The sequence below is a fragment of the Eubacterium sp. SB2 genome, from assembly GCF_001244405.1.
In the GTDB taxonomy this organism is placed as follows: domain Bacteria; phylum Bacillota; class Clostridia; order Lachnospirales; family Lachnospiraceae; genus Faecalicatena; species Faecalicatena contortus_B.
On record NZ_LN865153.1, the window covers coordinates 1,879,408 to 2,340,780 of the forward strand.

The window sequence follows — 461,373 nt, forward strand, 5'->3', positions numbered from 1 at the left end:
CCAGCGGAGGATGCGGGATGTCACTGCTGTCCAACAGTGCAAGTGCGATAGCCACGGCAATTCCGTCGTCAGCCCCCAAGGTGGTATCCCGCGCCCTTACAAACCCATCCTCTACATAGAGATCCAGCGGGTCTTTTGTGAAATCATGATCCGAATTCTCTGCTTTTTCACATACCATATCCAGATGCCCCTGGATGATGACCGGTTCACTCTCCTCATATCCTTTTGTTCCGGGCTTTTTGATGATGACATTATTCAATTCGTCCTGAATGGCCTCCAGCCTTCTCTCTGCCGCAAATGCCATGCAGTAATCACTGACTGCTTTTGTATTGAAAGTTCCCCTCGGTATCCGGCTCAGTTCCTCAAAATAGTGAAACACTTCCACTGGTTCCAGTTCATTTAATATCGGCATTGTTATATTCCCCTTCCTATATAGCTGTTATGTTATAACTGTTCCGTTTTGAACAGCTGGATTGTTCTCATTTGTATGGCAGTTCAGATGGTTCTGAACTGTTATCATTTTGTCACAGAGGGCATAAAAAATCAACCCGTTTCATATATCTTTAATAACATTTATCTGGCTGATCTGCAAGGAGTAACTCTTATGAAACATAACCTGGCCGGAATCGGGATTGTGATCCTTTTTGCTCTCATGCTCATCTCTCCCAAGGCGGTATTTAACGGAGCCAGTGAGGGGCTCCTTCTCTGGTTTCAAATCATTTTGCCGACCCTGTTTCCCTTTATCATCATCACCAACCTCCTGCTCTGCACCGACAGTATCCATTACATATCCAGGGCATTCGGCAAGGTTTTGTGCCGCATATTTAAAGTATCTGAAAGCGGAAGTTTTGCTATTATTGTCGGTTTTCTCTGTGGATACCCCATGGGGGCGAAAGTAACCGCCGACCTGATTACAACAGGCTATGTCACAGAGGATGAAGGCCGGTACCTTTTGTCTTTCTGTAATAATACCAGTCCGGTGTTTATCCTGAACTTTATCGTCTGGAAAACGCTTGGCAGGGAAGAATATCTTCTCCCCTCACTTCTGATTCTTTTGGGCACGCCTATGCTGATGAGCATTCCCTTCAGAAGATTCTATCTGCACGGGCAAAAAAACTTTCCGGCGTTGAAAAAGACCGGCCAAAGCAAAACAGACTGGGGATTTCGCATTGTGGATACCTGTATCATGGACAGCTTTGAAACCATTACAAAGGTCGGCGGATACATCATTCTCTTTTCCGTGATACTGGCTCTCGTACAGTCCGCACCCTGGCAGCCGGCTCCAGTCCGGATGATACTGCCGGCACTGGAGGTTACGAATGGGATCGCCCTGATCGGGAAATCCACACTGCCTTTTACGATTCAGTATCCTGCAATTCTGGCACTGACCTCCTTTGGAGGCATATGCGCCGCTGCACAGACACAGTGCATGATACAGAAGACCTCACTCTCCGTCATCCCCTATACATTAGAAAAGCTGGCCACCGCGGGGGTGACCAGCCTGATTGCTGTTCTTTATTTACAGATCATCTAATCCATCCTGTGGAATATACTGGCCGTCATCGTCGACAGGCACTTCCAGTTCCGCACGGTTGGTACGAACCACATCATAACATTCCTGAAGGGAATTAATCAGACCGTCATACTTGGTGGTGTAGCTGTCCAGTGTATGTCCGATTATGCTCTCGGCGTTGGCCAGCAGATCATCCGTATACTGGATGGCCCCGATGCGTATTGCGTTGGCGTCTGCTGTTGCATTGTCGATAATCTCCTGGGCCTGTGCGGTTGCCTGTGTTACAATCTCATTCGCCTGGGAGTAAGCCTGCTGCATGATCTCATGCTCGCTGACCAGCTCTGTTGTCTGTACCTGTGCTTCTTCTATCATAGCGTCCGCTTTCGCCTGGGCATCTGCCAGGATCGCATCGCGGTTGCTGATAATCTTTTGATATCTTTTAATCTCATCTGGTGTCTTCATTCTGAGTTCGCGCAATAACTCGTCCAGATGTTCCTTATTTACGATGATCTTCGTAGTGGACAATGGCTGGAACTTACAATCCCTGTCAATGTACTCTTCGATCTCCTCAATAATCTGCTCAATGCGGCTGCTCATAGTTACACTCTCCTTTTTGCGTTCATCTTTTTCTCCAGCTCCGATGACACAGCTTCCGGCACAAATTGTGATACGTCTCCCCCAAAAGCTGCGATCTCTTTCACGGTAGTGGAACTCAGGTAAGAATATTCAATACTCGTCGTCAGGAACATCGTCTCGACGCTCGGTTCCAGCTTATGATTCGTCTGGGACATCTGCAACTCATATTCAAAATCGGTAATCGCACGTAAACCGCGGATTACGACATCTGCCCCCTGTTGTCTTGCAAAATCAATCAATAGTCCATTAAACAGGACAATTTTGACATTTGTCAAGTCTTTTGTTACTTCCTCTAACATTTTAACACGTTCTTCTGCAGAAAACAACGGCATTTTCGCATTATTATTCAGCACTCCGACAATTAATTCATCGACGATTTTACAGGATCTTTTGATAATATCCAAATGCCCGTATGTAACAGGGTCAAAGCTCCCCGGGTAAATAGCTCTTAACATATTTCTTCCTTTCCGGCCTTTTCAATGAAGACATGTTTGTTCGTTTTATACTCTTTCTCTTTGAGCATAGAAAATCCCAGGCCTTCAAGATAGGAAAAATCTGTTTCTCTTGAGGCCTCCACGATGATGACGGTATCCTCATACACCAGTTCGGATCCGGCGAGATATTCCAGCACCCGTTTCTCCAGCTCTCTGTCATAGGGCGGATCCATATATATGAAGTCGAATACCTTATCGCCTTCCAGCTGATAGAGCGCCGCCATGACATCTCTTGTGAGCGTGAGCGCCTTTGCCTCCAGCCTTGTATTTTTGAGATTCTCTTTAATGCATGCCATTGCTTTTGGGTTATTCTCGACAAAAACAGCTTCCCTGGCGCCCCGGCTCAGAGCTTCGATGCCAATGCCTCCGCTTCCGCCGAACAAATCCAGAAATACGCTGTCATAGATGGTCGGCGCAATCATATTGAATAAAGTTTCTTTAATCCTGTCCGTCGTTGGCCGTGTGTCCAGACCGTCCAATGTCTTTAATTGTATCCTTTTGGCACTTCCTGCAATCACTCTCATAAACAACACCCTCATTCTTCTGAAACAGTTCAGACAAGCCTGAACTGTTACGCATCCAGCCATTAAAATCGCTTTGCGATGGGCTGGATGCCTCCATCGCAGCGTTTTCGTACGGTCTGTGCCGTAAATGCGCAGACCTGTCTGAGCTTTTAAAATCTTCTAACTATGCAGAATTTTAGCAGAAAAAAGCACTTAGGTCAATCCTAAGTGCTTTTTCTTACGAAATTTGCTTATTTACCAGCCATCTGTCTTTCCTGCTGTTCGATCATTTTCTTAACCATATAACCACCAACAGAACCATTCTGCTTAGAAGTTAAATCTCCATTGTAACCGTCTGTAAGCGGTACTCCCAGCTCGCTGGCTACCTCATATTTGAATTTGTCCAGTGCACTTTTAGCCTCTGGTACGGCTGCTCGATTAGATGAACGACTTGCCATGATAATTTCCTCCTTCTCGTAACTTCTGTTACTTTTTCAGATTTTTTTTATAACACTGTTGTGTGTTACAACCATAGTATATGGAGGTTTTTATCTTTTACACTGGAAGTTCCTGCCTTCTTTAACGATTTTTGTAAATCAGTATAAAACAGCGGTTTTACGGGCTTAAAGGGTGGTCTCTAACATCACTTCGGACATGTATTTGTTTAAATGGACCTTCATTTTTGCATGGTTTTCCTCTGTAAGCTCCGGATCTTTTTCTAAAAGTTCCTGTGCGGCTTCATTTGCTCTCTGTAGAATTTTAGCATCCTGGAACACATCCCCCAGAGCAAAATCTAAGAGACCGCTCTGTCGGATTCCAAACAGATCGCCCGGTCCTCTGAGCCTCAGATCTTCTGACGCAATAAAAAACCCGTCATTTGATTTATTCAGAATCTCCAGTCTTTCTTTCGTTTCTTTTGATTTTGAGGCACTCATGAAAATGCAGTAGGACTGATATTTTCCCCGCCCCACACGCCCGCGCAACTGATGCAGCTGGGCAAGCCCGAACCGTTCCGCATTTTCAATCAGCATCACCGTAGCGTTCGGCACATCAATACCGACCTCGATGACTGTTGTAGAAACCAGAATCTGGATCTCATTTTTTCCGAATGCTTCCATGATCTCATCTTTTTCGGCCTGCTTCATCTTGCCGTGCAGAAAAGAGATTTCAATTCTGTCCCCCAGCGCTTCCCTCAGCAGCTCTGTATAGTCTATCACATTTTCCGCCTCCAGGTTCTCGCTTTCTTCCACCATGGGGCAGATCACATAGCACTGACGGCCCGCTTCCACCTGCTTTTGCATAAAACGATAAGCCGTATTGCGGTATCCGGTGTCCACCACGCAGTTTTTAATTGGCAGCCGGTTGCTGGGCAGCTCATCGATCACAGAAATATCCAGATCTCCGTACAGGATGATCGCCAGCGTGCGCGGAATCGGCGTGGCGCTCATGACCAGAATGTGCGGCATCTTTCCCTTCCCCGCCAGCATTTCCCTCTGCTTTACCCCGAAACGGTGCTGTTCATCGGTCACTACCAGGGCCAGATTATGGTATACTGCCTTCTCCTGGATCAGCGCGTGGGTTCCTACGATGATGTCCGACTCTCCTGAGGCTATTCTTTCGTAGGCCTCCCGCTTCTCTTTTGCAGTCATTGAGCCTGTCAGCAGCTCGGCATGCAATGGGATGTGGTATTGTCTGAACATGGAGGTAATATTTTCGTAATGCTGCTTTGCCAGCACCTCCGTAGGCGCCATCATAGCCCCCTGGAAACCATTCAGCCCTGCATACATCAGGCCCAGCAGTGCAACGATTGTCTTGCCCGAGCCGACGTCCCCCTGGACAAGCCTGGACATAACATTGGGGCCTGACATATCCCGTTTTATTTCACCCCAGACCTTTTGCTGTGCATTCGTCAATTCATATGGAAGAGACGCCAAAAACTGATCGATCTCCGGCCGCTCTACAAATACAAATCCATTTGCCGCCTTGTCCTCCCGCACCTTCAGATTTTTAAGGGAAAGGATGAAAATCAGGAATTCTTCAAATACAAGGCGCTCCCTGGCATGATAGAATTCTTCTTTTGTCTCCGGAAAATGAACGCCGCGGACGGCGTAATTATATTCCGCCAGATGGTACTTCATGCGGATGTCCTCCGGCAGAAACTCCTGCCTCAGATCCAGGTACTGCATGGCCTGCATCACGGCCTTTTTTACTGCATTGTTTGTAAGCCCGCTGGTCAGCGGATACACCGGCTGTAAAGTATTTCTCTTTTCCTCGTATTTTGCACTCGGGTAAAAGATCTCAGGGTGCTCCATAACCAGTCCATCCCTTTTTCTGACAACACGGCCGCGCAGAGTGATAATCCCGCCCCTGGGCAGCGTATTTTTTAGAAAAGGCATCCGAAACCAGATCACTTTTAAAGTGCCTGTCAGGTCCTTGACATAAAGCGTCGTCACCTGCATTTTTTTGCTTCCCCCAAGCTGCACTCTTCCAAATATGGCGCCGGTAACAGTTACCGTCCTGCCTTCTTCTGCCTCTCCGACCGGGACCGGCTCATCATAGACATCGTAGCCGCGCGGATAATACCGCAGCAGATCCCCGATTGTCCGTATGCCTGCCTTCTCAAAAAGGGCCTGCGTCTTCTCACCGATTCCTTTTAGTGTGCTTATTTTAGAATTTTCATTCATAGGTCTTTTTATTCTCCCATCGGACAATTACAAAACAGGATTGAGTTCGAAACGGGTCAGCTTCCCTTCTGGGAAACTGGCCCGCCTTATCTGCAATGATCTGTTCTACTCTACGGATAATACATAGTAATATATCGGCTGTCCGCCAAAATGTGCATCCACGTCCGCATCCGGATACAATTCCTCAATCTCCTGTGCAAAGCGGACGGCATCCGCCTCCAGGACATCCTGTCCGTAATACAGGCTGATCAGCTCCGTATCCTCGTCTACCAGTGAGGTGAGCATCTCTTTTGCCACGCCTTCTACAGACTGTCCTACTGCAAGGATCCCTGCGTCGCCGATTCCCATGATATCGCCTTCATGGATCTCTTTGTCATCAATATGGGTATCCCGGACAGCATATGTGATCTGTCCGCTCTTAACATTTTTGATCTCTTCATTCATGTTCTCGGCATTGGTATCAATATCGGCCTCAGGCATGTAATTGATTACCGCCGTGATTCCCTGCGGAACAGTCTTCGTCGGTATAACCAGGATATCCTTGTCTTTGGTCAGGGACTGCGCCTGATTGGCCGCCAGGATAATGTTCTTATTATTCGGAAGGATGAAAATATGATCCGCATTCACCGCATCTATCGCTGTCAGCATATCCTCCGTGCTCGGATTCATCGTCTGTCCGCCTTCAATAATATAATCTACCCCGAGTTCTCTGAATATCTCATTCATTCCCTCTCCGATAGATACTGCAATGAAACCGACTTTTTTTCTGGTTTCCGGCTTTTTAACCGCTTTTTTCTGCTCAGCCGCCTGCTTTTCGGCGTCCTTGATCAGCTTCTCCTGGTGTTCCTCGCGCATGTTATCAATCTTCATGCGTGACAGCTGTCCATAGGTGAGCGCCTTCTGGATCGCCAGCCCAGGATCATTCGTGTGTACATGGATCTTTACAATGTCTTCGTCCGCAACACACACAATGGAATCGCCGATGGATTCCAGATAAGCCTTGAACTCCGTCTCATTTGTCTCAGAAAATGGCTTTGAAGTCATAATAATAAACTCGGTGCAGTATCCAAACTTGATATCTGCCTCCGCCTGTGCCCCGGGCCTCACCATACTTGTACCTGAACTTGCCTCGATGGCGCTGTAATCAATCTCTTTTCCCTGGAAAGCGTCGTATGCACCGTTCAATACTTCTACCAGACCTTGTCCGCCGGAATCTACTACGCCGGCATCCTTCAGCACCGGAAGCATATCGGGAGTCTTTGAGAGCACATATTCCGCATGTTTCAGAACTTCGGGAATAAAAACTTCCAGATCATCTGTCGTCTCTGCCATCTCTGCCGCCTTCTGGGCAATGCCCTTTGCTACCGTAAGTATGGTTCCCTCTTTCGGCTTCATAACCGCCTTATATGCCGTAGCGCGGGCACGGTCACATGCCTGGGCAAGAACCTGTACGTCGATCTCTTTGTATTCACGTATCTCTTTTGTAAAACCTCTGAGAAGCTGTGACAGGATTACTCCTGAATTTCCTCTGGCCCCGCGGAGGGATCCTGAGGAGATTGCTTTTGATACGGACAGCATATCCGGCTGTTCCAGCGCACTGACTTCTTTGGCCGCCGACATAATCGTAAGTGTCATGTTCGTCCCCGTGTCACCGTCCGGTACCGGAAATACATTCAGTTCGTTTATAAATTCCTTTTTAGCCTCCAGATTTGCTGCCCCTGCCAAAAACATCCTGGTTAGCAGCTCTGTATTTATCGTTTTTGTTGCCACGACGAGTATCCTCCTTAATCAATCACTCTGACACCTTCGACGAAGATGTTTATTTTATCTACGGTCATGCCGGTAAATTCCTCTACCTTATACTTTACATTGTTCATCAGATTGTCAGAGACTGAAAGAATGTTCACTCCATATGCAACAATCACGTGAAAACCTAGTTCCAGTACATTATCATCAGAAAGCTCCACGTGAATTCCGTGAGTCAGGCTTTCTTTTTTTAACAGCCTGACAAAGCCGTCTTTCATATTAACCGCAGCCATCCCGACGATCCCGAAACACTCAACCGCCACGGAGCCTGCATACTTGGCAATTACATCGGGATTGATCGTAATAATTCCAAGATCCGTACTCATGCTACCCTTCATCATATATAACCTCCAGTTCTCGAATGGATTTTTCGCATAATCAACACAGGTATTATACTCTCTTTATCACAAATTTACAATATAGATTCATAAAGTGCTGCCAAAACATCCAGAATCTGCTCCTCCGGTATGCTTCCGCTGTCCAGACAGATATCGTATTGGGTCATATCTTCCCACTTTTTGTCCGTAAAGTAGTTATAATAATATCTGCGCTGTTTGTCAATCTTTTTTATAAGGGCGGCGGCCTCACGCTCGTCAATGGAGGCACGCTCCATAATTCTCTCAACGCGCTTTTCAAATGGCGCATGTATAAAGACGCTTCTGCTCCCTTTTGTACCTTTCAGTATATCGTCGGCGCATCTTCCCACGATGATACAGTCTTCCTTCTCCGCAAGCCCTTTGATGATCTCCGCCTGGGTATAGAAAAGAACATCATTCATAGGTTCAAAGCGGAACTTCCTCTCCATCTGCACCTCGTCCTCCACCGGATATCTCCACGGATTCGCTCTCTTCTCATCAACCTTAAGCAGTTCTTCATAGGAAATGTGCTGCCTCTCTCCGGCTATCTTAATCAACTCTTTATCATAATAATGAATCCCGAGCCTCTGAGATAATTTTTTTGCAATATCATGCCCGTTGCTTCCGTACTGCCTGCCAATCGTAATCACCCGTCTGCCCATAGTATTCCCCACTTTCCGCCCGGTTTGAAGGCTTCATTTTCTTATTTAAATTCTATGTCAATTTTAACATGAATTCGAAATTATGGGAACCCAAAAAGAAAAACCGCCTTCTTTTTTCATTTTACTTCCATAAATTCAAAAAAATGCTTGCTTTTAGAAATTCTTTCTGCTAAAATAACAGTGTTGTGAGTCTGTAAGGACTATTTCAGATTGTTAGGAGGTGCAATGATGGCTAAATGTGCTATTTGTGAAAAGGGTGCTCACTTCGGAAACAATGTAAGCCACTCTCATAGAAAAACACCAAAGATGTGGAAATCAAATGTGAAATCCGTTAGAGTTAAAACAGAAGGCGGATCTAAAAAAATGTACGTTTGTACTTCCTGCTTAAAATCAGGACGCGTAGAACGTGCTTAATCTGAACATCAAACGACACGGGGGTACTCACTATAAAGTGGGTACTTTTTTTATGCGGGTTTTTAGTGTCTGGATGGGGGCGCCTGTGCAAGGAGGGGAAGATGCGGCTGGGAACAGGGAATGCTCTTTCTGTATACGGGTCATTTGCTAAGAACGGCTAAATGAAAAACCTGCTGTATTTTGAGGCACCGGAGACATTCACTGCACAATCTTGATGATTGTGCAGCTCAGGTCTCCTTGAAATCGGCTTTGTGAGCCGATTTCATCCTCAAAATACAGCAGGTTTTTCATTAAGCCGTTCTAACGCGCATTTTACGCATTCAGAAAGAGCATTCCCTGTTCCCAGCCGCATCTTCCCCTCCTTGCACAGGCTAGGCGCATCCGGACGGTAGAAAAAGCGTAAAAATGGGGGAGGTACCTGCGGTGGCAGCGGATTGGGCTGGGAAAACGGATAAATTGGGCTGGAGATGGTTGGTATTTGTAATACCCCATACCTTTAACTACCTATATGTATGATTAATTGCCTGTGGCACCAATTTTCAACAAATCCTTATACATAGATACTTCCGCGCCGGAAGGCAAATACGCCGCCCCCGTCCGTCCCGGCCGGATGCGCCAAGCTGAGGGGGAGTCGGGACTGGTTTCCGGCGGGGCTGTATATGCCGTTTGGACGCCCTCAGAACGCGATTAGAAGCAGTTGCAGAGAAAATGTGGGGAATAGAGGGCAGGATTTGATTTTCCAAATCAAATCCTGTTGCCGCCGGCGGCGCGAATGCATCGGCATTCGGGCCAACTGCGGCAAGTACCTCTATTCCCCACATTTTCTCTGTTACTGCTTCTTATCAAGTGGCGCGGGCATCCAAACGGCATATACAGCCCCGCCGGAAACCAGTCCCGACTCTCCCTCAGCGTCCCTACCCACAAAACAATTTATATCCTGCCGCCAGACATATGAATGTGACCAGCAGTCCGATTGCGTTGGGCAGTGCCAGCATGACGAACATTCCTATTGCAAACCAGAGTAATGCAAACCCTATTACTTTTTTCATAATCTGTCCCGCTTCCGGCAGGTGGTTTGGTATTATTTTATGCCCGGATTTTAAATTTGTGCATCATTTTCGGTGGAATCTTCGGAATTCAGGATGTCCATGACATCATCCTCGGTCACTTTGTCTTCTTTTTTCGTTGTGAACTTGTCTACCATGTCCGGTACCATATCCAGAAGCTTGGTGATGGTATCCTGGTTCTTGATGTTGACCAGCTTGGTTGTCCCGTTTTTGATGACAAGAACCGCGCTTGGGGTGATCTTGCCGCCCATTCCTCCTGTGCCTCTGCCTTTTTTATCACCGTTAAAATAACCGGCGCCCAGTCCGAACGATACATCCACCAGCGGGAGGATAATGGTATCGTTGATGTGGATCGCATCCCCCACTACTGTCTTGGATGTCACAACATTGTCCATTCCCTGAAATAACGCCTCCACAGTCTCCTTAAAATTACTTCCTTCTGCCATGCCTGAATCCTCCTTAATCTTTCATACTTATTTTGTTACAGTTCAAATTTTCTGATATGCCTGAATGTGGTGCGCACGTTTTTGTTCCATATAAGATTCCATCCCACAACCACCACATAGAGAACGCGCAGTTTGCCGGAAATTGCAATGTCCCCTTCCAGTACCCTGTGTTCAAAATCCGGCTGAATATTTGTATGTTTTCCCAGAAACGGATATATCATACTGATGAGGCCGAGCACCTTTCCCGTTATGCTTGGATCCTCAAATCCAAAATGGATATCTGCCTCCAGCCGCTTCGGCTTCAAAAAGCGCAGCAGCCGCCGCAGTTCTTTGAGTGCCGTGAAGAATGCGGATCTGTGGATCTCGTCCTCTATGAACTCCAGCAGTGTGTCCTTCTTCTCCAGCAATGACCTTATGGTATCACAAATCTTCTTAAATGTATATTTTATCTTATGATAAATTTTCTGTAACCATTTTACGCTTTTCTCATATTTTTTCTCAACTTTGGAAGCAATGCTTTCTTTTTCTGCCTCTGTTTTTTCATCACCGGACGGGGAGTGCTCATTGTCTGAATACTTCTCATTTCCCTTTTCCGAATCACGCATCTCTTCCCTGAGCAGTTTTTCCAGATTGTTTTCCTCCGCTGGATCTTCTTCTCTATATTTTTCCTGTAAATGCCCTTCCTTCTGCTCCTGATCCGAACGTTTCGCATCCGGGGGCTTCTCTTCCACTATGTTCTCGTCCTTCTGCTCTTCCGGCCGCTGCTGTGCGCCATTGTCCATCAGCTCTTCCAGCGCTTTCAGATCTTCCTCTTCGGTATGTTTCCCAGGCCTGGCGGGCTCGTGTGCCTCTTCCCAGTCTTCTTCCACGCCCCCATGCAGCTTCTTCCAGGCGATCCGTACTGTCCACATGAGCTTTCCCCCATCATAGACGGCACTGCCGCTCACAAGATGCATAAACCACGAAAACCGGATCTTCCCATAGAGAGAGTCCAGGGTTCCCCTGCACCTCCCCTCCGCCCGGTAACGCAGAGGCACAAAAAAGACAATGCAAATCAGCAATACCAGTAATCCCAGTATTGCAAGCAATATCCATCCTATAATTTTCAGAATCAAAAGGATTATATGTAACATCCGCTTTTACACTCTGCCTTCCTCATATTCTTTTTGGCGCCTCCGGATATAGCCCCGTATATCCAGATCATTGGTCTTTTTATAGATATCTTCTGCAATCGCCTCCACCAGATAGAGGGCATCATCATATCCTTTCGCAATCCCCACGACAAATACGGGCGTATTTTCATAGATATGCTGTTTGTACAGCAGGGAAGAATAAAATTCCAGATGATTCTGCTCCCCCTGCGAAAGCGTGATGACATAGACGGAAGGCTGCAGGCTGTTGCTTTCCAGCTTCTGCATGACCTTCTCCTTTTTATCCTCCAGGTCCTCACTGACATATAAGTCACAGTAAAATGTCATTTGCATACTCTTCACCACCTGGCTTTAATAGTAATAAGAATCCAGTATCTGCTTGGCAATCGGCACTGCCTTTGCCCCCGCATTTCCGTCATATCCTTCGATGATCACGCTGATCACCAGTTCCGGATTGTCTACATTTGTAAAACCGATGAACCAGGAGTGCGTCTTCTCCCCGTCATCCATGCTGTATTCTGCCGTTCCTGTCTTTCCGGCAGCTGTGTAGGACTGGCCGCTCAGCATCGTTGCCGTGCCCTCGTCTACAACGGCCTTCATATAATCCTTTAACTGAGATGCCTCATCGGAAGTCATCAGTCTTTTATAGCTCTTCGGAACATTTTTCCTGATTTCTGCTCCGTTTGCATTGGTTACCTTCTCCACAAGATATGGTTCCATCAGTGTGCCGCCGTTTGCAATTGCTGCAGTAATCAATGCCATATGGTATGGGCTGACCAGTGTCTCGCCCTGCCCCATGGCGGTCATCATCATTTCCGCACCGCTGGAATTCTCATTAATTCTGAAAGACCCTTTCGAGTAATCCAGAACAGACGGAAGCTTCTTATTAAATAGAAGTTCCTCCGCAGTTTCCCTGTAAGACGTCTTGTTCAGAGAAAGGCCGATATTTGCAAAAGAAGAATTGCAGGAATTGGCCATGGAACTTCTCAGATCCTGCAGGCCGTGCACCGTACTGTCAAAGCAGTGGATCGTAACTCCCTCTGCGGTAATCTCACCGGCACAGTCGTAGCTGTAATTGGCATAATCACTGTGCTCCCTGATGTATTCCAGCGCGGTCACCACTTTAAATGTGGACCCCGGCGCATACTGTCCCTGTGTAGCGCGGTTCAGCAGCGGACTTTCACTGTCGTCTGCATTCAGCGCTTCCCAGTTAGCCTCCACGCTGTTGGGATCATAAGTGGGCCCGGATACCATGGTCAGGATCTTCCCTGTGCTTGCCTCCATCACCACCACGGCCCCCTTATTGCCGCCAAGTGCATTGTAAGCCGCCTGCTGGAGATCTGCGTCAAGGGTTGTGACTACGGTGTCTCCCATATTCTTTTCGTCTTTGAATTCATTCATCAGCTTCTGCGGAAAAAAAGCATTCGAGGTGAGCAGTTCAAAGTTCTCAATGGATTCCAGCCCGCTCTTCCCGGTTGACGGAAAGCTGTACCCAACGACATGGGCAAAAGCCGCGCCATAAGGGTAATTGCGCACTTCCGTCCCGTCCTCCGCCACATTCGTCTCCGCCAGCACATTTCCGTTTTTATCCACAATATTTCCGCGGATTACGCGGTCCGCAAATGCGTCCTGCCGCTCATTATACGGGCTGTTTACAATAGTCTTGGCACGAACGATATTAAAATATACCATATAAGCCATTAAGGCAAGAAACAGAGCGACAAACAAGTACGTGACTCTAGCGAACTCTTTGTTTCGGAACTTCTTCGAACGCTGGTTTTTTGCCCGGCTGTTTTTTCCGCGGCGCCTTTCTTGGCTGTTCACTTCTTCGTAATTCTCTCTCTCTTCTCTTCTCAATAATCTCTTCCTCGTCTTCTCTTAAAATATACAGGCCCTGTATGATTCCAAACATAATCATTGTGCTCAGCATGGAACTTCCTCCATAGCTGATCAGGGGCAGCGTAACTCCCGTGGAAGGGATGAACTTAGTCACACCTCCGATTGTAAGGAACACCTGGAAAATATAGCAGGTTCCAAGGCCCAGAGCGATCAGTTTATAGAACTGATTATGGATCGCCATAGCAATGTTCAGGAACATCACATAACAGCTGACACACACCAGTACAAGACACAAGGCAAATATCAGCCCCATTTCTTCTGAGATGGCTGAGAATATAAAATCCTCCTCCGCTACGGGGATGCTGTCAGGAAGCCCCTGGTACAGGCCCATGCCGAACCAGCTTCCCGTCCCGATTGCAAACAGGGACTGCGCGACCTGGTATCCCCCCTCACTGTATGAAGCAAAAGGATCCTTCCAGGCAGAGACCCTGACCTGGATATGATAAAAAAGGTGGTATGCCAGCACCGCGGCTGCACTGCCTCCTCCGATCCCGGCCAGCGCATAAAGAGGCTGCCTTGTTGCTACATAAAGCATAACCAGATACACCACAAACATAATCAGGGCGGCGCCCAGGTCCGTAGACAGAACCAGAATCAGCACATGCAGCCCGGCCACAGCCGTCGTGATCACCACATTCTTAAACTCCGTAGACTTATTCAGACTTGCCGCCACATAAAATACAAATAAAATCTTTACGAATTCCGAGGGCTGGATTCCGAATCCCGCAATGGTGAATCCCAGCTTTGCGCCGTCGGAGAGCTGCCCCAGCACAGCAACCGCACCCAGGGCCAGAATCCCAACACCGGCATAGATATAAGTCCAGTCCTTTAAAAACTTCAGTTTTCGTATCAGCACCGGCACAAACAGCCCAATGACCGTGCCCACCACAGCAAAGACGAACTGCTTCACAGCCTTCGCATATGTCAGTCTCGTAATCATGATGAAACCGATACTCAGCAGCATACACATATTATTGACAATCAGCCGGGATACTTTCGGATAAAGCACCCGGTAAAGTACAAGTACTGCGATCAAAAGCACGACCTGTGCCCCGTAGAAAAAGATCAGCTTCTTTTCCTTCGTCTGCAGATACATGACAAGGTAGGCAGTAAATTGAATCAGGAACATCAGTACATTCTGTCTGATTAATATCCATTTTTTGTCTTCCTCATACACTTGCGCGAATATGGAAAAACAGGAAAATGTATACACTGCCATCAGTATAATCATAATATACTTCGATAATTCTACTACAATATTAACCACTTTTTCACCTGCTTTTATGTTATTCCTCGTTTAAAATGTCCTCTGGTAAAAGCCATACCCTCTGTACGGACCTGCCTGCCTCTGCGATAAATGTCTCTGTACATATCCAGGATCATCCGGGCTTCCTGCCCGCTCTCCTGTGTAAACATGAGCCGCAGCCCTGCCGGAGAGAGCCCGCAGATCTCTTCCTTTAGATCCAGAAGAAAGACCGGCTTTGTATTGTACATTACATTATAACAGAATCTGCAGCATCTATTTACAGGAAATTCTTTCTGATATCTGTCTTTGATCACCGTGATGCCGGGGGTATTCGTACATCCCGACGTGCTTTTTGCGATACATTGTGCAGACACCATGACCGGCAGCCGTCCATAGACCAAAAGCTCGGCTTCTTCGATCCCCAGCCGCTCCAGCTCCGCCCTGTTTAATTCCACCGGCGCCGTAATGCTATCTACGCCGCATCTGCTCCAGAACTCCTTCGCGGACTGATTGAATACATATAGATTATGGTCCAATATGATGTTCTTGTCAAATCCATGTTTCCGCAGGAAATGAAAACTTTCATAATTGCGGACTAAAAATCCGTCAAACTCCGCCAGTATCCCCATATTTTCCGTATAATAGGACACCGCCGTTTCTCTGAATATATGAGGCATTGCAAGAAACAGCTCTTTCCCCTGCCCTTTTGCCTCCCGGGAGATTCTTTTATAAATGCCATTTTTTATAAAATCCGTCTCAGAACTACTTTCCAGGTAAATCCGGAAGACTTCCGGACACGCGACTGCCGCTTCAGTCTGTTCTTCCGATTCCGCTAATACGGAGAGATAAGGTACCTTCTTTTCCCCCGCCGTTCGTTTAGGATCCAGCATTTCCCGACCTTGTTCCGGTATACAGCCGTTTCTTCTATATTGATTACAAATAGCCTCTTCCAAATATTCCAGCGCCCTGCGTCTGAGTTCATTCAGTCTCTGCATTGGCAGAAATACAGGGCCGTCCGTTGTAACTTCCAGGGATTCGAAAACAAATTCAGTATTTCCGGTCTTCATAAGCTGCTTCTTGATTCTCTCTTCATCCAACGGCTGGTTCTTAGCAGCTTCCGTCCGCTCTTCTGTCTCCGCCGAAACCGTGATCCCCCGGAACTCTAGCGTCAAAACCGCAGGCTCCTGAACGGCAGCCCGAAAACTTCCGCGTATGGTCTCCTGCGCAGTTCTGTCTATATATCTTTTTTGTATACACTCCAGCAACTCAAGGTTTCGGATCCGGCATAATATAATTCCCTTTTTCATTGTCATTTTGCGCGGTACCAGAATCTTCGATCTGCCGCCTGCCGGAACCGCCGTTCCAAAAGTGTACCATTTCTGCCGGTCCGCATCGGCTTTGGCTTCCAAAGTCCTGCCGCTCTCTCCGGCGTTTTCGCCTTCCAGCTCCAGAATATCTCCTTTGTGAATATCCGTCAGCGCCTCCACTGCAATCTCACGCCCTTTTTGCGCAATGACCCGCACTGCGGGCACACCGGCATGGTTCGGACGATCCGGAGAAAGCATATTCCGTCCGTTATGCTGCCTGTAATATCCCTGACTGAAGCCTCCCCTGTTATAGATATCCATCAGCATCTCCAGATCCCCGGGAGCGACAGCAAAACCCTCCCTTCCATTTTGGAGATACATGTCCGTATATTTGCGGTACATGGCCGTAACAAGCGCTACGTATTCCGGTTTTTTCATTCTCCCCTCAATCTTGAAGGAATCGATCCCCGCATCCACCAATTCCGGTATCAATTCCAGCGTGCAGATATCCTTCAAACTCAGAGTGTACTCTTTTTTTTCATTCACAGTATAGGGGAGCCTGCACGGCTGCGCACACTGCCCTCTGTTTCCGCTGCGTCCTCCAATCAGGCTGCTCAGCAGGCACTGCCCAGAGTAGCAGTAACAGAGCGCCCCATGGACAAAACACTCCATCTCAAGGCCGGTCTGTTCTACAATATCGCGCACTTCTTCCAGAGCAAGCTCTCTTGCAGGCACAACACGTGCCGCACCCTGCTCTTTTAAAAACAGAGCACCCTCTGTATTTGTAACCGTCATCTGTGTACTGGCGTGGATATCCATTCCCGGAAAATGCTCTCTAACAAATGAAAGCACGCCTATATCCTGTACAATCACTGCATCCAGCCCCTGCCGGTAAAGCGGGTCCAGATATTCGTACAGTTCTTCAAGCTCGGCATCCTTTAAAAGAGTATTCACTGTCAGATAGAACTTTCTGCCATGAAAATGTGCATAATCAATGGCAGAAAGGAGCTGCTCCTCCGTAAAATTATCCGCAAAAGCCCTTGCACCAAAACGAGGGCCGCCTGCATATACTGCATCCGCCCCTGCCGTTACAGCCGCCATAAAGCTCCCGTAAGAACCCGCCGGCGCCAGTATCTCTATTTTATTGCTTCCTTTTCTGTCCTGTGTCAATGATGTTCCTCCGCCTGGGATAAATGAAATAAGCTGTCCAATGACAGCCTACTCTTATTTTCTGCGATTCTTCATCTCAGTTTCTAATTTTACAATCTGCATCTGCAGGTCGTTATTCTCTTCCTTCATCTTAGCCAGTTCCTTCTCAGCGTTCTCCAGCTTAATCTGAACAGATATCAATTCGTGCTTCAGGTCGTACATCTCTTTGTCTTTTAGTTCAATATCACTTTCAAGGGAATCACCCTGTTTTTTCGCCTTAAAATAGTCGTCTGCGATATTCAGGGCAAGGAGCACGTTCCGGGTATCGGCGCTTTGTTTACGGAACCCTTCGCTGTTGGCACATTCTGTAATCTTATGGTTCAGATAGGAAGAAACTTTTTGAAGATATTCTTCGCCTTCAAATCCGCTTAATGTGTAGACCTTTCCTCCAATTAAAACTTCTGTAAAATGTTTTGCTGAACTCATAGCATCCTCCTCAGTTACTGTTCACTCCCCAGCCTGTCACTACGCTGACAGACTGGGAGCGACAACGTAAAACAGCCGATGAGCCTGCCCCTCGCCAAAGGCGGCTTTTAATGGGCAGACGACGTTACTGTTTACAGGCTTTGCCTGTGAACAGTAACCCTCCTCGCGTTTCTTACCTGTTATTATAAACTATATGAATACAAAAACCAACCATTTTTTCAAGTTATTTCCTATTTCATCGGCCGAAATAAGCAGAATTTTCAGTCTGAAAGCGGGATTCCCAGGTGCGTGTAAGCCAGATCCGTCGCCACCCTTCCCCTAGGTGTCCGCTGGATAAATCCACTTTTCAACAGGTACGGTTCGTAAACGTCTTCCAGCGTCCCTGCATCTTCGGATATGGATGCAGACAACGTGTCCAGCCCCACAGGGCCTCCCTGAAACTTCTCGATCATCGTCAGCAGGATGGTCCTGTCAATGTGATCCAGCCCGTACTTGTCCACGTCCAGCAGATCCAGGGCATAATTGGCCACTGCTTCGGTAATGACTCCGTCGTACTTCACCTGTGCAAAATCCCTCACACGCTTGAGAAGGCGGTTTGCCAGCCTCGGGGTCCCCCGGGAGCGCTTGGCCAGCTCCAACGCTCCGTTCCCGTCGATCTCCACACCCAATACCTGGGCAGACCGCATGATAATCGTCTTCAGCTCCTGCTCCGTATAGAATTCCAGATGATTGACAACCCCGAACCGGTCCCGCAGGGGCGCCGTCAGCATACCCGCCCGGGTTGTTGCGCCAACCAATGTGAACTTGGGCAGATCCAGCCGGATGGAACGGGCCGTTGCCCCTTTTCCGATCATGATATCGATCGCATAGTCCTCCATGGCGGGATACAGCACTTCTTCCACCTGCCGGTTCAGCCGGTGGATCTCATCCACAAACAGAACGTCATTCTCCTGCAGATTATTCAGAATAGCCGCCATCTCCCCCGGCTTTTCAATTGCAGGGCCCGAAGTAATCTTTATATTCACGCCCATTTCATTGGCAATAATCCCCGCCAGGGTCGTCTTGCCCAGTCCGGGCGGGCCGTAGAACAGCACATGATCCAGGGCCTCTTGCCTCTCCCTTGCCGCTTTTATGTAGATTTTCAACGTTTCTTTTGCTTTTTCCTGCCCAATATAATCTTCCAGATGCTGCGGCCTCAGACTGCTCTCGATCTTTACATCCTCTTCCAGATTTTCCGTTGTTATGATTCGTTTTCCCATACTTTCCCTCTGTCATGAAATTAAAGCATTTTTTTCAAGGCTTCCTTCAGCACATCCTCCACGGTTGGATTGTCCAGCTCCACCTGTTTGACTGCGCGCAGGCTTTCCGTGCTTCCATATCCCAGTGCCACCAGAGCCTGAACCGCTTCGGACTGGATTCCGCCGTTATTGACAGGAACCGCGGCCGCGCTGCTGTCCGCCGCATGCGTAAGCACATCTTCAATGTTGAGTTTATCCTTCAACTCTATGATCAGCTTTTCCGCTGTCTTCTTCCCGATTCCCGGCGCCGCTGAGATTGCCTTCACATCTCCCGACAGCACCGCAAAACGCAGGTCATCCGGTGTCAGCTGGGATAGGATGCTCAGGCCGCCCTTGGGGCCGATTCCGCTGACGCCGATCACGAGCTTAAAAACTTCCAGATCATCCCTGGTCAGGAAGCCAAACAGCTGCATCGCGTCCTCCCGCACGTTCAGATAGGTGTGGATCTTTACTTCATTTCCCGGCTGAGGCAGCAGCCCCATAGCCTGTCCCGGCATATAAATGCCGTATCCAACACCGCCCACATCCACTATTACTTTTTCCTTCTCCACAGCAGCAAGTTCGCCGCGAATATATGAAATCATCGTTTTCCCCTTTTCTATAGTAAAGCATTGCATTAATATTTTCATAATAAGTGCCTGACATCTGCAGCAGAGTTGTGCCTGCTTTCGCGGCGGCGCAGTGGTTCCTACGTCTTCCTTTTTTACATCAATGTCAGGTTTCTCAGCCTTTTGAGCACTTCACCCGAGATCAGCCCGATCAGTGCTCCCGTAATGACGCCCGCAATCAACAGTACAGGCAGATAATATCCAACTTTAAATGTCTCCACGACCACCATCGCTATGAAAAGCTGTCCGATATTATGAAACACGCCTCCGGCGATGCTGACTCCTGTCACGCTGAAGGATCCCCTGTTTTTTAATACCGTCATTACCGCCAGGCTTAAAACGCCCCCTGCCAGACTGTATATGATACTGAACATATTGCCAAATATGAAACCCGCCAGCACGATCCGGACTACGGAAAGCAGCAGAGCCTCTTTTGCACCGCACTTATACAGCATGATTACGATCAGCAGGTTCGCCAGCCCCAGCTTAATCCCCGGAATCCCGAATTGTATCGGAATCAGCATCTCCACATAGCTGAATATAAGGGCAAGCGCCGTAAATACTCCAAAATAAGCAGCTCTGTTCTTCATGCCTCTTCCTCCTGTACGCCTGGACTCTGACACCACTATTTTGCCACCGCATCCATTTCACGGTCTTCCCCGCCTTCGATGGATACTACGACCTTATTGGGCAGGCATATGATGCTCTCCCCATCTCTTGAAACCGCCTTCTGATGCACACATAGTTTATCCGGGCAGTCTGCGGAGGACATCCTGGCTTTACCGTCATGAATCTCGAGGGTGTTAGTCCCCTGTATATCTATGATCTGGTCTTTTGACAAATCATATTCCCCAAATAGTTCGCCGTCAACCCGGACCACTGCTTTTCCCATGCCACTGTCTTTCTTCAGATAATGATAGCCCATCACAGAAACTGCGATGAGTAAAATGAGTCCGATTAATAAAAAATCATTTTTTTTCATATCCGCCTCCAGCCACTATCATAGCACACCGACTTTTAGAATGCAATCACATGTTCGATTGTAATTCTTCCTGAAAATGGTTATAATAATCCAAATACAAAAATAAGGAAACCGTCCTGCAGGGCAGGCCCTTAAATACATCCGAAAGAGGAATCCTATGAAACAAGCCATGCTGAAACGCACCCTTTCACTTCTTCTAACCGCAGCCATCCTGCTTACAGCTGCCGGCTGCAGCAAAGTTTCCCGTGCCGACAGCTCGATCAAGATGACCGGCATGTACTTTGACACTGTTATATCCGTGGAGGTCTGGGGAACCACGGATGAATCCATACTGGAGCACTGCAAAGAAATGTGTACCCGTTACGAAAACCTTTTCAGCCGAACCATTGAGACAAGTGACGTATCCAGAATCAACGCCGCTCAGGGCGCTCCCGTGGAAGTGGATCCCGAAACAGCCGAACTGCTGGAAAAGGGACTGTATTACGGACGGCTCTCGGACGGCCGGTTTGATATCACCATAGCCCCTTTGAGTGAGCTTTGGGATGTGAAAAATAATCCCGGAAATATCCCGGATCAGGATTCCATAGAGAAAGCCAGAAGCCACGTGAACTATAAGAATGTCATTCTGGACAAAAATACGGTCACCCTGACAGACCCTGAAGCTGCGATCGACCTGGGCGGTATCGCCAAAGGTTTCATCGCAGACAAGTTAAAAGCATACCTTACGGACCAGGGGATTGAGCACGCACTCATCAGTCTCGGCGGCAACATCGTTGCAGTCGGCGGCAGGTATAACGGGCAGCCCTTCCATATCGGAATCCAGAAGCCCTTCGCTGAGACAAATGAGGCCATCACGACCGTAGAAATCAACGGCCAGTCAGTGGTATCCTCCGGCACCTATGAAAGGTATTTTGAGAAAGACGGTAAAATCTATCACCACCTGCTGGATCCCGCCACCGGCTATCCCTACGGCAACCAGCTTCTTCAGGTCACAATCATCTCTGACTCCTCGGTAGACGGTGATGCGCTGAGCACGGCCTGTTTCGGGCTCGGGCTGGACAAGGGATCCGCCTTGATAGAATCGCTGGACAATGTCCGGGCCATCTTCGTAACCGACGACTACACGCTGCATTATGCAGATTAACCGAATTCCCAAGGCTCCCCTATCCATCCATAGGTATAGCAAAAGCCAGCATAAGAACCACTTCCGGGACTGTAATCCCGGAACCCTGCAGCCCTTCCGTAAATGCACTCTGCATTTCCGGAGCTGCCGTCGGTGTTCATTATGCTGGTTTTCGTTATGCTGATTTTCATTTTCTGAGGCCGCTGCAGTATAACACCCATCCCAGGTATTTGTAGTTCAATTTCTCTAAGCGGCTTCTGGCATTACGCCATTATGTACTATGATGTAAGCGGTATCTTTCTGGGTATAATTATTTTCCGTGGACATTTATCTGCACATATGCCGCAGTTAGTACACTTGGACGCATCGATATGGGCAAGGAAATTTGTCACCGTGATCGCATTCGTCTCACAATTCTTCTCGCACAGGCGGCATCCGATGCAGCCTACCAGGCAGACATCCATCAATGCCTTTCCTTTTGCGTTAGAATTACACTGCACAAACGTCTTTTGGTCATATGGGATCAGTTCGATCAGATGTTTCGGGCAGGCTGCGATACACTTACCGCAGGCCTTGCATTTTTCCTTATCTACCACGGCTATTCCATCAATAATATGGATTGCATCGAATGGGCATGCCTTTACACAGGTTCCAAATCCCAGACACCCATAGGAACATCCCTTTGGGCCGCCGTCCTGCATCATATTTACCATAATACAGTCTTCAATTCCCTGGTACTTATACTGATCCTGTGCTTTTTCGCACGTACCGGCGCACTTCACAAATGCGACCTGCCGTTCCTGATCCCCCGCAGCAACCCCCATAATCTCGCCGATCTGGGCTGCAACCGGTGATCCGCCGACGGGACATGCACCGACTTCTGCGTCACCTTTTACAATGGCCGCAGCCAGGCCCGAACAGCCGGCAAAACCGCATCCTCCGCAGTTATTGCCGGGAAGGACGCCTAAGATCGCCTCTTCCCTCTCATCTACTTCAACGGCAAACTTCTTTCCGGATATCCCCAGGAAGATGCCGATGAATAATCCGGTTCCGCCGACAATCGCCGCAGCTATTAAAATTCCTGATATACTCATGTTCCTTCCCTCCTAAATCAATCCTGAAAATCCGAAAAATGCAATTGCCATCAGTCCGGCCGTAACCAGGACAATCGGAGTTCCCTGAAATGATTCTGAAATGTCGTTATGTTCGATTTTCTCGCGGATTCCTGCCATAAGAACGATTGACACAAGGAACCCAAAGGCCGTTGCCACCCCATTGATGACGCCTTCCAGAATGCTGTAAGACTTCGTCACATTTGTCAGTGCAACGCCAAGCACCGCACAGTTTGTTGTGATCAGCGGCAGATAGACGCCCAGTGAATTATACAGCGGCGGCATTGCCTTTTTCAGGAACATCTCTACAAACTGAACTAATGCTGCTATGACAAGTATAAACACAATAGTCTGCAAATACTCAAAATGTGTCGGTACAAGAATGAACTTGTAGATCAGGCTTGTGACAAACGACGCAATTGTTATGACAAAAATAACAGCGCCGCCCATGCCGCCTGCGGTTTTTACGTTTTTAGATACACCGAGGAACGGACAGATCCCGAGAAACTGACTGAGCACGACGTTGTTCACAAATGCAGCACCAACTGCAATTAAAAGTAATTCTTTCATCTCATTCCCCTCCTATTCATTCCCATTCTTTCCTGCTTTTTCCGGTTCCGGGCGCACATCCATAAACATACTTCCGCCGCAGGTTTCTTTCTTCCCGCATGTGGCGCATCCCGAACCGCATCCGATCTTTTCAGCGATCGGATCGCCCTTGGCTTCTGCTTTTTTCTTAACCTTATTCTGAAGCGCCGTTAAGAGTGCCAGAACGAAGAAAGCACCCGGAGCCAGGATAAAGATAGTAATAGGCTCATAAGAGTCCGGCAGAATCTGGTAATCAAAAATCTTTCCGGATCCGACAAGCTCTCTCACAATCCCAATCGCCGTAAGGCCTACAGTAAAGCCAAGCCCCATTCCGATCCCGTCAAATATGGATGGGAGCACAGGATTTTTGGAAGCGTAGCTCTCCGCTCTTCCCAGAATAATACAGTTAACAACTATCAGAGGAATGTAAATCCCCAGAGAATCATACAGGCTCGGTACAAAACCTTCCAGCAAAAACTGAACCATTGTTACAAAAGAAGCCACCACAACAATGAATGCCGGCATTCTGACGGAATCCGGGATGATCTTCCGCAGCATGGATATCAGCATATTGGATAACACAAGCACGACAGTCGTGGAAAGGCCCATGCCAATCCCGTTTATAGCCGAAGTTGTAACCGCCAGCGTGGGACACATTCCCAGCATTAATACGAAGGTAGGATTCTCTTTAACCAGACCATTATACAGTCTTTCCGTATTCTTATTCATTGACACTACCTCCTAACACACTCTGAAAATATACCAGGGCAGAGTCAACTGCATTGGTCACCGCATTGGTCGTAATCGTTGCGCCGCTCAAAGCGTCAATCTTATCGTCGCCCTCTTCTCCGGTCTTTGTATAAGAGAACTTTTCTACCTGCTTATCCTTAAACTGATCCTTGAATTCCGGTTCCGCAGCTTTCATTCCAAGGCCGGCCGTCTCAGTAATTGTAAGCGTTTCAATTCCTTTAACGGTTCCATCACTTAAAATACCAACAGAAAGCTTAATATCCCCGCCGTAGCCTTCGTGTGAAGTTACCGTAACAACATATCCCATTGTTTCACCGCTCTCGTCTAATGCAACGGCTACTTCTGTAATGTCATCGCTCTCATAACCACCCTCTTTTAAGGCTGCGGCCGCCTCGCTCTCATCAAACTCTGTATAGTCTTCAAAAGAAACCGCATCCGCAAGAACCGTCTTGTACGCTTCCTGCTTGGCGTTCTCCTGGGCCGTTGCGATCGGCTCTTTTGTCACCTCATATACAAGCCCCAGCAGTATGCCTGCAACCAGTGTAATCACTGTAAGTATTAAAGTGTTCTTCACAATTTTATTCATTATTTTTCTCCTCCTTTACCAAATGGTTTTGGAAGAGTAACCTTTTCAATAAGGGGCACTAAAAGGTTACTGATGATAATCGCGTAAGATACCCCTTCTGCAGAACCTCCAAACAGCCGGAACAGACCGGTCAGCAGGCCCAGACAGATACCATATACGATCTGCCCCCGCTTTGTAATGGGCGAGGTCACATAATCGGTTGCCATGAACCAGGCTCCCAGCATCAGGCCGCCCCCGCACAGATGCGCCGTAATATACTGTGGATCAAAGCCATGCCCGCCGAAAATAGTAATAAAAATCACAAAAGTCACGATATATGTACCCGGAATTCTCAGGTCAATCACCCCGATCAGAAGCAGGAACATTGCGCCCAGCATGATCGCGAGAACAGAAGTCTCACCGATTGTCCCGCGGATATTTCCGATCAGCATATTCATGGTATTCACCGTCTCCCCTGCTTTCAGCTCCGCAAGAGGAGTCGCCCCGGTCACACCGTCATAAACAAAATAAGTCATGCGCCCGGTAAAGGATATGAGCAGGAAACACCTTGCGCCCAAAGCCGGGTTCATGAAGTTCTGTCCCAGTCCTCCAAACAGCTGTTTCACCACGATAATTGCAAATACGGAGCCAAGCGCGCCCATCCACAGCGGAAGCGTCGGCGGAAGGTTCAGGGCGAGCAGCAATCCTGTAACAACTGCGCTCCAGTCTTTAATCGTAATCGGCTTATGCATCAGCTTCTCATATATGTATTCAGCCAGCACCGCAGATACTGTAGTTACCACCACCAGGAGCCATGCATTTTCATGTCTGAAATTATAAATCCCAAAGATTGTAGCCGGCAGCAGCGCTATAACAACCATCAGCATAATATTGCCGCTGGTTACTTTCGCCCGTATATGCGGTGAAGATGATATGTTATAATTCTCGTTCACTTTTATTCACCTCTCTGTTATTTTTTCTTTCTGTTTGCCAGGGCAATCTTACGCATTGACCCTATGGATTGTTTCAGCGGCCGCTTTGCCGGACAAACATAGCTGCAGGAACCACATTCCACGCATTCCAGTCCGTTCTGCGCTGTAAATGTCTCTTCATCAAACCGTTCAGCATAATCCGCCAGCCTTGAGGGAATGATCCGGCTCGGGCATACTTCTACGCACCGCCCACAGTTAATACAGGCCGTTGTCTTGGACTTGGCAACAATATCTTCCGTAAATGCAAGAATGGAAGAAGACGTCTTAGTCACGGGAGTATCCAGTGTCATCATGGCGAATCCCATCATCGGGCCGCCTGAAATCAGTTTCTGCGGTTCTGTCTTGAAACCGCCCGCCGCTTCCACAAGCTCCTGTTGATTTGTTCCGAGCTGTACGAGAAAGTTCCCCGGACTCGTTACCGCATCCCCGCTCACTGTCACGACACGTTCCGTCAGAGGACGCCCTTTGGCAACCGCATAATGTATGCCAATCAGCGTCTCCACATTATCCACAATACATCCCGCATCCGCAGGCAGCATAGAAGAGTTGATAGCTCGTTTCGTAACTGCGTAGATCAGCTGGCGCTCCGCGCCCTGCGGATACTTCGTCTGAAGCACCTTCACTTCCATACGCGGCTCATCTTTCACCGCTTCTCTAAGCTTTTCTATACAATCCTTCTTATTATCTTCTACACCAAAGATCCCCTTGGCATTATCAAACAGAGAGAGAACGATTCTCATACCGCTCACAAGTTCTTCGGTATTCTCCAGCATCCTGCGGTAGTCTGCGGTGATGTAAGGCTCGCATTCTGCACAGTTCGCTATAATAAAATCAATCTTCTCCGGCTCTTTTGGTGAAAGCTTAACTCTGGTAGGAAAACCGGCCCCGCCCATACCGACAATTCCCGCCTCTCCGATCATGCCGATGATCTCTTCTCTCGACAGCTCCTCAAGCGGCTTCACCGGGCTGCACTCTGCTTCCTCGTATTCTCCGTCGTTCACAATCACAATACAATCGACCAGGCTTCCCGTAGGATTGAAATGCTTTTCTAACCCTTTTACTGTGCCTGATACAGATGCATAGACCGGCGCCGACACAAATCCCCCGGCCTCAGCTATCTTCTGGCCCTTTAACACATGATCCCCCTTCTGAACTATTGGACTTGCAGGGGCACCGATATGCTGTGAAAGCGGATATACCAAGTCGCCTTTAGGCAGTACTTCAGCAATTGCCTGATCTTTTGCCAGACTTTTTCCATCGTTTGGATGGATTCCGCCCTTAAAAGTTAAAAGTCCCATTCTTTACTACCTTCCTTTCTTTTTTCGCAATAATTGTATTGTACTAGAAATTGTATGCAAAATCCAGTAAATATAACAAATTACCGTCTGTAAAAACTCAAAACGCATATATTTTGACGTTTTTTTAACACTTATCATAAACTTCAATGGGATCAGGATTCCTGTTTTTACAATGAAATCCTGACCCCATACACCGATATCGGCTATAAATTCTTATACAAGAAGGATAGAGACTTCCTAAGCCTCTATCCTTTTCTAATACCATTTCCGTACCTGCCCTAAATACCGCTGCGCATGCACATATGGTATTTTTACTCTTCTGTTGCATCAGCTTCCTGTGCATCCGGCTCCAGTGCTTTCATGCTCAGGCTGATCTTTTTGTCAGTCTCATTCAGGTCTACGATCTTGGCTGTAATCTCCTGTCCGATCGAAAGAACATCGGAAGGTTTCTCAACATGCGCCCTGGAAATCTGGGAAACATGGAGAAGTGCATCAACGCCGGGTGCAAGCTCCACAAACGCACCAAAGTCTGTCATACGTGCTACTCTTCCATTGATAACCGTACCCACGGCAAAATCCTCTGCCGCATGTGCCCACGGATTCGTCTCCGGGAACTTCAGGCTGAGTGCAACCTTTGTGTCGTTAATATCTTTCACCAGAACCTTTACAACATCACCAACCTGGAATACTTTCTTCGGATTCTCAACTCTTCCCCAGGACATCTCGGAAATATGTAACAATCCGTCTACTCCGCCAAGGTCGATAAATGCACCGAAATCTGTTACGTTCTTAACTGTTCCTTCAATTGTGTCTCCAACGCGCAGCTTCGCAAACAGCTCTTTCTGCTTCTCTGCCCTCTCTGCCACGAGTAACTGTCTTCTATCACCAATCACGCGGTTTCTTCTTGGATTGAATTCGCTGATCACAAACTCAATCTCCTGGCCTTCGTATTTGCTTAAATCCTTCTCATAAGAATCAGATACCAGGCTTGCCGGTATGAATACACGTGCTTCATCAACTGTTGCACATAATCCACCGCCAAGAATCTGAGTAACGGTAGCCTTCAGAACCTCTTTGTTCTCGAAAGCTTCGCGCAGTCTCTCATTCCCCTTCTCTGCAGCAAGTCTCTTATAAGTCAGTAATACCTGTCCTTCGCCATCATTTACTTTGAGAACTTTCACAGTCATAGGATCCCCTACTGAAATTACAGTCGTAAGGTCAATTGACTGGTCGTTGGAATATTCATTCTTTGAAATGATACCATCTGCCTTATATCCGATATTCAGGATAATCTCATCTGGCTTCACGTCAATGACCGTACCCTCAACTACCTCTCCGTTGTGAATTGTTTTAAATGACTCGTCTAACATTTGTTCAAAAGATAATTCTGACATTATTTTGAACCTCCTCAATTATATTGTTGGGCGTGGATGCCCCTGCTGTAATACCTACTGTTTCCACTGACCCTAATTGATTCAAATCCAAATCGTCAAGTGTCTGTATATAGTACGTATCTTTACATGCTTTCTGGCATATTTCAAATAACTTCTGGGTGTTGGAACTATGTTTGTCACCAATCACGATCATAGCATCCACCTCTTCTGCAATACTCCCCGCTTCATTCTGACGCTCCTTTGTTGCACTGCAGATTGTATTTAAAACACTTACATCATAACTCTTTTCGGAGATAATTTCAACTAAATCTTGAAATTTATTGTAATTAAATGTCGTCTGCGCCACAATGCAGACCTTCATTCCCGGATTTGGAACAAAGTCGGATGCATCCTTTTCACTCTGCACCACTGTCACATGATCTCCCGACCAGCCCCTGATTCCCTGCACTTCAGGATGTTCCGGATTACCGATAATGACAATGTGGCTGCCCGCCCTGCTCTCGCGTTTTACAATATTATGAATTTTTTTGACAAAGGGACAGGTTGCGTCTATCACCGTAAGCCCCTGCTCTTCCATTTTTTTATAAATATACTCCGGAACGCCATGGGAGCGTATAATGACTGTTCCCTCTGTCAGAGATTCCAGTTCCGCCTCTGTCCGCAGCACCTTCACCCCTCTTTTCTCCATATCTTTAACCACTTCATCATTGTGGATAATAGGACCGTAAGTATAAATCCGAGGGCCACTGCCCGCTTCCCCCTGAAGCTCTTTGTATACCGTTTCCACGGCCCGCTTCACACCGAAGCAGAATCCGGCCGTTTTCGCCCGTACTATTTTCATCTTTTCTCTGCTCCTTTTCCAAATATGTCTGTGTTCCGTTCTTCTTTTCCATATACTTCCCGCAAAAATATAAAAGAAACCGGCTGGCCTTCCTGTTATCTGCAGTATTGTATAATCTCTGCAGCCACTTCCTCGATTGTCATCTCAGAACTGTCGATCAGGACAGCATCCTCTGCTTTTTTCAGCGGCGCCGTCTCCCGGCTCATGTCTCTTTCATCCCGTTCCCGGATATCACGGGCTATTTCTTCATAATCGCATTCTTCTCCCATTTCCCGGAGCTCATCATACCGTCTCTTTGCCCTTGTGGCCACGCTCGCGGTCAGATATATCTTAACATCAGCATGGGGCAGAATGTTCGTGCCGATATCACGGCCATCCATAATCACATCTTCCCTCTCAGCCAATTCCCTCTGCAGCTCGAGAAGTTTCGCTCTCACCTGTGGGACTGCAGAACTCACAGAGGCCATGTTGCCAACGGCTTCTTCCCTGATTCGGGAAGTTACGTTTCTTCCATTTAAATAGACCTGCTGTACTCCGTTCTCGTATCTGATACTGACAACTGCATCCTCACACGCACTGATCATCCGCTGTGTCTCCCCGGGTGCAATGCCTGCGTCCAGAAAACAGAGTGCAAGTGCCCTGTACATCGCTCCGGTATCCACATAGATATACCCTTTTTTCTTAGCTACAAGTTTTGCAATCGTGCTCTTGCCTGCCCCTGCCGGACCGTCAATTGCCACATTATATCCCATGTTTTCTTTCCTCCTCATGCCTTCCTTTTTCGTCAATGTACCGCATTCCCCGCCAGATAGGCGGTAGACCATGCGATCTGCAGGTTAAACCCGCCGGTCAGTGCATCCAGATCAACCACTTCCCCGATAAAATAAAGTCCGCTTACGAGCTTAGACTCCATCGTTCCAGGATCAAGCTGCCTGACATCAACGCCGCCTTTCGTGACAATCGCCTCATTGTACCCCCGCAGTCCTGTGAGCGTCATATCAAAGTCCTTGATCAGCGCAACAAATTGGCGCCTTTCTTCCCGGCTGATCTCGTTGACCTTTTTTTCCGGATCGATGCCGCTCCTGTCGATCATGACCGGCTTTAATTTTGCCGGGAAAAGCTTATCCACTGCGTTCTTGAACTGCTTATTCCTGTTCTCTTCAAAGTCTCTGAGCACACGCTGATCCAGCTGCTCTGCAGACAATGCCGGCTTCAGGTCAATGGAAAGCCGAAGTTTCTTTTCTCCCAAAAGTTTACCCATCACACTGCTGGCACTGATGATGACCGGACCGCTCACGCCAAAATGAGTAAACAGCATTTCGCCGAATTCTTCATAAACTCTCTTTTTCCCGTCATAAATCACGGCATTAACATTCCGAAGTGACAATCCCTGAAGTGCCGGGATAAATGCCTCCTTTACTTCCATTGGTACAAGAGACGGGTAAAGTGCAGTTACCTTGTGCCCCGCCTCCCGCGCAAACCGGTAACCATCCCCGGTAGATCCCGTCGACGGATAGGAGATCCCGCCCGTCGCTATGATACACGCATCCGCCGATACGGTCTTACCATCGGCAAGGCGGATCCCTGTGAAATATCCCTCATCAGCCAGTACCTGTTTCACCTCCGCGTGCAGATGAATCCCGGCTCCCAGCCGCTTTAACTCTCTGCTCATGGCAGAAATCACGTCCGAAGAGTGGTCCGATTCCGGAAATACCCGGTTCCCACGCTCCACTTTTGTTCTCACCCCGAGATTTTCAAAAAACTCGATTGCCTGCTCATTCGTGAAACTGTAAAATCCACTGTATAAAAACTTGGGGTTGCTTCGTACCGAAGAAAAAAGAGTTTCCATCTCTCCGGCATTTGTCAAGTTGCATCTGCCCTTTCCTGTAATAAAAAGCTTTTTCCCCAGTTTCTCGTTCTTTTCATATATGTGGACCTCGTGTCCGTTTCCGGCCGCAAATATGCCCGCCATCATTCCTGCCGCGCCGCCGCCGATTATCAGTACCTTACTCATCCCCACTACCTTCCGCGTCCTTTCCGCCCGGCATAGAACTGCTGACATGGTTCAGTTCATCACCACTGTATACCTGATACTCGTCCCATATTTTTTCCAGCGTCTCGAGAGTGGCAACTACTTCTTTCTGCTTTTTCATGCAGAGCGCAACCACGAGCGCATTCACAACGCTCAGCGGAGCAACCAGTGAATCCACGATGGAGGCCATGTCGCTCCTGGCGATCAGATTGCAGGAAGAATAGAGATTCATGGGGGAATGAATACTGTCCGTCAGCGTGATCACCTTCGCCTTGCGGTTACTCGCAAATTCAAGCGCCTTTAATGTACGCATCGAATACCGCGGGAAACTGATTCCTATGATCACATCATTCTGATCGATCCGGATCAGCTGCTCGAAAATCTCACTGGAACTGTTCGTATTGACTGCCGTCACATTGTCACAGATCAAATTCAGATAAAACGTCAAAAATGCAGCAAGAGGAGCACAGCTCCGGATCCCGATCACATAAATCTTCTTTGCTTTCAGAATCGTATCAATGGCAAGTTCAAACGCCTTCTGGTCTATTCCCGCAAGCGTCAGCTTGATCTTCTCTATATCCGACTGCAGCACGGTAGCAAGAATCTCAGACTGGCTGATTCTCCCATAGGTCACTTCCATCCTCTGAATAGAATTCAGCTTGTTGCGCACCAGCTCCTCCAGGGCTTTCTGAAAGCCCGGATACCCCTTATATCCCAGCTGCGTTGCAAAACGGACAACCGTGGACTCACTCACGCCTACAATATCCCCCAGTTTTGCAGCAGTCAGAAAGACGGCTTTATCGTAATTCTGGCATACATATTCCGCCAGTCTTTTCTGTCCTTTGCTGAGGCGTTTATACTTTTCTTCTATTCTAAGCAGCAGTTCATTCGTACTATTCTCATTTGTGCTTAACTTATTTTCACTCACGGCAGTTCCTCTTCTCATTTTCTCATTCAATTTGGGCAGAATATACTTGTTTTATAATTTAACATTCTGATTATACAATACTGGGATTTTGATTGCAAGGAGGAGTTCTTTGAAACAACGCAGCCCCGCACAGGCAGTTTTTATCTCCATGCAGGGCTTTTGCTGTTAAATCGATCTTGTATATTCTTTTAACCAATCCTGCTCTTCTTCTGTCAGATGAGGGGCTATCAACTCATAAACCTTCTTATGATAATCGTTGAGCAGCGTTTTTTCCTTTTCTGTCATGAGCGCCGGGTTGACAGCGTCCAGATCGATCGGGACAAATGTGACCGGTTCGAAATACATAAACTGCCCATACTCATTCTTCTCGCCCCTGCGCACCAGAAGCTCATTCTCCGTACGAATGCCGTGGGATCCTTCAATATAGATTCCCGGTTCATCCGTAATAATCATATTCTCCTCGAAAGGCTGGATCTCATTCGGGCGGAACTGCCAGCGGAAGCCTGCCGGCGGCTCATGGATATTTCCGAGATATCCGACACCATGTCCGGTCCCATGATTATAATTCAGGTTCTGTCTCCAGAACGGTTCCCGTGCTACATAGTCCAGATTCATTCCGCTGCAGCCATATAAAAATCTTGCATCGGCCAGATTCAGCATGCTGACGGCGACTGTCGTAAAATGATCCTTCTCAACCTGGCTCACCTCCCCCAGCGCCACCGTCCTCGTGATGTCCGTAGATCCTTCATAATAATGACCGCCCGTGTCTGTCAGAAACAGGCCGCCTTCCTTCAACTCCACATTCGTCTCCGGCGACGAGGTATAGTGTACAATCGCACCATGTTCTTTGTAAGCACAGATTGGTTCAAAGCTCGGCCACAAAAATCCCTCCTGCTGCGCACGGAACTCTTGGAGTTTATCGGATGCACTCAGCTCTGTTATCTCCATCTTACCGATATTCTTTTTCAGCCAGTACATAAACTTCGTGTGCGCCACACCATCTTTAATGTGGGCATTTCTGATATTCTTAACTTCCGTATCATTTTTGACGGCCTTCATAAGAATCGTAGGATTTTCCTGTTTTACAGTCTTTACCCCCTTCGGGATATTATGAAAAAGGGCAAAGTTCATCCGTTTCGGGTCCAGCAGTACCACATCACCATCGCCAAGCCTTTTTACAGCCTCATAAACCTCATTGTATGCATGTATACACACTCCATTTCCGGCAAATTCCGCCTTTATCTCATCACTGAACTTTCTCTCATCCGCATAAAGTTCCACCGAATCCATCTTCACAACCGCATAAGAAAGCAGAAGCGGAAAATAGTCCACATCTTCCCCTCTCACATTAAGCAGCCAGCCGATATCATCCAGGCTGGTAATAATATGGACATTGGCCCCGGCTTCTTTCATTGCGTCTCTCACCCGCTCAAGCTTAGAGGCAGCTGTCTCTCCCGCATACTTAATATCCAGCATAAATGCTGCTTTTTCAGAAAGAGGCGGCCTGTCCTCCCAGACAGTATCTACAAGGTCACAGTTATAAACCACACTCCCGCCTTTGTCCGCAGCAATATCGGCATACACTTGTCCTTCATCCACGCCGACGGTACGACCGTCAAACCCAATCACACCATTCTCCGGGAGAACCGCCTTCAAGTAGTCCGCTACAGTGGGAACACCCGGTTCCCCCATCCTGCGCAGCCCCACACCGGTCCCTTCCAGCTGCTGTTCTGCCTGTATAAAATACCTGCCATCCGTCCATAAGCCCGCTTCGTCCTTTGTAAACGCAGCAGTTCCCGCCGACCCGGTAAACCCGGTCATAAAAGCCCTCGCCTTAAAATGTTCCCCAACATACTCGCTCTGATGGTAATCCGAAGTCGGCACCACATATGCATCAATCCCTTTCTCCTCCATCATACGGCGGAGACTGTCAACTCTTTCCGAAACCTTCATGAAAAACCTCCTTAAACATTCATAAAACATATTATACCACCAAACAAAAATCTATACAAATTTTTGGGGTGAAAATGCTTTTTTAGGGGGGCCGCCTGTCGGGAGATGGGAGCCGGGAGATGGGGCGGGAACTTCCCTGTGCTTTTATGGTGGCTTTCCGTTTGCCAAGTCTCACTAGATAAAAACCACATCGGATTGGGAGGCACCGGCGGCATTCACCGTGCAATTCTGATGAATTGCACGGCTCAGGCCTCCTTAAACTCTGCTTCGGAAGCAGAGTTTAGCCTCCCAATCCGATGTGGTTTTTATCAAGTGAGACTAAGGCGCTCTCTACGCCTCCATAAAAGCACAGGGAAGTTCCCGCCCCATCTCCCGGCTCCCATCTCCCGACAGGCTTGGTGCATCAAAACGGAAAGTATATTTCATCCCGTAGGGGGAAATAACGGGGGCGGCGGATTAAGTTTGGGGCACGGATTGTGTTATAGTCTATTGATAGTAAAAAGTTATGATACATCCGCAGCTCCCGTCCACTTTCCAACCGGGCCGGTTTTTCTCCCGCCTGGGGCACACCAGCTAAGTGAAAGGCGCATCTGCTCCCAGCGGGGCTGTGTATGCCATTTCAGGAATCCGTAGAGCGCGTGTTAGAATCCGTAAGAGAAAAAACAGGGAACATGGAGGGCAGAATTTGCCTTACCAGGCAAATTCTGTTGCCGCCGGCGGCGCGAATGCATCGGCATTCGGGCCAACTGCGGCAAGTACCTCCATGTTCCCTGTTTTTTCTCTTACGGATTCTTAGCAAGCGGGCCGGATTCTGAAATGGCATACACAGCCCCGGCTGGGAGCAGATGCGCCTTTCACTTAGCGCCCCCATACCATCCACTATACCGGATAAGCCCCGTCCTGTGTATCCGCTACTTTTGCGTCTATTTTTGTCTGCTGTGCCTCTCTATACTTAAAGAAGTCTACTGCTACCTGTGGGAACAGTGCATAGGTCAGCACGTCCTCATCCTGCTGGATCCACTGTTCGCATTCTTTGCGCAGTGTATCTAACTCGTTCGGAATCAGATCGGCCGGACGGCAGGTGATAACCTCTGCATTCTCACCGATAACTTTTTTCTGTACTTCAGGATTGAACGGTTTTACTGTTGCACCGTATTTTCCTGACAATACATCTTTTGTTTCTTTTGTTGCCATTTTGTAGCGTTCTCCCATCAGAACGTTAAACACGGCCTGGGTTCCAACGATCTGAGAAGATGGTGTAACAAGCGGCGGTTCACCGAGGTCTTTGCGGACACGCGGTACTTCTTCAAGCACTTCGTAGAACTTGTCCTCTGCACCCTGCTCTTTTAACTGTGAAGTCAGGTTGGAAAGCATACCACCCGGTACCTGGTACAGAAGGGTCTTGATATTAACGCCCATGTTCTTCGGATTCAGAAGGCCATTCTCAAGAGCTTCGTCTCTGATCGGTCTGAAATAATCTGCGATTTCAGCAAGCAGGTTCTGATCCAGCCCTGTATCGTAAGGTGTCCCCTTAAATGTCTCGACCATAACCTCTGTCGCCGGCTGTGATGTTCCCAGTGCAAACGGTGACATTGCAGTGTCAATAATGTCGGCGCCTGCCTCTACTGATTTCAGATATGTCATTGCGCCCACACCTGATGTATAATGAGTATGCATCTCGATCGGAATATCAACAGCTTCTTTCAATGCTGTCACAAGCTCTGTTGCCTGATATGGGCAGAGAAGTCCTGCCATATCCTTTACGCAGATAGAGTTAGCACCCATATCTTCAATTCTCTTTGCCAGATCCATCCAGTACTCCAGTGTATAGGCATCACCCAGAGTATAAGACATCGCCACCTGGGCATGTGCCTTTTCTTTGTTAGATGCTGTAACAGCTGTCTGCAGGTTGCGGATATCATTCATACAGTCAAAGATACGGATGATATCAATACCATTAGCTACTGATTTCTGTACGAAGTATTCTACCACATCATCAGCATAAGGACGGTATCCCAGAATATTCTGTCCGCGGAACAGCATCTGCAGCTTTGTGTTTTTAAATCCGTCGCGGAACTTTCTTAACCTGTCCCATGGATCTTCATGCAGGAAACGTAAGGATGCGTCAAATGTAGCACCGCCCCAGCACTCTACTGCATGATATCCTACTTTGTCCATTTTATCTACGATAGGCAGCATCTGCTCTGTTGTCATTCTTGTGGCAATCAGGGACTGATGCGCATCACGCAGGACTGTTTCTGTTATTTTAACTGGTTTCTTTTCAATCTCTGCCATTTATTTGTCCTCCATTATTATTTAACGCCGAAGATAGCCATAAAGGTTCCGGCTGCAACCGCAGTACCGATAACACCTGCCACGTTCGGGCCCATTGCGTGCATCAGCAGGAAGTTTGTAGGATCCGCTTCTGCTCCGACTTTCTGTGAAACTCTGGCTGCCATAGGTACCGCAGATACACCTGCTGATCCAATCAATGGATTTACCTTGCCTCCGGTTGCCACGCACATCAGCTTACCGAACAATACGCCGGCAGCCGTACCAAATGCAAATGCAACCAGACCGAGGATTACAATTTTGATCGTACTCCAGTTCAGGAATGCCTCTGCGCTTGTCGTAGCGCCAACAGATGTACCCAGTAAGATAACTACGATGTACATCAGTGCATTTGAAGCAGTCTCGGTTAACTGTCTAACCACACCGGATTCCTTAAACAGGTTACCCAGCATTAACATACCAACCAGAGGAGCCGTAGTCGGAAGAATCACGCAGACTACGATCGTAACGATGATCGGGAAGAGGATTCTTTCCAGTTTGGATACAGGTCTCAGCTGTTCCATCTTAATCTTACGCTCTTTTTCTGTTGTCAGCAGCTTCATAATCGGCGGCTGAATGATCGGCACAAGCGACATGTATGAATATGCTGCAACCGCGATTGGTCCCATGATCGCCGTCTGTGACAATTTACCTGCGAGGAAGATGGATGTCGGTCCGTCTGCTCCTCCGATAATTGAGATGGCGGCAGCTGCTTTGTCTGAAAAGCCTAATGCCATAGCCCCCAGGTAAGCCGCAAAGATACCAAACTGTGCTGCTGCACCGAGAAGGAAACTCTTTGGATTGGCAATCAACGGACCGAAATCTGTCATTGCACCAACGCCGAGGAATATCAGAGATGGTAGGATCGCCCATTCATCGAGCAAATAAAAATAATAGAGAAGTCCGCCCGTCCCATTCGCAGCATCCTCAGCATGCAGCATAATATCAGGATAGATATTAACCAACAGCATACCGAAGGCGATGGGAACAAGCAGCAGCGGCTCAAAGCCGTGCCTGATTGCTAAATATAGGAAGACACATGCAACAACGATCATAATCAGATTTCCAAAGGTCAGATTCATAAATGCTGTCTGCTGCACGAGGTTTCCCAACGTATTTGAAATATATTCCATTTGTCAAACCTCCTGGTGAACTAGTTTAATGTAGCTAAGACTGCTCCTGATTCAACGGCATCGCCTACTGCTACATTAATGCTAGCAACTGTTCCTGCCTCTGGGGCTACTACAGGGATTTCCATCTTCATGGCTTCGATAATAACAACTGCATCTCCGGCCTGAACACTCTGTCCTACGTTTGCTTCGATTTTAAATACTTTTCCGGCTGCTCCCGCTTTAACCTCGATGCCGCCCGCTGCTTTCGGAGCCGCTGCTGCTGGCGCCGGAGCAGCCTTCGGTGCTGCAGCCGGTGCTGCTACCGGTGCTGCCGGCGCCGCGCCTGCACCCTTTTCTTCTACGGTTACATCATATACATTGCCATTTACTGTAATTGTATAATTCTTCATCTCTTATATCCTCCTGATTAACTCCATTTATTTGACTTTCTTCTCTTGATAGAACGGACTATAAATCCATCCGCAGAAGTGCCTTCAGCCGCTGCAATCGCTGCTGCTATAACCGCCGCAAGCTCTCCATCATCATGATCCGCGGCCTGCTGTACTGCCGGCGCTGCTGCGATTGGCGCTGCAGCCGGGGCGGCCGGAACTACGTTTGCTTTTTTACTGAATTTCTTTTCAATAGCAGGTATAAACTTAAATAAAGAAATTATGAAAGAAATGAAAATTAATACAACAAATACAGTACCCATTCCAAGGACTGTATTGAGCCCTGCCTTTTTCAGTATCTCGCCTGTCGAATAATCTGCACTGACCGTCAGGCTTTCCATATTCATCTTTTCATCAAAGGAAAATGAAATTTCACCTTTTCTGTCTTCAAATACTGCTTTTGCCGTCAGTGTTGCACCGCTGTTTGTGGTTGTCAGCTCATAACTGTCAACACTGGTGATCGCGCCGCACTCCTTTATACCGGCCTTCCATGCCTCAATGATAGTCAGGAAGTTATCTCCCTCGACCGGGATCCCCGACTGCATCAGAGTCAGATTCAGTTCAAGGTCTGACATATCCTCGAATCTGTTAAGATCGTCATCTGTCATGCTGCTGAAACTCTGTACAATTGTGTCAGCGTAGCTCTGCAATGTAGCCTGGTCATATTCTGCTGCGTCTTTTGCTTTACTGCCGCATCCTGTAAAACTGAAGATGAGGAGAAAGACTAGACCTAATAAACTGATTTTTTTCTTCACTTTGCCTCACCTCACTAAACCGTACCGTGTTTCTTATCCGGATGGTCCTCTCTTTTTGTGAACAGCATTTCGAATGCTCCGATTATATATTTTCTGGTCTCTGCCGGTTCGATCAGCGCATCCACATATCCTCTTCTTGCAGCTGACAGCGGGCTTGACTGCAGCTCTTTGTATTCTGCCGCTTTTTCTTTCAGAGTATCAGCGTCTGCATCAGCATACATAATCTTAGCTGCCAGTGCAGAGTCCATCATACCGATCTCTGCTTCAGGCCATGCATAGACCATATCAGCCCCGATAGATTTACTGTTCATAGCAACATATGCGCTGCCATAAGCTTTTCCAACTATAACATTTACTTTTGGAACTGTTGCATTAGCAAATGTATAAGTGAGTCTTGCTACCGCTCTTGCCATGTTCTTCTCTGATTCCATCGTTGCGGCAAATCCTGTAACGTTGGTCAGTGTGAGAACCGGTATAGAAAATGCATCGCAGAAGTTCACGAAATCAATCGCTTTTTTGCAGCCGTCTACAGAAAGGGCTTTGTCGAATTCCTCCGCCACATTGCCTTCGGCGTCGTATACTTTAGAACGGTTTGCAACAGCGCCTACTGTCATGCCGTTCAGGCGAATAAATCCGGTTACCATATCTTTTGCGTATTCTTTCTTTGTCTCAAAGAAAATATGATTATCAGAAAGTTCTGCCAGTGCGATGCCTGTATCTTCTGCGGCATTCGCAATGTCAGCACAGAGACGGTTAAGGTCATCCGTACATTCTGAATAAGAAAGATCGTCTTCATTATTGGCAGGAATCATACAGATTAACGCGCGGATCTGTCCCAGAATATCGGCTTCATCGCCGATCACATCTACCAGACCTGCATGTTTGCTCTGATATTCTGCAGAGGAAGTATCACATTTAGAATCAATGTTGCCTTCCAGAGCATTTGGTGAATTTACAAACAGCTTTCCTTCTTTACTCTCCATAAAGGTAAAATCTGTCAGCCCGGGCACAACTGCCAGGCCGCCGCCACACATTCCAAAGACAGCAGTTATCTGTGGAATCACGCCTGAAGCCATGGACTGTTTGAAGTATAAACTTCCAAAAGCTTCCAGCGCATCTGTAGCTTCCTGAAGTCTCAGCCCTGCACAGTCAACCAGCCCGATAACTGGTGCTCCCATTTTCATTGCCATGTCATAAATATTGGCGATTTTCTTCGCGTGCATCTCACCGATTGCGCCCTTTAAAACTGTAGCGTCCTGGCTGTACACATAAACAAGATTACCGTCAATTACTCCGTAACCGGTTATCACACCGTCAGCCGGAGTATCTTTTGCCTGCAAGTTGAAATCAGTGCTTCGTGCTGTAACAGCACCGCCGATCTCAACAAAGCTTCCCTCATCAAGCAGCATGGCAATTCTTCTGCTCGCTGAGTTTTCTGTAGCGTTGTAGCTCATAATCTAGCCCTCCATATTATTTAATTTGTTTGAAATAAAACCAAAATTTCTGCCTATTCTAGTATATACTACTTAACCCGAAATTTCAATTCATAAAATCCATGATTTGATATTTTTTTCACACACTTTACTTCCAATCAATGTCATAACCACAATATCTTGTATAAAAATGTAAAATCTTAGGGCAGGCAATACAAGTCTGCTGTTTACAATTTTATGATTATTTTACTTGACAATCATTTTACGTTGTTTTGGCATCAGGTCTGCCGATAAACATAAGACAGCTCCCGTGAGACGCGTGTATCAACTATTCCCTGATTACGCATCCCCGGGAGACCTGCCGGGCTATTACACTCTATTCATCTTTCCTGCTGCTTTCAACTGCCTCAGCATAACAGCAAGTTACTTATGATTCGAGATACTGGGTACTTATTTTTCGATGTATTAGTAATTGTGTGCCTGACGTTCAAAGTAAGCCTTCGGATACTGGCATACCGGGCATACTTCCGGTGCGTCAGCCCCTTCGTGTATATAACCGCAGTTTCTGCACTTCCAGCCAAGCGGCGCTTCCCCTGCAAAGGTCTTATTCGCCTTATACTTTTCCAGCAGACGCAGATAACGCTTTTCATGCTGCGCTTCGACCTTCGCTACAAGCTCAAATTTGGCCGCAATCTCATCGTACCCCTCCGCTTTTGCTTCCTCTGCCATCCGTTTGTACATCTGGGTCCACTCTTCGTTCTCGCCGGCAGCCGCATCCACCAGATTCTGTTCCACATCGTTGATCCCATGGAAAGCACGGAACCACATCTTTGCATGCTCACGCTCCTGCTCCGCCGTTTCCAGGAAAATGGCTGCCATCTGTTCCAGTCCGTTTTCCTTCGCCACATCCGCCCAATATGTATACTTATTTCTTGCCATAGATTCCCCGGCAAAAGCTTCCATCAGATTCTTCTCAGTCTTAGAGCCCGGCGCTGGCTTACCTGCTGAGCCAGCTGGTACCGGCGCTTTTGCCGGCGCTTCCTCTTTCAGTTCCTGAAACCTGTCTGCCGGTACCTTACAGATCGGACACTCTTTTGGCGGATTTTCTCCCTCATGAATATAGCCGCATACACTGCATTTCCATTTTTTCATAATACCTGTCTCCTTCTCTTTTTTGTTTTCTGTTTCTTCTATATATAATACCATTTTTTCCAGCTCCTGGGATTTCTGTTTGTCCGGATTCTTTTTTCCCTCCGGCCCCAGATCATCAGATCTGTCTCTATAAGTCGTATGAAGCATCCTCTCTGCCAGACCGCTTAACGGAGACTTATAAAATTCACTGTAAAGTTTGTTGATTTCAGGATTTTCATGGCTCAGCCTCAGCTTCATGTGTGCATCCCTTTCATATAGTGAAGCAATCCGCGCATTTCTGATTTCATCGGTCATTGGAATCTCCGTCTTGGGCTGGCCTCCCCCGCCGATACAGCCGCCGCGGCATGCCATTACTTCAACAAAATCATAATGGACGTCCGCATGTTTCCACTGTTCCAGAAATCTTCGCGCGTTCTCCGTACCATGGATCACCGCCAGCTTCAAATGAATACCGCTGATCTCCACGTCTGCTTCTCTCACACCGTCCATTCCCCTCACAGGCTCAAGAATCAGAAAATCTTCCGGCGGATTTGTCCCGCTCACAAGATAATATGCCGTGCGGGCCGCTGCTTCCATGACTCCGCCCGTGTTCCCGAATATGACGCCGGCGCCGGAAGCCTTTCCCATCAATTCATCGTATTCACTTGTTCCAACGCTGCTGAGTTCTAAACCATCCTCCCGCATCCAGCGCGCCAGTTCCCGCGTTGTGATGACATGATCCATGTCGCGGAGGTCTTCGTTGGAATTATACCCGGCGGAATCACGCATTTCCTCCCTGCGTATTTCAAATTTCTTCGCCGTACAGGGAGTGACGGCTACATTTACGATTTTGACCGGATCGATTCCTCTCTGCTTCGCAAAATAGGTCTTTATCGTAGGCCCCTGCATTCCAATGGGGCTCTTTGAAGTGGAGGTATGCGGAAGCGCCTCGGGATAAAATGTCTCAACAAACTTAACCCATCCCGGACAGCAGCTTGTAAACTGGGGCAGCACCCCTCTTCTGCCTGTGATTCTCTCCACCAGTTCTGAGGCTTCCTCCATAATGGTCAGATCAGCTGCAAAATTCGTATCCAGCACATAATCCGCACCGAGCGCTCTGAGTGCAGCCACCATCCCGCCTTCCACGAAACTTCCGGGCGGCATTCCAAACTCTTCCCCCAGTCCCACCCTGACTGATGGCGAAGTACTGAATATAACAACCTTATCGGGATCTTTTATCGCCTTCCTGACTTCCTGATACTCATACACTTCTGTAATGGAACCCGCCGGACAGACATTTGCACATTGTCCGCAGTGTATGCAGACCGCCTTATCTCCAGTGCTCTCCAGTGAGTATAGTTTTCCTACCCCAATCTCCTCCTCACACACCCGCCTGCACTGACCACATTTTATACACAGATCTTCCTGCCTCATTATGGAGGGGTTATCCGGCTCTATTGGTATCCTGATTTTAGTATACTGATGCATCGTAGCTCCTTTCCTTCTTTTCAATATTAATAATAATTACTGTTATTATATTGTCATAATTTGGCAGGTTTGTCAAGAACTTTATATTGTTTTTCATGATATAATGCAATTTAATTTGTTTATGGCACAATACTAAGGAATACTTATAAAATTCTAGTGAAGATTTATTAATTAAGCATAAAATTTTATTTGTACTATAGTTTAAACTATGGTACAATCTCCTCGGGGTAAAATTATAGTACATCGTAAAATAAGTAACTGACTCATAAGCTGAAATAAATTTTTGAGAGTGCTGCTCCACAAACGCAGGCGTAGTGGGCTACGCTGAGGCTTGTGAAGCAGTGCTATCGGAAATTTAGGTCTGCTTATGAGGCAGTTAATTATTATACGATGTACTAGCAAAGGAGGAGGTTTTTCTAGACAACAGAGGATATCTGGTATGTATTCTCATCAATTCGCACTGTTACAGTGCTCACTTAAAAACTAATTGGAGGGTTTTTATTATGGAAACAACAAAAAAGAAGAAACCTTTTGGCTTTTATGTATGCGCCTTAGGTTTCACATTCGAACGCTGCGCGTTCTACACAGTTAAGTACTTACTGGCAATCTGGATCGCCACAAATGCGGCGGGAGGCGGTCTTGGCTTAACAGATGCCCAGGCAACTGCAACTTCCGCCTTCTTTGTGGCCGCCACCTATATCACGCCTATTCTGGGGGGATACATCGCAGACTACTGGCTCAGCCCAAGAATCTGTGTCATTGCCGGAATGACCCTCATGGGACTCGGCTACCTCTGTACCTGGCAGGCCCGTTCCATGACTCTTGTCTGGATCATGATCATTCTTGTCGCTCTGGGTACCGGTTTATTTAAGGGAAACCTCTCAGGAGTGAATGGTCTGTTATTCGAAGACAAGGATGACTTGAACAACGCATTTTCTATTCAGTACTCATTTGTAAATGTCGGTTCATTCATCGGGACAACATTTATCGCCATCCTTCCAATCACAGGGCTTGTAGGCGTTAAAACAACTTTCAATACCGTTTTCCTGCTGTGCGCCATCTTTCTGTTCATCGATGCACTCTGGTTCGCACTCAACCAGAAGTCTCTCGGTGATGCCGGCAAAAAGCCATTCAAGCATGATCAGAGAAAATTCATTGACAACAGCAAGAAAAAAGAAGAATCCAGCAAACCTCTTACAAAAGGTGATAAAAAAAGAATCCTTGCCATCATCCTTGTAACCGTTTTTTCAATTGTATTCTGGGTCGTATGGTATATGGCATACATGCCTGCTTACTTTTACTTCGGATGGGGCGAAGGTTCAGACTTCCTGAACCATGCAAACTGGTACATCGGGAGCTGGCAGGTACCGACTTCATACTTTGACTCACTGAACGCCCTGACATGCATCGTCCTTGGACCGGTACTCGCGATCGTTTGGGCAAAACTCGCAAAACGTCCCCAAGGCGACATGAGTATGTTCAAGAAAACAGCACTGGGAATGATCCTGGTAGGATGTTCATTCGTAATCATGGTATTAGCCGATGTAATCAGAGGCGGCGGCCAGGCTGCACTGATCTGGATCGTATTCGTATCTCTGCTGATGTCAATCGGCGAGATGGTATTCTCCCCGCTGGGCAACTCTTTCATCACAATGTTTGCCCCGGCAAAAGTACTTGGACTTCTGCTCGGCCTGTGGCCAATCGCAGTATTCTTCGCAACAACGATCTACCCGGCGCTGTACGCATACCTGAAAACAGTTCCGTTCCAGATTGGATATGGAGTCGTTGCGGGCGTCGTAATCATACTTGGAGTAATACTCTGGGCAATGAGCGGGAAACTGGATAAACTGGCGGAAGAACAATAATTGCGAAATTGAGGCTGCATGTTTTTGCAGTCTCTTTTTTTCGCGGGAAGTTCGCCTGTGCGGAATGGGGAGAGGGATGCTGCGGGAAAATGGGGTGGGGGCTGGGAACGGGCCGTTTACGGAGAAATGCTAACGCAAAAGGAGGCGCCCGAGAGGGCACGTTCTACATTCAGCCAGAAAGCCTGATGCTTTCTGGCCTCAGGTAGTACTGGAAAGTGATTCGGAAATCACTTTCCATCCCTCTCGGGCGCCTCCTTTTGCGTAAGCATTTCTAGACCGTGCACTCTGACGCTCCCAGCCCCCACCCCATTTTCCCGCAGCATCCCTCTCCCCATTCCGCACAGGCTGGGCTTCATCCGGACGGAAGAAATGAAGGATCAGGTAGGAATATGCAGTTTGGGATTCTGACGGGGGCTGCGGATGGGACTGGATACAATGAACATATCTATGCCTATAAAGATACGCGCAGCCAGTCAAGATCCGCCTCCCCCGCCAGGAACCTCCCGGAAGTGGGCTTTCCGCCTTGATGAACCAGCCGCTGGAACCGGACATAGGGATGGCTGGGGGCGTCTTGCGGGCTGTTAGGTGGAGTTAAGGAAAAAAGAAGGAAACCCGGGGTGATTTTTGTGATTCCGAATCACAAAAATCCCTGGGGCCAGCGCGAGAAGCCATCAGGGCTTCTCGTGATGTCCCCAGGTTGCCCCGGGTTTCCTTCTTTTTTCCTTTACTCCAGCTTACAGTCCGCTTCCGTCCCCAGCCATCCCTATGTCCGGTTCCAGCGGCGTCCGTCCATTCATTCGCAAGCTCATTCCCTACTTCCGATTCCTGAACTGTACGGGTGTCATGTTGTACATTTTTTTGAATACGCGGTTGAAGTGTTCTACGTTTTGGTATCCCACGGATTCTGCGATGCTTTCTACGGTTGTATTGCTGCTTTTCAGCATGGAACGTGCTTTTTTCATTCTTACTTTTTTCAGAATGTCTCCAAATGTCATACCGGATTTTTCTTTAATGTATTTGGAGAGGTATGGCTTGGAGAGGAAGAATTTCTCTGATAAGTCATCCAGTGTTACGTCTTTGTAGTTTGCGTAAATGTAGTTGGTGATTTCTAATAATCTCTCGTCTTTGCTGGATTCGCTGCTCTTGATTTCTTCGATCTTATTAACTGCAACGACAAGCGCTTCCACGGATGCCTTGATAATATCTGCGTCGATTCCTACACCCCAATATTTCTTTTTGTTGCAAATTACACCTACATAGGCAACCGCTTTTGAGGAGGAGCCTTTTGTCAGGGAATGTTCTTCGTAAAATGCAAGTTCGTAGCTGATGTCAAAATAGTGCTTAATGGCATTGCTTACTGCGTCCAGACGGCCGTTTCCTACGCCGGTGATCCGGCGGTTGCTGCCTGAATGGTGGATGACAGCGTCTGCCACAATGCCGTCTTCCTGTTTGAAATGGCATTCATCCACTGTAAAGATGGATTTTGCATTGATGTAATTGTCTTCGAATATGTGATATACCCAGTCAGGATCCAGCTCTTTGTGCGCTTTGTCTGAAACGTCTTTTACCAGATAGCCTACCTCTTCTTTCATTTTATCCGGAAGGCTGATTCCGAAGCTCTGCTTCAGGATATAGTTCACGCCGCCCTTGCCGGACTGGCTGTTGATGCGGATTACGTCAGAGTCGTATCTTCTGCCCACATCTTTGGGGTCGATCGGAAGATACGGAACATCCCACTTATCACACTGTTTTTCTTCTCTCCATGACATGCCTTTTGCAATAGCATCCTGATGGGATCCGGAGAATGCGGTAAATACCAGTTCTCCTGCATACGGCTGGCGGGGAGAAACCTTCATCCTTGTGAGGTGCTCATATATTTCGCAGATGTCACTCATATTCGTGAAATCAAGTTTTGGATCTACCCCATGTGAAAACATATTCATTGCAAGGGTGATGATATCCACATTGCCTGTTCTCTCTCCGTTTCCAAATAAGGTTCCCTCGATGCGGTCCGCCCCGGCCAGAATTCCCAGTTCGGCATCGCTAACGCCTGAACCTCTGTCATTGTGCGGATGAAGAGAAAGAATCACGTTTTCACGGTATAACAGGTGCTTATCGAAATATTCTACCTGGCTTGCAAAAACATGAGGCATTGCGTTCTCCACTGTTGTCGGGAGATTGATGATTGCTTTCGTCTTACTGGTAGGCTTCCATACATCCAGAACCGCATTGCACACGTCCAGCGCATAGTCAACTTCTGTTCCCGGAAAACTTTCCGGACTATATTCGAAAGTAAAATTGCCTTCTGTCTCTTTTGCCAGTTTCTTTAATAACTTGGCTCCATCGACCGCAATTTTTTTAACTTCTTCTTTGTCTTTTTTAAATACTTGTTCTCTCTGTGCCACGGAAGTGGAATTGTATACATGTATTACGGCATGAGGAGCACCCTTAACCGCTTCAAAAGTTCTTTTAATAATATGTTCTCTCGCCTGTGTCAGCACCTGAATCGTCACATCATCCGGTATCATATTCTGCTCAATAATTGTCCGGAGAAACTGGTATTCAGTTTCCGATGCAGCTGGAAAACCCACCTCAATTTCCTTGAATCCTACGTCTAATAAAAGCTGAAAAAATTCGATTTTCTCGTCCAGGCCCATAGGTTCGATCAGCGCCTGGTTCCCGTCTCTCAAATCCACGCTGCACCATGCAGGCGGTTCCGTAATCGAGTCCTTTTTCACCCAGTCATAGCATGGCTCAGGCGGCATGAAATACATTTTTTTGTACTTTTCATAATTTTTCATAGTTACATCTCCTTATATTTTATCAAATTAATTGTCTTTTTTTATCTTCATCCATACTAACATAAGTATTGCCTATTATCCAGTGGTAAAATTAATCATTTAAATTGATATTTTTTAACATATACATGCCAAAAATTGTTTTTATATACCACTTAAAGGTTTTTTCCTGTACTCCTGAAGCCGTTGTTATATCATAAGATCTTAATTTTTCTCCATTTAAAGTATATACGACCTCGCCGGCCTTCTGGCCCTTAACTACAGGGGCATCCAGTATCTCTTCCTTCTCCCAGCTCATTTCTACCTGCTCGTCGGTTTTAAGTAGCAGCCTCCATTTAGGATCTGCCCCTACAACTTCCAGGGGAACTTCTGTCTCTGTTTGGAACGGATGCTCTTTATCGATCCCATTTTCAACCTTCACTGTTCCCGCGTCTATTTCCTGCCAGATGTCCCGGTATTCATAGTTATCCAGCGCATAATTCATCAGAGTCTTTGTGTCCGCCCACTTGTAGCTTTTATTGTTGGGCCACCCGCATGCAAGCAGTGCCACGATAAAGGTTCGGTCATCCCTTCTAAGTGATCCCACATAACAGTAGCCCGCATCTCCCGTAAATCCTGTTTTCCCCGACAGCGCGCCGTCCATCATCTGCAGAAATGCATTATGGTTTGTACAGGAATACGTGGATTTTCCGGAGCAGTCGGTAAACTGGTAGGAGGGTGTCCGGGTGATCTCCAGAAACATCTCCTTCTGCGGCGAATCCATTATGCAATACTTCATGATTCTCGCCAGATCCTCCGCCGTAGTGTGATGGCTTCCGTTTTCGTCCGCGGCATCCAGTCCGTTAGGAGTAATAAAATATGTATTGCCGCAGCCCAGCTCTTTGGCTTTGGCGTTCATCATGTCCGCAAACCCTTCCACACTGCCTCCAATGTTTTCGGCAATGATCACTGCCGCATCGTTGTGGGATTCCAGCATGAGCGAATATAGCAGGTCCCTGAGATAAAATGTTTCCCCTTTATATGCCCCAAGATGAACCTTTGGCTGGGATGCGGCATATGCGCTCACTGTCATTTCACTGTCCAGTTTTCCATATTCCAGAGCCAGTATGCAGGTCATGATCTTTGTTGTGCTGGCCATCGCCTTCTCCTGTTGTCCATTTTTTGAAAATAAAATACGCCCGCTGTCTGCATCCATCAAAACTGCTGACTGGGCGTATAAATTATCCGGCTCTTCCGACTCTGCGCGAACCACCATAACTGTACTGCCCCAGGTTCCCGAAAAAACCATACAGCAGATTAAAATAAACACTGTGATCCGTTTCCTTATCTTATGGACAGCTTTGCCGTCCTGTCTTTTCCTTTTTATCATGTCCAGGCACTCCATAACATACTATGTTATTAGTATTTATGTGGGTCATGGCGCCAATAGAACTATTTTCGTTACGATATACAGCCCATAGGCCGTGCATAATAACCTGTTTTCTCCTGATTCCTATATATCCAGCTTCAGCTGGGCCTCATCTTCCGCTTCCTCTTTAAAATGTTCCACCTGCTCCGGATTTATTGTAGGAAGTTCATCCAGCGACTGGACGCTGAACCTCCGCAGGAATTCCTCCGTGGTCCCAAACAAAAGCGGCCTTCCGGGTGCATCCATACGTCCAACTTCCTCAACGAGTCCGTACTCCACCAGCTTATTCACCGCATGGTCCGACTTCACGCCCCTTATTTTTTCAATCTCCAGCTTGGTGACAGGCTGTTTGTATGCGACAATGGACAGCGTCTCCAGCAGAACCTCCGTCAGTACATACCGTTTGGGCTGTTTTGCGATCCTGATCAGATATTCGTAGGTCTCTTTTTTCGTACACATCTGGAAAGAATCTTCCAGTTCTATAATCCGGATTCCCCTGTTGTCTTCCTCGTACCGGTCCATCATATTATGTATGATCTTTCTCGTCGTATTCTCGTCGTGTTCTATCACCGCTGCAATTTTTCCCAATTCCACCGACTCCCCCATCGTAAAGAGGATAGCTTCAATGATGCCCTGCAGTTTTTCTATCTCCATATCTTCTTCCATTCCTTTCAAATCAGCGAGTCAATCATAATATCCCCGCATGTCTCCTCCTGTTCTACCCGAATGGTTCCCAGCTTCATCAATTCCAAAACTGCCAGGAATGTTACCACAATATGCATCTTGCTCTTCTGCGCTTCCAGAAGCTGCCGGAAACTGAATCTCCTGTGTGACCTGGCATAGTCTTCCACATAGGACAGCTTAACGGGAAGAGGAACTTCCTCCTTCTCGATCGTACCGAACTTGCTTCTCACCGGGTCTATCTTATCCTCCTGGCGCTTCATGACGTCTTTGAATATCTGGTTCAGCTTTTTCAGCGTTAGATCTCCCAGAAGAAGATCTAAATCTACAGGCTCCACATATCCCATCACTTCCTCCGGAATTGTGGGAACCTTATAAAGGATCTGATCCGCATCCAGCTGCCGGTCTTTCAGTTCATATGCCATATACTTGTACATCTTATATTGAAGCAGCTGTTCCACCAGTTCGGCACGGGGATCTTCTTCCTCCCCCTCCTCGTTCACTTCCTTCGGAAGCAGCATTCTGCACTTGATATCCAGAAGAGTCGCTGCCATTACAAGGAATTCGCTCATAACATTGAGGTCTTCCTTCTGCATGTTCCGGATGTATTCCATATACTGATTCGTAATCTCCACAATCGGTATATCGTATATATCTATTTTATTCTTATCTATTAAATGAAGCAGAAGGTCCAGCGGGCCTTCGAACACTTCCAGCTTTACTGGTATTCCCATACTTACGCTCCCTGCTGCAGATATTCACACTGCATTTTATTATAAGGGAAATGCACAAAATACTCAAGTTTATTTCGTTTCCCTGTATGGAAGCAGGCTGATTGCCACCACTTCCGCATAATTGCAGAACCGCAGATTGATCGTGTGGGTTCCAAGTCCCTTGCTTACGGCAATCGCCTGACTGCCTTCCACGGTCATCTCCCCGGAATACTTTGGAAATAGCGCCGCCTGAGGAGTAATCACCCCCCCAAGCCCGGGAATGCGCACGATTCCCCCATGAAGATGCCCCGATACTGTCAGATCCGCCCCCCATTTCCTGTATGCAGGATAATAAACAGGATTATGCGCCAGAAGAATCTGATATTTGTCCCGGTCCGCCCTTCCAATGCATTGTCTGATATCTGCTGCTTCCACTTGGTGTTTTTTGAATTTCTCATAAGTAAGCATCGGCAGTTCAAGCCCGTTCACCCGGACAGGCAGTCTATCCAGTTTTATGTCCGCTGTCTGGTTCTCCAGATAATGGACACCGGAGAGTGCCAGTCCTTCTTTGAACTTTTTGTATACGCTCTTTTCATACTTTTCCGGGTATTCTTTCAGCCTCTGCTCGTGGTTGCCAGGGCCATAATATACCGGACATATTGCAGGAAGCCGGGTAACAAAGTCCAGGGCTTCCTGATAAGAGGCGGTGTCTTTCCCCACAAGCATATCTCCCGCTATCAGGATCAGATCCGGCTTTTCTTTCCGTATTGCATCCAACAGCCTGCTGTTATGCTCTCCGTAGGATTTATTATGAAGATCTGCCAATAAAATGATCTTTTTCTCGCTGTCCAGTTTTTTAAATGCAGGCACCTTCAGGGTATATCTGGTAATTTTGAAAAAGCGCAGTTCCCGCCTTCCTTCAGCCAGACACATCAGGAAAACCAGAATAACCGCCGCAATGATTCCCTTCCACATCTTAATTGCCTTCTACAATGGCAATCCCGGAGCTGGTTCCGAGCCTGTCTGCCCCTGCCTTAACCATTTCCCTGGCCTTCTCTGTTGTCCTAATGCCGCCCGAAGCCTTCACGCCCATAACCGGCCCCACTGTCTGCCGCATCAGGGCAACGTCCGCCGCAGTAGCACCTCCTTTGGAGAATCCCGTAGATGTTTTTACAAAATCGGCTCCGGCCTCCTTGCAGATCTGGCATGCCTTTATCTTTTCCTCGTCAGTCAGAAGGCATGTTTCCAGGATCACTTTCACAATGGCACGCCCTGCAGCAGCCTCGACAACAGCGGCTATATCGTCCTTCACGTACTGCCAGTTCCCGCTCTTTATCATACCGACATGAATCACCATATCGATTTCCTCCGCCCCGTCATATACTGCAGTCAGCGTCTCGCCCACTTTTCCGTCTGTAGACATGGCGCCCAGGGGAAAGCCTACTACGGTGCATACCTTTACATCCGTTTCTTTTAACAGCTGAGCGCAATAGTACACAAAGCTGGAATTTACACATACGGAATGAAATCCGTATGCTGCAGCCTCATCACAGAGCTTTTTCACATCCTCCTTAGTGGCATCCGGTTTTAAAATCGTGTGATCTATCATTTTTGCAAAATCCATAATATTCCTCCATTGTATACCGGTATACACAGCCGGCATTGCATTTATCATCTACACTATCCTAACATCTTTTATCGGTAAATTCAATTTTTTATTGATCTTTGCCCCTTCTTTGATTCTACGTTTTAATTTTAATATATTAATACAATACGTTTACTATTCTAAAAATAAAAAAAGGAAGCAAGATACTCCTGCTTCCTTTAAACATTTCTTATTTAATCATTTTTCAGAGCATCATCGAAAGCTACATCGGATGGTGAAAAATTAATTTTCTTTGTAAATGCACAGGCCTCGGTTCCCCCGAATACCCGTTCCATGCCACTGTCCTCCCATTCTATCGACAATGGTCCCTCGTAATTTTTCTGATTGAGAACCCGGATAATATTATCAAAATCAACGTCCCCGTGCCCTGGTGATACAAAGTTCCAGCCTCTCCTCTGGTCTCCAAATGTAATATGTGAGCCCAGTATTCCATTTCTTCCATTTAGGTTCACCTTTGCGTCTTTGATGTGGACATGATATACACGATCCGCAAAATCGTATAAAAATACTGCCGGGTCTACTCCCTGCCAAATCAGATGGCTTGGGTCAAAATTAATTCCTATTGTGGGGCGGTACTCAAATACTTCCAGAAGTTTCTTTGTACTCCAGTAATCATATGCTATTTCCGTAGGATGTACTTCCAGCGCCAGCTTAACATTGTATTCGTCGAATACATCCAGAATCGGAGTCCACAGTCTTTTCATCGTCTGATATGCTTCTTCCACCTGCTCTTCCGTCGTCTGCGGGAAAGAATACCACATTTTCCAAATTGGTGATCCCATAAAGCACGTTACTACCTCTACCCCCATATTCCTGGCTGCTTTTGCTGTATATTTCATCTCTTCAACAGCCCACTTCTGAATTTCCTCTGGCTTTCCTGCCAGTTCGGATGGTGCGAACCCATCCAGCCTTGGATCGTAGGCATATGTTAAGGCATCTCCGACACACTGCCCGGTCAGATGAGCGCCGATTGCCCAACAGCCTAAGTTGTATTTTTGCAGCACACCCAGGATTTCTTTTACATATTCTTTATTCTCAGCCGCTTTTCTTACATTCAGCTGTCCCCATGTTGCGATCTCTAACCCCTCATATCCCATTTTAGAAGCAGTACTGCACATTTCCTCCAATGGCAGGTCTGCCCACTGTCCCGTGAAAAGTGTTACTGGTCTTGACATCGTCTCTTTCTCCCTTCTTCTCTATAGCTCAACCCATACATTTCCATGCTCCTGGCTCTTAAGGCATGCCTCTACATACTTCAGTCCCTGAATGCCATATCCAATTGTCGGATAATCAATCATTTCCTCTGTAAAGGTTCCGGTCCTTTTTGCTGCCACGCATTCCCCGAAGCTGTCATACAGATTGCCCATCGCTTCCAGCCAGCCTTCCGTATGTCCGGCCGGAAGGCGTCCGTATCTGGCTGCTTCCGGAGTAATTGCAGGATAACTTCTTTTCACCAGGCGCGGAATACCATCCTCTTTAATCAAAGTTACTTCTTCCGGGGCCTCCTGGAACCATAGAATGGTGCCTTTTGAACCATAGATTCTGATTCGCAGGCTATTATCACATCCTATGGCAAACTGGGAAGTCCAGTTGATTCCTGTTGCCCCGCCTTCATACTCAACCAGAACCTGGTCATTGTCATCCAGCTTTCTTCCCGGAACAACAATATCCATTTTTGCCAGCACCCGTCTTATTTTTAACCCGGTCATCATTGTGACCGCATTCTCTACATGGGTTCCCAGGTCTCCCAGGCAGTTCACCCTGCCTGACTGTTTTGGATCACAGCGCCACTCGCCCTGTTTTCCTCCCCAATCCTTTTCATTGTATAGCCAGCCCTGAGGGTATTCTGCCATGACAGTGCGGACCGGGCCTATTTCTCCGTTTTTCACTAAATCACGCACATATTTTGCGGTCACGTGTCCCATATAGGTATAAGTAACCATAAAGAGCAGTCCCTTTTCATCGGCAATCCTCTTTAAGTCCTCCGCCTGGCTGCTGTCTGTTGCAAGCGGCTTATCACATGCCACATGAATCCCGGCTTCTAAAAATGCTTTACACACCTCATAGTGGGTGGCATTGGGAGTAACCACAACCACAAAGTCAATCCCATCTTCTCTTTTTCCTTCCGCCAAGGCCATTTCCTTATAGTTCTCATAACAGCGCTCTGTATCCAGCCCCAATGCCTCCCCATGATCTCTCGATTTCTCAGGATCCCTTGAGAAGCAGCCCGCCACAAGCCTCGCCGTATCGTCTACGCTGATCGCCCTCCGGTGTGCGTCTCCTATAAATGCGCCGGGTCCTCCGCCAACCATGCCGTATCTCAGATTTTTTCTCATTCCGGTTTGCCTCCCCATAGTTTTTCTCTTTCCTCTCTCTCCATATTCTTAAAATATTGCAGAGATTTTACTGCGCTATCCAGGGAATTATCTGCCGGAACACTTCCTTCTATTGTTATGAACCCTTGGTATCCATCCCGGAGCAGCATATCATAATGTTCCCTGAAATCTACCGCCCCCTCTCCAAACGGAACACTGACAACCTTTCTCCCATCGTTGCAGAGAATCCCGTCTTCTGCCGTACTATACGCAAAATCCTTAAAATGAACCGATACTGTCCTGTCTTTGAATATCTCATACACTTCTGCCGGGTTCTCCAATGCAGTTAATGGATTTCCTGTGTCATGGGTATATTTCAGCTTCCTTACCGCTTGAAAGATACGTTCCATTTCGCCGCAGCTGCAGTATGGCACCGCAATGCTTTCCAGTGTCTCCGTGCTGATTGTCATTCCTATTTCTTCTCCATAATCCACGCAGGCCTTCAAGCCGTTAACCATATTATGGAATGCGTCTTCTCTCGTAATATCTGCATCTGCCGTATAAACAGAAGGCATAAGCAGTACATTGCGGCACCCCGCCTCGTGTGCATGGCTGATCAGGCGCTTTGCCCTTCCCAGCATAGTTTCAAATTTACTTTTTGTCTTTGCATTCGCAAAAGGAATGATAATATTTACAGAAGATAAAGTGATCCCATACTGTTCTAATATCTTCTTTGCTTCTTTCCCTTCCGTCTCTAAATGAAAATCCATCATGTCTATACCGTCATAGCCGGCATCTTTTGCAAATTTTACATAATCCTCGAAGGTCATACTGCCATTTTTGACGGGCACACCATGTCCGTTCAGAAATTCAAACACTTCATCAATTGTGGGGTTTTCGCCTTCGTACCCAAACTCTTTCATCATCATCATATGTATAAAATTCGGTTTCTTTACCTTCAGCTCATCGTTGACCATGAGCGACATTAAACTGTATTTCATGCGGCACCTCCTATCCCCTTATTTCCGCCAGTATTGACTGTTCCAGGCGGATATGCCGCTTCACATAATCAAAAGAACTTCTTCCGGGCTTGATCTGTCCTTCAAACTCTGATACGACATAACCGTCATAATCTTCCTCATCTAAAACTCTCAGGATTTTGTCGTAAGGAATCGTAGCTTCGCTTCCGTCATCCAGAATCTCGAAGAATTTACCGTGCATATGCGGGCAATACTTCATGATTTTTCTTAACCCATCAAAGTCAGGATTCTTCGAGAACTGCATATATCCATACATGGATTCAAACAAGTTCATTTCAGATGGTGTCGCATTTTTAGCTGACAAGATCTGACGGCCTTCCTCTCTTGATACTCCGTCATAGCGAAGCTGTGTTGCTAATTCTACAATTTTTCTGTCCGCACCGTTTTCAATGGCTCTGTTTAAGTCTGCCTTATTCGGCCTGTCTGCAAAGATTCCAAAATCAGGCACAAATCCCAGATATGCGGAGCCCGTCTCCTCAAACATATTGTAGTACTCCGTCATGATATGGCTGGAAGGCGTCTCCGGGTTATGGATCTCAATCGTGAGTTTTACTCCATAGAATTCGGCATATTTAGCTGCTCTCTGCATGACCCTTGGGGAGATTAAAAACTGTGATTTAAGTACCGGACACTCCAGTTTGTTTGCATTCTGAAGATCTTGTATTACGACAGCAAGCATCTCTTCATCCGTCAGATTCCTGTCTTTTCTCTTGCCGCGGTCCATATTACCGCTGACCGCAACCAGCTTTACGCCATAATCCTGAGCATATCTCCTGATTTCACCTGCATATGCATCACTGACATACGGATACTCCGGAAACATTGAGGTCGCAACAATCTCCATTCCGTCGCACCCTAATTCTGCTATATGCCGCACCATATCCTCCAGAGTCGCTTTATCGTCAACCCATTCTGCCACATAGGAATGCGTTGTAACACCTAATTTTATATTACTCATCTTTATACCATCCTTTCTGACTTAAGCAATTGTATCTTCGAGAATCATGATCTTTTCATCACAGCTGTCCACCGGTGTATACCTATCTTCGGCCCCTGGCTGGGGAAGATACGGATTGCGAAGCATAAGTGTCAGCTTAACCCGGTGCTCTCCAGCCTTCAGCCCGCCTTCCTTTCTGATTTTAATGGTCGCCGGATCTTTAATGCTCCAAAATTCGTAATATGCTTCTTTTAACTGATTCGGCATAAACTCTTTTCCATTGATACAGAACCGTATGGACTCTTCCTCTATTTTTTCATGATCCACTTCAACAGCAAGTTCATCAATGACTGATAAATAATGGCCCCGGTAGTATGCCAGCCTTAAGTCAAACTGATAACCCGCCTTTCTTTTGTTTTCATAATAATTTTTTAAGGTACCGTCTCTTAATGTTTCTGTTAATTTGACTCTCATTACAAATCCCATGATTTGTCCTCCTGTTCTATTCATTACATTCCCTTCTTAATTGCCTTCCTGTACAGCTGCCGCCCGGATCTCTTCCTGGCTGCTTTTGTTCTTAACAAACAGCAATGCCAGTACAGCAATTACAATACTTCCAATTCCGGCCATGATAAAGCGGCTGCCGGCATCCGGTCCAATCATTGAGGATGCCAGATTGACTACGACCGGCGAAAATGCCTGTCCGAGATTGATGATCGCAGACAGAAAAGCAAGGGAAAAAGTCAGTGTACTCGGCGTGCTCATCTCGGATACGTGGAAGTTGGCCGTGGACGCAAACATGCAGAAGCCCACACCTGTTATAAATGCCCCCATGCAAATCAATACGACACTATTCCCAAGAAATCCTGTCAGAAGTCCTGCCGCACCCAGTGCATAAGCCGCAGCAATCGTCTTCCTTTTTAACTTCACAACAATTTTCCCAACAAAAAATCCTGTAACCAGCCCTGCTATGGTATAACAAGTCGTGATGTAACTGGACTCTACCGCGCCTCCCAAAGATCTCTCTGCCACGAGCACAGCTGCATTATTATTGAATACATTGATGCAGACATAGAACACAAATCCTGTCAATGCGATCATCCACACCTGCTTTGACATACGTCTGCTTTGCTTGATCTGTCCGCTTTCCTCTTCCTGATCCAAATGTCCTTTAGGCAGCAGAATACATTCCAGAATAATAATCGGTATCAGGATCAAATATGCCAGAAAAGCATGATACCATACGGATGCTCCTAACCGGCCGCCCAGCAGTGAACTTACGGTTCCCCCGATTGAAATAAATGCAGCATATAGCCCAAGCATCCCGCCTCTTTCCGCGCCTTCGAAAAACTCGCAAATCAGTGCTGTCAGCGCGGTCATAGCGATCCCCATGCCAACACCGATGATACAGGAGCATGCCAGAATGACCTGTGCATTAAAATGGAAGAAATAGGGGAGTATGCCTCCGACCAAATAACAACACGTACCAAAAATAATCAATGTCTTTTTTAAAAAGCGTTTTGCCAGTCTGGCTGCAACCAGCCCCAGCGGGATAGAAATCAATGATGGAATAGAAATTATCATCTGGATCAGGGATACGCTGGTATCCGGAAACTCCTGAACCATCGCTGCTATAACCGCTGCCGGCGCCAAAAATGTCATCATTCCCATAGCTGACAGCAGCAGCGATACCTTTGCCTTCATTTTATCACTCATGCTTGATTCTCCTTTTCATTTTTCAGATTCATGAACCTTTTAGCTATCGATAACTATACTATAGTGATATTTAAAGTGAATTACAAAGGAGAACTTGTTGTACAGAAACGACAAGTTTGTGGTTTTATCTTATGTTCATATATTGCTAAATAACTGTTTTTTATCTATAATGTAACTTGAATTCACTGTAACGGCAAAGGAGGAGGGGAACCATGGACCACATTCATGATGTAAATGAATACGAAAGAATCCCGCATACACAGGTAAGCAATGTCAACTTCTTTCTGATTAATCTGACCTACCGTCCCCCTCACATGCACCATGACTTTGAGCTCGTGCAGGTTATTGAAGGAGGCCTTCATGTCAAGACACTCACAGAAGAATTCGACCTCGGTCCCGGTGAGATAGCATTATTTAACCCGGATGAATTCCATACATTACATAGCAGACAGAGTGACTGCATCCTTTTGACAATCCAGGCAGACCCTTCTTTTTGCGCCGCGCATTACCCTGCAATCCAAAATATACGTTTTAATACCAGCAATGTCACTTCCATCACTCCATTTGCTGAAGCCCTGGATATCATCCATACTTGTTTTAACCTTGGCTATAACTACTGTTTTAGAGCGCCTGGTTTTGAGCTTCGTTGTGTCAGCGACCTGTACCGGTTATTCTGGTACTTTACAGCATTTGTGCCATACCATATGCTGAAAGATACAGAAATCGTCAACGCCAGGAACAAGGACCGCAGGCTGACACGAATCATAACCTATATCCACCAGCGCTATAGGGAAAAAATAACACTTTCGGAACTTGCAGAAAAAGAAGGCTTGTCGATAACATATCTGTCCCATTTTTTTAAAGACGCTATGAAAATGTCCTTTCAGGAATATGTGAATTCTTTACGATTTGAGCACGCAGTACTTCTGTTGAAAAAAACAGATATGAATATTACAGATATTTGTCTGGAAAGTGGATTCTCTGACAGTAAATATTTGAATAAGCGGTTTCAGCAGGCATATAACATGACGCTGAAAGAATTCAGAAAAAAGACATCTCTTATGGCGCCGATTGAAGAATACAGCCAGGACGGAAAAATGGAACAATACATTTATACTCCACAGCAGGGGCTGCAAATCATGAGGAAGCATCACTATTTTGATTGTGATCACCCGAAAGTATAGTACACATAAAAAAATAACCGGTTATTTATATTTAACAACTCAGGTTTTATAAAATATCACGAACCATGCAGGGGACGCCGCTCCCACATGGTTCGTGATATTTTTCTTCTTCATTTCCGGATATGTACTCGGCCATAGCAACGCATGCGTCGTTTAAAAATGATAGACACTTACTGCTTGTTCCATATCTACGCAGGTGATACTGAAAATATGCCGCAGAATCTATATCCACGGCATATTTACATTCTTTATACGACTGCCTCAATCAAAATCTTATCCTTTACAAACACTTCGTGTACGCCAACTTGTTTGTTCTTGTTAAAGTTAAAGCTAATCATATATCCCTTATTTTTTTGGTAATCATCCAGATACACTGCTAATTGTTCTTCTCCCCGGCGGTTGTATTCCTCTCCATGCCAGATTTTCATCTCTACAATAGACTGCTCCCCACGGTAATCAACTATCACATCTGTACGCCGCATCCCTCTTGTCCTGGATTCAATATAATAGTTCCCTACTCCATTGATGATCGGTCTGAGATAAAGCAGAAAATACTTTCTTCCCTCCTCTTCCAAAAAAGTTTCATCACTGTCAGCGTATAGTTCTGTAAAATGCGCTACGAACTTTTCCAGTATGAGCCGCATGTTCAGATGACCGCCGATGATAAACTGGTTCTTATCCTTTAGGGATGCTTTATAAATATCTTTATCATGCATTTCATTTGCAGATAAGTAATAATTATAGAGTAACGTATCAAATATCCTGTTCGCCGGCTCTACCATGCCATCTCTGTTTTTCACAAACCCAAACATAGACGCAATCTCAATCGCCGGGTTCAAGGCATTATAAGCAATTCCCCTTCCAGAGAACAGTAACGCGTATAGCATTTCATCCATTTCCGGGTAATCTGACAGCTTATTAATCAATGATTCAAATAGTGTATTTTTCTCCTGCAGCAATAGCCTTTCAGCTTCCAGAAATCCAGATTTTGTCCAAGCAGACTGCTTGTCTGGGCAGACCTCGCTGTTAGCAATCCTTTCGTCGATAATCTTGCAAAGACGGGAAACCAGATAAGGATAACCTGATGTATAATCAAAAATCATTTTAGCCATCCCCATTATATCCATGCCAGTATGCCAATCGTCTTCATATTCTTGCAACATCCCTGCAATCTCGTCGGTCGAAAGACTCATGTCTACATTAAAATCAGCAGCAATATTCCAAGGGCTGTTATACTGCCTTTCACTTTCACTGCGCATTTTTAGCTTTAAGTTTTTAATATCATGTACCCCGGCTAAAATCACTGAATGAAAAGTAGGTCTGTCGGTCCTTTTCAGGTACTTATTCCTTAACATTCCTAGAAAATCTAAAAAAATAGGCTTTCCGCTCGCATAGTCTACCTCGTCAATAATCAAAACCATTGGGCGAACACTCTCCTTGCAAATCTGTGAAATCACATTTGAAAATTCTCTTAAGGAAAGTTGTTTATCTCCGTTTGCATACTCTGCCAGCATCTGATAGATTTCTTGCGGAACTCCCTTGGTTTCTCCATAATCAATCGTCTCACATAAAAGACCGCTAAATTCCTTGCAGAAATTAGAGTCCTCTTTATAGGCAAAATCCCCCATTCCCTCGAAACTTAAGGAAAACACTATATACTCTTCTGAAAGCATCTGCACCAGCTGCCGGATCGTCGTCGTTTTTCCATACTGTCTTGCTCTGTTGATGGTAAAATACTTGCCCGCATCCACAAGCATTTTGATCTCATTCAGCTGCCTGTTGACATTGACCATATAATGCAATTCTGGCAGGCAGACACCTTCTGTATTAAAACATTTCACCATCATACACACCTCCATCCTTTCATCGAATTATACCAAACCTTTGTCCATTTATACTTAACAGAAAACTCTATATATTCCCCGTCTCCCTGAATTTCTTCTTTTATTATACGTTATCCCATGTTAATGCACAATCTTTAGTTCACTCCATTCTTCGCTATAAATGTTTTCTTCCCGACATTAACATTTTCATGTTTCCAGGTTACAATTCAGGTCATACCATGTCCATGTGTAAGGTATCTGTACAGGTTTCAGAGCATAAAATCATATGCATGTGGACAGAGAGACAGAACGTAGCCAACAGGCTACGTCCTGAACCTAGAAACAACTTTTTTCAGATAATCCAGAAATCCCGCTTTTTTCACATTCTGAGATACAATAACATCTACTTTCCCGATCTCTTTCCCGTCCAGTTCATAAACCAGACTTCCTGCCTTATCCCCCTTCTTCACCGGAGCATCCAGGCTTTTCTTTATTTTCAGCTTTTTTGTAATCCCTGCCATGTTTGCTCCGCTGGTGTCAAGATAACTAAAACTGCCCGCATACTCACAGGGTACCGTCTCTTTTACACCGCCCTCTACCTTTATATCTTTCAGCTTTTCCGGTTTCTCATCCTTATAAACCTGGCATTTTCCGAATCCATAGTTCAGCAGCGTGGTCGCATCCTTAAACCTGGCCTTGGAATCCTCTGCCGCCATGATGACCGCGATCATTTCAATATCGTTCTTCTTTGCAGTTGCTGATACGCAGAATTTGGCAAGACCCGTAGATCCCGTCTTAAGACCAGTCGCATATTCATACTGTCTTACCAGCTTGTTTGTGTTGGTAAGCCCGAATTCTGTGGTTCCTTTTTTCGTTGTGTGCGTGATATTCTCCATCCAAATCATGCAGTAATCATGAATCTGCGGGTATTTTGTGATCATCTCCCTGGACATCAGGGCGATATCTCTTGCCGTTGTCACGTGCCCATCCACATCCAGGCCGTTGCAGTTGACAAAATGGGTGTTCTCCATTCCCAGCCCCTTTGCCCGCTCATTCATCTGTTTAACAAATTCTTCTTCATTTCCGGATATGTACTCGGCCATAGCAACACACGCATCATTCGCGCTGGCCACGGAAATACATTTCAGCATCGTATCTACTGTCTGTGTTTCCCCGGGCTCCAGGAATACCTGCGAACCGCCCATGGATGCCGCAAACTCAGAGGTTGTCACCTGATCTTCCAGCTTGATTTTTCCATCGGCCAAAGCATCGAAAATCAAAAGCATGGTCATAATCTTTGTTACACTTGCAGGAGGACGGGCTGTGTCCGCATCCTTCTCAAAGATGACCTCTCCGGTGGACGCCTCCATAAGAATTGCAGACGGCGCGCTTACCTCCGGACCGGCAGTTTGTGTGTCAGCCGCCTCCCCCTCTGTACCGCCTGTATCTTCCGAAACGGTTTCCTGGCTTTCTTCCGCCGCCGTATCGCTGTTCTCCGTGTTTTCTGTGCCCTGCTGCGTATCCTCCTGCACTTCTTCTGTATTTTCCTGTAATTCTGCAGTGTCTTCATAGACAATATACTCTTTTGCCGGCATTGCATATGCATTCTGTACACAAAGTAGTGCGCTTAATAATACCGCCAGTGCTGCTTTCATATAAAACTCCCTCTGCTATATCGTCTATTACCAATATAGTAGAGGGAGGGTAAGTTTAGAACAACTAAACCGCAGAATAAGCTGTTTCTTCTGCATTTCTAGACGTAAACGGCATACTTCACGACACCGTTTCTTTTATTCTCAAAAATATCATATGCCTTTATAATATAATCCAGCGTGGTTCTGTGGGTGATCATACATTCTGTGTCCAGCCTGCCATTCTCAATCAGGCGCAGGATATCCTCGCAATTCGCGGCATCCACTCCACCTGTTTTAAAGGTAAGGTTCTTTCCGTACATCTTTGGCAGCGGAAGTACCTGATCCTCTTCGTACATTGCAACAATTCCTACAACCGCATTTGGTCTTGCAATCATCCATGCCATCTCAAAGGTCTCCCTGCTTCCTGCCACCTCGAGGACGGAATCCGCTCCCCGCCCGTCTGTCAGTTCTTTTATGGCCTTTATCACATCATCTCTCAGTGGATTTAAGGTGACATCGGCGATCTTATGCTGTCTTAGCAGGTCCAGCCTTTGGTCATCCGTATCAATCCCTATAATCTTAGCAGGATTATACAGTCCGACACACTTCATAACCGCAATCCCTGCAGGACCTGCCCCGATCACTGCAACGGTATCGGAAAGCTTGATATCCCCCATCTTAGCCGCCCAGTAACCTGTTGAGAGCAGATCACCTGTAAATAGTGCGGCTTCGTCTGAAACGGTATCCGGGATCCTTGTAAGACCGTTATCGGCAAAAGGAATCCTGACATATTCCGCCTGCCCTCCGTCGATTCGGCAGCCCAGGGCCCATCCCCCATATTTATCCGTACAATTATTGACATATCCGTGGCGGCAGAAATAGCATTTTCCGCAGAACGTTTCTACATTAACGGCAACACGGTCCCCCGGGCGTATTTTTTTAACCGCTCTTCCTATTCGGATCACTTCTCCCACAAATTCATGGCCCAGTACGATGTTCTCCTTTGCCCGCGGAACAGCCCCATGCTTGATATGTATGTCGCTGGAACAGATGGTTGTCACCGTCACCTTTACAATTGCGTCTGTGTCCTTTTGAATCTCAGGCAAAGGACGTTCTTCCAGACTTATGATTCCGTTTCCCTTATAAACAACTGCTTTCATAGCCAAACCTCCGTTTCAAACTTTCCTTACAGCATCAGGAAAAAAGTTTCCAGACCAAATCTTTCCTCATCATCCAACAGTTCTTCCAGTTTTTTCTTATTAAAATCCGAATGCTCAATCTCCCGGGCATAACGGCGGGCCGATTCTTCCACATCCGCAAGGCTGTCTCTTCCCTGCTTCCTGACCCAGACTGATCTGGACATCTCACGGATCATCAGCGTGCCGAACAAGGAAAACTTCATCTTTACATAAGCATTCCCGTCATATACAGCCCCGCAAAAATACGTGAATACAAAATAAATCATCAGCTGTTCCCACACCGTATCATATTCCCCCGCTTTGCCGGATATTTCAAGAATGCCTTCCTCCTTGTACCCCGGTTCAATATGGCTTCGTTCTTCGTATCCGTGCGCCTGGGCTAACACAATTTCTTTGCTTTGATGCAAAAAAGCTCTCCAGTCATCCCGAAGCACTTCCAGACCATCGAATACCAAAAATGCCTCCCTGTACACGCAGGCACGCCTCTCTCCTTTCTTTTGGCCGGCTTCCTCTGTTTTTTTATGAAACCACTCTGCCGCGCCAGGCTTTTCATACCGTTGGAGCAGACTATCGATTTCAAACAATGCCTCTTTATCTATCCGCTGCTGCAAATCATGGGCCAGTGCAAGTACCATGGCCATCCGTACCTCCATATGAATACTGCGTCTCTGCAGAATCCGAAATATAACCTCTCTGGCATCCATCAACTTAGTAAACAGCAGAAAATCAAAATCCTGATACTCCTCTCCTCTGATCCCCCTTTTTTCATGATGAATAAAATGCACAGGCTCCTGACAATTCAAAATCAAATGTGCGGCGGCCGGGCAGGACAGGGACAGGGAAATCTCCCGAAGTCCCTCGAATTCCTCCACATGCCTCGGATACAACCTGCATGTCCTGCAGAACATCCCGCTTCCCCCTTCCAGAAAAAGATCACACAGATTTTCCTCATTCAAAAATGCGCAGCGCCCCTTATACTGACGGAAGCTCTCGTTTTTCCAGTCGATCTCATTGTGAAGGCGGTTTCCAAGGATTCCTTTTTTCCTCCTGTACTTTTTTAATGACTTTTGATCAATTGCAATCTGCCAGCCTGCGCAGCAAGTATCCGGACATTGATCTGCAGTACAATGAAACTCCCTATAATAATGTGGCGCCGTATACTGCATGCTTTCCTCTCCTTCTCTTAAAACGGAAGCCGGATCTGCGGATTCTTCCATGACTTCACCGCCCGTTTTTTAACAATATCATCCGCTCCTATGCTGCCGCAAAGCAGCGGCGAACTGACAGCAAACCTCTCCCTGCAGGACTTAAGAACAGTCCCGCTGTAATTGGCATAACAATACCTGCACCCATTCATGCATGTATTGTAAGCCCCAATGTCGATGCTCTCCATACAGCCGCATCCCGGCCTCTGGCCCTTGTCCCGTACGGCGTTAAGTTCACATCCGGCAAGTTCCTCTATGAGGCTATTATCAATGCATGCCCCATGTTCTATGCCCGTCCTGCCAAATTCCATCTCTTCCGCGCATGCCGCCATGCGCATTCCATACCGGCCCGCCGTTTCTGCAAGCTGTCCTGCTAACCGTTCCAGTTCTCCCGCCTCTGTTTTTTTCAGCTTCAAAATATCCGCATTTTGCCTGGTGTTTTTATAGGTGTCAATAAAACTCACAACAACCTTCTCCGTACACCCCTGCAGATTCCCAGCGATTTTTTCAAAAGCCTCCAGGTGGAAACGGGCTGTATAATAAGGATTCAGCAAAATCGGATCATACCGCCATATCATCCGTTTCCTGCCAATCCGCCCAGCCAGCTTCTGAAACACCTCTATCAAAGCCGCCTTATCAGGAAGTCCCGGCTCAATATCTTTTCCGTATCCTGTCAAAGTAAACTGGAAATAATATAAATATTCATCCAATCTGCTCAATTCTGCAATCAAAGGTTCGGGATTTTTCGTCCAGAATACAATACAGTCAGTCACCTCCGGCGTGATCGCAATCTCGCTGATCTGATGCGGCCGGAATGGATTACGCACGCAGACAGTGCCTTCTTCCACGCGTTTATAAAACCAATCCGGATAACAGCACGGAATATCGGTTCTCCGGCTGACACTCAATATCATAAAAATCCCTCATTCCCATATTTTCTTTTAATAGTATACCATTATCCTGCTCAGATTTACAGGTATGAAGTCAAAAAACTAACACATACTAAATTTAAATTCCCTCATGAAAGGAGGTTTGTTAATGATAAATAATGAAGAACTGCCGATCGGTTTTACCATGGCACTGGCACAGCACTCCGATGCCCTGAATCACTTTTCCCATCTATCAGATGCTGAACAAAAGCAGGTGATTGATGAAGCAAGACAGAAACACAGCCGGGAAGAAATGCGGAACTACGTAGAAAATATGTTCCAGTAATCGGAATATAGCGACGAGCTTTAGCCTCGGCGCGGATGGGGACGCTCCATGAAGGGATAGCCGAAAGCCGCCCTGGGAATATACCTGCCCTTTCAAAAATGCGGCCGCGGGCCTAAGTAATTCCAGGTGGGAACCAGCCATGAAAATGGGGTACAGCTGACACATCACGGGAAATCCGATGATTTCCCGCGCTGGGTCAGCTGATTCTTTGATTCGGTGATCAAAGAATCCCCCATTTTCACAGCTGTTTCCCACCAGGAATTTCTAAGGCCCGCTCTGAGCGTTTTTGAAAGGGCAGGTATATTCCCAGGGTGGCTTTCGGCTATCCCATCATGGAGCTGGTGCATCCAGCCGGCAGGAAAAGACCCGTCTCTAATGTAGGGCCTCGAACGGGGCCAGCGTATGGGATGGAATTGGTGCTTCGTTTATATCAACGTAAGTTTTTGAGCGCTTTTTACCCGTGAGTATATAGGTCGAAGCTTTAAAATCCACTCAATAAAATGCATGATACACATAGCCAATTCCATCCGCCGCCCCCGTCTCGGGCTCCCAACCTGGGAACGAGTTCTTTACTCCCGGTCGGATGAACCAGCCAAGCGGACTGTAAGCGGCAAGCCCTCCGGCCTGTATGGTCGGTTTAAAACGCCTTATAGCGGACGAATAGAAGCTCTTAGAGAGCCAGAGGCACTCGGAAGGGATGAAAATTGATTCTCCAAAATCAATTTTCAATCCGGCCTGTGCTGAAAAAATATCAATTTTTTCAGCGCATGCCGGATGTGCCCTTCCGGGTGCCTCTGGGTCTCTTAGAGATTCTTCGTTAAGCGGTCAGGATTTTAAACCGACCCTACAGGCCGGAGGGCTTGCCGCTTACAGTTCGCTTGGCGTCCCCCCATCCGCGCCGAGACTGAAGCTCGTCGCTGAATCCCGATCTTGATTTTTTTGTGATCCTATCGTAATATTAATTGTGGGAGAATAAATAATGAAACAGGAATAAGGAGGAAACGATGGAAACCCGTACATACTATGACATTCTCGGAGTATCCAGAGAGGCAACCCTTGAAGAAATTACCAGCGCGAAAAATGCATTGGCAAAAGTATACCATCCGGATGCCAATATGCATAATGACATAGACACCACAGGCTACATGCAGGAGATACTGGAAGCATACCGGACACTCGCCAACCCGGACAGGCGCAGTAAGTACAATCGAAAACTGGTTGGAAAGCCCAACAGGGTATTCCGCACATATACGGTGGGAAAGCCCGAGGAAGAGAGCGCGGATTCTTCCGCATCCTTTGTAACATACTGGAATGCGGCCTGCCGCCTGAATGAGATCGTCTCACAGAGCGGGAGTCTGATGGAACTTCACTCAAAAAAAGAAGCACTGCCTCTTAAAATTTTCAAAAGATTAGGTAAAAAAGATAAATACGAGATAGAACTTACCGAGCAGCTTAGTTCTCTGTCCATGCAGGCCATCCAATACATCTCCATCCTGAGATCGGCAGAGATCCCCATGAGCTACTGGCAGAGCGATGCCATGAACTGGGTCCTGGTTCGCTGGGGCCAAAAACAGCACATGGATTACCACATCCTGTTCGACAAATACGACGCTTACGTAGAACAAAATAGAACAAGCACAGAAAAACTAAAACTCCGTTCCCAATACAAACAGTTTCAAAACACCCTCAAAAAACTCTTAAGCTACGCAGTTGCTTAATCAAAAAGTTTTAAAGGAAAACATACGCCTCTCCCGTCAGTGCCGCCAAAGGGATGGGGTTTTGTCCCGCCTTGATGAGCCCAGCCGCCGAAACCGGACATAGGGAGGTTTGGAGGCGTAGTTATGGCTGTTAGTCGGAGTAAAGTAAAAAAGCAGGAAACCCAGGGCAACCTGGACCCAGCGCGCGAAGCCCTGATGAGGGCTTCGGGTGATGTGTCCAGGTTGCCCTGGGTTTCCTGCTTTTTTACTTTACTCCGGCTTACAGCCATAACCCCGTCTCCAAACCTCCCTATGTCCGGTTCCGGCGGCGTCCCCCACAAGCCGATCCCCCCTCACTCCTCCACGACTCTCCCCCGCAGGCGCAGGTAGTATATTCTGAGTTTTCCCAACAAGGATGTGAGGTACCGCAGCACGGGTTCTGTAGCTATTGAGAATACAATAAACAGCATAACGCATTTTGTGGACATACCGGTTATAGCAAACAGGTTGTTCAGGAAGATACTGCAGAACAGAAGTCCTATTATGCTGCCCGCTACTACGATTGTACGCATGATGTTCATCGGCGCGCTGATCTTATAAAGAATCATAAACCCGACGATCGCCAGCAGCATCGTTGCGGCTGTGGATATGTCTTTTGAATTCACGCCAAATGTCTGCCCGAATACGACCAGCGCCCCCACTGCAAGTACATCTGTCAGCGCAGCGGGCAGGGCTTTCAGGAATACATTTGTCAGGAAATGCCCCTTGATGATGTTCTTGTTCGGCTCCAGCGCCAGGAAGAACGCAGGCACTCCGATTGTAAACATGCTGATCAGAGATATCTGCGACGGTTCCAGCGGATATGTGATCATAAATACAACAGAGAACAAAGACAGCAGGAAGGAAAATATATTCTTTACCAGAAACAGACTGGCTGACCGCTGGATATTGTTTACGACCCTCCGGCCCTCCAGAACGACCTGGGGCATACAGGAGAAATCTGATTCCAGCAATACAAGCTGTGATGCCTGGGCTGCGGCTTCGCTTCCGGAAGCCATCGCTATACTGCAGTCTGCATCCTTGAGTGCAAGCACATCATTGACACCGTCCCCCGTCATCGCAACCGTTTTCCCGGCCTCTTTCAGAATCTGGACGAACTGCCGTTTTTGATTCGGTGTTACCCTGCCGAATACGGTATTCCCAAGCACTGCCTTACGGACATCCTCATCCGATGTAAGAGCGGAAGCATCTACATAGTTCTCCGCATTGGCAATGCCGGCCTTTTTGGCCACCTCCGATACCGTCACGGGGTTGTCTCCCGAAATAACCTTAACCTCAACGCCCTGCTCTGCAAAATAGGTAAATGTCTCTTTTGCCTCTTTGCGAATCGGATTTGCCAGGAGAATATATCCTAATGGGGTAATTCCCTGTTCCAAAGCCTTCCCGTCAATCTCACCGTCATAAAGGCCAAATACCAGGACTCTGGCGCCTTGTGAAGCATATCCGGTAATTTCTTCCTCATAGGTTTCATACTTGTCCTTCAATACGAATTCGGGCGCTCCCAGCACGTAAACCTCATCCTCAAAAGTGACGCTGCTATATTTTGTGGCAGAAGAAAACCCGGTTTTGCTCAGCGGCTTTTTACCCGATGCGTTCTGAAAATATTCTTTCATGGCCGCCATTGTAATATTGTCCTGATCCATCGCCGCCGCAAAGTCTCCGATCAGCATGCTCAACGGCTGCATCTCTTTCTCATCGTAACCGTCCGCAGGAATCACTTCCTGCACCTTCATCGTATTTTCCGTAATCGTTCCTGTCTTATCTACACAGAGCACATTTACCCGGGCCAGTGTCTCGATACATTTCATATCATGAAGCAGTACTTTTTTCTGGGCAAGCCGCACCGAGCTGACCGCCAGCGCCACGCTCGCCAGCAGATAGAGCCCCTCCGGGATCATGCCGATAATTGCAGCAACCATGGAAGTGATACTGGACTGAAAGCCTTCATTCTGAAAGAAAAATGCCTGGACAAACAGTACAATTCCAATCGGTATGATCGCAATACCCACGCATTTTACCAGTTTATCCAGAGAGCGGATCATCTCTGACTGCTCTCCTTCCTGCATTTCCTTCGCTTCCATTGTCAGTTTTGAAATATAGGAATCCATGCCGACCTTTTCCAGCCTTGCATGGCACTGTCCGGACACAACGAAGCTTCCTGACATCAGCTCGTCGCCTTTCTTCTTCACGATCTCATCGGATTCTCCGGTCAGCAGCGATTCGTTCACCTGTACCTCCCCGGCACAGACTTCCGCATCTGCACATATCTGGCTGCCCGCCTTGAAGATAACGATATCATCAAGCACCAGCTCTTCCGCGTCAATCACAGACTTCTGTCCATCCCGCACAACAGTTGCGTGGGGCGCATTCAGCATCGTCAGGTCATCCAGCACCTTCTTTGCCCGCACCTCCTGTACAATACCAATCAAGGTATTCAGTATAATGACCGGAAGAAATGTGAGATCACGGAAAGACCCAGCTATACATAAAAGAATAGCAAGAATTACAAATATCAGGTTAAAGTACGTAAATACATTGCTGTGGATGATTTCCTTCGTTGTCTTGGCCGGCGGATCCACCGCCGTGTTCGTCCAGCCATGCAGACGGTGTTCCTGCACCTGCTGGTTCGTCAGCCCCTGACGGTACTCGGGGCGGTACCTGGTTGTCGGAATCCTCCTGTCTTTTTTCTCCTCAATCACCTGTTGTCTGCTTTTTTTCTGCATGTATCTTATTCCACCTCATTCTCAGATTCTATATCTTCGGTATTTTCCAGTTTTAGTCATTTCCATTCTATCACACTGAAAATGAATTTCCAGAGGCTTCATTAAATCTTTATAATTTCTTTCGTTAAAAACCGAATGTCCCACAAAATATAGTTCTATGCCGTTACTGTGTACGCCCGTATGATGCGAACAGTAACAACCTGTACCTGCAAAATACCGAAATCCTTTCAAATTCCTTGTTTTCTGTATCCGTTTCTATTATAATAGTACAAGTATTTCAAGAAAAGGATAAGAGTTGATATAAAATTATGAGAATAAGAAGCATACTCGCAATTAAATGTGCTAAATGCACCAGCTATCTGATTAAAAAACTGAATAGAGGAAGCGGCGTTACCCTGCCGGGCTATGTTGCACGGATCATTGATCCCCGCATCTTATCCGCCATGGCGGAAATGGTGAGAGAAAAAACGATTGTAACCATGGGAACGAACGGCAAAACAACGACAAACAGTATTCTGTATCATGCATTAAAAGCAGAAGGGAAAAAAGTGATTATTAACCGTACCGGAGCCAATATGCTCAACGGAATTATTTCTGCCTTTGTACTTGCAACTGACAAGCACTGCAGGCTGGATGCAGATTATGCCTGTATTGAAGTGGATGAGATCGCTTCCGTCCGCGTGCTCCCCCAACTGAAACCAGACTGTGCTCTGCTGACAAATATTTCCAGGGACCAGCTGGATCGATTCGGCGAAGTTGACATCACTTTCCATAAGCTGAAGACAGCCGTCACCAGCGTACCGGACACAAAACTGATCATCAACTGTGATGATGTCCTGTCCTATACCCTTGCCGCTGAAAGTGAGAATCCGTTTATCACTTACGGCATCAGTGAGCAGATATTTGACGATATTTCCCGTTCCGAGATCCGGGAGAGCATCTTCTGCCGTTCCTGCGGCAAGAAGCTGGAATATGACTTCTTCCATTATGGACAGCTGGGTATCTACCACTGCCCCAGCTGCGGCTTAGAACGTCCGGAGCCCGATTTCACGGCCTCTGAAATCGAACTGCACGATGAGCTTTATACATTTCATATGGACGGAATGGACATCCGTTCAACCGCACGCACACCATACAACATTTACAATACACTGTCCGCGTACGCGGCGCTCAATGCACTTGAGGCAGACAGGACCCATTTCCAGGAAATGATCGAAACCTTTGACTACGGGAATAACCGCGAAAGTATTTTCTCGATCAACGGCGCCAGGGTTCAACTCCATCTTGCAAAGAACCCCATTGGTTTTCAGCAGAAGATTTCTCTTGTATTAAAGGATAAAAAGCCGAAAGACATTATCATTCAGATCAACGACACCTATCAGGACGGAGAAGATATCTCCTGGCTCTGGGATGTAGACTTTCAATATCTGGCCGACGCACAGGCCGCCACTATTACTACCACCGGCACACGCCGCCATGATATGGGGCTCCGGTTAAAATATGAGGACATTCCCTGTGATTCCACCACAAATCTGCGTGCAACGGTTCAGGAACGCACGGAAAACGGAACCGGCAATCTTTATGTCATCGTAAATTATTCCGGCCTTTACAGTACAAACCATATGCTGACTGAATTAGAAAAAGCCGGGAAAGGAGGCGCCACAGCATGAAACTGACAATCGGACATTTATACCCTGATCTTTTGAATCTGTACGGTGACCGCGGCAATATCCAATGTTTCCGTAAGCGGCTGGAATGGCGCGGAATAGAAGCCGAGGTGATCCCCTTTCTATCCGGGGACGCCATTGATTTTTCAAAACTGGACATTATCCTGCTCGGAGGCGGTTCAGACCGTGAACAGGAACTGGTCTGCGGCCAGCTTCAGAATATTAAGCAGGATTTTAAGGACTACGTAGAGAACGATGGTGTAGTACTTGCAGTCTGCGGAGGTTATCAGCTGTTAGGTAAATATTACAAAACAGATAAAAAAAACATAGAGGGCCTGTCCATCCTGGACATCACAACAGAGTGGGAACCTGAACGGCTAATCCGCAACATCGTCCTGAACAGCCCCCTCTTCGATACCCCTGTTGTAGGATTTGAAAACCATGGCGGGCGTACTCACATAGGAAACCACACCCCCTTCGGCAAAGTCTTCTATGGTCTGGGCAACACCGGCAAATCCGGTTACGAAGGAGTCGTTTACAAAAACGTAATAGGAACTTACCTTCACGGCCCCCTTCTCCCCAAGAACCCTCACGTCTGCGATTATCTGCTTGCAAAGGCGCTGAAACGAAAATACGGGGAAGATATTCCACTGGACCCGCTGACGGACAAGCTGGAACATCTGGCAAACAGTTACATCACAGACCGTTACAGCGATAAAAAATATATCCTCAAAGAAACCATAAAAAGACACACCTAATCAAAGAAAACCGGGGCTGCCCTGTCTCATCACGAGAAGCCATAAATGCTTCCCACGATGTGTCCAGGCTGCCCCGGTTTTCTTTTGTTTTGCTTTCCTTTAGCTTACTCCCGTAACCCGCTCACGCCCATACTTATTTCCGGCTGCAGCGGCGTACTTTCTCATCGTACCTTCCGTTTCCGCACCGCCTCCTTGACAGCTTTTATCAACTGAATTACCGGCAGGTTAACTGCCGCCAGCCCGTATACGGTAAAGAGCTGTCCCAGGGTCAATGACTGTACTTTAAACACGTTTTGAAGGCCAGGTATAACCATAACGCCAGTAATTAATACTAGTCCCAGCAAAAAGGCCCCAATCAGGTAGATGTTATTGAATACCCTTTTTGTAAATACGACCGGCCGGTCTGCCTTACAGTTAAAGCCGTGTACAAGTCTCGCAGTGCACAGTGTGCCAAAAGCCATCGTGCTTGCCAGTACGGAGTTGCCCGTGCGGTATCCGATCAGAAAAGCAATCATTGTTGTAATCCCTATGCACAGGCCTTCTGTTCCGATCTTAGTCAGGAAATCCCTGGTTAATATGGACTCATTCATGGGCCTTGGCTTTTCATCCATCACATCTTTTGAATGCGGTTCCAGCCCCAGTGCAATTGCCGGCAGACTGTCTGTCAGCAGATTGATGAACAGCAGGTGCACTGGTGCAAAAGGAACCGGCAGTCCGGCAATGGATGCGTACAGCACCGCCAGAATAGCTCCGAAGTTCCCTGATAGCAGGAATTGAATGGAACTCTTAATATTCCGGTAGACATTCCTGCCATTCTCAACCGCCTTAACAATCGTTGCAAAATTATCGTCTGTCAGAACCATGGAGGCTGCATCCTTTGATACTTCACTGCCCGTGATTCCCATGGCAACACCGATATCCGCCTGCTTCAGGGCTGGCGCATCATTAACGCCGTCGCCTGTCATGGATACGATATTCCCCTTTTCCTGCCACGCCCTGACAATTCTGATCTTATGTTCAGGAGATACGCGTGCATAAACAGAAATACCTTCCACAAAATCTTTCAATTCTTCGTCAGACATACTGTCTATCTCTGCGCCTTCACATGCCTCTGATTCATTTTCCAAAATACCGATCCTCTTGGCAATGGCTGCCGCTGTCACCTTGTGATCTCCCGTAATCATGATCGGACGAATCCCGGCTCCCCTGCATTCGGCTACCGCCGCCTTTGATTCCTCACGCGGAGGGTCCATCATGGCAATCAGTCCTACAAACGTCAGATTGTCTTCATCTTCCAGAGTCAATTCCTGGTTCTCCCCGATTTCTTTATATGCAAATGCAAGTACACGCAGGCCGCCCCTGGAGAATTCCTGATTCTGGGCTTCAATTTTTCTGCGGTCTTCCTGTTCAAATTTTCTGACTTCATCCTGGATCTGAATCGACTCCATCCGATTGAGCAGTACATCCACAGCGCCCTTAACAATCATAACATGCTTCCCGTCTATCGTATGTTTTGTTGCCATAAGCTTTCTGTCACTGTCAAAAGGATTTTCGCTTTCACGGGGATACTTTTCCCTCACATCCTGTGCGTATACGCCCAGACGGCTTCCCAGATTAATCAGGGCTGTTTCCGTTGGGTCCCCTATCTCGACACCGTCTACATTTGTAGAATCATTGCAGAGTATACTGCACAGCAGCAGCTTACTGTGTGCCGGACGATTAATATCGATCTCACTTGCAGGTACCCGCGTTTCGTTCACATAGTAATCTTCCACAGTCATTTTATTCTGTGTCAGTGTTCCTGTCTTATCGGAACAGATAATTGACACGCTGCCCAGTCCTTCCACCGCCTGAAGCTTTCGGATGATCGCATGCTCTTTTGCCATCTTCTGTGTACCGAAAGAAAGCACAATTGTAACGATAGAGCTCAGCGCCTCCGGTATCGCAGCAACTGCCAGCGCCACAGCGAAGAGGAAGGCATCACCGATATTGCCGCCCCGCAGGACGTTAATACCAAATAGGATTGCGCAGAATATCAGGATAATAATGGACAGTTTCTGTCCGAACTGATCCAGATTTATCTGAAGAGGGGTACGTTTTTCAGAAGTCGTCTTGAGCAGGCTCGCAATCTTTCCGACCTCGGTTTCCATACCGATCCCGGTTACAAGAAATGAACCGCGGCCGTATGTCACGAAGCTGCCCGAGTACACCATATTAATTCTGTCGCCCAGAGGAACCTCCCCCTCAATCGCGGCAGTATTTTTATCCACTCCAAGGCTTTCTCCCGTCAGAGCGCTCTCATCTACTTTTAAACTCGCGCTCTCCAGAAGCCGACCGTCAGCAGGAATATAATCACCTGCATCCAACATGACAATATCCCCTACCGTTACTTCTGTAGAGGGAATCGGCACGATATTGCCGCCGCGCAGTACCTTTGCCTCCGGTCCCGAAAGCTTTTTCAGACTGTTGAGAGACTGTTCCGCTTTTACAGTCTGTACTGTTCCCAGAATCGCATTAATCGTAATAACGATCAAAATAACTACCGCGCTCTCGGCGTCTCCCAGAAAGCCTGAGACAATTGCTGCCACGATCAGAATGATAACAAGGAAATCCTTAAACTGTTCCAGAAATATCTGTACTGTCGTCTTTTTCTTACCTTCTACCAGCTCATTTGGGCCGTACTTTTCCTGATGCTTTTTCACTTCTTCTGCAGTCAGCGGCTCCATAGTTCCATTGATCCTCTGTTTCGTTTCCTCTGCAGAAACCTGGTAAAATTCTTTCATGTATGATCCTCCATTTCTTTATACAATATGGAGCCTTTTCCATTCAATGGGACAAAAAAAGAGACTCCTATTGCATATTATGTAATGCAATAAAAGTCTCACCATTTAATCACGATACGGATGGAAGGCCATCGTCCTGACGACATCGCGAACGCTCCAAAGAGCGCTAGTTACTCCCTTCTATTAGTGATTATCATAATACAGCAAGCCCGGGTATGTCAAGGGAAAATTCCAATTCGCATTTGAATTCACATTTGAATTTACATTTGAATTCACATTCCCAGATGTTCTACGATTTCCTTTGCGCGGGGCGTGTTTGCAACTCCGCCCTTACCGGTCTCCCGCAAAGAAACATGCATAGACTCTCCCACTTCCCTCATAGCGTCAATCACCTGATCCGGCGGTATCCTGCTTGTAATGCCGGCCAGCGCCATGTCTGCCGAAGAAAGTGCATTGACAGCTCCGATCACATTCCGCTTGACACAGGGAACCTCCACGAGTCCTGCTACCGGATCACAAACCAGCCCCAGCAGGTTTTTCAGGGCCATCCCTGCCGCATGCATAATCTGGCTGTTATCCCCGCCTTTCAGGTAAACGAGGGCGCCGGCCGCCATAGAAGAAGCCGTCCCCACCTCTGCCTGGCATCCCCCAGCAGCACCGGCGATAAAGGCGCGGGATGCGATAACCTGTCCAATTCCCGCCGTCACATACAGGCTGTGCACAATCTTCTCTCTGTCCGCCTTTCCAGCCCGGTACAAAGGCACAAGCACGGCCGGTATCACGCCGCAGGCCCCTGCCGTAGGAGCCGCTACAATGCGCTTCATACAGGCATTGGATTCTCCCATCTGCAGTGCCTGCACGATCACTCTGGACACAAAGTCCCCGCACAGAGTATCGCCCTCTTTCCGGTATTTTTCCATCTGTCCGCCCATCATGCCGACCAGCCCGCTGCTGGAAACCAGTTTTTCATCATAGGAGTCGCTGGAACGCAGCATGGCGTCCCACATCGCCTCCATCGTCTGGAAAGATTCTTCTTCGCTGACGGTCCGCTCATTCATATCATCCAGGAGCACAGCCCGCCAGAAAGGAATCTCCCTCTCGCAGCAGACCTGCCTGATTTCTTCCAAAGACTGATAAGCCATCTATGCATCCTCCCTGTCAATATATGTCACTTTCATAATACCATCCTGTTGTTCAAACCATCTGATAGAAGCCTCGGGCACGCACTGGTCGATCTCAATTACCATCACGGCGTCACCGCCCTTCTTCCCGCGGTAAAGCTGAAGCGTGGCGATATTAATCGAATCCTCCGCCAGCATGGATGCAACAGCCGCCACATGCCCCGGCCTGTCATGATTCTGTACAATCAGGGTCGGACATTCTCCTGTACAGTTTACCATAATTCCGTCCAATTTATTCAGCATAATCCGTCCGCCGCCCAGAGATGAGGCCTGTACCTCTACCGTGTGTCCCTCTTCCCCCCACACTTTCAGCAGCGCTGTATTCGGGTGCGCCTCCCGTATCTGTACATTCTGTATCCGGAATTCCAGCCCTTCCTGCTCCGCCACCCTGAAACTATCCGGGATCCGCATATCATCCGGTTTCATCCCCAAAAGCCCTGCAACAACAGCCCGATCCGTTCCATGTCCCTTTCCTGTCGCCGCAAAGGACCCGTGAAGCCCGATCTCCGCTTTTACCGGTCTGCTTCCTAACAGCCTGCGGGTGATATAGCCAATTCGTACCGCACCCGCGGTATGGGAACTGGAAGGACCCACCATAACAGGGCCCAAAATATCAAAAATATTCATACCAAATCCTCCAACTCCAGCCAAAACTATTCGCTAATCATTATAACAGATTCCACCATAAATATCCATAAAATCGGGATTTAGTCGGCTAGCTTTAGCCTAGTCGACGGATGGGGACGCTTAATGACAGGGAGGCCGGACCAGGGCAGCGGATGTGGATTGGCTATGCGTGTCTTTTCATCTTAAAGATGTGTATGAACTGTTAGCCGTATCCCCTTGCTTATGTACACCTACTGGGGACATAAAAGTCCCGACAATTCAATGCCATACGCTGCCCCCGCTTGAGGCCCCTCCTTAGAAACGAGCTTTTTCCTACCGGTTGGATGCGCCAGCTCCATGAAGGGATAGCCGAAAACCTCCCGGAGAACATCCATGTCCTTTCAAAAACGCTCAAAGCGAACCTTAGAAATTCTTGGTGGGAAACAGCCCTGAAAATGGAGAGATTTTTGGATTCCGAATCCAAAAATCAGCTGACCCAGCGCGAGAAATCATCGGATTTCTCGTGATGTGTCAGTGGTGCTCCATTTTCAGAGCTGTTTCCCGCCTAGAATTTCTTAGGTCCGCGGCCGCGTTTTTGAAAGGACATGGATGTTCTCCGGGAGGTTTTCGGCTATCCCTTCATGGAGCGTCCCCATCCGCGCCGAAACTAAAGCTCGTCGCTAAATCCCGATTATATGATGCCCTGCGCCGTCATTGCGTCTACTACTTTTTCAAATCCCGCAATGTTTGCACCTACCACATAGTTTCCTTTTACATCATATCTTTCAGCAGCATCTGCCATATTATGACAGATGTCCACCATAATTCTCTGAAGCTGCGTGTCTACTTCCTCGAATGTCCAGCTAAGACGCTCGCTGTTCTGGGACATCTCCAGGGCTGAAGTTGCAACACCGCCTGCATTTGCAGCCTTTCCAGGTGCAAATAATACACCGTTTTTCTGCAGATATTCTGTCGCTTCCAGAGTTGTCGGCATGTTAGCGCCCTCGGCTACTGCAATACATCCGTTTGCAACAAGTGCCTTTGCATCATCCAGCAAGAGTTCGTTCTGGGTTGCACATGGCAGCGCGATATCAACTTTTACTGACCAAACCCCTCTTCCTTCGTGGTACTCGGAATTTGGACGGTAGTTCTTGTATTCTGTCAGTCTTGCACGCCTAACTTCCTTGATTTCCTTCAGCGTGTCTACGTCAATCCCATCCGGATCGTATACCCATCCGTTGGAGTCACTGACTGTCACTACTTTAGCCCCCAGTTGATGAGCTTTCTGTGTTGCGTAAATAGCAACATTTCCTGAACCTGATACTGCTACTGTCTTACCAGCAATATCAATTCCATTCAGCTTAAGCATCTCTTCTGTCAGATAGAGCAGACCGTATCCGGTAGCCTCTGTGCGGGCCAGAGATCCGCCGTAGCTTAAGCCTTTTCCTGTAAGTACACCTTCTGATAATCCGCGGATACGCTTGTACTGTCCATACATATATCCAATCTCTCTTGCACCGGTGCCGATATCACCTGCAGGTACATCTGTATCTGCTCCAATATATTTACATAATTCCGTCATAAAGCTCTGGCAAAAAGCCATAACTTCTCTGTCTGATTTTCCTTTCGGATCAAAGTCAGAACCGCCTTTTCCCCCGCCGATCGGAAGCCCCGTCAGGGAATTCTTGAAGATCTGTTCAAATCCCAGAAATTTGATAATGCCAAGGTTTACTGAAGGATGCAGACGAAGACCGCCCTTATATGGCCCAATCGCACTATTGAACTGAACCCTGTACCCTGTGTTAACCTGAACCTGACCGCTGTCATCTACCCATGGTACACGGAACTTCAGCTGTCTCTCAGGCTCTACAAGCCTCTCCAGAAGAGCATCTCTGCGGAACTTCTCCTCATTTGCCTCAACAACGGCTCTCAGGGACTCCAGCACTTCCTTTACCGCCTGGTGGAACTCCGGTTCTGCAGGGTTCTTTTTCACAACTAATTCAATTACCTCATCAACGTATGACATCCTTTTCTACCTCCTGAAATAATATAAAAATGGCGGGGTGACAACCTGCCCCGCATCATGACAACTTTGTCTACTCGTTTATTTTAAAAGCTGCCTGCAACTTTGTCAATCATAAATTTCATAATTTTTACAACTTTAAAACTGTATAGTATTAAACCCGACAAAGTATACAGCAAAATGCTTTTATAACATTTTAAATATCATCCGTGTTTACTGCAATATTAGCTTTAGTTTAAACGATGACAGCTATGCGGACAGTCTCATCCCCTGTTTTATGTGATAATGACATTTTTGCAGGAAATCTGTTTGTATTATTCATTTCTTATATTTTCCCATTCCTTGTAAAAGATATCGCCAAAATATTTCATTCTTTCCTGATGAACATAGCTGATATCTCCTGTTAAAGTGCAAAAAAACGCCATAGACCTTTGTCTATGACGCCTTTGTCATTTCACTCATTTAGTATATACCAGTTTTTTCCTAACGTCAAGTAAAAATTCTAACCGTATACCCTGGTATCAGTACTGCGCGCGCCCGCAGGGGGAACAGTAACGGCCTCAGCAGCCATCTAACGTCCGATCAAGTTCCGAAAGCTGTTCTTAATCTTACTGAACGAGACCGGCAGGTTCTCCCGCTTCTCTTTATAAAAAGAAGAGGTAAAATCAATAATATAAACCAAGATCAGCAATGTACCTGCAATTCTTCCAATATGGAAAGGTATCGCATTTACAATCCGCTCAACAAACCCGTGCAGAACCCCAAACAAGATCAAAGTGTACAGTCCCCACGCCAGCGTGCTTTCCAGACAGAGAATTCCTTTATAATTAAACGGCTTGTCCGTATAATCCCACCAGACCTCACCGAATATCCGCTCCATAATCCTGGCTGTCACCCATTCGATTGTTGTAGCCAGTATGGCTCCCAGAAAGAAAAGCAGCACTCTGTTGTGACTGTAAGGACTCAGTACAAAATATACTGTCAGAGCCCCCACTCCATAGATCGGGCAGAACGGTCCTTTTGAAAATCCCCGGTTTGTCCACTTTTTATTACAAATGGACATGTAAATAGATTCCACTATCCACCCAAGAATACTGTACGTAAGGAACCACAGTACCACATGATATAAATCTCTTCCAAATATCACCTTATCCCACATATTCTCATCTCCATCTTATGTTAATGTCCCATCAGTTTCCTTTGGTAATCATATCACAGCTTCACAGACATTACTACGAACTTTGGAAAGTCTTAAACAAATCTTAAATAAATAAAGAAAATACAAAGCTAACCCGTATTCCGGCCGTCCTTGCCATTCGCATCCTCCGCTGTCCTCAAAACACAAAAATAGAGTGTTTTTCAACACTCTATTTATCTGCACATATTAATTATATTTACGTTTTCTAGCAGCTTCAGATTTTTTCTTACGTCTTACGCTTGGCTTTTCGTAATGTTCTCTTTTACGAATCTCCTGCTGAATGCCAGCCTTTGCACAGTTTCTTTTGAATCTGCGTAAAGCGCTATCTAACGTCTCGTTTTCTTTAACGATTACATTTGACATAGTCTCACACCTAACCTCCCCTCCAGCCTTGTATTGTGCATCATACGACTGTTCGGGTATATTTATTGCACTACAAAAGATTATATCATATTTTCACTAAACGTCAACTGTTTCCGGCAAAAAAACTAAGAAAGTTGTCCTTCCAGTGCTTCAACAGCCTTTGCAAGCGCATCTTTGATGCCTGCCGGGTTCTTTCCGCCTGCCTGCGCCATGTTCGGACGGCCGCCGCCTCCTCCTCCTACGAGGCCGGCAATCGCTTTGATAAGGTTCCCGGCATGTGCGCCCTGTTTCATCGCACCTTCTGTAGCGGTTACCATAAGACTGACTTTCCCCTCATTTCCTGAGGCAAGGACGACTACGCCCTCTCCCAGTTTTTCCTTCATCTGGTCTCCAAGGTCGCGGAGTCCATTCATATCAACGCCGTCCACCTCTGCCGCCAGAAGCTTTACGCCTTTCACTTCCTGCACCTGATCCATCACATCGCCCATGGCATCCTGTGCAAGTCTGCTCTTCAGGCTTTCCACCTCTGAGTGAAGAGTTTTGTTCTCGGACATCACATGTGTGATCTTCTCCGCCAGGTTATCCGGCGATGCCTTTAACAGCTTCGCCGCCTCATTCATCTTCTTCTCCAGAGTATCATAATAGTCTAAAAGTCCCTGCGATGTCAGTGCCTCAATGCGGCGCACGCCTGCAGCCACGCCTGTCTCGGAAATAATCTTAAACGCCATAATTTCGCTCGTGTTCTTTACGTGGGTACCGCCGCAGAACTCAATCGAGAATCCGCCTATATTAGCCACCCTTACGATGTCCCCATACTTTTCACCGAACAAGGCCTGCGCACCGGTCTTTCTGGCCTCTTCGATCGGCATATTCTGAATATCCACAGGCAGAGCCTCGGCAATATGCTCATTAACAATTTCCTCTACCTGTTTGAGTTCGTCCTGGCTCAGCGCAGAAAAATGTGTGAAGTCAAAACGGAGCCTGTCTTCATTCACACTGGAGCCTGCCTGTTCTACATGAGTGCCCAGCACTGTCCTGAGCGCCTTCTGGAGCAGATGGGTCGCGCTGTGGTTTCTTGCGGATAAAGAACGCTTTCTGGCATCTACGGCCAGCTCTGCCTTATCCCCTGTCTTGACCATACCTTTGACAACCTGTCCCACATGGCCGATTTTACCACCCAGGAGCTTGATTGTGTCTTCTACCTTAAATTCCCCTTCCGGAGTGCGTATAACGCCCGTATCGGCCTCCTGTCCGCCGCTGGTGGCATAGAAAGGCGTCTCTTTTACAAATACAGTTCCCCTCTCGCCGTCTGACAGGGCTTCTGCTACCTCCGTCTCCGTCGTCAGCACCGTAATCTCTGATTCATATACTAAATTATTATATCCCAAAAATGTGCTTGTAATACCCGGATCAATGGATTCGTATACGGTCACATCCGCCCCCATATAGTTCGTAACGCCGCGGGCGGCGCGAGCTGTCTTTCTCTGGACTTCCATCGCAGCATGGAATCCCTCTTCATCCACATCCAGTCCCTTTTCTTCCAAAATCTCTTTTGTCAAATCGATCGGAAAACCATATGTGTCATACAGTTTAAACGCTTCCTCTCCGGAAAGCGTCTTTTCAGCGCGCTTCTCCATCCCGTCAATCATATCGGATAAAATAACAAGTCCCTGATCAATCGTCTTGTTAAACTGCTCTTCTTCCTTTGCAATCACTTTCAGGATAAAATCTTTTTTCTCTTCCAGCTCCGGATAACCGTCCTTAGAGCCTTCGATTACAGTCTCGGCCAGCGCCGGAAGGAAATTGCCTTCGATATTCAGCAGTCTTCCATGGCGGCAGGCTCTTCTGAGCAGACGTCGCAGCACATACCCTCTTCCTTCGTTGGAAGGCATAATACCATCGGATATCATAAATGTTACGGAACGTACGTGATCCGTTATAACGCGGATAGAAATATCCGTACCTTCTTCTTTCCCATAAACAACATCCGCCATCCTGCATACATGGCTGCGCAGTTCCTTGATCGTATCCACGTCAAATATGGAATCCACATTCTGAACAACCGAAGCAAGTCTCTCCAGACCCATGCCTGTATCGATGTTCTTCTGCTCGAGCTCTGTATAATTTCCCTTGCCGTCATTTTCAAACTGGGTAAATACGTTGTTCCATATCTCCATATAGCGGTCGCACTCACACCCAACCGTACAGTCCGGGCGGCTGCAGCCGTACTCTTCTCCCCTGTCATAGTAGATCTCCGAACAAGGACCGCAGGGACCTGAACCATGCTCCCAGAAATTATCTTCCTTACCGAACTTGAAAATACGTTCCGCCGGAATCCCCATCTTTTTATTCCAAATCTCAAATGCTTCATCATCGTCCAAATATACAGACGGGTACAGTTTGTCGGGATCCAGCCCTACCACCTCTGTCAGAAACTCCCATGACCATTTGATTGCGTCATCTTTAAAATAGTCACCAAAAGAAAAGTTGCCCAGCATCTCAAAAAATGTGCCGTGACGCGCTGTCTTACCGACATTTTCAATATCTCCTGTCCTGATACACTTCTGACAGGTTGTCACCCTTTTGCTCGGCGGGTTCTCCTGTCCTGTAAAATATGGCTTCATCGGCGCCATTCCCGAATTGATGAGAAGAAGACTCTTATCATTGTGCGGTACTAATGAAAAGCTCTTCATTGCAAGGTGCCCTTTGCTCTCAAAAAACTCCAAAAACATCTTTCTTAATTGGTTCACTCCATATGGTTGCATAACCCTATTCCTCCCGGTTTCTTTATCTGCGGCAGTCATGATGATTCTGCCCTTATACGCTCCGGATATCCGGAACGATGAGTATATGGTCAACAGAAACAGAGTGGATGCGGATCCACTCTGTATTTCTAACCTATCATACCATAGCTGGTACGGTTTTTCAAATATTATTTTAGCTCGATTTCTGCCAGTTCTTTCGGCGGAATATTGTTGGAAGAATTCTTTACATAGTTGGCAAGAGCTTTCTTTGCTTTTGAGACCGGTATATTCGTTCCGGCGCCTGCTATGCAGCCTCCCGGACAGCCCATTCCCTCGATCAGACAACCGTTCATACGTCCGGCTTTTGCCAGCGTCAGTATCTTTTTGCATTCGGCAAGCCCCTCTGCATGCTCAATGTTCACTTCCACATCCGGATAATACTCATTGATGCAGTTCTCGATGGCCTCTGCCACGCCGCCGGCACAGGCATAGCCGCGGCCCGCTCCCGTCGCGTCGTGGAATGAAGACTCTGCTTCGTACTTCTTCAGGTCAATGTTTTTCGCGTCAAACATTGCCTGCACCTCTTCGTAAGTCACAACAAAGTCCACATCACTGCGCACGGTTCTTCTCGACGCTTCCAGCTTCTTAGCCGCACACGGCCCGATGAATACCACTCGCGCGTTCGGATGCTCCTGCTTAATGGTTCTGGCTGTCGCCACCATAGGGGTCAGCTCCTGCGAGATCTGGTCGATCAGGTCAGGGAAGAATTTCTTTGCCATTACTGCCCAGGACGGACAACAGGATGTCAACAGGAACGGAAGTTCCCCTGATACCACTTTATCCACATAATGATGCGCCTCAGCTATGGCTCCAATGTCTGCTCCCAGCGCCACTTCATAGACTTCTGAGAATCCCAGCTCCTGCAGGGCGGCCTTAATGTTTCTCGGCGTAATATTATCCCCAAACTGACCGACGAATGCAGGGGCAATCTCGGCCACAATCTCTCCGCCCTCCTGCAGCGCGTTCGTCAGCTGAAAGATCTGGGACTTGTCTGAAATGGCGCCAAAGGGACAGCTTACCATACACATACCGCAGGACACACATTTCTCTGTATCAATATAAGCTCTTCCATATTTGTCGGAAACAATCGCATTAACGCCGCAGGCATTTTTACAAGGCCTTTCCTTCTTCGCGATCGCATCATACGGACAGACCGATTTGCATTTACCGCACTTGATACATTTTTCCTGGTCTATAAAGGACTTGCCGTCCACGAAAGAAATGGCTCCCTTCGGGCATACTTCCTGGCAAGGATGGGCAAGGCATCCTTTACAGATATTACTCACTTCATATTTGTTCTCCTCGCAGCTCTCGCAGGCCGATGGTATCACCTGCATCAGCGGAGGCTCATAATACTTTTCTGAAATGTTGCTGGCTTCCACTCCGGAAGTCAGGTGCACCGGCTTATTCTCCGGCCGCAGCGACAGACCCATAGCCAGCCTCAAACGCTCTCTCACGATCGCGCGTGAACGGTAGGTACTCTCGCGGTATTTTTCCGTATCGTCATTTACAATCTCATAGGGTATCGCTTCCATATCCGCCAACAGCGTGTCCGCGTTAGCCTTAAATCCCAGTTTTGCAACTTCCGTAAACACTCTTCTCCGTATTGCACGGACCGGTGTCTGCAGTCCTCTCATCATAGGTTCTCTTCCTCCTGAATTTTCTCCAAAAAGGCAGCTGTCTGCCATTCTCTTTCATTTGCATTATCACTATACCCTTTTGTTAAAATTTAGTCAATATGGTTTCTTGTATAAAAAAAGGTACATTCCTCACTGATTATTAAGCAGCTTCTGCGCATAATAAACAGACTGCATCGCATCCTTCCCATAGAAATCCGCTCCGATCATATCCGCATACTCCTGATTCAGGACAGCCCCGCCGACCATGACCCTGCATCCGGGCGCTTTCTGCTTCAATTGCTTGATTGTCTCCTCCATGCTCACAACGGTAGTCGTCATAAGTGCACTTAGCCCTGCCAGATGCACGTCCTCCTTCAGCACCGTCTCCACAATCCGTTCCGGCGCCACGTCCTTTCCCAGGTCAATCACATCAAAACTGTAGTTTTCAAGAAGAACCTTCACTATATTCTTTCCGATATCATGAATATCCCCTTTCACGGTCGCAAGCACCACCTTCTCCTTCTTCTCCTGATCCTGTCCGGCTGCCGCGAGCGATTCTTTTAGAATTGTAAAAGCCGCTTTTGCCGCCTCAGCGCTCATCAGCAGCTGGGGCAAAAATACAGTTCCCTTCTCAAAGCCTTTCCCCACATTGTCCAGCGCAGGAATCAGATACGTATTGATGATATCCAGCGGTTTCTGCTCCTTTACAAGCAGGCCGGTAATATGATGCGCCTCTTCTTTCAGCCCCTTTTCGATGGCCTGATCCAGGGACATCTCCCCGGAAACAGAAGGAGACGCCGGGGCGCCGGTATCCTGTCCGGCATATTTCGCAATGTAATCTTCACAGTTACTGTCCAGGTTCATAAGCGCATGAAAAGCATAATAGGACTTCATCATTTCCTCGGAGGAGGGATTGATGATCCCCGCACTCAAACCATTGTGCATGGCCATTGTATAGAAATTAGCATTGATAACCGGGCGGTTCGGCAGGCCAAAAGAGATATTGGATACTCCCAGCACCGTGTTGACTCCAAGTCCGTCACGCACTTTTTTCAATGCTTCCAGCGTCACCCTGGCCCCTTCGGGATCCGAACTGATTGTCATAGCCAGAACGTCAATGACAATGTCTTTTTTCTGAATTCCGTATTTTGCAGCTTCCGCAATGATGCGGCGGGCTATCTCCACTCTTTTATCCGCGGTATCCGGAATGCCGCTTTCATCCAGCGTAAGACCGATGACTACACCCCCATACTTCTGGATCAGTGGAAATACAGCGTCCATGGATTCCTGTTTGCCGCTGACGGAATTCACCATGGCTTTTCCGTTGTAGATCCGCAGTCCGGCTTCCATGGCCTTTGTGTCCACGGTGTCAATCTGCAGCGGCAGGTTAGTCACGCTCTGCAGGTTAGACAGAACATCACGCATCATAGACACCTCATCGATGTCCGGCAGCCCCACATTGACATCCAGTATATGCGCGCCTTTATCCTGCTGCGCGATGCCTTCCCTAAGAATATAATCTATGTCATGTTCCTTTAGTGCCTGCCGGAACTTCTTTTTCCCCGTCGGGTTGATCCGCTCTCCGATAATCTTCGATCCTGAACCCAGGCAGACCGATCTGCCATAAGAAGATACGATCGTGATCTCCTTCTGCGTAACCGGCCGGAGTTCCATTCCCCGGCACAGATTTGCCATCGCCCTGATGTGTTCCGGCGTCGTGCCGCAGCATCCGCCCACCACGGACGCGCCGCGGTCCACAATCATCTGCATGACAGACGCAAAATCACGGGGAAGCACATCATAGACCGTCTCTCCTTGTACTTGTTTTGGAAGCCCTGCATTCGGCTTCACAATCACGGGAAGGGACGTATACTCCAGGATCTGATCCAGAATCGGAAGCATCTGTTTTGGCCCAAGCCCGCAGTTAATTCCCACGGCATCCACCCTCAGGCCCTCCAGAAGCGCCACCACCGCCGGTACATCCGCCCCTGTTAGGAGTTTGCCCCGCTCGTCAAAAATGGTGGTCACAAATACCGGAAGGTCTGTATTCTCCTTCGCGGCAAGCACGGCAGCTTTCAGCTCATATGTATCACTCATTGTCTCAATATGAATCAGATCCGCTCCGGCCTCGGTTCCGTATCTTACAACCTCCCCGAATGCCTCGTACGCTTCCTCAAACTCCAGATCCCCCATGGGCTTTAACAGCTTTCCTGTAGGTCCGATATCCAGTGCTGCATAAACGTTCCGCCCCTGCACCGCCGCCTGCGCAGACGCTTCTTTCACGTGCCTTACCGCGGCAGATACGATCTCCTGCAGCGAACAGCTGTCGTCATGAAACTTCAATGCATTCGCCCCAAATGTATTCGTCAGTATAATATCGCTCCCTGCCTGGATATAATTCCGGTGTATCTCCGTAATCTGTTCCGGATGTGTGATATTCCATGTCTCTGGAAGCTCCCCGGGCTTTAAGCCGCCCGCCTGCAGTAATGTGCCCATTCCGCCGTCAAAAAACAGCAGTTCTTTTCCTAATCTGTCTAAAATCATATTTTATCCCTTCTGTATATACAGTCTTCTTTTTCGCAGGCCTCACAGCCTTTGATATGGCATTTTTCTTCTGTTGTGCCTGCTCCTATCACCGCTGTCACAGACTTTGACGGAGTCATCATACAGCTGTCAGTCATTGTCAGGCCTATCGTCTTTGCACAGTCCAGCATCTGCATCAAAGGCGCCTGGCAGCTTATGTCAAAATCACCGTATCCGGGACTAAACCTTGGCCGCAGATATAGTCCTTCCGCAGAGACCTGCGCAGCGATATCCGCCTGGCACGCATCACAGTATTCTTCCAGCAGAGCAGCCGCGCAGGCCTGCATAACCACCGCCTTCGCCATATCCGTTAAGGAAAGGCGGGCAAGCATCCGGTCTACCGCTGTTCCCAGCGTTGCGCCAAATAATATGATCTTACGGCACCCTTTCAGGTTCCGCCCAAGACTTCTGCTCTGTATTTCTACTCTGCCTATCGTAAACCTGTCATCCGCCGTCTGCTGCAAATCAAAGATGCGGTAGATGGATCTTCTGCCTGCTATGTCCTCGAGATTCCTGAATGAATCTTCCACCATTGCCAGCGTCTTATCATCTACCGCATGTTTTCCATATCCCAGATAACGGATGGCTTCTTTTGTCATATGATCCATCTGTTATTACTCCTAGCATTTAATAATTTCCGATAAATTACTCATGATTGCCTCTGCCACCTCCGGTTTATTCATGGAATAAATGTGGATATTCCTTACGCCGTTGGCAAGCAGGTCGATAATCTGGTCCGTCGCATATGCAATCCCAGCCTGCTCCATTGCGTCCGGACAGTCTCCAAATCTGTCCAGTATGGCCTGGAATCTCCGCGGAAACACGGTTCCCGACAGTTCGCAGCTGCGTTTCATCTGTTTTGCGCTTGTAATGGGCATGATCCCCGGCAGAACTGGTACTGTTATGCCAGCTTCCCGAATCCGGTACAGAAAGTTGTAATGGATGTCATTTTCAAAAAACATCTGCGTGGTCAAAAAATCCACACCGCTGTCTACCTTCTGTTTCAGATACTTTATATCATCTGCTTTATGTTCGTTCTCTACATGTCCTTCCGGATAACAGGCAGCGCCGATGCAGAAGTCTCCATGCTTCCTGATCTCTTCCACCAGCTCATAGGCATAGTGAAAACGATCCTCCGACGGGAACTGCATATCAGCCGGAATGTCTCCCCGAAGAGCCAGAATATTCTCGATTCCAAGTTCCTTCAGGCTGCCTATTACGCTCCTCACCTCGTCTTTCGTTGAGGACGCGCAGGTCAGATGTGCCAGGCTTTCGATTCCCAGATCTTCTTTGATATGCTCCGCAATCTTTGCGGTGTTTTTACTGGTTCCCCCGCCCGCTCCGTATGTAACGCTTATAAAGTCAGGGTTCAGGGCAGCTATCCTGTCGGTTGCTTCCTGTACCTTTTCATATCCCGCGTCTGTCTTGGGCGGAAACACCTCGAACGATATATGTATCCGGTTCTCATTCAGTCTGTCTTTTATTTTCATATTGTACTTCTTCTCCCATATACGAATGCCTGCGGCCGCCCTTCATAAAAGGGCAGCCCATACGCTTTATTCGTAACAGTTCAGGCAAGCCTGAACTGTTACGCATCCAGCCCATTGAGATTCGCCTGCGGCGAAGACCTGGATGCCTGCAACCACCATGTTTTCGTACGGTCTGCGCAGTAAATGCGCAGACCTGTCTGGACGGTTATCTTTATTCGCCAATCAGGCTTTTGTATAATTCATCGTATTGCCTTGCAGAGTTCTTCCATGAAAAATCTTTGTTCATGGCGCGCTCTACAATTTTATTCCAGTCACGTTTCTTATCGTAATAGATCCGTTCTGCATAACGGATGGTATTCAGCATCTCATGTGCATTATAATTCGTAAAGCTGAATCCCGTTCCGGTTTTTTCAAATTCATTGTACGGTTCTACTGTGTCCTTCAGTCCTCCTGTCTCCCTAACGATAGGAATCGTTCCGTATCTGAGGCTCATCAGCTGGCTCAATCCGCACGGCTCAAATAATGACGGCATCAGAAACGCATCGCAGGATGCATAAATCCTATGAGATAAGTCCTCGGAATAAAAGATATTCGCTGATACTTTTCCCGAGTATTTCCATGCAAAATGACGGAACATGTTCTCATATTTGGCATCTCCGGTGCCGAGTACAACAATCTGCACCGCATCCTGACACAATTCATCCATAATGTAATCTACAAGGTCAAATCCTTTTTGATCGGTAAGTCTGGATACCATGCCGATCATCATGGTCCTGGAATCTTTATCCAGTCCCAGTTCTTCCTGGAGGGCCAGCTTGTTTGCCACTTTATTCTTACGGAATGTATCAACCGTAAACTTCTTGGCAATCCGGGAATCCAGAAATGGACAGTATTCCTCATAATCAAGTCCGTTTACAATTCCGCACAGTGCATTTTCTCTCGCCCTCATCAGGCCGTCAAGGGCCTCTCCGTAAAATGGTGTTTTAATCTCTTCTGCATAAGTCTGGCTTACAGTTGTTACCTTGTCAGCATATACGATCCCGCCCTTCAGAAGGTTCGCATCTTTGTATGCTTCCATCTTGTCAGGAACAAAATAGTACTCCGGCAGCCCTGTGATACTGCGTACGGTCTTCGTATCCCATACGCCCTGAAACTTCAGGTTATGTATCGTCATGATTGTTTTGATTCCCCTGTAATACTCGCCGAGATAACGGAAATTATCCAGATATACCGGTATGAGGCCGGTCTGCCAGTCATGGCAGTGAATCAGGTCAGGGCGGAACCCAATCACAGGAAGTATACTTAAAACGGCTTTAGAAAAAAAAGCATACTTCTCGATGTTCCACTTCGGATCGCCGTCATATGGAGCATAACCGCCGAAATAATGTTCGTTGTCGATAAAATAAAATGTAATATTGTCATGGACACATTTTAAAATTCCGACATATTGGTCAGTTCCTGCTATATCCATGTAGAAATGATCAACATATTCCAGCATATCTTTCCATTTTTGCAGCATACAAGTGTATTTTGGCAGCACCACCTTCACATCATACTTTTTTCTATCAAAATATTTGGGCAATGAGCCTACAACATCTGCCAATCCGCCAGTTTTAATAAATGGAACGCATTCTGAAGATGCAAATAAAATGTTTTTCATAAACAAACCCTCCACTTTCCTTGAGTCCTCTTACAAGCCTTATATACTGACTATTATAACTCATTTTCTGAACAAAGGAAAGAATTATCTGTGCTTATATTCTAATTGGATGGTATCTGCAATCAGTGCTATAAACTCAGAATTTGTCGGCTTTCCTTTGCCGGTGCTCACGGTATAGCCGAATAATTCGTCCAGAGTGTCCAATTTACCGCGGTTCCATGCAACTTCAATTGCATGGCGTATTGCCCGTTCTACTCTGCTTGATGTCGTCTGGTACTTTTTGGCAACCGTTGGGTATAATACCTTCGTGATTGCGTTCAGGACATCCATATCTTCCACTGCCATCATAATGGCATCCCTCAGATAATGGTATCCTTTGATATGAGCCGGTATCCCAATCTCATGCAGCATGTTAGTGACACGATTTTCCAGGTCCTCTTCTCTAATCGAGGTATTTCCAGATAATTCTTCATTTTTCTTCTCGTGATTTCGGAACACTTTTCTTACAGTTTTTATACGATTCAACAACATTTCATTATTAAATGGTTTCATGATGTAGTAATTTGCGCCTTTGTTGAAAGCGTCTTCTGTAATTTTCTCCTGTCCTACCGCTGTTACGACAATGAAATCAGGGCGTTTTGTCATGGTCTTGTCTTGATTTATGCGTTCCATGACGGTTAAACCGTCCATTTTCGGCATAATTAGATCAAGAAGAACCACGTCTGGCTGTTGATTCTTGATGATTTGACACATCTCCTCACCATTTTTAGCCTTTCCCACCACATTCAGTTCTTTGTCCATGTTGATAATTTCTTCGAGCAGATCTAAAATTCTCTCATTATCATCAGCGATGGCCACGTTTAAATGTTCCATAATCCCTCTCTCCTCTAAAGGACCCGGACTGAGAAACGCCACTCGATTATTATATCTTTGAATCACACCATAATCAAGGATAATTTGTTGCTCTAATTCGACAAAGTCTGATCTCCAACATTCTCCAGCATATTTTCGATGAAAATGCCGTAACCTTTTGTGGAATCCTGTACGAAAACATGGGTTACCGCGCCTATCAGTTTCCCATTCTGCAGGATGGGGCTTCCGCTCATGCCCTGTATGATTCCCCCAGTCTTTTCAAGGAGTCCGGGGTCGGTCACCTGTATGACAAGCCCCTTGTTCACTTCGTGTCCGGAATAGTCGATATCTGTCACCTTTATGTTATATTCTTTGACTTCATTGTCGACAAAGCAACGTATCGTCGCGTCGCCGATTTCTATCTCTTCTTTGGCTGCAATCTGCACAGGAATCTGTTCTGTAAATAAGTCGTCTATCTTATCTATCGTACCATAAATCCCTGCGTCAGTATTCTTTTTTATACTTCCCAGCTTATTGTATCCGTTATAAACTATGATGCCCTCCATGCTGCCAGGAATTCCATTCTCGCCCTTTTTAATCGAGTGGATACTGGTTTTGTAAAGTGTTCCATCCGCAATGGACAAAAGTACATTTGTATCGGAATCATGAATTCCATGTCCCAGCGCGCCGAATTCGCTGCTTCCTGTCAGAAAGGTAATGGTCCCAAGTCCCTGCACATTGTCCCTCACCCAGATGCCCAATTTATATTCATCGGGTTCGCATTCCACTGGTTTTATTTTCACATCTATGGTCTCTTCCTCTCTTCGAAGGCTGAGGACCACCTCGTCTTCATTCAGATGGGCGAGGGCTTCCATTAATTCCTTTTTATTCTCAACTGTTTTTCCGTTGATTCCAGTTATATAATCCCCGCATTTAACCAGATGGCTGGCCGGCTCGTATTCCACCCCGTCTATTCCTTTTATGTGTTCCGTATCCAGTACCATAACGCCATCTGTCTCCATATAGATTCCCACCGGCATTCCACCGACAAGAACCGTGTCTTCGCTGATTGTCTCTGTACTTACTTCCGTCTGCTCTACTGCATCTGCGGCTATCCAGCCAAAATAGCCTGAACAGGCAGACAAAAGCACGGCGGACAAAAGTACAAGAACTCTGTTCTGCCAGCGTTTCTCCATGCAACCACACCCTTTCATTTTTAATTAGGAATTCATGAAATAGAAACCGCAAAAATTTCTCTTATTTCACAAAAAATACGATCCTATTAAACAAAAAACAGATACCAACTTGGTATCCGTTTTTAGTATGTGACTGCATGTTCTTTTTCACACTGGTATTATATTTCACGCTTTGCCATTTCTTTCATCTCTGCCGCGCTTTCCATTATTTTGCCGGTTACTTTCGCCCCGCCCAGAAGCCGTGCCAGCTCTTTAACCGATTCCTGCTCATCCAGACATCGTATTTCCGTTTTGGTACTGTTAGAGGTTGTATCTTTTTGAATCAGATAATGTGCATCAGCCATCGCCGCGATCTGGGGAAGGTGTGTGATACAGATTACCTGTCTGCTCCGCCCGATAACATGCATTTTTTCTGCCACTTTTCCTGCCGTGATTCCGCTGATTCCCGTATCTATCTCATCAAAAATTAAAGTCGGCGTATCTTCCTTATCTGCTAAAACTGCTTTTACCGCAAGCATAATTCTCGATAATTCACCGCCGGATGCTACATTGGCAAGCGGTTTTACAGGTTCCCCAGGATTTGTGGAGAGATAAAATTCCCCCTCATCCATGCCATTGGCAGTAAAAGTTTCCGTCTTTCCCAATCTCAGTTCAAACTTAACGTCCAGAAAATTCAGGTCAGCAAGACCCTGTTTTATCTCCGCCGCGAATGCCCGGGAAGCCTCAGCTCTGGCTTTGCTTAAAGCATCTGAGTGCTTCTTTAGCTTTTTTTCGCTCCGGCTGTAATTTTCTTCCAGATCAGCAATATAACTTTCGTAATCTTTTAGTTCACTTAGTCTCTCTCTTTTTGTCCTGCAGTATTCCAGGACATCTTTGACAGTATTACCATATTTTGCTTTTAAATGATTGACAAGATTCAGCCTGCTCTCGGTTTCATAATACTCTTCCTCGGAAAATTCAAAGCTTTTCGCATATTCCGCCAATTCCCGGTTAAAATCATTCAGAAGACTGTCTATTTCCAGCAGCTGCCCATAAAGACCCGCTCCCTGCTCATCACATTCTTCCACATCCTGAAATGCGCGGATGGCCCGGCTCAGCAGATCGCTGGCATTGCCATGGGCTGATTCACTCGTATACTGATACGCCTCCGCTATGCTCTCCGTAAAACGGCGGCTCTCTGTCATACGCTGGTATAACGCCTCCAGTTCTTCATCTTCGTGGTCCTGCAGGCCGGCCTCTTCAATCTCTCCGATTTCAAATTCCGCAAGCGAGATCTCCTTTTTCCGGCTTTCTTCATCCATCTCCGACTCTTCCAGTGCTCTGCGGCAGCCTATATATTCTTTATATGCCGCAGATGTAGATTTCTTTAAGTCTTCCACCTTATCCCTGGCATAGACATCCAGAAGCGCCAGATGGTTTTTTTTGTGCAGCAGCGTCTGATGCTCGTGCTGCCCGTGGATGTCAATCAGCATACTTGCAACATCTTTGAGTACACTCATGCTGACCGTCTCCCCGTTAATTTTGCTGACACTGCGTCCCTCCATCAGTTTCCTGGACAGAATAAGCATGCCTTCTTCCGGGAAGATATCCAATGCCTCCAGCTGTCTTAGAAGCGCTTGGTCCTCTACGGTGAAGGTCATCTCCACCAGTCCGAACTGTGCGCCCTTGCGCAGCATATCTGCGCTGTACCGGCCCCCCAGGGCAAGGCCTACAGAGCCCAGAATAATTGATTTCCCGGCTCCCGTCTCACCAGTCAGGATATTGAGTCCCGGCTGGAATTCTACTTCTATTTCATCAATTAACGCTAAATTTTTCACATGCAGATTTTGCAACATATTTTTATCCTAATTCCCTTTAGACACAATCTTTCGAATCTTCTCCATTACAGCAACTGTCTCATCCACACTGCGGACCGCACACATAATCGTATCATCCCCTGCTATGCATCCCACAACTTCTTTCCACTTCATCGCATCCACGGCGGCTGCGACTGCCATAGCCATACCGGATACCGTTTTGATCACGAGGATATTCTGGGCCATATCCATGGATATATAACCGTCCCTTAAAACACGGATATACTTCTCGCTCATCCCGTCTTCCTCCGGCTTCAGAACCACATACTTCTGCCTGCCGCCGTCCACGGACACCTTGGTAAGCTTCAGATCCCTGATATCTCTGGATACCGTTGCCTGTGTCACTTTAAAACCCGCATCGTTCAGACGCTCGGCCAATTCCTCCTGGGTTTCGATATCATTCTGGCTGATTAATTCGATTATTTTTGCATGACGACTGACTTTCATATTACTAGTTTCCTTTCATTTTCTTGCGCATAGTCTTCATAAAGCTTTCCTTGCTGAGCTTAATCAGCTTTGTAGTCTCACCCGACTTTTCGATCGTAATTCTATCTCCTGTCACCAGCGGCACGGTACTGGCGCCGTCAAACGTAACGGCAGCATGCTCCGTCTTGCCGTAACGCCCCTCGCAAATCTCCACTTCAATGATATCTTCCGCGGACAGCACAATACTGCTTGTATTGAGAGCATGAGAACAGATCGGGGTTATGACAAACATGCTTGCCGTGGGCTCCACAATCGGTCCTCCGGCTGAAAGGTTGTACCCGGTTGTCCCGGTAGGAGTGGAGATGATTACCCCGTCAGCCTGATAGCTGTTGAGCAGTTCACCGTTTACCGAGATATTAAAATGAATCACCCTGAGCCCGCCTTCTCTTGTCACTACAATATCATTCATCGCCACGTCGTTCAGCCGGCCCTCCACACAGCCATGCATCATCATGCGTTCCTCTATCTCAGGTGTTTTATCAAACAGCCTGTCCAGAGCGCCCCTGAAGTCGTGCAGTTCCACCTCAGTCAGATAGCCCAGTGTACCCAGGTTGATTCCGAGCAGAGGGATATTATATCCCTCCAGCTCCCTGGCCGCGCGGATCAGCGTTCCGTCTCCGCCCAGCACAAGGGCACACTCCATCCCTTCCGGGACGGTTCCCGGTATAATATGCCCATCCGGGTCCTTCTGGGAGAGTATCCCGGTTTTACCATGCTGTTCGATATAATCCAGGATTTCATTAGTTATGCTGTAGTCAGCATCTTTTAGCTTATTCGTAATAACGTAAAATTTATCCATGGTGCTTCCTCTTATTTTGCCAGCGTCTCAAAAGCCCTCTCTACTACAGTCACCAGATCCACCGCAATTGCCGGGGCGTCCCCTTCACATTTACGCAGGTGGATCAGGTATTCAATATTGCCTTCCGGCCCTTTGATCGGGGAAAAGTCAATATTCAACACTTCAAATCCAATGGAATTCGCAAACTGCGCCACCTTTTCGATTACCTCATGGTGGGTGCTCTTTTCACGCACCACTCCCTTTTTTCCTACCTTTTCCCGGCCGGCCTCAAACTGCGGTTTGATCAGCGCCACGATCTCCCCCTCTGACCGCAGATAGCCGCGGATTGGTCCCAGTACTTTTGTCAGAGATATGAAAGATACGTCTATCGAAGAAAAATCAACAGGCTCCCCAATGTCTTCAGGGGTCACGTAGCGGATATTCGTCTTTTCCATGCAGACGACCCGTTCATCCTGACGGAGCTTCCAGTCCAGCTGGCCGCGTCCCACGTCTATGGCGAAGACTTTCACAGCGCCGTTCTGCAGCATACAGTCCGTAAATCCGCCCGTAGAGGATCCCACATCTGTACAGACTTTCCCCTCGACAGTGACATCAAAATTGGCAAGAGCCTTCTCCAGCTTCAGCCCGCCGCGGCTGACATAGGGCAGTGCATGTCCTTTTACCTCGATCCGCACATCCACCGGAAAAGACGAACCTGCCTTATCCTCTCTCTCCCCGTCTACAAAGACACTTCCAGCCATGATAATGGCTTTTGCCTTTTCTCTGGATTCCGCCAGATTCCGTTTTACCAGCAACACATCTAATCGTTCTTTCATTTTACTCATTCCTTATCGTCACATAGTCTGTAATTACCTGTTTTACGATTGTTTCACAGTCCAGCCCGACCTCATGGCGCAGTACATCCACGTTGCCGTGTTCCACATAATCATCCGATATCCCGATATTCAGCACATGCACCCCCAGGCGCGCACGTGACACATACTCCAGCACACGCTCTCCGTAGCCTCCGGAGAGGACGTTCTCCTCAATCGTAACGAACAGCTGGTGTTCTTTTGCCATCCGCTCCAGCATTTCCGTATCCAGCGGCTTTACAAAGCGTGCGTTTACCAGGCTGCAGCTGTATCCTATGTCTTTCAGGCTGAGGCGTACGGCCTCAGCAACCGCTGCCATGTGTCCTACAAACAGAACGGCAATATCCTCTTCCTCAAAGAGAACTTCACTTTTACCATAGGTAATAGGAGCACGGAATTCCTTCAGCCCCTCATAAGCCGATCCTCTTGGATACCGCAAGGCTATGGGATACCCAAAGCCCACTGCATATCTGACCATATCTGCCATCTCCCAGCGGTTTTTTGGCGACATGATCGTCATATTCGGGATCGTAGCAAGAAAAGACAAATCGAAAAGCCCCTGATGCGTCTCTCCGTCACTGCCGACAAGGCCTCCCCTGTCCACCGCCAGCACAACCGGCAGCTTCTGCAGGCAGATGTCGTGGATCGCCTGGTCGTAAGCCCTCTGCAGGAAGGAAGAATAAAGCGCCACTACCGGCTTCATTCCCCCCGCCGCAAGACCTGCTGCAAACGTCAGCGCGTGCTCTTCCGCAATTCCCACGTCAAAGAACCGGTCCGGATAGTACTTCTGAAAACGGTTCAGCCCGGTTCCGTCTGCCATGGCCGCCGTGATCGCCGCCACCTTACTGTCATGCCTGGCAACATCACAGATCACCTTGGAAAATACATCTGTGTAGCTGTCCTTGGCCGAAGCATCCCTGGCGGCCCCGGTCTCTATGTCAAAAGGCCCGGTTCCATGAAATCGCGCCGGATTCCGCTCTGCAGGCTCATATCCTTTTCCTTTTTTTGTCAGTACATGGACGAGCACCGCATGGTCTACACGCTTTGCCTCATTCAGCGCCTTATATAATTTTTTCACATCATGCCCGTCAACCGGTCCCAGATAAGTGATCCCCATGTCCTCAAAAAACATACCCGGTACAATGAGCTGTTTGATGCCGCTCTTAGTCTTTTTCATCTGGTTGACAATTTTCTCGCCCTGAACCGGAATCTTCAAAAGCGTATCTTCCACGCCCTTTTTCAACCCCACATAGGCTTCTGCTGTGCGCAGGCCATTCAGATACCTGGACATGCCGCCTACATTCTCCGAGATAGACATGTTGTTGTCATTTAATACAATAATAAAATTGCTTTTCAGCCTGGAGGCATTGTTGAGCGCCTCATATGCCATCCCGCCTGTCATTGCACCGTCCCCGATAATAGAGACGACATGGTGCTCTTCACCGAGAATATCTCTGGCCGCAACATAACCCAGCCCGGCGGAAATAGAAGTTGAGCTGTGCCCGGTATCAAATGCATCGCACTCACTTTCTTTGCGCTTCGGAAATCCGCTCATGCCGCCGTATTTACGCAGGTCATCGAATCCTGCCCTGCGCCCGGTCAGCAGCTTGTGCGTATATGCCTGGTGCCCCACGTCCCAGATCAGCTTGTCCTGAGGCAGGTCAAAGGCCAGATGCAGGGCCATTGTAAGCTCCACAACGCCCAGATTCGAGGCCAGATGACCGCCTGTCCTGCTGATCTTTTCAATCAGGAATTCACGGATCTCCTCCGCCAGCAGATCCAGGTCCTCAGGCTGTAACTCCTTTATATCATTTTCCTTTTGGATCTTTTCTAATATCATTAGGAATCCCTCTCTATCTGCTTCTGTTTATCAGAGACTCCAGCAGTTGTGCGAGATACTTGTCCGGAGCCCCCAGGCCTTCCATCTGCTGAAGCGCCTCGCGGGAAAGCTTGTCAACCAGTGCTTTTGCACCGTCGATGCCCTTCCATGTCACATAGGTCGTCTTTTCGTTTTTTTCATCGCTGTGGATCGGCTTGCCCAGCTCTTCTGCTGAACCCATCACATCCAGTATATCATCCTGTATCTGGAAAGCCAGCCCCACCTTAGCCGCAATCTCCTCCACTGCTTTCACCTGATTCGAGGCCGCACCGGCCAGTACTGCCCCTATGGTCATAGAAGCTTCGATCAGCGCACCTGTCTTCAGCTGATAGATAAAGTCCAGTTTTTCACCCGAAATCATCTTTCCCGTGGATGTCACATCTACCACCTGACCGCCGATCATCCCATATATCCCGGCCTTTCCCGCCAGGATCTGCAATGCCTTCCCAATCCGCAGGCTCTCCTGCGGTTCCACGTCAAAAGCCCTGGCCGCAGTCTCAAAGGCGCAGTTCAGCAGGGCATCCCCAACCAGGATTCCCATGTCTTCTCCATAAACCACATGCGTCGTCTTTCTGCCACGGCGGTAATCATCATTATCCATAGCAGGCAGGTCATCGTGTACCAGCGAATAGGTATGAATCATCTCAATAGCTGCCATAAACGGCTCAATGATTCTGCCCTTTCCTCCGAACAGGCAGTATGTCTCCTGCATCAGCATCGGACGGAGACGCTTGCCGCCGCCCATAAGGGCGTATTCCATCGCCTCCATAATGACTGCCTGATAGCCCGTCCGCTCGGGAAGGTATGCGATGAGTATCGCTTCAATTGCTTTTACCTTAGCCTGATAAGTTTCACTAAAATTCATGGGCATCTCCATCCTCATCCAGAATCTGTACTTTTTTCTCTACGGTATCTATCGTCTCATTACATTGCTTGAGCATGTTCATCCCCTTCTGGTAAAGCTGAAAAGACTCTTCCAGGGTAATCTCCTCTCCTTCCAGTCTGGCAACCACTTCGTCCAGGCCTTCAAAAAGCTCTTCCAGAGAAGGCTGTTTTTCTTCTTTTTTACTCTTCTTTTCTGCCATCTGGTTCCTCCTCGATTTCCCGGACTTCCGCCTGCACACTTCCGTCCGTCATATAAACTTTGATTTTGTCACCGGGCTTCACCTGGCGGACCGATTTGATATTGGCGCCCGTCGCGCCCGCCACATAGGAATATCCCTGATTCAGTTTGGCCAGCGGAGAGAGGCCTTTCATCTGCTCCACATAGATCGCAAACCGATGTCGTCTATTCTCCAGGCAGGCCTCCATCAAAAGACGGAGCCTTTGCTCCAGATCCGCGGCTCTCTGACGCTTTTCCAGCAGCTTCTGGCGGGGATGTGCAAGCTTCAGCTTCATGGCTGCCTGCCTGCTCTTTACGCGTTCCTGGGTTATTCTCTGCATCATGGATCTTCTGAGCCTTGCCTCATACTCCCTCATGGCGCCGGCCGTACCCAGGTACTCATAAACGGCAAGTTCCGCCGCTGCAGACGGCGTCGGTGCGCGCAGATCTGACACATAGTCTATAATTGTCGTATCCGTCTCGTGTCCCACCGCCGAAATCACCGGCACACGGCAGTTAAATACAGCCCGGGCCACCTCCTCTTCATTGAACGCCCACAGATCCTCTATAGACCCGCCCCCGCGTCCCACAATCATGACGTCAACGCCCTTCTTCTCCAGCATCTCTATGCCGCGGATAATACTAGCCGCCGCGCCTTCCCCCTGCACCTGGGCAGGATAAAGGATCAGCTGTACATAAGGATTCCGGCGGGATGCTATGTTGATAATATCCCGAACCGCCGCTCCTGTTGGAGCCGTCACAATCCCAACCGTCTTCACATAGGCCGGGATGGGCTGCTTATACTCCTGGGCAAACATGCCCATCTCCTGCAGCTCTCTCTTCAATGCTTCAAACTTTTCATAGAGAAGCCCCGCCCCGTCCAGAATAATCTCTTTTGCATAGAGCTGGTATTTGCCGTCTCTTTCATACACACTGACGGATCCCAGCACGATCACCTGCTGGCCTTCCCGCATACGAAAAGAAAGCCCTGACCGTGAGCCTGCGAACATAACACAGGCCATCGTGCCGGACTCATCTTTCAAAGAAAAATATATATGCCCTGAAGTATGATATTTACAATTGGAAACCTCACCCTTCACGTAGATTCTGTTCAGCATGAAGTCCTGGGTAAACATATTTTTGATATACGCATTTACCTGCTTTACCGTGTAGACATTACGCATGTCCAGCCTCCTGGTCTGTCAGTTTTGCAAGTACTCCGTTTACAAAAGAGGGGCCCTCTTCCCCGCTGAATCTCTTCGCCAGCTCGACGGCCTCGTTGATCGCAACGCCTTCGGGTACATCCGCGTCCCATTTCATCTCATAGACCGCAAGACGCAGGATCGTCAGATCTACCTTGCTCATTCTTGTAGTCTTCCACCCCGTGGTCTTCTCATTCAATTCTATATCAATCTCCGGTACTTTTTTTACAATTGCTTCAAACTTATCCTTTATGTATTTTTTATCTTCTTCTGCAGCACTCGGCAAATTTTCAAAGTATAGTGTCAGATGTTCCGGCATATCTTCCATTTCATTAAATTCTATCTGAAACAGCATCTTAAAGATATGCTCCCTAAGTTCTCTTCTTACCATGTTGGCTCCTTTCCATTGGCATTCCCAGACTCCATGTTTTCCCATAAAGAAAAGGATGCCTTGCGACATCCTTTATTATACTACACATCTGCTATTCTTTGCAACGAAAAGGTTATTCCTGGTTCTCCATATCCACGCCTGCAACCTTGATGTTCACGTCGGCCACTTCCAGGCCGGTCATGTTCTCAACCGCATTCTTGACCTTTTCCTGCACCTTAGTGGAAATCTCCATGATGCTGTAGTTATATTTCAGGTTCAGTGCCAGAGAAACCGTAACTACGCCTTCCAGCACGTCCACCTTTACACCCTTGGACAGATTCTTCATTCCCAGCTTGCTGACCAGCTCGTTGGTGATATTACCCGCCATAGACGCCACGCCTTCCACCTCTGTAGCCGCAAGCGCCGCGATAATAGCGACCACTTCATCTGCAATCTTGACTTCTCCCATGCTGGAATCGTTCTGTATTGTATAAGTATTTCTTTCGTCCTTTGCCATCGTAAAAACCTCCTGTTGGTTTAATCTCTTAAAACATTATAACAAATATCCCCCTGTTTGCAAAGGGAAATATCAGGAACGCCCAAATTCGGAGAGCTTCAGGTCTTTGTTTCTGTCAAGGGTCATGCGGATACTCCATTCGTGCACAAAAAGCAGCAGCGGCCTGTCCTTTAAATCTTTGATCTTCTTCATATCGGAGGTGCCGACCAGCCTGTCCATATCCACCTCTTCATTTTCAATCCACCGGATGTGTTCGTAAGGCAGATTTTCCAGTCTGATCTCCACTTTGTATTCATTCTCCAGGCGGTATTTCAGGACGTCAAACTGCAGAACACCGACTACACCCACGATAATCTCTTCCATTCCGGTATTGAATTCCTGGAAAATCTGGATGGCGCCTTCCTGGGCGATCTGGTTGATCCCTTTTACAAACTGCTTCCTTTTCATCGTATCCACCTGGCGCACTCTTGCAAAATGTTCGGGTGCGAACGTCGGGATGCCCTCATAAGCAAACTTTTCTTTGGAGGTAGTCAGCGTATCGCCGATGGAAAATATGCCCGGATCAAATACGCCTATGATATCTCCGCCATAGGCTTTCTCGATCATCTTCCGCTCGCTGGCCATCATCTGCTGCGGCTGGGACAGGCGCACATCCTTTCCCCCCTGGATATGGCAGACGGACATGCCTGCCTCGAATTCACCGGAGCAGATCCGCATAAAGGCGATCCGGTCCCTGTGTGCCTTATTCATATTTGCCTGTATCTTAAATACAAAGGCTGAGAAGTCTTCCTCTTTCATCGGGTCGATCTCCCCGTGGTCAGACATTCTCGGCAACGGAGAACTGGTCATCTTTAAGAAATGCTTCAAAAACGTCTCTACTCCAAAATTAGTCAGGGCAGAGCCGAAGAAAACCGGTGAAAGTTCGCCTTTGCTGACCAGCTCCTGGTCAAATTCCGCTGCAGCGCCATCCAGGAGCTCGATCTCCTCCTCCAGCGTAACCTTCGCCTCTGTCCCGAGTATCCAGTCCAGTTCCGGATTGTTTGCTTCTATCTTTTTGACTTCCCCCACGGTTGTTCCCTTATGTGTATCAGAGAATAGTTCCACTTCCTGCTTCTGTCTGTCATATACGCCTTTAAATGCTTTTCCCGAGCCAATCGGCCAGTTCACGGGGCACGTTGCAATCCCCAGTTCCTTCTCAATATCATCCAGCAGATCAAATGTATCCTTGGCTTCTCTGTCCATCTTATTGATGAACGTAAAAATCGGGATATGCCTCATAACGCAGACCTTGAAAAGCTTCCGCGTCTGGGCCTCCACGCCCTTGGAAGCATCAATCACCATCACCGCAGAGTCCGCCGCCATCAGTGTCCGGTAGGTATCTTCAGAGAAGTCCTGATGTCCCGGAGTATCCAGGATATTGATGCAATATCCCCCGTAATTAAACTGAAGAACCGAAGAAGTAACCGAGATACCTCTCTCTTTCTCAATCTCCATCCAGTCTGACACCGCATGCTTCGCCGTTGCTTTTCCCTTGACGGAACCAGCCTGGTTAATCGCCCCGCCGTACAGCAGGAACTTCTCGGTCAGTGTCGTTTTACCCGCATCCGGGTGGGAAATAATCGCGAAGGTCCTTCTCTTTTTTATTTCATTTGTAGTCTCTGACATATCTGTAATCTCCTGTTTTCATCTCTTTTATGTAACCTGATCTTATTCCGATGTATTTCTTACAATTAAGCACATTAAATAAGTTTACCATAAGAAGGTATCGCCTGCAATTGTTTACTGGAAATATTCTTCCCACATTTTCAGAATAATACTGCCTGTTTCAAAAAATATTATTCTCTACAGGCAGCATATGTATCTGCGCATGGGGCACTTACTCCCCTTCTGGTGTTCCGCCCTCGTGGATCGGCGTAATTACAATATTTTCAGGTGCAATATCGGTCTTTCTCGTAACGATATCTTCGATCTGGGCACGGTTTGCATCCGTCAGCTCAGCACTGTCCACTACGATGTCCGCGGAATCTGCCGTAAGGCTTACAACCGCCTCTGAAAATCCTTTGGAAGCCATCAGTGTCTCCACTGCCACCTCCTGCTCAGACAGCTCCGTCATCTTTACCATCTGCGCCACTGCATCCTGCTTCTCTTCGTCGCTGATATTGGTATTATCAATGATCGACTGCAGCGTTTCTTTATTCTGTGCACGCACCTGTTCCCTTGCTACTTTCGCCTGTGCAACCGTGGTGTCTGCTCCGCTGTTTGTCAGCACGGCCTCGCCGGGCGTCCCTTCTATTTCGGAATCATTGCTTGCAATGTCGCCGGAGCCTGTTTCCAGGTCTTCCTCCGAAATATCCAGAAGCTCCTTGTTTGCCAGTTCTGCATTTGCCTCTGTCGTACCTTTGTCTGACTGTCCAAACAGCCGTCCTGAGTAATTCAGGTATCCGGCGATGGCAATCATAACTGCCAGTGTGGTAATGATGATCTGATTCTTCTTAAATAAACGCTTCACTTGGAATCCTCCTTTTATGTATCAGTCCTTTTCATTATTTTTATTTTATGCGCCTCTACACCGAATAATGCCTGGATTGCCTCAGTTATATTCTGCACTACAACCGCATTGTCTCCCCCCTCCGCTACTACGAGCACTCCGGCTATTTCCGGAGTCAGTTCCTTGCTCACATAAGGTGACTGTGAACCGTCCGATCCCTGCTCATAAATGCTCGTCTTATCCGTTGTCCTCTCTTCCACGCTCCGGGTTCCCCCGGAACTGTCTTCCTCATCCGAATTCTGGCTGCTGCTCTGCTGGTCCTTCTCCACGATCTTCTGACCGGAAGATTTCAGCGTAATCATCACTTCTGCCTTTCCAACACCCTGTACGTATTCCAGCGCTCTTGCAACCCGCTTTTCAAGGTACTGCTCGTATTCCTCATCTGTATTCACATAGGAGGCCGTACTGCCCTCCCCGCTGTCCCTGCTCTCATCCGACGCGCTTCCTTTCTTTTTATTGGATGTAGGAATTGCGATCACTACCAGAAGAATCCCGACCAGAAGAAGGATCAGCAGCTGGTTTTTCTGTGGAAGCATTTTCTTACCCTTTATTTTGCCCAGGATATCTTTCCATTTATTCTCCAACCTGTATCTCCTCCACTTCTATTCCCTTTTTGGTATTCTCCGCTTTTTGTTCCTCCTGCCCGTATTCTTCCGGGAGAAAATCCAGGATATCCAGGCCTTCAAAATAATCTTTCTGTTTTTCTATTTCTTCCTTTTCCATCTCGTATTCCTGGCTGTGGTACAGATCATAAAACCTGTTTTCTATTCCCGTCAGCTTCAATATCGGCGTCAGCATCAGCAGGATCATCACCATCCCGGAAAAAAACTGCACATATTTCTTATACCCTTTCCCCGGTATGATCTGCAGCACCGCGGTAACGATCACCAGATAGAAAGCAAGGTTCTGTATCCACTCATATATAAAGTCAAACATCCTCTCTCCTTTATCCGGCTTAAGCGCAGTCCCTTATTTTATGATGTACTGGCAGTAACAACTGCTATGGTCAGCAGAAACAAAAGCCCCGTAGAAAATACGACCTTCATCAGAAGTTCATACCCCTGGCTGACACTGCTGATGCAGCCGGTAATCCGTTTATCCGACACCGGCTGGACCAGTGCGGCGGTCAGTTTGTACATCAGGGTCATCAGCGCCATCTGTACAATCGGTATGGCACAGATGGCGATCATAACCGCGGCTCCCGCCATTCCGATCCCGTTTTTGATCAGTACGGCCGTTCCCAGCACGACATCCGTTACCCCTCCGATTGCGTTGCCAATTCCGGGTATAGCCTCGGCAGTCTTCGTCAGCGCGCTGCGCTTCAAAGCGTCAATGGCCGGAGCCAGCATCCCCTGGATTACATTGATTCCAATCACGCAGGTTACCAGCGTTTTTAAGATCCAGGTCACCATCTTGCTCAGAAGCTCCGCAAACTGCGACAGATACTCCTCCCCTGCCAGGTAGTTCAGCACCTGCACCATAATATAGATATTTATGACGGGGAGCAAAAATCTTAGAATCAGCACCTCCACCACATAGATTAGAAATAGCACAATGTTATAAAAAATCAGCGAGCTGCTGCTTCCCGAGGCGATGGCGACTGCCAGAAAATAACTGGGGCACAGCACCCGCATAAAATCCAGAAGCGTCTCCAGATGCCCTTCGATGCCGCTCATGGCAATCCGGAAGGCATTCAGGCACATGGTAATCAGCAGTATGTATAATACGTAAAAGCTGATTTCCGACACCTGCCTGTTCTGAAACGCATTTGAAAAATTAGTGAAAATTGCGGCAATTACTGCAATCAGCAGCATATATGCCAGATTCTGGCGGTTATACCTGAATTCATAGGCAAACTGATCCGATATAAACTCCATAATCAGTTCTCCTGCATTTTTTCCGTCTCCTTCAATCAGAGAGGTAACCAGGCTCTTAAAATCCATTTTTTCTTCCGGAAATATTTTCTGCAGGCTGTTGTCAATCTCTGAAAAATCAAACTCCGAGAACAATTTGCTCTCGGCGCCGCTTTCCACGGCATCATAATCTACCGTATCCTCCGCTGCATATACCGTCATACAGCCTTTCCCAGCCCCTGCCAGGCCGCAAAGAAGTACTGATATCAAGAACCCCAGGGCACCCAGCCATATCCTTTGCCCCCTTTTCATGCCAGAAACTCCCGGATTGTCTCCAGCAGGGCGAGCAATACCGGCATTCCGAGGGCCAGTATGGTCAGCTTGCTGAAGATCTCGATCTGAACCGCAATGGTCTGATATCCGGCATCTTTGCAGACGCTTGAGGAAAATTCGGCTATATAGGTGATACCGATCATTTTCAGCATAGTTGCGATATAGCTGGTATCTATCTTGATATACTGATTGACCTGTTCCACCGTCCTTACAAACAGTTCAAGCCTGTCTACAATACAGGCGAAAATAAGGATACTGATGGCCACACTCATATAGATTCCATATTCCGATTTGCCGCTTTTAAACTGAATCGACAGCAGTGCGCCTATTACGCCGATAATTCCGATCTGAATCATGCTCACATATAAGCTCCCCTTTCCTATACACTGCCGCTGTTACAGAGAAAACAATTGTTTAATGGATGTAAACAAATCGTATATGTATGGCAGTACCCATGACAGTACCAGTATCAGCCCCGCAAAGCTTGTAAGAAATGCCTGTTCATCCCGCCCGCTGTGCTTGAGCACCTGGCTCAGAATAGAGACCAGTATTCCGACAGCCGCAATTTTAAATATCAGATTTATGGTCATGGAATCCTCCCGTGAGTTATATTAGTATGACAACCAGAAAAATTCCTCCCATCACGCCAAGACAGTTCCCGATCCTTTTCTTTGCTGCCATCCCTTCTCTTACTTTTTCGATTTCCAGCTCCAGCCTGTTCAGGTAAAGCTGCATGGTCCTGCTGGATGTGTCCCCGTCCAGCTGTCCCAGAAATGTTCCCAGTTCTTTCAGCTGTATAGAATGAACGCTCTTGAGATGAAGTTCACTCAGGTTACGGTCTACGGACCGGTTCCATATTTTTGCAAACTCATCCTCCTCGCGCTCTTCTACCTGCCGCTCCATCACACGCAGCCATTTACGGTAAGGCTCTTTTACTCTTACCGCTACTCTTCCGAATATTTCCCCCAGCGGTGCATTGGAGTACTCCAGTTCTCCTTTGAGCATATAAACGATATGCCGGATATAGAGGAGTTTTTCCAGATACCGCTGGAGCTCTGTTCCGTAGGCGATCCCCGCCCCCGTTGTTGCCCCTAAGATCAGCAGGCATCCTATAAATCTCTGCATAGCAGGCTCCCCCGTTCGTCATATACTTCCCGCACCTCCCCGGGCCTTTTCTCATTGCCGAGTATGATATAGCGCTCAAACCTGCGTTCCCTGATCATCCTGCCAAGCACCGGCTTATCCGCCGCCTCAGCCATTGACAGGCCGTGTACGCTGGCAATCATTTTACACCCGCACTGCATGGCATACTCGATAGCATGTACATCCTCCGGAGAACCGATTTCATCTACCGCAATCACCTGGGGGGCCATGGAGCGGATCAGCATAATCATCCCCTCCGCCTTCGGACAACAGTCCAGCACATCCGTGCGCATACCCAGCTGGTTCTGGGCGACTCCCAGATAGCAGCCCCCGATCTCTGAACGTTCATCCACAACACCCACCGTACATCCCTTCACGTACCTGTTTCCGTCCGATATCTGCCGGATCAGATCCCGTATCAGCGTCGTTTTCCCACAGCAGGGCGGTGAAATCACCAGAGTATGGCATACCTGGCGGTTCTTCGTAATATAGGGCAGGACCTTGTCCGCACACCCCAGAATCTCATGGGACATTCTTATGTTTACAGAAGAAATATACTGCAGATTCTTCACTTTATTGCCTTCCAGTATTGCCTTTCCCATCACCCCCACGCGATGCCCTCCTTCAATTGTAATAAATCCCTGTCTCATCTCATGTTCATATGCATACAGTGAATAGTGGCTGATATATTCCAGCGTCTCACGTATCTCCTCCTTGGTGATCAGGTACCCCGCAGGCTCTCCCGAAGGAAGCAGCCTTTCCTCATTGTCATAAACCAGAATAAGAGGCTTACCAATCCGCATCCGGATCTCCTGTACCTTTTCAAAATCCAGCCCTTCCGCCTCAACGGCAGACCGGACCGGTTTCGCAAGCACCTGCAGGACCTGCTGTTTTCTGTTGGCTGTATTCATCTTGTCCACCTCTTTAAACAATATATGTCCCCATCTCAAATTTATGACTTGAAAATCTGGAGTTGAGTGGCAGGGGGTCGCAGATGCAGGCACACATGGGGCGGAAAGACTGTGTTTGCGGGTAAGGGGGAGTAAAGGGAAAAAACAGAAAAACCGGGACAACCTGCACACATCACGTGAAATCCTGATGGATTTCACGCGCTGGGTACAGGAAAATGCGTGATTCGGAATCACGCATTTTGTCCCGGTTTTTCTGTTTTTTCCCTTAACTCCCCCTAACCCGCATCCAGAAGCCTTTCCGCCCCATGTGTACCTGCATCTGCTTGTGTACTCAAATCAGATGGGTTTCTGAACGGGAATGGCTGGGGAGCGTGTCCGACTTATAGGAACGCTTTTTTTGTTGTGTCTTGATAATTTTCCTTTCCTAACCAAAAGCTGCCTAACACTGATACAAATGTCCGCTTCAACCAGGCCACATCCGCCTCTCCCGCCAGAGAGCTACCATGTAGAGGATCATTTAACGCCATGATGCGAGCAGCCTTCCCGGATACACCTGACAGTTTCCGGGGGCTTCTAAGTGCGCGGCTGGAAGTACTAACGGTAAAAAAGCAGAAGCGTATAGCTGAGGATTGATTACGAATCAATCCTCAAAGCGGCCTGAGCTGAGAAATCATCAAGATTTCTCAGTGAATGCCGCCGGGCTATACGCTTCTGCTTTTTTACCGTTAGTACTTCCCCGCAAACGGCCAGCCCCCGGAAACTGTCAGGTGTATCCGGGAAGGCGGCCCCATACCAGCGAACTACTCCGCTACATCTCTCATACTGAAACTAAATCTGCCCATTTTGTCTTTTCCTAAGCAGACTACTTTTACTACATCGCCCAGTTTGAGTACGTCTTCTACTTTGTTGATTCTTTCTTTGGAAATTTTGGAAATGTGTACCATTCCTTCTTTTCCTGGTGCAAATTCGAGGAATGCACCGAATTCTTTGATGCTGATGACTTTTCCTTCGAATACCTGGCCGGCCTCGAAGTCTGTGGTGATGGTTGCTATCATCTTCATTGCCGCATCCATGCCTGCTTTGTCTGTTCCGCAGACGGATACTGCGCCGTCATCTGTAATGTCTATTTTTACGCCTGTCTGCTCAATGATCGCATTGATTGTCTTTCCGCGCTGGCCGACTACATCGCCGATCTTCTGCGGATCGATCTGCATCTGTACGATCTTAGGAGCGTATGGGCCTACCTCCGGCCTTGGCTCTGCAATTGTCTTGTTCATGACTTCATCCAGGATATAGGTTCTTGCCTTCTTTGTCGCGGCGATTGCTTCCTCGATGATTGGCCTTGTGAGTCCGTGAATCTTGATATCCATCTGGATTGCGGTAATTCCCTTGTGGGTTCCGGCAACCTTGAAGTCCATGTCGCCGAAGAAGTCTTCCAGCCCCTGGATATCTGTCAGCACCAGATAATCGTCGTCTGTATCTCCTGTCACAAGACCAGCGGAGATACCGGCTACTGCTGCTTTGATCGGAACGCCGGCAGCCATCAGCGACATACTGGAGGCGCAGATACTTGCCTGCGATGTGGAACCGTTGGACTCAAATGTCTCGGATACCGTACGGATTGCGTACGGGAACTCTGACGCATCCGGAAGTACCGGTATCAGTGCCTTCTCAGCAAGAGCACCATGGCCGATCTCGCGGCGTCCGGGTCCTCTGGATGGTCTTGTCTCGCCTACGGAGTAGGAAGGGAAATTGTAGTGGTGCATATACCTCTTAGAGGTCTCAGCCTCGTCCAGTCCGTCGATTCTCTGTGCATCAGACAATGGCGCCAGAGTTGTCACGGTACAGATCTGTGTCTGTCCGCGGGTAAACATAGCGGATCCGTGGACTCTCGGGATCAGATCAGTCTCTGCAGCCAGGTGGCGGATCTGGTCGATTGCCCTTCCGTCGGGACGCTTCTGATCTTTCAGTATCATCTTTCGTACCGTCTTTTTCTGATACTGGTATACCGCTTCACTCAGCACTGCAAGCCATTCTTCGTTCTCTGCAAAAGCCTCTTCCAGTTTTGCTGTGATCACACGGATATTCTCTTCTCTGGTCTGCTTATCGTCTGTAAATACAGCTTCTTCCATCTCTGCCGGTGTTACAATCGTTTTGATCGCAGCAAACAGCTCTTCCGGCACTGCACAACTCTCATAAGAGTGTTTTGGCTTGCCGCACTCTGCTACAATAGTCTCGATAAATGCGATCACCTTCTGGTTCAGCTCGTGTGCTGCAAAAATGGCATCAATCATCTGAGCCTCCGGCACTTCATTGGCGCCAGCCTCAATCATAATCACCTTTTCCTTGGTAGAAGCAACTGTCAGCGTCAGATCTGAGATATCTTTCTGTTCTGCTGTTGGATTAAATACAAACTCACCGTTTACAAGGCCAACCTGTGTTGTAGAAATCGGGCCGTCAAACGGGATATCTGAAATACTGGTTGCAATTGCGGATCCCAGCATAGCTGTCAGTTCCGGACTGCAGTCCTGGTCTACGGACATAACCAGATTTTCCAGAGTCACATCATTTCTGTAATCCTTCGGGAACAGAGGTCTCATCGGTCTGTCGATGACACGGCATGTTAGTACGGCATTTTCTGAAGCCTTTCCCTCTCTCTTATTAAATCCTCCAGGAATCTTGCCTACAGAATATAATCTTTCGTTGTATTCTACGCTCAGAGGGAAGAAGTCGATCCCTTCTCTCGGCTTCTCGGATGCAGTTGCAGTACAAAGCACTGTTGTATCCCCATAATGCATCAGAGCAGCTCCATTCGCCTGTTTTGCGACTCTTCCGATGTCTACACGCAGAGTTCTGCCGGCAAGTTCCATTTCAAACTTTTTAAACATATCATTCTCCTTTTTTTCTATTCACATAATTCGTGGCAGGAGACTCCGAAACTACTGAAAAACACATTAGAATCCGCTAATATCCTTTTCAGTGGTCTCGGGTTTTACTTTCCTGACCACAATCTTAAATATTATAGCATAGTCGCCCTCTTAAATCAAGAATGAAGTTTTGGGAATGCGCTTGGGGGTTGGCGCGGAGGGGGACGCTGAAGTCAAGGATCTTCCGGCTCCTGGCGGGGCAATGTCTGCTGGTGAAATGTCCTGACACTGCGCGAAGAAGCTGTAGGAGAAAACGGAAGGAAAAAGTAGGTACATGCCGCAGTTGGCCCGAATGCCGATGCATTCGCGCCGCCGGCGGCATCAGAATTTGCCTGGTAAGGCAAATTCTGCCCTTCTTTTTCCTTCCGTTTTCTCCTACAGCTTCTAACGCTCGCTTTATGGACTTTTCACCAGCAGACATTGCCCCGCCAGGAGCCGGAAGATCCTTGACTTCAGCTGTTGCATCCGGGCGGAAGATAAGGCGTCATTCCTTGGAGGGCTTCTTAAGGTGGGCAGCGGATTTGTCTTGGCTTACTTGAGCTATATGCATGTTAGAAGTATGTATGTTGGAGACAGAAGCATACAAATTTCATTTTGGCCTTTTAGTATGAATGGAAATCCCTTAAACAACACGGAATTCACTATCCTTACCAATCAAATCCCGTGAAGCCAATTCCATACGCTGCCCCCGTCTTAGAGGCATCGGGTCGTTTTTTCATTCTGGTCGGATGAGCATAGCCGAGGGGGCTGTAAGCCGCAGGCCTTCCTTCAAACATAAAAAAAGGATCCCCCCTCCCGGGAAGATCCTTGTGGATTTGAGATTATTTTCTTAATCCAAGTCTTTCGATCAAAGTACGGTATCTTTCGATATCTGACTTTTTCAGGTATGCCAGCAGACCACGTCTCTGTCCTACCATCTTAAGAAGTCCTCTTCTTGAGTGGTGATCCTTCGGGTTAGCTTTGAAGTGATCTGTCAGTTCGTTGATTCTTGCTGTAAGAATTGCGATCTGTACTTCCGGAGATCCTGTGTCCCCTTCACTTCTGCCATACTCTGCAATGATTGCCTGTTTCTTTTCCTTTGCGATCATCTTACGTTTCCTCCTTTTATTTTCTTTTATAAAACCGCCTGGCATTAAGTAATGGTTGGAGTGTTCCTATTACCGAACACCGGCTGAATTCATACTTAAATAGTATAGCATAACTCAAATTCTATGTAAAGTAATACTTTTTAAAAGTTTGAATTATTCTTCGTGAAACAACCATGTACACTATTGTATTCTTTCCGTTCTTTCTAACTATTCTTCTTCGTCTTCAAACTCATCATTGTTCTGCGGTTCTAATATAGCAAATGCAATATTGGTCGCATGATCGGCCACACGTTCCAGCCCGGATATAGTATCGGAGAAAATCATGCCTGCCTCTGGCGAACACTTGCCCTTTGTCAGACGCTTTATATGTGCTTTCTGAAGCTTCTTCTCTCTATCGTCGACCTCATCCTCCAGAGCCATGACCTCCTGCATGTGTTCCTGGCTGCGGTTGGAAAACATCTCTAAGGAGTATACCAGTGTTTTTTCCACCAGATCCATCATATCCTGGAGCTGCCGGATTCCTTTTTCACTGAATGTAACATGTCTGTCGATCCTCATCTTTGCAGAATCCGCAAAGTTCTCCGCATGGTCCCCGATCCTTTCGATATCGTTTACAACGTGGAACAGACCGCCTACCAGCATCGCATCTGCGGTAGGAATCTCCATGCTGTTAATCCTGACCAGGTAGTCGGTAATCTCCCTGTTCAGATAATCAATGTACGCCTCCTGCCGGTATACCTCGGCGATCTTTTCCTCATTCAGTGTACAAAGCGCATCCATACCTCTTTTTAGGTTCTCAATCGCCAGGCAGCCCATATGTTCCAGTTCGTAGATACCTGATATAACCGCCGTGGTAGGTGTAATCATCGTACTGTTCCCGATATACTTCAACTCGTACTCATCATCCGGCGAAGCATCTTTCCCCGGTATAATGAAATAAGTTACCCTGACTACCCATTTCATAAACGGGAAGAGTAAAATCACCTCACATATTTTAATTAGGGTATGGGCATTTGCTACTGCCCTGCCCATATTGCCCCCGGATACCTTCATAATTGCATCCGCAATTGGCTGCAGCGCAAACAATAGTACAATGAAAATTGCGACAGATCCGATGATATTAAATAGGAAATGGATCCAGGCCGCCCTTTTCGCATCTTTTTTGCCTCCCAGGCTGGCAAGCAGCGCAGAGACACAGGAGCCCATGTTGCATCCCAGAATAAGATAGAAGCAGATCGTAAACTGTAGAAATCCCTGGGACGCCAGCAGGATTACGATACCTACGGTAGCCGATGAGCTCTGCAGAATTGCTGTTATAGCAAATCCAACCAGGATCGCCGCAAAGGGATTGCTTAATGATTTGAGCAGGCCTACGATATGCGGAGATTCACGCAGGGAAGACATGGCATCTCCCATTGTACTCAAGCCCATAAACAGGATACCAAATCCAAGGATCACTCCGCCGATTTTCTTGGTATTCTGTTTTTTGCTGAACATGAACATTACAACGCCGGTGATCACGAACAGAGGTGCAACATCTGACAAATTAAATGCAATCAACTGTCCGGTGATTGTTGTACCGATATTGGCGCCAAGTATTACCCCGGCAGCCTGATAAAGGTTCATAAGCCCGGAATTCACAAAGCTTACAACCATAACTGTCGTCGCGCTGGACGACTGCACAACTGCAGTGAACAAGATACCGACCAGCATCCCCACAAATCTGTTTTGTGTGAAGAACTCCAGAATTGACCTCATCCGTGCGCCGGCAACCTGTTCCAGGCCGTCGCTCATCATCTTCATGCCGAACAGGAATAATCCCAGTCCTCCCAGCAGCAGAAATATTGTCGTTACACTCATTTGTATTTCCCCTAACTCTTTCTCTAGTTTGTCAAGCTTTTCTCCCGAAAATATGCTTTTCCGGATTGGATATCCCGGTCCACCTGCTGTTTCAGTTCTTCCACAGAACAAAACTTAGTTTCCGGGCGCACGAAAGAACAGAATTCCACCGTAATCTCTTTGCCGTAGGCATCGCCTTTGTAACCAAATACAAACACCTCCGCCAGGAGCCTTGGCTCATCTGTCACTGTCGGCTTGATCCCTACATTTCCAATACCGTGATACCACATGCCGTCCACCAGGATTCTGCAGGTATATACTCCGAATCTGGGCATAATTTTTCGTTCTTTGGGCGCAATGTTCATCGTGGGAAATCCCAGTGTACGTCCCAGCTGCCTCCCATGTTCCACGATCCCCGTCATGTGATAAGGGTAACCCAGCAGCTGATTTGCAAGCATGGCATCGCCTTCTTCCAGAGCTTCTCTCACATAGGTGCTGCTGATTTCTCTGTCCCCATACAGCTCTTTCTCCACAACACCCAGCCGGTAGCCGTACTTTGGGGCCAACTCCGCAAGCATGCCGGCATCCCCCCGCTTGCCATGTCCAAAGTAAAAATCTGTACCCACGACAATATGGGAGGCGTGAAGCGTATTCACCAATATTTTCTCAATGAATGTCTCCGCTTCCATCTCCCTGATTTCCTTCGTAAAGGGGCACTGTATCATACAATCTACCTGCTCTTCCAGATGCTGTCTGCGCTCCTTGTTTGTAAGCAGCGTCTCTTTTTTCATGTCAAATGCAAATACAACGCTTTTTAATTTTTCTTTCTCCGCGCAATCCCTTACCCTGCTGATCAGTTTCTGATGGCCTCTGTGAAGGCTGTCGAATTTGCCCAGAGTAACGGCTGTTTTTTCAGTTTCCTGATAAGAATTAATATCTGTATAGTACCGCATGTCTTTCCCCGTAATTCTTCCTTTATCACTTGCATGGATATGCCTGCTTATTAATCCGATATGAGGAACATCTTCTCAAGCCGGTATTCCTGTTTTTCAGTAAAGTAACGGTAAACACCTATAAACTGTTTGTTTCGGTCGTATACTCTTACAGATTGCCCGTCCGTAAAAACATTCTCTTTTGTCATAAACTCCCGGCGCAGCGGATTTCCGTTATAGGCCAGTGCCTCATACTCCTTTGCCACCACTAATTCAGGCAGATTCAGGAACATGGCATCTACAGGCGTTACAATATCCATAAGCTTTCCCGTTTTTTTATATTCTTCAATCTGAGAGAGCTTCAGGCTGTCTTTGATCTCAAAACAGCTTACCTTTGTCCTTCTAAGGGCTTCCATACAGGCACCCGTCCCTGCTTTTCTGCCAATGTCGTGGCATAGTGTACGAATGTAGGTGCCCTTTGAACACTTAACTTCCATATGTACTCTTGGAAGATCAATTTTGTTTATCTTTATATCGAAAATATGAACCCTTCTTGTTTTCCGTTCTACTTCGATGCCTTCCCGTGCAAGCTCATACAGCTTTTTCCCGTTTACTTTCAGCGCAGAATACATCGGCGGAAGCTGTTCATATTCCCCAATGTACTTTTGTATACACTCTTTTGCAAATTCATCTGTCAGTAACGATGTATCCTGTTCTTCCAGTATTTTCCCTGTAATATCCTGTGTATCTGTCATCTTCCCAAACAAAAGTACGGCCTCATAGGTCTTATTCTTATCTGTCAGCATATCACAGAGTTTTGTCGCTCTGCCCAGACATACCGGGAGAACCCCTTCTGCATCCGGATCCAGAGTGCCGGTGTGCCCTATTTTTTTCTGGCCCACGATCCCTCTGAGCTTCGCAACTACATCATGGGATGTATAACCCTTTTCTTTATATATGTTAATAATACCGTTTACCATAAACCGTTATACCTGTGTCTCTTCCTGATCCAGCTGACGCGCAATCTGGATGCTGACGTTATTGATCACATCGTGGAATGAGCCTTTCATCGTGAATCCCGCCGCTCTTGCGTGGCCGCCTCCCCCAAAATACTGGGCGATTATGCTTACATCCACCTTTCCTTTCGAACGCAGGCTTACTTTATAATTCTGCGTCTCCAGTTCATACATAAAAAGCGCCGTCTCGGTCCCCTGGGTCAGCTTCATCTGGCTGACAATCCCTTCCAGATCGCTCGGCTTCGCTCCGTAAAATTCCATTTCTTTCTTGCTCACGGCGCTTACTATACATCTTTTATCCAAAATCAGAATACTCTCCAGAAGGGCTCTTCCCAGGATCTGATTCTGAATATAGGTCTTTTCATAAAAAGTCTTCTCTATAATATTGTTCCCGTCAATTCCCTTGCGCAGCAATTCTGCCGCAACTTCCATCGTCTCCGGTGAGGTGCAAGAATACTGAAACACACCGGTATCATGCGCGATTCCCATGTAAAGAGCCTCCGCCGCAGATTTTTCAATTTTTTCCTTATCCAGAAGTCCAAATACCAGCTCTGACGTGGAACTGGCATCCGGTACTATATAGTTGATATCCGCAAATGCAGCATTGCTTACGTGATGATCGATGCAAAATGTCTGTTTTGCATTCTGAAACAAGGGCGCGGAAAATCCAAGGCGTTTTTCATCGCCGCAGTCCAGGCAGATGAACAGATCATATTGTTTTCCATCCGGAATGCAGTTTCTAGCCTCTTCCGTCTTCTGAATCAGGCGGTAGGCCTCGGGAATTTCCTCCAGAAATACGTCGGTTTCTATTTGAGGATACTGTTCCGTAAGATACAGGTAGAGGCCCATACTGGAGCCCACACAGTCCCCGTCCGGACGGATATGCCCGCCCAGCGCTACAGACTGTTTTCCCTTCAGTATCTCAGATAACCCAACTCCCAAAGAGTCGTCTGCAGAGTCTGCCTCGCCGGCAGATCCGCATTTTACTGTGGAATAATCTACGCTCATATTATTCAGCCTCGTCTTTCAAATCTCTGGTCAGCTCATCAATCTTTTTACTCATATTTACGCCGTACTCAATAGACTGATCCATGATAAACCGGATTTCCGGCGTGTTTCTCATATTAATAGTCCGGGCCAGTTCGCGCCTGATATAGCCCTCGGCGCTCTGGAGTCCCTTGATTGTATCCTCCTGTGCCTTCGCGTCTCCCAGCACACTGATATATGCTTTACAGGTCTTCAGGTCAGGAGCCACTTCTACTGCTACAACGGAAGTCATCGGCGCCACACGCGGATCCTTGATGCCTCCCCGCAGTATGTTGCTCAGTTCACGCTGAACCTCTGTATTAATCCGTGTATTCTTAATGCTGTTTTTTCTCATAATTGCTCCTTCACATAGCCGCCGTAAACGAAACGGTTTTATTTTCTTTCAATTTCCACCATCTTGTATGCCTCTACAAGATCGCCTTCTTTAATATCATTAAAGTTCTCGAATACAAAGCCGCACTCGTATCCTGTCCTTACTTCCTTCACATCATCTTTAAAACGCTTCAGAGATGCCAGCGGTCCGTCAAAGATTACGATTCCGTCGCGTGTAAGGCGTACGGAACAGTTTCTCTCAAATGTTCCGTCCAGCACGTAGGAACCGGCAATGGTTCCGACTCCGGAAGCCTTGAATGTCTGACGCACTTCTGCGTGGCCGAGTACTTTCTCCTCAAAGATCGGATCCAGCATGCCCTTCATGGCAGCCTCCACATCTTCGATTGCATTGTAGATGACTCTGTACAGTCTCAGGTCTACGCCCTCGCGGTCTGCAATCTCTTTTGCGGTAGCATCCGGCCTTACATTGAAGCCAATGATAATTGCGTTGGATGCGGAAGACAGGATTACATCAGACTCATTGATGGCGCCTACTCCGCCATGGATAATTTTGATGACCACCTCATCGTTGGAAAGCTTCAGCAGGCTCTGTTTCAATGCCTCTACAGAACCCTGTACGTCTGCTTTTACAACGATATTCAATTCTTTCAGGTTTCCTTCCTTAATCTGCGTAAACAGATCATCCAGTGACATCTTCGCCTTGGTATCATCCAGCAGCTTCACTCTGTTCTGGGAAATAAATGTTTCTGCAAAATTTCTTGCCTCTTTTTCGGTCTCGCATCCCACAAATACTTCGCCCGCATTCGGCACATCGTTCAGACCGAGTATCTCAACCGGCTGGGAAGGTCCGGCTTCTTTGACTCTGCGGCCCTTATCATCCATCATAGCCCTGACTTTACCGTGTGCGGAACCCGCTGCGATAGCGTCTCCTACATGGAGCGTCCCCTTCTGTACAAGTACAGTTGCAACGGATCCTTTTCCTTTATCCAACTCTGCTTCGATAATAAGACCTCTTGCAAAGCGGTCCGGATTCGCCTTCAGTTCCATCACCTCTGCTGTCAGAAGAATCATCTCCAACAGATCTGTGATGCCCTCTTTTGTATGTGCAGATACAGGCACAAAGATAGTGCTGCCGCCCCAGTCTTCCGGAATGAGCTCGTATTCTGCCAGTTCTTGTTTTACCCTGTCGATATTTGCGCTTGGCTTATCAATCTTATTGATGGCAACGATAATCTCAATGCCTGCTGCTTTGGCATGGTTAATTGCCTCTACGGTCTGCGGCATTACGCCGTCGTCGGCAGCTACCACCAAAATGGCAATATCTGTAGAGTTAGCCCCTCTCATACGCATGGCTGTAAATGCCTCGTGTCCCGGTGTATCCAGGAATGTGATTTTTTCACCGTTTGCCTCTACTACATAAGCACCGATATGCTGTGTGATTCCGCCTGCCTCGCGGCCAATGACATTTGTATGGCGGATTGCATCCAGAAGTGATGTCTTACCATGATCAACATGACCCATGACACAGACTACCGGAGGACGTTTTACCATAGCGCCTTCGTCTTCTTCCTCTTCTTTGAGAAGTTCTTCAATTACATCGATCACGACCTCTTTTTCGCAGAGAACATCAAATTCCATTGCGATTTCTTCTGCCGTGTCATAGTCTACTTCCTGATTTACCGTAACAACTTTACCCTGAAGGAAAAGTTTTTTAATAATTACGGCAGGTACTATTTTCATCTTATCAGCGAGTTCCTTGATTGTCAGAACTTCCGGAAGCACTATCTGTTTGATCTCTTCTTTCTTCTCAACTGGTTTTGGCTGCGGTTTTGCAACCTCCACAGCAGGTTTCTGGCGTTTTCCTTTTTTGTTCTTGCTGTCAAAGTCACCATCTTTATATTCTTTTTTCTTATAGTCTTTCTCTTTATCCTTTGCTTTATTCCTCTGCACCTTCTGCTGTTCTACTAATGGTGTTGGAATTGCATCTCTGTCATCCCTTCTGCTGTCACGGCGTTCCGTTCCTCTGGACGGGCCGTTGCCTGTGCGCTGGCCTCCTCCTGCATTTCTTCCGCCCTGGCCGCCATAGTTTCTGTCACCGCCCTGGTTATTATAGCTTCTTTCTCCGTTCTGGTTTCTGCCGAAGTTTCCGCCCTGTCCACCGGCCGGCCGCTGACCGCGGTTGTTGTTGTATCTCTGATTTTGGTAACCGGAATTTCTCTGGTCAGAAGAATTGCCGCCATTCTGTCTTGTCTCCTGTGAAGACATGGAACCAGAATTTCTCTGATTGCCCTGATACGGCTGACGCTGACCGCCCTGATAAGGCGGACGCTGGCCTCCCTGCGGACGCTGGCCCTGTGTATTTCCTGACGGGCGCTGGCCTGATGCTGCCGGGCGCTGTGTTGGTGCAGAACCTGCTGGTCGCTGGCCAGAAGTCGTTCCTGACGGGCGTTGTGCCGGTACGGAACCTGATGGACGTTGGCCTGGTGTTGTTCCTGCCGGGCGTTGTCCCGGTGACGTGCCTGACGGGCGCTGGCCTGCTGTTGCTCCCGCCGGACGCTGGCCTGGTGTTGTTCCTGCCGGGCGCTGCGCTGGTGCGGAACCTGCCGGACGCTGGCCTGGTGTATTTCCTGACGGGCGCTGGCCTGATGCTGCCGGGCGCTGTGCTTGTGCGGAACCTGCTGGTCGCTGCCCCGGTGCGGAACCTGCCGGACGCTGCCCCTGATGGCCTCCCTGCGGGCGCTGGCCCTGGCGGCCTCCCTGCTGCATGCGGCTCCCGCTCTTAGAATTTTGCGGACGGAACACCTGCACGATATTCTTCTTTTTAGGCGCTTCTTCCACCGGTTTTGCCGCCTCGGCTGCCTTATCTGCCTCCACAGACTTTCCGGCATCCGTGCCTTTCTTTACATTTTTTCTGATGTCATTTACTACATTGTCTTCCAGCGAACTCATATGGGTCTTCACCTCTACATTCTTCTTTTCCAGCATTTCCATCAGTTCTTTATTGTCCATTCCCAGCTCCTTGGCCAGTTCGTGTACTCTCATTTTTGTCATATTCAACTACCTCCCTTATGCAATTGTATTGTCTTTCGTTTCAAAATGTTTTCGAATTCCTTTTGCAAATCCTTCGTCCAATATCGCCAGAGATGCACGGAACTCTTTTCCCATTGCATGCCCTAAGGTATCTTTATCTGCGTAAAAATAAATTGGAACCTTATAAAATTCACACATATCACGAAATTTCTTTTTCGTGTTGTCCGACGCATCGTCAGCGACAATCACAAGAGCGGCTCTTCCCGACTTCACTTCCTTTTCTGTCATAAACTCACCGCTCACTGTCTTTCCTGCCTTAGTAGCAAGCCCGACCAGAGATAAAGCTTTACTCTGTATCAATCTCATTCATCTCCTTTTCCAGGCGCTCATACACTTCCGCAGGAATTGCCTGCTTAAAAGAACGCTCCAGCCCTTTGTTCTTCACTGCTTTCAAAAAACAAGCGTTTGAGCAGCACAGATAGGCGCCGCGCCCATTCTTTTTTCCGGTAGCATCCAATACAAATTCTTCTTCCGTAGTGCGCAGAACGCGCAGCATCTCTTTCTTCGGCTTCATCTCGCCGCAGCCAACGCATTTGCGCATCGGTATCTTCCTATTGCTCAATTATTCCACCTCTCATAAGGTTATTATTCATCTTCGGTCTCAATGAATTCTATTTCCTCATAGTCTTCAACGGACGGTTCTTCTGTATCTTCCACAAACGGTTCTTCATAGTTTCCTTCATACTCCTGCGGATACGCTTCCTCGTAACCGCCATCGTAGCCTTCTTCCATCATCGCCATCTGTTCCATATAATCTTCAGGAAGTTCTCCTGACTCAATTGCCTGCGTCTCACTCTTTATATCGATTTTATATCCGGTCAGGCGTGCAGCAAGCCTTGCATTCTGGCCTTCTTTTCCGATTGCCAGCGACAACTGGTAATCAGGTACGATTACACTTGCCGATTTTTCATCCGGATCCGCCATAACAGAAATCACCTTGGCCGGGCTCAGTGCATTTTCAATCAATAAAGCCGGGTTATCGCTCCAGTTGATAATATCGATCTTCTCTCCGCGCAGCTCATTGACAACCGCGTTGACTCTTGCCCCGTTCATCCCGACACATGCTCCCACAGGATCTACATTTTCATCGTTAGACCATACTGCCATCTTTGTACGTGATCCGGCTTCACGGGCAATGCTCTTGATCTCCACCGTGCCATCCTTTACCTCTGCCACTTCCGCCTCAAACAGGCGCTTCACGAGTTCCGGATGGGTTCTGGACACCAGGATCTTCGGTCCTTTCGGTGTGTTCTTGACCTCTACTACGTATAGTTTAATTCTTTCAGTCGGTTTAAATATCTCGCCTTTTACCTGTTCATTCTCCGTCAGCATAGCGTCTGCTCTTCCCAGGTTGATGCTGATATTTCTTCCCACATAACGCTGGACAATTCCAGTCACAATATCCTTTTCTTTCTCAAAATACTGATCGTACACAACCTTACGTTCTTCTTCCCTGATCTTTTGAAGAATAAGGTTCTTTGCATTCTGGGTTGCGATTCTCCCGAAAGACTTTGATTCAATCGGGATCTGCGCGATATCTCCGATCTGGAGAGCCGAATCAATCTGTTCCGCATCCTCCAGGCTGATTTCCAATGCCGGGTCAAATACTTCCTCAACCACTTCTTTTTCGGCATATACTGCATAATCACAGGTTTCGCGGTCCATGATCACCTTAATATTCTCAGCCGTCCCAAAATGGTTCTTACACGCACTGATAAGAGAATTCTCGATTGCATCCATCATTGTATCTTTACTGATGTTCTTTTCCTGTTCAAGAATATTTAATGCTTCCAATAATTCTGTATTCATTATTATTTCCTCCTAAATTAAAAATCCAAAGCCAAACGGATAAGCGCAATTTCACTTTTATCAAATACCTGTGTCGTTTCATCCTCATATTCTATCGTCACAGTGTCTTTGTCGTAATCCTTCAATATTCCAACGAATTCTTTCTGTCTGTTGATGGCCCGGTATGTTTTTATCTCGACCTCTTCACCCAGACTGCGTTTAAAATCTTTTTCTTTCTTCAGCGGCCTGCCCAGCCCAGGGGAACTCACCTCAAAAATATAAGTATCTTCAATATAATCCTTTTCATCCAGAATATCCGAGAACTTCCTGCTAACTGCCTCACAGTCATCCACGGTAATCCCCCCCGGCTTATCAATATAAGCACGCAGATACCACGTTCCGGCCTCTTTTACATATTCTACATCCACCAGTTCAAACCCGAACTCCGTAACAATCGGTATCATAAGTTCCTCGGTCTGCTGTTCATACTGTTCTCTTCTCGACACACTAAACTTCCTTTCTCTGCACTGTTTTTAATACTTATTGAACTGCTTATGTTCAACAAGGCAACAAAACTGTTATAATAAGCATTCCGGTCATAAGCGGTTTTGTATAAACTGCGATGCTGCATCTTAGCAACAAAGAAGAGTGAACTTTCGTTCACTCTTCTGCCGGGTTCCTTATGTAACTATCATTGAGTATAACACCTTTTTTTGGTAAATGCAAGGAAGATTTCAAGAAATAACACTGTCCTATTGGCTCCGAGTTACCATTCACGGCCCATAGGCCGCGCATAGTAACGGCTCCGATGCCGTGCAACAGGTACACACCACGGTCTGAACAGTGGCTGCCCATCATAAAATAAGTAACTCTTACAGTTCGAGCATTCTTTCCAATCTATCAACTCTAAGCTTTAAGCTGCCTATTTGATATGACCTGACTTCTGCTCTCAACTGGCTCATTTCTCTCTTTACTTCATGGTAATGTCTTGTACCAATCTCCTGTACTCTGTCTACTTCGGTAAGAACGTTGTTCTCAACTTCCCTTAAGTCGGCTTTGGTCGGCAGCTTAGAAATCACTTTCCATATGCAGGCTATATCGTCCTTCGTTGCCATATTTGCTATGTCGTCTTTCGTTGCCATATTCGCTATGTCGTCCTTCGTCGCCATATTCGCTATGTCGTCCTTCGTCGCCATATTCGCTATGTCGTCCTTCGTTGCTAAATTCATTTTAAATTCATCAAATTTAGCATCCATCATATCCGATATTGCATTTAATAATTCTTTTTCTACCATAAAATAACATCCTTTCGTCGTGATTTTATCCCTTAAATACGCCATATTGTTTGATAAACATACCTTGTACACCAACATATCTTATGTAATTACGCCGTTAGACTCCATCTATGTTTTGACATCCCAACGCAATTACCAGATCATATCCCAAGATCATAAAACAATTATAATATGTGCCGTATTTACAGACAAGCAGTTTGTAGTTCAATTTTATGGCAGTCGCTATAACGTGTTTGTATAAATCAAGTTCTAATTACGGCTCTTTGTCCCCTGAGTATCTCTTCTGGCCTGTCTCAGCCGGTTCAGTGTCACTTCTTTTTCACCATAGACAATCTTCTGTTCCGTTCCTTCTTCAAACAAGTACACGTTCTCCAGCTCATCTTTTTTCTGGAGCTTAATTCCTCTAACGCCAACCGCACCCTTCTTTTTCTCCGGGATTTCATCCGCCGGGAATCGCAGGAAATATCCTCCTTTTGTCTGGAGGACGATATTTTGGTTTTCGGTTACTACGCTGACATGAATCAGTGCATCTTCTTCCTGCAGTTTTGTGGCTGCTATGGTCCGCTTTGCCACCTGGAACTCCGTTCCTTCTACCTTTTTGATCATGCCCTGTTTTGTAGCAAACAGCAGTTTTGCGAAACGCATTTGTTCAGCATCACAGACCATGACGATCTGCTCCTCGCTGCTGGAATAGTTTGTCAGGTTATCAATCGGTGTCCCTTTGTCTCTGAACTTTCCGTAGGGCAGGTCCAGAACCTTGGCCTGATGCATTTTGCCCGTATCGGTGAAAATGCAGATTTTACCGGTGTTCATGCAGTGGACTACGTACTTATTCTCGCTGTCAGCCGCCTCTTTGTTCCGTTCGTAAGTAGTGACATCTATGGTTTTTGCATATCCAAAGCGATCCATCAGAAATACCACTTCCTGCTCTTCTATTTTCTTTTCCTCGAAAACTGCTTCCTCCGCGTTCTCGATTGCGGTGCGGCGTTTTCTGCCATATTCCTTCTTATAAGAATCCAGCTCTTCCATAATCAGATTTGCCATAGAGTCGTAATTGTTCAGTATGTCCTCATAGAGCATAATATTTTTCAGGGTCTCTTCGTGCTCTTTCTGAAGGGCCTCGATCTCCAGGCCGATCAGCTTGTAGAGACGCATTTCCAGGATTGCTGTCGCCTGACGCTCGGTGAACCTTAGAAGGGCGGCCATTTTTTTGGAAATACTTGACTTGAATTTGATGTTCTCGGTCACACCGCTTACCAGGCAGGCACGGGCATCCTTTACAGATTTACTTCCACGCAGGATCTCTATGATCAGGTCGATGACATCGCAGGCTTTGATCAGGCCTTCCTGCACTTCACTCTTTTCCTGCTCTTTGGCAAGCATGGTGGTGTACTTTCTCGTCATCAGCTCAAACTGGAAATCCACATGGTGTTCAATGATTGCTTTGAGTCCCAGCGTCTCAGGTCTGTCATTGGCTACCGCCAGCATGTTTACGCCAAAAGTATCTTCCAGCCTTGTCTTCTTGTAGAGCATGTTTTTCAGGTTCTCAACATCCGCCCCTTTTTTCAGCTCCAGTACAATCCGGATACCTTCTTTCGAAGACTGATTTGAAATGTCCACAATATCACTGGTTTTCTTGGACTCCACCAGCCCGCAGACATCATTCAGGAACTTTCCGATACCGCTTCCGATCATGGTATATGGGATCTCTGTTATTACCAGCAGCTTTTTACCGCCTTTTTGTTCCTCTACCTCTACTTTTCCCCGGACTTTGATCTTTCCCTGCCCTGTCTCATAGATGTTCAGCAGGTCATCTTTGTTGACGACAATGCCTCCGGTCGGAAAATCAGGCCCTTTAATGTATTTCATTAACTGTTTTGTGCTGATCTGGTCGTTCTTCATGTATGCTTTAACAGCATCCAGCACCTCACAGAGGTTGTGGGTGGGAATACTGGTTGCCATTCCCACTGCAATTCCCTCCGCACCGTTAATCAGGAGGTTGGGTACGCGCACCGGGAGCACAAGCGGCTCTTTTTCGGTCTCATCAAAGTTTGGCCCAAAATCGATAATATTCTTGTCCAGATCGCCCAGATAGGCCTCCTGGGTAAACTTGGCCAGCCTGGCCTCTGTATAACGCATGGCGGCAGCCCCATCCCCCTCGATGGAACCGAAGTTCCCGTGTCCGTCTACAAGAATCATCCCTTTTTTAAAATCCTGTGCCATGACCACAAGAGATTCGTATATGGAACTGTCTCCGTGGGGGTGGTACTTACCCATGGTATCGCCTACGATTCGGGCGCACTTCCTGTACGGTTTGTCATAACGGATCCCAAGTTCATACATGTCGTACAGGGTTCTGCGCTGCACCGGCTTCAGTCCGTCCCTCACATCCGGCAGGGCTCTGGCAATGATCACGCTCATGGCGTAATCGATATAAGATTTTTTCATAACCTCGGAATATTCGGTTCTGATAATCTGTGATTCACTACTGCTCATTCTCTATCTCCTCTTACCTATATATCAAGCTCTGCATCCGCAGCATTTTCGTAGATAAACATGCGGCGCGGCGGCACTTCCGTGCCCATCAGCATCTCCGTCACACTGGATGCCATCCGCGCATCCTCGATCTCGACGAGTTTGAGGAGCCTTGTCTCCGGATCCAATGTGGTCTCCCAAAGCTGCTGCGCATCCATCTCTCCCAGACCTTTGTATCTCTGCAGGGTAAATGGGCCTTCATGTGTCTTTCTGTATTTCTCCAACGCCTTATCGTCGTACAGATACTCTTCGTCGCCTTTCTTCGGCATGACCTTATAGAGGGGCGGCATTGCAATATAAACATGTCCCTCATAGATCAGTTCCGGCATAAAACGGTAGAACAGCGTCAGAAGCAGCGTGGATATATGCGCGCCGTCCACGTCGGCATCGGCCATGATAATGATCTTATCGTAGCGCAGTTTGGAGATATCAAAATCATTGCCGTATCCTTCGGAAAACCCACAGCCAAATGCGTTGATCATCGTTTTTATCTCCGCATTTGCCAGCACCTTATCGATGCTTGCCTTTTCCACATTCAGAATCTTGCCCCGGATCGGCAGGATAGCCTGGTAATTCCTGTCCCTGGCCGTCTTTGCAGATCCTCCGGCGGAATCTCCCTCCACAATAAATATCTCGCACTTTTTGGCATCCCTGCTTTCACAGTTCGCCAGCTTTCCGTTGCTGTCAAAGGAGTATTTCTGCTTAGTCAGAAGATTTGTCTTTGCCTTTTCCTCTGTTTTACGAATCTTAGCCGCTTTTTCTGCACAGGAAAGTACCGACTTTAAAGTTTCCAGATTTCTGTCGAAGTACAGAACAATCTCGTCTCCGGTTACTTTGCCGGTGGCTTTGGCAGCATCGGGGTTGTCCAGCTTTGTCTTGGTCTGCCCCTCAAATCTCGGATCCGGATGTTTAATGGATACGATGGCAGTCATCCCGTTACGGATATCTGCACCTGTAAAGTTGGCATCCTTCTCCTTAAGAATGCCTAATTCCCGAGCATACTGATTCATAACCGTCGTAAACGTGGTCTTAAATCCAGTGAGATGCGTTCCGCCTTCTGCATTATAGATATTGTTGCAGAATCCCAGAACATTTTCGTGGAATTCGTTCACATACTGCAGTGCGACTTCGACCTCAATTCCTTCTGATTCTCCTTTATAATAAATCGGCTCATGGAGGGTTTCCTTTTTCTGGTTCAGGTCCTTTATGAATCCGAGGATTCCGTCCGGCTCATGATAGACGATGTGCTCCGGTGATTCCTGCCTTTTATCGTCAAATATAATCGTCAGTTCCGGATTCAGGTAAGCCGTCTCGTGCAGACGGCTCTTAACCTCCTCGGCCCGGAACCTGGTCTTTTCAAAGATCGTATCATCCGGCAGGAAATTAATCTTGGTGCCGGTCTTTCTTGATTTCCCGATGACCGGAAGCAGACCATCCTTCAGTTCGATTACCGGAATCCCCCTCTCATATCTGTCATGGTGGATCTGGCCCTCCCTGCTGACCTGTACGTCCATATAGGCGGACAATGCATTTACTACGGAAGACCCCACACCGTGGAGGCCGCCGCTTGTCTTATAGGCAGAATCGTCAAACTTGCCCCCTGCATGCAGTGTGGTGTATACAATCCGCTCCGCAGACACCCCTTTTTTGTGCATACCGACAGGGACGCCCCGGCCATTATCCTCAATAGTGGCCGAGCCGTCCTTTTCCAGTGTGACATGAATCTGTGTACAGTAACCGGCAAGATGTTCATCAACAGCGTTATCAACAATCTCGTAAATCAGATGATTCAGACCTTTTGTTGAAACGCTTCCTATATACATACCGGGTCTTTTTCTGACCGCTTCAAGTCCCTCCAATACGGCAATACTGTCCGCATCATATGTATTTTTATTTCCCATGTGTCTCTCTCCTTTTTACATTCATTTCATATTATCACAAAATGTAGGGTTATTCAAATAAAAGTTATTCCGTCAGTACATGATGTAGTGTATCTGCCAGAACTTCCATGGCATTCATCATTTCTTCCACCGTATTTGTCTGTGCTCCCGCTTCAACCAAAAGGGATTTCGGTACCAGATGAAGGTTGTATCTGTAGCCCCCCAGATAGATATGTCTCGCGAATCCCGGATAATTGCTCTCGGAAGCAAGCTCCATCTGCAGGGAGAACGCCAGATTATCCTGTATATAAGGATTATAAAGGTAGGCGATGTCTCCATTTGTCCTGGTTCGGCTCAGCCCATTAAAATACATGATTTTCGCCGTCTGTTTTCCGTTTATCTCCGTGACCAGATGGGTGTCTTCCGCTACACCGTCCCGGTGAAGGTCTATGACTACCTCAACCGACGGATTTGCCTCCAGAATCGGACGTATGGATGCCTCCGCATTTTCATAGGCATTACTCCTGTCGAGCTGTCCATTGATAATATCATAAACACCGGTATCATGGATCGTCTCAATTCCTTTTTCATTTAAAAGTTTTGTCAGATACTCGCCCACTCCCACGATACTCGTATTCGTGTCCCCAGGCGTGGAGTCAACAAACGTTTCCTGGGAATGTGTATGGAATATCAGAACTTTGGGGCCGCCCGTACTCTGGTCTATCTTCATGCTTCTTCCCAGAAGATCATCCACATTCAGCTGCTCCGGCCCGATCATCGTGGTACTGTCCACGATATAAAAATTGCTGATCAGATAATCAAAATCCCGCAGCCTTTCAATCGACATGTCGATTGGGGACTGCCCCTGCTCCACGGAAGGTTCCTGAACTGCCGCCGTTTTGTTCCCTATCAGATTACCGTTTTCATCGATCATGTTCTCGTCATTGGCTTGATTTTCCAGAATCTTTGCGATCGTCTCCTCATCCTCCATCACAGAATCATAGGGCTGCTTCTGCTCCACATATTGTATCAGCGGGAGCCATGACATCGCATTTTTCTTGATCCACTGAACGGCCGTGGGTCCCGGATCCTCTTTCAGATAAGCCAGGCCTGGCATGTACATTTCCTCCGTATATTTCAAAACAGCCTCCTGGCTGTCGTATCTCCATTCCTTCATAATACCTTTTCCGCTCATGCAGAGCAGGCAGATACATGCTATCCCTCCGATGGCAGTAAGCACCACCCGTATGAATGCCGATTGCTTCATAAACCGCCTTCTTTCAAAAGTAAAACTCCAGTGACAGATGCAAGGGGGTCAGACCCCTCCGTCGGAGGGGTCTGACCCCCTTGCACACTTTCATATATATGAGCCTTGTTTCCTTATTATGCCTGCCCTGCATTGGTAAACAATATGTTCAGCCCCTCCGAGATGGTATAACTGATCTGCTTTACCATTTCATCTACGTCTTTCGGGGTCATAAACATTCCGTTCAGATGAGGGGAAATCAATTCTTTTACCAGCTCATACTTCTCCGCGGCGCTGTAAGTGCGCAGCACATCTCCCACGCCCTTCAACATTTCAGAGGTCTCCAGCGCGTTGATCAGATTCTCCATCGTGTCATTCACGATAGTTGCCGCATCAACAACCGTCGGAACACCAATACCAATTACAGGAACTCCCAGTGATTCCTTCGTCAGTCCATTGCGGTGGTTGCCCACCCCGGAGCCCGGATGGATACCCGTATCCGCGATCTGCACGGTTCGGTTCAGCCTTCTGCTGTTTCTGGCCGCCAACGCGTCTATGGCTATTACCAAATCGGGGCTGGTCTCGTCCACGACTCCTTTGACAATCTCTACTGTCTCCATCCCGGTCTGCCCCATGACACCCGGTATTATGGCGCTAACCAGATTGGCATGTTCCATTCCCATAGCATATTTCCCGTATTCTTTCACGATATGCCTCGTCACACATAAGTTCTCCACGACATATGGTCCAAGCGCGTCCGGCGTCACCTGACGGTTTCCAAGCCCTACGATCAGAACGGATAAGTCTTCTTTGTCAAGCAATCCCAGTTTCTCTATCAGTTCCTTAATGTAACCCGAAAGTTCTTCCGAGATCTCCCTGTGATACCCTTCATCCGGCACACCCAGATTCGGCGCCTCCACAGTAAGGTAAGTACCGACCGGCTTGCCCATGACCTTGGCGCCCTTTTCTGTCTCAATGCGTACCCGTGAAATACGTATTTCACGTTCCTCATCAAATTCCTCCTCGAGAACAACCCCCTGGACCTCCACGTTGTCTGATTCAAACCGTTCTTTCTCCTCAAGCGCAAGGTCAGTCCTAATACTATACTTTTCCACCATCTTCAAGTCCTCACTTTTCCATAACATCATTTGAATTTACAGGTAGTTTTTGCAATATTTTGAGAAATATGTATTGACAACCCTTGTTCCTTAGCATAAAATAAATGAGTATGTTCCGTTTAAACGTCCGTGTCCGATTTTAACGGAATTATGAATTCACTATTTGAAAATTTCACATATTTGGAGGTGTACAGATTGGCTAACATTAAATCTGCTAAAAAAAGAATTTTAGTTAACGAAACAAAAGCTGCAAGAAACAAATCAATCAAATCTAAAGTAAAGACATCCGTAAAGAAAGTTGAGACTGCAGTGGCACAGAAAGATGCAGCGGCTGCTAAGACAGCATTACAGGCTGCAATCGCTGAGATTTCTAAGGCAGGAAGCAAAGGTGTTTATCACAAAAACACAGTTGGAAGAAAAATTTCCCGCTTAACCAAAGCAGTTAACGACATTGCTTAATAGATAAAAGCAAGACATCCGCTCCCGTCAGGCGGGTGTTTTTTGTGATATAGGAAATCCCAAAGGAATTTCCTATATCACAAAAAACACCCGGGGGATACGCATGTATTAATAAAGGAGGCGCCCATACAATCATGGGCGTCTCCTTTCTGCGTCAATATTTCACTCTCAAAAAGATTTTCGTTCAGATTCATTCAATATCGCTGTTCTCCGCCCCGGACAGGCTTCCAGCCGCCTTTAAAGCTTCGAATACCCAAAACTATTAATAATGCCTTCCAACTTTTGACCGGCCTTGCACATCGGGCATTCATAGGACCTATACACATGATAGTCCGGCAGATCAGAGCTGGTAAAGATGGTCTTTACTTCCAATCCCGCCACCTTTGAGATCGCACTGAATACCGCACAGATCCCGCAGACCGTGCCCCCATAATAAAGCACCGACTCTATCGCCTGATAGGCAAGCGCCCCGGTTGCCAGGGAATCCGTGAGAATCAGCACCTGCTTTGCCTCAATCATTCTCTGATTGTTATCCCGAAACAGGATCTGCCCTGAGGAATCAAATTCCGGCGTTACGACAGAGATATTATTGCCGCCGCTCAGGGATGCATGCACGCTGTCCGACAAAGCCTCCGCCATAAATGCGCCGATCACTTCGGTATTCTTGAGGCAGACAATCGTGTCTATCAAAGTATTCGTCATGTATTCTGCCGCCAGCGTCCTGGCCGTCTCCCGTGCATTGTTGTGACGGGTCTTTACCGTGGACATATCAATATATGTATTCACATGGGAATGTCTCGTCGCAAAATGGCCGCTCATTATTTTAATGCGGGCTTTGGGATTCTTCGTTGACCGAAGATTGGATAGTCTTTCATCCATACTGTCATCTCCTTTCTGATAAAATAGAAAACATCCGTGTTATTGTTGTTTTTATTTTACCACACCGGCTCAAAATATGCAGTATAATGGTTGTATTTCAGGTAATTTTCTGAAAATATTATCGCTATGCACGGCCTATGTGCCGCGCATGATAACAAAATAGCACATAACCGTTCGGCCAGTCCGAAACTGTTATAACTTCGTTTCCTTTTTCTTTAAGGAAGGCCACACGGTAATCAGCATTGTCACGAAACTGGCCGTTCCGCCAATGACATTGGACACTGGCTCCGCCCAAAATACTCCCGCTGTTCCCAGATTTCCTATCAGCGGCAACAGTAGGGTCAGCGGAATTACAATGATTACTTTCCTGAACAGGGAAAAGAAGACCGCCTGCTTTGCCCTGTTCAAAGCCACATAAGTGGACTGCCCTGCAAATTGCAGTGACATCATGAAGATTCCGCAGAAATAGATCCGCATAGCAGGTATACCGGCTCTGATCAGTTCCTCCTCTTTTGTAAAAAGCCGCAGGAAAAATGCAGGCTCGAAAAAGAGAACCGCCCACATCAAAAAAGTAAATACAATCCCGCACCAGGACATGAACTTGATAGCCGACTTCACTCTGTCATAACACTCTGCCCCATAATTATATCCGATCACAGGCTGAGCCCCGGAAGTAAGTCCCATGATGGGCATTGTAATAATCTCCCGGACGGAATTGATTACCGTCATAATTCCCACATACAGATCCCCGCCATAGCGATGCAGCGTAGCATTGCATACGATCTGTACGGCCCCGTTCGTCACAGACATCACAAATCCCGATGTTCCCAGCGCCGTAATCTCCTTTACCAGTTTTTTATCCAGACGCATGGAGTCACGGTTCAGCTTCAAAATTGTCTTTTTACCCGTCAGAAAACGCATCACCCAAAAGGCAGAAAGCCCCTGGGATATCACAGTTGCAATGGCGGCTCCCCGGACACCCATCTGGAATACAAAGATCAGAATAGGATCCAGGATAATATTCGTGATTGCACCCAGAGTGACTGTCAGCATCCCGATCTTACCAAACCCCTGTGCATTGATGAAATTGTTCATCCCCAGGCTGATCATCACAAACAATGTTCCGCACAAATAAATGGTAATATAAGCATCTGCATAGGGAAATGTAACTTCACTTGCACCAAACAGATACAACAAAGGCTTTTTAAACAGCAGGCACCCAGCCATTAAAACCACTCCCGAAAGCAGGAGCATGGAAAAAGAATTGCCCATTACTTTTCTGGCCTTCTCCTCCTCATGGCCGCCCCGCGCAATCGAGCACAGCGGCGCCCCGCCCATTCCAAACAGATTGGCAAAAGCCATAATAATTGTGATCACTGGCAGCGCCAGGCCGATTCCCGTGAGCGCCTCCGCCGAGGTATGCGGGATATGGCCAATGTAGATTCTGTCCACAATACTGTACAGCACATTGATCAGCTGGGCCAGCGTCATGGGCAGTGCCAGGCCCATAATATTACGCGCAATACTGCCCTGGCTGAAATCATTCTTATCAGTCAAAAAAATCTCTCCTCGCCAAATTACAGTAACGGAAAACCCCGGCACGTCTTTAGAAACGCCGGGGTCTATATCCTATGATTACTATGCTGTCTCTTTGATTAGTTATTGATCAACTTATCTTCATCGCTCCAGCTGTAAAGTTTTCTTACTTCCTCACCGATCTTCTCTGCCGGATGTTCTGCTGCAAGCTTTCTCATTGCTCTGAAGTGAGCCTGGCCGCCTGCGTCGGACATATCAAGCAGGAATTCCTTTGCAAAAGATCCGTCCTGGATATCACTAAGAATCTTCTTCATTGCTTTCTTGGTATCTTCCGTGATAATCTTTGGTCCTGTTATGTAATCGCCGAATTCAGCCGTATTGGAGATAGAATATCTCATTCCTGCAAAGCCTGACTGATAGATCAGATCTACAATCAGCTTCATCTCATGAATACACTCGAAGTATGCGTTTCTCGGATCATATCCGGCCTCGGTCAGTGTCTCGAAGCCTGCCTGCATCAATGCGCATACGCCGCCGCAGAGTACTGCCTGCTCGCCGAACAGGTCTGTCTCCGTCTCTGTTCTGAACGTAGTCTCCAGTACGCCGGCTCTGGCACCGCCGATTCCCAGCGCATATGCAAGCGCTTTATCCAAAGCCTTGCCCGTTGCATCCTGCTGTACAGCCACCAAACAAGGTACACCCTTGCCAACCTGATACTCACTTCGTACTGTGTGTCCCGGTCCCTTCGGTGCAATCATAGTAACATCTACATACGGAGGAGGTACAATCTGGCCGAAGTGGATTGCAAAACCGTGTGCGAACATCAGCATATTGCCCTCTTCCAGATTTGGCTCGATATCTTTCTTATACATTGCAGCCTGTTTCTCATCGTTGATCAGAATCATGATGATATCCGCTTTTTTAGCTGCCTCAGCGGCTGTAAATACTTCAAATCCCTGTGCCTCTGCTTTTGCCCAGGACTTACTTCCTTCATACAGACCGATGATCACATTGCAGCCTGATTCTTTTAGATTCAGTGCATGTGCATGGCCCTGGCTTCCGTAACCGATAATTGCGATTGTTTTTCCTTCCAGCATCGAAAGGTTGCAGTCTTCCTGATAATAAATTTTTGCTGCCATCTTGATATTCCTCCTAATTCCTCTTTCATCAATGTGCTTTCGTGTGCATTAACTGATGATAAATTGCTTTTTATATGAGTTAAAGGCTGTCAGCCTCTAGCTTCCCGTCCCTATGTACTGCCTGTCAGTCTATAAATGTGACATCCTTGATCCCACGCGCAAGCCCCGTGATCCCCGTCCTTGCCAGCTCCAGTATCTCATAGCCGTCGAGCAGGTTCAGAAACGCTTCCAGCTTGGACTGGTTCCCTGTCAGCTCGATCATCATAGATTCCTTCTCAACATCAACGATCTTGGCCCTGAATATATCTGCGATGGAAATCACTTCCGGCCGCTGTGCTGCGCTGGCACGAACCTTCACCATGATCAGCTCCCTGTAAACGGATTCACCGTCCTTAAGAACCTTGATCTCAATAACATCCTCCAGCTTGCGGACCTGCTTTTCTATCTGGGACAGTATCAGTTCGTCTCCGCTTGCAACAACCGTAATCCTTGTGAATCTGGGATCGGCCGTCATTCCTGCCGTAATACTGTCAATACTGTATCCCCTTCTGCTGAAAAGCCCAGCAATCCTGCTTAGTACACCCGGATTGTTGTCAACCAGCAATGAAAAAACCTGTCTTCTCATATGCTTCCCTACTTTCCTGTCTAACTTCAGAAATGCAAAAACAGAGTGCGTTCTGTTTTTTAATAATATCAAGTTCCCATTTCTTTGTCAAGAGATTTTCATAATTTCCTGTGATTTCTTACAAATTACAAATCGTTCTCATCGGTACGGCCGTCTGCGTCCCGCATATGTTCCCATTTCTGCATATACCGGATCACGTCTCTCACCTGCATAAGGTTGCGCACGTCTTTCATGGGAATATCCGTATCAAATCTCTCCTCGAACGCGCATACCAGATTGGCCACATCCATGGAATTCAGCGCCAGGTCATTTACAAACTCGGTGTCCATGGTCAGCTTCTTCACCCCTGTCACCTCTCTTACGATCTCTTCTACAAGGAGCAGCATTTCCTCCTCTGTCATACCGTCACCTTCCTTCTCTGGATTTTCTGCATGGAGGTCTTTTTAAATTCAGACTCGGACAGCTTTACAGACTGGATTCTCTTATAGACCGGCAGTTTTGCATTCAACTCCGCAATGGACTCCTGTATACTTTCCAGTATCCTGTAATTGTCTGTCTCACTGGTCTTCTCCGCGTCCACGCAGACCAGTGCGGAAAGCTTCACCTCATCCAGTGCATTTCCCGTACTTGCACCGTACACCATTACTTCTTTCACAAGAGGAAGTTCCTGGATATAAGCTTCCAGTTCCTCCGGAACTACCTTTTTTCCATTATTGAAAACGATCAGGTTTTTCTTTCTCCCGCAAATATAGAGAAAGCCTTTTCTGTCCATATAGCCAATGTCCCCTGTATGGAACCATTCATCTGTAAAACTTTCCTCCGTAGCGCCCGGATTCTTATAGTATTCTTTAAATACAATGGGCCCCTTCACCAGGATCTCCCCGTCTGCCAGCTTTAATTCCACCCCCGGAAGCGGAAGGCCGACGGAGTTGATTCTGTTTTGTCCCCGGATGCTGTTGCTTATCAGTGGACTGCACTCTGTAATTCCATAGCCCTGAAGCACGTCAATACCATAAGCTGCAAATTCCTCTGCTATCTTTTCATTCAAATGCGCTCCGCCGCAGCAGATCGTCTTCAGCTGATCCCCCAGGATCAGGTCCATGCCGTTGACCTTCACGGTTTTTTTTGTAAAGATTCCTTTTTTATATTTTTCTACTGCCTGGGCTGTCTGCTCACGGATTCCCATATTTTCCTGTATTCGGTGAATTTCTTTGAGCAGATTTTCTAAAATCAGGGGCACCGCCATGAGAATACTCGGCCTGTAAAGCCTGATGTCGCGGAACAGCGTTTTCAGATTTCCGTTGATGCAGATATTCTGGCCGTGCGCGATCATATCCAGAATCCCGCATCCCAGGGAATATGTATGGTAAAGAGGAAGCGGATTGAACATCCTGTCCTCCAGCTGTACCGAAGCCTGACAGCAGCAGGCATCATACATCATATTATAATGGCTTAGTACAACGGCTTTGGAAACACTGGTTGTTCCTGACGTATAAACAATTGCCAGCGTTGTATCCGGCCCGATGTCCTGGGCAAATGAAAATCCCCGGATCTGTTCCTGCTCCACCTTTCTTCTGCCTTCTTCTATCATCTCCCTGATTCCGGTGTCCATGCAGATCACGCGTTCTTTTTTCCATCCCTGAAATGCATCTTTAAAATCTTTTTGCACTACCGCGTAAGAAGCATCCGCAAATTCAGCCAGATTCAGGATTTCTTTCTCCGGCTGTTCCACGTCGATCGGGACTCCCACGGAACCGATGCAGCCGGCCGCACAGAATGCAGCAATCCATTCGTAAGTATTTTCTCCCACCAGGGCAATGTGTTTACCCGCCATTTTTTTCTGCACCATCATATAGGCGGCTCCCTGCACATCTTTTACAAATTCCCGGTAAGAAACATCCCGTTGGGTACCCGCTCTGTCGAAAGACGTGATAGCCGGTCTCTCTGCATATGCATCCTGCACGTCAAGCAGGCACTCCTGCAGTGTTTTATATAGTTTTACCTGTTTATAAATATTCTTCTGCTCCATAATTTTCGTTTCTTCCTTTATTTTCATCATAAGTCCATCGCAGCTGCTCACTGATTGTATCATAGTCCTTCAGCACTTCCAGAAATACATCCACATAATGGCCGTCAAACTGGGCTCCTTTTCCCTCTTCCAGCTGGCTCACAGCCGCTGCAAATGAGAGTTTTTTTCTGTAATGACGGTCGGACATCATCGCGTCAAATGCGTCCGCAATTGCTATAATCCTGGCCTCCGGCGGAATCTCTTCCCCCTTCAGTTTTCTGGGATAACCCGTCCCGTCATAGCGCTCATGATGCGCACACACAATCTCTCCCGTATTGCTGAACATCTCCATACAGGACAGAATATTGGCGCCCATGCCGGGATGCTTTTTGATCTCTCTGAATTCCTCCTCGCTTAGCCGTTCTGGTTTGCTAAGCACTGCGTCCGATACACCGATCTTCCCAATGTCGTGCAGAAGTCCTGCCACCCTGACCCGTTTCACAAATTCCGGGTCACATTCCAGGCGTTCCGCAAGTTTCACCGCGTAATAGGATACCCGGTCGGAATGCCCTCTTGTGTAGATATCCTTGGCATCCACCAGCAGCCTGAGCGCCTCTACCGTCTGCATATAGCTGTCCATCAGCCGCTTATTCATGCCTGAGAGCCTCTTATTGTTGGCATTTAACAGCATTTTCAGCAGTGTATTGTGAAGGGCTGTGGATACCTGCTCCGCATACACCGACAAGAGCGCCTCCAGCGTGGTATCCGGTGCCGTCCCGGTCTTCGCTCCCATGACACCCAGGATGATCTCCCGTTTCCCAAGAAGAGGCACAAGCAGGACTCCATTATGAAAGATAATCCGCTGCTCCGCCATACTCTTTCTGACGTGTTCTACAATTACCGGGAAATCCTCATTCTCAAACTCAAAAAACGGCTTATCGTAAGAGCCGGCCCCTCGGTATATATCCGCCGGCAATTCGGCATTTCCCGGATCCGTCAGTACACCATCCGGTTTCACCCACACAAAACCATCACCTGTCTGTACCAGAGCCTTCAACTCCTTCAGCACCTGCCCGCACAGCTCATCGACAGGCACCATCTGGTGCAGGTGGGGTATCGCGTCCAGAATGCTGGACAGCCCGTCCTGATACCGGTAGATCGTATTGATATGCCGAATGCATTTCACACAGCTTTCCACAAGAAGTTCCAGCTGGTCATACCGGCTGCTCTTCTCACAGTATCCCTGAATCTCCAGTTCACGGATCGTATTTAACGGCGGCGCCAGCTCTTTATGCCCCGTCAGCATGATTACATAGATTCTGTTATCGAACTTTCTCAGCCGAGCAACCACCTCATCCCCACAGATCGGGGACATGATAAAGTCCAGAATCAGAATATCATAATGGCCGTTCTTCAGCTGTTCCAATGCTGTAAGCGGATTTTCCTGTGTTTCTACTTCGTAGCCTTTTGTGCGGAAATTGGCACTCAAAGCATCCAGAATATTTCTGTCATCGTCCAGAATGAACATTTTAAAACCATTTTTTTCTTTTCCAGCTCTGTTCTTCCGCATTCCCTTTATCCTCTCTCTTCTTCCTCTATTGGAAGCTCGATATAGAAGGAGGCTCCTCCTTCTGCGTGATTCTCACCCCATATTCTGCCGCCGAACCGTGCCCGTATAATCTCCGCCGAGCTGTACAGGCCCAGTCCGGTTCCTTTCGTTCCCTTTGTTGTGCACATTGAACGGAACAGTTTTTCCCTCACATCTGCAGAGATGCCCGTTCCATAATCCTTCACAGCAATGTAGACACTGCCGTCCTTTTTCCAGGCCTTAAGTTCAACGTCTCCGCCCTTCCCCTCCATGGCATCACATGCATTGTCCAAAAGATTATTGACTACCTGGACCAGATTATTGATATCCCCCTGTATCACAGTGTTCTCTGAAAGCCTGTTATCCGTGATCAGCCTGCATCCATTTTTGACCAGCTTACCCTTCAGAAACATTTCCACTCTTTTGAACACTTCATCCATTGTAAAATCCTCCTCCGAGGATGTACTTAAATTTGCAGCCATACCCTTTACCGTCGTTATGATGTCTGACATATAAGCACAGCATTCTTTAATCCTTGCCAGCCATCCATCCATCTCCCCGGCGATTTCCTGATGGTCCTGAATCGTCACCTCCGGATCTCCCACACTCTGGGAATACTCTCTCACTAAATCTTCCAGAATCGTTACATCCCCCGATATAGCCATAATTGGGGTCTTGAGATTGTGGGAAATACTTCCAATCATCTGCCCAAGTGAAATCAGGCGCTCCCTCTCCATTGCCCGGCTCAGATTCTGCTGCTTTCTTTTCATCTCCTCTTTCAGCTTTGTCACATCCCGGAACATTGCCAGGACACCGGCCATGCTGTGCTTGACAAAAATGGGCGTTAGTTCTACCGAATAGTAGACCTTGCCTTCTTCACACAGAATCGCCTGTTCATAAGAGATGACATTTACAGACTGTTTGCAGACATCAAAAAAATTAAGCAGATTGTAAATCACATCCCGTTTCCGCTCCTCCAGTCCCTCAACCACCTGGTTCAAATAACTGTTGATTTTCATTTTATACTGTTCCCCGAATACTTCATCAAATGCAGCATTTGAGTAAATAATGCATCTGTCGGAAGAAAGAATGACGTACCCTTCCGACACATTATCTACCATGCTTTCCAGGGCTACCGGTTTGATATTCAGAAAATTCAGGTAATACACGGCAATTCCATGACACAATATCGTGACCAGAAAGGCCAGCGGAGTGGCAGATATCGGCAGGTCTACAATTTTAAGGGTTGCCAGAAGATTCGTGAAGAACGGAACAAACAGCCCTCCGATAAACAACCCCACCTGTCCCCATACGCTTCTGCTCCTGCGCCTGATTCCATATCGGAACATGAGGATAACTACGATAATGGAATAAGCATAATACTGCAGCCCCGAGATGATAAACAGAGGCCCAAACCTTACTTCCGATGCATAGATAGAAAACTGTCTGTAAAACAGATGGTGCAGAGGATTCGTAAATACAACGAGAGACGAGAGCACCGGCAGTGTATATAAAAACCAGTAATGCCGCGGTATCTTCACCTGATTTTTCGTAAAAATCAGGGAAATCAGAAGTATAGTCATAATGAGCATAGCGGAACAGGCACATGTAATTGCATCCATGACCTGCAGCGCCGCCATATTCTCGGTGTACTCCATCCCAATGATTGCCAGCAGCCAGATCAGCAGAAATCCGGCCGAGGAAAGGTAAAGCTTCTGAACTGCCGACAGCCTGCCCTTCATCAGACAGCTAACTATGAAAAAGCCCAGTACTGCTGCTGATATATCCAGTATATGTCCGGCTATTGTCATCACCGCGCTTCCCTCCCCTCTTCTTTGGTAAAGCACAATTTCATTTTCCTGAGATCCGGCTTGGGCCACCAGAAATCCAATGCAGCCAGTGCTTCCTGTGAAAAAGCCGTGTCAGACTCTACATCGGCCTCCCTGCTCTGCAGTTCAAACCAGGTCTGTGCCAATGCCTGGATATACGGAGAGTCCGACTGCATGCTCTTTTCCACTAATACCCCTGCGAACGTCTCTGCATCCGTTATCTGTACAGGTCCGCACGCTTCCGCCAGACTGCCGATTTCAATCTCGTTGGGACTGCAGATATGATAGGCGGACTTTGTCGTTTTGCTCAGCCTTACAACCGCCTCAGCCGCCAGATTGACCGGAGTCACCTCCAGCCTTTGATGGTACAGAACCTCCGGAAGCATCCCTAATTCTATCATCCCTTTGACCAGCCTGTAAAATGCATTCGATTCCGGATTTTTTTGGAATTTCCCGTCAAAGGAACTGCCGACCAGCCTTCCGATCCGGAAGATGTTGGCGCCAAGCCCTTTCCGTACTGCATCATCCACCAGTTTCTCCGCCATGATTTTACTCTTGACATAGGGGTTCTCCCACCAATTCTGGCCGATATCCAGATCCTTCTCCGTCAATGCTGCTCCCCGTTCCTTTGTCCGGGCCGTCTGCATCCCTGCAACACTGATTGTGGATATATGCATTACCGCCGCTTTGGAAGTCTCTGCGAAGCGGAGCACCTGCCGGGTACCCTCAACATTCGTGCTGATGAGCTCTTCTTCCGGCGCATAATGCCGGACGTCCGCCGCACAGTGGAATACCCGCGTGACACTATGCAGCATTTCTTCATAAACGGATGGATCCGCCCCAAATTGATCAGCCGTCAGTTCTCCGTCAAATGCATGAATCCGATCCTTATATTTGTCAAGATACCCGGCGCCGAAGTAATAATTCATGCTTTCCTCCAGCCGGATATTTCCCCCTCTTACCAGACAGTACATTTCCTCATTGCCGTATTCCAGCAGTTTTTTTAATATATAACTTCCAAGATAACCTGTGCAGCCAGTCAGTAATATATTCCCGGGCCTGCACATCTTTTCTTCCTGCTCTGAAAGCACATCCGGCAGTTCCCAGCGTGCTTCTTTTTGTGCTGGCAGCGCCTGTTCCCTGTCTTTCCCTGGCAAGACGCAAAGCATTTTTTCCTGCTCCCCCAGCGTAGGACAACGGTAAAAATCGTTGATGCCAAAATCATACTCTTTCTGGTGATAACGATTTAAAATAAGAATTGCCTGGAGCGAGGTTCCGCCCTGTTCAAAGAACGATACGTCTCTCAGCGGCTCCCGTCCCAGCACTTCTTTCCATAACTCGGCAATCCCCGATACACAGGCTCCGGCCTCATGCACTTCAGCCTCAGTCTCCGCCAGTTTTTTCAGATCCGTCTTGCCGCTGGCCGTTCTTGGTAATTCCTCAAGCACTTGGATCTCTGAAGGAATCATATAGTCCGGAAGTTTCTTCTTCATATAAGCCCGGAGTAATTCTTCCGTATATCCCTCCGATTTGACTACCGCGGCCCTGAGGAAGTGAACCGCGCCCTGATGCAGGACAGGCACGGCGGCGGCCTCCTTCACCAGCCCCGACTGCAGCATAATCTGCGCAATCTCCAAAGGCTCGATCCGATGCCCGTTCAGTTTAATCTGAGTATCCACCCGTCCAAGGCACTGCCAGTTTCCATCGGCCCTGAGCCTGCCCCTGTCTCCGGTCCTGTACATCTTTTCTCCTTTGATATATGGATCCGGCAGAAAGACCTGATCCGTCAGGTCCTGACGGTTGATATACCCCGGTGACAGGCATTCCCCGGCAATATAGATTTCCCCGACGGCTGTGGGCGGCACGGGGCGGCGTTCCTCATCCAGCAGATAATACCGGCAGTTTCCGATGGGCTTTCCGATATGGATACTATTCTCATCCGTAATATCTCCCTGGCAGTTGTGCACGGAAGTCTCCGTTGGACCATAAATATTGAAGATCCGGGCATCTGTCAGACCGTTCAGCCTGTCTTTTAATTCCATACTCCACGGTTCACCCAGAAGGATCACCCGGTGTATCCCGCGCAGTGCCCTGCAGAATGCCTCATCGCCCAGGCACATCTGGATTCTCGACGGCGTCAGCTGGAGCACAGTAACATGGTCACGCAGGATCCGCTCCGCCATCTTCCATGGAAGCAGCATCTCCTCCTCATCGGCAACACTGACCGCGTAACCTTTTCCAAGCGCCAGTATCGTCTCCGTCGTAAACACATCAAAGACACAGTTCGATGCACACAGGATCTTTTCCTCCCTGCCTCCCAGCAGAGGTTCCAGGTGCGCCAGCAGATTTGACAGGGATTTGTGACACATAACCACGCCCTTCGGCTTCCCTGTGGTTCCGGAAGTAAAGATCACGTTTGCCGCATCCTGGGCTCCATGCTCTGCAGCCGGTACTTCCAAAACAGATTCCGCTTCTCGTCCATCCCAGACCAGTTCCCTGCAGGGCAGATCCCCCAGAACCAGTTCCTGCTGTCCATAAAGCACCAGCCTGACATCTGCCTGCGTCAGCATGTAAAGAATCCGCTCCTTTGGAAATTCGGGATCGATCGGGACATAAGCCGCACCGGCTTTCAGAATACCGAACATAAAAACTGGCAGCAGACCCGTTCTCTTCGTAAGAAAAGCCACCTTATCTCCCAGGCCGATTCCCTCAGTCCTCAGAATTCCCGCCAAAACATCGGTCTTCTCCTTCAGCTCCCCAAAAGAATAACAGGAATCGTTTCCCCAATGTACAGCAGTCCGCTCCGGATCCGCATAGGCATAATAATCGGCGGCCTGATCCACCGTTGTCGCATCATAAGGCGTCCTGAGGCGCACGGGCTGATCCAGCAGTCTGTATTGATCCGCCTTATCCAGCATGGTGAACTCTGAAAGCAGCGCCTCCGGATTTCGGAGCACTTCCTTAAGCCCCTGCAGATAACACCTGCTGTAAAATGCGATCGTCACCTCGTCAAACAAACTCCTGGCGTACTCGAACCGAAAATGATATCTTCCCTCCAGATGCACGGCCTCCAGATTCAGATCCATCTTCACGGCATGTGTATTGCCGGGGATGTAGCTAAGCTTCGCATTTCCGATCGATATATCCCCGCTTTTCAAAGGCGTCATGGTAAACATCACGCTAAAAAGAGGATTCCTGTCTCTAGTCCTCGACGTTTTGGCAATTTCCAGCAGTTCTTCCAGGGTAATTTCCTGATGATCCAGCATCCCCGAAACCGTCTGCTTCACCGAATCCAGGTACGCTGTGAATGTTTCCTTAGGCCCGGCCTGCATAAATACCGGAAGAGATTGGACAAACACGCCGGTCATCTCCTCCATATGCTGCCGGCGGCGGCCGGAAAACGGCGTCCCTGCCACAACTTCCGTGCTTCCGGAATACCGGCTCAGGAAAAGTCCGTAGACGGCAAGAAGGAGCACAAAGGGTGTAACATGCTGTTCTTCACAGAAGCCTGCGACCCTCTCACTCAGGGACGGGGAAAGATCAAACTCGTACTGCCCCCCTGCCCCGTCAAATACAGGCGGCCTGGGTCTGTCGGGCGTAAGCTCCCGCTCCGGCAGCTTATCCGGCAGCTGTTTCCGCCAGAATGCCCTGCACGGATCTTCTTCCTGGCTGATCTTCTCGCTGACCCACCAGGCATAATCAATATAATCCAGCTCCGGCATGGAAACCGGCAGTTCCTGATAATACTGGTTCAGCCGGCCCAGCAGAAGCTGGCTGCTTAAGCCATCGGAGATGATATGGTGCATATCCAGCAGCAGATATGGTTCATTGTCCGGCAGCTTTAGCATAGCCGCCCGAAGCAGCGGTCCTTCCGTCAGGTCAAAGGGCCTGACAAAGCCTGCCATTGCCTCCTCTGTGCTGCCGCACTCCATCCACTGCATCCGAAACTCCGTTCCTGGGCTGACTCTGGCAATTACCCGGCCGTCTTCTATATGAAATGTAGTCCGCAGAGAAGTATCCTCCTCTATCATCCTGACAAATGCGCGCTCAAGCCGCGGATAATCCAGCCATTCGCTGAGATGGAACGCGGTTGGCATATTGTAGCCGATCTTCGTCTCATCCAGTTGATGCATAACGTAAAATCCTGCCTGTGACGGTGTCACCGGATACCAGTTCCTCTCCGAAGCTCTCCGGATCTCCGCACGCTGTACTTCCGGACGGATCTCTCTGCCTCTGATGAGATTGCCCAGCCGTCTCAGTGTTGCATTCGCGTACAGCTCCTGTACGGTAATGCTCCGGGAAAACTGTTTTTCTACTTCCAGAAGCATCAGCACGGCATTCAGTGAATCCCCTCCCGACATAAAATAATCGGAATGAACGTCCAGTTCCTCCCGTTCCAGTACTTTCCGCCAGACAGCCAGCAGTTTTTCTTCCACTTCATCGGCCGGGGAATCCCCGCCGCCTGTTAATACAGGCTTCTCAAGGGCCGTGAAATCGATCTTTCCGTTATTGTTCAGCGGAAAAGCATCCACCCTGGCCACCGCCGCAGGCAGAAGATACCGCGGCAGATAATTGGCGGCAAATGTAAGCAGTTCGCTTTCCGTAAGCAGGGCATCCCCTGTATAATAGGCGATCAGCCGGTTCTCCCATATCCCGGCCGCAGCGGTCTCTACCTTCTCATGCCGCATGAGAACGGATTCGATCTCGGAAAGTTCAACCCGGTGTCCGAGCAGCTTTACCTGGTCATCCCTTCTGCCCAAATAAAAGATTTTACCGTCTTTTGACCATTTACCAAAATCCCCGGTTCGGTACATGCGCCCGCCGTCCCGGAAAGGATCGTTCATAAACCGCTCTTTAGTAAGCTCTTCCCTGTTGTGGTATCCCCTCGCCAGACAATCACCGGCAATATATAGTTCTCCGACGGATCCCGGGGGAAGAGGATTCTGGAATTCATCCAGTATATAGATCCTGCAGTTCTGCAGGGGCCGGCCTATATGTACGGACTCTCTGCCGTTTACCACATCATGGCTGACCGCGACTGCCGCCTCGGAAGGGCCATACTGGTTATACAGCGCCGCAGACGTATGATCAGCTAGCTTTTTAGAAAGCTCGGATGGCAGGCTCTCTCCCCCGCAGATCACCGTCTCCATATGCACCAGTGATGCACAGAAATCTGCGTTCTTCAAATATGCAGACAAACGGGACGGAGTCAACGCCATAAAACCGGCGTCATAATTTTGGATCAGGCTGCCCAGCCTCTGTGGATGGTTCATTTCCGCCTCTGAGGCCAGCACGACTGTCCGGCCGCAAAGAAGGGCAATCACACTCTCCAGTAAGAATGCGTCAAATCCTACACTGCAGATCGCGAGAACAGCGCCCTTCGGATAGAGCGGCTGCATAGCCGCCGCCAGATTCAGCACACTGTGCTGCTCCACCTCCACGGCCTTTGGCGTCCCCGTGCTGCCCGATGTGTAAACCAGGTATGCCAGGTCATCCGGCCCAGCCTCGGCCGCCTTATATTCTGCCGTTACACAATCCGGCAATTTATTCACATCTGCCAGCTCCTCTAACAGAACCTGCTCCACACAGTCGGACAGCTCCTCTGCAGGTTCTGTGCATATGCAGAAAAGCGCCTGGCTGTCGCTCACCATCTCCCGTTTCCGCTGTCCAGGCAAATCTATATCAATCAAAAGCCAGCTGTTTCCGGAGAGAATAATCCCGCACAGCGCCGTAAATATCTTCTCCGACCTCCTCATATGGACAGCCACAGTTCCTTTTCCGGCACCGGTTCTTCCCGCAATCCCACACGCTATTTTCCTTGAGGACTCTTCCAGTACCTGATAGGATATCCTTCTGCCTTCAAATATAACTGCCGCTCTCCCGGGGTTCAGCCTGAAGATCTCTGACAACTGGTCTGCGATACCCACATCCCTGTTATACCAGACATCGGTCTGATTGAATCCGTAGATGACCTGCTCTTCCATCTCCTCACTTAAGATCTGAAGGCCGGCTATCGGAACATCCGGATTCTGCAGCGCCTCCTTAAGAATCCGGGAAAGACTCTCATGCAGCCGATCAATTTCCTCTTCCGAAAATATCTGGGTCAGGTAATCATAATCTACTGTATATTGGTTTTCCTGATCTCTGCTGCTTAGATGGATGCAGAGAGATTCGCTTTGATAGCCGCTGTACAGCCACCGTCCCTCCAGAGAAACTCTTGCGCCTTTCAGGTGGTCCATCTTTCCGTTCTGATAGGACAATACGATATCAAATAAGGGGTCCGATACATTCCTGCCATTTTGGCTTACTATTTTTTTTATTGATTCAAATGGAATTCGCTGATGACAGAGTAACGCAAACCAGTCGTCCTGCAGCTTTTCATTGAACTCGTTCCACGTCATGGAAATATCCAGTTCATTCACAAAAGGCAGAGTATTCACGAACATACCACCGGTCTGCTTATCTTGAAAATTAAGCCTGTTTATGGTAGGTACACCGACACAGAACCGTTCCTGCCCTTTCATGCGCCGCAGATAGACAGCCAGGCCCATATAGAAAACAGCAAACGGAGAAACTTTATTCTTCGAGCAGAATCCTCCAATAAGCCGGTTCAGCCGGTTAGAAAGCCGGTACGACTTTCTGAGACCCACAGGGCTTATGACCGGACACTGATATTCCTTGGCCGCCGCTGGCAGGATATCACTTAGCACCCCGCTCCAGTATTTTTTATCCTTTTCAAAAGCTTTGGACTTCAGATACTTCTGCTCGCTTAAGATATGACCTTCATACGAAGGCGCCGCAAAACTGTCCGCCCTGCCTCCCAGAAGAAGTTGAAAATAATTATGTATGATATGATTTGTAATCAGTGCATGAGACCATGCATCTGCTATGATATGATGCACTCTGGTCAGGATTCCCCCGCTGTTCCCGGACGTTTTAAAAATCACCATCTGGCACAGCGGAGAATCATACAGTGTAAAGTGCTCTCTGGCAACGGACTGAAACCAGATTCCCACCCCCTGCTCATTTGTCTCAGTAAAATCAAAAAATGCCGTTCTGGCAGGTATCTCTTCTGTCACATACTGATAAGGCTGCCCGTCCCTAATGGTAATTCTTGTTCTGAGAGACGGAAAGGCCCTGTATACAAGCTCAATACATGTCTGAAGATATTCCAGATTCAGATTCCCTTCAATCTTAAGTGCCGTACATATGTTGTTAATCGGGAGTCCCGGGTGTGCCATTTCCAGATTCCAGATATTCATCTGGCTGCAGGATAATGGCAGGTATTCCACATCTGTCAATTTACCTTCTGCGCACATTACACCTTTCTCCTGTCCACTTTTTCATCTATTCACTGTCCCTGTAACCATTCGGATTCATCGACTGCCATTTCCATGAATCCGCGCACATCTCCTCAATTCCTCGCTCGGCAGTCCATCCCAGTTCCTCTTTCGCCCTGGACGCATCACAGTAACAAGTGGCGATGTCTCCTGCGCGCCGGGGCCTGATCTGATAAGGGATAGATTTGCCGCACGCCTTTTCATATGCCTTTACGACATCCAGAACACTGTAACCTGTCCCGGTTCCCAGATTATAGATGTGCACCCCTTTGCTGCTCTTCATCTTCTCGATCGCCTTCACATGGCCCACAGCCAGATCTACAACGTGTATATAATCCCGGACGCCCGTACCGTCATGGGTATCGTAATCGTCACCAAACACGCCAAGACAGTCCAGCTTTCCAACTGCCACCTGCGCAATATAAGGAACCAGATTATTCGGGATTCCCTTCGGGTCTTCCCCTATCAGGCCGGATTCGTGCGCTCCGATCGGATTAAAGTAACGCAGAAGCATAATATTCCACTCCGGATCCCCGGTATGCAGATCCGTAAGGATCTGTTCCAACATGCCTTTCGTCTGTCCGTACGGATTGGTGATCTCCCCCTTCGGGCACTTCTCCGTAATCGGAATCTCAGCAGGATCTCCGTATACGGTTGCGGAAGAACTGAATATCATGTTCTTGCAGCCATGTCTGCGCATCACATCGCAGAGAATCAACGTTCCGGTAATGTTGTTGTGATAATATTCCCAGGGCTTCACAACGGACTCACCCACAGCTTTCAATCCGGCAAAGTTAATAACCGCCTCAATGTCTTCCTGCTCAAATATGGGTTCCAGATCCTCCCTGTTCAAAATATCACCTCTATAAAACTTCAGTTCCTTTCCTGCAATCTTCTGCACTCTCTCCAGCGCTTTCTCACTGGAATTGTAGAGGTTATCAACGACTACCACATCATAGCCTCGCTTTAAGAGTTCCACACATGTATGACTTCCTATATATCCGGCGCCGCCTGCTACTAAAACTGCCATTATACTTACCTTTTCCTTTCTGTCTGCTGTTCTTCTTTGTCTGTTGCCTGATACCGTATGCCTGTTTATCTCCAGAGGTGCAGGGGATAGGTTCCCTTTCCCTTCATCTCTGCAACCGCATCCACAACACTCTGCTTATCTTCCTTATATGTGATCCCATACCATCTGTCCTCGGATTTCAACACCTTCACAGTCGCCTTATCCTCATCAAGAAGTTCACCTACCACCGACGGCAGAAAATATTCACACTTCAAAGGTGATTCCTTCAGGTTCTTCTCCAGAAATACCGGGAACCGCTCCTCCAGCTCTCTCAAAAAACTATTCGTAAAGCCAAACATATTCAGAGATACGATACAGTTCTTGTCTATCTTGTTCCATGTCTTTCCGTCATCCTCTGAATATTCAATTCCGTCCGTTGTTCGTTCAATGTGAGTCCGTTCAATAATTCCGGTCAGATAGCCCTCTTCATCCGTCTCGCAGATCCCCCTGGATACATACCCATTATCTGTTAGAGTATTATCCAGTCGGTACCCCACCATGGCATACCTGTACTTCTCATCATCCGCATGTTCCGAAAGATAACGGTAAATCTCCTCCAGAGCATGAACACCGTAATAATCATCCGCGTTGATAACAGCAAAAGGGCCATCGATCACATTCCTGCAGCATAAAACTGCATGCCCCGTCCCGAACGGCTTCACACGTCCATCAGGCACCGCAAATCCCTCCGGAAGATCATCCAGCTTCTGAAATACATAGGCTACTTCCATATATTCGCTGATTCTGTCTCCAATACAGGTTTTAAATTCTTCTTCGTTTTCTTCCTTTATTATAAAAACGACCTTCTCAAACCCCGCCCTCCTGGCATCAAAAATAGAAAAGTCCATAATAATATGGCCTTCCTCATCCACCGGGTCAATCTGTTTCAAACCGCCATAACGGCTTCCCATTCCTGCCGCCATGATCACAAGTACTGGTTTTTCCATGCTTCTTCTCCTTCTATCACTTATGTCACAAGATTTCCTGGACTATATAATCACATATAATTTAAAAATAATCACATGCATCTGCGTTTGTTGTCTTTTCTTTCGTTTTGTTAATCACATGTAATATTATACTTCCTAATGCAGCCCGGGTCAATGCATTAAATAATTATAACATATAAATAGATAGTTTGGAAAGTGGGGACCGCGGGGGCGGATTGGCTGACGCTGCAGAGGAAACGGATATGTGGTGTGGCAGGGCTGTCCATTCGTGAACTGCCCCTAAAGGAAATACAGCCTGATTTTATGGAACCAGAGAGATTCACTTAGCTGTCTTGATGACAGCTAAGCTCAGCTCTCTTTGAAATTTTTTTCGGTGAAAAAATTTCATCCATAAAGTCAGGCTGTATTTCCTTAAGGGGCAGTAGTACTTATTCTATGCCCTGCCACACCACATATCCGTTTCCTCTGCAGCTGGTTCTTCAATGCGGTAGGACGGCTCCACTTTAGGGGGAAACAGACGGGGGCGGCGGATGGTTTTTGGCTAATATTTGTGATGTGCACGGGGCGGAACTGCTTTGTTCCTACTACACGTACGAGAATGAGGCTAAAGCTCATTCTCTGGATTCTTGCTTATTTTGGAGGGTAGAATCCTGAGGGGGCCTCTGACAGGTTGATCATGATGTTTTTCATCTGTGTATAGTGTTCCAGGATTACTTTATGTGTCTCACGGCCTATGCCTGATGCTTTGTATCCTCCAAATGGAGCGCCCTCGGGAATTGCGTTGTATGTGTTTACCCACATACGGCCGGTTTCTATTGCACGGGATACCCGGATGGCCCTGTTGATGTCGCGTGTCCATACAGCGCCTCCCAGACCGTAGTCATTGTCGTTGGCCATTGCTATTACTTCTTCTTCGTCTTTGAACTTGATAATGCATGCTACTGGTCCGAAGATTTCTTCTCTTGCTACACGCATGTTGTTGGTTACATTGACAAGCAGTGTTGGTTTCATGAAACAGCCTTTGGCCAGTTCTTCTTCCGATGCCCTCTCGCCGCCGCATGCTGCTACAGCGCCCTCCTGCCTGCCGATTTCGACATAGCTCAGGATTTTCTGTATCTGGGCCTCGTTGATCTGGGAACCCATTTGGGTTTCTGCTTCCCAAGGTAAGCCAACTTTGATCTGGTTGAATGCTTTCACCGCCTCTTCTACAAATCTGTCATAAATTCCTTCCTGTACGAATACACGGGAACCTGCACAGCATACTTGACCCTGGTTAAAGAGGATGCCCAGCTGAAGTCCGTCCATGGCCATATCCCATTTGCAGTCATCGAAGAAGATGTTGGCCGATTTGCCTCCCAGTTCCAGTGTGGATGGAATCAGGCGTTCTGCCGCTGCACATGCCACGCTGCAGCCGATTTCCGTGGAACCGGTAAACGCCAGTTTTCTGAATCCCGGATGATCCAGTATGTATTGCCCGGATTTTGAACCCGCGCCGGTGATCACGTTAAATACGCCCGCCGGAATTACATCCTGCACCAGCCTGGCAAATTCCAGTACGCTTAGCGATGTGGAGCTGGATGGTTTAAATACCGTACAGCATCCGCTGGCAAGAACCGGAGCCAGTTTCCAGGCAGCCATTAAAAACGGGAAGTTCCACGGAACGATCTGTCCAACCACACCGATCGGCTCTCTCAGAATCAGACTGAGTGTATCCTCGCCCAGCATAACCGCGCTGCCCTCTTCCGCCATAATACAGCCGGCAAAATAACGGAAATGACTGGCTGCATAAGGGATATCGATTGCCATTGTCTCGCGGATCGGCTTCCCATTGTCCACGGATTCCACCATTGCCAGAAATTCGGCGTTCTTGTCTATGATGTCTGCGATCTGATTTAAGATTGCGGCACGCTCATTGACGCTTGTCTTTTTCCAGCTCTCAAATGCCGCCCACGCCGCATTTACCGCCTCATCCACATCTTCTTTTGTCGCCTGTGCACAGGATGCTAGGACTTTTCCGTTCGCCGGACATGTGGAGGTAAACACCGCACCGTCGGAAGCATCCTTCCACTGGCCGTTAATAAAAAGCTGATAGTTCTCCTGCAATTCTACATGACTCATATGTTTCTCCTTTCATATCTTCAAAAATAAACACTCCTGTTGCCTGCTCCAATATCTATGATTATTATAGCACAAAATATTCCTATTTCAATTATTTTTCAGATTATTTTAATATATACTTTTTATTATGTAATATATAGCAATAATGTTTGTGTTTTAACAAACAATTATACTTATCATAAAAAATCATGTAAACAGATTTAAGAAGAGATCACATTAATATAAAAATCAGAGCAGTCCGCTGCTGCTCTGATTTTTTAATACTATTCATAATTATGTGTTTTTCTGCTCTTCTATTCGCTCTGCCAGATCATTTAAGTATACCCACCGCTCCATCTTTTCTTCCAGTTCTGTCTCTGCCCGGCTTTTCTGAGCCATCAGTTCATTTAACCTCCCGGAATTAGTAGCATTTGCCATAATGTCGGCATCCAGCGACTCTATCTTCTCTTCCAGCGCCGCGATATCCTCATCAATGGATTCGAATTCTTTCTGTTCCTTATAGGAAAACTTTAATTTTGACGGGCGGTTCTGCTTCCACTCTTTGTATGCCTGGTTCTTATCTTCCTGCTCTTTCCCAGATGTATTATGGTCTGTTTCCGCCGCCCCCTTATTCTTTTTCGCCTCCAGGTAATCTGTGTAGCCTCCCTCATATTGTACCAAATGTCCGTTTTCAAAGGCAAAGATGCGGTCAGCCACATTGTCCAGGAAATATCGGTCATGGGATACTGTGATCACTATCCCGGGAAATGAATTCAGATAATCTTCCAGAATCGTCAGTGTGGGGATATCCAGGGAATTTCCAGGTTCATCCAGGCAGAGCGTATTAATGCCGGAGCACAGAATTTTCAGCAGATACAGCCTTCGCTTCTCCCCGCCGGATAATTTACCAATGGGTGCATACTGCATATCAGGAGTAAATAAAAAACGCTCCAGCATCTGAGACGCACTAATCCGCCCTTCTCTGGTCGGAATATATTCTGCGATCTCTTTCACAAAATCAATCACCCTCAGGCCATCATCCATGTCCTGTTCTTCCTGTGCAAAATAACCGATCTTAACGGTTTCTCCGATTTCAATGCTCCCTGTATCGGGTTCGATCAGACCTGCAATTATCTTAATTAAGGTTGATTTTCCGCAGCCGTTTTCACCGATAATCCCGATCCTCTGATTCTTCAGAAAAATATAGTCAAAATCCTCGATAAGTTTCCTGTCCCCAAAACCTTTACTGATATGATGAAGTTCAATCGTTTTCTTCCCCATCCTGGTTTCCATGGATTCCAGTTCCACCGTCTGGTCCTGAACCGGAACCGTACCGCTTTTCAAAGCCTCCAGGCGCTCCAGACGTGCCCTTTGCTTCGTGCTTCTCGCCCGGCAGCCGCGTCTGGCCCATTCCAGTTCCACGCGCAGCACGCTCTGGCGTTTTCTTTCGCTCGCCAGCTCCATCTCCTCACGCTGGGCTTTCATCTCCAGAAAACCGGTATAATTCGCGTCATATCCGAACAGATTTCCATGGCTGATCTCCAAAATTTTATTCGTTACCTTATCCAGAAAATATCTGTCATGAGTTACCATAATCACAACACCCCGGTAGCGTTTCAGATAATCTTCCAGCCAGTTCACGGTCTCTTCATCCAAGTGGTTGGTCGGCTCGTCAAGAAGAAGGATATCCGCCTCGGAAACAAGCGCACGCGCAAGAGCCACCCGTTTTTTCTGACCACCAGAAAGAGGCCCGATAACGGCTTCATGATCTGTGACGCCAAGGCTGTTCAAAATACTTTTAGCCTCATTATCTGCATCCCATTCCTCCTGCTTCTTCCCAGAGCTCACATAGGACAGCACGGTTGCCCCTTCCGGAAACTCCTGATCCTGCCGCAAATAATTCATTTTCAAGCCGTTCTGCTTAACAACCTGCCCCTCATCCGGCTCTTCGAGGCCGGCAATAATTTTAAGCAATGTTGTTTTTCCTGTCCCGTTAATTCCAATAATCCCAATTTTATCTCCATCATGTACCCCATACGATACATCATCAAATATAACCTTATCTCCAAATATCTTACTTATATGCTCTATATTCAAAACATTCATCAGACTCAGCACCCCCTTTCGACCTAATAATCATAAGGGATTTTCCAAAATCCGTCAATAAACTTTTTGGGATGCTGCGCCAACATGCTAAATCCATAAGAATCGCTTTCATTTCCGCTAAAAAGCACGGCCTCCACCGTGCTATTTATCTATACTTCTCTGATAAAATTCGTAGAATACTCCAGTTCCGTCTTTGGAAGCACAATCCCCGCCTGCTTACCAGCCGCAAAGCACTTCACCATCCAGGCCATATTCCTTCCTATATTACGCATTGTCTGCAGTCCCTCTTCGTCTTTCATGACATCCTCCGGTTTCTGCCCGTGCACCATATTCCAATAAGTAGATCCAACCGTGGGCATCTGCGCAATCCCAAAATACTTCTGGATTGCGTCCAGTGAGGCCGTTGTGCCACCCCGCCGCGCGGATACAATAGCTGCCCCCGGCTTATACTTAAATGCCCTGCAGCGTTCATCGCTGCTATTCCCATAAAATGCCCTGTCCAAAAACGAAAGACTCCGTCCGCTCGGATGCGCATAATAAACCGGAGATCCAAATACAAACCCGTCCGCCTCATAGGCCTTTTCCACAAACTCATTCACTCCATCGTCCGTAAAAACACATTTTCCATCCCTGCACTTGCCGCACCCAAGACAGTCCCTGACCGGTTTCGCCCCAATCTGAAAAATCTCATAATCCAAGCCCTCATCCAAAAGCACCCTTCCGATCTCCTCCAAAGCCGTGTATGTACATCCCTTCAAGTTACAGCTTCCATTCAGCATCAAAACCTTCATAAATCTTACCTCCTAAACCAACGTTTTACCATAATTATATCAGCACCCCAGCCCATAAACAAGAATCTCCCTTGCAAAGCTACCGGCGCGAACAGCCCCGCTCCCTTCCCTAAACCATCACGTTCCACCGAGCAATTCAATAAGCCTCCACCGCTTATCCCCCCTCCCAAAGAAAATCCTATCCCTACCGCCCGGATGCACCAGCTTTAAAACCGGGAAGCCTGGCACCTGGCGGGAGCATATATGCCATTTTAAAAGTCCTATAGTTACCGTTAGAATCCCTTAAGGAAAAAACATAGAAAATGGTGGGCAGAATTTGACGTCTCACGTCAAATTCTGAAGCGGCCTAAGACCCGAAATTATCAAATTTCGGGTTGCATGCCGCTGGACCACCATTTTCTATGTTTTTTCCTTTAGGGATTCTTACGGCAACGGAGCGGATTTTTAAAATGGCATATATGCTCCCGCCAGGTGCCAGGCTTCCCGGTTTTAAAGCGTCCCCCTCTCTACAAAGATTCCATAATTTTCTGAAGCCCCTGTGCCGACTCACTCAAAGCTTCTCTCTCCTGTGCATTCAGAGGTATCTCTATAATATCCTCCGCCCCATTTCTCCCTACCACAGTAGGCAGGCCAATGCAGACGTGATTGAGGCCGTAATGTCCCTGTGCCAGGCTGGAGACTGTCATAATGGAATGCTCATCACGCACCAGCGCCTGAGCGATTCTTTTTACCGCCATCGCGACAGCATAGAAAGTAGAGCCTTTTCTGTCTATAATCTCATAAGCGCTGTCGCGGACTTCTTCGTATATTTCATTGAGCTGAAGACTGGCGCGGGTTCGCCCGTGCTGGCGGCAGTATTCGTCTACAGGAAGGCCCGCCACTGTTGCGCTGCTCCAGACTGCAAGCTCGCTGTCGCCGTGTTCCCCGATCATCCAGGCATGGATATTCCGGTAATCCAAATTGAACTTCTTGCCCAGAAGATATTTAAGTCTTGCGGTATCCAGCACGGTTCCGCTTCCGATTACCCGGCTGGCCGGAAAACCGGACAGCTTCAGCGCCAGACTGGTTAGGATATCTACCGGATTTGTCACAATCAGCAAGATACACTCGGAATTGTATTTTACAATTTCCGGAATGATCTGTCTGAAAACCTTTGCATTTTTTGCGGAGATATCCAGCCTTGTCTCACCCGGCATCTGATTGGCACCTGCCGTCACCACGACCAGATATGCATCTTTAAGATCCTCGTAATCTCCGGCATAGATATCAGAGGGGACGGTAAACGGAATACCGTGCCCGATGTCCAGGGCCTCTCCTTCCGCTTTGCGTTTGTCAATATCGATCAGGACCATTTCATTGAACAACCCGCTTTCTACCAATGTATATGCGGTTGTGGCGCCTACGCCGCCGCATCCGATAATTCCACATTTTTGAACATTCATTCTTCTTCATTTCCTTTCTGTTTTCTGTTATTATTTCCCATCACCTATATTTTGTATTCCCCTATTGACAAATATATATTTAGGGTATACTGTATATATAAACATATACAGTATATATACAGTATGATTCACAGTCAGGAGGATCGCAATGGACAATCTGCTTGAAATCAAAAATCTGAACAAAGCAATTGGAAGTTTAAAGCTCACAGATATTAATCTCACACTGGAACCTGGATATATCATGGGACTGATCGGCAGGAACGGTGCAGGAAAAACCTCTCTGATCAAGACAATCCTGCGCCTCTATCAGAAAGACAGCGGGGAAGTCTTCATCAACGGGCATTCCATGGACACCCAGGAGCGCCAGGCAAAGGATGACATTGGCTTCGTGCTGGATGAATCACCCTTTGAAGACAATCTTACCGTTGAAACAAACGGGAAATCTTTCGGTTCCCTGTATTCCCGGTATGACCATGCACTGTTTCTGAAGTTCTGCAGCAGATTTGAGATAGCCCCCGGGCAGAAGGCCGGAAAGCTTTCCAAAGGACAGAAGACCCGGTTTCAGCTGGCCTTTGCCCTCTCCCATGATGCAAAGCTTTTCCTGATGGATGAACCCTCTGCGGGGCTGGATCCGCTGTTTCGCAGAGAACTGCTTGGTTACATGCAGGACATCGTTGAGAACGGCACACGCAGCATTCTGTTTTCCACCCACCTAACCTCCGATTTAGATCAGATTGGAGATTATATCGCCCTTATGGATAACGGCAGTCTCTGCCTCCAGCTGGATAAAGAGGAACTAAATGATAGATTTTATATCGCATATGGTACCCGGGAACAGATTGAACACCTTTTTGGCGCCAATGTGATCTGCCGTCTCCACGAAGCCTACAGAAGTTCCCTGCTGATCGAATATCCGCGGGAAGGACAGCTGCTGGGACTTGAAACAGCAAGGCCGACACTGGAGGATTTGATGTATTATCTTAGCAAAGGGGGTTTTATCAAATGATCCGGATTATTTTAAATGATCTGTGGCTGGATGTTAAGAGAAACTTTTTAACCTTTATTCTGTACTTTATCGTATACGCTGTGATTACAATTCTGGGCGTACAGATTACACTGGTTCAGTTTTTGAGGGATCTCCAGACTTCCGGCAAGGATTACAGTACTGAGATACTTGCCGCCATGGAGTCCTCCCCAACGCTCCAGGCATCTGCCGTATCGATCACCGCTGTTGCAACAATCCTGTTTTTATGGCTGGTTTTGAGAAAAATGCCGATCCGGCTTGCCATGCCTCTTTACGTCTGTGCAGTGGGCGAAAAGGAAAAAATGCATTATCTCCGCCTTCACCTTGTCGTAAAAGTCATCTTTAGCCTGCTGCTCACCATCCTGGTACAGCTGTTTATGTCCGGACGTTTCTTTCTCTCCGGCGGCTGGATGGAGATCGTTGTCCAGCTTGGGTTATGGTTTTTCCTGATTCTGGCGCTGAACCTGCGCACAGACCCGGGAAACCGGAAAGAGGCGCTGGAGGCAGCGCCTGATATGGTCACTGAAAAAAGCGAGGAAGTCATGGCAGGAGTTTACTGGTTTGCACTGCTGATCGTAGAAAACATTGTATTCTATACCCTCGCCGTTACACACATAGCATGGAACCACTGGATATTCCTTGTATGGATGCTGCTCTTTGCAGTCAATGCCCTGATTGCCGTGCGGTGCAGTTCCCCTATCCTGTCCTATATGCTCTCCTATGAGAAAATGTACTATCCTCTTCCGGATAAAAAGGAGTGAGCCCTTTGAATATATTTATAAAAGAAGATTCCAGCCTGCCTATATATGAACAGATCGTGCAGGCCGTTAAAAATTCCATATTAAACGGAGAACTGCTCCCCGGCAGCATGCTTCCCTCCATCCGTTCTCTTGCCAGAGACCTGGGGATCAGCGTCATTACTACAAAACGTGCCTATGAAGACCTGGAGGCCGGGGGCCTGATCTACTCCCAGCAGGGAAAAGGATTCTTTGTAAAAGAACCTGACAGGGAAGCACTTCGGGAAGAACAGCTGAAACGTCTTGAGGGCGCTATGGCAGAATGCGTCAAAGAAGGGCGGCGTCTTGATTTGACCTGCGCCCAGTTTCAGGATATGATACAGATTCTTTGGGAAGGAAGTGAGGATTCAGATGACAGTATTTGAGTGTGCAAATATTAATAAAACATATAAGAACTTTGCCCTAAAAGATATCTCCTTCCGGCTGGAGAGCGGGTATCTTACGGCACTCATCGGACCGAACGGATCAGGCAAGACTACACTGTTCCAATGTATTTCCGGGGCAGCCCGCAATTTCACGGGAGATGCTTCTATTGATGGGATTTCGCTGCACAGCGAGCCGGAAAAGTATAAGGAGAAGATCGGGTTTGTGTCCGAGACACTATCCTTTTATTTGGAAAGCTCTATATTGGAAAACGGACATCTTCTGGGGACATTTTTCTCTGACTGGTCCATGGAAGACTATTATACCTATCTGGATAAGATGGAACTCCCCCCTTCAAAGCTGCTTTATCAGCTGTCCAAGGGGGAAATGATGAAGATGCAGTTCTGTTTCGCCATGGCCCACCGTCCGCGCTTTTTGCTCCTGGATGAGCCTATGGCCGGTTTTGATCCGGTATTCCGTAGGGATTTTCTTGCCATGATGCAGGATATTCTGAACAAAAATATCGGCATCCTGCTTTCCACGCATATCACAGAAGATCTGGACAAATTGGCCGATTATGTCCTTGTGCTTAAGGATGGAAAGCTGGTACAGAATAACACTCGTGAAGTCCTGGAGGATCAGCACCGGAACACTGCCCCAAAAAGAAAAGAGCCGGATGCCTCGTTTGAGAGATTTCACATCCGTGATTTATTATCCTGACATGAAGAAGGAGGACTACGGTATGAACCTTTATCAAAAAGAAAAAGCTCGCATCCGCATCGGTTATCACTATTTTATCATGGCAGCCTGCATGTACTTCTTTTTCATGCAGGTTCAGAGCGAAACATCACTGCAGATCAGCGCCATGAATGCCGGATTAGGTGTCGGGGATAGTGTGATTCTGGCGCCGGATTCACCGGTGTCGTTTAGCCACTCCGCATTCTGGATCGGAATTGTGCTGGAAATGTTCTATCTGAATCACCGTTTATTCTGGATCCGCGAGAGGGGGCGCTTAGCATTTCTTCTCAGAAAATATGATACCCTTCCGGTTTCCAGACGTGATCTCTATATAGCAAAAGCAAAAGTTATGCTGAAAGCTTACGCTATTTATCTGATCGCTTTCCTGATCATTTATTATGAAATTATCTTATCGAACTATTTATCAAATGCCCTATGGCTGGAACCGATCCCCGGGATACTGCTCTGCTTTGTCCTCGGATTTCTCATAATCCTGGCGCTGCTTGGCATGGACTGGCTGCAGGATCGGCGCACAGGCAGCTGACAGGATTTTTATTAAGCCTTTTTCGAACCCTTTGATTGATAAAGAGGAGGCCGGCGATGCATCCCCATGCACCGCCGGCCTCCTCCCTTTTATATCAGTCTGCTCTTCTTCCATACTCCTGAAAAATAAAATCCCAGGGACAATGCGGTTCCGATCAGCCAGCCAACGGGCCAGGACAGCCAGATCCCCGTAGACTGCCATATTCCCGAGAATACAAAGGCGAGCACAACACGCAGGATAAGGTCTGAAAAAGTGGCCGCCATGAATGCCTTCATTGCCCCCGCCCCTCTCAGAATACCGTCTGAGACTAATTTTAAGGATATGATCATGTAGAACGGCGAAACAATCTTTAGAAATTCCACGCCTACATCCGCGGCCTGTTCTCCTCCTTCACTCATAAACAACTGTACGATAGGCCTTCCCCCAAAAAAGAAAAGCAGAAACACAGGAACGGCCACGCTCATAACCATGACCACCCCCGAGCGGAATCCCTTTGCCACACGTTCCGTTTTCTGTGCCCCCATATTCTGCGCCGTAAAGCTGGACAAACCATTTCCCAGCGTTGTAAAAGACGTGATTGCAAAGGTATTGATCTTCATTCCTGCAGAATACCCGGCTACCACCGCAGAACCATAACTGTTGATCAACCCCTGTACAAACAGATTTCCAACGGAGATAAAGCTCTGCTGCAGGATGCTTGGTATAGAAATCTCCATGATCTTTTTCAGCATAGAACCGGAAAACAGCTTGTATTTTGGGCTTTCCACTGCCTTCAGGCGCTTCCTTAATGTAAGAAATGCCAGTAATGAGGACAGCCCCTGTGCCAGAAATGTAGCCCACGCCACTCCGCTTACGCCCATATGAAAATTGATCACAAACACCAGATCCAGAACGATATTCCCCAGCGAAGAAGCAATCAGAAAGTACAGCGGCGTCCTGGAATCGCCCAGGGCGGTAAACACTCCTGTGCAGATATTATACAGAAACAGGAAGATCAGCCCACCTATGTATATGTTAAGATAGAGTGCCGAATCGCCGAAAATATCTCCCGGAGTCTTTAAGAGAACCATCAGCGGCCTGCTGAATATGAGCCCCAAAACGGTCAGCAGGACGCTGATTCCCAGGACAGTCAGCAGCGAAGTGCTGACAGCGCTTTTCATCTGTTTATATTCTTTTGCCCCAAAATACAAGGAAATGACGACAGAGCACCCAATATTAAGCCCGGTCGCAACTGCCATAAATATCATAGTAATCGGATAAGATGCCCCGACCGCAGCCAGTGCATTCACACCAACAAACTTTCCTGCAACAATACTGTCTACTATATTATACATCTGCTGGAACATGACGCTTACCAGCATCGGAATCGTAAATTTCCAGAGAACCCCTGATGGCTTTCCTACTGTCATATCTGTTATCATAAAGTATCACTCCCGTCTTTCGTATCATGTATTAGTACATCGTATCATAATTAACTGCCACATAAGCTAACCTTATTTTACGTTGTACTAGTTGGCGCCGCAACATTTTCCATTCTACCACTTTTGGAAAAAATATGAAAGATTTCTTAGAACTTTATGAATTTTTGATGTTACCACTTGAGTATACATAAAAAAAGTTATACAATGACCACCAGTAATATTGACATTTGAGGAGGATCTGCATGAGCAATGCAAAGAAGAACAGCACATTCTTTGATGACGATTTTGAAGTGACATATGAAGAAGATGTCCCTATCACATATAGCTTTGATACCAAACAGACAACAAATAAATTATCCGATGCGACCGTAGTACTGGATGCCCCGGATTACCGAAGTGTGTCCGGAGTATGCTCCAAACAGCCTTCCAAGAATACGGAAGGAATATATAAAAACCGGTATGAAGACAGCTATGACGGCAGAGACGGCGGATATACTGATGAATACGATTCTGAAGACTTCGATGTGGAGTACTTTGACAGCGATGATTACGAAGACGATGATTATGACATAGATGACGGCTATGGCCGCCGCTCCCGCAGTGATTACAGGGATAATGATTATATCGATGAGGGTTACGGCAGGCGTTCACGCAATGATTATATGGATGATGATTATGACAGCCGCACGCGCGGAGGCTACAGGGATGCTCCCCGGCGGCGCAGAAAAAATGCAGGCCCGAACGTATCCCGTCTGCTCTCTCCTGTCAAAAAAACGGCGAAATACGGAACAAAAGGGATCTATCGTGTTGCCCGTTCCGTAGTCAGGATTGTATCCCTGCTTATAACTGCCGGAACTTTTGGCGTACTCGCCTATAATTTCTGGCGCGGTGCTGCACCTTACGGCGATCCACAAACCATCCTTACAGAAAAAAACTACGCCCTGGCCGCCTACGCGGCTGTTGCCGCTGTTTTTCTTCTGTTTGAACTGATCGCTCTGTTCTGGTCCATGACAAAGATGCGGATCCGTGAAGGACGGAAAGTATACAAAGAAGATACAGGCAGAGGCCTGTTCTCTTTTATCTTCATTTATATTGCATCCTACCTTTCGTTCCTGCTGTGCTCATTTTTACCGGACACCTTAGGTTCCCTGGAAGTCCTGAACGGAATAAAAGGAGCCCTGGACGTATTCGGCTCCCTTCATAATATACTGCTCGGCCTGTGTCTCGCAGGTGTAATCTCCTGTCTCGTACGCAGACATATGAATTAACAAAATTTAAAAATATCCTCAAATCAGCATTTCCTTAATTTTATATACTAACATAAAATGTCCATTACTATTGCCTGCAGTTTTCTACCCACTGCCCCCTGGTAAGATAATGGACATTTGAACGTTCGGTATAGTTTACAATACGGTCAAAGTAAACCGGCTGACCGGCTGAAAACAAAAAGCTGCCCTCCGCCCCTATTCCTTAATAATCAAAGCCATAAACACGAGATCTTCAAGCCCCGTATTCAGCAGCCCATGTCCGCAGTTATCCGGTGTATAGGTTACGTCCCCTGCCTTTACCGCCCGGCTGTTCCCATTATCATCGTACATTCCTTCTCCCGAGAGAATATAATAAGTCTCGCTCTCCCCGTGATGTTCGTGGTATCCGAGAGTACATCCAGGCTCCAGTGTTACTTCTGCATATAGTCCGCATTTTCCGTTTAGTTCTGTTTCTCCGAGAATATGTTTGATTATTACGTGCCCTTCTCCTCCGCACATATTCTCTACTCTTTCAGTCTTCATAATAAATGTCTCCTCCATCCTGTTTTATGCCTCTTCCTGACAGCATCATTTTAACACCTTGCGCCGGCTGCTGCAATGCAGACTTTTTATTTATAAGATACGCCTCTGCTTTCTTAATCTGGTTCAGCCCTATTATTCTCTGTACTTATTTCATCTCTTTCTTCCCAAATCTGGTGACGGCCAGGGCAAGCGTCAGCAGGAAAACCAGAACCGCGCACGGCAGGAAGGGAAATATGGGAAATGCAGTCTCTGATGTCCGCACTGTAAAGGTGTGAATCGAGCAGGACACAAGGTATCCGCTGTAACAGTATGGATAGGCTATCCAAAGCGGCGTGTTGGCGGCCAAAACCCCTGGAATTACAAGCAGCAGATTCAGTCCAACGCTGAGAATTGGTTTCTCAAATAGTACCGTAATGGCCCACATAGCCGCAATGGAGGGGAGCATGGTGAGAAACAGCCCCGTACACCATTTCAGCAGATAGAGGATCGGCATCGTTTCTATAATCCCTGTTGTACGCACGGCAATCTGTCCGGCTGCCGCAAAAACTACAAGGAAAACCACCATTTCCATAAAAAGATAAAACACCAGCACAAGAAATTTTGCGAAAGACAGTGTATGCCGTCCGACAGGCAGTGCCAGCATTTTTAAAATTCCATTGTTCTGCACTTCCCGCCCCCCAATCATGACACAGACAACAATCATGGAAAAAGGCAGCAGATAGTAGGCATAGACAAGCGCACTCTGCATGAACATCGCAGGCCATGCATTCGTATACTCTGGTGTGAAATAGCTGCTTAAATTAGCGATCCCCGATGCCACCACCAGCAGAGGGGCTATAAAAATCAGGGGAATCATTTTTGAACGTTTTACCTTCATAAACTCGATTTTGAGCAGTTCCCAAAAATTCATTTGCACATTCCTCCTTACTCATATCGCAGTACTTTTGTCATCCATATTCCGATCCCAAGAAAAAGCAGTGTCTCAGCCGAGGCGGCAAGCAGCACCGTGATATCCGGTTCGGCGCTCATAGCAACTGCAGGCTTCAGCATTACCACAAATGGATGAATCATCAGCAGCTTCGATTTTCCATTTGCCAAAGCCATCCCACTCAGAAAACCGGCTACTCCCGCCCCCAGTGTAATCCACATATTTTCAAAGCGGGATGATATTAGTACCATTAATGCCAGTACCGGCATAGATGTGATAAATGAATATGCGGCAAATCGTATCAGTATAAACAATTCGAAAGTACCCTGCGGCAGCTCTGTCATCCCGATCCGCATAAGCGCCAGATTCTGCAGCACAATTGCTGCCAAAATCAGGGCTGTTAAAATAAAGAATTTACTCAAATACATACCAGGAACGTTCACTGGCAGCATATACATCTTTTTAACGGCACCGCCTTTAAACTCCATGTTATAAATCATGCAGGCAGCCACAACGATACCAAACATGTTTAAGACCATAAGCATACCGTAAAGCTGGGTCAACAGAACATCCATTGGCTTCAGGGGCAGGTTCAGCAGTGTGTCTTTTCTCACTAAAAAGTTAGCAAAAGCATAGAGCGCACCCAGGGCGCCCACTGCCAGCAGCACGGGAATTACACCGGTTCGTTTTTCTTTCCGGAGTTCAATTGCCAGCATTTTCATAGCTTTGCCCTCTTCTTTCTGAACGCATTGTCCTTCTCTATCATTGCAAGGAACATCTCCTCAAGATTCTCTGCGGCATATCCGGCCTGCAGCGCGCTCTGTTTCAAATCATCCAGACTTCCTTCAAATAAAAGGCGTCCATGATTAAGAATCCCTATATCATCCGCTATTAATTCGATTTCAGACAGCATATGGGATGAAATCAGGATTGTACAGTCGTAGAGCTCGGGAAGTGATCTGATCAGATTGCGGATTTCATGTATGCCGGATGGATCAAGGCCATTGGTCGGCTCATCTAAAATGAGAATCGGCGGCCTGCCAAGAAGTGCGCCTGCAAGCCCAAGCCGCTGTTTCATCCCCAGCGAATATTTTTTGGCCAGACGGTCGCCGAATTCCTTCAGGCCTACCAGTTCCAGTGCGTCCTCTACCGCTTTTTTTGGCAGTTCCAAAATCCGCCTGATAATATCCAGGTTTTCGCGGCCCGTCAGATTGGCATAGAAAGAAGGCGACTCGATGAGGGAACCGGTTTGTTTCAGAATCTCCAGACGATCCTCCGGAAAATGTTTTCCGGCGATGCTGAAGCTCCCGCCTGTCGGCGCGGTCAACCCCAGCAGCATTTTCATAGTTGTGGACTTGCCTGCACCGTTCGGGCCGAGGAATCCGTAAATGGTACCCTTCTGAATGTGAAGCGAGACATGATTGACGGCGGTAAACTTTTTGTAACTTTTCGTCAGCTGGTCCGTTGTAATAATATAATCCATAGAAACATCTCCTTTCGATATCTCTATGGTATCGCGTTATCCTGACATTAACTTTATTGCAACCTTACAGTTATCTTACATTTTGAATGTCTTAAACTCTGGCGATTAATTCTCTTCTTGTTTACCTTTCGCAATACTTCGCTTGTGGCGAATTGTCTTTCTAATAGGTAATGATGAGGATTATTACAATTCCAAAATAAAAACTGCACCAACCGTGAAAAGTTGATGCAGTCCTCATAATCATTTATCTCAATCCAATTTTTAGAACTTGCCTTCTTTTGCAGCCTCCTCAATGCTGACTGCAACAGCCACCGTCATTCCGACCATCGGATTATTCCCTGCCCCGATCAGTCCCATCATCTCAACGTGAGCCGGTACGGAAGAGGATCCTGCAAACTGAGCGTCAGAGTGCATACGTCCCAGAGTATCTGTCATACCGTAGGAAGCCGGGCCTGCAGCCATGTTGTCCGGGTGAAGTGTACGTCCTGTACCACCGCCTGATGCTACGGAGAAATACTTCTTTCCCTGCTCGATACATTCCTTTTTGTATGTACCAGCAACCGGATGCTGGAAGCGGGTCGGGTTAGTAGAGTTACCTGTGATAGATACGTCTACGCCTTCTTTGTGCATGATTGCAACGCCTTCACGTACATCGTTTGCGCCGTAGCAGTTAACTTTTGCACGGAGACCTTCTGAATATGCAGTTCTCTGAACTTCTTTGAGTTCTCCTGTATAGTAATCATATTCTGTCTGAACATATGTGAATCCGTTGATTCTGGAAATAACCTTTGCAGCATCTTTTCCAAGACCGTTCAGGATAACACGCAGAGGTTTCTGGCGAACTTTGTTTGCTTTCTCAGCAATACCGATTGCGCCTTCTGCTGCTGCGAAAGATTCGTGTCCTGCCAGGAATGCGAAGCAGTCTGTATCTTCTTCCAGAAGCATCTTTCCTAAGTTACCGTGGCCAAGACCTACCTTACGCTGATCTGCTACAGAACCCGGGATACAGAAAGACTGAAGTCCTTCACCGATTGCTGCCGCTGCGTCAGCTGCTGTCTTACATCCATTTTTGATTGCGATTGCTGCACCTACGATGTATGCCCAGCATGCGTTCTCAAAACAGATTGGCTGGATTCCTTTTACCTGATTGTAAACATCAAGACCGGCATCCTTTGTAATCTTTTCTGCCTCTTCAATAGAAGCAATGCCATAGCTATTTAATACTTCATTGATTTTATCAATTCTTCTTTCATATGATTCAAATAAAGCCATTTAATTGTCCTCCTGATTTATTCTAACGTTACCTATATGACACTTAGCTAAGCGCAATACATGGACAAAAACCATGCGGCGCTACGTGCCTTCACTCCACAGTTACTGTCAGCTTCTATATATGCATTAAACTGCCGATAACTGCGGCACTCGCTTCGCCTGTGCAGACTACTCTTTACGTGGGTCGATGATCTTCACAGCATCAGCAACACGTCCGTACTGGCCTTTTGCTTTTTCCCATGCATCGTTCGGTGTATCGCCTGCTTTGATAAAGTCTGTTAACTTACCAAGGCTTACAAACTGGTAACCGATAATTTCATCATTTTCATCCAGAGCGATTCCTGTTACATAGCCTTCAGCCATCTCCAGGTAACGAGGACCTTTTGCAAGTGTTCCGTACATTGTACCAACCTGAGAACGGAGTCCTTTTCCTAAGTCTTCCAGACCAGCGCCGATCGGAAGTCCGTCTTCTGAGAACGCACTCTGTGTTCTTCCGTAAACGATCTGTAAGAAAAGTTCTCTCATTGCTGTATTGATAGCATCACAGACAAGGTCTGTGTTAAGTGCTTCTAAAATAGTTTTTCCCGGGAGAATCTCAGATGCCATAGCTGCTGAATGTGTCATTCCTGAACATCCGATCGTCTCAACTAAAGCTTCCTGAATGATACCATCTTTAACATTTAAAGTCAGTTTACATGTACCCTGCTGAGGCGCACACCAGCCTATACCGTGTGTCAAACCAGAAATATCTTTAATCTCTTTAGCCTGTACCCATTTTGCTTCTTCCGGAATTGGAGCTGGTCCGTGATTTGTACCCTGGGCTACCGGACACATCATTTCTACTTCATGTGAATAAATCATGTTAAAACTCCTTTCAAATATGTATGATTTTCATCCTATATGCGCTTGATATTTATTTAACGCCATATATGTCATATTTTCGCATAATTTTCAACTTTCGTCAATTGTAAGATTCTACAAGTTTAGCGGAAGATGGACGCATTTTTCAGACAACATTTGCTCTGCATCAGTAATCAAATGAAGCTCTACGCCCTCATATATAATCAAAGAGGACGAAGAGCTTCCTTCTTCTGCGGCAGGTACCCAAGATCATCACTTCATCGGCTCCGATGCCGTGCAGCGTGGTGCACGGCACGGTCTGCACAGTAACCCCTGAAGTTCTCTTTTATCTGTCTAACCGGTATACCTTAAAGCATCAATCGGCCGTTTCTTTGCCGCTTTATTTGCCGGATAAATTCCGAATATCACCCCGATCCCCATGGAAAACGCAATAGCTATCCACACCACACTGACTGACAGCCTATATACCGTATCACTGTCTCCTGCCGCAGAAATAATCTGCAATATGCCCCATGACAGCAGGATTCCTATTATGCATCCAAGCAGGCTGAGCATCAGCGCTTCTATGAGAAACTGCAGCATAATCGTCCCCCTGTCCGCGCCGATCGCCTTGCGAATCCCGATTTCCCGGGTTCTTTCTGTTACCGATACGAGCATAATATTCATAATGCCAATCCCTCCTACGAGAAGCGATATTGCAGCAATCCCACCAAGCAGAAGTGCCAGTGTATTATTCACACTTTCCATTGCCTCCATAATTGTTGACTGGTTCACAATTGTAAATGCATCCTCATCCTGGCTGAACCGTTCCATCATAGCCTCTGTCAGAACAGCTTCTGCGTGATCCAGCGTATCTTCTCTGGAGGCGGATACACAAAATGAGGTGATATTCGATGATACGTCTTCCGTCAAACGGATCAAAGACGTATACGGAATATAGGCCTCATAGTTTTGAATTGTGGTCGAATCGCTGTCTCTGGCGGCGAGCACGCCGATAATCTCATAGGCCACGCCGTTCAGGCTGACCGTTTCGCCAACCACGTTCATTCTGCCCATTACATCCGTCGCAAGTCCTGCATTGATAACTGCCACGTTCGTATGGTTTTCTACATCCGTATTCTTCAGAAATCTGCCCGCATACAGCTCTAAGTCCTGTATATCGGCATACGCCCCTGTTGTGCCGTATATGCTGGCAGTTTCTTCTGAATAAGTACTGGAAGCCGTAACACTGCTCTGCGCCACCGGCGCCGCTTCCCGGATCTCTTCGTCCTCCGCCAGATCCGCAACATCCGCGAGTTTCATGGGATTGCCTTTGTCATCCTTTACCGATACTGTCAGAAGATTACTGCCCATGCTGGAAATCTGGCTGCTCACAGATTCCGTTGTACCACTGACCAGAGAAACCAGTACGACCAGAGAAATCACTCCTATGATAATCCCCAGCATGGTCAGAAAGGAGCGCATTTTATTGGAGGAAATGGACTTCCATGCCATTTTCATTGACTGTACTGTCATCGTGCCACCTCCCTGATCTTCCCATCCAGTATATGGACACTCCGGTCTGCCTGACTAGCTATGGAATCGTCATGCGTGATCAGGACAATGGTACTGCCCTGCCTGTGCAGGTCATGAAACAGTTCCATTATCTCTTTTCCGGTTGCAGAATCCAGATTGCCGGTCGGCTCATCGGCCAGGAAAAGAGACGGTCTGGATGCAATTGCCCTGGCAATGGCAACTCTCTGCTGCTGTCCCCCGGAGAGTTCGTTAGGTTTATGTCTGCCGCGGCCCGTAAGACGAACCTTTTCAAGAGCCTGTGCCACCCGCTCTTTCCGCTCTTCTCTGGGAATCTTCTGATAGATCAGCGGCAGTTCTATATTTTCTGCCGCCGTCATATTACCAATCAGGTTAAAGCTCTGGAAAATGAATCCGATCTTTCGGTTTCTGATTTTTGCCAGCTCTGTCTCCGTATACTCCTCGATCGGCTGTCCGTCCAGCAGATACTGTCCGCTGTCTGCCATATCGAGACAGCCGATAATATTCATCATGGTCGATTTCCCGCTCCCGGATGGGCCTATGATACTGACAAATTCCCCTTCCCCGACGCGCATACTGGCATGGTCCAGCGCATAAACCTCAGACTCACCGATTTGGTATACTTTCGACACATCATTTAACACAATCATATTTTAGTCCCTCCGCTATTCTGAAAAATCGAAACCGTCGGGACCGCCCTCAGGCATGCCTCCCTCCGGCATGCCGCCTGACGGCATTCCTCCACCGGGCACATCCTGTCCGAAGCCGCCCATCATATCCTGGGACATATCAAAGCCGCTGTCTGAACCATCTGCTTTCAGGTAATACACGATGTCACCGCTTTTGAGGCCGCTGATAATTTCCACCTGGCTACCGTCGGAAAGACCTGTCTCAACCCCTGTCTCTCCGGTCGGATTTCCGTCTTCATCCGTGCCTGTATAGACAAAAGTACGATTTCCCTTCTCCTGAAGAGCGTTTATGGGAATGAGAACCGCATCCTCAGATTCATCAATCTGAATTGTTGCAGAAACACTCATACCAAGCTTCATGTCATCCGTCTTTTTCATCGTGATTTCCACCGGATATTTAGCGCTGCTGCTCCCGCTGGAGGCCGTAGCAGAGACTTTCGTTATCGTTCCCTCGAATTCCTGGTTTTCCAGCGCATCTAATGTAATGACAGCCGTCTGTCCCTTTTCAACAGATAGAATATCCAGTTCGTCTACATTGATCGATACGACCGCCTCATCAGGACTTGCTATGGAAAAAGCTGCCGCCTCATAGACACTGTAATCGGATGATGAAGTTCCGTCTGAAGAACTGCCGCCGGAGCTTCCTGAATCATTAGAAGCTGCCGCCGTGCTCTGGCCGGTTCCTGCTGTAACGCCTCCCCCAGTTACCGTGCTTCCTCCGCTTGCCGGACTTCCTCCGCTTAACGCATTCCCTCCGTCTGCGGCATCGTCTGAAGTGCTGCCTCCGTTCTGATCAGTCCCGTTATTATCTGATGGCTGGTCTGACCCTGATTGTGCAGCGTCTTTATCCGCTGCGGTCTTTGCAAATTCCGCCTTGATTTTTAGAATACTGTTACCGGCATCATCCGCAAGCACCTCGCCTGACACGTCCGCACCTTGTATTTCCGGCAGGATATTCGCCGAAAAAACATATCCCTCTTTCGCTGTCAGCTTTATGGTTGCAGTATACACCGTTTTCTCCAGGAAGGTTTCCGTTGAACAATTCCATGAAATGGTTCCGGTATACTGATCCGTTGACGGAATTTCTGTCTGCGGCTTTTCTCCGGTGACAGGAGCTGACACCTTTACAGCGCAGGACTCAATACGGATCGCCTCCTGGCTGTTTATATCCTCGTTGCTATCCGCTGCGCCGCTTTCATCTTCGTCTGCTGCGCTGACTGCCGCAGGAGCATCTGTACCGGCCTGATCAGCAGCTTCAGGCTCAGATTGTGTAATATCCGCTGTAAGATACACCATATTCACCTGGCTGCCGGATGCCGTCCCGGACATGTTCATATTTTTACTCCCCGACGATGTCCCGGCTGAGGAGCTGCTCCCCGATGCCGAAGCCGATGAACTGCTGGTTCCTGACGCCGAACCGGCGGTGTTCCCCGAAGACTGTGTGACCACTGTGTCCGCTGTAACATGGATGCTGCTGATTGTACCAGCACAGGACGCGGTAATGACTTTTGATTCCAGAAGCGTGTTCAGCGTGTCCTGAGCTTCTTTCAATTCCGCAAGCTGCCCGTTCAACACCTTAGATTCCAGATATTCCGTTGTACCGGCGGTCTGTGCCTCATCAGACAGATTATTGATCTCTTCTTCTACGCTTTCGATACTTTCCTTCACCTCCAGCAGCTGGCTGGCGATGGATGCCTCATCCAGGGCAGCCAGCTCCTGTCCCTCTTTCACCGTTTCGCCGCTCTCTACCAGCACTTCTTTTACTTTAATGCCTACAGGCACCGCTACATCAGTGGCTGATCCTTCCGCCAGTGTTCCCGTGCCAACCACAGTCGTACTGATGCTGCCCGTGGATGCTGTGGCCGACTGCACGCTCATCCCGGCGGCCTTGTTTTCTGATGCCTGATTGCGGAATAAAAGTCCCGCCACAATAACTGTTATTAATCCAACAGACAATATCCCTGCCCAAAATGTTTTTTTCTTTCTTAATCTTTTGAATCTGCCTGATTTTTGAATGCCTTCAATACAGGTCGGCAGCTTTTTCTCTTTATTTTGATTCTCCATCTTTTCCTCCTGTCAGTCCGCTCCTCATATTTTCCAATTATATCTGTGATGGCTTTTCGGTCTCATAATCGGACCATTCTGTCAAAACAGATGCACCGGATACATCCCCGTTCCCGTCATATGCTTCTACTGTTACCTGCAGATTACTGTCGCCCTTCACATACACAGTTCCGTCACTCCCCTTTATGGTCACGCTTTTTCCGTCTGAATCCTGAATGGCGCCGGCACAGGAAAGGCTGCTCAGCACGCTGTCCTTCGTCACCGTCCACGTACCTCCTTCGGCAATGTACAGATTGCAATAGCCATCCCCGCCGTCTTTGGCATAAGTCTCGTCATCCAGAACCGCACCGGTCAGTGTACTTCCCTCTGTCATATAAAAGTCCAGTTTACTGATACTGTCCCAAATGACATCGCCTTCCATGTTCTGGCTGACTGCCGTAAACAGACAGTCAGCTCCATTTTCTCCTTCCGTCCCCCAGCCTCTCTGATTGTTGTTTCCTGTACATTGCAGGAAAAATTCGCTGTTATCCGCATATTGTATATCTACCCCGGACAGGGTGATCGTAGATTCCGTATTTGTTGTGTAAAACATTCCGCCATTTTTGGCTGTCAGTGTTCCGTTCTTCATCTCGAAAGTACTGTTTCCTACCTCTGAGTCACCGGACATACTCTGGTACAGAATCACATTCCAGGTGCAGTCATTTTGTTCAGCATCACTCATATTTCCTGTCAGGCTGCAGTCATACAGACGGAGCGAATTCAGTCCTTCAATGCAGACAGCTTCCGATCCGTTGGCCGTAAGGTCCGCATTGCTGGCTGCAATATCGGCCGTACTGTACACTGCGGGAGAACCCACCCCATTTGAGGTATAGCTGCCTCCGTCTATGACCATTCTCCCTCCGCCCCGGTCACTTCGTATCGCTGCGGAAGACTCTCCGGATGTATCAACTTCCAGATCCCAGGCATACAGGGTACCGCCTCCTGCCGCATGGATTCCTCCTGAGGTATCCTGTTTTGCAGTAATTTTCGTATCCGAGGCGTATATTGTCCCATTTCCATAGGCAAAAATACCTGCGCCTCCTGCCGCGTCTGTCTCAATCGTGCTTCCGCTGATGTAAGCCGTCCCGTCCGTATTCAGCACTGCCGCGCCTACACCATAAAAGCTGGAATTATCCCCGCCTGTGCTGTCAGTTGACGACCTTGAAATGGTCATGTTTTTCATGACAACGGAGGCGCCTTCAAAAATATGGGCAGCATTCTCATCCGTTCCTGTAGATGTAATGCTCTCCCCATCTATCTCGCTATCTTCCGTAAATTCTTCTGCCGCACTATAGCTCTCCACACCGCCCGGCTGCCCCATACCGTCCGTAGACATCACAAGAATCTCAGAGGCACTTCCATCCTCATCTAAAGTCACTGCAATGGTATCCCCTTCTTCCATGTCATCCAGCGTTATCTCCTCCTGGAATTCTTCCGGCGCTTCTCCATCCGGGGCTCCATCTGGTTTTTCTTCCAATGGCCTCTCCCTGCCATCTTCCTCTACCGGCTGTACAGCCCCATCGGTTCCGTCGGCGGATTGTTCTCCACCGGATTCCTGTGTTTCAGGTGCACCGCCCTTCGACGCTTCCCCCATCTCCCCCGGTTTTCCGCCGCCCACACTCTGACGTTTTATCACCGTGTCAGCCGCCACTTTAATATTCTGCTCCTCGCCGGTCAAATCCAGCATAGAAGGCTGCCCGCCGCCCTGAGGCATCTCTCCCGCCTCCATATCATCCGGCTTTTCCATGTCGTCTGACTTTACCGTATCGTCTGACTTTTCCGTATCATCCGGAAATTCCATTTCTTTTTGTGTACCAACTTCTATAGTTATAGTTTTTCCCCGTATCTCACTCACCTGTCCGTATATTGTCTGTCCTGTATCTGATGTATTTTCTTTCTCTGCACATCCGCTGAGCATAGCCGATCCCAAAGTTATTGTTATCCCAAGTAAAACACCTGCATATCTTTTTTTCATACAACACTCTGTCCTTTCAATTACCGTTTCATAGTTGACTTCTTTCGTAGTATAAAGTTGTTACTTTAGCTGAACCTTAAATAATCCGCCGTGTTCTGTGAAATTTATGTGAGGTTTTCAATAGTAATAATAAGAATACAGTATTATACTTAAATGTAAAAAGGTCATTCAGAAAGAGTTTCCGAGGATTCTCAGGAAGAAAACGGAGGTAGTTTATATGGAAATAAGCAACGAGAAGATAGATTCCGGAAAAGCATTTGACTGGGGTAAGACATCGGCCGACTATGCCAGATACAGGGATATTTATCCACAGATTTTTTATGAGAAAATCATAGAACGGAATTTATGTTTAAGCGGGCAGAAAGTATTAGATATTGGTACGGGGACCGGTGTGCTTCCGAGAAATATGTATCGGTACGGTGCAAAATGGACAGGAACGGATATTTCAGATATGCAGGTTACAGAGGCTGAAAGAATGTCCGCCGAATTAAACCAGGACATCCAATACTACGCCGCAGCCACGGAAGAGCTTGAGTTCCCTGACAATTCATTTGATGTCATAACCGCCTGCCAGTGTTTTTGGTATTTTGACCATAAGAAAGTGATGCCAAAATTGGCCCGTATACTGAAAAAGGACGGAATACTTCTGCTGTTATACATGGCATGGCTCCCGTTTGAGGATGAGATTGCCGGTGCGAGTGAAAAGCTGGTACTGAAGTACAGTCCCAAGTGGTCGGGGGCGGGCGAGAGAAAACATCCGATAGCCGTGCCTGATATTGTCTATGAAACCTTTGAAGCAGTTTATCATGAGGAATACGATATTGAGGTTCCCTTTACCAGGGAAAGCTGGAACGGAAGAATGAAGGCCTGCCGCGGCGTCGGGGCATCTTTATCTCCGGAAGAAATTATAGAGTGGGAAACGGAACACAGGACTTTGCTGGAAAAGATTGCACCCGAAACATTCTGCGTGAAACATTACGCAGCTATGCTGGAGTTAAAACTAAAAAGCATGCAGCCCCAATAAATTAATCAACACATAGGAAAAGGCCGCTGTTCTGGAATTGCCGGATAAATCCATTGGCATTCCAGAACAGCGGCCTGTGAATATTTATTAGACAGTAAGTTAATTGTTATTTGATCCCTCGTCCTGCAGAAGTGACAGCGCAAGGGAAAGCGCTTCTTTCACAGTATGTGCCCTGTTTTCTGCCCTGTCACCGGAAAACTGACATTTCATGACCTTTGTTTTTCCGAAGACGCAGCACCCCACATAGACCAGACCCACCGGTTTATCTGCAGCTCCTCCGCCCGGCCCTGCGATTCCGGTAGAGCTGAGAGCCACATCCGCACGAGCCGCCTTAGCAGCTCCTTCTGCCATCTCCCGTGCGGTCTGCTCACTGACCGCGCCATAAGTTTCCAGTGTCTCGTGGCTGACGCCCACCAGCCTTTCCTTTGCCTCATTGGAATAAGTCACATATCCCTCGTTCAGCACATCAGAGGCCCCTGCCACATTGACAATTGTCCCTGCGATCAGACCGCCGGTACAGGATTCCGCAGTGGTTATGGTCAGCTTTTCTGCCGCCAGCTTTTCCACAAGGCACTCTTCCAGGCTCCTGCCCTCTTCACTCATTTTATGCAATACCCATTCCGGATACATCCTACATTCCTCCCTGTGTCAGAACCTGTTTATTTTTAAACACGTAATCCAGCAGGGAAATAATTGTAAGCGCCAGAGCAACCCACACCAGTACGGTGCCGAGCATGTCAAAGAATCCGCCCAGATCTGCGATCAGAACGATAATCATTGCCATCTGGAATACGGTCTTGAACTTACCCCAGTAGCTCGCCGCAATAACGACCCCGCTGTCGGATGCCACCAGCCGGAATCCGCTGATGATGAATTCCCGGCTGATGATCACGATTACGATCCATGCATCCAGTTTATTCATCTCAATCAGGCAGATCATGGCGGAGCAGACAAGAAGCTTGTCCGCCAGGGGATCCATGAATTTTCCAAAATTCGTAACCAGATTATATTTTCTTGCAATTTTCCCATCCAGCAGATCCGTCAGGCTGGCTACCACGAAAAGTATGAGGGAAATCCATTTATTAGCTGGTCCCCCAATGTCCGTCAGCATAAACAGGACAAAAAAGGGAACCATGATCACCCTCAAAATAGTAAGTTTGTTTGGTAAATTCATTACACAAGACCTCCTATCAAATCATATTCTACTGCGCCGGATACGCTGACTTTGGCAAAATCTCCGGACATCAGCTCTTCTTCCGTATTCACAAAAATAAGTCCGTCCACATTCGGTGCATCCCGGTAAGTCCTGCCCACGTAGGCATTTTCATCCGCTACCTTACCTTCGATCATAACCAGCACTTCCCTGCCGATCATACTTTCCGCATTGTCGAAGGCGATCTCCTGCTGAAGTTCCATCAGATCAGCCTGCCGCTCTGCTTTTACCTCTTCGTCAATCTGGTCCGGCATAAGCGCTGCCGGCGTGTCTTCCTCCGGTGAATATGTGAAGACTCCCAGCCGGTCAAACTCCATCGCATCCACGAATTCCATAAGTTCCTCGTGCTGCTCCGCTGTTTCCCCGGGGAAACCGGTAATCAGGGTCGTCCTTAGACAGATGTCTGGAATCTCTCTTCTCAGCTTTTGGATCATGTCAGTCAATTCCTGCTTGGAGGTTCTTCTGCCCATTCTTTTCAGGATGTCGTCATTGGCGTGCTGAATCGGAAGATCCAGGTAATGGCATATCTTCTCTTCCTCCTTCATGACCTGAATCAGTTCGTCCGTAATCTCCTCCGGATAGCAGTAAAGTATCCGGATCCAGCGGATTCCCTGTATTTTGCACAGCTCTTTTAACAGAAGATGCAGCGACTTTTCTCCGTAAATATCTATGCCGTAAAGTGTCGTCTCCTGTGCCACCAAGATCAATTCCTTCACACCCTGGTCTGCCAGATACTGCGCTTCTGTTATTAGCTTTTCCATCGGAACACTTCGAAAGTTCCCCCGAATCTTTGGAATAATACAATAAGTACAGTGTTTATCGCACCCTTCAGCAATCTTCAGATAAGCAAAATGCCCTCCGGTTGTCACAAGACGCTTTGCCTCCACATCCGGAATCCCGTTAATGTCAGACATCGTAACAGAATGCTTCCCTTTGAGAGCTCCGTCCACGGCTTCCAGGATCTTATCATAGGATGTAGTCCCCAGTACCGCGTCTACCTCAGGGATCTCATCAAGTATCTCCTGGCGGTAGCGTTCTGCCAGACACCCCGTCACAACAAGCGCCTTCAAAGAGCCGTCCTTTTTATATTCGGCCATCTCCAGAATGTTCTGGATGCTCTCCTCTTTGGCATCGTGAATAAAACAGCATGTATTGATCACGATAATATCCGCCTCTGACTCATCATCCGTCATCTGATATCCCCTGGATGCCAGAAGCCCCAGCATGACCTCCGTATCCACCAGGTTCTTATCACACCCCAGAGAAATAAATAGTATCTTCATAAAACCTCCCGTATTCTGCTTTGCCGGCGCCTTTTGATGTCCGGCAGATATTCATAAAAGGCAGATACTCTAGTGCATCTGCCTTTTTATTTCTTATTCTTCTTCTGCATTTTCAGCGATAATCTTCAGCTTTCCTTCGTTCAGTTCTTCGATTGCGGTTGAAAGCGGCTTCTCTTCGCTTCTTGCATTTACAAGAGGCAGTTCCCCGTCAATCAGCTGTCTTGCCCTCTTCGATGTTGCAAGTACGATGGAATAACGGCTGTTTACAATCTTTGTCTCGCCTTCCTCAATGTCTTTGTTAACGACCTTCATTAAATCTGTGTAAGATGGATGCAGCATATCTTATGATTCTCCTTTCAAACTCTTGTTCAAATCTTCTTTTATTTTTTTCATAAATTCTGTATTTCGAAAACTTCTCCGATGCTCCGCCTGAATGATCCCATGCATCTCTTCCACACAGGCTTCCAGTTCATCGTTGACAATCAGATAATCATATCTGTCCATGCCCTCCGCTTCCTCTACTGCGCGCTTCATTCTGGATTCGATAACCTCCATCGTCTCCGTACCCCGTCCCACAAGCCGGTTCTTCAGCTCGGCCGCCGTTGGAGGTGTCACAAACAAAAGCAGGGTCTCGGGAAATGCCTTCTTTACTTTCAGGGCACCCTGGATCTCTATCTCCAGAATCACGTCCCTGCCTGTATTGAGCTGCTTTTCAACATAAGCACGCGGTGTTCCATAATAATTTTCCACATACCTAGCATACTCTATCAGCTCACCTTTCGCAATCATTTTTTCAAATTCTTCTTTTGTTTTGAAAAAATATTCTCTTCCGTCTGCTTCCCCCGTCCTCGGCCGGCGTGTGGTTGCCGAGATCGAAAGTGCATAGTATTCTTCATAACGCGCCAGCAGCGCTTTCATCAAAGTTCCCTTGCCTGCTCCTGAAAAACCGGATACTACTATCAGAATTCCTTTTCTGTTCATAACTGACATCCTTTACTCAATATTCTGTATCTGCTCGCGGACCTTTTCAATCTCCGTCTTCAGACCGATCGCACAATTGGAAACCTCCAGATCATTGGCCTTGGACAAAATTGTATTCGCCTCACGGTTCATCTCCTGGGCTATGAAGTCCAGCTTTCTGCCGATTCCTTCCTTTTCCCCCAAGGTATCCCTCATGTGTCCGATATGGCTTTTTAGGCGTACTACCTCTTCATCCGTACAGATCTTATCAGCAAAAAGAACCACTTCCGCAGCAATACGGCTTTCTTCAATCTGCGTATCCGCCAGAAGCTCGCGAACCTTTGTCTCCAGCTTGGTCCGGTATTCTGCAATAATCTCCGGAGAACGCTCTTCAATATAAGCGACCAGCTTCTCCATGCCTTCCAGCTTTTCCAGTATATCGTTTCTAAGGTTCTCCCCCTCATTGGTCCGGGTCTCTACAAACTGTAAGAATGCCCCTTTCAGCGCTTCTTCCAGCCCGTTCCAGAGTTCTTCCTCGTCCTCACACTGCTCTTCCATCGTAATCACTTCCGGATAGCGCGACAATGTGGACACACGAACATCATTCTCCAGGCCGAATTCCTCCTCCATCTGTTTCAGATATTTCAGATACTCTGCCGCCAGGGAGGCATTATATTTGAGGGAAACCTGATTCTCAGACGTATCTTCATAGGTAATGAATATATCAATCTTGCCCCTGTTTGCATACTTCTTTAACAGAGTCCGTATGGATGTTTCAAAAAAGTTAAGTTTTTTCGGCATTCTGATGTTCACATCCAGATAACGGTGGTTCACGCCTTTAAGCTCTACCGTAAACTTTCTGGACTCTTTTTGTACCTCACACCTGCCAAAACCAGTCATGCTCTTTATCATGGTTATTCTTCCTTCTTGTACAGTAATAGTTTGTTTCATACACATTATGAAACATTATACCTCTCTTGGGGCTCTGCGGTCAACCTCTCTGCAAAATAAATTCGGGAGTTAGTCGGCTAGCTTTAGCCTGGTCGATGGACGGGGACGCTTCATGACAGGGAGACCGGGAAGGCACTGGGGCTGTATATGCCGTTGCGATATGCACCCGTGCTGCTAAGTGTTTCTAGAACACCCGATGCCGGATAGGCGGGTACGCTGAACACATCACGGGAAATCTGATGATTTCCCGCGCTGGGTTCAGCAACAACTTGATTTGGAGATCAAGTTGTTCCCCGCCTATCCGGCATCGGCTGTTCAAGAATCACTAAGCGCACTCCAGCATTTCGCAACGGCATATACAGCCCCAGCACCTTCCCGGCCTCCCTGTCATAAAGCTGGCTCATCCAATCGGCAGGAAAGCTCGCCAACCGGGTGGGATCCTCGGCCAGGGCAACGGATGTGGATTGGCTATGCGTATCTTTTCATCTTCAAGGTGTATATTAACTGTAAGCCGTATCCCCTTGCTTATGTACACCTACTGGGGACAAAAAAGTCCCGCCAATTCTATATCCATACGCTGCCCTCGTTTGAGGCCCCACCTTAGGAACGTGTCCTTTTCCTGCCGGCCGGATGAACCAGCTCCATGAAGGGATCGCCGAAAACCTCCCGGAGAACATCCATGTCCTTTCAAAAACGCTCAAAGCGGACCTTAGAAATTCTTGGTGGGAAACAGCCCTGAAAATGGAGAGATTTTTGGATTCCGAATCCAAAAATCAACTGACCCAGCGCGAGAAATCATCGGATTTCTCGTGATGTGTCAGTGGTGCTCCATTTTCAGGGCTGTTTCCCGCCTAGAATTTCTTAGGTCCGCGGCCGCGTTTTTGAAAGGACATGGATGTTCTCCGGGAGGTTTTNCCATGTCCTTTCAAAAACGCTCAAAGCGGACCTTAGAAATTCTTGGTGGGAAACAGCCCTGAAAATGGAGAGATTTTTGGATTCCGAATCCAAAAATCAACTGACCCAGCGCGAGAAATCATCGGATTTCTCGTGATGTGTCAGTGGTGCTCCATTTTCAGGGCTGTTTCACGCCTAGAATTTCTTAGGTCCGCGGCCGCGTTTTTGAAAGGACATGGATGTTCTCCGGGAGGTTTTCGGCTTTCCCTTTATGGAGCGTCCCCCATCCGCGCCGAAACTAAAGCTCGTCGCTAAATCCCGATGGGGGTTTCAAGAACTTCTTGTTTATGGTACAATATTAAAATATTGTTTCAGGATGACACTACATCTGAAGAAAGGAATACACCATGGCATTTGATGGAATTACCGTGGCCTCTCTGGTCCACGAATTGAAAGAACAGCTGCTCAATGGAAGGATCGCCAAAATTGCCCAGCCCGAGACGGACGAACTGCTTCTCACTATTAAGACACCGTCAGGACAGAAAAGGTTGTGTATATCTGCTAGCGCCTCCCTTCCCCTCATATATCTGACGGAGTCCACCAAACCCAGTCCTATGACCGCTCCGAATTTCTGTATGCTCCTGAGAAAGCATATCAGTAATGGGCGGATCGTTGATATTTACCAGCCAAAGCTGGAGCGTATTATTCACTTTACGATTGAACATCTGGATGAACTGGGTGATCTTTGCAGAAAAGATCTCGTCGTAGAGATTATGGGAAAACACAGTAATATTATCTTCTGTAACAATGAGGGCATGATCATCGACAGTATCAAACATGTCTCTGCACAGATGAGTTCGGTGCGCGAAGTGCTTCCGGGGAGGGAATATTTTGTCCCGGATACCATGGACAAGTCGGATCCTTTGTCCACGGTTGAATCTGCTTTTATCGAAAAGATTACGGCGAAGCCCCTGCCCCTGGCAAAAGCTATTTATACCGCCTTTACAGGGGTCAGCCCGGCGGCCGCCACAGAGATCTGCTATTTATCCGGTATGGACTCTTCTGCCTCTTTGGATGACCAAAGCGGAGAGACCCTGCGGAAATTATATGAGCAGTTTTCTATTTACTTTTCTTATGTAAAGGAAGGCTGCTTTACTCCTGCTATCTATTACGACGGCCAGGAACCGAAAGAGTTCTCTGCTCTGCCTATGGCCCATTTTGGAGCATATACCCGGAAAGATTTCACTTCTATGTCCCAGGTGCTGGAGACCTATTATTCTTCTAAAAATACTCTGACCCGCATCCGGCAGAAATCAGCCGATCTGCGGCATATTGTACAGACGGCCCTGGATCGCAGCCGTAAAAAGTGCGATCTGCAGCTCCGGCAGCTGGACGATACAAAGAACCGCGAAAAGTACAGGGTTTACGGGGAGCTGATTCATACTTATGGATACAATCTGGAGGAAGGGGCCCGGCAGCTTGAAGCGCTGAACTACTATACCAATGAGATGGTCACCATTCCTCTGGATGCTGCAAAAACACCCCAGGAGAATGCCCAGCGCTATTTTGATAAATATAATAAGCAGAAAAGGACTTTTGAGGCGCTCTCCAAGTTCGTCCAGGAGACACAGGACGATATCGCTTATTTGGATTCTGTAAGCACAGCCCTGGATATTGCCCGTACGGAGGAAGATCTTGCGGAGATTAAGGAAGAACTGATCGGTTCCGGCTATATGCGCAGGAAGTTTACAAAAAAGAAGGTCAAGATTAAAAATGCGCCGCTGCATTATCTTTCCAGCGACGGATTCCATATGTATGTGGGGAAAAATAATTTTCAGAATGATGAACTCACTTTCGGCTTTGCTGTGGGCAATGACTGGTGGTTCCACGTCAAAGATGCCCCTGGGTCCCATGTCATAGTTAAGTCAAACGGCGCGGAACTTCCCGACAGAACCTTTGAGGAGGCCGGTAGGCTCGCTGCTTATTACTCGAAGGCACGGGGTGGAGAAAAGGTAGAAATTGACTATGTTGAAAAAAAGCATGTGAAGAAGCCCAAGGGTGCCAAGCCAGGATTTGTAGTCTATTATACCAACTACTCACTGATCATTGACAGCGATATCTCCCAAATTCAGGAGCTTTAGGCAGTACGCCCCTGAGAAGCAGGCATATGTTCTTTGGTTCAGATAATGGGGCGTGTATGAAATATCTCAATCGCACACGATCCGGTAAGGCAAAACTGCCCTGACCGAACGGAAAACTGACGCGGATCACCGTCAGCCTTCCACCCAGTCAGGGCTTATTCTTTTTTTATTTTGTATTCTTAATAATCAAAAATCTTCTGTATCTGACACATATTCAGACTATCTATCCTGCCTGGCTGCACACCTGCTGTACTTCCTGAGGCACTTCGATCTTTTCCACCTGATTGAATCCCGTATACGAAAGCTTGATTGTGAAGTCATTTACATTTGTGCTTTTATTATATTTATCATACAGATCATTCATAACGTCCGTCATGTCTACGATAATCCGTGCAGGGAGCATTTCTTCTTTATATATATCGATCGTAATTGGAACCGAAAGTCCTGAGATTGCATCTTCTTCGGGGAGTTCTACCAAGCCAAAGGCTCTCATCATGTCCAGGCCCATAAACTTTAAGAGCTCTTCACCGCTGATATCTCCATACATCTCATAACATTCTTTCTCTTCCACCTGAATCGTTTCCTTAGCTATATGAAAGGATTCGATGGAATCTCCGGCCTCCTGGAACAGATTTCCGTTAAATGTGCTCTTTTGGGAACCAGCCGCCGCTTCCCTGCTCCACTGCCCATACATACTGCTGTATGTGACAAATTCATCCCCTTCCGTCACCTGATAGATCTCCATATCGCTTGCTACCTGCGTGCCGCTGAAATTCACTTCCGCCGACCCTTTCGCATGTCCGGCTTTCGGCTTTGTTGTATTCTCCATCTCCATGTCCATTGAGATTTTTGTTAAATCAAGCACATCTTCCAGCTCAATGTCCATCTCCAATGAATTGGAGACTGATTTTACTTCCGCAAGGTTTTCTGTGACTGCTGACATCATCTTTTTCGGCGTCAGTTTCCCGCTGCATCCGGTCACCGTGCCAATACAAACTGCCAGCATTGCCAGTGCGGATACCGTGTATTTTATCCTTTTATTCATGAATTACCTTTCTTTATTCCTGCCCAAGCAGATAATCGATAAACTGCTGCGCTGTCCTTCCTGACAGGCCGCCGTGGGTAAGTTCCCACTGATTTGCCTGAAGAAGCAGTTCATCTTCCGGCATGGCAATCTGATTTTGTTTTGCCAGCTCTTTTACAATCTGCTGATATTCTTTTTTATCGGGAGACCCAAAATAAATTGTCACACCGAATCTTGCGACGAGAGACAGCTTTTCCTGCACCGTATCATTGGTATGCAGTTCCTCATCCCTGTCCGCCTTATCCTTAAATGTTTCGCGCACCAGATGGCGTCGGTTTGAGGTGGCGTAAATAAGCACATTATTAGGCTTTTTCTCCAGACCGCCCTCAATGACTGCTTTCAGATACTTATACTCAATCTCAAATTCTTCAAAAGACAAATCATCCATGTATATGATGAATTTATAATTTCTATTTTTAATCTGCGCGATCACGCCGTTCAAATCCTGGAACTGGTGTTTGTAAACTTCAATCATACGCAGGCCCTGTCCATAGTACTGATTCAGTATGGCTTTGATGGAGGAAGACTTGCCGGTTCCGGCATCCCCGTAAAGAAGGCAGTTATTGGCTCTCCGCCCTTCTACAAAGGCTTTCGTATTATCAATCAGTTTTTTCTTTGCAATCTCATAACCCACAAGGTCGTCCAAATGGACATGAGCGATATTGGTAATCGGTACAATCTGCACTCCAGTCTCCTCCGGGTGCTCCACCCGGAAAGCTTTATGAAGTCCCAGCTTCCCAACACCGAATTCTTTATAAAACTGCGTCAGGATCTCCTGAAAAGCTTCCACATCCCCCGCATTCCCCAGGGCGTGACCCAGTCCGCAGATCCTGTCGCGGATCCGCTTGTTAAAAACCTTGCTGTGCTCATTGATATTCTGATAATTCTCCAGGATAGTGAAGCATTTGACATCCAGTTCTTCTTCCATTTTATCGAAATCGTAATCAAACAGCTCTTTAAATACTCCGAAATCATGTTTAGCGATCTCGTTGATACTTCCGCTCACCGACCCGACGATTTCACAAGACGTACTGTACGCATTTTCATCGCTGGCCAGAAGAAATGCCAGGTATGTATGCCACAGATTGCCCTCGAACCCATGGCTCGCTGAAAGCTCCAGCAGGGCATTCATGCACTCGAAAAACAGGCTCCTCAGATCTTCTCTGTTATAATATTCATTATGAAAATTCTCCATAAGAAAGGTCATATCCTGCAGGATCTCTCCATATTCCATATTCTTATACAGCATTAATTCATTTGTCCGCATTGCATCTTCCTCTTTATATTCTAATAATTACCAAGAATCTTCAGATTTCTGGCCTCTTCTCTTAAACCCCTGATTGCATTTTTGACCGCAGGCTGAGCCATGTTGCCCTCGAAGTCTACAAAGAAACGGTACTCCCAGTTTTTGCCCTCCACCGGACGGGATTCGATTCTGGTCATATTCAGGTCATTATATATAAAATGGGACAGTATACGGTACAATGATCCGCTTTTGTGAGGCACTTCAAAACAAATGCTGATCTTGGAAGCGTCCTGCAGGAAAATCTTTTGATTGGTCACCACAATAAATCTGGTAGAGTTGTTCGGCTCATCGTTGATGTTGTCCTGTAAGACGGACAGCCCGTGCACTTTTGCGGCATATGCGCTGCACACCGCGGCCTGTGTCCTGTCCTGATCCTCTAATATCTTCTTGGCGGCAATGGCTGTATTCACAACGCTGATTTGCTGCCAATTACTATGCTCGTCCAGGAAACGTGAGGTCTGCATCAGCGCCTCCGCCTTGGAATAAACCCGCTCCAGCTGGTTTAAGCTGGTCCCGGGAAGTCCCGACAGCGTATGGGTAATGGGGATGATCGTCTCCCCAACGATAAAGTTTTCAAATTCCACCAAAAGGTCGTACATCTCATTAACGGCCCCTGCAGAAGAATTTTCGATTGGAAGCACGGCATAATCTGCCGACCCTTCCTCGATTGCCTCCATGGCCTCACGGAACGTCCTGACATGAAATCCGTTGCAGTTTTCTCCAAAGTAATGCTGCATAGCGGCCTGGCTGTAAGCTCCCTCTACTCCCTGAAATACCACTCTTGCATTCTGCCCTTCCAGTGATTCCACCTCGATAAACGGCAGTCTGCCCAGGGCCCCGGCCTCCACCAGCAGCTGATACTGGAGTTTCCGGCTCATGGACATGAGCTGTTCAAACAGTTCCTGGATCCCTTTTTTATTGAAATCACCCGTCACCTTGCCGGAGACATCTGTCAGCTTCTCCTTCTCACGCTGCTTATCAAAGACCTTTCTCCCTGTATTTACCTTCAGTTCGCCGACTTCCTTACACACCTGCATCCTGTTTTCATATAGCTTTACAAGCTGGTCGTCAATCTCATCCAACTGCCGCCTCAGTTCTTCCAATGTTGCCATTTTTACTTCTCCTTTGCACAAACTAAGAAACATTATAATACATTTCACGTATAAAATCTACGTTTCTTAAACATACTTTTCATTATGAAGAATAAATTTATTATCTGCGGCACCCTGGGCTGGTGCATGGAAATCATTTTTACGGCCCTCCACTCCTTTAAAAAGAGAGAATTTACGCTCATCGGACGCACCTCCATCTGGATGTTCCCCATTTACGGCGCGGCATGCCTTCTCACTCCTGTCTGCCGGCTGTTAAAGGGGAAAAATCCCCTTCTGAGAGGCGGCGTCTACACCTGCTGTATTTTCTTCGGCGAGTTTCTCTCCGGCAGCTTTCTGAAAAGGCACCATGCGTGTCCCTGGGATTACAGCAAAGCAAAATACAATTTAAAGGGCATCATCCGATTTGATTATGCTCCCCTGTGGTTCGGCGCCGGCCTCCTGTTTGAGAAAATCCTGCGATGAACCGCCAGAGCTCTCTGTTACGGATTACCTCCTGCCGGGACGAACAGGAGCACTCCCTTTCAAAATTCCTGTTGAAAATCAGCCTGTTTTAGTATATGATTAGTTGAAGAGAATTTTGAATAGGGAGGTTTACAAATGAACACTATTGAATGTATTAAGGGTCGAAGAAGCATCCGCCGGTATAAGCCGGATCCCATTGACCATTCTTTGATTGATTCTATTGTTTCTGCAGCATCTTATTCTCCTTCCTGGAAAAACACCCAGATTACCCGTTATATTGCAATTGAAGATTCTTCCGTTATTGAAAAAGTCACAGCTGATTTTACGTTTGAGCACAATGCCAATATTATCCGGCAGGCGCCCATGCTAATTGCGGTTACTTTTCTGAAAGGAAGATCCGGTTTTGAACGCGATGGTTCCTATACTACGAAAAAAGGAGACCGATGGCAGATGTTTGACGCCGGAATCGCCGCCCAGTCTTTCTGCCTGGCTGCAAAGGAGTACGGACTTGGCACCGTTATTATGGGAATTTTCGACGAAGACGGTATTTCCGGGCTTCTGGAGCTGCCTGAGGATCAGGAACTAGCCGCATTGATTGCCATCGGCTGGCCTGCCGATGAGCCGGAAGCGCCCACACGTAAATCTGTAGAAGATTTACTGCAATACAGATAGATTAAGAATGCCCCTATTCGGCATATAAGGAGGTTATTTATGAGACACTTAATGAGTCCTCTGGATTTTTCCATTGAGGAGCTGGACGAACTGCTTAGCCTGGCACAGGATATTGAGGCACATCCGGACAAATATGCCCATGCCTGCGACGGGAAAAAGCTTGCGACTTTATTTTACGAACCAAGTACACGTACAAGACTGAGCCATGAGGCGGCTATGCTGAATCTTGGCGGCAGTATCATGGGATTTTCATCCGCCGAATCAAGCTCGGCTGCGAAGGGGGAGAGCGTATCCGATACCATCAGAACGATCTCCTGTTATGCGGATATATGCGCCATGCGGCATCCGAAGGAAGGCGCTCCAATGGTTGCCTGCCAGCATTCTTCGATCCCGGTAATCAACGCCGGTGACGGAGGACATCAGCATCCGACGCAGACTCTTACTGACCTGCTTACGATCTTAAACGTAAAAGGACGTCTGAACAACATGACAATAGGACTCTGCGGGGACTTAAAGTTCGGCCGTACCGTCCACTCCCTGATTCATGCATTAGTGCGTTATGAAGGAATCCGATTTATTCTGATTTCCCCTGAAGAATTACGTCTGCCCGATTACATGCGCCATGATGTGCTGGACAAGCAGAATATTCCTTATCAGGAAGTAGTCCGCCTGGATGATGCGATTCCCAAACTGGACATCCTGTACATGACCAGGGTTCAGAAAGAGCGTTTCTTCAATGAAGAAGACTACGTACGCATGAAAGATTTCTATATATTGGATAAGAAAAAGATGCGTCTCGCACCGGAAGACATGTATGTACTTCATCCGCTCCCAAGAGTAAATGAGATATCTGTTGAGGTGGATGACGATCCAAGGGCTGCCTATTTCAGGCAGATGCAGTACGGAGTTTACGTGCGTATGGCGCTAATACTCACTCTGCTGGACATCCATGTGGATTAAAAGGAGGAGGATATCACTATGGTTAAAAATACTTTAAATGTCGGCCGCATTTCAGAAGGCTTTGTGCTCGACCATATCGAAGCCGGCAAAAGCATGGAAATATACAAATACTTACATCTCGATAAGCTCGACTGCTGTGTTGCCATCATCAAAAATGCAAAGAGCAGCAAGATGGGCAAAAAAGACATTATGAAAATCGAATGCCCGATCGACTTTATGGACCTGGACATTCTGGGCTTTATCGATCACAACATCACGGTCAACATCGTTCAGAACGAGGAAATTGTAGACAAAAAGCGCCTGACACTTCCAAAAGAGATCCGGAATGTCATCCGTTGCAGAAACCCGCGCTGTATCACCTCGATCGAGCAGGGGCTGGATCACGTCTTCGTCCTCACGGATGAAGAAAAACAAATCTACCGCTGTAAGTACTGCGAAGAAAAATACACAGAGAATCAGTAAAAAGACGCAAAGGGGTCTGACCCCTTTGCGTCCCTTATTCAGAATATTCCAACAACTTATTTATATATTCTTTTTTGCTAAAATCGTATGAATGAGCCAGCATTTCTGCCATCATCTGCTCTTCTTCTGTTTTATCGGCTTTTTTGTTCATCATCCCGGTGAACATCTTCATCATCACTTTGTACTTCAAGCTCATTTTCTCGTAGTTTAGACCGGACTGGAAATAGAATGCCGGAATCTTCTTTTTTTCCTCTGCTGTAAAATTAGCATCCATTGCCCCCTTTATGATCTCTTCTGCCTCCATCGGGGTGGCGCCGGTGCCGAATACAATCAGTCTCAAATCCGGATAGTTTTTCATTTGCTCTTTGATCTTTTTTAACCCTTTGATCTTCCCTGCATAAAAGCCTCCCCCATAGATTATCGTCTGGTAGTCCTCTGGCTTCCTGCTCTTCCACTCTTTTATGTCCATGGCTTCACATTTTAATGCCTCCGCGATCCATCCTGCATATTTTTTTGAAAATCCGGTTTCTGATGTATAAACGACTACTTTATCTTTTCCCTTATTTATGTCCATGTCTATCCTCCACATAATTTTCTATCTCTGAAATATTCTCCTGCAGTTTCATGATTCCCTGATATAACACACTTGTTTCATTATCTGAAAAGCCACGAAATAAAAGTTTCAATACGCCTTGCTGCATTTCTCCGACACGATCCGTATATGCTTTCACTTTCTCATCCAAAACTACGCATACGGCCCTGGAATCACCCTCCCGCCGCTCTAATCTGAGAAATCCCTTCTGCTCAAGGGAGTGGGCAATTTTTTTGACATTCTGCCTGGAACACCCCATCAGCCGGCCCAGATCGGTGAGCGACATGGGGTTTTCTGTGGTTCCTGCCATCGCCAGAAGCAGCCACTGCTTCATAGTGATTTCCTCGTCCAGTTTATCACAGGCTGTCTGCAGGCGGTTTTGTATGATGAAAATGCTTGCAAAAATCCCCTGCCTTCTCATGATTTCACTATCCGCATATTCCTCTATTAATTGTTTTAATTGCATTTTTATCTCCTCCAAAAAGCGCAACAAGTTACTATTATAGTATAGTAACTTGTTGCGCTTTTGTCAACTAGTATATCGTAAAATAAGTAACTGGCTCATAAGCTGAGATAAATTTTCGAGAGTGCTGCTCCACAAACACAGGCGTAGTGGGCTACGCTGAGGCTTGGGGAGCAGTGCTATCGGAAAATCAGGCCAGCGAAACAGTAAGGTATTTATTCTATGTTCCTTTATATGGGCGGCTCAACCTTAATCTTTACAAGTTCATTGGCCTTCACCAGCAGATTGTCTTTGTACTGGCGGTTGTGATATTTTTGTATCTGTGTCTTTGTTATCCCCATCTGCTTAGCCACTTGCCCCGGTCCGGCTCCGTATGCAAACATGGACGTACCGCATGTGGTGCGGATCTTTTCTGCACTGTAAGCAGGAATCCCAGCCTTCTGTGTATATTTTTTCAACATCCTGCAGATATACATTTTATTTAAGGGGCCTCCGTTTCTGTTATAAAACAAATATTCCACCGGCTTCCTCTCATTTATATAGCGTTCTAGTATAACCGCCGCGTCTTCCGGAATATAGCATACAGTCTCTCTTCCCTCAATATATGCAAACGTTCCATTACCATAAACTGCCAGGCTGTCCGGCTTCAGGGACGCGATTTCATTGGAAGACAAACCGGCTCTGTGGATCAGGGATATCATTGTGTAGGCCATCAGATCCTCCTGCACAGCCTGATAGAGCGCATCCATATCTTCTACAGGAACCGAATGGACGAACTTCTCCTGTTGTCTTAGTTTCTTCAGCCAAGGGAAAAAATAATCTTCAAACGCTCCAGGCAGTCCGAACTCTTCTTTATGATCTGCGGCATACGCAGCAAAAGAATGAAGCTCCCAGAACTTTTTGCTCAAGGTACTCATACTCAGCTTACCTGCCGCTTCTTTTTGGCGCATATTTTTATAATACAGCTCGACGTCCTTGCTGCTCATATGAAAGAAATCTGTCATGCGTACATTCTCAAATTCCAAGATCTCCTTCAAATATGCCAATGCAGTATCCTGATTCTTAAAGTGTTTTGCAAATTCTATCCAGACAGCTTGTTCTGCTATCTTGGTTGTCAGATCTGGCATACCATCCCTCCCTCTTCCTTGTTTGTAACCGCGAAGCGGAATCTTACTTACGTTACCAGTATAATTCCTACTGTAACATAATGCAATGCTTATTTTACAAAAATTTCCGAATTCAGTTGTGCCCCGGCTTTCATGTTAAATCTCAAGTTAAATAAAAAACCAGGAAAAAAGTACCTGACCAGATACTTTCATCCTGGTTGAAAAACTTCATAAATCTTCTGTCCCGGAAATCCTTTCGGTTTTGATTCACTTCTTGGCTTAACAGCTCTCTGCTATTTTATAAATCAGCGATTCCGTATCTTCCCAGCCCAGACAAGGGTCTGTGATGGATTTTCCGTATTCCCTGTCGCATTCTATACTCTGGCATCCCTCCTGAAGGTAACTCTCAATCATGACACCCTTGATCAGTTTCTTCAGATCAGGATTGTAATTTCGGCTGTGCATCACTTCGCTTACGATTCTGATCTGCTCTTTGAACTGTTTATTTGAATTTGAATGGTTCGCATCGATCACTGCGGCCGGATTCTGGAGATCCTTTTTCCCATACATATCCAGCAGCCTCACGAGATCTTCATAATGGTAGTTGGGAATGCATGTGCCATATTTGTCAACGCCGCCCCTTAAAATCACGTGGGCAAGGTCATTTCCATCTGTTGTAACGTCCATTCCCCGATAGATAAAGTTGTGGGAATTCTGTGCGGCAATTACGGAATTCAGCATAACAGAAAAATCACCGCTGGTTGGATTTTTCATTCCAATTGGAATGTCCATACCGCTGGCCGTCAGGCGGTGCTGCTGGTTCTCGACAGAACGGGCTCCGATTGCCTCGTAAGATAAAATATCGTCCAGGTAGCTCCTGTTTTCCGGGTACAGCATCTCATCGGCTGCAGTCAGACCGCTCTCTTCTATTGTCCTGATATGCATTTTCCGGATCGCGATGATTCCCGCAAGAAGATCCGGTGCTTGGTCAGGCTCCGGCTGATGAAGCATTCCCTTGTACCCTTCTCCCGTCGTCCTTGGCTTGTTGGTATAAACCCGCGGGATCAGCACCAGCCTGTCTGAAACTCTTTCATTGACCCGGGACAGCCTGCGCACATATTCGCATACCGCATCTTCATTGTCCGCTGAACAGGGGCCAGCCAGGACAAGAAATTTATCTGATTTTCCGGTGAATACATCGCGGATTTCCTGGTCTCTCTTTTTCTTCAACGCTATGATCTTGTCTGACAGCGGATATTCCGCCTTTAAATCTGCCGGCAGCGGCAGCTCCGCATTTACTTTCATTCCCATTTCACTACCTGCTTTCTTATGGTATCTGTTTTCATTGTTCCTTGCGCGTGTTTAAAAAAGAAATGACGCCTGTAATAGAACGGCGCCATGACTTACTTCCAATTCCTGTACGGCATATCATTTCCGTCAGCCGTTATCATTCCTCTGATTCACATTATCGTTGCATCTTATATTAATACTGTGGTTAAGCAAGACGATAAGCCGGGTTATGTCGTTGGACAATCATCTATCTAGGCCTGATGTCGCCACCAGGCTCGAGCGACCTACCTAAAGCGTGACGGGCCGCCACGTGGCTTTTATTCGGTCTTGCTTCGGATGGGGTTTACATGTGCCCTCTCTGTTACCAGCGAGGCGGTAGTCTCTTACACTGCCTTTCCACCCTTACCGGGTTTCCCCGGCGGTTTATTTCTGTTGCACTGGCCTTGGAGTCACCTCCACCGGACGTTATCCGGCATCCTGCCCTGTGAAGCCCGGACTTTCCTCGTCTGCAGCTTTTCAGCTCCCGCAGCCGCGATTGTCTGTCTTACTTAACACAGTTGTATATTATACTATGGATTTTGATATATGTCCAGAATCTATCCTATAAAAATTTCTGCAGCTAAAGCCCTTCATCCACGATCAGGCCGCTGCCGTCTGCTGCCGTAGTGGCCAGTTCATCGCAGCGTTCATTCTGCGGATGTCCGTCATGTCCTTTTACCCAGTGGAATGTCACTCTATGCTGCGATTTTGCTGCCAGAAGCCGTTTCCATAAATCCACATTTTTTACGGGTTCGTTCTTGCCTCTCTTCCAGCCTTTTTTGAGCCAGCTGTCTACCCAGTGCTGGTTAAAAGCATCCACCACATATTTTGAATCGGAATAAACCTCCACAATACATGGCCTGTTGAGCGCTTCCAGTCCGCTGATCACGGCCATCAGCTCCATCCGATTGTTTGTAGTCTTTACATACCCCTGAGACAGTTCCTTTGTGTGCAAACCCCCCTTGCTGTCCACATATTCCAGGACGGCTCCATAGCCCCCCGGACCGTCCGGGTTTCCTCTTGCGGCACCGTCTGTAAATAATTTAACCTGCATAATTTCCTATCACTCCATATTTTAGTCTGTTCTTCTGATCTGCCTTCCTTTCGAAGGTTTCTCCTGCTGCATACTATTCCTGACACTTCCCTTAGAGGACCTGCCCGCCTTTTTCCAGTTCAAACACCTGTCCTTCTTTTTCAATCCGGTGTATTTTATCTGCATATTCTCCGGCATTCTTTTCCAGCGCAAGACGGTCAAATATCCCGTAATTGCCCCAGAAATGCATGGGAAATACGGCCCTGGTCTCTGTACGTTTCATAAAGCAGTCCAGCCCCCAATAATACTGCTCCCCAAGCCTGGGGTCAACCGGCACAAACGCAACATCAATCCTAACACCATGCAGCTTATTGATCTCATGCTGATAATTCCGCCGCATCATGGTATTGTAAGCCTTACTTTCTTCCTCCCAATGCCACCAGTTAAGATCTCCGGCATGATATAGAATCCTCCCGTCATACTCCACCAGAAATGCAACGCCTTCATCCGTAGAACGAAGCGTACGAATCTTGCAGCCATCCAAATTCCGCTCTTCATTAGGGCCTATATGCATAACATCCCCGCCCCCATCGGGCTCGGCATCGTTGGACAGGATAAAGTAAACATCCGGCAGATACTCCCTCAGTTTAATAATATCTTTTTTAAAATGATCGTAATGGGCATGACTGACAAAAACATAAAACTTTTTCCCCGTATTCAGCTCGGGCAGATCTCCTTTGTAATAATCGAACAATAAATATGCTGTTTCCAGCTCCACTAGAAATCCACTGTGGCTTAAATATGTAATCCGCATCATAAACTCAGCATCTCCACAACATGTACTAATTCCGGCAGGATGTACTCCAGGCTCTCCTTCGCCGACTTTGCCCCCTCCGGCAGATTTACCATCAGCGTATGGTTCCGAATCCCCGCCGCTGAGCGGTCCAGAATCGCTTTTTTCGAATACCGTATATTATAAGCGCGGATCGCCTCGGGAATTCCCGGAAGAAGCCTCTCTGAGACTTCCATCACCACGTCCGGCGCACAATCTCTTTTCCGTATTCCCGTTGCCCCGGTAGTCAAAATCAACTCCACTGCCCCCGTGTCTGCCAGCCTCTTCAGTACTGCCAGCGCCACCTTCTTATCCTCCGGCAGGACTCCCGACGCCTTCACCTCAAACCCTACCTGCTCCAACATGCGTTTCAATGCAGTGGCTGCGGCGCTGTCCTTTTTTGCTTTATATAAACCTGTATTTAACGTAAAAATTGCTGCTTTCATCTATAAGTACTCCTTTCCATAGGGGTCTGACCCCTTTGCTGTCCGTTTTCTGAATATTCGCAAAATAAAGAGAATGGTTTTTACCATTCTCTTTATTATACGTGCATTTCTTCTGTTAAGCAACATTTTTTCCTTTGTTATTTCTCTTGTTATTTCTCATCATCTCTTAACATCTGCCATCAATTATCTGATAATTACCCCAAAATGCGCCGTGCAGATTCGTTTGCCCTTGCAAATATTTCTTCTTTTGTTGAGTCCAGGTAATATTTTCCATCTTCGTAAAGTACTTTTCCCGCTACCATAGTAAGCTTCACGTTCTGTTTACTTCCGCTATAGACCAGATTCTTCTCCAGATTCTGGATCGGCTGCATGTTTGGCTGCTGAAGGTCAATGAGGATCAGATCGGCCTTCTTGCCTTCTGCTATAATATCACACTCCGGCAGTCCCATCGCATGTGCGCCGTTTACTGTAGCCATCTTCAGAACTTCCAGGGCAGGAACGACTTCCGCATCATCACAGAGCACCTTCTGAAGCCCCGTTGTAAGGAACATTTCACGGAACATATCCAAGCAGTTGTTGCTCGCCGGCCCATCCGTACCTATGGCTACCGGAATATTCATGTCCAGATACCGTTTTACCGGTGCAATGCCGCTTGCCAGTTTCAAATTGGATGCAGGGTTCGTCACGATATAAAGCCCACGCTCTTTCACAATGTCAAAATCAGCGTCATCCAGGTGTACGCCATGAAACAGCCCGCCGCCGTGCGCAAACAACCCCAGCGAATCCATATAGGCCACAGGCGTCATGCCTGTCCTGCTGCGGCAGTCCTCCACTTCTCTTTTCGTCTCTGAACAATGTACATAAACCGGAATCTTGTACTTTTCGGAAAGCCCTGCCAGCCCCTCCATCATCTCCCGGCCGGTCGTATACTCCGCATGAAATCCCAACTGATAGGAAACCAGCCTGTCCGGATCCTGATTATATCGCTTATAGTCCGCCTCTACCTCTTCCAGCGTCCCGCCGAAATCGTTGATGCTCTCACAGATCACCGTTCTGAATCCTGTATCTACTGCCGCGCGTTCTCCAGCCGGTTTATTGATATACATATCAAAAATAGAAGTAATACCGCTGGTCAGATATTCCATAATTGCCAGCTTATTGAGCCAGTAAATATCTTCGCCCGTCAGCTTGGCCTCTGCCGGAAATACCCTGGTGTTCAGCCATTCATCCAGCTTCATATCGTCCGCATGTGAACGCAGAAATGTCATGGCAGAATGCGTATGTGCATTTTTAAAACCGGGCATCAAAAGATTCCCCTGACCGTCAATCTCCCTGTCCCATGTTTCCTTTGCATCCAGAACAACCGGCCCTGCATAGGCAATCTTATCGCCCTTCACCCATACCTCACCTCTGAAAATGCCTTTTCCTGCTTCCATCGTCAGAATTCTCACATTATAAATTCGAATATTCATATCTTTATCCCTCTTATCTGAAATTTTTCCATCCAATATCTTCTTAATATCCGCTTCACTGGAACCATGTTATATTTTTTCGATTATCTTCGTTACCAGCCGTTCAAACTCCTCGGAGCGCTTGTCCGCCACAGCCTGCACATCCAGATGGCTCAGTTCTTCCCCTGTAATGCCACACGCCATATTTGAAATACAGGAAATCCCACACACCCGCACACCGGCATGGCGCGCAGTAATCGCTTCGCAGGCAGTGCTCATACCGACCGCATCTGCCCCTATGGCCGCAAACATCCTGATCTCAGCAGGACTCTCAAAATTCGGTCCCGAAGACTGCACATAAACCCCTTCCTGAATCTGTATCTTCTCCTCTTCGGCCGTGGCCCGGATGACTTCCATCAGCTCCACATCGTAAATGTGTGTCATATCCGGAAACCGGGTTCCCAGCTCCGCCACATTCTCTCCGATCAAAGGCGAAGGCACAAAATTCGAGATCTGATCCGTAATCATCATAAAATCCCCAACATGGAAGGACCGGTTGATCCCGCCCGAAGCATTCGTGAGAAACAAAACCTCAATCCCCATCATCTTCATCAGCCTGACTGGAAGCACAACATCTTCGATCGAATACCCTTCATAGTAGTGCACCCGTCCCTTCATAACAACAACCGGCACCGTTCCAATATACCCCAGCAGAAACCTCCCGTCATGCCCCTCCACCGTGGACACCGGGAATCCCGGGATATCTCCGTACGGAATCTCACACTCCACCTGCATATTTCTGGCATAATTGCCCAGCCCGGAGCCAAGAATCAATCCCACACGCGGCTTAAATGCTGTTACGGACTGATAGTACTCATAACACTTCATCACCTTTTCAAATTGTCTGCTCATAACGACTCTCCTCATCATTAAACCAAAATAAATACCTGAAAATATTATACCCCGTCCCCCCAAATCCCACAAGAGGAATTTTGGGGAGCTGGACGGCGGAGAAGGCGGTACGCCAGCGGAGAGAGGGACTTCCGAAGGGCAGGAGAACAAGAAGGGGCCCTATCGGGATGCAGTCCATTTGCTAAGAACGGCTAAATGGAAATCCTGCCGGATGTTGAGGCATCAGAGGCATTCACTGCATAATCTTGATGATTATGCAGCTCAGGCCTCTTTGAAATCGGCTTTGTGAGCCGATTTCAGCCTCAACATCCGGCAGGATTTCCATTAAGCCGTTCTAACGCGCATTCTATGCATCCCGATAGGGCCCCTTCTTGTTCTCCTGCCCTTCGGAAGTCCCTCTCCCGCTGGCTATGTGCTTCAAGGCGCGGGGTTAGCTCCACGGGAGGGAATTCTGACGGTAGCAGCGGATTGAGCTGGATATGCGGGTAATAATGCCTCAAGCAAGAATCTTGCTGTCCGCATATCCAGCTCAACGTCCCCAGCCAACTTCCCCCACAAATCCAGTCTGATCCACTGCCCCCGCCTCATGCCCCACGAGGCGGGAAAATCAGTGGTTGGATGAATGTAGCTGTATGGAATCGTAACAGGGCTCTTTTGGATGCGTGTTTCGGGGATTACTGTCCCTTCATCAAAATGAAAGCCGGCATATGAACTTTCCGCAGGACCACCAGTCCTGCGGAAAAGACGACTTATACGGGAATGCATCCTGCATTCCCGTGTTTGTCGTCGGTGTTCATCATGCCGGCTTTCATTTTGATTAGGGACAGTTATCCCCGAAACCCGTATCCAAAAGAGCCCTGTTACGATTCCATACAGCGGCCCCCTTCCTCCACTAACCTCTCCCAGCCGTCATATGATAATGCAGACAAGTCCTCCGTTGCTGTCGTTGACTATTTTCTGCATGGTATCCTGCAGCTTTGCCTGGCTTTCGTCGTTGATCATGGTGATTTTGTTACGCATTCCGTCCATGACCAGTTCTTCGATCGATTTTCCGAAGATGTTGGTTCCCCATACGCCCTCGGGGGTCTCGCTTTCTGCTTTGATGTATTCTACCAGATCCTGGGCCTGTTTTTCATTTCCTACAATCGGCGCAATCTCTGTCTCTATGTTGGCTCTTATCATATGGATCGATGGTGCTTCCGAGTGGATCTTCACTCCGTACTTATTGCCCTGCTTGATGATCTGCGGCTCATCCAGTGCAATTTCCTCTTTCTTCGGGCTGACCACCCCGTATCCCTTCATTTTTACGTCTGCAAATGCGTCTTTGATCTGCGTGTACTCTTCTTTCATGGCAGCCAGTTCTTTCATGGCCGAGATCAGTTCATACTCGCCCTTGATGTCTGTGCCTGTCAGCTCGCTGAGTACCTCATAATAATATTGTTCTGCAAAGCCGATCCGTATCTTGACCCTTCCGGTATCCATCTCGATCTTTTCTACATTCACCTGGTCTATGTAGGGGCTATCCGTCTGCGGGGCTTTGCTGGCCGCACTGCGGATATCTTTCATCTCTCCCATAACAGACTTTACATTCTGAAGCAGATCTGCCTTGATCCGATGTTCTCTTGAAAGCATTTCCACCCATTTGGGAATGTAGAACTCCACTTCTGCTATCGGGAACTCGTACAGCACCTGGCGCATAATGTTGTGGATATCCTCTGTCCGAAGCTGCTCACAGTTGGCAGGCAGCACGGATACCCCGTATTTTTCCTCCAGCTCTTCTTTCAGTGCTTTCGCCTCATCTGTATAAGGCTTCTGCGTATTCAGCAATATGATAAATGGTTTGCCGATCGATTGGAGCTCCTTAATTGTCTTTTCTTCTGCCGCTATGTAGTTTTCTCTCGGAAGATCACCGATGCTCCCGTCCGTTGTAACCACAATACCGATCGTCGCATGATCGTGGATTACTTTCTGTGTACCTATGGCTGCCGCTTTGGTAAATGGAATCTCATACTCAAACCAGGGTGTCTTCACCTGTCTCTCTGTATCATTTTCAATATGCCCTGAGGCGCCGTCTACCATATACCCCACACAGTCGATCAGGCGGATCTTGACTTCCACGTCGTCCGACAGCTTGATGGCAGCCGCTTCCTTCGGTACAAATTTGGGTTCCGTAGTCATGATTGTGGTGCCGGACGCGGACTGGGGCAGTTCATCCTTTGTCCTTTCTCTTGCATGTTCATCTGTCATATTGGGGAGTACAAGTAAATCCATAAAACGTTTAATAAAGGTTGACTTGCCTGTCCGAACCGGACCAACCACTCCAATATAAATCTCTCCGTTTGTTCTAGCTTTCATGTCTTTGTATAACTGAAATGAATCCATAAAAATACCCCCTTGTTCTGCTGATACCAATTTATGCGCAGATAAGGGGGTTTATGCATCTTTCTTTTTATACATGCCAAAATTTCTCCGCAGGCGCTACGCCCCGGCTTCGTCTTTCCACTTCCGGTCTGTCCTGCTTCCTGACTGTGCGGCATCCGGACTGAACGTCTTATTTGTCTTCCGGCCACGGCAGAGCCGAATGCTCGCTTTTCTGTTCCCGCAGCATCAGTTCGTCTACCGCCTCCGCAGGGTTCTTGCCCTCAAATAGCACCGCATTAACCTGCGTCACGATCGGAAGCGGCACATCGTATTCAATGGCTAGCTTTGCGGCCGCTTTCGCAGAATACACACCTTCCACGACCATCTTAACTTCTTCCATTGCCTCTTCCATAGTTCTTCCCTGCCCGATCAGATACCCAGCCTTTCTGTTGCGGCTGTGCACGCTGGCACAGGTCACGATCAGGTCGCCGATCCCGGTCAGCCCGGTAAATGTCTCGATCTTGCCGCCCATCTTCACGCCCAGCCTTGCAATTTCCGCAATGCCTCTCGTAATCAGAGCTGCCTTTGTATTATCCCCATAGCCCAGTCCGTCCGCAATACCGGCCGCTAACGCTATGACATTCTTTAAGGAACCACCCAGTTCAATCCCCAGGATATCCGGGCTCGTGTAGACACGGAAGACACGGCTCATAAACATGGACTGGAGATACTCCGCAGTCTTCCTGCTCTTTGCTCCGATCACACAGGTCGTCGGCAGCTTCCTGCCCACTTCCTCCGCATGGCTGGGGCCAGACAGCACCGCCACATCCGCCTGCGGAATCTCCTGCTCAATCTGCTGGGAAAGCGTCATCAGCGTAGTTTCCTCAATCCCCTTGGCGACATCCACAATGATCTGCCCCTCTTTTACGTACGGACTCATCTTCTTTGCCGTAGCCCTTGTAAATGGGGACGGCACCGCCAACACCAGGAAGTCTTTTCCGTCGATTGCCTCTTTTAGTTCATTTGTAACCACCAGATTCTCCGGCAACCTTACGCCCGGAAGCTTCGCTGCATGCTCCCGCTTTTCGGTCAGCATCTTTACTTCCTCTTTGTCGATTGACCAGACGGTAACCTGATGCCCGTTCTCGCTGAGCAGAACCGACAGCGCGGTCCCCCAGCTGCCAGCTCCTAATACACCTACATTTGCCATAATGTTCCTCCCTTTTTCATATCTGTTATTTTGCTTCTTTTTTCTTGCCTGAACCAAATCTGTTCTCCGTACCGGCAAGCAGCCGGCCGATATTTGCTTTATGCCTGTACCATGCAAGTATTGTGAGCAGAAGTACTAAGATATACAGCTCATATGTATAAGGGGCAGCCATATGGAATTCACCCAGGTGCCCGAATAATAGTATCTCGAGAAAAAACAGTGAAGATGCAAGTAGTGAGCCCAAAGACACGTATCTTGTAAAAACAGCCGCAATCAGGAACCCCGCAAGCGGAATCGGCACCAGCAGCGGATTCGTCGAAACAACCAGCCCTGCCAGCACAGCAATCCCTTTCCCGCCTTTAAAGCGCAGATAAAATGGAAAATTGTGGCCCAGGGTAGCCCCCAGCCCGGCATACATCGCTAAGAGAGGAAGATACTCGCTTCCCCTGTAAATATAACGGACAATAAAAATCGCAGCCACACATTTTACAACATCCCCGGCGAATGTCAGCAGCCCGGCCTTCCACCCCATGACGCGCACCGCGTTGGTGGAGCCGGCGTTGCCGCTTCCCTCTTTTCTGATGTCGATATGATTGATCTTCCCCACAAGATAACCTGTCTGCAGAAGCCCGCAGACATATCCTATGCAAAGGCAGATAATACGTTCCATAACTATTGCTCCTTTTCTTTTCTCTCCCTGACAAAGAATTTCAGCGATGTTCCCCGGAAACCAAATGCCTCCCTGATCTTATTCTCCAGATATCTGGTATAAGAGAAATGCATTAATTCTTTATCATTTACAAATATAACAAATGTCGGCGGCTTTACGGACACCTGCGTAATATAATACAGCTTCAGCCTCTTCCCCTTGTCCGACGGCGGCTGCTGCATAGCCACCGCTTCCGCCATGATCTCATTGAGAACTCCTGTCGCCACTCTCAGAGTCTGGTTTTCGATCACGATGTCAATCATCTCATAGAGCTTGTTCAGACGCTGCCCGGTCTCTGCGGAAACATACATAATCTCCGCGTAAGACAGATAGGATAACACCTGGCGGATCTTATTGTCGTATTCGCGCATCGTCTTATCATTTTTCTCTACAGCATCCCATTTATTTACAACGATAATAATCCCTTTTCCGCGTTCGTGGGCAATCCCTGCAATCTTCGCATCCTGCTCCGTCACGCCCTCTGCGGCATCAATGACCACCAGGACCACATCGGCACGCTCCACTGCAGTAACTGTCCGGATGATGCTGTAGCGCTCCAGCTCTTCCTTGATCCGGCTCTTTCTGCGCAGCCCCGCCGTGTCAATAAAAATATACTCCTTGCCGTCATGAAGAATCTCGGTATCAATGGCATCCCTTGTGGTGCCCGCCACGTCAGAAACGATCACCCGGTTCTCGCCCAAAAGTTTATTGATAATAGAAGATTTCCCGACATTCGGCTTGCCCACAATGGCAATCCTCGGCCTGTCATCCTCTTCCTCTTCCCCCGAGCCTTCCGGGAAATGTGCCGCAACTTCATCCAGCATGTCTCCCAGCCCCAGCCTGGAAGCGGCTGAGATCGGAACCGGATCACCGATTCCCAGATTATAGAATTCGTATACATCCGGCATAAACTTGTCAAAATTATCGACTTTATTTACAACAAGGATCACCGGTTTTGCCGACCTGCGCAGCATGTCCGCCACTTTAGAGTCGGAATCTACCAATCCCTGTTTTACATCTGTTATAAAAATAATAACATCCGCCGTGTCAATGGCGATCTGTGCCTGCTCCCGCATCTGTGACAGAATCACATCCTTACTGTCCGGTTCAATTCCTCCGGTGTCAATTAAAGTGAACTCCCGGTCCAGCCAGCTCACATCCGCATAGATACGGTCCCTGGTGACACCAGGCGTATCCTTTACAATCGAAATCATCTCGCCTGCCAGAGCATTGAACAATGTAGATTTTCCAACATTCGGCCTTCCTACAATCGCTACTACTGGTTTACTCATATTTATCTGCTACCTTTCTCATTTTCAAATTATCAGTTTCGGCCCAGAACTGCGTCGATCAGATCCTGCCCGCTTGATTTTACAATATCTACCGGCACTTGTAAAGCCTTCTCCACATCCTTCACGGTAAAATCATCCAGAAATACATCCTCGCCGGTCCTTAACATATTACAGGGGATCAGCAGTGCATCGCCAAGCACCCTGCCTTTAAGCTGCGCGGCCAGATCCTGCCCGGTGATCAGCCCGGATACCGTAATCAGTTCGCCGAAAAAGTCATTCCTTACCTCATAGAGGTGCAGGGTTATATTAGGAAACTTCTCTTTTAGTCTGCCCAGCATGCGCTCTAAATAGGGGTAAGCAAGCCGCCCGGTTGCGAATGACAGCTCTCTCTTCCTGTCGTCCCCTTTGATGCGCTCCAGTCCTTCCCCGAATTCATTCATTAGCAGACGCAGCATACCCACGCCGTTCTCCAGCTGGAGATAACCGTCGTATCTTTCCTCCCGGGGCAATTCCTCCCCTGCCAGGATATACCACTCATCCCCTGCATGGATGAAATGAATCCCATGAGCCTCATATATCTGCTCCTGCCACTTATGGATCACCCGGAGGACTTCCTTTGCATCCTCCTTCGTAAATGGCTCCAAAGGATACAGACCGTCCCTAAACTTCGTCAGCCCCACAGGCACCACGGAAACACTCCTGAGATACGGCAGATAGCCGGTCAGGTCACGGATGCTTCGCTCCAGCTCTGCCCCGTCATTCACGCCCTTGCAGAGTACAATCTGCCCGTTCATCTCAATCTCTCCCTGATACAGGATATCCACTTTCTTCAGGGCATCGCCTGCAAAACGGTTATGCAGCATCTTACAGCGCAGTTCGGGATTGGTTGTGTGGAATGAGATGTTGATCGGTTCCAGATGGTACTTCACAATCCGCTCCACATCATGATCACTCATATTTGTCAGGGTAATATAATTCCCCTGCAGAAAGGAGAGCCTGGAATCATCGTCCTTAAAATACAGCGTCTCTCTCATTCCTGCGGGCATCTGGTCTATAAAGCAGAACATGCATTTATTCCGGCAGGAACGGTACTCGTCCATCAGGCTCTGCCCGAACTCCAGCCCCAGTCCTTCGTCCTCGTCCTTTTCAATCTCCAGCTCCCACTGTTCTCCGTCGGGTTTCTCTATCAATAATACAATATTTTCATCGTCAACGTAGTAGTGATAATCAAATACATCCTCTATCGTATTGCCGTTGATGGCCAGTAGCCTGTCCCCGGGCTCGATCCCCATCTCTTCCCCAATGCTTCCCGGATGTACGGTACTCACAATATGCTCATGTTTCATCTTCTATCTCCTCAAAGTCCGGAATAGACTTGTCCGGCTCGCTTTTCATCATGTTACTGTTCAAATCCTGCGGGTGCGCACAGTAACCTCATTATATCATAATTCGCGGTTTGCGCAAGCTGTGCTTGAATTTCAGCATAAAAAATGATATAACCATATATAGGTAGCAGGCTGGATTCCAGCCCGTCAAATTCGTCAAACATAGGAGAAAATCATGTCAAATATTGAATTATTAGAAAAAACGCTTCCCGTTGCCCCCCTCAAGCTGGCGGCCATGGAAAGCTGTGAAAAACTGGGGAAAAAGGTCAATGACTACCTCGTATCCTTCCGGGAGAATACGATCTGCGAAGTAAAATCCTCCTCCCCCCTCTATGTGAACTATGAATCACGTAACTATCTGGTGGACTGCTGCTGTCCCCGTTTTGGCTCCGGTGAGGCAAAGGGGGTCCTGAAGGAGACAATCCGGGGCACGGATCTGTTTATCATGACCGATGTATGCAACTACAGCCTTACGTACACGGTCAACGGACATATCAATCACATGTCCCCGGACGATCATTTCCAGGATCTCAAAAGGATCATTTCCGCGGCTACAGGCAAGGCAAAGCGGATCAATGTCATCATGCCATTCATGTATGAGAGCCGTCAGCACAAAAGGACCAAAAGGGAGTCCCTCGACTGTGCCATTGCCCTGGAAGAACTGACCGCCATGGGCGTCACCAACATCGTGACCTTTGACGCGCACGATCCCAGGGTTCAGAACGCGATCCCGCTGAAAGGGTTCGACAGCTTCAATCCGCCCTATCAGTTTATGAAGGCATTGTTCCGCTCAGTGCCAGATTTACGGGTAGATAAGGAACATCTGATGATCATCAGTCCTGACGAGGGAGCCATGCACCGTGCAGTCTACTTCTCCAACATCCTCGGCGTAGAGATGGGTATGTTCTACAAGCGCCGCGACTATTCTACTGTAGTCAACGGCAAGAACCCCATCGTGGCCCACGAATTTCTCGGCGACGATGTAACAGGAAAAGACGTCATCGTCGTAGACGACATGATTTCCTCCGGTGAAAGCATGCTGGATGTAGCCAAACAGCTAAAAGACCGCCACGCGGCCAGAGTCTTCGTCTGCACCACATTCGGCCTCTTCACGGACGGCTTCGAAAAATTCGACGAATACTACGAAAACGGCTACATCGACCGGGTAATCACAACAAACCTCACCTATCTGCCGCCGATCGTAAACGAAAAACCCTACTTCGTAAAAGCAGATATGAGCAAATTCCTGGCACTCATCATAGATTCATTGAACCACGACACCTCCATCGGATCCGTACTGAATCCAACAGACAAAATCCACGCACTCCTCGAAAAAAAACGCAGGGGGTAGGAAGGGGAAGTGGTGTTGACTCACGGGGCCGTCTCAGAGAAGGGGCAGGTGTTTTCGGGGACGGGAATGTGGGGGAAGCATTTCTATACAGAAAAAGAAGGATGAATCAAGGCACCGGGGACATTCGGGGAAAATTCGATAATTTTCCCCTGCAGGTCCCCTTGAAATCATAGCTTGTAGCTATGATTTCAGCCTGATTCATCCTTCTTTTTCTGTAAAGAAATGCTAACCCACACATTCACGCCCCCGAAAACACCTGCCCCTTCTCTGAGACTACTCACATCCAACCGGAACATCCCCCTCCGGAGGTGCCCGCGGACGGAAAGCAGCGGATGTCTACCGGCGGATGCGTATCTATATGCCTAATGCCAGTGTAAATAATGTCTCCAAACCAGCCAACCAAGATCCACCGCCCCCGTAAAAGGGTGCGTCGGCTTCAGGATCAGGCATTCCGGCGGGAATGTCCAGCCCCCGCACCGGCACAGCAGGACTGACGCGTCCCCATACCAGCCACATTCCCGCCTTATCTAAGCCTCCCCGTCTCGTACTTGATTTTCATTCGCAGGCAGTTGATGACTCCCTCATACTGCAGTTCGGGTGTTTTTCCTGTTTCTGTGTATCCCAGGCTTTCGGCCGCTGTACTTAGGAAGTGCTGGTTCAGCTCTGTCCTGTGGCGCTGGAGGAACTTGAGTTTTTCTTCATTGGACTCCAGATCCAGGAAGCGGATGATCAGGGGAACTTCTTCTTGTATCGGCTCTTCTTCGTATAACGGTTCCCCTGGCTTTACAATGCCAGTCAGTTCGAAGCGGTATTCCTGGAGGGCATCCGGATATTTTTCATGGTCCACCGGGCTTAGGAACATGTCCAGAGGGCGTGCATAGATGCCGTGTCCTCCGTAGAGGGCCTCATATACCACCAGCTCTTCGGCTGTTTCCGTGTGCACTGCTATGTGCAGTACTTTGTAGCGTTTTCCTTTAAAATGTGTGTATATTTCTCCCTCTTCTGGTCTTTTGCGGCTCATATGAAACTCTCCTTTTCTACTCTTTAATTCCAGTAGTAAGAACTACTGGTTCTTGGACCTTACATCCCGCGGGACAAAAGCAGTGCTACGAAAGTCGGGCCTGCTGTTTATCAAAACTGCCGGCAAATCAATTTACATTCATCTGCCGGCTGCTGCTATTTCAATATCATTTTTTCTTTAGTATAACTTTGCGCTGATCAGTTTCGGACGGAAGCCTTTTTTCTCAAGGGCATTTAGTATCTTATGTTTGTGTTCTGTGCCGAAAGCCTCCATTGTTATACGAAGTTCCACCGCTGCGTTTCTGTTTGTGCTTACAAACTGGTTGTGCTCCAACTTGATCACATTGCCCTGCTCGTCCGCAATTGTAGCGGCCACACTCACCAGCTCACCCGGCTTGTCCGGAAGCAGTACGGATACGGAGAAGATACGGTCTCTTTGGATCAGGCCGTGCTGTACGATGGAAGACATGGTTATGACATCCATGTTGCCGCCGCTCAGAAGGCAGACAACCTTCTTGCCCTTGCACTCGAGCTGTTTTAATGCAGCTACAGAGAGCAGCCCGGAATTCTCCACGATCATTTTGTGGTTCTCCACCATATCCAGAAAGGCGCCGATCAGCTCGTCGTCCTCAACCAGAAGGATATCGTCCACATTTTCCTGTACGTAGGGCAGATTCTGAACTCCGACGGCTTTCACCGCAGTGCCGTCCGCTATTGTGTTGGCGCTCTCCAGTTCCACCACTTCCCCGGCCTGAAGGGCCGCCGTCATGCTGGCTGCCTCCGCCGGCTCCACACCGATCACTTTGATCTTCGGATTCAGCATTTTTGCCAGCGTGGCCACTCCGGATATGAGGCCGCCTCCCCCTATGGGTACGAGGATATAGTCCACCGTCGGCAGTTCCTGGACGATCTCCATGGCAATGGTTCCCTGGCCGGTTGCAACGTCCAGGTCGTCAAATGGATGGACGAAGGTATAGCCGTGCTTTTCGGCCAGTTCTAAGGCATAGGCGCAGGCATCGTCATATACATCCCCGTAAAGAATGACCTCGGCCCCGTAACTCTTTGTGCGGTTTACTTTGATCAGAGGTGTAACTGTCGGCATGACAATCGTTGCCTTGCATCCGTATTTTTTAGCGGCGTAGGCAACTCCCTGGGCATGGTTGCCGGCGGATGCGGTAATCAGGCCTTTCTGCCGGGCTTCCTCAGACAGGGTACTGATCTTGTAATAGGCGCCCCGGAGCTTATATGCACCGGTATGCTGCATATTCTCGGGCTTCAGATATACCTTGCCGCCGCTCGCCTCGCTCAGATAATCGCTGTAGATCAGCTTGGTCTGGTTTGTTACCTGTTTTACGATTTCGCTTGCTTCTTCAAACTTCTCTAATGTTAACATTTTACCCCTTCTTTCTTAGGCTATTCCCCGCTGTTCTCTTCTTTTGAGTCACTGTAGAATAGCGCGTTTACAAATTCATCCGCATCAAATTTCTGTAAATCATCTATGGTCTCGCCCACGCCGATATATTTAACGGGGATTCCCAGCTCCGCCTGGATTGCCACTGCAATTCCGCCTTTTGCAGTTCCGTCCATCTTCGTGAGTATGACTCCTGTAATATCGGATACTTCGTTGAATTCTTTTGCCTGCGACAGTGCGTTCTGCCCTGTGGTGGCATCCAGAACAACCAGCGTTTCTTTATGTGCCTCCGGATATTCTCTGTCGATCACCCGGTTGATCTTTTTCAGTTCCTCCATCAGGTTTTTCTTGTTGTGGAGGCGTCCCGCCGTATCACACAGCAGGATATCGGCCTTTCTTGCCCTTGCTGCCGCCACTGCGTCAAAGACTATGGAGGCGGGATCCGCGCCCTCCTGACCGCCTATCATCTCTACCTGCGCCCGGTTCGCCCACTCTTTCAGCTGCTCTCCCGCTGCCGCACGAAATGTATCCGCAGCCGCCAGTATTACTTTCTTGTGCTGCTCACGGAACTTGCCGGCCAGCTTTCCAATTGTAGTTGTCTTGCCGACCCCATTGACCCCAATCACGAATACGACCGAAGTGCGGTTCTCGAATTCGTACGCAGTCTCCCCCACATTCATCTGCTCCTTGATACTTTCAATGAGCAGCTCCCTGCATTCGATTGGTTCTTTGATATGCTTTTCCTTCACTTTTGCTTTCAGGTCTTCCATGATCTCCATGGTCGTGTGGACACCCAGATCTCCCATGATCAGTGTCTCTTCCAGCTCTTCGTAAAAATCATCGTCTATTTTTGAAAAGCCATGGAAAATGCTGTCCATGCCGGAGACGATATTATCTCTTGTTTTGGTCAGGCCGGATACCAGCCGTTTAAAAAAACCCTGCTTTTCCTCCATTTTCTTCTCCCTCGCTATCTTTTTTTAACAGTTCAGATAAGTCGGAACTGCTGTCTATTTTTCCAGTTCATCCTCCAGAAGATCCACGGATACCAGCGTGGACACCCCCTTCTCCTGCATGGTGATCCCGTACAGCCTGTCCGCAGAAGTCATGGTTCCTCTTCTGTGGGTAATGACAATGAACTGCGTGTTCCTGGTCAATTTGTGCAGATACTGTGCAAAACGCACTACGTTGTTGTCATCCAGGGCCGCCTCAATCTCATCCAGAAGGCAGAACGGAGAGGGCTTCAGGTTTTGTATCGCAAACAGCAGAGAAATTGCTGTGAGCGCCTTCTCCCCGCCGGAGAGCTGCATCATATTCTGAAGCTTTTTGCCCGGCGGCTGTGCAATGATCCGGATCCCTGCTTCCAGGATATCCTCGTCCTCCATCAGTTCCAGCGTTCCTTTTCCGCCTCCGAAAAGCTGTTTGAATACAATGTCAAACTCCTTGGAAATCAGCGCGAACTGTTCTTCAAACTGCTTTCTCATGGCAGCATCCAGCTCATCTATGATTTTCATCAGCGTCGCTTCCGCCTCCACCAGGTCATCGTGCTGCCCCTTGAGGAACTCGTAGCGCTCCGATACACTTTTATAGTCGTCGATTGCATTGACATTTACGGAACCCAGTTTCTTAATCTCGCCTTTCAGCACCTGGATCTGGCGCTTCATATAGGAGAGATCCGTCAGATTTTCATTGCGCAGCTCCATCGCATGGTTGTAGGTCAGTTCATACTCATCCCACATATAGTTGATCTGCTTCTCAGAGGCCTCCTCATAGGATTCCCTGCGGCTGCTCAGCCGGAAGCACTCCTTATCCAGTTCGGACATGTGTTTGGAGAGTTCCTCCCGCTTTCCGAGAAATGCCTTATGCTTCTGGTTCAGCTCCTCCCGCTTGGCGACCTGGCTCTTGATCTCTGTGTTTATCTCCTCAAACAGCTCTTTTGAATTTTCAATGGTCTCTCTAAGGTCCTGAATCTTGTCCTCTTTTTCCTGAATTTCTTCGGAAGCATTGCCTTTATTGATGTCCAGTTCCTTTAATTCTGTCTCGAACTTTTCCGTCTCTTCCTGAATTCGCGTTATGTTTTCCAGAATAAACGCATTCTGCTGTTCCAGGCTCGCATATGCCAGGTGCACTTCTTCCGAATGTCTCAGCTGGACGGTCTCCTTTTCCTTGTCGGATTCCAGACTTTCCTGCAGCTCGCGGATCCGGTTGTTCAGTTCCTTCTCCAGGGCTTCCGACGTCTCCAGTTCCATCTGAATGGAGTCCTCATTATCCAGGATCTCCTGCAGCCTTAGTTCTAAGCCCTCCTGCTCCCTGAGATACCCTTCACAGCGTAATTTCGCTTCACGCTGCCGGTTCTGAACCTGCTCCACATTCATCTTCGCAGTGTTCTCTTTGACGGATGCTCTTCTGAGCTTCTGCTGGATCTCATCAATAGCGCTGTAGCATGCGGTACGTTTTGCCTTGATCTCGTTTACCGACTGCTCACAGTCATCCATCTCTTTTTTCAGCATCCTGACCGTTTTTTCGAATTCTTCTATCTCCCGCCTTCTGCTCAACAGGTTGCTGGAATTCTTGAAAGCGCCCCCGGTCATGGATCCTCCGGGATTCATGAGTTCCCCTTCCAGAGTGACAAGCCGGAGCGACTGTTTGTATTTTCTGGCCAGGCGGATTCCATTATCTATGTTATCCACTACAATGGTTCTGCCAAGCAGCTGTTCAGCCAGCCCCATAAATCGGTCTTCAACCTGCACCAGCGTGCTGGCAAGGCCGATCACACCGGGCTCCTTCAGTGCTTCCTGCTGGCGGATCCCGCCGCCTCCATGCATGCTTGTCAGAGGCAGGAACGTGGCACGCCCGAACTTATTCTGCTTAAGATAAGCGATCATCCGCTTGGCGGTCTCCTCATTGTCGGTGACAATGTTCTGGATATTGCCTCCCAGAGCCGTCTCCACGGCGATCTCATATTCTTTTTCTACTTTAATAATATCCGCAACAACACCGATCAGTCCCTTTTCCCTGTCCTTATTGCTCATGACCCTGCGGATGCTGTTACCGTATCCGTCATAACGCTCGGTTATGTTCTTTAAGGATTCCAGCCGGGAAGACTCTCTGTGGTAAGCGGTCTGCCCAATACGCAGCTGCTCCTGCTTCCCGGACAGTTCCTGCTGGAGCTTATCGATCTCCTGCTCATTCGTGCTGATCTGTTCCGTATAAGCATGGATTCTCCCGGAAATCTGCTGCAGCTCTTCTTCGTAAGCGGCGAGTACTTCATTCTGTTTCTCCGCCTCTGACGATACCTCCAGGATCAGCCTGCCCAGTTCAGATTTTCTCGTTGTGATCTGCTCCTGTGTCGTTGCATAATGCTGGATCTTAGCCTTTGTGGAAGCCCTGTTATTCAAAAGCTCTATGATCTCGGCCTTACTATGTTCTATCTGCGCCGTACCCGAGGCAATCCGGCTCTGCACATCCACCAGCGCTTCCTTTGCCTGTGCATCGCTCTTTGCAACTTCCGCGAGCCTGGTCCTTACGGAGGTCTGCTCCCTGGCAAGTTCCGCCCGCTGGGCCTGTCTGGTCTCTATCTCCACGCGGATCGTATTGAGACGGTTATCATAGTGCTCGTCATTCATCCGAACCGTATTGATCTGTTCTTTCAGGACATTGATCTGTCCCTCCAGCTGCTGTTTGAGAAGGGTCGTCTCATTGAGCTGGCTCTTTGCCTTTTCAATGGAGAAGTCAATGCTGTCCACTTCCTCCTCAATGGCCTCGTACTCCGTCTTCATCTCTTCATACCGGACGTTTGCTTCTTCAAGCTCGTCCGAAGCGATTTGATACTTACTGTCCAGATCACGAATCTGTTCTTTGATCCGCTCCGTCTCCAGCAGAAACATGTTAATATCGTAAGTCTTGAGTTCTTCCTTTTTCTTAAGATACTCCCTCGCTACCTCGGACTGCCGTTTTAATGGCCCGATCTGTTTTTCAAGCTCTGAGAGAATATCATTGACACGGGTCAGGTTCTGTCTTTCCTCATCCAGTTTTCTGACCGACAGGTTCTTGCGCCGTTTGAACTTAACAATCCCCGCAGCCTCGTCGAACAGCTCTCTTCTCTCCTCCGGCTTTCCGCTCAGAATCTTATCGATCTGCCCCTGTCCGATAATCGAATATCCCTCTTTCCCGATGCCGGTGTCATAAAACATCTCATTGATGTCCTTCAGACGGCATCCTGCGCCATTTATCAGATATTCGCTCTCACCGGACCTGTACAGCTTTCTCGTAACCGTAACCTCCTCGTAGTCTACCGGGAGCTGATGATCCGAATTGTCCAGCGTAATGGCTACCGATGCATAGCTCAGCGGCTTTCGGTTCTCTGTGCCGGAAAAGATGACATCCTGCATGCTCCCGCCCCGGAGCTGCTTTACCCGCTGTTCACCGAGAACCCAGCGTACCGCATCGGCAACGTTGCTCTTGCCGCTGCCGTTCGGGCCGACGATGCCGGTTATTCCGTTGTGGAAGTCGAATTTGATTTTGTTGGCAAAAGACTTAAAGCCCTGTACCTCAATGCTTTTTAAATACATATAACACCTGCTCTATTTTTCTTTTCTCAATGCTAGTATTGCTTTATATGCAGCTTCCTGTTCCGCGGCCTTTTTGGTTCTTCCCTTTCCTATGCCGTAGCCATTTTCCTCAATCATGACCTCCACGAAAAAAGCCTTATTGTGATCAGGCCCTTCTTCCTTGATCAGGCGGTACGAAATACTCCCCGCCATTCTTGCCTGCACAATCTCCTGCAAAATAGTCTTGCTATCGAAAAAGAGCTTTTTATCTTCTAAATCCGTCAGTATAAACCGATGAATAAACTCTTTTGCATTAGTAAAACCACCGTCCAGGTAAATCGCCCCGATCAGGGCTTCCAGTGCGTCCGATGTGATGGAATCCCGGTGCCTTCCGCCGGTTGCCTCTTCTCCCTTGCCAAGCAGCAGATAGGAGCCCAGGTCTATATCCCTCGCACAGAAAGCCAGGGACGGCTCACATACCATGCTGGCCCTTGTCTTTGTCAGTTCCCCCTCCGACACCTTCGGAGATTCCAGGAACAGATATTCGCTGGAAACCAGTTCAAGCACCGCATCTCCAAGGAACTCCAGGCGTTCATTGCAGTGGTACTTCTCAAGATGCTTCTCGTTCGTATAGGAACTGTGCATCATGGCCCGGCGCAGCAGAGAAAAATCCCGGAACTTATAACCGATCTTACTCTCCAGTTCTTTTAAACTATCTTTCATATTTTTCACCTTTCAGTTAAAATGAAAAAGCCCATAGGGGCTTTTTCATCTGTTACCACTTATTCTACAGCCTTTCTAATCTGCTCAACAGCATCTCCCACTGTTGTAATCTTCTCTGCCTCATCGTTGTCAATCTCAATGTCGAATTCTTCCTCAATACCCATGATTATCTGGAAAATGTCCAATGAATCTGCCCCTAAATCATCTACAAATGTTGTTTCCATCGTAATATCCTCAGTAGAAACATTTAATACGTCTGCAATAATTTCCTGTAATTTTTCAAATTCCATAGTCCTCTTCCCTTTCTTCGTTACATTAATTTGTCGTTTTTTCTTCCTGCGCCTGGATGGCAGCCTTTATCTTCTCATTGATCTGCTGCTCCTTAAATGTGACGCATTGAATAATTGAATTACATACTTCTTTTGAAGTAGAGCTTCCATGTGTCTTGACAACTAGTCCGTTTAATCCCAGCAGCGGCGCTCCGCCGTATTCGCTGGCATCAAAGTCTTTCAGTGTGGATTTGAGCGCCGGTTTGACCAGAAGCGCGCCTATCTTTGTCCGCAGTGAGGTCATCATACTTCCCTTAATCTTGCTGATCAGAGTTCCGCCTACGCCTTCAAAGAGCTTCAGGATCACGTTGCCCACAAATGCCTCGCAGACGACTACATCCACAGCTCCCGCCGGTATATCCCTTGCCTCTACGCTCCCCACAAAATTAATATCCCTGCATTCCTTGAGCAGCGGAAAGGTCTCTTTCACAAGAGCATTCCCTTTTTCTTCCTCTGCCCCGATATTCACAATGCCGACGGTGGGGTTCTTCTTTCCGATAATATTCTCCATATAGATGGATCCCATCTTAGCAAACTGGACAAGATGCGACGGCCTTGCATCCACATTGGCCCCGCAGTCTATCAGCAGTGATACGCCCTTTGCAGTCGGGATCAGCGGAGCCAAAGGGGGTCTCTCCACGCCCTTTATGCGACCTACAATCACCTGGCCTCCGACCAGTACCGCACCAGAACTTCCCGCAGATACAAATGCGTCTGCCTCGCCCTTTTTCACCAGATTCATGGCTACTACAATGGAAGAGTCTTTCTTCCTGCGAATCGCCATAACCGGTGGTTCTGCAGTCTCAATAACCTCTGTTGCATTCACAATCTCAATCTGATCTGTCGGGTAAGTATATTCTGATAACGTCTTCCTAAGCAGTTCCTCCTGTCCCGTAAGCAGAACCTTAATATCTTTCCTCTGCCGGACAGCCTCTACCGCGCCCTTAATCAACTCGCCGGGGGCATTGTCCCCGCCCATGGCATCTAACGCGATTCTTGTAATATCAGACATTTTCTTTCCTCCTAACGCTACTGCATTAATTCTACTAGACATCAATCTAAAAATCAACAAGAAATTGGAAATAGTTGTGAGGGGATTCGCTGCTTTTGTGGTCGGAGGGGGACGCTCCATAAAGGGACCGGCACAAGCCGCCAACAGCATCTACAATTTCCTTCCTGATATTTTCAAAATCCGTTTTCCACTTAGCATCATAAGGCAAAACAATAACTCGCGTCATCTCCATACTCAATCTCCCTTCCAACTTCATTCACAGCCAAACTACTACTAATCCCCCCATAAAGTCATCCCCCTACGCCGCCACGGTCCAGGCTCCCCCAGAGCGCACCCCCTTACCTGCCGCTTGGAAGCACCAGCTTACCGGCAGCCGTGACGTGCTGAGAAAAGCCCCTGTCCTGTTGGAAATGCTTCCAGCGAGCCTAGCAGCAGTTAGTGGAAATCCGCAGAATCAGCCGGAGAAAAGCTGCTCACCAAAGCAGCTTTTCAGAACACCTGAGCCGCTTAATCATCAGATTAAGCGGTGAATGTGTTCGGTTCCGGCTGATTCTGCGGATTTCCACTTACTGCTGCTTGGCGCAGCGGCCTGTATTTCCAACAGGACAGGGGCTTTTCTCAGCACGTCACGGCTGTCGGCAAGCGTCCCCCATCCTATCCCTCCCGCTTCCACGATATATTTTGTCTGATATGGATGGAGAGCTCTGTTAAATATTGTTTCGACGGTTCTATCCCCAGCCCGATATAATCATACAAAATCTGCAGCGGCAGTGCACCCTGTTTTTCCGGCTGCTGCCCAATGGTTGCGGCTATGACCCCTCTGTCCATAAAGGGTTTCTGCTTATTGATTACGTCGTTGGTGATCATCTTGATTCTTCTTTCTTTATCCAGCTTTTCGACTTCTTCACATATGCTGTAGTCACCCGGGTTGATGATATACAGCGCATCTAAATCTGCATTTTTTTTCACGACCTCAAGTACATTTGAATATTCTCCCTTTTGAAAGACAATATTCGAATCCCTGTTTACAATCTCGATCTGCGGGTATCCTTCATCCAGCTCCTCTATGAACCCATCCAGCCTCTGGAGAAAGGAAGGCGACTGTTCGTCAAAACTGGTTGCCAGGGCGATCTTCCCCTTTTCACGGGTCACAAGCGCGACCAGACCGGCCGCAACTTTTCCGGAATCATGGTAATTGCATCCAACGTAAGAGAGCCTCCTGGCATCTTCCATATCCAGATTAAAAAAGACCATTGGGATATTTTTCTTATTCATCTTTTGAACAAATTGCCTGATGGAGTCCATATTAAGAGGCACTAATGCGATTCCATCCAGTTCATCGTCCTCTGCTTCCTGAAGAAGGGGCGCAATAAACTGATCCGACAATTCTTTGATCAGATAAAAATGGACGGTGACACCAAAGGTCTTCAGCTCCTCTGCCTTTTTCCTTGCCGCCCGGTAAACATCCGCAAAAAACAAATCCACCGGAGTATCACATACTACGAATCCAAGTCTGATTTTTTTCTTTCTGGCCGCCAGCATCTGCCCGGCCATATTGGGCTCATATCCTAACTTGTCTGCTATTTCCTTAACCTTGTGATAGGTCTCTGCATTTACTCCCGGCCGGTTATTTAATACCCGGTCCACGGTTCCCCTGGATACTCCTGCTATTTCTGCAATCTTTTTAATCGTTACCATAGTTCATTCCTCTTCCGGCCAGTGTACTGACACATTTATATTCTACGATATTAGGCTAACTCTCAATGTGTCAGTACACAGTTCATTTTCTTCAAAATGAATTATACCACGCATTCTGCCAATCTTGTTTATTTATTATACAGATTTTTACAAATATTTCCGAAATCCAGGGTCCCATATTTTCTTTTCAAGGAATCCAGGTTCAGAAGTGTCATGCCGTTTACAAAACCATTGCAGGTATCGTTATCATCTCCTTTATTCTTTGCGGCAGCGCCGGAAAATTCTTTATACTCCGTATCCGCCAGCCAAAGGGAGGTCATATATCCCTCGCACTGGACACCAGGCATGGCATATCCATACATGTCCGCGGGCGTTGACAGCCCCTGCTGCATCCCTCTCGTCACGGCCTCCGCCACTCTTGCCAGCCTGCCGTCATGGCAATACTCTGCAATTCTTAGAAATTCCGGGACAACCTCTTCAAAGGAACAGTCTACGTAACTGCCGGCCGGAATCACGTCACAGCCCGCCCAGCCTGTGGTCCTAAAGCCATGCCTTCCGAGCAGCGTATCCGCATCAAAGGGAATGTCCCACAAATACGTCCAGCCCGCAAGGATTCTGGCCGCATCTGCCGCACCCGAAAGATATACTGCATCGCCGCACTGCTCATATAATGCGAGCATACTTCTCATAACAAACATCACACTCGCGGCATCCATCTTTACGGATTTTTTGTGGGAGGTATCGTTAATGCCGCCAATATATGTGGTGTCACCGATATATTGGCGAAGGATAAACCCGGCCGCCTTTCTGGCTGATTCCAGATACTTTTCTTCCTTTGTATAGCGGTACACTTCTACCAGAAGCGGTATCGGAAATATCGCCCCTGACCCCTGTTCCTTTTCTGACCGCCCAAACCACTCCTGCGGATGCGCCAAAGGCTCTCCTTCCATCGTATATCCTCGATTCCAGGAACCATTGGCATTCTGTATCCTCAGGAGCCTTTCACAGAAATTCAAAACCGCCTGCAGCCACTCCGGATGCCCCTGTCCATTTTCTTTCTCGATCAGATATGATTTCATCAAATAGAACATCGTATCGGTCATGGATCTGAAGTAATTGCCCTCTACCTTTGCAAGCTCCCCGGCGATATCCATCAAAGCCCCCACAATCTGGTTCCCGAGATAATCTTCCAGCTCTTTTCTGTCATGGGAATATTGGAAAGGAAGCAGAATCCCCGTCCACCAGTAGACAATTTCTTCTTTATCTACAGAATAGAGGCCGATCGGCAGCCCCGATTCCTCTACGCAGTTTTCTACGAAATAGTCCAATGTCTTTCGTGCACTCTCTCTGTATTGCAAAAAACGTTCTGTACCGTGCTGTCCTTTTTCCCATGCAGCCGACAGCATGTCATATGCAAGAAGTGTCTGCGCACCACAGAACCCATATTCGAGCAGATTCTGTTCCCCATAACTCTGACGGGGCGAAAAATGGATAAAGTAACCCGCCGGTCTTCCCTTTTTATCCGGAAATTCCCGGAAACTATTGAGAACCATATCCCTCCTGTACTGTATGGATTCCTCTAAGGTAAATGGAAGAGGCACCTCTTCCTGCAGAAGCCGGTCGATCTGGAGGGCCGTGGTCTGCCAGGAAGCATCCGTAAGCCTCTCTGCTTCCCCCGCCTGCAGCAGATAGGACATTTGTAATTTTGTTCCCTCTTCCACCCCCTGATAAGCCGCCCATTCGGAGCCGTCCACGTTCAGGCAGAATGTATTTCTTTCATAAAAGGGGTAATCACAGCGCAGAATGCATTCTCCTACATGGTATTCCGAGGGGGCGAGCCCTAAGGATCCGATGTCTGTGTCATGAATAAAATGACGCTTCTGGATCTGCCGACGGGTAATTGTCGTGTCTTTGCATGGGGTATCTGCCCTGAGCAGTGATAGAAAACATTGGCTTTTTTGTGCATATGCAGTCACGGACATAGATGGGTTTCTGTCATCCTTGTAATCCTGGCTGTAAGTCCCAAGGTAATCCTCCTCGCCGTCTCCGTCTGTATCATTTTTGTTATAAAAGGCCCCCGGAATCACGAATTGATAATCGTCAAAAGAAGATTCCCTGCTGCCCCTGACCCGAAACTCTGTGGTCAGATGAATCCCTGTTTCTTCGGTAAAGCGGGTACATGCCGCCGTTCTGTCCAGTCTGATCAACTGGTTTTCTATTTTCCAGATATCTCTGATCTTATACTGATTGCCATACCGGTCTTCTGCCTGTGCCTCTCCGTAAAAACCATCCTCATATACACCGCAGGCATCATAGCGGATTTTTTTCTTTGCCCCTTTGATATCCTTTAGCACAACAGGAAAGTCCACAAATACTCTCATATCCGGACTGGACTCTTCTCTGGTCTTCCATATGGATATCATAGGAGAATAGGCCTCAAATTGGCGTATAAATTCCAAGTCTATAAACATGGTACTCCCTCCTTTTTATCATGAAAGGGAATATTGCCTGCAAACACAATACTCCCTCTTTCTTCGTCACTCTTCCTCATCGAGCGGCTGATAAATCATATATTCAAATTCCGCCCTGCAGCGCCGCCCTGAAGTGTCCTGGCAGCACAGAACAAGAAAGGTTCCCGTGAACCTAAGTCCATGCACTGCCTCATCATAATAATCATCCGACAGCTGCGAAGCGTCCAGTATTTCCCCTATATTCTGATACCTTTCCCCGTCGGGCGACCAGCAAAACTGCGCCTCCCTGTTTCTCACTTCGATTCTCAGATATAGTTCCTGTGCACTGCCGGCTGGCTGGCGTTCGCCTTTGCTGACCCTGATCTTTCCATGATCGCAGACAAGCACCGATAAGACTCTCCCTTTTTCCTCGTCCCAGCTCAGATTCAGATAAAAATAATTTGTCGTATCATAATACAGCGCCAGGCCTGCTGCCTGCTGATAGTGGACCGGATCAAACTTAAGCTTCGTCTCAGCTGTAAAGTGAAAGTGTTCCCGCCTCATACCAGCCAGGCTCTGCGTATGCAGTGATTCCATAGACTCTTTCCCATAAAGGATCAGAGACTGCTTTTCTCTGTCAAAATCCATCCACCTGCTGTCCAAAGGGATGCGCAATGTCTGGAATTCATCCGGGAGCCTGCCCGGAAAGACCTTCTTTACACTCTTTTTCTGTACTGGAAAATCGGGCAGTTTTGGAGCCGTTACCGCTTCCTTTGGCAGCCCTGATGTCTGATCCAGTACGAACCAGCCGTCCTCCGTCATTTCCAGCTTCTGAATTGCCGTCTCTCTGCCTAACATACACCGGTTCTGGTTCCCGTTGGGCCGTCCGCACAGATGCGCCATATACCATTCCCCATCCTGCGTGCTGACCAGGCTGCCATGCCCGCATTTCTGCAGCGCCAGTTCCGGATGTCCATAGGATGTCAGCAAGGGATGATAGGGGGAGAGCTCGTAAGGGCCTTCGATGTTCCCTGCACGTGCAACTGTTACTGCATGCTCATAGAAGGTCCCGCCCTCGGCGCAGAAAAGATAGTACATTCCATTGATCTTATACAGATGCGGCCCTTCCGTCAGCCCAATACTGCTTCCCTGGAATATCTTCTGCGGATCTCCTGTCAGACATTGTTTCTCTTCGTCGTATTCCTGCAGAACAATTCCATCAAATGAAGCTGATTTATCCCGATGATCCCACCGCTGGTTCAGCAGATACTTTTTCCCGTCGTCATCATGAAAAAAGGACGGATCAAAACCACTGCTGTTCAGATAAACAGGATCAGACCATGGACCGCAGATGCTCTTGCTGCATGTCAGAAAATTGTCCACATCCTTATAGTAATTCCGGTAGGTCTTTACATTGGAATATATCAGATAGAACATACCCTCGTCGTATGTCAGGCACGGCGCCCATACACCGCCTGAGTCAGGCACTCCCGTCATATCCAGAAGTCTCTTTTCATTTAAAGGCCTGCCTGCAAACTCCCAATGTACTAAATCTCTGCTGTGATAGATTTCTACCCCCGGAAACCACTGAAACGTCGAAACTGCAATATAATAGTCGTCTCCCGCCCTACAGATACAGGGATCCGGATGGAAGCCTTTCAGTACCGGATTTTTAATTATTTCTGCCATATATACCTCCGTCGAAACCGCTCATAGTTCTGAACACTCTTTATCCTTCTTTCACTGTTTGTTCTATGATTGTGTCAAAATCCATCGTATGGTACTTTTGTGATAAATAGTCTAAGTTCAACAGCGCCTGCCCGTTCACCAGTCCATTGCAGGTATCGTTATCATCCCCCTTGTTCTTGGCTGCAGCGCCGGAAAAGCCCTTATACTCCGTATCTGCCAGCCAGAGGGAGGTCATATACCCCTCACACTGTACCCCCGGCATTGCATATCCGTACATATTCTGAGGCATGGACAGGCCGTGCTGCATCCCCCGTGTCACGATTTTCGCCAATACTGCCAGTTCCCGGTCCTTGAGGTATCCGGCGATACGCAGCAGTTCCGGAATAAATTCTACAAATTCACAGTCCACATAACTGCCCGCAGGTATCACATCGCATACTGCCCACCCTGTCGTTTTAAACCCATGCTTTCCGAGGAGGGTATTTTTATCGAAGGGGATGTCCCAAAGGTAAGTCCAGCTTGCCAGTATACGGGCGGCATCCCTTGCCCCTGTAAGAAGCTTCTCATCCTTTGTCTGCTCGTACACCACCAGCATGGTGCGCATGGCAAACATCACGCCGACTGCGTCTATTTTCACCGACTTTTTATGTGTCGTATCGTTGAGGCCGCCGATATATTCCACCTGGGAAGCGTAATTGCCGTACACAAAATACGCGGCTCTTTCGGCAGACTTCAAGTACTTCTCCGACTTTGTAAGCGAATACAGTGCTGTCAGAATCTGGGCCGGGAAGATTGCCCCGGAACCCTGCTCCTTTTTGGACGCCCCGAACCACTGCGGCGGATTTGTAAGCGGTGCTCCCTCCATCGAATATCCGCGGTTCCAGGAACCGTCTTCATTTTGTATCTCAACCAGCTTATCGCAGAATTTGATTACGGCTTCCAGCCATTTCGGATGTTCATTTCCTTGTTCCTTTTCGAACAAATAGCACCGCAGCAAATAGTACATGGAATCGACCATAGACCTGCAGTAGTTACCCTTTACCTTTTTCAGCTCCTCTGCGATTTCCATCAAAGAGCTTACCACCTGGCTGCCAAGATACCCCTCCAGTTCCTCCCTGTCATCCGAGTACTGGAACGGAAACAGGATTCCCGTCCACCAGTATACATACTCCTCCTTATCCACATTGTAAATCCCGTTCGGCAGTCCCGATTCCTCGATACAGTGATCCACAAAATAATCGACTGTTTTAAGCGCCCTTTCCCTGTATTCTCCGGAGCCATTGTCCTTTGCCGCCGCCAGCATGTCCAGGCTCAGGAGCGTCTGTGCCCCGCAGAAGCCATATTCCAGAAGATTTTGTTCCCCATAATTGCTGCGTGGAGAAAAATGTACGAAATACCCCGCCGGCGCTCCCTTCTTTTCCGGGAACTCCCGGAAGCTGTTGTGGATCATTTCACGCCTGTAATACTGCGCCTCCTCTAAGGTAAAGGGCAGTGCTGTCTCCTGATCCAAAATTCTGTCCATCTGAAGAAGTGTCGTATTCCAGGATGCCTCTGTCAGGCTTTCTGCCTCCCCTATGCAGAGCAGATATGTCATGGAAAATTCCTGGCTTTCTCCAATCTCTTTGTAGGCCGACCACTCGGAACCATCTACATTGAGACAGAAAGAATTTCTTTCATAGAAGGGATAATCACACCTCAGGATAAATTCCTGCGTCCGATACTGGGATGGTGCGATTCCCAGAGAACCTATATCCGTATGATGAATAAAATGGCGGGCTTTGATCTGCTCCCGGGTGATGGTATCATCCTCCTGCGGTAAATCACCTCTGATCAGAGATACCGACCAATTTCCTTTTTTTCCATAAGCTGTGACCGCAAGAGCCGGATTTCTGTCGTCCTTATAGTCCTGGCTGAATGTTCCCAGATAATCGTCTACCCCGTCCCCGTCCGTATCATTATGGTTATACAGGGCCCCGGGTATAATAAATTCATAGTCGTCAAAAGATGCTGCCTTTAAATCCCTGCACCGGAATTCCGAAGTCAGGCGGATCCCCGTCTGCTCTTTTACCTCTTTGCAGGACACTTTTCGTTCCAGTTTATAGCTGCCCTTCTCTGCCGTCCATACGTCCGTGATGGTATAACAGTTTCCATATAAATCCCTGGCTTCTATCCCAGCCTGATATCCCTGTTTTGTACTTTCATAACGGTCGTACCTAAGCTTTGTTTTCGCGCCGGAAATGTCCTGCATAACCACGGGAAAATCGAGAAATATTTCCAGCCCCGGTTCCCCCTTCCCGCAGTTTCCTTTCATCAGCACGGAATATTTTTCATACTGTCTTATAAATTCTATTTCTGTATACATGCCTATCCCCTTTTCTTAATATGTAATCGCTTGTTATTCCTCAGAGTATCCAGATACACTGCCAATAATATAAGAAGTCCTTTTACAATAATCTGCCAGTAGGAGGTGACATGCAGCATATTCAGTCCATTATTCATAAACCCGATAATCAGCACGCCGATCATCACGCCTCCTGCCGTTCCAATTCCCCCGTTAAAGCTGACGCCGCCTAAAACCGCTGCCGCAATCGCATTGCATTCATATCCCGCACCGGATGCAGGCTGCGCCGAATACACTCTCGATGCCAGCATAATGCCAGCCATTGCGCTCATGATGCCGGTAAATATAAAGACGCTGGCGGTTATTTTTTTCACCTTGATTCCTGCATATACAGCCGCGCTTCTGTTCCCTCCTATTGCATACATGCCTCTTCCGAATTTTGTCTTATTAAGCAGGATGCTGGTAAATACAAGGCATACAATAATGACGATCCCCAAAATTGGGACAGGTCCTATATATCCGGTCCCGATCGCACTGAACGTCTCATCATAGCACATGATTGATTTTCCGTTTGTCATAAGATATGCCGCGCCTCTGAAGCACTGCTGCGTGGCAAGGGTTATAATAAAACTCGGGATGGTTGTAAATGTTGCAAGCAGGCCATTGATGATCCCGCAGAAGGCCCCGAATACCAGCGTAATGATAACTGCCGCAGCCGTAGGGATGCCGCTTTCAATCATAGAAACGCAGACACAGCCGCTCAGGGCAAGAACGCTGCCTACGGACAGGTCAATGCATCCGATAATCAATACCATTGCCATTCCAAACGCCAGCACGGAATCCACGCTGATCTGCCGTGTAACGGACAAAATATTATCGGCTGTTAAAAATGTATCTGTGAAAACCGAAAGAGCCAGTACAATCAGCAGCAGCGCGATTAATATCATAAAGTTGCGCTTCAAAAATTTACTAAGGCTCTGACTGACCGGGCTTTTATTGGTGATAAATTTCATGTTCATATCCTCCTGTTGCATAATGCATGATCTGTTCCTGGGTGACTTCTTCCTTCTTCGGATGAAAAAACCTGACCAGTTTTCCCTCACACATGACACCGATTCTGGAGCTCATATTCATAACCTCGGGCAGCTCCGAAGAGATTAAGATGATTGCCACGCCCCGCTCTGCAATCTGACAGATTAAATGGTATATATCTGACTTTGCGCCTACATCTACCCCCCTGGTCGGTTCGTCCAGGATTAAGATCTTCGGGTTCGACGCCAGCCATTTCGATATTACTACCTTTTGCTGGTTTCCTCCGCTGAGTTCAACCGCAAGCTGCTCGGTATCCGCCATCTTTATTTCAAGCTGGTTTACATATTCATCTAAGATCTGCTGCTCCTTTTTGGCGTCTACGGAGATTCCCTTTATAAATTCATCCATTACTGTGACTGTCATATTAAAGGAAATTGAATTTTCCAAAAACAGGCCGTTTTCTTTTCTGTCTTCCGGGACAAGCGCTATCTTCTTTTGGATTGCTTCCCGCGGTGATTTTATGATACATTTTTCACCCTCCAGATAGATACTGCCGGCCTGAACTTCGTCTAAGCCAAACAAAGCTTTTGCAAGCTCTGTCCTTCCTGCCCCCATGAGACCTGTTATCCCAAGAATTTCCCCTTCAAAAAGTGAAAAATTAATATTTTCTACCTTTTCCGTTGTCAAATTTTCAACCCTGAGCACTTCTTTTCCCAATGTCACATCATAATCAGGGTAATAGTCTTCTATTTTATGCCCGACCATATTCTGGATGATCTGCTCATAGCTGATCTCTCTGATAGGAGCTGTTACAATATGGCGGCCATCCCGCATGATCGTGATACTGTCCGCAATCTGATTGATTTCGTCCATCTTGTGGGATATGTAGATAATCGATACCCCTTTTTCACTCAGTGATTTTATTTGTCCAAACAAAAATTCCACTTCTCTGTCGGTCAGCGATGAAGTCGGCTCGTCCATAACGATAATCCTGGCATCAGTGGAAAGTGCTTTCGCAATCTCCACCATCTGCTGCTGTGATATGCTGAGTTCTCTGACTATTGTATCTGGCTTCAGGGTTGAGAGGCCGATCCTTTCCAATATTTCCGCCGCTTTCTTGTACATCTGATGATAGTCCACAAAGCCTGCTTTTGTCTGAAACTCTCTTCCCAAAAAAATATTTTCACCGACTGTCATATCCTGCACAAGCACGATTTCCTGATGAATGACTGCTATACCATGTTTTTGCGCCTCTTCGACAGAACCCAGGCCAATTGGCACACCGTCGATGATCACCTCACCTGTATCACAGTCATAGATCCCTCCCAGTATCTTCATTAAAGTAGACTTTCCCGCGCCATTTTCTCCCGCGAGCGCCCTCACTTCCCCTGCGTGCATGGAAAAATCCACATCATGCAATACCTGCACGCCGCCGAAGCTCTTATTGATGCCCTTCATCTGCAGAATGTTTTCTTCATTCATCATCTATGTCTCCTTTATGGCTGCACACGATGTACCAGTACATCGTGTGCGCTGCCGCAAGTATATATTACGCACCTGTATTTACTCAATTCCCCAATACTCTTTGTATGTATCCAGGTCATCTATTGTACAAAGGCTGAATTTTAAGCGCGGATCCTCACCGCATTTTCCGGTTTCCAGGACCTCAACCGCCTTATCTGCTGCTTCTGCCGCCAGTTCCTTCATGGGGTATACCGCTGTGATATCCAGGGCCCCGTCTTCCATGTTTCTGATATCCCCTGAAAGTCCATCTACATTTGCAACCAGAATATCATCCGTCTTGCCGGCCGATCTGACCGCTGCCGCAATCCCGACTCCGCAGTTCGAATTATTTCCAAAGATTGCCGTAACGTCCGGGTACTGCTGCAGCCAGTCTTCCGTCTTTTTCATGGCGGCATCTTCCGTACACACACCGTCAAAGACTTCCAGTACCTCGATCCCCTCATTTTCGGCCATGGCAGCCTTGAAGCCGTCGCCTCTCTCCCTGCATACAAATGCTACATCGTAGGTCAGGATGCATACCTTGCCTTTTCCGCCAAGTTCTTTGGCTACTTCCTGTCCCACTTCATATCCTGCCGTATAATTGTCACTTGTAACGGAGCCCACCACAAGTTCCAGCAGATCATCTCCCAATACCTGGTTCACGCTCAGAACAGGGATATCTGCCTTGTTGCACAATTCAAATGCAGATTTTACGCCCACGGAATCACATGCCTCTACAATAATCAGCTTGGCCCCCTGGCTTATGAAATCCTCTACATCCTTTGTCTGCTGGGCCTGATCCAGGTTTGCATCCTTTATGACTGCCTGATAGCCCTCTTCTTCTACTTTCTCTTTAATTGTGTCACACATGATCGTGAGACCTTCGTTGGTGTACATTGATGTGGTAATCCCGATTAAACCTTTGCTCTCTCCTTCTGTTTTCTTGGGCGCTTCCTCCGCTTTCTTTTCCCCCGGACTGCATGCACACATGGCCGCGGCCATACCAATACATAACAGCATACAAAGAGTTTTTTTCATAATACTTTCTCCTTTCGAATTAATATTCTGATAACTTTGTTATTGTGCCCGTGCACGGACTTTCTTTTTCTCAGAATATCACCTGTATATTTAATTGTCAATCGCTTTTTGCTCTTCACTTTATTTTTGTATATTTTCGCTATTTATAACTTGAAAATTTCTCTGTTTTTACTAAAAAGAAAACACCTGGAAATACCTTTATGATTTCCAGATGTCCACTGACTCATTGATCTATTTTATTGTATTTGTCCGGCTGCCGTTCATTTTTTGCTGTTTGATCCCGGTTACCGCCCCTACATACTGGACGGACACAGCCGCGCAGTGTGTGCCGTAATCACAGCATTTTCTTAAGTCCCACCCAAACAGCAGCCCGTGAATAAATCCGGCCACAAAATTATCTCCGGCCCCTGTGGAGTCCACTGCCTTAACCTTTCTGGCGGGAATCTGAAAACTCCCGTTCCCGCTGACTGCCGTGCATCCTTTCTCTCCGGTCTTTATGATCACATTCTTCACGCCATATTGAAGGAAGACACTGCCCATTCCGGCAAGGGTTCTCTGCTCCTCCCCCGTCATAATGCGACAGTAATAGGAGGCTTCGTTTTCATTCGGGAACAGATAGTCTATGTAAGGCAGGATTTCTAAGAGATCCTCCCTGAAAATCTCCCTGTATGTGGGCATTTTGGTATCCGCACAGACGACTGCGCCTTCGGCTTTGGCCGCCTTCATCAACCGAAGAATACTTTCTCTTTTGTCCAGCGGCGCCCGGAACAAGCTGGCAAATGATACGGCCTCTGCCCCGCGAAAGGCACGTTCGTCCGGCTCGTATCCCGTCAGCATGGTTGCAGGGCTGTTAGCGGACTGCCGGCTCCCGTTTTTTTGTACCATCAGGTTAGCCACCGGGGTTGTGATACTTTCTGATACCGCCGCATGGGATACATCTACCCCGTTGCTCCTGGCCGTATGAAGCACGATGTGGCCTGCCAGGTCATCTCCCACTGCGCACACCAGGCTGACCTGGTGCCCCAGATGGGATAGGACAATGGACTCGTTTAAGGCATCACCTCCTGTATTTAACGAGATTGAATCCGCCCGGTATACATTTTTCTTATAAGGCTTCTCTTCCATCCCTCTGGTGATGCAGTCAACTAATGCCTGCCCAACACATACAACATGCTTTTGGTGTTCCATCATACGACCTCCCTGATTTTATTCATCCTGTAAAAGATATGGCTCCGTCAAAATGATCGTTCCATCCTCCCCTTGGAAAATCAAACGACATGCCCCATATATTTCTTAATTTTACGATGTACTGGTTCTGTATTTATGATTTTATTTCTATGTTATTATACCTAAAATACGCGCTTTTTAACACCCCTTGTACATCGAAAATTTCGGTCAGTTTAACAGTAAATTACTTATTTTTCGATGTACTAATATAAGAACTTACAACACTTAATTAGAATCCATATCAGGATTCCCCCTGTTCCCGGCGGCCATAAAAATGTACCGAGTGTCAGTATTGCTATAAAACGCATCGAACAGATTTTTACTCTGCCGCACACATAAATCAGTATCATAGAGAAAACTAATCCCATCGAAACCTCCTGCCTCCTTAATCTTTTGTTTAAGACTTGCTTGTTACCATTATTTATTTACTTACTTTTTGAATGACCTGCATTCCATATAGATATGTTTAACTTTGTCTCTTATTTAAGAGGTTTCTAAGGTGTCTTTCGGTATATCCGTACTCTCTCGCCAGAGCCTTCAGATTTTTACCGTCATACCGTTCATTTACTATTTTAGATATGTAGTCAGTTCTGTAAAGCCGCATGGGGAAGGTTATTTGCTGTCCCTTCATGTTTTTATAGATCTCTTCCGTATTTTCTATGCCCACAAGATCAACCAGCTGATTGTATATCTCTGCCAGGCCTTCTCGTTTATCTGCTGTGATTAGCAAGCCAATCCCTCCTTCCTGCGGTAACTATACAGAAAATTCAATATTTTATCATCTGCTTATTGCATTGAATTATTCCTTATATATTTCCATATTTTTACATGCTCCTGAAACCTTTATGATTCAGCCATTGTCTACATACATCATAATAAGCCAAGAACAATCTTCCGCACCTGGCTTTTAACCGTTTCTTATTTCATTTTTCTGTAATACAAAAATAGAGTTTCACCAGCGATGCTCGCGTCTGCTGTTGTCGCATAGCGGCATCTAATGCTTACGCCGCAATGCGTATCCCGCCGGGAGGGCTTTTTTATCTTATAGGCGAACTTTCCCATAAGATGAAAAAAGGCTTCCCGGAATCCCGGGAAGCCTTGTCTTCTCTGTACTTAGTCAACAGAAATGATTTCTTTTTTGTTTTAAGCGAAGGTGCATCAACCTAATACATTATCACGCGCTGTAACGGCGAAAATTCAAGGGTTTCGCCCATTTTCTCTTTTTATCATATTGTATCCGCCTTCGTCAGTACAGCAGTCATTTGGTGTAAAGATTGGTGTAAACTATGTGAATGAGAAAAGAGACTGCATGTTATAGCCTATAGTCTGTTTCCCCTGACAAGATGGCTTTCCAATTCTGCCTGTCCTTTAAAACCCTTAAGATAATAATCTCCTGTATACCCTGGTCAACCACAAAGAAGATATTGTATGTAGCATAAGGTTTCAGCCTGATCTCCATTCCCTGATACTCAAAGCTTATCCCGCGATAACCAAAAGGAAATGTTTTTAGCTGTTGGATTTCCTTATCATACCTCTCCAGAAAATCATGTGATGCTTTAGGGTTTTCAAAGTTTTCTATCAAGTATACGGCTAAATCAGTCACATCCTTTACTGCTTCCTGAGTTTCCCGTATTTTATACATCATACTGTGCTAGCTTCTCCCTGATAATCCTCATAGCTTCATCATGTTCTATCGTTCTGCCAGATCTCATATCATCAATGCCTTTGTCAAGCATTGCGAACAATTCATTCTGGTCTTTTTCATATTCCTTTTTTCTGTCTTTCGCCGCTATAGCCATAATTTCCTCCTATCTATTAGCCCCTCATCATCGAAACCATTTGAACATATCCTAATTCTAAGCCTATTCATTCGTTATCCGAAGAAGGCAATATTATACCTATGCTTTTTCTCAAATATTCTTTTACTTCCATCAGCATCTCCTCAGCTCTTTCATATTGTATTAATGCTGATTCTTTTGATACGATGTAAAAATCATCATACTCACTGGTATTTCTCACCTGAAAAGCATTCTGGATATATTTGGAATACTTCTTATTGAATATCCCCTCTTTAATTTAGTTTTTCTGGAAATATGCAATTACCCCTGAATGTTTAGAGTAATCTACTCCATCACAAGCTAACAGTGCTCTTACTGCTGAAAACATCGCGTAGTATGATCTGCCTATTGAGTCTTTAAACTGCCCCGCCTCTAATAATAAATTAGCTGATATCATTTTCTCTTCTGCATTAGTAATACGGTACTTTACTAAATTGATTATATCGTCACTAAGCACTGATAACAACCCCTTCCGCTTCAATATTACGGTAGTATGGCAATATCTCCTTATACCGCTCAAACTCATCAAATGGTATTACTGTAGGGGAAATAATTGTGTCATATTCAAGCCCCAAATCAGCCGCTTCATCCCATACATCTTCCAGAATCTTTTGCAGAGTTATTATGTCTCCTTTGGCAATCGCTGCCAAATCTATATCTGAAAATTCGTTATAATCACCTCTGGCATAGGAACCATATAAAAATATTCTTACAAGATTTTCTCCAAATGCCTTTTCATAAATTTTTTTCATCTGCTCTATAATGATATTAAATTCAGACTTCCTACACACATCAGCACCCCTTTCTACTTATTTTTAAAAGGTTACTTGTACATGCAGGTCTTCTGTACTTTTTCAAATTCTCATAAGCCTGCATTTTCTCTTCATCAGGTTCCGTTCCATTAAAAAGAGAATCTAAATTCTCCATAATATTTACAATATATACCACTTTATCATCTGGCATCTTTTCAATTAATTCAAAAGCCTTTTCTTTTATTGCAGGCATTTTATCACCTTCCTGCTTGAAACAGAATTTCCTTCTATATTCTATATTATAACAGGAATATAGAGAAAAGACACTTCTTTCACTGAATGTTTCCGATTTTATTCATTTCATCACGCACACGTGTTTGGTTCACATGATTATATATCTCCATAGTGACAGAATTGGTGTAAACCCATGAAAAAAGGCTTCCCGGAATCCCGGGAAGCCTTGTCTTCTCTGTACTTAGTCAACAGAAATGATTTCTTTTTTGTTGTAAGAGCCGCAAGCCTTACATACTCTGTGAGGCATCATAAGTTCTCCGCACTTGCTGCACTTCACAAGGTTTGGAGCACTCATCTTCCAATTAGCTCTTCTCTTATCTCTTCTAGCTTTTGAAGATTTATTCTTTGGACAGATAGACATAGGTTACACCTCCTTAAAATTCTTAAACAAATCACGGACAACTGACATTCTTGGGTCAAGCCCCGTATCTTCACAGTAACAGGTACCCATATTTAGGTTCTGACCACAAACGTTACAAATGCCTTTACAGTCTTCGCTGCATAGAACTTTCGTCGGCCATCCTATCAATATCTCATTAAAGAGCATTTTGTCCACGACAAGATGATATCCGTCAATGAAATTTGATTCATCTAATCCTTCCGGCAAATCGGCATCCGCAACATTCAAATCCACGCGCTTGATAAAATCCAGTACAAACTCCTGCTTTACATCCTCCAGGCAACGGTCACATGGTATCATAACCGAAACTTTCGTCTCTGCCTTGATCTGTAATTCCTTGTTCTTTACGTGTGTAACGACAACGTGCACAGGTTTTTTGCTGACCACCGGAAACAAACCGGTCTTCAACTGCAGTTCTTCCAATTCCACAGGCACTGTTTCTTCAACTGTCTTATGCTGGTCTGACAGAACGTCTGATAGGCTAATTAACATCTTCATTACTCCTATTCATACCTAGATTATTATATCATGTAAAATAAGTTTGTCAACTAAAAAATGTAAAATAAAGGGGATCTTCATAGGGGTCTGACCCCTTTGCGCACCGTTTTCAGAATATTCTAACAAATCAGATGAGCGGACAGACATGGGATCTATCCGCTCATTCTTTTTATCGTCAGCCTTATTTTACAAGTGCAACTGTCTCTCTTGCGATTGCCAGCTCTTCGTTTGTCGGTATTACATAGACTTTTACTTTTGAGTCTGGAGTCGAGATCATCACTTCCTCGCCTCTCTTGGCATTGGCTTCTTTGTCAAGCTCTATGCCAAGGAACTGCAGGTAACTGCAAACCTCTTCGCGTACTTCGTGGTCGTTCTCGCCGATTCCTGCTGTGAAGACGATGTTATCCACGCCGTTCATAGCTGCTGCATAGCTTCCGACATATTTGGCTACTCTGTATGAGAATACCTTCAGGGCGATCTGTGCCTGTTTGTTTCCTTCCGCAGCTGCAGAGGACAGGTCCCTGAAATCGCTGGACAGCCCTGACAGACCGTATACGCCGGAATCCTTGTTCAGGACTTTCATCAGGCCTTCGATATCCAGATTTTCTTTCTTTGCTATAAATTCCATGATCGCCGGATCAATATCTCCGGAACGTGTTCCCATAACCAGCCCTTCCAGCGGGGTCAGTCCCATGGATGTGTCTACGGATTTGCCGTTTAATACGGCACACACGCTTGCGCCGTTTCCAAGGTGGCAGACGATCGTCTTCACGGCGTCATAAGGCTTACCTGAAATCTCCGCTGCCCGTTTGGATACGAAGCTGTGGCTTGTCCCGTGGAAGCCGTAGCGTCTTACTTTATATTTGTCATAATATGCATAAGGAAGTCCGTACATATATGCTTTTTCAGGCATCGTCTGGTGGAACGCCGTATCGAATACGCCAACCATAGGAGTATTCGGCATCAGCTCCTCACATGCATTCACGCCAATCAGATTTGCCGGGTTATGTAACGGCGCCAGGTCGTTACACTCCTCTACTGCCTTCTTAACTTCTTCTGTGATCACTACAGAAGATGCAAACTTCTCTCCTCCGTGTACCATACGGTGTCCTACAGCACCGATCTCGTCCAGGCTCTTAACAACACCTGTCTCGGAATCCGTCAACGCGTCGATCACGTACTTGATTGCCTCTGTATGGGTAGGCATGTCTTTTTCCGACTTCACTTTCTCTCCGCCCGCCGGCTGATAGGTAAGGCTGCCGTCGATTCCGATCCTCTCGCAGAGGCCTTTTGCCAGCACCTTCTCTGATTCAGAGTCGATTAACTGGAATTTCAGAGAAGAACTTCCGCAGTTGATTACTAATACATTCATTTTATTATCCTCCTGAATTTCTATATAAGGGGCGTTCTCCGCCTCTCTTACATACAACTTTTTAACAGTCCGGTTAAGCTTGAACTGTTACCAACGGTTTATTGTGCCTGAGCCTGCACTGCCGTGATCGCTACAACGCCCTCAATATCCTCGGCACTGCATCCGCGTGACAAATCATTGACAGGAGCCGCGATCCCCTGTGTAAGCGGTCCGTAAGCTTCTGCTTTCGCAAGTCTCTGTACCAGCTTATATCCGATGTTCCCTGCATCCAGATCCGGGAAAATCAATACGTTGGCATGTCCTGCAACCGGGCTTCCCGGAGCCTTGGATTCCCCTACTGACGGCACGATAGCTGCATCCAGCTGTAACTCTCCGTCCAGCTTCAGTTCCGGCGCCAGTTCTTTTGCAATCTTTGTTGCCTCTACTACTTTGTCAACATCCGCATGCTTTGCGCTTCCCTTTGTGGAATGTGACAGCATGGCTACAATCGGTTCTTTCCCTGTCAGCGTACGGAAAGAATCTGCGGATGAAACCGCAATGTTGGCAAGCTTCTCCGGATCCGGGTTCTGTTCCAGCCCTGAATCCCCGAAGATAAATGTTCCGTCCGCTCCCATATCACAGTCCGGTACCACCATCAGGAAAAATGCAGAAACAAGCTTTGTGCCCGGCTTGGTCTTTAAAATCTGCAGACATGGACGAAGCGTGTCCGCCGTTGAGTGGCATGCGCCGGATACCATGCCGTCCGCATCCCCCATCTTCACCATCATAACGCCATAATACAGGTAATTATTCAGAAGCAGTTCTTTGGCCTGATCTTCCGTCATTCCCTTTTTCTGCCTGAGTTCTACTAATTTTGCAATGTAAGCCGCTGTCTTTTCACTCGTTGCAGGGTCTACAACCACAGCGCCGGAGATATCATATCCCGCCCCGTTTTTCTCAACTTCCTCTTTGCTGCCCACGAGGATCAGATTGGCTGTCCCCTCCTTCAAAACTGCTTCCGCAGCCTGGTAAGTCCTGACATCTTCCGTCTCCGGAAGTACGATTGTTTTCTTATCAGCTTTCGCTCTTGCCTTGATTTCGTCAATAAATCCCATGATTTAAATGCCACCTTTCATTTTTTCTCACTCTTTCCATTATAACCCAAAGAATTTTTGTATACAAGTATATACTATGTGTATTTTTAAATACAATCCCATATGAAACCAATTCTTGCCGCTGCATCAGGCATTCAGGTGAAATATAGCAGTAACGATATTAAAATAAACCAGAATTGTGCATGTATCGAGAATCGTGGTTATCAGGGGCGCTGCCATGATCGCCGGATCCAGCCCAAGCTTCTTCGCCAGCAGAGGCAGCGTGCAGCCGATGCATTTCGCCATGACAACGACCGCCATCATCGTGATACCAAGCGCTATTGCCAGTGTGATGTTCTGTCCATACATGATATAAATGCGGATACCATTCACTACCGCCAGCAAAACACTGACCACAAGCGCCACACGGATCTCTTTAAAGATAACACGGAAAATGTCTTTGAACTGTATCTCACCCACGGCCAGCCCGCGGATCACCAGGGTGGAACTTTGGGATCCACAGTTACCGCCCGTCCCCATGAGCATGGGAATAAATGTAATCAGAACCGGCATCACCGCCATCGCCTCCTCATAGAATCCGAGGATTTCCCCTGTCACCGTGGCGGAAAGCATCAAAAGCATCAGCCAGAGACTCCTGTTCTTTGCATGCCGGAACACCGAAGTTCCAAAATAAGAATCTTCATTCGGGCTGACACCGGCCATGATACTGATATCCTCGGTTGTCTCATCCTGCAGGACGAACATCGCGTCGTCAACCGTAACAATCCCGACCAGACAGTTTTCGTGGTCTATGATGGGAATCGCTATCAATCCGTACTTCTTAATCGTAACGGCCACATCCTCCTGGTCGTCCAGCGTCTTGGCGCAAAGCACATTCTCATCCATGATCTCCTCGATCAGCCAGGTATCCCCGGCCGTCAGCAGATCCTTGACATCCACCGCGCCGATCAGCCGCTTCTTCTCCGTCACATAGCAGGTATAAATCGTTTCCTTATTAATGCCGACCTGGCGGATCTTCAGGATAGCATCCGCCACCGTCATCTCTTTTCTCAGGCTGATGTAATCCACATTCATGATACTGCCCGCACTGTCCTCCGGATACTGCAGCAGCACATTGATCTTCTTCCTTGTATCTTCATCCGTGGCCATAAGCAGACGGTCCACCACATTGGCGGGCATCTCCTCCAGAACATCCACGGTATCGTCCACATACATCTCGTCCATAACTTCTTCCAGCTCGGAGTCCGTAAGGGCATTGATCAGATCCTCACGCATATCGCTGTTCATATCCGTAAAGACCTCTGCCGCCTCCTCCTTGGCCAGAAGCCGGAAGATAAGGAGCGCCTGTTTTCTGTCAAAATCCTCCAGCATCTCCACGATATCGACTGGATGTATGGCTTCTAATTCTTCTTTCAATTCCTTAAATCTTCGCTGTTCCAGAAGCTCTTCAATCTTCGTTTTTTCCATGCCATACACCCTCTTTTGTCCTGATTTATTCGTATCTGTTCTGAACCATGAACAGCTACATTATTCTAAAAAATCTCTGTACTTACTTATATTTAACAGAAATCAACCTTAATAAACACATTTCAGCCTATAACATCCTGTCATTTTATAGTATAATGGTTAATAAATTGATATACAAGGAGAATCTTATGAAAATTGTCGGTTTAATCACAGAATACAATCCGTTTCACAACGGACATCAATACCATATAGAAAAAGCGAAGGAAGTCACCGGCGCCGACACCGCCATTGCCATCATGACCGGGGATTACGTCCAGAGAGGTACCCCGGCCATCATGCCCAAATACATACGCGCAGAGATGGCTTTAAAATGCGGCGCCGGTGCGGTCTTCGAGCTGCCTGTCTGCTATTCCACCGGAAGCGCCGAATTATTCGCCATGGGCGCCGTCTCCTTTCTGGACAGCTTGGGAATCGTGGACTCCATCTGTTTCGGCAGCGAATGTAATGATCTGGATGGGCTTCAGAAAATTGCGGACATCTTATATGAGGAGCCGGAAGAATACAAAAGCTTTCTTCAGAACGGTTTAAAGAACGGCCATACTTTCCCTGCCGCCAGGCAGGAGGCCCTGGCCGCCTATATGGGCAGCACGGACTATACCTTCCTGCTCAACGATCCGAACAACATCCTCGGAGTCGAATACCTAAAGGCACTCAAAAAGCTGAACAGCCCGATCCGCCCATGTACCATCAAAAGAGTGGAATCCAACTACCACGACAAGAAACTAAATTCCAGCTACAGCTCCGCATCCGCCATCCGTTCCCTCCTGGCCTACTCCAGCTCCGCTATCAGCACCCGGTCCGTAGGCAGCACGTTCGAAAATACGCCTTTTTCCAACATATTAAATGAGCTGGAAGACCAGGTGCCCTCCAGCTGTCTTGAGCTGTTAAAAGACTACCACCGCGTGAAATATCCGGTCTACCAGAATGACTTTTCCCTTATCATGAAGTACAAACTTCTGAATAAGACGGCCAATGACCTGAGCCGTTACATGGACGTATCCGTGGAGCTTGCCAACCGTATCATCAACCAGCTCAACAACTTTTTCAACTACAAACAGTTCTGCGAGCTGCTTAAGACAAAAGAAATCACCCAGACCCGCATTAACCGCGCCCTTCTTCACATCATGCTGGGCATCAAAAAGGACAGTGTGGAAGAATATATCGAGGGAGGCTATCACTACTACGCCCGTCTTCTGGGTTACCGCAAAGACCGAGAAAGAATCCTGGGCAGCGTAGTCAAAAATGGAACACTGCCGCTGCTGACCAGCCTTTATGAGACAGATGATATCCCCGAAATCGGGCAGAAAATGCTCTATCACGATATACTCGCGTCAAACCTATATACATCCGTCATCACGGATAAATTCAAGACGGCATTCTCTAATGAGTATCGGCAGGGGGTTATTAAGGTGTAGGGTTGTGCCGGACGGGAGCAGCGTATTTTCGCGGCTTCGTACGGCATATTCCGCTACCTGGAAAAGCTCCTCCCGCCACTACATCTCTCGTCTCCCATCCCCTTACCTATCTCGTCCTCGTTTTTCCTCCCGCATAGCCGCCTCCCGCCTGGATGCGCCCAGCGACGGGGAATGTGTGCCGGGATGTTCCGGGGGATGCATATGCCGGTTGGGGATGCGTAGAGCGCATTTAGGGATTCTTAAAGGAAGAAGGCAGAAAATACGGACAAAAACATGATTCCGAATCATGTTTTTGGCTGACCCAGCGCGGGAAATCATCAGATTTCCCGTGATGTGTCAGCCGTGTCCGTATTTTCTGCCTTCTTCCTTTTAGAATCCCTTAATAAGCGGGCCGCATCCCCAACCGGCATATGCATCCCCCGAAACATCCCGGCACACATTCCCCGGAGCGGACCTCCCCCTCACACTCGCTTCATACAGGTAACCGCCATGGCGCCGGGGCCTATGTGGCACGCTACGCTGAGTGACAGCGGCCCCTCTATGATCTGATACCCCGGAAATTTTTCCTGGATTTCTTTTTTCCATTCCTGCGCCTCTTCCTGTCCGCAAGTGTATGCCATACCCAGTACCATCTGGTCTTCGCGGCCGGCAAATCTTTCTTTGAGGTCTTTCTCGATGGCGCCCAGCATGGTGCGCTTTGCTGCTTTCCAGCCGCGCACTTTTGCATACGCATCCAGCTTCTCGCCCTGAATCTGCAGGACGGGCTTTAGATTGAGCACGGTGCCCAGAGCCGCGGCCGCAGGGGTGATTCTGCCGCCTTTTTTCAGATATTTCAGTGTATCTACTGTGATGTAGATACTGGCTTCCATTTTTTCTTTTACCAGAATTTCTCTGATCTCTGCTGCGGATTTGCCTTCATTCCTCAGCTTTATCGCATCCAGTACAGACTGCACCTGGGTGACAGAAATTCTCTGGTTATCCACGACCTGTACCCTGCCGTCATAGTCCTCCGAAAGTGTTACAGCTGTCTCGCAGCTGCTGCTCAGCCCGCTGGACATTGGGATGTGCACGACTTCGTCATATTCCTCGAGCAGTTTGTCCCAAAGTTCCAGAATCTCTCCGGGTGACGGCTGGGAGGTTGAAATATCGGAATCCTCTCCCAGTTTTTTGTAAAAATCTTCCTGTGACAGTGTGATATCCTCGAGAAAAAGCTCTCCGTCTATGAAAAACGGCATAGGCACCACAGAGATGCCCATCTCTTTTCCTTCTTTTTGAGTGATTCCGCTGTTACTGTCCGTTACAATTGCAATCTTCTTCATATATATTTCCCCTGTTTTAGTTTTTGAAGCTGTGAATTGGAGCCGGGATTCTTCCCTTTCGCCCGACAAATGCCTCACAGCCGAACTGGTTGACCGGCATGATCGGCGCATACCCGAGCAGGCCTCCGAATTCTGCTGTTTCTCCCACGTCCTTGCCGATCACCGGAATCAGACGCACTGCTGTTGTCTTCTGGTTCACCATGCCGATCGCCATCTCGTCCGCAATGATTCCGGATATTGTGCTGGCGCTGGTCTTCCCCGGAATGGCTATCATATCCAGTCCGACGGAACATACGCAGGTCATTGCCTCCAGTTTTTCGAGCGTCAGAGCACCGGCGTTGACTGCATCAATCATTCCCTGGTCTTCACTGACCGGGATAAATGCTCCGCTTAGGCCCCCCACATAGGAAGATGCCATGACGCCGCCCTTTTTTACCTGGTCGTTGAGCATTGCCAGGGCAGCCGTTGTCCCGGGCGCTCCCACACGCTCCAGTCCGATCTCTTCCAGTATCTCTGCCACGCTGTCTCCCACCGCCGGAGTCGGCGCCAGTGACAGGTCTACGATACCGAAGGGGATTCCCAGCCTTTTGGAGGCCTCGCCGGCTACGAGCTGTCCCACGCGGGTTACCTTGAACGCCGTCTTCTTGATGGTCTCGCAGAGCTCCTCAAAGCCCTTGCCGCGCACTTTCTCGAGCGCCTTTTTTACCACTCCCGGTCCGCTGACGCCTACATTGATTACCGCATCCGCCTCGGTAACTCCTAAGAATGCTCCCGCCATAAACGGGTTATCATCCGGCGCATTGCAGAAGATCACGAGCTTTGCACAGCCCAGGGAATCATTGTCTTTTGTTGCCTCAGCGGTGGCTTTGACGATCTCACCGCACAGGCGCACGGCATCCATATTGATCCCCGTCTTCGTAGATCCCACATTGACGGAACTGCAGATTCTCTCCGTCTCAGCCAGTGCCTGGGGGATGGAACGGATCAGGTTCTCATCGCTCTTTGTCATAGCTTTTGAAACCAGAGCGGAATAACCACCGATAAAATTGACGCCTACTTCCTTGGCCGCCCGGTCCAGCGTTCTTGCAATAGTCACAAAATCCTCCGGGGACTTGCACGCAGCCCCTCCCACCAAAGCGATGGGTGTGATTGAAATTCTCTTATTTACAATCGGAATTCCGAATTCTTTTTCAATATCACTTCCGGTAGAAACCAGTTTTGCCGCTACGGTCGTAATCTTATCATAAATCTTGCGGTTGAGTTCCTCCAGGTTCGAGTCAATACAATCCAGGAGACTGATCCCCAGCGTTATCGTACGGACATCCAGATTCTCGTGCTCAATCATTTTATTGGTTTCTGATACTTCATACATATTAATCATAGTGCTTATCCTCGCCTTCTATCCTCACGCTTTACTCTTACAGCCTGTGCATCTTTTCAAATATCTCTTCTCTCTGGCAGCGGATATTCACTCCGATCTCTTCTCCCAGCTTATCAAGCTCATCGCAGACTACCTTAAAGTCTTTGTCAAGACTGGTTACATCCACGATCATCATCATATTAAAGTACCCCTGGATAATGGTCTGTGAGATATCCAGTATATTAATCCTGTTCTCAGCCAAATATGTACAAACCTTTGCTATAATCCCTACGGTGTCCTGCCCCAGCACTGTTACGATACATTTTTTCATCTTCTTATCCTCCTGATTGTCTATACTGTAATGATCTCTGATATCATGTCTCTTCTTGCGACAGCCATGTCAAGATCCTCACCTTTATAAATATTATCGCTCAGAGTCACCTCCAGCTTTACGGTTTCATACGCCAGCTTAGCATAATTATTTTCCTTGCTTAAGTGTCCCAGCAGAATGTGTTTCAAATTATCATGTAGTATATCACAAAGAAGTCTTCCTGACAATTCGTTGGATAAATGTCCCTTGTCTCCCATGACTCTCCGTTTCAGATAATATGGATAGGAGCCTACTTCCAGCATATGGATATCGTGGTTTGCCTCCAGCAGCACCGCGTCCAGACTTTTAAGCTTCGACACCGTGTATTCATCGTAAATTCCAAGATCCGTCGCCACTGCAACGGATTTTCCGCAGCAGTTCATACGGTATCCGGATGGCTCTTTCGCATCATGCGAGATCCGAAACGGATCAATTGTAATGTCCCCCAATATAAAACTTTCGTCCGTATGTATTGGATGAAGAAGCCCTTCCGGCATCCTTCCCAGGGGCGCATAATTCTCAATCCCCTCTATTGTTCCCGGAGTCGCGTAGATCGGCACCTCATATTTCCGGCTGAAAACGCCCAGTCCCTGAATATGATCTGAATGCTCATGTGTGATCAGAATACCGTCCAGTTCTTCTCCTTTGATGTCCAGCTCTTTTAGCCCTGCATCAATCTTTTTCTTGCTGATTCCTGTATCCACAAGCAGATGCGTGTTGTCGCTCCCCACATAGATACAGTTGCCGCTGCTTCCGCTGGCAATGCTGCATAACCTCATAATATTTCTCCTATTTGCCTTTTTGTATTGTCAAATGTCCCGCTGTTATCTATAACAGCCTGGCATGCGCTGCGAAATACCCGTTCCGGGGACTGCGCTTCCATCATCCGGGCAATCTTCTCATCGGAATACCCTCTGGACTGCTTCAGGCGTTCCCTTCTAACGCTTTCTTCTGCATAAATATACCACATTTCCCCGCAGATATCTTCATATCCCGCCTCCGGAAGAAGTGCCGCTTCTATCACATACAGCGGCACTTTCCGTTTTTTCTTTTCCTCGATATCCTGTTCCACCCATTTTTTCACTTCCGGATGGACAATCCCGTTCAACTTCTGCCGCATCTGTGCATCCCGAAAAATCAGGGCGGCCAGCCGGCTGCGGTCCAGTTCCCCGTCCGGCCCTATGATCTCTGTACCGAACTGTTCTATGATCTTCTGGTAGCAGGCCCCGCCCTTTTTCTGAAGCTCTTTGGCCACCTCATCCAGCTGGCAGACCACCGCGCCGTATTCTTCCTCAAGAAAATGCAGGACTTTACTCTTTCCGGAACCTACCCCGCCGGTAATTCCCAGTATCTTCATCTAAATTCCTCTTTGTTCATTATTCGCTTTACTCAAATTTTATCCAGACTCCGCTTTGCCACGGACACTACTTTGCCTCGTACCAGTTCTCCCCTGTATGCATGTCTACAATCAAGGGGACGTCCAGGTCTGCGGCCTGCTCCATCTGCCGTTTCAGTATCTCCTTTACTTCTTCGACTTCATCCTTGTGGGCCTCGATCAGCAGTTCATCGTGCACCTGCAGGATCATTTTTGACCGGAGCCCTTTTTCCTTCAGTTCCCGGTTTACACCGATCATCGCAATCTTCATTATATCCGCGGCAGATCCCTGGATCGGGGCGTTCATCGCCACCCGTTCCCCGAAATTCCGCTGCATAAAATTGCTGGATTTCAGTTCCGGCACCGGCCTTCTGCGCCCGAAGAGGGTCACAACATAGCCCTCCGTTTTTGCATGGGCCACCGTATCATCCAGAAAACGTTTGATTCCCGGATAAGTCTCGAAATAATTTTCAATGTACTGCGCCGCTTCTTTCCTGGTGATACTCAAATCCTGACTCAGCCCAAAAGAACTGATCCCGTATACGATTCCAAAGTTGACCGCCTTGGCATTGCGCCGCTGAAGTTCCGTCACCTCTTCAAACGGAGTGTGGAACACCTGGGAAGCCGTCATCCGATGGATATCCCTTGCCTCTTTATACGCCTGGATCAGCTGTTCGTCCCCGGAGCAGTGCGCCAGTATCCTCAGCTCGATCTGGGAATAATCCGCATCGATAAAGACGCAGCCCTCTTTTGGCACAAATACTTTTCTGATCAGACGCCCCAGTTCCATCCGCACCGGAATATTTTGGAGGTTCGGCTCCGTACTGCTGATCCGGCCGGTTGCGGTGATCGTCTGGTTGAACTTTCCGTGGATTCTTCCGTCCGGACCAATATAGACAGCCAGCCCGTCCGCGTATGTGGACTTCAGCTTGGTCAGCTGTCTGTACTCCAGAATCTTATCGACCACCGGATAATCCGGCGCCAGCTTGTCCAGCACATCGGCGGCGGTTGAGTATCCGGTCTTAGTCTTTTTACCGTTAGGCAGCTGCATGTGGTCAAAAAGGACGACTCCCAGCTGCTTCGGAGAGTTAATGTTAAACGTCTCTCCCGCCATCTCATAGATCTCCTTCTCCAGCTCCACGATCCGGCCGCCCAGCTGTTCGCCATAAAACTTCAGCGCCTCTGCCTCCACCTTTATCCCCGCCTGCTCCATATCGAACAGGGTGAAGACAAGCGGCATCTCTATGTCTGTAAACAGGTGGTACATCCCCTCCGTCAGCATCTTGTCTCTCAATGGTTTTACGGATGCAAATGCAGTGTATGCTTCATAACATGCCTTTGTCATGATATCTGCCTTCTCATCGATCATAATTCCCAGCTGTTCCCTTGCCACATCTTCATAATTATAATTATTCTTCAGAGGATTCAGAAGATAGGCCGCTACGGTTACGTCGAAACATTTTTCCTGCTCTGCCACTTCCACCAAAGGCAGGTATTTCTTCAGGTCAAACATGGCAAATGTCTGTACACTGCCTGCTATTTCCGTTAATTTTCCAAACAGATACTCTATATCCATGTCGGTATCACAGAGAATGGAATAGATCTGTTCCGGCCCATAGGCAATGCTCACTCTTCCGTATCCGGACGGATGCGCAAACAGAGGCAGTACATTTCCGGCATCCTCCGTAATTGCAGCGCCTACACACTCCGCCCGGGCTGCCTCTTTGAATATCTTTTCCGCTTCCTCTTTATCCGTAATCTCCTTGAAATGAGATTCCACTTTATTGGAAGAGCTTTCTACATCAAACCGGCTCAGCAGATTTTTGAACTGCAGTTTCTGAAAATAGTCATGCGCTTCCTTCGTAAACGGATTCCCATGTTCAGCCGCTTCCAGGTTAAACGCGATCTCTGCATGGGTATCGATGGTGGCGAGCGTCTTGCTCATGCACGCCTGATCCCAATACTCCTGCAGGTTCTTGCTGGCCCTTGGAGGCTTGATCTCCGCCGCGTGGGCATAGGCATTTTCTATGGTGCCGTATTCCGTGATGATCTTGGTTGCCGTCTTCTCCCCGACTCCCGGGACGCCCGGTATGTTATCCGATGCATCTCCCATCAGGGCTTTCACGTCGATAAATTCCGTTGGAGTAACTCCATACCTTTCTTTTACGTCAACCGCATAATAGTCCTCAACTTCTGTCCTTCCCTGTTTTGTCTTTGGAATCCGGATCTTTACATGCTCTGTAGCGAGCTGCAGTGTATCTCTGTCCCCGGATATGATGGCGACATCCATCCCCTTTTCCTCGCAGATACGTGAAATCGTTCCCAGCAGATCATCCGCCTCCAGGCCTGCCTGCTCAATAATCTCGATGTTCATGGCCTGCAGAACTTCCTTGATTACCGGGACCTGCTGCCTTAGTTCTTCTGCCATTGGCTTTCTGGTTCCCTTATAATCTGCATACATCTCATGCCGGAATGTAGGCGCATGCACATCAAATGTCACGGTCAGATATTCCGGCTTCTCCTCGTCCAGGATCTTGAACATGATGTTCAAAAACCCATAAATAGCGTTCGTATGAAGCCCCTCCGAGTTGGTCAGGTCCGGTACTCCATAGAACGCCCTGTTTAAAATACTGTGGCCATCTATTAATACAATCTTTTTACTCATAGTTTTTTCTCCACATCCTGGTGATATGATATCATGACCGTCGTTCGGAAAGTGTACAGACACGCGTCCCTTACTAACGTTCACTATAACATAATAGAGTATACACTAAATTCTTTCTTTTTAAAAGGCTATTTTTATGATATTATGAAAGCAACTGTTACAGAATTTTTGCGATTAAGGAGTATGGAAAATGGATGGAATTATTTTTGATGTAGACGGAACTTTGTGGGACTCAACCGACTCGGTGGCAGAGGCCTGGAACCAGGCAATTGCCGAACATTCTGCCCTGGATGTCAGAATAGATGGCTCGATGCTGAAGAATCTGTTTGGCAAAACTATGGACGAGATATATCATGCCGTCTTTCCCACGTTGTCGAAAGAGGAACAGCAGAAACTGGGTGATATCTGCTTTGAATACGAAAACAAGCTTCTTGAGACGAAACCCGGCATCCTCTATGAAGGCGTACGGGAGACCCTGCTAAGGCTTTCCCAGAGCACCCGGATTTTCATTGTCAGCAACTGCCAGTGCGGATATATCGAAGTCTTTTTAAAGACAACAGGACTCGAAGCCGCTGTGCAGGACCACCTCTGCTTTGGTGAAACCCAGACCTCTAAGGGGATGACGATCAGAACTTTGATGGAACGCAGAAAGCTGAGAGATGTGGTCTATGTGGGCGATACACAGGGTGATTATGAGGCCTGCATGGAAGCCGGCATTCCTTTTATTTTTGCATCATACGGCTTTGGCAATGCCCCCGCCGCGGAAGTGAGAATCTCCAGAATCAGCGAGCTGCTGGAACTGTTTCTTCTATTATAAATGTGCGGGACGGGAAATGCATTGCAGGAAAATCAAGGAGTTTCCCGTTGATCTCCCGGTGATACGCTGTCACCGGATAACCGGCTCTGCCAACTGATTTTTTGTGTTTCAGACGGCAGGGCCGGGCTGCCCTTTGAACCGTTTTCTCCGGTGCTCTGCGCTCAGCAGTTATGTACTGCCTCCCTCATCTCGGATACATACGTTTTCAAGGCTTCCTCCGCCTTATCCCCATATGTTTCAATCAATTTTACAATGGCGCTTCCCACAATCGCCCCGTCGGATACTGCTGCCATCGCCCCTGCCTGCTCCGTCGTGCTGATTCCGAAACCTACGGCTGCCGGAAGATCGGTCACTTCACGGATAGAAGCAATCATAGATGAAATATCCGTCTCGATCTGATTCCGCACGCCCGTTACTCCCATGGAGGATACGACATAGAGAAAGCCCTTTGCCTCTTTTGCAATCATCTGAATGCGCTGTCTGGATGTCGGCGCTATCATGGAAATAATATCTACACCGTGTTTGTCTGCTATATGAGACATTTCCCCCTTTTCCTCATAGGGCAGGTCCGGAATTATAATGCCGTCTACGCCAAGCTCCTCACATTTCTCATAAAACGCCTCATATCCATAATGAAAGACGGGGTTTAAATAAGTCATGAAAACAAGCGGTATCTGGCTTTTTTCTCTCACCTTTCTTACAATTTCGAACACACCGTCAAGCGTCATATTTCCGTTTAACGCCCTGATATTGGCCTCCTGAATCACAACACCCTCGGCGGTCGGATCGGAGAATGGAATTCCGATTTCGATCAGATCCGCCCCCGCCTCTTCCATTGCCAGAATGTATTCTACTGTCTTATCCCCCGAGGGATCTCCTGCCGTTAAGAACACGATAAACGCTTTTCCTCCTGCAAATGCATCTGCTATTCTACTCATGAATGTGTACCCCCTTATACCTTGCGATAGCCGCCACATCTTTATCGCCTCTTCCTGAGAGACAGATGATCAGGCTCTCGTCTTTTCTCATCTGCGGTGCAATTTTTCTTGTGTGCGCAACGGCATGTGCGCTTTCTATGGCACAGATAATGCCCTCTGTCCTTGCCAGATATTCAAATGCGTCAACCGCCTCATCGTCTGTCACCGGCACATACTCCGCCCGGCCCGAATCCCGCAGATATGCGTGTTCCGGCCCGATACCCGGATAGTCCAGCCCGGCGGAAATAGAGTACACCGGAGCGATCTGTCCGTATTCATCCTGGCAGAAATAGGATTTCATGCCGTGGAAGACTCCCAGGGTTCCCTTTGCCATCGTTGCCGCATGCTGGTCTGTGTCGATTCCTCTTCCTGCCGCCTCACAGCCGATCAGTTTTACATTTTCATCTTCGATAAAGTTGTAAAACATACCCATGGCATTACTTCCTCCTCCCACGCAGGCAAGCACCGCAGAGGGAAGTCTCCCTTCCGCTTCCATGATCTGCTGCCGTGCCTCCTGGCTGATCACACTCTGGAAATCCCGCACCATCATCGGGAACGGATGTGGCCCCATCACGGAGCCAAGTACATAGTGGGTATCCGATACCCGGTTCGTCCATTCGCGCATGGTCGCATTTACCGCATCTTTCAGGGTCTGTGTGCCGGTCGTTACTGCATGGACCTTTGCCCCGAGCAGTTCCATCCTGTATACATTCAGCGCCTGCCGGTCCGTGTCCTCCTTTCCCATAAAGACTTCACATTCCAGCCCCAGAAGCGCCGCCGCTGTCGCAGTTGCCACGCCATGCTGCCCGGCGCCTGTTTCTGCGATCACCCTTGTCTTTCCCATTTTCTTTGCCAGCAGAACCTGCCCCAGCACGTTATTAATCTTGTGGGAACCAGTATGATTCAGATCTTCCCTCTTCAGATAGATTCTGGCTCCGCCCAGATCTTCTGTCATCTTTTCTGCATAATACAGCAGGGACGGACGCCCCGCGTATTCATTTAACAATTGTTTCAGCTCCTGCTGAAATCTTGCATCTTTTTTATAATATTCATATTGTTCCTCCAGCTGAATCAACTCGTTCATTAATGTTTCGGAGATATACTGCCCTCCAAACTCACCGTATCTTCCTTTCGACATCTCGAATCCTCCTGACTGCTTTTTCTATTTTTTCTTTATCCTTCCTGCCGCCTGTCTCTACACCGCTGCTCATATCGACTGCGTAAGGCAATACCTGCCGGGCCGCCTCCGCCACATTTTCCGGAGTCAGTCCTCCGGCCAGAAAGAAGGGCTTGGCAGGACTGCCGATTCTTCCATAATCAAAAGCTGTGCCCGTTCCTCCCCTGCCGCTGTCCAAAAGCAGGTAATCCACACAGCTGTGCTCCCACCTCTTGATATCTCTGCTGTACGTATCCTCTGTCATAGAAACTGCCTTCACAACCGGCACATCGCAGCAGCACTTCAAATCTTCCGCAAATTCCAGAGTTTCATTTCCATGCAGCTGTACGACATCAATCACCTTTCCATATACCAGCTGCAGGATCTGCTCCAGCGGCGCATCTGTAAACACCCCCACTGCAGCTACTTCCTTAGACAGCCCCTGCTTCAAAAGGGCAGCCCGTCTAGGATCGACATATCTTCTGCTGCCCTGCGCAAAGACAAATCCAATATAGTCCGGCTGCACTTCATTGACAGCCGCAATCTCTTCCTCCCTGCACAGACCACATATTTTAATCTTCATAATCTCTCCCCGGATGATAAATCTTGAAAATATTCTGACAATGGTGGGCAAAGGGGTCTGACCCCTTTGTTGACAAATCGCATGAGTGTCTCGCCTATCAGTACTCCATCTGTTCCGTTTTCTCTCAGGCACTGGACATCCCCGGCTGTTTTTATTCCACTTTCGGATACGAAGAGTATCCCGTCCGGCACCATGTCGCGCAGCCGGCTGCTGGTCCGGATATCTACCTGAAAGGTTCTTAAGTCCCGGTTGTTGACCCCTATTATTCTGGCGCCGCACCGCAGGGCCTTTTTTACTTCTTCTTCGGTGTGTGCTTCGACCAATGCCGAAAGCCCCAGTTCGTCTGCAATCTGCATATATCCGCGCAGTTCCTGCTCTTCCAGAATTGCACAGATCAGCAGTACAGCCGACGCATGGATACATTTTGCCTCATAGAGCATGTAGGCGTCTATGGTGAAGTCCTTCCGAAGTATTGGGATATGCACTTTTTCCGCAATCTCCTCCAGATATCGGTTGCTGCCCTGAAAATAGTAGGGCTCAGTTAAAACAGATATTGCCGCCGCGCCCGCGCTCTCGTAATCTTCTGCAATGGCCAGATAGGGAAAATGTTCCGCTATTACCCCCTTTGACGGAGACGCTTTTTTTACTTCGCAGATAAAAGACATTCCTTCTTGTCTTAATGCCTCTTCAAAAGGAAACCGAAATTTACCTCCGTTTTTTTCTTTTTCTGCCGCCGCGATTCCATATGCTCTTTCCTTTAACTCTCTTTCGGGTACTTCCTGTTTTCTTTCTTGAATTCTCTCTCTGGTTCTGTCTGCAATTTCTTCTAATATCATCTTTTACCCGCCTTATATTTTTTCATTTGAATACGCAATGAACTGTTCTAACTTTTCCTGTGCCTTGCCGCTGTCTATCGCTTGCTGCGCCATCTTTACCCCCGCTTCAAGTGTATCCGCCCTGCCTGCCACATATAGAGCGGCACCGGCATTGAGCAGTACCGCGCTGCGTTTTGGCCCAAGTTCCCTGCCGCTCAGGACCGCTCTCGTAATCTCAGCGTTTTCCTGCGGGGTTCCGCCCTGCAGCTCATTTTTGCCGCAGGATGTAAAGCCAAACTGCTCCGGCGTGATCGTATACGAATGGAACTCGCCGTTTTTAATCTCACATACGGTCGTCGGCGCGCTCATTGAGATCTCATCCAGCTTATCCTGCCCGTACACGACCATGGCATTTTTGACTCCCAGCTTTTCCAGGACTCTTGCAAGCGGCTCCACAAGGGCCTCCTCATAAACGCCCATGACTTCCATATTAGCGCCTGCCGGATTGGCGAGCGGTCCCAGGATATTGAATATGGTTCTGATCCCCAGTTCTTTTCTGACCGGAGCTACGTATTTCATGGCGATGTGATAATTCTGCGCAAACAGAAAACAAATTCCGATCTTTTCCAGCAGCTCTGCACTCTTTTCAGGTGGAATTGTGATCTTCACGCCCAGTGCCTCCAGTACATCCGCAGCCCCACATCTGCTGGATGCGGCTCTGTTTCCGTGCTTTGCCACCGGAACTCCTGCTGCCGCAATCACAAGTGCGGAGGTCGTTGAGATGTTAAACGAATTCGCCCCATCCCCTCCTGTCCCTACGATTTCCAGTGCATCTACGTTATGCAGAAGTTTCACACAGTGCTCCCGCATCCCTGCTGCCGAAGCCGTGATCTCGTCAATGGTCTCCCCCTTCAGGCTCATGGCCGTCAGATACGAGCTCATCTGTACATTGCTCGCCTCCCCGCTCATAATTTCATCCATTACCTGATAAGCTTCGTCATAGGTTAAGTTTTCTCTTCCTGCCAGTTTTAAAATTGCCTCTTTAATCATGATGTCCTGTTTCCTTTCTGCCCTGCTGCTCTTATTTAACATGCTGGTTTGCTGTTACGCTTTATCTGTTTTCAAAAAATTCCGGATCATTTGCGCCCCGTCCGGCGTCAGGATGGATTCCGGATGAAACTGCAGGCCATAGACCGGATACTCTCTGTGTTCTACAGCCATGATTTCGCCGTCTGCGGCCCTCGCGGTTACCTTAAGCACATCCGGAAGGCTTTCTTCCTCCGCCGCCAGTGAATGATACCTGGCGGCCGGAATGCTTTTTTCCAGCCCCTGAAATAACCGGCTGCTGCAGTCAAGTTCGATGCTTGAGGTCTTCCCATGCATCAGTTGTCTGGCATATGTCACTTTTCCGCCAAATGCCTGGCAGATCGCCTGGTGTCCCAGGCATACACCGAGAATGGGAATCTCTTTTGCCAGCTTATCCACCACCTCCGTACACACCCCCGCATCTTCCGGCCGTCCCGGACCGGGGGAAAGGACAATGCAGGCCGGATCCATTTCCCGGATCTCTTCCAACGTCTTTTCATCGTTCCGTATGACGGTCAGGTCCTCACACTCTGCCCCGATCAGCTGATACAGGTTATATGAAAAACTGTCGTAATTATCAATCAGCAAAATCATGCTCCCATCCCCTCTCCTGCTCTTTCCACTGCGTTTGTCACCGCTTTTGCCTTGTTGATACATTCCTGATACTCCATTTCCGGCACGCTGTCAGCTACGATGCCTGCTCCGGAGCATACATAGAGCGAACCATTCTTAGCGTAGGCCATTCTGATTGCAATGCAGGTATCCAGATTGCCGGTAAAATCAATGTAGCCAACTGCACCGCCGTAGATGCCGCGTTTGCAGTCTTCCAGTTGATCTATGATCTGGCAGGCCCTGATCTTAGGAGCCCCGGACAGCGTTCCCGCCGGCAGTATCGCATCCACGGTATCCATAAAATCTTTATCCTCCCGTATATTCCCCTTCACCGTTGAACCAATATGCATGACGTGGGAAAACTTCTCGATACTCTTATATTTTTCCAGCTCCACCGTGCCGATCTTACTGATTTTCCCAATATCATTTCTTCCCAGGTCAACCAGCATGTTGTGCTCGGCAAGCTCCTTTTCATCCGCAAGCAGTTCCGCCTCCAGCCTTTCGTCCTCCGCACAGGTCTCCCCTCTTTTCCGGGTTCCCGCCAGCGGAAATGTATGCAGCGTCCCATTTTCCAGCTTCACCAGCGTCTCCGGGGAGGCGCCGGCAATCTCAATATCATTGCTGGAAAAATAAAACATATAGGGGGAAGGATTTGTACTCCTGAGCACCCGGTAAACATCCAGGATGCTCCCCTCGATCTCCGCCTCCAGCCTGTTGGACAATACCACTTGGAAAATATCGCCCTCATAGATATGATGTTTTGCCTCTTCTACCATGCGGCAGTATTTTTCTTTTGTAAAATGCGGCTGAAACCCGTTTTTCACTTTTAGTGGAATGTGCGGCTCCAGTTCACCGTCCCGCACAATTGCTTCCAGCCGCTTCAATCTCACAACTGCATCTTCATACTCTTTTTTCACATCTTTGTCTAAAGACATGTTTACAATCAAAATCATCTTCTGCTTCAGATTATCAAATACAATTACCTGATCAAAAAGCATCAGATCCAGATCCCGGAAATGTGACTCATCCCTGGCGTCCAGCTTCAGTGAAGGCTCCACATACTTGATATAATCGTATGAAAAATACCCTACAAGCCCGCCGGTAAAGGAAGGCATTCCCTCAATCTTCGGGGCTCTGTGCGCCTCCACCACCTGCCGTATGTATTCCCCGGGGCAGGCCGTCTCCACTTCCCGGACCTCACGGCCTTTCATGTGAAGCATCCCATTTCTGCAGCTGATCTCCAAAGTAGGTTCAAATCCCAGAAAACTGTAACGCCCCCATCGTTTCGCGTCCTCCGCACTCTCGAGCATATAACAATGTTCACTGACATTTTTCAATTTTCTCAAAACCCCGACCGGGGTATACATGTCAGAAAACATCTCCATACTGACAGGCATCGTATGATACAATCCCATCGCTGCCAACTCTTCTGCCTTTTTCAAATCTGGATAAGTCATAAGTTCTCCTTTCATAGGGGTCAGACCCCTTTGCGGTCCGTTTTCAGAATATTCTCAATATAGTTCACCTGCGGCGGCCGCTCCGAGGCAGCTGCCCCATACTCCACAGTACGCATCCAGCCGCGATGCCGCCTTGCGGCTATTTACCTTATCGCGGCATGCGCATCCTCCCGGAGGGTTTTTATGATATTAGGAAATCCCTCTGAAATTTCCTAATATCATAAAAAAATCCGCCCCTGACATTACAAATATAAAGTAATGTCAAGGACGGATTGAAAATTCAATTCGCGGTGCCACCTTGATTCACAGAAAATAAATCCTGTGCGCTTAGCAAGATACTATCATATCTCCGGCGACTGACGTACGCCCATACGTCATGCTATACTCGGCCTCACGGCCTTTCCCTCATGCCCTCAGCGGTCCATTTAACAAACTGCGTTTACCTGAATCCCACCACCTCAGGCTCTCTGTGAATGCACGATATGTTTTTATCTCCGCTTCATCGGTTTACATTATTAAATTATGGTATATTATATACACTTCCTCCTTCAAATGTCAATGCCGAATTTGATTTTTTTGTAAGTAAATTTATATGATGTGATTTTCTTTTGCGTTTTCTCAGTAAATATACTGCTGCTCCCGCTCCTGTCAGCGCCACCGGTTCCCCTTATCTGAAATCCTGATCTCTGTCAGTCCGGGATTTGTATCTGAATCTGATAACTGGGGGCTTACCATCGCCCTTGATGTCTTTCTGCTTGCCATCGCTTTCTCTGCTGTCTCAAACAGCCTCTCCTCCGGAAGTTTTAAGGCACCACAGGAACCAATCAGCTGCACTATATATGTTTTCCCCTGCTTACTTACAACTTTGACCTGGACGGCCTGTGAGTTATCCTCCAGTATAAAACAAGTATCTCCGCGTTTGAACGTCATATCGTTCACCTCCTCTGGACGGAACCTGCTCCCGGCGGGGCTGACCGCAGGTTTGCCTGGTTCCATGTATATGTTTGTCATAGCGTTGCTATTAACACCCTGTTGGCGCACACAAGAACTTCATAGCGTTACTGTTCACCCCCTGCGGGCGTGCACAGTAACGTCATAGCTGCATTTTGCACATTCTCTCTTGAAACATCCTGTAAAATAGCTTATCATGTCAGTTATATTCACTACATACTATAAAGTCTTTTCCGGTTGATGTCAATGTAGTTGGCAAAACAAGATAGCATAAGTCTTGCTGCCAGCAACTGGATTCAATCAGAAAATATAGTATCCTTATATCGAATTTTAAAAAAGAGGTGGCAAAGCGTGTATCATATTTTAATTGTAGAAGATGATGATGAAATCAACAAGCTTTTAGCTGATTTTTTAGCCAAAAACGGATACAGCGTAACCAGCCGGTTCGATGGTTTACATGTGCTGGACTGTCTGAAAGACCATAAGGTTGATTTGATCCTGCTGGATCTTATGCTTCCTTACCGAAGCGGTGACCTGCTGCTCGCAGATATCCGAAAGCAGTACACGGTTCCCGTAATTGTGATATCTGCCAGGGAGACGACCCAGAATAAGATAGACCTGCTTCGTCTGGGCGCCGACGATTATATCACAAAACCTTTCGATATGGAAGAAATGCTGGCCCGGATCGAAAGCAGCCTGCGCCGGGTACAGTATCAGGCCGCCCCCTGCAGCCGGCTGGAATACCAAAATCTTATTTTAGATGTTGATAAAAAAACGGCCCGCCTGAAAGAACAGGAGCTGTTGCTGACGGCAAAAGAATCCGCCATTCTGGAATTGCTGATGAAGTATCCGGACAAGGTCTTCTCAAAAGCAAATTTATTTCAGAGCGTATGGGGAGAAGAATACCTCAGTGAAGACAATACGCTGAATGTACACATTAGTAATCTGCGCAGCAAACTGAAAGCAGTCTGCCCGGATGAGGAATATATAGATACGGTCTGGGGAATCGGATACCGACTGCATAAAGCCAGGGGCTGAAGTCCTTGGCTTTATGTTTCTTCCCGCTTTAATAGATTCTTTATGCTTTTCTTTTCCATTTAAGGAATTCTTTATATTTCCGGTTTACACTCATATCATAAAGGAGGTTGACAGAATGAATTCTACTATTTTAGAAACCCGGGATCTGACGAAGACATATCGTCAGTCAAATGCACTGGACCATATTAACCTAAACCTCGAAAAGGGAAAGATCTATGGTTTTATCGGACAAAACGGGGCCGGAAAAACAACGCTGCTCCGGCTGATCACCGGACTGGCTTTTCCCTCCGGCGGCACCTTGTCGCTGTGGGGCCGTTCCACTACAGCGCAGCTGCAGGAACAGAGGAAACGGATCGGATGTATGATCGAGACTCCCGCACTATTTCCCGGTATGACCGCCGCGCAGAATCTGGAACTCCAGCGCATTCAGAGAGGCATCCCTGATCAGTCTGTCATTGCCCGCTCCCTGCAAATGGCTGGATTGCCTGATACCGGTAATAAAAGTGTCCGGAACTTTTCTCTGGGCATGCGTCAGCGCCTGGGCATTGCAGCGGCACTTTTGAATATGCCTGAATTTCTGATTCTGGATGAACCGATCAACGGCCTGGATCCCGCTGGGATCGTGGAAATCAGAAATCTTTTAAGATCTCTGAATAAAGAGTATGGCATGACCATTCTGGTATCCAGCCATATTCTGGAAGAGTTATATCAGACCGCTTCCGAATTTATCCTGATTGATAAAGGCAGAATTATTGAAGAATTATCGGACCGGGAACTGGATGAACGGTGCAGACGCCATATCGTCATCCGGACCGGTAATTCGGAAAAGACGCTGCTGGTGCTGGAAGAACGTCTGCATACGGATCGGGTTCAGCTTATGCCTGACGGTACCATCCGCCTGTATGATTATCTGGATGAAATAGAAAAAGTTGCGCAGATTTTATCGGAAGCTCATATTCTGGTAACCGGATTGAATCTGGCCGGTGATACACTGGAGGATTATTTTCTGAGCAAGGTGGGAGGGGTTCCCCATGACTGATCTGTTGAAAGCCGAATTCTACAAGCTGAGCCGCAGCCGGAGTTTTTGGGGGATCACTCTTTTTTCGCTGCTGTTGGGAAGTGTTCTACTGCTGGACAGCATAGCAACTACGGACGGACTGCTGAACGCTTCGCTATTCAATACCCCATTGCTTTACTTTCTGCCTATTGTGTTTGGCTCTCTCTTTGTGGGTGCTGACTTTGCAGAGCGGACCCTGCACAGCTTTGTCAGCGCGGGCCATAAGCGCAGTTCTGTCCTGTTTGCCAAGACCGCTGCCTATCAGACTGCCGGACTGCTGATCCTGGGGCTGCCCCTGGTGATCCACTGGCTGCTTGGAATCCTTACTGGGAATGGCGGCCGGATCGCATGGGCACAGATTTTTTCTGACGCTGCCCTGCTGTCTGCTGCAGTAATCGCCATGGGGATGCTGCCGCTTGTTTGTGGTTTTATCTTTAGGGATGTCGGGCGGACACTGGGCGTTCCTATTGTGCTTTACTTTATCATGATCTTTTTATTAAATGGCGATTCAGCCCGAAAAACTGCAATTTTTCTCCCTATGGGGCAGCTTCGCCTTTTGGCACTGAACGACCTGCCCGTTTCAAAACTTATATTGATCGGAATTGACTTGCTGTGGGCTGTCCTGCTCTACGCAGCTGCGTATTGCAGCTTCTGTCATTCCGATCTGGATTAGGGAGGTGCGTACTATATGAGTAATTTAATAAAAATGGAAAGGTATCAATTTCTGCATAACCGACTGTACCTGACCGGCATCCTCGGCGTTTTTCTGCTGGGATTCTTCACCGCAGAAACCTATGTGCCCGAAGTAATGGGGCCTGCCGGAGGCGCCGCCGAATCCCTTACTGATATTTTTAATGGAATGGTATATGATTCTACATTCCTGCTAATTTTTATCTCCTGTATTCTGGCGCTGATTCTGGGACAGGAGTTTTCCTGGCGAACAGTCAGCCAGGAGGTGAGTTCCGGACACGCGAGAAGCCGTGTCTTCCTCAGTAAGATCCTGTCTTATCTGGCCGCATTTAATTTCATGGCAATCGTATATCCAGTATCCGGCTGTATTCGTGAATTTTCTCGGTTTGGAATTGCAGATGCACAAATATTCCTATACAATGTAGGAAAAGCAATTTTCTATTCTGCTTTGTTAAACAGCGCATTCTTTTTCATCGCCATATTTGTCTGCTGCTGTTTCAGAAGCACCGGAGCGGCGGTTACCGTCACAGCAATCGTAACATTTGTGCTCTCTTTATACCTGGGATATGGATTGATGCTGAAACTGCCGGTCTTCTTCCTGCCGACCTTTCAGATCCGGGAGGCACTGAGTATGCAAAAGCTGTTTTTACCCGGCTGCTTCTTGGTTGCCGGAACCTGGGGAATCGTGCTGGGACTTTGCTCCTGGCGCATATTCTGTAAATGTGATTTGAAATAGAGTGCTCAAATAAAGCGGGGAGGTGTGTGTTATCACAGGGATTATCATTTTGCTCTTAGTCTTACTTTTACTTTTATGGAAACGGCACCTTATGCTGAAGAAGCAGATCAGAAATCTAACGGATCAGATTGACGCGCTAGTCCGGGGGTCCTCAGAAAAAATGCTGGATATTGCACTGATAGACCGGGATCTTGAGCGGCTCGCCGGCACTCTCAACCAGTACTATACGAAACAGCGCTACACGGTAGCCCGTGCCCTTCAGCATGAGGATCACTTGAAAGAGTCCATTGCGAATATCTCCCATGATCTGCGCACGCCGCTGACAGTCATTACCGGTCATCTGCAGCTGCTTTTGGCATCTGCACTGACCGGAGAACAAAACCGGCGGGTCACAGCAGCGCTGCACAAAGCGGAACGGATGAAGGAACTGATCCGCACATTTTATGATCTGACACTTCTGGATTCTGAACAGACCGTACCAAAGAGGGAACAGCTGAACCTTTCTAATCTTCTGATCGATTTTCTTACCGATCATGCCCCGCTGTTTGACAGCCAAAACATCTGTCCCGACATCCTGCTGCCCGACAGCTCAGTATTCATCTACTCTGACCGGAATATGATTGAGCGCATATTGCAGAACCTGCTGACTAATGCTGTCTGCCATTCCCTGGGCACGGTCAGAATTCAGCTTACGCAGGAGGCAGACGGCAAGGCAGTAATCTGCTTTCAAAACACCGTTCAGAATGCCGCAGATTTCGATGCCGGAAGGATGTTCGATAGATTTTATACCGGCGATAAGTCACGTCATGATGAAAGCACGGGGCTTGGCCTGGCTGTCGTGAAAACACTGGCGGAGAAACTGGACGGACAGGTTTCTGCAGCCATCGAGGCAGACCTGTTCACTATAAAAGTGGTTTTGTAGGCCGGTCCTTCTCCTGCCCAGCCTGCTCACCATATCGTTTCATCACCCTGAACACAGGCTCCGGAACATATTTTGAAACATCCTGTCCATATCCGTTCAACTCTTTTACCATGGACGAAGAAAGCGCCACATTATCGGCTCTAAAATAGACATATTCTATCTCAGGGTTAATCAGCTTATTTACTTCTGCTATGTTCTCTTCATAGAAATAATCCATGTTATTCCTGAGCCCGCGGACCATATAGTCGATATTATTATCCTGTGTAAACTGTCCGATAAGGCCATTATATATGATAACTTTACAGTTATCCAGCCTGCACTCCGCTAACGTTTCTTCTACTGCCTGTCTCATATCATCAATGTCATATGTACGTATCTTCTTGTTATTGATTCCGATCACAACGTATACCTCATTAAATATCTTCGCGGATTTTTTCACGATATCTAAGTGGCCGTTTGTAAATGGATCGAATGTTCCCGGGTAAATTGCCGTATTATACACTTATATCACTCTCTTCCCAATTATGTTAATTTACATTTTACCATGAAACTGGAATTCCTTCTACCTTTGATGAGATGAAAGTGATAATGCATAACGCCGCAGCATATATTTAGTATGACAAATCCAGGAGTGTGTACTCTATATGAAACCGCAGAATCGAAGTTCACTTATCATTGCCATACTGATTCCACTGGCCGTCGGCTCATTCTCTGCACTTATCAGCGGAAACATGTCCCTATACTCAACGATAAACAAACCGGCGTTCAGTCCCCCTTCAATTGTTTTTCCTATTGTCTGGACAATTCTTTATGTTCTGATGGGGATATCATCTTACATCATATATTCTTCGGACAGCGCGGATAAAACAAAAGCTTTGAAGATCTACGCCCTTCAGCTTTTCTTTAATTTCTGCTGGAGTATTCTCTTCTTTCGCTATCAATTATACCTGTTTTCCTTTTTGTGGCTCGTGATCTTAATTGTTCTGATCTGTATTATGATTAAAGATTTCTATAAAATCAATCCCGCCGCTGCTTATCTGCAAATTCCATATCTGCTGTGGTGCATATTCGCAGCATATTTAAATTTCTCAATTTATACAATGAATTAACCTTTTGAACCGGCTGACTCAAGCCGGTTCATTTCACCAGGTTAACTGCCTGCCATATAAACACAGAGGGATGCCGCTTTTACTGTATCGTCACACCAAGGCCCTCGAAAACATTCTGATAATGCTCCAGATTATTTCTCGGCGCCATAATGATGATCCCATTTCCGCCATTTGCACCAAATACATTGCTACCGACTTCGACAGCACCACATTTCATCATATCTATTTTTGTCAGCCCGGTATTTAAGAACGAATAATCTTCCAGTCTCGTCACATAGGACGGGAGCGAATATGTACCGATTCTTGCTCTCGGAAATACAAGAAGGGTTGTCATACTGCTGTCAAACAGCATGCCATCCGAACAAACATAATTTTGATTAGGCTCCGTAAGTTCGATCCATTCCAGATCTGACATCTCACACAGAGCGCCAGGTTCGATGTTGACAATATTGGGTGGAATGAAAAGTTCATAGATCTCCGCGCTGACTCCCTCAAAAGTTCCGCTTGCAAGACCTGTACAGTTTTCAGAGGGGAGCACAAGACGTCCATCATTTACCACTCCTGCTGAGGGATCGAAGCCACAGATCATCCCCTCCTCATTCACGGTAAAACCGACCGGCTGTTCGATACCCGGGTTCTCCGCACCGCTGTCCGGGTCCTCTGTTTCTCCTGGTACATCCGGGTTATCCGGGACGACTTCGTCCGGAGGTTCTGCCGGATTATCATCGATCGGCGGATTATCCGGAACAATGGGCGTATCCGGCACTGTTGGAGTGTCCGGCACTGTTGGCGTATCCGGTACGATCGGCTTATCCGGCACGGCGGGTGTCTCCGGAACCAGTGGTTTCTCATTATTCGCCGGAATATTCGGGATCACCGGAGGGGTAAAATTTCCCGACGGCGTCTCAGGAATACGAATCTTTATATTGCTTAGGTCAGGAAGTTCATTCCCCGAGGCCCCTGTCATAACCGGAGTTTCCATACCTGATAAAAGTATATCGGACAGAAAATCGGTTTTCTCTGGATTCGAAGATTCTGCCATGGCTCCCGCCTTCCTGTTTGCATCCACCATATTAGAAATATCTGCCTTCACCGGTATTTTAACCATCAGTGAACTAAAAATATCCAGAGCCCCTGTTTCATCCGGATTTTCTCCAAAAGGATATAATTCTTTTCCCATATCTTTATCATAAATTCTGTTATACACAGAATCAATCTCTGTCAATTTTAAAGCTGGAAGTATATAACTCTTCCCTGCTGCCAATAGGATTGCGGTCAACACTCCAAGAAGACTAACACCTTTTTTCATCCTGGTACCGCGTCCTAAAAACCTAATGCAATACTCCATTTCCACTTTACCCGTATCTTTCTTTCTGCACCACAAAATATATTCACGCAAGTATAAAGTTTACATAAGAAAAAGGAACGCCGCAATCTTTCGCAACATTCCTTTGCGTTTTTCCAGAATCTGCCTTTCTTCTGTTAATACGCATTTATAAGAAATCATTTCTTCTACGGACATTGGCTTTTTCTCTCACGAACCTCAACCATTTGTCGTATAGCTTCTTCTACAGCGGCATTTAAGCTCTTGCCATGCTCAATTGCGTATATCGCAATCGCTCTATGAAGATCTGAGCTGATCCGTACATTGAAGGTTCCTTTGTATGGCTGTTCCGGCTGAGCGGCACGCTCTTCGCAGTCCTTCAGATATTCATCCAGCACCTTATGGAAATCCGCCTCCAATTCCCGGATGGAATCGCCCGCATAGGTAAGATGTGACCTCAGGCCGACTACCTTTCCATTCAGGCAGTTGTCTTCCTTTGAATATTCAACCGTGCCATTATAATTTTTATATGATAATAAATTACTCACTTCATTTTATCCTTTATCAATTTCACTATATCTGGTATGCGTCTTCTCTTTTACCTATCACATATTTTCAGCACTACCACGTCTAGCCATCCCATATTATACTGTAATCTCTCTAAGCATGCAACTAATTTTAGTTGCCGGTATAAAACATTTAAAGATTCCTGCACATAAAATATACATGTTCAAGTCTTTTACATTATGATAAGTACTTATCTCTATGAAAAACCCCTTGTCTCATATCCAATGCTAAAATCCTTCCCTTCCTATTATTTCATCAACACTTACTTTAAAAATCTCGGCCATCCTTATCAATTCAAAAATGTCAGGTATCCGTTTTCCTACTTCGTAGTTTGACAGTGCTTGCCGCGTTATGTTGAGCTGATCAGCAAGATCTTTTTGAAGAAGCCCGTTTTTCTTTCTTAACACTCTAATGTTATCTCCTATTTTGTTATCCAGCATTATGCTTACCTCATCCTTCGTAAATTAATATGTCAAATAATATCACGGTATCAATTTATATAAAATAGGATGAATCTATTTGTTTCATTAATGAAAAATATGTTAAATTAGCGTAAGTAGGATCAGACGCGGAAACGTGTACTTCATAACTTCTTAACAGAAAATGAGTACTGAAACAATCATCCAAATAACTTAGATAACTAATTCAGTACCCATTAACGTTTGAAAAATCTTGATTACACCTCTGGTTACACTTCACAAAACAATATAACGGAAGCCCCTTTCTACGGTGTTTTGTTATGCGGATAGTGGGACTTGAACCCACACGAAGTCACCCCCGCAAGATTTTGAGTCTTGTGCGTCTGCCAATTCCGCCATATCCGCTCACCGGTCTGGAATGCCTGTCTGCTTTCCAAACCGAATTTTATATTATCATAATCCCAGCTATTTTGCAATAGTTTTTATTTATTTCCCGATCATTTTCCGATCAGTTTTTTTCCAATGTCAAAACAGTCAAAAGTAGCAAAATAATCTGCCGGTGTCTCAGCACGGCGGATCAACCGGGCAGTGCCGTCTTCCTTCAGAAGGATCTCCGCTGACCTTAACTTCCCGTTGTAATTATACCCCATAGAAAATCCATGCGCCCCTGTATCGTGTATCACCAGATAGTCTCCCATCTCGATCTCCGGAAGCATTCTGTCAATGGCAAACTTATCGTTGTTTTCGCAGAGCGAGCCCGCCACATCATACTTGTGGTCGCACGGACAGTCTTCTTTCCCCATAACCGTAATATGGTGATAGGCTCCGTACATTGCCGGACGCATAAGGTTTACCGCACATGCATCCACGCCGATGTACTCCTTGTGGGTATGCTTTTCATGGATTGCCTTTGTCACAAGACAGCCGTAAGGTCCCATCATATAACGGCCCAGCTCGGTATAAATGGCCACATCGCCCATGCCCGCAGGAACAAGTACTTCCTCGTATACCCTGCGCACGCCGTCCCCGATCATACGGATATCATTCGGCTCCTGGTCTGGTTTGTAAGGAATCCCAATTCCTCCGGAGAGATTGATAAATCTGATATGCACGCCGGTCTCCTTCTGCAGCCGCACGGCCTGTTCAAAAAGCACCTTCGCCAGCATCGGATAGTATTCGTTAGTAACCGTATTGCTCGCCAGAAATGCATGAATCCCAAACTCTTTTGCTCCTTTTTCTTTCAGGATCCGAAAGGCCTCGGACATCTGGGGCGTTGTCATGCCATATTTAGAATCCCCCGGATTGTCCATAATATCATTGCTGATCTTGAACAGGCCGCCCGGATTATAACGGCAGCTGATCACCTCGGGAATATGCCCGATCGTCTGCTCCAGAAACTCAATATGTGTAATATCGTCCAAATTGATAATTGCCCCCAGTTTATCCGCCAGAATAAACTCTTCCGCCGGAGTATCGTTGGAGGAAAACATAATATCCTCCCCGCGGATCCCGACAGCATCAGAGAGCATCAGTTCCGTATAGGAGGAACAGTCGCATCCGCAGCCGTATTCTTTCAATATATCAATGAGAAACGGATTCGGCGTCGCCTTAACCGCAAAATATTCCTTAAATCCCGGATTCCAAGAAAAAGCCTCCTTCAAGGCCTTCACATTCTCCCGTATCCCCTTCTCATCATAAAGGTGAAAAGGTGTAGGAAATTCTTTCACAATCTCATCCAGCTGTGCTTTCGTTACAAATGGTTCTTTTTTCATCTCTGATTCTCTCCTTTACGCATCTCAATTAATTTTATCTCATTGGCCAAAGCCGTCTTGAAAACCATTACAAAATTGTTCTGTCCCGAATACAGGCAGGTATTCAGACTCCCCGCCCCATATTCCCCTGACAATACATATTTCGAATCCGTGATCAGCCCGATCTGCCATCCCTTATCTCCGGTAACATAAACCGTAGCCCCATCCAGGAAATACTCCCCGTCCGTAATAACCACCACTTTCTTCCCCGCAGCCGCCAGCCGCTTCGTCTCCCCTTCAAACTTCCGCAGAATCTGCACCGAACAGGAAATATAAACCCGTTCCCGCACACCCATCAAAAGATTCCGTATCTTATCCTCAATATTCCCTTCCCCTTCAATAGTAATATACCCTTCTTCCTCCACATGTTCAACAGGAAGATTCTTCACCATCCAATCCTCTTCCGCCTTCATCCTGCGGATACAATTCTCACAAAACTCCTCCAAGGCAACCGGAACATACCGCTTCGCAGACTCTTCCACCAAATAAGCCGCCCCCTTCTCCACAAGGCCGGCCAGCGAACTATAAGCATTAGACCGCGAAATCCCAGCCTCCTTCGCCACCTCATACCCCGTCTGCTTCCCCTTAACCAAAAGCGTCCAGTAAACAAGAGCCTCCTGTCTGGTAACCCCAAAATGCATCAAATACTCAAGAAATCTCGCATCCCCCATCCCATCACTTCCAATCTCTCCCTGCCCTAAATCAAAGCATTTTTAATAGTAGTACTTTATAGGAACACTATACTCCACTCCCCCACCCCCTGTCAACCCCAAACCACCAGAATACAAACATTTATAAAATAGTCAATCACTGCCCCCAATAAATCGCCCCTCCTAGTGTATCGAATAATAATTAACTTACTGTTAAACTGACCTTATTTTTCACTGTACCAGCACTGCATTGCGTAAATTCTCCCCCCTGCCATAAGTACCCCAGAAAAATTTGAACCGCGAAGCCAGTTCAAATTCGCCGCCCCCGCCAGGATCCCCCGTGGAGACGGTTCTTACTGCCGATTTGATGCACGCAGCCCGCCGCAAGCGTGACAGCTGGGACTGCCGGGGAAGTCTCCGGTGGTTTTGAAGGCATCATAGTGCGCGTTACGAGCCCTTACAGGAAAAAAGGAGAATTTTATGGATGATATTTGATTTACCAAATCAAATATCAAGCCGGCCTGAGCCGTGTAATCATCAGATTACACGGTGAATGCCGGTGTGCCATAAAATTCTCCTTTTTTCCTGTTAGGGCTCGTTCGCAAACGGCCAGCCATCAAAACCACCGGAGACTTCCCCGGCAGTCCCAGCCTGTCACGCTTGCGGCGGGCGTACTCTCATCGCCCCACATCCGTCCCCAAAATCCTACTCGATCGTAGCAATCCTCATCATGTTGCTAACCCCGCTTTTTTCTTTCTTCACACTAGGGGAAGGTATCCCCGCCGTCAGCACGACGACATCGCCCACTTCAATATACTGTTTCACAAGCGCCAGCTCGATAGCCCCGTCGCAGATATCCTCCGTGGTATCGAATTCCAAAGACTTCAGCGGCCTTACGCCCCAATAGATCGACATCCTCCGCAGAGTCCTCTCATTCGGAGTCACACCCAGTATCTCCTGCCTGGGTTTTAGATTGGAAACCACCCTTGCCGTAGCGCCGGACACGGAGGGCGTAATAATACATTTCGCATTCAGGTTCGCCGCCGCCAGCACGGAAGAATATCCGATCGCACTTGATACGCCGCTGCGAAGATGATCCCCTGCCTTTTCCAGCATGGTTTCATAATCCAGGTGCTGCTCCGTATTCTCGATAATATGCACCATCATCTGCAGGGCCTCCACCGGATATTTGCCCTGTGCGGTCTCTCCTGAAAGCATGACAGCATCTGTACCGTCATAGACTGCATTTGCCACATCTGTAACCTCGGCCCTTGTAGGACGCGGATTGCGGATCATGGAGTCCAGCATCTGGGTTGCGGTAATAACGGTCTTGAAATTATTGTTGCACTTCTGGATCATCATCTTCTGCAGATACGGAACTTCCTCTGCGGGAATCTCCACGCCCAAGTCTCCGCGGGCTACCATAATCCCGTCCGCAGCGCGTATGATCTCATCGATATTCTGAATCCCCTCTGCATTCTCTATCTTGGCAATGATCGGAATAAACGGAGCATCCAGTTCCTTCAAAAAGGCTCTGATCTCCAGCACGCATTCTGCATTTCTGACAAAGGATGCGGCAATAAAGTCTACATCCTGTTCGACCCCGAATTTGATATCTTCTTTATCCTTATCTGTGATTGCCGGAAGCCTTACCGGTACATTCGGTACATTCACGCCTTTGCGTTCTCCCAGCTCCCCTCCGTTGATCACGGTGCAGATGATATCCCGCTCTGTCTTGCTCACAACCTCCAGCCCAATCAGGCCGTCATCAATCAGTATAATTTTACCTTTATCCACGTCTTCCACAAGCCCCGTGTAGGTGATGGATACTCTCTTATTGCTGCCCTCTATCTCATCAATCGTCAAAGTAAAAGTGCTTCCGGTTTCAAGCTGCACCTTTTTCCCGTCTTTCAGCACTCCGGTACGTATCTCAGGTCCTTTTGTGTCCAGGAGGATCGCCGTATTTGCACGTTCCTCCTCGCGCAGCTGTTTAAGCATGTCCATTCTGCATTTATGCTCTGCATGGTCACCATGTGAAAAATTAAATCTGGCAACATCCATACCGTTTTTGATCAGCGTCCGCATCAGTTCTCTGTCATTCGTATTAGGCCCCATTGTACATACTACTTTTGTTTTCTTCATTTTATGTCTCCTTCTTGATATATCACTCAAATCAGTCCATACCGCTTACTGTACATGCTGGTGTGTAAACAAATGATCCTGGCAGTATTCATAATTCCCCTTGCATTTTGAACAAAACCTGAACTCCAGGGTCGGATCATCCAGCTCTGTACGGCCGCAAACCGCACATCTGTGACGTGCGCCGTTGGGGTATGTCATATGGGGGCGGGACTGTTTTTTGAAGTCTGCTTTTCTTTTCTTCTCCTTTGGAGTATATGGCTTCACATTCCTGCTGGACAGGAAGAACACCACAAAATTTAAAAGGGATGCAATGATTACAATCCGTGTCGCAATATTGCCCTTCACCAGAGAATACAGGATAATCGCCCCATAAACATAGGCCATCCACTTCATCTTAATGGGAAGAATAAAATACAGGAGCAGCTCCATATTCGGATAGCTGACTGCAAATGCCAGGAAAATTGACATATTAATATAATATGTGCTGAAGGCTCCGCCCATGCCTACCATGCCGCCTGTGATCAGATACAGCACAAATGCCCCGATTACGGTAAAGAGAATGCCTGAAAAAATGTATACATTATACCGGAACGCTCCCCATGCACGCTCCAGCGCAGTTCCAAGAGAATAGTACAGCAGCGCCATAATAACGAGTGTAAATATGCTGCCGCTGGGCGCTATCAAGACCCAGGAAATCAGTCTCCATACCTGCCCCTGCAGGATCATTCCCGGCTCCAGTGTCAGCATGTACTGCAGGTTTGGCACAAACATCCTGATACCATACCCAATCACATAACCGCCGATCAGGTACATCGTCAGGTTGTGTATGGCATAACGTCCGAACTTTCTTTCTAACTTATTTAACCAATTCAATGATCATCTACTCCTTATAATTTTTTTACTGTTACATGAAGTAATTGTACAGTCCTGCCGAGTGTTTGTCAAACATATGTTAGCTTTTTTAACGTTAGGAATTTGTTAAATATTATAAACTTTGTCCGAATATTCCAGCAGCCCGCTTAATAATAACAATTGTCTTTTTTTCGATCATGTCGTATAATGTAAATTGTTGTAAAAACATAAATCACATTAAATAAGAAGTAACTGACATATAATGCTTCAAAGGATGAGGGAAATACTATGAATATAAACGATTTACATACTTTGGGAATTGATATTGGCTCCACTACGGTTAAGATTGCAATCCTGAACAGTAACAATGAAGTGCTTTTTTCCGATTATGAGCGGCATTACGCAAATATACAGGAGACGCTTTCCGACCTGCTGGGAAGAGCCATTTACAAACTGGGGCCCATCCGTGTCTCACCGGTTATCACCGGTTCCGGCGGCCTGACGCTGGCCAAACATTTGGCAGTTCCTTTTGTCCAGGAGGTAATCGCGGTCTCTACCGCTCTGCAGGATTATGCTCCACAGACGGATGTTGCCATCGAACTGGGCGGCGAGGATGCCAAGATTATTTATTTTGAAGGCGGCAGTGTGGAACAGCGTATGAACGGCGTATGCGCCGGGGGTACGGGTTCCTTTATCGACCAGATGGCTTCTCTTTTACAGACCGATGCCGCCGGCTTAAATGATTACGCCAAGAATTATAAGGCTCTGTACTCGATTGCCGCACGCTGCGGCGTATTTGCAAAATCGGATATCCAGCCCCTGATTAATGAGGGCGCAGCCAAGGAAGACCTGGCGGCCTCTATTTTCCAGGCGGTGGTAAACCAGACAATCAGCGGACTTGCATGCGGGAAGCCAATCCGGGGACATGTCGCGTTTCTGGGCGGCCCGCTGCATTTTCTCTCGGAGCTGCGAACCGCTTTTGTACGTACTCTGAAGCTGGACGATGAGCATACGATTGCCCCGGGACACTCCCATCTGTTTGCGGCCATCGGCTCCGCGCTAAGTTCTAAGAAAGATGTCAATGTAGCGCTCCGTGAACTCCAGGAGCGCCTTGCCGGCAAGATCAAGATGGAATTTGAAGTAGACCGGATGGAACCGCTCTTCGCCACAACGGCGGAATACGACGCTTTTATCGAACGCCATGCAAAACACGAGGTGCCCGTCAAAGATCTTGCCTCCTACCAGGGAAAGGCCTTTCTCGGAATCGACGCGGGATCCACAACGACTAAGGCTGCCCTGGTCGGGGAGGATGGAACTCTTCTGTACTCATTTTATAACAATAACGAAGGGGATCCGCTCGGAACCACAATCCGCGCCATCAAGGATATCTACAGCCAGCTGCCGGAGGATGTGGAGATTGTACATTCCTGTTCCACCGGATACGGCGAAGCTCTGATCAAGGCCGCTCTTCTTCTGGACGAAGGGGAGGTGGAGACCGTATCACACTATTATGCTGCCTCTTTCTTTGAACCGGATGTGGACTGCATCCTGGACATCGGCGGACAGGATATGAAGTGCATCAAGATCAAGAACCAGACCGTAGACAGTGTACAGCTCAACGAAGCCTGCTCTTCCGGCTGCGGCTCCTTTATCGAAACCTTTGCAAAATCCCTGAATTATTCTGTGGAGGATTTTGCACAGGAAGCTTTGTATGCCAAAAATCCCATCGACCTCGGCACACGCTGCACCGTTTTCATGAATTCCAAAGTAAAACAGGCGCAGAAGGAAGGGGCCGAGGTAGCCGATATTTCCGCAGGTCTTGCCTATTCTGTCATCAAAAATGCACTATTTAAGGTAATTAAGGTTTCCGATGCCTCTGAGCTTGGAAACCATATTGTGGTGCAGGGAGGAACTTTCTATAACAATGCCGTGCTGCGGAGCTTTGAAAAGATCGCAGACTGTGAAGCAATCCGCCCGGATATCGCAGGTATCATGGGCGCTTTCGGGGCCGCCCTGATCGCCAGGGAACGCTATGTGGAGTGTGAAGGTACTACCATGCTCCCAATCGATGAGATCGAGGCCCTGGAGTATACCACTACCATGACCAAGTGCAAGGGCTGCACGAATAACTGCCGCCTGACCATTAACCATTTCAGCGGAAACCGCAGATTTATCACAGGAAACCGCTGTGAAAAGGGACTCGGAAGAGAAAAGTCTGTCAATAAACTGCCGAACCTGTTTGACTACAAAAGCGAACGTTATTTCGGCTATACGCCGCTGGAAGATACAGAGGCAAAGCGCGGCGCCATCGGAATTCCCCGGGTGCTCAATATGTATGAGAATTACCCGTTCTGGTTTACCTTCTTTACCAGACTGGGATTCCGGGTTGTTCTCTCCCCCGCTTCAACGCGGAAGATTTATGAGCTCGGAATCGAATCCATTCCGAGTGAATCCGAATGCTACCCGGCCAAGCTGGCCCATGGCCATATCCAGTGGCTGATTGACCAGGGAGTGCGGCATATCTTCTACCCTTCCGTTCCCTATGAGAGGAATGAATTTGAAGATGCGAACAATCATTATAACTGCCCGATCGTAACCTCTTATCCTGAAAACATCAAGAACAATATGGATGCGATTGTTGACGGGGAAGTGGATTTTATCCACCCGTTCCTCTCCTTCCAGAGCGAGGAGACATTACATAGCAGGCTGACAGAAGAGCTTTCCGGCAAGTTCTCCATCCCGGAGGGCGAGATCCGCACCGCCGTTCACGAAGCCTGGACGGAGATGACCGCCTGCCGCGAGGATATGAAGCGAAAAGGGGAAGAGACCATCCGTTTCCTGGATGAGACGGGAAACCGTGGAATCGTACTTGCGGGCCGTCCTTATCACATTGACCCGGAAGTAAACCACGGGCTGCCGGAGCTGATCAATTCCTATAACATAGCCGTTCTCACCGAAGACTCTGTCTCCCATCTCCAGCAGGTGGAAAGACCGCTCAACGTCATGGATCAGTGGATGTATCACTCACGGCTCTATGCCGCCGCCAATTATGTGAAAACGAAAGAGAATCTGGACCTGATCCAGCTGAATTCCTTCGGATGCGGGCTGGATGCGGTTACAACCGATCAGGTTGCCGAGATCCTGACCCGTTCGGATAAAATATATACCTCCCTGAAGATAGACGAGGTCAACAACCTGGGAGCCGCCAGAATCCGCGTGCGTTCACTGCTTGCGGCGATCCGTGTAAGGGAGCAGCGCAAAACAAAACGGGAAATTCATCCTGCATCCATTGAAAAAGTGCCGTTTACAAAGGAAATGAGAAAGACACACACCATTCTCTGCCCCCAGATGTCACCGATGCATTTTGATCTGCTGGAACCTGCATTCCAGGCATCCGGTTACAAGGTGGAGGTACTGCCCAATGACAATAAACAGGCAGTAGATGTGGGGCTCAAATATGTAAACAATGACGCCTGCTACCCCTCTCTGATGGTTGTAGGGCAGATTATGGAAGCCATTTTATCCGGAAAATACGATACAGACCACCTGGCAGTCATCATCAGCCAGACCGGAGGCGGGTGCCGCGCATCCAACTATATCGGTTTCATCCGGCGCGCACTGAAAAAGGCGGGATATGCGCATATCCCTGTTATTTCCATCAATCTGAGCGGCCTGGAGGGGAACCCCGGCTTCAAGATTACCCCGGCGCTTGCCCTGCGCGGCGTGTATGCGGCTACTTTGGGCGACATTTTCATGAAGTGTGTCTACCGGATGCGTCCCTACGAAAAGGTGCCCGGTACCACGAACGCCGTACATCAGAAATGGCTGAAGGTATGTAAAGAGTTTGTATCCAGCGGCTACCCTTCCAGGCGCAGATTCAAAAAACTCTGCCGGGAAATTATCCATGATTTTGATACGATCGAGACCCTGGATATCAAAAAGCCCCGTGTCGGCGTCGTGGGCGAGATCTTAGTAAAGTTCCTGCCGGCTGCCAATAATCATCTTGTGGACCTTCTGGAAAGCGAAGGTGCAGAGGCCGTCGTACCGGATCTGCTGGACTTTTTACTGTATTGCTTCTATAACCAAAATTTCAAGGTTTCGCACCTGGGCTTTAAGAAATCCAAGGCTACCGTGGGTAATCTGGGTATCAAGGCTGTAGAATGGTTCCGCTCACCGGCAACTAATGCGTTCCGGGACAGCCGCCATTTCGATCCGCCAGCGCATATCGAGGATCTGGCCAGAATGGCATCCGACATCGTTTCCATCGGAAACCAAACCGGTGAGGGATGGTTCCTGACCGGGGAGATGCTGGAACTGATCCACAGCGGCGCAGGCAATATCGTGTGTACACAGCCGTTCGCCTGCCTCCCGAATCACGTGGTCGGAAAGGGTGTCATCAAGGAGCTGCGCCGCCTGTATCCGCAGTCCAATGTGGTTGCAATCGATTTTGACCCGGGCGCCAGTGAAGTGAATCAGCTGAACCGGATTAAACTCATGCTCTCCACGGCCAATAAAAATATGGAAGCGGAGGCCGAAGAAAAGCAGGAGGCTCCGAGTAAGGAAGCGGCAAAGCCTGTCGGCGCCGCTGCTATGAGCGGGATCTAACAGATTTCCCTTCCGAGGCAGACCGTGCCTGACGGGTGCACTTTCGGGCAGCCCCTTTATAAATGAAGGGGCTGCCCATTTTATTTTTTGCACAGACAAAAAACACCATCCTCGTAAACAGGCTGTATTACGGCCTATACGAAGGAGGTGTCTTTTTTGTATTTTACAGTAACTGTTGAGCACTAAGTGTCCGTATTTTGGCCACTTATGTGTGTATATAAATATAGTTGGCAAGGTCTTTTCGCGCCTTACTTCTTTATAAAGATTATTGCCTGTTTCCACTGCCTTCTCTTCTCTGCAAATATAAAATTCCTCCGATCAGCCCGAAAATGATTCCTGCATATGCTCCAGCACATACGATATCCACCAGTACCAGGACAATACTTTTCTGCATCAGGGCTGACGCAGCAAGGCCGAGCAGGATCGTTCCCGCAGTCCAGCAGATAATATTTGCCGCAAGATAAAGCCCCGCCGCAGATTCTTCGTCCGCATACCTTTCAATCAGAGTCCATAATCCTTTGTACATATATATCCCTCACAATCTGAAACAAATGTATTTTCTGTTGTCTCTATTGTAAGGAATTCCTGTAAAATTTATGCTTCTCCAAATGATAAATTTCTGTAAAATCCATCCACAATTTTTAATGATTTCGTCTAATTAAAAATTAAATTTTCTCGCGCACCCGCATGTCAAGGCCACGATAAATATCAATTCAAGCAATAAAGTCTGCCTTCATTACATAATGGCAGACTTTATTACACAGATTATTCTATTTTCATTAGACTACTTGCATCAACAATTTTTCTTACAAATTCCATATGGCACCTCATCAACTATCATGAAACATCAGTATCATAACTATAGTATAATGAATTACTTCTATTTATGCAATGCTTGGTATTTTTGAATTTCCAATGGCTCATTTGGGAATATATACGGCATTATACGATATATCTAAGAGCATCCTGAGGCTCCTCCACGATAAAGTCCGCCCCCGCCGCCATTAGTTCTTCCCGTGAACCGTAGCCGTATAAAACTCCCATTGAATGTACGCCGGCCTCTTTTGCCCCCAGAATATCATAATCCCGATCTCCGATCATCAGCACAGTGCTCCGTTCATAAACTCCCGCTTCATCCAGAACATACTCAATGACTTCCGACTTTTTTGTCCGACTTCCATCCATAAGGCTGCCGCCGATAAAATCAAAATACCTGCTGATTCCAAAATGTTCTGCAATCGTAACCGCAAATGTTTCAGGCTTCGAGGTTGCCATTATAACCTTCAGGCCAGCAGCCTTTAATTCCTGCAGTAGTTCCGGTATGCCATCATAGACTTCATTTTCAAAAATTCCCTTATCCCGGTAATATTCCCGGTAATACTCCACCGCCCGGGCTCCTTCCTCCTCGGAAAACCCACAAAATTCCCGAAATTGTTCCTTAAGAGGAGGCCCGATAAAACAGCGCAGCCTGGAAAGGTCATCTACTTCCATTCCATATTTTTTTAGTGCATACTGTACCCCTGCCATAATTCCCGGCCCGGAATCCGTCAAAGTACCATCCAGGTCAAACAAAACTGTCTTAATCTCCATCATTCAGTCCTCCACTATGCGGAAACCCGCATTTCTAACCCTTTTTAGAAGCTTCTTATCTTATCCTCTTCGTCGTTCTGTGTATTAAGGATACTGCGTATCACCACATAATACCCGTAGTCCTCATTCACCTTCACATATACCCTATCGTTCACCCTGCGGCCCAGTATTGCTTTCCCTATCGGAGATTCGATACTAATCAGGCCGTTTATCGAACTGCCTCGCACCGATGTAACCAGCCGGTACGTTTCTACTTCATCGTCATCTTCACAGTAGACCTCTACCGTATTATTAATACCGACTTCATCGTCGCGGGAAGTATCATCCACAATCACGGCAGTCTTTAACATTCTTTCCAGATAACGGATACGGCTCTCATTCTTATTTTTATCCTTCTTTGCAGCATGGTACTCAAAATTCTCACTCAGATCCCCGTGGGCCCGCGCTTCCTTCACAGCTTCGATAGCCTCACGGCGCACGACCAACTTCCGGTGTTCAATCTCCTCCTGGATCTTCTTAACGTCACTCTTGGTTAATTTATCATACATTGGTATTTCATCCTCTTTCAAAAATTAAATAGATACCAAATAATTATACACTAAAATACAGGAGGGTTAAACAAAAATTTTACTTTTTGGTGCGAAGGGGCGTCAGCCGTTTAGTTAGTTGGGTGGATTGGTTTATTATCTTAGCTTGTAGTTATAAATGCAGCACACGTTGTATCTTAATAATAATGGTCATTATTCCAGCTGCTTAATTAATGGGGATTGATGTAATTGACTTATATTTGTTTCTGTATGAATAGTTATTGGCCCTTGGTTATGTGATATAATGAATTTAAGTATTTGATAGGGAGATGATTTTGAATGACTGAGATTTGTGTGGAACAGGCTCGGATTTTTAGGCTGCGGGGGCATCATTTGGATTGTTTTTATGGAATAGAGGATGCGGAGGCTCTGGCTGGTGCCTGTGGGATTCAGAATTCACCTCCGGGGAGCTGGGAAACTTCGCTTTTTAATCGTGTTTCGGAATGCCGGTTAGAGGATTTGGAGGAATTGCTTTACATGAAACGGCGGCTTCTGCAGGCCTGGAGTTTTCGCGGGGCGCCTTTTATTTTTCCTGCTTCAGAAAGTGATGTTTTTCTTTCCGCACTGCTTCCCCAGGAGGATGAACCATGGATTTATACCCAGGGGATTGGACTGGCCCTTGATTATTTGGGGATTCCTTTTGAGGAACTGCTCGGATTGCTGCTGCGCGTCATACCGGGACTGGATGGCTGCGTGATCGTGAGTAAGACTTCGCTGGATCAGACTCTGGCTGAATGGATGCTGCCCCTGCTGCCTGCCTGTAAACAGGAATTATGGAACCATCCCTCTATGTATGGGAATCCAGACAAGCAGACGGTAGGCGGCGCTGTCGTTTCGTTTCTGCTGAGGCCTTGTTCCTTTCACGGACTGGTTGTATTTGGGAAACGCAGCGGGATCAGCCCCTCTTTTACTTCCTACAAAAACTGGTCCGGACACACACTTCAGTCCAACGGCGATGCGGCAAAAAAATTGGTGAGAAAGTTCCTGCACTGTTATGGCCCCGCAACCCCCGATTCCTTTGTGAGCTGGCTGGGCTGCTCCAGAACACAGGGAAAACGCCTGTGGGATTCCGTTAAAGAGGAAATAGAACCGGTCAAAATCGCAGAAAAAAAAGCATTTATTCTGTCCGAAGATAAAGAACAGCTTATCAATCCCCTTCCTCTCGAAAGAGAACTGCTCCTCCTGGGAGCCCACGATCCGTTCCTTGATCAACGTGACAGATCCATACTCCTGCCGGACAAATCCCTGCACAAAAACATATGGAAATATGTCTCCAATCCCGGAGTCATCGTATACCGCGGCGAAATCATAGGAATCTGGACAAGCCGAAAAAAAGGCAGCGCCATGGAAATAAAAATAACCCAATGGTCCCCCCTCCCCTGCCGCACCATCCTACAGCAAGAAGCTGAAAAATACGCCAAATTTCGCCAGCTAAAACTAACATCCCTGGACGATAACGATTAATTCCAAAACCTCCCCCAACAAAAATCCATCCCTGTCCATCCAAAAACATCTGCCTCCCCCGCTCCAGCCCCCAGCCAAAAATGCCCTAAACTTTCCTGCAGGATGAGCCAGCCTGCCGTGGAACCGGGCGGGGACGCGCCAGAAAGGGGCAGCCGCAGGCCTTTGAAATGACATGTATGCCCTTCCAAAGACCTGCAGCTGCCCCTTTCCGACGCGTCCCCGTCCGGTTCCACGGCAGGCGTCCCTATCTTACAAGCAAAGATTCCCCAGTCATTTCCTGAGGCTGCTCCATCCCCATCATTTCGATAAGTGTTGGTGCGATATCCGCCAGGCATCCGCCCTCTCTGAGGCTGTATGCCGGGTCTGCATTGACTAATATGAACGGCACCGGATTCGTCGTGTGCGCAGTGAACGGCTCGCCTGTCTCCTGATCAATCAGCTGTTCTGCATTCCCATGATCTGCGCAGATAAACATCTGGCCATTGACTTCTTTGACGGCATCTACCGCTTTACCCACACATTCATCCACTGCCTCAATCGCTTTCACGGCAGCGGCTTCAACTCCCGTGTGTCCTACCATGTCAGGATTTGCAAAGTTGATGATTATCACATCGTATTTGCCGGATTTGATTGCATCCACCAGCTTATCACATACTTCATAAGCGCTCATCTCTGGTTTCAGGTCATAGGTTGCAACCTTCGGGGATTTTACAAGGATTCTGTCTTCCCCCTCGTTTGGTTCCTCAACGCCGCCGTTGAAGAAGAAGGTAACATGTGCATATTTTTCGGTCTCGGCAATACGCGCCTGCGTCATGTGGTTCTTAGCCAGGAACTCCCCGAATGTATTGGTGATCTCATCCTTTCCAAAGGCTACCAGTTTATTTCCAATTGTCACATCGTAGTCAGTGAAACAAACGAATACCGTCTTAATGCGCGGGCCTCTGTCAAATCCCTCAAAGTTGTCATCACAGAATGTTCTTGTGATTTCTCTTGCACGGTCAGGACGGAAATTGAAGAAGATCACGGAATCGTTATCTTTGATCGTTGCAACCGGAGCACCATCCTTCATGACAACCGTCGGAAGGACGAATTCGTCTGTTTTATCTGCATCATAAGATGCCTGGATTCCTTCCGGACCCGATGCCGCAGTCTCTCCCTCTCCGTTTACAAGGGCTTTATATGCCTTTTCCACTCTGTCCCAACGGTTGTCTCTGTCCATTGCATAGTAGCGTCCCATCACGCTTGCAACTTCCCCGATACCGATCTCTTTCATCTTTGCTTCCAACTGTTCTACATAGTCCTTGCCGGATGCGGGAGGCGTGTCTCGGCCGTCCAGGAAACAGTGTACATATACTTTTTCGATGCCCTGTTTCTTAGCAAGCTCCAGCAGACCGTAGATATGCTCATTATGGCTGTGTACGCCGCCGTCTGAGACAAGGCCGAACATATGCAGGGCCGAGCCATTCTTTTTTACATTCTCACAAGCCGCAAGAAGCGCCTTGTTTTCAAAAAAATCGCCGTCCTGGATTGCTTTTGTAATCTTCGTCAGATCCTGATATACAATTCTTCCTGCGCCCATGTTGAGGTGTCCTACTTCTGAATTTCCCATCTGGCCGTCGGGAAGGCCTACCGCCAGACCGCTCGCATTTCCTTTCACAAAGGGGCACTCTGCCATCAGTTTATCCATGACAGGGGTTCTGCCCTCCGCTACCGCATTACCGTTCGTATTGTCATTTAATCCATATCCATCCAATATCATTAATACCGTTGGTTTTTTGCTCATATTATTCTCCTTCATTGTTAACTAATTTCTGTATTCCGGAACCTATTGTACCTTGTTTCTCCGGATTTTGCAAATCTAATCTGTCATCCCCTTCAGCCAGGTCTCAAGCAGATGGATCCAGGACTGCACCGGTTCGCAGATCATGCTGCCATCCGCCCTTGCGCTCGTTTGGTCCCCCAGGGAAAGCCCGTGCTCACCGGCAGAATACATATGAAACTCCGTGGACACTCCTGCCTTCCTGAGCGCCTGAACAAAGAGCAGCGCATTTTCAACCGGCACGGTCTCATCTGTAAATGTATGCCATATAAAACATGGAGGTGTAGCGGATGTCACCTGCTTCTCAATGGAAACCCTGTCCTTCAGTTCTTCATACCGGTTTCCCAGCAGGCTCCTGAAGCTGCCCTCATGGGCGTATTCTTCTTCCGATGTGATCACCGGGTAACACAGAATCATTCCACATGGTTTCAGTATCTCCGGAGTTGTCCCCGACAATTCACAAAGAAACGGCTGATTCCAGAATACCCCCAGACTGGCGGCCAGATGTCCGCCTGCCGACGAACCCTGTATAAAGATCTTGTCCGTATCTACGTGCCATTTTTCGCAGTTTGTGTGCAGCAGCTTCATCACCTCTGCCAGCTCCAGCAGCGCAGTCGGAAACCGCGCAGGCGCCACGGTATACCGCAGAATACCCACATGATAGCCCATACTCAAAAGACGCATGGCAATCGGTTCAGCTTCTCTGTCACTGGTCATCTCATATCCGCCGCCAGGACAGAGAATCACCATGGGACGGTAAACATCCCCTTGAAAATCCATAGAGCTCTTTAAAATATATGCATAAAACTTTGTATCCTCAGCGGATCCGTCCGCCCGGATCGGAATTACTTCATACTGCATATTCAGCCTCCTGCTTTGTGCGTGATCTCCCCTATCGCAAGAAAATCGTGGCGAGCTTTCCCTGCGCTCCCCACGATTCCCTTCCCTGCGGTATCCGTCCTCATACGACAGCCAGTACCGCAATTATCGTTACTATTCACGGCCTATGGGCCGCGCATAGTAACGGCATCTGACTCATTTAAAATCGCCTGCAGCGAGGAGCCAGATGCCAGGCCCCATCACTTTATTGGCTCGGATGCCGTGTAGCAAGGTACACGGCCCCGTGAATAGTAGCCAAATATCTGCACTTGCGAATTATTTATAGTTGACAATCTTACCGAAATCTGCTTTCAGAGATGCACCGCCCACAAGTCCTCCGTCGATATCAGCCTGTGCAAATAATTCCGGAGCTGTTGCAGCATTTACAGATCCGCCGTACTGAATACGGATCGCCTCTGCTGTAGCCTGATCATAAACTTCAGCGATGCATGCACGGATTCCTGCACATACTTCCTGAGCCTGCTCTGTTGTAGCAGTCTTTCCTGTTCCAATTGCCCAGATCGGCTCGTAAGCGATCACTGCGGTCTTAGCCTGGTCAGCAGTAACATTCTGGAGCCCAACCTTAACCTGCTGGCGGATAAAATCCATGGTCACGCCCTGTTCTCTCTGCTCCAGTGTCTCACCGCAGCACATGATAGGTGTGATACCGTGCTCAAATGCTTTCAGCACTTTTTTGTTAACGTCTTCGTTTGTCTCACCGAAGTATTCTCTTCTCTCGGAATGTCCGAGAACAACGTATCTTACCCCTGCATCAACAAGCATAGCCGGAGAGATCTCGCCTGTGTAAGCGCCGCTCTCCTCAAAATACATATTCTCCGCGCCAACCTGAATATTGCTTCCCTTAGAAGCCTCTACAACCGGTACGATATCAATAGCCGGCACACAGAAAACTACGTCAACCTCTTCGTTTGCCACTAATGGTTTTAACTCCTCAACCAAAGCTACTGCCTCACTTGGAGTCTTGTTCATTTTCCAGTTACCTGCGATGATTTTCTTTCTTGACATGATATGGTCTCCTTTTATCGTTCATTTGTTCTGCTGCTTTGCCGCAGCCCGGCCCACAGGACATGTGTTATGGATGCCCTGCGTGGTATTGTCATTCCGAACCTGCCGGAATATAGATCCTTTATTTGTCGTTTGCTGCCGCTACGCCCGGAAGCTCTTTTCCTTCAAGGAATTCCAGGGAAGCTCCGCCGCCTGTAGAGATGTGTGTCATCTTGTCGCCGTATCCCAGCTGGTTAACTGCAGCTGCGGAATCACCACCGCCGATGATTGTCACTGCATCTGTCTCTGAAAGCGCCTTTGCCACTGCCTCTGTTCCTGCCGCAAAGTTCGGCATCTCGAAGCATCCCATTGGTCCGTTCCAGACAACAGTCTTTGCACTCTTCACTTCGTCTGCATATAATTTAGCAGTCTCAGGTCCGATATCCAGTCCTTCCCAGCCATCCGGGATCTCTCCGCGTCCTACCACTTTCGTATTTGCATCATTGGAGAAATCATCTGCGATCACATTGTCAACCGGCAGAAGAAGCTTCACGCCCTTTTCCTCTGCTTTTTTGATCATATCCAGCGCGTACTGGCAGTAATCTTCTTCCAGAAGAGATTTGCCGACGCTTCCGCCCTGAGCCTTGCTGAATGTGTAAGACATTCCGCCCCCGATGATCAGGGTGTCAACCTTGTCCAAAAGGTTCTCGATAACGGAAATCTTACTGGAAACCTTAGCTCCGCCAAGAATTGCAACAAAAGGTCTCGCCGGATTCTCTACTGCATTGCCCAGGAAATCTATTTCTTTCTGCATTAAGTATCCTACTACTGCGGTCTCTACAAACTGTGTAACACCAACGTTTGAACAGTGTGCCCTATGTGCTGTTCCGAATGCATCGTTTACAAAAACATCGCAAAGAGATGCCAGATCTTTGCTGAAAGCTTCGCCGTTCTTTGTCTCTTCTGCTCTGTAGCGGGTATTCTCGAGAAGGACGATGTCTCCGTCATTCATTGCCTCTACTGCTGCCTTTGCATTTGGTCCTACAACCTCAGGATCTGCTGCGAATTTTACTTCCTGTCCGAGCAGTTCGGATAATCTGACAGCGACCGGTGCAAGTGATAATTCCGGAAGAGGCTGTCCCTTCGGCTTGCCCAGGTGGGAACAAAGGATCACTTTACCGCCGTCTGCCACCAGCTTTTTAATCGTCGGCAGTGCAGCCACAAGACGGTTCTCGTCTGTGATCTTTCCGTCGATCAATGGTACATTAAAATCGCATCTTACAAGAACTTTTTTACCCTTAACATTAATATCGTCTACTGATTTTTTGTTGAGCATCTTATTGCCTCCTGTTTAATAATTACCTTCTAGGGATAGAGCAGTCACACTATCCCCTATAATTCATGAAAAAAAGGATCCGGCCCTATATAAGACCGGACCCTTTGTGAGTCTATTTTTTAGAAATTAATCTGCCGATTATATTTTCCGAAATACCGACTTACAGTAATGTTCCAAAGTATTTGATTGTTCTTACCATCTGGCTTGTGTAAGAATTCTCATTGTCATACCAGGATACAACCTGTACCTGTGTTGTTCCGTTGTCCAGAGGCAGTACCATTGTCTGAGTAGCATCAAATAAAGAACCATAGTTCATTCCTACGATGTCGCTGGATACGATCTCATCTGTGTTGTATCCGAAAGACTCGTTGGAAGCAGCTTTCATAGCTTCGTTGATCTGATCTACTGTTACTGTTCCTTCAACTACTGCTGTCAGGATTGTTGTGGATCCTGTCGGGGTAGGAACACGCTGAGCAGCTCCGATCAGCTTGCCGTTCAGTGCCGGGATAACAAGGCCGATTGCCTTAGCTGCGCCTGTGCTGTTAGGAACGATATTCACTGCAGCTGCACGTGATCTTCTCAGATCGCCTTTTCTCTGCGGTCCGTCAAGTGTCATCTGGTCGCCTGTGTAAGCATGGATTGTGCACATGATACCTGTCTTGATCTCAGCAAGATCGTTCAGTGCTTTTGCCATCGGTGCCAGACAGTTTGTTGTACAGGAAGCCGCTGAGATGATGTTGTCCTCTTTTGTCAGCTCCTCGTGGTTAACATTATATACGATTGTAGGAAGGTCATTTCCAGCCGGAGCAGAGATGACTACTTTCTTAGCGCCTGCTTTGATGTGAGCCTCTGCTTTTGCTTTTGATGTATAGAAGCCTGTACACTCCAGAACTACGTCTACACCAATCTCTCCCCATGGAAGTTCTTCAGCGTTAGCTTTAGCATAGATTTTGATTTCTTTTCCGTCTACTGTGATGGAGTCCTCACCAGCTGTTACTTTGTCAGCAAGTGCATATTTTCCCTGTGTTGAGTCATATTTTAATAAGTGAGCCAACATTTTCGGAGATGTTAAGTCGTTGATTGCAACTACTTCATACCCTTCTGTTCCGAACATCTGTCTGAATGCGAGACGTCCAATACGTCCAAATCCATTAATCGCTACTTTTACTGCCATGATTAATTCCTCCTAAAGTTTTGAAAGTTGTTAACTGTTACACAGTCATTATATTGTGAAACCTTCAGCAAACCTCAAGTTTGTTAAAGATTCATCAACTACGGTTTATTGTACTAAATCAAGAACAAAAATTCAAGTGCTAAATATATTTTTATGGAAGTTGTTGAAAAATCGGCGTTCTGGACTTAAATTCTGTGTAGTATTTAAAGCCGCAGCCCTTCAGGATGTCCCCCGCCTTCTGAAAATCGTAGGCAATGTGTTCCGGCCGGTGCCCGTCGGCGCCGATTGTGATCACCTCTCCGCCGAGCTCCCTGTACCGCCTGATCACATCCGGATGCGGATGGCAGAAGCCGAGACCGTACTTGAATCCGGCCATATTCATCTCGATCCCCTTCCCCATGGAAATCACTTTTTTCAGGATCTCGTCCAGAATATCCGCATACTTCCGGTAACTGTATTCCTGCGCCTGTTTTTTTCCATAGCGCACAACATAATCAATATGTCCCAGCACATCAAAGTCCTGCACGGACTCTATATCTTCCAGTGTTACCTCAAATGTCTCTCTGTATGCGTCTTCATCCGTCCGTGTTTCAAACATTTTCTGATAATACGGATCTTCCCCGTTTACCACATGGACAGAACCGATCACAAAATCGAAGGGATATTGACTGACTAATTCTTTATAGTATTCTCCCAGATGAGGCTGCAGCCCAATTTCAATCCCGATGCGCACATCAATCCTGTCCGCATATTCTTCCCTGAGCGAGCCCAGTTCCTGAAAATATCTGTCTAAATCGAAAAGGGACCCCTCCATTCCAATATCCTCGTGAACCGGATAGTCTTTGTCGTTATGGTCCGTTATACAGATTGTCGTCAATCCCTTTGCCAGGGCGCCCTCTATCATGTCCCTGGGGGAAATGTCGCTGTCAATCGAAAAGTTAGTATGCATGTGAAAATCACTGGTTATCATAAAATGGTCCCTCCGCCGAGTACGTATTCGCCGTCGTAAAATACGACAGCCTGTCCGGGAGTCACCGCCCGCTGCGGCTCCTCGAAAGTGCAGAGCACCTCATCGTCTCCCGTTTTCTCTATTATACACCATGCCCCCTTATGGTTATAGCGTATTTTTGTAAAAACTCGTAAAGGTTCCGTCAAATCTTCTACAGACATAAAGTTCAACGTTCCTGCCCGAAGCGTATGGGTCAGGGACTCTTCGTTTGTACCGATCACCACTTCATTGGTCTTTGGGCGGATCTCCAGCACAAAGGCGGGATATCCCAGGGCAAGCCCCAGACCTTTTCGTTGTCCAACCGTATAGTGGGTAATGCCTTTGTGCCGTCCCAGCACACGACCGTCACTGCTCACAAAATTCCCCTCCGGCATCCTGATTCCTGCTGTTTCTTCTATATAAGATGCATAATCACCGTCAGGAACAAAACAGATATCCTGGCTGTCCGGCTTGTTTGCAACCATAAGGCCGATTTTTTCGGCAATCCGGCGCACCTCATCCTTTGTGTATTCTCCCACTGGCATCAGCGTGTGTTTCAGCTGTTCCTGGGTCAGATTATAAAGCGCATAGGTCTGATCCTTTGCAAGAGTCGCGGAACGCATCAGTGTAAAACGTCCATTGTCCAGTTTCACTATCCTGGCATAATGGCCGGTAGCAATGTACTCCGCCCCGATCGCCAGGCTCCTGTGCAGCAAAGCCTCCCACTTCACGTACCGATTACAGGCGATACAGGGGTTGGGTGTCCTGCCGTTACGGTATTCATCCACAAAATAATCAATCACATGCTCTTTGAATTCCTGCTTAAAATTCATCACATAATATGGAATCCCCAGATCCGCAGCCACCCTCCTGGCATCATCCACGGCGCTCAGGCCGCAGCATCCGCCGTTTTCTTCCTGAACAGCCCGCTCCTCATCCTGCCAGATCTGCATCGTCACTCCGATGACGTCGTATCCCTGTTCCTTCAGGAGATAAGCCGCTACCGAGGAGTCAACTCCTCCGGACATTCCGACTACTACTTTGCTCATTAATACTCCTCTTCCTCTTCTTCCTCACCCTCATGGATATCTGACTTCGGCTTTTCCAGGCCCTCTATTTTAATATCGTTCTTCTCGGCATAATCCCAGAGCGCGGCATGGATTGCCTCCTCAGCCAGCAGGGAGCAGTGCACCTTCACCGGCGGCAGTCCGTCCAGGGCTTCCATAACCGCCTTGTTCGTAATCTGCATTGCCTCCTGGATATTCTTCCCCTTCACCAGTTCTGTTGCCATACTGCTTGTCGCAACCGCTGCACCGCAGCCAAAAGTCTTAAACTTGACGTCACGGATAATCTGGTTTTCATCAATATCCAGATAAATCCGCATGATGTCCCCGCATTTTGCATTTCCCACGGTGCCGACTCCGCTTGCACCTTCTATTTCCCCTACATTTCTTGGATGTTCAAAGTGATCCATTACCTTTTCTGAATACATATATTCTTCCTCCTATTATCTGGTACCGCAGTGCATTCATCTTTCAGTAATAAGTGCCTGATATCTGCGTCAGAGTTGTGCCTGCTTTCGCGACGGTGTAGTAATTCCTACGTCCAGCGAAAGCAGGTGCAGCTATGGCGTAGAGAGCAGGTGCTTATTGCTGAATGATTAGTGCTGTGCTGTACTCGTTTGTTTTTTTATAAAATCCTCATATAATGGTGACATATTTCGCAATTCCCCTACGATAGTTTTCAGCTTTTCTACTACAAAATCCAGCTCTTCTTTTGTCGTCTCCTCACTCAGCGTCATGCGCAGGGAGCCATGTGCAATCTCATGGGGAAGCCCGATGGCAAGCAGCACATGGGACGGATCCAGAGAACCTGAGGTGCAGGCTGAACCGCTGGATGCACAGATCCCGTTCATATCCAGTTTGATCAAAAGAGATTCCCCTTCCACAAACCGAAAACTAAAATTCACATTATTCGGAAGCCTGTTTTGTCTGTGGCCGTTCAGCCTGCAGTAAGGTATCTCCTTTTCAATCCTTCCGATCAAATAGTCTCTGAGCTCGTTTTCTATTGCAGTGCGTTCTTTGAGTGAACCTGCCGCACGCTCCACCGCCTTGCCAAAACCGACAATGCCCGGCACATTTTCCGTGCCCGCACGGCGCTTTCTCTCCTGCGCGCCGCCGTGAATAAAGGAGCGGATCTTCACGCCTTTTCTAATATATAAGAAGCCAATGCCCTTCGGCCCGTTCAGCTTATGGGCGCTGGCACTGAGCATATCAATATGACAGGCATCCACGTCAATCGGCACCTGGCAGAAAGCCTGCACCGCATCCGTATGGAACAGGATCCCGTGCTCATGTGCAATCTCACCAATCTCGCGTATGGGCTGAATTGTACCGATCTCATTGTTCGCAAACATCACAGATATCAATATGGTATCCGGTCGAATGGCCGCTTTCAGCTCATCCAACTTCACGGTACCGTCCTCGTCTACATCCAGGTATGTCACGTCAAATCCGTTTTTCTTCAAGAAATCCGCCGTGTGGAGTATAGCGTGGTGTTCAATCTTCGTTGTAATAATATGTCTGCCCTTTCCTGCATAAGCCTCCGCAGATGCTTTCAGAGCCCAGTTATCCGCTTCCGAACCGCCTGCGGTAAAATAGATCTCGTTCCCTTTTGCACCGATCGCCTCTGCGATGATCTCTCTCTGTCTTGTAATCACATCCTTATTGGCAGCTGCAAATCCATAAACGCTGGACGGGTTGCCGTAATATTCCGTAAAATAAGGAAGCATCGCCTCCACTACCTCTGGTGCTGTCTTTGTGGTTGCAGCATTATCCAAATAAATCAGTTTATTCATTCTTATACATCCTCCTTATAAGTATCAGCCGGCTGGTCCGGTTTTTGTCTGCGGTCATCCTGTTCTATTTACGCAGGACTATAAAAATCCTCAATTCTTACATCCGGTCTGTCCATGTATGTCCTGGCACCCCATCTTCTTGCTTTCCTCGACCAGCTGGGCGAGCTTTATCTCATCGACCGTCTGATTGATGCTCTCGTTGATGCGCTGCCATACATATTTAGTAACGCAGCTGTCCGCTGCTTTGCAGCCCTCCTCGGGATGCAGTCCCGAACACTCTACCGGCTCCAGGCTGCCTTCGAGGGCCCGCAGAACATCGCCCACGGATATCTCTTCCAAATTCTTTGCCAACACATAACCGCCGCCGGCGCCCCGGATACTTTTGACCAGTCCCGCTTTTTTCAGCATAGACATCAGCTGCTCCAGATACCGTTCGGATATTCCCTGCCTGTCCGAAATGTTTGTAATGGAAACCGGCTCATTCTCACTGTACTGCGCAAGGTCAATCAGCGCACGCAGACCATATCTTCCTTTTGTAGATAATTTCAAATCATCACCTTCTTACTGAATCATACTCCGCCAACCCGATTCTGTCCTTTGTTAGCATTCCACAGAGCCCTTAAATAATTCCTAGTGTTTTAATCCCTAGTACTTTAATTCCTACTATTTCATTCCCTATCAATTTACTAGGATTTCTTCTTTTGTAGAATACCACCCGTTTTCAGTTCTGTCAAGACGGAAACAGGAATATGTTGTAAAAATATGTTTTTTTAGGAGATACCCTTGTCCAGAAAACAAACCATCATACGCGGAACCTTTATTCTAACCGCAACCGGATTTCTGTGCCGGTTTATGGGATTCTTCTATCGGATTTTTCTGAGCCATACATTCGGTGAAGAAGGCGTCGGCCTGTACCAGCTTATTTTTCCGGTCTATTCACTCTGTTTTGCGCTCACCGCCGCAGGATTGGAAACCGCCATATCCAGGACGGTCGCCCAGAAGGTCTCCCTTGGCCGAAAAAAAGAAGCCCGGCAGATCCTCATGCTCGGCCTCGTCCTGTCCGTGCTGCTGTCCTGTGCCTGCGTCTTAATCCTGCAGGGAAATGCAGCCTACATAGCCGAAAAATTACTGGGAGACGCCCGCTGTGAACCTCTGCTGATTCCGCTCTCCTATGCACTGCCGTTCGCGGCCATCCACAGCTGCATCTGCGGATACTGTTATGGCATGAAGGAAACAAAAATCCCGGCCCTTTCCCAGGTAGTAGAACAGGTAACCAGAATTATTTCTGTCTATGTTTTCTACCTCATTCTAATGAAAAAAGGAGACGATGTTACAATCACGATCGCTGTCCTCGGCCTCGTCATCGGTGAAATGCTCTCCGCCCTGTACGCCGCCAAGTCCCTGACGCGCAGCAGTCATGTCCTGTCGCACCTGAATATTACATATACAGATTTTGTCCATCGTTTCAGAGAATTGATGCCCCTGTCACTGCCGCTGACCGCCAACCGGGTACTGATCAACCTTCTGCAAAGTATCGAGGCCATCTCGATCCCCGCACGGCTGCAGCTATACAACCATTCTACCAGTGAAGCGCTCAGCATCTACGGTGTCCTGACCGGTATGGCCCTGCCCTGTATCCTGTTTCCATCTGCCATCACCAGTTCGATCTCCATCATGCTCATGCCCACGGTTGCAGAGATACAGACTACAGACAACCGGGATGACATGGTCAACATCATAAAAAAAGTGGCCGGATCCTGTTTCATCCTGGGCCTGAGCTGCTGTTTCATTTTCCTGGTCCTTGGTAATTGGATGGGTACCGTCCTGTTCGGAAGTTCCACTGCTGGCAAATTCATCATCACTCTGGCCTGGATGTGCCCGTTTTTATACACAAACTCCGCTCTGTTAAGCGTCATCAACGGCCTGGGCAAAACGGCTTACACCTTCCTCATCAACTCCCTCGGACTGATCATCCGGATCGGCAGCGTATTCGCAGCCATCCCTCTGTTCGGAATCCAGGGATACCTCTGGGGAATGCTGGCGAGCCAGTTGATCGTAAGTATCTGCGCCGGAATCGTACTCAAAAAAGAAATATAGGGAGCGAGGGACGTGGGAACGGATGAGGGGGCGCCTGCCTGTGATGGGGAACGAATGCCTCGGGAAAAAAAGCAGCGGGGGCTGGGAGTAACCCGCTTATGGAGAAGTCCTAACGCAAAAGAAACCACCCATGAGGGCACGTACAACATGCAACGGGAAAGCCTGATGCTTTCCCGTCTTAGGTTGTACTGAAAAGTGATTTGGTAAATCACTTTTCATCCCTCATGGGCGGTTCCTTTTGCGTAAGGACTTCTAAACCATGCGCTCTATACTCCCAGCCCCCGCTGCTTTTTTTCCCGAGGCATCCGTTCCCCATCCCAGGCAGGCTTGGCTTCATCAAGTCGGCAGGTATACATCGCTTCTAGGGAGGGATTTCTAACGGGGGCAGCGTATGGAATTGGGTTAGCGTAGGGTGCATCCATAAGAAAGCTAATATAGGGCCGCGCCTTTCCTTACCAACATCTACCGCGCCGCCAGTACGATCCACCGCCCCCGTCAGCGTTGCCCTCCCAGGGCATGGGGCACTTCTGACCGGATGAGCCAAGCCCCGGGAACCGGACATAGGGGCAGCTGGAAGCGTCTTATGGCTGTTAGCTGGAGTTGAGTAAAAAGGAAGGACAACAGAGGTAATTTTTGTGATTCCGAATCACAAAAATTCCTGGCCCCAGCGCGCGAAGCCATCGGGCTTCGGGTGATGTGGCCAGGTTGCCTCTGTTGTCCTTCCTTTTTACTCTACTCCAGCTTGCAGCCATAACCCGTTTCCAGCTGCCCCTATGTCCGGTTCCCGGGGCGCCCCTCCGCCTACAAACTCCCCAGATACCCCTGCATAAGTATAGGATTTACGTATGCTTCGAGTATGATCCCCACCAGCATGGTGAGTCCCAGAAATATACTTTTCTGTGTATTCCATTTGTTTTGGGGATAAGTATAGCTGTACCAGATGATGACCATGTATGCTGGAACATAGAGAAGGAACTGGGGGAGGATTCCTACGATACAGAGGATACTTCCCTTGATTCCCATGCTCAGAACTGCCATTGACAGGAGCATGCCGCTTGAAAAGCCCGTCCATACCAGAAATGCTATGGATGCCGCTTTCCGCATTTTTGTGAATGCCAATCCCAGCAGGATGAGAAACGGAACGGCCCGAATCTTGATCAGATACCATATGTATTCCTCGGCCACAATCGAGACTGACTGATACTGTTTTAAAAAATAGTCGCTGAATATTCCGGGTTCTGCTGTATATTGCTTCATAATCAGATTCACATACAGTATCCCTAATAAAAAACCCGGCATGAAGAAAGCAAACAGCTGTTTCCTCGTATGAAGTATCTTCACAGGCGTTCCTCCTATTGCTAAGATATTTCATTATATGCCGGGGTTTCTTTTTTATTCTCTTTTTCCGTATTTCGAATCATAGGCAAGCAGTGCGGAGACAGTCTTCGCATCCTGTATCTCACCAGTAAAAATCTTTTCCTTTAATTCTTCTATTGTATAAGCTTTCAAATCAATAAATTCATCCTCGTCCAGATGCTGCTTTGACGGAATCAGATTCCGGGCTACGTAGACTTCGATTCTCTCATTGCAGAACGCCACTGTTGTACGGAGTGTAATCAGCCAGTCCAGATCCTCGCTCCGGTAGCCTGTTTCCTCCTCCAGTTCCCTTCCTGCACATACAATCCCGGGCTCATCTTCTTTGTCCAAGGCTCCGGCCGGGACTTCCAGTGTATCACGTTCCAGCGCATTGCGGTACTGCTTCACCATCAGGATTCTGCCGTCATCGGTGACCGGCACAACCGCGGCCGCACCCTTGTGCTTGATAAAATCCCAGGTCACGGTATGATCGCCGTCAATCTCCATGGTGTCCTGGTAAAAGTCAATAATATTGCCTTTAAACTTCAGTTCCCGGTTTAATCTTTTAATTTGTCCGCTCATAAAATGCTCCTTTTTCGTTCCTACAGTGAGGACACAAACTTTTCTATTCTGTCGAGCCCTTTTTCAATGGCTTCTAAAGAAATAGCATAAGACAAACGCACAAAATTGTCAAACCCAAAATCAGCGCAGGGGACAACCGCCACCTGGTAATCTTCTATCAAAATCTCCGCTGCTTTTGCCGCAGTACCGATCTTTTGACCCTTGTAAGATTTTTCGAGGACATTGGTAAAATCTACGAACACATAAAATGCTCCCTCCGGCTCCAGCAGATCCAGAAGCGGCATTGCCGAAATCCTCTCATACATGTATTTTCTTCTCTTATCAAATTCAACCCTCATCTCTTCGAGCGCCGACTGGTCTCCTGTCAGTGCCTCTAATGCGGCTTTCTGCGCGATGGAATTCGGGTTGGATGTCTGATGGGACTGCACGCTGCCCATCATCTTGGCGATCTCTGTGCCGGATCCTGTATATCCGATTCTCCAGCCTGTCATAGCATAGCTCTTGGAAACTCCGCTGCAGGTAATGGTTCTTTTATAAATCTCTTCACCAAGGGAAGCAATGCTCACATGCTTCTTCCCATCATAGATAAGATACTCATACATCTCATCCGCTACAACATAAAAATCTTTTGCAACAGCTATCTCAGCGATTGCACGAAGTTCTTCCTCTGAGTACACCATGCCCGTCGGGTTGCTTGGAGTATTTAAAATCAAAGCCTTTGTCTTATCAGTCACAGCTTCACGAATCTGCTTTGCAGTTACTTTATATCCATTATCCTTGGAGCCATACAAAAATACAGGAACGCCATCAGCCAGTTTCACAATCTCCGGATAAGTAAGCCAGTAAGGTGCAGGAATAATCACTTCATCTCCCGGATTCAGAAGCACTTCAAAAATATTTGTCAGAGAATGCTTGCCCCCGTTGCTGATCACGATCTGATTTGGCTCGTAGTTAAGACCATTAAACTCTCTGAACTTATCACTAACCGCCTTTTTCAGTTCCACAGTTCCTGATGCGGGCGTATACTTCGTAAACCCTTCCTTAATGGCTCTGATAGCCGCCTCATTAATATTATCCGGAGTATTATAATCCGGCTCGCCGGCTCCAAATCCAACGATATCAATCCCCTCTGCCTTCAAAGCCTTTGCCTTCGCAGTAATAGCCAAAGTAGATGAAGGCTTCACGCTCGCAGCCTTTCTTGATAAACTAAGTGACATATTAACATCCTCCAATTCCATACATTCTACATATAAAATATAAATAACACATTATGGTTATTAATTATAATATACGCTCCCAGTATTTGCAAGTTATATTTCCATAGAATTCCTAATTCATTATTTTTACACCATTTTGCGCAAATTTATCCTTATTTTTGCAATTTATTCTTTTCCCTCCTTCATTTCTTTTTATCCCCATCACGTATCCCTCTCTTCAGCTATACCTCCTTATCCCCACCCAATCAAGTTTCCTCTGAATCTCCCATCCGCCGCCTCCCGGCAGGATGCACCCAGCGCCGCTGCGCAGGAGAAGGGAATGCGGGACGGCGCGCCCTCCCTCCACTAAAAAAGCCCTCGTCTTACGACAAGGGCTAAACTTGATCTGATATAAATTATTTCGCGTAATCCGTAACACGCGATTCGCGAATTACATTTACTTTAATCTGGCCTGGATATTCCAACTCAAATTCAATCTGTTTTGCAATTTCTCTGGCCATAAGTACCATGTCATCATCAGATACCTGGTCCGGAACTACCATAACTCGAATCTCTCTACCTGCTTGAATAGCAAAAGACTTTTCAACACCTTTAAACTGGTTTGATATTTCTTCTAATTGTTTCAATCTGTTTGTGTATGTTTCAATTGTTTCTCTTCTTGCACCTGGTCTTGCTGCAGAAATTGTGTCAGCCGCCTGAACTACGCATGCAATCAATGTCTGAGGCTCTACATCGCCATGATGTGATTCCACTGCATTGATTACCGTCGGAGACTCTTTGTACTTTCTGCAAAGATCTGCGCCAATCTGAATATGTGAACCTTCCACGTCGTGGTCAATTGACTTGCCGATATCGTGCAGGAGTCCGGCACGTTTCGCCATCCTGACGTCCAGGCCGATCTCACCGGCCAGAAGTCCTGACAGCTGGGCAACCTCTATAGAATGCTTAAGCGCATTCTGGCCATAACTGGTTCTGAACTTCATTCGTCCGAGCAGACGAATCAATTCCGGATGGATTCCCGGCACGCCAACTTCCAGAGACGCTGCCTCTCCTTCTTCCCGGATCATCGTGTCCACTTCTTTTTGTGCCTTTTCTACCATCTCCTCGATTCTGGCAGGATGGATACGTCCATCCACAATCAATCTCTCAAGGGCAATTCTTGCTACTTCCCTTCTGATCGGGTCAAATCCTGACAATACAACCGCTTCCGGCGTATCATCGATAATCAGCTCGACACCTGTCAGTGTCTCGAGGGTTCTGATATTCCTTCCCTCACGGCCGATGATTCTTCCCTTCATCTCATCACTTGGGAGCTGCACTACGGAAATTGTAGTCTCAGCCACATGGTCAGCCGCACATCTCTGGATTGCATTGACAACGTACTCTTTGGCCTTCTTGTCCGCATCTTCCTTTGCCTGTGTTTCCAGCTCTCTTACCATCTTGGCTGTGTCATGCTTCACATCTTCTTCAACAGTTTTCAACAGATATTCTTTTGCTTGTTCGGAGGTAAGTCCTGAGATTCTTTCTAGTTCCTGTACTCTTTTCTGACTAAGTTCTTCTACTTTTGCTTCACGCTGCTTCAGTTGCTCTTCTTTTGCTGTAAATTTGACTTCACGCTGTTCGATCGCCTCTGACCGTTTGTCAACGGCCTCTTCTTTTGCAAGCACCCTTTTCTCATAACGCTGCAATTCGGCTCTTCTTTCCTTTGTCTCTTTTTCAAGGTCATTCTTCGTCTTGATCGACTCTTCCTTCACCTCTAAGAGAGCTTCTTTTTTCGTTGTCTCAGCAGTCTTTACGGCATCATCAATTATTTCTCTTGCCTTTGCTTCGGCATTGCCAATCTTGGAATCTGCATTCTTCCTGAGATTGGATATCGTTACAAAGTGAGTAATAATACCAACTATCAACGCGAGGGCTACAGCAATAACAATACTTATCATTGTTGGCACAGGAGCACCTCCTTGTTCAATTTTCATTGTACATTCTTGCTTAAAATACAACAGTTAAATTTTATACTGTTTTCACAACTATGTCAAGCATTCTCATCATTATTTTGTATCACTTGACGGATGTCGTCATAACGGAACCCTTTTCGCGATAAATAGCCATATAATTTACGCATTTCTTCCTCTGTCGCCTCCGCCGGAATCACCCTTTTCTTCCTGATAATCTGCCGGATTGCATCCTTTTCACTGTTGGATTCAAAGCATTCCTCAAATGCCAGCTCAATTTTGTCAGGCGCCACACCCCTGCCGCACAGCAGGGCATAAATCTCGCGCCTGCTTTTGGATGCCTTCCTGCTCTCTATAAATTGTCTTGCATACCGCTCATCATCAAGATACCCAAATGATTTCACGTAGGACAATGCTGCTTCTATGGCTTCCTCCGGGTATAACCCCTGTTTCAGCTTATCCCTGAGCCCGGACTCGGTGCGGTCCATATCCTCCAGAAGATGCATGGCTCTTAACTTGGCACGCTTGATAACGACCTTTTCCAGAACTTCCCTGTAATTCTCTTCCTCGATCTGCGCTCCTTCTTTGATACCATAACGGGCCAGTTCGCCCTTGTATAAGACAAAGGCGAACCGGCCGTCCAGAAAGACTTTAGACTTTGTTTTCGTTACAGCATCCAGCTTTGTAACTGTCATCCTATACTTCCCCCGGTGCTTTCACTTCCGTTTTTCCCGGTTCGGGCGCTTTTGAGTCCTTTGCCTTTTTTGTCAGCTTCAGTTCCTCCGCTGCTTCTTCCTCACCTTCACCGTTCAGCTTATAGTGGGCACGCACTTTGCGGTCCAGCTCTTCCATCACTTCCGGGTGCTCTGTGAGGTATGCCTTGGCGTTCTCTCTTCCCTGTCCGATCTTCTCGCCTTCATACGCATACCATGCGCCGCTCTTCTTCACCAGGTCAATCCCTGCTGCCAGATCCAGAATATCCCCCTCCTTGGAGATCCCTTTTCCAAACATGATATCAAATTCGGCCTCTTTAAATGGAGGCGCGATCTTATTCTTGACAATCTTGATCCTCGTACGGTTCCCGACCATCTCGCCGCTCTGCTTCAGGGTCTCGATCCTTCTGACATCCATTCTGACGGATGCATAGAACTTCAGAGCACGTCCGCCCGTTGTTGTCTCGGGATTTCCAAACATCACGCCCACCTTCTCACGCAGCTGGTTGATGAAAATAACAACACAGTTAGACTTACTGATAACGGGAGTCAGCTTTCTCAGGGCCTGTGACATCAGTCTCGCCTGTAATCCCACGTGGCTGTCACCCATATCCCCTTCGATCTCCTGTCTCGGCACCAGAGCCGCCACAGAGTCAATAACAATAATATCAATCGCACCCGAACGCACCATTGTCTCCGTAATCTCAAGCGCCTGATCTCCGCTGTCCGGCTGGGAAATATAAAGTTCATCTATATCAACACCAATACTCTTCGCATATACAGGGTCCAATGCATGTTCCGCATCAATAAACCCGGCAATCCCTCCCCTGTTCTGTACTTCTGCAATCATATGTAGTGCAACGGTCGTCTTACCACTGGACTCCGGTCCATAGACTTCGATCACACGCCCCTTCGGCACGCCGCCCAGTCCCAGCGCCAGATCCAGGCTCAGGCAGCCCGTCGGCACCGTCTCCACCGCAACATGGGCTCCCGGTTCACCGAGCTTCATAACCGTCCCTTTCCCAAAATCTTTCTCTAACTTCGCAATCGCCGCATCCAGCGCTTTTTTCTTATCTTCATTTCCATTAGCCATATGTCGGTACTCTCCTTCTCACTTTTCGAACAATTGTTCGTTTTCTAATAATATACTATTATACTTATTGTAAAATGTCAACAACAATTTCACAACCTCATTATACAATTTTACATGTCCTATAAACAGGACTTTACTTTAGTTTTTATATGAATCTTCTAAAATCCGCAAGCTAATCTTCCATAAGATTCACCGCCTCTCCTTATCTAGTACATCGTAAAATAAGTAACTGACTCATAAGCTGAGATAAATTTTCGAGAGTGCTGCTCCACAAACGCAGGCGTAGTGGGCTACGCTGAGGCTTGGGGAGCAGTGCTATCGGAAATTTAGGTCGGCTTATGTGGCAGTTAATTATTTTACAATGTACTAGTATAAGCTAATCTAAATACCTTACTGTTTCGCTGGCCTGATTTTCCGATAGCACAGACGCAAAATCATTCTCACCGAACCAGCAAGGCATTTAAAACTAGTTAAAACCATGGAATATTTTGGACGAACGCCACATTTATAAAAAGAAATCTAAGAATGATAGATTTGTAAACTAATTTTAGCACCCCTCTGCGAATAAAACAATCCCTTTCAAGCCACATTGTGAAGCCATATTATTACGATGTTACACTTCGCACCCCAGCCAACATCTAAATCGGGAGTTAGCGAGCGAGCTTCAGTCTCGGTCGCGGATAGGGACGCTCCATGAAGGGATAGCCAATGTCATCCGCCTCCCCCGTCTCGGGCGCCACTCTGGGGACGAGTTCTTTACTGCCGGTCGGATGAACCAGCCAAGCGGACTGTAAGCGGCAAGCCCTCCGGCCTGTATGGTCGGTTTAAAACGCCTTATAGCGGACGACTAGAAGCTCTTAGAGAGCCGGAGGCATCCGGAAGGGATGAAAATTGATTCTCCGAAATCAATTTTCAATCCGGCCTGTGCTGAAAAAATATCAATTTTTTCAGCGCATGCCGGATGTGCCCTTCCGGGTGCCTCCGGGTCTCTTAGAGCTTCTTCGTTAAGCGGTCAGGATTTTAAACCGATCATACAGGCCGGAGGGCTTGCCGCTTACAGTCCGCTTGGCGTCCCCTTATCATCCGTACACATGCCAGAACTCGTCTTTCGAATTCCTTACTGCTTTTTTACAACTTCCCCCTGTTTTTTATAGATACTCCCCCCCGGCACATACCCTCTGACAGATGAGAGCGGGTAGATATTACTATGGCTTCCAACCACGGTTCCCGGATTCAGCACGCTGCCGCACCCTACCTCGACTTCATCCCCCAGCATGGCGCCGAACTTCTTCATGCCCGTCTCAATGTTTCCTTCCGGTGTTTTTACAATAACCAGTTTTTTATCGGATTTCACATTGGAGGTAATAGAACCTGCTCCCATGTGTGATTTATAGCCAAGAATGGAATCTCCCACATAATTGTAATGTGGTACCTGTACTTTATTGAACAGGATCACGTTTTTCAATTCTGTAGAATTGCCGACTACCGCGCCTTCGCCTACGATTGCATTGCCTCTGATAAATGCACAGTGCCTGACCTCGGCTTCTTTCCCAATAATGACCGGCCCGTTAATATATGCGGTGGGAGCCACCTTGGCGGATTTGGCAATCCAGATATTCTCGCCGCGTTTTTCGTACTCTTCCTCGTCTAAAGTCTCTCCCAATTGCAGAATAAAGCCGCTGATTTTCGGCAGGACTTCCCATGGATAGGTCACACCGTCGAATATACCGGCAGCAATTGTCTCTTCCAGTGTATAAAGCTCTTTTACAGTTAATTCCGTCATTTTCTTTTCCTCCTACTTCTCCGCCGGCTCAGTGAACTTCCGGTAGCCGGTCTGAAAATCTACTTCATTTTTTATGTTGCCGTCTGTCAGAATTGCTTTTAAATTATATGCCGCAATTTCTACAATAGATTCCAAAATCTGCTGCATATGGTACTTTCCAGCCACATGAGGGGTGATCAGCAGGTTCGGCGCATCCCACAGCGGAGAATCCGGCTCCAGAGGTTCCTGCTCCGTCACATCGATGGCCGCGCCCCCCAACCTGCCACTGTGCAGGGCATCGCACAGATCCATGGTTGGGATCAGGCTTCCCCGCCCAACATTGAGCAGAATTGCCCCTTTTTTCATTTTCTCCAGGCGCTCCCGGCAGAACAGTCCCTCTGTCTGCGGAGTGCCTGGAAGCGTACATGCCACAATATCCGCTCTCCCAAGCAGCGCATCCAGTGCATCCAGCTGATACAGTTCTTCCAGATAATCCGGCTTTTGCGCCTTATTTCTGCGGATTCCGATGACATGGCTGCCCATCAGGTGCATCTTCTGTGCAAACTGTCCGCCGATATCGCCCAGGCCCACGACCAGGGTCACAGAGTCCGCAATGGAATTCACCTTCCCCTCATCTTTCCATGCATGTGCACGCATATTGCGCTCATATAAGTGCAGTTTCTTTATCAGCATCAGCGAGGCTCCCAGCATATATTCAGAAATCGCCAGCCCATAGGCGCCTGTGGCATTCGCCAGTTTTGCACCGGGAGGCATGACGCCCGGAACAGTGTAAGGGGCGGCCCCTGCACTGTCCAGCTGCAGTAATCTAAGGCCCGCAGCATCCTTCAGATACTCTGGCTTAACATTTCCCAGTATAATCTCCGCCTGTTCGGCCATTTCTTGATCCACGTCCTTCTGTGCTCTGTACACAAAATGAGCGCCGCCGCTGCCTATAATCCGGGCCGCTGTGTCTTCCAGGTATTGCCGGTGCTTCTGTTCAACCGGAATGGTAACCAATATTTCTTTCATGCCTCTCCTCCTTACTTACTTTTGCCCTTATTTTCTTTATAGAATCTGGCTGCACGGTCATAGCATCCGCGGAGCTGGTACTGGTTGTTCAGCCCTTTTACTCCGTTGGTCCTGCTGACGATAAAGTGATCCAGCTTCCTCATGTACTCATCCGGCGTAATATCACCGTCTGCCACATAAGTCAGCCCCTTCTCCCAGCTGGCCGTCAGCTCGGGATTCAGAAGCGACTTGATGGAATTATCTACTACGTCAAACACCATTTCGCCCTGCAGTGTAGGTGTAATAATCTGGGTCTTTTTATTCAGGCCCAGATACTCGATATGGATCAGCTTTTTCAGGATTTCCGCACGTGTCGCACTGGTTCCGATTCCGCTTCCTTTGATCTGCGCACGCAGTTCCTCGTCTTCGATGAGCTGCCCCGCATTTTCCATCGCCAGGATAATGGAACCGGAATTGTACCGTTTCGGCGGAGAGGTCTCTCCCTCTTTGATATCCAATGCCTTCACAGGAAGGACAGCGCCCTTCTTCAGACTCTGTATCACCTGGAAGAAACTGGTGTCCAGATCCTGAGCGCCGCTGTTCTCACCGCTGTCACCGTCCCCGCTGTTTTCTCCGGTTTCCGCATTGTTTTCCTTTCCCTGTGCGGAAACGTTCTTCTTTGCCTGAGGTACACCCGTCACTTTCAGGTAACCTTCCTCTGCCAGTACCTTAAAACTGGAAAAGAAACTCTCTTCTTTGATCTTTGTGGTTATGGACACCTTCTGATACACCGCCGGAGGATAAAAAATACTCAAAAATCTTCTCACAATACATTCATACACTCTCGACGCAGTCGCGGAAACCGAGCTGAGGGCTCCCAGCCCCTGGCCCGTCGGTATGATCGCGTAATGGTCCGTTATCTGCTTATCGTTAACATACCTGGTCTTTGCCAGGCCTTTGTGGCTTCCAAATCCCAGGATATCCTGCAGATAAGGCGCGGCCGCCGGGTACTTGGAAAGTCCGTTCAGATTTCTGCTGATCTCCTTTGCCACGGCTGTGGACAGCACCCTAGCGTCCGTTCTCGGATAAGTAACCAGCTTCTTTTCATACAACTCCTGTACGATCCTGAGCGTTTCATCGGGGCTGATCTTGAACCGTTTGGAGCAGTCATTCTGAAGCTCCGCCAGATTATATAGCAGCGGCGGATTCTTTTTCTCTTTCTTTTTCTCAATGGCTGCAATCTGGCATGTCACGGGTTCCGGTTCCTTCAGGTAATCCACCAGTTCCTCTGCCTTCTCCCTCTTCTTAAATCCATTCTCCTTGTACAGGTCAAAGGACTCGAAGAAGCGGGATCCCTTGACGGCACGCCACTCTCCCTCAAAGTTCTGCCCTTCTGCCTCAATGGTGCTCAGAACACGGTAGAACGGCGTCTTAACAAAGTCCCTGATCTCCCGCTCTCTGCGGACGATCATCCCCAGCACACAGGTCATCACGCGCCCTACCGATATGACCGCATACTTGGTGCGCAGATAATTGGATATGCTGTTCCCATATTTCAGCGTCAGAAGACGGGAAAAATTGATCCCCATCAGATAATCTTCCTTTGCCCTCAAATAGGCAGAAGCACTGAGATTATCGTATTCCGATAAATCCTTCGCCTCCCTGATTCCGCGTAAAATCTCTTCTTCGGTCTGGGAATCGATCCAGACCCTCTTTCTTTTTTTGCCCTCCACATGCGCTTCCTGCTCAACCAGGCGGTAGATGTATTCCCCTTCCCTTCCGGAGTCGGTGCACACATAGATCGTATCTACATCCGCTCTTGTAAGCAGCCCGCTCACAATCTGAAACTGTTTGGCCACCGAGGGAATGACCTCGTATTTAAAGTCTTCCGGAATAAACGGAAGGGTATTCAGGCTCCAGCGCTTCAGCGCAGGGTCGTACTCCTCCGGATAGCTCATCGTAACCAGGTGCCCGACGCACCATGTCACAATCGCCTCGTCCGATTCCAGATAACCGTCTTTTCGTCTTGTATTCAATTTTAATGCCTTTGCGAATTCCTGGGCCACACTCGGCTTCTCCGCTATGTATACTGATTTCCCCATAAATACTTATACTGCCTGCTTTTCTCTTTATTCTCCCAAAAAGCTGCACCGCCGTAGCAGAAAAAACTTCTGCCGCTGCTGCCCCGGGAGTAAAATACAGTAACAGTTCAGACCGGTCTGAACTGTTACAAAATATATTACCTTACTGTAAAATGATATGCAGTCATGGTGGAGTAGGTCTCCCCTGCCCTGCATACCGGGCTCTCGAAGTTATCATGATGTATGGCATCCGGAAAATACTGTGTTTCAAAGCAGACTGCCGCCCGCCTTGGATATACCGCCTGCTTCTTTCCCGGTTCCTGATCCAGAAAATTAGATGTATATATCTGCATACCCGGCAGGTCTGTCCACACCTCCATAATAATGCCGCTCACGTCACCGGCCGCTTCCGCTACTTTAGCAAATTTTCCATTATTTTTCAATACCCAGTTGTGGTCATACCCCTGGCCAAGACGTGTTGCCTCGTAGTCTGCATCGATCCCGATGCCGATTTCCTTTGGTTTTCTAAAATCCATCGGCGTACCGTCTACAGCCGTCAGTTCTCCCGTTGGAATTGACTCGGCGTCCGCTCTTGTAAAGTAATCCGCATCCACCGTCATCCGGTGCTTCAGCACATCACCGCTGCCATGGCCGTTCAGGTTGAAATAACTGTGATTTGTCATATTAATGACCGTGTCCTGATCCGGAACTGCATGGTACTTCATGCGCAGGGTGTTATCCTGGGTCAGTTCATAAGTCACCCGCATATCGAGCGCTCCGGGAAATCCCTGGTCACCGTCCGGGCTGTGAAGAACAAATGTAATACTTTCCCCGGACTTTTCCTCCACTTTCCAGAACCTTTTATTATAATAGGCCGTTCCGCTGTGCAGATTATTGTTATTGTCATTTTTCTCCAGCGGATAGGTAATCCCGTCCAGTTCAAAGCAGGCCCCGCCGATGCGGTTTGCATTTCTGCCAACCGGTGCGCCGAAGGATGCACCGCCAGCCTCATATGCAGCGGAATCATCATACCCCAGTACGACATCCACCGGTCTGTCCTCTTTGTCCAAAACCGTCAGTTCCACAAGTGCAGCTCCGTAATCCGTCACGGATATGTTCATCCCGTTCTTATTTGTTAACGTATACAAAAATGCAGTCTGCCCATTTCCTGCTGTCCCAAATTCTTTTTCTGTCAATGTTCCCATCTTCTGTCTCCTCCGTTCTCATCGAAATAATTTTCTCAGGCGCCGCAGGAATGATGGCTTTTCGGCCGGTTTTTCCTGGCGCTTAGTATGCAGCGCTTCTTTCATAAATACTTCCTGGGCGCTGATTCTTTTCTCCGTCTGCTCTTTCTTTTTATAGGTTCCGTCGCTTTGCATCACTCGTGCTTTTACATTATCAGCCAGCATGATATTCAGGCCCCGGACCAGACGCCGCCTAATGGCCTCGTCATAGATGGGGCAGGCTACCTCCACCCGCTTTTCCGTATTGCGTGTCATCATATCCGCAGAGCCAATATAAACCTTCTGCGAAGCACCGCTTCCGAACACAAACACCCGGGGATGTTCCAAAAATCTTCCCACAATGCTGGTCACCGTCAGGTTCTCCGTCTCCCCCGGAATTCCCGGAAGGATACAGCAGATTCCACGCACGAGCAGGTCAATCTTAACCCCCGCCCTGGAGGCTTCCGCCGCCTTATTTATAAAATCCATATCCGTTACGGAATTCATCTTCATAATAATCCTGCCCTCAGTACCTTTTTGGATCTCCTCATCCATCAGCATCAGCACCTTTGGCTTCAGGCTTGTCGGCGACACAATCAAATGCTGATAGGCGCCGTCCAGGTTCCCTATGGACATATTCTTAAAAAATACCGCCGCATCCTCCCCGATAGACTGGCTGGATGTAAGCAAAGTATAGTCTGTGTACATCTTTGCGGTCTTCTCGTTATAATTGCCGGTCCCAATCTGGGTAATGTATTTGATCTCATTCTTATTCCTGTAAGTAATCAGGCAGATCTTGGAATGAACCTTGTAGCCTTCAAAACCGTAAATGACACGGCATCCGGCCTCCTCCATCCGTTCAGACCAGTCGATGTTATTCTGCTCGTCAAACCGTGCCCTGAGTTCAATCAGAGCCGTCACCTCTTTCCCATTCTCGGCCGCCGCACAAAGATATTCCACGAGACGGGTTTTCTTTGCCAGCCGGTAAATGGTAATCTTGATTGTCATGACATTGGGATCCACGGATGCTTCTTTGATCATCTGGAGAAACGGCTCCATGGACTCATAGGGGAAGGAAAGCAGAATATCACGCTTCTTCACCTGGGCCAGTACGCTGCCCTCTGAGACGGAAGGGGACGGCTGCGGTGAAAACGGCTCGTCAATCAGCGACCTCCTCATGGAAACCGGAACCTTTTCTGCAATTGCAAACATATAATCCAGCTTCATAGGCATCTTTGTGCGGAAAATACAGGATGGGGTTATATTAAACTTATCACAAAAATATTTCTCCATCTCTTTTGTAAGAGGATCTGCAGTCTCCAGGCGCACAACCGCCATCCTTTTTCTTTTATGCAGCGTTTCCTTCATGATAAAACGAAAATCTTCATTATCCGCAAAAGCCTCATCATCCGGTGAAATATCCGCATTGCGCGTTACACAGATGTAGTTTTTTTCTGATACCTGATACTGCTCAAATACAAGGTCCAGATATTCCATAATTACCTTCTCCATCCGGATATATCTGATATCATGTCCGGGCAGATACAGGATATCGGAGATGAACTGCGGCACGGGCACAATCCCCATCATACTTTTATTATCCATTTTCAGGTCCGCCACCACGTAGATCTCTTTATTCAGCAAATGAGGGAACGGGTGGTTTGCATCCACAATCTGCGGCGACAGGACAGGAAGCACCTGCTCTTTGAAATATTTCTTCACGTACTTCTTCTCCTGGGGATCCAGCTCCTTAAAATCCAGACCGCACACGCCGTACGGATGGAGCTGCTTTTTAATGTCCGCATAGGTTTTATCCCGTTCTTTATACAGCGGCGCCACAGCCGCATATATGGCGTCCAGCTGTTCCTCCGCTGTCATGCCGGACTTGCTGTCTACGGTCTTGTTATCAACAGAGGCCATATCATACAGGCTTCCGACACGTATCATAAAAAATTCATCCAAATTGCTCGTAAAAATTGCGACAAACTTCATCCGCTCCAAAAGCGGCACACTATCATCACGCGCCTCCTCCAACACCCGCTGGTTAAAACGCAGCCAGGACAGCTCTCTGTTTTGTGTATAGTCTAATGTCTTTCTGCTCATACTCTCTTCCTCATCTTTCACAGTAATATCCTTAAGGCACAGGGCTGCCGCTCTTTTAATGAAGCGGGCTGCCGGATTCCCAACGGGCATCCGCTTTCGGGTATAAATACCTGAAATCCCATGATGACCTTAGCATGCATTGAGGTGCCTTTCTATCCTGATTACATAAAATATTGTTAAATCCTTGTTAAAACTGCAGACCTGCCGCCCCTCAGCCTTCCATAATTTTCACAAAAAAAGTACGGTTTCTGGGGCCGTCGTATTCACAGAAATACAAATCCTGCCAAATCCCAAGCAGGATCTCCCCGTCATTCAGAATCAATGTCTGTGACGCCCCTGTCACGGCAGTCTTCATATGCGCATGGGAATTTCCCTCCGCATGACGGTAAAAAGGCGCTTCCAGAGGAAATACTTCCTCGAATCCGGCAAGCATATCGTGCACAACATCGGGATCCGCGTTCTCATTGATCGTAAACCCTGCTGTCGTATGCGGAGAGTATACGACGATAATTCCATCCTTCACTCCGCTCCTGGCCACATCCTCTCGCACCATATTGGTTACCTTTGTCATCTGCTGTGCATTCTTTGTAGAAATGTGATGTTCAAACAAATTCATATTCCGGCCTCCTTTTCTTTTAACAGTCTGCTTAAGTGGCAGTTATTGATTTTACGATGTACCAGTAATGCTGCTTTGCTGCGTATTATTGTGTAAGGTATTCCATCAGCCTGCCGTATTCCTGCTCCATCAGCTGATATCCATGGTCATAAAACGCGGTCAGCGTCTCCGTGTTCCGTTCCATCCTGGCTACCGGCTTCACAAGCGGACGCAGCACAAATATCTTCCCCTGTCTCTCCAGTGTCTCCAGATGGTTCATCGTACGGTTATAGTAAAAACTTCTGGTCAATATCGCCCTTACCAGGTTCGGATAGGATCTGTAGGCTCTTCGGTATACCTCCGCCAGTCCGGAAGATATTTTCTTCTTTCTGTATCCCGCATTTCTGGTCAGAATGACCACGACCTTGTCATTGCCCAGCTCCATTGCATGCTTCAACGGTACACTGTCCGCAAGCCCTCCGTCCAGATAGGGGACATCGTCTATCTTCACAATCGGCGTCACCAGCGGCATGCTTGAAGACGCACGGCAAATCTTCATGAGCCTCTCTTTTTCACTGTTCTCTTTGAAATACTCCGCTTTTCCGGTCAGACAATTGGTTGCCACCAGTTCGCACTCTATCTCGGACTTAAAATAAGTCTCATAGTCAAACGGATAGATTTGATTCGGAAAAATGTCGAAAATCAAATCCATATTCATCAGGCTGCGCTCTTTGACAAACTTCCGGAAACCATAATAATAACTGCCGCTTTTATCTGTAGGTATCATGCAGTCCCTGGTTCTGCCCGGCTGCCTGGAAACATAGTCCACTGCATTGCACGCCCCGGCCGAAACTCCGATCACATGTGACATATACACTTCCTGCTCCATCAGATAATCCAGGACTCCCGATGAAAATACTCCGCGTGTTGCTCCGCCTTCCAAAACTAATGTTGCTTTCTGCATAAATTCTCCTCGCTTTCTTTTCTCATTATATAACGATTTTCTCTATTCGAAAACAACAAACTTTTAATTTTCGTGAAAACCGCCCGAAACCTTGCCATTTCCATCCATCTCATGTTAATATAAGCGTTGGGATTACAGGAACATGAATATAAAGGAGATTATGCTATGATCAGTGCAAATAATGTAACCTTGCGCGTTGGTAAAAAAGCGCTGTTTGAAGATGTCAATATCAAATTTACAGAAGGAAACTGCTACGGTATGATTGGCGCCAACGGCGCGGGAAAATCTACGTTTCTAAAGATTTTATCCGGTCAGCTGGAACCTACCAAAGGCGAGGTCAATATCACACCGGGGGAACGTCTTTCCTTTCTGCAGCAGGATCATTACAAATACGACGAGTTTATCGTGCTTGACACCGTAATTATGGGGAATGCGCGTTTGTATGAGATTATGAAAGAAAAGGAAGTCATCTATGCAAAAGAAGATTTTACGGATGAGGACGGAATCCGGGCAAGTGAGCTGGAGGCGGAATTTGCAACCATGAACGGCTGGGAGGCGGAATCAGACGCAGCCACCCTCCTGAACGGCCTCGGCATCGACACCGAACTCCATTATAAATATCTGAAAGATCTGACTGGCGCAGAAAAGGTTAAGGTACTTCTTGCCCAGGCATTATTCGGCAACCCGGATATCCTGCTTCTGGACGAGCCCACCAACCACCTGGACCTGGATGCAATCGCATGGCTGGAAGAATTCCTGATCAACTTTGACAACACGGTCATCGTCGTTTCCCATGACCGTTACTTTTTGAATAAGGTATGTACGCAGATAGCCGATATTGACTACGGCAAGATCCAGCTATACGCCGGCAACTATGATTTCTGGTATGAATCCAGCCAGCTGCTGATCCGTCAGATGAAGGAAGCCAACAAGAAAAAGGAAGAAAAGATCAAGGAACTGCAGGATTTCATCTCCCGGTTCAGCGCGAACGCTTCCAAGTCCAAGCAGGCAACCTCACGTAAGAGGGCTTTGGAAAAGATCGAACTGGATGAGATCAAACCGTCCAGCAGAAAATATCCATACATTGATTTTCGTCCGGACCGTGAGATCGGGAACGAAGTTCTTTCCGTAGAAGGGCTTTCCAAGACCATTGACGGAGAAAAAATACTGGACAACCTTACCTTTACGCTCGGACACGATGATAAGGTTGCCTTTGTCGGCAGCAACGAGCTTGCCAAAACGGTATTGTTTAAAATCCTGATCGGGGAAATGGAGCCGGACGAAGGAACATATAAATGGGGAATCACCACCACACAGGCGTATTTTCCAAAAGACTTCGGCGGGGAGTTTGATAATGACTATACCATCACCGAATGGCTCACCCAGTATTCCGAGAACAAAGATGTGACCTATGTCCGCGGGTTCCTCGGCAGAATGCTCTTTGCCGGTGAAGACGGTGTGAAGCGCTTAAGGGTTCTTTCCGGTGGAGAGAAGGTTCGCTGTCTGCTGTCCAAGATGATGATTTCCGGCGCCAACGTCCTGCTGTTGGATGAGCCGACCAACCATCTGGATATGGAGGCAATCACCGCACTCAACAACGGGATGATTAAATTCCCGGGAGTTCTGCTTTTCACATCCCGTGACCACCAAATTGTGCAGACAACCGCCAACCGGATCATGGAAATCGTACCGGGCGGTAAACTGATCGATAAGATCACGACCTATGACGAGTACCTCGAGAGCGATGAGATGGCTAGAAAACGGCAGACATACAGCGTCGTTACGGAAGAGGATGATTAAAATTTTATTGAGCGGGGAATTTTAATTGGTGGGGACGCCTATCTGAAACGGGGAGAGGGATGCCTCCCGGAGAAATGGGGATGGTTCCGGATGTAACCCGTTTGCGGAGAAGTACTAACGTAAAATGAGCTGCCCACGAGGGCACGTACAACATGCAGCCAGAAAGCCTGATGCTTTCTGGCCTTAAGGTTGTACTGGAAAGTGATTTTGGTAAATCACTTTCCATCCCTCGTGGGCAGTTCATTTTGCGTAAGTACTTCTAGTACAGCAGTGCATTAATCTTTCAGTAATAAGTGCCTGATATCTGCGTCAGAGGTGTGCCTGCTTTCGCGACGGCGTAGTGGTTCCTACGTCTAGCGAAAGCAGGTGCAGCTATGGCGTAGAGAGCAGGTGCTTATTGCTGAATTATTAGTGCACTGCTGTACTAGACCACGCACTCTAAACATCCGGAACCATCCCCATTTCTCCGGGAGGCATCCCTCTCCCCGTTTCAGATAGGCTGGGCGCATCAGAATTGTTAGATGCCCGCTTTTTGAGGAAATTGGCGGGAGCGGCGGATTGGGTTGGGTTAAGAAGTTAGATGAGCGGGGACGGTTGTTTTATCCCTGCATTCCTATGATTATTCCTAGTATATATGGGATCAGCCAGATTGACCAGACTATGATGCTGAACTTGTGAAATACTTTTTTGGCTTTTTCATTGTTTTTTGCAAGTATGACTGCCGCCCAGACGGCATGAAATGCCATTAAGAGAAGGGCAATCAGGCCTGTTATTGCATGCAGGTTGAGTGAAAAGCCGGTACCTGATATTTTGCCCATGATTGTCGTTCCTGTGGTATCACAGATAAAGCCCATCCAGAATACTAGGACGTGCCATTTCATTAATACTCCTTTTTTCTTTTCGCCAAATACCCCGATTGTATAGAATGTAAGCGCCAGGGTCATAAAAATAATCGCTGCGATCAGTAATTTAGACATATAAACCTCCCAGTTGAATGATGTAAAACGTTTTTCATGGCTTCTTAATGCTGTTTATACTTATAGTAATTGCGGCCGAACAGAAGGCCGGCCCCGAATAGGGCGGTGCCGAGCCCTGTATAAAAAACAGCGATAAATACATCCGGCGCAAGGTTAAATGAACGGATTGAAATCCCGAATATCATCATAAAGGCCATGATGCAGAATGATTTGATGTCGAAAAATTTTAAAAAGAACTGTAATTCCTCCTCGTATTTCTGTATCCTGTCGGTATGTTTCACCGTCAGTTTATAAAAGACCATAAACCAGAATATAAGAAAAACGACGGCTGAAAGGAACAGGTTTAAAATTGTAACATATCCTGTATAGGATTTGATTCCTATACGAAGAATATTGAATCCCGCCGCAAGCCATACGAGACTTGCTATTATCAATAAATTTTCTTTTTTTACTTTCATGTTGAACCTCCGAAAACATCTGAACATTGTTCATTTTGGGTCAAAATTTACCCACTCCGAAAGTGGGGACACATTTTGCCTGAGTCTCTGTGTACCGGCACGTTAAGTCCGCTGAATAGGGCTGGCAGACTTACGCAGGTTTCAGACGATGGATTAATAAAGACATCTCTTTACGATCTCCAGCAGTCCTGCACTATTTTGCTGAGTATCCGTCAGCGATGAAAAAAAGATCATAAGGATATAGTCTGTAAACAGTTCCGGTGTCAGGCATTCATTAAATGCATCTTCCCTCACGCTGGAATCTTTCTTTAATATTTCCAGAAGACTTTCCTTTAATTGGGTGAAATATTCCTCCATCCTTCTGCGTCCTCTCACTTTATCCTCTGAGGCAAAACTTAGCGCATGCATGGAAAAAAACTCCGGATATTTCCGTCCTCCTTCTTTCATGCTCTCATACATCCATGAAAGGCAGTCCGCAAAACATACAAACCTGGGATTTCCGCCTGATATATGAAAAATGTCCTTCCAAATACTTTCAATTGCCGCACATAGCAGATCGGATTTGGATGGAAAGTAATTATAGATCGAGCCGACCGCTACATTACACTCTGCAGCAACAGAACGCATATTGACGGCAGAAAGCCCTTTTTCTTTCACAATTCTCTGACAGGCTTCGATAATTGCCTCTTCTGACGTAGCCGTCAAGTTCATTTAAAACACCTCCTGCGCGAAACTGAACATCGTTCATTTTGAATAATACTCCATCAAGTGCCACATGTCAAGTGGCAGAATGGATGGGCAGATGCCGTTACTGTGCACGCCCGCAGGGTGTGAGCAGTAACATTCCATTCCAATATCATAAAACAGGTATCCGCAATCCCGTCCGGGATTATGGATACCTGTTTTGCATTCTTTACGTTGTTCATAACGCTTCGAGTAAAGCTTCTTTGCCTTCTTCGGGACTTTCTATTCTTCTTTTAATTCCTGTCAGGTAGTCTAAAACATCTACCCATTCATTTGTTGGATAGTCTGTGCTTTTAATTCTTTCTATACAATTGATCAGCTCCCTGTGAAAATCATCTTTCCGCAAATCAGAAATATAGCTGGCACCTACCTGATGCGCCAAAAATTCTAACAGCCCCTCTTCTCTTGACATAGTTCATTCCTCCTTACGGCACTGTGGATTAAAGCAGACTTTATTCTGCATTATTGGTAAAATAGTATTAGTTGGATGCATCTTGTGAAGAAAAAGGTAGACTTTGGTCTGCAAGTGCATTTCGTAACTTTTTAGATCGTAAAAGGTGACTTTTTATAGGAAAATGCCTAAATTTTCCATATATTTTTTAAAATTTCTGTTTTAATTTATATTATCAATAATGCAGAATAAAGTCTACCTTTTTCTGCATTATTTGCCTTATTTTTACATCCCGTCTTTCTGGCTGCACCACTTTTTAAAAGTTTTAAAATCCACATTCAGCCTTCTTGAGGCTTCTCTGGCGCTGATTTCATTGCGCTTCCACTGCCAATAGGTTTTCTCAAATGCTTTTGGTATCTTCAGGCTGCGTCTGCCAAAACGAACTCCCCGCGCCTTTGCTACTGCGATGCCTTCGGCCTGCCTCTGGCGGATACTTTCACGCTCGCTCTGTGCAACAAATGACAGCAGCTGCAGTACAATATCGGCAATCAATGTTCCTACCAGATCTTTTCCTTTTCTGGTATCCAGAAGCGGCATATCAATCACCACAATGTCCGCGCCTATCTCCTTCGTTATGTATCTCCACTGCTCAATAATATCCTCATAGTTTCTGCCCAGGCGGTCAATTGACTTTACATAGAGCACGTCCTCCTCTTTCAGGTTTTTCAAAAGTCTTTTATACTCGGGCCTGTCAAAGTCTTTTCCGGATATTTTTTCAACGTAAAGATTTTTTTCCGGTATCTTCAGGGATTCCATTGCAACCAACTGTCGTTCTACATTCTGGTCTTTTGAAGATACCCTAACATAACCAAAGCTTTTGTGCATTATTTTCCCTCCTTTTACGACACAACTATTATCGCATATTTATACACCGCCTCTTGCTGGTATATTTTTCCAATTATGTATTTTGACAGGTGTTAGGCGGGTTGCTTTTAGGGGAGCAGAATGCGTTCACAAAACGCGGGGCGGCTTATGCAATATCGTTTTCATAGGAAGATATTACAACGCAAAAGGAGGACAGCAAAGGCAAAAGTATAATCCGGATTATACCTGTTCCTGGTTCCAGAACGCGCAGCCTTCCGGCTTCGGCTGGAATGTCCAGGCTGCCTGTGCAGTCCTTCTTTTAATTACTCCGGCTGACTGGTGCATTGTAAATGCAAGTTAATTATTATTCGAGGTACTAGTACAGTAGTGCACTAATACTAGCATTTCTCCGCCCTCCGGTTCTCGACTGGCCTTTTTCTAATAATACACCCGTCCTTCTTCAATGATTTCTGCTCTTCCATTCTGTACTGTAACTTCAGTCACTGAACAATTCGCAGGTACTCCGTTTTCCCAGAATCTCGCAATATCCTTCTGTCCTTTTATAAGGTTCAGCATTGCTGTGAGGGCGGCTCCATGTGTAGAAATCAAAAGTGTTTTATCCTCATACTCTGTTCTGGCATACAACTCCTGAAGAAAGTCCTGGATCCTGTCTTCCAGTTGTCTGATCGATTCTCCCCCTTCAGGCACAATATAGTTCTTCGTGTCAGTAAAAAGTTTGTTAAACTCATCGCTGCCTGGCTCTTTGTTCTCGCCCCTGCAGCACATTCCCTCTGCTACGCCAAATCCCATTTCCTGGATCCGGATATCCTCATATAACGGTACATTTCTCCCTGCCAGAATTAGTTGCGCTGTTTCCTTCGCCCTGGACAAAGGACTCGTATATGCGGCGGCAAACGAAATATCCCTCAGCCCATTTGCCGTCTCTTCCGCCAGGTATCTTCCATACGCATTCAAGGAAATATCGGAATGTCCCTGAACTTTTTTTAATTTATTCCATGCTGTTTCGCCATGGCGAACAAGATATAACTTCATTATCTGCCTCCCTGATATATAATCTTATGAATAAACATATTTTACAGGATACTTTTTCGTAAATCATATTTCTCTGCTTATTTAGTATAATCATTACTTTTTCTTTCGTCAACTTTTACTTCTTGTCTTATTTACCAGATGCCTTTATAATAGTTGGTGAAATTAAATTAACTTAATACCCCAGGGGATTCTGCCGCCAATCCCTTGCATGTGGATCCACCCGCAGTACATAGGTTGTTGGCTGCCCCTGGGTATACAAAAAGGAGATTATTATGGAAAAAATTGCAAGTTTTACAATAGACCACTTAAAATTGGTTCCAGGTCTTTATGTTTCCAGAAGAGATGAGGTAAACGGAAATCCTATTACTACTTTTGATATTCGTATGACCAGCCCAAATGATGAACCAGTTATGAATACCGCTGAAGTTCATACATTGGAGCACATCGGCGCTACCTTTCTGAGGAACCATCCCGATTTTAAAGACAAAGTACTCTACTTTGGGCCGATGGGATGCCGGACCGGATTTTATCTGCTTCTGGCAGGACAATATCAGCCGGAAGATATCGTTGGGCTTATCAGGGATATGTTCAGTTATATATCTGGATTTGAAGGAGAAGTGCCAGGCGCAGCAGCCAGGGACTGCGGCAATTATCTGGACATGAATCTTCCTATGGCGAAATATGTGGCGAAAAAATATCTGCAGAATGTGCTCATCGACATACAGGATTATCAAATGTATTATCCGGAGTAAGGAAGTAGTTGCTTGGACACCATAGTAGTGTAACATAGAGACAGCGCTTCCATCCGTTCCTATGTTACGCTACTGCGGATGTTTCATCCAGGAATGTGGACTCCTTCACTTTTTTAGAAATTTAATGGTTACGACCAATGGAAGTAGGCTGCATTTTAGTTTTGTTTCAAGTGTGTTCTTTTTTCATCTCATTATCCAGTGTAGTTCTTGACCTTGGAGTTTTGCTGTGGTATTCTGATTTTATCTTAAGTGGCTGGTGTTCATACCAATTTCAGGCCACGGGATTTCTATCTTATTCCGGTGCTTCATTTTCGAAGTGTTATCCGTAATTAGAAAAATTTATTTTAACAGATGAGGAGTCTGCTTATGGCTAAAATGCTGAAGGATTATTTTCCGATTATTCAGACAAGAAAGGAGGTGCTCGGAGAGATTGGATGCCTGGCTTTCGTTTCTGGCATTTGATGAACCCGAACGTATAATGGATTTGATTGAGCGGTTCCCAGAATTCAGAGGTTTGTATGAGGATGTCTATGAGATGTGCCGCAATATCGAGGGAGTGATGAATATGTATTCTAAGGAACTTGCTGAACTCGACCGCAACACGGTGCAGTATATGATCGAGGAACAAGAGAAAGTAATTAAAGAACAAAAGGAGCAGCTCGATAAAAAAGATTCTCTGCTAATTAGACAGGCCGAAGAAATTGCCTCATTAAAAAAGAGGCTTGAAAGATTGTCGGAAAAGAAATGATATCCCCTGCTTATAATGTATTCCTGCCAAACAGATATGTAAAACAGTAAGTCAAATCTGAATATCACCCAACCATAACAGCCAGCAAATAAACTTTCCACAACCCCTATGTCCTGTGGTGAAGGCATCCCGTGCAATTGGATTCTGCATGCACTTACCTGCCCTCTGCGTTTATATGCTGGCTTTTTATCGTTCTTTTTGTTTCCCCTTATTTATGTTCTTCTGCCTCTACCCCCGGCATGATTTTGTATAGCGGTTATTTCTGCGAAGCACTTCCTCTCGGATATACTGATAGGTCGGCTCTTCGCCTTTCTCAGCGAGCATAACCAGCAGTTTTTCCAGCAGCGCCTCGGTTTCCTTGTGCATCAGATAGTGTCCCTTCCCCGCCATAAAGTACTCAAGGGGATCGGTCTTCTTATAAGCTTTGCCTTTGTATATTCTGCAGGCCGCGATGCGGTCCAGAAACATTTCTACTACATAACGGACCGGCATTTTCATGCCTGTCATATCTTTTTCGCCGTTTAATCCATAATCAATCCAATATTCATAATGATGTTTATTCCGGCCTTTATGATGCAGCCATGCCTTGGACAGGCCCTTTTCCTCCCGCTCCGCATTGTTTGGGCTTCTGTTTCCCTGATAGTATCTGCAGCCTACGCTGAATTCTGTCCAGCTGTATTTGGAAAGGTCATGCAAGAGCCCCTGCCAGTACAGGCCCACCCGGAAGCATTCCTTCATGACCAATAGTTTATGTCTGGTTATTGTACAAAAATGCCGTATTGCTTTCATACCGCTTTAACGTCCTTCCTGTCTTCCTGCCAGCCGGTATTTATTTTCCGATCAGAAGCAAGATGCTTCTTTCTTTTAATACCATTGTCTTCTGGTTTTCCAGAAGCTGCGGCTTTTCCAGTATTCCCTCTGCCGTGTCCATAACCCGGTACCACTTCTTTTTCTTTGGCAGGGCAGGCAGGGCAAATGTATGTTTAACCCAATGCATATTGTAGGCTATAAAACAGTCATTGTCGTTCTGCCCGCTTGCACAGTACAAGACCCCCAGCTGTCTGCTTGAGACATCTGCCGGTACCTGCCATGCATTTTCCCCGTGATAGGATACATCCGGAGTGCCGCACGAGATCTGATCCAGCCCCAGCAGCGCATCCGGCCTGTGCAGCACGGGATGATCCCTGCGGAGAGCAATCAGCGCTTTTACGTACTGGAATAAAGAATCATTATTCTTTAGTCTATTCCAATTCAACCAGGATAGTTCATTGTCCTGGCAGTATACATTGTTATTTCCCTTCTGGGTATTTTCAAACTCATCGCCTGCAAGCAGACAGGGAGTTCCCTGGGCTGTCAACAGGAGAAAGAATGCATTTTTTATCTGATTTCTGCGAAGCTCCATAATGGAGCGTTTTCTGCTAGGCCCCTCTGCGCCGCAGTTCCAGCTGTAATTATAGACGGGACCATCGTGATTATGTTCACCGTTAGCCTCATTGTGCTTTTCATCATAGGATACAAGATCCGCCAGGGTGAATCCGGTGTGCGCGGTTATATAGTTGCAGCAGCCATCCTCCTTTGTGTTGCGGCGGAGCGCCCATATCACATCGTCTATCATCCCCTCGTCCCCCTTCAGGAACCGGCGCATCACATTCTGGAACCACTCTTCCTTTTTCAGAATCTTGACCCCCTTTAAAAGAGGATCAGCCATAAGCCCGTCCCATGATACATGATAGGGATTGACCACAAACCCGTCTACATGGTATTCCAGCATATAGTACTGCAGGCATTCCAGAGCGGTCTGATGCAGAATGCCCTCCTCAAAAGGCATTTCCAGGATGACCTCTATTCCTGCTTTGTGGAAGGCTTTTACCATTTCTTTTAACTCTGCGGCAGCATCTCCCGCAGCACTGTAGGCCGCCTTGGGCGCAAAATAACAGCCCCGGCCATAGCCCCAGTAATTTGTTCGTTTTCCCGCATACTCTTCAAACTCGTAGACGGGCATGCACTGTATCTGGTTGATTCCAAGTTCCTGCAGATATGGAAGCTTTTCCACCACTCCCATATAAGTCCCCTTATGCTTTACCTTTGAAGAACTGTGCATGGTAAATCCACGGATATGGAGACTGTAGGCAATGACTTCATGATAAGGGATGCAGGGTCTTCTGTCCTCATCCCAATCGAAGTTCCCCGTCAGAAAGGCGCCCCGTACTTTATGCGACTCCAGATCTTCTTTCTGACCAAAGTTACGGTGGCCGGTTATGCGCCTCACATATGGATCCAGAGTGACCTTCCCGCCGATCCGGTAATTATACTCATATTCCTGCGGGTTGAGCCCTTCCAGTGCAAGAAAGCGTACCTCTCCCATCGCAGGGTCTTCCTGCATGGGATATACTGCCTCAACGTCCGCACTGCCGGCCCGGTACAGCAGCAGCTCACATAACTTCCCCGGTGGTACGGAAACGGCAAAATTCATGCTTTCGGTTCCGATTGTCACGCCTAATGGCCGCGGGCTTCCCTGTACTTTTTTCATAATCTGAAGTCCTCTCTTCCTGCTGTCACTGCCAGCCGTCAGTTCCATACATCTCTACGTTATCCTTATTTATAAAAAATGTTTCCTCATAAATTTCTTTTTCATAATCATTGCCTTCCAGGATGGCAATCCCCGTTTCCACGGCTTTTTTACCGATATTGATGGGCGACTGTGCACCGGTTCCTGCAATGGAGGTCCCTGCTTTCGAGAGCTCACTCTTCACTCCCGGCGAGCCGTCTACGCCATATATCAGGATATCGTTTCTGCCCGCTTCTTCCACGGCCTCCAGCACTCCGAGCGCCACCTGGTCATTTCCGCACATGACAGCGTCTATCTCCGGTTTTTCTGCCAGTATGCGCTTCATTTCACTTTTGGCATTCTCTTTTTTTCCCTGGACATCCGCTCTTGCCAGCACCTCAAAACCGCCGTTGGCAATCGCCTCCTCAAAGCCTGTTATTCTCTCATTAATTGAATTCATGGACGGACACTCCAGAATGACAATCCTGCCCCCGTCCGGACGCTGCTTCATCAGGTCCTCACCGCACAGAAACCCGGCGTTTTTATTATCGGAACCAACATAAGCGTCTATCAAATCTGTATCCTTTACCTGTGTATCTATATTAATCACCGGTATATCAGCCTCTTTCAGCGCTTCCAAAGCCGGCGTGATCTTCTCCCAGTCTACCGGGCACAAAAAGACCGCATCCACACCCTGCTCAATCATTTCCTGAATCTGCTCAATCTGTACATTTACATCTGTGCCGGGATCCTTGACTGTCAGGTGATACTCCTGTTCGGACAGCGCGGTTTCAATGGACATCTTTAAGGTGTCAAAATAGGGGTTCCCCATATCAATACAGCTGTAACCAAATGTATAGCCAGTCTCCTCTTCCCCCTCGTCTTCACCTTCTTCTGTCTCTGTATCCTGTACGGCATTATCTTCAGGCGTACCCACATTCTTTTTACATCCTGCCAGCAGCAAACACGCCGTCAGGACAATGAGTAATACGCTCAGTAACTTTTTTTTCATTCAATACCCTCCTGTTCAGCAAAATTTAAGAACCTTCTTCCATTCTATCGTGTTTCTCCCCAATGTCAATAGGAAGTTACTGATCAGACCGTGCCGTGCCCCCCGCTGCACGGCATCGGAGCCGCTGAAGTGATGGTCTCAGGGCATCTGCCCCTCGCCTTAGGCGACTTTAAATGGGCAGATGCCGTTACTGTGCACGCCCGTAGGGTGTGCACAGTAACAATAGGAAGTTACTGATCATACCAGCTCTTGTTTTTCCCTTGCTTTTTATCCTTCTTTTTGTTAGAGTTAAGTTATCAATGAAAAAAGGAGACCATTTATGAACGAAAACGAATCACTTACTGTAACACTGACACTCGATAATGACGAAGAGCTGGAGTGTGCCGTCCTCACGATTTATGAGGTGGAAGGCCAGGAATACATTGCCCTGCTTCCGCTCGACGAGGAAGGCAGCAACGACGAAGGACAGGTTTATCTCTACCGCTTCTCAGAACCAGTGGAGGGACAGCCTGAACTGGAAAACATTGAAGACGACGATGAGTATGAACGTGCTGCAGATAAGTTTGATGAATGGCTGGATTCCCAGGAATTTGAAGATTTGGACCTGGATGAAGACCTGGATTCGGACGAGGATTAAAGCTTTGCATCCTCAAGAAGTTCCTCGACAAAACGGGAAGGTGAAACATCCTTTCCGTTTTTTTTCTTTACATATACAATTTTCAGCTGCTCTTTTGCCCTGGTCATGGCCACATAAAACAGCCTGCGTTCTTCTTCCGTCCCCTGTTCCTTCAAAGCTTTTTTATAAGGGATCTGCCCTTCATTCGCCTCGATGATATAAACCGTATCAAACTCCAGACCCTTCGCAGCATGCATGGTCATCAGCCGGACGCCCTCCTGCTGTCTTTCCCTGCTGCTCTCCCGCATTTTCAAAGCCCTGGTATATTCCTCCACATGCTCAAACCATTCCTTCATAGATGCAAAAGGCTTAGCCGCCTCTTCCAATTCTGCCAGCACCTCGAACAAATCCCCTGCCTGCATTCTTCTGGATGAGGCATATTCCCGCAGAAAATCATCGTAACCGATCCTTTTTCTCAGATACTGGAGGGCGGCATAAGGGGCCATCTTAGCCAGCATTTTCAGATCCCATTCGAACTGGTCTATTCTGTCCTGCATCCATTCCTTGTCGCAGTAAAACTTTCTCAAATCCTCAAAAGATGCCTCCCTGCCGGATAAGCTTTCTCTGGAAATATACCGCTTGGGGCGGTTCATAATCTGCAGAAAATCCTGGCGGGTGCGGCTCCCCGATGCCATCCGGAAATATGCCATAATATCTTTTGCTATAAAGTGGCTGTAAATGTTTGGCATATGTTCCTTCATCTGAAAGGATATTTTGTGTTCTATCAGCTGCTCCACGAGAGGCCGGGCATCCGTATGGATCCGGAACAGTACCGCAATGTCTTCCGGCCGTACGCCTTCGCGGATCCGTTCCCGGATCTCCTCCAGCACATATCCGCCCTCCTCCGTCGGATCCCGCACCTCCTGCACGTGTAGGCATGCTCCCCTGGGTTTCTGTGCACGTATTTTCTTCTGAAACCGGATCTCATTATGACCGATCACCTTCAGAGCATTCTCTACGATATTGGAAGTGGACCGGTAATTGATATCCAGCAATAGCTGTTTCGCCTCCGGATAGTCCTCTGTGAACCGGAACATCAGGCGTGAATCAGCCCCGCGAAACCCGTATATCGCCTGATCATCATCCCCCACGGCAAACAGATTGCTCTGTGGTTCTGCCAGCATCCTGATTACATCATACTGGATCTGATTGATGTCCTGAAACTCATCAATCAGTATATAATGAAACTTCTCCTGCCACATTTTCAGGATATCCGGCCTGGACCGGAATAATTCATAGCAAAGCACAAGCATATCGTCAAAATCGATTTTTTTTGCGGTTTTCCGCTGTGTCTCGTATTCCCTGTATATATTTCTGAAAGCGTCCGGCGCGCACTTTACGGATCTGTATTCTTCTATGTCCATTCTGTTATTTTTCACAATACCGATCTCAGTCACGATCTCCTGCAGGAAATCTTCCTCATCAAAAATCTCGATATCCTGCCTGTTCACAACCTGCCTCACGATCTGATACTTTTCTTCCTCTGAGAGAATATTCTGAGGGCCGAAATGATATGCCCATTTCAGAATACCATAATAGATCCCGTGGAAGGTCCCCACGGTCACCGGCAGGCCTTTATTTCCCATCAGCTGTTGAAAACGGGACTTCATCTCAGCTGCTGCATACTTGGTAAAAGTAATGACCAGAATTTCTTCTGGCCTTACTTTTCGCTCCTCAATCAGGTATTTCATTCGGTTTACAATCGTCAGGGTCTTCCCGGATCCGGGACCTGCAAGGACAAGACATGGGCCCGCCCCATGAGTGACTGCATCTGACTGAGCCCTACTAAAACTCATACGTACCTCTTTCTACTTACTGACGTTCAGAAATGTGAACCGTCAGCTTAACTTTTCAATTGCAATTCTAATTCGTCTGAGAGACTCTTCTTTTCCGATAATCTCCATGATCTCGGTAGCGCCCCCCGGTGTATTCTGCTTTCCTGAGACAGCGGTTCTCACCGGCCACATCACATAACCGTTCTTACAGCCCTTCTCTGCCACATAGCCCTTCAGCATCTCAAACAGCGCATCATTGCTGTAATCTTCCTGTTTTTCCAACAGCGGAAGCAACTCGGTAAGTACTTCCAGGGAGGACTCTTCATTCGTCTTCATCTTCTTATGCGTATACATTGCTGTATCATAATCCGGAAGCTCCTCAAAAAAGTCTACCTGTTCACGGATATCCGGGAATATCTCGATCCTTGTCTTAATCAGTGAAGCAATCTTCTTCAGATCGTAATCTTTTGTAATACATTCTCTGAGATAGGGTTCTGCCATCTCATAAAATGTATCAAATTCCATGGCTTTTAAGTATTCTCCGTTCATCCATCTTAACTTTACCGGATCAAACACCGCCGGTGATTTATTCATCCTGCGGTAATCAAAAGCCTCCACCAGGCCTTCCAGGGAAAAAATCTCCTGTGTATCGGCCGGGCTCCAGCCAAGCAGCGCCACAAAGTTTACAACGGCTTCGGATACAAACCCCTGCTCGATCAGGTCTTCATAGGAAGAATGTCCGCTGCGTTTGCTCAGTTTCTTGTGGTTCTCATCGGTAATCAGAGGACAGTGCACATAAACCGGCACATCCCATCCGAAAGCCTCATACAGCCGGTTATATTTGGGAGCGGAGGAAAGGTATTCATTTCCCCTGACAACATGCGTGATTTCCATCAGGTGGTCATCAACAACATTTGCAAAATTGTACGTCGGAAAACCATCAGATTTGATCAGAATCATATCGTCCAGCTCGTTATTCGGCACCGTAATATCTCCGTATATCTCATCATGGAAGGTGGTTGTCCCTTCGTTGGGCACATTCAGACGGATAACCCACGGCGTACCCGCAGCCAGGTTTGCCTCCACCTCCTCTTTGGAAAGTCCCAGACAGTGCTTGTCATATACGACAATGTCTGTTCCATCCTCCGACACGGATGTCTTAAGGGATTCCAGCCTTTCTTTATCACAAAAGCAATAGTAAGCGTCTCCCTGCTCAACCAGCTGTTTTGCATACTTCAAGTACAATCCGGAAGCATTCCTCTCGCTCTGCACATAAGGCCCGAATCCGCCGTCCTTATCCGGCCCCTCGTCATGAATCAGGCCTGTTTTCTCCAGGGTACGGTATATGATATCCAGAGCGCCTTCCACAAAACGCTCCTGATCCGTATCCTCCACACGGAGAATAAAGTCGCCGCCTTCGTGTTTTGCGATCAGATATGCATACAATGCTGTCCGCAGGTTACCTACATGCATCCTCCCTGTCGGGCTGGGTGCAAACCTTGTTCTTACTTTACTCATGTTCTCTCTTCTCCAATTCATGTTCTTTATTCCATTTGTTCTGGTATGCTGTTACCAGTTTTTCAAGGGCATCATCCACTCTGCTGTAGACAAGCACGTCTGCAAGCTTATCGGAATAATGCTCTTCGTTCGTAATCAGGATCAGCTTATCTCCATTATAATACTGGATCAGCTGATGGCAGAGCGACGCATGGAGGCTTGTTCCGAGTACAAGCAGTACATCCGCTTTCTGGATCTCCACCGCTGCTTTTGTAACAATCCCATTATCCACCATCTCTCCATAAAGGCAGATCTTAGGGCGTATCGTATTCTTGCAGTCCTCGCACAAGGGCACGCCTTTTGACTGTATCATGTACTCAATGGGATATTTTTTCCCGCAATGGGGACAGAAATTATCATAGATACTTCCATGAAGATTAATCACATTCCTGCATCCGGCCCTTTCAAGAAGTCCAAACAGTCTTTTTGTAATCTCGCAGTGAACAAGGCCGTATTCCTCCATCTTTTGCAGATTTAAAAAGCCCTTTCCAGGCGGAATCGCTGCAGCCGCAAGCATCTCGGTCCTGTAAAACTCAAAGAAAACTTCTTTCCTTGTGGCATAAAATGCACTGCTCAAAATCTCCTCGGCAGAATACCCATACTTTTGTTCAATCTCGTAAGACTCTTCTCCATCACGTACTCCGGGGTAACCATTCTCAAGAAACATCTCTTTCCCACTTATCGCTACGGTATACTTGCTTTCTTCCAGTAGTTGCAAAATGTTCTTACTACGCATATTCATCCCGCCCTTTCTTCTAGCATGAACAGTCTGTTGCAGGTTATGTTGTTAATTTCATTATAAAACAAGTCCCTGTATTGTTCAATAAACAAAAAAGGCGAATTTTGGTATTTTTATACTTTCTTAAACCGCACTTTAAATACGGTGTCCATGATAAAGATAGCGAGGGCAATGACACCGGCAATCTCAAGTGTCTGGATCAGATAATAACTGCTTTTGGCGCTGTCGTTGGCTATGATATAATACACAATCCGGTACATCCCCGCCCCGGGTACAGTCGGCAGGATCCCTGCAATCAGGAAGATCGTAACCGGTGCCTTAAACACCCGTGCAAAGGTATGCGATGTAAGCGCAATCGCCAGCGCGGAAAAAAATGAGGAAAGTACCACATCCAACCCCGACTGGATGCTGAACAGATACACAAAACCTCCGATTGCCCCGGCGATTCCCGCATGGAGCAGATATCTGCGCGGCGTCTCCAGCAGTACGGCAAACCCTGCCACAGCCACAAAGGAACCTATGACTCCAAATATCAGCTTCATAAACTGCCACCTCCCGGATACATTAGCCCCGTCAGAGCCATTGCGGCCCCTACTCCCAGCGCTACAGCCGCCGCCTTGAGAAATGCCTCCAGTATCCTGGCTCCGCCGGAAATGTAATCCCCCTGCAGGGTATCCCTCACCGCATTTGTAATCGCAACACCAGGCACCATTGGCATAATCGCGCTGATAATGACAATATCCTCATCCAGCCCCGGGCAGAATCTTTTCAAAAACGCCGCCGCAACAGCCAGTCCGAAGGAGGACAGCGTGTCCAGTATAAAGCCGTTAATCTGCAGGCGTTTTCCCACAGTCACCACCAATGCAAGCACTGCTCCTACGAAAGCGGCAGCAGCAGTTTCCAGGATACCGCCACCAAACAGCGGGGCAAATCCCGCGGGGACGAGCACAGTTGCCAGATTATAAATCCAGACAGGGTACTGCTTTCCGCCGATGTTCTTCAGCTCATCATAAGCCATTTCCAGAGTCAGCTCCCCCGCACAGTATTTTCGTGATATCTCATTCACCCTCATAATCCGGTTCAGATTCGTTCCCCGTTTCTGTACTCTTTTAATCACCGTAATCGGCTCCATATCCGGGTTGCCGATTGTGGCTACAATACCGGTCATCATCACACTGGCCTCAACCGTCTCTGTGTCAGCCGTGCGCAGAATATGATTGATGGTATCCTCCACCCTGTACGTCTCGGCCCCGCTGCGCAGCATCATCTCACCGGCCAGGACCGCCGTATTCATCACAAGCTTATAATCCATCCATTTTCCCGCCTTTGTCCCGGGTGTGCCGGGCATACTGATTTTTTATTCTCCGTTACATATAGTCTGCACAAATCCTTAAACATTTTAACACATTTTTAGAATAAATCCACCTTTTCCGCGGAAAATTTCAGGCGGTCCTAATCTGTTGCGAAAAGTCCTCAGAGGAAATCTCTTTTTAACGTATTGTCACACCCAATTCTGCAAAAACATTCTGGTAATGCTCCAGGTGCTCCCTTGGCGCCATAATCGTAATTCCATTTCCGCCGTTCCCGCCAAACACATTGCTGCCCACTTCTACAGCACCACATTTCATCATATCTATCTTGGTCAGATTGGTGTTTAAAAACGAATAATCTTCCAGCCTTGTCACATTGGACGGAAGCGAATATATACCGATTCTTCCACGCGGGAATGCAAGAAGTGTTGTCATGCTGCTGTCAAACAGCATACCGTCCTGCCATGTATAATTTGCATTGGGTTCCGTCAGCTGAATCCAGCCAAGGTCCGTCAGTTCACTCAGAACACCTGGTTCGATATTTACAATATTCGGAGGAATAAAAAGTTCATAGATCTCCGCGCCTACCCCTTCAAAGGTCCCCCTTGCAATTCCTGAACATCCTTCTGCGGGAAGCACAAGGCGGCCTTCATTTACGATACCCGCAGAGGGATCGTAAGCACAGAGCATACCATCCGCATTTACCGTAAAACCTGCCGGCTGTTCAATCGCCGGTTCATCCGAACCGTCGGTTGGATCATCATTCTCTCCCGGAATGTCGGGTGCCTCCACATCCGGAGTATCCGGAACTATCACATCCGGCGGAGCTGCCGGGTCATCATCCACCGGCGGATTATCCGGAACAATCGGCGTATCCGGTACAATTGGTACATCTGGTACGATCGGATTATCCGGTGTGATGGGTGTATCCGGAACTGAGGGTTTATCATTAACTGCAGGAATATCCGGAATCACCGGCGGGGTCACATTTCCCGTCGGTGATTCCGGGATATGTACTCCCGTGAAATTGAGATTTGGGACCTCTGTCTCTGATATTCCACCAATAGCCGGTATTTCTATGCCCATCAAAAAGAAGTCCGAAAGCAGGTCTGTCTGCTCCGCCTCCGGCTGCACTGTCATCGACTTCACTCTTTTGTTTTCTTTCAACATTTTATTAATATTTGTCTTTACCGGTATTCGGTTCAACGCATTGCCGAAAATATCCAAGGTGCCGGCTCCCTCGCTGTTTGCCCCATATGTCAGCAGCTCTTTTCCCTCATATTTTCCGTAAATCAACCGATATGCGGCGTCCGACTCCGTAAATTCCAAAGCAGGGAGTTCACAGACAAGCCCTGCAGCCAGCATAATTACCATCAGTATCCCTATGATGCGCGATTCCCTTCTTCGCGCAACACCACTCTCAAAAATTCTAATACAACATTCCATTTTCAGTTTACCTGCACCTTTCTTTCTCAACCACAAATAATACTCACACAAATATAAATTTTACATAAGAAAAAGGAACGCCGCAATCTTTCGCAACATTCCTTTGCATTTTCTTAATGTTACCAGCTGCCTCCTCCGCCGCCGCCGAAACCTCCGCCGGAAAAACCTCCGCCGCCAAAGCCTCCGCCGCCAAAACTGCCTCCGGAACCTCCGGACTGTACCGGTTTGGATACGGTCAGCGTGGATGCCGTTTTATTCAGGCTGCTCATCATGAGTCTGTTAAACATATAGTAATCGAAAAATGAATAGCTGTGATATGGAGAGAACCATTCAGGAGCCGGTACTGAAAGGCCTTTCAGTTTTTTAGCAAAAACGTCGGAAAGACCAAACACATAAGCATAAGGAATAATATGATAGAACCACTCCGGGTTCGTTTTTGCAAGTTCATTCATGCGCTCCAGTTCGGCCGTTTCTATAAAATCACGAAGCCCGGCAAGTCTTCCCATCCATTCTATACACTGGGATGTCCGTCTCTTCATAAATCCTGCCAGCCCGATCATCACTCCGGTGGCCGCCAGAACAGGAACCAGCACCCATATATAATTAAAGACTTCATATTGGAATACACGCATAACATAACTGCCCGCATACACTGCGGTAGATAAAAAACAGACCGCCAGTGTGCCTCCCGCCGTCAGTTTGCGGGAAGTATCTGTTCTGGCATACCATGTATCAATATCCCCACAGAAAACCAGCGTGCCAACCAGCAGCATAATCCACAGCAGCACCTGGACAAAGATCCTGCCGCCGCTTGTATAAGAATAGATACTTGTGAGCAGCATAAACCAGGCCAAAGGCAGCGTACAGCATACGATCGCCGCTGTCCTGGCAATTTTAGATTCTCTGGTATATATCATATCCTGGCCCTGCTTTTGAAAATAATTCTTCAGCTGTTTTTTCGCCATCTCCAGTGTGCCTGAAAACTTATACTGGAGATCGCTGATTTTACGGATTTCTCTGTATTCAAACAGTTTATTAAAAATGCAGAACTGATAGCTGGGCGCATCCTCAGGAAGCTCCTTCAGCTTGAACAGACTGAGCCCATGGTCCGGCATTTCTTTAATGCTCAGAAATCCTTTGTCCGCCCAGTATATTATCAGGGAAAGCAGGTCTTTATCTTCTACACTGCCGTCAATAATATACCCCACGGCGGCACTGTCCAGATTGTCGGGAGGCTGATACTGAATCGAAGGGATAATCGGTTCGTCCCTTCCGAATCTCACAAAAAGAAAAACAATCAGCAGCAAAAGTATCACGGCCGGCAATAACAGCAGCCATGGCAGGAAAATAAGCTGCCCGACACCTGTGAAATACCCCGCTTCCATGGGCGCAAAGAACGTAATTCCCTCCCCCAGTTCTAAATCCTTTTTCAAAATGCCTGTGACCGTATTCCCCTTCCAGGATAGATCCAGAATTGCTGCAGCGTTCTTATTCTCCCCATGGGTTCCGTAATAAAACTCCAGAATATCGTGAGGAAATTCTTTTGGAAATGTGATAGTAAATCTGCTTCCGGCAGGAATACTGTTCTGCCATTGAGTCGGAAACACGTTATAATAGGCGTTCTGATACGCATTCTCCTGAAAGCGCGGTGTCACTGTATAAGAAAACCGGTATTCTTTCCGTCCGGTCAGATATGCATCCTCCGAACCAAAACGGATTACCTTAGATCCGCTTTCAGAATCAACTTCCGTTTCCTCCCCGGATTCCAGCTCTGTCATCCGGGCATTATAGGGCACCCCCTGAAAGTTCCCGCCGACTTTAGTTAATACGCTTCCCTTCACCGGAATATAACGGTAGATGCCATGCCGGGGCGTCAGAAAGTCAACTCCGATCTGCTCTGTCACTTTATAGGACTGGTTCTCCCCCACCTCGATGTCTGTGTTAAAATATTGCGTAGTCATATTCCGGTCTTCTTTTAGCTCTACCTCAGGGTTTACAACTCTTTCCACAATCCCTGAACCAAACATAAAAAACACCCATACAACAGCCCATATAATGATAGCGGCGGTTCTTCCGCTAAATTTCTTCATATTGGCATCCCCCTGCTAGAAAGTCACTTTCACATTCTCACGCTCACCGCTGTCATTCACTTCATACAGAGGCTTTCTCTGAAATCCGAAGATACCGGCAATAATATTGCCCGGGAACATCTCTGTCTTGGTATTAAAACGATTCACTACGCCATTATAATATCTTCTGGAACCGGCAATCTCCTCCTCAATCCGCTGAAGCTGATCCTGAAGCTGCAGAAAATTCTGATTTGCCTTCAGGTCAGGATATGCCTCAGATACTGCAAATAAAGACTTTAAAGTGCCGCTTAGAATGTTGTCGTTTGCAATCCGCTCCTCCGCCGTTGATGCATTCATCGCTGCATTGCGCGCGGAAATCACTTTTTCCAGCGTCTGCGACTCATGCTTTGCGTATCCTTTCACCGTCTCCACATAGTTTGGAATCAGATCGTATCTTTTCTTCAAAGACACATCCATTGCAGAAAATGCTTCCTCTGTCTTGTTCCTTAGCTTAATAAACCCATTGTAAGAGCCTGCAAGCCAAATAATCAAAATCACTATAATTGCTAATATAATCCATATTGCCATAAACACGGCCTCCTTTATTTATCCCTGAATTTACTATTTCCAATTATAAGACAGTTTCATACTTTCGTCTATAAAATTTCTGAAATTCAGGACTCTATTCCCGCATCCAGCGTAACTGTTCCTGCATGCCCGGACTGTCGTCATCCAGCCCCCTCCTCTTCACACGGCATGTAAACCGGATAACCGCACATGTGTCTTACTGCCCATTCGTACAGTTCGCCGCGTCAATTGCAATAACAAGAAGCAGCCCCGTAAGTTCATCCGCCGGATTTGCAAAGTCGAGCACGTAGGTATCTCCCCAATGCATAAACTCCTTAGTGATATGCACCACCGAACCGCGGCCGTCGCAGACATCATATTCCCATCCAAGAAAATCTCCTTCCACATGCCAGCCCTTAAAATCCACTTCATATCTCGGGCGGAAAAATGTAAACTTTTTCTGGATTTCTCCCAGTACCACACCGTTCATTTCGATTTCAAACTGCGGCATCAGAGTCATCAGCTTCTGACGGATGGCGCCGACTTCCCTCTGCCGCCAATCATACACATGAATCAGATGACCCAGCGTAAAAAACTCAGCCTTCACAAAATATTTTGCCGCCCCGCCCTCATCATATACATCGTAAGAATCAGTCCAGGAAAACACCCTCTGTTTAATAAGTAAACGCATCTCCGCTCTCCTTCCAAATGTTAAATTAATAACACTTTCATCTATCATACCACAGCCCACATAAAAAAACACCCCTTCAAAGCTAAATGAACAAGCTTTAGGCTTGTGAATGTATCCATCCTTTTACATTCCACCAACCGAATTCATCCACTGCCGCCACTAGTTTCCCACCCCGTGGACGAGCCTCTCCTTCCGCCCGGATGCACCAGCTGAAAAACCGGGAAGCCTGCCCCAGGCCGGGAGCATCTATGCCATTTTAAAAGTCCTATAGTAAACGTTAGAGGCCCTTAAGAAAAAAACATAGCAAATGGCGGGCAGAATTTGACGTATCACGTCAAATTCTGAAGCGGCCTAAGACCCGAAATTATCAAATTTCGGGTTGCATGCCGCTGAACCGCCATTTGCTATGTTTTTTTTCTTTAGGGCCACTTACGTTAACGGAGCGGATTTTTAAAATGGCATAGATGCTCCCGGCCTGGGGCAGGCTTCCCGGTTTTTCAGCGTCCCCCACGCGAAAATCCCCCGCCCACCAAAAACCTAAACATTAATTTCTGCTTTTACGCCCAAAATGTCTTTATTTTCCTCCAGCAGAGGCCTGATTACATTTTTAAGGTAAGCCTCAACCTGTTCTTTTGCCCGTCCTACATACTTGGAGGGATCCATGGTCTCCTGCAGATCTTCCAGGCTCATATTGAAGGCTTCGTCCTGTGCGATCAGTTCCAAAAGATTATTATCCAGCCCTTTTTCCTTTACATTCCGGCCTGCTTCCATGGAGAGCTCGCGGATGCGCTCATGCAGTTCCTGTCTGTCTCCCCCCGCCTTCACAGCATCCATCATAATGTTTTCCGTTGCCATAAATGGCAGCTCTGACATCAGACGTTTTTCGATTACTTTTGGGTATACAACCAATCCGTCCACAACGTTCAGGCACAAATCCAGAATGCCGTCAATTGCCAGAAATCCTTCTGGTATGCTCAGGCGCTTATTGGCAGAGTCATCCAGTGTTCTTTCGAACCACTGTGTCGCCGATGTAATAGCCGGATTTAACGCGTCTATCATTACATATCTGGAAAGGGACGCAATCCGCTCGCTTCTCATCGGGTTTCTTTTATATGCCATAGCAGAGGAGCCGATCTGGGTCTTCTCAAAGGGTTCTTCCACCTCTTTCAGGTGCTGCAGAAGGCGGATATCGTTAGAGAACTTGTGCGCGCTGGCGGCAATGCCAGCTAATACATTCAAAACCCTTGTATCCACTTTTCTGGAATAAGTCTGCCCGGATACCGGATAACAGGCCCCAAATCCCATCTTTTCCGCAATCATAGGATCGATCTTGTCAATGGTCTCCTGATCCCCGTCAAAGAGCTCCAGAAAGCTTGCCTGGGTTCCTGTGGTTCCCTTGGATCCCAACAGTTTCAGGCTGCCAAGGACATAATCCAAATCCTCCAGATCCATTTCAAACTCCTGCATCCAGAGCGTCGCCCTCTTGCCGACTGTGGAAGGCTGTGCAGGCTGAAAATGGGTAAATGCAAGCGTAGGCTGTGCCTTGTACTCGTCGGCAAACCTGGAAAGTTCCGCGAGCACATTGACCAGCTTCGTCCTCACCAGCCTCAGTGCCTCCGCCATTACGATGATATCGGTATTATCTCCCACATAACAGGATGTGGCGCCAAGGTGAATAATGCCTTTTGCTTTAGGGCACTGTACACCATAGGCGTACACATGGGACATCACGTCATGGCGCACGACCTTTTCTCTTTCCTTAGCCACATCATAGTTGATATCTTCCGCATGGGCCTTTAATTCCTCAATCTGCTCATCTGTGATATTCAGACCCAGTTCCTTTTCCGTCTCGGCCAGGGCAATCCAGAGCCTTCTCCATGTTCTGAACTTCTTATCGGGTGAAAATATATACTGCATCTCTTTACTCGCATAACGCTCAGAAAGAGGGCTGACATAACGGTCCGTACTCATAAATCTAATCTCCTATTCTTATATATAATAAATGACTGTCAATTCCCCGGTAATTGTATAAACCTGGGATTTCTGCTTCCTATCCATAAAAACGGAAAGCAGGCATCCTACCTGGTCCCCTGCTCAAATGCCTGGCTGATATCCCCGTCCGGCACCTCCATGGGATATTTTCCGGTAAAACATGCATCGCAGTAACCCAGATCTCCCACCATATTTTTCAGCTTACTGACCTCCATGTACCCCAGAGAATCCGCCCCTATCATCTTCCGGATCTGTTCCGGTGTATGGGAATGCGCTATAAGCTGTTCATTGGACGGTACATCGGTTCCAAAATAGCACGGATACAAAAACGGCGGTGAACTGATTCTGACATGAACTTCGGTGGCTCCCGCTGCTTTTAGCATCCGAATGATATTAGCACAGGTTGTTCCCCGCACAATCGAATCATCCACCATGATGATCCTTTTGCCTTTTACCACCTCGGGTATGACATTCAGCTTGATCTTCACGCTGGATTCCCTTTCGCTCTGGCTCGGCTTAATAAACGTCCTTCCCACATAGCTGTTCTTATGGAAGGCCATCCCATAGGGGATGCCCGACTGTTCCGAATATCCCTTTGCCGCAACCAGCCCGGAATCCGGCACGCCAACTACCAGATCCGCCTCCACGGGGTATGATTCCGCCAGTGCCCTGCCTGCGGTAATCCTGGAATGATAGACATTTATCCCGTCCAGAGTACTATCTGTCCGCGCAAAATAAATATACTCAAAAATGCAGCGGGCCTGTCCCGCAGACGGCACAGCCATGCTCGTATCGGATGCGATTCCTTCTTTAGTGATCGTAACAATCTCCCCGGGAAGTACATCACGTACAAACGCCGCGTCCACTGCCGCAATAGCACAACTCTCCGAAGCCAGAAAGTACGTATTATCCCTTTTTCCAATACACAACGGCTTCAGTCCCAGAGGATCCCTGGCTCCAATCATCTTGCGCGGGCTGCTCACTACAAGGGCATACGCCCCCTTTATCTTCTTCATCGCATTTTTCACCGCGTCCTCCGCCCTGCTTACATTCAGGCGTTCCCTCGCGATGTGATATGCAATCACTTCCGAATCGATGGTAGTCTGGAAAATAGCTCCCGTATATTCCAGCTCTTTTCTCAAATCAATGGCATTGACCAGATTGCCGTTATGGGCAATGGCCAGTGTCCCTTTCACGTAATTGATAACGAGCGGCTGTGCATTCTCCACCCGGGTTCCCCCTGCCGTGGAATAGCGCACGTGTCCGACCCCCAGATTCCCCTTCAAATCATGCAGGGATTCCTCATCGAACACATCGTTCACAAGCCCCAGGCCCTTTTTTGATAAAACCTTTCGCTGTCCATATGTGTCAGTTACCGCAATACCACAGCTTTCCTGTCCTCTGTGCTGCAGTGCAAAAAGGCCATAATATACGGATGGCGCCACATTGCCGCCATCCATATCATATGCACCAAAAACTCCACATTCTTCCCCCAAGCCTGTCATAACTTTATCAATTCTGCTCATGAATGTCTCCTATTTATTTGATGCCGATTCTCTTAAATACTTCCTGATATGCGTCCTCTACATTGCCCATATCTCTGCGGAAACGGTCTTTGTCCAATTTCTCGTGTGTCTCCTTGTCCCACAGCCTGCATGTATCCGGTGACACTTCATCCGCAAGGATAATATCCCCATGGAATCTGCCGAATTCAATCTTAAAGTCGATCAGCTCAATCCCCGCGTCATCAAAGAACTTTTTCATAACGTCATTAACCTTAAAGGTATATTCCGTAATTTTATCAATCTCTTCTCTCGTTGCAGCCCCAATCGCAATTGCAAAATAATCATTGATCATAGGGTCGCCCAGATCATCATCTTTATAACTGAACTCCAAAGTCGGTGCTAATAATTTTCTGCCTTCTTCGATCCCAAGCTTCTTGGAAAAGCTGCCCGCAGCCACATTACGCACAATCACTTCCAGAGGAACGATCTCCACCTTCTTCACTGCAGTCTCTCTGTCACTCAGTTCCTTTACATAGTGTGTCGGCACGCCTTCCTTTTCCAGCACCTGGAAGATATAGTTGGTCATGCGGTTATTAATAACGCCCTTCCCAACAATCGTCCCCTTCTTCTCACCATTAAATGCGGTGGCATCGTCTTTATAATCTACAATTACGATATCCGGGTCATCAGTAGCAAATACCTTTTTTGCTTTTCCTTCGTAAAGCTGTTCTAATTTTTTCATACGTTCACACCTGTCCTTTTTCGATTTTTCATACATAAAGTAGTAAGGCTGTCTTTCTAAAAGAAATACAAAGTCTCGCATGATGATTATAATACAAGGGGGACGGAAAATCAATATGGGATTTGGAGGACGGGAAATCGTCCCGGGATGGGATGGGGACGCTTAATGACAGGGATGCCGGGGTGGGACTGGGGCTGTATATGCCGGTGCGTAATGCACCCGTGCTGCTAAGCGCTTCTAGTACAACCACTGCCGGATAGGCGGGTACGCGGAACACATTACGGGAAATCTGATGATTTCCCGCGCTGAGTTCCTCAAAAACTTGATTCGGTGATCAAGTTTTTCCCCGCCTATCCGGCAGTGGTTGTCCAAGAAGCGCTAAGCGCACTCCAGCATTTCGCACCGGCATATACAGCCCCAGTCCCACCCCGGCATCCCTGTCATAAAGCTGGCTCATCCAGCCGGTAATAAAAGCCCGTTCCCCGGTTGGTGTCCCGAACCGGAGTAACGGACGTGTGTCGACTATGTGTATGATGTTCACATGCTTATTATTTATAGTAAATATTGAACTTTTCGCAAAAAACTGATGCAAATCACCTTTCCCCTCAAAAACGATCCTCGCAGCCATTCCACATCCGCAGCCCCCGTTTTAGGATCCCCAACCGGGGAACGAGATCTTCTCTGCCGACTGGATGAGTCCAGCTTACCGCGAGCCGGGACGTGCTGCCAAAAGTGCCTATCCTGTTGGAAATACATATTAGCGAGCCTAGCAGCAGTTAGCGGAAATCCGCAAAACCAGACAGAAAAAAGCTGCTCCCGAAGCAGCTTTTTAGAACACCTGAGGCGCTTAATCATCAGATTAAGCGGTGAATGTGTTCGGTTCTGTCTGGTTTTGCGGATTTCCGCTTACTGCTGCTTGGCGCAGCGGGCTGTATTTTCAACAGGATAGGCACTTTTGGCAGCACGTCCCGGCTCGCGGTAAGCGGCCCCCCCCTCCCCGTCCGCTCCCGAGGCTAAAGCTCGTGAGCTATATTCAGTTTCTGGAGAGTTTCCCCAGGAATTCTTTCATTCGTGTGTTATCGGACCCAAAGACTTCTTCCGGGGTTCCCTGTTCCGCGATAATGCCCTTATCCATAAAGATGATATGGTCGGCCACATGTTTGGCAAAATTCATTTCGTGGGTAACGATCACCATGGTCATGTGCTCTGCTGCCAGATCTTTGATTACTTTCAGGATCTCTCCCGTCAGCTCAGGATCCAGCGCCGAGGTGGGCTCATCGAAGAAAAGGATTTTGGGGTTCATAGCCAGGGCCCTGGCTATGGAAACTCTCTGCTGCTGACCGCCTGAGAGCTGGTACGGGTATGCATTTTCCTTATCCTCCAGGCCCATTTTTTTCAGAAGTACGCGCGCTTCCTTAAAGACCTCCTCTTTTTCCCGTTTCTGCACTTTGATCGGGGCATCCGTGATGTTCCTCATGACTGAAAAATGGGGAAAAAGATTGAAATTCTGGAATACCAGGCCATATTCTCCTTCGTAATGGATCTCTCCCGCATCCGGAGTTTCCAGGTTCGTCGCACAACGAAGCAGAGTGGACTTTCCGGAGCCGGATGGGCCGATAATTGCCAGGACCTGTCCTTCGTCTACCTTCAGGGAAATGTCCTGCAGTACTTCAAGGTCATCAAAGTGTTTTTTGATATGTTTCATTTCTAACAGACTCATGACATTCCCTCCTATTTATAATAATTTAGCTTCTTCTCGATAAATTCCATGAAAACAGCCACGATCAGGTTAAACACATAGTAGAATATACCCGCAGCCACCAAAGGAATTATGGAGGTCTGGGCAGCCGCTATCTGTTTTGCGGTCGTAAACATTTCCGCATAGGCAATGGCAAATGCAAGGGACGTATCTTTTACAAGCGTAATCACTTCATTTGTCACCGACGGCAGAATTCTTTTGATAACCTGGGGGAAAATGATGCGGAAGAAAGTCTGCACCCGGTTATATCCCAGCAGCTTTGCCGCCTCGTATTGTCCGACCGGCATTGATTCGATGCCCCCGCGGTATATCTCTGCAAAGTATGCGGCATAGTTGACCGCAAATGCAATCAATACCGCACTCAGCCTGTAAGACGCCGTGATCCGGATTCCGAATATGTAGTACGGCCCGAAATAAACCACCATCAGCTGCAGCATGAGCGGTGTCCCGCGCATAATAGAAATATATACTTTCGTTATCCACTGAATGATTTTGATTTTTGACATTCTTCCGAATGACACAAGCAAACCTAACGGCAGTGAAAACAAAAGAGTTGCAAAAAATATCCCTATTGTCCCTAACATGCCCCCTGATAACTGGCTGATCATTGCCATAAAACTTATCTTCATCTTCCTGACCTCCGGGTAGTAAAAAGGCCAGATGGTAATTCTGACCTTTTTCATTCTTACTTTTTAATTTTATTTGCCTAAGCAGACAGCGTCTTCAACGCCCCACTTTTTAGCGATTGTCATGAATGTTCCATCCTCTGACATCTCATTCAGCGTTTTCTGAACCTGATCCCTAAGCTTCTCATTTCCCTTTTTAAATCCGACTGCATACTGCTCAGTGGAAATCGTCTCGTCCAGGGTTATGTATCCGCCTCCGCGGGATTCGATCTGATACTTTGCAACACCTACGTCCATTGCTACTGCTTCTGCAGCGCCTGCTTCCAGATCCATAAATGCCGTATTATAATCCGGTACCTGTGTCAGCTGACTGAAAGTTCCAGCCAATTCTTTCTGGTCTCCCTCCAGAGCTGCCAGTGCAGATGAATCAGCCTGTACTTCCACGATTTTCCCTGCCAGATCCTCCAGTGTTTTGATTCCGGAATCTTCGGCAACTACTACTACCTGACTGTTGTCTACGTATGGCTCTGACCATGTATAATCGTCTTCACGTCCATTCATGGTGAATCCGTTCCAGATACAGTCGATGGTGCCTGAACTAAGCTCCATATCCTTCGCATCCCAGTCGATCGGCTGCTTTTTCAGCTCCCAGCCGTTTCTGTCACACACTTCCTGTGCGAGATCCAGGTCAAATCCCACGTATTCGCCGTCATCATCCTTGTAGCCATAAGGTGGAAAACTTGCGTCAAACCCTACCGTAAAACTGTCTCCCTCGCTTTTCTCTGCGCTTACTCCATCTGTCTTTTCATCGTCTTTTGCGGAATCTTCTGTCTTGGTATCCTCTGTTTTAGTACCCTCTGACTTGCTATCTTCCGCTTTGTTTCCGCATCCTGCCAGCGCTGTTGTCAGCACAAGTGCAGCTGCCATTGCTACTGCTAATTTTCTCTTCATAGATACGCCCTCCCTGCCGTGGTGCTTTATTCTTTTACAAATTGATTACTTTACCACGCTAAAATCTTACATATAATAACATATTTCTATTCGAATGTCAATTGGGATTTGGGACGGGCTCGAGTCCTGACATGGATGAAAGGGGACGCTTACCGTGGGCCGGGAGATGCTGCGGACAATGCCTATATGTGACTTCTCCGATACTGCTGTTTCCATTTTTCAAGCAGCACAGAACTTGGCTCCATTTGTATATGCTTCTTAATGTCTTCCATCTCCTGGCGCATCTGGGCGTTGACTTCCACATAGTCATCGTGCTTTGTCAGCAGGATGTGGTATTCCTCCAGGGACATATACTTGTAGGACGCGTACAGATACGGCTTGAGCAGTGCAGTGTCTTCGCAGATCTGGTAAGCCCGGTCGTACATCCTGGCCGACTCCTGATACAAAAACAGCCTCCCGTAAGCTGCGCCCAGCCCGGCGTATATCTTGCCGTAGAACTTGGGATCCACACTTTCATCCGCCTCTTCGTTGAGAATGGCCTGATACACGAGGATCGCCTCCTCGATCTCCCCGCTCTCCAGCAGGTTATCGCCCTTATACTTCTGACGCTCAATGTCCTTCTGATTCTTCAGCCGCTCCAGCACGTTCTGAATCCGTATCATCTCCGGTTCCCTGAATATCCGGGAGCTCTTCAGGATCGTCAGTACAAACTTTTCCACCGAACCGCGCATCCGGATGACATCCCTGAGCTTCCCCGCCAGTTCCGGCATACCGATCTCTTCCTCCAGCCAGGTACAGAGCTGTTCGTTCATGATCGTGTAGTCAATCAGGTAGAGATTGTTGCACAGATAATAGCATAATTCTTCAATTGTAAATATCTTGCAGTGGATCCTTGTAATCTCATAAGGATGCGTTGCATGCCTGTCATGACAAAGAATTAAACTTCCCATCATTGCCTCCTAAATGTATAATCTTCTCTTCCTGAAAATCCGTAGGCAGGTAAAATTCCCCGAACCCTACGTCCCGCACTGTGATCTTACAGGTCTTTTCATCCAGAAACAGCGTCTCTATCTGCAGCCGCATGGAATATTCGCCTCTCTTCGGGAAATTTTCCAGCGAAATAACCTCTGTTTTTAAAGTCCCCTGCACCAGAGATTCTACATGCAGTTCTATGTTCTCCATATCCTCCAGAAGCACTTCCCACTGATTGTTAGACTCATACCAGTGCGCCCCCCAGGACACAATCGGGTACCACATCTCCTGACCGTCCACCCTCATATTCACCGTAATCTGATCCGTCAGCTTTGTATCCGAGAGGTACACCGGGTCTTCTATGTGCATAAACATCTTCCGGTAAGCCGTGTAACAGGCCCCCTTGCTGTACAGATTATTTCCGATGAAGGCTCTTCTTCCATTACAAAGTACGCGCAGAGAGGTCGGGTACCAGTTGTTTTCAAACCCCTCTCCTGTCAGAAAGACGGAGGATACAATGCGCTTATCAAATACGCTTTCTATAAATTTACAGAAACGTGAATCCGCCTCTTTCGCCTTGTCCTCATTCAGCACCGGATAAACGGCAGCCAGTTCTTTCATATGGGCGCTGGCGACTTCGTCTACCGTGACGAAAGTCGTTTTGCCCCCGCCCAGCCCGGGCTTCAGCCTTCTTAGCATAAAAGCCTTGATCTCATTACGGTCACAGCAGAACAGTGCGGCATCGTACTGCCACAGCTCCTTGGGCTGGTAAAAAAGATAGTTGCAGAAACTTTCCTTATAATCCTGAATAAAAATGTGCCTCTTATCGATGTTCATGCGTACCGCAATCCCACGCAGAAGCTGAGCCAGCTCCTCAGTCAGTTCCGGGACAGAAAACACGATCCCCTCAATCTGCGGAAACGACTGCAGCGACATCTGCACAAACTTGGAGAGCAGCCAGACCGCATCATAAGTCTCTTCTCCAAACTCAATCTTTTCTCCTGCCAGGCTCTTGTCCAGCAGCCTCGTAACCGTAAACCCTTCTTTAATTGTAACCAGACGCTTTGCTTCCTTGCCGTAAGCCCATGTGTCCCTAAGTTTACCGATAATCAGTGGGATCTGGTAATTATCAGAATCCACCTCCAGTGTCTCCGGCTCCAGCTGCTGATCGTTGTAGAAACTGATCTGGCAGGTCTTATCATTTATCTCATATCCAATTATATTGCCTTGTCCCATTACAGACAGCCTCCTCACCCTTACCGCCGGGGCTTTTGCTTTGCCCCCCCCCGGCCGTAATGTACTTTCTGCCGGCTATGTCCCGGTCTTCCCGGCGGCATAGTGACATTTTATGTTACCGATTCCAGGCTGGCCTGTGAACAGTAACCATCATCTTCCATTAATATTGTTCAAACATATGGGCGGCAATCGCATCCTCCGCCGCATATGATCTCATCTTTATATCCCGTTCCCGGCCATCCTCCAGCAGGATGTCGTTCAGACGTCCGTACCTTCCCGATTCGCCTTTCTTTACTTCCTTCACACAGGTTTCTTTATCGCTCCTGTATGTATTACCGTCAATTGTTTCCTTAAAATAGTATTTTAGCTTTTCATTGGCAAACAACACAAACTTCTTCACATACAGGTTCTCGTACATCGGAGTCAGCACCTCGGTGGAGTAATCCACCTCCTCGGAATCCCCTTTCTGCAGCTGATAGTAAAGCATAACACGGCTGCCCTTCTGTCCCTTATATTCGATCAGCGTCTTATCCCAGAGCTGAAGTTCAATCAGCCAGTCTTTCTCATACGCGAGGAAAAACGGGAAATAAATCTGTTTGCCGCTGAGTTCCTGCAGGAACTTCTTCAGGGTCTTGCGTATCATCGAATTATATTCTCTGTTGGAATAGTACTTGAGAACCGCGATCTTACAGATATCTATCGTGTCCTCTCCCTTTTCATACTCTCTGCATATAATATCAATGATGCTCCTGCTGATCTTTCTTTCCTCCACAACATAGCCCCTGGACATATAGGCCAGATATGCCTGCTGCAGTCTGAAATAGGCGCCCTCCGCATAGTATTCCTCGAATACCTGCACTTCCGCAAACAGTTCTTCCGAGAAGAGCATCTGTGTCAGAATCCGCTCCGCCAGCTTATGAGTATGTACCTCATACTCCCGCGCCTCTCTCCAGAGCCGCTTCATATCAGTTGTGGCGCCGCAGTAATAATTGGAAAGATACGTCAGGATCACCTTATCGTACTGACCTTTTTTGAATAATTCAAAACAGATATAGGTCAGAAAATCATCGTTTTCGTAGTTATTCTCTCTGATGTTCTTACTGCAGAGACTAAATAATTCCTCTTCCCCATAGTTCTCTACGCCTTTTTCCCGCACAATATCAAGAGTCAGTGTTTCCTCTGCCTCTTCCATCCGGTTCATGCGCATGCTGTTGATATATTTCTTGCACATATCCATATAACGCAGTTCATAGAACATGCGTCTGCTCTCATAGGGAATCGAATCGGTATAATGCCTGCCGTCCCTGGATTCCCATACAAGCCTGTCCGTCTTGGCGTATAAGAAGACCTGGGCGCCCCGGTCCGTATACGGCACCTTTTGGGTAATGCTTCCGTCATCCGCTATGATGTGGATGAACTTCATGTTCGGTACCTTGGTAGTAATCTCATAGGCATGGCAGATATCATATAATGCCTTGATGCGCTCCGGATTCATGGAACGCTCCACGATAAAGCGCTTATAAATGATTCTCAGCTGTTCGTCGATGTGCCGTCTCTCCAGCTGATTCCATGCAAAAGCCTCCATCTCATCCCGGTAATGCGCATAGATCTCGCTGGATTCATCCTCATACGTAATCAGATTGGAATACAATAGAGCACACTTTCGGTAGTCCAGCGTGTTTCCATGCATAAAATACAGGTACACAGATCTGGGCAGTGCCTTATGGAAATGGCTTTCCTTAATAGAAGCCATATAATATTCATAGAGCTGTGCAATCTTCTGCTCAGTCTCCACTGCTTTTTCATACCATTTAAAATAATCGTAGCCGATACAGTTTCCCTTGATCAAAAGGGTACAGATGGCTGTAAGGATCATGTTTTCCTCATACATCTTGTAGGCCAGTACCAGCGTCTCATACAGATGCCTGTCGAAATTCTTTAGCTGGCTTGCCAGATTCGCCGTATACAGGGCCAGCTCCTTTGTCATCAGCTTATATTTTGCCGCAAAATACAGCACCATAACCTCGAATTTGCCCAGCTTTTTCAGGGAGGAACTCTTATCCCTGAAGCACTTAAATGCCTCCATATAGAACCAGATACTGTGCGTCTTCTCCTCATAAAACTGACGTTCCAATGCACGCAGGCGTTCGCTGTATATCTTGTACTCCGAGTCTACATTGACCAGCATGCACAGAATCAGCCAGCTCTCCGGATGCTTCATATAAGACTTGGAAAGTTCCTCTGCCACCCGCCGCTGCCCGATCGAATCGTTGCTAAGCAGGGTCGTAAGATATAAATAGTAAGAACTCATCTCAACATTTTTGCCAATTGCAAACCGGTTATAATTATAGGATTCCAGAATCCACTTCGCCTCTTCCAAGCGTTTTCCAAGCAGGCAGATATGCGCGTGTACAAGAAGATACAGTTCTTTCTTATTATCCTTCTCCCTGAGATGCTCTATCTTCTTCAGGGATTCCTCTGTCCAGGTATTCAGGTCTATCCTGCCGGCCTCATAAGTCAGATACCGCTTCACAATGCTGGTAAATTCCATATCGCCCGCACGGTGTTCCTCATCCCGCCTGACATCCTTCTCCACCACAATCTCGTAGGCCAGAGTCTCATAAGGAGTCTGCAGCGTGATCTGTCCGAAATTACTGCCCCGGTGCAGATGCTCCGGTGTGATAATATATTCCAAACGGTAGGAATTGCCGATAAACTCTTCCGTGGTTACCTTCACGTGCTCTACGGATAAAAAATCGCCTTCCGTCTGCACGTCAATAGAAAGATATCCCCAGGTATTCTTTTTAATCGTCAAAGTTTCTTTACGAGCCTCTTCCACTTCCATAAAAGCGCGGCTCTCCTCTTCCAGGGTCAGAAATATCTTTTCTTTCTGCTTACAGCCCACAAGAAATTCCTCCAGGGCCTGCTGATCCAGTTCCCATTTGCGCATATTATCGTAAAGGGCCTGGATGCGTTTATCTTCATATTTTAAAATCTCGTAAAAATCTCTGGAGCGGAACAGCTTTTCCGCCTCTGCCGGATCCCGGAAAGAAAGCTTCTTAAAATCTTCCAGGCTCTGAACCTTCCCATAACTTGTCATTACAAAGGGCTTCTCAATGATTGCCGTAAATGCAACATCATATTCCCCTCCATTGCAGACTATGGTAAACCTGCCATGCTCCACATGGCCCGGCACCAGCCCGGAACCATCATATGTATAATAGATATTAACCGGGTTCCCATCGAAGCCCTGTTCCTCACAATGGACACGATAAGAAGAGGGATATACCAACCCTCTGATGGTCCCCTCGCCCTGGTTCTGCAGGGAAAAACTGCCCTTATACATCTCCCCCTCGCCGACACGCATAATAATCCGTGTCTCGGGGAAAATAATCTCCGGCTGCGGAATGTGAAAATCTCCTTTGGAAAGACGTTTAATCTTATTCTTCAAGTTAGTCACCTACTCATATTTCTTTCGTTGCATTTTTTCATAAGCACGCTATAATGAATTATATCATCTTTATACTATTTCTTGCAACGGGTGAATGAAAGAATTTGAAAGGGGATTGTATACATGAATACAAAACCAGAATTTCACGGCAGTGACCTGGAAAAAATATCGGAATACTACGGAATTCCTAAGGATTCCATCATCAGCTTCGGCGCCAATGTAAATCCACTCGGCCTTTCCTGGAAGGTAAAAGAGGCTTTAAGCCGCAATTTGGATATCATTTCCACCTATCCGGACAGAGAATATACTTCCCTTCGCCGCGCCATCGGCGAATACTGTCAGGTATCCCCCGCCCATGTCATGGTGGGAAATGGATCCACAGAACTAATCTCTCTGCTTATTGAACAGCGCCGCCCTAAAAAAACGCTCATACTGGGCCCCACATATTCAGAATATGCAAGAGAACTCTCTTTTTCTGACAGTATACAGGATTACTACCATCTGAATCCCGACACTGGATTTTGCCTCAACATCCCTGATTTTTTAGAAAGACTCGAGGCCGGATATGATCTCCTGATCATATGTAATCCCAACAATCCTACATCCTCCGTCATAGGCACCTCTGATATGCGCAGCATCCTGTCCGCCTGTCAGAAGGCCGGAACCTTTGTTATGATTGATGAAACCTATGTGGAATTTGCACCAGATATCTCTTCCGTAAGTGCCATGTCTCTTATTGAAGAATTCGACAACTTCATGGTTCTGCGCGGAGTATCCAAATTCTTCGCCGCTCCCGGCCTCCGCCTGGGTTACGGAGTCACCAGCAGCCAGTCCTTCCTGGCCCGGGTAAAGGAGCACCAGATTCCCTGGTCTCTGAACAGCATCGCCGCCTTTGCCGGAGAACTAATGCTGCAGGACACCAATTATATAGAAGAAACCCGCTCCTTAATAACAACCGAGCGCACAAGAATGTTGGAAGAACTGCACAAAATAAGCGGCATCACCGTCTACGACGCCGCCGCCAATTTCATCCTGATCCGTATCCGCAAACCCGGTATGACTGCCTTTGACCTATTCGAGGCCTGCATCAAACAGGGCATGATGATCCGGGACTGTTCTTCCTTTCAGTGCCTGGAGGGAGAATACGTACGGTTTTGTGTTATGGGGCGCGAGGAGAATTCTAGGCTTATTGAGGTGATTCGAAGGAGTTTGGGGTAGGGGTTGGTATGGGGACGCTGTGCGGAAGTGGAACAGGGCTCTTCTGGTGACGGAATCAGGGCGTAAGCGCCGCTAATCAAAATCGGAGCCGGCATGTTGAACACCGCCGACACTCACGAGAATTCTGATGAATTCTCGCTGCGGGTCGGCTTTCCTCCAGGCCTTGTGGGCCTGGAGGAAGTTCACATGCCGGCTCCGATTTTGATAAAGCGGCGCTAACGCCCTGAAAGACGCCTCCAGAAGAGCCCTGTTCCACTTCCGCACAGCTTGGCGCATCCAACCGTACGGGAAACACACTGCTCACTGTGAGAATCGCAGGCGGGGAAAGCGGATTAAGTTGAATTGGTGCAGCGATTTCGCCCAAACTGCTTTGTTCTTGCCGACTCGATCCACTGCTCCCGTCTGGGGAGCTTCCAGGTCTTGTTTTCTACCGATTTGATGCAGCCAGCCTGATAGGAGCGGGCCGCTGCGATGCTGTCAGGGGAGGCTTATGCTGATTCTGGAAGCCTTTAGCGTGCCGTACAATTGCTTACTGCGAAAAAGCCGCAGCTTATGGGGGAAAACTGATTTCCAAATCAGTTTTCCAGAGCATCTGAGCTTAGAAAGCATCAGGCTTTCTAAGTGAATATGCTCGGTCCCATAAGCTGTGGCTTTTTCGCAGTTAGCAATTGTAGGCTAAGCGGCCGGTTTCCAGAATCAGCATAAGCCTCCCCTGACAGCATCGCAGCCGCCCGCTCCCATCAGGCGTCCTACTCCACCAATATCAACGCCACAAAAACAAGATCCTCTCCCCCCGTATTTTTGACTCCATGTCCGTCTCCGTTTTTGCAGTATACTACATCCCCGGCCTCTATTGGCACCGCTTTTCCGTTATCATCATACATTCCCTTTCCAGAGAGAATGTAGTACGTTTCGGTTTCTCCGTGATGCTCATGATGGCCAAGTTCACAATTGGGCTTGAGCGTTACTTTTGAGAACATTTTGCAGTGGTTTCCAAGCTCTTCTGTGCTTAACAGGGCTTCCTTCATGATGAAGCCTGCACCTCCGTTTGCTTTTTCTACTGTCTCAATCTTTCTTTCGCCTGCTTTTGTCATATTGAAATCCTCCTTTTCTTTACTGTATATTCAGGTTACTTCCGTACGTAATCTGTGCTTTAAACCCATTCTCAATCTGACACAGAACATTGCATACCCAAAGGGCACCCCGTAACTCATGCTCTCCGGGCGGATCCGCAGTAAACCACGGAATATCGTATACATGTATGCTAAAAATCTTTCTTCATCTGTCGGTAATCCAGAACTTGATATCCCAGTTTCTCATAAAGGGCTTTTGCTCTTGTATTGTCATCTTCTATTTCCAGGCGGAAGCGTGTGACACCCTCTTCTCTGTGTGCTTCCATGTATGCAAAAAATTCGCTTCCCAGCCCCTTGGAGCGGTATTCTTCCAGGATATAGAGTTCTTCCAGCCAGTACACATACCCGCCGGCCTCCTGGGAAAATGTCTTCGCGATCAGGCCGTACCCCGCCATGCTGCCCTCATATTCCAGCATATAAATCTTTCCATAAGTTCCGCTGCTGATACATTCCTCGAAGGTTTTCTCAATGTATGAATCCGGTATCGGATGCAGCACTGCCGGTGAATGGTAGAAATCATGGGCCATCTTCAAATATTCTTCTCTGTCTTCCTGTCTCACTTCTCGTATCATATATGCCTCCTGTTGTATCCTTCAAATGTCTTTTTTTCGAAGCAGCTCTTCCTGGCCGCTATTTCCGGCCTCCACAAACTCCCGGCACGAAAACACACGGTCCTTCTCCAGCTCCACTGCCCTAATACTATCATATTTCCCGGAAAAGGTCTACTCTTAACCCATCAGTTTATTGGCCCGGATGCCGTGCAGAATGGTGCGCGTCCCCGTGAAAAATGGCCTCTTAACTTCCTTATGGAATTTTAAGAAATCATCTCCATGATTTGTGGTATAATATTTCTATACTAATTGACTGAATTCTCTAGAAAGGATGGTATATTTATGGAATTAAACGAAGGATTAAGGAAAATATTTCTTGCAGGTGTCGGTGCGGTAGCCACTACGGCGGAAACGGCAAAAGATGTGGTTGAGAATCTGGTAAAAAAAGGCGAGATTACTGTTGAGCAGGGAAAAGTCCTCAATGAAGAATTGAAAAAAAACGCCAAGGAAAAGATGAAGGAGCATGTATCTGTCACAGTTGTGAAGGAATACAAAGATGCAATGGCCGCAGTAGACCATATGAAAGAGGATGAGCTGGAAGCACTCAAGGCCAAAATCGCAGAGGTCGAAAAAGCCGCAGCACAAAAAGCTGCAGAGAAAGCCGCCAAAGAAGCTGCAGAGGAAAAGTCCGGGGACGTGGCCATGGATGAGGATAGCGATGACTCTTGTAAAGCAGCGGAAGAAGCTGCCGACACTGAGGACAGCCCGGCAGGAGAAGACCCCTGTACTGAGGACAGCCCGGCAGAGGAAGCAGAAGCTGCTGTCCCTCAGGACCCCCAATAGCAGGTTCTGCCTATGAATGAAACAATCGTAACCCCGGAGACATCCCAGGCAGAACCCCCGGCTTCCCAAAAGCGCCTGCGGGAGATCCTGCAGGTACTTGGTAAACATCACATAACCCGTGGGCTCACCCCGGCTAAGCTCCGCGAGATTCTGGAAGATTTGGGCCCAACTTATGTAAAACTTGGGCAGATTATGTCCATGCGTTCAGATATGCTTCCGGAAAATTACTGCCGTGAGCTGACGAAGCTGCGCACAGAGGTGAGCCCCCTGCCCTATTCCGTTGTGTCTGGAGTCATCGAAGAAGAGCTCAAAGAGCCGGCGGGAAATATCTTCTCACAGATTGAGGAGACTCCTCTCGGCTCTGCTTCGATTGCCCAGGTGCACCCCGCAGTCCTGAAGGATGGTACAAAGGTCGTTATTAAAATACAGCGGCCGGCCATAAAAGAGATCATGCAGGACGATATTCTGCTTCTAAAAAAGGCCGCTGGTATTCTGAAACTGGCTATAGGAACGGAAGACCTGATTGATTTCAGGACGATTCTGGATGAACTCTGGAAGACCACCCGGGAAGAAATCGATTTTCTTCAGGAAGCTGCAAACCTGAATCTTTTTTATGAGAACCAGAGGGATATTGTGTATGTCACCTGTCCAAAAGTATTTCATGAGTTCACTACTCCGCGGCTGCTTGTGATGGAGTATATTGACGGAATACAGATCGACGAGACAGTACGCCTCCAAGAGCTTGGCTATGATATGACAGAGATCGGCCAGAAGGCTGCCGAAAACTACTGTAAGCAGATACTCGAGGATGGTTTTTTTCATGCGGATCCCCATCCGGGCAATCTCTGGGTAGCCGGCGGACAGATCGCCTGGCTTGACCTAGGGATGACGGGCAGGCTGACTGAACACAACAAACAGCTGCTCAAGAAGGCGATCACGGCGATTCTGGAACACGATATCTATTCTCTGAAGAATGTGCTTCTGGCATTCGGGGACCCCCAGGAACGCGTCAACCATGCCAGACTTTATACAGACATTGATGATATTTTAAGCAAATATATGTCCATGGATTTCGGAACAATGAAGCTGGGAGAATTAATTGAGCGCATGCTTTCTCTTGTGAAGGAACATCGTTTGGCAATTACCCCGGACATTACGCTGCTCGGACGGAGCATGGTCACGATGGAGGGAACGCTGGCAGCCTGTGCCCCGGACGTCAATATTCTGCAGATTCTTTCCATGCACATGTCCACGCTCCTGCTGAAAGAACTGGATATAAAAAAGCTGCTCAGGCATAAGGGACGCCAGCTTTATACTTCTATGGATAAGTCCATGGAGATTCCGGCACAGATTTCTGATCTGCTTAATATTACCAAGAATGGACAGGCCCAGCTGAATCTGCAGCTTTCTGATTCCGAGGAGATACGCGCCGATATTCATAAAACGGCTGACCGGTTTATTCTGAGTATACTGGCGGCAGCTCTCTTCATAGGCTCCGGAATGATTATTCATGTACGCACAATTCCGCAGTGGTTCGGGATACCTTGGATCAGCTTTTTGGGGTATACGGTCTCTGGGGTGATCATCGTTGGATTGATTGTCAGGATATTGCTGGCGCGGCGGAAGTAGTGGAGGGGAGGGGCCGCTTTGCGGAAGACGAACCGGGAGGGGCCGGGAAGGCGTGTGCTGTTTTGCATTACGACCCGCGGGCTAACCGGCAGTAAGAGGAACAACAAAGGATTGCAGGGAAACAGCGGCATTCACCGTCTAAGCCGATGCTTAGACGGCTCAGGCCTCTTTGGAAATTGCTTTGGTGAGCAATTTCCATCCCTGCAATCCTTTGTTGTTCCTCTAACTGCCGGTAAGCCCGCTCTACGCTATGCAAAACAACACACGCCTTCCCGGCCCCTCCCGGTTCGCCTTCCGCAAAGCTGGGCGCATCCTGCCGTAGGGAGTGAAAGTCGGTATTTTGTGGCTTGGATGGGTGGGGATGGATGGCGGGGCTGTATTGGGACAAGGATTTGCTTGCTTATATATTGTTTTGATTTTGATTAGGGCAGGCATTTTATATAGCGGTATTGGAGCTTTTTGATTAGGGGCAGGTCTTTTTGGATGTGTTTTGATGTTTTTAGGTAAAGGGCGTATAAGTTTTGGTGGGTTTCTTTTGGGGGCGGGGTTTTGTCGTACATTGCTTTTTGGGCGGCCTGCCGGAGGGTATTGCAGTCTTGTTCGGTCAGGGCCGGCAGGACCTTTTTTAGGGTCTCGAAGGAATCTGTGCTGAATGGGGTTTTTATGTTTGTGCCCAGGACGGCGGCGGCCGCGCAGAAGGCCAGGCAGATCTCGGTTATGCCCTTGCCCTGGGCGTATTTTTGTAGGGCGTTTGCTTTCTTTTTTCTTCGCACGGCAGCCTGTGTTGCTGTTAGGATTGTGCACAGGAATGCCAGCAGGAGGGCTGTCAGGATGGCCTGGGCCGGCTTCGATAAGACCGGACGGCTTACTGCGGGTTTGCTGGCGGATGCGGGCGGTATTGCTGCCTGGCTGTCTCCGGTGTATGGGAGGGTGTGCTCTCTTATGACCCATTTGTCTTCATAGGTTTCACACCAGGCATGGCCCATGTCGCCCGTTACTTCTGCACGGTAGGAACCGTCCGGCTGCTCTTTATAGGCCGATGGAGGGATGGCGTAGCCCTCGGCATACCTGGCTGTGTATCCCATGATACGGTACATCAGGACGGCCGTTGTTGCAAAATGGACACAGAATCCCTTTTTGTTTTCAAACAGGAAGTATTCGGCAAAGTCCTGCCCCGAAGGGGTGGCCCCGGGCTCATAATCGTATACCGTATTTTCCTCAAACTCTTTCTGTATAAATTCTGCGGCTTCCTCTGCTGAATGGGTCTCTTGTTTTTCGCACAGGCTGATCAGACGGGTCAGATTTCCTGGATATCCTCTATATTGATTTGGTATCTCATCATTCTCTTCCGGAGCTTTCCACGTACTGTCCTGATAGACTGCGCCGAACGTCAGCGGCAGATAAACGGTGCTCTCGGGGCGGGTTGGGGACGCTACTACAAGTCCTTTTCCGTCTCCCGGCTGAAAATATCCGATGTTCTGCAGGCTTGTTGACTGATCCGGTGAAAACAGGTCATGGGGGATTCCGGCTGTCGTTCCTCCTGCGTTTGGAAACAGTCCTTCCTGGGTATCTTCCTCGTTCTGTATTTCGTTATCCTGGTTTTCCTCCGGTGCAGTATCCTTTGGCTCTTCCGGCTTCTCTTCTTCTTTTTCTTTTGGTTCTTCCTCTTCTTTTGATGCACCGGCAGCCTCTTCCAGCCTCTGGATGACATGTTTCTCGATTGCTGCCTGTGCCCGGATATACACCCCATTTTCTACGGTCTTATGTGCCTCGATCCGGCCTGCTGCTCCCCAGGAGACTGCGCAGAGCACAGAGACCAGCACCGCGGCTGTCAATGCATTTCCCCAGACAGATCTCGCTGTACTGCCTGTTCCTATGGCAAAATAGATACCGCAGGCCAAAACCAGCAGACCACAGGATCTCACCGATGGAAAATAACCTTCCGTGGCAGAAAGGATTGCCGGAATTAAAAGCAGCACTATGACGGCCGCCTTTCCTTTTCCGCGGACCAGAACGAGGGAAAATACCGCTATGATTGGTATGGTGGCTGCCGCAATCCCCACGGCCAGCAGGACCTTGGAGACCTCAGGCACTTCATAGAGAAGAAGCGGCACACTGCCCTCCTCGTGAATACGCAGATAGGCATTCGCCAGTGAATTCACTACTGCTATGGCAGGCACACGGTTTTTCCATGCCAGAAATATCAGGGCCGCGCCTCCTGCAGCCAGATACAGTATTTTTTTCTTTCCCCTGCTTCCCCACAACCACAGCCAGAATATGGACAGCAGAAAAAGGCAGCCGTACAGCCAGGCTTTTAATACATGCAGGGGGAACACGGACAGCAGGCTCTCCCACCATGCCGCGGCAAGAAAGCCCGCAGACAATGCTCTTGCCGCAAACAGACTGATCCGGTTCATTCCCCCGGATGTCTCTCTGCTCTTCTGTTCAAACAGCCTGATGCCTGATTTGCCTTCTTTTCTGTTTTTCATCGGCAGTCTCCTCCCTAAAGCTGCAGTAATTCCTGCTTTTCACCATCGACGGTTATCCCGCCCTGTCCGTCGATTTTAACAATACTGCTGAAATGCTCCCCGCGGAATGCATCTTCATAGCAGGCTTTGCGCATATTGTCATCCGTATACGGCTCCATTTCCAGCATTCTCCACAAAAGGCTGTGCACAGTCTCCTCACTGCTGACCTTCCATTTCACAATTCTCATATTCTTCTCTTCAAACCAGGCAGCCATATGAATACATTTCTCCTCCGCCAGCGTCATGCACAGGGAAGCGGCTGATTCCAGCATTTTACTGAATCCCTCACTGCTCTGCCCTTTTTTCGGATACTCCATCCAGACCAGCACGACACATCCCAGGGGAAAGCTGTATTCCTTCACCATCAGTGCATCTTCCTTGGCTGTCAGCTTCCAGTGGATATCGTGTACAGAATCCCATGGGCGGTATTCCCTGATCTGATAGATTTCAGAGGGATCATCCCCGCTTTTCTCTACGGAATATTCATCCGCATCGGCCAGAAACTCCCGGGTTCGTCTCGTAATTTCCAAAGGCATCAGCCCTGCCTTGGGCATGATCCCTACATAAGCCTTATCCGCAAGGGGAATGGTTCTGTAAAACAACCCGAAAAAGTCGAAGATTTTCATACCGTCCAACGCGACTTCCATGCTTCCGCAGTATTCCGATGTAAAATAAAACGGAAGCGCTTTTTTTCTGCCCGGCTCCAGCATTCCGGACATCTTTTTTACCGTCATCTGACCAGAATTTCTTCCGCCGATCTTCACCCGAAGTTCATATTTCCCATTCCAGATCCTGGAGGTATTATTCACCCATAATTTCACCCTGATTTTCTGGTTTTTCTCCCCCATAGCCGGAACCTTACCGATCCCCGCCGTCAACCTGGCAGACATGTTGTGCAGACAGGCAAATGAAACAACGGGATACAGGATTTCCAGCACTAAAGCGGCTGAAAGGGCCGGAGTATCATACATCAGGAACAGATACCCGGTTACCAGAACCGCCGCCGCATATCCAACTGTTCGTCTTATCATGCCGTCACCTAACGCCTTTTCATAACCGGTGGCTTCACTTCTTCCAGGATCTGTTCCAGTACATCTTCCGTCCGGATATGCCCGACCTTTGCTTTGGTGCTGAGCAGTACCCTGTGCCCTGCCACACATTGAAACACATCCGCCACATCATCTGGAATCACATACTCCCGGCCCCTCATATAAGCGCCGGCCTTAGCCATAGCCGCCATGGCCACGGTTCCCCTCGGGCTCAGCCCCATCGCAATGTGTTCTCCGCCTCTGGTGGCCTTTGCCAGCTGGGCAATATAAGTGTATACGGCGTCATGTATAAACAGATTTTTCACTTCCTCCTGTGCCCGCACAAGCAGCTCCGCCGTCATCACCCGTCTTACGGGCCCGGTACTCCGCCCTGACTGGTTTCTCTTCATAATCTCTACTTCTTCTTTCACGCTCGGATACCCCATACTGACACAGATCATAAAACGATCCAGCTGAGACTCCGGAAGCAGCTGTGTTCCCGCAGAACCGGCGGGATTCTCCGTAGCGATCACAATAAAAGGATTCCCCGTTTTTCTGGTCACCCCATCCACGGTCACCTGTTTTTCCTCCATAACCTCCAATAGAGCGGACTGCGTCTTTGGCGAGGTCCTGTTGATCTCATCCGCCAGCAGCAGATTGCACATCACCGCCCCCGGCTGGTACACAAACTGCTCCGTCGCCTTCTGATACAGCGTAAACCCTGTCAGGTCGGCAGGAAGCACATCCGGAGTAAACTGGACCCGCTTCTCCTCAAGCCCCATAGCTTTAGAAAAAGCAAGGGCCATGGTAGTCTTTCCCATCCCCGGAATATCCTCCACTAAAATATGCCCCCCGGCCAGAATCGCCATCATAATCTTTTCCGTAATCTCCTCTTTCCCAACAACGGCCCTGCCGACCTCTTGAAGCACCGCATCAATAGCCTCTCTATAATCAGACATAAAACGCCTCCTCCTGACAAATACTTGTTCCCCAAATTATATCATATAATCGAAAGGTTTGGGGAATGGATTCGCCTGTCTAGGGCGGGAGGGACTACGGGGGCGGATGAAACTGGCTATGCGTATATTAAAGCCCCCTTTACCTTTATAGATATCCTGCCCTTTTACGAAATCTACTACCCCAGCCATTCCTTCCCGCTTCATCGATTCCATCCGCTGCCCCCGCCAAGATCCCCCGTCAGTGAAGCCACTTCTACCGTCTTGATGCACCAGCTTCAGGAACCGGACATAGGGGCATCTGGAGGCGTCTTACGGCGGTTAGCTGGAGTTAAGTAAAATAGAAGGAAAACCGGGGTGATTTTTGTGATTCCGAATCACAAAAATCCCTGGCCCCAGCGCGCGAAGCCATCAGGGCTTCGCGTGATGTGGCCAGGTTGCCCCGGTTTTCCTTCTATTTTGCTTTACTCCAGTTTACCGCTGTACCTCGTCTCCAGATGCCCCTATGTCCGGTTCCTGAAGCGTCCCCTCAACCGCCAAAATGCCTTCACTGCACAATCCTATAATATTGTTTGGAGGTTATTAGGAATATGGCTGCGTAAAATACTGCGAATATGAGTACCGTTCCCACGGTACATAGGAAAAACAGGTGTACGTTTGTGAGGTTCATGACCGCCAGCAGTTTTGTAACCGTTTTGAAGGCGAAGGCTACATGGATAATGGCTGCAATCAATGGCAGAAAGAAGACCATTAGTACCTGGGTTTTGATGGAACGTCTTACTTCTTTTTTGCTCATTCCTACTTTCTGCATGATCTGGTAGCGGCCGCGGTCATCGTAGCCCTCAGATATCTGCTTGTAATAGATAATCAGGACAGTGGCCATCAGGAATAATGCACCTACAAATACGCCAAGGAATAAGAATCCGCCATACATTACATAAAACTCTCCTCTGTAGGCTTCTCTGTACTCGATGCGTGATTCTGCAACCTCTTTTGCCAGACGCTGCTCTATTGCTTTTGCAGCTGTATTTTTATCTTCTTCCTTTCCGCTCATGTTGAAGGAATCGGAATAGATGATCGTGTCTGCACCTTCATAGCCGTATTGCTGTTTTAGGTCTGCGATCTGCTGTATATCTGACATCACTACGACCATTCCCTCCACTGCTCCGGAAACTTCATTCTCTGCCTCTTCTTTCAGGCTGACCGCCTTTTTTACTTTATAGGATACATCCTCTATCTGCAGCACGTCTGACTTCCATTCTCCGCCGGACATATGGATCAGTACTTCATCTCGCTCCAGTGTCTCATTGGTTCCCTCCAGCCTGTTGTAGTCTGATAAGGGGATGATCTCCAGCCATCTGAAGTCTTCTGTTGTGTAAGATTTATCCGGCTTTTCTTCCAGCAGAACCGTACTGTTTTTTTCGTCATATATTACAGTAAAGCTTCCGGAACTGTATGATTTTCGGTCTTCTATCTTTACCCCGGCTTTTTTTGTCTCTTCTTCTATAATATGGTCCGTCTTGTCCCGATTTTCCTGTGACGCGTCAAAAACCATCACATCCATGTCCGTAGGAAAACGCGTTGCCAGCAGATTCTCCATGCCTGCATATAGCGAAACGGAAACGGAAATCATGACCAGGACTATAGTGCTTAAGATACAGATATTTGCAAGTCCCACTGCATTTTGTTTCATTCTGTATATCATTCCCGATACGGCGGTGAAATGCCTGCTCTGATAGTAAAACTTTTTATTCTTTTTCAGAATTTTCAGGACAGCAATACTTCCGGCAGTAAACAGACAGTATGTTCCTATAATTACAAGGATGACTGCCGTGAAGAACTTACCTATGGCTGCCAGCGGGGAGTCCGTGGTCTGCGCAATATAGTAGCCGATTCCAAGGGTCACCGCCCCGATCAGCGCGAACAGCCACTTTGTCTTTGGTTCTTTTTCTCCCTGGCTGCCGCCGTGCAGCAGCTCGATCGGATTGGCCTTCTGCACCTGAAACAGATTGAAGATAAAAGTTATCGCAAACGTAATAAGAAACAGTACAATGGTGCCGATCATGGCCGCCGGTTCTACCGCAAACTTCAGTGGAACCTCAAAATGGATCATTTTCAATAAAATCAGAAACATGAGCTTTCCAAGCAGAACGCCCAGCACCAGACCCAAAAGGATACTGATTAGGGTTGTTAGGATTGATTCCCATGCCATCATTTTGGTCAGGTTGCCCTTATCCATCCCCAGCACCTGATATAGCCCGAATTCCTTTTTTCTCTGTTTAACCAGGAAACTGTTCGTATAAAACAGAAATACCACGGAAAATATTCCCGTAATCGTAACCGCCCATCTCAGAACCAGCCTCAGTGTATCTGCACCCTGCATCTGATCCAGCCCTGTATTCCTGCTGATGGCATTCATCACGTAGAACATCATGACTGTCAGCACACAGGTCAGCAGGTAGGGGATGTAAGTCTTTCCGTTCTTTTTTAAGTTTGTTAATGCAAGCTTTGGATAAAACATTACTGCTCACCCCCTGTGCTTAAGACAGTCAGCGCCTCGGAGATTTTCTGGTACATTTCCTCATTTGTCTGATTGCCTCTGTATATCTGGTGGTAGACCTGCCCATCCTTGATAAACATGACGCGGTTCGCACTGCTTGCGGCTTTTACACTGTGTGTTACCATCAGAATGGTCTGCCCGTTCTGATTGATTGTGTTGAAAAGATTCATCAGGTCGTCCGAAGCTCTGGAATCCAGCGCTCCCGTCGGTTCATCAGCGAGGATCAGCTGGGGTCTCGTGATCAGAGCCCTGGCAACAGCCGCACGCTGTTTCTGCCCTCCGGAGACTTCGTAGGGGAATTTTTTCAGCAGATCTGTGATTCCAAGCTGGGCGGCTATGGGCTCCAGCCTGTGTCTCATTTCTTCGTATTTTTTCCCCGCCAGAACCAGCGGAAGGTAGATATTGTCTTCCAGTGAAAAGGTGTCCAGCAGGTTGAAGTCCTGGAAGACGAAGCCCAGGTTCTGCCTTCTGAATGCCGCCATTTCCCTGTCTTTTATAGTACTTAAGTCACGTCCTTTCAGTAGTACTTTTCCGCTGGTAGGTTTATCCAGAGATGCCAGAATGTTCAGCAATGTCGTTTTTCCGGAACCGGATTCTCCCATAATTGCCACGTATTCCCTCGGCTCTATGGAAAAGGTGACGTCCGCAAGGGCCTGCACCTGACTGCCTCCGAATCTGGTTGTATAAATCTTTTTTACATTTTTCACATCTAATAATGACATAAAGCTTTCCTGCCTTTCTTTCCTCATTGTTTTCCTGTCTATGCACATATTATAAGGCACCAGCACTGTCTCCATCCATAACTTTGCCTTTCAAAACCCGGGGAAATCCTTACGTTTTTGTAAGATTCGGTCATTTTTCTCTGTTGCTTTTACGAAAAATATGATATGATGGCACTGTGTTATTATTTTATCAGATAAACACATCCTATGTCCACAAGGCCAAATATCCTTTGGCCCCGCGGGCAGCTGTCTCCCCGGAATCGCTGTGTATTGCACGATTATTCCGTAAAAGGCCTGCTGCTTTCGCGAAAATCAATGAATGGAGAAAGAAGCTATGAGTTTAATTGAAACAGTAAAAGATGCCGGTATTGTAGGGGCCGGCGGGGCAGGATTTCCTACGCATGTGAAGTTGAACACTAAGGCCGAGTATTTTATCGTCAATGCCGCCGAATGTGAACCATTGATTGAGACTGACAAGTATCTGTGCAGAACCTTTGCCGATGAGTTAATTAAAGGAGTCATGTATATTGCCGGACATCTCGAGGCAAAGAAGTCTTACATAGCGCTCAAAGCTAAATACAAAGCCGAAATTGCCGCTTTAAGAGAGGCAATTGAAAAAAATAATGCAGATATCGAGATTTTTGAGATGAGAACCTTCTATCCCGCCGGGGATGAACAGATTATCGTGCAGCAGGTTACCGGCAGGACCGTCCCTGAGCGCGGCATTCCGATTGAAGTCGGTGCCGTCGTGGATAACGTGGGAACCGTGATTGGCATTTACCGTGCACTGACAAACGGTGACAAGGTAACGGACAAGTATTTATCCGTTGTCGGCGAAGTGAAGGAACCCATTATGCTGAAGGTGCCCATCGGAACATCCGTCAGAACATGCATCGAGGCGGCGCAGCCTGTGATCTCCGATTATGCCGTCATTCTCGGCGGCCCTATGATGGGGAAGGTCTTTGCAGATGACAGCGCCATTGACCAGCAGGTCGTGACAAAGACAACCGGCAACATCATCGTTCTCCCGAAGGACCACTATCTGATCAGGAGAACACAGGTTTCCATCCAGAGGATTAAGCATCAGGCGAGAAGCGCCTGTATCCAGTGCAGAATGTGTACAGATCTGTGCCCGCGTTTCCAGATCGGACACAGCATCAAGCCTCATCTTGTAATGAGAAATGTCTGGAGAGAAGAGACGATTGATTCCAACGAAGAATTCGCGAAATGCTACGGCGATGCAGTGAACTGCTGCAGCTGCGGCGTCTGTGAGATGTTCTCATGTCCAATGGGACTCTCCCCGAGACAAGTGAATGATTATATGAAGGTACAGCTTCGTGAACGCGGAATTATGATCGATAAGACTCCGGATCCGACGGCAAGGCCGACGATTGATCTCAACCGGATTCCAACCGACCGCCTGATCGCACGTCTGGGGCTCGGAAAATATAATGGGCTGCATGCACACAGCTGTACGGAACTATTTCCCAGGGAAGTATTCATTCCATTATCACAGCATATCGGCAAGCCGGCGGCAGCAGTTGTTAAAGCCGGCGACACCATACATAAAGGCGACTTAATCGGTCAGGCAGATGAAAAAGCGCTGTCAGCCAATATTCACGCAAGCGTGAACGGGACAGTCACCGAAGCAGCACCAAACGGTATTCGAATAAATGTAAACTAATGGAGGAATTTAAAAATGGGAAATTCAGTAGGAATGTTAGAATTGTCCAGTATAGCGAAAGGAATTGAGACCTGCGACCATGTACTCAAGGCCGCAGAGGTTGAATTATTAAGGTCATCCACGATCTGCCCCGGTAAATATCTCATCATTATCGGCGGTGATACCAGCAGCGTGAATGCTGCTATGAATGTAGGGGAAGAGATAGCAGGGCCATTCCTGGTAGATAAACTGCTGATCCCCAATATCAGCGACCAGCTGATGCCAGCGATCAGTAATACCTCACAGGTTCCGACCACCGGAGCTGTGGGCGTGATTGAGTTCTATTCCGTATCTTCTGCAATTGTAGCGGCGGATACCGCTGCGAAAGCTGCCGATATTCATCTGATCGAGATCCGCACCGGTTTTGCCGTGGGCGGCAAGGGATTTGTTACCATGTGCGGCGATGTCAGTGCTGTGACGGCTGCAGTTAAGGCTGCGGAGGCTGTTAGCGAACTGATGGTTAACAGTGTGGTTATTCCACGGCCGACTGAGAAACTGTTTGAGGCACTGATGTAAAAAAATGCCGCGTTAAGGCGTTTTATCGTTGAACAAAGTGGAATAGGAAAGTTCTGAGCACTTTCCTATTTATATAAAGAAAAGTTCTGCCATGGTGGGAACCTTCATGGCAGAGCTTCTTTTTTACTTTATTTTCTACCGCAGTTTCTTACTACTCTGTAACCAGAGGTTCCCGGTGCAGATACAGCCGTATCTTTGTGCCTCTTCCGACTTCAGATTCAGCGGTCAGGCCGTGGTTTAATTTGTCACAGATGGATTTGCAGAGATATAATCCGATACCCGTTGACTTTTTATCCTTTCTCCCATTGTATCCCGTAAATCCCTTTTCAAATATTCTGGGCAGGTCTTCCGCCTGGATACCGATGCCTGTATCTTCTATTACAAGCACTTCTTCCGGCCCCGGCTCCATATATATGGAAATGGTACCCTGACCTGTATATTTCAAGGCATTTGACAGCAGCTGTTCCAGGACGAGAAGGAACCACTTTTCATCCGTCAATACCATTCCCTCACATTTCTGATAACTGAGATGGATTTTTTTCAGTATGAAAAGCTGAGAATATTTGCGCACCGCCTGGCGAACGATATCATCAATAGAGTACCACTGCAGAGACAGATCGGATGACATATCCCCCATCCGCAGATAAGAAAGCACCATTTCCACATACTGTTCCGTCTTGAACAGCTCCATCTTCATTGGTCGGATCAGCTCTGCCTCCTCCTCGATCTCCCCTTCCTCAAATGACTGCATCAGCAGGCGCATAGCCGCCAGGGGGGTCTTAATCTGATGGGCCCACAGGCCGTAATAGTCCAACATCTCCTGTCTCCCAATGCGGGCCCCTGTTTCCATTTCTTCTTTATAATCAAACAAAACTTTTAACTTTTCACGGTACAGTAATTCCGTCAGATCCGTCGTAGAAGGCGCCTCTCGCCACTCGTACGGCAGGGCCGCCTGCGCTTCCTTTACCTTTTCAACATGGCGGCAGAAGCCGGTAAAATCGCACACTGCAAACACTGCAGACAACACTGCAGACAGCAGTACCGCATATCCCAGTGCATCTGACCTAATGTTATACAGGTACAGAACAAGCCAGAATATCCCAAGTATAACAAGAAACAGGATGATATATTTTAATCTAGATTTTATAAAAAAGCCCAGTTTTTTCTTCATTCCAGCAGATACCCAATCCCTTTCTTTGTACAGATAAAGTCCGTGATTCCGATTCCCTCCAGTTTTCTGCGCAGCCTCGTAATATTAACCGTCAATGTATTGTCATCTATAAACTCATCGCTTTCCCAAAGCCGTTCCATAATCCGCTCGCGCTTCACAATCTTCCCTGCATTTTCCATCAAAATCTGGAGGATTTTAAAGTCATTTTTCGTCAAATCCAGCCTCCTGCCCTCGTATGTTAAAGCGGCATCATTCAAATTCAAAATAACGCCTTTGTACTCCAGCACATTCAGCTGTCCCTGGAAAGAATACGTCCTGCGCAGAAGCGCCTGGATCTTTGCCGTAAGCACATTCAGGTCAAATGGTTTCTCAATAAAATCATCCCCGCCCATATTCATGGCCATAACAATATTCATATTATCACTGGCGGAGGAAAGGAAGATCATCGGTACTTTCGATATCGACCGGATCTGCGAACACCAGTGGAATCCATTATAAAATGGGAGCAATATATCCATCAGCACAAGCTGAGGCTCAAACGCAATAAACTCCTCCTGGACATTTTTAAAATCCTTGATGCATCTCACCTCATAGTCCCATTTCACCAGGTGTGCCTCAATCGTCTTCGCAATTGTCAGATCGTCTTCTACAATTAAAATCTTATACATAATGCCCTCTCCTTTGCAAAGGGGTCAGACCCCTGTGCAAATCTCACACAATTTCTGTTATTTACTGTCATCTTTCTTCTCCTATTATACTCTGCTTCTTTTGCATATCACAATACCTAATTTTAGTCGGCTAGTTTTAGCCTAGTCGACGGATGGGGACGCTTCATGACAGGGAGGCCGGGGAAGTGCTGGGGCTGTATATGCCGTTGCGATATGCACCCGTGCTGCTAAGTGTTTCTAGAACAGCCCCAACACCTCCGCGGCCTCCCTGTCATAAAGCTGGTTCATCAAATCGGTAGGAAAGCCCGCCAACCGGGTGGGATCCCGGACCAGGGCAGCGGATGTGGATTGGCTATGCGTATCTTTTCATCTTCCAGATGTGTATGAACTGGAAGCCGTATTACCTTGCTTATATACACCTACTGGGGACATAAAAGTCCCGCCAATTCTATATCCATACGCTGCCCCCGTTTGAGGCCCCTCCTTAGAAACGAGCTTTTTCCTGCCGGTTGGATGCGCCAGCTCCATGAAGGGATAGCTGAAAACCTCCCGGAGAACATCCATGTCCTTTCAAAAACGCTCTAAGCGGGCCTTAGAAATTCTTGGTGGGAAACAGCCCTGAAAATGGAGAGATTTTTGGATTCCGAATCCAAAAATCAGCTGACCCAGCGCGAGAAATCATCGGATTTCTCGTGATGTGTCAGTGGTGCTCCATTTTCAGGGCTGTTTCCCGCCTAGAATTTCTTAGGCCCGCGGCCGCGTTTTTGAAAGGACATGGATGTTCTCCGGGAGGTTTTCGGCTATCCCTTTATGGAGCGTCCCCCATCCGTGCCGCGACTAAAGCGCGTCACTAATTCCCGATTTGGATGTTAACTGCAATATGAAAGTCCTTCTAAAGATTATCTTTTGAAATTCTTTAGATTATATGTATTGACAATATATATTATACAGAATATAATATACTCATAAAAGATATATGTAAAACAAAAACATATAGAAAGGAATGATAACATGACCTTTACACTGAACACCCCGATGTTCGACTTTCTAGTCCTATCGGTAATTGCTAATGATGATGCATACGGTTATCAGATCAGTCAGATTATTAAAAAGGCTGCCAACACAAAGGATTCTACTCTATATCCAATTCTGAAAAGACTGCAGGATAGTCAGTATGTAGAGACTTATGACCAGCAGTATCAGGGGCGCAACCGAAAATATTATACAATTACAGAGATCGGAAAGACACATCACCAGGAACTATTGAAAGAATGGGAAATATATAAGACAACAATTGATGAGATTGTTAAGGGAGGGATTTCGCAATGACTAAGACAGAATATATGAGGACGCTCGCACATAAGCTGCGCCGTCTTCCCAAAGAAGATTATGATAAGGCGATGGAATATTTCGAAGAATACTTTGCCGAGGCAGGACCCGAATTTGAGCAGCAGGCAATCGAGGATCTCGGTTCCCCCGAGGATGCCGCAAATCAACTGATTATAGACCTTGCGGCAAAAAATGTGCAGGAACCGCCCAAGACTGTCAAAAGAGGGCTGTCCGCCATCTGGATCGGCATTCTGGGGATCTGTGCCGCACCAATAGCACTTCCGCTGGGATTCGCTCTGCTGGCCGTATTTATCTGCTTTTTAATCGTGATACTGGCCGTAATCTTTTGTTTGTTTCTGGCTGCAGTAGCAGTTGTAGCAAGCGGTATCATCGGTGTTTTCGGAGGTGGTATCCTGCTTTTCTCCACATTTGCAGACGGCCTTGCAACCATCGGATTAGGCTTATTCGCGCTGGGCGCAGGAGTGCTTCTTGTTTATGGGGCTGTCAATTTCTGCCGCTGGTTTTTAGGAAAGACTTCAAAATCACTGGGAAATATCTCTAAAGGGGGGAAAAAGAATGAAAGCAATCACTAAAAAAATTATAACTGTCTCTGTCTGCCTCATGGCGGCAGGCGCCGTGCTTGCCGGAATCGGCTATCTCTTTGGAGGCAGGGCCGGCGTCTCCATCTCCAGAGGCGGGATTCATCCCAACTCTGCAACTTCCGATCCCGTCACGCTGGAAAAAACGAAGCTGGAAGCCTTCACGGAAGCAGACATCACCATGGATGCCTATGCCGATATCCGGGTTCTGCCATCGGAAGACAATAACTATTATGTAGAATACCTGTTGGATCAGGCGTTCGGAACTCCCAAGTATAACGTAACTGATGGTAAATTCACCCTTTATCAGCCAGATCAGAACCACGGTGTATTTCTCGCCTTCTCCACAGTCGGCGACTCGCTCAACACCTATATCAACTTATACGTGCCAAAAGACAAGACCCTTGACGCACTGAAAATATACGACGATTCCGGCGATGTATCCGTAACCGGAACCAATGCTGCAAATATGGATATTTCATTAGATTACGGTGACCTTACCTTAGAAGAAAACAGTTCAAGCTCCCTGAAATTAACTCTTGAAGGCGGCGACCTGGAACTGAAAGACATAGAAACCGAAGCGTTCACTTTATACAGCGCATATGGGGACAGCACCATAGAGAATTTCAAATGTGATACTGCAAAAATACAGCTGGATTCCGGCAGTCTTTCCCTGGACGCAGCCAAACTCAGCTCCCTGAGCTGCAACAGCGAATACGGGGATGTGGACCTGTACCTTCCAGAAAAATTGGAGACATACACCTTTGACATCAAGGCCGAATACGGCCAGATCTACCTTCCTGAGAACGCACCAAAAGGGTACTATAGGGACAGGGACGACTCTGAAGAATACTATCAGACAGACGGAACAGAACAAAAGCTCATCAGAATCTACGCCGACTCCGGAGATATTGATATCCGTGAGCGGAGGGAATAGAGATTTGTAGTATGAGTCGAAGGGGACGCTGTGCGGAAGCGTGGCCGGGCTATCCTGGATACGGTATTGTGGTGTAACAGCCGCTAATCAAAATGAAAGCCAGCATGATGAACACCGCCGACTCAAGCGGGAATGCCGGATGCATTCCCGCTTGAGTCGGCTTTTTTGCAGGGCTTGTAGCCCTGCAAAAAGTTCATATGCCGGCTTTCATTTTGATGAAGCGGCTGTAACACCACAAAAGACGCATCCAGGATAGCCCGGCCACGCTTCCGCACAGCTGGCTCATCCGATCGGTAGTTAAAAATCTTTCCCCGGAGAGGGCGCTCCGGGGACGGGGGCTGCGGATTTTTTATGGGGATTAGGGACACTGCTGACTGGGGAAGACGGAAAGATTGGAGGACAGAAGCATTTGCTCCCTAGCCCGTGACCATCCGCCTCTCCCGTAAGAAATCCCCCTAAAGTTAGGTATCTTCCGCCCGGATGAACGCAGCCTGCCAGGGATGCCGCCTGTGGTGTCAAGCGGGATCTCTGCCTGTGTTTTTGGACGCCTCAAAGTGTGTCGTGTTCCCGTTGGGATAAAATAGAAAAATCTGATGGACAGACTTTGCTTTCCCAAGCAAAGTCTGAGGCGACTAAGGCCCACAATTATCAAATTGTGGGCTGCATGTCGCTGGTTCCATCAGATTTTTCTATTTTATCCCTACGGGAACTAGACGAAACGGCCGGCAGCCGAAAACACAGGCAGAGATCCCGCTTGACACCACAGGCGGCATCCCTGGCAGGTGTCCCGCGTCCCCCCGCCGCTACTCCCTAACTCCTCAATTTCTCCCACTCAGCCGCCTTGAAGCCCGTGAGTACGATATCCCCATCCACTACTATAGGACGTTTTACAAGCATCCCATCGGTTGCGAGCAGTTCGAGCTGTTCTTCCTCGCTCATTTCAGGAAGTTTATCTTTCAAGTTCATTTGTTTGTACAGCATGCCGCTTGTATTGAAGAATCTTTTCAACGGCAGACCGCTTTTTTTATACCACTCCTTCAGCTCCTCTTTTTGGGGATTTTCTGTTTTGATATCTCTTTCCTCGTAAGAGATGCCCTGCTCTTCCAGCCACTTTTTGGCCTTCTGGCAGGTGGTGCATTTGGGGTAACAAACGAATAACATATGTTTTCCTCACTTTCCATTTTTCTTATCATTCATCTCCGGACACGCAGGCCTTATGCAGATTTCCAGGCAGACACAGGCTCCCTTATGGGTGCCTGCGTTGCCAAGGGTGAGCCTTCCGCCCTGTTGTTTTGCGAAGGACTGGACTATGAACAGTCCCATACCGTAATGGCTTTTGGAATTCCGGCTTTTATCGCCCTGATAAAACTGTTCCGGTCCCCGCCTGATATCTTCCTCCGTAAAACCAGGGCCGCTGTCCTCGATCCGAAAACAAAGCCTGTTCTCCTCTTCGTACAGATTGATGGTGATATTTCCGCCCTTGGGCGTGTATTCCACTGCGTTGTCCAGCAGATTTTCCCAGGCGCGCAAGAGCATCTGCCTGTCACTAATAATATAGTCTGAAATCAGGGAAATTACAACCTCTAAGTTCCGTCCGCCTGCAGATGCCACGACTCTTGCATTTTCAGCAAAGGATTCGGCAAGTCCCCTGATTGCCACGGTTTCTTCCAGCAGCTTAACGGCGCCGTCAGATTTCAGCATTTCCTGCAGGATGCAGATATACTGCTCTATTCTGTCCGTCTCCTGAAGAATATATTCCCGGCATTCCCTGCTCTCCTCCAGCGACTCTGCTTCGCAGGACAGCTGGGTGTTTCCCCTTATGACGGTCAGCGGAGTTTTAATGTCGTGGGCCAGCGCGCGGATCTGCTGGCGTCTGTTCTCTTCCATTTCCCATTGCTGCTTAAGAGACGCCTCCAGGGCCTCTTTCATTTTCACAAGAGACTCCATCACTTCATCTATCTCCACAATCCTGGAAGCCGGCTTTTCGAAATCCAGATTTTGAAGTTTGACCTTTTCCGTCACCTGCTTGACCGCTTCCAGTTCCCTGCGTATCACATTGCCGAAACGCCGGACCAACAGAACGGACTGTATGAAAAACAGGATTAGAAATAAAAGAAAAAGGCCCTCCGGTACCCCCGGCAGTATTTTTTTAAGTAACGGATTTGTGAACTCCGCTCTTAATTGATAGACCGCCAGACAAACTTCTCCATCCCGCGGAAAATATTTCAGATACCCTAAGGCGCTGTCACCGCTCCCGCCTCTTTTGTACTCTTTCCACACCTTTTCCTGTAAGCTCTGACTTAAGTTTCCGTACAGAAATGTACCGTCTTCGCTGTACACCCCATAATGACAATTGTCCGGTATCATTTCTTTTGTCACAATATCGGCTTCCTGTATCTCTGTACGCCGCCTTTCCAGCGCCACTTCACTGTAATTAGCCGGCAGTACTGCACCTGCCGCACTTAAAACGCCAAAAATTACTACGCACATCAAGAGAAGGCCTGCTGTCATCAGACAAAACCAGACCAAAAACCTCCGAAATACAGATTGTACCGTTACCTTACGTTTTATTTCCATTTATATCCAATCCCCCATACCGTCTCTATCGGCTCCCTGCCGGCCCGGGAAAATTTAGCGCGGATGTTTTTTACATGCTCTGTAATCGCAGATACGTCCCCATCCTTGTCATACCCGAATATACGCTCATAGATCTGTTCCTTAGAAAACACCTGGCCATGGTTCATTGCCAGAAACTCACTGATCTCATATTCGCTTTTTGTAAGGGGCACCCGGCATTCCCCAACTCCGGCGGTTTTACCCGCCAGATCGAAGCGCACACCTGACACCTCCGCCGTATGCCTCTTCTCCCGCTTTTCTCTGCGCAGATGGGCCTGTACCCGCGCCCGCAGTTCCCCGATCCCAAAGGGCTTTGTTATATAATCATCTCCGCCCGATGCAAGCCCGTACATGATACTGTTTTCGTCTGTCTTTGCCGTCAGGAAAAGGATCGGGCTGTCGACCTGGCTGCGGATCTTTTTCACAAATGTGATACCATCCGTTCCCGGCATCATGATATCTAACAAAAGCAGGTCATATTGGTTCAGGTTTTCTATTATGATCTCATCCGCACAATTTAAGGTTGTCACACAGTGCCCCTCCTTTTCCAGAGCCCTCCGTATTAGATTCCGTATTGCCGGCTCATCGTCTACCGCAAGAATTCTGGCCATCCACTACATCCCCTCTCTCATGTTTTTAAACATTTTTTTCTGTCAATTTGCAAGAACCTTTCCCCCACCCCTAATCTTCCATCCGTTTTCCTTCGTAATAATGAAACCAGAGATATGTCAGCAGAATCCCTGCAATGGTGATTCCTGCCATCATGATTCCTCCTGTTTTCATCTGGGACTCTGCCAGCGCCCAGGCCGCGGAATCCATACCAGCTGCACGCTGTACATACAATCCTGTGAAACGGCCCGCCCAGGCACACGGTATCCACTGCCAGATCCCATCCCCAAGCCCGGTCATCAGTATCGCGGCCAGCAGGCTTTCCACAATTCCGGCCCCGATGCTAATGCCTTTCGAAAATCGCAGACCTAAAAACAGATGAAGGCAATAAGTGAATATCTGGCTGATCCAGATCAGTCCTGTCACTGTTATATAAAACATCTCCGGTACGGCAGTCCGTTCAATGAACAAATAATATCCGGCGCCAAAACCGACTATCGTCACTAGCACCGCTGCCAGGTTCCAGAGCAGCAATGTACAAAGTTTTGCAGACAGATTTGCTGTCCTGCGCTGTCCTGTCCCTAAAAGATTTTGAAAATGCCCTGCCTGTTTTTCCTGGTCTGCCGCAAGTCCGCAGATAAACCCTACAAGTGTCGGGCATACAACTGAAACCACTTCCACATAACCCGAGATCTTCCCCCAGCTGCTCCACCCTGAGATACGGTAGTATAAAAGAAATATAACGATTCCCGTCAGCGGCATAATGATATGGAGCCACAATATCCATGTTCTGCGCAGCTTTACCAATTCGGCACACAGCATCCGGAATCCTCTGTTCTTCTGTTTCAGCTTTCCCATCCTTTTCGCCCCTTTCCTGCATACCAGCCGGCCGTCAAGGCCCATACTCCCAAAAACAGCGCCACAGAAATGCAGACTCCCAGAGGGATGACTGTTATCTTTAATACTTCCGGGAAAAAGGTCTGGCTTCCCGGTTCCGCCGGCAGCCCATTCGGGAGGATCTTCAGAATCGGACACATCAGGCGGCTGATATAAGCAAATGGATTCACCACCCACCATTTTGACAGAGCGCCCAGAACTCCCAGCCCTATATTACCTGCCAGGCCCAAAAGTATTCCTGCGGCAAATCCCAGCGACTGGTTCACAAACAGCCAGAGCGGGATCTGCCACAAACTGAGCACAATCCACAGGACAGCTGCCGCAAGGCCGGTCAGCCCTGAGATCTCTCTGGCGCCGCCAGAAGCCAGCAGACGGCTGACCACTTCCTGTACACAGAATAAGATCAGAACGGCAAGTACAAGCGTTTTCAGGCTGTACAAGATCTTCGCGCTCCATAAAGTCTTCATGTTTATCGGCAGCGCTCCCATGGCCCTATTCTTCATCTTCCTTTCCCGCTGCCCTGCAAATGCCGTGCTAAGAAGCAGCAGCATAGGGAAAAACGTTGTATACCACCAGTTATACTGATTCATTTGGTAATACCGGCTGTCCTGCCCCGAAAAAACAAATGACAGCAAAATGCTGAAAAGAGGTACCAGCCAAAAGAGCCTGGAGGCCACGGTATGTCTGTTTTTTAGATTCTCCGCTTTCACATATGCTAACAACATGCCTCAAGCCCCCTGTTCTTTCTGACCACATCCGTAAACAGGCTTTCCAGATCCTTTCCCTGCTTCATGCCGCCCTGATATCCCAGAACGCCCCCCGATATGATCCCGATATAATCGGCGACCTGCTCGACCTCGCTTAATATGTGGCTGGAAACGATAACAGTGATTCCTTCATCGGAAAAATCCCGTATCATATTTCGGAGTTCCTGAATGCCAAACGGATCCAGCCCGTTGGCCGGTTCATCCAGAATCAGAAGGCTGGGTTTATTAAGAAGCGCCGCCGCTATCCCCAGACGCTGTTTCATTCCCATAGAAAACTGCCCTGCCCGCTTCTTCCCCGTATTTTTTAAATCTACGATTTCCAGGACCTCGTCTATTCTTTTCTTCGGAAGCCCCAGCAGAAGGGTGCGTACCTCCAGGTTCTCCCGTGCCGTCAGATTGTCATACAGCGGAGGCTGCTCAATCAGCGCTCCCGTTCTGTTCAGATCCTTCCGGCTCCATGGCTTTCCCCCAAAAAAGATCTCTCCTTCATCCGGGCGCATCATACCCGAAAACATTTTCATCAATGTGGACTTACCGGCGCCGTTCGGCCCCAGAAGCCCATATACGCAGCCCTTTGGCACCATCAGAGATACCTGGTTCAACACAACCTGACGGCCAAACCTCTTGCAAATTCCTTTTGTCTCCAAAATCATCTCATTCATGTTAAAACCTCCTTGTCTATAAGGACATTTTAAAAGACAATTATAAGGAATTTATAAGGGAACTGAATATTTTCTATTGTAACATAAACTAAAAAATGTGGATACTCGGGTTGCGTATTTTTCCTTTTATGGTAGAATAGTGACGGAAGACAATTTTCTGCCACATATTCAGTGAATCTATTTCTATTAAAAAACATAACGAACTGAGGACAAACTTCCCCGGTATCTGCAGCCGGACGGCCATACCTGCACGTCTGCCCTGTTCACTGCCTGGGGGAATATAAAAAGGAGGATCACATATGTACTGTTTTAGAAAAGTAACCGATGACTTATACTGGGTAGGCGGAAGCGACCGCCGTCTGGAGCTGTTTGAAAACATTTTCCCCATCCCGAACGGTGTTTCCTATAACTCTTACCTGCTGATGGACGAGAAGACCGTTCTCTTTGACACAGTAGACGCTTCTATCGGAAGGCAGTTTCTGGAAAATGTAGAAGCAGTTCTCGGCGGAAGAACACTGGACTATCTGGTTGTGAACCACATGGAACCGGATCACTGTTCCCTCATCGCAGAACTGGCGCTGCGCTATCCTAAAATGCAGATTATCGGTAATGCCAAAACATTCCCCATGATCGGCCAGTTTTATGATATGGACTTAGAAGACAGGAAAATCATCATCAAAGAAGGGGATACCTTTTCCAGTGGTACGCACACCCTTCATTTTGTTATGGCGCCAATGGTACACTGGCCGGAGGCAATGATGACTTATGACGAGGCCGACAAGGTTCTGTTCTCTGCAGATGCCTTCGGAACTTTCGGCGCTCTGGGCGGCACGATTTTTAATGATGAAATCGACTTCGACAGAGACTGGCTGGATGATGCCCGCAGGTATTATACCAACATCGTGGGCAAGTACGGCGTACAGGTCCAGAATGTACTGAAAAAAGCCGCTGCGCTGGACATCCGGTATATCTGCTCACTCCATGGACCGGTCTGGAGAAGCAATCTGGATTATATCATTGGAAAATATAATATCTGGAGCACATATGAGCCGGAAGTACGCGGCGTTATGATCGCCTATGCTTCTATGTACGGCAATACGGAAAATGCTGCCAATGTACTGGCGGTCAAGCTTGCCGATGCGGGCGTGAAGAACATGGTGGTTCATGACATTTCCCGCACCCATGTATCCCAGCTGATTTCTGACAGCTTCAAATACAGCCACCTTGTGCTTGCCTCCCCTACTTATAACGGCGGGGTATACCCGGTCATGGCCAATTATCTGGATGACATGAAGGCGCTGAATGTGCAGAACCGTACGGTCGCTGTGCTTGGCAACGGAACCTGGGCTCCGATGTCGGCTAAACTCATGGAGGCTAAGATCGGTGAAATGAAGAATATGACAATCCTGACGGAAAACTTTGCTATGAAATCATCCCTGAAGGATTCACAGATGGAAGAAATGGATGTTTTAGCTGCAAGACTTGCAAAAGAGATTCTCGGAAACGAGTAATTCCGAGAGCACTGCTCCACAAACACAGGCGTAGTGGAATACGCTGAAGTTTGTGGAGCAGTGCTGCCGGAAATTTAAGGATACGATCGGTGCCGTACAATTCAAATATGCCCCTCTCAATTCTTGTGCAATGCATGCGGCTTTTTCGTTCTGTCCATCCAGCATATCCCCAAAAACATGAATAACCCCAGAATGGATAACCCGATTCCTGCTTTCACACCGGGTATTTCATATTTCAGTTCAATTATATTCTCCCCCGCGGAGAGGGGAATTGCCATCAGGGCATTGGCTGCCGGCCTGATTTCCACTTTCTTCCCATTCACGGAGGCTGTCCAGCCGTCATCATAAGGGATACTCAGGAGCATATTGCAGTCTTCGACTGCGGTATAGCTGCCTTTCACATATCCGTCTTCAAATTTTTCTGTTACCATTTCTTTGCCCTTCAATTCCTGAATGACTTCCTCGAACAAATCCTGATCCAGATAATAGAAATAAGGCGTCATATCCTGTTCTTTTCCGCTATATCCGTCCAGTGCCGCTGTATGCGCCTTCGTCCCGTCTCCGACATTAAATATCTTATAGCTCAGCCATGTGGCGTAATTACATCGGTACTCGCCATCTACATATAGTACAAGGTCATGTACCCAGGAATCTACATAGCCATAGAGCAGATCTTCCTTTCCGGACGCAGGTATACTAAAAATCAGCACCTGGTCTTCCATACGTACCTCCGGCTCCGCTTTTTTATAAAGCGCTACTTCTCTTCCGAGGATTTTGGAAAACAATATATTCTGATATTCAAAAGGGTTGGCACTCTCCGTTTTTTCATAAACAGTATCCGCCGCCTCCATGCCTGCGTCCAGCGCATATAGATTATAGTATACGGATTTTCCGTTTGCTTCCGGTATGGAATCCACTTTTTCATAGCCTGCCACCTCTGCCGCAGACAGCAGATACTTTACCCCCAGCAAGGAATCTGCCGGCAGGCTTGATTCGGACACGATGCTTATGGTACTCTCAGAGGAATACCCGATATCCCGGAGCAGATCTCCTGTCGTTCCGTCAAATGTGGAGGAATAATGATTCAGACCGCGATAGTCATAAACCATGGCCTCATTTAGAAAGGCCGAGCATCTGCTCTCCTCGTCATACCTTTTATTCAGAGTGTCCATCCTGTAGAATTCATCCGATTCCAGTTTTTTCACCGCTGCAACCTGTTCTGCATTGCGCGCCGTATATTCCTGGTAAGCGGAAATATCCTGATTCCACTCGTAATTCATCTGAAACGTCATAATCCCGTTTAAAACCAGTTCTACGGCCAACACTGCTGGAACTAAATTCTTCAGCCCTGCCTGTTTTCGTTTCCCCATTCCTGAAAGCAGATACAGCAGAGCATACACTGCAAGTACCGCTTCTGTCAAAAGCAGTTGATTCTTTCCATATCCGCCCGCCAAATGGTACACCAGGAACAGCAGGATGCAGCCCGCATATACCGCCGCCATTTTTTTGCCGTCTCTTACCTTTTCATACTCCTGCACCCCTCTTGCCGCCAGGTACAGTACAAGAAAAATGACAATGAAAGCGAACCGAAACGGATAACTTGCCACGTACCTTAATCCGCTCCAGATGCAGTCCAGCGGTACAAACCAGCAGCTTACCAGCATAAACATCACAGCGATTACGGATAGTATCTTCTCCTTTTTTTCCACATGGCGTGAGAAAAAATAATAGAGAAAGAAGCCAAAAAAGAGCAGACCGCAGTATAACGATACAGATTCAAAATAGCTGCCCAGTGCAAATCCCTTGAATGCATCAAGGAGGGATCCATGTGTGGCCAGATGGAAGATCTCAGGAACAAAAGCATCCTTGCCTTTCTGCAGGCCCACCACCACCGGATAAAATATAAAACAGCTTCCAAGCACTCCTGCAAGCATGATGCCGCCACATAATATGGTATCTTTTATGAACCTTTTTCGCTCCTTTGCGTCCGGCTTGTCAATCTTTAAGATTCTTTCGTACAGGAAATAACATACGGCAAACAAACCTGTCATATAGCCTGTATACCAGTTAATTGCAATGGAAAATAGAACGGTAAGGAAAAGCCACCGCTTCCGGTTTTCGGAAACAAACCTGTAAACAGCCAGCAGTAAAAGCGGCAGAAGGATTACACCATCCAGCCACATAATGTTGGATGACTGCAGCATATTGTACTGCATCAGAGCATACGAGAGCGAAATAAGGGTCCGCATCCTTAATGATACCGCCGGAAAACGCTTCCAGAAAAAGATTCCTGCAGTCACCCCCGCAAGCCCTTGTTTTACTGCCGTAAGAATAAACAGGAACAAAGGCAGCTGCTCTGTCTTGAAAAACACTACAAGCAGATTCAGCGGACAGCCAAGATAATAGCCGAACAGTGCAACCAGGGAACCGCCCAGAGATTTTGTGAACGAATACCCGATGTCTGCTTTTCCCAACAATACATTCCGGTAATATGCAAAATAATCCACATACTGAATATCCTGATCCCACAGCATATTAGACTTGCTGCCAAAAGGATATAATCCACTCCCGGCCTGTATTAGGATAAACAAAAAGATGGAGCTGAGGAAAATAATCCCCAGCGCCAGCAAATTTCGTTTTCTTGTAGCATCTGATCTAAATTTTTCCGACATTGCTTAACTCTCCATCCGCTTCCCTTTAATTCATAACTGTAGAAATCAAATAACCGAAGCTTTCCGCTTATTGTCCCAGTGTTTTGACACATTGATATTCAGCCTCATAGCTAGCCTAATTCTCAATGTATCAGTACATTAGTCCTCGCAGGAGCCAGAATTCCCGGCTCTACTGGAACTCACTCTGCCCCTTATAGTTTACGGCGATATAGCTCTTCCCGCGATTTACTTTGATCTCCTTGCCGCTCTCATCGTAAAAACGCAGGTACGAATTCTCGTTATTCGCCTCTTTACTCCAATGTATCTTCTGCATACCGCCGTTTGACACATAATATCCTACATAGTCAGAACCGCCATACCAGTTGATTTCTTTATGCCCAATATCATCCCTTACTGAAATATCAGTCTCCAAAACAAATACATTTGTAAAAGCCAGCTGGGTGTTGTCACTGCCATCCATCTGTGGTTTTCCGTTAATCTGCTTTAAGTAAGTCTTTGAGCCCTCGTCATAAGTCAGGGTTGCCGTGGCCGCCCCAAAATTAATGTTGACATTTTTGCAGTCCTGCCCTTCCGGCTTCAGCTGTTCGTCCATCCCGTTAAACTGGAATGCCGTCCCCTTTTTATCCTCGTTTAAATCCGTTCTCCGACCTTCTGCCTGCACCACCTCTGCAAATCTGGTTCCATCAAAAAATCCTGTGTGCTCCAAAGAATATCCCGCATTCAGCCTGTCCTGGTCACGACCAAACAGCCCCCCTGCATTGTTCATCCCATCATATTGATCCAGGTTCAGCGCTTCGAGATAGTCTGCAATACTGTCATCAATTCCCCAATTCACATAAAATGCATCATATCCCTGTGAATATGCAGGGAAATAATAACGGCAGCTGCGCACGGCACAGATCTTCGGTACTGCAGTGTAGTCTGCGTATAAAGCCATAAGACGCGTCACATCACCCTCGACCGGAATCTCATATATAATATCTGCCTTTGAAATCCCAAGCTGCGGGAGCGCCGCCTCCACATTATTCACCATAACGGCTACAGGCCTTTTGCCAATAGCGCCGTCTGTCAGATCAGCCAGCCCTGTCAGCAGGTTCTGGTTTGCAGGCGCCTCTTCCTGTTTTGGCTCTTCTTTTTTCTCTTTTACTTCTTTCTCTTCTGTCTTCTCTGCTCTTTTGGGCGCTTCCTTCTTCTTACATCCGGCCATGCCAAATATCATGAGTAATACCAGCAAAACAATACTTACTTTTTTTAACCTTTTCATATAACCTCTCCCTTTCAGTCTGAATTTTCCTGCTTCTTATTTTACCAAATTCATACAAAAGTACAACCCTATATCACAAATGTCCTTGCTTTTGAAAGTTACTGTGTTACCGTTTACATGCTTACCTGTTAACAGCAGCTGCCTTTCCCCTGCGGATCTCTGTTCAGCAGCCACGGGTAAAGCAGCACCAGGGGCAGTCCGATTACCAGGAGATAGATATACCTGACGCCAAATGCCGTTGGAGTAGCCACCATTAAAGTCAGCCAGTTGCCCGCCATGACCAGCAGAGGAATAATATACACTGATTTTTTGCGCATCCAGCAGAAAACGATATCAAATAAAAGGATCCATACCAACAGCCCCGTTGATATATAATCGTACTTTTCCACTATTATTTCCTGCATGGGATAGCCCAGCACATTTTCAAAAGGCTGATTCTGATACATGTCCCACCAGTTCCTGGCAATATCTGTTTTCACAAACTCGTATTTCGTCTCCCCTCCTATATGCCAGAAGCCATATGTCCCCATAAGATATTGCTTTACATAGACATCAAAATTTTTAGTCAGCATGGAAAACCAGACATGAAAAAATTCTTTCTTGTGGCTGTCTAAATATTCCGTATCGAATTCAGGCGCCCATTTGATCGGATCCACTAAAAACGGCCAATAATAATCCTGATACTTTTCCAGGGGCAGCAGATGATCCATAAATTCTTCCTCTTCCGCGCTCATCTCCCCCTCTGTGACAACGACTCTGGCCATTTGCTGCAACGGGATGCCGACTGATTCCACAAAAACATTTTCGGCAGAAAACACGTGCACATATACGGGTCCCGTTATAAACCAAATCAAGCCAATACTGACCACCGATGTTATCAAAACCCGCTTTAAGCGCTTCCTGTAAACCACCAAAAGTCCCGCACTGAGCAGGATCCCGATATAGATTCCGTTATTTCTCAACAGAGATGCCAGTATCATCAGCCCTGCATAGCTGATCAAAACTTTCTTCTCTAAAAATGAATCCGGATTCAATGCAACATGATCGATTAATTGTAGTGCCAGCAGAATAAGAACACCGCTGAAAATGGGGTCTTTCCACATAACAACCGCATAGTTTCCAAACACCGGAGCGGCCGCAAAATATGCGAGCCCCAGATAGATCAGAATCTTCTTAAACCCTTTCCGCTCAATCCATTCCAGCAAATACCCCAGAATTCCCGCCATAATAAGCATCTGAAATACAGAGTAAAGCGCAATACCAATATTAAAGTTATGGAAGATATAGCCCACAAGCATGAATCCGCCAACCATTAAGGTATAAAAAACAGGGAAATGGTTGTCCCATGGCATCTCTCCGAAAGCAATTGCCATGGAAACCGTAGCATCATCAGGTACAATCCCCGGGAAATAAGTTACAAATGTGGGAACCCAGGCCGCAAACAAAATCACGCTGTAGAGCAGCCATTTTCTTTGATTCCATTTTGGAAGCGGTAATTCTCCTGAAGTCATGCGGCCTCTTACCGCCGCATTCACACCGGCCAGATATAAATCAAAAAACAGAAGCCATCCTACAAAAACATAAAGAATAAACCAGATAATATCAAATACCGTAAAAGCTAAAAATGATACGCTGTCCGCATGGATCTTCTGCCCAACAACAATCATCAGAGAAAACAAGATTCCCAGTAATACGGTTCCCGGCAATATACGGCTGTGCTTCAGCAGATGCGCATTCTTCCGGGCCGCTTTAAGCCCCGCATAAATCAGAATCGATAATCCTGCAATATAAACCGGATTCATCAGCCACTTTTCCTGATGAAAAAACAACAGATTTGCTATTGTAATAGACAGGATCAGCGAAATTATATCTGATTCCCCTCTCATAAAGTTCTTTGCCCGGTTCATTCCTTTTTCTCCTCACCCTCTTCTTCCAAATTACTTTCATCGCAGATATAGATAGGCCTCTTCTTGGTTTCCAGATACGTCTTGGAGAGATACATGCCTAAAATCCCCATACAAAGCAGCTGAATTCCACCCAGCATCAAAATGATACAGGTCATAGAAGGCCAGCCTGCAACCGGGTCTCCGAAACATAAAGTCTTGACCAGGATAATGATCAAAAAAATAAATGCGGCCGCACAGACTGTCATCCCCAGTATGGAAGCCATAGCAAGCGGCGCCGTCGAGAAACCGATAATTCCCTCAAGACTGTAGCGGAACAACTTGAAAAATGACCATTTTGTTTCGCCTGCAATACGCTCCACATTCTCAAACTCAATCCACTTTGTCCGAAAACCAACCCAGCCGAAAATACCTTTCGAAAAACGATTGTATTCACTCATTTCCAAAATTGCATTTTTGAACTTCCGGTTCATCAGACGGTAATCCCTTGCTCCATCCATAATCTCAGCCGAAGAAATCCTATTCATCAGATGGTAAAACCGGCGCGCAAAGAAAGAACGGATTGGCGGTTCCCCTTTCCGGGTTACTCTTCTGGTAGCAGCTGAATCGTACCCTTCTTCTTTCACCGCCTCTAACATCTCAGGCAGCAGTGAAGGAGGATCCTGCAGATCCGCATCCATAAGAACCGCATAGTCACCGTCCGTATTCTGAAGTCCCGCATAGATGGCCGCTTCCTTGCCAAAATTGCGGGAGAACGAAAGATATTTGACCCGGTTGTCACTTTTGGCCATATCTTTTGCAAGATCTAATGTGCTGTCCTTCGAGCCGTCATCTACAAAAAGGAGTTCTAATTCATATTCTGCTAATTGCCCTGCTGTCTTTTTGAACTCCTCGTAAAAATAGGGGAGCACCTCCTCTTCATTGTAGCAGGGGACAATCAGGGATATCTTTTCTTTTGGCATAATTAAATACTTCCTTACTTCGTTTAGTTATCCTGTTTTTAATAATAACGCTTCTCCTGGGTATATTCAACACCCAAAACGTTAAGGCCAGTATGACCCTATTCCCCTCCTAACGAGTCATCCATATGTGTCTGCTTTCTTCTGTCTATTTCAAAATTGCTCCATCCTTAAATGCATTTCCCACTTTTTCCATATATCTGGCTGATAGCCGACTGTTGCCTGTTTTCCGTTTCTGACAATGGGTGTCCTTATCACTTGCTGGTTTTCAAGAATTTTTTCTGCCCGGTCTTCTTCTGCGATATACGTGACCAGAGCAAGTAAATCTTTATCCCTGCAATTCGGATCGAGCAACTGTTCATAGCCTCCAATTGATTGGCAGACGGAGTAGAACTCACCTTTGCTGAGTCCCTTTTCTTTCATATCTATAAACTGATATTTTATGCCCCGCTCCTTGAAATAACGCTCTGCTTTTTTGCTGTCAAAGCTCTTTTTTGTTCCAAAGATCTGTATATTCATGGGCCTTATCTCCTTCTGAAAACACCTGTTTTATTTTCTTGAAATTTTTATATTTAGCTGACTGAGGCCGGAACAATGCTGCTAACTTGAAAATTATACGATACCTGGTTATGTTTTATTCGCAAACATCTTACAAATTTATCCACTAGGAAATTATATCATAGAATCCGCTTCAAACCAATAGTTCTTTCTTTTACAGACAACAAATACCATTTTAATAAATTTTATTCTATATTTTATCTAATCAGAGTATTTTTTAACCGCTTCTAAAAACTTATGCATATTTTCAACCGGCGTCCCCTTCGGAATCTCACAGCCGCCTCCAATCATGCATTTCCCTTTTGTATCATCAATAATTTTTTTCACTTCATTATCAATCATCTGCGGCGTGCCAAATCTCAAGACCGAGGACGGATCCAGGTTGCCGCATAAAACCTGCCCTTTCCCCAGTCGTTTTATCAGTGAAGGCACATCTTTCACTAAAGAATCTATATCCAGGATATTGGCTCCCGCTTCTATTAAATGCGGCAGGATCCTGGAAGAATCGCCGCAGATATGGAATTTGGTATATATCCCCAGCTTGTTTGCATGTTCAATCAGTTGCACATGATATGGAAAAATACGTTCTAAATACATTGACTCGCTTATTTGAGAACATATAGCGTCGCCAATACTGATGCAGTCTGCCCCCGCTTCTGCCTGTAAATCAATCCATCGTTTCGTATTATCCACTATAATCTGAAATATCTCAGACAGCTCATCCTCATAATCCAGTAAATCTATGAGCCCCTCAGATACGCCTCTTAAATCCGTATACTCCGCCAAAGGACCTTCCACGTGTCCTGCTATAAAATACTCATCGCCGACCGTATCTTTATAATGCTTAACTCCTCTCACGCGATTCATCATCGCATCGTTCTCTTTTATATTCAGCGACCTTATCTTCTTATAATCCCTTTCAAAATCAAGGATTAAATGCTTTTCTGGATATGGGCAGTCATCTTCAGGATACACGATATCCATTCCGTATGCGCCCGCTTCACAATATGCAAATCCCGACGGATGGAACCAGTCCACACCAAAGTCTTCTGCAAACTTTATCATTGCATTACATTGGCTCCGATAGTCCAGGCAATACTCTCTAAACGGAATCTTTGCATATTCAGATGCAAACTGCATGACTAATGGATGGAATGGAATATAATCCACTTTTTCACCATGCATAAATTTTAACGTTCTTTCTCTGCCATTCATTTGATACCCTCCTGTTTCATAACTTTATGTAGTATAATTTATTAGATAATACCTTATATCACGCAATAAAAACATACACTTTCTTACATGATATTTGTAAGAAATTCCATTTTATGTTATATTTTATAGGAAGGGATAGTTAAATTGTTTCGGTTGAAACAATAAGATTTTGAGCCTAACAAAAGGAAAGAGTGAAAATAGATATGCAAAAATCATTTCAGCAGACATTACTTAATAAAACGATTCAATTAGATAATATCGTTAGTTTCTTTTACTGCGACCTTAATCCTAAATTTACATCTATTGGTGAAACTCATAATTACTGGGAATTTATTTATGCAGATATTGGCAGTATAGAAATTGTTACCGGGTCTAAGACTGTCATACTTGAAGAAGGCCATATTTATTTCCATGCGCCTAATGAATATCACCAGCATAGATCGATAAAGAACCTAAAAGCTTCCATATGTAACGGAGCCTTTTATTACGAGGGTAATGTCCTCGATAAAATAGCTGATCAACCGATTTTTCTTACAAATTCTACGAAACAATATTTTTTTAATGCACTAAAATACTGCAGTGAGATATTTTCCTCTGTTATTGACACAAAAGAACTGATCTACCAGGTAATTGCACCTGACCACAGCCTGGCACAAGAACAGCTGCTGCTTAATAATTTAGAATCCTTTTTGCTGGAGTTGCTGATATCTATGGATACTCTTACATATCCAAAACGTCATGTGCCAGAAGATGAATATCCGCCTTTGGTTGGCGAAGCAATTATGATAATGAGACAATGTCTTTTTTCTTCCCTTACGCTCTCATCTCTCTGTCAAAAACTGCACTGTTCGAAGTCAACTTTGTCTGCTGTATTTAAAAAGTATACCGCTTCAACCGTTATGAATTATTATACCCAGCTTAAAATAGATAAGGCAAAAGAACTGCTGTGCTTAGGCGCTTATAATATAACCCAGGTATCAAACTTTTTGAATTTTTGTAATGTAAATTATTTTTCTAATCAGTTTAAACGGTATACTAATTTAAAGCCCAGTGAATACTGTAAAAGCCTTAAGAATAAGAATTGTGTACAGCTTTTAGAATTACCAAAATGAAATTCAGTCCTTTAAATCTTCAATTTCCCCCATGTCGGGAAGCCAGACAGAGGAGGCGTCCACAAAGTTACTAGTATCTTCTCTCTGTCCTGCAATGGTGGACGGGATTGTGCCGTTTAGCTGTCCCCGAATACTTTCTGCCCTCAAAAGACAAAAATCTCTAATCGTATCCACTGCCAGCTGATACTCTTCATAAGAGCAAAAGGCAGTGGGATCTTGCTCAACATATGGAGCGATCATTACGTTGGTCTGCTGCACAAGTTCTTCGAAACGCCCGCTTTCGAAATATCCTGTTATTAACTGACCGAAATAGTAGTGATACTGTGAAAAGTATTCGTTCTTTTTCATCAGGTTGTGATATAACGGACGATTTCGCATGATTTCCCCACTGGCCGGAGTATTAATAGGATAATTAACATAATAGGTAGAATCATTGATTGGATCAGGCATTCCCAGGGAATAGGTGGCAAACGCCAGATTATAATCCCAAGGCAGGATACTGAGAATACCATCCTTTTCGTACAGGAAATAGTTGTGACCTGTTTTTCCCAGATAACTGTCCAGGTTCACTACGAAGACCTGTACAGTAAAGTAACGCAGTACTTCATCCACATTGATTGCCGATTCCAGATTTTCCCCTGTTGAAAGAGCCCTCAGCGATTCAATCAGCCGGGTTTTATCTGCATCTGTTAGATCAAACTTAGCATTGCGGAAGATATTGTCATAACTGTCATATTCATCATCTGTATATCGGAGCCCTACATCGGCATTTTCTGCATTTAAAGATTTATAATCCGGTTTGTAAAGCTGCCCGTAATCTGAACCAAAGTTTCGCTTTGCAAAAGCCTCTTCCGGTTCCTCGATAGCTAAAAATAACCCCCAGTCTTCATTATTTACGCGCACCCATGTATAACTGCATAATGGTGTGGGTATATCCATATACTTCATCATATCGTAAGTTATCCATGTTTTCATGTAAGTATTGTCCTGGAAAGAAGCATCTAAAGAAAACTTATCAAGTCCATAATAACTGCCCGCAGTATAGTGGTCGAATTCGATTTTTAAACTATAACGGTCAAGGTTATATTTTTCTGTAAGCCTGCGGGAATTATTTCCCTTAACCCTCAGCCCCACATTTGAAAATTCTTCTCCGTCAATCACAATTGTACAGGCGCTATATTCTTCTTCACCTGCAGTTTCCAGAAAACCCATCCAATCCTCCATAATGATATCCAGTGTATGAACTCTGGTGTCATCAAAAAGACGGGTTTCATAGCCCGGTGCGGCTGAAGCCGGAATCAGTCCAAGGGCTTCGCCGTTCATAAACAAAATGGTGATGACCAGTGCCAGCACCGCCGCTGCGATACAGATACGGTCAATATATTTTGACTTCAGCATAGCTTAACTCATATAGTCGCCGTTGTAGGACACCATGACCGTATGACAGACACCGGGCAGCTCTGCCAAAGCATTGATAAACTCAGTATCTGGATCCTTCAGACGAACTTCATAATTCAATTCAATACAACCAGGAGCCACACTCTTACTCTTTAGAGTCATCTTCCTTACTCTCTGAGAAATAAAATTGTAAGCTTCTTTTTCTACCCCGGAATTTTCACAGTGCAGTACAAGTATGTATGGTTTATCCGTCCCCTTATGCTGCGAAAAGATAAGCAGGATCAGTCCAATGAACAGGCTGCCTATCACAGCCAGCGGAATAAATCCTGCTGCCAGCACGATTCCGGCTGCTATCGCCCAGAACAAAAAAGCAATATCCGAGGGATCTTTGATAGCAGTTCTAAAACGGACAATGGACAACGCGCCTACCATACCAAGAGAAAGTACAATATTACTGGTAACGGCCAGTATCAGAAGCGCTGTTATCATACAGAGTGCAATCAGTGTAACGCCAAAGCTGGAAGAATACATAACACCTGCATAGCTTTTCTTGTATATGAAAAAAATGAAAAGCCCTACTGCAAACGACAATACCAGGGCCAGTACCATATCCAAAACTGAGATGGCCGCTACATTTTCCAGAAAGCTGGATTTAAAAATATCTTGAAAATTGAAAGACATAAGATTTCCTCTCTTCTTTAGTCATATCGCCGGCATATAGCATATTTTGAAAAAGCCGCTGCCCTGCGATTAGGAATCTGAACCGCAAGACGGACAATATCCGGCAGGAACGCATCATATTTAACTTCCAAGACCGCCTGATTATCCAAAACATCTGCATAGTATAGTTGCGGATTTAAGAAATCAATACGATCTAATCCAGTGCGCAGATTTCGGTCTACTGTGATACGCACATTGCCGGGATCATAAAGAAACGCTTCCCTGTCATAAGTTACAATTGTTTTGGGGGCAAGCTGCTGTCCGCGCATTTTGCTGTAAAGTTCCACTAACAGCGGCTTCTCACTCTTTAAAAGAAAATCAATGTTGCCCCCTAATAGTTGTTCTGCCTGTGGGTAAGTAATTCTTTCACTGAACTTGGCGCATAGTCCATTGATTTTCAGTTTTTTTTCCAAACGGATGAACGTGGTATTGTCATTGTAATAACGCAGACGGAACTTCTCTCTGCAGTTAACGCCGTCTATTTTCTGCCGTAATGCTTTATCATAAGGAGTGTCAAAATAGAGGCTGCTCACACGGTAGATACCGTGTGAGCCTGCGTTCTCGTCATGCCGGAACAATTTTCTCAGACGTTGGGACACCTCCTGATCGTCTAATGGGTTGATGCCGTGTTTTACTTCGTGGCGCAGATTCATCAAAGGTTTTTCCTTAATCGTCATAACCGCTATCTCCACTATCATCATAATTGCTTGAACCGTCGCTATTATTAGAATCCACAGCACTATAGTCTGTAATGCCATCGTTATTTTGTCCATTGTCCGTATCATCGTAATCGGTTACGCCATCATGATTCGGGCCATAATCCGTGTCATTATAGTCGGTCACTCCATCATTATTCGGGCCATAGTCCGTATCATTATAATCGGTCACACCATCATTATTTGGACCATAATCCGTATCATCATAGTCAGTGACACCATCATTATTCGGGCCATAATCCGTATCGTTGTAGTCGGTTACTCCGTCATTATTCGGGCCATAATCCGTATCGTTGTAGTCGGTTACTCCGTCATTATTCGGGCCATAATCCGTATCATCATAATCAGTTACACCATCGTTATTCGTACCATAATCCGTATCATTGTAATCTGTTGTTCCTGCGATATTCGTATTATTATTGGCGCTATTCGGAGCGGACGCACTGTTTTTATCTGAGCCTTTTGCTGTTTCTTTTTTCTTATCCGCAGCATCTTTTTTCTCACTTTTACGAGCACTATTATAATCAGTATCCCCGTCATTGCCAGGGCCGTAGTCTGTATCCACATAGTCTGTAATACCGTAGTCACTCTCGCCTTTTACTGCCAAAGGACTGCGCCAGCCATTACTGTTTACACATTCACGGATGTCTGAAACAAGTTCATCCAGAAATTCCTCATACGGCAACTCAGATCCTGGCTCTATTTCGATACTGATTTGCCGGACATTTCCATCAGCATCTTTTACAAAATAACCAGCTTTCCCAATAGCGGTCACCAATTCTGTCACAACCTGACGAACCGCTTTTCCTTCGTAATCTGAATAATCTTTTAAAATCTCGCTGCCGTCATCGTTGAGAGATTTCACTTTAATTACATTACCATTATCATCATAAGTGACTTCAATTTCAGGATTGACGCTCAAACGCAGAACTCCTCCTGCCGCAATGTCTCCGCCTGTTTGGGAAGTCTTTTCCCCACAGCCGATCAGACAAGCCAAGCTCATAAGCAGAGCCAAGGTAACCGCAAATACAGATTTGATTTTCATCTTCCTCATTTTTCATTCTCCTTTTAGTATTTTATGTTTGTTTATTGGTGAGGGCTTCTATTGCCTTACACACATAGAATACGAAACGAATCATTAAAAACCGGGGTAGGAAGAAGAATTTTCCAAATTTAATCATCCTCATTTAATTCGTACTCCGATTGGCTGTTGTCATATATATCTTTATCATCAGAATCTGTTATTCTATTGTCAACATCTTGCTCCCCATAATTAGACTGGCTGTACTCATAACTGGTCATTCCGTCATCACTATCGTTCAGTCCATCATTGTCATCATCATCGTTCTGGTCGTCATCATCGTCGTTCTGGTCGTCATCATCGTCGTTCTGGTCGTCATCATCGTCGTTCTGGTCGTCATCATCGTCGTTCTGGTCGTCATCATCACTCTCATTATCATCTATATCCCCGTCATCGTAACCACTATCTTCATAAGCAACGCCTGTTGATGGTTTACCTGTCGGAGATTTTTCATTTTTATTACTTTCACTGTTGTTTTTGCCATTTGGTTCAACAGGAATAGAAATCTTTTGACTGCCTGAATTCTTGTCTGTAATCTTTATTGTTACATTCAGTTTGCCTCTTAAATGCTCATTCAGATGGGTTTTTAATTTATCCGTGTGTCCAGTCACCCACTCGTCAGCATCAGAATCCAGCATTAGCGCAATCTGTCCGCCTTCATGGAGATACCCCATACTGATGGCTCTGTCAACCAGTTCACTCATGACCAAATCAAGCTGTTTTTTCTTAAAGTCATAGCCATTGATTAAATCTTTACCATCCTCATTCATTTCTTTCAGCCCCACAACCACATCTTTGCGATTCACGTCAATACGGATCTCCGGATTGATCGTCATATAAACTGACGCACAAGTTGTTTGTCCCATCTGCAATATGGAGGTAAAAGCAATGATCAGACAGGCCGCTGCTGCTGCCAATGTATACATCCATTTATTTATCTTTTTCTTCGCCGATGCACTTTCCGGCAGCGGAGCCTGCATCTCTATAACTTCTGTTACTGTTTGGCCGACTTCGTAGTGCATATTTGCGACTTTCAAAAATCTTCCTTCTCTATCAAGCACCACAGCATATCCCAAATTGCATTCCATTACTATGTATTTCATACAGACATACCTCCTTTCTTTTTCAGGCTGTGCCATAGATGCCCGCGGATGATTTCATATCCGTTAGTTTGAATAAGAAGCATGACCAAAATATACTTTCTGTGGCGCTCCAGTGTTTTTCGCTCCACGCCAGTACCAAGCGCCAACTGAGCCATTGGAAGTTTTTTCGTTTTTAGAAGTTCGTCTAAAAGCTGCTTATTTGCCACAGCATAGCAGATAGCAGTGCTGCAGGCTTCCAAGGTGCGCTCCTGCTTTGGAGAATTATCTGCGACATCTGAAAAATTGACACCAAAATTTTTCATCACAGCAGACAGTTCTTCAATTTCCTGCTTGGTAGCCTCAAGATTAACCGATTCCTCAATATAATCTTTCTCGGCCGCCAGCTCCTCCATCAAAGTACTGCCCTCCTGCCCGCTTTTAGCATCCAAAGAAACCTGCCCCCGATGCCTGGACTCTTTACGCTGATAATCAATCAACCGATTATGAATCAGCATCGAAGCATAATGCAGAAATGCACCTCTGCTTTTGGAATACCCCATAATTGCCTCATGAAAGGCCATCATGGCAATGCTAAACTCATCATCCTGATCTGTGCAGGTCCTGGAAAGAAATTTAGCTGTCTCTGATCGGATGAAGGGAATGTACATCTGAATTAAATCAGAAGCTTTCTGTAAATCTTCCTTTGCTGCATAGACCATTTTTATGATCTGATGCTCATTTTGCATAATTTAACTCCTTCTCAAATATAGAATACGTAAGCTATGAAAGGAAATCGGGGTAAGCCCGATAAAAAATATCAGGATCTGAGCCGAACAAAAAATCAAGGCGGAATTGGCACCATCTTACGCAGAAGATATGGGGCAATTCCGCCTGATCCATTAGATTTAATCTTATGTCGGTATTGCTGATTTTACAGAGCTAAAGCCGCTATATACCGCTTTCCCATTCACGGTTCGATAGGTTCTGATTTTGAAGTAATATGTTTTTCCGCCTGTCAGTCCCGTTTTGGTATAAGACTTTGTATTTGCATTCAAGGTTGCTGCCAGACTGTATGTACCGTTTTTACTGTCAGACATATACACCTGGTATTTTGTCTCTCCGCTCACGTCTTTCCAGGTTAACGTCACCTTTTTCTTTCCGGCAGCCGCCTTGCTGATTGTAGGGGTGGACGTTGCCGTCCCCCCGCTCACCGCACTGCTGTATCCGCTGTATACGCTTGCTCCGCCTGCTGTCCGGTAAGCACGGATCTTGAAGTAATAATTCTTCGCGGCTGACAGTCCCGTTTTTGTATAGCTCAATGTACTGCTGTTCAATGCTGCTACCTTAGAATAGGTGCCGGATGCGCTGGTGGACATATACAGTGCATAGCCGCTGGCTCCGGTTACTGCTTTCCATTTTACGGTGATCTTGCCTGTTCCGCCTGCGGCCGATGTAATAGACGGTACGGACGGCGCTGTGGCTGCATACTTAACGCTTCCGAAGGAGCTGTATACATTAGCCCCATTGACCACACGATAGGAACGGACTTTATAATAATAAGTTTTGGCTGCGGAAAGTCCGGTGTTTGTGTAAGACTTCGTATTAGCATTTAAGGTAGCGATTCTGCTGTATGTCCCTTTCTCGCTTGTTGCACGGTACACCTGATATTTACTCTCGCCACTGACATCTTTCCAGGTCAGCGTAACCTTTCCAGTCCCTCCGGTCACTGCAGCAATCTGCGGAGTTGCCGTAGCTGTCCCGCCGCTGACCGCACTGCTGTACCCGCTGTAAACATTGGCTCCGCCTGATGTGCGGTATGCGCGTACTTTAAAATAATAGTTCTTTGCGGCAGATAATCCGGTCTTTGTATAACTGAGCGTACTGCTGCCTAATGCCGCAACCTTTGAATAAGTACCGGATGCGCTTGATGCCATATACAATGCATAACCGCTTGCTCCGGTCACTGCTTTCCACTTTACAGTAATCTTGCCCGTTCCGCCTGCCGCTGATGTAATTGCGGGAACAGATGGGGCTGTTGTGCCATATTTCACAGACCCGAATGAACTGTATACATTGGCCCCGTTTACTGTTCGGTATGCACGAATTTTATAATAGTAGGTCTTTGCCGCCGAAAGTCCGCTATTCGTGTAGGAAGTTGTATTTGCATTTAAAGTTGCAATCCTGCTGTAAGTTCCTTTCTCGCTTGTGGCCCTGTAAACTTCGTATTTACTTTCGCCACTGACATCTTTCCAGGACAATGTAATCTTGCCGGTTCCTCCGGTTAATGCGGAGATCTGAGGCACCGCCGGGGCCGTTCCTGCGCTCTTTGCCGCACTGTAGGAACTGTAAACATTCACCCCTTCCCCTTTACGGTAGGCCCGTACTTTGAAGTAATAAGTCTTTGCGGCAGATAGACCTGTCTTCGTATAGCTCAATGTACTGCTGCTTACTGTTGTGAGTTTTGAATACGTTCCGTTTGCGCTCGAAGCCATGTATACTGCATAACCACTTGCTCCGGTTACAGCCCCCCATTTTATGGTTGCTTTCCCAGACCCGCCTGCTGCCGAACTGATAGCCGGCGCCGCGGTAGCCGTGGTTCCGTATTTAATGGTTCCAAAAGAACCATATATCTTACTATCGTCTAAAGTAGTGTAAGCACGCACTTTAAAGTAATAAGTCTTTGCGGTTGAAATCCCGCTCTTTGCATAACTGGTTGTTCCTGACTTGACGCTTGCTATTTTAGAATAAGTCCCTGTTTTACTGGTTGCCATGTATACTTCGTAATAGGAAGCGCCTGTGACCTTATCCCATGAAACTGTAATCTTGTTTGTTCCTCCTGTCACCGTATTGATCTGCGGTGCAGCCGGCGCTGTTTTATACATTTCAAATGCGCAATAATCTCCATAGACTTTCTCACCCGTTGAATCAGTCTTAAATGCGCGGACCCGTACATAATAGGTCGTTCCTGCCTTCAGCCCTGTGATAGACGCACTTAACTTTGAAGATTCAATTGTTTTTCCACTCGTGAATACACTGTTAACAGCATAATTTACTTCATATCCTTCAGCATCCTTCACTGTCCCATATTCTACTTTCAGTGCAGATGTTCCTGAATTCGTAAGACTGCTGATGGAAGTTTTTCCAAGCGTTATTTTCTTCCAGCCTGCATATAAAACATAATCTTTCTTCGGACTTCCTGGAATTTGCGTAATCTTTTTCGTCAGCTTTGAATCTGTATACCATCCTACAAAAGTATATCCCTTTTTGGAAGGCGCCTTTAAAGTAAGACCTGCATCGCCGTATGCATCCGGGTTATCTTTATTGTTTGTTCCTCCGTTTAATTCGTATTTGATGGTACCGCCGGCTTGAATCTCAAACGTTTTTTTGACGACACCAGTATAATTATTCTTGCCTATGACAGATACCTGTGCAGTACCGACTTCCACATTATTCAAATATCTTAGTGTATAATCCGTTCCTTCCTTCAGTACCCTGCCATTTACCGCAACAACAGGCTTGGGGCATATCTCCTGTCCCGTATAACCCTGGGCTGATATGCCGCTCACATCATCTCCCGACAAACTTTTCTGGTATATTCTGAAGTAACTCTTCATTGACGGAAGGGCGTTCTGGCCTTTAACTTTAACCAAGGCGTATCCGATCCCTGCATCTATATTGTCTCCATAAGATACGGTGTAATCTTCTGCAGTCAGTATTTTTCCATCCAGCACTACCTTAACCTGCGGTCTGAACTCCTCACCTGTATACTCTGTCTCTCTCAGATTTACAACCTGCAGATCAGCATTTGAAATCATAAATTTCATCTCATATGATGCGGATCTATCTGACATATTTGCAAATATATAATATGTAATTCCTTCAATCAGGTCAATGCCAACACTACCACTATAATTGGTCTGTCGCACTGTATTACCGCTGCCGGTTAATACCGCTAGTTGAGTGTAGCTGCCGGATTGCATATTCACATAATACATTCTACTTTCAGAAGGAATAAATTTATATAAGTGATAACTCTTACCCCCTCCTGTATCCTGTGTTAGTGTCTTTAGTTCATTCAGCTCTATCTCCTGTATGCTTTGATAGTCCTGGGGCCGAATAACTTTAAGTTCAAAATTTGCCTCCTTGCCAAAAGCCTTTACTGTCTGAGGATATACTCCAGGTATATTTGCATTATAGTTCAAATTCAGTTCATACATGCCATTTGTCAGCTTTTCTTTTGTTCCATCTGCATAAATTGCTTCCACATCCAGCTTTTCCGCCACAAAAGTCTGAGATGAAGTCCCCGCAATATAAACCAAATTTACTTGATCTGTATTTACTGAAATGGATTTAACTTCCGGCATCTTTTCAAGTTCTAACTGATATGCAATCCCCGCACTTACAGAATTATTTATAATCTGTAGATAATACTGTTTTCCGGCAGTCAGTTTTATAATATACTCCATTTTAAATCTGCCTATCTCAAAATCATTTGATTGCTTTATCCTATAGGACATTATATTATATGTATCGTCACAAATTATAGAGGCGGCCGGAACTTCACCTAATGTATCAACTATAAGACGATAATATCCGCTACTTGCAGGTGTAAAAGATAATTTCTGTTTTTTTCCTGCCTCCTGAACGGTGCTCTTGTCTGCCATATCCCAAGATTCTGACGCTGCATAATATGCTTCGTTACTTAATATGTTAATATTAAAATCAGCTGAGATACCTGCAAATACCGCTTTTGCTGTATATATTCCCGGCTCACTCCAATTTAACTGGCTGGAATCAATATACAGAGGTATACCTTCAGAACTTACTTGCCCCAGCTTAAGCTGTTCTTTACTTCCATCCTTATACGTTATTTCTGCAACAATTCCTGTTCCCAGCGGTATATCCGAAGTTCTCCCTCCAACCTGGAATTCCGTTTCTAACGGAAGTGATAGTAGCTTGATCTTGCCGGCCTCTTTTCCCCGGATCATTTTTAAGCTAATATCCCCCGAATAGTTTAACTTATAAATATAAGTCTCATTTGCTTTTAATTCCGCAGCCAGCCTGACCTGTCCATTTACAGTGCTGCCGCTCTGGTTACTCAGTCTTTTCCCTTCTTGGTTAAGAACTCCAATTGATATATTTCCAGAAGTATTATTCACCAGATCTGCACACATTATATAATTACCATCCTCTGAAGGTGTAAATTTGAACTCCTTCTGGCCGTAATCATTGCCTGCTGACAAAGTAATTGTTTTTTCCATTTCCAGACGTTCCAATAGTTCCAGATAGTCTTTAGGAGGCAAAATATGAATATCAAAACTTATTGATTTCCCATCCACTGAAACTGTAATTGGATATGTCCCTGCCTCGCGCCAATCAAATTGCTCGTAGGTTACATTAAGCTGTCTGTCATCTGCAGTATATCCATAGGGCTGAACAATCTCACTGGAGCCATCCTCATAAGTTATTTTGATATCCATCCCTTTTGTATCCACTGACCCAAACTCATACTCACTCACAAGATAATTTGTTTTTTCAGGCTGATTGTTAATTTCCAGCTTACTGACAGCTTTCGTCTTAACTGCTTTAATTTGTATCTTACAATCCTCTGAATTTGTAAACTGGCAAATGTATTGATGGCCTTTCTGCAGCTTAGCTTCTGCAAAATAGTAGAAATTAGACCATCTATAGTCACTGATCTGGCTCACTCCATTCAAATCAGTCAAATCAAAATTACCGTAAAAATCGGTATATTCCGCATCCAATATCCTGAATGTATAATTTCCCGATTCGGAAGGATTGATCACATATTCATTATTTCCAGCTTTCATATCCAGGACTTGAGTCTTAGAAAGAGAAATCGTCTCCAGCCTATTTATATATTCTTCACGTGACAGCACAGTTATTGGAATATCTACAGACTTTCCGCCCAACGAAACTATAACGTTGTAATCCGCTCCCGGCTCCGTAAAATCTATATTGTCTTCATATATCAGCCATCGGCCTTCCTTCGTAGCTTGGTATGGGCCGACTGTCTCCTCTGAGTTATCCGTATATTGAATCCGGATACGCAGTCCTTCGTATTGGATATTGCCCCAATATTCTCCATCTTGCTGTAAATACTCTGTCTTGTATGGGTTATTTACAATTTCCAGTGACTGTACATCCTTGCATTTGAAACTCGTGAAAGAAATATCGGCTTCCGTTTCGTTTGTAAATCTGACAATATAATGTGCTCCTTCCTGCAGCTCAACGGATGTAGAATATCTATCGTCAGCATTATCAAGCCCATGTGTCAGTCTATTTCCTGACATGTCCCGAATCACAAAGTCATTGTATACATTAAATTCTTCAGTAAATGGCGCTAAAGACACCATGTATGTTCCTGAGGCCTGTGGTGTTATTACATAGTCTTTTCCTCCTGCCGGCAGATTCAGCGTTCTTTCTGTTCCAAGCTGCAGGCTGTCCAATTTTTTCAGATAATCTTCCTGTGACAAGACATGAACTGCAAACATGGTTCTAATAGCACCAAAAGATACCCCCGCCTGATATTCACCCGGCATTGAGAAGTCAATATCCCCCATGTCGATCTGCAGGCATCTGTAATCAGCTGCTGGCTGACCCGCCAGCAATAATTCCTCGCTGCCATCGTTGTAGACCGCTTTTACTGACAGTCCCTTTGTGTGGATTTCTTCTTCACCCACCATATAATCCGTTCTTACCGGTTTCGTTACAATCTCAAGACTCTCTACATCTTTTGCTTTAAACGCCGAGAACATATACTCTTTGGCCGTGGTATTTGTAAAGCAGCATATATAATTCTTCCCGGCTTCTAAAACTGCCGTAGTACTGTAACATTCCGCATCCGAATAATTATACTGGGGCACGTAATTACCAGCTGTATTTGTTACTTCAATATATGCCGTACTGTTTCCGTCAAATCCACTTAAACAGAATACATACGCCCCAGAGGTGAGGGGGGTAAACACATACTTGCTAACACCTTCCGGGAGTTCTAAGCTCTGCCCGTTCCCCTCGTTTAAGCGGACATAGGGCTTCAAATACTCCTCTTCCGTTATTACTTGAATGGTAAAAGAAGAACTCTTCCCTCCAAAAGAAACTTTGGCCTGATACTCACCCAGTTTCTCAAGATCTACTTCGCTGCTGTCCAACTGTAAACGCCGTCCATCTTCTCCCGTCTGATAAGCTGACAGTATCTCTTCTTCCCCGTCTTCATAAACTACCCTTGCAGTCAGACCTATAAAGTCAACATCGCCGTAATCTTCCGGAGACAATACAACGTATTTTGTTTTATCTGGTTTTGTCAGAATTTCCAGGCTTTTGACATCTTTTGCCTTTGAGACATGCATTGACAACGGAACACCTTCTTCGCCCCATATGCCAACTAAATATTTTTTACCGCCTTCCAAGCTCAAACTTACGCGAACACAGTCTTCCGCCCATTCCCAAACCGAAGGTATCCACTCCCCATACAGGTCAAAGACAGAGACATTACTTAGCCCGTTAAGATCCTCACGCTGTCCATTAAATGTAAAAATATAATCGCCGCTTTGTTCAGGCTCAATAACATACTGTTTGGTATCTCCGGTTAATGTTATATCAAGACTCTTATCAAGTGGAACATGGGGCAGATCTTTCAGGTAATCCTCTTCTGTCAAAACATAAACAGGTACCTTATCCGTTATCTCTCCCCAAGACATATAGATATAATATGTTCCGGGGACATCTATATTAATATCATTAGTAATACTTAGATATCCCCCATCCTTCAGCTGTTCCTCACTGTTGATTTCCTCGGAACTGCCATCCTCATAAGTAACTTTTACTTTTATCCCCGAATAGTTGATGCCATTCCAATTTCCCTGCAGGTAATTCTCTATACTCGGTGGACTCAGAATCTGAATGTCGGTAACTCCCATAACTCTTTCTACCGTAACGGTTGCTGCCCTGCTTTCAGACCGCGCATCTACCATTACAATATAAGTTTTCCCAGCCTCAAGTTCAAATGATACTGCTCTGCCCCCTCTATCCATCAGTATATTTCCGCTCTCGGCAGATTTAATGGTTATCCAGGGATCTGAGGTAAATTCCTCGGTTTTCATCTTAAACTTGTAGGTCCCTGAATTGGTTGGCGTGAACTTGAAATCCCTGTAAAGCCTGTCCGAGTTTGACTGAATGGCTGTCTCTTTGTTTTCCTCAAGGGATTCCAGCTCTTTCAAAAATTCCTGCGGCGTTACGATTGTTATCGGCACACTAACAGCCGTATTCCTATCGTATTGAAAGCTTATTTCATGCTCTCCCGGGTCATCCCAATCAAAACTATAACCATAGGAACTCCCCCTGCCATCTGGCAGTATGTCCCCATTAAGCAGCCTTTCCTCCGTTCCATCGGTAAAGGTTATCCTGATCTCCATCCCAGTAAAGTCTATAAACGGCTCTGATCCCCGGGAACATGACATGTATCTTTTTCTTTCGGGTGGCGTCATCAATTCTGCCGACTGAATAGAACGAATTGTGTCAACCGTTGCAGTTGCCGAAAATCCGCCTTCGGAAGCTACTCCAAGGAAGTATTTTTTTCCGGCTTCCAGGGTTAAACTTAAACAACATGTATTTTCCACAGTATTGGACCCAATAGACATGTTATTCCATTGCTCATCAACAGCAATCATCATGGGAATCGTTTTATCTGGCGATAGTTCAAGTGAAAAAATATAGTCACCAGTTTTATCCGGAGTAAACTCCATAATAGTATATTCCTTAGAAGGATCTGTTGTAAAAAACAGAGGCTCTCCTAAAGCTATGGTAAGCTTGTCCGCCGAGATAAAGTTGACGGAGAAGCTCTCACTGGCGTTGTCTCCGCTTTTGATTATGATTTCATAGGAACCTGGATGGAGATTATTCCAGTCAATAGCAGACTCATCATATACAATCTCAGTTCCTCTTTCAGATACAGTGGCGCCATCGTATACATATTCTTCGGCGCCATCCATGTATCCTAGGCAGACGCCCAGCCCCGTATAATCCATTGCCATATCCTGGCCTATTATATATGTAGTTTTATGCGGCATTCCCTGAAGTGACAGCCAGTTCACTGCTGCTGTGCGCATCTCATCCGCTGCGTTTACCTCAGCAGGGGTGTCAGACTTCGTATCTGCACTCGCCCCTTCTCCTTCCACATATGTATCCTCCGGTGTTTGGATCTCACCTTCTTCTGCGGCTGCTGTGATTGCTGCCGGGTTCTCGTCCGCCCCGGCGGCAAGTACCGTAAAGTCTGCGCTCGTCATTGTCAAAGCAATTGCCAGAAGCAGCGCCATAATTTTCTTAATCTTCAGTCTCTTCCCTTTTTCCCTCATGTCTGACCTCCTGTTATAAATTACTGTTGTGTCAACAGTTCTAACAACTATACTTATATAATACCATAATTTCCCTGTGATTTTTCTGCCATTTTGTCCATTTTTTTGCCCAATATTGCCTGACATGCGATCGTTTATTAAGTTTTATTATCTTAATTTGTATTAACCGACAGCTTTCTTTTTTAGATAATTTCAGGGGAGACAGTGACGCATGCGAGTCATTGTCTCCCCTGTTTAGGCCTGTCATTTCCCGACAGCTCCTTGCCATTCTTAATCCTTACGTTTTTTCAATTTTAATTTTTGAAAACTTGGCTAAATCCCTTCTCTTGTTGTTCTATGTTCAGCAAGATTTCCATTTGCGTACCACCCGAGTTCCTGTGTAGCCCCCTCGTCCAGAAGCAGCATTGTATGGAAGGATTCTCTTGTATTCACGATATTTCCGGCGGAGTCGTATTCATGGGTTAATATCTTATATGTATATTCCTGATATGTCTCCTTCGCATAATAGGAAACGTAGGTGTTCTGCAGTGTATTATTGGAAAGCCGGCCCGAATATCTCATATCTATTGTTTCCCGGGTCATGTCATAATTTATCTGCAGATTGCTTTTCAGCGCATCTCTGATCTGTACAAATGGAATCTCAACGCTGGCGCTTACGGAACAGGTCCGAAGCGTTTCTTCTCCCATATATTGTCTGTAAGCGGTCTGTTCTCCCTGCTCCCGTATGAATATCGGATCCGTTTTTCGTCTGTACACGGTTATTCGGTTTCCATATTGCGGCTCTTTTACTTCATAGCTTCTCATCAGGCCTGCTGTGTCTCCCAGCGGATTATTATTCCCGTTCACTATAACCTGGCATACCGCGCGCTGTCCGCTTCCGTCAGCTGCCGTTGCTGTTATGACTGCGGTTCCTGCCGCCTTAGCAGTGACTTTGCCGCTGCTGTTTACAGAGGCAATACCAGAGTTACTGCTGCTCCATTTTACTTGTTTATTTGACGCGGACTGCGGGAGTACAAATGCGCTCAATTGATATTCTTTATCCAGTTTGGATCGCGAGTCTGCTCTGAGAGTCATGCTGGTACAGTCCAGATACATGCGGTTTACAGGCACTTTTTTCTCTACCGCTGTAGGGCCGATAATCTTCACTTCCACAAGCGGCGGTACATAGTTCTTGTTATACACCCACTTATAGTCATCCGCAGTTGCCTCCAATGGTATCCTCAAAGTTTCTTTTTTAGCAGAGCCTGCTGCCAACTCTTCTTTTGTAAATGAGGAAGTATAAATAGTCTGTGACTGAAATTCATACAGTTCATACCGATCGCGTATATAAAGGGCCGCATATGCTGCATTTTTAGAAACCATGCCGAAATTGGTCTCTGTTTTTATTGATTCTCTTGCGTTTGTCAACTGAAGTGCTGTTTTTAACGAGCCAAAAGATATATTCATGCTGCACTTTGCTGTATGTGTTATGCTTTCTTTTTTCTCCAGCCCCCACTCCTTCTGATCGACCTGGCTGCCACTGCCTGTATACTGCTTTTTCCATTCGGATACATAAACTCCCCGATACACTTTACTGTTTTTAACCACTTTTTTCGAAGTTGCAATATATGACTTTCCTTTCGCTGTTACTTTTAATTTAGCTGACGCACCTTTATCCTTCGTCATCACGGTTATTGTGGCCGTTCCTGGAGAATGGAAAGCAACGACGCCTGAAGATGTTACTGTTGCTATCTTTTTATTGCTGCTTGACCATAGAAATGCTTTCTCTTTATTAGTTGCTGTGGCTTTCAGTGTATACTTATTCCCTGTCTTGAATGAAGACACCGCACATTTTACACTCACCTTTGTACTGGCCCACTGCGCATACAGTTTAATTGTTTTTCCATTGGCTGTGCTCATTTCTTTTGCTGAATTTTTATTACTATACTTAGTTCCTTTCCCATCCGCTTTCGTATTCCATCCTGTAAAATAGTATCCCTTACGTACGAAAGCATTCGAACTTAAAGTTTTGGATGTACTATACGTAAAAGTCTCTGATTTCATTGAGCCGCCGGTTGCCTTATTTCCATCGTAGACTACTTTATAACTGATTGGTTTCCATATTGCATATAATGTCACTGTCCTTCCTTTGACAGAAGTCAAATTCTTGACACTGTCTTTGTTGGTATACTTATCTCCCTTTCCATCTGACTTCGTATTCCATGAGTGAAACAAATATCCGGTTCGCTTAAAAGTATTTGACGGTAAGTTTACTGACTTATCAAATGTATGGCTGGTAGATTTCATTGTACCGGTCACTTTTGCTTTCGTGTTCTTATTGTAGACTACCTTATATGTATTGGCTGTATATTTTGCATATAATTTCTTATTTCCTGTAGAACCTTTTTTAATACTGGAGATTTTTCCACTGTATTTTTTAGTTTTAGTATCGTATTTTGTATACCAGCCGTCAAACGTATAGCCCTTTTTGGCTGCACTTTTCAGAGTCCCGGAACCACTCGCTGCTTTATAGGTGCCCGGATTTGCACTGTTGTTTTTTCCACCGTCTAAAACGTATGTTATTTTGTATGTACGAGGCGCCCACATCGCATATAGCGTAACGGTCTTACCATTCGTGGATGTCAGATTCTTTACACTCTTTTTGTCTGTATAAGATGTTCCTTTGCCGTCCGCCTTTGTATTCCATCCCTTGAACAGGTAATATGTACGGGTAAACCGATTTGCCGGAAGCGCCTCCGACTTCCCGTATGTACGGCTTACTGTACTCATTTTACCGGACCCTTTGTTACTGTTAAAAGCTATCTTATACTTATTGGGCTTCCATAATGCATATAAGGTTATGTTTTTGTCTTCCTTATAAGAAGCACCCGGTGAATATGATACGGTTTTGGATGTTTTCGTTTTTCCCCATCCAAGAAACGTGTATCCCGTCCTGGCCGGCTTTGATGTGCTGAGTTTTAAATTTTTCCCCGGAACTTTCTTTTGTGCTTTTGGGGCATCCTTCCCACTGTTTGCATCGTAGCTTACCGTAAAGCTTTGTTCCGGCGATCCATATACTATTTTCAACTCATTCCAGGAAGCCTTATCGTAACCAGATGCACCTGCCGGTACATAAATTACCAGATCTTCGGAACACGCATCGAAGGTACTCGAATGAATTTCCGGAGCATTTCCCTTCATGATCACCTCTTTCAAACTCTCACATGCATAAAATGCATACGGATCTATAATGGTTACTGTTGAAGGAATCGTGATGGTAGTAAGGCTGTTTTTCGCCTGTATAGACTGCCATCCAATCGTAGTAACGGTGTCCGGTACAGCATAAGACTCGCGGGTATTACTATCCAGGTAACACAGGAGCTTTGTCTTGTCTTTATTAAATAAAACACGATCTTCAACTATATAGTTCTGGTTTTCAGGATCCACAGTCAGGTCTGTCAACGCAGTACATCCCGAAAATGTTGTAAAGTCAATGTTTGATGCCCATATTGGTATCCGAAACTCTGTAAGTCCAGTACAATTTGCAAACGCCGCTTGATAGAAAAAGCCCACGCTGTCAGGAATCCGGATATTTTTTAAACCGGTACATCCTGCAAATGCCCGGACACCTATGTATGAAAGGCTTTCGGGCAGATTGACCTGACTCAGACCGGTACAGTCCTCAAAAGCACTCCACTCAATTCCTTTTACACCGTCTGGTATTGTATATGATGTTTCATTTCTGCCTTTGGGGTACCATAACAATGATTCCATATTCTTGGAAAATAATACGCCGTCTATGGATGCATAACGCGTATTTTCAGGATCAACATCCATGCTCGTTACGCTGATACACCCATTAAATGCATTATCCGTACTAATATTGGTCAGGTTCTGCGGCACTTTAAAAGTTGTTAAGCTGCTGCAATTGGAAAAGGCGTAATCTTGTATGCTCACCATGCTTTCCGGAATTACCACATTTGTCAGATTGATACAACCAGCAAATGCATTGGCGCAGATTGATGTAACCCCTTCTTGAAAGACAATGGATCTAATCTGTTCTTTATAGGGTTCCAGTATATTGGCTGCCATCCATTCCATGCCGCCTTCCCCTTCTAAAAGCAGAAGTCCGTCTTCATAAAGCGTCCATTGTATTCCAAACTGTCCGGAATCTAAGATCCCTGCTGTACGTGTAACTCCATCTTCACCTGATCTCAGTTCCGGTTCTTGGCTGCCCGCTTCTAAGGAAGAATAACTCTGTGCAGGTTCCTGGGAAGTATCCTCCTCAGCCCCTGGCTCAACTGCCTCCTTATCCATACTGGTATCTTTACTTGATACTTCCGTGTCTTCTTTGTTTTCATCGGCTGCATCTTCGCCTGATACATTCTCATCAGCCGTGTTCTCGCCCGTCATATATTCATCTGCTGATTCACCACTTATTGACTTCTCATCTTCAGAATATCCGGCTGACTGCTGCACATCCTCCGCACGTACGCTGGCAACATCTATTGCCAGCATACATATGATCAAAAATACGCTTATAAACCCTGTTAGTTTCTTTCTCATCCTTTAATACTCCATACTGAATTTGTAGTTGATGCAATTCTCCACTCGTGTATTTTCGGCCGCTTTTCCCACAATTTCTCCTAAGCAGACCGTTCCTTGTGCTTCTGCATCCTTGTTTTCTACAACTATAGATACATAGCTTAAACAGTTTATGATGTCAGCCTGTTCTGCATAACCCGCTATGCCCCCGGCATATTGGATGTCTGTGCTCTCTGCACATGTCATATGAATCTGGCCTTTCAGAACAACATTTCTTATACTCCCTTTCAAGTTGCCAAAAAGTCCATTATACTTATGGGACACATCCTTGATTACCATTCCTGAAATCGTATGATTATTTCCCTCAAGGCTGCCTGTAAAAGGATTTATCTCATCGCCAACAGGAATCCATTCGGTTTCGTTCAGATCAATATCCGCTGTCAACTCATAGTCTGCATCCGGATTCATACGCATCTCTGCCAATTCTTCTACTGTACTGACCTGAATCACTTCTCTTCCGTCCGCCGCATCCGACACGTCTCGTCCTGGTTCAACTATATCAGATTTATCCGTATCTGCTTTATCCGGGTCTGGTTCAACTGCATCTTCGGCCTCATCCAATCCCGCTCCTGCTGTCTCATCCTTATCTGTTTGTGTTCCCCCAAGTATATCATTCTCACTGGCTTCCTGTTTGAATTCATCAGATATATTACTCTGGCTTTCAGACCGCTCTTCTGATTCGGCTGCATCTGGAACATTTACCTTTTGTGCTGTTACAATTACTTTTATAGGAACCTGTATGTCGGATCCATCCGTAGTACTGCAGATAATTTCACATTCTCCCGGTGCTGCTGCGGTTATCAAGCCGTCCTTACTGACTAATACTACATCAGCTTCAGCTACAGAGTATGTGATGATAACATCTTTTATGTCAGCCGGTGTAACCAACGGTATGAGCTGATATGTGTCTCCCGGTTCCATTTCCAGAACGCTTTTTTCAAATTGCAGCCCTGTAATCAAAGGCTTCCACTGTGCATATAACGTTACCTTTCTGCCGGAAACAGATGTCAGGTTCTTCACTTTTGCAAGATTGTTGTAGGTTTTTCCGGTTCCATCGGCTTTTGTATTCCATCCAGCAAATTTATAATTCTTACGTGCATACGTATTGGAACGCAATGCGTACTCGGTACCATATCTGCAGGACACCGTATCCTGCATACTCTTACCCGTTCCTCCATTTGCATCGTAATGAATTGAATATATGTTAGGTGACCATTTTGCATATAGATTCTTTGTGCCCACACTGCTTTTTGCAATGGATGTAATCTTTGTCTTATAGCTGCTGTCCGTATACCAGCCCTTGAATGTATATCCGGTTCTCGTTGGATTCTTCAAATTAATTGTACTGGTTGACACTTTATAACCTACAGGATTACTGCTATTGTTCTTTCCTCCGTTTAAATTATAATTAATCTTATAGGTAATAGGCTTCCACATCGCATATAGTGTCTTAATTGCACCATTTGTACTTGTCAGATTTTTTACGCTTGCCTTATCTTTATACAATACAGTGCCTTTTGCCGACGTTGCCCACCCTGCAAAGGAATAACCTCTTCTTTTAAATGTATTGGACTTCAGTGTATAGGAAGTATTATACTTACAAGATTTTGTATCTGTCATACTGCCGCTTGTGGCCCCGTTTTTATTATAACGGATGGTATATTGATTAACCGACCACTTTGCATAAAATGTCTTGTTTCCGATACTTCCTTTTGTAATTTTCGTTACCTTAGTTTTGTATGTACTGCTCGTATACCACCCTTTGAAGGTATATCCTTTGCGGGCAGGATTTTTTAATGTAATTGTAGAACTGGTGATATAATAAGCGGACGGATTCTTTGAATTGTTTGTTCCACCACCGGTAACATATTTCACCGTATATTTTGTTTTTTTCCACTGTGCATAAAGCGTGTGATCTGCACCCTTTTTCACAATTGTAGTAGAGGCTACTTTGCTGCCGCCGCTCTTTGCTGAATACCAGCCCAGGAATTCATATCCTTTTCTTGAGGCAGTTGGCAAAGAATTGTATTTATTCCCTTTATATACTTTTTTCGCAGTCGTTGACACGCTGCCTCCGTTTGGATTAAATCTCACCAGATATTTCGGTGCATTCACCGTCACTTTCAATGAATCCTTTACAGAAGGCATCGTCTTGTTCGTTATCGTAATATTTGCTGTTCCTCCTGTAAGCGCCTTCACCAGACCTGAGGTGGAAACCGTTGCAGTCAGCGTATTACTGCTCTTCCAGTTAAATGAATCAGCATCTAATTTAGTTCCCCCTGCATATGCTGTCATTCTTTTTTGTGCACTTAGCTTCAGCGTTGGCGTATCTAACTGCAGCTTTGGAACAACGTATTCTTCGGTTGCATAGATCGTAAATTTTTTATTGGAATCGCTTTTTTTCACTGCATTCTTTACATCTCCCCATCCGAAACACTGCACCCAGTAATAGGTTCCGTTCTGAGAGAAACAACCGATCCCCACACAATTATAATTCTCTGATAGTATATTGCCTCTGTGCCCGTCTGAATTCATCCAGGAGTTCATCACGGATGCCGGTGATGTCTGATATGCCGCTATGTTTTCCCCAAACATCTTATCGGAAGCCTCAAAACATGCTCCGCCATATGGCCTGTTATGATCAAAATATAATGATATTTCTGCTGCCCTCTGCATGGCGGCATCCAGAAGTTCCTGATCCATAGACAAGGTTTTCAATCCTGCTGCTTTTCGGTATTTGTTTACAGAGCTCAGCACCTGATACGCATAGGTATAGTTGGCCTGGCCCGTGACTTTCAAAGTTTGGGCCTCCTGATAAACGTCGCCTGCAACATTGACCAACCCGATCTTCTTTTTTATCTGCTCCCACGCCGGACAATTATAAAACGCCTGCCTGTATATCGCCTTTACAGAGCTTGGTATATTTACATTTGTAAGTTTGATATCATTCATAAAAGCCTGATATGCAATTTCTTCCAAACCCGATGGCAGTTTTATACTCACAAGAGATGTGCATTCACCGAAGGCTCCGTTTAGGATTATTTTTAGGCCGCTGTTCAGTGTTACATTCTTCAAACTGCTGCAATAAGCAAAATCCAGCTGACCAATCTCTTCTATCTTACCAGATAGATATACCGTTTCTAAGGAAGTACACATATAGGCCAATTGATACGGCAATGCCTTAAGTTTTGTGTTTTTTATCGTTAATTTTTTCAGACTGGGGCATTCGCTTACGATGCCATTTCCGATTTTAGTTACAGTAGAAGGCAGCGAAAACTCCGTTAGTCCGGATTTTGAAAACGCCCAGTCTCCTATCGTTTTTATATTTGAACCAAATACCACTTTCTGCAAATTATACGTTCCTAAAAAAGCAGCTTCTTTTATCGTGGTTACGCTGCTGGGCATAGCATAAGAAGACGCTGTCTTTCCTGTGGGATAATCCACAATTGTTTTTTTATCATTGGAATATAATACTCCGCTTGTCACTGCAAAATAAGGGTTTTTATTTTCCGCATATCCTGTAAACGATGTGCAGCCGTAAAAGATTGTTTGGCCGATAGTTTTCAATGTTGACGGTATCGTAATACTTTGAATTCCCGTATTTTGAAAAGCGTAGTCCCCTATGCTCTGCAGGCCTTCGTTCAAGTTTATCTTCTGCAGATTGTAACAGTATACAAAAGCACCCGCTTCAATCTTTCTAAGGCTTTTTGGCAATGTTATTACATCTAGATTACCGCATCCATAAAATGCGGCTTCGCCTATTACTTTCACTCCTTCTGGTATAACAACAGACTGAATATCTGTGTTTACAAATGCCTGTGCCCCTATTTGGGTGACTGTCATCCCTTTCAGCTTATTTGGAACCTTAACCGCAGTATCTGTTCCAGTATACTGAGTTATTGAAACAGTCCCATCGGACAGCTTCTTATAAGTGAAGCTGGAGGCAGCAGTCGCTGACGATGCAGCCGCCCGCGGCAATGGTTTCTCAACCTTATCTTCTGTCGCTTCGATTCCCGGTTCCTCTCCGGCTTTTTTTGTCCGAGTTATCTCCGGGTATCCTGAAGGAAGCTCTGTTTCATCCGAATCTTCTATCATGAAATCCTCAAACGTTTCTTCCGTTCCTTCCTGAGGTTCAATATAGATATCTCCGAGTTCTCCTGCTTCTTCCATTCTCACTGCCACTTCGCCAATTTCATCCGCATTACTATCCTGCGCAGAAACCTGCATTACGCTGCTTCCCACAAAAAGCGCCGAAAGCACACTAAAAATTAATATCTTCCGTTTCATAATAGTTCCTCCCTCATTTTCCTATAAGTAGTATAACACTCTGCAATCATCTTAGACAACCCATTACTATGCCCGGTGTTACAATGCCCAGCTCCATCGCTTTATGGGCTCAGATGCCGCGCAGCAAAGTGTACGGCATCTGAGCCCATAGTAACGAGAATCCTTCTTCGTCTAATTAATATATCGCCCAAGCACTACATTGGAATAAGCTTCCGCATAATCATTTCCCTCTGCCTTTATATCTTCCGTGGTTGATATACCTTCCACAACAGCCACCGTTGCATGGCCGGCGATCCCGCCAGCCTCGGCACTGCTGCTGTAAGCAGTCGCTGCTTCGGGGAAGGCTGATGCAGAGACTGAATGATTGTTCATAGCATTTTTCACAGATGCGCAGCCTACCTCTCCTGAAATCCCCCCTGCATAAGCAGATGTCCAGTAATCAGTAAAACTTGTGGCTGCATGCGCGGAGATCCCCCCATTATTTGTACACTCTGAAATCAAAGCACTATTAATACAATCTCCAGTAATCCCTCCTGCATAAGTACTGGTTCTCGTGCCTTCCAAAGCTCCGGCGTATACCTCGCCGTAATTGGTACATTCCTCAATTACTGTAGAATCAGCTGCACAGCCTGCGATACCGCCTGCATAACAGTAGGTTCCCTGTGAAGTATTTCTATTTTCAGCGTTGATGGTCACGTAGTTTATGCAGTTCTTAATATGTGCATTCTGTGCGTAACCGGCTATCCCCCCGGCATAACGGAATCTGTCGTTGTTGCTGTCGGTCAGATTGATCTGGCCTTCAACCGTCATATTCTGTACCGTTCCCTTCAGATATCCAAACAGACCACTATATACCCTGGAGGAATCTGTGATGGTTAAGCCTGTAACCGTATGATTATTTCCCTCCAGGCTGCCAGTAAATGGAGCCTCTTTACTGCCCACCGGACTCCATTCGTATCCGCTTAGATCTATGTCTGCCGTCAGCTCGTAATCCGCATTGACGTCATTCCCCACTGCTGCAAGCTCCTCTGCGGTAGCGATCGGTATCCTGCTGCTCTCCACTATAATTCTGCCGGAATCAGATACCCCATTATTTGCGGTTGCCGTCACATCCGCTTCACCGGCGCCAACAGCTTTCACATAGCCATTGGCATCTACCTCAATAACTGAGGTATCGGAACTGGACCATGTTACTGTCGGATCTGTGGCGTCAACAGGTGTAATCCTTGCACCCAGCGGAAATTCATCTCCCACCTTAACTGTCATCGTGTTGATGCTGACCTCAACCTGAGTTACTTCTACGATTAAGGTCTCCCATTGTGCATACAAGGTTACTTTACCTGAAGATGTTGTAAGATTTTTGACTTTTCCCCCATCCTCATAGGCTTCTCCGCTGCCATCGCTCTGCGTGTTCCATCCGACAAATTTATAACCACTTCGGGTATAAGAATTCATATTCAGGCTGTACAGTGTATCATATTTGCAGGACGTTGTATCCTGCATTGCTGCTCCGTTTCCGCCATTTGCATCGTAGTGGATCGTATAGGAATTGGCTGTCCATTTAGCATATAGATTTTTTGTTCCGGTACTTCCCTTAGAAATTTGGGTGATTTCCGTCTTAAAACTGCTGCTAGTATACCAACCACTAAACGTGTACCCTGTACGGTTTGGATTTTTCAGAGTAATTGTACTCGTTACAACCTTATAGTCAGACGGATTATCGCTGCTGTTTACGCCTCCATTCAGATAATAATTAATCTTATATACATTCGGTGTCCATTTCGCGTACAGGGTCTTCACCGCCCCATTTGTACTTGTCAGATTCTTTACGTCCGCTTTGTCTTTGTATGTGACAGCCCCGGAGGCTGAGGTGCTCCATCCGGCAAATGTATAACCAGTCTTCTTAAAAGTATTCGCTCTCAGCGTGTAAGCAGTACCGTATCTGCATGACTTCGTGTCTGCCATACTGCCGCTGGCAGCTCCATTCTTGTTGTATCTGATTGTGTAAATATTCGAGGCCCATTTCGCATACAAAGTCCTGCTGCCTGTACTACCTTTTGGTATCTTTGTCACTTTTGTTTTATAGTTACTGCTCGTGTACCAGCCCTGGAATCTGTAGCCGGTGCGGGTCGGGTTCTGCAGTGTAATGGTGGAAGTGGATATGTAGTAGCCGGATGGATTCTTTGTGTGATTCTTCCCTCCGTTCAAGACATATTTCACTGTATATTTCACAGGCTTCCACTGTGCATACAAAGTATGACTGCTGCTTTTTGTAACCTTTGTAGAAGATGTTATTTTACTACCTCCGCTCTTTGCAGTGTACCATCCTGCAAAAGTATACCCTTTTTTTGTTGGAGTTGACAACGTCCCATAGGCAAAGCCTTTATAAACCATCTTAGATGCAGCAGATATCTTCCCACCATTGGCATTATAGATGAGCTTCTGGCCTTTTACCCATTGTGCATAAAGTGTCACTGTTTTACCTGACGAGGCAGTTAAATTCTTCACGCTTGCCTTATCAGAATAATGCACACCGCTTCCATCTGATTTTGTATTCCAGCCTTTAAACTTATAGCCGGAACGTTTGAAAGCATTATCCGGAAGCGCTGCCGGTTTATTATAAGTACGAGATACTGTACTTATGCTGCCGCTTCCTCCGTTTTTATGAAAGGCCACCTTGTAGGTATTGGCTTTCCACACGGCATAGAGTGTTAGCTCTTTATTTATCTTGTAAATTTCGCCTGGCTGATAGGAAACTGCAACTGCCGTCTTGCTTGCCGACCATCCTTTGAAGGTGTAGCCGGTCCGGACTGGCTTGATCTTACTGAGCGTGATAGCTTTGTCCTTGATCTTTGACTGCATTGTAGGAGCACCTTTACCACCATTAGCATTATAAGTAATTTTATAACTAAGAGGTGCGATAATCTCGGTTTTTGTTTTATAACATATACTGCATTTGTATGTCCTTATCCCGGTCTCAGTATATGTTGGCTCCGTTGTTACTACCCCGCTATCCCATTTATGTCCTTTTGCAGGAATCTGCTCGCTTTTCGTCATCCCACAAACACATACCAGTCTATTTTCTCCCTTTTCTGTACATGTTGGTTCTTTTATGTTTATCACTTCAAGGTAATGTTTGTGTGAAATATGCTCATAGCTAAATTTATTTTCTTCAGCGTAGTTTTCTGCCGCTGAATCCGCACAGCATAGTATTTTAAAGTTTTTAATTTTAGAAGTATAATTATAGATCTCTCCATCATATCCGCCCCCGCTTTCTGTAAAGTATCCGAGAGCTTCTGAGCCGATCGTTCTAACCGTATCGGGAATTTCTATACTTTTTAAGTTAATGCAGTCATAAAAGGTGTTAGACGCAATACTTTGTAAACCATTTTCAATATTTACAAGTTTTAAGTTCTTGCAATTTATAAATGCATTAGAGCCTATATCTTTTATGTTGTCTGGAATCGTGATTTCGCCTAAACTTAAACAATCCTTGAATGCATCCCTCGGTATATAGCTAAGACTATTTGGAATGTTAATCTTAGATAGTGCCGAACACCCCTCAAAAATATTACTTCCAATACTCTTAATACTATTTGGCATTTCAATCTGCACGAGATTTTTACAGCTATGAAAAGCGTATTCACTGATGTTTTGAACATTTGCACCTAATTTAATACTAGTAACTTTATTTTTTTCCGGACAACAATATAAGGTCTGCATATCTTTACTGTAAAGTATGCCATTAATCGTTTTATAATACTTATTCTTTTCTGCAACTGTAATCATCTTTAGACTATTACATCCATAAAAAGTATATACCAGACTTGTGCTGCTATTTGTTCCCAGAGCGGTAACGGATGCTGGTATATACACCTGCTCTAATGAAGAACAACCATTAAAGGCATAATTCCCCAATGTTTGTAGTTTATTTGGTAATTCAATTTGTTTTAATGATTTGCAATTTGCAAATGCTCCCCAGCCAATTGATACGACGGTATCTGGAATTGACACAGACTTTAAATCACTGCATCCTGTAAATGCACTATATCCTATTTCAGTAACTCCTTTTTCTATCACTGCGTTCGTAAGTGAGGTACATCCTGAAAATGTTCCTTCACCAAATTCAGTTAAAGATGCCGGGATATCTATTTTCTTCAGGCTCGTGCATCCTTTGAACGCCCCATGTCCATTATCACTATAAGAGTATTTTCCTAGTCGTTTTAAATTTTTCGGTAATTCTATCTCTTCCAAAGCTATACAGTCTAAAAAAGCAACATCGCCAATTTGGGTTACGCTATCAGGTATTTTTATACTTTTTAGACAGGAACAGCCAGTAAAGGTACCCTCTTCAATCGCGGTAACACTGTCTGCAATTTCTACTTCCTCAATATATTCGCACCACCAAAGGCTTGATACACTTGTTATTCCAGTAGCGATATTGACTTTCTTAATCTTGTTTTTCACATCATCCCAAGGTATTCTATTGTAAAAAAATTGGCCATTTATATAATTGCCTCCCCATATTTCCCCATTACCATAAATATTCATAAGTCCATTTTCATCCAGCTTCCAGTACGCATAACTACCACATTTACCTGATGCAATTATTCTAGGCAATCCAATGCCACAACCTCCGCTGCCATTTCCATTCACTACATTAATTTTTACACTGTCAGTATATCCCCCATCATGCGTCCTAACAGTCACTCTGGCTGTTCCTGCTTTTTTAAGCTCCACGAGTCCATTATCCTTTACAGTAAGAATGGTAGGATCTGAGCTTTTAAAAGTCACCTGTTTATCTGTAGCATTTTCTGGGTAGACCTTATATTTAATAAATGTAAAATAATCATCCGTCCCCCAATTCAATTCTTCCTCTGCAATAGCTACACCTGTAACAGGAACAGCACCCTCACTATTCCTGTTATTAATCAGAACATTATATATATCCGGATAATCTTCCCCAATATAATTGATATACGCATACTGCATACACCCCCACTCCTCGTTGAAAGTGTCTTGTATGCTATTAACCGATTTTTGCCATACATTATAGATCTTCTTATCTTGAAGCTGTCCTGCCAGTGACTTTTCATAGACAATTTTCCCATATGTCTTAGCATACTCACAACTTTCATTTAATAGATTAAAATAAAGTTCAGCTGCTGCCGTACAGGATTTTGCATTCTCTGTCGTTCTGTTGTTTGAATATGTATAGAGAATATCCAAATATGCGGAATACAATGCTTCCTCCGTCTTGCATAGTGCATCCATTTTATAATACTGTTCGGCTATTTCATCAGTACTTAGACACAGATTACATAATGCCGATGCACCTTTCTGCGCCAAGTATACCGGCATAAAGGGACTCCCCATAGCTGCCTCACTCCATATAGAGCCAACAATATTCTTATATAATACTTTTGACACAACTGTACCAGAATCTTTGTATCCATTGACAATCGTCTTTATTATATCGTCTTTACATTCAAGGATTTTTGTTATCGCCTGCTTAAGATCCTGGTCATTTGCATACGTTTTCATATACGACAAAACCTGAAAATATTCGTTACTCATTTGATAGATACAAGCATATGATGAAATAATATTAACCAACTCCTGCATCGTATTGACCGTATCAACATAATATGAAAATATCTGCATGCCACCGGATACGCCATCAGCCAAGTGATACTTATCTTTCATTATTTTCTGAAACAAAGTGTTTAGTTCATTTCTGTCAATATCTGAAACCTTAATTCCTGTCAACTGATTTGCCGTAATATTATAATCATCTTTCAGGCCTGTCAGAATCCACCCTGAGGCCTGAAGCGCCGTATCCGTATATTTTGACTGAAAGGCCTCCAACATCTGATCACTCGTAGTTGAAATGTTTAACATCGACAATAAAACAGCGGAATAAAAATCCGCTTTCTTCATAATATAGTCGGCGCTTCCCGATATATCGAAATTCAGAGACTCCCACATTTGTAGATTCTTTTTAAATGTAGCAGAATCATTCAAGTCTCTCATAAGTACAGCACTTGGATGTCCAATGTTATGATAACTGTCTACTTTTCCTTCATAAGGGGGAACTCCGTTATTTATAGGATTATCTCCATCTGTTATGTATAGGTTCGCAATATAACGGCTGAAGTCAAAATCAGCCAATTTTTCAGCATCTGAATAACTTAATGATGCAGATATGGGCTCTGATTCTGCTGCAAAAACTTTCGTATCCATTAAGAGTATGGTGAATAATACTGTCAATAGTAATGTGATTATATAAGAAACTATTCTTTTATGTCTTTTATATTCCCTCATAAGCTGCCCTCCTGCATAACACCATTCCTTACTATATTGCTATAATTTTACAGTAAACATTTTTATATTAGAATTATCTTTACTTATATTATTCTTTTATTTTGGGTAATTCAATAGCCAGTATACCTTTGGCATTTTATACGTAATTATCCGTAATAGGCACACCTCAAGGTGATATAGATGTGAGTATTCCGGGGGGTTTGATTCTTCCGCATATTTCTGTTTAACCGTAAGTAGGGTAAGCGCGTAAATATTGGATAAATAGAAAGCCACCGATTTTTCACTCATAATGAGATCAGATAGTTATTTACTACACTTCCCTAATAGGAAGTAATTTACTATGCTTGGAGGTCTCATTATGAGTAGAAAACGGGCTCCGGGGCGCTCCCTAGAGGAATGGATAGCGTTGGTTACCCAGTGCCGACAGAGGGCTTGATATTTTCAGCTCTACAATCATTTAGAATAATATTTTCCATAATTATAGAAATACCCAAATCATTATTTCACTTTTGCAGATTTTACAGCACTAAAGTTACTGTATACACTCTGACCATTTACCTTCCGGTACGTCCTGATTTTAAAATAATATGTTTTTCCTTTTATCAGGCCATGCTTTGTAAAACTGGTAGTATTTGCTTTTGATGTTGTAACTTTGCTATAAGTACCAGTTTTGCTCGTTGCCATATATACCTGATAAGCGCTTTCCCCGCTTACATCTTTCCACTGCAGACTGATCTTTTTGGATCCTGCAGTGATCTTACTAATAGCAGGTGTTGTAGTTGCTGTACCGCACCATTTGCCGGCACTAAAACTGCTATAAACCTTACCCCCTCCTGCACTTCGGTATGCGCGTACTTTAAAGTAGTAATTTCTCGCGGAGGAAAGCCCTGTCTTTGTCAGAGACGTTGTCACACTCTTTGTGGTGCCGATGTTCTTGTAAGTGCCGCCTGAACTTGTTGACATATAAACAACGTATCCTGATGCCCCGGTAACTGCTTTCCATTTGACTGTAGCTTTGCCTGCCCCGCCAGTGACAGAAGTAATTGTCGGAGCTAGTGTGCGCGTTGCCGCACTTTTAATAGTACTGAAGCTGCTGTATACATTCACACCATTCACCTTACGGTATGCCCTAACCTTAAAATAGTATGTTTTTGCAGTAGAAAGCCCTGTCTTAGTATAAGAAGTCGCATTTGCATTTAATGTTTTAAGTTTGCTGTAAGTACCATTTTGACTGGCCGCCATATAAACTTGATATCCGCTCTCCCCACTGACATTATTCCATTCCAGGGTAACAGCCTTTGTTCCTCCGGTAATTTTACTGATCGTTGGAGTATTTACGTTTGCTTTCCCACTTTTCACATCGGAAAAGCTACCAGCTACCGTAGTCCCGGAAACAGTTGTTATCGGCCGTACTTTATAATAATATGTCTTTCCGGTACTTACGCCATTATCTGTATAGGTTACTGTACTTCCATTGTTCACGGTTCCTGCCTTCGAATAACTTCCGCCACTTGATAAACTCCGATAAATCTGATACCCTTTTGCTCCATTGCTCTTCTTCCAAGTAATCTTTAATTTGTTATAGGACACACTTGACACAGAAGTAATCTGAATAGTTGATGGTTTCGTGTAACCACTTACAGCAGAAGAATAACTTCCATATACATTGCTTCCATCTTCTTTGACATAGGCGCGTATTTTATAATAGTATCTCTTGCCAGTAACGCGCTTCCCAATCGTATAGGATGTTGTACTCTGATTCGTGATTGTTTTTACTTTCGTATAACTGCCGTTACTGCTTTCTGCCTGATAAATTTCATACCCCGCTGCATTTTTCACCTCTGTCCAACTGATTTTCTGGCTATTATATCCAGCGTCTGCTATAGAAACCTTTGGTTTTGAGGGCGTATTAATTTTAGTCTTCTCCACTTTAATTGTACACTCTGAATAGATTTCTGAATCATCATTTAGAGTATACCTCGCCTTAACGATCCCTTCCTTTATGCCTTTAAATGTATTTTTGCTTACTGATACATTTTCCTTATTATCTACAATTGACCATTTGCCTCCGTTTTTATTTGCCGGATAGATTTCAGGAATTATTTCAATTGTTTTCCCTACTGCCACTGCATAAGCACTCCGTTTAATATTAATGCTGAATGGAATTTTTCCGATATCAGTCTGATCCCCAACCATTACTGCCAGCATCGCTGTTATACTTGTTCCTTTAATTCCAAAAGTGAAAATGGTCGTTCCCTGCATATTTGCATTAATCTTAACCGTCGCTGAACCATCTCTTGCAATGTTACTTATGGATTCAATATCTGCTATTTCTTTAAAATTGGATGCACATGTCAATTCTTCGCTCCCAGTATAGTTTTTGATCTTTACAGTAATTTCCGCCAGTTCATTATTGGCAATTGTCACTGTCTCGGGGAGCTGAATTCCCAAATCATTCATTGAATCAGGTACAATTTCTTCACCTTCATTCATAGCAATCCCGGCATAATCCAGCATTTTACGGCTCATCACAACTTTAAAAGATTTGCTTGTATCTGCAATGTAACCCTCTTCAAAGAACAGTTTGTACTCTTTTGCGTAGTTTTTACCTTGTTCATTTAGTAATGATGTATCATATTCTAAAGAATATTTTATATTTTTCCCACTGCTGTCCTTCAAAACCATATAGGAGACTTTTGCCGGATCCATATATTTTGAGAAGACAACAATTGCATGGTCTGCGTACACATTGCAAACTTCTATTTCAGGTGCTTCTTTTGATATCAGACCTATATTAATGCCGGTCTGCGGAGGCGGCACTTCCATCCACGCTGTCGTGTATTCTTCATAGCCTTCCTTCTGATACTTTACACACCACATCCCTTCCGGAACATCCCAAGCATACGTACCATATTCGTCCGTAACAAGGGGATTCCCCTGTTCATACTCATCCGCATTCCACTGCACGGCCTGTCTGGTTTCCGGATCTTTATAGTAAATAGTAGCAGTTACACCTGACAGTCTATTCTCTGAGACACCTTCATATACATAACCGCTGGGATCTATAACCCATCTGAAACGAACCCCTGAAGTATTTCCTTTATACATACCAATACAATTATCAAGATCCTTCTGCATAAATTCAGCTAAGATATCCTGTATAAACCATCCGCATACAAAAAGCGCCCCTCCGGCAACCACGCCACCGCCAGAAAGTATGATTCCCTTACCGGCTGCACTTAAGACCGTGCCAATAGACCTTACAATCAATATATCTGTAGAAAGCGTTTCTAAATACTTTAGATGGGAAAGCGACGACTGTTTTTGCTGTTGCGTTCTGTCTGATACTCTTATTTCATTTTTTAAGCCTTCAATATCATAGTAGGTATTTCCCCAGGAAAGCATATTTTGTACGCTTCCATATCCCAATGAAAATACAACACTGCCGCCTGCATTGTCAAAGGTATTTCCTAGAGCAAACTCCGCAATGTTAGATGCTTGAGATTCTGTAAGCATTTCTACCGTCTCGCTGACAAAATATCCTTTTGCTGCATCATAATGTATCGTTTTAATACTTTTCCCATCCTGTTTTATGGCACTCTTCATCCCATCGTTAGCCACGTCAAAGCCTAAATCAACCAGTTTACGGAAAATCATTGTCATGAGACTACTGTCCGTGCTTCTTTGATATGCACTTAAAGACATTGCTGCTTTATTGGCGCCTATTTCATTCATACACCACTGATACATTTCTTCAACAGAATATGTTTGACACGCATACTCCAGGGTGCCTTTGTTTTCTATATTAATATTGGCTGCAAATTTGCTGGTTGTATCTGTAATCACATCTATTTTAGCATTTTTCCATTCCTCAGACAGACCATCTGTTTTTGAAAATGCGGTTTCCGGATCATTCATATCCTCACCGGTGCCTTTAGTCGTATAGTATACATTCATCACACCAGGCACATAGTCATGTGCATCCGGGTCAAACCATCCGTCTGCTATAAATGACTTGCTGGTGTTATCCCATTTAGCTTCAATAGCTTTTACTACACCATTTCTTTCACTTGTAATCTTTACTATATCTACATTGTGTGCATTTTCAAATCTCACGCGAAAACTATATGCTGCCCCAATAAATGTCACGCTATTTATAATAGATTTATCCAACAAATCATATACCATTCCATTATAATACATATTAAATTCTGTCAGAATTGGCTCGTCTATCGAATATTTGACACGTGTACTTGCCTCAGTTTCGTTACAGCGGATCGAAATTTTATATGTTCTTCCTTCCACTGGTTCCGGAATTTGAATAGTTGTAGAATAAGCCCCATTTTTTTTAGATGTAGCACGAACAACTTCCATATCATCAATCAATATTATGGCCTCTGTATTTGCCGGTGCAACACCAGATATTTCTACAGATGCATCATTTATTAAGCTTGGGGCATTTATTGATAATATTGTTCTGAACTCATTAATAATTCCAATAATATTTTGTTCCAGATTTTCATTACGCATATCGGTCAAATAAGCATAACTTAATATCTTTCCATCAGAACCCGGATCAATACTCAATCTTATCTTTCCGCTTTTTTTCTCTACCGGAATAATAATTCTTGATCCTTCTTCCTGGTACTCTTCATAAATTGCGCCATCAAGGGTTAACGAATTCGGTATTAAAGCGGCAATATCTGGAATCTTTATCACAATCTCTTTATCCGACATGGAATTAAATATCTCATCTTTTATAGCATAATCTAAATTAAGCTGCATAGTGCCATTTGTAATTGCAGTACTTGAATTTAGTTCATACGATGTACTTTCTTTCACCAAAACCGATTTATCCGGAATTTTAAATCCGCCCCCGGTAACTACAAAGTCTATACTATGATCCATCGCGTAGACCAGCGCATACGACGCAGCCGGGCAGTAGAATACCGCATTAGGGCATTGTAAAAATGCATCAGAATCAATGGATATCTCCCCATCTGTGAAGTAAACTTTTTGCAAACCCTCACAATTTCGGAAGGCATCTGAACCTATTTTTTTTACTGTTTCCGGAACCATAATCTGTTCCAAGCCATTACAATTTGAAAAGAGTGAGGCAGCTATCTGTTTTGTTCCCTCCTCAAACTTTACATCTTTTAAATTCTCACACTCATTAAATGCCCCTGACCAGGTGATCCCGCTTCCTCCGTCTTCCAGGCTTTTCGGTATTTCTATCTCCGTCAGACCATTACATGACCCAAATGCCCATGCTCCCATACTTTTTAAATTTCCGGACAGCTTTATCTGACTTAGATTACTACATTCTTGAAAAGCGAAATCTCCTATGCTAATTACACTATCTGGGATTATTACCGCTTGAAGGCTTTTGCAGTATTGAAAGGCTCCTTCCTTAATTTCCTTTACTCCGCTTCCTATACTTACTTTTTTTAACGAATCAGCGCCTAAAAAAGCATCCTTATCTATTACTTCTACTGTTTCTGGTATGATTATCTCTTCCAGGCCGCTGCAATATGCAAAGAGTGAGGCCGCTATCTGTTTTGTCCCCTCCTCAAACTTTACATCTTTTAAATTCTCACACTCATTAAATGCCCCTGACCAAGTGATCCCGCTTCCTCCGTCTTCCAGACTCTTAGGTATTTCTATCCCCGTCAAACCATTACATGACCCAAATGCCCATGCTCCCATACTTTTTAAATTTCCGGACAGCTTTATCTGACTTAGATTACTACATTCTTGAAAAGCGAAATCTCCTATACTAATTACACTGTCCGGGATTGTTACTGTTTGAAGGCTTTTGCAGTATTGAAAGGCTCCTTCCTTAATTTCCTTTACTCCACTTCCTATACTTACTTTTTTTAAAGAATCAGCGCCTAAAAAGGCGTCCTTATCTATGACTTCTATTGTTTCTGGTATGACTACCTCTTCCAGGCCGCTGCAATATGCAAAGAGTGAGGCCGCTATCTGTTTTGTCCCCTCCTCAAACTTTACATCTTTTAAATTCTTACACCCATTAAATGCCCCTGACCAAGTGATCCCGCTTCCTCCGTCTTCCAGACTCTTAGGTATTTCTATCCCCGTCAGCCCGTCACATGATCCAAATGCACCTTCTCCCATACTTTTCAATTTTCCAGGCAGCTTTACTTCTCTCAGACCAGTACATCCCTCAAAGGCAAATCTACTGATTCTTTCTACTCCCTCGGGTATTACTATTTTTTGTAGATCCGTATAATTATGAAATGCCATTTCGCCAATTTCAGTCACCACCAAACCTGCAATTGTATTCGGTATACTCACAACTGATTCTGTTCCTATGTATTTAGAAATAATCAGTCCGGAATCGGAAACCGTATACTCAAAATCACTTTCACGGCTCTGCACAGACTTATTCACAGAATTTTGACGACCATCAACTTGCTTTACTTCTTCCTCTTTTTGCATTGATGCCTCTGTGATTTTTATTTCCAGCGTCTTCTTTATGCCGCAATAGTCTATATCCACTACCGTATCACCCACATTATTTGCTATCAACTGCTCGTCTTGTACGCTTAGAATATTTTCATCCCTGCTAATTAAACTCTTTTCTATTTTACCTACTATGTTATTTTCCAAGATTTCACTTTCAATAGATATGGGTGTCCTTTCCCCAATTATAAGCTCTTCCTTCGCTACTTCCAAAGAGTATAAGTCCAGACTATAATTGATGTTATTTTCTTTTGCATATGTTTCGGCAGCACTGCCATAATTGCAATAGATAGTTAGCTCACTATCCGCATGAAACATTAAATCGGGAAAATTAACAATACTATCAGGAAAGACCACAGACCGTAATGATGTCATATTTGCAAATGCCTCAGATTGTATAGCATTTACAGGATAACTCTGTTCTTCAATACAAATTTCTTCTGGAATTACAATTACAGATGCCTCACTTATATTCGTGCCTGCTACAGTTACCTGTCTTCCTTCTTCTTCAAAAAAATACAGAATATTATCCACCTGATATTTTACTATTTCTTCAGTCTCTTCCGGTTCTGCCTGCCCTACTACGATCCCCTGTCCCTTCGACACATCATTCTGTTTGCTTTCTTCTGCTGCAAACACCATTGAGGAATCACTCAAAATCAGTGTTATAACTAAGATTAATGCAACTATACTTTTCTTCATCTTATAAGCCCCCTTTCCATTCATTTTATTCCTTTGTTCAGGTAATTCAATGGGGAGTTAACTTTTGGTGTTTTATGTGTAATTATTTACCAGAACTTATTATCCCGTCGTTTATTTATGCCTATCAAAAAGCGATACCTCCTAAAACAGATTACTTTGTTGTAAAAAATAATATACATATAGAAGATAACGATTAGTAGATAATCAATACAAGACAAACTCTAGGGTAATTAGGTATGGCAAATAATTACATATAGAAAGCCAAAAATGAACAATCTATTGAATTATCCAAATAAGAGAATAAAATAAATAACATGGCAGTCACTTTTATTTATAAGGACATGTCCAAATAATAGTGTTCACGTTTTGAAAAACAGAAAAAAACGTAAAACAATTATGGGCTAAGTGCGAAGCTTCGCGCTGCCAGCCGAGAGGGAGGGAAATTTATATGAAAAAGAGGATTCTGGCATTATTGCTTAGTACTGCAATGGTAATTTCATGTACATTACCAGTTTATGCCGCGAATGAAAGCATTATCGTGGGGAGTGAAGGTGTACCTGGGCCGCTTTCGAATGATAATGCAGCAGCTGAATTGGAGACTGGGGATGATCCTAGCCAGGAAGTCCCGCAAGATAGTAGTGATATTATTGTTTCCAATATACCAGAAAGAGCTGAGGACAAGAACATCATAAACCCTGAGCCATCGTCAAATGAAGATAGTATTGCTCCGCCACTTCAACCGGGAGAAGAAAATACTAATAATCCGAACACAGATACTCCTCAGGAATCTGAATCATCTGATGAAACTAGCAATGAGCCGACTCTTGAATCTGATAAGAAAATCATGGAGTGGGGATGGTATTATGAAGACGATATGGTTGATATAGATAAACTTGCAAATAAATTGGAATTTAATAAAGAAAAAAAGACGTGGGTACTTAGTCTTTCCACCCTTGAAGATGAGGGCTATGATCTTGAAAAAATAACAAACTTACTTCCTCAAGAGCTTATTGTTACTCTTGATGGTGAAAAAGATACGCAACAAATAAAAATTGTAAAATGGCAGTCTGAAACCTACATAAAAATAGACAATGAAAACTGGCCACAGGAAGGTACTTATTTTTTCAGCGGGGAATTAGAAGCAGGATATAGCATAGACGAGAGCCTTACGATATTAGTTGTTCTTGAGCGCAAAGATGAAGAGAATAAAACCAATGCCGCTAAGAGTACAGCGTCCAAAACACGTGAAAAAAATGCAATCCAATCGCGCTCAAATTCAAATACTGTGACAATAGGAAACTGGACTTATACGCTCTCAGACGGAACTGCCGCGATCTATTCTTACAATGGAACTGCTTCCTCAGTTACAGTTCCTACCACTTTAGCGTATGGTGGAATAAACTATAAATTAAGAAAAATTGAGGACTCGGCCTTTGAAAATAATACAGCGCTGAGAACCGTTGTTTTACCTGAAAGCATCTCTTCACTGGGAAGATGTGTGTTTAAGAATTGTACAAATTTATCCTCTATTACTATTAATGGAAATATTGGGGATTGCAGTGACCGGAGTAGTGGGTACTATTCAGATTCTTACTCTTCATTTTATAATACCGGAACGAATGTATCTTCCTTTAAAGTAACATTTGGTCCATCAGTGACTCGGATCCCTGCATTTATCTTTGCGACTAATAGTAACAAAAGTGAAGATAAGTATGTACATATTACATCTTTGATCATTTCCGACAATGTGACTGAAATAGGACAGAATGCTTTTTATAACTGCTATGATTTAACAGGCATAAGCTGGAGTAAGGGGCTGAGAATTTTAGGTCAATATAGCTTTGCAAATAATACCGCGCTAAAGTCCCTCAGTTTACCACCAAAGGTTACAACAATTGAGGATTCTGTGTTTGAAGGCTGCACGAATTTAAATACAGTTGTATTGCCAAAGGCAACCTCATCATTGGGTAGATGTGTGTTTAAGAATTGTACAAACTTATCTTCTATTACTATCAACGGAAATATTGGGGATTGCAGTGACCGGAGTAGTGGGTACTATTCAGATTCTTACTCTTCATTTTATAATACCGGAACGAATGTATCTTCCTTTAAAGTAACATTTGGTCCATCAGTGACTCGGATCCCTGCATTTATCTTTGCGACTAATAGTAACAAAAGTGAAGATAAGTATGTACATATTACATCTTTGATCATTTCCGACAATGTGACTGAAATAGGACAGAATGCTTTTTATAACTGCTATGATTTAACAGGCATAAGCTGGAGTAAGGGGCTGAGAATTTTAGGTCGATATAGCTTTGCAAATAATACCACGTTAAAGTCCCTCAGTTTACCACCAAAGGTTACAACAATTGAAGATTCTGTGTTTGAAGGCTGCACGAATTTAAATACAGTTGTATTGCCAAAGGCAACCTCATCATTGGGTAGATGTGTGTTTAAGAATTGTACAAACTTATCCTCTATTACTATTAACGGAAATATTGGGGATTGCAGTGACCGGAGTAGTGGGTACTATTCAGATTCTTACTCTTTATTTTATAATACCGGAACGAATGTATCTTCCTTTAAAGTAACATTTGGTTCATCAGTGACTCAGATCCCTGCATTTATCTTTGCGACTAACAGTGACAAAAGTAATCATCAATACGCACATATTACTTCCGTTACCATTCCGGCCAGTGTGAAAACCATCGGCGAATATGCATTTTATAATTGCCATAACTTATCATCTGTAACTGTATCTTCCAAAACAGCAGTTATTGACGAAAATGCATTCGGAAATTGTAAATCGTCCTTAACCTTTAAATGTTATTACTATTCTCCAATCGCATCATATGCTAAAGAAAACAAATATAAAATCAGCTATCTTGATTTACCTAAAGTAACGGTTTCAAGTTGTGTAAATTATTCATCCGGTATTAAAATAACCTGGAAAAAGAGCTCCAGCGCAGCTGGATATTATATCTACCGAAGAACCTCCAGCGGTAGTTACAGTAAGGTAAAAACTATCACTAAAAATTCAACTTTAAGCTGGACAGATACTTCCGTAAAAAATAAAAATGGTACAGCATATTATTATCTGGTTAAGGCTTATAACTCCAGTAAAGTAAGCGGAAGCGCTACAAGCAAAAAAATAGTACGTATGAATGGTGCAGCAATTTCCAGTTTATCAAACAAATCCGGGAAAAAAATGTATGTAAAGTGGAAACAAAATTCAAAGGCAACAGGGTACCAAATACAATATTCCACCTCTAAAACTTTTTCTAATGGTAATAAGACCACTTCTGTCTCTGGCTACAAAAATATCTCCAAGACAATTAGCGGTCTGTCAAAAGGAAAAACATACTATGTACGAATAAGAAGTTATAAGACTGTTTCAGGTACAAAATATTACTCTGCTTGGGGCAGCAGTAAGAAAGTAAGGATAAATAAATAACAACAAAGAGCATACTGGTTCGGGTTATGACTTCTCAGACCTGTATGCTCTGTTTTTGTGTAAGGATCCTCTGCCAATAGAAGAACTGCTTTTCTGAGACCCCATTAGCTCTGCACCAAGCAGTTTTAGACATCCCGCTGTTTATGCATTCATTCATGATTTTGCTCCAGTGCTCTGCACGGACCTGATGTGTAATATTACATGAGCCTTCAGAATGAAAGCGCTTAATTCTCTAATGTATTCACTAATTTTGTAACCTTTTTTATACAGTTTGCCTCTAATTCATTATATTTTATTAATCTTTTAACTTGTTCTAATAGGACCGATATAAAAAGTGTGCTTACTAATAGTACTAATAGAATCGCCCACCAGTACCTAAAAGAATAAATGAAGTCTTTAAAATAATAACTATAAATAAATGTATGTAACATAAATAAATTCATAGAATGTACTCCAATAAACGCCAAACATTTGTTTAGAATAGGAATATGTGAAATATAACGTAATGCACAGTAACATATACAGATAGCTACACATCCGTCAAAAATACTAAACCATTTTGTTCTATACCAAAGGAATACTGTTATAATCAGAGCTAATAACCAAATACCAAATTCGATTATCCGTTTTTTCTTAAACCAAGCATATATTTTTTCGAATATATTATATTCTGCGAAATATACTCCAAGAATTAAAGTAAAGAAATAACGCATAAACGTCGTATCTGTTTCTATACCAAGAACTCTTGGCAAAAATATAGCTATTATTATTAAAGTTCCTCCCAATTTTCGGACCAGTTTCACAATCACGGGAGTCAAAAATACCAATAATATAGCATAAGTTAAGTACCACCATGTAGGATTAAAAGTTGGCGTACCAAATAAATTTGCTAAACCAAGTGCGTCTATTATTATGTATATAATACGTTCACTTAAATTTTCTCCATACACTGCAATCCAGTCTCGTCCCAGAAAACCAGTAATTTGTCCAATAATAAAAATAAACCAAAATCCAAACATTATTCTAAAATAACGCTTAATTCCATCACTTTTTTGAGGATCTTGCCTCTGCATTTTTGCTGATTTTGCGTAACCATATCCTGTTAGCAATACAAAAATAGCAACGCAGATTTTACATCCTCTTGCCAGCCAAAGTATTCTATCTTCTGAGAAAGGAGCAAAAACAACTTCAAAACCTTCATATGTTTTTGCACTATAAAATAAATGATGCATGTACATCATTAATATTGCTAATCCTTTACATATATTAGTGTGTTCTTTAGTCATACCTTTTACCTATTATAAAATTTATGAACCTTTAAAACAAGCTCTCTGATTAATAGTCTTTTACACTCAGGTTCTCATATAAAAGTTCATAAACTCATCAAAAACACTCTTAGAATCCATTACTTGATACAGCATCTGCCCCGCATTTCCATTTCCTTCAACAACGACCCAGCCATTTGGGGTTAAAGCAATATCCCAGCCAACATATTTTACATCTGGCATAACTGTCGCTAATTCCTGTACCAATTCTAAAAGTTCATTCCAATGCTCAATCTGATAATTATTTAATTCGATACCGCTGTCCGGATGAATATTATATTTATCAAGTCCTTCTGTAACTCCGATTCCATAAGTCAATCCTGTATCTAAGTCAATTGGGACTGCGATGGCACCAGAGGCAGCATTTGCGTAATCTTTATCACCTTGACCAACGCTTAAATATGCTCTTTGAATTTGAATTTTACCGCTTTTTAGTTTAAAGGCAATTACTCTGACAATATTAAGTGACTCAGGATGAAAAGCTGCAAAAGTTTCATCATTATATAATAATTCTTCCAAAATAACTGGCTGCCTTTTTTGAATTTCTGTATACACTTCCTCAACAGAAGAAAAATCAGCTATATTATACTTCTTGATTCCTCTGCCCAAAGACATATTTGAAGGTTTACAAATAAACTCTTTGTGTTTATTTGTAAAAATGCTGAATTCTTCTAGTGAAACCGGATATTTATTACTTACGAATAATATTTCCCTTTTATAATATGGTTTAAAAACTTCATATGCCTTTTGCTTTGCATTCAATGTTTTTAATACCTTCCGGTTATTGATAAGTGTTATTAAAACAATTTTCTGAATATCTAATAAATAAGATTTGATTTCCTTTGGTGTTTTATTTTCAAAATCATACACTAAATATTCTCTAGCTGAACACCTATACCTAAAATACGCTCTTTTAATTTTTCGTAATAATCTCTTATCCAATATCCTCTGAGGAGCCTGCAACTTTATTTCTTTTATTATAGCATCTTTATTATAATGTTTTATATGAAAAATATATGACAACAGCCAAACAACAACTTTGCCATATGCCTGCGCCAATAAATTTTTGCTTTTGAAACATTCTCCCGCGGACAAAAGAAAGGATTCATAAATTTTCTCCATAATTAGTACCTATCCTGTAGTATCTTTTGATTTTATAAATCAGAATATGCTCTTCTCGGTTCACAACAGCAACAAGGACGCATACATACGATTCTGACTCCACTTGCCCTTTGTGGACCTACCCGCAAGAATGTGGACAAAACAGTGGTTCCGCCTAACCCCAACGGGCCGACATTGGATTCATTCACCCCTTCTGTGATTCTCATTTCCATAGTTGACTGTTTTGCATAGTCCCCCTTGGCCATGGCTTCAATCATTAAAGAAGTGGCTTCATAATGTGATCTGCCTATCCCCACCGCTAATGTTGTTGGAGTACATCCCAACATCTTTACAGATTCCTTGGCCCATTCAATAATTTCCTGTTCAATTACAGATACATCATGCTTATGAAAAACTCGATATGTTTTTGAACGTATCTCTGGCCCACCCCCTTGCATTAATATATGAAGTCTAAGTACATCATCCTTTGCAGGTCTGATTAAAACAGGTGCTATCTCAAGTGCACCTGAATCAATATCTAATCCGCCTGACTGATCCAGTCTTTGTCTTTCATCACCCATTATAGCCATAGGTCTTCCCGGCAACTGCCGAAGTCCTTCTGCCACCCCTTCTCTAATTGCTTCAAGCAATTCACCTGTCACAGTTCTATTCTTTCCTACTTCCAGCATAACATGCGGTATCCCGGTATCGTCACATAAAGGGCCTACTCTCTCAGCCGCAACAACTGCATTTTCAAGCATGCTTTCCATGATCCACTTAGCCTGACTATTAGATTCCCCGGCGATAGCTTGTTTATAAGCTTCAGTTTTGTCCGTTGTAAAAGATGATGCAGCCCTAATCAAAGTATGTTTTGTTATATTAACTAATTCCTGATAATTCATTTTTTCACCTCATTAATAAACTGTTTGATTATGCGCTGCCGCGATAATTGCCGGATATTCTTCCACTACAATTTCATGCAATGCTTCCATTCCCAATTCTGGAAAGGCAATCACTCTCTTATCTTTTGTTTTACTTTCCAGTAAAGCCGTGACAGGAGCAATTACTGCAAATACAGCATTATTCTCATGTAATTTTTGAACAGTCTCCGGACTGATTGCCCCTTTTCCTAAATGAATCTTAACACCTTCCTGCGACAATATTTCAAAACTAGATTCTATTTCAAATTTATTGCTTGATGTCGGGCCCACTCCGGCAGGGCTGACCGCTGTATGAAACATTACACTGCCCTGTAGATTAATTCCATATTCCTCCAGCCTGCCATCTGCTGCCAATCTAACAAGCCTTGGAAGAACTGCATCACGCCCCGTATAAATTTTGCCTGATATTGTAATCATATCTCCGACCTTAAGTCCTGATATTATTTCGTCACTTAAAGGTGTCTTTAGATTAATCATTTTTTCCTCCTATTTTGGCTTTATCAGTTCTAAATATTCTTTTTCATTTTCAAGAACACCAAACGCCTCGGCCCTCATAGTTACTCTTTTTGCCCAATTGGTATGAGGCTTAATCTCATTCATTTTATTTGAATTCTTACTTTTAATAACCCCGCCTCCAGTATTTAATATCTGGCAGGCATCCTCATATTCTTCACGGGTCACTGCCTGTAGAGCATTAACGAATCTAATATGGGATGGATGAATTGCTGTTTTTCCAATAAATCCATTTGCTCTGTCAATCATAGTCTCACGTAAAAGTCCGTCAATAGCGGTATCTATTATAGTTTTATTCTGAATCAATGACGTATGAATAGTTTCTGAGGGAGGAAGTTTCTTGAACTTATTTTCGTAACGCTGTTCCCAATTGGAAGAAAAATATTCCCATACTGGCCCAGATACAACATATTCACAATCCCTTATAAAGGTATTTAAAATATCTAGAAGGCAGTCTCTGACAGTTAGAATGTCATAAATTGTATAGTCAATTCCTCTCCTTACTCCAAAAGTAGACGAAAAATCAGTAGCTCCAACTCGGACATTAAGTGTATGTTCTCTATTATTATCTATAATTTTTTTCACCTTATGAAGCTCTTCAATTCTGCCCTCTTTTAACGCCAACTCGCGCCCCTCAAGAATCGGCATCCCATAAACAATATACTCTGATCGTTCATTCACTTGTTCAAGTATCTCATAAAAATCATCTCCTGTATAGGAATTAAATTTGGGAAATACAAATCCGGCAATAAATTCATAATATTTTGGTTCCAGCTTGGCCGCAAATCTTTTGAACTGTTCTACTGTTCTGGCTCTGAAAAACATGAGCGGAATATCCCCCTCTAAAAGACGCCCCTCCTGTCTAGCAACATAAAGTTCCTCAAGATTCTGTAGTGCACTTTCTTCAGTCATGGGGACATCTTCCTCTTTAACTGCATCTTCAAAGCACATGACCATAGTAGTCATACAAGAATATTTTTTAGTTATTACAATCTCCGCAAAATTCTGAAATGCGGGCATATAAAGTGCTGCACCGAGACAATATTGTAATAGCTCCCTATTTGTTGAGCGAGTAAAATTTGCCGGCTCACGAAAAAACTTGTAGTTCGGGTTATATCTGTGATGTTGCATAATATATCTCCTCCATCTGCCAAATGTAGTTATTGCCTTTTTTATTGAAAACGTAATGCGTTAATTTTAGCTATTTTAATCTTTACATAAAATCAGCATAACTCACTTACGCACAACTTATTTGCAAGGTCGTTCACTCCGTTTATAATAGTATCCTTGATCTGAACAGTATCTTTATTCTTTAGGCTATGCTTATAGCCCCTCTCACCAGGCATAAATATATTGCCTGGATCACCGCAGGACTTAATGCTCTCTACTAAGTGTTCTATCCGCAGCTTATATTCTTCAGTTTCTATAAAGAATTCTGGATTGACAGCACATAAAAAATGTCCATAACGAGAAAAACCAATCGGAGTATTTAGCGCTTTCACTTCATCTGCAAAAGCCGAACCTGTCAGCAATCCGGCCAAGATATCTACTGCGATTGCCAGCCCAAACCCCTTATAACCGCCAATAGAATTCATGGAACCTTTAAGAGCTTCCTCTGGATTATCTGTTGGATTTCCATTCATATCCTTTGCCCAATCTAAGGGGATCTTTTCGCCATTCTTGGCTGCCAGCCTTACTTTGCCTCTGGCAGCAACAGAACATGCCATGTCCAAAATAATATGAGGATATTTTTCTGTTCCTGGAAAAGAAAAGCAAATTGGATTTGTTCCAAGAATTGCTTTACTGCCGCCCTCCGGGGCCAGTGCCTGTGATGAATTGCCCATTACTATTCCGATCATATTCCTTTGAGCGGCTAATTCACCATAATATCCGGCTGCACCAAAACTATTACTATCCCTGACACCTACAATTCCCACACCATACTTTGATGCCTTATCAATACAAAGATTCATCCCCTGATATGCGGCAACCTGACCAAAACCATTATGTGCATCCAATACAGTGACTGCAGGATTATCCCGCACTACAGTCAGTTTGGTATCTGCATCCATTTGTCCACTATCAATTTTCCTTATATATATTGCCAGACGTCCTAAACCATGAGTATGTTTTTCTTTTCTATGAGCATCCACAATTGTATCCGCAATAATCCCCGCTTGCTGCTCCGGCACATTTTTTTTCATAAGTATAGCCTTGGATACTGCATATATTTTTTCAACACTTAAAATAGCCATGCTGTCTCCTCCGATTAATCAATAGAACCACGAGGCGAACAAACTGCATCAGGGCAATATTCATCGATAACACGTTTAACCAATAAGATCTGCTTCGCTCTTTTCTTTGCATCCGCATCCGTCGACTCCCAACTGTGTGTCTGAGCAACGGAGCCACCTGTCTTTAGGTAAAGCGGCGCCGCAACACGTATCATTTCAGGAACCTCGTAATGTCGAATGAAGCCGCCTGATGACGCTGGATTTTCAGTGTGTATATCAATCGGTATATCAATAGCCTGCCTTATGGCAGAGAGCATCTGTAATTGAATATCACGTACTGGATTAAATGAGTTAGCTCCGATACTTTCCATTAACTTGGCAGAACATGGATTACCATGTCCAGTATGTGCTGATACTTTGAATTTACAGTCTTTTGGAATTTCACCTTGCTTTCTTGCTTCATTCAATACCCAAAGGCATCCTTCATCATATACCATGAATGATCTGCAGCCAAAACGGGCAGCCCTCTTTACATCTTCAATTGCCCTGACAATCTGATCCTGGCCGCGCAGGCGGTATCCCATACGCTGTCCTTCTGACGTATGTACAGATGCGCTGGTATCATAGACTGCTCTTGGTCCGATAGCTAATATAAGATTTACAGCATATTGCTCCGCCAGTCCAACCATAGTCTCTATTTCTTCATCAGTTATTCTCATAATACCAATTGTTTGTGTTACACGATGTATAAACATGTCATTTCTATCTAACTCTTCCAAAAGCACTTTCATAGGACCTGGCCCCTGTATTCCAGGAACCTCAAAGCGGTACTGTGCACCATCTGTAAATCTTTTTTCCGATACGGGTAGATCATATGCATCTCCTGCTGGTAATCCGATACTTTTTAAAAACTCTTTTGTTTCTTTCATTTTTACCTGCCTTTCAAAAATATAATTATTACAATAAGTCTAACCATTCCTTCAGATTATCATTCAATTTTTCTGTTACGCTCATAAGGTTCAGCAGCTCGTCATCACTCCTGCCAGAATATCTTCCTAAAGAAAGGTATTTATCTTTTAATCCCTCTTCACTCATAGGATTTTCTGGTTCTCCTAATGGATAGTCCACACGCCTATTCAATATCCGCCCGTCTTTTAAGTGAAACTCAACAATAGCCGCACGTTTTCCCGGTGACAATGCTGTCAAATCTTTATCTTCTGCTATAATTACTTTACTCGATATTTTTTTAATCCTATCGTCTCTGATCGTTTCATCTGTAAAAGCTTCCAACCCAGCTTTTCTTTTCACAATTGCCGCTGCAACTGCGAATGGTGTACTCATTTTTGCAGCACTAATTGAATCAGCTTTTTGCAAATCATGCCCCTGAATTGCCAGTTTATACGTGTTAACATTGATTCTCTCTATCTCATCTGCATCCAGCTCAAAAGTATTAGTCAGCTTAAGTGCCGCTTCTACTGCCGGATGACAATGACGGCATGAAGCGTACGCCTTCGTATACCGTTGCTGGATTTTAAATGTTGCTTCTTCCGTTAGTAATTTGTCTTCATTAACTTCATCTGCCAACGCCTTAAAAAATCCCCGATTTCCGCCAAGTGGATCTTTAGGTCCCTGTAACCCGCTGGCGCCTATACAGGATGCCAGATATCCATTCATTGCTGCCTGTCCTACATTGTAGGGCTTTAATTGCGATGAGTCATCAATCATCTCCAGCAAACCTGAAGCCGAAGTAGACGCCGCAGAAATTGTACTTAATAACTGCTGTCTTGAAAAACCGGCAGCAATCCCTATGGCCATTGCCGCCCCTATGTTTCCGCACGTACCGGTTCCATGATATCCTTTCAATTTATGACCTGGCTGTATAGCCTGTGCAAGACGGCATGTTACCTCATATCCAATTATAACTCCTTTTATAAAAGCCTGGCCATTCTGAACAATACCTGCTGAAGCCGCCGATATCAAAGCAGAAATAACCGGTGCTCCCGGATGAAGCATTCCATAACGATGTCCGTCATCGAGCTCTACTGCATGTGCCGACATAGCATTTAACAGGGCTGCACTCATTGGATCACAGCCCGTTTGTTTCCCTATAATAGGTGTATTCCCTATTCCTCCAAGTTCGGTTAGTAACTTATCAATACTGCCCTCTAGTATACTTCCCCCAGCTAAAGCACACCCCAGATAATCCAATATACATAACTTACTTTCTCTAACAAGTTCTTCCGTATTAAGCATCTCAGCTTTTCCAGAAATGAAGTCCACGAATCTTTCAGAAATGTTCATATTCCCCTCCGTATATTCTTTCATTCATCAACCCCCAAGTTCTTTATTTTCTCTTGCTTATCAACCTGAGATAAAATTGTTCCAGATATCACTACAGTTACAATAAGTTTAACTGTATTCACTACCAGCGTTACTGACGCCAATCCGACAATACCATATGACTGTGTAAGAAAGTATGCCGGAATCATATAACATCCGCCCCACACAGTCTGTATAGCAGTATATGTTTTTGTCTTACCCTGAGATAATATTAACGCTGTAAATAACATGCTTATAAATCCCATGATCAGACCGCTGTTTACAAGCAGTGAATATGGCATAACTTCATCATAAAAACTACTATAGAACAATCTTATGTAGATTGGTGTTGCTATCTGACAGGCCACCAGCATTATAATACCTACACCTAAACTACAGAATAAAAACTTTTTAAAAAACTTACGGCTTAACTTTGCTTCTTTTGCTGAAAGGTATGATAAAATTAGGGTATTAACAGGATTCACTAACATTTGAACTGATTTTCCAACAAGTGACAGAGCATTATAATGTGTAACAGATTCTGCGCTGATTAACAATCGCAGTATAACTTTATCAAACTGCGTAATTCCATCGCGCACTAATGTTGATAATAGTATCATACTCATCGTTTTATATAAATGCTTTGCTTGTCCAATAGCTGTCTCTTTTTTAAATATGTCCCCTTTCCATATTGAATATCCTATAGCTATTAGTTCTCCGGTAAAAAATATTAACAGCCATATACCAGTCAACATATATAATAGAAAACCAATTACATATCCAACACTGGTAATTGCATAATAAATGAAGTATCCCCTAAAATTTAACCTCAGACGAAATTCAACTTGTGCATACATCCGTATAGTATAAACAACAGAAAAAATTGCAAATAGTAATGAAAATATGATCCCCGTATTTCCTACATAGCTGATGGCAAAGCATACTACTGCTGTTATTGCACTCATGCTTGCAAGAATACCGGCATAATCCCCATTGGAAGAATCCATGGTTTTTCTGGTAACCAGTCTTGTATTATTAATTGCAGTACCTACAGCCTGTGGAAAGATATAAACAATACCGATAAAATATAGTATATCACCCGTAACATTCTCGCCATAAAATCTGTTTATTAATGGATAAATTATAAGCTGTAAAGCCACCTGCATCACAACAGTCGCAGAAACCGTATATACCAGGTCACCTGCTAATTTTATTTTTTTCCCTAACATTTTTTTAATCAATTGAATACCTGCTCAATCTCGATTTCAAATATCGTTTATTCTGGCTTATTATCACTGGCATCTGATAATCTTTCTTCATCAGCATTGACAATTCGTGTATTTTCGATACTTCCCGCTTTCACTACATCCCTAATCTTATATGGAGGTAATTTACATAAAATTAAATACATCTTTCCTATATATTCTCCAACAATACCAATTAAAAACATAATAGCTCCACATAAAACAAGCATAACAACCATAAGTGATGCATATCCTGCTGTCATATTTGGATGAATTAACTTTCTGATAATAATTAATAGAGCCCCTAGAACTCCTAAAAAACCGCAAAATATGCCCGTATTCATAGCTAAGCGCAGAAGCGCTGTGTTAAAAGAAGTAATGGATTTACTCCATAAGTCAAATAAACGCTTCAGCGTGTATCCAGATCTCCCCTCTTTTCTTGATAAATGGGGCATTTCAATATTTGTTATCTTAGTGGTAAGTTTTCTAAGATAAGCAGCAACAGCGATTACAGGGCACTCACTATTTTTCATGGTTTCAATTGAAAAAGAGCTTAACGCAAAAAAACTGGAGAGCTGTATATCTTTGGGCTTTGAACCTGTTTTATACAATATCCAGTTATGCAGTGAACTTGTCATCCGTTTAAATAAACTATGCTTTTTATTTGCAAAGTGTGCATAAACAATATCATACCCCTCTCTCACCTTATCGACAAGAGAAAAAATACCCTCAGCTGGATGCTGACCATCATCATCCATATACACCAAGATACTGCCATTAACATAAGGTATTGCAGCCATTTTAGCAGCACTTTGTCCAAAATTTTTGGACAGGTTCACCCCCGTCACCTTATCGTTATTCTGGCAGATATGGTGAATCACTTCAAATGTATTGTCTGGTGATCCATCATTCACCAAAATGACTTCATAATCGTATTCCGAATTTTTCTGAAAAACCAAGTCAATGTTATGCACTACTTCTGAAATAGTTTTCGCAGATTTATAACATGGTATTGCAATAGATATAAGCATTTTTTATTCCCTTTCTATAGAACACTATATTAATTTTCGAAAGTTAAGGGCGCAATCTGTCCGTATCAAATTTCATGAAGATCATATTTTTATTATTTGTATCACTTATCGTTATCGTATTTTGTATATAGTTAATAGTTTCAGCAGCCTCACTATATCCATCTACTAAAAACTTAACCCTGCAAAAATGCTGATCTAAAGTACCTATTTTCTGTGGAGTGATCTCGTCTCCTTCATGATAATATTGTATATAATCCAATAGCTGCAAGTTCGACAAGCATTCCTCAACACCTTCGATACTGCCAATTATTCCTGTTCTTAGTGGTACGCACAAAGAAATAGCCACTTTACCGTTTAAATATGGATCCACCTTTGAAATCTCTTCCGTTGTACAGAGTTCTTCCCCAAGTGCCAGTCTGATCATCATAAGCATATCATTAATACCAGTTGTCGGTCCAGTAATCGTATAGGTAAGACCGCCGCTTAAACGAAGCCCCATTTCATGAAAATAAATCTGACCATCCTCCGGATCTATCAATGCCTGCATAAAAAATGCTCCGTCTTTAAGGCCAATTCCCTTAAACATCTTTCTTACATTTTCATTAATGCTTTCAATATAATTTTTTGTTAGTTTAGAAGGATAGACAGCAACGCCACTGATAAGGGCCTCACGTCCTATCGGATCAACCATATAACGGTCATTTGCCAGTAAGAGATAGATCTCCCCTTTATATGCAAGATATCTTGCTGCAAATGCAATATCATTAGCTATATACTTTTCCACTATAACTTGCTTTTGAACAGAAAATTTTAAAGCTTCTCTGTAAGCCTTTATCAGTTCTTTCCGATTCTGGCATACAGAGATACCTCTTGAACTGGATGAATCAACTGGTTTCACCATAACCGGATATACTATTTTTTTTAGATCTTCTTCCAAAAATTTGTCTGTGATATGATATTCGGGTACACATGGAACATTATATTTCCTGCACAAATCCTTAAATACCGCTTTATTAGAGCATTGATCCCACTGTTCCTGTGTCGCATAAAAAGGAAGCCCTGCATGTTTGCACAATTTAAGCGCATTAAGCAGATTAAACTCACTCGGGCCGCAAAAAACCCCATCTATTTTTTTATCTTTTACAATTTTGGAAAGTGCCTCTATATCAACTGTGCTGACAGTAATCGCTTCTTCAGCTATTTCTTTCGCGGCGCCACTTTCATAATAATCTGCAACGATCGTATAAACGCCAGCCGCCTTAGCTGTTTTCACTACATCATAGGATGCCAATCCTCCACCTAACACAAGCAGTCTTTTTCCTGTCAATTCCTTCATTTTAGTTCTCCTCATCTCATCCATAGAAATTATACATTGAGCTATCCGTATTTTTACTAATTTTAAATATCCGGACCCCCTCTTCCAGATAATCAACTTGGGTGAATAACACTTCTCCATACTCTTCTGTCAGATATTCCCATAGAGTATACATATATTCATCTCCTTCTCCAGTCATATAATACACATCTTCATCAAATAGATTTTCTGTAAGAAGCTGCTCTTTTCCTAAACTAATAAGCTGTTTGTTATAAGAAGCCGTATAAACATTAGTTCCACCCCAAAGTATTAAATTTACAGCGTTTTCTTTACTTGAATTAATATATATACGTTCATCTCCGGAAATAGTGATATCATGTATATAAATATTTTCTTTATGAGACTGCGCATAACGAACCATAGCTCCGTATCTCATATTATCTCTGGTATATCGATTAATCTCAGCCTTATCATAACTTGCCTGCATTGAAGCCACAAAAGACATCACAAGAGCCAGGGACATCCCCCCTACTAAGATATAATGCGTTATACTTAATATTACAGGATGTTTTCCGGTTTCATTTTGTAAAACATTGCTGATTGATTTCGGTTTTCTCTCAAAAGATAACATTAATAGAATAGAAAAAACCATCGTAACTAATGTTGGGAAGGCTACAGTCTGATACGCCCTTAATGGAAATCTTCCCTGCCAGCATAAGTAAACACACAATATTAAACATCCGCCAAATGCAAACCCACCACATAAAAATGAAGGCAGTATATCTAACCTGCGTCTTCTGGTCAACAAGATGATTAAAAGCATAATGAAGGCCGCACCTATGGCACAAGTAAGGGATAGTCCTACATTCGTCAGAACGCCTGTATCACACCCTAATTCCCAAATAGCTCTGATATCATTCTTAGTCGCATCTTCCTGTACAGAATACTCATAGATACTTTTTAAATTCTCTGTATTGTATTTACTATCCATAAAGTAATCTTTCTTTACAAGATCATAAAAAACTTCTGACCAGCCTATTTTCTCAAAAAACTCTGGTGCTTCATTATATGGAATAGTATTATAATCCATAAATTTGGCTCTATACTTATTTAATTCATAAAAGCCGTCAGGGAAAGCATTTTTCCTTAACTGTCCACCTAATAAGTTTAAGCCTTTTGCACTAACTATAACTATGATGAGTGCTAAGACGTACACAACGAATCTACGATAACCTATTTTTAATGAACTGGTTTGATTAAAACCGGTTGCTCGTTCATTCTCAGCCGATTTTTCTGTTTTCTTTTGCTGTCTCTTATGGATAAATATTTTAGATAAAATACACATGACTAAGGCAAGTGCCCAAAAACATGCAGATGCGACATATGATGAATAACGGATGAAAGAACCTAGAAGTATCCAGATACAGCTAAGAACAAAATCTGTAATCTGTATTCTACTGCTATCTTCATGAAATGCAGCAAATATAAGCGCAATTGCGGCACAACAAACAATGGTAGCGTTAACTGTATAAAGAATAACCGCTACCTGATAATAAAATGCGATGATAAAAAGTAGTATAAATAAACATAACGGCCATCTAATAGCCAGGTTTTTCTTATAAGCAACAGTAAAAATGCATTTACCAATAATCACAATACTAAAAAACAATACACCTAATGTAAGTATTGTATACCAAGGCACTGCCATGCTCAAAGAATAAAGCCCATACATAAGATAGCCAATAAACATATTTCCATAAGTATGCTCTGCTGTAGGAATCCCAGTTCGATAACCGCTATATGTTTTCATCATATTAGTATCATGTAAATAGAAAAAAATAGGCCTGGTAATGACCACTACTCCTATACACAATATACAAACCAAAAAAGCTAGCAGCCATCTTCCTGAATTAGATGCATAAAGTTCAAGAACTATTTCTTTTACACTTTTAGGTTTAGCACTTATCTGCTTCTTATTAGCGTTTTTATCCAAATCAAAAATCCTCCTGGTAAGATGTTACATTTTCCTCTGCTATACATTAAATTTAAATGTATTTACTCTCCGACTGTAAAATAAAGTAACTCAAAGAGCCGCTGATAGCACAGTAATGTCCTATTGAACGTATAAACGTTTACAAAACATTTCTATTATAAAGACATCTTTTTAATTTGTCAATTATTGACGCTATCTTTTAAAAACCTTTTTATTCAATTTCCCAAAAATAAGAAGAAGACACCGTTTTGTTGGCACACACCTTTATTAAAACTTATTTTCAATGTTCAATTGATCTTTTGTTAAATAATTTTTCCACACAAACTCGCTCATTACTCTTCATGATATAATATCCAAACCGAGTGGAGCTATCTTTTACAGGTGTTTTGCCAATTGCTTTCACTTCTTTTCTAATGCAGGTCACTGGCTCGCTTTTCAAAAATTCTTCAATCATTTGCTGATCATAATCATTGAATATAAAACGGATAAAAGCAATATCATCTTTTTCTTCTCGTTTTAGTATTGGTTCTTTTCCGCATGCAATATCAATCACCATTCTCATAAAATCATATCCTGTAGAAATCCACACCAGATCAGAACCTATACAGTCTCCTCCCATTCTGGCCCCAACTTCTATTATTCTTGCTTTTCCATCGGAATCAATTTTAAACTCACTGTGAGAAGCTCCATAAGTTACATGCAGAGCATCAAGGCAGATAAAGACTTCTTTTTTAACATCCTCCAAAATTTCTTTAGAAATTAAGGCCGGCTCAATATGTCCAGTCTCAATATAATGAGGAGCCCCTGTTGTATATTTTTTCGTAAATGCAAGTATATGATGTTCACCTTTATAAGAGATGCATTCACAACTAAACTCTTCTCCTTCGATAATGCTTTCGCAAATTGCTCTCTTTTCAAATGACTCAGCTGCTGCTGCCTCAACAGCAGTAAGCAATTCTTTATAATTAAATACTTTACTCACAGCACGGCTGCCTGAACGGTCAGTAGGCTTCACAATTACAGGATATTTCATCTCATCCGGGATATCTTTCGAATCTTGTGCATCTAACTTTATAAACATTGGGGTTCTGGCGCCTGCTCTTTTCATTGCCTCTCGCATTAGATACTTATTAGTGGAACAGCAATCATTTTCAGGTGGGTTGCAAACCAATCCGAGATTCCTTGCAACATAGTTAACTGTGATTGTTGCTAAATCAGAACCTATCGAGGTGACCCCTCTAGGATTTATATCTTTACATATTTCTAATATTTTTTCCTTTTCAATAATACTGACGGGATAAAAGTAGTCTGCACTTCTCTCTCCGACATCACCCGACTGCCAGGCAAAAACATGCGTTTCTAACCCCATCTCTTTCGCCTTAAGTATTAAGGGATTTTGGAATTCTCCTGCACCAATAATCACAAGTTTATCTTTCATATTTACCTCGTTTATCTATTTTAAACAATCTCATTTTTCTGCTTTATCTTTAATGCCAATCTTTCTTACTCCCAAAACTTTTCTAAAGTTGTACATACTTTTTCTATTTCCTTTTGTTCAAGGCCATAATACATAGGCAAGCGCAATAAACGTTCACTTTCCTTAGTGGTAAACCTATCCTCTCCTCGAAATTCTCCAAAGGTACGCCCAGCTGGCGCTTTATGTAAAGGTATATAATGAAATACCGCATTTACTCCATTCTCTTTTAAATATCGAATCAGTAATGTACGTTCTTCTATATCTCTGACTTTGATGTAAAACATATGGCCATTGTGCTTACACCAATCAGGAATAACGGGCCGTTCTATCTTCCCTTTCTTTTCAAGATGCTCCAACATGTTATAATATGTGTTCCAACATTCCAGTCGGAACTGGTTAATTTTATCTGCTTCTTCTAACTGTGCCCACAAATACGCGGCATTCAACTCACTGGGAAGATAGGACGAACCTGCATCTACCCATGTATATTTGTCTATTTGCCCGCGGAAAAATTTACTTCTGTTTGTCCCTTTTTCTCTAATAATCTCGGCGCGCTCTACATTTTTTAAGTCGCGAATAAGCAATGCTCCGCCCTCACCCATACTGAAATTCTTTGTCTCATGAAAGCTCAGGCAGCCATAATCCCCTATTGTCCCAAGAGCTTTTCCTTTGTATGTACTCATAATTCCCTGTGCAGCATCCTCTATAACTGCTAATTTATATCGATCTGCGATATTCATAATTGTATCCATCTCGCAGGAAACTCCTGCATAATGAACCGGAACTATTGCCCGAGTTTTCTTTGTAATTGCATTTTCAATCAGATTTTCATCAATATTCATAGTATCTGGCCGGACATCTACAAAAATCACTTTGGCACCACGAAGTACAAAAGCGTCTGCTGTGGATACAAACGTGTAGGACGGCATAATAACTTCATCACCTGGCTTTATATCCGTCAATAATGCGGACATTTCTGTAGCATGAGTACAAGATGTAGTTAATAAAACCTTACTTGAACCTGTACATTCTTCAAGCCAGCTGCTGCATTTTTTAGTAAACGCTCCATCCCCACAAATTTTATGATTATCAATTGCCTCTTTTAAATATATCATTGCATTCTGACCACACGGTGGCCGATTAAAAGTAATCATCTCTCATTTCTCCTTAGATTAGTATTTACTATAAGCATTTGTCAGTTAAAACTGCCTTTTATTAATCTTTTTTATTCTTTATAAAATTTCCAAATCTGAAAACCATCAGCAGTCTTATATAGGTTTCGCCTAGCATCAGGATAATAGTGTTCCTTTAAATATTCATAGATTCTATCCTGATATAGATTGTCTACCAAATATACATTATCTTCGATCAACGCTTTTAAAGGATTTTTAATATCATTTTCATCCAATTTCCTGAGCGTATCCGGGAAATTTACTGTGACTCCACATAAAAAAGAACTATTAATCCCTTCTGCTTTCTCGCCACTTTCAAAAGGATTATGCGCAAGATATAAAGTCTGAACAGTAGTACTAAAATTAAGGAAGTAGAAATTACCCTGGTGTGTCCCAATCTCTTTTTCTAAATTCGGGAATGCCGACTCGTTATAAACTGACCCCCTATACCTTCTGTTGTCATAATCCCAAGAATTATAAAAACGTTCTTCAACATAGGTTTTATATTCTGCCCCATTGATCCACTCAGCCCAATTATTCAGACGATAGGTGGGCATTTGATATACACAAAACACCAGTAATAATATACCACATACATTACACAATTCCAATTTGTTTTGCAAAAATCGACAATTTTTTTTCGTCCAGAAGTAAACTATTGCTAAAAATAATCCCAAAAAGACCGCATATTCAATCCTGTAAACTATTCTACCTGTCGCCACAAAATAACACAGGTAAAAGTATGCACCTGCTGACAAAATAAGTGAGGCCCACCAATAATTTTTATTAAAAATAATAGTAAGCAGAACTAATATCGCACATGCCCATAGAACTGAATATTTCCAATAGTTTCTTTTACCTAGTTCATATTTTATATAGTCCCTGTCGATCACCATATCACTCTGATAATCATTTACAATTTTCTCCACCTTCTGCAGCAGTTCCAAGGTATAAAAATCTGGATCGGCAAAATTCCAAGTTCTTAATAAAACGTAATCGTTTTCAGAAAGACCTAATTCTTTATATTCTTCCTCGCATGCTTCATATCCATAATCTTTTTTATCTACAATTCCTCCCCGGGCACTGCTATACTCTCTAAAATACTTATATTCGGGATTACTATTATATATATACCGGTCAATCTGCTTAGCACTTACTACTGCCCCTATAAGTATAACACCACAAACAGCAATTTGCACAAACTTCCTCCATTTTCCTTCGCTTCCGCAACGAAATAGTTGTACAAATTCAACAAGCAATATCAGTAACAGAAACCCACCGGCTATATAAATCACACTATACCGTATCAAGCTCCCCGCAACTACAAGCACCGCCCCCGCGGCAATCTCCCGTTTCCTGCACCTCTCATCATGGAACAATGCCCACAAAAACAGGATACTCCCCGCCATCACCGCCAGTATTGCTGTTTTTGTAAACTGAACCATAATATATGCATCATCTGAAAAAAAAGTAATAAATAAAACGGAAAGCATGATACCCATAATCGTATCCAGCCTCTTCAGCATCAGATAAGTAACCGCCGTAAATGCACAGTAACACAATGCCAGCTGCGCGATCAGATACCAGCTGATCTGCGGAACCAGGTAATAAAACGGCAGCAAAAGATACCCCCATAAGATATTAATAAATATCATATGCGGATTCGGTGTGCCGCTGTAGGCTCCGGACATGATCGCAGCCATAATATAATCATCCGAGGTCTCGTATTTAATCTCGCAGAATACAAGTACGAGTGCCAGAAAGACGGCATTTATGATGACTGCCGTCAAAAGATTATGTTTTTTCACTTTATCCCAGACAGGGCTTATCCTGTCATGTATCCTATTTATACTTTTATTCATCATCCTATTTGTATCCTTTATAAAGCATATTTTTCACCATTTCCCACATTTCCAAGATAAATGGTTCTTTCAATAGAAGAAGCGCCATACCAAACACACCATAAAAAGCAACGCCCGTTATACAGATCATTATAAACGAAGGCAGTTCCAGCTGCATCTTGAGCACGCCTCCTACAATTCCTGCAGCAGTCAGTGCCGCCGCTGTTTTGCCCAGGCTGATCTCTCTGACTACTTTGCTCAGCATGTCTTTCAGATAAACACATTGCACTGCCAAAACTATCAATTCAGCCAGCAGCGTTGCGAAAGCAGCTCCCGAAGCTCCGTATCTTCCTATCAATACCAGATTCAGCACAAAATCCACAACCGCGCCGCAGATAATGGAAATCAGCACTTCCCTTTCTCTTCCCAGAGGGGTGAGGATCTGGATGCCTGTAATATTTGACAGACCGATAAATAGAACCGTTGGCATTAATAATATCATCGGCAGAATAGACGGAAGATATTCGCTTCCCGACAATGTCAAAATGGTCTCCCGCGCAAATATCATGAAGTAAAGCATAACGGAAGAGGCCAGAATCAAAACAAAATTGAATGCCTTTACAATTGTTTTCCGGAAGGCATCCTGCTCTTTCTGTTTCACATAAAAAGACAGCCTGGGAAGCAGAACCGTTCCGAGTGAAGTTATCAGGCTGACTAGTATCGTCTTCACTTTGACTGCTGCATTATAATACCCTACTTCGGTCTCGTCTTTTATAAACTGGATCATAACAACATCCAGATTGGTATATACACTGGTAGCGGCAGACATGGCAAAAAAGATTCCTATAGGCTTTAAGTGCCGTTTAAAGTTATAGGGACCTTTCTTCTTTAATGTAACATATTTATGCAGATTTATAAAGTTCAACACGTAAGAACCGGCAGATGCAAATACAGTAATTGCACCATAAATAATATAATCTCCCGGATTTTTTACCCACGCAAACATCATAACAATGGAGATGACTTTAAATGTCAGGGAACATGCGGTAATATATGCATACTGTTCTAACGCACTGTAGAGCCAGCTGACACCGAACACATTCAGCACCATCGTGATACTGTTAATAAACAGCAATTCCTTCTCTTTCGCAAATTCAGGGACAAGAAACACCATAACTGCAAATACCGCATAGACGATCACCATAGTAACGGTATTGATAATCAACAGTTCCTGTACTGTCCTGGAAAGCTTTTCCCTGTCATCTCTTACCTGAGCACATACGCGTATCCCATATGTTGGAATACCGAGAGATGCAAACATTGTAAAATAGGTCAGAACCGCTGTGGCAAATGCTACTTTTCCATTTCCCGCCGCCTGCAGAACCCTCGATACATAAGGGAAAGTAATCAACGGAAATATAATGGATGATGCTGTCAGGAGAAAATTCATTATGAAGTTAAATTTTACTGAACGGATTCTCATAATGCCTGTTATCCTTCCATCCCGTTTCTTTTTTTCCCCATTTTTACTATTGTCTTATATCCCTTGAACCCTGTGCGCCGCAAAAGACTTAATGTCCCGCTCTCCTGCCCCGCCAGTCTGTATATCTCGGGATTTTTAGAGAGCAGTTCTTGGTCAAATTCTATAAACTTCTGCTTCATTTCCTCATTCTCAACCGGATAACTCATGAAGATCGTAATCTGCTCCCCTACCATCTCCGCAATCCGTTTTGAAATATACTCAATTTTTTCTTTTTGGCTCCCCTCTTGTTTTGCATATTCCGTAACAAAATCTGTCAGATGCATGATCACATCTATATGATTCTGTATGTGCTTCTGATATCCCTGCATGCTGACACTCTGTGTCGCCTGAGCCAGACGGTACATATAAACATAAATATCAAAATAAGCAACCTTTTCCACATAGGGAACCGGATACAAAATATATTCTACATCAACATAGAAACAGTGCTCGTCCAGCCGGATATGATGTTCCTTGAGAATTGCCGAGCGGATTGCCAGCGAATGCATTGGGATCTGTGTCTTTGTTACAATATCACTAAAATCCCAGTATTCCCCGCTGCCCTGTTCCCTTTGCAGCATTTTAAACTCACGCGGTGTCCTCTCTTTTGTCTGATCGTCCACCTCATAATAATTACATACAACATAGTCTGCGCTGCACGTTCTCAGTTTCTCCACCATACAGACAAATCCATCTGTATCTACCCAGTCATCGCCATCGACCACTTTAAAGTATGTCCCTCTGCATTCCTCTATCCCACGGTTAATTGTGGAACCATGCCCGCCGTTTTTCTTCGAAATCAGGCGGATGCTGTCCGGATATCTGTTCTCATATTCTTTTCCTATTGCAGCCGTACCGTCTGAAGAGCCGTCATCTACAATCAACACTTCTATATCCTTCAATATTCTTTCATCCAGAAAAGAATCCAGTGTCTGCCTTAAAAAACGTTCCACATTGTATGATGGAATAACTACTGATAATACCTTATCCATTGTCTTTTCTCCTATCGTCTTCTCATCTTGTCCGACTGTTTTCTCGCCCAGGACAGTACATTCATCATCCAGAACTGCCCTTTTTCCAGTATCCAGAACTGTATTTTTTCTTTCCTGCCCATATTTTTTATATAAGGATTCTTTCGAAACCCGGGAAACAGTTTTGCGGTTAAATCCCTGCACTTTTTCACATAGGGACTTTTCCTGTCATGATATATCATTTCCCTGGCAGGAATAAAATACATATTATAAAATGTCAGATACTCCAGTTCCCTGTGGAAAGTCTCAAACTGTCCGTTTTCCCGATAATAGTCCAGAACCCCCTCCACCATTTTTCTTCTGTGGGTGTAATTCTTTTCATCCTCCGTGCCGGTGGTAATAGAGCCTTCCCTTATCATATAATAATACAACGGTTCTCTTAAATATACAACATTGTCTGCCGTGAGAACTAATTTGGGAATCGTCCCCAGGTCCTCATAGCGGTATCCTACCGGGAAAAACAGGCCTGTTTTGGTAAAAAAGTCCCGGCGGAACAGTTTCGCACACACAGAAAGTGTCTGCAGCATCAGCTCCGGGTTCGTCTTAAGGCTGATAGGACGCATCTCCGGGAGATTACAGGCACATACTTCAACATCCCCATTTGGTTCCATCCGTTTATAGTCAAAATATACGATGTCACTGTCAAATTTTTCTGCTGCCGCCACTGCTTTCTCAATTAGCCTGCTGTCCACATAGTCATCACTGTCCAGGAAAAAAAGGTATTTTCCTGCAGCCTGTCCTGCCCCCACATTTCGTGCATCGCTCAGTCCCCCGTTTTTCTTATGGATTACCCGAATTCTGGAGTCTTCCTGTGCAAATTTGTCACACATCTCATTACTGCGATCCGTGGACCCATCATCCACCAGTATAATTTCCAACTCCTGATATGTCTGTGCTTTTATACTTTTTACACACTTTTCAAGAAAATCCTGCACATTATACACAGGAACTACAACACTTACCAATACCATGTGTATATTTCCTCACTTCCTGGCAGAGTTTATCACCAGTTTTTTATGGTTCTCAGCTGTTCAAATCCAGAAACAGCTGCCGCCATTCTATATATTAATCTGCGGCTTTTCCGCAGACCCGCCCGCAGGGCATGAGTTATGGGGTGCCCTTTGGGTATAATATTCCTCTCAGAACAGCCTTCTGGGCATTAAGGTCAAATAAACAGCTGTCCATATCTATTTTCACGTTATTTCGGTCATATTCCCTGTGAGCTAATATAAATTCTGCCCATTTATCAGCACCTGCGCTTAACGGAAGAAAATAACACTCCCTGCTGATCTTTGCCTCTTCGGGCACACCACTGCTTAATACACAGCGCAGCCCCGCAGCCTGTGCTTCCAGACTGATCATGGAAAGACCCTCAAAATGAGACGGAAGAACAAAAAAATCCATGCCCTGAAGAAGCCTGTCCACATCATTCCTCCAGCCCGTCAAACGCACCGCGCTTTCCAGCCCATACTGCCGCACTTTCTTTTTTATGATTTCCATTTCCTCTCCTGCTCCGATCAGCAGAAGAACGGCCTTGGAATCTTTTTTATAGATTTCCCGGAATACTTCCAGAAGAAATCCATGATTTTTCACATAGGTGAACGTACCAGCATGACCGACCACGAAAGAGTCCTCTATTTGTAGTTCCCTTCTCACGTCATCCCTGATGTGTTGATTGAATGTATATTTTTGGGTATCAATTCCACTCACTACTACATGAAAACGATTCGAATCCACGATTCTTTTCGGAAATGCCCACTCTCCGGCCAGTCTGGAAGCACCGTAGAACTCGGTGCCTGTCCGGTACAAAAACAGTCTGCATATTTTATGAATGCTGTTAAAGACCAGTCGTTTCAGTGAATTTGCACAGTCATTCCCACTGGCATGGCAATGCAGGACCCGTTTCTCTACCATGCACTTTCTTGCTGCCAGAGCTGCCACACAATCTATTGCCGTAGATATATTTAAATAAACGATATCATAGTGGTTATTCCGGATCAAATGGCACACCTTTGCATACTGTTTAAAAGGGTGGCGCAGGCTGGGAATCTCAAATAAACGGGAATGATACTTTTCGAGCCGCTGCCGCAGCCCCTCATCGATATGGTTGGTAAGGAAATCCATCTGCACATCCTCTCCCCCGGCGGTTTCCAGAAAATTAAGCAGATATCCATCAATCCCTCCGCCTGTACCATCCATAATAAATCCAATTAAAACCTTTTTCATTTTGCCTCTTCCTTATGCCCTGTTTGTAGCAGGGCAATGAAATATCCAAAGCACAGCCAAAAACAAAATGTCTCCGGTGAATTCACATAAAAGATCGTGGAAAGCACCGTGGCCGCCGCCGAAATAGAAACCATTACCGTGAAAACAGCCACCGCAGGTCTGAAGATATCAGGTGGCGCTCCCTTTACCTTTCTCTTCATATACAACAGCGTATTAACCATGAGCCATATAAGCGCTGCTATGCCCAAAGCGCCCTGTGCCGTAGCCGTATCCACCACCATGCTGTGCATAGAGTCATATTTGATACCCAAAGAATTCTTCACAAGATATGTTTCCGGAAACCGGTCCTCTGCAAATTCCGTAATATTGCGGTAACTGGCGCCGTATACCGGAGATGCCTTTATGATCTCAAGACCGCTTTCCCAAATTCCCATTCTGCCATTACTAAGGTCATGCGCAAGATCGGCTTTCCGCCCGATCGCTTTCCTTCCTGAGTTGCTCTTCTTTGGAATATTTTTTTTTGCCCTGTGCACTGCTTCTATTTTTTTATCTACAGTATTATAGACCTGTTTAAATCCCATGGTTCCCGCAACTGCTGCCAATCCGATCACCAGCGCCGCAGCGAACGCTGCCGCAGCCCTTCCTTTGAATCTTCCAAACCGGCGGTACAGACAGAGACCTGCCATTACAAACAGACCGGCAGCCAGAGCGACCTCCCCGGTTCTGGAATCGGAAAACACAAGAAACAGAAACTGCACCATGATACTGAATACCCAGAATACTTTCCCGGCTTTCCTTTTGGATATCCAGAAAAGATAGACTGCCAGAAAAACTGCCGCCAGCGCAATAACAGATCCCCTATTGGGTTCGTCATAGATTCCCCAAAGCCGTCCCCAGTTGAAGCCTACGATGTGCTCTGTCCCCAGAGGGTCTGTATATCCCATATTCCTGCCCCAATACACCATAGAAAGGCTGATTATATGAACAACGGTACAGTAGACAACATACACCGCCGCCGTAATTTTCAATTCCTTCAATACCTCTTCCCTGCTATACGTGCAGGTCGGTATATATATAATAAACAAAGAGATAAACATCCATACAAGGCCTTCTATATTCTCCAGATATCCATACCTTATATTCATAACCGCACTGAATACCGCGCTCAGCAAGAACGCAGCCAGGGGCCAAAGATTCGGAACCTTCAGATAAAGCCGGTAATCCTTCAGCATCCAAAGCCCCAGCACCGCTCCCCAGACCGCCGATAAAATCGTCGCATACTTCATCCATACAGTCCCGTTTACAAAGGCATTGAAAGCCAGCAGTAAATAAATCATATAATACATCTTAAATATAAAAAGTACCTGTTTAAATCTCTTATTCTCTGTCATAATTCTCCTTGCAGTTATTTTTAAAACACGTTAACGTCCTGATTTCACCCTCGAATAAACCATAGGCAGAAATCTCCTTACCATATAGATTCCCCTCCCCATCATCAAACATGGGATTGCTTTCTTCCAGCGGAACAGCATCAGTGCAGTCCGAAGCGTCACACTTTCCTTGGCCCGTGCCATCGGTATCAATTCATTGAACAGGCCCTGGGCAAACACCCCCTTACACCACTTATACCTTTGTGCATGATTCATTCCTGAACGCCTGTCACAGTTTCTTTCCAGAGCGGAAAGAATATACCTTGCATACAGGCTCCCCAGAATACTCCTGACTTCTTCCGTGCAGATCCCCCAGTAGGAAAACTGGTCAAACAGCATCTCAATCCGCTGCCTGTGGAGTTTAAAATAATCCGGTACAAACTTATTCGTCAGATTCGCTTCCATCCTTTTGCCGTAATGATACGGCACAATGGACAGAATATTCAATCTTTCTATATCCATAAAATATTTAACATTAAAGACGATATCCTCGATCAGCCTGACATTTTCATAATCCAGCTTCAGCTCCCGGATATAGGAAAGCAGATAAAACTTGTTCCAGGCATACCCATACAGTGTCTGTTGTTCCAGCTCTATTATATGGGGCCGGAATTCTTCAGCAGACCGGTAATAATGTTCTTCCGGGCAGATAGGATGTGTATATTGGAGATGCCCCTTCTTATCATAGTATTCTTCAATATGACCGAACAGCACTGCCTGCGCGGGATTTTTCTCGATAGAGGCATACACTTGCGCCAGCAGGGCAGGATCCACATAATCATCCGGATCCATAAACCAGATGTATTCTCCGCGGGCCGCTCTGGTTCCGGTATTGCGTGCTGCGCTCAACCCCCTGTTCTCCTCATGGCGTATCACCTGGATGCGGGAGTCCTCCGAGGCGTATTTTTCTGCAATCCTTCCGCTTCCATCCTTAGTACAGTCATCTACTACCAGGATCTCCCAATTGTCAAATGTCTGATTCTGTATGCTTTGAATCGCTCTGTCTATATATTTCTCCACGCCGTACGCAGGCATAACGATGGAAAAATAAGGCGTTTTTGCCTCTTTTATATCCATAAATGTACCTCTCAATTTACTTCTTTTCTGTCAGTTCCCTGATTAACTCTTCTATCTTTCTATATGATTTGGGCCTGTCAAACTGTTCCTCCGCAATCTTTCTTGCTTTTTTCCCCATTTCCAGGCGCTTTTCTTCATTCTCATACAAATCTTCGATCGCATCCGCCAGTATTTTGACATCCTCCGGTTCGATATTTACGCCAAAGCCGTCCGCCTCTACTTTTCTTCTGAATTCAGGACTCATGCATGTATTAATCATTGCCCTGCCGGCGGCAAGATAATCACCGATCTTGGTAACAATGCTTTGCGGAGCCTTTCTTACAAAAGAATTGACCAGAATATCCGACTTTTTCAGATAAGCTGCCATTTTATCATAGGGTGCATAACCAACAAATTCTACATTGTAGATCTGGCGTTCCCGCGCCAGCGCTTCCAACTCATCTTTCATCGGGCCGCCGCCCAGTATCTTGATCCGGATATTCTGCCTGCCTCTTCCTGCCAGTTCTTCCGCAGCCAGCACCATGGTACGGATGTCATAGCTGGTTCCGATTGTGCCGGCATAGCTCACCCAGAACTCATGTTCTGTCTTTGCAACCAGAGCGTCATTCTCCTCGGCGCCTTTATCAAATTCTGAGATCTCGTTGCCTACATAAACCGTGGCCTTAGGCACTTCCCTCTTCTGATTCTGAAACGGCCTGTCTCTATATTCATCCGATGTACCGATGACTCCCGATACCAGGGAATAGACCTTTTCTGCATCTCTCTGCAGTGGATGGAATAAAATAGAACTGACCACGGGAATATCCAGCACCATCCGCATGGCCTCCGGCCAAAGGTCGTTTACATCGGCCACAAAAGGAATGCCCCGCCGCTTCGCATATTCGGCTGCCGCCAGCGCCACATCATTGGGCGGAATTTCCGCATAGAGAAGATCATAATCCCCTTCCTTCTCCAGCAGCGCCGTCAGATTCTTTGCTGCGATCTTATGGCTGCGGATTCTTTTCAGATCCACATTTTTCTTGTATCCCGGCTCATATATAAACTTGATACCGAACTGGTAATCCTCTTTTTTAATCTTTTCCATATCCCGCTGGGCTTTTTCCCAATGCTGGAATGTGGTCGTGATCAAATCCACCTGATATCCCGATTTTGTCAGAAAATCGCAAAGGTAGCGGAATCGGGTATAGCCCTTTTCTCCATCCAGTCTTACCCCCATTGTAATGACTGCTATCTTCTTCATCGTATATCCCCCTCTACTTTATCACTGCCAGTACTGTATCTATCATTACCCTGATATCTCCCCAGAAATGAAAGTTCTGGAGATACTGCAGGTTATGTTTCATTTTCACGGGAAGTATATGATCCACATATACTTCATCCACCGATTTCCCCGTCTCCCTCAGATATTTTTCCATCATCAAATCCTCATCCTTGAAGATAATACTGGTACGGGATGTGATTCCTGCGGGAAGGAGAAGCGTTGCCATCATCTCATCGGTATATTGCTCCACATACTTTCTTACTTCCGGCCTGGTTCCAACAAAAGACATGTCCCCGGTTAGTACATTAAAAAGCTGCGGCAGCTCATCCAGCCTGCATTTGCGGAGCATCTTTCCTGCCCTTGTGATGCGGCTGTCCGCCTTGCCGGTGACTAAAGGCCCCTTTTGATCCGCATCTGCAACCATAGTCCTGAACTTGAAAATACGATATGGTTTCCCATATCGTGTAATCCGCTCCTGTCTGTAAAAGACAGGCCCTCTGCTGTCCAATTTTATCCATAGTCCAAGCACAGCCATGACCGGTGCTAAAACAACGGTCAAAACCACTGCAAAAAGAAGATCCATGATGCGTTTCATACACAGACTGAACTTCTTTTTTTTCAATTTATCATAATAAGGCCGGAGTGTCTTGTTCTTCATCGAATCCGGCAGCTGTTCCCATCTGATCATTCTTTTTACTCCTGATTGTAAGAATAACGGCTGCTACGCCCTGTCATAACATTCCTATACACCTGTTACTGTTACACCCTGCGGGCGTGCACAGTAGCATACATCTTTCATCATGTCCCAAGTCCCGAAGGGCTCTTAACATTGGATCTCTATTCTATCGTAATGCTATATCCGCGCTCATAGCAGCGCCCGAAATGTATCGGATACATACTGCACCTGTTCATCAGTCAGGCAGGTATGAAGCGGAAGCGTAATTTCATTTTCAAACTGTGCATAAGCATTCGGAAAGTCCTGTATGTCAAATCCCATCTTCTTATAAGCGGTCAGCATCGGAAGTGGTTTGTAATGGACATTGGACGCAATTCCAGCTTCTGCCAATTCTGTTATAATATTGTTACACTCTTCACGTGATTTGTCAAGCGCACGTACAAGATATAGGTGTCCACTGGACTGATGATGCTCTCCATAGTGTGTCAGCACCTGCACCGGGCTTTCTACCAGCCCCTCATCATACATGCCGATGATTTTTTTTCTTCTCTCCAGAATCTCCGGATACCGCTCCAGCTGCACCAGTCCTATAGCCGCCATAATATCCGTCATGTTGCACTTATAATAAGGCGCCACAACATCGTATTCCCAAGCACCTGCCTGTGTTTTTGCCAGAGCATCCTTGGACTGCCCGTGAAGGGAAAGAAGCATATATTCCCTGTATAGTCCTTCCGCATCCAGACCTGCCTTCTGCAATGTATCGGACCAGGTCACCGCCCCGCCTTCGGCTGTAGTCAGGTTTTTAACTGCATGAAATGAAAAACAGGTGAAATCCGCAATCTCTCCGCACTTTTTGCCCTCCCTGCGCGCGCCAAATGCATGGGCGGCGTCTGCCATCACAAGAATACGGCCAAGCGCTTCCTGCCGCTCATTAGCCGGCCGGTAGATCTGTTTTTTTTCTTCGGCAATACGGAAGATTTCATCGTATCTGCTGTAAATAATGCCGGCCAGATCCACGCATATAATTGCTTTTGTGCGTTCCGTCACCGCCTCCGCCGCTTTCTCTGGATCCATTTCATAGGATCCGGGCAGCGTATCCACTAAAACAGGAACTGCCCCCACATGGCAGATACAGCTGCAGGTAGCCGTATACGTGTATGCAGTCGTAATCACTTCGTCTCCTGCTCCAATTCCCATCACGCGGAGTGTCATCTCCATACAGGCGGTAGCGGAATTCAGACAGGCAGCCTTACGTGTACCGCAGTATTCCGCGATTCTGCGTTCGAATTCCTTGGTCCGCGGCCCGGTAGTGATCCAGCCGCTTTGCAGGGTCTTCCCAACCTCTGTAATTTCTTCTTCGGTAATATCCGGTGGTGAAAATGGTACCTTCATATTTTGTGCCTTCTTTCCTGTTATGATAGGTTTTTTCTGGATTTGGGACTGTCTGTCCGTATATCTGCATCCGCAATCCCTCTGTCCAAAAAAGCGCTGGGCAGTTTGGAACGGGTGTCTGAAAAATCTTTATTCCATCCGGCCTGTATCTGCTGATCCCTGATAATATCTGCATCCCGCAGATGATAGGTCGGAACAATCTTATGGACAATATATTTCATACGGTCGGTCTCCGCATATGCCTCACGATATAAATCCTCCAGATCGTTTAAAAATTCTTCTTCATCAAATTCAATCGGCTTTCCGATGTGTATTTTTTCATTTTCCGTATTCTCCAGACCTTCTTCTGCCATCAGAAGTTCTTCATATAACTTCTCTCCCGGCCGCAGTCCGGTATACTTAATTTCAATATCCATTCCAAGTGTATAGCCCGACAGCCGGATCAGGTTCTTTGCCAGATCCACAATCTTCACCGGCTGGCCCATATCCAGCACAAAGATTTCTCCGCCCTTAGCGCTGGCCCCTGCCTGCAGAACCAGTGAGACGGCCTCCGGAATCGTCATGAAATAGCGGATAATATCCGGGTGGGTCACGGTAACCGGCCCGCCTGCTTCAATTTGTTTCTTAAACAGCGGAATCACGCTTCCGTTGCTGCCCAGCACGTTTCCAAAACGCACTGCAACATACTCTGTCTTTGAACGGTTGTTAAAGGCCTGGATAATCATCTCGCACATCCGCTTGGAGGCGCCCATAATGTTTGTCGGATTAACCGCCTTATCCGTAGAAATAAGCACAAATTTATCAACACCGTACCTGTCCGCCGCAAGCGCTACCTTATAAGTTCCAAAGACGTTATTTTTGATCGCCTCATTGGGACTGTCCTCCATCAGCGGTACGTGCTTGTGCGCGGCCGCATGATAGACAATATCGGGACGGTACTGGGCAAAAACACTATTCACCTTTCTTCCGTTTCTGACCGATCCGATCAGCACCACAAGATCCAGATACGGAAATTTTGCTTTCAGTTCCTGCTGGATATCATAGGCATTGTTTTCGTAGATATCAAAAATAATCAGCTGTTTTACACCGTTTGCCGCTATCTGGCGGCACAGCTCGCTTCCAATGCTTCCGCCTCCGCCTGTCACCAGTACCACCTTGCCGGACACATACCGCCCGATTTTCTCCGTCGTAATTCGAATCGGATCTCTTCCCAACAAGTCTTCAATCTCTACATTGCGCAGTTTTGATACACTGACTTCTCCATTTACCAGCTGGTATACGCCGGGAAGAATCTTCAGCTCACAGTCCGGCACCTTCTGGCAGATATCCAGGATTTTCTGCCGCTCCCGCTTATCTGCGCTTGGGATTGCAATGATGATTTCATTAATCCGGTATTTTTCCGCACTGTGCAGGATCTCTTCCCTGCCGCCCACTACCTTAACTCCGTGGATAAATGTACCTCGTTTTCTTGGATTATCATCGATTACACAGCAGATTTTTGCATCCAGCTCCGTACTAAGTTCCAGTTCTTTCATCACCACATTACAGGCCTCGCCGGCTCCGATAATCATGGTATTGCGCACATGCCTCCCGTGAATATTCCCCCGGTACAAGAGCCTTGCCAGCCTGTATGAAAACCGGCTCAGGCAGGTAAGCAGAAACAAGGCAACAACATAAAGAGGAAAATATCCCCTGTATATGGTCCTGTAAGTGAGATAATAGGCCAGAATATTAAACAAAACCGATGCCAGGCAGGCTTCAATCACATATACCAGTTCTTTGATACTCGCAAATCTCCAAAGGCTTGTATATAATCTGCAGGCAGCAAAGATCACAACGGTCACAATCGTATTCACTACGACCAGATCCAGCACAGAGGTGTAATATTCGGCAGGTATCTCACTGATCTGCATATTAAAGCGGATCCACAATGCCAGAAAGGAACTGGCATTGATAAATACGATATCCAAAACTACAAGCAATGCTTTATAGATAATCGAAAGATCCCACTTTTTTAACAGTTTCATCATATTCTTTTCCTCGGTATCTTAGAATTTTATTGTGCCACTTCAGAATCCGGCAGCGTTTCTCCTGCCTCCACTGCGTCAATGGCCTGTTTAATCTCGTTAATTGAATTCTGATCCGGCTGCGTTACATAGAGGATGCTTCCCGGAGAGGAATAGCATTCCTGATCATCCCCGGTTCCCGTTGCCGACATGGATTTGATATTCCATGCGGACGGCTGATTCAGCTGGCTCTTAATGAGCTCCTGAATCTGCTCCTGGGACATATTCGTATCTACATTCCCGCTGATGCTGCTCAGAATACCGTTTGCGCCTGTCAGGATTGCCGGTGATATCGCCTTCTTGATCATCGCAGTGATGACGGCCTGCTGATTTCTTCCTCTCTGGAAGTCCCCGCCGTCTACATTCTGTCTCTCCCTGGAGAATGCCAGCGCCTGCTGTCCGTTAAAATGATTGACTCCCTGGGCCACATACATCTCAAGGCCTGAATCATAACTGGTGTTGAATTCCTGTTCCGAAACGACATCCACACCGCCGAGTGCATCCACCATCTGTACCAGGGATGTAAAGTTCACTCTTGCATAAAAGTCGATATCCGTATCGTACAGCTTCGCCAGCGTCGCCATTGATGCATCCACCCCGTAAATTCCTGCATGAGTTAGTTTATCCAGCTGTCCGCCCGAAATACCCGGAATCTCTACATAATAATCACGCGGCGTCGTTACAAGCAGGATCTGGTGCGTCGTCGGATTGACAACCGCAATGATATTCACATCGCTTCGGCTGTTAGTCTCAATCGCGCCAAATACATCGATTCCGCTTATATAGACTGTAAAGCAGTCATCATCTACTTTTACGTCAGCTGCAGTATTCTCCAGCTTGCTTGTAATTTCATGGGTATAAATAATCTTTACGCTGTCGCTGTATCCTGTAAATGCCTCTTCCAAAATAGCCGTATAGGCATCGTTGTAAATGATCGCTTCCACAGCGCCGTCATGCAGCGCCTGCGCCTGCTCATTCAGGCTGCTGTATTCTACCGTCGAGATGCTGCTGCCCACTTCCTTATTAATGATATCCACCGTAGATTTCACATCGTCGCCCTTCATCGCGTATTGTACTCCGAAGTCGTAGCCGGATGCATCCTTGATGTTTTCTGCGGGGTCTTGCGCCAGTACAGCGACAACCATCTTATCGACTTTTTTATTGCCGCCGCTAATGTCCTTTACAGTGCCGTTTGTCTTAAATATATAATAGGATCCCAGAACCAGCACGATGGACATCAGCACGCTCAGCACTTTTCCGGCAATCGCTTTTTTCTTAGATATCAGCTGGCTTGAAAGCGGAAGTACCCAAAGTAATACAAGGACCGCAATAATAATCCCCAGATATTTCATGGGCAGCATATTCAAAACAAACAAAGCGGCTATAAACACCAGCGTTACAGCCAGCTGAACTGCGCAGAGTACGATCCCTATCTGTCTGCTCACTTTGTTTGGCGCCGGATGCCTGCCGGAATTGCCTTTTTTGCCGTTACCTGTTCCCCCGGAGGGTCTGCCGCCGTTCGCCGCATTCCTGCTGCCGGCGCTTCCCGGCCTTGCAGCTTTGCTCTTACCATTGCCGCTTTTGCCTCCTTTGGCCACAGATTTGGCCGGATTCCCCTGTACCGTCTTTTTCTGCTTTTCTTCCATTCTGCGGCGCTGTCTGGCCTGCTCTCTCCTGTACGCCTCTCTTTCGCTATCGCTCATTTTATTCTGGCCCATCGGTATGCCCCTTCCATTTCTTTATCTTATTTCAATAATTTATATACTTTCTATATGCAAAACTAAGTTACATACCAAAACATAATAGCATTTTTCAACATTTTTCGCAACAGGATGGAAACTTATTAATATTATATTACGCAAATATTAAGATTTTTTCCGTTCCTTCCAGGTAACCCAGACCGCTCCGGCTACGCAGATTGAGGAATAGCAGCCGCTGATCATACCGATCAGCATAGGAAGTGCAAATATTTTAATAGATTCTATATTATAAATGATTGCAAACACCAGCACAATTGCCACGCACAGCACCGTGGTAAACGCCGTATTAACAGAACGCCCTAATGTTTCCGTTATACTCCTGTTCACAAGCGGAACCAGGCCTTCTTTTGTGTGGCCGCTCATATGCTCCCGTATTCTGTCGTACAGTACGATCGTATCGTTAATAGAATACCCGATTATTGTCAAAGTTACTGATACAAACGCATCATTTAAGGGTATTTTACAAACTCCGAATACCAGAAATACAATGAAAACGTCATGCAGAAGAGCAATCACTCCCGACACTCCCGCAGAAAAGCCCGACAGCGCGGAAAAACGCAGTCTGATATACACAACAATAAACAGAGCGGCCAAAACGATGGCAATTGCAGAATTTTTCAGAGCCCTGGCTCCGATATATGGTTCCACCGCATAGGTTTCCGATGACTGATAGTTTAATTCCGGCTGAACTGCCTGCAATTGCTGCAGCACCTTTTCCTGCTCCTGGGGTGAAATACCCTGATTGCCTCCCAGATTCAAAACCAGCTTCTCCTGCCCCGACACAAAATCCTCTCCTGCCTGGGCGTTGACAGGACGATCTAATACGCCTTCGACTGCCTTGGCAGCTTTTTCCGTATCCGGCGTGCCCTCACAGGTATATTTTAAAATAACCCCGCCGGTAAACTGTGTATCCAGCGTTACACCCCTCACCGCGCTTATAATGCTTCCGGCCGCCAGCACGGATACCGTAAATATCAGGATAGCTTTACGCTTGCCGAGAAAGTCGATCACTTTCCGTTCCTTTTTCACACGGAACAGTTTGAGCTTCTGGAATCCCGGATAAAGAATCACAGAACTCAGCATGACCCTGGAAAGCCATACGCCTGCTGCCAGATTGATCAGTACCCCCGTCAGCAGAGTATAGCCAAAACTCAGCATGGTACCCGAGCCAAAAATCATCAGGATCACCGCCACTGCCGCGGTCGTCACATTTCCGTCCAGTACGGAAGAAAAAGCATTCTTATAGCCGCGCCGCACTGCCGTCCGGATACTGGAGCCTTTCTGCAGCTCCTCCCCGATCCGCTCGCTGATGATCACATTTGCATCCACCGCCATTCCCAGGGACAGGATGAGCCCTGCAATCCCGGGCAGTGTTAAGGTATACTGGGGCACAGACAAAGCCAGAACCTGAAGGCTCATCTGAAATACCAGCGCCAGGCAGGCGATCGTCCCCGGAAGCCGGTAATATAAAATCATAAAAATGCAGACCAGAATGAAGGCCGTGGCCGCAGCCGTTGTCATCGCTTTAAGAGCCCCGCTTCCCAACGTCGGGCTGATGGTATTATAGTTCGTCGTCTTCAAAGAGAACGGCAGCGCCCCCGCATTAATTTTTTCAGACAGCGTTTCCGCCTCTTCCTGAGAACCCATGCCATTGATCACGGCTTGCCCGCCTTTGATTGCTTCCCTGACCACTGGATTGGATATCTGTTCCTCATCCATATAAATGCCCATGGACTGTCCGACCAGCTTCTCCGTGGCATCTGCAAAGTCTTCTGCCCCCTGCTTATCAAATTCAAGAGACACTTCATACTCTCCTGTCTGCTTGTTCTTAACCACACTGCTGTCCGCAACATTTTTGCCTTCTACCAGAACATTCCCCTGTGAGTCCCTGAAGGTCAGCTTCGCAGTCTCACCCAGTTCAGCAATGGCAGCCTCCGGATTGAATGTTTTCTCATCCGACTTCCATGGAAACCGTACAATAATATTCCCATGCTCCTTGTCTGCAGTTACCTCCCTGTCCAAAATATTCTGCGCATCCAGCCGGTTTTCTATCACCGTTCTCGCCGCATCCAGATCCTCTGCGGACGGAGTCTCTGTCACACCCTCCGGCTCAAAGACCGCTTCCACACCGCCCCGTATATCAATCCCAAAACGCATATCCACCGCACCCTTAAAATCACTGCCCAGTCCGAAAATGGCAGCATAAAGAAACACTGCGGTTACACACAGCACAATCCATATATTTCGTTTATGTTCTTTCAAAGTATTAGCCTCCTCTTATTCAACCAGATGATCCCCTGAGGATCCTCCCTATTTTCACTTATGAACACTCATTATGAAAAAGAATAAGAAAGCCGGCCCTTTTTCCCGTCCCGCTGCTGGATAATATGAACCTGAAGCATGGCATAATTCTGAAAACCCATGCAAAAAGACTGAACCGCAGACCACGTCCTGCCATCCAGAAGAAATTGAAAAACACTTAATATAAGAAAGACTTCAACAAAAAACAAAGAAGGCTCCGCAGAATCCTCATCCATCCTGCCGCCGCGCATAAAAACCGTATCCTTCGCTTCCGAAGCAGGCATAAAATCCAAACTCCCCGTACGCAGGCTGTCTCCCCCGTCCATCCGCTGTCCCGCATACCCACATCCGCCAGCCCGGAATCCTTCTCCCAAACGCTCTGCACATGTATCGTTTCCCAAAACAGCTGCAGCAGACTGCAGCGCACCGCCCCCTTCGTTCCGACAGCCCGCCCGAAATCCGCCAACGCTCTCCAAAGCCGCAAAAAACACCATACAAACAATCAAAACAACCACAGCCGCTCTCTGATTCCTGTTCTTCACGATGCCCTTCCCGCCTTTCCCGCCGATTTCTGTCACAGCCCCATTATAACCTCCCTCCCCTTTTATCACAACACCAAATTTCTAAAAATACAAGTCCCTCACATATCATTTATCCCCTCCTCAGAAGACAAAGCAACACCAAAGAAACACACATATGCCTCTCCCGGATTTACTCCCTCCTTAGAAATTAAATCCTACCGCCCGGATGCACCAGCTGAGAAAAAGGGGAGGAAGGTTTCTGCCGGGGCTGTATATGCCGTTTCGGAAGCCTTAAAGTCCGTACTAGAATCCGTTGAAGAAAAAGCGGGAAAAACAGAGGGCGGAATTTGATGTCCGCATCAAATTCCGAGGCGGCCTAAGACCCGAAATTATCAAATTTCGGGTTGCATGCCGCTGATCCCTCTGTTTTTCCCGCTTTTTCTTCTACGGATTCTTAGCGGACGGCCGGTTTCCGAAACGGCATATACAGCCCCGGCAGAAACCTTCCTCCCCTTTTTCTCAGCGTCCCCCACCCGCGAATACTAAGATTTCTAAGCAATAAAATCTACACTTTTCCGCACATCAGTGTTATAATAAGGAAACACATAGACCCATAAGCCAAACCCAAGTGTATACACGAAGGAGGAAAAACTATGAAATTAATAATTACAATGAGCCGCCGTTTTGGTACCGGAGCAAGTATCATTGCAAATGAGCTGTCCCAGCGACTGAACATCCCGGTATACGACAAAGCCTACATTGAACATACAATAGATGACAAAATGTACGACTCAGAAGCCGAAGCAATCCGTGAACTTGCCAAAAGCCCCTGCATCATCCTCGGCCGCTGCGCATCCGACATTCTGAAAGACCGTCTAAACGTCCTGAATATTTTCGTCTGCGCAGACAAAGAAGACCGTATATCCCGCATCATGGAGCTGGAATCCCTCACCCACGAGGAAGCCAAAGAAAAAGTCGAGAGTACCGACAAAGAAAGAGCCGCCTACTACTACGAACACACCGGCAAAACCTGGGGTGATGTAAACGACTACCACATGATCCTGGACACCTCCGAACTAGGAGTAGAAAACTGCGCCGACATCCTGATGCATTACTTCGAAAAACTAGAGTACATATAAACAAAATATTTAACCGCCTGAAAAAAGCTATCCATTATAGCTTCACAGCCCTGCCGAGTCCAGCACATCCCCCGTCCCCCAGTTCAATTCGCTTCTCCCACTCCCGCCAGGATGCACCAGCCCAGCGGACCGCAAGAGGAAGGATGCCCTGTGAGATGCGGGACGGAATGCGCGGCAAGGTCTGTGCTGTTTTGCAGGGCGTAGAGCAGGCTTACCAGCAGTAAGAGAAAAAAGACAGGATTGCAGAGATGGAAATTGCTCTCCAAAGCAATTTCCAAAGAGACCTGAGCCGCTTAAGCATCAGCTTAAGCGGTGAATGTCTCTGGTTCTCTGCAATCCTGTCTTTTTTCTCCTACTGCTGGTTCGCCTGCGGGTCGCCCTGCAAAACAGCACAGACCTTGCCGCGCATTCCGTCCCGCATCTCACAGGGCATCCTTCCTCTTGCGGTTCGCTGGGCGTCAAACTCCCCTCTCGAAGACCTCTCTGCGCAGTTCTTTATTCTGATGTGCCACGATAGTTGTGCAAACCGCATCCCCCGTTATGTTAACCGCCGTTCTCGTCATATCCAGTATCCTGTCAATGCCCATGATCAGTGCAATTCCCTCTACCGGAAGCCCGACCGCATTGAACACCATGGAGAGTGTAATCAGCCCGACGCTCGGTACTCCCGCCGTTCCGATTGACGCCAATGTAGCGGTTGCGATCACCGTAATATAATCCGCCGGCGACAGACTGATTCCAAAGGCCTGGGACACAAAAACGACAGCCACTCCCTGCATGATTGCTGTTCCATCCATATTGATCGTTGCTCCGAGCGGTATCGTAAAGGAGGATATCTTTTTGGACACTCCCATTTTTTTATCCAGCGTTTCTATGGATAGCGGTATGGTAGCATTGGATGTTGCCGTAGAGAATGCAAATCCCATAACCGGCAGAAACTTCTTTACGAATTTAACAGGGTTCAGCCCTGTAAATATTTTCAGCAGGATCTGGTATACACCGAACCCCTGCAGCAGCAGCGCTAAAAATACCGCCGCCATATATTTGAGCATGGGAAGGAATGCATCGAATCCGATTCCGGCAAAGGTCTTTGCGATCAGGCAGAACACCCCGATCGGGGCGGCCTTCATCACCGCCATCGTCATATCCATCATCAGGTCATTGAACTGGGCAAAGAACTGAGAAACAGACGCTGCGCGCTCTCCTCTTTTCGCCAGCAGAATCCCCACAAATATAGCAAAGAATATAATCTGAAGCATATTCCCTTCCGCCAATCCCTGTATCGGATTTTTCGGAATTATTTCCAGGATAGTATCCGCAAAACTGACTGCCTCTGCAGCTGCTGTCTCTGTTTTTTCCACGCTGCTGATATCCAACCCCACTCCAGGATTGATCAGATTGCCGATCCCCAGTGCCAACGTGATCGCCGCTGCCGTAGTAAACAGATAAAAAACAATCGTCTTAACGCCCACCTTCCCGAGCGTCTTTGTATCCCCTATCGCCATACTGCCGCAGACAAGAGAGCAAAACACAAGCGGTACAACCAGCATCTGCATAGCCCTGAGAAATCCATTGCCGATCACATAAAAGATCCCGTTAATGATAACGGTATCTCTGGTATATCCTGCCGGCACCAGATAGTGGAGTATAATCCCTGCCGCCGCACCGAGCAGCAGACTGATGAAAATCAATGTCGTAAGACCAAATTTTTTCTTCTTTGTCTCTTCCATTAAATTTCCGCTCCTTCCTGCAGGTTAAGCTCCTGTAAATACTCTTTCAGTGCGGCTTGCCACGGTCCCGGCTCTTCAATTCCGCACATCCTAAGCATCATATTATCCAGAATGGTATACCTTATTCCGCAGTTTTCTGCGGATCCGCCCGCAGGGCATGCATTGCGGGGTGCCCTTTGGGTATACCTTATTCCGCAGTTTTCTGCAGATCCGCCCGAAGTGCATGAGTTGCTGGATGCACTTTGGATATACGTGCTTCCACAGTTCTCTGTATACCTGCAAGTCTCTTGCCCAGGTTCTTCCAGTTCTACCGGTTCCAGCTTAACATCCTGTCTGCCCATGATCCGCAGTATCTCCTGCGCCAGTTCATAGCGGCTGCAGGACCCGCTGCAGACTGCATGGTAGATTCCCTCCTGCTCTTCCTTGATCAGACGCAGGATTACCTTGCACAGCTCCCTTGCGCTGGTGGGACATGCATATTCATTGATGGCAGCCTCGATAATGCCGCCATGTTGAACCTGCTCTATAATGGAATTTACAAAGTTATGCCCTTCCTTTCCATATACCCAGGAGCTTCTGATTATCAGATGCTTAGGCGCCAGTTCTTTGACGAAATTTTCCCCGGCAAGCTTTGATTTTCCATAGACCGTTCTCGGATTTGGCGTATCAAACTCGTGAAAACTCCTGCAGCTGTTATCCCAGAAAATATCATCTGTTGATATCTGAATGATCCTTGCATCAATTTTTCTGGCAATGGCGCTTAGGTTTCTCGCACCCAATGCGTTTACCTTGTAGGCCTGTTCTATATTATCCTCACATTCCTGTACATCCGTCATTCCCGCACAGTTAATAATTGTGTTCGGACGATTTCTGCTGCCAAACAAATTCACATCAGCTGCACAGGTAATGTCCAGTTCCTCCACATCTGTCTCCAGGAGTTCAACATCCCGCATATCCAGCATATTGTGTATCATCGTACCCACACGTCCAGCCGCGCCTGCAACCCAGATTTTCCCATAGTCGTATCCCATTCGCTCTTCTCCCTTCCGTAAAGTCCTCAATTGATTCCCAGCTGTACACTGTTCCTGTCATATCCACAACCCGTGTATTATATATGGGATTCCCCCAAATTTCAAGGTTTTACGGCCATTTTACAGAATTTTGCATATAATATAGGAAGAATCACTGTAGGATTTTGCGTATGTATCTTATCATCACTTCTATCATTGTAATACTGCTCTTACTTTGCGCGTTTTTCTGCATCCGCAGAAAACGGAGCCTGACAAAGGTCCGGAAAATGTCCTGCACGAAAAAATGCAGCCTCCTGAATGAACTCGCGGAGCCTTTCGGCTTCACGTATCAGTTTGTACAGGATATTTTTACTACCAGTACGGACGCGTGGCAAAAAGAATCCGGCTGCGGGGAATTTTACGACCAGACAGCCCTGTCTGCAAACATGGTTTTTGACCGTGAGCCCGTCTACTTTAATTATCGGGGTAGGACCTGGCTGATCGAGTTCTGGAAGGGGCAGTATGGGATCAGTACCGGGGCCGAGGCCGGAATCTGCCATGCAGATACGATCATACCGCCTGCGCTGCGGCGCCAGACAATCTTTCCAGCCGCAGAACCGGAAGAAATGCTGCCTGTCCGGCTCAGGCTGATCGGACCAGAATGCCCGTTTTTCAATCTGTCCCAGACCCACTGGCGGCCGGGGGGATTTGTCATGGGTACCTGTACGCAGCCGGAGGACCTGCTTCTGGAGGCGGTACTGACTTTTCCGGAAGAATCTATGTGCCGCTCTTTTACCCGCGCCCTCATTGGGCTGGGCTATAAAGACAGTGAAATCCTGGTCTACGGCACTACCGTACAATTTTACCTCACTGACCCCAAAGTGCCGGGCGTTCCATGGGATACCTGGGTACAGAGCTATGTATTGTGGAAATCCAGGCTGGCCTGCCGGCTGTACCTCTGGATAACCAGGCCGTTTTACAGCACCGCTGACAGGCTTCTTTTCCTCTATTATCTGTCCCCTTTTCTGTTTCGGAAGACACTTCGCATCCGCAGAATTGGAAAAAGAACCGGGAGGCACTCATGAGCTGGTACCAGAGGATTTCGCGTGCTTTTTCAGAAGCACCGGAAGTCCCCTTATACAGCACCTCACGTTTTGTGCTTATCAGTGACTGCCATCGCGGCACCGGTGATCACAATGACAATTTTCTAAAGAATCAGAACCTCTATTTTGCGGCCCTAAATTACTATTATGAGAGGGGATTTTCATATATTGAACTGGGTGACGGAGATGAATTGTGGGAAAACAGGTCATTTTCCAGAATCATAGACATTCACAGTAATGTGTTCTGGCTGCTCCGGGAATTTAAAAACAAAGGACGGCTGTATATGCTTTACGGAAACCACGACCAGAGCAAACGCCACTGCGGCTACTGTCGAAAACACTGTTCCACATACCACGCCAGCGGACAGGCGGACGAAGTCCCTCTCTTTCCTGATATGTGCTATCTTCAGGGGGTGATATTAAAAGATATGGAACATGGGAGAGATCTGTATCTGACCCACGGACACCAGGCTGATTTTCTAAACAGTACAGGCAGCCCGGCCGCAAGATTTCTCGTGCGGTACCTCTGGAAGCCGCTGGAGGCGCTTGGGGTATCCGATCCAACCAGTGCCGCCAGAAATTATTCCAGGAAGAAAAAAGTAGAAAAGCGTCTCTCCGACTGGGCACTCAGGGAACAGAAAGTACTCATAGCAGGCCATACCCACCGCCCTATGACCGGATCGGATGCCTCTCCCTACTTCAATACCGGCAGCTGTGTACACCCCCGTTGCATTACCTGCATTGAAATCCAAAACCGTCGCCTGACGCTGGTAAAATGGACGCTGCGCACCAGAGAAGACCGCACCCTGTATGTTGCGCGCGAAACGCTGGGGGAAAGCTGGGATTTCTGATTTAAAGAACCCCCAGGTGCTCCAGCAGAATTTTCAGTCCCAGCAAGATCAGAATCACGCCCCCCGCCAGCTCCGCTTTAGCCTTATACTTTGTTCCAAAGACATTTCCGATCTTCACGCCGGCTGCAGATAAGAGAAAGGTTGTAACTCCGATAAAGAAAACCGCTGATATAATATCTACATGAAGAAAAGCGAAAGTAATCCCAATAGCCAGGGCATCTATGCTGGTTGCAACAGCAAGGACGAACATCGTTTTGACATCCAGCGCATCGCTGGCCGCCTCGCAGCCCGGGGACAACGCCTCCCTGATCATATTAAATCCAATGATGCCCAGCAGAATAAAGGCAATCCAATGATCAACAGCCGTAATCTTATCTTTAAACTGCACCCCCAGAAAGTACCCTGCCAGCGGCATCAGCGCCTGAAAACCACCGAACCACAGCCCCACAACGGAAGCCTTTTTCACGGTAATCTTCGGCATCGCCAGCCCCTTACAGACAGACACCGCAAAAGCATCCATTGATAAACCTACCGCCAATAAAAACAATTCAATAATTCCCATCTGTCATCTTCCTCCTTTGTGAACCTTCCCACGTGCTAGTACATCGAAAAATAAGTAACTGACTCTTAAGCCGATATAAATTTTCGAGAGTGCTGCTTCACAAACGCAGGCGTAGCGGGCTACGCTGAGGCTTGTGGAGTAGTGCTATCGGAAATTTAAATTGGTTTAAGTGGCAGTTAATTATTATTCGATGTACTAGTACAGCAGTGCACGAATAATTCAGCAATAAGCACCTGCTCTCTACGCCATAGCTGTACCTGCTTTCGCTAGACGTAGGAACCACTACGCCGTCGCGAAAGCAGGCACAACTCTGGCGCAGATATCAGGCGTTTATTACTGAAAGATTAATGCACTGCTGTACTAGCCTGCGCTGCAACATAAAAAGAGACACATGTACAGCAAAAAACTGTACATGAGTCTCATTATTTAAGATAAGCCAGACCTCCTCGGCCAGTATGTTGACTTACCACGTATGCACTACGCTAATTACTCCCTCACGAACTCCTAATATTTTACCATCCCATCAGGAAAACTTCAAGTATAAAATATTTTTTTGATGGGGGACGCTTGGCATGGAACAGGACGGCTGACAGACAAAAGCATATCTCTCCCTGGAGTGCGATCCGCTGCGCATAGCCAGTTCAAATCCGCTGCTCCCGTCCAGAGGCCCCAAATGAATGTATATTATCCTCCCGATTGGATGAACCAGCTTCATGACAGGGCTGCCGGGAAGGGACTGGGGCTGTATATGCCGTTTCGGTATGCTGGAGTGCGCTTACTGCTTCTTAAAAAAACGACGCCGGATATACGGGAAAAAACTTGATCTCCAAATCAAGTTTTTGGAGAACCCAGCGCGGGGAATCATCAGATTCCCCGTGATGTGTTCTCCGTGCCCGTATATCCGGCATCGTTTTTTTAGAAGCAGTTAGCAGCACGGGTGCATACCGAAACGGCATATACAGCCCCAGTCCCTTCCCGGCAGCCCTGTCATGAAGCGTCCCCCTCCGCCAACGAAACTAAAACTCGTTAACTATTCGTCCGCCCCCTCTTCCTCATTCTGTACGATAGTCACACCCTGTTTTTCAAATTTTACTTTTTTCCATACTTTTTCATGTTCTGTTATCTTTGTATCTTTTCTCCACTGTTCCAGGAGGGAATCGTACTGTTCCTGCTTTCTTTCCTCCACAATGGATTCCTTTTTGGCATCTGTGGCCTCTCTGTCCAGGTTGCTGGTCAGCTTTGCTACGTAGATTCCGTTGTCAGATTCTACGATGCCGGTTACATCGCCTTCCTCCAGCGCATCTGCTGCCTTTACCAGGTCAGCCGTGGGCGATGTGGATTCGGAATCAAAGGTTGCTGTCTGTACTTCCAGATCTGCTTCTGAAGCCGCTGCCTCCAGATCCTTACCGTCACTGTTTTTCAGATCTTCTGCAAACTTCTCTGCTGTCTCTTTCAGGGCCGACTTTTCATCGTCCGTCATGGCCTCTGAATTGCCTTCCCCATCTGTCTTATTATAGGAGAACAGCACATACTGCATACTCTTCTGCGCCGCTTCTTCGTCGGAAACCTCTTCGTCCACGCCTTCTTTCATCGGAGCATTCATCTTTGCCTGAATGGTAGCCAACTCCAGAAATGTCTTGACGTACTTCTCGTAACCAGACACCACCTCTTTATCCTCCAGCGTGTTGTCTTCCACAAAGGATTCTGCTGCCTTCTTAATCGCCTTTTTATCATCATCGGTCAGTTCCACTTGATAATCGGCCGCGTGCTGCTTCAGAAGATACATGTCCTCGATTGCTTTCAAGGTACTTTCCTTTGTCGTATCCTCATAGGTCTTGCCCTCTTCTACTTCCTGTGTCCACATGGCCTCGCCGGTGGTTCCCATCATCCCGGCATAATATGTCTCATACTGTGCCTGCTGCATCCTTGCATAAAAGTTAGCAACCCCCAGCACAATCTTGTCTTCTCCTACTTCGGCAACTACGGCATCATTATTCATAGAGCGGCTGCACCCTGCCAGGGAAGAAACCGCGATAAGGCCCGCAGCAGCCATGATCATCACTCTTTTTTTGAACTGTCCCATAACATCCTCCTACGTACATTTTAACTTCATTATTATAGCTTGTTTTTCTTATTCTAACAAGCCTTTTATGTCATTTAACACCTTTTTCACCAATTCCAGCACGTTCTCATCCTTCTCCCTTCCGCTGCGTCCTTTCTTCTGGTACAGGAAGTACGGAGGAGTATCTGCTTTGAACACCAGGCTCCCATGATAGGCCTGTAAAAGACCCGGGATTTTCTGCGGCTGTACCTTCGCTTTTTCATACATGGTAAACTGATAAGCATCCCCTTTCTGCTCGACCGCGGTCACATAGGCGGAATGGGCAAGCGCTTTCAGACCAGCAATATTCAAAAGCTGCTGCACCTTCCTCGGAATATCCCCAAAACGGTCAATCAGCTCTTCTATCATATCATCCATCTCTTCCTCGTTCTCGATGCTGGCAATCCGTTTATATATATCCAGCTTCTGATATTCGTTCGGGATATAGGATTCCGGAATATAAGCGTCAATATTGAGGTCCATCGTTGTGGTGTAGACATCCTCCTCCAGTTCGCCTTTAAGCTGCTTCACCGCTTCATTGAGCATCTTGCAGTACAAGTCGTACCCCACGGCTTCCATATGGCCGTGCTGCTCTTCCCCGAGAAGGTTGCCTGCTCCGCGGATCTCCAGATCCCGCATCGCGATCTTAAACCCGGATCCCAGATCCGTAAATTCCCGGATGGCCGCAAGACGTTTTTCCGCCACTTCTTTGAGCATCTTATCTCTTCTGTACAGTAAAAATGCATAGGCCATCCGGCTGGAACGGCCCACACGCCCCCGGAGCTGATACAGCTGTGACAGCCCGAGGCGGTCTGCATCGTGGATTATCATGGTGTTCACGTTGGAGATGTCCAGCCCGGTCTCGATGATCGTTGTGGACACCAGAACATCAATATCCCCGTTAATAAAATCATACATAATGTTTTCCAGCTGGCGTTCATTCATCTGTCCATGCGCGAAGGAAACGGCTGCATCCGGCACCAGCTTTTGTATTCTCCCCGCTACATCCGCGATATCACTCACCCTGTTGTAGACGTAGTATACCTGCCCGTCCCTGGACAGTTCCCTCTCTATGGCCTCCCGGACCATCTCATCGTTGTATTCCATGACATAGGTCTGGATCGGCATTCTGTCCATAGGGGCCTCCTCCAGGACGCTCATATCCCGGATCCCGATCAGACTCATATGGAGTGTCCTCGGAATCGGCGTTGCTGTCAGCGTCAGCACATCCACATTCTCCCGGAGCTTTTTGATCTTCTCTTTATGGGTAACGCCAAAACGCTGCTCCTCATCGATCACGAGCAGCCCCAGGTCTTTAAACTGTACATCCTTGGAGAGCACTCTGTGGGTGCCGATCACAATATCCACCAGCCCTTTTTTTAAATCCTCCACTGTCTTCTTTTGCTGAGCCGATGTGCGGAACCGGCACAGGAGGTCTACCCTGACCGGAAAATCCCGCATCCGCTGCACAAAGGTATTATAGTGCTGCTGGGCCAGAATCGTGGTCGGTAC

377 protein-coding genes, 1 tRNA gene and 1 other RNA gene (2 of these 379 cut by a window edge) are annotated in these 461,373 nt (G+C 46.5%); 53 read left to right on the forward strand and 326 right to left on the reverse strand.

What is annotated here, in order from left to right:
• Window positions 1-412 carry the beginning of an aminoacyl-histidine dipeptidase gene (locus BN1938_RS20800; RefSeq protein WP_050642335.1) on the reverse strand. The gene continues 1,031 nt to the left of window position 1, outside the view, so only the first 412 of its 1,443 coding nucleotides appear in the window; its start codon is at window positions 410-412; its stop codon lies off the left edge, out of view.
• Window positions 413-604: 192 nt separating this feature from the next.
• Between BN1938_RS20800 and BN1938_RS20805 the strand changes: the two genes are divergently transcribed.
• Window positions 605-1,534, forward strand: coding sequence for a transporter (locus BN1938_RS20805; RefSeq protein WP_050642789.1), 930 nt, complete (start codon window positions 605-607; stop codon window positions 1,532-1,534).
• Here the strand turns inward: BN1938_RS20805 and BN1938_RS20810 are convergent.
• The 8 genes from BN1938_RS20810 to BN1938_RS20845 form a co-directional block, all read right to left on the reverse strand.
• A complete protein-coding gene (locus BN1938_RS20810) occupies window positions 1,520-2,110 on the reverse strand; it encodes an ATP synthase subunit B family protein (protein ID WP_050642336.1) in 591 nt (196 codons plus the stop codon). The genes BN1938_RS20805 and BN1938_RS20810 overlap by 15 nt on opposite strands.
• Before the next feature lie 2 nt (window positions 2,111-2,112).
• Window positions 2,113-2,604 (reverse strand): pantetheine-phosphate adenylyltransferase, encoded by a 492-nt coding sequence (gene coaD / locus BN1938_RS20815; protein ID WP_025657506.1) that lies wholly within the window; start codon window positions 2,602-2,604, stop codon window positions 2,113-2,115.
• Window positions 2,598-3,167 (reverse strand): 16S rRNA (guanine(966)-N(2))-methyltransferase RsmD, encoded by a 570-nt coding sequence (rsmD, locus tag BN1938_RS20820; protein WP_050642337.1) that lies wholly within the window; start codon window positions 3,165-3,167, stop codon window positions 2,598-2,600. The genes coaD (BN1938_RS20815) and rsmD overlap by 7 nt, the downstream gene beginning before the upstream one ends.
• Before the next feature lie 230 nt (window positions 3,168-3,397).
• On the reverse strand, window positions 3,398-3,604 hold the full coding sequence (locus BN1938_RS20825) for an alpha/beta-type small acid-soluble spore protein (RefSeq protein WP_025657508.1): 207 nt from the start codon (window positions 3,602-3,604) through the stop codon (window positions 3,398-3,400).
• A gap of 165 nt (window positions 3,605-3,769) precedes the next feature.
• Window positions 3,770-5,830, reverse strand: coding sequence for an ATP-dependent DNA helicase RecG (gene recG, locus BN1938_RS20830; RefSeq protein ID WP_050642338.1), 2,061 nt, complete (start codon window positions 5,828-5,830; stop codon window positions 3,770-3,772).
• Between the two features lie 105 nt (window positions 5,831-5,935).
• Window positions 5,936-7,600: a DAK2 domain-containing protein gene (locus tag BN1938_RS20835; protein ID WP_050642339.1), complete on the reverse strand. Its 1,665-nt coding sequence runs from the start codon at window positions 7,598-7,600 to the stop codon at window positions 5,936-5,938.
• A 14-nt stretch (window positions 7,601-7,614) separates the two neighbouring features.
• Complete coding sequence (locus tag BN1938_RS20840; RefSeq protein ID WP_050642790.1) at window positions 7,615-7,974, reverse strand: Asp23/Gls24 family envelope stress response protein; 360 nt, start codon at window positions 7,972-7,974, stop codon at window positions 7,615-7,617.
• Window positions 7,975-8,048: 74 nt separating this feature from the next.
• Entirely contained in the window at window positions 8,049-8,654 is a 606-nt protein-coding gene (locus tag BN1938_RS20845; RefSeq protein WP_050642340.1) for a cytidylate kinase-like family protein, read from the reverse strand.
• 228 nt (window positions 8,655-8,882) lie between these two features.
• Between BN1938_RS20845 and rpmB the strand changes: the two genes are divergently transcribed.
• Entirely contained in the window at window positions 8,883-9,068 is a 186-nt protein-coding gene (gene rpmB / locus BN1938_RS20850) for a 50S ribosomal protein L28 (RefSeq protein ID WP_009320597.1), read from the forward strand.
• 914 nt (window positions 9,069-9,982) lie between these two features.
• Here the strand turns inward: rpmB and BN1938_RS24105 are convergent.
• The 12 genes from BN1938_RS24105 to BN1938_RS20905 all read right to left on the reverse strand — a co-directional run bounded on the left by BN1938_RS24105 (window position 9,983) and on the right by BN1938_RS20905 (window position 20,707).
• On the reverse strand, window positions 9,983-10,117 hold the full coding sequence (locus BN1938_RS24105; protein WP_255350423.1) for a hypothetical protein: 135 nt from the start codon (window positions 10,115-10,117) through the stop codon (window positions 9,983-9,985).
• 50 nt (window positions 10,118-10,167) lie between these two features.
• Complete coding sequence (locus BN1938_RS20855) at window positions 10,168-10,581, reverse strand: GerW family sporulation protein (protein WP_050642341.1); 414 nt, start codon at window positions 10,579-10,581, stop codon at window positions 10,168-10,170.
• Window positions 10,582-10,616: 35 nt separating this feature from the next.
• Window positions 10,617-11,714, reverse strand: a complete 1,098-nt coding sequence (locus BN1938_RS20860; RefSeq protein ID WP_050642342.1) for a DUF2953 domain-containing protein — start codon at window positions 11,712-11,714, stop codon at window positions 10,617-10,619.
• A gap of 6 nt (window positions 11,715-11,720) precedes the next feature.
• The gene (locus BN1938_RS20865; protein ID WP_050642343.1) at window positions 11,721-12,065 is read right to left on the reverse strand and encodes a hypothetical protein; all 345 of its coding nucleotides are present in this window, start codon (window positions 12,063-12,065) and stop codon (window positions 11,721-11,723) included.
• A gap of 18 nt (window positions 12,066-12,083) precedes the next feature.
• Window positions 12,084-13,589 (reverse strand): peptidoglycan D,D-transpeptidase FtsI family protein, encoded by a 1,506-nt coding sequence (locus BN1938_RS20870; RefSeq protein ID WP_330377637.1) that lies wholly within the window; start codon window positions 13,587-13,589, stop codon window positions 12,084-12,086.
• A complete protein-coding gene (locus BN1938_RS20875) occupies window positions 13,471-14,898 on the reverse strand; it encodes an FtsW/RodA/SpoVE family cell cycle protein (protein WP_050642344.1) in 1,428 nt (475 codons plus the stop codon). The genes BN1938_RS20870 and BN1938_RS20875 overlap by 119 nt, the downstream gene beginning before the upstream one ends.
• 14 nt (window positions 14,899-14,912) lie before the next feature.
• The gene (locus tag BN1938_RS20880; protein WP_242843897.1) at window positions 14,913-17,354 is read right to left on the reverse strand and encodes a U32 family peptidase; all 2,442 of its coding nucleotides are present in this window, start codon (window positions 17,352-17,354) and stop codon (window positions 14,913-14,915) included.
• 54 nt (window positions 17,355-17,408) lie between these two features.
• Window positions 17,409-17,819: a cell division protein ZapA gene (gene zapA, locus BN1938_RS20885; protein ID WP_009004307.1), complete on the reverse strand. Its 411-nt coding sequence runs from the start codon at window positions 17,817-17,819 to the stop codon at window positions 17,409-17,411.
• Window positions 17,820-18,079: 260 nt separating this feature from the next.
• Complete coding sequence (ruvB, locus tag BN1938_RS20890) at window positions 18,080-19,078, reverse strand: Holliday junction branch migration DNA helicase RuvB (protein ID WP_050642345.1); 999 nt, start codon at window positions 19,076-19,078, stop codon at window positions 18,080-18,082.
• Window positions 19,079-19,098: 20 nt separating this feature from the next.
• Window positions 19,099-19,701, reverse strand: a complete 603-nt coding sequence (gene ruvA / locus BN1938_RS20895) for a Holliday junction branch migration protein RuvA (protein ID WP_050642346.1) — start codon at window positions 19,699-19,701, stop codon at window positions 19,099-19,101.
• Between the two features lie 119 nt (window positions 19,702-19,820).
• Window positions 19,821-20,315, reverse strand: a complete 495-nt coding sequence (locus BN1938_RS20900) for a Gx transporter family protein (protein WP_050642347.1) — start codon at window positions 20,313-20,315, stop codon at window positions 19,821-19,823.
• Window positions 20,316-20,350: 35 nt separating this feature from the next.
• The gene (locus tag BN1938_RS20905; RefSeq protein WP_050642348.1) at window positions 20,351-20,707 is read right to left on the reverse strand and encodes a NusG domain II-containing protein; all 357 of its coding nucleotides are present in this window, start codon (window positions 20,705-20,707) and stop codon (window positions 20,351-20,353) included.
• Window positions 20,708-20,864: 157 nt separating this feature from the next.
• Here BN1938_RS20905 and BN1938_RS20910 point away from each other — a divergent pair, with 157 nt between their 5' ends.
• On the forward strand, window positions 20,865-21,851 hold the full coding sequence (locus BN1938_RS20910; RefSeq protein ID WP_050642349.1) for an FAD:protein FMN transferase: 987 nt from the start codon (window positions 20,865-20,867) through the stop codon (window positions 21,849-21,851).
• Between the two features lie 257 nt (window positions 21,852-22,108).
• Here BN1938_RS20910 and BN1938_RS20920 read toward each other — a convergent pair whose 3' ends face one another.
• The 18 genes from BN1938_RS20920 to rbr form a co-directional block, all read right to left on the reverse strand.
• Complete coding sequence (locus BN1938_RS20920; RefSeq protein ID WP_050642351.1) at window positions 22,109-22,924, reverse strand: RnfABCDGE type electron transport complex subunit B; 816 nt, start codon at window positions 22,922-22,924, stop codon at window positions 22,109-22,111.
• A 12-nt stretch (window positions 22,925-22,936) separates the two neighbouring features.
• Window positions 22,937-23,512, reverse strand: coding sequence for an electron transport complex protein RnfA (locus BN1938_RS20925; RefSeq protein ID WP_050642352.1), 576 nt, complete (start codon window positions 23,510-23,512; stop codon window positions 22,937-22,939).
• 12 nt (window positions 23,513-23,524) lie between these two features.
• On the reverse strand, window positions 23,525-24,259 hold the full coding sequence (locus BN1938_RS20930; RefSeq protein WP_050642353.1) for an RnfABCDGE type electron transport complex subunit E: 735 nt from the start codon (window positions 24,257-24,259) through the stop codon (window positions 23,525-23,527).
• Window positions 24,252-24,866 (reverse strand): RnfABCDGE type electron transport complex subunit G, encoded by a 615-nt coding sequence (locus tag BN1938_RS20935; protein ID WP_050642354.1) that lies wholly within the window; start codon window positions 24,864-24,866, stop codon window positions 24,252-24,254. Before BN1938_RS20935 ends, BN1938_RS20930 begins: the two co-directional genes overlap by 8 nt.
• On the reverse strand, window positions 24,866-25,798 hold the full coding sequence (locus tag BN1938_RS20940) for an RnfABCDGE type electron transport complex subunit D (RefSeq protein WP_025657529.1): 933 nt from the start codon (window positions 25,796-25,798) through the stop codon (window positions 24,866-24,868). Before BN1938_RS20940 ends, BN1938_RS20935 begins: the two co-directional genes overlap by 1 nt.
• Window positions 25,799-25,815: 17 nt before the next feature.
• Window positions 25,816-27,135 carry an electron transport complex subunit RsxC gene (gene rsxC / locus BN1938_RS20945; protein ID WP_050642355.1) on the reverse strand — a complete coding sequence of 440 codons (1,320 nt, stop codon included), beginning with the start codon at window positions 27,133-27,135 and terminating at the stop codon, window positions 25,816-25,818.
• A gap of 311 nt (window positions 27,136-27,446) precedes the next feature.
• Window positions 27,447-28,529 carry a 30S ribosomal protein S1 gene (gene rpsA, locus BN1938_RS20950; RefSeq protein ID WP_025657531.1) on the reverse strand — a complete coding sequence of 361 codons (1,083 nt, stop codon included), beginning with the start codon at window positions 28,527-28,529 and terminating at the stop codon, window positions 27,447-27,449.
• A complete protein-coding gene (gene ispH, locus BN1938_RS20955) occupies window positions 28,510-29,370 on the reverse strand; it encodes a 4-hydroxy-3-methylbut-2-enyl diphosphate reductase (RefSeq protein ID WP_050642356.1) in 861 nt (286 codons plus the stop codon). Before ispH ends, rpsA begins: the two co-directional genes overlap by 20 nt.
• A gap of 95 nt (window positions 29,371-29,465) precedes the next feature.
• Complete coding sequence (gene cmk / locus BN1938_RS20960) at window positions 29,466-30,122, reverse strand: (d)CMP kinase (protein ID WP_050642357.1); 657 nt, start codon at window positions 30,120-30,122, stop codon at window positions 29,466-29,468.
• Window positions 30,123-30,154: 32 nt separating this feature from the next.
• Window positions 30,155-31,384: a BaiN/RdsA family NAD(P)/FAD-dependent oxidoreductase gene (locus BN1938_RS20965; protein ID WP_050642358.1), complete on the reverse strand. Its 1,230-nt coding sequence runs from the start codon at window positions 31,382-31,384 to the stop codon at window positions 30,155-30,157.
• Window positions 31,377-32,330 (reverse strand): MurR/RpiR family transcriptional regulator, encoded by a 954-nt coding sequence (locus BN1938_RS20970; RefSeq protein WP_242843898.1) that lies wholly within the window; start codon window positions 32,328-32,330, stop codon window positions 31,377-31,379. The genes BN1938_RS20965 and BN1938_RS20970 overlap by 8 nt, the downstream gene beginning before the upstream one ends.
• Window positions 32,331-32,495: 165 nt before the next feature.
• The gene (locus BN1938_RS20975) at window positions 32,496-34,283 is read right to left on the reverse strand and encodes an aminopeptidase P family N-terminal domain-containing protein (RefSeq protein ID WP_050642360.1); all 1,788 of its coding nucleotides are present in this window, start codon (window positions 34,281-34,283) and stop codon (window positions 32,496-32,498) included.
• Between the two features lie 879 nt (window positions 34,284-35,162).
• Entirely contained in the window at window positions 35,163-36,578 is a 1,416-nt protein-coding gene (locus BN1938_RS20980) for an oxaloacetate decarboxylase subunit alpha (protein ID WP_025657537.1), read from the reverse strand.
• Between the two features lie 17 nt (window positions 36,579-36,595).
• Complete coding sequence (locus BN1938_RS20985; RefSeq protein WP_050642361.1) at window positions 36,596-37,747, reverse strand: sodium ion-translocating decarboxylase subunit beta; 1,152 nt, start codon at window positions 37,745-37,747, stop codon at window positions 36,596-36,598.
• A gap of 20 nt (window positions 37,748-37,767) precedes the next feature.
• A complete protein-coding gene (locus tag BN1938_RS20990; RefSeq protein WP_050642362.1) occupies window positions 37,768-38,136 on the reverse strand; it encodes a biotin/lipoyl-containing protein in 369 nt (122 codons plus the stop codon).
• A gap of 17 nt (window positions 38,137-38,153) precedes the next feature.
• Window positions 38,154-38,930: an OadG family transporter subunit gene (locus BN1938_RS20995; RefSeq protein WP_050642363.1), complete on the reverse strand. Its 777-nt coding sequence runs from the start codon at window positions 38,928-38,930 to the stop codon at window positions 38,154-38,156.
• A gap of 14 nt (window positions 38,931-38,944) precedes the next feature.
• The gene (locus BN1938_RS21000) at window positions 38,945-40,384 is read right to left on the reverse strand and encodes an acyl-CoA carboxylase subunit beta (RefSeq protein ID WP_050642364.1); all 1,440 of its coding nucleotides are present in this window, start codon (window positions 40,382-40,384) and stop codon (window positions 38,945-38,947) included.
• Between the two features lie 444 nt (window positions 40,385-40,828).
• Entirely contained in the window at window positions 40,829-42,982 is a 2,154-nt protein-coding gene (gene rbr, locus BN1938_RS21005; protein WP_050642365.1) for a rubrerythrin, read from the reverse strand.
• Between the two features lie 503 nt (window positions 42,983-43,485).
• On the opposite strand from rbr, the gene BN1938_RS21010 reads away from it, so the two are divergent.
• On the forward strand, window positions 43,486-44,847 hold the full coding sequence (locus tag BN1938_RS21010) for a peptide MFS transporter (protein ID WP_050642366.1): 1,362 nt from the start codon (window positions 43,486-43,488) through the stop codon (window positions 44,845-44,847).
• A gap of 812 nt (window positions 44,848-45,659) precedes the next feature.
• Here the strand turns inward: BN1938_RS21010 and BN1938_RS21020 are convergent.
• The 12 genes from BN1938_RS21020 to BN1938_RS21075 form a co-directional block, all read right to left on the reverse strand.
• On the reverse strand, window positions 45,660-47,648 hold the full coding sequence (locus BN1938_RS21020) for a 2-isopropylmalate synthase (protein ID WP_050642368.1): 1,989 nt from the start codon (window positions 47,646-47,648) through the stop codon (window positions 45,660-45,662).
• Window positions 47,649-47,739: 91 nt separating this feature from the next.
• Window positions 47,740-49,014, reverse strand: coding sequence for a D-alanyl-D-alanine carboxypeptidase family protein (locus BN1938_RS21025; RefSeq protein WP_050642369.1), 1,275 nt, complete (start codon window positions 49,012-49,014; stop codon window positions 47,740-47,742).
• A 123-nt stretch (window positions 49,015-49,137) separates the two neighbouring features.
• Window positions 49,138-49,707 (reverse strand): SMC-Scp complex subunit ScpB, encoded by a 570-nt coding sequence (gene scpB, locus BN1938_RS21030; protein ID WP_050642793.1) that lies wholly within the window; start codon window positions 49,705-49,707, stop codon window positions 49,138-49,140.
• Window positions 49,708-49,724: 17 nt separating this feature from the next.
• Window positions 49,725-50,468, reverse strand: coding sequence for a segregation and condensation protein A (locus BN1938_RS21035; RefSeq protein ID WP_050642370.1), 744 nt, complete (start codon window positions 50,466-50,468; stop codon window positions 49,725-49,727).
• A gap of 69 nt (window positions 50,469-50,537) precedes the next feature.
• Complete coding sequence (locus BN1938_RS21040; RefSeq protein ID WP_050642371.1) at window positions 50,538-51,422, reverse strand: metallophosphoesterase; 885 nt, start codon at window positions 51,420-51,422, stop codon at window positions 50,538-50,540.
• A 1-nt stretch (window position 51,423) separates the two neighbouring features.
• Window positions 51,424-52,071 carry a deoxyribose-phosphate aldolase gene (deoC, locus tag BN1938_RS21045; protein ID WP_050642794.1) on the reverse strand — a complete coding sequence of 216 codons (648 nt, stop codon included), beginning with the start codon at window positions 52,069-52,071 and terminating at the stop codon, window positions 51,424-51,426.
• Between the two features lie 215 nt (window positions 52,072-52,286).
• The gene (locus BN1938_RS21050) at window positions 52,287-53,288 is read right to left on the reverse strand and encodes a sugar phosphate isomerase/epimerase family protein (protein WP_050642372.1); all 1,002 of its coding nucleotides are present in this window, start codon (window positions 53,286-53,288) and stop codon (window positions 52,287-52,289) included.
• Between the two features lie 21 nt (window positions 53,289-53,309).
• Window positions 53,310-54,449 (reverse strand): Gfo/Idh/MocA family protein, encoded by a 1,140-nt coding sequence (locus tag BN1938_RS21055; protein WP_050642373.1) that lies wholly within the window; start codon window positions 54,447-54,449, stop codon window positions 53,310-53,312.
• Entirely contained in the window at window positions 54,446-55,429 is a 984-nt protein-coding gene (locus BN1938_RS21060; RefSeq protein ID WP_050642374.1) for a sugar phosphate isomerase/epimerase family protein, read from the reverse strand. Before BN1938_RS21060 ends, BN1938_RS21055 begins: the two co-directional genes overlap by 4 nt.
• Window positions 55,430-55,439: 10 nt before the next feature.
• On the reverse strand, window positions 55,440-56,426 hold the full coding sequence (locus BN1938_RS21065; protein WP_050642375.1) for a sugar phosphate isomerase/epimerase family protein: 987 nt from the start codon (window positions 56,424-56,426) through the stop codon (window positions 55,440-55,442).
• Window positions 56,427-56,447: 21 nt separating this feature from the next.
• Window positions 56,448-56,891, reverse strand: coding sequence for a C-glycoside deglycosidase beta subunit domain-containing protein (locus BN1938_RS21070; protein WP_050642376.1), 444 nt, complete (start codon window positions 56,889-56,891; stop codon window positions 56,448-56,450).
• Between the two features lie 36 nt (window positions 56,892-56,927).
• On the reverse strand, window positions 56,928-58,121 hold the full coding sequence (locus tag BN1938_RS21075; RefSeq protein ID WP_050642377.1) for an MFS transporter: 1,194 nt from the start codon (window positions 58,119-58,121) through the stop codon (window positions 56,928-56,930).
• A gap of 212 nt (window positions 58,122-58,333) precedes the next feature.
• Between BN1938_RS21075 and BN1938_RS21080 the strand changes: the two genes are divergently transcribed.
• Window positions 58,334-59,305 (forward strand): helix-turn-helix transcriptional regulator, encoded by a 972-nt coding sequence (locus BN1938_RS21080; protein ID WP_050642378.1) that lies wholly within the window; start codon window positions 58,334-58,336, stop codon window positions 59,303-59,305.
• 248 nt (window positions 59,306-59,553) lie between these two features.
• On the opposite strand, the gene BN1938_RS21085 is transcribed toward BN1938_RS21080, so the two are convergent.
• The 5 genes from BN1938_RS21085 to BN1938_RS21105 all read right to left on the reverse strand — a co-directional run bounded on the left by BN1938_RS21085 (window position 59,554) and on the right by BN1938_RS21105 (window position 66,080).
• Window positions 59,554-61,152, reverse strand: a complete 1,599-nt coding sequence (locus BN1938_RS21085; protein ID WP_330581601.1) for an AAA-like domain-containing protein — start codon at window positions 61,150-61,152, stop codon at window positions 59,554-59,556.
• Window positions 61,153-61,451: 299 nt separating this feature from the next.
• Window positions 61,452-62,783 carry a D-alanyl-D-alanine carboxypeptidase family protein gene (locus BN1938_RS21090; RefSeq protein WP_050642380.1) on the reverse strand — a complete coding sequence of 444 codons (1,332 nt, stop codon included), beginning with the start codon at window positions 62,781-62,783 and terminating at the stop codon, window positions 61,452-61,454.
• Window positions 62,784-62,881: 98 nt separating this feature from the next.
• Window positions 62,882-63,922 (reverse strand): alcohol dehydrogenase, encoded by a 1,041-nt coding sequence (locus tag BN1938_RS21095; protein ID WP_050642381.1) that lies wholly within the window; start codon window positions 63,920-63,922, stop codon window positions 62,882-62,884.
• Between the two features lie 26 nt (window positions 63,923-63,948).
• Window positions 63,949-65,178, reverse strand: a complete 1,230-nt coding sequence (gene fliB, locus BN1938_RS21100) for a flagellin lysine-N-methylase (protein WP_242843899.1) — start codon at window positions 65,176-65,178, stop codon at window positions 63,949-63,951.
• Window positions 65,145-66,080: a DUF1848 domain-containing protein gene (locus BN1938_RS21105; RefSeq protein WP_050642382.1), complete on the reverse strand. Its 936-nt coding sequence runs from the start codon at window positions 66,078-66,080 to the stop codon at window positions 65,145-65,147. Before BN1938_RS21105 ends, fliB begins: the two co-directional genes overlap by 34 nt.
• A 124-nt stretch (window positions 66,081-66,204) precedes the next feature.
• On the opposite strand from BN1938_RS21105, the gene BN1938_RS23765 reads away from it, so the two are divergent.
• Window positions 66,205-66,381, forward strand: coding sequence for a hypothetical protein (locus tag BN1938_RS23765; RefSeq protein ID WP_167702523.1), 177 nt, complete (start codon window positions 66,205-66,207; stop codon window positions 66,379-66,381).
• 1,004 nt (window positions 66,382-67,385) lie between these two features.
• The gene (locus BN1938_RS21110) at window positions 67,386-68,099 is read left to right on the forward strand and encodes a J domain-containing protein (RefSeq protein WP_050642383.1); all 714 of its coding nucleotides are present in this window, start codon (window positions 67,386-67,388) and stop codon (window positions 68,097-68,099) included.
• Window positions 68,100-68,431: 332 nt separating this feature from the next.
• Here BN1938_RS21110 and BN1938_RS21120 read toward each other — a convergent pair whose 3' ends face one another.
• Window positions 68,432-70,861 (reverse strand): cation-translocating P-type ATPase, encoded by a 2,430-nt coding sequence (locus BN1938_RS21120; protein ID WP_050642385.1) that lies wholly within the window; start codon window positions 70,859-70,861, stop codon window positions 68,432-68,434.
• A 308-nt stretch (window positions 70,862-71,169) separates the two neighbouring features.
• Here BN1938_RS21120 and BN1938_RS21125 point away from each other — a divergent pair, with 308 nt between their 5' ends.
• Both BN1938_RS21125 and BN1938_RS21130 read left to right on the forward strand, forming a co-directional pair.
• Entirely contained in the window at window positions 71,170-72,531 is a 1,362-nt protein-coding gene (locus tag BN1938_RS21125) for a Mur ligase family protein (RefSeq protein ID WP_050642386.1), read from the forward strand.
• Complete coding sequence (locus BN1938_RS21130) at window positions 72,528-73,286, forward strand: type 1 glutamine amidotransferase (RefSeq protein ID WP_050642387.1); 759 nt, start codon at window positions 72,528-72,530, stop codon at window positions 73,284-73,286. The genes BN1938_RS21125 and BN1938_RS21130 overlap by 4 nt, the downstream gene beginning before the upstream one ends.
• A 161-nt stretch (window positions 73,287-73,447) precedes the next feature.
• Here the strand turns inward: BN1938_RS21130 and BN1938_RS21135 are convergent, their stop codons facing one another.
• From BN1938_RS21135 to gpr, 50 genes are all read right to left on the reverse strand, one after another.
• Window positions 73,448-76,069, reverse strand: coding sequence for a cation-translocating P-type ATPase (locus BN1938_RS21135; protein ID WP_050642388.1), 2,622 nt, complete (start codon window positions 76,067-76,069; stop codon window positions 73,448-73,450).
• Window positions 76,070-76,341: 272 nt separating this feature from the next.
• Complete coding sequence (gene sdaAA / locus BN1938_RS21140; protein WP_050642389.1) at window positions 76,342-77,211, reverse strand: L-serine ammonia-lyase, iron-sulfur-dependent, subunit alpha; 870 nt, start codon at window positions 77,209-77,211, stop codon at window positions 76,342-76,344.
• Window positions 77,212-77,877 (reverse strand): L-serine ammonia-lyase, iron-sulfur-dependent subunit beta, encoded by a 666-nt coding sequence (gene sdaAB, locus BN1938_RS21145; protein ID WP_050642390.1) that lies wholly within the window; start codon window positions 77,875-77,877, stop codon window positions 77,212-77,214.
• Window positions 77,878-78,547: 670 nt separating this feature from the next.
• A complete protein-coding gene (gdhA, locus tag BN1938_RS21150; protein WP_025657566.1) occupies window positions 78,548-79,882 on the reverse strand; it encodes an NADP-specific glutamate dehydrogenase in 1,335 nt (444 codons plus the stop codon).
• Window positions 79,883-80,450: 568 nt separating this feature from the next.
• A complete protein-coding gene (locus tag BN1938_RS21155; RefSeq protein WP_050642391.1) occupies window positions 80,451-81,038 on the reverse strand; it encodes a putative ABC transporter permease in 588 nt (195 codons plus the stop codon).
• 225 nt (window positions 81,039-81,263) lie between these two features.
• Entirely contained in the window at window positions 81,264-81,440 is a 177-nt protein-coding gene (gene rpsU / locus BN1938_RS21160) for a 30S ribosomal protein S21 (RefSeq protein ID WP_004054229.1), read from the reverse strand.
• A 125-nt stretch (window positions 81,441-81,565) separates the two neighbouring features.
• Complete coding sequence (alaS, locus tag BN1938_RS21165; protein WP_050642392.1) at window positions 81,566-84,205, reverse strand: alanine--tRNA ligase; 2,640 nt, start codon at window positions 84,203-84,205, stop codon at window positions 81,566-81,568.
• Window positions 84,206-84,372: 167 nt separating this feature from the next.
• Window positions 84,373-85,884, reverse strand: coding sequence for a 4Fe-4S dicluster domain-containing protein (locus tag BN1938_RS21170; protein ID WP_050642393.1), 1,512 nt, complete (start codon window positions 85,882-85,884; stop codon window positions 84,373-84,375).
• Between the two features lie 129 nt (window positions 85,885-86,013).
• Window positions 86,014-88,407 (reverse strand): homocysteine S-methyltransferase family protein, encoded by a 2,394-nt coding sequence (locus BN1938_RS21175; RefSeq protein ID WP_050642394.1) that lies wholly within the window; start codon window positions 88,405-88,407, stop codon window positions 86,014-86,016.
• Complete coding sequence (locus tag BN1938_RS21180; protein ID WP_050642395.1) at window positions 88,404-89,054, reverse strand: vitamin B12 dependent-methionine synthase activation domain-containing protein; 651 nt, start codon at window positions 89,052-89,054, stop codon at window positions 88,404-88,406. Before BN1938_RS21180 ends, BN1938_RS21175 begins: the two co-directional genes overlap by 4 nt.
• 12 nt (window positions 89,055-89,066) lie before the next feature.
• Window positions 89,067-89,936 (reverse strand): methylenetetrahydrofolate reductase [NAD(P)H], encoded by an 870-nt coding sequence (gene metF, locus BN1938_RS21185; RefSeq protein ID WP_025657570.1) that lies wholly within the window; start codon window positions 89,934-89,936, stop codon window positions 89,067-89,069.
• 211 nt (window positions 89,937-90,147) lie between these two features.
• The gene (gene glgA / locus BN1938_RS21190; protein ID WP_050642396.1) at window positions 90,148-91,596 is read right to left on the reverse strand and encodes a glycogen synthase GlgA; all 1,449 of its coding nucleotides are present in this window, start codon (window positions 91,594-91,596) and stop codon (window positions 90,148-90,150) included.
• 84 nt (window positions 91,597-91,680) lie between these two features.
• Window positions 91,681-92,469 (reverse strand): sporulation transcription factor Spo0A, encoded by a 789-nt coding sequence (gene spo0A, locus BN1938_RS21195; RefSeq protein WP_025657571.1) that lies wholly within the window; start codon window positions 92,467-92,469, stop codon window positions 91,681-91,683.
• 92 nt (window positions 92,470-92,561) lie between these two features.
• Window positions 92,562-93,644 (reverse strand): SpoIVB peptidase, encoded by a 1,083-nt coding sequence (spoIVB, locus tag BN1938_RS21200; protein ID WP_050642397.1) that lies wholly within the window; start codon window positions 93,642-93,644, stop codon window positions 92,562-92,564.
• Window positions 93,645-93,802: 158 nt separating this feature from the next.
• A complete protein-coding gene (recN, locus tag BN1938_RS21205) occupies window positions 93,803-95,479 on the reverse strand; it encodes a DNA repair protein RecN (protein ID WP_050642398.1) in 1,677 nt (558 codons plus the stop codon).
• A gap of 9 nt (window positions 95,480-95,488) precedes the next feature.
• Window positions 95,489-95,947, reverse strand: coding sequence for an arginine repressor (argR, locus tag BN1938_RS21210; RefSeq protein ID WP_050642399.1), 459 nt, complete (start codon window positions 95,945-95,947; stop codon window positions 95,489-95,491).
• A gap of 4 nt (window positions 95,948-95,951) precedes the next feature.
• On the reverse strand, window positions 95,952-96,785 hold the full coding sequence (locus BN1938_RS21215; protein WP_025657575.1) for an NAD(+)/NADH kinase: 834 nt from the start codon (window positions 96,783-96,785) through the stop codon (window positions 95,952-95,954).
• An 11-nt stretch (window positions 96,786-96,796) separates the two neighbouring features.
• Complete coding sequence (locus tag BN1938_RS21220) at window positions 96,797-97,600, reverse strand: TlyA family RNA methyltransferase (protein WP_050642400.1); 804 nt, start codon at window positions 97,598-97,600, stop codon at window positions 96,797-96,799.
• A 1-nt stretch (window position 97,601) separates the two neighbouring features.
• On the reverse strand, window positions 97,602-99,476 hold the full coding sequence (gene dxs / locus BN1938_RS21225) for a 1-deoxy-D-xylulose-5-phosphate synthase (protein WP_050642401.1): 1,875 nt from the start codon (window positions 99,474-99,476) through the stop codon (window positions 97,602-97,604).
• Between the two features lie 13 nt (window positions 99,477-99,489).
• Window positions 99,490-100,380 (reverse strand): polyprenyl synthetase family protein, encoded by an 891-nt coding sequence (locus BN1938_RS21230; protein WP_050642402.1) that lies wholly within the window; start codon window positions 100,378-100,380, stop codon window positions 99,490-99,492.
• A complete protein-coding gene (gene xseB / locus BN1938_RS21235) occupies window positions 100,370-100,600 on the reverse strand; it encodes an exodeoxyribonuclease VII small subunit (RefSeq protein ID WP_050642403.1) in 231 nt (76 codons plus the stop codon). The genes BN1938_RS21230 and xseB overlap by 11 nt, the downstream gene beginning before the upstream one ends.
• The gene (gene xseA, locus BN1938_RS21240; protein ID WP_050642404.1) at window positions 100,581-101,801 is read right to left on the reverse strand and encodes an exodeoxyribonuclease VII large subunit; all 1,221 of its coding nucleotides are present in this window, start codon (window positions 101,799-101,801) and stop codon (window positions 100,581-100,583) included. Before xseA ends, xseB begins: the two co-directional genes overlap by 20 nt.
• Window positions 101,794-102,210 carry a transcription antitermination factor NusB gene (gene nusB, locus BN1938_RS21245; RefSeq protein ID WP_050642405.1) on the reverse strand — a complete coding sequence of 139 codons (417 nt, stop codon included), beginning with the start codon at window positions 102,208-102,210 and terminating at the stop codon, window positions 101,794-101,796. Before nusB ends, xseA begins: the two co-directional genes overlap by 8 nt.
• 112 nt (window positions 102,211-102,322) lie before the next feature.
• On the reverse strand, window positions 102,323-102,706 hold the full coding sequence (locus BN1938_RS21250; protein WP_050642406.1) for an Asp23/Gls24 family envelope stress response protein: 384 nt from the start codon (window positions 102,704-102,706) through the stop codon (window positions 102,323-102,325).
• A 72-nt stretch (window positions 102,707-102,778) separates the two neighbouring features.
• Entirely contained in the window at window positions 102,779-104,371 is a 1,593-nt protein-coding gene (locus BN1938_RS21255; RefSeq protein WP_050642407.1) for a peptide chain release factor 3, read from the reverse strand.
• Between the two features lie 211 nt (window positions 104,372-104,582).
• A complete protein-coding gene (locus BN1938_RS21260) occupies window positions 104,583-105,215 on the reverse strand; it encodes a SpoIIIAH-like family protein (protein ID WP_050642408.1) in 633 nt (210 codons plus the stop codon).
• A gap of 14 nt (window positions 105,216-105,229) precedes the next feature.
• A complete protein-coding gene (locus tag BN1938_RS21265; protein ID WP_050642409.1) occupies window positions 105,230-105,838 on the reverse strand; it encodes a stage III sporulation protein AG in 609 nt (202 codons plus the stop codon).
• On the reverse strand, window positions 105,828-106,190 hold the full coding sequence (locus tag BN1938_RS21270; RefSeq protein ID WP_050642410.1) for a stage III sporulation protein AF: 363 nt from the start codon (window positions 106,188-106,190) through the stop codon (window positions 105,828-105,830). The genes BN1938_RS21265 and BN1938_RS21270 overlap by 11 nt, the downstream gene beginning before the upstream one ends.
• A 38-nt stretch (window positions 106,191-106,228) precedes the next feature.
• A complete protein-coding gene (locus BN1938_RS21275) occupies window positions 106,229-107,419 on the reverse strand; it encodes a stage III sporulation protein AE (protein ID WP_050642411.1) in 1,191 nt (396 codons plus the stop codon).
• Entirely contained in the window at window positions 107,416-107,796 is a 381-nt protein-coding gene (locus BN1938_RS21280; protein ID WP_153917573.1) for a SpoIIIAC/SpoIIIAD family protein, read from the reverse strand. Before BN1938_RS21280 ends, BN1938_RS21275 begins: the two co-directional genes overlap by 4 nt.
• A gap of 39 nt (window positions 107,797-107,835) precedes the next feature.
• On the reverse strand, window positions 107,836-108,030 hold the full coding sequence (gene spoIIIAC, locus BN1938_RS21285) for a stage III sporulation protein AC (protein WP_009005678.1): 195 nt from the start codon (window positions 108,028-108,030) through the stop codon (window positions 107,836-107,838).
• Window positions 108,031-108,046: 16 nt separating this feature from the next.
• On the reverse strand, window positions 108,047-108,565 hold the full coding sequence (locus BN1938_RS21290) for a stage III sporulation protein AB (RefSeq protein ID WP_025657587.1): 519 nt from the start codon (window positions 108,563-108,565) through the stop codon (window positions 108,047-108,049).
• A complete protein-coding gene (gene spoIIIAA, locus BN1938_RS21295; RefSeq protein WP_050642412.1) occupies window positions 108,550-109,494 on the reverse strand; it encodes a stage III sporulation protein AA in 945 nt (314 codons plus the stop codon). Before spoIIIAA ends, BN1938_RS21290 begins: the two co-directional genes overlap by 16 nt.
• Before the next feature lie 800 nt (window positions 109,495-110,294).
• Window positions 110,295-112,382, reverse strand: a complete 2,088-nt coding sequence (locus tag BN1938_RS21300) for a polyribonucleotide nucleotidyltransferase (protein WP_050642413.1) — start codon at window positions 112,380-112,382, stop codon at window positions 110,295-110,297.
• Between the two features lie 860 nt (window positions 112,383-113,242).
• On the reverse strand, window positions 113,243-113,509 hold the full coding sequence (gene rpsO / locus BN1938_RS21305) for a 30S ribosomal protein S15 (protein WP_025657590.1): 267 nt from the start codon (window positions 113,507-113,509) through the stop codon (window positions 113,243-113,245).
• A 207-nt stretch (window positions 113,510-113,716) separates the two neighbouring features.
• The gene (locus tag BN1938_RS21310) at window positions 113,717-115,369 is read right to left on the reverse strand and encodes a Na/Pi cotransporter family protein (RefSeq protein ID WP_050642414.1); all 1,653 of its coding nucleotides are present in this window, start codon (window positions 115,367-115,369) and stop codon (window positions 113,717-113,719) included.
• 23 nt (window positions 115,370-115,392) lie between these two features.
• Window positions 115,393-116,301, reverse strand: coding sequence for a bifunctional riboflavin kinase/FAD synthetase (locus BN1938_RS21315; protein WP_050642415.1), 909 nt, complete (start codon window positions 116,299-116,301; stop codon window positions 115,393-115,395).
• Between the two features lie 50 nt (window positions 116,302-116,351).
• A complete protein-coding gene (gene truB, locus BN1938_RS21320; RefSeq protein WP_050642416.1) occupies window positions 116,352-117,260 on the reverse strand; it encodes a tRNA pseudouridine(55) synthase TruB in 909 nt (302 codons plus the stop codon).
• A 6-nt stretch (window positions 117,261-117,266) separates the two neighbouring features.
• Window positions 117,267-118,304, reverse strand: coding sequence for a DHH family phosphoesterase (locus tag BN1938_RS21325; RefSeq protein ID WP_173020138.1), 1,038 nt, complete (start codon window positions 118,302-118,304; stop codon window positions 117,267-117,269).
• Between the two features lies 1 nt (window position 118,305).
• Window positions 118,306-118,677, reverse strand: a complete 372-nt coding sequence (rbfA, locus tag BN1938_RS21330; RefSeq protein WP_050642417.1) for a 30S ribosome-binding factor RbfA — start codon at window positions 118,675-118,677, stop codon at window positions 118,306-118,308.
• Window positions 118,678-118,715: 38 nt separating this feature from the next.
• Window positions 118,716-121,727, reverse strand: coding sequence for a translation initiation factor IF-2 (gene infB / locus BN1938_RS21335; RefSeq protein WP_082203096.1), 3,012 nt, complete (start codon window positions 121,725-121,727; stop codon window positions 118,716-118,718).
• A 15-nt stretch (window positions 121,728-121,742) separates the two neighbouring features.
• The gene (locus tag BN1938_RS21340; protein WP_330377519.1) at window positions 121,743-122,066 is read right to left on the reverse strand and encodes a L7Ae/L30e/S12e/Gadd45 family ribosomal protein; all 324 of its coding nucleotides are present in this window, start codon (window positions 122,064-122,066) and stop codon (window positions 121,743-121,745) included.
• Complete coding sequence (rnpM, locus tag BN1938_RS21345) at window positions 122,053-122,307, reverse strand: RNase P modulator RnpM (RefSeq protein WP_173020139.1); 255 nt, start codon at window positions 122,305-122,307, stop codon at window positions 122,053-122,055. Before rnpM ends, BN1938_RS21340 begins: the two co-directional genes overlap by 14 nt.
• Before the next feature lie 44 nt (window positions 122,308-122,351).
• A complete protein-coding gene (nusA, locus tag BN1938_RS21350) occupies window positions 122,352-123,575 on the reverse strand; it encodes a transcription termination factor NusA (protein ID WP_050642420.1) in 1,224 nt (407 codons plus the stop codon).
• A gap of 17 nt (window positions 123,576-123,592) precedes the next feature.
• Window positions 123,593-124,060 (reverse strand): ribosome maturation factor RimP, encoded by a 468-nt coding sequence (gene rimP, locus BN1938_RS21355; RefSeq protein ID WP_050642421.1) that lies wholly within the window; start codon window positions 124,058-124,060, stop codon window positions 123,593-123,595.
• 366 nt (window positions 124,061-124,426) lie between these two features.
• Window positions 124,427-124,894, reverse strand: coding sequence for a hypothetical protein (locus BN1938_RS23545; protein WP_148487259.1), 468 nt, complete (start codon window positions 124,892-124,894; stop codon window positions 124,427-124,429).
• A gap of 204 nt (window positions 124,895-125,098) precedes the next feature.
• Window positions 125,099-127,345 (reverse strand): DNA gyrase/topoisomerase IV subunit A, encoded by a 2,247-nt coding sequence (locus BN1938_RS21365; RefSeq protein WP_050642423.1) that lies wholly within the window; start codon window positions 127,343-127,345, stop codon window positions 125,099-125,101.
• Between the two features lie 17 nt (window positions 127,346-127,362).
• Entirely contained in the window at window positions 127,363-129,285 is a 1,923-nt protein-coding gene (locus tag BN1938_RS21370; RefSeq protein ID WP_050642424.1) for a DNA gyrase/topoisomerase IV subunit B, read from the reverse strand.
• A gap of 64 nt (window positions 129,286-129,349) precedes the next feature.
• A complete protein-coding gene (gene spoIIP / locus BN1938_RS21375) occupies window positions 129,350-130,531 on the reverse strand; it encodes a stage II sporulation protein P (protein WP_050642425.1) in 1,182 nt (393 codons plus the stop codon).
• A gap of 116 nt (window positions 130,532-130,647) precedes the next feature.
• Complete coding sequence (gpr, locus tag BN1938_RS21380) at window positions 130,648-131,628, reverse strand: GPR endopeptidase (protein WP_050642426.1); 981 nt, start codon at window positions 131,626-131,628, stop codon at window positions 130,648-130,650.
• A gap of 195 nt (window positions 131,629-131,823) precedes the next feature.
• On the opposite strand from gpr, the gene rpsT reads away from it, so the two are divergent.
• Window positions 131,824-132,087, forward strand: a complete 264-nt coding sequence (gene rpsT, locus BN1938_RS21385) for a 30S ribosomal protein S20 (protein WP_025657602.1) — start codon at window positions 131,824-131,826, stop codon at window positions 132,085-132,087.
• Window positions 132,088-132,324: 237 nt separating this feature from the next.
• On the opposite strand, the gene BN1938_RS21390 is transcribed toward rpsT, so the two are convergent.
• The 15 genes from BN1938_RS21390 to BN1938_RS21460 all read right to left on the reverse strand — a co-directional run bounded on the left by BN1938_RS21390 (window position 132,325) and on the right by BN1938_RS21460 (window position 157,483).
• The gene (locus BN1938_RS21390) at window positions 132,325-132,966 is read right to left on the reverse strand and encodes a type I phosphoribosyltransferase (protein WP_025657603.1); all 642 of its coding nucleotides are present in this window, start codon (window positions 132,964-132,966) and stop codon (window positions 132,325-132,327) included.
• 192 nt (window positions 132,967-133,158) lie between these two features.
• Window positions 133,159-134,523 carry an MATE family efflux transporter gene (locus tag BN1938_RS21395; protein WP_087148793.1) on the reverse strand — a complete coding sequence of 455 codons (1,365 nt, stop codon included), beginning with the start codon at window positions 134,521-134,523 and terminating at the stop codon, window positions 133,159-133,161.
• Window positions 134,524-134,621: 98 nt separating this feature from the next.
• A complete protein-coding gene (gene ilvC, locus BN1938_RS21400; protein ID WP_050642427.1) occupies window positions 134,622-135,641 on the reverse strand; it encodes a ketol-acid reductoisomerase in 1,020 nt (339 codons plus the stop codon).
• 124 nt (window positions 135,642-135,765) lie between these two features.
• Window positions 135,766-136,266 (reverse strand): acetolactate synthase small subunit, encoded by a 501-nt coding sequence (ilvN, locus tag BN1938_RS21405; RefSeq protein WP_050642799.1) that lies wholly within the window; start codon window positions 136,264-136,266, stop codon window positions 135,766-135,768.
• A 125-nt stretch (window positions 136,267-136,391) separates the two neighbouring features.
• On the reverse strand, window positions 136,392-136,667 hold the full coding sequence (locus BN1938_RS21410; RefSeq protein WP_050642428.1) for a phosphopantetheine-binding protein: 276 nt from the start codon (window positions 136,665-136,667) through the stop codon (window positions 136,392-136,394).
• Window positions 136,664-138,358, reverse strand: a complete 1,695-nt coding sequence (locus BN1938_RS21415) for an AMP-binding protein (protein ID WP_187376334.1) — start codon at window positions 138,356-138,358, stop codon at window positions 136,664-136,666. The genes BN1938_RS21410 and BN1938_RS21415 overlap by 4 nt, the downstream gene beginning before the upstream one ends.
• Window positions 138,273-139,844: an HD domain-containing response regulator gene (locus tag BN1938_RS21420; protein ID WP_050642430.1), complete on the reverse strand. Its 1,572-nt coding sequence runs from the start codon at window positions 139,842-139,844 to the stop codon at window positions 138,273-138,275. Before BN1938_RS21420 ends, BN1938_RS21415 begins: the two co-directional genes overlap by 86 nt.
• 5 nt (window positions 139,845-139,849) lie before the next feature.
• Entirely contained in the window at window positions 139,850-141,709 is a 1,860-nt protein-coding gene (locus BN1938_RS21425) for a histidine kinase N-terminal 7TM domain-containing protein (protein WP_242843900.1), read from the reverse strand.
• A complete protein-coding gene (locus BN1938_RS21430) occupies window positions 141,673-149,010 on the reverse strand; it encodes a non-ribosomal peptide synthetase (protein WP_050642432.1) in 7,338 nt (2,445 codons plus the stop codon). Before BN1938_RS21430 ends, BN1938_RS21425 begins: the two co-directional genes overlap by 37 nt.
• 28 nt (window positions 149,011-149,038) lie before the next feature.
• The gene (galE, locus tag BN1938_RS21435; RefSeq protein ID WP_050642433.1) at window positions 149,039-150,061 is read right to left on the reverse strand and encodes a UDP-glucose 4-epimerase GalE; all 1,023 of its coding nucleotides are present in this window, start codon (window positions 150,059-150,061) and stop codon (window positions 149,039-149,041) included.
• 65 nt (window positions 150,062-150,126) lie between these two features.
• Window positions 150,127-151,047, reverse strand: a complete 921-nt coding sequence (locus BN1938_RS21440; RefSeq protein ID WP_050642434.1) for a sugar phosphate nucleotidyltransferase — start codon at window positions 151,045-151,047, stop codon at window positions 150,127-150,129.
• Between the two features lie 630 nt (window positions 151,048-151,677).
• The gene (locus tag BN1938_RS21445; RefSeq protein WP_050642435.1) at window positions 151,678-153,165 is read right to left on the reverse strand and encodes an aldehyde dehydrogenase family protein; all 1,488 of its coding nucleotides are present in this window, start codon (window positions 153,163-153,165) and stop codon (window positions 151,678-151,680) included.
• 273 nt (window positions 153,166-153,438) lie between these two features.
• Entirely contained in the window at window positions 153,439-155,250 is a 1,812-nt protein-coding gene (locus BN1938_RS21450; protein WP_050642436.1) for an ABC-F family ATP-binding cassette domain-containing protein, read from the reverse strand.
• A gap of 149 nt (window positions 155,251-155,399) precedes the next feature.
• Complete coding sequence (locus tag BN1938_RS21455) at window positions 155,400-156,041, reverse strand: flavodoxin family protein (protein ID WP_050642437.1); 642 nt, start codon at window positions 156,039-156,041, stop codon at window positions 155,400-155,402.
• Between the two features lie 506 nt (window positions 156,042-156,547).
• On the reverse strand, window positions 156,548-157,483 hold the full coding sequence (locus BN1938_RS21460; RefSeq protein ID WP_050642438.1) for an L-lactate dehydrogenase: 936 nt from the start codon (window positions 157,481-157,483) through the stop codon (window positions 156,548-156,550).
• A 148-nt stretch (window positions 157,484-157,631) separates the two neighbouring features.
• On the opposite strand from BN1938_RS21460, the gene BN1938_RS21465 reads away from it, so the two are divergent.
• From BN1938_RS21465 to BN1938_RS21485, 5 genes are read left to right on the forward strand one after another with little or no spacing between them, the layout of a single operon-like run.
• On the forward strand, window positions 157,632-158,489 hold the full coding sequence (locus BN1938_RS21465) for an ABC transporter ATP-binding protein (protein ID WP_050642439.1): 858 nt from the start codon (window positions 157,632-157,634) through the stop codon (window positions 158,487-158,489).
• Window positions 158,486-159,268 carry a hypothetical protein gene (locus BN1938_RS21470; protein WP_050642440.1) on the forward strand — a complete coding sequence of 261 codons (783 nt, stop codon included), beginning with the start codon at window positions 158,486-158,488 and terminating at the stop codon, window positions 159,266-159,268. Before BN1938_RS21465 ends, BN1938_RS21470 begins: the two co-directional genes overlap by 4 nt.
• Entirely contained in the window at window positions 159,265-159,669 is a 405-nt protein-coding gene (locus BN1938_RS21475; protein ID WP_242843901.1) for a GntR family transcriptional regulator, read from the forward strand. The genes BN1938_RS21470 and BN1938_RS21475 overlap by 4 nt, the downstream gene beginning before the upstream one ends.
• The gene (locus BN1938_RS21480) at window positions 159,656-160,387 is read left to right on the forward strand and encodes an ABC transporter ATP-binding protein (protein ID WP_154253315.1); all 732 of its coding nucleotides are present in this window, start codon (window positions 159,656-159,658) and stop codon (window positions 160,385-160,387) included. The genes BN1938_RS21475 and BN1938_RS21480 overlap by 14 nt, the downstream gene beginning before the upstream one ends.
• 22 nt (window positions 160,388-160,409) lie before the next feature.
• A complete protein-coding gene (locus BN1938_RS21485) occupies window positions 160,410-160,949 on the forward strand; it encodes a hypothetical protein (protein WP_050642443.1) in 540 nt (179 codons plus the stop codon).
• An 89-nt stretch (window positions 160,950-161,038) separates the two neighbouring features.
• On the opposite strand, the gene BN1938_RS21490 is transcribed toward BN1938_RS21485, so the two are convergent.
• Window positions 161,039-162,370: an MATE family efflux transporter gene (locus tag BN1938_RS21490; protein WP_050642444.1), complete on the reverse strand. Its 1,332-nt coding sequence runs from the start codon at window positions 162,368-162,370 to the stop codon at window positions 161,039-161,041.
• A 242-nt stretch (window positions 162,371-162,612) separates the two neighbouring features.
• Between BN1938_RS21490 and BN1938_RS21495 the strand changes: the two genes are divergently transcribed.
• Window positions 162,613-163,638, forward strand: coding sequence for an ATP-dependent RNA helicase (locus BN1938_RS21495; RefSeq protein ID WP_242843902.1), 1,026 nt, complete (start codon window positions 162,613-162,615; stop codon window positions 163,636-163,638).
• A gap of 195 nt (window positions 163,639-163,833) precedes the next feature.
• On the opposite strand, the gene BN1938_RS21500 is transcribed toward BN1938_RS21495, so the two are convergent.
• The 10 genes from BN1938_RS21500 to BN1938_RS21545 form a co-directional block, all read right to left on the reverse strand.
• The gene (locus tag BN1938_RS21500; RefSeq protein ID WP_050642801.1) at window positions 163,834-164,160 is read right to left on the reverse strand and encodes a cupin domain-containing protein; all 327 of its coding nucleotides are present in this window, start codon (window positions 164,158-164,160) and stop codon (window positions 163,834-163,836) included.
• A 145-nt stretch (window positions 164,161-164,305) separates the two neighbouring features.
• Window positions 164,306-165,070 carry an ABC transporter permease gene (locus tag BN1938_RS21505; RefSeq protein ID WP_050642445.1) on the reverse strand — a complete coding sequence of 255 codons (765 nt, stop codon included), beginning with the start codon at window positions 165,068-165,070 and terminating at the stop codon, window positions 164,306-164,308.
• 14 nt (window positions 165,071-165,084) lie between these two features.
• Window positions 165,085-165,810: an ABC transporter permease gene (locus tag BN1938_RS21510; RefSeq protein ID WP_050642446.1), complete on the reverse strand. Its 726-nt coding sequence runs from the start codon at window positions 165,808-165,810 to the stop codon at window positions 165,085-165,087.
• A complete protein-coding gene (locus tag BN1938_RS21515; protein WP_050642447.1) occupies window positions 165,807-166,571 on the reverse strand; it encodes an ABC transporter ATP-binding protein in 765 nt (254 codons plus the stop codon). Before BN1938_RS21515 ends, BN1938_RS21510 begins: the two co-directional genes overlap by 4 nt.
• Before the next feature lie 261 nt (window positions 166,572-166,832).
• Window positions 166,833-167,843: a GGGtGRT protein gene (locus tag BN1938_RS21520; RefSeq protein ID WP_050642448.1), complete on the reverse strand. Its 1,011-nt coding sequence runs from the start codon at window positions 167,841-167,843 to the stop codon at window positions 166,833-166,835.
• A gap of 168 nt (window positions 167,844-168,011) precedes the next feature.
• The gene (locus tag BN1938_RS21525; RefSeq protein WP_009005633.1) at window positions 168,012-168,704 is read right to left on the reverse strand and encodes an iron-sulfur cluster assembly scaffold protein; all 693 of its coding nucleotides are present in this window, start codon (window positions 168,702-168,704) and stop codon (window positions 168,012-168,014) included.
• Window positions 168,705-169,037: 333 nt separating this feature from the next.
• Window positions 169,038-170,219 carry an ABC transporter permease gene (locus tag BN1938_RS21530; RefSeq protein ID WP_050642449.1) on the reverse strand — a complete coding sequence of 394 codons (1,182 nt, stop codon included), beginning with the start codon at window positions 170,217-170,219 and terminating at the stop codon, window positions 169,038-169,040.
• Window positions 170,216-170,887: an ABC transporter ATP-binding protein gene (locus BN1938_RS21535; protein ID WP_050642450.1), complete on the reverse strand. Its 672-nt coding sequence runs from the start codon at window positions 170,885-170,887 to the stop codon at window positions 170,216-170,218. The genes BN1938_RS21530 and BN1938_RS21535 overlap by 4 nt, the downstream gene beginning before the upstream one ends.
• Window positions 170,888-170,902: 15 nt before the next feature.
• Window positions 170,903-172,990, reverse strand: coding sequence for a permuted SH3 domain-containing protein (locus BN1938_RS21540; RefSeq protein WP_050642451.1), 2,088 nt, complete (start codon window positions 172,988-172,990; stop codon window positions 170,903-170,905).
• Between the two features lie 37 nt (window positions 172,991-173,027).
• Window positions 173,028-175,004 (reverse strand): ICP22 family protein, encoded by a 1,977-nt coding sequence (locus BN1938_RS21545; protein WP_187376335.1) that lies wholly within the window; start codon window positions 175,002-175,004, stop codon window positions 173,028-173,030.
• 217 nt (window positions 175,005-175,221) lie between these two features.
• Here BN1938_RS21545 and BN1938_RS21550 point away from each other — a divergent pair, with 217 nt between their 5' ends.
• Window positions 175,222-176,028, forward strand: coding sequence for a class I SAM-dependent methyltransferase (locus BN1938_RS21550; protein WP_050642452.1), 807 nt, complete (start codon window positions 175,222-175,224; stop codon window positions 176,026-176,028).
• 99 nt (window positions 176,029-176,127) lie between these two features.
• On the opposite strand, the gene BN1938_RS21555 is transcribed toward BN1938_RS21550, so the two are convergent.
• The 6 genes from BN1938_RS21555 to BN1938_RS21580 all read right to left on the reverse strand — a co-directional run bounded on the left by BN1938_RS21555 (window position 176,128) and on the right by BN1938_RS21580 (window position 180,396).
• On the reverse strand, window positions 176,128-176,658 hold the full coding sequence (locus BN1938_RS21555) for a CinA family protein (RefSeq protein ID WP_050642453.1): 531 nt from the start codon (window positions 176,656-176,658) through the stop codon (window positions 176,128-176,130).
• A 1-nt stretch (window position 176,659) separates the two neighbouring features.
• Window positions 176,660-177,202, reverse strand: a complete 543-nt coding sequence (gene pgsA / locus BN1938_RS21560) for a CDP-diacylglycerol--glycerol-3-phosphate 3-phosphatidyltransferase (RefSeq protein WP_050642454.1) — start codon at window positions 177,200-177,202, stop codon at window positions 176,660-176,662.
• Window positions 177,202-178,524, reverse strand: coding sequence for a 30S ribosomal protein S12 methylthiotransferase RimO (gene rimO / locus BN1938_RS21565; protein WP_050642455.1), 1,323 nt, complete (start codon window positions 178,522-178,524; stop codon window positions 177,202-177,204). The genes pgsA and rimO overlap by 1 nt, the downstream gene beginning before the upstream one ends.
• Window positions 178,525-178,617: 93 nt before the next feature.
• Window positions 178,618-178,863 carry a DNA-directed RNA polymerase subunit omega gene (gene rpoZ / locus BN1938_RS21570; protein WP_050642456.1) on the reverse strand — a complete coding sequence of 82 codons (246 nt, stop codon included), beginning with the start codon at window positions 178,861-178,863 and terminating at the stop codon, window positions 178,618-178,620.
• Window positions 178,864-178,866: 3 nt separating this feature from the next.
• A complete protein-coding gene (gene gmk / locus BN1938_RS21575; protein WP_050642457.1) occupies window positions 178,867-179,505 on the reverse strand; it encodes a guanylate kinase in 639 nt (212 codons plus the stop codon).
• Between the two features lie 12 nt (window positions 179,506-179,517).
• Window positions 179,518-180,396 (reverse strand): YicC/YloC family endoribonuclease, encoded by an 879-nt coding sequence (locus BN1938_RS21580; RefSeq protein WP_050642458.1) that lies wholly within the window; start codon window positions 180,394-180,396, stop codon window positions 179,518-179,520.
• 1,340 nt (window positions 180,397-181,736) lie between these two features.
• On the opposite strand from BN1938_RS21580, the gene BN1938_RS21590 reads away from it, so the two are divergent.
• Window positions 181,737-183,470, forward strand: a complete 1,734-nt coding sequence (locus BN1938_RS21590) for an Rqc2 family fibronectin-binding protein (protein WP_050642459.1) — start codon at window positions 181,737-181,739, stop codon at window positions 183,468-183,470.
• A 223-nt stretch (window positions 183,471-183,693) separates the two neighbouring features.
• On the opposite strand, the gene BN1938_RS21595 is transcribed toward BN1938_RS21590, so the two are convergent.
• The 3 genes from BN1938_RS21595 to pheA are packed head-to-tail and all read right to left on the reverse strand — an operon-like array spanning window position 183,694 to window position 186,972.
• Window positions 183,694-184,515 carry a DUF6612 family protein gene (locus BN1938_RS21595; protein ID WP_050642460.1) on the reverse strand — a complete coding sequence of 274 codons (822 nt, stop codon included), beginning with the start codon at window positions 184,513-184,515 and terminating at the stop codon, window positions 183,694-183,696.
• 13 nt (window positions 184,516-184,528) lie between these two features.
• Entirely contained in the window at window positions 184,529-185,821 is a 1,293-nt protein-coding gene (locus BN1938_RS21600) for an ATP-binding protein (protein ID WP_050642461.1), read from the reverse strand.
• 20 nt (window positions 185,822-185,841) lie between these two features.
• Window positions 185,842-186,972 carry a prephenate dehydratase gene (pheA, locus tag BN1938_RS21605; protein ID WP_050642462.1) on the reverse strand — a complete coding sequence of 377 codons (1,131 nt, stop codon included), beginning with the start codon at window positions 186,970-186,972 and terminating at the stop codon, window positions 185,842-185,844.
• A gap of 84 nt (window positions 186,973-187,056) precedes the next feature.
• Between pheA and BN1938_RS21610 the strand changes: the two genes are divergently transcribed.
• The 4 genes from BN1938_RS21610 to BN1938_RS21625 all read left to right on the forward strand — a co-directional run bounded on the left by BN1938_RS21610 (window position 187,057) and on the right by BN1938_RS21625 (window position 189,528).
• Window positions 187,057-187,434, forward strand: a complete 378-nt coding sequence (locus tag BN1938_RS21610; RefSeq protein WP_082203097.1) for a putative ABC transporter permease — start codon at window positions 187,057-187,059, stop codon at window positions 187,432-187,434.
• 135 nt (window positions 187,435-187,569) lie between these two features.
• On the forward strand, window positions 187,570-188,106 hold the full coding sequence (locus BN1938_RS21615) for a nitroreductase family protein (protein ID WP_050642463.1): 537 nt from the start codon (window positions 187,570-187,572) through the stop codon (window positions 188,104-188,106).
• A 39-nt stretch (window positions 188,107-188,145) separates the two neighbouring features.
• Window positions 188,146-189,066, forward strand: a complete 921-nt coding sequence (gene pyrB / locus BN1938_RS21620; protein ID WP_025657646.1) for an aspartate carbamoyltransferase — start codon at window positions 188,146-188,148, stop codon at window positions 189,064-189,066.
• An 18-nt stretch (window positions 189,067-189,084) separates the two neighbouring features.
• The gene (locus tag BN1938_RS21625) at window positions 189,085-189,528 is read left to right on the forward strand and encodes an aspartate carbamoyltransferase regulatory subunit (RefSeq protein ID WP_050642464.1); all 444 of its coding nucleotides are present in this window, start codon (window positions 189,085-189,087) and stop codon (window positions 189,526-189,528) included.
• Window positions 189,529-189,562: 34 nt separating this feature from the next.
• Here the strand turns inward: BN1938_RS21625 and BN1938_RS21630 are convergent, their stop codons facing one another.
• The 15 genes from BN1938_RS21630 to BN1938_RS21705 all read right to left on the reverse strand — a co-directional run bounded on the left by BN1938_RS21630 (window position 189,563) and on the right by BN1938_RS21705 (window position 204,610).
• Window positions 189,563-190,102: a flavodoxin domain-containing protein gene (locus tag BN1938_RS21630; protein ID WP_050642465.1), complete on the reverse strand. Its 540-nt coding sequence runs from the start codon at window positions 190,100-190,102 to the stop codon at window positions 189,563-189,565.
• Window positions 190,089-190,586, reverse strand: a complete 498-nt coding sequence (locus tag BN1938_RS21635) for a MarR family transcriptional regulator (RefSeq protein WP_050642466.1) — start codon at window positions 190,584-190,586, stop codon at window positions 190,089-190,091. The genes BN1938_RS21630 and BN1938_RS21635 overlap by 14 nt, the downstream gene beginning before the upstream one ends.
• A gap of 227 nt (window positions 190,587-190,813) precedes the next feature.
• On the reverse strand, window positions 190,814-191,710 hold the full coding sequence (locus tag BN1938_RS21640; RefSeq protein ID WP_050642467.1) for a tyrosine-type recombinase/integrase: 897 nt from the start codon (window positions 191,708-191,710) through the stop codon (window positions 190,814-190,816).
• Window positions 191,711-191,968: 258 nt separating this feature from the next.
• The gene (locus tag BN1938_RS21645) at window positions 191,969-193,000 is read right to left on the reverse strand and encodes a 3-deoxy-7-phosphoheptulonate synthase (protein WP_050642468.1); all 1,032 of its coding nucleotides are present in this window, start codon (window positions 192,998-193,000) and stop codon (window positions 191,969-191,971) included.
• Window positions 193,001-193,181: 181 nt separating this feature from the next.
• Window positions 193,182-193,530, reverse strand: an RNA gene (rnpB, locus tag BN1938_RS22860) — RNase P RNA component class A.
• A 68-nt stretch (window positions 193,531-193,598) separates the two neighbouring features.
• Entirely contained in the window at window positions 193,599-194,072 is a 474-nt protein-coding gene (gene rnhA, locus BN1938_RS21650; RefSeq protein ID WP_050642469.1) for a ribonuclease HI, read from the reverse strand.
• A gap of 91 nt (window positions 194,073-194,163) precedes the next feature.
• A complete protein-coding gene (locus BN1938_RS21655; RefSeq protein ID WP_050642470.1) occupies window positions 194,164-194,868 on the reverse strand; it encodes an MBL fold metallo-hydrolase in 705 nt (234 codons plus the stop codon).
• Window positions 194,865-195,329, reverse strand: a complete 465-nt coding sequence (locus BN1938_RS21660) for a MogA/MoaB family molybdenum cofactor biosynthesis protein (protein WP_050642471.1) — start codon at window positions 195,327-195,329, stop codon at window positions 194,865-194,867. Before BN1938_RS21660 ends, BN1938_RS21655 begins: the two co-directional genes overlap by 4 nt.
• A gap of 194 nt (window positions 195,330-195,523) precedes the next feature.
• Window positions 195,524-196,801, reverse strand: coding sequence for an amidohydrolase (locus BN1938_RS21665; RefSeq protein WP_050642472.1), 1,278 nt, complete (start codon window positions 196,799-196,801; stop codon window positions 195,524-195,526).
• 69 nt (window positions 196,802-196,870) lie between these two features.
• Window positions 196,871-197,692 (reverse strand): purine-nucleoside phosphorylase, encoded by an 822-nt coding sequence (locus tag BN1938_RS21670; protein ID WP_050642473.1) that lies wholly within the window; start codon window positions 197,690-197,692, stop codon window positions 196,871-196,873.
• Window positions 197,693-198,601: 909 nt separating this feature from the next.
• Window positions 198,602-200,074 carry a stage IV sporulation protein A gene (gene spoIVA, locus BN1938_RS21680; protein ID WP_025657656.1) on the reverse strand — a complete coding sequence of 491 codons (1,473 nt, stop codon included), beginning with the start codon at window positions 200,072-200,074 and terminating at the stop codon, window positions 198,602-198,604.
• Window positions 200,075-200,243: 169 nt separating this feature from the next.
• On the reverse strand, window positions 200,244-201,263 hold the full coding sequence (locus BN1938_RS21690) for an NAD(P)H-dependent glycerol-3-phosphate dehydrogenase (protein ID WP_050642804.1): 1,020 nt from the start codon (window positions 201,261-201,263) through the stop codon (window positions 200,244-200,246).
• Window positions 201,264-201,288: 25 nt separating this feature from the next.
• A complete protein-coding gene (plsY, locus tag BN1938_RS21695) occupies window positions 201,289-201,933 on the reverse strand; it encodes a glycerol-3-phosphate 1-O-acyltransferase PlsY (RefSeq protein ID WP_050642476.1) in 645 nt (214 codons plus the stop codon).
• A gap of 2 nt (window positions 201,934-201,935) precedes the next feature.
• Complete coding sequence (gene der / locus BN1938_RS21700) at window positions 201,936-203,264, reverse strand: ribosome biogenesis GTPase Der (RefSeq protein WP_050642477.1); 1,329 nt, start codon at window positions 203,262-203,264, stop codon at window positions 201,936-201,938.
• A gap of 32 nt (window positions 203,265-203,296) precedes the next feature.
• Window positions 203,297-204,610, reverse strand: a complete 1,314-nt coding sequence (locus BN1938_RS21705; RefSeq protein WP_050642478.1) for a DUF512 domain-containing protein — start codon at window positions 204,608-204,610, stop codon at window positions 203,297-203,299.
• A gap of 214 nt (window positions 204,611-204,824) precedes the next feature.
• On the opposite strand from BN1938_RS21705, the gene BN1938_RS21710 reads away from it, so the two are divergent.
• The gene (locus BN1938_RS21710; RefSeq protein WP_050642479.1) at window positions 204,825-206,000 is read left to right on the forward strand and encodes a ribose-phosphate pyrophosphokinase; all 1,176 of its coding nucleotides are present in this window, start codon (window positions 204,825-204,827) and stop codon (window positions 205,998-206,000) included.
• A gap of 523 nt (window positions 206,001-206,523) precedes the next feature.
• On the opposite strand, the gene BN1938_RS21715 is transcribed toward BN1938_RS21710, so the two are convergent.
• From BN1938_RS21715 to mgtE, 28 genes are all read right to left on the reverse strand, one after another.
• A complete protein-coding gene (locus tag BN1938_RS21715; protein ID WP_050642480.1) occupies window positions 206,524-207,021 on the reverse strand; it encodes a DUF1653 domain-containing protein in 498 nt (165 codons plus the stop codon).
• A gap of 177 nt (window positions 207,022-207,198) precedes the next feature.
• Complete coding sequence (gene ilvA, locus BN1938_RS21720) at window positions 207,199-208,413, reverse strand: threonine ammonia-lyase (RefSeq protein WP_050642481.1); 1,215 nt, start codon at window positions 208,411-208,413, stop codon at window positions 207,199-207,201.
• A 20-nt stretch (window positions 208,414-208,433) separates the two neighbouring features.
• Window positions 208,434-209,384: a signal recognition particle-docking protein FtsY gene (ftsY, locus tag BN1938_RS21725; RefSeq protein ID WP_050642482.1), complete on the reverse strand. Its 951-nt coding sequence runs from the start codon at window positions 209,382-209,384 to the stop codon at window positions 208,434-208,436.
• Between the two features lie 54 nt (window positions 209,385-209,438).
• Window positions 209,439-212,999 (reverse strand): chromosome segregation protein SMC, encoded by a 3,561-nt coding sequence (gene smc, locus BN1938_RS21730; RefSeq protein ID WP_050642483.1) that lies wholly within the window; start codon window positions 212,997-212,999, stop codon window positions 209,439-209,441.
• 12 nt (window positions 213,000-213,011) lie between these two features.
• A complete protein-coding gene (gene rnc, locus BN1938_RS21735) occupies window positions 213,012-213,701 on the reverse strand; it encodes a ribonuclease III (RefSeq protein WP_050642484.1) in 690 nt (229 codons plus the stop codon).
• Window positions 213,702-213,760: 59 nt separating this feature from the next.
• On the reverse strand, window positions 213,761-213,991 hold the full coding sequence (gene acpP, locus BN1938_RS21740) for an acyl carrier protein (protein WP_025657667.1): 231 nt from the start codon (window positions 213,989-213,991) through the stop codon (window positions 213,761-213,763).
• Between the two features lie 25 nt (window positions 213,992-214,016).
• Window positions 214,017-215,042 carry a phosphate acyltransferase PlsX gene (plsX, locus tag BN1938_RS21745; protein WP_050642485.1) on the reverse strand — a complete coding sequence of 342 codons (1,026 nt, stop codon included), beginning with the start codon at window positions 215,040-215,042 and terminating at the stop codon, window positions 214,017-214,019.
• Between the two features lie 654 nt (window positions 215,043-215,696).
• Complete coding sequence (locus BN1938_RS21755) at window positions 215,697-216,740, reverse strand: LacI family DNA-binding transcriptional regulator (RefSeq protein WP_050642487.1); 1,044 nt, start codon at window positions 216,738-216,740, stop codon at window positions 215,697-215,699.
• Between the two features lie 128 nt (window positions 216,741-216,868).
• Complete coding sequence (locus BN1938_RS21760; RefSeq protein ID WP_050642488.1) at window positions 216,869-219,211, reverse strand: hypothetical protein; 2,343 nt, start codon at window positions 219,209-219,211, stop codon at window positions 216,869-216,871.
• Window positions 219,212-219,277: 66 nt separating this feature from the next.
• The gene (locus tag BN1938_RS21765; protein ID WP_050642489.1) at window positions 219,278-220,879 is read right to left on the reverse strand and encodes a glycoside hydrolase family 43 protein; all 1,602 of its coding nucleotides are present in this window, start codon (window positions 220,877-220,879) and stop codon (window positions 219,278-219,280) included.
• Window positions 220,880-220,919: 40 nt separating this feature from the next.
• Window positions 220,920-223,241 (reverse strand): hypothetical protein, encoded by a 2,322-nt coding sequence (locus BN1938_RS21770; RefSeq protein WP_050642490.1) that lies wholly within the window; start codon window positions 223,239-223,241, stop codon window positions 220,920-220,922.
• Between the two features lie 2 nt (window positions 223,242-223,243).
• On the reverse strand, window positions 223,244-224,233 hold the full coding sequence (locus BN1938_RS21775) for an ABC transporter permease (protein ID WP_050642491.1): 990 nt from the start codon (window positions 224,231-224,233) through the stop codon (window positions 223,244-223,246).
• Window positions 224,214-225,737 carry a sugar ABC transporter ATP-binding protein gene (locus tag BN1938_RS21780; RefSeq protein ID WP_242843903.1) on the reverse strand — a complete coding sequence of 508 codons (1,524 nt, stop codon included), beginning with the start codon at window positions 225,735-225,737 and terminating at the stop codon, window positions 224,214-224,216. Before BN1938_RS21780 ends, BN1938_RS21775 begins: the two co-directional genes overlap by 20 nt.
• Window positions 225,738-225,815: 78 nt before the next feature.
• Window positions 225,816-226,793: a sugar ABC transporter substrate-binding protein gene (locus BN1938_RS21785; protein ID WP_050642493.1), complete on the reverse strand. Its 978-nt coding sequence runs from the start codon at window positions 226,791-226,793 to the stop codon at window positions 225,816-225,818.
• Between the two features lie 231 nt (window positions 226,794-227,024).
• Window positions 227,025-227,984, reverse strand: a complete 960-nt coding sequence (locus tag BN1938_RS21790) for a carbohydrate kinase family protein (RefSeq protein ID WP_082203100.1) — start codon at window positions 227,982-227,984, stop codon at window positions 227,025-227,027.
• Between the two features lie 239 nt (window positions 227,985-228,223).
• A complete protein-coding gene (locus BN1938_RS23550; protein ID WP_156320711.1) occupies window positions 228,224-228,388 on the reverse strand; it encodes a hypothetical protein in 165 nt (54 codons plus the stop codon).
• A gap of 98 nt (window positions 228,389-228,486) precedes the next feature.
• Entirely contained in the window at window positions 228,487-228,750 is a 264-nt protein-coding gene (locus BN1938_RS21795) for a Mor transcription activator family protein (RefSeq protein ID WP_050642495.1), read from the reverse strand.
• 582 nt (window positions 228,751-229,332) lie between these two features.
• Window positions 229,333-229,665 (reverse strand): type II toxin-antitoxin system RelE/ParE family toxin, encoded by a 333-nt coding sequence (locus BN1938_RS21800; RefSeq protein WP_050642496.1) that lies wholly within the window; start codon window positions 229,663-229,665, stop codon window positions 229,333-229,335.
• Entirely contained in the window at window positions 229,655-229,819 is a 165-nt protein-coding gene (locus BN1938_RS23770; RefSeq protein ID WP_187376336.1) for a hypothetical protein, read from the reverse strand. The genes BN1938_RS21800 and BN1938_RS23770 overlap by 11 nt, the downstream gene beginning before the upstream one ends.
• A gap of 67 nt (window positions 229,820-229,886) precedes the next feature.
• Entirely contained in the window at window positions 229,887-230,039 is a 153-nt protein-coding gene (locus BN1938_RS24040; protein ID WP_242843904.1) for a hypothetical protein, read from the reverse strand.
• A gap of 57 nt (window positions 230,040-230,096) precedes the next feature.
• Window positions 230,097-230,384 carry a HEPN domain-containing protein gene (locus BN1938_RS24110; protein WP_255350424.1) on the reverse strand — a complete coding sequence of 96 codons (288 nt, stop codon included), beginning with the start codon at window positions 230,382-230,384 and terminating at the stop codon, window positions 230,097-230,099.
• Complete coding sequence (locus BN1938_RS21810) at window positions 230,308-230,610, reverse strand: nucleotidyltransferase domain-containing protein (RefSeq protein WP_187376337.1); 303 nt, start codon at window positions 230,608-230,610, stop codon at window positions 230,308-230,310. Before BN1938_RS21810 ends, BN1938_RS24110 begins: the two co-directional genes overlap by 77 nt.
• A 40-nt stretch (window positions 230,611-230,650) precedes the next feature.
• Window positions 230,651-230,863, reverse strand: coding sequence for a hypothetical protein (locus BN1938_RS21815; RefSeq protein WP_050642498.1), 213 nt, complete (start codon window positions 230,861-230,863; stop codon window positions 230,651-230,653).
• Between the two features lie 222 nt (window positions 230,864-231,085).
• Complete coding sequence (gene rpmF, locus BN1938_RS21820; protein WP_004068723.1) at window positions 231,086-231,265, reverse strand: 50S ribosomal protein L32; 180 nt, start codon at window positions 231,263-231,265, stop codon at window positions 231,086-231,088.
• A 3-nt stretch (window positions 231,266-231,268) separates the two neighbouring features.
• Window positions 231,269-231,796 (reverse strand): YceD family protein, encoded by a 528-nt coding sequence (locus BN1938_RS21825; RefSeq protein WP_050642499.1) that lies wholly within the window; start codon window positions 231,794-231,796, stop codon window positions 231,269-231,271.
• 187 nt (window positions 231,797-231,983) lie between these two features.
• Window positions 231,984-233,174 (reverse strand): acetate/propionate family kinase, encoded by a 1,191-nt coding sequence (locus tag BN1938_RS21830; RefSeq protein WP_050642500.1) that lies wholly within the window; start codon window positions 233,172-233,174, stop codon window positions 231,984-231,986.
• A gap of 98 nt (window positions 233,175-233,272) precedes the next feature.
• Window positions 233,273-234,268, reverse strand: a complete 996-nt coding sequence (pta, locus tag BN1938_RS21835; RefSeq protein WP_050642501.1) for a phosphate acetyltransferase — start codon at window positions 234,266-234,268, stop codon at window positions 233,273-233,275.
• Window positions 234,269-234,394: 126 nt separating this feature from the next.
• Window positions 234,395-235,735 (reverse strand): magnesium transporter, encoded by a 1,341-nt coding sequence (gene mgtE / locus BN1938_RS21840; protein WP_050642502.1) that lies wholly within the window; start codon window positions 235,733-235,735, stop codon window positions 234,395-234,397.
• 188 nt (window positions 235,736-235,923) lie between these two features.
• Between mgtE and BN1938_RS21845 the strand changes: the two genes are divergently transcribed.
• Complete coding sequence (locus BN1938_RS21845; RefSeq protein WP_050642503.1) at window positions 235,924-237,210, forward strand: nucleotidyltransferase; 1,287 nt, start codon at window positions 235,924-235,926, stop codon at window positions 237,208-237,210.
• 461 nt (window positions 237,211-237,671) lie between these two features.
• On the opposite strand, the gene BN1938_RS21850 is transcribed toward BN1938_RS21845, so the two are convergent.
• From BN1938_RS21850 to polA, 6 genes are all read right to left on the reverse strand, one after another.
• A complete protein-coding gene (locus BN1938_RS21850; RefSeq protein ID WP_050642504.1) occupies window positions 237,672-238,529 on the reverse strand; it encodes a DegV family protein in 858 nt (285 codons plus the stop codon).
• A 16-nt stretch (window positions 238,530-238,545) separates the two neighbouring features.
• Entirely contained in the window at window positions 238,546-239,910 is a 1,365-nt protein-coding gene (locus BN1938_RS21855; protein WP_050642505.1) for a PFL family protein, read from the reverse strand.
• Between the two features lie 37 nt (window positions 239,911-239,947).
• Window positions 239,948-240,220, reverse strand: coding sequence for an ACT domain-containing protein (locus tag BN1938_RS21860; RefSeq protein WP_025657692.1), 273 nt, complete (start codon window positions 240,218-240,220; stop codon window positions 239,948-239,950).
• Between the two features lie 20 nt (window positions 240,221-240,240).
• Window positions 240,241-241,038: an MBL fold metallo-hydrolase gene (locus BN1938_RS21865; protein WP_050642506.1), complete on the reverse strand. Its 798-nt coding sequence runs from the start codon at window positions 241,036-241,038 to the stop codon at window positions 240,241-240,243.
• Window positions 241,035-241,616, reverse strand: a complete 582-nt coding sequence (gene coaE, locus BN1938_RS21870; protein ID WP_050642507.1) for a dephospho-CoA kinase — start codon at window positions 241,614-241,616, stop codon at window positions 241,035-241,037. Before coaE ends, BN1938_RS21865 begins: the two co-directional genes overlap by 4 nt.
• Window positions 241,617-241,683: 67 nt before the next feature.
• The gene (gene polA, locus BN1938_RS21875; protein ID WP_050642508.1) at window positions 241,684-244,299 is read right to left on the reverse strand and encodes a DNA polymerase I; all 2,616 of its coding nucleotides are present in this window, start codon (window positions 244,297-244,299) and stop codon (window positions 241,684-241,686) included.
• 190 nt (window positions 244,300-244,489) lie between these two features.
• Here polA and BN1938_RS21880 point away from each other — a divergent pair, with 190 nt between their 5' ends.
• On the forward strand, window positions 244,490-245,116 hold the full coding sequence (locus BN1938_RS21880; protein ID WP_050642509.1) for an HAD family hydrolase: 627 nt from the start codon (window positions 244,490-244,492) through the stop codon (window positions 245,114-245,116).
• Window positions 245,117-245,277: 161 nt separating this feature from the next.
• Here the strand turns inward: BN1938_RS21880 and trpA are convergent, their stop codons facing one another.
• The 8 genes from trpA to BN1938_RS21920 form a co-directional block, all read right to left on the reverse strand.
• Window positions 245,278-246,054 carry a tryptophan synthase subunit alpha gene (gene trpA, locus BN1938_RS21885; protein WP_050642510.1) on the reverse strand — a complete coding sequence of 259 codons (777 nt, stop codon included), beginning with the start codon at window positions 246,052-246,054 and terminating at the stop codon, window positions 245,278-245,280.
• Window positions 246,047-247,231 carry a tryptophan synthase subunit beta gene (gene trpB / locus BN1938_RS21890; protein ID WP_050642511.1) on the reverse strand — a complete coding sequence of 395 codons (1,185 nt, stop codon included), beginning with the start codon at window positions 247,229-247,231 and terminating at the stop codon, window positions 246,047-246,049. The genes trpA and trpB overlap by 8 nt, the downstream gene beginning before the upstream one ends.
• Window positions 247,209-247,832, reverse strand: coding sequence for a phosphoribosylanthranilate isomerase (locus BN1938_RS21895; RefSeq protein WP_050642512.1), 624 nt, complete (start codon window positions 247,830-247,832; stop codon window positions 247,209-247,211). The genes trpB and BN1938_RS21895 overlap by 23 nt, the downstream gene beginning before the upstream one ends.
• Window positions 247,829-248,668, reverse strand: coding sequence for an indole-3-glycerol phosphate synthase TrpC (trpC, locus tag BN1938_RS21900; RefSeq protein ID WP_050642513.1), 840 nt, complete (start codon window positions 248,666-248,668; stop codon window positions 247,829-247,831). Before trpC ends, BN1938_RS21895 begins: the two co-directional genes overlap by 4 nt.
• A gap of 12 nt (window positions 248,669-248,680) precedes the next feature.
• Complete coding sequence (gene trpD / locus BN1938_RS21905) at window positions 248,681-249,697, reverse strand: anthranilate phosphoribosyltransferase (RefSeq protein WP_050642805.1); 1,017 nt, start codon at window positions 249,695-249,697, stop codon at window positions 248,681-248,683.
• A 54-nt stretch (window positions 249,698-249,751) separates the two neighbouring features.
• Window positions 249,752-250,327, reverse strand: coding sequence for an anthranilate synthase component II (locus tag BN1938_RS21910; RefSeq protein ID WP_050642514.1), 576 nt, complete (start codon window positions 250,325-250,327; stop codon window positions 249,752-249,754).
• On the reverse strand, window positions 250,324-251,802 hold the full coding sequence (gene trpE / locus BN1938_RS21915) for an anthranilate synthase component I (protein WP_129879554.1): 1,479 nt from the start codon (window positions 251,800-251,802) through the stop codon (window positions 250,324-250,326). Before trpE ends, BN1938_RS21910 begins: the two co-directional genes overlap by 4 nt.
• A gap of 648 nt (window positions 251,803-252,450) precedes the next feature.
• Entirely contained in the window at window positions 252,451-252,732 is a 282-nt protein-coding gene (locus BN1938_RS21920) for a hypothetical protein (protein ID WP_050642515.1), read from the reverse strand.
• Between the two features lie 372 nt (window positions 252,733-253,104).
• On the opposite strand from BN1938_RS21920, the gene BN1938_RS21925 reads away from it, so the two are divergent.
• From BN1938_RS21925 to BN1938_RS21945, 5 genes are all read left to right on the forward strand, one after another.
• Window positions 253,105-253,791 carry a response regulator transcription factor gene (locus tag BN1938_RS21925; RefSeq protein ID WP_050642516.1) on the forward strand — a complete coding sequence of 229 codons (687 nt, stop codon included), beginning with the start codon at window positions 253,105-253,107 and terminating at the stop codon, window positions 253,789-253,791.
• A gap of 115 nt (window positions 253,792-253,906) precedes the next feature.
• A complete protein-coding gene (locus tag BN1938_RS21930) occupies window positions 253,907-254,830 on the forward strand; it encodes an ATP-binding cassette domain-containing protein (RefSeq protein WP_050642517.1) in 924 nt (307 codons plus the stop codon).
• Window positions 254,823-255,521: an ABC transporter permease gene (locus tag BN1938_RS21935; RefSeq protein WP_050642518.1), complete on the forward strand. Its 699-nt coding sequence runs from the start codon at window positions 254,823-254,825 to the stop codon at window positions 255,519-255,521. Before BN1938_RS21930 ends, BN1938_RS21935 begins: the two co-directional genes overlap by 8 nt.
• 15 nt (window positions 255,522-255,536) lie before the next feature.
• The gene (locus tag BN1938_RS21940) at window positions 255,537-256,274 is read left to right on the forward strand and encodes an ABC transporter permease (protein ID WP_050642519.1); all 738 of its coding nucleotides are present in this window, start codon (window positions 255,537-255,539) and stop codon (window positions 256,272-256,274) included.
• A gap of 91 nt (window positions 256,275-256,365) precedes the next feature.
• Window positions 256,366-257,196: a sensor histidine kinase gene (locus BN1938_RS21945; RefSeq protein WP_070102536.1), complete on the forward strand. Its 831-nt coding sequence runs from the start codon at window positions 256,366-256,368 to the stop codon at window positions 257,194-257,196.
• Here the strand turns inward: BN1938_RS21945 and coaD (BN1938_RS21950) are convergent.
• A complete protein-coding gene (gene coaD / locus BN1938_RS21950; RefSeq protein WP_050642520.1) occupies window positions 257,177-257,698 on the reverse strand; it encodes a pantetheine-phosphate adenylyltransferase in 522 nt (173 codons plus the stop codon). The genes BN1938_RS21945 and coaD (BN1938_RS21950) overlap by 20 nt on opposite strands.
• Before the next feature lie 142 nt (window positions 257,699-257,840).
• Here coaD (BN1938_RS21950) and BN1938_RS21955 point away from each other — a divergent pair, with 142 nt between their 5' ends.
• Window positions 257,841-258,305: a TspO/MBR family protein gene (locus tag BN1938_RS21955; protein WP_050642521.1), complete on the forward strand. Its 465-nt coding sequence runs from the start codon at window positions 257,841-257,843 to the stop codon at window positions 258,303-258,305.
• A 79-nt stretch (window positions 258,306-258,384) separates the two neighbouring features.
• On the opposite strand, the gene BN1938_RS21960 is transcribed toward BN1938_RS21955, so the two are convergent.
• The 8 genes from BN1938_RS21960 to BN1938_RS21995 form a co-directional block, all read right to left on the reverse strand.
• The gene (locus tag BN1938_RS21960; protein ID WP_050642522.1) at window positions 258,385-259,614 is read right to left on the reverse strand and encodes a leucine-rich repeat domain-containing protein; all 1,230 of its coding nucleotides are present in this window, start codon (window positions 259,612-259,614) and stop codon (window positions 258,385-258,387) included.
• A 203-nt stretch (window positions 259,615-259,817) separates the two neighbouring features.
• Window positions 259,818-260,177 (reverse strand): type II toxin-antitoxin system HicB family antitoxin, encoded by a 360-nt coding sequence (locus BN1938_RS21965; RefSeq protein ID WP_050642523.1) that lies wholly within the window; start codon window positions 260,175-260,177, stop codon window positions 259,818-259,820.
• A 246-nt stretch (window positions 260,178-260,423) separates the two neighbouring features.
• Entirely contained in the window at window positions 260,424-260,636 is a 213-nt protein-coding gene (locus BN1938_RS21970) for a helix-turn-helix domain-containing protein (RefSeq protein ID WP_050642524.1), read from the reverse strand.
• Window positions 260,637-260,936: 300 nt separating this feature from the next.
• Window positions 260,937-261,020: transfer RNA gene (locus BN1938_RS21975), tRNA-Leu, on the reverse strand.
• A 92-nt stretch (window positions 261,021-261,112) separates the two neighbouring features.
• Window positions 261,113-262,387: a diaminopimelate decarboxylase gene (locus tag BN1938_RS21980; protein WP_050642525.1), complete on the reverse strand. Its 1,275-nt coding sequence runs from the start codon at window positions 262,385-262,387 to the stop codon at window positions 261,113-261,115.
• Entirely contained in the window at window positions 262,384-263,097 is a 714-nt protein-coding gene (locus BN1938_RS21985) for a TrmB family transcriptional regulator (protein ID WP_050642526.1), read from the reverse strand. The genes BN1938_RS21980 and BN1938_RS21985 overlap by 4 nt, the downstream gene beginning before the upstream one ends.
• Window positions 263,098-263,781: 684 nt before the next feature.
• Window positions 263,782-265,218, reverse strand: coding sequence for a pyruvate kinase (gene pyk, locus BN1938_RS21990; RefSeq protein WP_050642527.1), 1,437 nt, complete (start codon window positions 265,216-265,218; stop codon window positions 263,782-263,784).
• A gap of 45 nt (window positions 265,219-265,263) precedes the next feature.
• On the reverse strand, window positions 265,264-266,091 hold the full coding sequence (locus BN1938_RS21995) for a rhomboid family intramembrane serine protease (protein ID WP_050642528.1): 828 nt from the start codon (window positions 266,089-266,091) through the stop codon (window positions 265,264-265,266).
• Window positions 266,092-266,358: 267 nt separating this feature from the next.
• Between BN1938_RS21995 and BN1938_RS22000 the strand changes: the two genes are divergently transcribed.
• Window positions 266,359-270,675 (forward strand): 2-hydroxyacyl-CoA dehydratase, encoded by a 4,317-nt coding sequence (locus BN1938_RS22000; protein WP_050642529.1) that lies wholly within the window; start codon window positions 266,359-266,361, stop codon window positions 270,673-270,675.
• Window positions 270,676-270,940: 265 nt separating this feature from the next.
• Here the strand turns inward: BN1938_RS22000 and BN1938_RS22005 are convergent, their stop codons facing one another.
• The 3 genes from BN1938_RS22005 to greA all read right to left on the reverse strand — a co-directional run bounded on the left by BN1938_RS22005 (window position 270,941) and on the right by greA (window position 272,813).
• A complete protein-coding gene (locus BN1938_RS22005) occupies window positions 270,941-271,201 on the reverse strand; it encodes a hypothetical protein (RefSeq protein WP_050642530.1) in 261 nt (86 codons plus the stop codon).
• 416 nt (window positions 271,202-271,617) lie between these two features.
• The gene (locus tag BN1938_RS22010) at window positions 271,618-272,265 is read right to left on the reverse strand and encodes an HAD family hydrolase (RefSeq protein ID WP_050642807.1); all 648 of its coding nucleotides are present in this window, start codon (window positions 272,263-272,265) and stop codon (window positions 271,618-271,620) included.
• A 44-nt stretch (window positions 272,266-272,309) separates the two neighbouring features.
• A complete protein-coding gene (gene greA, locus BN1938_RS22015; protein ID WP_050642531.1) occupies window positions 272,310-272,813 on the reverse strand; it encodes a GreA/GreB family elongation factor in 504 nt (167 codons plus the stop codon).
• A 318-nt stretch (window positions 272,814-273,131) separates the two neighbouring features.
• On the opposite strand from greA, the gene BN1938_RS22020 reads away from it, so the two are divergent.
• A complete protein-coding gene (locus BN1938_RS22020; RefSeq protein ID WP_050642532.1) occupies window positions 273,132-274,316 on the forward strand; it encodes a winged helix DNA-binding domain-containing protein in 1,185 nt (394 codons plus the stop codon).
• Window positions 274,317-274,560: 244 nt separating this feature from the next.
• Here the strand turns inward: BN1938_RS22020 and gpmI are convergent, their stop codons facing one another.
• The 10 genes from gpmI to BN1938_RS22075 form a co-directional block, all read right to left on the reverse strand.
• Complete coding sequence (gene gpmI, locus BN1938_RS22030; protein ID WP_050642534.1) at window positions 274,561-276,099, reverse strand: 2,3-bisphosphoglycerate-independent phosphoglycerate mutase; 1,539 nt, start codon at window positions 276,097-276,099, stop codon at window positions 274,561-274,563.
• Window positions 276,100-276,174: 75 nt separating this feature from the next.
• Window positions 276,175-276,996, reverse strand: coding sequence for an alpha/beta hydrolase (locus BN1938_RS22035; RefSeq protein WP_050642535.1), 822 nt, complete (start codon window positions 276,994-276,996; stop codon window positions 276,175-276,177).
• Between the two features lie 294 nt (window positions 276,997-277,290).
• Entirely contained in the window at window positions 277,291-278,040 is a 750-nt protein-coding gene (tpiA, locus tag BN1938_RS22040; RefSeq protein ID WP_050642536.1) for a triose-phosphate isomerase, read from the reverse strand.
• Window positions 278,041-278,161: 121 nt separating this feature from the next.
• Window positions 278,162-279,355: a phosphoglycerate kinase gene (gene pgk, locus BN1938_RS22045; protein WP_050642537.1), complete on the reverse strand. Its 1,194-nt coding sequence runs from the start codon at window positions 279,353-279,355 to the stop codon at window positions 278,162-278,164.
• A gap of 160 nt (window positions 279,356-279,515) precedes the next feature.
• Window positions 279,516-280,529, reverse strand: a complete 1,014-nt coding sequence (gene gap / locus BN1938_RS22050; RefSeq protein ID WP_025657727.1) for a type I glyceraldehyde-3-phosphate dehydrogenase — start codon at window positions 280,527-280,529, stop codon at window positions 279,516-279,518.
• A 151-nt stretch (window positions 280,530-280,680) separates the two neighbouring features.
• Window positions 280,681-281,499 carry a histidinol-phosphatase HisJ family protein gene (locus BN1938_RS22055; protein ID WP_050642538.1) on the reverse strand — a complete coding sequence of 273 codons (819 nt, stop codon included), beginning with the start codon at window positions 281,497-281,499 and terminating at the stop codon, window positions 280,681-280,683.
• On the reverse strand, window positions 281,496-282,566 hold the full coding sequence (gene mnmA / locus BN1938_RS22060; protein WP_050642539.1) for a tRNA 2-thiouridine(34) synthase MnmA: 1,071 nt from the start codon (window positions 282,564-282,566) through the stop codon (window positions 281,496-281,498). The genes BN1938_RS22055 and mnmA overlap by 4 nt, the downstream gene beginning before the upstream one ends.
• Window positions 282,566-283,009: a Fe-S cluster assembly scaffold protein NifU gene (nifU, locus tag BN1938_RS22065; protein WP_050642540.1), complete on the reverse strand. Its 444-nt coding sequence runs from the start codon at window positions 283,007-283,009 to the stop codon at window positions 282,566-282,568. The genes mnmA and nifU overlap by 1 nt, the downstream gene beginning before the upstream one ends.
• A gap of 168 nt (window positions 283,010-283,177) precedes the next feature.
• The gene (nifS, locus tag BN1938_RS22070; protein ID WP_050642541.1) at window positions 283,178-284,374 is read right to left on the reverse strand and encodes a cysteine desulfurase NifS; all 1,197 of its coding nucleotides are present in this window, start codon (window positions 284,372-284,374) and stop codon (window positions 283,178-283,180) included.
• Window positions 284,375-284,464: 90 nt separating this feature from the next.
• Window positions 284,465-284,923, reverse strand: a complete 459-nt coding sequence (locus tag BN1938_RS22075; protein ID WP_050642542.1) for an RrF2 family transcriptional regulator — start codon at window positions 284,921-284,923, stop codon at window positions 284,465-284,467.
• A gap of 234 nt (window positions 284,924-285,157) precedes the next feature.
• Between BN1938_RS22075 and BN1938_RS22080 the strand changes: the two genes are divergently transcribed.
• The gene (locus BN1938_RS22080; protein ID WP_050642543.1) at window positions 285,158-286,471 is read left to right on the forward strand and encodes a polysaccharide biosynthesis protein; all 1,314 of its coding nucleotides are present in this window, start codon (window positions 285,158-285,160) and stop codon (window positions 286,469-286,471) included.
• 801 nt (window positions 286,472-287,272) lie between these two features.
• Here the strand turns inward: BN1938_RS22080 and BN1938_RS22085 are convergent.
• From BN1938_RS22085 to BN1938_RS22145, 13 genes are all read right to left on the reverse strand, one after another.
• Complete coding sequence (locus BN1938_RS22085) at window positions 287,273-287,812, reverse strand: hypothetical protein (RefSeq protein ID WP_050642544.1); 540 nt, start codon at window positions 287,810-287,812, stop codon at window positions 287,273-287,275.
• Between the two features lie 51 nt (window positions 287,813-287,863).
• Window positions 287,864-288,409 (reverse strand): NUDIX hydrolase, encoded by a 546-nt coding sequence (locus BN1938_RS22090; RefSeq protein ID WP_050642545.1) that lies wholly within the window; start codon window positions 288,407-288,409, stop codon window positions 287,864-287,866.
• A gap of 20 nt (window positions 288,410-288,429) precedes the next feature.
• Window positions 288,430-289,626, reverse strand: a complete 1,197-nt coding sequence (locus BN1938_RS22095; RefSeq protein ID WP_050642546.1) for a pyridoxal phosphate-dependent aminotransferase — start codon at window positions 289,624-289,626, stop codon at window positions 288,430-288,432.
• Window positions 289,627-290,021: 395 nt separating this feature from the next.
• Complete coding sequence (rny, locus tag BN1938_RS22100) at window positions 290,022-291,566, reverse strand: ribonuclease Y (protein WP_153921739.1); 1,545 nt, start codon at window positions 291,564-291,566, stop codon at window positions 290,022-290,024.
• Between the two features lie 92 nt (window positions 291,567-291,658).
• A complete protein-coding gene (locus BN1938_RS22105) occupies window positions 291,659-292,273 on the reverse strand; it encodes a regulatory protein RecX (protein ID WP_050642548.1) in 615 nt (204 codons plus the stop codon).
• Window position 292,274: 1 nt separating this feature from the next.
• Complete coding sequence (gene recA / locus BN1938_RS22110; RefSeq protein WP_050642549.1) at window positions 292,275-293,384, reverse strand: recombinase RecA; 1,110 nt, start codon at window positions 293,382-293,384, stop codon at window positions 292,275-292,277.
• Between the two features lie 1,117 nt (window positions 293,385-294,501).
• Complete coding sequence (locus tag BN1938_RS22115; RefSeq protein WP_050642550.1) at window positions 294,502-295,167, reverse strand: acyltransferase; 666 nt, start codon at window positions 295,165-295,167, stop codon at window positions 294,502-294,504.
• A gap of 12 nt (window positions 295,168-295,179) precedes the next feature.
• Window positions 295,180-296,175, reverse strand: coding sequence for a D-2-hydroxyacid dehydrogenase (locus BN1938_RS22120; protein ID WP_050642551.1), 996 nt, complete (start codon window positions 296,173-296,175; stop codon window positions 295,180-295,182).
• An 11-nt stretch (window positions 296,176-296,186) separates the two neighbouring features.
• Window positions 296,187-298,256 (reverse strand): DNA topoisomerase, encoded by a 2,070-nt coding sequence (locus tag BN1938_RS22125; protein ID WP_050642552.1) that lies wholly within the window; start codon window positions 298,254-298,256, stop codon window positions 296,187-296,189.
• Between the two features lie 137 nt (window positions 298,257-298,393).
• Window positions 298,394-299,440 carry an aldose epimerase family protein gene (locus BN1938_RS22130; protein WP_050642553.1) on the reverse strand — a complete coding sequence of 349 codons (1,047 nt, stop codon included), beginning with the start codon at window positions 299,438-299,440 and terminating at the stop codon, window positions 298,394-298,396.
• 18 nt (window positions 299,441-299,458) lie between these two features.
• Complete coding sequence (gene ppk1, locus BN1938_RS22135; RefSeq protein WP_255350425.1) at window positions 299,459-301,582, reverse strand: polyphosphate kinase 1; 2,124 nt, start codon at window positions 301,580-301,582, stop codon at window positions 299,459-299,461.
• A gap of 190 nt (window positions 301,583-301,772) precedes the next feature.
• A complete protein-coding gene (locus BN1938_RS22140) occupies window positions 301,773-302,177 on the reverse strand; it encodes a secondary thiamine-phosphate synthase enzyme YjbQ (RefSeq protein WP_025657745.1) in 405 nt (134 codons plus the stop codon).
• A gap of 85 nt (window positions 302,178-302,262) precedes the next feature.
• Window positions 302,263-303,120, reverse strand: a complete 858-nt coding sequence (locus BN1938_RS22145) for a patatin-like phospholipase family protein (protein WP_050642554.1) — start codon at window positions 303,118-303,120, stop codon at window positions 302,263-302,265.
• A 165-nt stretch (window positions 303,121-303,285) separates the two neighbouring features.
• Between BN1938_RS22145 and BN1938_RS22150 the strand changes: the two genes are divergently transcribed.
• Window positions 303,286-304,920 (forward strand): ABC-F family ATP-binding cassette domain-containing protein, encoded by a 1,635-nt coding sequence (locus BN1938_RS22150; protein ID WP_050642555.1) that lies wholly within the window; start codon window positions 303,286-303,288, stop codon window positions 304,918-304,920.
• Between the two features lie 599 nt (window positions 304,921-305,519).
• Here the strand turns inward: BN1938_RS22150 and BN1938_RS22155 are convergent.
• From BN1938_RS22155 to BN1938_RS22180, 6 genes are all read right to left on the reverse strand, one after another.
• The gene (locus BN1938_RS22155; protein WP_050642556.1) at window positions 305,520-305,897 is read right to left on the reverse strand and encodes an HsmA family protein; all 378 of its coding nucleotides are present in this window, start codon (window positions 305,895-305,897) and stop codon (window positions 305,520-305,522) included.
• A gap of 44 nt (window positions 305,898-305,941) precedes the next feature.
• Window positions 305,942-306,355: a hypothetical protein gene (locus BN1938_RS22160; RefSeq protein ID WP_050642557.1), complete on the reverse strand. Its 414-nt coding sequence runs from the start codon at window positions 306,353-306,355 to the stop codon at window positions 305,942-305,944.
• Between the two features lie 153 nt (window positions 306,356-306,508).
• Complete coding sequence (locus tag BN1938_RS22165; protein ID WP_050642558.1) at window positions 306,509-307,066, reverse strand: TetR/AcrR family transcriptional regulator; 558 nt, start codon at window positions 307,064-307,066, stop codon at window positions 306,509-306,511.
• 211 nt (window positions 307,067-307,277) lie between these two features.
• Entirely contained in the window at window positions 307,278-307,511 is a 234-nt protein-coding gene (locus BN1938_RS22170) for a hypothetical protein (protein ID WP_050642559.1), read from the reverse strand.
• A 264-nt stretch (window positions 307,512-307,775) separates the two neighbouring features.
• A complete protein-coding gene (locus BN1938_RS22175; RefSeq protein ID WP_050642560.1) occupies window positions 307,776-308,375 on the reverse strand; it encodes a recombinase family protein in 600 nt (199 codons plus the stop codon).
• Window positions 308,376-308,792: 417 nt separating this feature from the next.
• Window positions 308,793-309,407: a histidine phosphatase family protein gene (locus BN1938_RS22180; protein ID WP_050642561.1), complete on the reverse strand. Its 615-nt coding sequence runs from the start codon at window positions 309,405-309,407 to the stop codon at window positions 308,793-308,795.
• Window positions 309,408-309,679: 272 nt separating this feature from the next.
• Here BN1938_RS22180 and BN1938_RS22185 point away from each other — a divergent pair, with 272 nt between their 5' ends.
• Window positions 309,680-310,159 carry an S-ribosylhomocysteine lyase gene (locus BN1938_RS22185; protein ID WP_050642562.1) on the forward strand — a complete coding sequence of 160 codons (480 nt, stop codon included), beginning with the start codon at window positions 309,680-309,682 and terminating at the stop codon, window positions 310,157-310,159.
• Between the two features lie 430 nt (window positions 310,160-310,589).
• Window positions 310,590-310,907, forward strand: coding sequence for a hypothetical protein (locus tag BN1938_RS22190; RefSeq protein WP_050642563.1), 318 nt, complete (start codon window positions 310,590-310,592; stop codon window positions 310,905-310,907).
• Window positions 310,908-311,135: 228 nt separating this feature from the next.
• Here the strand turns inward: BN1938_RS22190 and BN1938_RS22195 are convergent, their stop codons facing one another.
• Genes BN1938_RS22195 through BN1938_RS22205 form a run of 3 tightly spaced genes read right to left on the reverse strand, consistent with a single transcriptional unit; the run spans window position 311,136 to window position 314,467 of the window.
• Complete coding sequence (locus BN1938_RS22195; protein ID WP_050642564.1) at window positions 311,136-311,696, reverse strand: DUF5662 family protein; 561 nt, start codon at window positions 311,694-311,696, stop codon at window positions 311,136-311,138.
• A gap of 40 nt (window positions 311,697-311,736) precedes the next feature.
• Window positions 311,737-313,437 carry an alpha-amylase family glycosyl hydrolase gene (locus BN1938_RS22200; RefSeq protein WP_050642809.1) on the reverse strand — a complete coding sequence of 567 codons (1,701 nt, stop codon included), beginning with the start codon at window positions 313,435-313,437 and terminating at the stop codon, window positions 311,737-311,739.
• Window positions 313,438-313,462: 25 nt separating this feature from the next.
• The gene (locus tag BN1938_RS22205; protein ID WP_050642565.1) at window positions 313,463-314,467 is read right to left on the reverse strand and encodes a sugar ABC transporter substrate-binding protein; all 1,005 of its coding nucleotides are present in this window, start codon (window positions 314,465-314,467) and stop codon (window positions 313,463-313,465) included.
• A 319-nt stretch (window positions 314,468-314,786) separates the two neighbouring features.
• On the opposite strand from BN1938_RS22205, the gene BN1938_RS22210 reads away from it, so the two are divergent.
• The gene (locus BN1938_RS22210) at window positions 314,787-315,104 is read left to right on the forward strand and encodes a DUF1292 domain-containing protein (protein WP_050642566.1); all 318 of its coding nucleotides are present in this window, start codon (window positions 314,787-314,789) and stop codon (window positions 315,102-315,104) included.
• Here BN1938_RS22210 and BN1938_RS22215 read toward each other — a convergent pair.
• The 18 genes from BN1938_RS22215 to BN1938_RS22305 form a co-directional block, all read right to left on the reverse strand.
• Window positions 315,101-316,939, reverse strand: a complete 1,839-nt coding sequence (locus tag BN1938_RS22215) for an ATP-dependent helicase (protein WP_050642567.1) — start codon at window positions 316,937-316,939, stop codon at window positions 315,101-315,103. The two genes, BN1938_RS22210 and BN1938_RS22215, sit on opposite strands and share 4 nt — an antisense overlap.
• A 42-nt stretch (window positions 316,940-316,981) precedes the next feature.
• On the reverse strand, window positions 316,982-318,436 hold the full coding sequence (gltX, locus tag BN1938_RS22220; RefSeq protein WP_050642568.1) for a glutamate--tRNA ligase: 1,455 nt from the start codon (window positions 318,434-318,436) through the stop codon (window positions 316,982-316,984).
• Complete coding sequence (locus BN1938_RS22225) at window positions 318,429-319,211, reverse strand: SIR2 family NAD-dependent protein deacylase (RefSeq protein ID WP_050642810.1); 783 nt, start codon at window positions 319,209-319,211, stop codon at window positions 318,429-318,431. The genes gltX and BN1938_RS22225 overlap by 8 nt, the downstream gene beginning before the upstream one ends.
• Window positions 319,212-319,327: 116 nt before the next feature.
• The gene (locus BN1938_RS22230) at window positions 319,328-319,756 is read right to left on the reverse strand and encodes a threonine/serine exporter family protein (protein WP_050642569.1); all 429 of its coding nucleotides are present in this window, start codon (window positions 319,754-319,756) and stop codon (window positions 319,328-319,330) included.
• The gene (locus tag BN1938_RS22235; RefSeq protein ID WP_050642811.1) at window positions 319,753-320,526 is read right to left on the reverse strand and encodes a threonine/serine exporter family protein; all 774 of its coding nucleotides are present in this window, start codon (window positions 320,524-320,526) and stop codon (window positions 319,753-319,755) included. The genes BN1938_RS22230 and BN1938_RS22235 overlap by 4 nt, the downstream gene beginning before the upstream one ends.
• 178 nt (window positions 320,527-320,704) lie before the next feature.
• Complete coding sequence (locus BN1938_RS22240) at window positions 320,705-321,970, reverse strand: leucine-rich repeat domain-containing protein (RefSeq protein ID WP_242843905.1); 1,266 nt, start codon at window positions 321,968-321,970, stop codon at window positions 320,705-320,707.
• Between the two features lie 119 nt (window positions 321,971-322,089).
• A complete protein-coding gene (locus BN1938_RS22245) occupies window positions 322,090-324,060 on the reverse strand; it encodes a DUF2207 family protein (protein WP_242843906.1) in 1,971 nt (656 codons plus the stop codon).
• Between the two features lie 15 nt (window positions 324,061-324,075).
• The gene (locus BN1938_RS22250; protein ID WP_050642571.1) at window positions 324,076-324,627 is read right to left on the reverse strand and encodes a LemA family protein; all 552 of its coding nucleotides are present in this window, start codon (window positions 324,625-324,627) and stop codon (window positions 324,076-324,078) included.
• Between the two features lie 196 nt (window positions 324,628-324,823).
• Complete coding sequence (locus BN1938_RS22255) at window positions 324,824-325,345, reverse strand: LURP-one-related/scramblase family protein (protein WP_330377727.1); 522 nt, start codon at window positions 325,343-325,345, stop codon at window positions 324,824-324,826.
• A gap of 489 nt (window positions 325,346-325,834) precedes the next feature.
• Window positions 325,835-327,268 carry an adenylosuccinate lyase gene (purB, locus tag BN1938_RS22260; RefSeq protein WP_050642573.1) on the reverse strand — a complete coding sequence of 478 codons (1,434 nt, stop codon included), beginning with the start codon at window positions 327,266-327,268 and terminating at the stop codon, window positions 325,835-325,837.
• A gap of 107 nt (window positions 327,269-327,375) precedes the next feature.
• Window positions 327,376-328,815 carry an amidophosphoribosyltransferase gene (purF, locus tag BN1938_RS22265; RefSeq protein ID WP_050642574.1) on the reverse strand — a complete coding sequence of 480 codons (1,440 nt, stop codon included), beginning with the start codon at window positions 328,813-328,815 and terminating at the stop codon, window positions 327,376-327,378.
• Window positions 328,816-328,828: 13 nt separating this feature from the next.
• Window positions 328,829-329,536, reverse strand: a complete 708-nt coding sequence (gene purC, locus BN1938_RS22270) for a phosphoribosylaminoimidazolesuccinocarboxamide synthase (RefSeq protein ID WP_050642575.1) — start codon at window positions 329,534-329,536, stop codon at window positions 328,829-328,831.
• 1,033 nt (window positions 329,537-330,569) lie between these two features.
• Window positions 330,570-331,256 (reverse strand): amino acid ABC transporter ATP-binding protein, encoded by a 687-nt coding sequence (locus tag BN1938_RS22280; protein WP_050642577.1) that lies wholly within the window; start codon window positions 331,254-331,256, stop codon window positions 330,570-330,572.
• An 11-nt stretch (window positions 331,257-331,267) separates the two neighbouring features.
• Entirely contained in the window at window positions 331,268-331,924 is a 657-nt protein-coding gene (locus BN1938_RS22285; RefSeq protein ID WP_050642578.1) for an amino acid ABC transporter permease, read from the reverse strand.
• A 69-nt stretch (window positions 331,925-331,993) separates the two neighbouring features.
• Complete coding sequence (locus BN1938_RS22290) at window positions 331,994-332,872, reverse strand: amino acid ABC transporter substrate-binding protein (protein WP_050642579.1); 879 nt, start codon at window positions 332,870-332,872, stop codon at window positions 331,994-331,996.
• A 182-nt stretch (window positions 332,873-333,054) separates the two neighbouring features.
• A complete protein-coding gene (locus BN1938_RS22295; RefSeq protein WP_050642580.1) occupies window positions 333,055-333,822 on the reverse strand; it encodes a hypothetical protein in 768 nt (255 codons plus the stop codon).
• On the reverse strand, window positions 333,797-335,080 hold the full coding sequence (locus tag BN1938_RS22300; protein ID WP_050642581.1) for a DUF5716 family protein: 1,284 nt from the start codon (window positions 335,078-335,080) through the stop codon (window positions 333,797-333,799). The genes BN1938_RS22295 and BN1938_RS22300 overlap by 26 nt, the downstream gene beginning before the upstream one ends.
• Before the next feature lie 160 nt (window positions 335,081-335,240).
• Complete coding sequence (locus tag BN1938_RS22305; protein WP_050642582.1) at window positions 335,241-338,531, reverse strand: DUF5717 family protein; 3,291 nt, start codon at window positions 338,529-338,531, stop codon at window positions 335,241-335,243.
• A 123-nt stretch (window positions 338,532-338,654) separates the two neighbouring features.
• Here BN1938_RS22305 and BN1938_RS22310 point away from each other — a divergent pair, with 123 nt between their 5' ends.
• Window positions 338,655-339,749, forward strand: a complete 1,095-nt coding sequence (locus BN1938_RS22310; protein ID WP_050642583.1) for a pyridoxal phosphate-dependent aminotransferase — start codon at window positions 338,655-338,657, stop codon at window positions 339,747-339,749.
• A gap of 749 nt (window positions 339,750-340,498) precedes the next feature.
• Here the strand turns inward: BN1938_RS22310 and BN1938_RS22315 are convergent.
• Both BN1938_RS22315 and BN1938_RS22320 read right to left on the reverse strand, forming a co-directional pair.
• Complete coding sequence (locus BN1938_RS22315; RefSeq protein ID WP_050642584.1) at window positions 340,499-340,843, reverse strand: cupin domain-containing protein; 345 nt, start codon at window positions 340,841-340,843, stop codon at window positions 340,499-340,501.
• A gap of 170 nt (window positions 340,844-341,013) precedes the next feature.
• Window positions 341,014-341,454: a GNAT family N-acetyltransferase gene (locus BN1938_RS22320; protein WP_050642585.1), complete on the reverse strand. Its 441-nt coding sequence runs from the start codon at window positions 341,452-341,454 to the stop codon at window positions 341,014-341,016.
• 321 nt (window positions 341,455-341,775) lie between these two features.
• On the opposite strand from BN1938_RS22320, the gene BN1938_RS22325 reads away from it, so the two are divergent.
• Together BN1938_RS22325 and BN1938_RS22330 are read left to right on the forward strand one after the other, a co-directional pair.
• Entirely contained in the window at window positions 341,776-342,276 is a 501-nt protein-coding gene (locus tag BN1938_RS22325) for a phasin family protein (RefSeq protein ID WP_148487261.1), read from the forward strand.
• Window positions 342,277-342,288: 12 nt separating this feature from the next.
• Complete coding sequence (locus BN1938_RS22330) at window positions 342,289-343,905, forward strand: ABC1 kinase family protein (protein ID WP_050642586.1); 1,617 nt, start codon at window positions 342,289-342,291, stop codon at window positions 343,903-343,905.
• Between the two features lie 422 nt (window positions 343,906-344,327).
• Here BN1938_RS22330 and BN1938_RS22340 read toward each other — a convergent pair whose 3' ends face one another.
• From BN1938_RS22340 to BN1938_RS22360, 5 genes are all read right to left on the reverse strand, one after another.
• A complete protein-coding gene (locus BN1938_RS22340; protein ID WP_050642588.1) occupies window positions 344,328-346,394 on the reverse strand; it encodes a transglutaminase-like domain-containing protein in 2,067 nt (688 codons plus the stop codon).
• Window positions 346,395-346,408: 14 nt separating this feature from the next.
• Window positions 346,409-347,464: a DUF58 domain-containing protein gene (locus tag BN1938_RS22345; RefSeq protein ID WP_050642589.1), complete on the reverse strand. Its 1,056-nt coding sequence runs from the start codon at window positions 347,462-347,464 to the stop codon at window positions 346,409-346,411.
• Between the two features lie 8 nt (window positions 347,465-347,472).
• Window positions 347,473-348,420 (reverse strand): AAA family ATPase, encoded by a 948-nt coding sequence (locus BN1938_RS22350; RefSeq protein WP_050642590.1) that lies wholly within the window; start codon window positions 348,418-348,420, stop codon window positions 347,473-347,475.
• A 544-nt stretch (window positions 348,421-348,964) separates the two neighbouring features.
• Window positions 348,965-350,938: an ABC transporter permease gene (locus BN1938_RS22355; protein WP_050642591.1), complete on the reverse strand. Its 1,974-nt coding sequence runs from the start codon at window positions 350,936-350,938 to the stop codon at window positions 348,965-348,967.
• The gene (locus tag BN1938_RS22360; protein WP_050642813.1) at window positions 350,938-351,699 is read right to left on the reverse strand and encodes an ABC transporter ATP-binding protein; all 762 of its coding nucleotides are present in this window, start codon (window positions 351,697-351,699) and stop codon (window positions 350,938-350,940) included. The genes BN1938_RS22355 and BN1938_RS22360 overlap by 1 nt, the downstream gene beginning before the upstream one ends.
• A 334-nt stretch (window positions 351,700-352,033) precedes the next feature.
• On the opposite strand from BN1938_RS22360, the gene BN1938_RS22365 reads away from it, so the two are divergent.
• Window positions 352,034-353,383 carry a 4Fe-4S dicluster domain-containing protein gene (locus BN1938_RS22365; RefSeq protein ID WP_050642592.1) on the forward strand — a complete coding sequence of 450 codons (1,350 nt, stop codon included), beginning with the start codon at window positions 352,034-352,036 and terminating at the stop codon, window positions 353,381-353,383.
• 15 nt (window positions 353,384-353,398) lie between these two features.
• Window positions 353,399-353,938, forward strand: a complete 540-nt coding sequence (locus BN1938_RS22370; RefSeq protein WP_025657787.1) for a BMC domain-containing protein — start codon at window positions 353,399-353,401, stop codon at window positions 353,936-353,938.
• 151 nt (window positions 353,939-354,089) lie between these two features.
• On the opposite strand, the gene BN1938_RS22375 is transcribed toward BN1938_RS22370, so the two are convergent.
• Both BN1938_RS22375 and BN1938_RS22380 read right to left on the reverse strand, forming a co-directional pair.
• Window positions 354,090-355,109, reverse strand: coding sequence for a sensor histidine kinase (locus BN1938_RS22375; RefSeq protein WP_050642593.1), 1,020 nt, complete (start codon window positions 355,107-355,109; stop codon window positions 354,090-354,092).
• Complete coding sequence (locus tag BN1938_RS22380; RefSeq protein ID WP_050642594.1) at window positions 355,106-355,777, reverse strand: response regulator transcription factor; 672 nt, start codon at window positions 355,775-355,777, stop codon at window positions 355,106-355,108. Before BN1938_RS22380 ends, BN1938_RS22375 begins: the two co-directional genes overlap by 4 nt.
• A gap of 1,011 nt (window positions 355,778-356,788) precedes the next feature.
• Here BN1938_RS22380 and BN1938_RS22385 point away from each other — a divergent pair.
• From BN1938_RS22385 to BN1938_RS22395, 3 genes are read left to right on the forward strand one after another with little or no spacing between them, the layout of a single operon-like run.
• Window positions 356,789-357,106: a PadR family transcriptional regulator gene (locus BN1938_RS22385; protein ID WP_050642595.1), complete on the forward strand. Its 318-nt coding sequence runs from the start codon at window positions 356,789-356,791 to the stop codon at window positions 357,104-357,106.
• A complete protein-coding gene (locus tag BN1938_RS22390; RefSeq protein ID WP_050642596.1) occupies window positions 357,103-357,699 on the forward strand; it encodes a DUF1700 domain-containing protein in 597 nt (198 codons plus the stop codon). The genes BN1938_RS22385 and BN1938_RS22390 overlap by 4 nt, the downstream gene beginning before the upstream one ends.
• Window positions 357,683-358,642, forward strand: coding sequence for a DUF4097 family beta strand repeat-containing protein (locus tag BN1938_RS22395; protein ID WP_050642597.1), 960 nt, complete (start codon window positions 357,683-357,685; stop codon window positions 358,640-358,642). Before BN1938_RS22390 ends, BN1938_RS22395 begins: the two co-directional genes overlap by 17 nt.
• Before the next feature lie 810 nt (window positions 358,643-359,452).
• On the opposite strand, the gene BN1938_RS22400 is transcribed toward BN1938_RS22395, so the two are convergent.
• From BN1938_RS22400 to BN1938_RS22425, 6 genes are all read right to left on the reverse strand, one after another.
• Entirely contained in the window at window positions 359,453-359,803 is a 351-nt protein-coding gene (locus BN1938_RS22400; RefSeq protein ID WP_050642598.1) for an arsenate reductase family protein, read from the reverse strand.
• A gap of 9 nt (window positions 359,804-359,812) precedes the next feature.
• Complete coding sequence (locus BN1938_RS22405; protein WP_050642599.1) at window positions 359,813-361,132, reverse strand: sensor histidine kinase; 1,320 nt, start codon at window positions 361,130-361,132, stop codon at window positions 359,813-359,815.
• 77 nt (window positions 361,133-361,209) lie between these two features.
• The gene (locus BN1938_RS22410; RefSeq protein WP_050642600.1) at window positions 361,210-361,869 is read right to left on the reverse strand and encodes a response regulator transcription factor; all 660 of its coding nucleotides are present in this window, start codon (window positions 361,867-361,869) and stop codon (window positions 361,210-361,212) included.
• A 70-nt stretch (window positions 361,870-361,939) separates the two neighbouring features.
• Window positions 361,940-362,725, reverse strand: a complete 786-nt coding sequence (locus BN1938_RS22415) for a lantibiotic immunity ABC transporter MutG family permease subunit (RefSeq protein ID WP_050642601.1) — start codon at window positions 362,723-362,725, stop codon at window positions 361,940-361,942.
• On the reverse strand, window positions 362,713-363,489 hold the full coding sequence (locus BN1938_RS22420; RefSeq protein ID WP_050642602.1) for a lantibiotic immunity ABC transporter MutE/EpiE family permease subunit: 777 nt from the start codon (window positions 363,487-363,489) through the stop codon (window positions 362,713-362,715). Before BN1938_RS22420 ends, BN1938_RS22415 begins: the two co-directional genes overlap by 13 nt.
• Complete coding sequence (locus tag BN1938_RS22425; protein ID WP_050642603.1) at window positions 363,480-364,193, reverse strand: lantibiotic protection ABC transporter ATP-binding protein; 714 nt, start codon at window positions 364,191-364,193, stop codon at window positions 363,480-363,482. The genes BN1938_RS22420 and BN1938_RS22425 overlap by 10 nt, the downstream gene beginning before the upstream one ends.
• A 299-nt stretch (window positions 364,194-364,492) precedes the next feature.
• Between BN1938_RS22425 and BN1938_RS22430 the strand changes: the two genes are divergently transcribed.
• Complete coding sequence (locus BN1938_RS22430) at window positions 364,493-365,704, forward strand: FprA family A-type flavoprotein (RefSeq protein WP_050642604.1); 1,212 nt, start codon at window positions 364,493-364,495, stop codon at window positions 365,702-365,704.
• A gap of 116 nt (window positions 365,705-365,820) precedes the next feature.
• On the opposite strand, the gene BN1938_RS22435 is transcribed toward BN1938_RS22430, so the two are convergent.
• The 6 genes from BN1938_RS22435 to BN1938_RS22460 all read right to left on the reverse strand — a co-directional run bounded on the left by BN1938_RS22435 (window position 365,821) and on the right by BN1938_RS22460 (window position 374,276).
• Complete coding sequence (locus tag BN1938_RS22435; RefSeq protein WP_050642605.1) at window positions 365,821-368,376, reverse strand: YfhO family protein; 2,556 nt, start codon at window positions 368,374-368,376, stop codon at window positions 365,821-365,823.
• 169 nt (window positions 368,377-368,545) lie between these two features.
• A complete protein-coding gene (locus BN1938_RS22440) occupies window positions 368,546-369,640 on the reverse strand; it encodes a DUF3048 domain-containing protein (RefSeq protein WP_050642606.1) in 1,095 nt (364 codons plus the stop codon).
• 128 nt (window positions 369,641-369,768) lie between these two features.
• Window positions 369,769-371,547 (reverse strand): DUF6020 family protein, encoded by a 1,779-nt coding sequence (locus BN1938_RS22445; protein WP_050642607.1) that lies wholly within the window; start codon window positions 371,545-371,547, stop codon window positions 369,769-369,771.
• Window positions 371,544-372,506, reverse strand: coding sequence for a glycosyltransferase family 2 protein (locus BN1938_RS22450; protein ID WP_050642608.1), 963 nt, complete (start codon window positions 372,504-372,506; stop codon window positions 371,544-371,546). The genes BN1938_RS22445 and BN1938_RS22450 overlap by 4 nt, the downstream gene beginning before the upstream one ends.
• Window positions 372,507-372,656: 150 nt before the next feature.
• Window positions 372,657-373,022 carry an arsenate reductase family protein gene (locus BN1938_RS22455; RefSeq protein WP_050642609.1) on the reverse strand — a complete coding sequence of 122 codons (366 nt, stop codon included), beginning with the start codon at window positions 373,020-373,022 and terminating at the stop codon, window positions 372,657-372,659.
• Window positions 373,023-373,262: 240 nt separating this feature from the next.
• Window positions 373,263-374,276: a uroporphyrinogen decarboxylase family protein gene (locus BN1938_RS22460; RefSeq protein WP_050642610.1), complete on the reverse strand. Its 1,014-nt coding sequence runs from the start codon at window positions 374,274-374,276 to the stop codon at window positions 373,263-373,265.
• A gap of 191 nt (window positions 374,277-374,467) precedes the next feature.
• Between BN1938_RS22460 and BN1938_RS22465 the strand changes: the two genes are divergently transcribed.
• Window positions 374,468-375,388 (forward strand): AraC family transcriptional regulator, encoded by a 921-nt coding sequence (locus tag BN1938_RS22465; RefSeq protein WP_148487262.1) that lies wholly within the window; start codon window positions 374,468-374,470, stop codon window positions 375,386-375,388.
• 3 nt (window positions 375,389-375,391) lie between these two features.
• Here BN1938_RS22465 and BN1938_RS22470 read toward each other — a convergent pair whose 3' ends face one another.
• The 11 genes from BN1938_RS22470 to BN1938_RS22525 form a co-directional block, all read right to left on the reverse strand.
• Window positions 375,392-376,786 (reverse strand): CotH kinase family protein, encoded by a 1,395-nt coding sequence (locus BN1938_RS22470; protein ID WP_050642612.1) that lies wholly within the window; start codon window positions 376,784-376,786, stop codon window positions 375,392-375,394.
• A 3-nt stretch (window positions 376,787-376,789) separates the two neighbouring features.
• Window positions 376,790-377,467, reverse strand: a complete 678-nt coding sequence (locus BN1938_RS22475) for a DUF4956 domain-containing protein (protein WP_050642613.1) — start codon at window positions 377,465-377,467, stop codon at window positions 376,790-376,792.
• A gap of 17 nt (window positions 377,468-377,484) precedes the next feature.
• The gene (locus tag BN1938_RS22480; protein ID WP_050642614.1) at window positions 377,485-378,183 is read right to left on the reverse strand and encodes a polyphosphate polymerase domain-containing protein; all 699 of its coding nucleotides are present in this window, start codon (window positions 378,181-378,183) and stop codon (window positions 377,485-377,487) included.
• Window positions 378,173-379,276 carry an anti-sigma-I factor RsgI family protein gene (locus BN1938_RS22485; RefSeq protein WP_050642615.1) on the reverse strand — a complete coding sequence of 368 codons (1,104 nt, stop codon included), beginning with the start codon at window positions 379,274-379,276 and terminating at the stop codon, window positions 378,173-378,175. The genes BN1938_RS22480 and BN1938_RS22485 overlap by 11 nt, the downstream gene beginning before the upstream one ends.
• A gap of 119 nt (window positions 379,277-379,395) precedes the next feature.
• Window positions 379,396-380,406, reverse strand: a complete 1,011-nt coding sequence (locus tag BN1938_RS22490; RefSeq protein ID WP_050642616.1) for an anti-sigma-I factor RsgI family protein — start codon at window positions 380,404-380,406, stop codon at window positions 379,396-379,398.
• Window positions 380,403-381,131, reverse strand: coding sequence for a sigma-70 family RNA polymerase sigma factor (locus BN1938_RS22495; RefSeq protein ID WP_050642617.1), 729 nt, complete (start codon window positions 381,129-381,131; stop codon window positions 380,403-380,405). The genes BN1938_RS22490 and BN1938_RS22495 overlap by 4 nt, the downstream gene beginning before the upstream one ends.
• 165 nt (window positions 381,132-381,296) lie before the next feature.
• Window positions 381,297-389,759, reverse strand: a complete 8,463-nt coding sequence (locus tag BN1938_RS22500; RefSeq protein WP_050642618.1) for an InlB B-repeat-containing protein — start codon at window positions 389,757-389,759, stop codon at window positions 381,297-381,299.
• A 312-nt stretch (window positions 389,760-390,071) separates the two neighbouring features.
• Entirely contained in the window at window positions 390,072-394,304 is a 4,233-nt protein-coding gene (locus BN1938_RS22510) for a leucine-rich repeat protein (RefSeq protein WP_050642620.1), read from the reverse strand.
• 3 nt (window positions 394,305-394,307) lie between these two features.
• The gene (locus tag BN1938_RS22515; RefSeq protein ID WP_050642621.1) at window positions 394,308-398,630 is read right to left on the reverse strand and encodes a leucine-rich repeat protein; all 4,323 of its coding nucleotides are present in this window, start codon (window positions 398,628-398,630) and stop codon (window positions 394,308-394,310) included.
• A gap of 171 nt (window positions 398,631-398,801) precedes the next feature.
• On the reverse strand, window positions 398,802-404,954 hold the full coding sequence (locus tag BN1938_RS22520; protein WP_050642622.1) for a leucine-rich repeat protein: 6,153 nt from the start codon (window positions 404,952-404,954) through the stop codon (window positions 398,802-398,804).
• 498 nt (window positions 404,955-405,452) lie between these two features.
• Complete coding sequence (locus tag BN1938_RS22525; RefSeq protein ID WP_187376338.1) at window positions 405,453-411,971, reverse strand: leucine-rich repeat protein; 6,519 nt, start codon at window positions 411,969-411,971, stop codon at window positions 405,453-405,455.
• Window positions 411,972-412,587: 616 nt separating this feature from the next.
• Here BN1938_RS22525 and BN1938_RS22530 point away from each other — a divergent pair.
• Window positions 412,588-415,596 (forward strand): leucine-rich repeat protein, encoded by a 3,009-nt coding sequence (locus BN1938_RS22530; protein WP_050642624.1) that lies wholly within the window; start codon window positions 412,588-412,590, stop codon window positions 415,594-415,596.
• Between the two features lie 224 nt (window positions 415,597-415,820).
• On the opposite strand, the gene BN1938_RS22535 is transcribed toward BN1938_RS22530, so the two are convergent.
• The 28 genes from BN1938_RS22535 to BN1938_RS22670 form a co-directional block, all read right to left on the reverse strand.
• Complete coding sequence (locus tag BN1938_RS22535) at window positions 415,821-416,882, reverse strand: acyltransferase family protein (protein WP_050642625.1); 1,062 nt, start codon at window positions 416,880-416,882, stop codon at window positions 415,821-415,823.
• Between the two features lie 66 nt (window positions 416,883-416,948).
• Entirely contained in the window at window positions 416,949-418,043 is a 1,095-nt protein-coding gene (locus tag BN1938_RS22540) for a sugar-transfer associated ATP-grasp domain-containing protein (protein ID WP_050642626.1), read from the reverse strand.
• Window positions 418,044-418,075: 32 nt separating this feature from the next.
• Window positions 418,076-418,924: a fumarate hydratase gene (locus BN1938_RS22545; protein ID WP_050642627.1), complete on the reverse strand. Its 849-nt coding sequence runs from the start codon at window positions 418,922-418,924 to the stop codon at window positions 418,076-418,078.
• A 12-nt stretch (window positions 418,925-418,936) separates the two neighbouring features.
• Window positions 418,937-419,440 (reverse strand): fumarate hydratase C-terminal domain-containing protein, encoded by a 504-nt coding sequence (locus tag BN1938_RS22550; RefSeq protein ID WP_050642628.1) that lies wholly within the window; start codon window positions 419,438-419,440, stop codon window positions 418,937-418,939.
• Window positions 419,441-419,449: 9 nt separating this feature from the next.
• On the reverse strand, window positions 419,450-420,607 hold the full coding sequence (locus BN1938_RS22555; protein ID WP_050642629.1) for an HpcH/HpaI aldolase/citrate lyase family protein: 1,158 nt from the start codon (window positions 420,605-420,607) through the stop codon (window positions 419,450-419,452).
• Window positions 420,608-420,699: 92 nt separating this feature from the next.
• Complete coding sequence (locus BN1938_RS22560; RefSeq protein ID WP_050642630.1) at window positions 420,700-421,731, reverse strand: Ldh family oxidoreductase; 1,032 nt, start codon at window positions 421,729-421,731, stop codon at window positions 420,700-420,702.
• A 14-nt stretch (window positions 421,732-421,745) separates the two neighbouring features.
• Window positions 421,746-422,639, reverse strand: coding sequence for a hypothetical protein (locus tag BN1938_RS22565; RefSeq protein ID WP_050642631.1), 894 nt, complete (start codon window positions 422,637-422,639; stop codon window positions 421,746-421,748).
• A gap of 28 nt (window positions 422,640-422,667) precedes the next feature.
• A complete protein-coding gene (locus BN1938_RS22570; RefSeq protein ID WP_050642632.1) occupies window positions 422,668-424,035 on the reverse strand; it encodes an MmgE/PrpD family protein in 1,368 nt (455 codons plus the stop codon).
• Window positions 424,032-425,270 carry a lipopolysaccharide biosynthesis protein gene (locus BN1938_RS22575; RefSeq protein ID WP_050642633.1) on the reverse strand — a complete coding sequence of 413 codons (1,239 nt, stop codon included), beginning with the start codon at window positions 425,268-425,270 and terminating at the stop codon, window positions 424,032-424,034. Before BN1938_RS22575 ends, BN1938_RS22570 begins: the two co-directional genes overlap by 4 nt.
• Before the next feature lie 35 nt (window positions 425,271-425,305).
• Window positions 425,306-426,304, reverse strand: a complete 999-nt coding sequence (locus BN1938_RS22580) for a glycosyltransferase (protein ID WP_050642634.1) — start codon at window positions 426,302-426,304, stop codon at window positions 425,306-425,308.
• 43 nt (window positions 426,305-426,347) lie between these two features.
• The gene (locus tag BN1938_RS22585) at window positions 426,348-427,640 is read right to left on the reverse strand and encodes an ATP-binding protein (protein ID WP_050642635.1); all 1,293 of its coding nucleotides are present in this window, start codon (window positions 427,638-427,640) and stop codon (window positions 426,348-426,350) included.
• A gap of 16 nt (window positions 427,641-427,656) precedes the next feature.
• Complete coding sequence (locus tag BN1938_RS22590) at window positions 427,657-429,612, reverse strand: hypothetical protein (protein WP_050642636.1); 1,956 nt, start codon at window positions 429,610-429,612, stop codon at window positions 427,657-427,659.
• Between the two features lie 280 nt (window positions 429,613-429,892).
• Window positions 429,893-431,050, reverse strand: coding sequence for an ATP-grasp domain-containing protein (locus BN1938_RS22595; RefSeq protein WP_050642637.1), 1,158 nt, complete (start codon window positions 431,048-431,050; stop codon window positions 429,893-429,895).
• 65 nt (window positions 431,051-431,115) lie between these two features.
• On the reverse strand, window positions 431,116-432,243 hold the full coding sequence (gene rffA / locus BN1938_RS22600) for a dTDP-4-amino-4,6-dideoxygalactose transaminase (protein WP_050642638.1): 1,128 nt from the start codon (window positions 432,241-432,243) through the stop codon (window positions 431,116-431,118).
• A gap of 71 nt (window positions 432,244-432,314) precedes the next feature.
• Window positions 432,315-434,126 carry a hypothetical protein gene (locus BN1938_RS22605; RefSeq protein ID WP_050642639.1) on the reverse strand — a complete coding sequence of 604 codons (1,812 nt, stop codon included), beginning with the start codon at window positions 434,124-434,126 and terminating at the stop codon, window positions 432,315-432,317.
• Between the two features lies 1 nt (window position 434,127).
• The gene (locus tag BN1938_RS22610) at window positions 434,128-435,585 is read right to left on the reverse strand and encodes a flippase (RefSeq protein WP_050642640.1); all 1,458 of its coding nucleotides are present in this window, start codon (window positions 435,583-435,585) and stop codon (window positions 434,128-434,130) included.
• A gap of 8 nt (window positions 435,586-435,593) precedes the next feature.
• Window positions 435,594-436,616 (reverse strand): glycosyltransferase family 2 protein, encoded by a 1,023-nt coding sequence (locus BN1938_RS22615; protein WP_050642641.1) that lies wholly within the window; start codon window positions 436,614-436,616, stop codon window positions 435,594-435,596.
• Between the two features lie 11 nt (window positions 436,617-436,627).
• Window positions 436,628-437,626 (reverse strand): glycosyltransferase family 2 protein, encoded by a 999-nt coding sequence (locus BN1938_RS22620; RefSeq protein ID WP_050642642.1) that lies wholly within the window; start codon window positions 437,624-437,626, stop codon window positions 436,628-436,630.
• A gap of 136 nt (window positions 437,627-437,762) precedes the next feature.
• Window positions 437,763-438,881, reverse strand: a complete 1,119-nt coding sequence (locus BN1938_RS22625; protein ID WP_050642643.1) for a glycosyltransferase — start codon at window positions 438,879-438,881, stop codon at window positions 437,763-437,765.
• Window positions 438,878-440,272 (reverse strand): O-antigen ligase family protein, encoded by a 1,395-nt coding sequence (locus BN1938_RS22630; protein WP_050642644.1) that lies wholly within the window; start codon window positions 440,270-440,272, stop codon window positions 438,878-438,880. The genes BN1938_RS22625 and BN1938_RS22630 overlap by 4 nt, the downstream gene beginning before the upstream one ends.
• Window positions 440,273-440,302: 30 nt before the next feature.
• Complete coding sequence (locus BN1938_RS22635; RefSeq protein ID WP_050642645.1) at window positions 440,303-441,388, reverse strand: glycosyltransferase family 2 protein; 1,086 nt, start codon at window positions 441,386-441,388, stop codon at window positions 440,303-440,305.
• 16 nt (window positions 441,389-441,404) lie between these two features.
• Window positions 441,405-442,628, reverse strand: a complete 1,224-nt coding sequence (locus tag BN1938_RS22640; protein WP_050642646.1) for a glycosyltransferase family 4 protein — start codon at window positions 442,626-442,628, stop codon at window positions 441,405-441,407.
• A gap of 13 nt (window positions 442,629-442,641) precedes the next feature.
• A complete protein-coding gene (locus tag BN1938_RS22645; RefSeq protein WP_050642647.1) occupies window positions 442,642-443,337 on the reverse strand; it encodes a sugar transferase in 696 nt (231 codons plus the stop codon).
• A gap of 177 nt (window positions 443,338-443,514) precedes the next feature.
• Window positions 443,515-444,717, reverse strand: coding sequence for a DegT/DnrJ/EryC1/StrS family aminotransferase (locus BN1938_RS22650; RefSeq protein ID WP_050642648.1), 1,203 nt, complete (start codon window positions 444,715-444,717; stop codon window positions 443,515-443,517).
• A gap of 20 nt (window positions 444,718-444,737) precedes the next feature.
• Window positions 444,738-446,744, reverse strand: a complete 2,007-nt coding sequence (locus tag BN1938_RS22655) for a polysaccharide biosynthesis protein (RefSeq protein WP_347562031.1) — start codon at window positions 446,742-446,744, stop codon at window positions 444,738-444,740.
• A 29-nt stretch (window positions 446,745-446,773) separates the two neighbouring features.
• Window positions 446,774-448,501 (reverse strand): LCP family protein, encoded by a 1,728-nt coding sequence (locus BN1938_RS22660; RefSeq protein WP_242843907.1) that lies wholly within the window; start codon window positions 448,499-448,501, stop codon window positions 446,774-446,776.
• A 147-nt stretch (window positions 448,502-448,648) separates the two neighbouring features.
• Window positions 448,649-450,805 carry a protein translocase subunit SecD gene (secD, locus tag BN1938_RS22665; RefSeq protein ID WP_050642650.1) on the reverse strand — a complete coding sequence of 719 codons (2,157 nt, stop codon included), beginning with the start codon at window positions 450,803-450,805 and terminating at the stop codon, window positions 448,649-448,651.
• Window positions 450,806-450,876: 71 nt separating this feature from the next.
• Complete coding sequence (locus BN1938_RS22670) at window positions 450,877-451,422, reverse strand: hypothetical protein (RefSeq protein WP_050642651.1); 546 nt, start codon at window positions 451,420-451,422, stop codon at window positions 450,877-450,879.
• A gap of 596 nt (window positions 451,423-452,018) precedes the next feature.
• Here BN1938_RS22670 and BN1938_RS22675 point away from each other — a divergent pair.
• The gene (locus tag BN1938_RS22675; protein ID WP_050642652.1) at window positions 452,019-452,504 is read left to right on the forward strand and encodes a cytidylate kinase-like family protein; all 486 of its coding nucleotides are present in this window, start codon (window positions 452,019-452,021) and stop codon (window positions 452,502-452,504) included.
• 458 nt (window positions 452,505-452,962) lie between these two features.
• Here BN1938_RS22675 and BN1938_RS22680 read toward each other — a convergent pair whose 3' ends face one another.
• Window positions 452,963-454,234 (reverse strand): dicarboxylate/amino acid:cation symporter, encoded by a 1,272-nt coding sequence (locus tag BN1938_RS22680; protein ID WP_050642653.1) that lies wholly within the window; start codon window positions 454,232-454,234, stop codon window positions 452,963-452,965.
• Window positions 454,234-455,265, reverse strand: coding sequence for an SDR family oxidoreductase (locus BN1938_RS22685; protein WP_050642654.1), 1,032 nt, complete (start codon window positions 455,263-455,265; stop codon window positions 454,234-454,236). Before BN1938_RS22685 ends, BN1938_RS22680 begins: the two co-directional genes overlap by 1 nt.
• Window positions 455,266-455,435: 170 nt before the next feature.
• Between BN1938_RS22685 and BN1938_RS22690 the strand changes: the two genes are divergently transcribed.
• Window positions 455,436-456,329 carry a DUF4474 domain-containing protein gene (locus BN1938_RS22690; RefSeq protein ID WP_050642655.1) on the forward strand — a complete coding sequence of 298 codons (894 nt, stop codon included), beginning with the start codon at window positions 455,436-455,438 and terminating at the stop codon, window positions 456,327-456,329.
• Entirely contained in the window at window positions 456,326-457,198 is an 873-nt protein-coding gene (locus BN1938_RS22695) for a metallophosphoesterase (protein ID WP_050642656.1), read from the forward strand. The genes BN1938_RS22690 and BN1938_RS22695 overlap by 4 nt, the downstream gene beginning before the upstream one ends.
• Before the next feature lies 1 nt (window position 457,199).
• Here BN1938_RS22695 and BN1938_RS22700 read toward each other — a convergent pair whose 3' ends face one another.
• The gene (locus BN1938_RS22700) at window positions 457,200-457,760 is read right to left on the reverse strand and encodes a manganese efflux pump MntP (RefSeq protein WP_050642657.1); all 561 of its coding nucleotides are present in this window, start codon (window positions 457,758-457,760) and stop codon (window positions 457,200-457,202) included.
• A 673-nt stretch (window positions 457,761-458,433) separates the two neighbouring features.
• Between BN1938_RS22700 and BN1938_RS23555 the strand changes: the two genes are divergently transcribed.
• Entirely contained in the window at window positions 458,434-458,583 is a 150-nt protein-coding gene (locus BN1938_RS23555) for a hypothetical protein (protein WP_156320712.1), read from the forward strand.
• A gap of 207 nt (window positions 458,584-458,790) precedes the next feature.
• Here BN1938_RS23555 and BN1938_RS22705 read toward each other — a convergent pair whose 3' ends face one another.
• Window positions 458,791-459,843, reverse strand: a complete 1,053-nt coding sequence (locus tag BN1938_RS22705) for a peptidylprolyl isomerase (RefSeq protein WP_050642658.1) — start codon at window positions 459,841-459,843, stop codon at window positions 458,791-458,793.
• 48 nt (window positions 459,844-459,891) lie between these two features.
• A protein-coding gene (gene mfd / locus BN1938_RS22710; protein ID WP_050642659.1) for a transcription-repair coupling factor crosses the window boundary here: on the reverse strand, window positions 459,892-461,373 show its final stretch. The gene runs 1,878 nt beyond the window's last position; 1,482 of the gene's 3,360 nt are visible here — the last part of the coding sequence; its start codon lies beyond the right edge, outside the window; the stop codon is at window positions 459,892-459,894.

Excerpts from the sequence above, each read along its gene's own strand:
- BN1938_RS20805 (WP_050642789.1), top strand. The coding sequence starts at position 605 with ATGAAACATAACCTGGCCGGAATCGGGATTGTGATCCTTTTTGCTCTC.
- BN1938_RS20810 (WP_050642336.1), bottom strand. The coding sequence starts at position 2,110 with ATGAGCAGCCGCATTGAGCAGATTATTGAGGAGATCGAAGAGTACATT.
- coaD (WP_025657506.1), bottom strand. The coding sequence starts at position 2,604 with ATGTTAAGAGCTATTTACCCGGGGAGCTTTGACCCTGTTACATACGGG.
- rsmD (WP_050642337.1), bottom strand. The coding sequence starts at position 3,167 with ATGAGAGTGATTGCAGGAAGTGCCAAAAGGATACAATTAAAGACATTG.
- BN1938_RS20825 (WP_025657508.1), bottom strand. The coding sequence starts at position 3,604 with ATGGCAAGTCGTTCATCTAATCGAGCAGCCGTACCAGAGGCTAAAAGT.
- recG (WP_050642338.1), bottom strand. The coding sequence starts at position 5,830 with ATGAATGAAAATTCTAAAATAAGCACACTAAAAGGAATCGGTGAGAAG.
- BN1938_RS20840 (WP_050642790.1), bottom strand. The coding sequence starts at position 7,974 with ATGAAGGGTAGCATGAGTACGGATCTTGGAATTATTACGATCAATCCC.
- BN1938_RS20845 (WP_050642340.1), bottom strand. The coding sequence starts at position 8,654 with ATGGGCAGACGGGTGATTACGATTGGCAGGCAGTACGGAAGCAACGGG.
- rpmB (WP_009320597.1), top strand. The coding sequence starts at position 8,883 with ATGGCTAAATGTGCTATTTGTGAAAAGGGTGCTCACTTCGGAAACAAT.
- BN1938_RS24105 (WP_255350423.1), bottom strand. The coding sequence starts at position 10,117 with ATGAAAAAAGTAATAGGGTTTGCATTACTCTGGTTTGCAATAGGAATG.
- BN1938_RS20855 (WP_050642341.1), bottom strand. The coding sequence starts at position 10,581 with ATGGCAGAAGGAAGTAATTTTAAGGAGACTGTGGAGGCGTTATTTCAG.
- BN1938_RS20860 (WP_050642342.1), bottom strand. The coding sequence starts at position 11,714 with ATGTTACATATAATCCTTTTGATTCTGAAAATTATAGGATGGATATTG.
- BN1938_RS20865 (WP_050642343.1), bottom strand. The coding sequence starts at position 12,065 with ATGCAAATGACATTTTACTGTGACTTATATGTCAGTGAGGACCTGGAG.
- zapA (WP_009004307.1), bottom strand. The coding sequence starts at position 17,819 with ATGAGTTCAGCAAAACATTTTACAGAAGTTTTAATTGGAGGAAAGGTC.
- ruvB (WP_050642345.1), bottom strand. The coding sequence starts at position 19,078 with ATGGGAAAACGAATCATAACAACGGAAAATCTGGAAGAGGATGTAAAG.
- ruvA (WP_050642346.1), bottom strand. The coding sequence starts at position 19,701 with ATGATTTCATATATTCGCGGCGAACTTGCTGCTGTGGAGAAGGAAAAA.
- BN1938_RS20900 (WP_050642347.1), bottom strand. The coding sequence starts at position 20,315 with ATGAAGAACAGAGCTGCTTATTTTGGAGTATTTACGGCGCTTGCCCTT.
- BN1938_RS20905 (WP_050642348.1), bottom strand. The coding sequence starts at position 20,707 with ATGAAAAAAAATGATTTTTTATTAATCGGACTCATTTTACTCATCGCA.
- BN1938_RS20910 (WP_050642349.1), top strand. The coding sequence starts at position 20,865 with ATGAAACAAGCCATGCTGAAACGCACCCTTTCACTTCTTCTAACCGCA.
- BN1938_RS20920 (WP_050642351.1), bottom strand. The coding sequence starts at position 22,924 with ATGAGTATATCAGGAATTTTAATAGCTGCGGCGATTGTCGGCGGAACC.
- BN1938_RS20925 (WP_050642352.1), bottom strand. The coding sequence starts at position 23,512 with ATGAAAGAATTACTTTTAATTGCAGTTGGTGCTGCATTTGTGAACAAC.
- BN1938_RS20930 (WP_050642353.1), bottom strand. The coding sequence starts at position 24,259 with ATGAATAAGAATACGGAAAGACTGTATAATGGTCTGGTTAAAGAGAAT.
- BN1938_RS20935 (WP_050642354.1), bottom strand. The coding sequence starts at position 24,866 with ATGAATAAAATTGTGAAGAACACTTTAATACTTACAGTGATTACACTG.
- rsxC (WP_050642355.1), bottom strand. The coding sequence starts at position 27,135 with ATGGGACTTTTAACTTTTAAGGGCGGAATCCATCCAAACGATGGAAAA.
- rpsA (WP_025657531.1), bottom strand. The coding sequence starts at position 28,529 with ATGTCAGAATTATCTTTTGAACAAATGTTAGACGAGTCATTTAAAACA.
- ispH (WP_050642356.1), bottom strand. The coding sequence starts at position 29,370 with ATGAAAATAGTACGGGCGAAAACGGCCGGATTCTGCTTCGGTGTGAAG.
- cmk (WP_050642357.1), bottom strand. The coding sequence starts at position 30,122 with ATGGGATATAATGTGGCAATTGACGGTCCGGCAGGGGCAGGCAAGAGC.
- BN1938_RS20965 (WP_050642358.1), bottom strand. The coding sequence starts at position 31,384 with ATGAGTAAGGTACTGATAATCGGCGGCGGCGCGGCAGGAATGATGGCG.
- BN1938_RS20975 (WP_050642360.1), bottom strand. The coding sequence starts at position 34,283 with ATGAAGGTTTCGGAAAGAGTTGACAGTCTCCGCCGTATGATGGAGGAG.
- BN1938_RS20980 (WP_025657537.1), bottom strand. The coding sequence starts at position 36,578 with ATGGCAGAGATTGAAAAGAAACCAGTTAAAATAACAGAAACAGTCCTG.
- BN1938_RS20985 (WP_050642361.1), bottom strand. The coding sequence starts at position 37,747 with ATGGAATATATTTCAAATACGTTGGGAAACCTCGTGCAGCAGACAGCA.
- BN1938_RS20990 (WP_050642362.1), bottom strand. The coding sequence starts at position 38,136 with ATGAAGAATTATACAATTACAGTAAATGGCAATGTATATGATGTAACC.
- BN1938_RS21000 (WP_050642364.1), bottom strand. The coding sequence starts at position 40,384 with ATGAGCTACAACGCTACAGAAAACTCAGCGAGCAGAAGAATTGCCATG.
- rbr (WP_050642365.1), bottom strand. The coding sequence starts at position 42,982 with ATGCATCAGTATACTAAAATCAGGATACCAATAGAGCCGGATAACCCC.
- BN1938_RS21010 (WP_050642366.1), top strand. The coding sequence starts at position 43,486 with ATGGAAACAACAAAAAAGAAGAAACCTTTTGGCTTTTATGTATGCGCC.
- BN1938_RS21020 (WP_050642368.1), bottom strand. The coding sequence starts at position 47,648 with ATGAAAAATTATGAAAAGTACAAAAAAATGTATTTCATGCCGCCTGAG.
- BN1938_RS21025 (WP_050642369.1), bottom strand. The coding sequence starts at position 49,014 with ATGATAAAAAGGAAAAGACAGGACGGCAAAGCTGTCCATAAGATAAGG.
- scpB (WP_050642793.1), bottom strand. The coding sequence starts at position 49,707 with ATGGAGATAGAAAAACTGCAGGGCATCATTGAAGCTATCCTCTTTACG.
- BN1938_RS21035 (WP_050642370.1), bottom strand. The coding sequence starts at position 50,468 with ATGGGAATACCAGTAAAGCTGGAAGTGTTCGAAGGCCCGCTGGACCTT.
- BN1938_RS21040 (WP_050642371.1), bottom strand. The coding sequence starts at position 51,422 with ATGTGGAAGGGAATCATTGCGGCGGTTATTCTGGTTTTCCTGATGTGT.
- deoC (WP_050642794.1), bottom strand. The coding sequence starts at position 52,071 with ATGGATTTTGCAAAAATGATAGATCACACGATTTTAAAACCGGATGCC.
- BN1938_RS21050 (WP_050642372.1), bottom strand. The coding sequence starts at position 53,288 with ATGTCAAGACCAGTAACACTTTTCACGGGACAGTGGGCAGACCTGCCA.
- BN1938_RS21055 (WP_050642373.1), bottom strand. The coding sequence starts at position 54,449 with ATGAGAAAAAATCTGAGATACGGCATGGTTGGCGGAGGACCCGGCGCA.
- BN1938_RS21060 (WP_050642374.1), bottom strand. The coding sequence starts at position 55,429 with ATGAAATACAGTTTAATGTCGCTCATGGTCAACGATGAGCTGAAGGTA.
- BN1938_RS21065 (WP_050642375.1), bottom strand. The coding sequence starts at position 56,426 with ATGAGTAATATAAAATTAGGTGTTACAACGCATTCCTATGTGGCAGAA.
- BN1938_RS21070 (WP_050642376.1), bottom strand. The coding sequence starts at position 56,891 with ATGGGATTTGTAATGAGAGTCAAATTAACAGAAACATTAAGAGACGGT.
- BN1938_RS21075 (WP_050642377.1), bottom strand. The coding sequence starts at position 58,121 with ATGAGTGATAAAATGAAGGCAAAGGTATCGCTGCTGCTGTCAGCTATG.
- BN1938_RS21080 (WP_050642378.1), top strand. The coding sequence starts at position 58,334 with ATGGACCACATTCATGATGTAAATGAATACGAAAGAATCCCGCATACA.
- BN1938_RS21085 (WP_330581601.1), bottom strand. The coding sequence starts at position 61,152 with ATGATGGTGAAATGTTTTAATACAGAAGGTGTCTGCCTGCCAGAATTG.
- BN1938_RS21090 (WP_050642380.1), bottom strand. The coding sequence starts at position 62,783 with ATGAAAGCAGCACTGGCGGTATTATTAAGCGCACTACTTTGTGTACAG.
- BN1938_RS21095 (WP_050642381.1), bottom strand. The coding sequence starts at position 63,922 with ATGAAAGCAGTTGTTTATAAGGGAAACGGAATCATAAGTCTGGAAGAA.
- fliB (WP_242843899.1), bottom strand. The coding sequence starts at position 65,178 with ATGGAAGAATCCGCAGATCCGGCTTCCGTTTTAAGAGAAGGAGAGGAA.
- BN1938_RS21105 (WP_050642382.1), bottom strand. The coding sequence starts at position 66,080 with ATGATATTGAGTGTCAGCCGGAGAACCGATATTCCGTGCTGTTATCCG.
- BN1938_RS23765 (WP_167702523.1), top strand. The coding sequence starts at position 66,205 with ATGATAAATAATGAAGAACTGCCGATCGGTTTTACCATGGCACTGGCA.
- BN1938_RS21110 (WP_050642383.1), top strand. The coding sequence starts at position 67,386 with ATGGAAACCCGTACATACTATGACATTCTCGGAGTATCCAGAGAGGCA.
- BN1938_RS21120 (WP_050642385.1), bottom strand. The coding sequence starts at position 70,861 with ATGCAGAAAAAAAGCAGACAACAGGTGATTGAGGAGAAAAAAGACAGG.
- BN1938_RS21125 (WP_050642386.1), top strand. The coding sequence starts at position 71,170 with ATGAGAATAAGAAGCATACTCGCAATTAAATGTGCTAAATGCACCAGC.
- BN1938_RS21130 (WP_050642387.1), top strand. The coding sequence starts at position 72,528 with ATGAAACTGACAATCGGACATTTATACCCTGATCTTTTGAATCTGTAC.
- BN1938_RS21135 (WP_050642388.1), bottom strand. The coding sequence starts at position 76,069 with ATGAAAGAATTTTACCAGGTTTCTGCAGAGGAAACGAAACAGAGGATC.
- sdaAA (WP_050642389.1), bottom strand. The coding sequence starts at position 77,211 with ATGGCTTATCAGTCTTTGGAAGAAATCAGGCAGGTCTGCTGCGAGAGG.
- sdaAB (WP_050642390.1), bottom strand. The coding sequence starts at position 77,877 with ATGAATATTTTTGATATTTTGGGCCCTGTTATGGTGGGTCCTTCCAGT.
- gdhA (WP_025657566.1), bottom strand. The coding sequence starts at position 79,882 with ATGTCATACGTTGATGAGGTAATTGAATTAGTTGTGAAAAAGAACCCT.
- BN1938_RS21155 (WP_050642391.1), bottom strand. The coding sequence starts at position 81,038 with ATGTGGGATAAGGTGATATTTGGAAGAGATTTATATCATGTGGTACTG.
- rpsU (WP_004054229.1), bottom strand. The coding sequence starts at position 81,440 with ATGTCAAATGTAATCGTTAAAGAAAACGAGACGTTAGATAGCGCTTTA.
- alaS (WP_050642392.1), bottom strand. The coding sequence starts at position 84,205 with ATGCAACCATATGGAGTGAACCAATTAAGAAAGATGTTTTTGGAGTTT.
- BN1938_RS21170 (WP_050642393.1), bottom strand. The coding sequence starts at position 85,884 with ATGATGAGAGGACTGCAGACACCGGTCCGTGCAATACGGAGAAGAGTG.
- BN1938_RS21175 (WP_050642394.1), bottom strand. The coding sequence starts at position 88,407 with ATGATTTTAGACAGATTAGGAAAAGAACTGCTGTTTTTTGACGGCGGA.
- BN1938_RS21180 (WP_050642395.1), bottom strand. The coding sequence starts at position 89,054 with ATGGATCATATGACAAAAGAAGCCATCCGTTATCTGGGATATGGAAAA.
- metF (WP_025657570.1), bottom strand. The coding sequence starts at position 89,936 with ATGAAAATAAAAGACAGACTGAATGAGAACCGGATACATATATCGTTC.
- glgA (WP_050642396.1), bottom strand. The coding sequence starts at position 91,596 with ATGAAAAACATTTTATTTGCATCTTCAGAATGCGTTCCATTTATTAAA.
- spo0A (WP_025657571.1), bottom strand. The coding sequence starts at position 92,469 with ATGGAACATTTAAACGTGGCCATCGCTGATGATAATGAGAGAATTTTA.
- spoIVB (WP_050642397.1), bottom strand. The coding sequence starts at position 93,644 with ATGGAGAAACGCTGGCAGAACAGAGTTCTTGTACTTTTGTCCGCCGTG.
- recN (WP_050642398.1), bottom strand. The coding sequence starts at position 95,479 with ATGTTGCAAAATCTGCATGTGAAAAATTTAGCGTTAATTGATGAAATA.
- argR (WP_050642399.1), bottom strand. The coding sequence starts at position 95,947 with ATGAAAGTCAGTCGTCATGCAAAAATAATCGAATTAATCAGCCAGAAT.
- BN1938_RS21215 (WP_025657575.1), bottom strand. The coding sequence starts at position 96,785 with ATGGATAAATTTTACGTTATTACGAATAAGCTAAAAGATGCTGACTAC.
- BN1938_RS21220 (WP_050642400.1), bottom strand. The coding sequence starts at position 97,600 with ATGAAAGAACGATTAGATGTGTTGCTGGTAAAACGGAATCTGGCGGAA.
- dxs (WP_050642401.1), bottom strand. The coding sequence starts at position 99,476 with ATGATATTAGAAAAGATCCAAAAGGAAAATGATATAAAGGAGTTACAG.
- BN1938_RS21230 (WP_050642402.1), bottom strand. The coding sequence starts at position 100,380 with ATGAATTTTAGTGAAACTTATCAGGCTAAGGTAAAAGCAATTGAAGCG.
- xseB (WP_050642403.1), bottom strand. The coding sequence starts at position 100,600 with ATGGCAGAAAAGAAGAGTAAAAAAGAAGAAAAACAGCCTTCTCTGGAA.
- xseA (WP_050642404.1), bottom strand. The coding sequence starts at position 101,801 with ATGCGTAATGTCTACACGGTAAAGCAGGTAAATGCGTATATCAAAAAT.
- nusB (WP_050642405.1), bottom strand. The coding sequence starts at position 102,210 with ATGGTAAGAAGAGAACTTAGGGAGCATATCTTTAAGATGCTGTTTCAG.
- BN1938_RS21250 (WP_050642406.1), bottom strand. The coding sequence starts at position 102,706 with ATGGCAAAGGACGAAAGAAATACTTATACAATACAGAACGATTCCAGC.
- BN1938_RS21255 (WP_050642407.1), bottom strand. The coding sequence starts at position 104,371 with ATGTCAGAGACTACAAATGAAATAAAAAAGAGAAGGACCTTCGCGATT.
- BN1938_RS21270 (WP_050642410.1), bottom strand. The coding sequence starts at position 106,190 with ATGTTTGACTTTATATATGAGTGGATACAGAACCTTGCTTTCTATCTG.
- BN1938_RS21275 (WP_050642411.1), bottom strand. The coding sequence starts at position 107,419 with ATGAAAAGGGGGCAAAGGATATGGCTGGGTGCCCTGGGGTTCTTGATA.
- BN1938_RS21280 (WP_153917573.1), bottom strand. The coding sequence starts at position 107,796 with ATGATTCAGATCGGAATTATCGGCGTAATAGGCGCACTGCTGTCGATT.
- spoIIIAC (WP_009005678.1), bottom strand. The coding sequence starts at position 108,030 with ATGACCATAAATCTGATATTTAAAATTGCGGCTGTCGGAATACTGGTC.
- BN1938_RS21290 (WP_025657587.1), bottom strand. The coding sequence starts at position 108,565 with ATGCAGAGATTTATAGGATGCCTGCTGATCTTAGGGGCAACAACGGGG.
- spoIIIAA (WP_050642412.1), bottom strand. The coding sequence starts at position 109,494 with ATGAATACAGCCAACAGAAAACAGCAGGTCCTGCAGGTGCTTGCGAAA.
- BN1938_RS21300 (WP_050642413.1), bottom strand. The coding sequence starts at position 112,382 with ATGTTTAAAAAGTTTGAAATGGAACTTGCCGGCAGAACTCTGCGTGTA.
- rpsO (WP_025657590.1), bottom strand. The coding sequence starts at position 113,509 with ATGATCGCAAAGGAAAAGAAACAGGCAATCATTGCAGAGTATGGCAGA.
- BN1938_RS21310 (WP_050642414.1), bottom strand. The coding sequence starts at position 115,369 with ATGAGTGTAACGACAATATTTCTGCTGCTGGGAGGACTGGGATTATTC.
- BN1938_RS21315 (WP_050642415.1), bottom strand. The coding sequence starts at position 116,301 with ATGCGGTACTATACAGATATTAATTCTTATCAGGAAACTGAAAAAACA.
- truB (WP_050642416.1), bottom strand. The coding sequence starts at position 117,260 with ATGGTAAACGGTATTATTAACATATATAAAGAAAAGGGTTATACATCC.
- BN1938_RS21325 (WP_173020138.1), bottom strand. The coding sequence starts at position 118,304 with ATGAGCGTAGATTATTCCACAGTAAAATGCGGATCTGCCGGCGAGGCA.
- rbfA (WP_050642417.1), bottom strand. The coding sequence starts at position 118,677 with ATGAGAAAAAACAGCATTAAGAATACACGGATTAATACAGAGGTTCAG.
- infB (WP_082203096.1), bottom strand. The coding sequence starts at position 121,727 with ATGACAAAAATGAGAGTACACGAACTGGCCAAGGAGCTGGGAATGGAC.
- rnpM (WP_173020139.1), bottom strand. The coding sequence starts at position 122,307 with ATGCGCAAATGCGTTGGCTGCGGCGAGATGAAGCCGAAGAAAGAGATG.
- nusA (WP_050642420.1), bottom strand. The coding sequence starts at position 123,575 with ATGAATACAGAATTATTGGAAGCATTAAATATTCTTGAACAGGAAAAG.
- BN1938_RS23545 (WP_148487259.1), bottom strand. The coding sequence starts at position 124,894 with ATGGCGTATTTAAGGGATAAAATCACGACGAAAGGATGTTATTTTATG.
- BN1938_RS21365 (WP_050642423.1), bottom strand. The coding sequence starts at position 127,345 with ATGAGCAGTAGTGAATCACAGATTATCAGAACCGAATATTCCGAGGTT.
- BN1938_RS21370 (WP_050642424.1), bottom strand. The coding sequence starts at position 129,285 with ATGGGAAATAAAAATACATATGATGCGGACAGTATTGCCGTATTGGAG.
- spoIIP (WP_050642425.1), bottom strand. The coding sequence starts at position 130,531 with ATGAAGCAATCGGCATTCATACGGGTGGTGCTTACTGCCATCGGAGGG.
- gpr (WP_050642426.1), bottom strand. The coding sequence starts at position 131,628 with ATGGTGGAAAAGTATAGTATTAGGACTGACCTTGCGCTTGAGGAGAAA.
- BN1938_RS21390 (WP_025657603.1), bottom strand. The coding sequence starts at position 132,966 with ATGGATGAAAGACTATCCAATCTTCGGTCAACGAAGAATCCCAAAGCC.
- ilvC (WP_050642427.1), bottom strand. The coding sequence starts at position 135,641 with ATGGCAGCAAAAATTTATTATCAGGAAGACTGCAACCTTTCGATGCTG.
- ilvN (WP_050642799.1), bottom strand. The coding sequence starts at position 136,266 with ATGAGAAGACAGGTTTTTTCATTGCTGGTTGACAACAATCCGGGTGTA.
- BN1938_RS21410 (WP_050642428.1), bottom strand. The coding sequence starts at position 136,667 with ATGACAGAGGAGGAAATGCTGCTCCTTGTAGAAGAGATCGTAAGAGAG.
- BN1938_RS21415 (WP_187376334.1), bottom strand. The coding sequence starts at position 138,358 with ATGATACAATCAGTGAGCAGCTGCGATGGACTTATGATGAAAATAAAG.
- BN1938_RS21420 (WP_050642430.1), bottom strand. The coding sequence starts at position 139,844 with ATGCGGAAGAACAGAGCTGGAAAAGAAAAAAATGGTTTTAAAATGTTC.
- BN1938_RS21430 (WP_050642432.1), bottom strand. The coding sequence starts at position 149,010 with ATGTGCGCAGAAGGTAAATTGACAGATGTGGAATACCTGCCATTATCC.
- galE (WP_050642433.1), bottom strand. The coding sequence starts at position 150,061 with ATGGCAGTTTTAGTAGCAGGCGGCGCCGGATATATAGGAAGTCATACA.
- BN1938_RS21440 (WP_050642434.1), bottom strand. The coding sequence starts at position 151,047 with ATGGAAAAACCAGTACTTGTGATCATGGCGGCAGGAATGGGAAGCCGT.
- BN1938_RS21445 (WP_050642435.1), bottom strand. The coding sequence starts at position 153,165 with ATGAGTCATGTAGAATTGCAGGAGAACTATCAGCTTTTTATTAACGGC.
- BN1938_RS21450 (WP_050642436.1), bottom strand. The coding sequence starts at position 155,250 with ATGAATGTTTTGAATATAGAGCATATAAGTAAGATATTTGGAGATAAG.
- BN1938_RS21455 (WP_050642437.1), bottom strand. The coding sequence starts at position 156,041 with ATGAAGGTTTTGATGCTGAATGGAAGCTGTAACTTGAAGGGATGTACA.
- BN1938_RS21460 (WP_050642438.1), bottom strand. The coding sequence starts at position 157,483 with ATGAATGTTCAAAAATGTGGAATTATCGGATGCGGCGGCGTAGGCGCC.
- BN1938_RS21465 (WP_050642439.1), top strand. The coding sequence starts at position 157,632 with ATGGACAATCTGCTTGAAATCAAAAATCTGAACAAAGCAATTGGAAGT.
- BN1938_RS21470 (WP_050642440.1), top strand. The coding sequence starts at position 158,486 with ATGATCCGGATTATTTTAAATGATCTGTGGCTGGATGTTAAGAGAAAC.
- BN1938_RS21480 (WP_154253315.1), top strand. The coding sequence starts at position 159,656 with ATGACAGTATTTGAGTGTGCAAATATTAATAAAACATATAAGAACTTT.
- BN1938_RS21485 (WP_050642443.1), top strand. The coding sequence starts at position 160,410 with ATGAACCTTTATCAAAAAGAAAAAGCTCGCATCCGCATCGGTTATCAC.
- BN1938_RS21490 (WP_050642444.1), bottom strand. The coding sequence starts at position 162,370 with ATGATAACAGATATGACAGTAGGAAAGCCATCAGGGGTTCTCTGGAAA.
- BN1938_RS21495 (WP_242843902.1), top strand. The coding sequence starts at position 162,613 with ATGAGCAATGCAAAGAAGAACAGCACATTCTTTGATGACGATTTTGAA.
- BN1938_RS21500 (WP_050642801.1), bottom strand. The coding sequence starts at position 164,160 with ATGAAGACTGAAAGAGTAGAGAATATGTGCGGAGGAGAAGGGCACGTA.
- BN1938_RS21505 (WP_050642445.1), bottom strand. The coding sequence starts at position 165,070 with ATGAATTTTTGGGAACTGCTCAAAATCGAGTTTATGAAGGTAAAACGT.
- BN1938_RS21510 (WP_050642446.1), bottom strand. The coding sequence starts at position 165,810 with ATGAAAATGCTGGCAATTGAACTCCGGAAAGAAAAACGAACCGGTGTA.
- BN1938_RS21515 (WP_050642447.1), bottom strand. The coding sequence starts at position 166,571 with ATGGATTATATTATTACAACGGACCAGCTGACGAAAAGTTACAAAAAG.
- BN1938_RS21520 (WP_050642448.1), bottom strand. The coding sequence starts at position 167,843 with ATGGCTTTATTTGAATCATATGAAAGAAGAATTGATAAAATCAATGAA.
- BN1938_RS21525 (WP_009005633.1), bottom strand. The coding sequence starts at position 168,704 with ATGATTTATTCACATGAAGTAGAAATGATGTGTCCGGTAGCCCAGGGT.
- BN1938_RS21530 (WP_050642449.1), bottom strand. The coding sequence starts at position 170,219 with ATGACAGTACAGTCAATGAAAATGGCATGGAAGTCCATTTCCTCCAAT.
- BN1938_RS21535 (WP_050642450.1), bottom strand. The coding sequence starts at position 170,887 with ATGATTGTGTTAAATGATGTGTCGAAAGTATACCAAATCGGTGAGTCT.
- BN1938_RS21540 (WP_050642451.1), bottom strand. The coding sequence starts at position 172,990 with ATGGAGAATCAAAATAAAGAGAAAAAGCTGCCGACCTGTATTGAAGGC.
- BN1938_RS21545 (WP_187376335.1), bottom strand. The coding sequence starts at position 175,004 with ATGAAAAAAAGATATGCAGGTGTTTTACTTGGGATAACAATAACTTTG.
- BN1938_RS21550 (WP_050642452.1), top strand. The coding sequence starts at position 175,222 with ATGGAAATAAGCAACGAGAAGATAGATTCCGGAAAAGCATTTGACTGG.
- BN1938_RS21555 (WP_050642453.1), bottom strand. The coding sequence starts at position 176,658 with ATGTATCCGGAATGGGTATTGCATAAAATGAGTGAAGAGGGCAGGAGC.
- pgsA (WP_050642454.1), bottom strand. The coding sequence starts at position 177,202 with ATGAATTTACCAAACAAACTTACTATTTTGAGGGTGATCATGGTTCCC.
- rimO (WP_050642455.1), bottom strand. The coding sequence starts at position 178,524 with ATGAAGATACTATTTATTTCTCTGGGGTGTGATAAGAACCTGGTGGAT.
- rpoZ (WP_050642456.1), bottom strand. The coding sequence starts at position 178,863 with ATGCTGCATCCATCTTACACAGATTTAATGAAGGTCGTTAACAAAGAC.
- gmk (WP_050642457.1), bottom strand. The coding sequence starts at position 179,505 with ATGAACAGAAAAGGAATTCTGATAGTAGTATCCGGTTTTTCAGGAGCA.
- BN1938_RS21580 (WP_050642458.1), bottom strand. The coding sequence starts at position 180,396 with ATGATAAAGAGCATGACTGGTTTTGGCAGGTGTGAGGTACAAAAAGAG.
- BN1938_RS21590 (WP_050642459.1), top strand. The coding sequence starts at position 181,737 with ATGGCATTTGATGGAATTACCGTGGCCTCTCTGGTCCACGAATTGAAA.
- BN1938_RS21595 (WP_050642460.1), bottom strand. The coding sequence starts at position 184,515 with ATGAATAAAAGGATAAAATACACGGTATCCGCACTGGCAATGCTGGCA.
- BN1938_RS21600 (WP_050642461.1), bottom strand. The coding sequence starts at position 185,821 with ATGCGGACAAATGAATTAATGCTGTATAAGAATATGGAATATGGAGAG.
- pheA (WP_050642462.1), bottom strand. The coding sequence starts at position 186,972 with ATGGCAACATTGGAAGAACTGAGGCGGCAGTTGGATGAGATTGACGAC.
- BN1938_RS21610 (WP_082203097.1), top strand. The coding sequence starts at position 187,057 with ATGAAGAATAAATTTATTATCTGCGGCACCCTGGGCTGGTGCATGGAA.
- BN1938_RS21615 (WP_050642463.1), top strand. The coding sequence starts at position 187,570 with ATGAACACTATTGAATGTATTAAGGGTCGAAGAAGCATCCGCCGGTAT.
- pyrB (WP_025657646.1), top strand. The coding sequence starts at position 188,146 with ATGAGACACTTAATGAGTCCTCTGGATTTTTCCATTGAGGAGCTGGAC.
- BN1938_RS21625 (WP_050642464.1), top strand. The coding sequence starts at position 189,085 with ATGGTTAAAAATACTTTAAATGTCGGCCGCATTTCAGAAGGCTTTGTG.
- BN1938_RS21630 (WP_050642465.1), bottom strand. The coding sequence starts at position 190,102 with ATGGACATAAATAAGGGAAAAGATAAAGTAGTCGTTTATACATCAGAA.
- BN1938_RS21635 (WP_050642466.1), bottom strand. The coding sequence starts at position 190,586 with ATGCAATTAAAACAATTAATAGAGGAATATGCGGATAGTGAAATCATG.
- BN1938_RS21640 (WP_050642467.1), bottom strand. The coding sequence starts at position 191,710 with ATGCCAGATCTGACAACCAAGATAGCAGAACAAGCTGTCTGGATAGAA.
- BN1938_RS21645 (WP_050642468.1), bottom strand. The coding sequence starts at position 193,000 with ATGGGAATGAAAGTAAATGCGGAGCTGCCGCTGCCGGCAGATTTAAAG.
- rnhA (WP_050642469.1), bottom strand. The coding sequence starts at position 194,072 with ATGCAGGTTAAATTATTTACAGACGGTGCCGCAAGAGGAAACCCGGAC.
- BN1938_RS21655 (WP_050642470.1), bottom strand. The coding sequence starts at position 194,868 with ATGATGCGGATTACATATTTAAGCCACAGTGGATTTCTAGTGGAGCTG.
- BN1938_RS21660 (WP_050642471.1), bottom strand. The coding sequence starts at position 195,329 with ATGAAAGCAGCAATTTTTACGTTAAATACAGGTTTATATAAAGCAAAA.
- BN1938_RS21665 (WP_050642472.1), bottom strand. The coding sequence starts at position 196,801 with ATGAATATTCGAATTTATAATGTGAGAATTCTGACGATGGAAGCAGGA.
- BN1938_RS21670 (WP_050642473.1), bottom strand. The coding sequence starts at position 197,692 with ATGAGCAGACAATTTGAAAAGGTGATGAAGTGTTATGAGTACTATCAG.
- spoIVA (WP_025657656.1), bottom strand. The coding sequence starts at position 200,074 with ATGGATTCATTTCAGTTATACAAAGACATGAAAGCTAGAACAAACGGA.
- BN1938_RS21690 (WP_050642804.1), bottom strand. The coding sequence starts at position 201,263 with ATGGCAAATGTAGGTGTATTAGGAGCTGGCAGCTGGGGGACCGCGCTG.
- plsY (WP_050642476.1), bottom strand. The coding sequence starts at position 201,933 with ATGGAACGTATTATCTGCCTTTGCATAGGATATGTCTGCGGGCTTCTG.
- der (WP_050642477.1), bottom strand. The coding sequence starts at position 203,264 with ATGAGTAAACCAGTAGTAGCGATTGTAGGAAGGCCGAATGTTGGAAAA.
- BN1938_RS21705 (WP_050642478.1), bottom strand. The coding sequence starts at position 204,610 with ATGAAACATGAGCATATTGTGAGTACCGTACATCCGGGAAGCATTGGG.
- BN1938_RS21710 (WP_050642479.1), top strand. The coding sequence starts at position 204,825 with ATGTCAAATATTGAATTATTAGAAAAAACGCTTCCCGTTGCCCCCCTC.
- BN1938_RS21715 (WP_050642480.1), bottom strand. The coding sequence starts at position 207,021 with ATGAGCCGCAAAAGACCAGAAGAGGGAGAAATATACACACATTTTAAA.
- ilvA (WP_050642481.1), bottom strand. The coding sequence starts at position 208,413 with ATGTTAACATTAGAGAAGTTTGAAGAAGCAAGCGAAATCGTAAAACAG.
- ftsY (WP_050642482.1), bottom strand. The coding sequence starts at position 209,384 with ATGGAGGAAAAGCAGGGTTTTTTTAAACGGCTGGTATCCGGCCTGACC.
- smc (WP_050642483.1), bottom strand. The coding sequence starts at position 212,999 with ATGTATTTAAAAAGCATTGAGGTACAGGGCTTTAAGTCTTTTGCCAAC.
- rnc (WP_050642484.1), bottom strand. The coding sequence starts at position 213,701 with ATGAAAGATAGTTTAAAAGAACTGGAGAGTAAGATCGGTTATAAGTTC.
- acpP (WP_025657667.1), bottom strand. The coding sequence starts at position 213,991 with ATGGAATTTGAAAAATTACAGGAAATTATTGCAGACGTATTAAATGTT.
- plsX (WP_050642485.1), bottom strand. The coding sequence starts at position 215,042 with ATGTCTGATATTACAAGAATCGCGTTAGATGCCATGGGCGGGGACAAT.
- BN1938_RS21755 (WP_050642487.1), bottom strand. The coding sequence starts at position 216,740 with ATGGTAACGATTAAAAAGATTGCAGAAATAGCAGGAGTATCCAGGGGA.
- BN1938_RS21760 (WP_050642488.1), bottom strand. The coding sequence starts at position 219,211 with ATGTTTATAGACTTGGAATTTATACGCCAATTTGAGGCCTATTCTCCT.
- BN1938_RS21765 (WP_050642489.1), bottom strand. The coding sequence starts at position 220,879 with ATGGCAGAAATAATTAAAAATCCGGTACTGAAAGGCTTCCATCCGGAT.
- BN1938_RS21770 (WP_050642490.1), bottom strand. The coding sequence starts at position 223,241 with ATGTATACAGAAATAGAATTTATAAGACAGTATGAAAAATATTCCGTG.
- BN1938_RS21775 (WP_050642491.1), bottom strand. The coding sequence starts at position 224,233 with ATGAAATTTATCACCAATAAAAGCCCGGTCAGTCAGAGCCTTAGTAAA.
- BN1938_RS21780 (WP_242843903.1), bottom strand. The coding sequence starts at position 225,737 with ATGATGAATGAAGAAAACATTCTGCAGATGAAGGGCATCAATAAGAGC.
- BN1938_RS21785 (WP_050642493.1), bottom strand. The coding sequence starts at position 226,793 with ATGAAAAAAACTCTTTGTATGCTGTTATGTATTGGTATGGCCGCGGCC.
- BN1938_RS21790 (WP_082203100.1), bottom strand. The coding sequence starts at position 227,984 with ATGATGGAACACCAAAAGCATGTTGTATGTGTTGGGCAGGCATTAGTT.
- BN1938_RS23550 (WP_156320711.1), bottom strand. The coding sequence starts at position 228,388 with ATGGGATTAGTTTTCTCTATGATACTGATTTATGTGTGCGGCAGAGTA.
- BN1938_RS21800 (WP_050642496.1), bottom strand. The coding sequence starts at position 229,665 with ATGATGTATAAAATACGGGAAACTCAGGAAGCAGTAAAGGATGTGACT.
- BN1938_RS23770 (WP_187376336.1), bottom strand. The coding sequence starts at position 229,819 with ATGGCTATAGCGGCGAAAGACAGAAAAAAGGAATATGAAAAAGACCAG.
- BN1938_RS24110 (WP_255350424.1), bottom strand. The coding sequence starts at position 230,384 with ATGAGTTTGAGCGGTATAAGGAGATATTGCCATACTACCGTAATATTG.
- BN1938_RS21810 (WP_187376337.1), bottom strand. The coding sequence starts at position 230,610 with ATGAAAAAAATTTATGAAAAGGCATTTGGAGAAAATCTTGTAAGAATA.
- BN1938_RS21815 (WP_050642498.1), bottom strand. The coding sequence starts at position 230,863 with ATGCCTGCAATAAAAGAAAAGGCTTTTGAATTAATTGAAAAGATGCCA.
- rpmF (WP_004068723.1), bottom strand. The coding sequence starts at position 231,265 with ATGTCTATCTGTCCAAAGAATAAATCTTCAAAAGCTAGAAGAGATAAG.
- BN1938_RS21825 (WP_050642499.1), bottom strand. The coding sequence starts at position 231,796 with ATGTTAATTAGCCTATCAGACGTTCTGTCAGACCAGCATAAGACAGTT.
- BN1938_RS21830 (WP_050642500.1), bottom strand. The coding sequence starts at position 233,174 with ATGAATGTATTAGTAATCAACTGCGGAAGTTCTTCTCTGAAATTCCAG.
- pta (WP_050642501.1), bottom strand. The coding sequence starts at position 234,268 with ATGGGATTTATTGACGAAATCAAGGCAAGAGCGAAAGCTGATAAGAAA.
- mgtE (WP_050642502.1), bottom strand. The coding sequence starts at position 235,735 with ATGGAAAAAACGAAGATTGAAGAGCTTCTGGAACAGCGAAGATTTAAG.
- BN1938_RS21845 (WP_050642503.1), top strand. The coding sequence starts at position 235,924 with ATGAAAATTGTCGGTTTAATCACAGAATACAATCCGTTTCACAACGGA.
- BN1938_RS21850 (WP_050642504.1), bottom strand. The coding sequence starts at position 238,529 with ATGAAGAAGATTGCAATTGTAACGGACAGTAACAGCGGAATCACTCAA.
- BN1938_RS21855 (WP_050642505.1), bottom strand. The coding sequence starts at position 239,910 with ATGATTAATATGTATGAAGTATCAGAAACCAATAAAATGATTGAGCAC.
- BN1938_RS21860 (WP_025657692.1), bottom strand. The coding sequence starts at position 240,220 with ATGAAAAAATGTATCGTAACAGTGCTGGGGCAGGACACCGTAGGGATT.
- BN1938_RS21865 (WP_050642506.1), bottom strand. The coding sequence starts at position 241,038 with ATGAGGTTATGCAGCATTGCCAGCGGAAGCAGCGGCAACTGTATCTAT.
- coaE (WP_050642507.1), bottom strand. The coding sequence starts at position 241,616 with ATGAAGATACTGGGAATTACCGGCGGGGTAGGTTCCGGAAAGAGTAAA.
- polA (WP_050642508.1), bottom strand. The coding sequence starts at position 244,299 with ATGAGTAAAAAGATTGTATTAATAGATGGCCACAGTATTTTAAACAGG.
- BN1938_RS21880 (WP_050642509.1), top strand. The coding sequence starts at position 244,490 with ATGGATGGAATTATTTTTGATGTAGACGGAACTTTGTGGGACTCAACC.
- trpA (WP_050642510.1), bottom strand. The coding sequence starts at position 246,054 with ATGAGTAGAATAGCAGATGCATTTGCAGGAGGAAAAGCGTTTATCGTG.
- trpB (WP_050642511.1), bottom strand. The coding sequence starts at position 247,231 with ATGTCGAAAGGAAGATACGGTGAGTTTGGAGGGCAGTATATCTCCGAA.
- BN1938_RS21895 (WP_050642512.1), bottom strand. The coding sequence starts at position 247,832 with ATGAAGATTAAAATATGTGGTCTGTGCAGGGAGGAAGAGATTGCGGCT.
- trpC (WP_050642513.1), bottom strand. The coding sequence starts at position 248,668 with ATGATATTAGAAGAAATTGCAGACAGAACCAGAGAGAGAATTCAAGAA.
- trpD (WP_050642805.1), bottom strand. The coding sequence starts at position 249,697 with ATGATTAAAGAGGCAATTTTAAAACTGGCAGGAAGAGAAAACTTAACC.
- BN1938_RS21910 (WP_050642514.1), bottom strand. The coding sequence starts at position 250,327 with ATGATTTTGCTGATTGATAATTACGACAGTTTTTCATATAACCTGTAT.
- trpE (WP_129879554.1), bottom strand. The coding sequence starts at position 251,802 with ATGACTTATCCAGATTTGAAAAAGGCAGAAGAGTTGGCAGCGATGGGA.
- BN1938_RS21920 (WP_050642515.1), bottom strand. The coding sequence starts at position 252,732 with ATGACGTTCAAACGCGGAGATACTTGTTTTATACTGGAGGATAACTCA.
- BN1938_RS21930 (WP_050642517.1), top strand. The coding sequence starts at position 253,907 with ATGAATTCTACTATTTTAGAAACCCGGGATCTGACGAAGACATATCGT.
- BN1938_RS21935 (WP_050642518.1), top strand. The coding sequence starts at position 254,823 with ATGACTGATCTGTTGAAAGCCGAATTCTACAAGCTGAGCCGCAGCCGG.
- BN1938_RS21940 (WP_050642519.1), top strand. The coding sequence starts at position 255,537 with ATGAGTAATTTAATAAAAATGGAAAGGTATCAATTTCTGCATAACCGA.
- BN1938_RS21945 (WP_070102536.1), top strand. The coding sequence starts at position 256,366 with ATGCTGAAGAAGCAGATCAGAAATCTAACGGATCAGATTGACGCGCTA.
- BN1938_RS21955 (WP_050642521.1), top strand. The coding sequence starts at position 257,841 with ATGAAACCGCAGAATCGAAGTTCACTTATCATTGCCATACTGATTCCA.
- BN1938_RS21960 (WP_050642522.1), bottom strand. The coding sequence starts at position 259,614 with ATGAAAAAAGGTGTTAGTCTTCTTGGAGTGTTGACCGCAATCCTATTG.
- BN1938_RS21970 (WP_050642524.1), bottom strand. The coding sequence starts at position 260,636 with ATGCTGGATAACAAAATAGGAGATAACATTAGAGTGTTAAGAAAGAAA.
- BN1938_RS21980 (WP_050642525.1), bottom strand. The coding sequence starts at position 262,387 with ATGAAAAAAGAACCATTTGTAACGAAAGCACAGCTGGATGAGATTGTG.
- BN1938_RS21985 (WP_050642526.1), bottom strand. The coding sequence starts at position 263,097 with ATGGGGGATGCGAGATTTCTTGAGTATTTGATGCATTTTGGGGTTACC.
- pyk (WP_050642527.1), bottom strand. The coding sequence starts at position 265,218 with ATGAAGAAAACAAAAGTAGTATGTACAATGGGGCCTAATACGAATGAC.
- BN1938_RS22000 (WP_050642529.1), top strand. The coding sequence starts at position 266,359 with ATGAATATAAACGATTTACATACTTTGGGAATTGATATTGGCTCCACT.
- BN1938_RS22005 (WP_050642530.1), bottom strand. The coding sequence starts at position 271,201 with ATGTACAAAGGATTATGGACTCTGATTGAAAGGTATGCGGACGAAGAA.
- BN1938_RS22010 (WP_050642807.1), bottom strand. The coding sequence starts at position 272,265 with ATGGAGATTAAGACAGTTTTGTTTGACCTGGATGGTACTTTGACGGAT.
- greA (WP_050642531.1), bottom strand. The coding sequence starts at position 272,813 with ATGTATGATAAATTAACCAAGAGTGACGTTAAGAAGATCCAGGAGGAG.
- BN1938_RS22020 (WP_050642532.1), top strand. The coding sequence starts at position 273,132 with ATGACTGAGATTTGTGTGGAACAGGCTCGGATTTTTAGGCTGCGGGGG.
- gpmI (WP_050642534.1), bottom strand. The coding sequence starts at position 276,099 with ATGAGCAAAAAACCAACGGTATTAATGATATTGGATGGATATGGATTA.
- BN1938_RS22035 (WP_050642535.1), bottom strand. The coding sequence starts at position 276,996 with ATGCAGTATGAAGTAATTCCGATCCGGGCGGACGGATCCGCTGAGGAT.
- tpiA (WP_050642536.1), bottom strand. The coding sequence starts at position 278,040 with ATGTCAAGAAAGAAAATCATCGCAGGTAACTGGAAAATGAACAAGACT.
- pgk (WP_050642537.1), bottom strand. The coding sequence starts at position 279,355 with ATGCTCAACAAAAAATCAGTAGACGATATTAATGTTAAGGGTAAAAAA.
- gap (WP_025657727.1), bottom strand. The coding sequence starts at position 280,529 with ATGGCAGTAAAAGTAGCGATTAATGGATTTGGACGTATTGGACGTCTC.
- BN1938_RS22055 (WP_050642538.1), bottom strand. The coding sequence starts at position 281,499 with ATGATAACCAGTGATTTTCACATGCATACTAACTTTTCGATTGACAGC.
- mnmA (WP_050642539.1), bottom strand. The coding sequence starts at position 282,566 with ATGAGCAAAGTAGTAGTCGGAATGTCCGGAGGAGTTGACTCCTCGGTA.
- nifU (WP_050642540.1), bottom strand. The coding sequence starts at position 283,009 with ATGTATTCAGAAAAGGTAATGGATCACTTTGAACATCCAAGAAATGTA.
- nifS (WP_050642541.1), bottom strand. The coding sequence starts at position 284,374 with ATGAATAAACTGATTTATTTGGATAATGCTGCAACCACAAAGACAGCA.
- BN1938_RS22090 (WP_050642545.1), bottom strand. The coding sequence starts at position 288,409 with ATGAGCGGACAAATTAAAAGATTAAACCGGGAACTGAAGTTTAAAGGC.
- BN1938_RS22095 (WP_050642546.1), bottom strand. The coding sequence starts at position 289,626 with ATGTCACTTAGTTTATCAAGAAAGGCTGCGAGCGTGAAGCCTTCATCT.
- rny (WP_153921739.1), bottom strand. The coding sequence starts at position 291,566 with ATGATAAGTATTGTTATTGCTGTAGCCCTCGCGTTGATAGTTGGTATT.
- BN1938_RS22105 (WP_050642548.1), bottom strand. The coding sequence starts at position 292,273 with ATGACAGTTACAAAGCTGGATGCTGTAACGAAAACAAAGTCTAAAGTC.
- recA (WP_050642549.1), bottom strand. The coding sequence starts at position 293,384 with ATGGCTAATGGAAATGAAGATAAGAAAAAAGCGCTGGATGCGGCGATT.
- BN1938_RS22115 (WP_050642550.1), bottom strand. The coding sequence starts at position 295,167 with ATGACGGAATTAACTGTAAAAGAGCTTTATACACTGGAAGAGACAATT.
- BN1938_RS22120 (WP_050642551.1), bottom strand. The coding sequence starts at position 296,175 with ATGAAAGAAATATTGGTTACCATTCCGGTTGAACAGAAGCACCGGCAA.
- BN1938_RS22125 (WP_050642552.1), bottom strand. The coding sequence starts at position 298,256 with ATGGGGAAATCAGTATACATAGCGGAGAAGCCGAGTGTGGCCCAGGAA.
- BN1938_RS22130 (WP_050642553.1), bottom strand. The coding sequence starts at position 299,440 with ATGGGAACATTGACAGAAAAAGAATTTGGGACAGCAGGAAATGGGCAG.
- BN1938_RS22140 (WP_025657745.1), bottom strand. The coding sequence starts at position 302,177 with ATGAATTTGTTTGAACATCACATTTCTACAAAGAATGCACAGCAGATG.
- BN1938_RS22145 (WP_050642554.1), bottom strand. The coding sequence starts at position 303,120 with ATGCAGAAAGCAACATTAGTTTTGGAAGGCGGAGCAACACGCGGAGTA.
- BN1938_RS22150 (WP_050642555.1), top strand. The coding sequence starts at position 303,286 with ATGATCAGTGCAAATAATGTAACCTTGCGCGTTGGTAAAAAAGCGCTG.
- BN1938_RS22155 (WP_050642556.1), bottom strand. The coding sequence starts at position 305,897 with ATGTCTAAATTACTGATCGCAGCGATTATTTTTATGACCCTGGCGCTT.
- BN1938_RS22160 (WP_050642557.1), bottom strand. The coding sequence starts at position 306,355 with ATGAAAGTAAAAAAAGAAAATTTATTGATAATAGCAAGTCTCGTATGG.
- BN1938_RS22165 (WP_050642558.1), bottom strand. The coding sequence starts at position 307,066 with ATGAACTTGACGGCTACGTCAGAAGAGGCAATTATCGAAGCCTGTCAG.
- BN1938_RS22170 (WP_050642559.1), bottom strand. The coding sequence starts at position 307,511 with ATGTCAAGAGAAGAGGGGCTGTTAGAATTTTTGGCGCATCAGGTAGGT.
- BN1938_RS22175 (WP_050642560.1), bottom strand. The coding sequence starts at position 308,375 with ATGCACAAAAGCTTTGGTTATGTTAGGGTATCTTCAAAAGACCAGAAT.
- BN1938_RS22180 (WP_050642561.1), bottom strand. The coding sequence starts at position 309,407 with ATGAAGTTATATCTTGTTCGCCATGGCGAAACAGCATGGAATAAATTA.
- BN1938_RS22185 (WP_050642562.1), top strand. The coding sequence starts at position 309,680 with ATGGAAAAAATTGCAAGTTTTACAATAGACCACTTAAAATTGGTTCCA.
- BN1938_RS22195 (WP_050642564.1), bottom strand. The coding sequence starts at position 311,696 with ATGAAAGCAATACGGCATTTTTGTACAATAACCAGACATAAACTATTG.
- BN1938_RS22200 (WP_050642809.1), bottom strand. The coding sequence starts at position 313,437 with ATGAAAAAAGTACAGGGAAGCCCGCGGCCATTAGGCGTGACAATCGGA.
- BN1938_RS22205 (WP_050642565.1), bottom strand. The coding sequence starts at position 314,467 with ATGAAAAAAAAGTTACTGAGCGTATTACTCATTGTCCTGACGGCGTGT.
- BN1938_RS22210 (WP_050642566.1), top strand. The coding sequence starts at position 314,787 with ATGAACGAAAACGAATCACTTACTGTAACACTGACACTCGATAATGAC.
- BN1938_RS22215 (WP_050642567.1), bottom strand. The coding sequence starts at position 316,939 with ATGAGTTTTAGTAGGGCTCAGTCAGATGCAGTCACTCATGGGGCGGGC.
- gltX (WP_050642568.1), bottom strand. The coding sequence starts at position 318,436 with ATGAGTAAAGTAAGAACAAGGTTTGCACCCAGCCCGACAGGGAGGATG.
- BN1938_RS22225 (WP_050642810.1), bottom strand. The coding sequence starts at position 319,211 with ATGCGTAGTAAGAACATTTTGCAACTACTGGAAGAAAGCAAGTATACC.
- BN1938_RS22230 (WP_050642569.1), bottom strand. The coding sequence starts at position 319,756 with ATGAAGCTGATATTTGGAGTCATAGGTTCCTTTGTGGCTGTGGCAGGG.
- BN1938_RS22235 (WP_050642811.1), bottom strand. The coding sequence starts at position 320,526 with ATGGATTATAAGCTTGTGATGAATACGGCGGTCCTGGCCGGTGAGATG.
- BN1938_RS22240 (WP_242843905.1), bottom strand. The coding sequence starts at position 321,970 with ATGGAATGTTGTATTAGAATTTTTGAGAGTGGTGTTGCGCGAAGAAGG.
- BN1938_RS22245 (WP_242843906.1), bottom strand. The coding sequence starts at position 324,060 with ATGAAGAAATTTAGCGGAAGAACCGCCGCTATCATTATATGGGCTGTT.
- BN1938_RS22250 (WP_050642571.1), bottom strand. The coding sequence starts at position 324,627 with ATGGCAATATGGATTATATTAGCAATTATAGTGATTTTGATTATTTGG.
- BN1938_RS22255 (WP_330377727.1), bottom strand. The coding sequence starts at position 325,345 with ATGATAGATGAAAGTGTTATTAATTTAACATTTGGAAGGAGAGCGGAG.
- purB (WP_050642573.1), bottom strand. The coding sequence starts at position 327,268 with ATGAGTACGGACCGTTATGTCAGCCCTCTTTCTGAGCGTTATGCGAGT.
- purF (WP_050642574.1), bottom strand. The coding sequence starts at position 328,815 with ATGAGCAGAATTGATAAAGTTATGACAGGCTTGGGGGAAGAATGTGGA.
- purC (WP_050642575.1), bottom strand. The coding sequence starts at position 329,536 with ATGAAAAAATTAGAACAGCTTTACGAAGGAAAAGCAAAAAAGGTATTT.
- BN1938_RS22280 (WP_050642577.1), bottom strand. The coding sequence starts at position 331,256 with ATGAGTCTGTTAGAAATGAAACATATCAAAAAACACTTTGATGACCTT.
- BN1938_RS22285 (WP_050642578.1), bottom strand. The coding sequence starts at position 331,924 with ATGAAGATAAGTTTTATGGCAATGATCAGCCAGTTATCAGGGGGCATG.
- BN1938_RS22290 (WP_050642579.1), bottom strand. The coding sequence starts at position 332,872 with ATGAAGAGAAAATTAGCAGTAGCAATGGCAGCTGCACTTGTGCTGACA.
- BN1938_RS22295 (WP_050642580.1), bottom strand. The coding sequence starts at position 333,822 with ATGGGAAGTTTAATTCTTTGTCATGACAGGCATGCAACGCATCCTTAT.
- BN1938_RS22300 (WP_050642581.1), bottom strand. The coding sequence starts at position 335,080 with ATGGGACAAGGCAATATAATTGGATATGAGATAAATGATAAGACCTGC.
- BN1938_RS22310 (WP_050642583.1), top strand. The coding sequence starts at position 338,655 with ATGAATACAAAACCAGAATTTCACGGCAGTGACCTGGAAAAAATATCG.
- BN1938_RS22315 (WP_050642584.1), bottom strand. The coding sequence starts at position 340,843 with ATGACAAAAGCAGGCGAAAGAAAGATTGAGACAGTAGAAAAAGCAAAC.
- BN1938_RS22320 (WP_050642585.1), bottom strand. The coding sequence starts at position 341,454 with ATGATACGAGAAGTGAGACAGGAAGACAGAGAAGAATATTTGAAGATG.
- BN1938_RS22325 (WP_148487261.1), top strand. The coding sequence starts at position 341,776 with ATGGAATTAAACGAAGGATTAAGGAAAATATTTCTTGCAGGTGTCGGT.
- BN1938_RS22330 (WP_050642586.1), top strand. The coding sequence starts at position 342,289 with ATGAATGAAACAATCGTAACCCCGGAGACATCCCAGGCAGAACCCCCG.
- BN1938_RS22340 (WP_050642588.1), bottom strand. The coding sequence starts at position 346,394 with ATGAAAAACAGAAAAGAAGGCAAATCAGGCATCAGGCTGTTTGAACAG.
- BN1938_RS22345 (WP_050642589.1), bottom strand. The coding sequence starts at position 347,464 with ATGATAAGACGAACAGTTGGATATGCGGCGGCGGTTCTGGTAACCGGG.
- BN1938_RS22350 (WP_050642590.1), bottom strand. The coding sequence starts at position 348,420 with ATGTCTGATTATAGAGAGGCTATTGATGCGGTGCTTCAAGAGGTCGGC.
- BN1938_RS22355 (WP_050642591.1), bottom strand. The coding sequence starts at position 350,938 with ATGTTTTATCCAAAGCTTGCATTAACAAACTTAAAAAAGAACGGAAAG.
- BN1938_RS22360 (WP_050642813.1), bottom strand. The coding sequence starts at position 351,699 with ATGTCATTATTAGATGTGAAAAATGTAAAAAAGATTTATACAACCAGA.
- BN1938_RS22365 (WP_050642592.1), top strand. The coding sequence starts at position 352,034 with ATGAGTTTAATTGAAACAGTAAAAGATGCCGGTATTGTAGGGGCCGGC.
- BN1938_RS22370 (WP_025657787.1), top strand. The coding sequence starts at position 353,399 with ATGGGAAATTCAGTAGGAATGTTAGAATTGTCCAGTATAGCGAAAGGA.
- BN1938_RS22375 (WP_050642593.1), bottom strand. The coding sequence starts at position 355,109 with ATGAAGAAAAAACTGGGCTTTTTTATAAAATCTAGATTAAAATATATC.
- BN1938_RS22380 (WP_050642594.1), bottom strand. The coding sequence starts at position 355,777 with ATGTATAAGATTTTAATTGTAGAAGACGATCTGACAATTGCGAAGACG.
- BN1938_RS22385 (WP_050642595.1), top strand. The coding sequence starts at position 356,789 with ATGACCTTTACACTGAACACCCCGATGTTCGACTTTCTAGTCCTATCG.
- BN1938_RS22390 (WP_050642596.1), top strand. The coding sequence starts at position 357,103 with ATGACTAAGACAGAATATATGAGGACGCTCGCACATAAGCTGCGCCGT.
- BN1938_RS22395 (WP_050642597.1), top strand. The coding sequence starts at position 357,683 with ATGAAAGCAATCACTAAAAAAATTATAACTGTCTCTGTCTGCCTCATG.
- BN1938_RS22400 (WP_050642598.1), bottom strand. The coding sequence starts at position 359,803 with ATGTTATTCGTTTGTTACCCCAAATGCACCACCTGCCAGAAGGCCAAA.
- BN1938_RS22405 (WP_050642599.1), bottom strand. The coding sequence starts at position 361,132 with ATGTGCGTAGTAATTTTTGGCGTTTTAAGTGCGGCAGGTGCAGTACTG.
- BN1938_RS22410 (WP_050642600.1), bottom strand. The coding sequence starts at position 361,869 with ATGGCCAGAATTCTTGCGGTAGACGATGAGCCGGCAATACGGAATCTA.
- BN1938_RS22415 (WP_050642601.1), bottom strand. The coding sequence starts at position 362,725 with ATGGGAAAGCTGAAACAGAAGAACAGAGGATTCCGGATGCTGTGTGCC.
- BN1938_RS22420 (WP_050642602.1), bottom strand. The coding sequence starts at position 363,489 with ATGTTGTTAGCATATGTGAAAGCGGAGAATCTAAAAAACAGACATACC.
- BN1938_RS22425 (WP_050642603.1), bottom strand. The coding sequence starts at position 364,193 with ATGAATGAGATGATTTTGGAGACAAAAGGAATTTGCAAGAGGTTTGGC.
- BN1938_RS22430 (WP_050642604.1), top strand. The coding sequence starts at position 364,493 with ATGTACTGTTTTAGAAAAGTAACCGATGACTTATACTGGGTAGGCGGA.
- BN1938_RS22435 (WP_050642605.1), bottom strand. The coding sequence starts at position 368,376 with ATGTCGGAAAAATTTAGATCAGATGCTACAAGAAAACGAAATTTGCTG.
- BN1938_RS22440 (WP_050642606.1), bottom strand. The coding sequence starts at position 369,640 with ATGAAAAGGTTAAAAAAAGTAAGTATTGTTTTGCTGGTATTACTCATG.
- BN1938_RS22445 (WP_050642607.1), bottom strand. The coding sequence starts at position 371,547 with ATGAACCGGGCAAAGAACTTTATGAGAGGGGAATCAGATATAATTTCG.
- BN1938_RS22450 (WP_050642608.1), bottom strand. The coding sequence starts at position 372,506 with ATGCCAAAAGAAAAGATATCCCTGATTGTCCCCTGCTACAATGAAGAG.
- BN1938_RS22455 (WP_050642609.1), bottom strand. The coding sequence starts at position 373,022 with ATGAATATACAGATCTTTGGAACAAAAAAGAGCTTTGACAGCAAAAAA.
- BN1938_RS22460 (WP_050642610.1), bottom strand. The coding sequence starts at position 374,276 with ATGAATGGCAGAGAAAGAACGTTAAAATTTATGCATGGTGAAAAAGTG.
- BN1938_RS22470 (WP_050642612.1), bottom strand. The coding sequence starts at position 376,786 with ATGCTGAAGTCAAAATATATTGACCGTATCTGTATCGCAGCGGCGGTG.
- BN1938_RS22475 (WP_050642613.1), bottom strand. The coding sequence starts at position 377,467 with ATGTCTTTCAATTTTCAAGATATTTTTAAATCCAGCTTTCTGGAAAAT.
- BN1938_RS22480 (WP_050642614.1), bottom strand. The coding sequence starts at position 378,183 with ATGACGATTAAGGAAAAACCTTTGATGAATCTGCGCCACGAAGTAAAA.
- BN1938_RS22485 (WP_050642615.1), bottom strand. The coding sequence starts at position 379,276 with ATGAGGAAGATGAAAATCAAATCTGTATTTGCGGTTACCTTGGCTCTG.
- BN1938_RS22490 (WP_050642616.1), bottom strand. The coding sequence starts at position 380,406 with ATGAAATACATAGTAATGGAATGCAATTTGGGATATGCTGTGGTGCTT.
- BN1938_RS22495 (WP_050642617.1), bottom strand. The coding sequence starts at position 381,131 with ATGCAAAATGAGCATCAGATCATAAAAATGGTCTATGCAGCAAAGGAA.
- BN1938_RS22500 (WP_050642618.1), bottom strand. The coding sequence starts at position 389,759 with ATGAGGGAAAAAGGGAAGAGACTGAAGATTAAGAAAATTATGGCGCTG.
- BN1938_RS22510 (WP_050642620.1), bottom strand. The coding sequence starts at position 394,304 with ATGAGAAAGAAACTAACAGGGTTTATAAGCGTATTTTTGATCATATGT.
- BN1938_RS22515 (WP_050642621.1), bottom strand. The coding sequence starts at position 398,630 with ATGAAACGGAAGATATTAATTTTTAGTGTGCTTTCGGCGCTTTTTGTG.
- BN1938_RS22520 (WP_050642622.1), bottom strand. The coding sequence starts at position 404,954 with ATGAGGGAATATAAAAGACATAAAAGAATAGTTTCTTATATAATCACA.
- BN1938_RS22530 (WP_050642624.1), top strand. The coding sequence starts at position 412,588 with ATGAAAAAGAGGATTCTGGCATTATTGCTTAGTACTGCAATGGTAATT.
- BN1938_RS22535 (WP_050642625.1), bottom strand. The coding sequence starts at position 416,882 with ATGACTAAAGAACACACTAATATATGTAAAGGATTAGCAATATTAATG.
- BN1938_RS22540 (WP_050642626.1), bottom strand. The coding sequence starts at position 418,043 with ATGGAGAAAATTTATGAATCCTTTCTTTTGTCCGCGGGAGAATGTTTC.
- BN1938_RS22545 (WP_050642627.1), bottom strand. The coding sequence starts at position 418,924 with ATGAATTATCAGGAATTAGTTAATATAACAAAACATACTTTGATTAGG.
- BN1938_RS22550 (WP_050642628.1), bottom strand. The coding sequence starts at position 419,440 with ATGATTAATCTAAAGACACCTTTAAGTGACGAAATAATATCAGGACTT.
- BN1938_RS22555 (WP_050642629.1), bottom strand. The coding sequence starts at position 420,607 with ATGCAACATCACAGATATAACCCGAACTACAAGTTTTTTCGTGAGCCG.
- BN1938_RS22560 (WP_050642630.1), bottom strand. The coding sequence starts at position 421,731 with ATGGCTATTTTAAGTGTTGAAAAAATATATGCAGTATCCAAGGCTATA.
- BN1938_RS22565 (WP_050642631.1), bottom strand. The coding sequence starts at position 422,639 with ATGAAAGAAACAAAAGAGTTTTTAAAAAGTATCGGATTACCAGCAGGA.
- BN1938_RS22570 (WP_050642632.1), bottom strand. The coding sequence starts at position 424,035 with ATGAAAGAATATACGGAGGGGAATATGAACATTTCTGAAAGATTCGTG.
- BN1938_RS22580 (WP_050642634.1), bottom strand. The coding sequence starts at position 426,304 with ATGCTTATATCTATTGCAATACCATGTTATAAATCTGCGAAAACTATT.
- BN1938_RS22585 (WP_050642635.1), bottom strand. The coding sequence starts at position 427,640 with ATGAAGGAATTGACAGGAAAAAGACTGCTTGTGTTAGGTGGAGGATTG.
- BN1938_RS22595 (WP_050642637.1), bottom strand. The coding sequence starts at position 431,050 with ATGAAAGATAAACTTGTGATTATTGGTGCAGGAGAATTCCAAAATCCC.
- rffA (WP_050642638.1), bottom strand. The coding sequence starts at position 432,243 with ATGATTACTTTTAATCGGCCACCGTGTGGTCAGAATGCAATGATATAT.
- BN1938_RS22605 (WP_050642639.1), bottom strand. The coding sequence starts at position 434,126 with ATGATGAATAAAAGTATAAATAGGATACATGACAGGATAAGCCCTGTC.
- BN1938_RS22610 (WP_050642640.1), bottom strand. The coding sequence starts at position 435,585 with ATGAGAATCCGTTCAGTAAAATTTAACTTCATAATGAATTTTCTCCTG.
- BN1938_RS22615 (WP_050642641.1), bottom strand. The coding sequence starts at position 436,616 with ATGGATAAGGTATTATCAGTAGTTATTCCATCATACAATGTGGAACGT.
- BN1938_RS22620 (WP_050642642.1), bottom strand. The coding sequence starts at position 437,626 with ATGGTATTGGTAAGTGTTGTAGTTCCTGTGTATAATGTGCAGGATTTT.
- BN1938_RS22625 (WP_050642643.1), bottom strand. The coding sequence starts at position 438,881 with ATGAAAAAGGTTTTAATTGGATTTATTATGGATGGTACAGGCGGAGGG.
- BN1938_RS22630 (WP_050642644.1), bottom strand. The coding sequence starts at position 440,272 with ATGACAGAGAATAAGAGATTTAAACAGGTACTTTTTATATTTAAGATG.
- BN1938_RS22635 (WP_050642645.1), bottom strand. The coding sequence starts at position 441,388 with ATGGATATAAAAGAGGCAAAAACGCCTTATTTTTCCATCGTTATGCCT.
- BN1938_RS22640 (WP_050642646.1), bottom strand. The coding sequence starts at position 442,628 with ATGAAGAAGATAGCAGTCATTACAATGGGGGTAAGACTGGATGGAGAA.
- BN1938_RS22645 (WP_050642647.1), bottom strand. The coding sequence starts at position 443,337 with ATGATCAGATGGGAACAGCTGCCGGATTCGATGAAGAACAAGACACTC.
- BN1938_RS22650 (WP_050642648.1), bottom strand. The coding sequence starts at position 444,717 with ATGAAGGTACCATTTTCACCACCGGATATTACCGAAGAAGAAATTACA.
- BN1938_RS22655 (WP_347562031.1), bottom strand. The coding sequence starts at position 446,744 with ATGAAACTGTTAAAAAAGTGGGATCTTTCGATTATCTATAAAGCATTG.
- BN1938_RS22660 (WP_242843907.1), bottom strand. The coding sequence starts at position 448,501 with ATGGGCCAGAATAAAATGAGCGATAGCGAAAGAGAGGCGTACAGGAGA.
- BN1938_RS22675 (WP_050642652.1), top strand. The coding sequence starts at position 452,019 with ATGAAATTAATAATTACAATGAGCCGCCGTTTTGGTACCGGAGCAAGT.
- BN1938_RS22680 (WP_050642653.1), bottom strand. The coding sequence starts at position 454,234 with ATGGAAGAGACAAAGAAGAAAAAATTTGGTCTTACGACATTGATTTTC.
- BN1938_RS22685 (WP_050642654.1), bottom strand. The coding sequence starts at position 455,265 with ATGGGATACGACTATGGGAAAATCTGGGTTGCAGGCGCGGCTGGACGT.
- BN1938_RS22690 (WP_050642655.1), top strand. The coding sequence starts at position 455,436 with ATGTATCTTATCATCACTTCTATCATTGTAATACTGCTCTTACTTTGC.
- BN1938_RS22695 (WP_050642656.1), top strand. The coding sequence starts at position 456,326 with ATGAGCTGGTACCAGAGGATTTCGCGTGCTTTTTCAGAAGCACCGGAA.
- BN1938_RS22700 (WP_050642657.1), bottom strand. The coding sequence starts at position 457,760 with ATGGGAATTATTGAATTGTTTTTATTGGCGGTAGGTTTATCAATGGAT.
- BN1938_RS23555 (WP_156320712.1), top strand. The coding sequence starts at position 458,434 with ATGAATGTATATTATCCTCCCGATTGGATGAACCAGCTTCATGACAGG.
- BN1938_RS22705 (WP_050642658.1), bottom strand. The coding sequence starts at position 459,843 with ATGGGACAGTTCAAAAAAAGAGTGATGATCATGGCTGCTGCGGGCCTT.